The sequence below is a fragment of the Enterobacter cloacae complex sp. 382A5 genome, assembly GCF_050031095.1.
Classification (GTDB): Bacteria; Pseudomonadota; Gammaproteobacteria; order Enterobacterales; family Enterobacteriaceae; genus Enterobacter; species Enterobacter cloacae.
The window spans coordinates 3,042,771-3,504,143 of sequence record NZ_JBLGVK010000001.1; the positions used below are offsets into that span (position 1 = coordinate 3,042,771).

The 461,373-nt window shown below is 55.3% G+C and carries 408 protein-coding genes, 9 tRNA genes, 3 rRNA genes, 1 other RNA gene, 2 pseudogenes, 1 riboswitch and 1 other annotated feature (2 of these 425 running past the window's edge); of the genes and pseudogenes, 169 read left to right on the top strand and 254 right to left on the bottom strand.

The features are described from left to right. The 3 genes in view from ACQG2G_RS14365 to ACQG2G_RS14375 are tightly spaced (each overlapping or abutting the next) and all read left to right on the top strand, a layout consistent with a single transcriptional unit that may run on beyond the window. On the top strand, positions 1 to 1,233 hold the 3' portion of the coding sequence (locus ACQG2G_RS14365; RefSeq protein WP_248766575.1) for a nucleoside permease. Its footprint begins 45 nt before the window's first position; only the last 1,233 of its 1,278 coding nucleotides appear in the window; its start codon lies off the left edge, out of view; its stop codon occupies positions 1,231 to 1,233. Then, the gene (locus tag ACQG2G_RS14370; RefSeq protein ID WP_062728876.1) at positions 1,230 to 2,234 is read left to right on the top strand and encodes an ADP-ribosylglycohydrolase family protein; all 1,005 of its coding nucleotides are present in this window, start codon (positions 1,230 to 1,232) and stop codon (positions 2,232 to 2,234) included. The genes ACQG2G_RS14365 and ACQG2G_RS14370 overlap by 4 nt, the downstream gene beginning before the upstream one ends. Continuing rightward, positions 2,231 to 3,184 carry a PfkB family carbohydrate kinase gene (locus ACQG2G_RS14375; protein WP_038979523.1) on the top strand — a complete coding sequence of 318 codons (954 nt, stop codon included), beginning with the start codon at positions 2,231 to 2,233 and terminating at the stop codon, positions 3,182 to 3,184. Before ACQG2G_RS14370 ends, ACQG2G_RS14375 begins: the two co-directional genes overlap by 4 nt. On the opposite strand, the gene ACQG2G_RS14380 is transcribed toward ACQG2G_RS14375, so the two are convergent. The 3 genes from ACQG2G_RS14380 to thiM are packed head-to-tail and all read right to left on the bottom strand — an operon-like array spanning position 3,158 to position 5,514. Beyond that, positions 3,158 to 3,904, bottom strand: a complete 747-nt coding sequence (locus tag ACQG2G_RS14380; RefSeq protein ID WP_013097911.1) for a GntR family transcriptional regulator — start codon at positions 3,902 to 3,904, stop codon at positions 3,158 to 3,160. The genes ACQG2G_RS14375 and ACQG2G_RS14380 overlap by 27 nt on opposite strands. Before the next feature lie 42 nt (positions 3,905 to 3,946). Further along, a complete protein-coding gene (gene thiD, locus ACQG2G_RS14385) occupies positions 3,947 to 4,747 on the bottom strand; it encodes a bifunctional hydroxymethylpyrimidine kinase/phosphomethylpyrimidine kinase (RefSeq protein WP_094916071.1) in 801 nt (266 codons plus the stop codon). Further along, positions 4,744 to 5,514, bottom strand: coding sequence for a hydroxyethylthiazole kinase (gene thiM / locus ACQG2G_RS14390; protein ID WP_205918411.1), 771 nt, complete (start codon positions 5,512 to 5,514; stop codon positions 4,744 to 4,746). The genes thiD and thiM overlap by 4 nt, the downstream gene beginning before the upstream one ends. Before the next feature lie 36 nt (positions 5,515 to 5,550). After that, a riboswitch (TPP riboswitch) is annotated at positions 5,551 to 5,647 on the bottom strand. Positions 5,648 to 6,259: 612 nt separating this feature from the next. Between thiM and ACQG2G_RS14395 the strand changes: the two genes are divergently transcribed. Then, entirely contained in the window at positions 6,260 to 7,066 is an 807-nt protein-coding gene (locus ACQG2G_RS14395; RefSeq protein ID WP_061772972.1) for a DUF4225 domain-containing protein, read from the top strand. Here ACQG2G_RS14395 and ACQG2G_RS14400 read toward each other — a convergent pair. Further along, the gene (locus tag ACQG2G_RS14400; protein ID WP_023621964.1) at positions 7,063 to 7,377 is read right to left on the bottom strand and encodes a hypothetical protein; all 315 of its coding nucleotides are present in this window, start codon (positions 7,375 to 7,377) and stop codon (positions 7,063 to 7,065) included. The genes ACQG2G_RS14395 and ACQG2G_RS14400 overlap by 4 nt on opposite strands. 684 nt (positions 7,378 to 8,061) lie before the next feature. Between ACQG2G_RS14400 and ACQG2G_RS14405 the strand changes: the two genes are divergently transcribed. Next, positions 8,062 to 8,343 (top strand): hypothetical protein, encoded by a 282-nt coding sequence (locus ACQG2G_RS14405; protein WP_061772979.1) that lies wholly within the window; start codon positions 8,062 to 8,064, stop codon positions 8,341 to 8,343. A gap of 50 nt (positions 8,344 to 8,393) precedes the next feature. Here the strand turns inward: ACQG2G_RS14405 and ACQG2G_RS14410 are convergent, their stop codons facing one another. Both ACQG2G_RS14410 and ACQG2G_RS14415 read right to left on the bottom strand, forming a co-directional pair. Then, a complete protein-coding gene (locus ACQG2G_RS14410; RefSeq protein ID WP_061772980.1) occupies positions 8,394 to 9,269 on the bottom strand; it encodes a TFIIB-type zinc ribbon-containing protein in 876 nt (291 codons plus the stop codon). Between the two features lie 105 nt (positions 9,270 to 9,374). After that, positions 9,375 to 10,202 (bottom strand): RES family NAD+ phosphorylase, encoded by an 828-nt coding sequence (locus ACQG2G_RS14415; protein WP_071830129.1) that lies wholly within the window; start codon positions 10,200 to 10,202, stop codon positions 9,375 to 9,377. A 1,162-nt stretch (positions 10,203 to 11,364) separates the two neighbouring features. Here ACQG2G_RS14415 and ACQG2G_RS14420 point away from each other — a divergent pair. Continuing rightward, a complete protein-coding gene (locus ACQG2G_RS14420; protein ID WP_248105157.1) occupies positions 11,365 to 12,900 on the top strand; it encodes a YadA C-terminal domain-containing protein in 1,536 nt (511 codons plus the stop codon). Between the two features lie 354 nt (positions 12,901 to 13,254). Further along, complete coding sequence (locus ACQG2G_RS14425; RefSeq protein WP_248078968.1) at positions 13,255 to 13,797, top strand: YgdI/YgdR family lipoprotein; 543 nt, start codon at positions 13,255 to 13,257, stop codon at positions 13,795 to 13,797. Between the two features lie 75 nt (positions 13,798 to 13,872). Here ACQG2G_RS14425 and ACQG2G_RS14430 read toward each other — a convergent pair whose 3' ends face one another. Continuing rightward, entirely contained in the window at positions 13,873 to 15,306 is a 1,434-nt protein-coding gene (locus ACQG2G_RS14430; RefSeq protein ID WP_061772813.1) for a glycoside hydrolase family 32 protein, read from the bottom strand. A gap of 16 nt (positions 15,307 to 15,322) precedes the next feature. After that, positions 15,323 to 16,564 carry an MFS transporter gene (locus tag ACQG2G_RS14435; protein WP_020690161.1) on the bottom strand — a complete coding sequence of 414 codons (1,242 nt, stop codon included), beginning with the start codon at positions 16,562 to 16,564 and terminating at the stop codon, positions 15,323 to 15,325. Positions 16,565 to 16,802: 238 nt separating this feature from the next. Here ACQG2G_RS14435 and ACQG2G_RS14440 point away from each other — a divergent pair, with 238 nt between their 5' ends. From ACQG2G_RS14440 to ACQG2G_RS14450, 3 genes are all read left to right on the top strand, one after another. Further along, positions 16,803 to 17,807 (top strand): LacI family DNA-binding transcriptional regulator, encoded by a 1,005-nt coding sequence (locus tag ACQG2G_RS14440; RefSeq protein WP_040022477.1) that lies wholly within the window; start codon positions 16,803 to 16,805, stop codon positions 17,805 to 17,807. A gap of 346 nt (positions 17,808 to 18,153) precedes the next feature. Then, on the top strand, positions 18,154 to 19,530 hold the full coding sequence (locus ACQG2G_RS14445; protein ID WP_013097916.1) for a diaminobutyrate--2-oxoglutarate transaminase: 1,377 nt from the start codon (positions 18,154 to 18,156) through the stop codon (positions 19,528 to 19,530). 18 nt (positions 19,531 to 19,548) lie between these two features. Then, positions 19,549 to 21,015 carry a pyridoxal phosphate-dependent decarboxylase family protein gene (locus ACQG2G_RS14450; protein WP_013097917.1) on the top strand — a complete coding sequence of 489 codons (1,467 nt, stop codon included), beginning with the start codon at positions 19,549 to 19,551 and terminating at the stop codon, positions 21,013 to 21,015. Positions 21,016 to 21,051: 36 nt separating this feature from the next. Here the strand turns inward: ACQG2G_RS14450 and ACQG2G_RS14455 are convergent, their stop codons facing one another. Both ACQG2G_RS14455 and ACQG2G_RS14460 read right to left on the bottom strand, forming a co-directional pair. Further along, positions 21,052 to 21,567 (bottom strand): protein disulfide oxidoreductase, encoded by a 516-nt coding sequence (locus tag ACQG2G_RS14455; protein WP_020690158.1) that lies wholly within the window; start codon positions 21,565 to 21,567, stop codon positions 21,052 to 21,054. A gap of 70 nt (positions 21,568 to 21,637) precedes the next feature. Further along, positions 21,638 to 22,558 (bottom strand): LysR family transcriptional regulator, encoded by a 921-nt coding sequence (locus tag ACQG2G_RS14460; RefSeq protein ID WP_162780648.1) that lies wholly within the window; start codon positions 22,556 to 22,558, stop codon positions 21,638 to 21,640. Positions 22,559 to 22,680: 122 nt separating this feature from the next. Here ACQG2G_RS14460 and ACQG2G_RS14465 point away from each other — a divergent pair, with 122 nt between their 5' ends. Together ACQG2G_RS14465 and ACQG2G_RS14470 are read left to right on the top strand one after the other, a co-directional pair. Further along, positions 22,681 to 24,459, top strand: a complete 1,779-nt coding sequence (locus ACQG2G_RS14465) for an adenine deaminase (protein WP_248766576.1) — start codon at positions 22,681 to 22,683, stop codon at positions 24,457 to 24,459. 20 nt (positions 24,460 to 24,479) lie between these two features. Further along, positions 24,480 to 25,823, top strand: coding sequence for an NCS2 family permease (locus tag ACQG2G_RS14470; RefSeq protein WP_248766577.1), 1,344 nt, complete (start codon positions 24,480 to 24,482; stop codon positions 25,821 to 25,823). On the opposite strand, the gene etk is transcribed toward ACQG2G_RS14470, so the two are convergent. The 3 genes from etk to ACQG2G_RS14485 are packed head-to-tail and all read right to left on the bottom strand — an operon-like array spanning position 25,820 to position 29,606. Next, a complete protein-coding gene (gene etk / locus ACQG2G_RS14475; RefSeq protein WP_248766578.1) occupies positions 25,820 to 28,018 on the bottom strand; it encodes a tyrosine-protein kinase in 2,199 nt (732 codons plus the stop codon). The two genes, ACQG2G_RS14470 and etk, sit on opposite strands and share 4 nt — an antisense overlap. After that, the gene (locus ACQG2G_RS14480; protein WP_013097923.1) at positions 28,018 to 28,467 is read right to left on the bottom strand and encodes a protein-tyrosine-phosphatase; all 450 of its coding nucleotides are present in this window, start codon (positions 28,465 to 28,467) and stop codon (positions 28,018 to 28,020) included. The genes etk and ACQG2G_RS14480 overlap by 1 nt, the downstream gene beginning before the upstream one ends. After that, positions 28,467 to 29,606, bottom strand: a complete 1,140-nt coding sequence (locus ACQG2G_RS14485; protein WP_023622076.1) for a polysaccharide export protein — start codon at positions 29,604 to 29,606, stop codon at positions 28,467 to 28,469. Before ACQG2G_RS14485 ends, ACQG2G_RS14480 begins: the two co-directional genes overlap by 1 nt. 468 nt (positions 29,607 to 30,074) lie before the next feature. Between ACQG2G_RS14485 and ACQG2G_RS14490 the strand changes: the two genes are divergently transcribed. Both ACQG2G_RS14490 and ACQG2G_RS14495 read left to right on the top strand, forming a co-directional pair. Further along, positions 30,075 to 30,407, top strand: coding sequence for an RcnB family protein (locus ACQG2G_RS14490; protein WP_061771882.1), 333 nt, complete (start codon positions 30,075 to 30,077; stop codon positions 30,405 to 30,407). Continuing rightward, positions 30,352 to 30,837 carry a GNAT family N-acetyltransferase gene (locus tag ACQG2G_RS14495; protein ID WP_028028119.1) on the top strand — a complete coding sequence of 162 codons (486 nt, stop codon included), beginning with the start codon at positions 30,352 to 30,354 and terminating at the stop codon, positions 30,835 to 30,837. The genes ACQG2G_RS14490 and ACQG2G_RS14495 overlap by 56 nt, the downstream gene beginning before the upstream one ends. A 95-nt stretch (positions 30,838 to 30,932) precedes the next feature. Here ACQG2G_RS14495 and apbC read toward each other — a convergent pair whose 3' ends face one another. Beyond that, complete coding sequence (apbC, locus tag ACQG2G_RS14500) at positions 30,933 to 32,042, bottom strand: iron-sulfur cluster carrier protein ApbC (RefSeq protein WP_013097927.1); 1,110 nt, start codon at positions 32,040 to 32,042, stop codon at positions 30,933 to 30,935. A 137-nt stretch (positions 32,043 to 32,179) separates the two neighbouring features. Here apbC and metG point away from each other — a divergent pair, with 137 nt between their 5' ends. After that, entirely contained in the window at positions 32,180 to 34,213 is a 2,034-nt protein-coding gene (metG, locus tag ACQG2G_RS14505; protein ID WP_023619774.1) for a methionine--tRNA ligase, read from the top strand. A 96-nt stretch (positions 34,214 to 34,309) separates the two neighbouring features. On the opposite strand, the gene ACQG2G_RS14510 is transcribed toward metG, so the two are convergent. From ACQG2G_RS14510 to ACQG2G_RS14520, 3 genes are read right to left on the bottom strand one after another with little or no spacing between them, the layout of a single operon-like run. After that, positions 34,310 to 34,780 carry a DUF1456 family protein gene (locus ACQG2G_RS14510; protein WP_020690148.1) on the bottom strand — a complete coding sequence of 157 codons (471 nt, stop codon included), beginning with the start codon at positions 34,778 to 34,780 and terminating at the stop codon, positions 34,310 to 34,312. Positions 34,781 to 34,827: 47 nt separating this feature from the next. Continuing rightward, on the bottom strand, positions 34,828 to 35,547 hold the full coding sequence (gene btsR / locus ACQG2G_RS14515; RefSeq protein WP_014832665.1) for a two-component system response regulator BtsR: 720 nt from the start codon (positions 35,545 to 35,547) through the stop codon (positions 34,828 to 34,830). Continuing rightward, positions 35,541 to 37,226: a sensor histidine kinase gene (locus tag ACQG2G_RS14520; protein WP_045903350.1), complete on the bottom strand. Its 1,686-nt coding sequence runs from the start codon at positions 37,224 to 37,226 to the stop codon at positions 35,541 to 35,543. The genes btsR and ACQG2G_RS14520 overlap by 7 nt, the downstream gene beginning before the upstream one ends. A 218-nt stretch (positions 37,227 to 37,444) precedes the next feature. Here ACQG2G_RS14520 and mlrA point away from each other — a divergent pair, with 218 nt between their 5' ends. Next, positions 37,445 to 38,185: an HTH-type transcriptional regulator MlrA gene (gene mlrA, locus ACQG2G_RS14525; protein WP_029881769.1), complete on the top strand. Its 741-nt coding sequence runs from the start codon at positions 37,445 to 37,447 to the stop codon at positions 38,183 to 38,185. A 69-nt stretch (positions 38,186 to 38,254) separates the two neighbouring features. Then, the gene (locus ACQG2G_RS14530; RefSeq protein ID WP_010433613.1) at positions 38,255 to 38,368 is read left to right on the top strand and encodes a protein YohO; all 114 of its coding nucleotides are present in this window, start codon (positions 38,255 to 38,257) and stop codon (positions 38,366 to 38,368) included. Here ACQG2G_RS14530 and ACQG2G_RS14535 read toward each other — a convergent pair. The 5 genes from ACQG2G_RS14535 to bglX form a co-directional block, all read right to left on the bottom strand. Further along, on the bottom strand, positions 38,343 to 39,080 hold the full coding sequence (locus ACQG2G_RS14535; RefSeq protein ID WP_061772784.1) for an ABC transporter permease: 738 nt from the start codon (positions 39,078 to 39,080) through the stop codon (positions 38,343 to 38,345). The genes ACQG2G_RS14530 and ACQG2G_RS14535 overlap by 26 nt on opposite strands. After that, complete coding sequence (locus ACQG2G_RS14540) at positions 39,064 to 40,014, bottom strand: ABC transporter ATP-binding protein (RefSeq protein WP_061772783.1); 951 nt, start codon at positions 40,012 to 40,014, stop codon at positions 39,064 to 39,066. Before ACQG2G_RS14540 ends, ACQG2G_RS14535 begins: the two co-directional genes overlap by 17 nt. Next, the gene (locus ACQG2G_RS14545) at positions 40,007 to 41,164 is read right to left on the bottom strand and encodes an ABC transporter permease (protein ID WP_061772782.1); all 1,158 of its coding nucleotides are present in this window, start codon (positions 41,162 to 41,164) and stop codon (positions 40,007 to 40,009) included. The genes ACQG2G_RS14540 and ACQG2G_RS14545 overlap by 8 nt, the downstream gene beginning before the upstream one ends. A 12-nt stretch (positions 41,165 to 41,176) precedes the next feature. After that, the gene (gene osmF, locus ACQG2G_RS14550; RefSeq protein WP_061772781.1) at positions 41,177 to 42,094 is read right to left on the bottom strand and encodes a glycine betaine ABC transporter substrate-binding protein OsmF; all 918 of its coding nucleotides are present in this window, start codon (positions 42,092 to 42,094) and stop codon (positions 41,177 to 41,179) included. A 146-nt stretch (positions 42,095 to 42,240) separates the two neighbouring features. Beyond that, complete coding sequence (gene bglX / locus ACQG2G_RS14555; protein ID WP_061772780.1) at positions 42,241 to 44,538, bottom strand: beta-glucosidase BglX; 2,298 nt, start codon at positions 44,536 to 44,538, stop codon at positions 42,241 to 42,243. A gap of 189 nt (positions 44,539 to 44,727) precedes the next feature. Between bglX and dld the strand changes: the two genes are divergently transcribed. Beyond that, positions 44,728 to 46,476 carry a D-lactate dehydrogenase gene (gene dld, locus ACQG2G_RS14560; protein ID WP_013097938.1) on the top strand — a complete coding sequence of 583 codons (1,749 nt, stop codon included), beginning with the start codon at positions 44,728 to 44,730 and terminating at the stop codon, positions 46,474 to 46,476. A 111-nt stretch (positions 46,477 to 46,587) separates the two neighbouring features. Continuing rightward, positions 46,588 to 47,142 carry a GNAT family N-acetyltransferase gene (locus ACQG2G_RS14565; protein ID WP_020690140.1) on the top strand — a complete coding sequence of 185 codons (555 nt, stop codon included), beginning with the start codon at positions 46,588 to 46,590 and terminating at the stop codon, positions 47,140 to 47,142. Between the two features lie 95 nt (positions 47,143 to 47,237). Here ACQG2G_RS14565 and pbpG read toward each other — a convergent pair whose 3' ends face one another. Genes pbpG through ACQG2G_RS14580 form a run of 3 tightly spaced genes read right to left on the bottom strand, consistent with a single transcriptional unit; the run spans position 47,238 to position 48,916 of the window. Next, complete coding sequence (gene pbpG / locus ACQG2G_RS14570; RefSeq protein ID WP_061772779.1) at positions 47,238 to 48,161, bottom strand: D-alanyl-D-alanine endopeptidase; 924 nt, start codon at positions 48,159 to 48,161, stop codon at positions 47,238 to 47,240. A 17-nt stretch (positions 48,162 to 48,178) separates the two neighbouring features. Next, positions 48,179 to 48,328, bottom strand: coding sequence for a hypothetical protein (locus tag ACQG2G_RS14575; protein ID WP_248078950.1), 150 nt, complete (start codon positions 48,326 to 48,328; stop codon positions 48,179 to 48,181). Continuing rightward, positions 48,329 to 48,916: a Yip1 family protein gene (locus ACQG2G_RS14580; protein WP_013097942.1), complete on the bottom strand. Its 588-nt coding sequence runs from the start codon at positions 48,914 to 48,916 to the stop codon at positions 48,329 to 48,331. Positions 48,917 to 49,073: 157 nt separating this feature from the next. On the opposite strand from ACQG2G_RS14580, the gene ACQG2G_RS14585 reads away from it, so the two are divergent. Beyond that, positions 49,074 to 49,646: a DedA family protein gene (locus tag ACQG2G_RS14585; protein WP_013097943.1), complete on the top strand. Its 573-nt coding sequence runs from the start codon at positions 49,074 to 49,076 to the stop codon at positions 49,644 to 49,646. An 82-nt stretch (positions 49,647 to 49,728) separates the two neighbouring features. Here the strand turns inward: ACQG2G_RS14585 and ACQG2G_RS14590 are convergent, their stop codons facing one another. From ACQG2G_RS14590 to dusC, 3 genes are all read right to left on the bottom strand, one after another. Continuing rightward, a complete protein-coding gene (locus ACQG2G_RS14590; RefSeq protein ID WP_080453126.1) occupies positions 49,729 to 50,493 on the bottom strand; it encodes an SDR family oxidoreductase in 765 nt (254 codons plus the stop codon). 50 nt (positions 50,494 to 50,543) lie between these two features. Then, entirely contained in the window at positions 50,544 to 51,962 is a 1,419-nt protein-coding gene (gene mdtQ, locus ACQG2G_RS14595) for a multidrug resistance outer membrane protein MdtQ (protein WP_061772777.1), read from the bottom strand. 378 nt (positions 51,963 to 52,340) lie between these two features. Then, positions 52,341 to 53,273: a tRNA dihydrouridine(16) synthase DusC gene (dusC, locus tag ACQG2G_RS14600; RefSeq protein ID WP_013097946.1), complete on the bottom strand. Its 933-nt coding sequence runs from the start codon at positions 53,271 to 53,273 to the stop codon at positions 52,341 to 52,343. 167 nt (positions 53,274 to 53,440) lie between these two features. On the opposite strand from dusC, the gene ACQG2G_RS14605 reads away from it, so the two are divergent. From ACQG2G_RS14605 to ACQG2G_RS14630, 6 genes are all read left to right on the top strand, one after another. Further along, entirely contained in the window at positions 53,441 to 53,839 is a 399-nt protein-coding gene (locus tag ACQG2G_RS14605) for a CidA/LrgA family protein (RefSeq protein ID WP_023619766.1), read from the top strand. Continuing rightward, positions 53,836 to 54,531, top strand: a complete 696-nt coding sequence (locus tag ACQG2G_RS14610) for a CidB/LrgB family autolysis modulator (RefSeq protein ID WP_013097948.1) — start codon at positions 53,836 to 53,838, stop codon at positions 54,529 to 54,531. Before ACQG2G_RS14605 ends, ACQG2G_RS14610 begins: the two co-directional genes overlap by 4 nt. Positions 54,532 to 54,660: 129 nt before the next feature. Further along, complete coding sequence (cdd, locus tag ACQG2G_RS14615; RefSeq protein WP_061772776.1) at positions 54,661 to 55,545, top strand: cytidine deaminase; 885 nt, start codon at positions 54,661 to 54,663, stop codon at positions 55,543 to 55,545. A gap of 127 nt (positions 55,546 to 55,672) precedes the next feature. Beyond that, positions 55,673 to 56,386 (top strand): outer membrane permeability protein SanA, encoded by a 714-nt coding sequence (gene sanA / locus ACQG2G_RS14620; RefSeq protein WP_023619764.1) that lies wholly within the window; start codon positions 55,673 to 55,675, stop codon positions 56,384 to 56,386. Between the two features lie 134 nt (positions 56,387 to 56,520). Further along, a complete protein-coding gene (locus ACQG2G_RS14625) occupies positions 56,521 to 57,870 on the top strand; it encodes a type II toxin-antitoxin system HipA family toxin (RefSeq protein ID WP_061772775.1) in 1,350 nt (449 codons plus the stop codon). Beyond that, positions 57,867 to 58,304 carry a helix-turn-helix transcriptional regulator gene (locus ACQG2G_RS14630; RefSeq protein ID WP_029883072.1) on the top strand — a complete coding sequence of 146 codons (438 nt, stop codon included), beginning with the start codon at positions 57,867 to 57,869 and terminating at the stop codon, positions 58,302 to 58,304. Before ACQG2G_RS14625 ends, ACQG2G_RS14630 begins: the two co-directional genes overlap by 4 nt. A 51-nt stretch (positions 58,305 to 58,355) precedes the next feature. Here the strand turns inward: ACQG2G_RS14630 and mglC are convergent, their stop codons facing one another. The 7 genes from mglC to ACQG2G_RS14665 form a co-directional block, all read right to left on the bottom strand. Continuing rightward, positions 58,356 to 59,366: a galactose/methyl galactoside ABC transporter permease MglC gene (gene mglC / locus ACQG2G_RS14635; RefSeq protein ID WP_013097952.1), complete on the bottom strand. Its 1,011-nt coding sequence runs from the start codon at positions 59,364 to 59,366 to the stop codon at positions 58,356 to 58,358. Positions 59,367 to 59,381: 15 nt separating this feature from the next. Next, on the bottom strand, positions 59,382 to 60,902 hold the full coding sequence (gene mglA, locus ACQG2G_RS14640) for a galactose/methyl galactoside ABC transporter ATP-binding protein MglA (protein ID WP_029883073.1): 1,521 nt from the start codon (positions 60,900 to 60,902) through the stop codon (positions 59,382 to 59,384). Between the two features lie 80 nt (positions 60,903 to 60,982). Further along, positions 60,983 to 61,981 (bottom strand): galactose/glucose ABC transporter substrate-binding protein MglB, encoded by a 999-nt coding sequence (gene mglB, locus ACQG2G_RS14645; RefSeq protein ID WP_014832691.1) that lies wholly within the window; start codon positions 61,979 to 61,981, stop codon positions 60,983 to 60,985. A 295-nt stretch (positions 61,982 to 62,276) separates the two neighbouring features. Beyond that, positions 62,277 to 63,299 carry an HTH-type transcriptional regulator GalS gene (galS, locus tag ACQG2G_RS14650; RefSeq protein WP_020690130.1) on the bottom strand — a complete coding sequence of 341 codons (1,023 nt, stop codon included), beginning with the start codon at positions 63,297 to 63,299 and terminating at the stop codon, positions 62,277 to 62,279. Positions 63,300 to 63,454: 155 nt separating this feature from the next. Beyond that, positions 63,455 to 64,612 carry a DUF418 domain-containing protein YeiB gene (yeiB, locus tag ACQG2G_RS14655; RefSeq protein ID WP_248078953.1) on the bottom strand — a complete coding sequence of 386 codons (1,158 nt, stop codon included), beginning with the start codon at positions 64,610 to 64,612 and terminating at the stop codon, positions 63,455 to 63,457. Positions 64,613 to 64,630: 18 nt separating this feature from the next. After that, the gene (folE, locus tag ACQG2G_RS14660) at positions 64,631 to 65,299 is read right to left on the bottom strand and encodes a GTP cyclohydrolase I FolE (RefSeq protein WP_013097957.1); all 669 of its coding nucleotides are present in this window, start codon (positions 65,297 to 65,299) and stop codon (positions 64,631 to 64,633) included. Between the two features lie 102 nt (positions 65,300 to 65,401). After that, complete coding sequence (locus ACQG2G_RS14665; protein ID WP_061771761.1) at positions 65,402 to 66,550, bottom strand: YbfB/YjiJ family MFS transporter; 1,149 nt, start codon at positions 66,548 to 66,550, stop codon at positions 65,402 to 65,404. Positions 66,551 to 66,688: 138 nt separating this feature from the next. On the opposite strand from ACQG2G_RS14665, the gene fghA reads away from it, so the two are divergent. After that, positions 66,689 to 67,525 carry an S-formylglutathione hydrolase gene (gene fghA / locus ACQG2G_RS14670; protein WP_061771762.1) on the top strand — a complete coding sequence of 279 codons (837 nt, stop codon included), beginning with the start codon at positions 66,689 to 66,691 and terminating at the stop codon, positions 67,523 to 67,525. A 52-nt stretch (positions 67,526 to 67,577) separates the two neighbouring features. On the opposite strand, the gene cirA is transcribed toward fghA, so the two are convergent. The 3 genes from cirA to yieE form a co-directional block, all read right to left on the bottom strand. Further along, a complete protein-coding gene (gene cirA, locus ACQG2G_RS14675; protein ID WP_061771763.1) occupies positions 67,578 to 69,548 on the bottom strand; it encodes a catecholate siderophore receptor CirA in 1,971 nt (656 codons plus the stop codon). 226 nt (positions 69,549 to 69,774) lie between these two features. Further along, positions 69,775 to 71,244 carry an amino acid permease gene (locus ACQG2G_RS14680; RefSeq protein WP_013097961.1) on the bottom strand — a complete coding sequence of 490 codons (1,470 nt, stop codon included), beginning with the start codon at positions 71,242 to 71,244 and terminating at the stop codon, positions 69,775 to 69,777. 158 nt (positions 71,245 to 71,402) lie between these two features. Continuing rightward, positions 71,403 to 72,269, bottom strand: coding sequence for a DNA-binding transcriptional regulator YeiE (yieE, locus tag ACQG2G_RS14685; protein ID WP_348595964.1), 867 nt, complete (start codon positions 72,267 to 72,269; stop codon positions 71,403 to 71,405). Between the two features lie 97 nt (positions 72,270 to 72,366). Between yieE and ACQG2G_RS14690 the strand changes: the two genes are divergently transcribed. Both ACQG2G_RS14690 and nfo read left to right on the top strand, forming a co-directional pair. Then, complete coding sequence (locus ACQG2G_RS14690) at positions 72,367 to 73,413, top strand: YeiH family protein (protein ID WP_029883080.1); 1,047 nt, start codon at positions 72,367 to 72,369, stop codon at positions 73,411 to 73,413. Between the two features lie 64 nt (positions 73,414 to 73,477). After that, positions 73,478 to 74,335 carry a deoxyribonuclease IV gene (gene nfo / locus ACQG2G_RS14695; RefSeq protein ID WP_013097964.1) on the top strand — a complete coding sequence of 286 codons (858 nt, stop codon included), beginning with the start codon at positions 73,478 to 73,480 and terminating at the stop codon, positions 74,333 to 74,335. A 74-nt stretch (positions 74,336 to 74,409) separates the two neighbouring features. Here nfo and fruA read toward each other — a convergent pair whose 3' ends face one another. From fruA to fruB, 3 genes are read right to left on the bottom strand one after another with little or no spacing between them, the layout of a single operon-like run. Then, positions 74,410 to 76,095, bottom strand: a complete 1,686-nt coding sequence (fruA, locus tag ACQG2G_RS14700; protein ID WP_023619758.1) for a PTS fructose transporter subunit IIBC — start codon at positions 76,093 to 76,095, stop codon at positions 74,410 to 74,412. Positions 76,096 to 76,111: 16 nt separating this feature from the next. Continuing rightward, the gene (gene fruK, locus ACQG2G_RS14705; RefSeq protein ID WP_014170919.1) at positions 76,112 to 77,050 is read right to left on the bottom strand and encodes a 1-phosphofructokinase; all 939 of its coding nucleotides are present in this window, start codon (positions 77,048 to 77,050) and stop codon (positions 76,112 to 76,114) included. Continuing rightward, the gene (gene fruB / locus ACQG2G_RS14710) at positions 77,050 to 78,180 is read right to left on the bottom strand and encodes a fused PTS fructose transporter subunit IIA/HPr protein (protein ID WP_048972320.1); all 1,131 of its coding nucleotides are present in this window, start codon (positions 78,178 to 78,180) and stop codon (positions 77,050 to 77,052) included. Before fruB ends, fruK begins: the two co-directional genes overlap by 1 nt. Positions 78,181 to 78,537: 357 nt before the next feature. Here fruB and setB point away from each other — a divergent pair, with 357 nt between their 5' ends. Then, the gene (gene setB / locus ACQG2G_RS14715; protein ID WP_013097970.1) at positions 78,538 to 79,719 is read left to right on the top strand and encodes a sugar efflux transporter SetB; all 1,182 of its coding nucleotides are present in this window, start codon (positions 78,538 to 78,540) and stop codon (positions 79,717 to 79,719) included. Here the strand turns inward: setB and ACQG2G_RS14720 are convergent. Continuing rightward, the gene (locus ACQG2G_RS14720; RefSeq protein ID WP_038420213.1) at positions 79,716 to 79,970 is read right to left on the bottom strand and encodes a YkgJ family cysteine cluster protein; all 255 of its coding nucleotides are present in this window, start codon (positions 79,968 to 79,970) and stop codon (positions 79,716 to 79,718) included. The genes setB and ACQG2G_RS14720 overlap by 4 nt on opposite strands. Positions 79,971 to 80,132: 162 nt before the next feature. Here ACQG2G_RS14720 and yeiP point away from each other — a divergent pair, with 162 nt between their 5' ends. After that, positions 80,133 to 80,705: an elongation factor P-like protein YeiP gene (gene yeiP / locus ACQG2G_RS14725; protein WP_008500940.1), complete on the top strand. Its 573-nt coding sequence runs from the start codon at positions 80,133 to 80,135 to the stop codon at positions 80,703 to 80,705. Positions 80,706 to 80,821: 116 nt separating this feature from the next. Here the strand turns inward: yeiP and uxuA are convergent, their stop codons facing one another. After that, entirely contained in the window at positions 80,822 to 82,012 is a 1,191-nt protein-coding gene (gene uxuA, locus ACQG2G_RS14730; protein ID WP_029883084.1) for a mannonate dehydratase, read from the bottom strand. A 204-nt stretch (positions 82,013 to 82,216) separates the two neighbouring features. Here uxuA and ACQG2G_RS14735 point away from each other — a divergent pair, with 204 nt between their 5' ends. The 9 genes from ACQG2G_RS14735 to yejF all read left to right on the top strand — a co-directional run bounded on the left by ACQG2G_RS14735 (position 82,217) and on the right by yejF (position 93,809). Continuing rightward, positions 82,217 to 83,683, top strand: a complete 1,467-nt coding sequence (locus ACQG2G_RS14735; RefSeq protein ID WP_061771764.1) for a mannitol dehydrogenase family protein — start codon at positions 82,217 to 82,219, stop codon at positions 83,681 to 83,683. 123 nt (positions 83,684 to 83,806) lie between these two features. Further along, entirely contained in the window at positions 83,807 to 84,793 is a 987-nt protein-coding gene (locus tag ACQG2G_RS14740; RefSeq protein ID WP_023619754.1) for a CobW family GTP-binding protein, read from the top strand. Between the two features lie 33 nt (positions 84,794 to 84,826). Continuing rightward, a complete protein-coding gene (locus tag ACQG2G_RS14745) occupies positions 84,827 to 85,540 on the top strand; it encodes a phosphatase PAP2 family protein (protein ID WP_029883087.1) in 714 nt (237 codons plus the stop codon). 415 nt (positions 85,541 to 85,955) lie between these two features. Further along, a complete protein-coding gene (gene mepS, locus ACQG2G_RS14750) occupies positions 85,956 to 86,525 on the top strand; it encodes a bifunctional murein DD-endopeptidase/murein LD-carboxypeptidase (protein WP_023619753.1) in 570 nt (189 codons plus the stop codon). 127 nt (positions 86,526 to 86,652) lie between these two features. Then, positions 86,653 to 88,209 (top strand): cyclic di-GMP phosphodiesterase, encoded by a 1,557-nt coding sequence (locus ACQG2G_RS14755; protein ID WP_045292122.1) that lies wholly within the window; start codon positions 86,653 to 86,655, stop codon positions 88,207 to 88,209. Positions 88,210 to 88,283: 74 nt separating this feature from the next. Continuing rightward, positions 88,284 to 90,089, top strand: a complete 1,806-nt coding sequence (locus ACQG2G_RS14760; RefSeq protein WP_061772070.1) for an extracellular solute-binding protein — start codon at positions 88,284 to 88,286, stop codon at positions 90,087 to 90,089. A gap of 9 nt (positions 90,090 to 90,098) precedes the next feature. Beyond that, on the top strand, positions 90,099 to 91,193 hold the full coding sequence (locus tag ACQG2G_RS14765; protein ID WP_038420221.1) for a microcin C ABC transporter permease YejB: 1,095 nt from the start codon (positions 90,099 to 90,101) through the stop codon (positions 91,191 to 91,193). Next, positions 91,193 to 92,218: an ABC transporter permease gene (locus ACQG2G_RS14770; protein WP_029883091.1), complete on the top strand. Its 1,026-nt coding sequence runs from the start codon at positions 91,193 to 91,195 to the stop codon at positions 92,216 to 92,218. The genes ACQG2G_RS14765 and ACQG2G_RS14770 overlap by 1 nt, the downstream gene beginning before the upstream one ends. A 1-nt stretch (position 92,219) precedes the next feature. Then, positions 92,220 to 93,809 (top strand): microcin C ABC transporter ATP-binding protein YejF, encoded by a 1,590-nt coding sequence (yejF, locus tag ACQG2G_RS14775; RefSeq protein ID WP_061772071.1) that lies wholly within the window; start codon positions 92,220 to 92,222, stop codon positions 93,807 to 93,809. A gap of 3 nt (positions 93,810 to 93,812) precedes the next feature. Here the strand turns inward: yejF and ACQG2G_RS14780 are convergent, their stop codons facing one another. The 3 genes from ACQG2G_RS14780 to rsuA all read right to left on the bottom strand — a co-directional run bounded on the left by ACQG2G_RS14780 (position 93,813) and on the right by rsuA (position 96,355). Continuing rightward, on the bottom strand, positions 93,813 to 94,157 hold the full coding sequence (locus ACQG2G_RS14780) for a YejG family protein (RefSeq protein WP_013097988.1): 345 nt from the start codon (positions 94,155 to 94,157) through the stop codon (positions 93,813 to 93,815). A gap of 278 nt (positions 94,158 to 94,435) precedes the next feature. Continuing rightward, positions 94,436 to 95,632, bottom strand: a complete 1,197-nt coding sequence (locus tag ACQG2G_RS14785) for a Bcr/CflA family multidrug efflux MFS transporter (protein ID WP_013097989.1) — start codon at positions 95,630 to 95,632, stop codon at positions 94,436 to 94,438. A gap of 15 nt (positions 95,633 to 95,647) precedes the next feature. Next, positions 95,648 to 96,355, bottom strand: coding sequence for a 16S rRNA pseudouridine(516) synthase RsuA (gene rsuA / locus ACQG2G_RS14790; RefSeq protein WP_013097990.1), 708 nt, complete (start codon positions 96,353 to 96,355; stop codon positions 95,648 to 95,650). 151 nt (positions 96,356 to 96,506) lie between these two features. On the opposite strand from rsuA, the gene ACQG2G_RS14795 reads away from it, so the two are divergent. From ACQG2G_RS14795 to rplY, 4 genes are all read left to right on the top strand, one after another. After that, positions 96,507 to 98,264, top strand: coding sequence for a DEAD/DEAH box helicase (locus ACQG2G_RS14795; RefSeq protein WP_061772072.1), 1,758 nt, complete (start codon positions 96,507 to 96,509; stop codon positions 98,262 to 98,264). A 71-nt stretch (positions 98,265 to 98,335) separates the two neighbouring features. Beyond that, positions 98,336 to 98,929, top strand: a complete 594-nt coding sequence (locus ACQG2G_RS14800) for a TetR/AcrR family transcriptional regulator (protein WP_248078956.1) — start codon at positions 98,336 to 98,338, stop codon at positions 98,927 to 98,929. Between the two features lie 52 nt (positions 98,930 to 98,981). Next, positions 98,982 to 99,854, top strand: a complete 873-nt coding sequence (locus ACQG2G_RS14805; RefSeq protein ID WP_061772284.1) for an alpha/beta fold hydrolase — start codon at positions 98,982 to 98,984, stop codon at positions 99,852 to 99,854. A 118-nt stretch (positions 99,855 to 99,972) separates the two neighbouring features. Beyond that, entirely contained in the window at positions 99,973 to 100,257 is a 285-nt protein-coding gene (rplY, locus tag ACQG2G_RS14810) for a 50S ribosomal protein L25 (RefSeq protein WP_013097994.1), read from the top strand. Between the two features lie 52 nt (positions 100,258 to 100,309). Here the strand turns inward: rplY and yejK are convergent, their stop codons facing one another. After that, the gene (gene yejK, locus ACQG2G_RS14815) at positions 100,310 to 101,317 is read right to left on the bottom strand and encodes a nucleoid-associated protein YejK (protein WP_013097995.1); all 1,008 of its coding nucleotides are present in this window, start codon (positions 101,315 to 101,317) and stop codon (positions 100,310 to 100,312) included. A gap of 134 nt (positions 101,318 to 101,451) precedes the next feature. Between yejK and ACQG2G_RS14820 the strand changes: the two genes are divergently transcribed. The 3 genes from ACQG2G_RS14820 to ACQG2G_RS14830 all read left to right on the top strand — a co-directional run bounded on the left by ACQG2G_RS14820 (position 101,452) and on the right by ACQG2G_RS14830 (position 103,608). After that, entirely contained in the window at positions 101,452 to 101,679 is a 228-nt protein-coding gene (locus tag ACQG2G_RS14820; protein WP_061772358.1) for a YejL family protein, read from the top strand. A 19-nt stretch (positions 101,680 to 101,698) separates the two neighbouring features. Then, complete coding sequence (gene yejM / locus ACQG2G_RS14825) at positions 101,699 to 103,459, top strand: LPS biosynthesis-modulating metalloenzyme YejM (protein WP_029883096.1); 1,761 nt, start codon at positions 101,699 to 101,701, stop codon at positions 103,457 to 103,459. A gap of 72 nt (positions 103,460 to 103,531) precedes the next feature. Next, positions 103,532 to 103,608: transfer RNA gene (locus ACQG2G_RS14830), tRNA-Pro, on the top strand. Between the two features lie 90 nt (positions 103,609 to 103,698). Here ACQG2G_RS14830 and ACQG2G_RS14835 read toward each other — a convergent pair. Next, a complete protein-coding gene (locus tag ACQG2G_RS14835) occupies positions 103,699 to 103,959 on the bottom strand; it encodes a DUF2534 family protein (protein WP_013097997.1) in 261 nt (86 codons plus the stop codon). A gap of 202 nt (positions 103,960 to 104,161) precedes the next feature. On the opposite strand from ACQG2G_RS14835, the gene eco reads away from it, so the two are divergent. Then, positions 104,162 to 104,671 (top strand): serine protease inhibitor ecotin, encoded by a 510-nt coding sequence (eco, locus tag ACQG2G_RS14840; RefSeq protein ID WP_029883097.1) that lies wholly within the window; start codon positions 104,162 to 104,164, stop codon positions 104,669 to 104,671. Positions 104,672 to 104,806: 135 nt separating this feature from the next. On the opposite strand, the gene mqo is transcribed toward eco, so the two are convergent. Further along, positions 104,807 to 106,456 (bottom strand): malate dehydrogenase (quinone), encoded by a 1,650-nt coding sequence (gene mqo, locus ACQG2G_RS14845; protein ID WP_020690675.1) that lies wholly within the window; start codon positions 106,454 to 106,456, stop codon positions 104,807 to 104,809. 188 nt (positions 106,457 to 106,644) lie between these two features. Between mqo and ACQG2G_RS14850 the strand changes: the two genes are divergently transcribed. Continuing rightward, positions 106,645 to 107,934 carry a SulP family inorganic anion transporter gene (locus ACQG2G_RS14850; RefSeq protein WP_061772198.1) on the top strand — a complete coding sequence of 430 codons (1,290 nt, stop codon included), beginning with the start codon at positions 106,645 to 106,647 and terminating at the stop codon, positions 107,932 to 107,934. On the opposite strand, the gene mgtE is transcribed toward ACQG2G_RS14850, so the two are convergent. From mgtE to ACQG2G_RS14880, 6 genes are all read right to left on the bottom strand, one after another. After that, positions 107,897 to 109,333: a magnesium transporter gene (gene mgtE / locus ACQG2G_RS14855; RefSeq protein ID WP_013098001.1), complete on the bottom strand. Its 1,437-nt coding sequence runs from the start codon at positions 109,331 to 109,333 to the stop codon at positions 107,897 to 107,899. The two genes, ACQG2G_RS14850 and mgtE, sit on opposite strands and share 38 nt — an antisense overlap. A gap of 148 nt (positions 109,334 to 109,481) precedes the next feature. Then, a complete protein-coding gene (locus tag ACQG2G_RS14860) occupies positions 109,482 to 111,125 on the bottom strand; it encodes a multidrug ABC transporter permease/ATP-binding protein (protein WP_061772933.1) in 1,644 nt (547 codons plus the stop codon). A 69-nt stretch (positions 111,126 to 111,194) separates the two neighbouring features. Then, complete coding sequence (alkB, locus tag ACQG2G_RS14865; RefSeq protein WP_013098003.1) at positions 111,195 to 111,851, bottom strand: DNA oxidative demethylase AlkB; 657 nt, start codon at positions 111,849 to 111,851, stop codon at positions 111,195 to 111,197. Continuing rightward, entirely contained in the window at positions 111,851 to 112,909 is a 1,059-nt protein-coding gene (gene ada / locus ACQG2G_RS14870; protein ID WP_061772934.1) for a bifunctional DNA-binding transcriptional regulator/O6-methylguanine-DNA methyltransferase Ada, read from the bottom strand. The genes alkB and ada overlap by 1 nt, the downstream gene beginning before the upstream one ends. 72 nt (positions 112,910 to 112,981) lie before the next feature. Continuing rightward, positions 112,982 to 114,037: an FAD:protein FMN transferase ApbE gene (gene apbE / locus ACQG2G_RS14875; RefSeq protein WP_013098005.1), complete on the bottom strand. Its 1,056-nt coding sequence runs from the start codon at positions 114,035 to 114,037 to the stop codon at positions 112,982 to 112,984. 115 nt (positions 114,038 to 114,152) lie between these two features. Beyond that, complete coding sequence (locus ACQG2G_RS14880) at positions 114,153 to 115,241, bottom strand: porin OmpC (RefSeq protein ID WP_038420237.1); 1,089 nt, start codon at positions 115,239 to 115,241, stop codon at positions 114,153 to 114,155. A 741-nt stretch (positions 115,242 to 115,982) separates the two neighbouring features. On the opposite strand from ACQG2G_RS14880, the gene rcsD reads away from it, so the two are divergent. After that, a complete protein-coding gene (gene rcsD, locus ACQG2G_RS14885; RefSeq protein ID WP_023619743.1) occupies positions 115,983 to 118,655 on the top strand; it encodes a phosphotransferase RcsD in 2,673 nt (890 codons plus the stop codon). Between the two features lie 16 nt (positions 118,656 to 118,671). Further along, positions 118,672 to 119,322, top strand: a complete 651-nt coding sequence (gene rcsB / locus ACQG2G_RS14890; protein ID WP_003859405.1) for a response regulator transcription factor RcsB — start codon at positions 118,672 to 118,674, stop codon at positions 119,320 to 119,322. An 89-nt stretch (positions 119,323 to 119,411) separates the two neighbouring features. Here rcsB and rcsC read toward each other — a convergent pair whose 3' ends face one another. Together rcsC and gyrA are read right to left on the bottom strand one after the other, a co-directional pair. After that, positions 119,412 to 122,258 carry a two-component system sensor histidine kinase RcsC gene (gene rcsC, locus ACQG2G_RS14895; RefSeq protein ID WP_020690666.1) on the bottom strand — a complete coding sequence of 949 codons (2,847 nt, stop codon included), beginning with the start codon at positions 122,256 to 122,258 and terminating at the stop codon, positions 119,412 to 119,414. A gap of 135 nt (positions 122,259 to 122,393) precedes the next feature. Further along, positions 122,394 to 125,030, bottom strand: a complete 2,637-nt coding sequence (gyrA, locus tag ACQG2G_RS14900; RefSeq protein ID WP_061772909.1) for a DNA topoisomerase (ATP-hydrolyzing) subunit A — start codon at positions 125,028 to 125,030, stop codon at positions 122,394 to 122,396. A 146-nt stretch (positions 125,031 to 125,176) separates the two neighbouring features. On the opposite strand from gyrA, the gene ubiG reads away from it, so the two are divergent. The 5 genes from ubiG to ACQG2G_RS14925 all read left to right on the top strand — a co-directional run bounded on the left by ubiG (position 125,177) and on the right by ACQG2G_RS14925 (position 131,313). Further along, entirely contained in the window at positions 125,177 to 125,905 is a 729-nt protein-coding gene (gene ubiG / locus ACQG2G_RS14905) for a bifunctional 2-polyprenyl-6-hydroxyphenol methylase/3-demethylubiquinol 3-O-methyltransferase UbiG (protein ID WP_020690665.1), read from the top strand. A gap of 348 nt (positions 125,906 to 126,253) precedes the next feature. Then, a complete protein-coding gene (gene nrdA, locus ACQG2G_RS14910) occupies positions 126,254 to 128,539 on the top strand; it encodes a class 1a ribonucleoside-diphosphate reductase subunit alpha (protein ID WP_020690664.1) in 2,286 nt (761 codons plus the stop codon). Between the two features lie 107 nt (positions 128,540 to 128,646). Next, the gene (nrdB, locus tag ACQG2G_RS14915; RefSeq protein WP_013098012.1) at positions 128,647 to 129,777 is read left to right on the top strand and encodes a class Ia ribonucleoside-diphosphate reductase subunit beta; all 1,131 of its coding nucleotides are present in this window, start codon (positions 128,647 to 128,649) and stop codon (positions 129,775 to 129,777) included. Continuing rightward, the gene (yfaE, locus tag ACQG2G_RS14920; RefSeq protein WP_014832737.1) at positions 129,777 to 130,031 is read left to right on the top strand and encodes a class I ribonucleotide reductase maintenance protein YfaE; all 255 of its coding nucleotides are present in this window, start codon (positions 129,777 to 129,779) and stop codon (positions 130,029 to 130,031) included. Before nrdB ends, yfaE begins: the two co-directional genes overlap by 1 nt. Before the next feature lie 106 nt (positions 130,032 to 130,137). After that, the gene (locus tag ACQG2G_RS14925; protein WP_369118551.1) at positions 130,138 to 131,313 is read left to right on the top strand and encodes an IS4 family transposase; all 1,176 of its coding nucleotides are present in this window, start codon (positions 130,138 to 130,140) and stop codon (positions 131,311 to 131,313) included. Positions 131,314 to 131,421: 108 nt separating this feature from the next. On the opposite strand, the gene glpQ is transcribed toward ACQG2G_RS14925, so the two are convergent. Then, positions 131,422 to 132,474, bottom strand: coding sequence for a glycerophosphodiester phosphodiesterase (gene glpQ, locus ACQG2G_RS14930; RefSeq protein ID WP_058682440.1), 1,053 nt, complete (start codon positions 132,472 to 132,474; stop codon positions 131,422 to 131,424). 11 nt (positions 132,475 to 132,485) lie between these two features. Further along, positions 132,486 to 133,838 (bottom strand): glycerol-3-phosphate transporter, encoded by a 1,353-nt coding sequence (gene glpT, locus ACQG2G_RS14935; RefSeq protein WP_013098018.1) that lies wholly within the window; start codon positions 133,836 to 133,838, stop codon positions 132,486 to 132,488. Between the two features lie 255 nt (positions 133,839 to 134,093). Here glpT and glpA point away from each other — a divergent pair, with 255 nt between their 5' ends. From glpA to glpC, 3 genes are read left to right on the top strand one after another with little or no spacing between them, the layout of a single operon-like run. After that, a complete protein-coding gene (gene glpA / locus ACQG2G_RS14940; protein ID WP_058678189.1) occupies positions 134,094 to 135,722 on the top strand; it encodes an anaerobic glycerol-3-phosphate dehydrogenase subunit A in 1,629 nt (542 codons plus the stop codon). Next, the gene (gene glpB, locus ACQG2G_RS14945) at positions 135,712 to 136,929 is read left to right on the top strand and encodes a glycerol-3-phosphate dehydrogenase subunit GlpB (RefSeq protein ID WP_061772798.1); all 1,218 of its coding nucleotides are present in this window, start codon (positions 135,712 to 135,714) and stop codon (positions 136,927 to 136,929) included. The genes glpA and glpB overlap by 11 nt, the downstream gene beginning before the upstream one ends. Further along, complete coding sequence (gene glpC / locus ACQG2G_RS14950) at positions 136,926 to 138,116, top strand: anaerobic glycerol-3-phosphate dehydrogenase subunit GlpC (protein WP_040022393.1); 1,191 nt, start codon at positions 136,926 to 136,928, stop codon at positions 138,114 to 138,116. The genes glpB and glpC overlap by 4 nt, the downstream gene beginning before the upstream one ends. A gap of 32 nt (positions 138,117 to 138,148) precedes the next feature. On the opposite strand, the gene ACQG2G_RS14955 is transcribed toward glpC, so the two are convergent. The 4 genes from ACQG2G_RS14955 to tctD form a co-directional block, all read right to left on the bottom strand. Next, on the bottom strand, positions 138,149 to 139,348 hold the full coding sequence (locus tag ACQG2G_RS14955; protein ID WP_020690657.1) for a nicotinamide mononucleotide deamidase-related protein YfaY: 1,200 nt from the start codon (positions 139,346 to 139,348) through the stop codon (positions 138,149 to 138,151). A 93-nt stretch (positions 139,349 to 139,441) separates the two neighbouring features. Next, positions 139,442 to 139,981 (bottom strand): YfaZ family outer membrane protein, encoded by a 540-nt coding sequence (locus ACQG2G_RS14960; protein ID WP_013098023.1) that lies wholly within the window; start codon positions 139,979 to 139,981, stop codon positions 139,442 to 139,444. A 131-nt stretch (positions 139,982 to 140,112) separates the two neighbouring features. Next, the gene (locus ACQG2G_RS14965; protein WP_023621534.1) at positions 140,113 to 141,522 is read right to left on the bottom strand and encodes a sensor histidine kinase; all 1,410 of its coding nucleotides are present in this window, start codon (positions 141,520 to 141,522) and stop codon (positions 140,113 to 140,115) included. Further along, on the bottom strand, positions 141,509 to 142,183 hold the full coding sequence (tctD, locus tag ACQG2G_RS14970; RefSeq protein WP_013098025.1) for a transcriptional regulator TctD: 675 nt from the start codon (positions 142,181 to 142,183) through the stop codon (positions 141,509 to 141,511). Before tctD ends, ACQG2G_RS14965 begins: the two co-directional genes overlap by 14 nt. Positions 142,184 to 142,332: 149 nt before the next feature. Between tctD and ACQG2G_RS14975 the strand changes: the two genes are divergently transcribed. From ACQG2G_RS14975 to ACQG2G_RS14985, 3 genes are read left to right on the top strand one after another with little or no spacing between them, the layout of a single operon-like run. After that, complete coding sequence (locus ACQG2G_RS14975) at positions 142,333 to 143,313, top strand: Bug family tripartite tricarboxylate transporter substrate binding protein (protein WP_013098088.1); 981 nt, start codon at positions 142,333 to 142,335, stop codon at positions 143,311 to 143,313. Positions 143,314 to 143,324: 11 nt separating this feature from the next. Beyond that, complete coding sequence (locus tag ACQG2G_RS14980; RefSeq protein ID WP_013098089.1) at positions 143,325 to 143,756, top strand: tripartite tricarboxylate transporter TctB family protein; 432 nt, start codon at positions 143,325 to 143,327, stop codon at positions 143,754 to 143,756. Positions 143,757 to 143,767: 11 nt separating this feature from the next. Further along, complete coding sequence (locus ACQG2G_RS14985; protein ID WP_061771981.1) at positions 143,768 to 145,279, top strand: tripartite tricarboxylate transporter permease; 1,512 nt, start codon at positions 143,768 to 143,770, stop codon at positions 145,277 to 145,279. Here the strand turns inward: ACQG2G_RS14985 and menE are convergent, their stop codons facing one another. The 8 genes from menE to ACQG2G_RS15025 all read right to left on the bottom strand — a co-directional run bounded on the left by menE (position 145,280) and on the right by ACQG2G_RS15025 (position 153,200). Next, positions 145,280 to 146,641 carry an o-succinylbenzoate--CoA ligase gene (menE, locus tag ACQG2G_RS14990; RefSeq protein ID WP_061771982.1) on the bottom strand — a complete coding sequence of 454 codons (1,362 nt, stop codon included), beginning with the start codon at positions 146,639 to 146,641 and terminating at the stop codon, positions 145,280 to 145,282. It abuts the gene before it with no gap. After that, a complete protein-coding gene (gene menC, locus ACQG2G_RS14995) occupies positions 146,638 to 147,603 on the bottom strand; it encodes an o-succinylbenzoate synthase (RefSeq protein ID WP_038983967.1) in 966 nt (321 codons plus the stop codon). The genes menE and menC overlap by 4 nt, the downstream gene beginning before the upstream one ends. Next, positions 147,603 to 148,460 (bottom strand): 1,4-dihydroxy-2-naphthoyl-CoA synthase, encoded by an 858-nt coding sequence (gene menB, locus ACQG2G_RS15000; protein ID WP_013098093.1) that lies wholly within the window; start codon positions 148,458 to 148,460, stop codon positions 147,603 to 147,605. Before menB ends, menC begins: the two co-directional genes overlap by 1 nt. Next, on the bottom strand, positions 148,457 to 149,233 hold the full coding sequence (menH, locus tag ACQG2G_RS15005; protein ID WP_248766585.1) for a 2-succinyl-6-hydroxy-2,4-cyclohexadiene-1-carboxylate synthase: 777 nt from the start codon (positions 149,231 to 149,233) through the stop codon (positions 148,457 to 148,459). Before menH ends, menB begins: the two co-directional genes overlap by 4 nt. Continuing rightward, positions 149,230 to 150,900: a 2-succinyl-5-enolpyruvyl-6-hydroxy-3-cyclohexene-1-carboxylic-acid synthase gene (gene menD / locus ACQG2G_RS15010; protein WP_061771984.1), complete on the bottom strand. Its 1,671-nt coding sequence runs from the start codon at positions 150,898 to 150,900 to the stop codon at positions 149,230 to 149,232. The genes menH and menD overlap by 4 nt, the downstream gene beginning before the upstream one ends. 88 nt (positions 150,901 to 150,988) lie before the next feature. Then, on the bottom strand, positions 150,989 to 152,284 hold the full coding sequence (menF, locus tag ACQG2G_RS15015; RefSeq protein WP_061771985.1) for an isochorismate synthase MenF: 1,296 nt from the start codon (positions 152,282 to 152,284) through the stop codon (positions 150,989 to 150,991). A 95-nt stretch (positions 152,285 to 152,379) separates the two neighbouring features. Continuing rightward, positions 152,380 to 152,685, bottom strand: coding sequence for a stress response protein ElaB (elaB, locus tag ACQG2G_RS15020; RefSeq protein WP_061771986.1), 306 nt, complete (start codon positions 152,683 to 152,685; stop codon positions 152,380 to 152,382). Positions 152,686 to 152,738: 53 nt separating this feature from the next. Further along, on the bottom strand, positions 152,739 to 153,200 hold the full coding sequence (locus tag ACQG2G_RS15025) for a GNAT family N-acetyltransferase (protein ID WP_061771987.1): 462 nt from the start codon (positions 153,198 to 153,200) through the stop codon (positions 152,739 to 152,741). A gap of 70 nt (positions 153,201 to 153,270) precedes the next feature. On the opposite strand from ACQG2G_RS15025, the gene rbn reads away from it, so the two are divergent. Together rbn and ACQG2G_RS15035 are read left to right on the top strand one after the other, a co-directional pair. Then, a complete protein-coding gene (rbn, locus tag ACQG2G_RS15030; protein WP_062934649.1) occupies positions 153,271 to 154,188 on the top strand; it encodes a ribonuclease BN in 918 nt (305 codons plus the stop codon). A gap of 64 nt (positions 154,189 to 154,252) precedes the next feature. After that, the gene (locus tag ACQG2G_RS15035) at positions 154,253 to 155,257 is read left to right on the top strand and encodes a chemotaxis protein (RefSeq protein WP_013098100.1); all 1,005 of its coding nucleotides are present in this window, start codon (positions 154,253 to 154,255) and stop codon (positions 155,255 to 155,257) included. A 92-nt stretch (positions 155,258 to 155,349) separates the two neighbouring features. Here the strand turns inward: ACQG2G_RS15035 and nuoN are convergent, their stop codons facing one another. The 14 genes from nuoN to lrhA all read right to left on the bottom strand — a co-directional run bounded on the left by nuoN (position 155,350) and on the right by lrhA (position 171,858). Beyond that, positions 155,350 to 156,807, bottom strand: coding sequence for an NADH-quinone oxidoreductase subunit NuoN (gene nuoN, locus ACQG2G_RS15040; protein ID WP_014832756.1), 1,458 nt, complete (start codon positions 156,805 to 156,807; stop codon positions 155,350 to 155,352). Positions 156,808 to 156,813: 6 nt separating this feature from the next. Continuing rightward, positions 156,814 to 158,343: an NADH-quinone oxidoreductase subunit M gene (gene nuoM / locus ACQG2G_RS15045; RefSeq protein WP_061772078.1), complete on the bottom strand. Its 1,530-nt coding sequence runs from the start codon at positions 158,341 to 158,343 to the stop codon at positions 156,814 to 156,816. 76 nt (positions 158,344 to 158,419) lie between these two features. Next, positions 158,420 to 160,261, bottom strand: coding sequence for an NADH-quinone oxidoreductase subunit L (gene nuoL / locus ACQG2G_RS15050; RefSeq protein ID WP_014832758.1), 1,842 nt, complete (start codon positions 160,259 to 160,261; stop codon positions 158,420 to 158,422). Then, positions 160,258 to 160,560, bottom strand: coding sequence for an NADH-quinone oxidoreductase subunit NuoK (nuoK, locus tag ACQG2G_RS15055; RefSeq protein WP_003861496.1), 303 nt, complete (start codon positions 160,558 to 160,560; stop codon positions 160,258 to 160,260). Before nuoK ends, nuoL begins: the two co-directional genes overlap by 4 nt. Next, positions 160,557 to 161,111 carry an NADH-quinone oxidoreductase subunit J gene (gene nuoJ, locus ACQG2G_RS15060; protein ID WP_008500212.1) on the bottom strand — a complete coding sequence of 185 codons (555 nt, stop codon included), beginning with the start codon at positions 161,109 to 161,111 and terminating at the stop codon, positions 160,557 to 160,559. The genes nuoK and nuoJ overlap by 4 nt, the downstream gene beginning before the upstream one ends. A gap of 10 nt (positions 161,112 to 161,121) precedes the next feature. Further along, positions 161,122 to 161,664, bottom strand: a complete 543-nt coding sequence (gene nuoI / locus ACQG2G_RS15065) for an NADH-quinone oxidoreductase subunit NuoI (protein WP_003861491.1) — start codon at positions 161,662 to 161,664, stop codon at positions 161,122 to 161,124. A gap of 13 nt (positions 161,665 to 161,677) precedes the next feature. Next, entirely contained in the window at positions 161,678 to 162,655 is a 978-nt protein-coding gene (gene nuoH / locus ACQG2G_RS15070; protein WP_013098104.1) for an NADH-quinone oxidoreductase subunit NuoH, read from the bottom strand. Next, entirely contained in the window at positions 162,652 to 165,375 is a 2,724-nt protein-coding gene (nuoG, locus tag ACQG2G_RS15075) for an NADH-quinone oxidoreductase subunit NuoG (RefSeq protein WP_061772063.1), read from the bottom strand. The genes nuoH and nuoG overlap by 4 nt, the downstream gene beginning before the upstream one ends. Positions 165,376 to 165,429: 54 nt before the next feature. Beyond that, the gene (nuoF, locus tag ACQG2G_RS15080; RefSeq protein ID WP_003861487.1) at positions 165,430 to 166,767 is read right to left on the bottom strand and encodes an NADH-quinone oxidoreductase subunit NuoF; all 1,338 of its coding nucleotides are present in this window, start codon (positions 166,765 to 166,767) and stop codon (positions 165,430 to 165,432) included. Continuing rightward, the gene (nuoE, locus tag ACQG2G_RS15085) at positions 166,764 to 167,264 is read right to left on the bottom strand and encodes an NADH-quinone oxidoreductase subunit NuoE (RefSeq protein WP_003861486.1); all 501 of its coding nucleotides are present in this window, start codon (positions 167,262 to 167,264) and stop codon (positions 166,764 to 166,766) included. The genes nuoF and nuoE overlap by 4 nt, the downstream gene beginning before the upstream one ends. Before the next feature lie 2 nt (positions 167,265 to 167,266). Then, positions 167,267 to 169,069 carry an NADH-quinone oxidoreductase subunit C/D gene (gene nuoC / locus ACQG2G_RS15090; RefSeq protein ID WP_248766587.1) on the bottom strand — a complete coding sequence of 601 codons (1,803 nt, stop codon included), beginning with the start codon at positions 169,067 to 169,069 and terminating at the stop codon, positions 167,267 to 167,269. 89 nt (positions 169,070 to 169,158) lie between these two features. Further along, the gene (gene nuoB / locus ACQG2G_RS15095) at positions 169,159 to 169,833 is read right to left on the bottom strand and encodes an NADH-quinone oxidoreductase subunit NuoB (RefSeq protein ID WP_003861482.1); all 675 of its coding nucleotides are present in this window, start codon (positions 169,831 to 169,833) and stop codon (positions 169,159 to 169,161) included. Positions 169,834 to 169,848: 15 nt separating this feature from the next. After that, complete coding sequence (gene nuoA / locus ACQG2G_RS15100) at positions 169,849 to 170,289, bottom strand: NADH-quinone oxidoreductase subunit NuoA (RefSeq protein ID WP_014171000.1); 441 nt, start codon at positions 170,287 to 170,289, stop codon at positions 169,849 to 169,851. A gap of 630 nt (positions 170,290 to 170,919) precedes the next feature. Then, positions 170,920 to 171,858, bottom strand: a complete 939-nt coding sequence (gene lrhA / locus ACQG2G_RS15105; RefSeq protein ID WP_028028060.1) for a transcriptional regulator LrhA — start codon at positions 171,856 to 171,858, stop codon at positions 170,920 to 170,922. A 946-nt stretch (positions 171,859 to 172,804) separates the two neighbouring features. Here lrhA and alaA point away from each other — a divergent pair. Both alaA and yfbR read left to right on the top strand, forming a co-directional pair. After that, entirely contained in the window at positions 172,805 to 174,019 is a 1,215-nt protein-coding gene (alaA, locus tag ACQG2G_RS15110; protein ID WP_061772062.1) for an alanine transaminase AlaA, read from the top strand. A 117-nt stretch (positions 174,020 to 174,136) separates the two neighbouring features. Continuing rightward, positions 174,137 to 174,736 carry a 5'-deoxynucleotidase gene (gene yfbR / locus ACQG2G_RS15115; RefSeq protein ID WP_013098110.1) on the top strand — a complete coding sequence of 200 codons (600 nt, stop codon included), beginning with the start codon at positions 174,137 to 174,139 and terminating at the stop codon, positions 174,734 to 174,736. Positions 174,737 to 174,789: 53 nt separating this feature from the next. Here the strand turns inward: yfbR and ACQG2G_RS15120 are convergent, their stop codons facing one another. The 4 genes from ACQG2G_RS15120 to yfbV all read right to left on the bottom strand — a co-directional run bounded on the left by ACQG2G_RS15120 (position 174,790) and on the right by yfbV (position 178,411). Continuing rightward, the gene (locus ACQG2G_RS15120) at positions 174,790 to 176,622 is read right to left on the bottom strand and encodes an SLC13 family permease (protein WP_061772061.1); all 1,833 of its coding nucleotides are present in this window, start codon (positions 176,620 to 176,622) and stop codon (positions 174,790 to 174,792) included. Positions 176,623 to 176,697: 75 nt separating this feature from the next. After that, the gene (locus ACQG2G_RS15125) at positions 176,698 to 177,357 is read right to left on the bottom strand and encodes a sugar phosphatase (RefSeq protein ID WP_023621503.1); all 660 of its coding nucleotides are present in this window, start codon (positions 177,355 to 177,357) and stop codon (positions 176,698 to 176,700) included. Between the two features lie 11 nt (positions 177,358 to 177,368). After that, positions 177,369 to 177,863 carry a YfbU family protein gene (locus ACQG2G_RS15130; RefSeq protein ID WP_013098113.1) on the bottom strand — a complete coding sequence of 165 codons (495 nt, stop codon included), beginning with the start codon at positions 177,861 to 177,863 and terminating at the stop codon, positions 177,369 to 177,371. Positions 177,864 to 177,955: 92 nt separating this feature from the next. After that, the gene (gene yfbV / locus ACQG2G_RS15135; protein WP_020690637.1) at positions 177,956 to 178,411 is read right to left on the bottom strand and encodes a terminus macrodomain insulation protein YfbV; all 456 of its coding nucleotides are present in this window, start codon (positions 178,409 to 178,411) and stop codon (positions 177,956 to 177,958) included. Between the two features lie 336 nt (positions 178,412 to 178,747). Between yfbV and ackA the strand changes: the two genes are divergently transcribed. Both ackA and pta read left to right on the top strand, forming a co-directional pair. Beyond that, the gene (gene ackA / locus ACQG2G_RS15140) at positions 178,748 to 179,950 is read left to right on the top strand and encodes an acetate kinase (protein ID WP_013098115.1); all 1,203 of its coding nucleotides are present in this window, start codon (positions 178,748 to 178,750) and stop codon (positions 179,948 to 179,950) included. Between the two features lie 76 nt (positions 179,951 to 180,026). Further along, positions 180,027 to 182,168 carry a phosphate acetyltransferase gene (gene pta, locus ACQG2G_RS15145; RefSeq protein WP_013098116.1) on the top strand — a complete coding sequence of 714 codons (2,142 nt, stop codon included), beginning with the start codon at positions 180,027 to 180,029 and terminating at the stop codon, positions 182,166 to 182,168. A gap of 111 nt (positions 182,169 to 182,279) precedes the next feature. On the opposite strand, the gene ACQG2G_RS15150 is transcribed toward pta, so the two are convergent. From ACQG2G_RS15150 to ACQG2G_RS15170, 5 genes are all read right to left on the bottom strand, one after another. After that, on the bottom strand, positions 182,280 to 183,233 hold the full coding sequence (locus tag ACQG2G_RS15150; RefSeq protein WP_047023805.1) for a transketolase family protein: 954 nt from the start codon (positions 183,231 to 183,233) through the stop codon (positions 182,280 to 182,282). Continuing rightward, positions 183,226 to 184,056 carry a transketolase gene (locus tag ACQG2G_RS15155; RefSeq protein ID WP_029881737.1) on the bottom strand — a complete coding sequence of 277 codons (831 nt, stop codon included), beginning with the start codon at positions 184,054 to 184,056 and terminating at the stop codon, positions 183,226 to 183,228. The genes ACQG2G_RS15150 and ACQG2G_RS15155 overlap by 8 nt, the downstream gene beginning before the upstream one ends. Then, a complete protein-coding gene (locus ACQG2G_RS15160; RefSeq protein WP_047023804.1) occupies positions 184,053 to 185,444 on the bottom strand; it encodes a PTS ascorbate transporter subunit IIC in 1,392 nt (463 codons plus the stop codon). The genes ACQG2G_RS15155 and ACQG2G_RS15160 overlap by 4 nt, the downstream gene beginning before the upstream one ends. A gap of 21 nt (positions 185,445 to 185,465) precedes the next feature. After that, positions 185,466 to 185,738 carry a PTS sugar transporter subunit IIB gene (locus tag ACQG2G_RS15165; RefSeq protein ID WP_061771483.1) on the bottom strand — a complete coding sequence of 91 codons (273 nt, stop codon included), beginning with the start codon at positions 185,736 to 185,738 and terminating at the stop codon, positions 185,466 to 185,468. 80 nt (positions 185,739 to 185,818) lie between these two features. Beyond that, on the bottom strand, positions 185,819 to 186,262 hold the full coding sequence (locus ACQG2G_RS15170; RefSeq protein WP_058662055.1) for a PTS sugar transporter subunit IIA: 444 nt from the start codon (positions 186,260 to 186,262) through the stop codon (positions 185,819 to 185,821). A 235-nt stretch (positions 186,263 to 186,497) separates the two neighbouring features. Between ACQG2G_RS15170 and ACQG2G_RS15175 the strand changes: the two genes are divergently transcribed. Continuing rightward, the gene (locus ACQG2G_RS15175; RefSeq protein WP_013098122.1) at positions 186,498 to 187,517 is read left to right on the top strand and encodes a LacI family DNA-binding transcriptional regulator; all 1,020 of its coding nucleotides are present in this window, start codon (positions 186,498 to 186,500) and stop codon (positions 187,515 to 187,517) included. A 3-nt stretch (positions 187,518 to 187,520) separates the two neighbouring features. Here ACQG2G_RS15175 and yfcD read toward each other — a convergent pair whose 3' ends face one another. Genes yfcD through yfcF form a run of 3 tightly spaced genes read right to left on the bottom strand, consistent with a single transcriptional unit; the run spans position 187,521 to position 189,383 of the window. After that, complete coding sequence (yfcD, locus tag ACQG2G_RS15180; RefSeq protein ID WP_013098123.1) at positions 187,521 to 188,075, bottom strand: NUDIX hydrolase YfcD; 555 nt, start codon at positions 188,073 to 188,075, stop codon at positions 187,521 to 187,523. 55 nt (positions 188,076 to 188,130) lie between these two features. Beyond that, positions 188,131 to 188,682 (bottom strand): phosphodiesterase, encoded by a 552-nt coding sequence (gene yfcE, locus ACQG2G_RS15185; RefSeq protein ID WP_047023803.1) that lies wholly within the window; start codon positions 188,680 to 188,682, stop codon positions 188,131 to 188,133. Positions 188,683 to 188,738: 56 nt separating this feature from the next. Continuing rightward, entirely contained in the window at positions 188,739 to 189,383 is a 645-nt protein-coding gene (yfcF, locus tag ACQG2G_RS15190) for a glutathione transferase (RefSeq protein WP_013098125.1), read from the bottom strand. Positions 189,384 to 189,523: 140 nt separating this feature from the next. On the opposite strand from yfcF, the gene yfcG reads away from it, so the two are divergent. The 5 genes from yfcG (at position 189,524) to ACQG2G_RS15215 (ending at position 193,424) form a co-directional block, all read left to right on the top strand. Further along, positions 189,524 to 190,153 carry a GSH-dependent disulfide bond oxidoreductase gene (gene yfcG, locus ACQG2G_RS15195; RefSeq protein WP_023621684.1) on the top strand — a complete coding sequence of 210 codons (630 nt, stop codon included), beginning with the start codon at positions 189,524 to 189,526 and terminating at the stop codon, positions 190,151 to 190,153. 75 nt (positions 190,154 to 190,228) lie between these two features. Beyond that, the gene (folX, locus tag ACQG2G_RS15200) at positions 190,229 to 190,597 is read left to right on the top strand and encodes a dihydroneopterin triphosphate 2'-epimerase (protein WP_061771484.1); all 369 of its coding nucleotides are present in this window, start codon (positions 190,229 to 190,231) and stop codon (positions 190,595 to 190,597) included. A 12-nt stretch (positions 190,598 to 190,609) separates the two neighbouring features. Next, positions 190,610 to 191,503: a TIGR01777 family oxidoreductase gene (locus tag ACQG2G_RS15205; protein WP_013098128.1), complete on the top strand. Its 894-nt coding sequence runs from the start codon at positions 190,610 to 190,612 to the stop codon at positions 191,501 to 191,503. A gap of 44 nt (positions 191,504 to 191,547) precedes the next feature. Then, positions 191,548 to 192,057: a GNAT family N-acetyltransferase gene (locus tag ACQG2G_RS15210; RefSeq protein WP_013098129.1), complete on the top strand. Its 510-nt coding sequence runs from the start codon at positions 191,548 to 191,550 to the stop codon at positions 192,055 to 192,057. A 191-nt stretch (positions 192,058 to 192,248) separates the two neighbouring features. Further along, positions 192,249 to 193,424, top strand: coding sequence for an IS4 family transposase (locus ACQG2G_RS15215; protein WP_038418736.1), 1,176 nt, complete (start codon positions 192,249 to 192,251; stop codon positions 193,422 to 193,424). A gap of 51 nt (positions 193,425 to 193,475) precedes the next feature. Here ACQG2G_RS15215 and hisP read toward each other — a convergent pair whose 3' ends face one another. The 15 genes from hisP to pdxB all read right to left on the bottom strand — a co-directional run bounded on the left by hisP (position 193,476) and on the right by pdxB (position 207,544). After that, the gene (gene hisP, locus ACQG2G_RS15220) at positions 193,476 to 194,249 is read right to left on the bottom strand and encodes a histidine ABC transporter ATP-binding protein HisP (protein ID WP_020690627.1); all 774 of its coding nucleotides are present in this window, start codon (positions 194,247 to 194,249) and stop codon (positions 193,476 to 193,478) included. An 8-nt stretch (positions 194,250 to 194,257) separates the two neighbouring features. Further along, positions 194,258 to 194,974: an ABC transporter permease gene (locus tag ACQG2G_RS15225; protein ID WP_008502590.1), complete on the bottom strand. Its 717-nt coding sequence runs from the start codon at positions 194,972 to 194,974 to the stop codon at positions 194,258 to 194,260. Beyond that, entirely contained in the window at positions 194,971 to 195,657 is a 687-nt protein-coding gene (locus ACQG2G_RS15230; RefSeq protein WP_013098131.1) for a histidine ABC transporter permease HisQ, read from the bottom strand. Before ACQG2G_RS15230 ends, ACQG2G_RS15225 begins: the two co-directional genes overlap by 4 nt. 87 nt (positions 195,658 to 195,744) lie before the next feature. Beyond that, positions 195,745 to 196,527, bottom strand: coding sequence for a histidine ABC transporter substrate-binding protein HisJ (hisJ, locus tag ACQG2G_RS15235; RefSeq protein WP_008502592.1), 783 nt, complete (start codon positions 196,525 to 196,527; stop codon positions 195,745 to 195,747). Between the two features lie 226 nt (positions 196,528 to 196,753). Next, positions 196,754 to 197,536: a lysine/arginine/ornithine ABC transporter substrate-binding protein ArgT gene (gene argT / locus ACQG2G_RS15240; protein ID WP_013098132.1), complete on the bottom strand. Its 783-nt coding sequence runs from the start codon at positions 197,534 to 197,536 to the stop codon at positions 196,754 to 196,756. Positions 197,537 to 197,826: 290 nt separating this feature from the next. Then, positions 197,827 to 198,396, bottom strand: a complete 570-nt coding sequence (locus tag ACQG2G_RS15245) for a UbiX family flavin prenyltransferase (protein WP_020690624.1) — start codon at positions 198,394 to 198,396, stop codon at positions 197,827 to 197,829. Between the two features lie 90 nt (positions 198,397 to 198,486). Beyond that, complete coding sequence (gene purF / locus ACQG2G_RS15250) at positions 198,487 to 200,004, bottom strand: amidophosphoribosyltransferase (protein ID WP_061771792.1); 1,518 nt, start codon at positions 200,002 to 200,004, stop codon at positions 198,487 to 198,489. 36 nt (positions 200,005 to 200,040) lie between these two features. Further along, complete coding sequence (gene cvpA, locus ACQG2G_RS15255) at positions 200,041 to 200,529, bottom strand: colicin V production protein (RefSeq protein WP_000262116.1); 489 nt, start codon at positions 200,527 to 200,529, stop codon at positions 200,041 to 200,043. Positions 200,530 to 200,742: 213 nt separating this feature from the next. Continuing rightward, a complete protein-coding gene (gene dedD / locus ACQG2G_RS15260) occupies positions 200,743 to 201,438 on the bottom strand; it encodes a cell division protein DedD (RefSeq protein WP_248766590.1) in 696 nt (231 codons plus the stop codon). Next, positions 201,428 to 202,696: a bifunctional tetrahydrofolate synthase/dihydrofolate synthase gene (folC, locus tag ACQG2G_RS15265; protein ID WP_061771791.1), complete on the bottom strand. Its 1,269-nt coding sequence runs from the start codon at positions 202,694 to 202,696 to the stop codon at positions 201,428 to 201,430. Before folC ends, dedD begins: the two co-directional genes overlap by 11 nt. Before the next feature lie 70 nt (positions 202,697 to 202,766). Beyond that, a complete protein-coding gene (gene accD, locus ACQG2G_RS15270) occupies positions 202,767 to 203,672 on the bottom strand; it encodes an acetyl-CoA carboxylase, carboxyltransferase subunit beta (RefSeq protein WP_013098138.1) in 906 nt (301 codons plus the stop codon). Positions 203,673 to 203,826: 154 nt separating this feature from the next. Further along, positions 203,827 to 204,486, bottom strand: a complete 660-nt coding sequence (locus ACQG2G_RS15275) for a DedA family protein (protein WP_013098139.1) — start codon at positions 204,484 to 204,486, stop codon at positions 203,827 to 203,829. Positions 204,487 to 204,514: 28 nt separating this feature from the next. Then, positions 204,515 to 205,327, bottom strand: a complete 813-nt coding sequence (gene truA, locus ACQG2G_RS15280) for a tRNA pseudouridine(38-40) synthase TruA (protein WP_013098140.1) — start codon at positions 205,325 to 205,327, stop codon at positions 204,515 to 204,517. Further along, positions 205,327 to 206,340 (bottom strand): aspartate-semialdehyde dehydrogenase, encoded by a 1,014-nt coding sequence (locus ACQG2G_RS15285; RefSeq protein WP_013098141.1) that lies wholly within the window; start codon positions 206,338 to 206,340, stop codon positions 205,327 to 205,329. The genes truA and ACQG2G_RS15285 overlap by 1 nt, the downstream gene beginning before the upstream one ends. Positions 206,341 to 206,407: 67 nt before the next feature. Continuing rightward, positions 206,408 to 207,544 (bottom strand): 4-phosphoerythronate dehydrogenase PdxB, encoded by a 1,137-nt coding sequence (pdxB, locus tag ACQG2G_RS15290; protein WP_038984389.1) that lies wholly within the window; start codon positions 207,542 to 207,544, stop codon positions 206,408 to 206,410. A 113-nt stretch (positions 207,545 to 207,657) separates the two neighbouring features. Here pdxB and flk point away from each other — a divergent pair, with 113 nt between their 5' ends. Then, positions 207,658 to 208,662 carry a flagella biosynthesis regulator Flk gene (gene flk / locus ACQG2G_RS15295; protein ID WP_029881743.1) on the top strand — a complete coding sequence of 335 codons (1,005 nt, stop codon included), beginning with the start codon at positions 207,658 to 207,660 and terminating at the stop codon, positions 208,660 to 208,662. A 90-nt stretch (positions 208,663 to 208,752) separates the two neighbouring features. Here the strand turns inward: flk and ACQG2G_RS15300 are convergent, their stop codons facing one another. Both ACQG2G_RS15300 and fabB read right to left on the bottom strand, forming a co-directional pair. Beyond that, the gene (locus ACQG2G_RS15300) at positions 208,753 to 209,931 is read right to left on the bottom strand and encodes an MFS transporter (RefSeq protein WP_013098144.1); all 1,179 of its coding nucleotides are present in this window, start codon (positions 209,929 to 209,931) and stop codon (positions 208,753 to 208,755) included. A 68-nt stretch (positions 209,932 to 209,999) separates the two neighbouring features. Further along, positions 210,000 to 211,217: a beta-ketoacyl-ACP synthase I gene (gene fabB / locus ACQG2G_RS15305; RefSeq protein WP_013098145.1), complete on the bottom strand. Its 1,218-nt coding sequence runs from the start codon at positions 211,215 to 211,217 to the stop codon at positions 210,000 to 210,002. Between the two features lie 158 nt (positions 211,218 to 211,375). On the opposite strand from fabB, the gene mnmC reads away from it, so the two are divergent. Continuing rightward, positions 211,376 to 213,373, top strand: a complete 1,998-nt coding sequence (mnmC, locus tag ACQG2G_RS15310) for a bifunctional tRNA (5-methylaminomethyl-2-thiouridine)(34)-methyltransferase MnmD/FAD-dependent 5-carboxymethylaminomethyl-2-thiouridine(34) oxidoreductase MnmC (RefSeq protein WP_061772513.1) — start codon at positions 211,376 to 211,378, stop codon at positions 213,371 to 213,373. Positions 213,374 to 213,409: 36 nt separating this feature from the next. Here mnmC and ACQG2G_RS15315 read toward each other — a convergent pair whose 3' ends face one another. From ACQG2G_RS15315 to prmB, 6 genes are read right to left on the bottom strand one after another with little or no spacing between them, the layout of a single operon-like run. Further along, positions 213,410 to 213,688 carry a YfcL family protein gene (locus ACQG2G_RS15315; protein ID WP_013098147.1) on the bottom strand — a complete coding sequence of 93 codons (279 nt, stop codon included), beginning with the start codon at positions 213,686 to 213,688 and terminating at the stop codon, positions 213,410 to 213,412. A 13-nt stretch (positions 213,689 to 213,701) separates the two neighbouring features. Beyond that, on the bottom strand, positions 213,702 to 214,247 hold the full coding sequence (locus ACQG2G_RS15320) for an elongation factor P hydroxylase (protein WP_061772514.1): 546 nt from the start codon (positions 214,245 to 214,247) through the stop codon (positions 213,702 to 213,704). Beyond that, on the bottom strand, positions 214,244 to 215,056 hold the full coding sequence (locus ACQG2G_RS15325; RefSeq protein ID WP_057071653.1) for a sulfite exporter TauE/SafE family protein: 813 nt from the start codon (positions 215,054 to 215,056) through the stop codon (positions 214,244 to 214,246). Before ACQG2G_RS15325 ends, ACQG2G_RS15320 begins: the two co-directional genes overlap by 4 nt. Then, positions 215,056 to 215,880 carry a penicillin-insensitive murein endopeptidase gene (gene mepA, locus ACQG2G_RS15330; protein ID WP_020690615.1) on the bottom strand — a complete coding sequence of 275 codons (825 nt, stop codon included), beginning with the start codon at positions 215,878 to 215,880 and terminating at the stop codon, positions 215,056 to 215,058. The genes ACQG2G_RS15325 and mepA overlap by 1 nt, the downstream gene beginning before the upstream one ends. A 2-nt stretch (positions 215,881 to 215,882) precedes the next feature. Further along, entirely contained in the window at positions 215,883 to 216,968 is a 1,086-nt protein-coding gene (gene aroC / locus ACQG2G_RS15335; protein WP_061772515.1) for a chorismate synthase, read from the bottom strand. A 60-nt stretch (positions 216,969 to 217,028) separates the two neighbouring features. Next, positions 217,029 to 217,961 (bottom strand): 50S ribosomal protein L3 N(5)-glutamine methyltransferase, encoded by a 933-nt coding sequence (gene prmB / locus ACQG2G_RS15340; RefSeq protein ID WP_013098152.1) that lies wholly within the window; start codon positions 217,959 to 217,961, stop codon positions 217,029 to 217,031. Between the two features lie 145 nt (positions 217,962 to 218,106). Between prmB and smrB the strand changes: the two genes are divergently transcribed. Beyond that, positions 218,107 to 218,658, top strand: a complete 552-nt coding sequence (smrB, locus tag ACQG2G_RS15345) for an endonuclease SmrB (RefSeq protein ID WP_013098153.1) — start codon at positions 218,107 to 218,109, stop codon at positions 218,656 to 218,658. A 46-nt stretch (positions 218,659 to 218,704) separates the two neighbouring features. On the opposite strand, the gene sixA is transcribed toward smrB, so the two are convergent. The 4 genes from sixA to ACQG2G_RS15365 form a co-directional block, all read right to left on the bottom strand. Next, a complete protein-coding gene (gene sixA, locus ACQG2G_RS15350; RefSeq protein WP_014832802.1) occupies positions 218,705 to 219,190 on the bottom strand; it encodes a phosphohistidine phosphatase SixA in 486 nt (161 codons plus the stop codon). 208 nt (positions 219,191 to 219,398) lie between these two features. Next, the gene (gene fadJ / locus ACQG2G_RS15355) at positions 219,399 to 221,546 is read right to left on the bottom strand and encodes a fatty acid oxidation complex subunit alpha FadJ (protein ID WP_061772516.1); all 2,148 of its coding nucleotides are present in this window, start codon (positions 221,544 to 221,546) and stop codon (positions 219,399 to 219,401) included. Further along, entirely contained in the window at positions 221,546 to 222,856 is a 1,311-nt protein-coding gene (fadI, locus tag ACQG2G_RS15360) for an acetyl-CoA C-acyltransferase FadI (protein WP_061772517.1), read from the bottom strand. The genes fadJ and fadI overlap by 1 nt, the downstream gene beginning before the upstream one ends. A 225-nt stretch (positions 222,857 to 223,081) precedes the next feature. After that, positions 223,082 to 223,366 carry a YfcZ/YiiS family protein gene (locus ACQG2G_RS15365; RefSeq protein WP_023619789.1) on the bottom strand — a complete coding sequence of 95 codons (285 nt, stop codon included), beginning with the start codon at positions 223,364 to 223,366 and terminating at the stop codon, positions 223,082 to 223,084. A gap of 372 nt (positions 223,367 to 223,738) precedes the next feature. On the opposite strand from ACQG2G_RS15365, the gene fadL reads away from it, so the two are divergent. Continuing rightward, entirely contained in the window at positions 223,739 to 225,061 is a 1,323-nt protein-coding gene (gene fadL, locus ACQG2G_RS15370) for a long-chain fatty acid transporter FadL (RefSeq protein WP_014832806.1), read from the top strand. A gap of 45 nt (positions 225,062 to 225,106) precedes the next feature. On the opposite strand, the gene mlaA is transcribed toward fadL, so the two are convergent. Then, positions 225,107 to 225,859 (bottom strand): phospholipid-binding lipoprotein MlaA, encoded by a 753-nt coding sequence (gene mlaA, locus ACQG2G_RS15375; protein WP_013098159.1) that lies wholly within the window; start codon positions 225,857 to 225,859, stop codon positions 225,107 to 225,109. Between the two features lie 315 nt (positions 225,860 to 226,174). Here mlaA and ACQG2G_RS15380 point away from each other — a divergent pair, with 315 nt between their 5' ends. Next, a complete protein-coding gene (locus tag ACQG2G_RS15380; protein WP_061772518.1) occupies positions 226,175 to 227,104 on the top strand; it encodes a formate/nitrite transporter family protein in 930 nt (309 codons plus the stop codon). A 75-nt stretch (positions 227,105 to 227,179) separates the two neighbouring features. After that, a tRNA-Arg gene (locus ACQG2G_RS15385) sits at positions 227,180 to 227,251 on the top strand. Between the two features lie 15 nt (positions 227,252 to 227,266). On the opposite strand, the pseudogene ACQG2G_RS15390 reads toward ACQG2G_RS15385, so the two are convergent. Further along, positions 227,267 to 228,646: pseudogene (locus tag ACQG2G_RS15390) on the bottom strand (diguanylate cyclase). A 311-nt stretch (positions 228,647 to 228,957) separates the two neighbouring features. On the opposite strand from ACQG2G_RS15390, the gene lpxP reads away from it, so the two are divergent. Together lpxP and ypdK are read left to right on the top strand one after the other, a co-directional pair. After that, positions 228,958 to 229,878, top strand: coding sequence for a kdo(2)-lipid IV(A) palmitoleoyltransferase (lpxP, locus tag ACQG2G_RS15395; RefSeq protein WP_248079044.1), 921 nt, complete (start codon positions 228,958 to 228,960; stop codon positions 229,876 to 229,878). Positions 229,879 to 230,235: 357 nt separating this feature from the next. Next, a complete protein-coding gene (gene ypdK, locus ACQG2G_RS15400) occupies positions 230,236 to 230,307 on the top strand; it encodes a membrane protein YpdK (protein ID WP_099458937.1) in 72 nt (23 codons plus the stop codon). 55 nt (positions 230,308 to 230,362) lie between these two features. Here the strand turns inward: ypdK and alaC are convergent, their stop codons facing one another. Continuing rightward, on the bottom strand, positions 230,363 to 231,598 hold the full coding sequence (gene alaC, locus ACQG2G_RS15405; protein ID WP_236275673.1) for an alanine transaminase: 1,236 nt from the start codon (positions 231,596 to 231,598) through the stop codon (positions 230,363 to 230,365). A 387-nt stretch (positions 231,599 to 231,985) separates the two neighbouring features. On the opposite strand from alaC, the gene ACQG2G_RS15410 reads away from it, so the two are divergent. After that, complete coding sequence (locus ACQG2G_RS15410) at positions 231,986 to 233,683, top strand: LytS/YhcK type 5TM receptor domain-containing protein (protein ID WP_061772520.1); 1,698 nt, start codon at positions 231,986 to 231,988, stop codon at positions 233,681 to 233,683. Positions 233,684 to 233,696: 13 nt separating this feature from the next. Then, positions 233,697 to 234,428, top strand: coding sequence for a LytR/AlgR family response regulator transcription factor (locus tag ACQG2G_RS15415; RefSeq protein WP_013098180.1), 732 nt, complete (start codon positions 233,697 to 233,699; stop codon positions 234,426 to 234,428). A 31-nt stretch (positions 234,429 to 234,459) separates the two neighbouring features. Here the strand turns inward: ACQG2G_RS15415 and glk are convergent, their stop codons facing one another. Then, complete coding sequence (gene glk / locus ACQG2G_RS15420) at positions 234,460 to 235,425, bottom strand: glucokinase (RefSeq protein ID WP_038420298.1); 966 nt, start codon at positions 235,423 to 235,425, stop codon at positions 234,460 to 234,462. Between the two features lie 205 nt (positions 235,426 to 235,630). Here glk and ACQG2G_RS15425 point away from each other — a divergent pair, with 205 nt between their 5' ends. Further along, entirely contained in the window at positions 235,631 to 236,866 is a 1,236-nt protein-coding gene (locus ACQG2G_RS15425; RefSeq protein ID WP_029881751.1) for an ion channel protein, read from the top strand. Here ACQG2G_RS15425 and ipdC read toward each other — a convergent pair whose 3' ends face one another. Next, positions 236,867 to 238,525, bottom strand: a complete 1,659-nt coding sequence (gene ipdC / locus ACQG2G_RS15430; protein ID WP_248079037.1) for an indolepyruvate decarboxylase — start codon at positions 238,523 to 238,525, stop codon at positions 236,867 to 236,869. Between the two features lie 184 nt (positions 238,526 to 238,709). Between ipdC and mgrA the strand changes: the two genes are divergently transcribed. Together mgrA and ACQG2G_RS15440 are read left to right on the top strand one after the other, a co-directional pair. Then, entirely contained in the window at positions 238,710 to 239,708 is a 999-nt protein-coding gene (mgrA, locus tag ACQG2G_RS15435) for an L-glyceraldehyde 3-phosphate reductase (protein ID WP_023619795.1), read from the top strand. A gap of 125 nt (positions 239,709 to 239,833) precedes the next feature. Beyond that, positions 239,834 to 240,190, top strand: a complete 357-nt coding sequence (locus tag ACQG2G_RS15440; RefSeq protein WP_013098185.1) for a DUF2502 domain-containing protein — start codon at positions 239,834 to 239,836, stop codon at positions 240,188 to 240,190. A 33-nt stretch (positions 240,191 to 240,223) separates the two neighbouring features. On the opposite strand, the gene ACQG2G_RS15445 is transcribed toward ACQG2G_RS15440, so the two are convergent. After that, positions 240,224 to 241,462 carry an Nramp family divalent metal transporter gene (locus ACQG2G_RS15445; RefSeq protein ID WP_038984362.1) on the bottom strand — a complete coding sequence of 413 codons (1,239 nt, stop codon included), beginning with the start codon at positions 241,460 to 241,462 and terminating at the stop codon, positions 240,224 to 240,226. A 349-nt stretch (positions 241,463 to 241,811) separates the two neighbouring features. On the opposite strand from ACQG2G_RS15445, the gene ACQG2G_RS15450 reads away from it, so the two are divergent. Continuing rightward, a complete protein-coding gene (locus tag ACQG2G_RS15450) occupies positions 241,812 to 242,999 on the top strand; it encodes a NupC/NupG family nucleoside CNT transporter (RefSeq protein WP_013098187.1) in 1,188 nt (395 codons plus the stop codon). 44 nt (positions 243,000 to 243,043) lie between these two features. On the opposite strand, the gene ACQG2G_RS15455 is transcribed toward ACQG2G_RS15450, so the two are convergent. From ACQG2G_RS15455 to ACQG2G_RS15465, 3 genes are all read right to left on the bottom strand, one after another. Continuing rightward, positions 243,044 to 245,233: an EAL domain-containing protein gene (locus ACQG2G_RS15455; protein ID WP_094084933.1), complete on the bottom strand. Its 2,190-nt coding sequence runs from the start codon at positions 245,231 to 245,233 to the stop codon at positions 243,044 to 243,046. Positions 245,234 to 245,447: 214 nt separating this feature from the next. Then, positions 245,448 to 245,523: transfer RNA gene (locus ACQG2G_RS15460), tRNA-Ala, on the bottom strand. 41 nt (positions 245,524 to 245,564) lie between these two features. After that, a tRNA-Ala gene (locus ACQG2G_RS15465) sits at positions 245,565 to 245,640 on the bottom strand. Positions 245,641 to 245,857: 217 nt separating this feature from the next. Here ACQG2G_RS15465 and ACQG2G_RS15470 point away from each other — a divergent pair. Then, a complete protein-coding gene (locus ACQG2G_RS15470) occupies positions 245,858 to 246,220 on the top strand; it encodes a YfeC-like transcriptional regulator (RefSeq protein WP_020690601.1) in 363 nt (120 codons plus the stop codon). Position 246,221: 1 nt separating this feature from the next. Beyond that, positions 246,222 to 246,617, top strand: a complete 396-nt coding sequence (locus tag ACQG2G_RS15475; protein WP_094084934.1) for a YfeC-like transcriptional regulator — start codon at positions 246,222 to 246,224, stop codon at positions 246,615 to 246,617. Between the two features lie 43 nt (positions 246,618 to 246,660). Here the strand turns inward: ACQG2G_RS15475 and gltX are convergent, their stop codons facing one another. Then, complete coding sequence (gene gltX / locus ACQG2G_RS15480) at positions 246,661 to 248,076, bottom strand: glutamate--tRNA ligase (protein WP_061772724.1); 1,416 nt, start codon at positions 248,074 to 248,076, stop codon at positions 246,661 to 246,663. 258 nt (positions 248,077 to 248,334) lie between these two features. Here gltX and ACQG2G_RS15485 point away from each other — a divergent pair. The 5 genes from ACQG2G_RS15485 (at position 248,335) to ACQG2G_RS15505 (ending at position 249,235) form a co-directional block, all read left to right on the top strand. Then, positions 248,335 to 248,410: transfer RNA gene (locus ACQG2G_RS15485), tRNA-Val, on the top strand. A 42-nt stretch (positions 248,411 to 248,452) separates the two neighbouring features. After that, a tRNA-Val gene (locus ACQG2G_RS15490) sits at positions 248,453 to 248,528 on the top strand. 29 nt (positions 248,529 to 248,557) lie between these two features. Beyond that, positions 248,558 to 248,633, top strand: a tRNA-Val gene (locus tag ACQG2G_RS15495). A gap of 4 nt (positions 248,634 to 248,637) precedes the next feature. Continuing rightward, positions 248,638 to 248,713: transfer RNA gene (locus tag ACQG2G_RS15500), tRNA-Lys, on the top strand. A gap of 180 nt (positions 248,714 to 248,893) precedes the next feature. Beyond that, positions 248,894 to 249,235 carry a FlxA-like family protein gene (locus tag ACQG2G_RS15505; RefSeq protein ID WP_045293407.1) on the top strand — a complete coding sequence of 114 codons (342 nt, stop codon included), beginning with the start codon at positions 248,894 to 248,896 and terminating at the stop codon, positions 249,233 to 249,235. Here ACQG2G_RS15505 and ACQG2G_RS15510 read toward each other — a convergent pair. Next, entirely contained in the window at positions 249,232 to 250,167 is a 936-nt protein-coding gene (locus ACQG2G_RS15510; protein ID WP_013098193.1) for a LysR family transcriptional regulator, read from the bottom strand. The genes ACQG2G_RS15505 and ACQG2G_RS15510 overlap by 4 nt on opposite strands. An 89-nt stretch (positions 250,168 to 250,256) precedes the next feature. Between ACQG2G_RS15510 and ACQG2G_RS15515 the strand changes: the two genes are divergently transcribed. Next, entirely contained in the window at positions 250,257 to 251,252 is a 996-nt protein-coding gene (locus ACQG2G_RS15515) for a bile acid:sodium symporter family protein (RefSeq protein WP_029883927.1), read from the top strand. Here ACQG2G_RS15515 and ACQG2G_RS15520 read toward each other — a convergent pair. From ACQG2G_RS15520 to zipA, 3 genes are all read right to left on the bottom strand, one after another. Then, a complete protein-coding gene (locus tag ACQG2G_RS15520) occupies positions 251,249 to 251,464 on the bottom strand; it encodes a DUF3820 family protein (protein WP_003861328.1) in 216 nt (71 codons plus the stop codon). The genes ACQG2G_RS15515 and ACQG2G_RS15520 overlap by 4 nt on opposite strands. Position 251,465: 1 nt before the next feature. Continuing rightward, positions 251,466 to 253,481: an NAD-dependent DNA ligase LigA gene (gene ligA, locus ACQG2G_RS15525; RefSeq protein ID WP_013098195.1), complete on the bottom strand. Its 2,016-nt coding sequence runs from the start codon at positions 253,479 to 253,481 to the stop codon at positions 251,466 to 251,468. A gap of 69 nt (positions 253,482 to 253,550) precedes the next feature. Further along, positions 253,551 to 254,537: a cell division protein ZipA gene (gene zipA, locus ACQG2G_RS15530; RefSeq protein ID WP_248079040.1), complete on the bottom strand. Its 987-nt coding sequence runs from the start codon at positions 254,535 to 254,537 to the stop codon at positions 253,551 to 253,553. A 230-nt stretch (positions 254,538 to 254,767) separates the two neighbouring features. Here zipA and cysZ point away from each other — a divergent pair, with 230 nt between their 5' ends. The 5 genes from cysZ (at position 254,768) to crr (ending at position 259,561) form a co-directional block, all read left to right on the top strand. Further along, positions 254,768 to 255,529, top strand: a complete 762-nt coding sequence (gene cysZ / locus ACQG2G_RS15535; protein ID WP_013098197.1) for a sulfate transporter CysZ — start codon at positions 254,768 to 254,770, stop codon at positions 255,527 to 255,529. Between the two features lie 163 nt (positions 255,530 to 255,692). Beyond that, positions 255,693 to 256,664, top strand: coding sequence for a cysteine synthase A (gene cysK, locus ACQG2G_RS15540; protein WP_013098198.1), 972 nt, complete (start codon positions 255,693 to 255,695; stop codon positions 256,662 to 256,664). 317 nt (positions 256,665 to 256,981) lie between these two features. Beyond that, a complete protein-coding gene (ptsH, locus tag ACQG2G_RS15545; protein WP_000487600.1) occupies positions 256,982 to 257,239 on the top strand; it encodes a phosphocarrier protein Hpr in 258 nt (85 codons plus the stop codon). Positions 257,240 to 257,283: 44 nt separating this feature from the next. Next, complete coding sequence (ptsI, locus tag ACQG2G_RS15550) at positions 257,284 to 259,011, top strand: phosphoenolpyruvate-protein phosphotransferase PtsI (RefSeq protein ID WP_013098199.1); 1,728 nt, start codon at positions 257,284 to 257,286, stop codon at positions 259,009 to 259,011. A 40-nt stretch (positions 259,012 to 259,051) separates the two neighbouring features. Next, positions 259,052 to 259,561 (top strand): PTS glucose transporter subunit IIA, encoded by a 510-nt coding sequence (crr, locus tag ACQG2G_RS15555; protein ID WP_003861316.1) that lies wholly within the window; start codon positions 259,052 to 259,054, stop codon positions 259,559 to 259,561. 44 nt (positions 259,562 to 259,605) lie between these two features. On the opposite strand, the gene pdxK is transcribed toward crr, so the two are convergent. The 6 genes from pdxK to cysP form a co-directional block, all read right to left on the bottom strand. Beyond that, entirely contained in the window at positions 259,606 to 260,442 is an 837-nt protein-coding gene (pdxK, locus tag ACQG2G_RS15560; RefSeq protein WP_038420313.1) for a pyridoxine/pyridoxal/pyridoxamine kinase, read from the bottom strand. Between the two features lie 5 nt (positions 260,443 to 260,447). Beyond that, the gene (cysM, locus tag ACQG2G_RS15565; protein WP_013098201.1) at positions 260,448 to 261,359 is read right to left on the bottom strand and encodes a cysteine synthase CysM; all 912 of its coding nucleotides are present in this window, start codon (positions 261,357 to 261,359) and stop codon (positions 260,448 to 260,450) included. 118 nt (positions 261,360 to 261,477) lie between these two features. Beyond that, positions 261,478 to 262,572 carry a sulfate/thiosulfate ABC transporter ATP-binding protein CysA gene (cysA, locus tag ACQG2G_RS15570; RefSeq protein ID WP_013098202.1) on the bottom strand — a complete coding sequence of 365 codons (1,095 nt, stop codon included), beginning with the start codon at positions 262,570 to 262,572 and terminating at the stop codon, positions 261,478 to 261,480. Next, on the bottom strand, positions 262,562 to 263,437 hold the full coding sequence (gene cysW, locus ACQG2G_RS15575) for a sulfate/thiosulfate ABC transporter permease CysW (RefSeq protein WP_013098203.1): 876 nt from the start codon (positions 263,435 to 263,437) through the stop codon (positions 262,562 to 262,564). Before cysW ends, cysA begins: the two co-directional genes overlap by 11 nt. Further along, positions 263,437 to 264,270: a sulfate/thiosulfate ABC transporter permease CysT gene (cysT, locus tag ACQG2G_RS15580; protein WP_013098204.1), complete on the bottom strand. Its 834-nt coding sequence runs from the start codon at positions 264,268 to 264,270 to the stop codon at positions 263,437 to 263,439. Before cysT ends, cysW begins: the two co-directional genes overlap by 1 nt. After that, positions 264,270 to 265,283, bottom strand: coding sequence for a thiosulfate/sulfate ABC transporter substrate-binding protein CysP (cysP, locus tag ACQG2G_RS15585; protein WP_045293418.1), 1,014 nt, complete (start codon positions 265,281 to 265,283; stop codon positions 264,270 to 264,272). The genes cysT and cysP overlap by 1 nt, the downstream gene beginning before the upstream one ends. Before the next feature lie 240 nt (positions 265,284 to 265,523). Here cysP and ACQG2G_RS15590 point away from each other — a divergent pair, with 240 nt between their 5' ends. Beyond that, positions 265,524 to 266,666, top strand: coding sequence for an IS481 family transposase (locus ACQG2G_RS15590; RefSeq protein ID WP_426722958.1), 1,143 nt, complete (start codon positions 265,524 to 265,526; stop codon positions 266,664 to 266,666). Positions 266,667 to 266,744: 78 nt separating this feature from the next. On the opposite strand, the gene ACQG2G_RS15595 is transcribed toward ACQG2G_RS15590, so the two are convergent. The 4 genes from ACQG2G_RS15595 to ACQG2G_RS15610 all read right to left on the bottom strand — a co-directional run bounded on the left by ACQG2G_RS15595 (position 266,745) and on the right by ACQG2G_RS15610 (position 269,237). Then, a complete protein-coding gene (locus tag ACQG2G_RS15595) occupies positions 266,745 to 267,644 on the bottom strand; it encodes a Dyp-type peroxidase (protein WP_013098206.1) in 900 nt (299 codons plus the stop codon). A gap of 92 nt (positions 267,645 to 267,736) precedes the next feature. Continuing rightward, the gene (locus ACQG2G_RS15600; protein ID WP_061772181.1) at positions 267,737 to 268,312 is read right to left on the bottom strand and encodes an RpoE-regulated lipoprotein; all 576 of its coding nucleotides are present in this window, start codon (positions 268,310 to 268,312) and stop codon (positions 267,737 to 267,739) included. A 63-nt stretch (positions 268,313 to 268,375) separates the two neighbouring features. After that, complete coding sequence (locus tag ACQG2G_RS15605; RefSeq protein WP_061772180.1) at positions 268,376 to 268,825, bottom strand: DUF2919 domain-containing protein; 450 nt, start codon at positions 268,823 to 268,825, stop codon at positions 268,376 to 268,378. Continuing rightward, a complete protein-coding gene (locus ACQG2G_RS15610; RefSeq protein WP_014832842.1) occupies positions 268,812 to 269,237 on the bottom strand; it encodes a GNAT family acetyltransferase in 426 nt (141 codons plus the stop codon). Before ACQG2G_RS15610 ends, ACQG2G_RS15605 begins: the two co-directional genes overlap by 14 nt. Before the next feature lie 212 nt (positions 269,238 to 269,449). Between ACQG2G_RS15610 and amiA the strand changes: the two genes are divergently transcribed. Continuing rightward, on the top strand, positions 269,450 to 270,325 hold the full coding sequence (amiA, locus tag ACQG2G_RS15615) for an N-acetylmuramoyl-L-alanine amidase AmiA (protein WP_013098210.1): 876 nt from the start codon (positions 269,450 to 269,452) through the stop codon (positions 270,323 to 270,325). Next, positions 270,325 to 271,224, top strand: coding sequence for an oxygen-dependent coproporphyrinogen oxidase (hemF, locus tag ACQG2G_RS15620; RefSeq protein WP_061772179.1), 900 nt, complete (start codon positions 270,325 to 270,327; stop codon positions 271,222 to 271,224). Before amiA ends, hemF begins: the two co-directional genes overlap by 1 nt. A gap of 79 nt (positions 271,225 to 271,303) precedes the next feature. Here the strand turns inward: hemF and maeB are convergent, their stop codons facing one another. After that, on the bottom strand, positions 271,304 to 273,583 hold the full coding sequence (gene maeB, locus ACQG2G_RS15625) for an NADP-dependent oxaloacetate-decarboxylating malate dehydrogenase (RefSeq protein ID WP_061772178.1): 2,280 nt from the start codon (positions 273,581 to 273,583) through the stop codon (positions 271,304 to 271,306). A gap of 246 nt (positions 273,584 to 273,829) precedes the next feature. On the opposite strand from maeB, the gene tal reads away from it, so the two are divergent. Both tal and tkt read left to right on the top strand, forming a co-directional pair. Then, positions 273,830 to 274,780, top strand: coding sequence for a transaldolase (tal, locus tag ACQG2G_RS15630; protein WP_013098213.1), 951 nt, complete (start codon positions 273,830 to 273,832; stop codon positions 274,778 to 274,780). Positions 274,781 to 274,799: 19 nt separating this feature from the next. Next, complete coding sequence (gene tkt / locus ACQG2G_RS15635; RefSeq protein ID WP_061771876.1) at positions 274,800 to 276,788, top strand: transketolase; 1,989 nt, start codon at positions 274,800 to 274,802, stop codon at positions 276,786 to 276,788. A gap of 42 nt (positions 276,789 to 276,830) precedes the next feature. On the opposite strand, the gene ACQG2G_RS15640 is transcribed toward tkt, so the two are convergent. From ACQG2G_RS15640 to aegA, 3 genes are all read right to left on the bottom strand, one after another. Further along, a complete protein-coding gene (locus ACQG2G_RS15640) occupies positions 276,831 to 277,874 on the bottom strand; it encodes a DUF1176 domain-containing protein (protein ID WP_426769280.1) in 1,044 nt (347 codons plus the stop codon). Between the two features lie 105 nt (positions 277,875 to 277,979). After that, on the bottom strand, positions 277,980 to 278,573 hold the full coding sequence (gene nudK / locus ACQG2G_RS15645) for a GDP-mannose pyrophosphatase NudK (protein WP_013098216.1): 594 nt from the start codon (positions 278,571 to 278,573) through the stop codon (positions 277,980 to 277,982). Between the two features lie 67 nt (positions 278,574 to 278,640). Continuing rightward, positions 278,641 to 280,617 carry a formate-dependent uric acid utilization protein AegA gene (aegA, locus tag ACQG2G_RS15650; protein ID WP_061771877.1) on the bottom strand — a complete coding sequence of 659 codons (1,977 nt, stop codon included), beginning with the start codon at positions 280,615 to 280,617 and terminating at the stop codon, positions 278,641 to 278,643. 152 nt (positions 280,618 to 280,769) lie between these two features. Here aegA and narQ point away from each other — a divergent pair, with 152 nt between their 5' ends. Both narQ and acrD read left to right on the top strand, forming a co-directional pair. Then, positions 280,770 to 282,458, top strand: a complete 1,689-nt coding sequence (gene narQ, locus ACQG2G_RS15655) for a nitrate/nitrite two-component system sensor histidine kinase NarQ (RefSeq protein ID WP_058679511.1) — start codon at positions 280,770 to 280,772, stop codon at positions 282,456 to 282,458. A gap of 146 nt (positions 282,459 to 282,604) precedes the next feature. Continuing rightward, positions 282,605 to 285,718, top strand: coding sequence for a multidrug efflux RND transporter permease AcrD (gene acrD / locus ACQG2G_RS15660; protein ID WP_061771878.1), 3,114 nt, complete (start codon positions 282,605 to 282,607; stop codon positions 285,716 to 285,718). Between the two features lie 109 nt (positions 285,719 to 285,827). Here the strand turns inward: acrD and ypfM are convergent, their stop codons facing one another. Next, a complete protein-coding gene (gene ypfM, locus ACQG2G_RS15665) occupies positions 285,828 to 285,887 on the bottom strand; it encodes a protein YpfM (protein ID WP_015572204.1) in 60 nt (19 codons plus the stop codon). 387 nt (positions 285,888 to 286,274) lie between these two features. Between ypfM and ACQG2G_RS15670 the strand changes: the two genes are divergently transcribed. From ACQG2G_RS15670 to ACQG2G_RS15680, 3 genes are read left to right on the top strand one after another with little or no spacing between them, the layout of a single operon-like run. Continuing rightward, a complete protein-coding gene (locus tag ACQG2G_RS15670; RefSeq protein ID WP_061771879.1) occupies positions 286,275 to 286,625 on the top strand; it encodes an ArsC family reductase in 351 nt (116 codons plus the stop codon). A 10-nt stretch (positions 286,626 to 286,635) separates the two neighbouring features. Then, on the top strand, positions 286,636 to 287,763 hold the full coding sequence (gene dapE / locus ACQG2G_RS15675) for a succinyl-diaminopimelate desuccinylase (RefSeq protein ID WP_061771880.1): 1,128 nt from the start codon (positions 286,636 to 286,638) through the stop codon (positions 287,761 to 287,763). A gap of 24 nt (positions 287,764 to 287,787) precedes the next feature. After that, positions 287,788 to 287,985, top strand: coding sequence for a YpfN family protein (locus ACQG2G_RS15680; RefSeq protein WP_013098222.1), 198 nt, complete (start codon positions 287,788 to 287,790; stop codon positions 287,983 to 287,985). Positions 287,986 to 288,076: 91 nt separating this feature from the next. Here the strand turns inward: ACQG2G_RS15680 and ypfH are convergent, their stop codons facing one another. The 6 genes from ypfH to dapA all read right to left on the bottom strand — a co-directional run bounded on the left by ypfH (position 288,077) and on the right by dapA (position 294,560). After that, positions 288,077 to 288,772 carry an esterase gene (gene ypfH, locus ACQG2G_RS15685; RefSeq protein ID WP_013098223.1) on the bottom strand — a complete coding sequence of 232 codons (696 nt, stop codon included), beginning with the start codon at positions 288,770 to 288,772 and terminating at the stop codon, positions 288,077 to 288,079. Between the two features lie 73 nt (positions 288,773 to 288,845). Next, positions 288,846 to 290,819: a tRNA(Met) cytidine acetyltransferase TmcA gene (locus ACQG2G_RS15690; protein WP_061772736.1), complete on the bottom strand. Its 1,974-nt coding sequence runs from the start codon at positions 290,817 to 290,819 to the stop codon at positions 288,846 to 288,848. Further along, positions 290,819 to 291,688 (bottom strand): KPN_02809 family neutral zinc metallopeptidase, encoded by an 870-nt coding sequence (ypfJ, locus tag ACQG2G_RS15695; protein ID WP_061772735.1) that lies wholly within the window; start codon positions 291,686 to 291,688, stop codon positions 290,819 to 290,821. The genes ACQG2G_RS15690 and ypfJ overlap by 1 nt, the downstream gene beginning before the upstream one ends. 119 nt (positions 291,689 to 291,807) lie before the next feature. After that, a complete protein-coding gene (gene purC, locus ACQG2G_RS15700; protein WP_008501631.1) occupies positions 291,808 to 292,521 on the bottom strand; it encodes a phosphoribosylaminoimidazolesuccinocarboxamide synthase in 714 nt (237 codons plus the stop codon). 109 nt (positions 292,522 to 292,630) lie between these two features. Next, a complete protein-coding gene (gene bamC / locus ACQG2G_RS15705) occupies positions 292,631 to 293,665 on the bottom strand; it encodes an outer membrane protein assembly factor BamC (protein WP_013098226.1) in 1,035 nt (344 codons plus the stop codon). Positions 293,666 to 293,681: 16 nt separating this feature from the next. After that, on the bottom strand, positions 293,682 to 294,560 hold the full coding sequence (gene dapA, locus ACQG2G_RS15710; protein ID WP_013098227.1) for a 4-hydroxy-tetrahydrodipicolinate synthase: 879 nt from the start codon (positions 294,558 to 294,560) through the stop codon (positions 293,682 to 293,684). Between the two features lie 145 nt (positions 294,561 to 294,705). Between dapA and ACQG2G_RS15715 the strand changes: the two genes are divergently transcribed. Both ACQG2G_RS15715 and bcp read left to right on the top strand, forming a co-directional pair. Continuing rightward, entirely contained in the window at positions 294,706 to 295,275 is a 570-nt protein-coding gene (locus tag ACQG2G_RS15715) for a glycine cleavage system transcriptional repressor (protein WP_013098228.1), read from the top strand. After that, positions 295,275 to 295,745 (top strand): thioredoxin-dependent thiol peroxidase, encoded by a 471-nt coding sequence (bcp, locus tag ACQG2G_RS15720; RefSeq protein ID WP_013098229.1) that lies wholly within the window; start codon positions 295,275 to 295,277, stop codon positions 295,743 to 295,745. The genes ACQG2G_RS15715 and bcp overlap by 1 nt, the downstream gene beginning before the upstream one ends. A gap of 127 nt (positions 295,746 to 295,872) precedes the next feature. On the opposite strand, the gene ACQG2G_RS15725 is transcribed toward bcp, so the two are convergent. Next, positions 295,873 to 296,937 carry an AI-2E family transporter gene (locus ACQG2G_RS15725; RefSeq protein ID WP_013098230.1) on the bottom strand — a complete coding sequence of 355 codons (1,065 nt, stop codon included), beginning with the start codon at positions 296,935 to 296,937 and terminating at the stop codon, positions 295,873 to 295,875. A 221-nt stretch (positions 296,938 to 297,158) separates the two neighbouring features. Here ACQG2G_RS15725 and bepA point away from each other — a divergent pair, with 221 nt between their 5' ends. Both bepA and arsC read left to right on the top strand, forming a co-directional pair. Next, a complete protein-coding gene (gene bepA, locus ACQG2G_RS15730) occupies positions 297,159 to 298,622 on the top strand; it encodes a beta-barrel assembly-enhancing protease (RefSeq protein ID WP_061772734.1) in 1,464 nt (487 codons plus the stop codon). 13 nt (positions 298,623 to 298,635) lie between these two features. Beyond that, entirely contained in the window at positions 298,636 to 298,992 is a 357-nt protein-coding gene (gene arsC, locus ACQG2G_RS15735; protein ID WP_061772733.1) for an arsenate reductase (glutaredoxin), read from the top strand. On the opposite strand, the gene ACQG2G_RS15740 is transcribed toward arsC, so the two are convergent. Then, positions 298,989 to 299,813 carry a hypothetical protein gene (locus ACQG2G_RS15740; protein ID WP_061772732.1) on the bottom strand — a complete coding sequence of 275 codons (825 nt, stop codon included), beginning with the start codon at positions 299,811 to 299,813 and terminating at the stop codon, positions 298,989 to 298,991. The two genes, arsC and ACQG2G_RS15740, sit on opposite strands and share 4 nt — an antisense overlap. A gap of 147 nt (positions 299,814 to 299,960) precedes the next feature. Between ACQG2G_RS15740 and celB the strand changes: the two genes are divergently transcribed. The 3 genes from celB to ACQG2G_RS15755 are packed head-to-tail and all read left to right on the top strand — an operon-like array spanning position 299,961 to position 303,661. After that, positions 299,961 to 301,280, top strand: a complete 1,320-nt coding sequence (gene celB / locus ACQG2G_RS15745) for a PTS cellobiose transporter subunit IIC (RefSeq protein ID WP_023620393.1) — start codon at positions 299,961 to 299,963, stop codon at positions 301,278 to 301,280. A gap of 3 nt (positions 301,281 to 301,283) precedes the next feature. Next, positions 301,284 to 302,237 carry a N(4)-(beta-N-acetylglucosaminyl)-L-asparaginase gene (locus tag ACQG2G_RS15750; RefSeq protein ID WP_061772731.1) on the top strand — a complete coding sequence of 318 codons (954 nt, stop codon included), beginning with the start codon at positions 301,284 to 301,286 and terminating at the stop codon, positions 302,235 to 302,237. Positions 302,238 to 302,239: 2 nt separating this feature from the next. Beyond that, positions 302,240 to 303,661, top strand: a complete 1,422-nt coding sequence (locus ACQG2G_RS15755) for a leucyl aminopeptidase family protein (RefSeq protein WP_061772730.1) — start codon at positions 302,240 to 302,242, stop codon at positions 303,659 to 303,661. A 76-nt stretch (positions 303,662 to 303,737) separates the two neighbouring features. Here ACQG2G_RS15755 and ACQG2G_RS15760 read toward each other — a convergent pair whose 3' ends face one another. The 5 genes from ACQG2G_RS15760 to bglK form a co-directional block, all read right to left on the bottom strand. Next, positions 303,738 to 304,439 (bottom strand): DnaA inactivator Hda, encoded by a 702-nt coding sequence (locus ACQG2G_RS15760; RefSeq protein WP_211944493.1) that lies wholly within the window; start codon positions 304,437 to 304,439, stop codon positions 303,738 to 303,740. Between the two features lie 95 nt (positions 304,440 to 304,534). Beyond that, complete coding sequence (gene uraA / locus ACQG2G_RS15765; RefSeq protein WP_061772729.1) at positions 304,535 to 305,824, bottom strand: uracil permease; 1,290 nt, start codon at positions 305,822 to 305,824, stop codon at positions 304,535 to 304,537. Between the two features lie 86 nt (positions 305,825 to 305,910). Continuing rightward, positions 305,911 to 306,537: a uracil phosphoribosyltransferase gene (gene upp / locus ACQG2G_RS15770; RefSeq protein ID WP_003860560.1), complete on the bottom strand. Its 627-nt coding sequence runs from the start codon at positions 306,535 to 306,537 to the stop codon at positions 305,911 to 305,913. A 227-nt stretch (positions 306,538 to 306,764) separates the two neighbouring features. After that, positions 306,765 to 308,195: a 6-phospho-beta-glucosidase gene (locus ACQG2G_RS15775; RefSeq protein ID WP_013098239.1), complete on the bottom strand. Its 1,431-nt coding sequence runs from the start codon at positions 308,193 to 308,195 to the stop codon at positions 306,765 to 306,767. Between the two features lie 10 nt (positions 308,196 to 308,205). After that, positions 308,206 to 309,099: a beta-glucoside kinase BglK gene (gene bglK / locus ACQG2G_RS15780; RefSeq protein ID WP_013098240.1), complete on the bottom strand. Its 894-nt coding sequence runs from the start codon at positions 309,097 to 309,099 to the stop codon at positions 308,206 to 308,208. 247 nt (positions 309,100 to 309,346) lie between these two features. Between bglK and purM the strand changes: the two genes are divergently transcribed. The 4 genes from purM (at position 309,347) to ppx (ending at position 314,831) form a co-directional block, all read left to right on the top strand. After that, positions 309,347 to 310,384: a phosphoribosylformylglycinamidine cyclo-ligase gene (gene purM / locus ACQG2G_RS15785; protein ID WP_013098241.1), complete on the top strand. Its 1,038-nt coding sequence runs from the start codon at positions 309,347 to 309,349 to the stop codon at positions 310,382 to 310,384. Then, positions 310,381 to 311,022 (top strand): phosphoribosylglycinamide formyltransferase, encoded by a 642-nt coding sequence (purN, locus tag ACQG2G_RS15790; protein ID WP_020689985.1) that lies wholly within the window; start codon positions 310,381 to 310,383, stop codon positions 311,020 to 311,022. Before purM ends, purN begins: the two co-directional genes overlap by 4 nt. Before the next feature lie 206 nt (positions 311,023 to 311,228). Further along, on the top strand, positions 311,229 to 313,289 hold the full coding sequence (gene ppk1, locus ACQG2G_RS15795; protein ID WP_013098243.1) for a polyphosphate kinase 1: 2,061 nt from the start codon (positions 311,229 to 311,231) through the stop codon (positions 313,287 to 313,289). A 3-nt stretch (positions 313,290 to 313,292) separates the two neighbouring features. Continuing rightward, the gene (gene ppx / locus ACQG2G_RS15800) at positions 313,293 to 314,831 is read left to right on the top strand and encodes an exopolyphosphatase (RefSeq protein WP_020689986.1); all 1,539 of its coding nucleotides are present in this window, start codon (positions 313,293 to 313,295) and stop codon (positions 314,829 to 314,831) included. A gap of 4 nt (positions 314,832 to 314,835) precedes the next feature. Here the strand turns inward: ppx and ACQG2G_RS15805 are convergent, their stop codons facing one another. Continuing rightward, the gene (locus ACQG2G_RS15805) at positions 314,836 to 317,076 is read right to left on the bottom strand and encodes a bifunctional diguanylate cyclase/phosphodiesterase (RefSeq protein WP_061771573.1); all 2,241 of its coding nucleotides are present in this window, start codon (positions 317,074 to 317,076) and stop codon (positions 314,836 to 314,838) included. 369 nt (positions 317,077 to 317,445) lie between these two features. On the opposite strand from ACQG2G_RS15805, the gene ACQG2G_RS15810 reads away from it, so the two are divergent. Next, on the top strand, positions 317,446 to 317,616 hold the full coding sequence (locus ACQG2G_RS15810; protein WP_028027964.1) for a YfgG family protein: 171 nt from the start codon (positions 317,446 to 317,448) through the stop codon (positions 317,614 to 317,616). Here the strand turns inward: ACQG2G_RS15810 and ACQG2G_RS15815 are convergent. Further along, positions 317,613 to 318,503, bottom strand: coding sequence for a LysR family transcriptional regulator (locus ACQG2G_RS15815; RefSeq protein WP_047352201.1), 891 nt, complete (start codon positions 318,501 to 318,503; stop codon positions 317,613 to 317,615). The two genes, ACQG2G_RS15810 and ACQG2G_RS15815, sit on opposite strands and share 4 nt — an antisense overlap. A 97-nt stretch (positions 318,504 to 318,600) precedes the next feature. On the opposite strand from ACQG2G_RS15815, the gene ACQG2G_RS15820 reads away from it, so the two are divergent. From ACQG2G_RS15820 to ACQG2G_RS15830, 3 genes are read left to right on the top strand one after another with little or no spacing between them, the layout of a single operon-like run. Then, the gene (locus ACQG2G_RS15820; protein ID WP_248078906.1) at positions 318,601 to 319,830 is read left to right on the top strand and encodes an MFS transporter; all 1,230 of its coding nucleotides are present in this window, start codon (positions 318,601 to 318,603) and stop codon (positions 319,828 to 319,830) included. A 49-nt stretch (positions 319,831 to 319,879) separates the two neighbouring features. Further along, positions 319,880 to 320,344 (top strand): DUF6130 family protein, encoded by a 465-nt coding sequence (locus ACQG2G_RS15825; protein WP_014832874.1) that lies wholly within the window; start codon positions 319,880 to 319,882, stop codon positions 320,342 to 320,344. 11 nt (positions 320,345 to 320,355) lie between these two features. Further along, complete coding sequence (locus ACQG2G_RS15830; protein ID WP_061772786.1) at positions 320,356 to 321,099, top strand: alpha/beta fold hydrolase; 744 nt, start codon at positions 320,356 to 320,358, stop codon at positions 321,097 to 321,099. Between the two features lie 89 nt (positions 321,100 to 321,188). On the opposite strand, the gene iolB is transcribed toward ACQG2G_RS15830, so the two are convergent. From iolB to ACQG2G_RS15880, 10 genes are all read right to left on the bottom strand, one after another. Next, complete coding sequence (gene iolB / locus ACQG2G_RS15835; RefSeq protein WP_061772787.1) at positions 321,189 to 322,013, bottom strand: 5-deoxy-glucuronate isomerase; 825 nt, start codon at positions 322,011 to 322,013, stop codon at positions 321,189 to 321,191. A gap of 9 nt (positions 322,014 to 322,022) precedes the next feature. Then, entirely contained in the window at positions 322,023 to 322,913 is an 891-nt protein-coding gene (gene iolE / locus ACQG2G_RS15840) for a myo-inosose-2 dehydratase (protein WP_047360346.1), read from the bottom strand. An 11-nt stretch (positions 322,914 to 322,924) separates the two neighbouring features. After that, positions 322,925 to 324,829 (bottom strand): bifunctional 5-dehydro-2-deoxygluconokinase/5-dehydro-2-deoxyphosphogluconate aldolase, encoded by a 1,905-nt coding sequence (locus ACQG2G_RS15845; protein WP_038420357.1) that lies wholly within the window; start codon positions 324,827 to 324,829, stop codon positions 322,925 to 322,927. A 12-nt stretch (positions 324,830 to 324,841) separates the two neighbouring features. Further along, positions 324,842 to 325,975, bottom strand: a complete 1,134-nt coding sequence (locus ACQG2G_RS15850) for a Gfo/Idh/MocA family protein (protein ID WP_061772788.1) — start codon at positions 325,973 to 325,975, stop codon at positions 324,842 to 324,844. 8 nt (positions 325,976 to 325,983) lie between these two features. After that, positions 325,984 to 327,012 carry an ABC transporter permease gene (locus ACQG2G_RS15855; protein WP_013098254.1) on the bottom strand — a complete coding sequence of 343 codons (1,029 nt, stop codon included), beginning with the start codon at positions 327,010 to 327,012 and terminating at the stop codon, positions 325,984 to 325,986. 11 nt (positions 327,013 to 327,023) lie between these two features. Further along, positions 327,024 to 328,571, bottom strand: coding sequence for a sugar ABC transporter ATP-binding protein (locus ACQG2G_RS15860; protein ID WP_029882255.1), 1,548 nt, complete (start codon positions 328,569 to 328,571; stop codon positions 327,024 to 327,026). Between the two features lie 48 nt (positions 328,572 to 328,619). Next, positions 328,620 to 329,549, bottom strand: a complete 930-nt coding sequence (locus ACQG2G_RS15865; RefSeq protein WP_348595982.1) for a sugar ABC transporter substrate-binding protein — start codon at positions 329,547 to 329,549, stop codon at positions 328,620 to 328,622. A gap of 31 nt (positions 329,550 to 329,580) precedes the next feature. Further along, positions 329,581 to 330,567 (bottom strand): inositol 2-dehydrogenase, encoded by a 987-nt coding sequence (gene iolG / locus ACQG2G_RS15870; protein ID WP_013098257.1) that lies wholly within the window; start codon positions 330,565 to 330,567, stop codon positions 329,581 to 329,583. Positions 330,568 to 330,869: 302 nt separating this feature from the next. Beyond that, positions 330,870 to 332,795 (bottom strand): 3D-(3,5/4)-trihydroxycyclohexane-1,2-dione acylhydrolase (decyclizing), encoded by a 1,926-nt coding sequence (gene iolD, locus ACQG2G_RS15875; protein ID WP_248078903.1) that lies wholly within the window; start codon positions 332,793 to 332,795, stop codon positions 330,870 to 330,872. Positions 332,796 to 332,806: 11 nt separating this feature from the next. Further along, positions 332,807 to 334,312 carry a CoA-acylating methylmalonate-semialdehyde dehydrogenase gene (locus ACQG2G_RS15880; RefSeq protein ID WP_029882251.1) on the bottom strand — a complete coding sequence of 502 codons (1,506 nt, stop codon included), beginning with the start codon at positions 334,310 to 334,312 and terminating at the stop codon, positions 332,807 to 332,809. 292 nt (positions 334,313 to 334,604) lie between these two features. On the opposite strand from ACQG2G_RS15880, the gene ACQG2G_RS15885 reads away from it, so the two are divergent. The 3 genes from ACQG2G_RS15885 (at position 334,605) to ACQG2G_RS15895 (ending at position 337,093) form a co-directional block, all read left to right on the top strand. Beyond that, the gene (locus tag ACQG2G_RS15885; protein WP_013098260.1) at positions 334,605 to 335,438 is read left to right on the top strand and encodes a MurR/RpiR family transcriptional regulator; all 834 of its coding nucleotides are present in this window, start codon (positions 334,605 to 334,607) and stop codon (positions 335,436 to 335,438) included. 396 nt (positions 335,439 to 335,834) lie between these two features. Then, a complete protein-coding gene (locus tag ACQG2G_RS15890; RefSeq protein ID WP_071830125.1) occupies positions 335,835 to 336,350 on the top strand; it encodes a DUF2778 domain-containing protein in 516 nt (171 codons plus the stop codon). A gap of 251 nt (positions 336,351 to 336,601) precedes the next feature. Then, on the top strand, positions 336,602 to 337,093 hold the full coding sequence (locus ACQG2G_RS15895) for an Hcp family type VI secretion system effector (protein ID WP_061772917.1): 492 nt from the start codon (positions 336,602 to 336,604) through the stop codon (positions 337,091 to 337,093). A 158-nt stretch (positions 337,094 to 337,251) separates the two neighbouring features. Here ACQG2G_RS15895 and guaA read toward each other — a convergent pair whose 3' ends face one another. Together guaA and guaB are read right to left on the bottom strand one after the other, a co-directional pair. Then, entirely contained in the window at positions 337,252 to 338,829 is a 1,578-nt protein-coding gene (gene guaA, locus ACQG2G_RS15900; protein ID WP_061772916.1) for a glutamine-hydrolyzing GMP synthase, read from the bottom strand. Between the two features lie 67 nt (positions 338,830 to 338,896). Continuing rightward, on the bottom strand, positions 338,897 to 340,363 hold the full coding sequence (gene guaB, locus ACQG2G_RS15905; RefSeq protein ID WP_013098265.1) for an IMP dehydrogenase: 1,467 nt from the start codon (positions 340,361 to 340,363) through the stop codon (positions 338,897 to 338,899). Between the two features lie 159 nt (positions 340,364 to 340,522). Here guaB and xseA point away from each other — a divergent pair, with 159 nt between their 5' ends. Further along, positions 340,523 to 341,896 carry an exodeoxyribonuclease VII large subunit gene (gene xseA / locus ACQG2G_RS15910; protein ID WP_061772915.1) on the top strand — a complete coding sequence of 458 codons (1,374 nt, stop codon included), beginning with the start codon at positions 340,523 to 340,525 and terminating at the stop codon, positions 341,894 to 341,896. Here xseA and ACQG2G_RS15915 read toward each other — a convergent pair whose 3' ends face one another. Next, a complete protein-coding gene (locus tag ACQG2G_RS15915; protein WP_047352208.1) occupies positions 341,897 to 343,030 on the bottom strand; it encodes an MFS transporter in 1,134 nt (377 codons plus the stop codon). Positions 343,031 to 343,192: 162 nt separating this feature from the next. Between ACQG2G_RS15915 and ACQG2G_RS15920 the strand changes: the two genes are divergently transcribed. Together ACQG2G_RS15920 and ACQG2G_RS15925 are read left to right on the top strand one after the other, a co-directional pair. Beyond that, on the top strand, positions 343,193 to 344,212 hold the full coding sequence (locus ACQG2G_RS15920; protein ID WP_023620379.1) for a M4 family metallopeptidase: 1,020 nt from the start codon (positions 343,193 to 343,195) through the stop codon (positions 344,210 to 344,212). After that, positions 344,213 to 344,563, top strand: a complete 351-nt coding sequence (locus tag ACQG2G_RS15925; protein WP_020690016.1) for a protealysin inhibitor emfourin — start codon at positions 344,213 to 344,215, stop codon at positions 344,561 to 344,563. Here ACQG2G_RS15925 and ACQG2G_RS15930 read toward each other — a convergent pair. The 12 genes from ACQG2G_RS15930 to ACQG2G_RS15985 form a co-directional block, all read right to left on the bottom strand. Beyond that, entirely contained in the window at positions 344,560 to 344,781 is a 222-nt protein-coding gene (locus tag ACQG2G_RS15930; RefSeq protein WP_023620378.1) for a zinc ribbon domain-containing protein, read from the bottom strand. The genes ACQG2G_RS15925 and ACQG2G_RS15930 overlap by 4 nt on opposite strands. Before the next feature lie 52 nt (positions 344,782 to 344,833). After that, entirely contained in the window at positions 344,834 to 346,378 is a 1,545-nt protein-coding gene (locus ACQG2G_RS15935) for a peptide MFS transporter (RefSeq protein WP_029882246.1), read from the bottom strand. A 297-nt stretch (positions 346,379 to 346,675) separates the two neighbouring features. Beyond that, positions 346,676 to 348,151 (bottom strand): ribosome biogenesis GTPase Der, encoded by a 1,476-nt coding sequence (gene der / locus ACQG2G_RS15940; RefSeq protein ID WP_061773103.1) that lies wholly within the window; start codon positions 348,149 to 348,151, stop codon positions 346,676 to 346,678. 112 nt (positions 348,152 to 348,263) lie between these two features. Continuing rightward, complete coding sequence (bamB, locus tag ACQG2G_RS15945) at positions 348,264 to 349,442, bottom strand: outer membrane protein assembly factor BamB (protein WP_029882244.1); 1,179 nt, start codon at positions 349,440 to 349,442, stop codon at positions 348,264 to 348,266. 10 nt (positions 349,443 to 349,452) lie between these two features. After that, entirely contained in the window at positions 349,453 to 350,073 is a 621-nt protein-coding gene (locus ACQG2G_RS15950; RefSeq protein WP_013098275.1) for a YfgM family protein, read from the bottom strand. Between the two features lie 13 nt (positions 350,074 to 350,086). Beyond that, positions 350,087 to 351,361: a histidine--tRNA ligase gene (hisS, locus tag ACQG2G_RS15955; RefSeq protein ID WP_013098276.1), complete on the bottom strand. Its 1,275-nt coding sequence runs from the start codon at positions 351,359 to 351,361 to the stop codon at positions 350,087 to 350,089. Positions 351,362 to 351,442: 81 nt separating this feature from the next. Continuing rightward, positions 351,443 to 352,561: a flavodoxin-dependent (E)-4-hydroxy-3-methylbut-2-enyl-diphosphate synthase gene (gene ispG / locus ACQG2G_RS15960; protein ID WP_029882243.1), complete on the bottom strand. Its 1,119-nt coding sequence runs from the start codon at positions 352,559 to 352,561 to the stop codon at positions 351,443 to 351,445. A gap of 26 nt (positions 352,562 to 352,587) precedes the next feature. After that, a complete protein-coding gene (gene rodZ, locus ACQG2G_RS15965; RefSeq protein ID WP_061772914.1) occupies positions 352,588 to 353,601 on the bottom strand; it encodes a cytoskeleton protein RodZ in 1,014 nt (337 codons plus the stop codon). A 291-nt stretch (positions 353,602 to 353,892) separates the two neighbouring features. Continuing rightward, positions 353,893 to 355,059, bottom strand: a complete 1,167-nt coding sequence (locus ACQG2G_RS15970; protein ID WP_013098279.1) for a bifunctional tRNA (adenosine(37)-C2)-methyltransferase TrmG/ribosomal RNA large subunit methyltransferase RlmN — start codon at positions 355,057 to 355,059, stop codon at positions 353,893 to 353,895. 169 nt (positions 355,060 to 355,228) lie between these two features. After that, entirely contained in the window at positions 355,229 to 355,660 is a 432-nt protein-coding gene (ndk, locus tag ACQG2G_RS15975) for a nucleoside-diphosphate kinase (protein WP_003860625.1), read from the bottom strand. 157 nt (positions 355,661 to 355,817) lie between these two features. Continuing rightward, on the bottom strand, positions 355,818 to 358,142 hold the full coding sequence (pbpC, locus tag ACQG2G_RS15980; RefSeq protein ID WP_061772913.1) for a peptidoglycan glycosyltransferase PbpC: 2,325 nt from the start codon (positions 358,140 to 358,142) through the stop codon (positions 355,818 to 355,820). 1 nt (position 358,143) lies between these two features. Continuing rightward, the gene (locus ACQG2G_RS15985; RefSeq protein ID WP_061772912.1) at positions 358,144 to 363,096 is read right to left on the bottom strand and encodes an alpha-2-macroglobulin family protein; all 4,953 of its coding nucleotides are present in this window, start codon (positions 363,094 to 363,096) and stop codon (positions 358,144 to 358,146) included. A gap of 274 nt (positions 363,097 to 363,370) precedes the next feature. Between ACQG2G_RS15985 and ACQG2G_RS15990 the strand changes: the two genes are divergently transcribed. From ACQG2G_RS15990 to ACQG2G_RS16005, 4 genes are all read left to right on the top strand, one after another. Further along, positions 363,371 to 364,915, top strand: a complete 1,545-nt coding sequence (locus ACQG2G_RS15990) for a PTS transporter subunit EIIC (RefSeq protein WP_058684202.1) — start codon at positions 363,371 to 363,373, stop codon at positions 364,913 to 364,915. A gap of 12 nt (positions 364,916 to 364,927) precedes the next feature. After that, positions 364,928 to 366,295 (top strand): 6-phospho-alpha-glucosidase, encoded by a 1,368-nt coding sequence (locus ACQG2G_RS15995; protein ID WP_023620126.1) that lies wholly within the window; start codon positions 364,928 to 364,930, stop codon positions 366,293 to 366,295. Between the two features lie 90 nt (positions 366,296 to 366,385). Next, the gene (gene sseA / locus ACQG2G_RS16000) at positions 366,386 to 367,231 is read left to right on the top strand and encodes a 3-mercaptopyruvate sulfurtransferase (protein WP_061772911.1); all 846 of its coding nucleotides are present in this window, start codon (positions 366,386 to 366,388) and stop codon (positions 367,229 to 367,231) included. Then, on the top strand, positions 367,231 to 368,001 hold the full coding sequence (locus ACQG2G_RS16005; RefSeq protein WP_013098289.1) for a MurR/RpiR family transcriptional regulator: 771 nt from the start codon (positions 367,231 to 367,233) through the stop codon (positions 367,999 to 368,001). Before sseA ends, ACQG2G_RS16005 begins: the two co-directional genes overlap by 1 nt. A gap of 17 nt (positions 368,002 to 368,018) precedes the next feature. Here ACQG2G_RS16005 and sseB read toward each other — a convergent pair whose 3' ends face one another. The 11 genes from sseB to trmJ all read right to left on the bottom strand — a co-directional run bounded on the left by sseB (position 368,019) and on the right by trmJ (position 376,783). Further along, complete coding sequence (sseB, locus tag ACQG2G_RS16010) at positions 368,019 to 368,795, bottom strand: enhanced serine sensitivity protein SseB (RefSeq protein WP_048972593.1); 777 nt, start codon at positions 368,793 to 368,795, stop codon at positions 368,019 to 368,021. A gap of 111 nt (positions 368,796 to 368,906) precedes the next feature. Then, positions 368,907 to 370,193: an aminopeptidase PepB gene (pepB, locus tag ACQG2G_RS16015; protein ID WP_045901191.1), complete on the bottom strand. Its 1,287-nt coding sequence runs from the start codon at positions 370,191 to 370,193 to the stop codon at positions 368,907 to 368,909. 53 nt (positions 370,194 to 370,246) lie between these two features. Then, the gene (gene iscX, locus ACQG2G_RS16020) at positions 370,247 to 370,447 is read right to left on the bottom strand and encodes a Fe-S cluster assembly protein IscX (RefSeq protein WP_003860650.1); all 201 of its coding nucleotides are present in this window, start codon (positions 370,445 to 370,447) and stop codon (positions 370,247 to 370,249) included. A gap of 1 nt (position 370,448) precedes the next feature. Continuing rightward, complete coding sequence (fdx, locus tag ACQG2G_RS16025) at positions 370,449 to 370,784, bottom strand: ISC system 2Fe-2S type ferredoxin (protein ID WP_003860652.1); 336 nt, start codon at positions 370,782 to 370,784, stop codon at positions 370,449 to 370,451. Position 370,785: 1 nt separating this feature from the next. Beyond that, entirely contained in the window at positions 370,786 to 372,636 is a 1,851-nt protein-coding gene (gene hscA, locus ACQG2G_RS16030) for a Fe-S protein assembly chaperone HscA (RefSeq protein ID WP_038985688.1), read from the bottom strand. Between the two features lie 14 nt (positions 372,637 to 372,650). Continuing rightward, complete coding sequence (hscB, locus tag ACQG2G_RS16035; RefSeq protein ID WP_045293494.1) at positions 372,651 to 373,166, bottom strand: co-chaperone HscB; 516 nt, start codon at positions 373,164 to 373,166, stop codon at positions 372,651 to 372,653. 80 nt (positions 373,167 to 373,246) lie between these two features. Beyond that, positions 373,247 to 373,570 (bottom strand): iron-sulfur cluster assembly protein IscA, encoded by a 324-nt coding sequence (gene iscA / locus ACQG2G_RS16040; protein WP_003860659.1) that lies wholly within the window; start codon positions 373,568 to 373,570, stop codon positions 373,247 to 373,249. Positions 373,571 to 373,583: 13 nt separating this feature from the next. Next, positions 373,584 to 373,970, bottom strand: a complete 387-nt coding sequence (gene iscU / locus ACQG2G_RS16045; RefSeq protein ID WP_003860661.1) for a Fe-S cluster assembly scaffold IscU — start codon at positions 373,968 to 373,970, stop codon at positions 373,584 to 373,586. Positions 373,971 to 373,994: 24 nt separating this feature from the next. Beyond that, the gene (iscS, locus tag ACQG2G_RS16050; protein ID WP_003860663.1) at positions 373,995 to 375,209 is read right to left on the bottom strand and encodes a cysteine desulfurase; all 1,215 of its coding nucleotides are present in this window, start codon (positions 375,207 to 375,209) and stop codon (positions 373,995 to 373,997) included. 117 nt (positions 375,210 to 375,326) lie between these two features. After that, positions 375,327 to 375,818 (bottom strand): Fe-S cluster assembly transcriptional regulator IscR, encoded by a 492-nt coding sequence (gene iscR / locus ACQG2G_RS16055; protein WP_013098294.1) that lies wholly within the window; start codon positions 375,816 to 375,818, stop codon positions 375,327 to 375,329. 239 nt (positions 375,819 to 376,057) lie between these two features. Continuing rightward, positions 376,058 to 376,783, bottom strand: a complete 726-nt coding sequence (gene trmJ / locus ACQG2G_RS16060) for a tRNA (cytosine(32)/uridine(32)-2'-O)-methyltransferase TrmJ (protein ID WP_013098295.1) — start codon at positions 376,781 to 376,783, stop codon at positions 376,058 to 376,060. 131 nt (positions 376,784 to 376,914) lie between these two features. On the opposite strand from trmJ, the gene suhB reads away from it, so the two are divergent. Then, entirely contained in the window at positions 376,915 to 377,718 is an 804-nt protein-coding gene (gene suhB, locus ACQG2G_RS16065) for an inositol-1-monophosphatase (protein WP_013098296.1), read from the top strand. Positions 377,719 to 378,203: 485 nt separating this feature from the next. Then, positions 378,204 to 379,379 (top strand): IS4 family transposase, encoded by a 1,176-nt coding sequence (locus tag ACQG2G_RS16070; protein WP_317460939.1) that lies wholly within the window; start codon positions 378,204 to 378,206, stop codon positions 379,377 to 379,379. Between the two features lie 66 nt (positions 379,380 to 379,445). Here ACQG2G_RS16070 and ACQG2G_RS16075 read toward each other — a convergent pair whose 3' ends face one another. After that, the gene (locus tag ACQG2G_RS16075; protein ID WP_061772840.1) at positions 379,446 to 380,426 is read right to left on the bottom strand and encodes a nickel/cobalt transporter; all 981 of its coding nucleotides are present in this window, start codon (positions 380,424 to 380,426) and stop codon (positions 379,446 to 379,448) included. Then, the gene (locus ACQG2G_RS16080; protein ID WP_023620117.1) at positions 380,417 to 381,055 is read right to left on the bottom strand and encodes a DUF1007 family protein; all 639 of its coding nucleotides are present in this window, start codon (positions 381,053 to 381,055) and stop codon (positions 380,417 to 380,419) included. The genes ACQG2G_RS16075 and ACQG2G_RS16080 overlap by 10 nt, the downstream gene beginning before the upstream one ends. Before the next feature lie 125 nt (positions 381,056 to 381,180). On the opposite strand from ACQG2G_RS16080, the gene csiE reads away from it, so the two are divergent. Then, positions 381,181 to 382,458: a stationary phase inducible protein CsiE gene (csiE, locus tag ACQG2G_RS16085; protein WP_248079165.1), complete on the top strand. Its 1,278-nt coding sequence runs from the start codon at positions 381,181 to 381,183 to the stop codon at positions 382,456 to 382,458. On the opposite strand, the gene ACQG2G_RS16090 is transcribed toward csiE, so the two are convergent. Further along, positions 382,459 to 383,598 carry a 3-phenylpropionate MFS transporter gene (locus ACQG2G_RS16090; protein WP_013098300.1) on the bottom strand — a complete coding sequence of 380 codons (1,140 nt, stop codon included), beginning with the start codon at positions 383,596 to 383,598 and terminating at the stop codon, positions 382,459 to 382,461. A 172-nt stretch (positions 383,599 to 383,770) separates the two neighbouring features. Here ACQG2G_RS16090 and ACQG2G_RS16095 point away from each other — a divergent pair, with 172 nt between their 5' ends. Further along, a complete protein-coding gene (locus ACQG2G_RS16095) occupies positions 383,771 to 384,193 on the top strand; it encodes a DoxX family protein (protein ID WP_013098301.1) in 423 nt (140 codons plus the stop codon). A 53-nt stretch (positions 384,194 to 384,246) separates the two neighbouring features. On the opposite strand, the gene glyA is transcribed toward ACQG2G_RS16095, so the two are convergent. Further along, positions 384,247 to 385,500, bottom strand: coding sequence for a serine hydroxymethyltransferase (gene glyA, locus ACQG2G_RS16100; RefSeq protein ID WP_013098302.1), 1,254 nt, complete (start codon positions 385,498 to 385,500; stop codon positions 384,247 to 384,249). Positions 385,501 to 385,803: 303 nt separating this feature from the next. Here glyA and hmpA point away from each other — a divergent pair, with 303 nt between their 5' ends. After that, complete coding sequence (hmpA, locus tag ACQG2G_RS16105) at positions 385,804 to 386,994, top strand: NO-inducible flavohemoprotein (RefSeq protein WP_020690045.1); 1,191 nt, start codon at positions 385,804 to 385,806, stop codon at positions 386,992 to 386,994. An 80-nt stretch (positions 386,995 to 387,074) separates the two neighbouring features. On the opposite strand, the gene glnB is transcribed toward hmpA, so the two are convergent. The 5 genes from glnB to purL all read right to left on the bottom strand — a co-directional run bounded on the left by glnB (position 387,075) and on the right by purL (position 395,400). Beyond that, the gene (gene glnB, locus ACQG2G_RS16110) at positions 387,075 to 387,413 is read right to left on the bottom strand and encodes a nitrogen regulatory protein P-II (protein ID WP_003860685.1); all 339 of its coding nucleotides are present in this window, start codon (positions 387,411 to 387,413) and stop codon (positions 387,075 to 387,077) included. Positions 387,414 to 387,493: 80 nt separating this feature from the next. Next, a complete protein-coding gene (gene glrR, locus ACQG2G_RS16115) occupies positions 387,494 to 388,831 on the bottom strand; it encodes a two-component system response regulator GlrR (RefSeq protein ID WP_013098304.1) in 1,338 nt (445 codons plus the stop codon). Then, positions 388,818 to 389,555 (bottom strand): two-component system QseEF-associated lipoprotein QseG, encoded by a 738-nt coding sequence (gene qseG, locus ACQG2G_RS16120; protein WP_061771661.1) that lies wholly within the window; start codon positions 389,553 to 389,555, stop codon positions 388,818 to 388,820. The genes glrR and qseG overlap by 14 nt, the downstream gene beginning before the upstream one ends. Before the next feature lies 1 nt (position 389,556). Further along, on the bottom strand, positions 389,557 to 390,984 hold the full coding sequence (gene qseE / locus ACQG2G_RS16125) for a two component system sensor histidine kinase QseE/GlrK (protein ID WP_029882227.1): 1,428 nt from the start codon (positions 390,982 to 390,984) through the stop codon (positions 389,557 to 389,559). A 528-nt stretch (positions 390,985 to 391,512) separates the two neighbouring features. Continuing rightward, a complete protein-coding gene (gene purL / locus ACQG2G_RS16130; RefSeq protein WP_061771870.1) occupies positions 391,513 to 395,400 on the bottom strand; it encodes a phosphoribosylformylglycinamidine synthase in 3,888 nt (1,295 codons plus the stop codon). Positions 395,401 to 395,667: 267 nt separating this feature from the next. On the opposite strand from purL, the gene mltF reads away from it, so the two are divergent. Then, positions 395,668 to 397,218: a membrane-bound lytic murein transglycosylase MltF gene (gene mltF, locus ACQG2G_RS16135; RefSeq protein WP_013098308.1), complete on the top strand. Its 1,551-nt coding sequence runs from the start codon at positions 395,668 to 395,670 to the stop codon at positions 397,216 to 397,218. Here the strand turns inward: mltF and tadA are convergent. From tadA to murQ, 4 genes are read right to left on the bottom strand one after another with little or no spacing between them, the layout of a single operon-like run. Further along, positions 397,106 to 397,645, bottom strand: coding sequence for a tRNA adenosine(34) deaminase TadA (tadA, locus tag ACQG2G_RS16140; protein ID WP_038420406.1), 540 nt, complete (start codon positions 397,643 to 397,645; stop codon positions 397,106 to 397,108). The genes mltF and tadA overlap by 113 nt on opposite strands. A gap of 24 nt (positions 397,646 to 397,669) precedes the next feature. Next, positions 397,670 to 398,305: a phosphatidylglycerophosphatase C gene (gene yfhb, locus ACQG2G_RS16145; RefSeq protein WP_013098310.1), complete on the bottom strand. Its 636-nt coding sequence runs from the start codon at positions 398,303 to 398,305 to the stop codon at positions 397,670 to 397,672. Positions 398,306 to 398,308: 3 nt separating this feature from the next. Continuing rightward, positions 398,309 to 399,670: a PTS transporter subunit EIIC gene (locus ACQG2G_RS16150; RefSeq protein ID WP_369118620.1), complete on the bottom strand. Its 1,362-nt coding sequence runs from the start codon at positions 399,668 to 399,670 to the stop codon at positions 398,309 to 398,311. Between the two features lie 13 nt (positions 399,671 to 399,683). Then, the gene (murQ, locus tag ACQG2G_RS16155; RefSeq protein WP_013098312.1) at positions 399,684 to 400,577 is read right to left on the bottom strand and encodes an N-acetylmuramic acid 6-phosphate etherase; all 894 of its coding nucleotides are present in this window, start codon (positions 400,575 to 400,577) and stop codon (positions 399,684 to 399,686) included. Positions 400,578 to 400,695: 118 nt separating this feature from the next. Here murQ and ACQG2G_RS16160 point away from each other — a divergent pair, with 118 nt between their 5' ends. Together ACQG2G_RS16160 and ACQG2G_RS16165 are read left to right on the top strand one after the other, a co-directional pair. Then, positions 400,696 to 401,544 (top strand): MurR/RpiR family transcriptional regulator, encoded by an 849-nt coding sequence (locus ACQG2G_RS16160; RefSeq protein ID WP_013098313.1) that lies wholly within the window; start codon positions 400,696 to 400,698, stop codon positions 401,542 to 401,544. Positions 401,545 to 401,600: 56 nt separating this feature from the next. Next, positions 401,601 to 401,861, top strand: a complete 261-nt coding sequence (locus ACQG2G_RS16165) for a YfhL family 4Fe-4S dicluster ferredoxin (RefSeq protein WP_008502177.1) — start codon at positions 401,601 to 401,603, stop codon at positions 401,859 to 401,861. Here ACQG2G_RS16165 and acpS read toward each other — a convergent pair. The 12 genes from acpS to rseD all read right to left on the bottom strand — a co-directional run bounded on the left by acpS (position 401,858) and on the right by rseD (position 411,310). Then, positions 401,858 to 402,238, bottom strand: coding sequence for a holo-ACP synthase (acpS, locus tag ACQG2G_RS16170; RefSeq protein WP_013098314.1), 381 nt, complete (start codon positions 402,236 to 402,238; stop codon positions 401,858 to 401,860). The genes ACQG2G_RS16165 and acpS overlap by 4 nt on opposite strands. Continuing rightward, the gene (gene pdxJ, locus ACQG2G_RS16175; RefSeq protein WP_013098315.1) at positions 402,238 to 402,969 is read right to left on the bottom strand and encodes a pyridoxine 5'-phosphate synthase; all 732 of its coding nucleotides are present in this window, start codon (positions 402,967 to 402,969) and stop codon (positions 402,238 to 402,240) included. Before pdxJ ends, acpS begins: the two co-directional genes overlap by 1 nt. Before the next feature lie 75 nt (positions 402,970 to 403,044). After that, the gene (recO, locus tag ACQG2G_RS16180) at positions 403,045 to 403,752 is read right to left on the bottom strand and encodes a DNA repair protein RecO (RefSeq protein WP_369118621.1); all 708 of its coding nucleotides are present in this window, start codon (positions 403,750 to 403,752) and stop codon (positions 403,045 to 403,047) included. 17 nt (positions 403,753 to 403,769) lie between these two features. Further along, positions 403,770 to 404,675, bottom strand: coding sequence for a GTPase Era (era, locus tag ACQG2G_RS16185; RefSeq protein ID WP_013098317.1), 906 nt, complete (start codon positions 404,673 to 404,675; stop codon positions 403,770 to 403,772). Next, positions 404,672 to 405,352: a ribonuclease III gene (gene rnc / locus ACQG2G_RS16190; protein ID WP_003860711.1), complete on the bottom strand. Its 681-nt coding sequence runs from the start codon at positions 405,350 to 405,352 to the stop codon at positions 404,672 to 404,674. The genes era and rnc overlap by 4 nt, the downstream gene beginning before the upstream one ends. A gap of 222 nt (positions 405,353 to 405,574) precedes the next feature. Beyond that, entirely contained in the window at positions 405,575 to 406,549 is a 975-nt protein-coding gene (gene lepB / locus ACQG2G_RS16195) for a signal peptidase I (protein ID WP_013098319.1), read from the bottom strand. A gap of 15 nt (positions 406,550 to 406,564) precedes the next feature. Beyond that, complete coding sequence (gene lepA, locus ACQG2G_RS16200; RefSeq protein ID WP_013098320.1) at positions 406,565 to 408,364, bottom strand: translation elongation factor 4; 1,800 nt, start codon at positions 408,362 to 408,364, stop codon at positions 406,565 to 406,567. A gap of 185 nt (positions 408,365 to 408,549) precedes the next feature. Beyond that, complete coding sequence (gene rseC / locus ACQG2G_RS16205; RefSeq protein WP_038420411.1) at positions 408,550 to 409,026, bottom strand: SoxR-reducing system protein RseC; 477 nt, start codon at positions 409,024 to 409,026, stop codon at positions 408,550 to 408,552. Next, the gene (gene rseB / locus ACQG2G_RS16210) at positions 409,023 to 409,976 is read right to left on the bottom strand and encodes a sigma-E factor regulatory protein RseB (RefSeq protein WP_013098322.1); all 954 of its coding nucleotides are present in this window, start codon (positions 409,974 to 409,976) and stop codon (positions 409,023 to 409,025) included. The genes rseC and rseB overlap by 4 nt, the downstream gene beginning before the upstream one ends. Beyond that, the gene (rseA, locus tag ACQG2G_RS16215; RefSeq protein WP_023620106.1) at positions 409,976 to 410,626 is read right to left on the bottom strand and encodes an anti-sigma-E factor RseA; all 651 of its coding nucleotides are present in this window, start codon (positions 410,624 to 410,626) and stop codon (positions 409,976 to 409,978) included. The genes rseB and rseA overlap by 1 nt, the downstream gene beginning before the upstream one ends. Positions 410,627 to 410,657: 31 nt before the next feature. Next, positions 410,658 to 411,233: an RNA polymerase sigma factor RpoE gene (gene rpoE / locus ACQG2G_RS16220; protein WP_006176728.1), complete on the bottom strand. Its 576-nt coding sequence runs from the start codon at positions 411,231 to 411,233 to the stop codon at positions 410,658 to 410,660. Beyond that, on the bottom strand, positions 411,230 to 411,310 hold the full coding sequence (gene rseD / locus ACQG2G_RS16225) for a rpoE leader peptide RseD (RefSeq protein ID WP_225368419.1): 81 nt from the start codon (positions 411,308 to 411,310) through the stop codon (positions 411,230 to 411,232). Before rseD ends, rpoE begins: the two co-directional genes overlap by 4 nt. Positions 411,311 to 411,659: 349 nt before the next feature. Between rseD and nadB the strand changes: the two genes are divergently transcribed. Next, the gene (nadB, locus tag ACQG2G_RS16230) at positions 411,660 to 413,279 is read left to right on the top strand and encodes an L-aspartate oxidase (protein ID WP_013098324.1); all 1,620 of its coding nucleotides are present in this window, start codon (positions 411,660 to 411,662) and stop codon (positions 413,277 to 413,279) included. Here the strand turns inward: nadB and trmN are convergent. Next, positions 413,264 to 414,001 carry a tRNA(1)(Val) (adenine(37)-N(6))-methyltransferase TrmN gene (gene trmN / locus ACQG2G_RS16235; RefSeq protein WP_061771744.1) on the bottom strand — a complete coding sequence of 246 codons (738 nt, stop codon included), beginning with the start codon at positions 413,999 to 414,001 and terminating at the stop codon, positions 413,264 to 413,266. The genes nadB and trmN overlap by 16 nt on opposite strands. A 132-nt stretch (positions 414,002 to 414,133) precedes the next feature. On the opposite strand from trmN, the gene srmB reads away from it, so the two are divergent. Further along, positions 414,134 to 415,462 carry an ATP-dependent RNA helicase SrmB gene (srmB, locus tag ACQG2G_RS16240; RefSeq protein ID WP_061771745.1) on the top strand — a complete coding sequence of 443 codons (1,329 nt, stop codon included), beginning with the start codon at positions 414,134 to 414,136 and terminating at the stop codon, positions 415,460 to 415,462. A gap of 29 nt (positions 415,463 to 415,491) precedes the next feature. On the opposite strand, the gene ACQG2G_RS16245 is transcribed toward srmB, so the two are convergent. Both ACQG2G_RS16245 and grcA read right to left on the bottom strand, forming a co-directional pair. Next, positions 415,492 to 416,814, bottom strand: coding sequence for an IS4 family transposase (locus tag ACQG2G_RS16245; protein WP_020686790.1), 1,323 nt, complete (start codon positions 416,812 to 416,814; stop codon positions 415,492 to 415,494). A gap of 126 nt (positions 416,815 to 416,940) precedes the next feature. Next, positions 416,941 to 417,324, bottom strand: a complete 384-nt coding sequence (gene grcA / locus ACQG2G_RS16250; RefSeq protein WP_013098327.1) for an autonomous glycyl radical cofactor GrcA — start codon at positions 417,322 to 417,324, stop codon at positions 416,941 to 416,943. Positions 417,325 to 417,638: 314 nt separating this feature from the next. Here grcA and ung point away from each other — a divergent pair, with 314 nt between their 5' ends. Then, positions 417,639 to 418,328 carry a uracil-DNA glycosylase gene (gene ung, locus ACQG2G_RS16255; protein ID WP_061771848.1) on the top strand — a complete coding sequence of 230 codons (690 nt, stop codon included), beginning with the start codon at positions 417,639 to 417,641 and terminating at the stop codon, positions 418,326 to 418,328. A gap of 38 nt (positions 418,329 to 418,366) precedes the next feature. Here ung and ACQG2G_RS16260 read toward each other — a convergent pair whose 3' ends face one another. Next, complete coding sequence (locus ACQG2G_RS16260) at positions 418,367 to 419,452, bottom strand: tRNA/rRNA methyltransferase (protein WP_061771849.1); 1,086 nt, start codon at positions 419,450 to 419,452, stop codon at positions 418,367 to 418,369. A 204-nt stretch (positions 419,453 to 419,656) separates the two neighbouring features. On the opposite strand from ACQG2G_RS16260, the gene trxC reads away from it, so the two are divergent. The 5 genes from trxC (at position 419,657) to ACQG2G_RS16285 (ending at position 425,378) form a co-directional block, all read left to right on the top strand. Next, positions 419,657 to 420,076 (top strand): thioredoxin TrxC, encoded by a 420-nt coding sequence (gene trxC, locus ACQG2G_RS16265; protein WP_013098330.1) that lies wholly within the window; start codon positions 419,657 to 419,659, stop codon positions 420,074 to 420,076. Between the two features lie 70 nt (positions 420,077 to 420,146). Then, positions 420,147 to 420,845 (top strand): tRNA-uridine aminocarboxypropyltransferase, encoded by a 699-nt coding sequence (gene tapT, locus ACQG2G_RS16270; protein ID WP_013098331.1) that lies wholly within the window; start codon positions 420,147 to 420,149, stop codon positions 420,843 to 420,845. Positions 420,846 to 420,880: 35 nt separating this feature from the next. Beyond that, positions 420,881 to 423,544: a bifunctional acetate--CoA ligase family protein/GNAT family N-acetyltransferase gene (locus tag ACQG2G_RS16275; RefSeq protein WP_013098332.1), complete on the top strand. Its 2,664-nt coding sequence runs from the start codon at positions 420,881 to 420,883 to the stop codon at positions 423,542 to 423,544. A 110-nt stretch (positions 423,545 to 423,654) separates the two neighbouring features. Then, complete coding sequence (pssA, locus tag ACQG2G_RS16280; RefSeq protein WP_029882218.1) at positions 423,655 to 425,010, top strand: CDP-diacylglycerol--serine O-phosphatidyltransferase; 1,356 nt, start codon at positions 423,655 to 423,657, stop codon at positions 425,008 to 425,010. Positions 425,011 to 425,054: 44 nt separating this feature from the next. Then, positions 425,055 to 425,378: a YfiM family lipoprotein gene (locus ACQG2G_RS16285; protein ID WP_369118622.1), complete on the top strand. Its 324-nt coding sequence runs from the start codon at positions 425,055 to 425,057 to the stop codon at positions 425,376 to 425,378. Here the strand turns inward: ACQG2G_RS16285 and ACQG2G_RS16290 are convergent. From ACQG2G_RS16290 to rluD, 8 genes are all read right to left on the bottom strand, one after another. Beyond that, complete coding sequence (locus ACQG2G_RS16290; RefSeq protein WP_348596179.1) at positions 425,375 to 426,670, bottom strand: MFS transporter; 1,296 nt, start codon at positions 426,668 to 426,670, stop codon at positions 425,375 to 425,377. The genes ACQG2G_RS16285 and ACQG2G_RS16290 overlap by 4 nt on opposite strands. A 249-nt stretch (positions 426,671 to 426,919) precedes the next feature. Next, positions 426,920 to 427,035 (bottom strand): 5S ribosomal RNA (rrf, locus tag ACQG2G_RS16295). 66 nt (positions 427,036 to 427,101) lie between these two features. After that, positions 427,102 to 430,004, bottom strand: a 23S ribosomal RNA gene (locus ACQG2G_RS16300). A 182-nt stretch (positions 430,005 to 430,186) separates the two neighbouring features. Continuing rightward, positions 430,187 to 430,262: transfer RNA gene (locus ACQG2G_RS16305), tRNA-Glu, on the bottom strand. An 84-nt stretch (positions 430,263 to 430,346) separates the two neighbouring features. Continuing rightward, positions 430,347 to 431,886 (bottom strand): 16S ribosomal RNA (locus ACQG2G_RS16310). Together the 16S, 23S and 5S rRNA genes with 1 tRNA gene alongside form the textbook arrangement of a ribosomal RNA operon. Before the next feature lie 429 nt (positions 431,887 to 432,315). Further along, positions 432,316 to 434,889, bottom strand: a complete 2,574-nt coding sequence (gene clpB / locus ACQG2G_RS16315) for an ATP-dependent chaperone ClpB (protein ID WP_348595941.1) — start codon at positions 434,887 to 434,889, stop codon at positions 432,316 to 432,318. Positions 434,890 to 435,018: 129 nt separating this feature from the next. Next, positions 435,019 to 435,750 (bottom strand): purine nucleoside phosphorylase YfiH, encoded by a 732-nt coding sequence (gene yfiH, locus ACQG2G_RS16320; protein WP_013098337.1) that lies wholly within the window; start codon positions 435,748 to 435,750, stop codon positions 435,019 to 435,021. After that, positions 435,747 to 436,727: a 23S rRNA pseudouridine(1911/1915/1917) synthase RluD gene (gene rluD, locus ACQG2G_RS16325; RefSeq protein ID WP_029882082.1), complete on the bottom strand. Its 981-nt coding sequence runs from the start codon at positions 436,725 to 436,727 to the stop codon at positions 435,747 to 435,749. Before rluD ends, yfiH begins: the two co-directional genes overlap by 4 nt. A gap of 131 nt (positions 436,728 to 436,858) precedes the next feature. Here rluD and bamD point away from each other — a divergent pair, with 131 nt between their 5' ends. The 4 genes from bamD to pheA all read left to right on the top strand — a co-directional run bounded on the left by bamD (position 436,859) and on the right by pheA (position 439,626). Then, positions 436,859 to 437,596, top strand: a complete 738-nt coding sequence (bamD, locus tag ACQG2G_RS16330; protein ID WP_013098339.1) for an outer membrane protein assembly factor BamD — start codon at positions 436,859 to 436,861, stop codon at positions 437,594 to 437,596. 268 nt (positions 437,597 to 437,864) lie between these two features. Next, entirely contained in the window at positions 437,865 to 438,206 is a 342-nt protein-coding gene (gene raiA, locus ACQG2G_RS16335; protein WP_008502470.1) for a ribosome-associated translation inhibitor RaiA, read from the top strand. A gap of 103 nt (positions 438,207 to 438,309) precedes the next feature. After that, positions 438,310 to 438,435: a sequence feature (Phe leader region), on the top strand. Beyond that, on the top strand, positions 438,311 to 438,358 hold the full coding sequence (gene pheL / locus ACQG2G_RS16340) for a pheA operon leader peptide PheL (protein WP_100249759.1): 48 nt from the start codon (positions 438,311 to 438,313) through the stop codon (positions 438,356 to 438,358). (Overlaps the previous feature by 48 nt.) A 30-nt stretch (positions 438,436 to 438,465) precedes the next feature. Then, a complete protein-coding gene (gene pheA, locus ACQG2G_RS16345; RefSeq protein ID WP_013098340.1) occupies positions 438,466 to 439,626 on the top strand; it encodes a bifunctional chorismate mutase/prephenate dehydratase in 1,161 nt (386 codons plus the stop codon). Here pheA and ACQG2G_RS16350 read toward each other — a convergent pair. From ACQG2G_RS16350 to aroF, 3 genes are read right to left on the bottom strand one after another with little or no spacing between them, the layout of a single operon-like run. Then, positions 439,623 to 440,495 carry an SMP-30/gluconolactonase/LRE family protein gene (locus ACQG2G_RS16350; protein WP_045901427.1) on the bottom strand — a complete coding sequence of 291 codons (873 nt, stop codon included), beginning with the start codon at positions 440,493 to 440,495 and terminating at the stop codon, positions 439,623 to 439,625. The two genes, pheA and ACQG2G_RS16350, sit on opposite strands and share 4 nt — an antisense overlap. A 60-nt stretch (positions 440,496 to 440,555) precedes the next feature. Further along, positions 440,556 to 441,677 carry a bifunctional chorismate mutase/prephenate dehydrogenase gene (gene tyrA / locus ACQG2G_RS16355; RefSeq protein ID WP_013098342.1) on the bottom strand — a complete coding sequence of 374 codons (1,122 nt, stop codon included), beginning with the start codon at positions 441,675 to 441,677 and terminating at the stop codon, positions 440,556 to 440,558. A 10-nt stretch (positions 441,678 to 441,687) separates the two neighbouring features. Continuing rightward, positions 441,688 to 442,758: a 3-deoxy-7-phosphoheptulonate synthase AroF gene (gene aroF, locus ACQG2G_RS16360; protein ID WP_013098343.1), complete on the bottom strand. Its 1,071-nt coding sequence runs from the start codon at positions 442,756 to 442,758 to the stop codon at positions 441,688 to 441,690. A gap of 214 nt (positions 442,759 to 442,972) precedes the next feature. On the opposite strand from aroF, the gene ACQG2G_RS16365 reads away from it, so the two are divergent. The 4 genes from ACQG2G_RS16365 (at position 442,973) to ACQG2G_RS16380 (ending at position 445,749) form a co-directional block, all read left to right on the top strand. Then, positions 442,973 to 443,347 (top strand): DUF2799 domain-containing protein, encoded by a 375-nt coding sequence (locus tag ACQG2G_RS16365; protein WP_020690780.1) that lies wholly within the window; start codon positions 442,973 to 442,975, stop codon positions 443,345 to 443,347. Positions 443,348 to 443,501: 154 nt separating this feature from the next. Then, positions 443,502 to 444,038, top strand: a complete 537-nt coding sequence (locus ACQG2G_RS16370) for a YfiR family protein (protein ID WP_028028085.1) — start codon at positions 443,502 to 443,504, stop codon at positions 444,036 to 444,038. Next, the gene (gene dgcN, locus ACQG2G_RS16375; RefSeq protein ID WP_061772255.1) at positions 444,031 to 445,251 is read left to right on the top strand and encodes a diguanylate cyclase DgcN; all 1,221 of its coding nucleotides are present in this window, start codon (positions 444,031 to 444,033) and stop codon (positions 445,249 to 445,251) included. Before ACQG2G_RS16370 ends, dgcN begins: the two co-directional genes overlap by 8 nt. Before the next feature lie 12 nt (positions 445,252 to 445,263). After that, complete coding sequence (locus ACQG2G_RS16380; protein ID WP_038980886.1) at positions 445,264 to 445,749, top strand: OmpA family protein; 486 nt, start codon at positions 445,264 to 445,266, stop codon at positions 445,747 to 445,749. Between the two features lie 2 nt (positions 445,750 to 445,751). On the opposite strand, the gene ACQG2G_RS16385 is transcribed toward ACQG2G_RS16380, so the two are convergent. The 7 genes from ACQG2G_RS16385 to ffh form a co-directional block, all read right to left on the bottom strand. Then, on the bottom strand, positions 445,752 to 447,122 hold the full coding sequence (locus ACQG2G_RS16385) for a PepSY-associated TM helix domain-containing protein (protein WP_061772510.1): 1,371 nt from the start codon (positions 447,120 to 447,122) through the stop codon (positions 445,752 to 445,754). A gap of 37 nt (positions 447,123 to 447,159) precedes the next feature. After that, complete coding sequence (locus ACQG2G_RS16390; protein ID WP_040023452.1) at positions 447,160 to 447,564, bottom strand: DUF2946 domain-containing protein; 405 nt, start codon at positions 447,562 to 447,564, stop codon at positions 447,160 to 447,162. A 131-nt stretch (positions 447,565 to 447,695) separates the two neighbouring features. Continuing rightward, positions 447,696 to 448,043: a 50S ribosomal protein L19 gene (gene rplS / locus ACQG2G_RS16395; protein WP_002914145.1), complete on the bottom strand. Its 348-nt coding sequence runs from the start codon at positions 448,041 to 448,043 to the stop codon at positions 447,696 to 447,698. Between the two features lie 43 nt (positions 448,044 to 448,086). Further along, positions 448,087 to 448,854 carry a tRNA (guanosine(37)-N1)-methyltransferase TrmD gene (gene trmD, locus ACQG2G_RS16400; protein ID WP_008502493.1) on the bottom strand — a complete coding sequence of 256 codons (768 nt, stop codon included), beginning with the start codon at positions 448,852 to 448,854 and terminating at the stop codon, positions 448,087 to 448,089. 31 nt (positions 448,855 to 448,885) lie between these two features. Further along, a complete protein-coding gene (rimM, locus tag ACQG2G_RS16405; protein WP_013098350.1) occupies positions 448,886 to 449,425 on the bottom strand; it encodes a ribosome maturation factor RimM in 540 nt (179 codons plus the stop codon). Between the two features lie 15 nt (positions 449,426 to 449,440). Continuing rightward, positions 449,441 to 449,689 carry a 30S ribosomal protein S16 gene (gene rpsP, locus ACQG2G_RS16410; protein ID WP_003863133.1) on the bottom strand — a complete coding sequence of 83 codons (249 nt, stop codon included), beginning with the start codon at positions 449,687 to 449,689 and terminating at the stop codon, positions 449,441 to 449,443. A gap of 116 nt (positions 449,690 to 449,805) precedes the next feature. Further along, complete coding sequence (gene ffh / locus ACQG2G_RS16415) at positions 449,806 to 451,167, bottom strand: signal recognition particle protein (RefSeq protein ID WP_013098351.1); 1,362 nt, start codon at positions 451,165 to 451,167, stop codon at positions 449,806 to 449,808. A 166-nt stretch (positions 451,168 to 451,333) separates the two neighbouring features. Between ffh and ACQG2G_RS16420 the strand changes: the two genes are divergently transcribed. After that, positions 451,334 to 452,125, top strand: coding sequence for a cytochrome C assembly family protein (locus ACQG2G_RS16420; RefSeq protein ID WP_014832951.1), 792 nt, complete (start codon positions 451,334 to 451,336; stop codon positions 452,123 to 452,125). 18 nt (positions 452,126 to 452,143) lie between these two features. Beyond that, positions 452,144 to 453,430, top strand: coding sequence for an HlyC/CorC family transporter (locus ACQG2G_RS16425; protein ID WP_028028086.1), 1,287 nt, complete (start codon positions 452,144 to 452,146; stop codon positions 453,428 to 453,430). A gap of 52 nt (positions 453,431 to 453,482) precedes the next feature. Here ACQG2G_RS16425 and grpE read toward each other — a convergent pair whose 3' ends face one another. Beyond that, a complete protein-coding gene (gene grpE / locus ACQG2G_RS16430) occupies positions 453,483 to 454,076 on the bottom strand; it encodes a nucleotide exchange factor GrpE (RefSeq protein ID WP_013098354.1) in 594 nt (197 codons plus the stop codon). A 122-nt stretch (positions 454,077 to 454,198) separates the two neighbouring features. Here grpE and nadK point away from each other — a divergent pair, with 122 nt between their 5' ends. The 3 genes from nadK (at position 454,199) to bamE (ending at position 457,301) form a co-directional block, all read left to right on the top strand. Further along, complete coding sequence (gene nadK / locus ACQG2G_RS16435; protein WP_013098356.1) at positions 454,199 to 455,077, top strand: NAD(+) kinase; 879 nt, start codon at positions 454,199 to 454,201, stop codon at positions 455,075 to 455,077. 85 nt (positions 455,078 to 455,162) lie between these two features. Continuing rightward, complete coding sequence (gene recN / locus ACQG2G_RS16440; protein WP_061772509.1) at positions 455,163 to 456,824, top strand: DNA repair protein RecN; 1,662 nt, start codon at positions 455,163 to 455,165, stop codon at positions 456,822 to 456,824. A 138-nt stretch (positions 456,825 to 456,962) separates the two neighbouring features. Beyond that, positions 456,963 to 457,301, top strand: coding sequence for an outer membrane protein assembly factor BamE (gene bamE, locus ACQG2G_RS16445; protein ID WP_003863121.1), 339 nt, complete (start codon positions 456,963 to 456,965; stop codon positions 457,299 to 457,301). Positions 457,302 to 457,409: 108 nt separating this feature from the next. On the opposite strand, the gene ACQG2G_RS16450 is transcribed toward bamE, so the two are convergent. Together ACQG2G_RS16450 and ACQG2G_RS16455 are read right to left on the bottom strand one after the other, a co-directional pair. Continuing rightward, the gene (locus ACQG2G_RS16450) at positions 457,410 to 457,697 is read right to left on the bottom strand and encodes an RnfH family protein (RefSeq protein WP_028028154.1); all 288 of its coding nucleotides are present in this window, start codon (positions 457,695 to 457,697) and stop codon (positions 457,410 to 457,412) included. Beyond that, positions 457,687 to 458,124 carry a type II toxin-antitoxin system RatA family toxin gene (locus tag ACQG2G_RS16455; protein ID WP_008502504.1) on the bottom strand — a complete coding sequence of 146 codons (438 nt, stop codon included), beginning with the start codon at positions 458,122 to 458,124 and terminating at the stop codon, positions 457,687 to 457,689. The genes ACQG2G_RS16450 and ACQG2G_RS16455 overlap by 11 nt, the downstream gene beginning before the upstream one ends. Positions 458,125 to 458,280: 156 nt before the next feature. Between ACQG2G_RS16455 and smpB the strand changes: the two genes are divergently transcribed. The 4 genes and pseudogenes from smpB to ACQG2G_RS16475 all read left to right on the top strand — a co-directional run. Further along, the gene (gene smpB / locus ACQG2G_RS16460) at positions 458,281 to 458,763 is read left to right on the top strand and encodes an SsrA-binding protein SmpB (RefSeq protein WP_008502505.1); all 483 of its coding nucleotides are present in this window, start codon (positions 458,281 to 458,283) and stop codon (positions 458,761 to 458,763) included. 89 nt (positions 458,764 to 458,852) lie between these two features. Further along, positions 458,853 to 459,216: a transfer-messenger RNA gene (ssrA, locus tag ACQG2G_RS16465) on the top strand. 239 nt (positions 459,217 to 459,455) lie between these two features. Further along, positions 459,456 to 460,659, top strand: a pseudogene (locus ACQG2G_RS16470) (integrase domain-containing protein). A gap of 210 nt (positions 460,660 to 460,869) precedes the next feature. Beyond that, positions 460,870 to 461,373 carry the start of a hypothetical protein gene (locus ACQG2G_RS16475; RefSeq protein WP_061772508.1) on the top strand. 525 nt of this gene lie beyond the right edge of the window, so the window shows 504 of its 1,029 coding nt (coding positions 1-504); its start codon is at positions 460,870 to 460,872; the stop codon falls past the right edge of the window.

Genomic DNA, 461,373 nt, shown 5'->3' on the forward strand with positions numbered 1-461,373 from the left:
TTTATCTGGGGAGCGTGGTTTGTGCCGCTGTGGCTATGGCTGAGCAAAAGCGGCTTTACCGCCGGGGAGATTGGCTGGTCCTACGCCTGTACGGCCATTGCGGCGATCCTGTCGCCTATTCTCGTCGGCTCGCTGACCGACCGCTTCTTTGCCGCCCAGAAAGTGCTGGCGGTGCTGATGTTCGCCGGTGCCGTTCTGATGTACTTCGCCGCACAGCAAACCCAGTTCAGCACCTTCTTCCCGCTGCTGCTGGCCTACTCTCTTACCTATATGCCCACCATTGCGCTGACCAACAGTATTGCCTTCGCCAACGTCGATGACGTGGAAGCCGATTTCCCGCGTATTCGCGTGATGGGCACTATCGGCTGGATCGCCTCCGGTCTGGCATGCGGGTTCCTGCCGCAGATGCTGGGCTATAGCGATATCTCTGATACCAATATTCCGCTGCTGATGACCGCAGCCAGCTCTGCCCTGCTGGGTGTGTTTGCCTTTTTCCTGCCGAATACGCCGCCGAAAAGTACCGGCAAGCTGGATTTCAAAGTGATGCTCGGTCTGGACGCGCTGATCCTGCTGCGCGACAAAAACTTCCTGGTATTCTTCTTCTGCTCTTTCCTGTTCGCGATGCCGCTGGCCTTCTATTACATCTTCGCCAACGGCTATCTCACCGAAGTGGGGATGAAAAACGCCACCGGCTGGATGACGCTCGGCCAGTTCTCTGAAATCTTCTTTATGCTGGCGCTGCCGTTCTTCACTAAACGCTTTGGTATTAAGAAGGTCTTACTGCTGGGCCTGCTCACGGCCGCCATCCGCTACGGTTTCTTTGTTTACGGTGGCGCGGAACAATACTTCACCTATGCGTTGCTGTTCCTCGGCATTCTGCTGCACGGGGTGAGCTACGACTTCTACTATGTAACCGCGTATATCTACGTGGATAAAAAAGCGCCGGCGCATATGCGTACGGCTGCGCAAGGCCTGATTACGCTGTGCTGTCAGGGCTTTGGTAGCCTGCTGGGTTACCGCCTGGGCGGCGTGATGATGGAAAAAATGTTCGCTTACAAAGAGCCGGTGAATGGGCTGACCTTCAACTGGGCCGGAATGTGGACATTCGGTGCGATCATGATTGCCGTGATCGCCGTGCTGTTTATGCTGTTTTTCCGCGAATCGGACAAAGAGATCACCGCAATTGAGGTGGTTGATGGCGATGCTGCGCTGACACAAGGGGAAGTTAAATGAAACAAGAACGTATTCTCGGTGCTCTTTACGGGCAGGCGTTAGGGGATGCGATGGGTATGCCCTCCGAGCTGTGGCCAAGAAAGCGCGTAAAAGCGCACTTCGGCTGGATCGACCGCTTCTTACCCGGCCCGGCAGAGAATAACGCGGCCTGCTATTTTAAGCGCGCGGAGTTTACCGATGATACTTCGATGGCGCTGTGCCTGGCCGATGCGATTATCGAATGCGACGGGGAGATTGACGCGGATATCATCGGCAAACACATCCTGAACTGGGCGCTGGATTTCGATGCCTTTAATAAAAACGTGCTGGGTCCCACCTCAAAAATCGCGCTTAACGCCATCCGCGACGGCAAACCCGTCAGTGAACTGGACAACAACGGTGTGACCAACGGGGCGGCGATGCGGGCTTCCCCGCTGGGCTGCCTGCTACCGGCGACGCGGCTGGAACATTTTGTCGGGCAGGTCGCGCTGGCCTCCAGCCCGACGCATAAATCGGACCTCGCCATCGCCGGGGCCGTGGTGATTGCCTGGGCGGTTTCGCGCGCCATCGACGGCGAGCGCTGGCAGAACATCGTCGATGCCCTGCCCGGCATTGCCCGCTACGCACAGGAGGCGAATACCACCACCTTCAGCGCCTCGCTGGCGGCTCGTATTGAACTGGCGCTTAAGACCGTGCGGGAAGCCCACGGCATCGACTCCGCCAGCGAGCAGGTTTACCAGCTTATTGGTGCGGGCACCAGCACCATTGAGTCCGTTCCGGCGGCGATTGCGATGGTGGAGCTGGCTGGCACGGACCCAAACCGCTGCGCGATTTTGTGCGCCAACCTCGGTGGAGATACAGACACCATCGGGGCGATGGCAACGGCCATCTGCGGGGCACTGCACGGCGTGCAGGCGATTGACCCGGCGCTGAAGGATGAGCTCGACACCGTAAACCGGCTCAATTTTGACCACTACTGCGAAAAACTGCTGCACTACCGGGAGCAAAGGGAGGGCGTATGAGTACGTTAGCCCAACGTCTTGAAACATTACAGGCCACACGCCCGGTCACGGTGCTGGGCGCGGCGGTCATCGACGTGATCGCCGACGCGTACGCCCTGCCCTGGCGCGGATGCGATATCGAGCTGAAACAACAAGGGGTGAATATCGGCGGCTGTGCGCTGAATATTGCCATCGCCCTGAAGCGGCTCGGCATTGCGGCGCAAAACGCCCTGCCCGTCGGCCACGGCGTATGGGCGGAGATCATCCGTAACGCCATGGCAAGACAGGATCTGCACAGCGCCGTGGAGGCCGAAGCGGGCGATAACGGCTGGTGTCTGGCGCTGGTAGAGCCTGACGGCGAACGCACCTTTATGTCGTTTAGCGGCGTGGAGAACCAGTGGCAGCCGCACTGGCTGGATGGGCTGAACGTCCCGCCGGGTAGCCTGGTGTATCTGTCCGGTTATCAGTTGGCATCGCCATCGGGCGAACTGCTCACACGCTGGCTGGAGTCGCTGGAAAACGTCACCGCGTTTATCGATTTTGGCCCCCGCATTGCCGATATTCCCGACGCGCTGATGGCGCGGATCATGGCCCTGAAACCCATCGTGTCGCTCAATCGTCAGGAGGCGCAGATTGCCGCGGAGCGCGCTGGCATGGACGTTGATACTTTAGGCGTGCAGTGGCAGCACCGTTATGGCGCCGCGCTGATTATTCGTCACGACAAAGATGGCGCAGCCTGGTATGAAGGCGACGCATCGGGTTATGTTCCTGCGTTTCCCGCCACCGTCGTCGATACCATTGGCGCAGGCGACAGCCATGCGGGCGGTACGCTTGCCGGTCTGGCGGCAGGTTGGCGTCTGGCGGATGCCGTGACGCTGGGGAATGCCGTGGCGGCCTGGGTGGTCAGCCACCGCGGCGGGGATTGCGCACCGACGCGCGAGGCCTTACTCCTCGCACACAAAGACGTATAGGTCGCTGCGACAGTAGCTGATGCTGTACTCAATCGGCCGGTGCTGCTGGTCAAGCGCAACCTGCTTGATCACCAGTACCGGTATTTTGTCATCCATACTGATATGCGCCTGAAACTCGCTGTCCGGCATCCGGGCGCTGACCCGGGAGCGGGTGCGTTGCGGAAAGATATTCTGGCTACGGAAGTAGTCGTACAGCGAGATGCCAATTGCGTCCGGGTCATGAATTAACTCAACCGGAACCCAGGACTCCTCAATCGACACCGCGTCATCGTCAACATAACGAATGCGCTTAAGCAAGAATACCTCGCTGTCCGGGGGTACCGACAGCTGGCTGGCCACCTCTTCCGGACACTTCACCACCCGTTTATTCACCCACAGCGTGTTAGGTTTTTTACCACGCAGCACCACCTGCTGGGAAAACCCGCGCGCTTCCTTGAGCGAATATTCAAAAATGTTATTGATCTGTGTCCCGTACCCCCGGGCGCGCGTTACCACGCCCTCTTCTTCCAGCGCCTGCATCGCTTTGCGCACGGTAATGCGCGACACCCCGGTTAACTGGCTCAGATCGCGCTCGCCGGGCAGAATATTCCCGTGCTCCAGCACTCCGCTGCGTACCGCGTTTTTTACCGTTTCGGCAAATTTCAGATACAGCGGCATGTTGTCGGGCGCGGCGATCCGTTCATTCAGTTGAGCGATTAACCGGGTATGCGCTTGTTCCATCTCTGTTTTCTCAGGCGTGGTGTTTCCTGCCAGTATACTGGCTTACCACCATGCATGAAAATGATGAACCGGCCCAATACCGTGACCCACTTCCAGAGTATCGGCTTTTGCCAGCGCGGCCGAGAGCCATGTTTTGGCCTCGCGTACCGTATCGTCCCAGCTGTTGTGCCGTGGACGCAGCGCCGCCAGCGCGGCAGAGAGCGTGCACCCCGTACCGTGGGTATTTTTGGTATGCACGCGCGGGGCCGTGAAACGCAGTTCACCGTCGCGGGTAAAGAGCCAGTCCGGGCTTTCATCGTCATCGAGATGGCCGCCTTTCATTAGCACCGCGCCACACCCCATCGCCAGCAGGGCGTGCCCCTGCTCTTTCATCTCACGTTCGTTCTGCGCGTGTGGCGCGTCTAACAGTGCGGCCGCTTCCGGCAGATTTGGCGTAATCAGCGCCACCTGCGGCAGCAGTTTCTTGCGCAATGTCTCAACAGCAGAGGCAGAGAGCAGCGGGTCACCGCTTTTAGCCAGCATCACCGTATCCAGCACCACATTTTGCACCTGATAACGTTGCAGCCGCTCGGCCACCGCTTCGACGATATCCGTTTCTGCCAGCATCCCAATTTTGGTGGTGTCGATGCGCACATCGCTGAATACCGAGTCCAGCTGTGCACCGACAAAATCAGGCTCGATACGGTAGACCGACTGCACGCCACGGGTGTTTTGCGCCACAAGGGCGGTGATCACCGAGCAGCCGTACGCGCCAAGCGCCGAGAATGTTTTCAGGTCGGCCTGAATGCCCGCGCCGCCGCTTGGATCGGTACCGGCGATGGTCAGAGCGTTAATTCGCTTCATGCCTGCTCCTCCAGCGTGTAGAGCGCATCCAGGAACGCGCTGGCAAAACTGCCTGGCCCGTGAGACTGCGCAACGGCGAGCGTTCCGGCACGCTTCATCCATCCGCAGGCAGCGGCAACATTATCCAGCCGTTCCCCCGGCAGGGAACAACTCGCCGCCACCACCGCCGAGAGCGCACACCCGGTGCCCACCACGCGGGTCATTAACGGATCGCCGCCCGCAACCGTTCGGGTGCGCTGGCCGTCGGTGACGTAATCCACCTCCCCCGTCACTGCCACAATGGCATTGGTCTGGCGAGCCAGCGCCTGCGCGGCGGGCAGCGCGGCAGCGGCGGTGTCGGTGGTATCCACACCGCGTCCCCCTGCGCTCATCCCCGCAAGGGCGAGAATTTCCGACGCATTGCCGCGAATGGCTGCCGGCTTCAGGGCGAGAATTTGATGGCAAAAACGGGTGCGGAACGCCAGGGCGCCCACGGCAACCGGGTCCAGCGTCCAGGGTTTGCCTGCCGCCGCCGCGCTCTCGATGGCCCGACGCATCGACTGGGCGCGGGGGGTGGTGAGGGTACCGACGTTAATCAGCAGCGCATCGGCCATCCCGGCAAACTGCTCGGCCTCTTCGGCTTCAATCACCATTGCCGGAGAAGCGCCAAGCGCCAGCAGAACGTTGGCCGTAAAGGTTTGCACGACATCGTTGGTCATACAGTGCGTAAGCGGGGAACGGGTTCGGAAGTGATGTAAAACGTGTAAATCGAGCAGGTCAGGCTGCATAGGTTCGCTCCTGCCTTGCGTGAAGAAGCGATGACCAGGGGAGGCATCTGACTTCCCTACGCTGGCATTATCCAGATCAGGTAATACGGGTATTTCTCAGCCTTCACAAAGAAGGGCACCCCGAGTCAAATAAAAAAATCAAAAGATTGTGATTAACGTTCCGTTAATCCCTGTTCTGGATCATGCCAGTGGGAAGCCAAAGACTCAACCCTAAAAAATGCTCTGTGTCCCAGCTTGTATCACAAGCTGTATCCCACATCCAAACGACAAAAAGGCCGGATTGCTCGAGCCTCTTTTAGTTGTGATCTTTCGCTGTTTTCGAAACCGATCTGACGTGTGACGGTCTCAGCCAAATTTAAAGAGGCCAGGGATATGCTCGCTCTTCACATAGCAGCCCACAGCCCACGCAAGAACCTTCGCTATCACGTTCTGAAACGTGGGGGAAGCCTGCCAATACTCAAAAAAATATTAGAACCTTACCTGCCAGTAAGCTTGTTCTCTTCAATCCTTTCGACTTCAGTTTATAAGGTATAGAAAATGAAGAGTACGTTACTCGCTCGCAGTCCTGCCCGTACTCCAGGACGTTTGAAACCTCGGAGAATAAAAGTAGAGAATTGCGGCATGGAGTCTCAAAGTTTGATCATGTGTTCTTTCCGCTAAAATAAGACGTTGGGAATGTATTTCCTGTTGTCTTCGACCTTATTGCACGTAAAATGACCAGACACATTTTGGGAAGGAGTCTTTAATGGATATCGCGCTGCTCAACAGAGGCTGGAACAGAACATGGTCAGATACCATGGTGAATCTGGAAGCCCGGAAACTCGTCGAAACAGCAAACCGGTTGTCAGCATTCTATTTGCAAGATGGTCTAACACGTATCAAGTTTGTCGAAGAGATAAAACAGGTCGTAGAAAAGGAGTTCGAGGCAGCACGGCGAGCTAAAACAGACGAAGAATGCATTATATGCATCAAAAATCTGCGTGCCGAAACGGATAATCTGCACGAACAAGAACGCCTGTTAAAAACCAGAGCCGCACAACTTTATGCACAGGTCGAGTTTGTTCGGGAGAATAATAAAATCGTCGGATATATGATTTCGGCTGTGAATATCGTTATATCAGGGATGGTTTTCTATGGTGGGATGATCATGATCTCGACGATGAACCCTATTGGAGTCCTCGCTGGTGCAATCTTAGTTGCTGATGGCACTAACGGTATAACTAAAGAAGTGAATAAATTTTTATCGCAAGGGGAATCTAACTCTGAAGGTGTGGTCGCTGACAAAGTGATTAATATTGCTCAGTTTATGGGGTTTAAGGCTGAATCTGGTCTGGCTTTGTATAACACTCTGACATTAAGCGCAAACATCTACAGCATTTTTGGATTAGCGCGAAAAGCAGGTGCCTGGCGATTGTTCCGTTGGCTTCCCCACGATTACTATCGTAAAGTCAACATAATGAGTCGCCCCAAGTTAACTATGAAAATAGTAGGCTACGGTATCAAGGCTAAAGTTATTTTTGACCTGCTTTCCACCGAAGCACCGAATCATTAACCTCTGTATTTTCTCCAGAACCGCCAGGATTTGTAAGAAAGGACTGGCGGTTGAACAAAAACAGCAATCAACATTGCTATAGATAAACCGATCCCTGTGGATATGATGTATTGTATTTCATTTGAAATAATTACCCAGAGAAACATTGCCATGAAAGCGGAAAAGATCCAAATAACTATCCTGAATCGATTTGCCAGATCCTGAATCGCTTCTCCCAACGTACCACCATAGCTTTCAACATTGTTTTTTATCTTCTGCAAATCCGATGGTGTAAAACCAGAACGTAACAAAGCTTCATCAGTAACTTTCATATTGTATCGTCCTTTATCTTTCAAAGATGTTTCCCCAACCCCAATTGTACAACCAATCATACTGATGAACGTTATAGCAATCCAGCCGAAACTTTTCGCAGACTCTATCCCCTTTTCTTATCGTCTGGGTGGTACCAGGGCGTTTCAACCATTCAAGGTTAACGATCACATAATGTTTATACAATTTATCAGATTTTAGACAATACAAGCCTTAATGCCCGTTAGTGAACCACTCAGGACTCCCAATCAGCCCCCATCAATCACAGAAGAAACTGAGGATATCCACACCGGCGGGAACAATCCGCAGCCGATCCAAGTTCCGCAGACACTGAAGGACAGCATCGATAAGAACCAGATGCCCGCAAAAGCCAAACCGCGACAAGCCAGCATAACGGCGGACACTTACCGGCAGTTATTCGCCTAACTGCCGCACACCGTCGCAGGTAACGCGCTTCGGTTTATTATGGTAACGGGCCGTCGTAAAAACGAAGTTGTTGAAATGATGCGACAGGAGATACGGCGCGATGTATGGATCATTCCTTGAAACCGTTCAAAGAATGGCAAGCCGCAGGAAGTGCCGCTTATTGGTAGCGCTCGCGACGTGCTGGGGCTTTCGCCTACAGACGTAGCAAATGCTGGCCTGTCGGCGGAACAACTTTAAACGCCGTTTTAGCGCGGCTGGGCATGATGGCTAGTTACACCGACGAGCAGACCGGCGAACCTGTAGAAGTGACATGCGCCGTTCACAATTTGCGCCGTTCCTGGGCTAACATTCTGCGCATTGAGGTTAGACGCGATCAGGAAAAAACCGATCTAATGCTGGCGCACACGTCACAGAACTATGATCAGACGTCAAAGACCTACCAGAAAATTGCGGAAATCCACACCGCAAACGTTGCGGATGGGTGGCGGCGCTGGAATAGCTACTGGCGACAAGCTATTGAACAGTCAGCGGCGAACCATTAATGGATAAAGCCCGCTTCATGCGGGCGTAAATTTTATAACTTATTGGAGTATTATGGCTGTTCATCCGTTTCTTCGGATATGACTTCCACAACTTCCCCGCACTCCCCGCATACCACGTGAAGTTGGCTATCTTCTTCGGATTCGTATATTTCACTCTTTAAGCTGTGACAGTTAGGACATTTTATTTCATTATCAAATCCAATAAATTTAAGGAATAGGTTTTGAATTAATGAAACAGCAGTACAAGTAAGTAAAAGACAAATCTTTGCATCAGGTAAATTTTTATTTGAAGAATGCACTGTTTCTGCAGAGAGATCCCACGCAGATTCAACAGTTGTACGACAATATTTTCTTAAGCCAGAATTACGCTTTCCTGCCGCATATAACCCAATGATTATTTTGCAGATATTCTTAAAATCAGCAACCTTAATGTTATCTTTCTTTAAAATATCCTCATGAGTTTTATAAAGATGGGCAGCAAGTTCAACCATACTCTCTCTACATGTTAACCCAATACTTTGAATGTCTTCAGGGGCACTTATATCATTCAGAGCAACAGCAGAGGCATTAAGCCTACGACTAATTGAGCGTAGCATATTGATATCTAAGGGCAATTCATCAATAACATGTTTGAACTCACTATGATGTCTTGCCTGTAGTCTCTGCGTTATACCTAAATGAAAAGAGTATGCTTCGTCAGCAGAAAAGAAATATTCATCCTGAGTATAAAGATTTAAAGGGACGAGTTCTCCCTCAGCAACCCACCAGTTACCATCATTTTTTGTTCTAACATTCCAAATATTTACTTCGTGCCCTAAATCGTTAAACGTCTTTTCAACCTGCATATTTTTTATATTTACAAGATCCTGAGATTTTAAGTATTCAGTAATTTTTTTCTCGGCATCAATTCTGTATTCAGGTGTCATTTCTCGTCCCTTTTTACACGACGTCAATTGTGAAAATGCATGATAACACATAGCTAAAAAACATCATTATACATACAGTTACAAGACAAAACTCAATGGCACATATTACCATACTATACGCCCGTCAGCGGTATGCCCTTTTGCACTTTTCACCAAATCAAAATCTACTATTCCATATGGGAAAATCTTGTTTATTTTGAAAACATGATTAGCAACCAATTGTATTTTAGAATCGACACTTTCAGTACGTAATACTATGTTCGGTGCACCTTTAACTTTCGCACTTGGATAAATTAAACCATCTACATCCGGATGTTTACCAAGAAGAAGACGACTAAATACTCGCGAATATACATAGTTTACTTTATGTGCATTAGGATTATTAAGTATTTCAGCTGAAAATGCATCCATATACAAATATGACAATAGAGCGCGTATATCATCTTTCCCGATTCTAGCGATAAAATCACGGATCTCATTGTATACTCCAGGTGAAATAGTATTTACTCCATGATAATTATTATAAACTTCACCTATTGTAAAACAACGCATTCCATTTTCTGATTTCTCTGGTAACTGAAAATGCGTCACATGAACATAGTCACCTTCCTTTGCATTTACTTCTACTAGTGCTGTTCCTGGACTAAATGCACCGTAAAAAATTGATTGCCCTTCTTCATTCATTCGCCCTATCTTGCATTTATCCAAAGGTGGTGGGTATACATCACTAATATTAGTATATCCCTGTTCATTCGGGCATTTTCTCGCTCTGAAGATCGGTCTATCATAACCGAACTTAAAGTTAATCCCACCATAAGAATTAAGATACCACTTAAGTAATGCTTCTACTTTTTCTGGTTGTAATGTGTTTAGTAAATCATTACGAAACCGATCAAGGCTATTTAGCTCTATCACTTTTATTTTATTATCCATGTACACCTCTTTTCTTCGAGTTTTTCCGATACCTAAGCCCAACTATTACACATGAGATTTGTCATGATGTATAGACTAACGATCGTACTCTGTTTTACAACTAACGGCGGCGAGAAGTGTAAGTTAAGCGGTTGTCACTTAAAATGGGTGCTTTATTGAATACATAGTCGTTGCCAGATGCCGCTATTACTGGCTTGAGCATTATCCAGATCAGGTAATACGGGTATTTCTCAGCCTTCACAAGGAAAGGTGTCATGAGAAAAAGCTCAAAAAAAACAATCACTTATACGCAAATAAATTGTTAGCGATTAGTTTAACCGGGGCCATAGACTGGGTGCAAGATCTTTCGATTTATCACAGTATTTATCACACCGGAAATAACTTAATCCGTAATAATTCACCTGAAATCTGCTCACCCGCTTATATATTCATTTAGAAAGTGTTGAGCGTAGAAAGCTTTACCTTTCTCAATGCTTCTTCACGCCCAGCATGAGCAAACACAAAAGATTAGGAGTGCCGATAAAAGGTTAAAGAGTAGAAGCAACAAACCCCGCTATTGTGGCTTATGAAGACATTATTAACATCGATGTGTATTAATCAACGGGGAGCAGGTCAACCTAAATTCGTAACAATCTTTTTACTCCTCCATAGCAGTTATCAGCTAGATATATTTTTAACTAAAATTTCAACATAAATATTTTTAGCAAACAACTTTCTAAATGCTGTCATCTTCAAAACTGATTTCATTCAAAAGACAAGGAGGATTCGATAACAAAGAATGTAGAAGAATCTATAACTTTGCATTAACTATTTTATCCATTTCACATCATTTCCAGTCAAAACAGTTAAGCACACCTTATGAGTTGGTGTTTTATGCTTTTTTAAAATCAAAAACACAAAAAGTTCTATCTAACTGTATTTATTGAAGTAATCACATTTCTATCGCAGTGAACCAGATTAGCTAAAAATGCTCTTCATGATCTAGATCAATAATCAAAATTACATATTCACAGATAGTTACTGCACGTTACGAAATAAGTGACAAATCTTAAATTCCGCGAATAATCATTATTTAATCCAGATATAACAAGGAGTTATATCTTCACGACAGGATAGCACCCTTCGTTTAATTTTGACTTGCATTGATGATGAGAGTTTAGAAATGAAATATTTGAGTAAAACAGCTATCGCTGTATTGGTGTCTGCTGGTTCAATGAATGTCTCTAATGCCGCTTTAACCGGGGCAGATTTAGCTGCAGCTAATTCTTACTTTAACTCTCACCCTGATATTGTGAAATATGCTCCTTGGGTTCGTGACAATGTGTTACGCAGTAATACTCTTAAAGATGCTAATTACACTTTAGTTAGCAATAGCTATTATGACCCGGTACAAAACAAGTTAATCTATATCAATCAGATCGGCGGTATCACACCATCTGTACCAATGAGCACCTTAACACCTTCTAAACCTGCTGTAGTCGTAACACCACCTAAGCAAGGGAACACAACACCACCATTTGCGTATAATGTACCTCCTAAGCAGCAGACACCTGTTGCCCCAACTCCTAACGCAGTTCCGCCACATCAGCAGCTGACTCCTGTTCCGGTGATCCCTGCTGTTCAACAACTGACGCCACCGATGCCAACCCCTAACGCGGTTCCGCCACGTCAGCAGCTGACCCCTGTTCCGGTGATCCCAGCGGTTCAACAACGGACGCCGCCGATGCCAACCCCTAACGCGGTTCCGCCGCGCCAGCAGCTGACCCCTGTTCCGGTGATCCCTGCTGTTCAACAACTGACGCCACCGATGCCAACCCCTAACGCGGTTCCGCCGCGCCAGCAGCTGACTCCTGTTCCGGTGATCCCTGCTGTTCAACAACTGACGCCACCGATGCCAACCCCTAACGCGGTTCCGCCGCGCCAGCAGCTGACCCCTGTTCCGGTGATCCCAGCGGTTCAACAACTGACGCCGCCGATGCCAACCCCTAACGCGGTTCCGCCACGTCAGCAGCTGTCCCCTGTTCCGGTGATCCCAGCGGTTCAACAGCTGACGCCACCGATGCCGACCCCTAACACAGTTCCGCCGCGTCAGCAGCTGACCCCTGTTCCGGTGCTCCCTCATCAAGTTGGGATCACTGCTCCGATTAAACCTACTGTAACCATTACTGACGTTCAAAGCACAAAAGTAGATGCAAGCGCTTTCAAAGCAGATCAAGATCGACAAGATAAAGTACTTCAAACATTATCTGATAAAACTACCCAAGCGTATAACACGGGCATGTATGCTAAATCTTTAGCTGCTACTAACAAATCTGCTGTTGCTAACGTTCAAGTACGCCAACAAGCACAAGAAACCACTATTCAGAATCACAACAATCAATTAGCAAATCATGAGCAACGTATTACTGAGTTAGAGAATCAAAATAACAATTTTCAGAATCTTAAAGATGATGTAGATAACAACCGTAAACGCGCTGCTGTTGGTGTAGCTTCTGTAGCTGCAATGAGCAACATCCCCCAGGTTACCGATTCTCAGACATTCGCTGTAGGCGCTGGTGTTGGTGGGTATGACTCACAAGGTGCAGTAGCTGTCGGTGTTTCTGCACGTATCACTGATCACATCGTAACTAAAGCTTCTGTAGGTGCGGGTTCCTTTGGCGGGGCTACGTACGGGGCTGGTGTGTCGTTTGGTTGGTAAGTAAAGCATTTAATTCTGGCCCTTCTTTAGAAGGGCTTTGATTAAGAGCTTTGAAAATAAGCAGCCAGATAACCGTCGATAAAGTTACAAACGCACCCCATGAATTTTAGCTAACTAGCTTCACTCAATTATACTGGTGATAGTAATTATGACTAAATACATTTTTATTTCTGTTATTGTTTACCTTGTTCTTATAATTGTTGGCGCATGGATGGGGATCATGTATCAATCCTATTTCCATTGTGGTTTTTAAAAACATATGAAAAAGTTTATAGCTTACTTTATCTCTGTAGTTTTAGTAGTTGTAGCTGTAATAGCTATAGCAGGATTTATTAAATTTGAGGTGTTAGGTCAATGAAAAAATTAATGATGTTAGCTGTGGTAATAAGTGCCTCTTCTCTTCTTGCTGGATGTTCAACTCCTGCTCAAATGGCACAACAAAGAATGAATGAGTGTGAAAGCAAAGGTATTAGTAAAGATACATGCTACCTGGTAGAGCAAAACCGCCAACAATCCTATAATGAGGCGGCTCAAAATGCAGCCTGGGCTAATGCTCGTGATGCTGCTGCGGGTACTGGTATTTGGGCTAAGAAAGACGTTAAGCAACATGCACAAATGACACATAAGCACAGAAAAGAGCTTGCTCATTCAGGATGTACGCAGGTTGAGGAAGCTAACGGCGAATGCACTGCAAATTCAGATAACAGTCAATCGCGTGATTTAAAACAGATCTCCCGCGAGGCCGAAGCGGTAATGAACGGTACCATCGATGACGGTGCGGCGTTCCTGCTGGGGCAAGGATGGAAACCAAACAACGGTAAATGGCATAAACAGGGATATACCTTAACGCTGGTGGTTGAAAAGGGAATAGTTGTGAACAGCCAGCTGTCAAAATGATGATCTAAACCGGCAACAATAAAGGGGTGAATGCCCCTTTATTGCAAACTCACCATGCGAATGAACGGGAAGTCGTCACTCCAGCTGCCAGGCTCCGGCTTCGAATAATAACGCTGAGCCACCCCAGGCGAATACGCTTATTTCCCTTCGCCCTGCCTCAGGATAAATTCGGCTGCTTAAACACGCGTCGCCTTCATTGACAAAAACTTCCACGGATGAACTGTCGAAGAACAGACGCAGATTAAGCGTATTATCCAGGTTCAGCGCGACGCTTCGTGTCCCGCACAGGCCATACTGCGGATAGTTTCGCTCAAGAACCAGACGCTGCATTTGAGCATCCACGTAGACGCGCAGCCCCTCTCCCAGACTCATGCCGTACTGCTCGGCACTGCTATTGGCACAATCCCACTGCAGAATAACCTCCATCGCGTCGCAGCGTTCCAGCAGAGTCATCTGCTGATTGTTAAGCGTGCTAACCGGCCAGGGGAACCACGCGCCCCGAAGACCTTCGACCTCTCTGGCCGGCCGCATTTGCAGACGGTTATCCGCGCCAAGCGTCAGTTCGCGCGGTAAAGAGAGCATGCCTGCCCAGCCATCCTCCTGTTCCGGCTGGGAGGATTCCCACATGTCCAGCCAGCCGATAACGATGCGGCGACCATCAGGCGTGAGGAAACTTTGTGGCGCATAGAAATCATGCCCGCGATCCATCTCCACAAACTCACCTTCCCGCACAAAAGGCTGCCCGGGCTGCCATTCGCCCAACAGATAGCCGCTCTGGAAAAGATTACGGTTTTTGAATCCTTCAGCGGCCATCCCCTGAGGCGAAAACATCAGCACGCGTTTGCCATTGAGCATGAAAAAGTCCGGGCATTCCCACATGTAGCCCATCTCTTTTTCAGCCACCGCCAGCACGCCCATATCCTGCCACTCACGCAGATCGGCAGAACGATATACACGCACCTGGCCCGTCTCACCGTCCCGTGCACCGACAACCATGTACCAGCTCTCCCCTTCACGCCACACTTTCGGGTCGCGGAAGTGATGCAGACCTGGCGGGGTATCAACGATCATTCCCTGCCGGACAAAATGAATGCCGTCACGGCTGGTCGCCAGACATTGCACCTGGTAGAGATTCGCCTCGTCATCAGGATCGCCGTGGAATTTATGTCCGGTGTAAATCAGCGCCAGCGTATCGCCATCCACCACCGCCGATCCGGAAAAACAGCCATCCTTGTCTTCAGGCCCTTCCGGCGCCAGCGCAACGGGGAGATGCTCCCAGTGAACTAAATCCTTGCTACGCGCATGGCCCCAGTGCATAGGCCCCCACTGGGTGGAGTACGGATGATGCTGGTAAAAAGCGTGATACCAGCCGTCAAACCAGACCAGGCCATTTGGGTCGTTCATCCAGCCAGCGCGCGCAGCGAGGTGGTAACGCGGATACCAGCGCAGGTTGAGCCCTTCGCGTCTGGACTGAAGTTCCTGCTCTGCTTTAGTAATTGAATACGTCATTTCTCTACTCTTTCGATCAGATGGTGGAAGGTTGCGGCATGAGCGGGTCAGAAGAAGATTTACCCGAGCGCAACAGGAAGATGGAGATAAACGTGGTGCTGAAAACTAACAGCCCCATAATGAGATAGGACTGGGCGAAGCCGTATTTCTCATAGCTGTAACCCGCCAGCGGCGACAGGACCGAGGCGATCACCGAGCTGGTACAGGCAAAGCCCACCAGATAGAGGGTGGAAGAGAGCCGTTTATCGAAATGTAAGCTGTTGTATTTAAAAATTGAGACCAGCAAAACGGGCAGTTCGACCGCGTGCAATAGCTTGGTAATGGAGATCAGTACCGGCCCCTCAACCAGCCCCGAAGCCACCATACGCATCGCCATCACCATTCCCGCAAAAATCAGGCCATTCTTTGCGCCAAGGCGGTTCACCAGCCATGGGGCGCAGAACATGCCCGCCGCCTCAAGGAAAACCTGGAAGGAGTTGAGATAGCCATACATGGCGTTTCCTTCCTGTAACGTCGGGAACTGGGAGGAGAAATAGACCGGGAACTGCTGGTCGTAAACGCCATAAATACAGGTGCCGATAACAAAAAACACCAGCGCCCAGAACCGCGGCAGCGTCAGCAGACGCAATGCATCTTCCAGCGTGACTTTACCGCCTGACACCGCTTCCTGCATGGCGTGCGGGGCGGAAGAGACCCTGAGACGCGCCAGCAAAACAAAAAACAGCAGTCCTGCAGAGCTTGCGACAGCGAAGTTCAGCTTCGGATTAATGTTAAACAGAAGTCCCGCGAAAAAGGTTGCCACCGCCCAGCCAAGCGATCCCCACATCCTCGCCTTGCCGAACTCAAACTGGCTCTGGCGGGCGACACGCTCGGTATAGGACTCCAGTACCCCTATCCCACCGTTAAACGTCAGGCCGATATAAATCCCGCCGAAAATACTGCCGAGTAAGACATTAATCTGCAGCAGATAACCAAACAGCAAAAAGGCCGGACCAGAAAGAATGAGCAGGCTGGTCAGAAACCAAAGAAGGTTCTTGCGCAGACCAAGTTTGTCCTGAATGAATCCATAGCAGATTTGAGCGAAAAGCGCGGAGACAGAAAGCACGGCATAGATAATGCCGGTGTCGCCCGCTTTTAAGCCCACCTCCTGGTGGAGCCAGATGGAAAGCAAAGAGCCGGAAGAAGACCAGGTGACAAAAAAGAAAAACAGTAATGCGCTCAATAAGGGGTAGCTGTGAGAGTGATGCGTTTTCATCATGACATTCTCATGTTGGAGTAATGACAAAATGGTAACGTTAACATTGAGCGCGACTCATGCGGTTTGGATCAGATTCATGATGTTAATCACGAAAGTTAACGTTAACATCACAGAAGTGAGATCGCGATCAATTATTCATCAATGAAGCCTGTCTGGCTCCACTCACATATCCACTTTCCTTTTACATCAGTAACTTAGTTGTATACTCTTTAACACGTGACATTAACGGAGTAAGAAAATGGCTTCCCTGAAGGACGTCGCAAAGCTGGCTAACGTATCGCTGATGACCGTCTCACGCGCGCTTAACAACCCGGAGCGCCTTAAACCGGAAACGTTGGCACGCGTACAGCAGGCTATTGAGCAGACCAGCTACGTACCCGATCTTTCCGCCAAGAAAGTACGCGGCGCGCATGCCTCGCCAAAAACCATAGGCGTGCTGGCACTCGATACGGTGACGACACCTTTCTCGGTGGAGATTACGCTGTCCATTGAAGAGACGGCCCGGATGCACGGCTGGAACAGCTTCGTCATGAATATGTTTACCGATGACAACCCGGAGGCAATCGTCGATCTGCTGCTCTCTCACCGCCCGGACGGCATTATTTACACCACCATGGGATTACGTCAGGTTCCTCTCCCGGCCAAGCTCCTTACCCTCCCCTGCGTGCTGGCCAACTGCGAAAGTATCGATGAAAAGGTCGCCAGCTATATTCCTGATGATGAACAGGGGCAGTACGCCGCCGTACAGGCGTTACTCGCCGCAGGCTATCGACAGCCCCTGTGCCTGCATTTACCCGCCGATCATCTGGCCACAACCCGACGCCGTCACGGGCTGGAACGTGCATGCCGTGAAGCGGGGCTCGACCCGGACCGTCTGGATCATAGTTATATGGCGTTTGGGGACGAGCACTATCGCGACATTCCGTCAGTTCTGCAGGCGCACATTCAGAATGGTCTTCCCCAGTTCGACTCGGTTATCTGCGGCAACGATCGTATCGCATTGATGGTTTACCAGACCCTGCTGGCGCAAGGAATTCGCATCCCTGAAGATATTGCGGTTATCGGCTATGACAATATGGTGGGCATTGGAGAACTCTTTCTTCCGCCTCTTTCAACGGTTCAACTGCCGCATTATGAAATTGGTCGCCTCAGTGCTCTGCATATTATTAACGGTGAAACCCATCGGGAAACCACGCGCGTTGAAAGTCCATTTTTAATGCGGAATTCCATTACGCATCTATGATGACCACCGCTTTTTAGCCCTGTCGCAGTAATAAGCAGGCTAAGGAGGCGGTCAACCTCCCTTTCAGGGAAAAATGGCACGATTTGTCACACTCTTTTTTATGATTTTACCCTCCGGGCAGTTAGCACGTAACCGGCTGTTTTTATTTGCCATAACGCGTAATTTTCTTTCTCAAAACGGGGATATTCCGTCCCCTGTGCCCCATGTCACAAAACAGTAAACAAATTAACCATTGAGCCCCGTGGCAAAAGGCTCTATATTGGCGGCGTTTTTTTCAGGCCCCCATCTGTTTTTTAACTTTTTATTCAATCGTGGCTCATAACGAAGCGGCGGTTGTAGGAGTGATATGATGACGGATAAAGTCCGTATTGACACCGTAGATGCCCACAAAAGCAACGAAACCTATCTGGCCCGTCAGGCCGAGTTTGAATCTAACGTCAGGAGTTATCCGCGCAAACTGCCTTTAGCCATCACTAAAGCAGAAGGCGTGTGGATCACCGATGCAGATAATAAAGAATACCTTGACTGTTTAGCAGGCGCAGGCACCCTCGCGCTTGGCCATAACCACCCTGATGTGCTGAAAAGCATCCAAAATGTCATTACCAGCGGCTTGCCGTTACATACTCTGGATCTGACTACGCCTCTGAAAGACGCGTTTTCCGAATACCTGCTTTCTCTGCTGCCTGGTCAGGGCAAAGAGTACTGCCTGCAGTTCACCGGTCCATCCGGTGCTGACGCCGTGGAAGCGGCGCTGAAGCTGGCGAAAAAAGTCACCGGCCGTAGCGGTATCATCAGCTTCTCGGGTGGTTACCACGGTATGACTCACGGTGCACTGTCCGTGACCGGTAACCTGTCTCCGAAAGAAGCGGTAGACGGTATGATGCCAGAAGTGCAGTTCATGCCTTACCCACACCAGTACCGTTGCCCACTGGGTATCGGCGGTGAAGCGGGCGTGAAAGCGCTGACCTACTACTTCGAAAACCTGATCAACGACGTTGAAAGCGGCGTGCGTAAACCTGCTGCGGTAATCCTGGAAGCCGTTCAGGGTGAAGGCGGCGTGAACCCGGCTCCGGTTGAGTGGCTGCAGCGCATCCGTAAAGTGACTCAGGAACACGGCATTCTGCTGATCCTGGACGAAGTTCAGGCAGGCTTTGCCCGTACCGGTAAATTCTTCGCGTTCGAACACGCGGGCATTGAGCCAGACATCATCGTGATGTCTAAAGCCGTTGGTGGCGGTCTGCCACTGGCTGTGCTCGGTATCAAAAAGCAGTTCGATGCATGGGCACCAGGTCACCACACCGGCACCTTCCGCGGCAACCAGCTGGCGATGGCAACCGGTCTGACGACGCTGAAGATCCTGAAAGACCAGAACATCGCTGGCAAAGTGGCTGCACAGGGCGAATGGCTGAAAGGCCAGCTGAACGAGATGGCGAAACGCTATCCGGTTATCGGCCACGTTCGCGGTCTGGGCATGATGATCGGTATTGAGATCGTTAAGCCACACGAAGCCGCTGACCACATGGGTTGCTTCCCGGGTGATGGCGAGCTGTCTGCACTGATTCAGAAGAAGTGCTTCGAAGCCGGTCTGATTCTGGAGCGCGGTGGTCGTAACGGTATCGTTCTGCGTCTGCTGCCTTCTCTGCTGATCAGCGATGATGAGCTGAAAGTCTTCCTGGATAAATTCGAGCAGGCACTGCTTGCTGCGGGCGTTCGCCCGGCGTAACCGGAGTTGTTGATTACGATGTCTGATTCAAACCCAATTTTGTTCTCCTCTGCGCAGAGCATTGAAGCTTACCAGCAGGCGATTGAACAAAGCACTCAGGCTGTGATGCAGTGGCTGAAACAGCCTGAGATGTATCAGGGCAAAACGGTCGCGGAACTGCGCGACCGCATTAAGCTGGATTTCAACCCGAAAGGGCTGGGCAACGAAGCGGCGATTGAACGCGCCGTCGAGTTTTTCCTGAAAGACAGCTTGTCCGTTCATCACCCGCAGTGTGTGGCGCACCTGCACTGCCCAAGCCTGGTCGTTAGCCAGGCGGCGGAAGTGCTGATTAACGCCACTAACCAGAGCATGGACTCCTGGGATCAAAGCCCGTCCGCAACCATTATTGAGATCAAACTGATCGAATGGCTGCGTACCCGCGTGGGTTATCAGGCTGGCGACGCGGGTGTCTTCACCAGCGGCGGCACCCAGAGCAACCTGATGGGTCTGATGCTGGCACGTGATGCATTCTTCGCACGTCAGGGCCACTCTGTCCAGCAGGATGGTCTGACGGGCGATCTGCGTAAGATCCGCGTACTGTGCTCCGAAAACGCGCACTTCTCCGTGCAGAAAAACATGGCGCTGATGGGGCTGGGTTATCAGTCCGTCGTGCAGGTGAAAACTGACGAATTCTCTCGCATGGATCTGACCGATCTGGCGGCGAAAATCGAGCAGTGCAACGCCAACGGCGAACAGATTCTGGCGATTGTCGCGACAGCCGGGACCACCGATGCCGGTGCTATTGACCCGCTGCGTGCCATTGCTGAACTGGCGGCGAAACAGAACATCTGGGTACACGTTGATGCGGCCTGGGGCGGCGCACTGCTGATGTCTGAGCAGTATCGTCACTACCTGGACGGCATTGAACTGGTGGATTCCGTTACTCTGGACTTCCACAAACAGTTCTTCCAGACCATCAGCTGCGGCGCATTCCTGCTGAAGGAAGCGCGCCACTATGAGCTGATGCGCTATCAGGCGGCTTACCTGAACTCTGAGTTCGACGAAGAAGCCGGCGTGCCGAACCTGGTTTCCAAATCGCTGCAGACCACACGCCGTTTCGACGCGCTGAAGCTGTGGATGAGCCTGGAAGCGCTGGGTCAGGAGCAATACGCGGCGATTATCGATCACGGCGTGACGCTGGCGCAGCAGGTTGCAGCTTATGTGAAAGAGCAGCCCGCTCTGGAACTGGTTATGCAGCCACAGCTGGCAAGCGTGCTGTTCCGCTTCCGTGGCGAGGTGCAGGCAGATGATGCAGGTATCGCCCTGCTGAACCAGAAAATTGGTGATGCGCTGCTGGAGTCCGGCCGTGCAAACGTCGGCGTGACCGAGCATAACGGCGTGACCTGTCTGAAGCTGACGCTGCTGAACCCAACCGTGACGCTGGAGGATATCAAAACCCTGCTGTCTCTGGTTGAGCGTACTGCGCAGGAAGTTCTGGCGAAGTAATACACAGCCCCTCTTCCACCGGAAGAGGGGCTATTTTTATAACCCTGCCCACCACATCCTGACTTTTAATCCCCAGTAGCTTGTCCAGCCCGTTGTTGTACTGACGACATTGCCTTTAGAGACCAGCACCAGCGTCGGCGTTACGCTAACCTGCCATTGCTGTGACAGCGCACCGTTTTCGTCATTAATCACCGGCATTTTCAGCTGCTTCTTTTCGACCCAGCGCGCAAGCTTAGCGTCATCACCAGAGCGCATGGCAATACTCACCACGTTCCCGCCCTCTTCTGCCAGCCTATTGACCGCAGGCGTGGTATAACGACAGATGCTGCACCAGGTCGCCCAGACGTAAATCAGCAGCGGCCGATCCTGACTGAGTGCAGCAATGTCATGTACTGAGCCATCAATACCCTGCATTGGGGTAGCGCTAAACGTGGCGGGTAATGTCGGCTTGCGGTACTGATCCACACCCCACATCACGGCCAGCGCCAGCAGTACGAGTATGATCCCTTCCCGCGCCCAGCGGCGCAGTTGGCTGAATTTGCGGTTTTCCATTGTGACCTCGTGATTTAACGAAAGTCATCTTAGCGAGCTGCGCGCCGTTTCGCTGTAAAGAAGTGTCGCCCTACCTGGTGCGTAAGGTATCAACCATCAGGGTAAAGCAGGATTCAATGAGCGGCGGCAGCGCCTGCGGGGCACGCATCAGCGCCACCGTGCGCGCCAGGGCCGGTTGCTGAAGGTGAACCACCTTAAGCTGCGGGTCCTGCAGGTGGGTGGTGTAAAGCTGAGGCAATATCCCCACGGCAAGCTTCGAGCGCACCAGCCCGTATAATGTCTCGATATAGTCCACCTGATAACGGGTCTGCAGGGACAGACGGTGGCTTTCGGCAAGCGCATTGACCAGCCGCTGAATATTGCCTTTTGAGAAGACGGCAATATCCCGGCCCACCAGCTGTTTCCAGGGAACATGTGCCGACGCGGCGAGCGGATCGTCGCAGTGCAGCACGGCCACAAACGGATCCTCCTGCAACGGGAACACGTCCAGCTGTTCGGGTACCGAGTTGTCCAGCGCCCCGATGCCAAAATCAATCTGCCCTTTCAGCAGTTGCGCCACCAGCGCATCGTTGGTCTGGTCGTGAAACTCCACCCGCAGACGTGGAAAGGCCTGCGCCAGCGTCTGCGGCAGCAGCGGAAACAGTAGCGAACTGACTGAAGGCACCAGACCGATCCGCACCGTACCGTCGCCGCCGGCCTGCACAATCTGCTGCATATCATCAAACGCCAGCTGCGCCACGCTGAGCACCCGCTGGGCGTGTGGCAGAATGGCGTGCCCCAGCTCGGTCAGCGTGACCGCCGACGCGGTACGGTTGACCAGTTTACCGCCGAGCACGGTTTCGATTTGCCGCAGGGCGCTGCTGAGCGCCGGCTGGCTGATGGCCAGTTTACTGGCGGTATCCGTAAAATGACGCAGCTGCGCCAGAGTGACAAAATACTGTAGCTGCCGAAGGGAGAGCGCAGGCAAGCGCTGCCAGGGTTCCGTCATCATTATCCATTACACGCGTCACAGAATAACCCGGGGTTATCGGGCGATAAATTTTATCAGCTGGGCAAACGTTTGCCGGGTGCATAGAGTAACGTCAATATTTCAATGCTGGAACTGTTAATTGCATGACTGCCGAAACCCGACGCCGCGCCGTGAAGGCTGCACGAGGCGAAACGCCGTTTGACCTGTTGCTTACGCATACCCGAGTTGTTGATATGGCAACCGGTGAGATCCGCGACGCGGATGTGGGCATCGTCGGCTCGCTTATCGCCAGCGTCCATCCACGCGGCAGCCGCAACGATGCGCTTGAGACGCATGACCTGAACAACCAGTTTCTCTCTCCGGGGCTAATGGACACGCATGTTCACCTTGAAAGCTCGCACCTGCTGCCCGCCCGCTACGCAGAGATCGTACTGGCGCAGGGCACCACCGCGGTGTTCTGGGATCCGCACGAGCTGGCGAACGTGCTGGGCATTGAGGGCGTCCGCTTTGCCATTGAGGCGAGCCGCAACCTGCCACTGCATGTAATGGTCGCGGCGCCATCGAGCGTCCCTTCCACACCGGGGCTGGAGATGTCCGGCGCAGACTTTGCGGGCGAAGAGATGAATACCCTGCTTGGCTGGCCCGAAGTGCGCGGCGTGGCGGAAGTGATGGACATGCACGGGGTGCTGAATGGCAGTCAGCGTATGCTGGAGATCCTGCAGGCCGGGCTGGAAAGTGGGAAGCTGATTGAAGGTCACGCGCGTGGTCTGAGCGGCGCGGATTTACAGGCGTATCTGGCGGCGGGCGTCACCTCCGATCATGAACTCACCTCCGCCGACGATGCGCTGGAAAAATTACGCGCCGGGCTGACGCTGGAGATCCGCGGCTCGCATCCTTATCTGCTGCCTGATATCGTCAGCGCGCTGAAAACGCTGCCGCATCTGTCGTCACAAATCACGGTCTGCACTGACGATGTCCCACCGGACATCCTGATGGAAAAAGGCGGAATCATCGCCCTGCTCAACCTGCTGATTGAACATGGCCTTCCGGCGACGGACGCGCTGCGGTGTGCCACCCTGAATGCTTCCCTGCGCCTGCAGCGTAACGATCTCGGGCTGATTGCCGCGGGTCGTCGTGCGGATCTGGTGGTGTTCGATTCACTGGATAAACTGACGGCTCGCCGGGTGTACGTCGCCGGAAAATGCATTGCCCGTGACGGAGCGATGATCGAGCCGATTGTTGATACGCCCCTGACGCTGCCCCGGGATACCGTGCGACTGTCGTCGCTGACCGCCAGTGATTTTTACATGCGCATCGACAACGCAAACCACGGTGTGGCGCGCCTGCGTCATATCAGCGGTGCACGTTTTACCCGCTGGGGAGAAACCGACGCCCGGGTACGTGACGGACGCGTTGAGATACCGGCTGGTTTTAGCCTGATTTGGGTTCAGCACCGCCACGCGCGCCATGCGGCAAAACCGCAAATCGCCCTGCTGGAAGGCTGGGGAGAGCTGCGGGGGGCCATTGCCACCAGCTACTCCCACGATTCACACAACCTGGTGGTACTGGGACGCAATCCTGATGACATGGCACTGGCCGCCAACACGCTGATCCAAAGCGGTGGCGGGATGGCGCTGGTCCAGAACGGGGATGTGATCGCCCATGTGGCGATGCCCATTGCGGGGATGTTGTCAGAACTCGCCCCTGCGGAACTGGCGCGCCAGTTTCGTGAATTGCGTGAACGCAGCAGCCAGATTGCCGACTGGGAGCCGCCATACAGAGTATTTAAAGCCATTGAAGGGACGTGCCTTGCCTGCAACGCCGGGCCGCATTTAACCGATCTTGGACTGACCGATGGCAGCACGCGCCAGATTGTCGATCCGCTGATTTCTTACCGGGAAACCCCGGACATCACACAATAATACCGAAGGAGAGCCGGATAATGGCCGACAATACCGTTAATTCGCCAGCACCAGGGAACTGGCTTGAACGTCGTTTTGCACTGCATACGCGCGGCAGTACCGTGCGCACAGAGTGTCTGGCCGGTCTCACCGGTTTTCTCGCCGCCGCCTATTTGCTGGTGGTCATCCCGGGGCTTCTCGCCGTGGGCGGGATGGATAAAGGCGCGGCGACCACCGGTACCATTTTGGTGTTTGTGGCCGGTACGCTGCTGATGGCGTTTTACGCCAACCTGCCGTTTATTGTTGGGCCAGGCATTGGTGGCTCGGTGCTGGTTGGGGTAACGCTGGCGGGCAGTGAAGGCATCGGCTGGCAAATTGGTCTGGGCATTGCCTGCTGGTCGGGAATTTTGTTCTTCCTGCTCACCCGTTTTGGCCTGCGAGAGGTTGTGACCCGCTCCGTACCGCAGTCCATCAAACTGGGACTGACGGCCTCTATCGGTCTTTTTGTCGCCGTACTGGGCTTTCGCAATGCCGGGCTGGTGCTGGCTAACGCAAAAACGAACGCGCTGATGCTGGGTGATTTTCTCTCGCCAGGCGCGCTGGTGGCGCTCAGCGGCCTGTTCCTCGCCATTGCCCTGCAGGCGCGTCGCATTCCGGGCGCCATTTTGTGGGCCATTTTGTTTGCCACTCTCGTGGGCATTCCGATGGGGGTGACCCACCTTCCTGCCAGCTTTATTGATATGCCTCACTCACTGACGCCGGTGCTGGGTCATATCGACATGCTGGGCGCGCTGAATATTGCCTTCCTGCCGTTCCTGTTTGTCTTTTTCGCATCGGAGTTTTTCTCCATCATGGGCACCACGCTGGCGGTGGGAGGTGAAGCCGGGCTGCTGGATGAAGAGGGCAATATGGCAAACATCAATCGCCCGTTTATGGTGGACTCGATTGCCGCCGCGATTGGCCCGTGGGTGGGTATTCCTGCCGCCACGGCGCTGATTGAATCCTCCGCGGCCGCAGAAGCGGGGGGGAAAACCGGCATGACGGCGCTGGCCGCTGCGGTTATGTTCCTGCTGATGCTGCTGTTTACGCCCGTTGCGCTCATGATCCCAAAAGAAGCCACCGCCCCTGCCCTGATCCTGATCGGCCTGAATATGTTCAGCGGCCTGCGTAAGGTGGATCTGGCAAACTTCACCGACGGGCTGCCGGTGCTGATGATGGTAATGATTACTCTGATTGCCAACAGCTTCGGGACAGGGATTGCGGGAGGGCTGCTGTTTTACATCGTCATTAAAGCGATTGCAGGAAAATGGCGAGAAATCCCCGTTGGTCTTTGGATCCTCGCCATTCCGCTGGTGTATTACTTTGCCACGCTGGTGAAGCACTAATCCTTGCGCGGTTGCCGTGTCGGGCGTTGGCCATACTCGTAATGGCCATAGCCTGCACGGTAATACAGCGCTGCCGATTTCACTACATCGTTCAGCACGGTGCCGTTGATATGCGCCCCCGTTTGCTGCAAACGCTTAATGCTGTTCTCCATCTCTTTGAGGCTGGTTTTACCATAGCGGGCCACCAGCAGCGAGGTGGCGGCCACCGGGGCAGCCACTGAGGCGTCGGTTACGGCCAGCACCGGCGGGGTATCGAGGATCACAAGATCATAATGCTCGTCTGCCCAGGTCATTAACGCCCTGAAGCGTTCGCTCATCAGCAGTTCAGAGGGGCGTAACGGAACCGGCCCGCAGGTCAGTACATCAATGTTGCCTTTCTCATAGCGCTGAATCGCCGCCTGGAAATGACATTTTCCGTCAAGCACGTCGGAAAGCCCGGTATGGTTTTTCAGATCGAAGATGTTGTGTACATAGCCTTCGCGCATATCCGCATCAATGAATAACACCCTGAGCCCGGCCTGCGCCTCAATCGCGGCCAGCGAGGTGCTGACAAGGGTTTTACCGCAGTCCTGCGTTGGGCCTGAAATCATCACGATCCGGTTAGCGGCATCCTGCAAGGTGAAATGCAGGCTGGTGCGCAGCCCCCGTGCGGCCTCGACAAAAACATCCGCAGGCCGATCAACCGGCAGGAAAGGGACACCGACAATCTTGTGTCTCCAGCGTGAGCCAAAAACACGTTTTTTACGCAGATTGGTTTTTTTCCACAGCCACAGGGAACGGGGCAAGGTGGCCATCACCTGTACGCCAAGCCCTTCCAGTTGCTCGGAGGTGTTGATGCCGCGTCTGAGCGCCATGCGGACCAGGACCAGCCCCATTGAGCATATCAGCCCCAACAAGATGCCTAAGACGATGACCACCAGCTTTCGCGGTTTGATGGGATCGGGTTGCGTCACCGCACTGTCGATAATTCGCACGTTACCAATGGCGCTGGAGCGCGAAATGTTCAGCTCCTGCTGACGGGTGAGGAGCTGCAAATAGATGGTGCGGCCTGACTCCACATCCCGACTGAGGCGCAAAATGTCCTGCTGAGTCGATGGCATGGCGGCGACACGCTGATTAAGGCGAACCTTCTCCTGCTCAAGCGTCTGACGCTTTTCACGCAAGGCGCGGTAGTTCGGGTGCTCTTTCTTGAACAGCTGAGAAATCTCCGCCTCACGAAACGTCAGCTCGTTGAGCTGGTTTTCGATATTCACAATCTGCTCGAGAACCGATTTCGCTTCCAGGGAGAGATCCACCGAGTCACGCTGTTTGCGATACTGATTCAGCCGCTCTTCAGCCAGATCCAGTTCGCTTCTGATTTTAGGCAATTGCTTCTGCAAAAATGCAAGACTGCGGGCATCCTGTGCTTCCTGGCGCGCAATGTTTTGCTGCAGATAGTTGTTGGCAATCCGGTCAAGCACATGCGCAATGCGCTCAGGATCGTTTCCGGTCAGCGTGAGCGTCAGCACCCCACTCTGCTTTGCCGATTCAACGACGCTAAATTGGGTGCTGAGCGTATTGATAGCTTCCAGACGGGTGCTGTTTTGCACCGTGAATTGCGTGCCCGTTGGCGCATTCATTTTCACCACCAACAGTGAAACGCCGGCTTTTTCCAGCGGTTTCCCTTCCCTGCCCTCGGCATAAAAGTTATCCCCCTCCAGCCGGTATGCCCCTTTTTCCAGCACAGTGAGCACAAGGGTGCGAGGCTTTCCTTCAACAGGGGGAAGTTGCAGCCAGCCAAGGGCAACCGTCGCCGGTTTACGGCCCTGCAACCGTGCCCACAGACGTCCCACTACCGGGAACGTACGCTGCGTCACGTGCTGCGTTAGGCCTAATTCATCGACGGTTGCGCCCAGGATCATCCGCGATTTAAGCAGAAGAATTTCAGGTTCGACATCGGGAGACATCTCACTCCCAAACTGCCTTAAATTTTTGAGCAGGCTGTTATCCTGCTTTCCTTCTACCTGGATTAAGGCATCAGCGCGATAAACGGGCGTGGCCAGAAAGGCATACAGCCCCGCCAGCAGGGTGAACAGGAAAGTTATCGATAAAATGACTGCACGGTGATCGATCACCTCGCCGAGCAGGCTAATGAGATCGATTTCATGATTCTCCGGTGCTGCCGCACCGTAACTGTCTGTTGTGTAAGACGACATTAACGCTTCATTCCTTGTTGACTCAAACGATGAGCCCATTCCTGACTGGCTTTGCCCAGCAGACCGAAAACATAATCGAACGCTTCACGACTTTTACAATAGGGATCGGGGATGTCCTGCGGCCCCAGCCATTGCCCAAAAAGCAGCGATTTGCCGCGAATTTCCGGGGCCATGTCAGAGATAAAGCGAAGATGCGCAGGCTCCATCACCAGAATCAGATCCGATTCCCGCATGATCTGCGGGGTCAGTTTGCGGGCGCGATGTCCCTCAAGTGAGATCCCATGCCGCCTGGCCACGTCCTGAGCGCTGACATCCGCCGGGCTGCCCTCCAGCCCATAGATACCTGCCGAGGTTATCCGTTTTCCCGGTAGCAGCTGGCGCAACAGCCGCTCGCCAATCGGCGAGCGACAAATATTGCCGGTGCAGACCACTAAGATGGAATCAAACATTATTGCGGCCACGATCTGATGTAACGGACCGTTTCGGTCAAGTCATGAACGCCACTGATGGTCGGCACGAGCTGCGTAATGACGCGATTCCAGCGTGACAGCGGTGCCGTGGTAACGTAGACAATGTCGTACGGCTCAAGCTGGAATTCGGTGCCCAACACCATTGCGGAGGCATCCTGCGCGTTAAGCTGATAAATGTTGGCAATTTTTCCCGCGTCGTTGCCTTTGGCAATGGAGCGAATGACAAAAATGCCCGTCGCATCGGCCATATCCTGATTCAGGCCGCCCGCATTGCTCAGCGCTTCAGCAAGGGTCATTCCGCTCCTGTCCATCTTGAGCGTGCTCTGCTTAATCACCTCCCCCATCACGAAGACTTTCAGGGCGTCATTACGAGGCACAAAAAGGATATCGCCCGGATAGAGCAGCTTATTTTGCGTCAGGTCGCCGTGCTGCATCAGCGCATACAGAGAGAGGCGCGAATCTTTCCCCTCGTGAGTGAGAACCACATTGCGCCAGTCCGCATCGGCAGAAAGCCCGCCTGCCGCGTTGACGGCATCCATGACCGTTAGGGGAATATTGGTGATTGCCTGCTGACCAGATTTGACGACTTCGCCAGTGACATAGGCCTTTTGCGAGCGGAAGGCAGCCACGCTGACGTCAACCTGCGGGCTTTCGATCACGCTATCCAGCCGTTTGGCGATCTCTTCCCTGACTTCAGAGACCGTTTTTCCCGCCACCGGGAGTTTGCCGACATAGGGATAGAAGAGCGTACCGTCGGCGTTGACCCAGTTGCCGGTGTCACTGGCACTGCGATACTGTCCGGCCGGTGTTGTCAGTTCAGGGTGATCCCAGACGGTTACGGTCAAAATATCACCGGTTCCAATGCGGTACTCCCAGTTTCTGACCTGCTCATCGAGCTTAGGATTAGACTGAGATTTGGTGACGGCAGGGCGCAATTTCTCAATCAATGAAGGGGTAACAGGATAGAGATCCACGCGCTTATCTAAATTATTATTTTCATCACCCGACGTAATGACGTTTTTTCCCGCTGAGCTTAATGTTTGCCCGGGAGAAAATACGCAGCCCGTCAACTGACTTATCGCTAAGAATATTACAGATAATGTGGTTGTGTTTTTCATTAGAATTAATATTTCATTCATGAGCGCAAAAAACGCATAACAGGCCATTCCGGAAGAATCGCCTACTTTTTCAATATGCTGTTTTTCAAGCAATTACGTAAAATTACACATCACTGAATGATGTGTAGAATGAACTGAAGGACCGGAACCACGTAGAATTGAGAATTAAACCGCTCCGCTTTTAGAAGTTTAAATCGTCTTCAAATGAAATGCATGCATTTCAGGTCACAAATTTAGAGTAAACTTATATTTTCAGAATTAATTAAAAAAAATATTTCCGTTCTGAATAAGTCCTAGGAAATAATATTCATAAACAAAATAGTATTAACCGTTTGATCTACACAAAACCGTCCACTTTTGTTACATTTTTTTTCTAACAGGCTCTGCTGGGATACTTAAAATAGGCTGTCTGCCATATCGTCAACACAGCAGGCTGAGCGTATCAGTAACGGTATAACTGGAGAAAAAATGGCTAAGCGTACATGGCTGCTTCTGGGTGTAGTAATGTCTCTTGCGAGCGCGGCTTCGGCAGCCCCGCAAACGGCGTCAGCATCTGGCGGCATCAAAGCTTATGAAGAACGAGAGTTCATTGCTGATTTCACGAAGTTCAAAATTGGCGACACGGCTCCGGCGCTGTATCAAACCCCTGAATACACCATCAAACAGTATCAACTGCGTAACCTCCCGGCGCCGGATGCGGGTACGCACTGGACCTATATGGGCGAGAACTATGTCCTGATCGGCGATGCCGACGGTAAGATCTATAAAGCCTATAACGGAGATATCTTCTATCATCGCTGATACCGTCCATATTCGGCCGTGGCAGGAGAGCGATCGTCCTTTCCTGCGCACCCTTTACCTGCATGCCCGCCGCGAGGCGTGGCCGTGGCTGAACGGTGCAGAATGGCAACTCGAAGATTTTGACGAGGCAACCCGAGACGAAGTGATTTGGGTTGCTGTACAGAACGGCCATCGTGTGGGCTTTGCGTCAGTCTGGACGAATGATAACTTTCTGCACAATCTGTTCGTTGATCCGCAGTATCAGAGCCTGGGTGTTGGCCGTTTGCTGCTGGAACAGGTACAAAAAACGTTTACCAGTACGGGGGCGTTAAAGTGTCTGGTGAGAAACGAACGGGCTATCGCGTTTTATCAGCGTCATGGCTGGCACATCGAGGCAACGGGGGATTCTCCGGAGGGAGAGTATTATCTGATGCATTACCGATTGCGTTAATGTCGGGTGGCGGCTTCGCCTTACCCGACCTACATGATGGTGCCATTTGTAGGCCGGGTAAGCGAAGCGCCACCCGGCACTCAAGCGCAGAAGAATTACACCGCGCGGAAGGCGATTTCGCCAGGAATGACTTCACCCTGCCAGTAAAGCTGCGCCGCAACGCGCCCCGCCAGCTGACGGTACAACTCCGCAAACTCACTGTCCGGGCGGTTGATGACCGTCGGTTTCCCGCTATCCAGATCTTCACGCAGCGTGATGTGCAGCGGCATCTGTCCCAGCAGCTGGGTGTGGTACTGCGCCGCCAGTTTTTCTGCACCGCCGGTGCCGAAGATAGGCTCGTGATGACCACAGTTGCTGCAGATGTGCATGCTCATGTTCTCGACGATACCGAGCACAGGCACCTCGACTTTCTCAAACATCACGATGCCTTTTTTGGCGTCGATCAGCGCGATATCCTGCGGCGTGGTGACAACAACCGCCCCGGTGACGGGGATGTTCTGCGCCAGCGTCAGCTGGATATCACCAGTACCCGGCGGCATATCCAGCACCAGATAATCCAGATCCGGCCACAGTGTCTCCTGCAGCATCTGCATCAGCGCTTTGCTGGCCATTGGACCACGCCAGACCATCGCATTGTCATCAGTCACCAGATAACCGATGGAATTCGTTGCCAGACCGTGCGCCATGATTGGCGCCATGTGGGTTCCATCTGGCGAGGTTGGACGCTGGTTTTCTGCGCCCAGCATGTTGGGAATTGACGGCCCGTAGATATCCGCATCCAGAATACCAACCTTCGCCCCTTCGGCCGCCAGCGCGAGCGCCAGGTTGACGGCGGTAGACGATTTCCCCACCCCGCCCTTGCCGGAGCTGACGGCGATGATGTTTTTCACACCGTTAACGCCGGGCTGGTTTTTCACCCGCTTGAGGGTGGCGATACTGTGGCTCAGCTTCCAGTCAATCGCTTTTGCACCGGTAATGCGCAGCAGCTCCGAGCTGGTTTGCTCTTTCAGCGCGTCGAAGGCGCTGGTCCAGACGAACGGCATCTGCAGCTCGATGTGCAGCGTATCGTCCAGCCATGCGACATGGTGCAACGCTTTCAGCGTAGTGAGATTGTGCTTCAGGGTTGGATGCTGAAAGTTAGCCAGCGTCCCGGCGACCATTGCTCGTAAGGCTTCCGGTGATTTGGCCTGGGATTGCGAACTCATCCCGACTCCTTTGTTCTTGTGAATAAGACCTTAGATGAACAAGTTTACCTGAAAGGCCGTGGTTTGTGCTTACTTAATAATGCCCCTTTTGGTAATATCAAAAACCCTTTTCACAGTTAAAAGAAGTAATGCCTACTATGACTCAAGTCGCGAAAAAAATTCTGGTAACGTGCGCACTGCCGTACGCCAACGGCTCAATCCACCTCGGCCACATGCTGGAGCATATCCAGGCTGATGTCTGGGTCCGTTACCAGCGAATGCGCGGCCACGAGGTTAACTTCATCTGCGCGGACGATGCCCACGGCACGCCGATCATGCTGAAAGCCCAGCAGCTGGGTGTTTCCCCGGAGCAGATGATTGCCGAAATGAGTCAGGAGCATCAGACCGATTTTGCTGGCTTTGACATCAGCTATGACAACTACCACTCCACGCACAGCGAGGAGAACCGCGAGCTGTCAACGCTTATCTACACCCGTCTGAAAGAGAACGGTTTTATTAAAAACCGCACTATTTCTCAGCTGTACGATCCGGAAAAAGGCATGTTCCTGCCGGACCGTTTCGTCAAAGGCACCTGCCCGAAATGTAAATCACCGGATCAGTACGGCGATAACTGCGAAGTATGCGGCGCTACCTATAGCCCGACAGAGCTGATCGACCCGAAATCGGTGGTCTCCGGCGCCACGCCTGTGATGCGTGACTCCGAGCACTTCTTCTTCGACCTGCCATCCTTTAGCGAAATGCTGCAGGCGTGGACCCGCAGCGGCGCGCTGCAGGAGCAGGTAGCGAACAAAATGCAGGAGTGGTTCGAATCCGGCCTGCAGCAGTGGGATATCTCCCGCGATGCGCCCTACTTTGGTTTCGAAATTCCAAATGCACCGGGCAAATATTTCTACGTCTGGCTGGACGCGCCAATCGGCTACATGGGCTCCTTCAAGAACCTGTGCGACAAGCGTGGCGACACCGTCAGCTTCGACGAATACTGGAAGAAAGATTCCACCGCCGAGCTGTATCACTTCATCGGCAAAGACATCGTTTACTTCCACAGCCTGTTCTGGCCGGCAATGCTGGAAGGCAGCAACTTCCGCAAGCCAACCAACCTGTTTGTTCACGGCTACGTGACGGTGAACGGCGCGAAGATGTCCAAATCGCGTGGGACGTTTATCAAAGCCAGCACATGGCTGAACCACTTTGATGCGGACAGCCTGCGTTATTATTACGCGGCGAAGCTCTCTTCCCGCATCGACGATATCGACCTGAACCTGGAAGATTTCGTGCAGCGCGTGAACGCGGACATCGTGAACAAGGTGGTGAACCTGGCGTCCCGAAACGCGGGCTTTATCGCCAAGCGTTTTGACGGCGTGCTTTCTGCCGAGCTGGCCGATCCTGAGCTGTATAAAACCTTCACCGATGCCGCCGCTGCGGTTGGCGAAGCCTGGGAAAGCCGTGAATTCGGTAAAGCAATTCGTGAAATCATGGCGCTGGCCGATGTTGCCAACCGCTATGTGGACGAGCAGGCCCCGTGGGTTGTCGCGAAACAGGAAGGCCGCGACGCTGACCTGCAGGCGATCTGCACCATGGGTCTGAACATGTTCCGCGTGCTTATGACCTGGCTGAAGCCTGTACTGCCGCAGCTGGCAGCGCGTGCAGAAGCGTTCCTGAACACCGAACTGAGCTGGGATGCAATCCAGCAACCGCTGCTTGGCCACAAGGTGAATACCTTCAAGGCGCTCTACAATCGCATCGAAATGAAACAGGTTGAAGCCCTGGTGGAAGCCTCGAAAGAAGAGGTGAAAGCAGCTGCCGCACCGGTGACCGGCCCGCTGGCAGACGATCCGATTCAGGAGACCATCACCTTTGACGATTTCGCTAAAGTTGACCTGCGCGTGGCGCTGATTGAAAACGCGGAATTCGTGGAAGGCTCTGACAAGCTGCTGCGCCTGACGCTGGATCTGGGCGGTGAGAAGCGTAACGTCTTCTCCGGCATCCGTTCTGCCTATCCTGATCCGCAGGTACTGATTGGCCGTCAGACCGTCATGGTCGCGAACCTGGCACCGCGTAAAATGCGCTTCGGCATCTCTGAGGGGATGGTGATGGCCGCAGGTCCTGGCGGGAAAGATATCTTCCTGTTAAGCCCTGACGAAGGCGCGAAGCCGGGTCAGCAGGTGAAATAACAAAAAAAGCCGGAGATTATCTCCGGCTTTTTTTGTTCTCCCTCTCGCACAGAGAGAGGGCCGGGATGAGGGCATCAGGCCGCACCCATTCCGCAATCACGCCTTCGTATTATGCACCCGGTGGGTCAGCCCACGCAGGAAGTTACGCAGAAACTGGTCGCCGCACTCGCGGTAATTTTTGTGGCCCGGCGCACGCATCATGGCGGTCACTTCCGGCACGGATACACGGTATTTTTGCTCCGTCATGATCGCCACAATATCATCCGTTTTCAGCGAGAACGCGATACGCAGCTTTTTCAGCACCGTGTTGTTGTCCACCCGACGCTCCAGCGCCAGTTCAGGTGCAGAATCATCTTTGCCACGCTTATCGTAGATCAGGCCGTTCAGGAAGCCTGACAGGATAATGTCAGGGCAGCGAACAAACCCCTCTTCGTCCTCTTTGGTCATCCAGGTGTCAAAACCAGCAGAGGTGGATTCCATGGCAGACAGCGCAAGAATGCGCACCATGTCGTTGTTGTTTGCTTTCAGGGTGTAGCGCAGGCTACGAAGAATATCATTACTAAGCATGAGTGCCTTTAACTGTCGATGATGCAATGGCGCGCAGTGTACCAGTTTTACAGCCCAATCGCCTCTTTCAAACTTTTCAGGTAGCGACGACTGACGGGTACCGTTTGACCGGCCCGCAGTACCAGCTCTGCCTGACCGTTATCTTCCAGACGGATCTCTTTCAGGTGCGCCATGTTAACCAGATACTGCCGATGGCAGCGGACAAGCGGCGTGCGGCTCTCCAGCGTGCGCAGCGTCAGCTCGGTGAAGCCTTCATTGCCCTCGGCGCTGGTGACAAACACCCCGCTCAGGCGACTGCTGACAAATGCCACATCATCCATTTGCAGCAGGTAAATCCGGCTATGCCCGGTACACGGGATAAACTTCAGCGGCTGCTGGTTTTCCGGCAGCAGCGTGACGTCCTGTACCGTACGCTCCTGGCGTAAACGCGTCAGGGTCTTTTCGAGCCGCTTCTCTTCAATCGGCTTCAGCAGGTAATCGAACGCGTGTTCTTCAAAGGCCTTCACGGCATATTCGTCAAACGCCGTCAGAAACACGATATACGGGCGATGCTCCGGGTCAAGCATGCCGACCATCTCCAGCCCGCTGATACGGGGCATCTGGATGTCGAGGAACAGCACATCCGGACGCAGTTTATGTACAGCACCAATGGCTTCAATGGCATTGGCGCACTCTCCCACAATCTCAATGTCACTCTGCTCCTGCAACAGCACGCGCAGGTTTTCCCGTGCCAACGGTTCATCATCGACTATCAGCACTCTTAACATGCGGTCTCCTCCAGCGGCAATCGTAACGTAATACGGGTAAATCGGTCCGGCTCACAGGCCACGGTGATGCCACATCCATCCCCAAAGTGAGCGCGCAGGCGTTTATCCACCAGGCTCATCCCCAGCCCGCCGGAAGAGGACGGGACGTAAAGCCCGGCATTGTCTTCAATATTCAGCACCAGATGATGATTAAACCGGCTGGCAGAAATAGTGATCTCCCCGGTGCCCAGAAGCTGCGATGTCCCGTGTTTAATGGCATTTTCCACAATAGGCTGCAGCGTAAAGGCCGGGAGATGCTGATACGCCAGCTCATCCGGCACGGATAACGACACCTGCAGACGAGACTGGAAGCGCGCCTGCTCAATCTGCAGGTAGGCGTTAACATGTTCAATCTCATCGGCCAGGGTCACAATCTCAGACGGCCGTTTCAGGTTCTTGCGGAAAAACGTCGACAGAAACTGCACCAGCTGCGCGGCCTGATCGCTGTCGCGGCGGATCACCGCTTTCAGGGTGTTGAGGGCATTAAACAGGAAATGCGGGTTCACCTGAGCGTGCAGGAGCTTTATCTCCGACTGCGTTAACAGGGCTTTTTGCCGCTCATATTGCCCCGCCAGGATCTGCGCGGAAAGCAGCTGCGCAATCCCCTCCCCCAACGTCCGGTTGATCGAGCTGAACAAGCGGTTCTTCGCTTCGTAGAGCTTAATGGTTCCCATCACCCGCTGGTTTTCCCCCCGCAGCGGAATGACCAGCGTAGAGCCGAGCTTACACTGCGGATGCAGCGAACAGCGGTAAGGCACTTCGTTACCGTCGGCATAGACTACCTCACCGGTCTCTATCGCACGAAGCGTATACGCGGACGAAATCGGTCTGCCGGGAAGGTGGTGATCGTCGCCGGTACCGGTAAAGGCCAGCAGCTTTTCACGATCGGTAATCGCAACGGCACCAATATCCAGCTCCTGATAGAGCACCTGCGCCACCTTCATGCTGTTTTCTTCGTTAAAGCCCTGACGCAGGATCCCCTCGGTTGAAGCGGCGACTTTCAGTGCCGTGGCAGAGAACGCCGAGGTGTATTTCTCAAACATGGCGCGCTTGTCGAGCAGAATGCGCATAAACAGCGCCGCGCCCACGGTGTTGGTGACCATCATCGGGGCGGCAATACTGTTCACCAGATGCAGTGCGTCCTCAAAAGGTCGGGCGATAAGCAGAATGATCGCCATTTGCGCCATTTCGGCCACAAAGGTGATCGCGCCAGCGGTAAGCGGGCTGAAGACTTTATCCGGGCGGCCTCGTTTGATCATGTAGCTGTGCACCAGGCCACCAAGCAGCCCTTCCACGATGGTCGAGATCATGCAGCTCAGCGCCGTCATCCCGCCCATGGAATAGCGGTGCAGCCCACCGGTTAAACCGACAAGGCCACCCACAACCGGGCCGCCCAGCAGCCCGCCCATCACCGCGCCGATGGCGCGCGTATTGGCAATGGAGTCTTCGATATGGAGGCCAAAATAGGTCCCCATGATGCAGAAAATGGAGAAGGTCACATAACAGAGGAGCTTGTGCGGCAGGCGGACGGTGACTTGCATCAGCGGGATAAACAGACGCGTCTTACTCATCAACCAGGCGATGACAAGAAACACGCACATCTGCTGAAGCAACAGCAGCACCAGATTAAACTCGTACATACTCAGGAACCGCACCTTCTGAAAACGCGTAACATACACTGAAGGCGCCGAAGTTTCTTTGAAGCAGTCCAAAAAAGCGGTAAATCGTGTCCGTCATCACATCTTTTGCCGAACATAACGGCTGCTTCGCATTATTTGTACAAAAAAAAGGCAATTCTTCCTGGTTCGACAAACTGGGTCTACAGTTAAGCTGGGGACGCGTTAGCCAGGGGGCGAATATGGCGCTTTACACGATCGGTGAAGTGGCACTCCTTTGTGATATCAATCCCGTCACGCTACGGGCTTGGCAGCGACGGTATGGTTTACTCAAACCGCAGCGCACGGACGGCGGTCACCGCCTTTTCAATGATGCCGACATCGATCGGATCCGCGAGATCAAAAGCTGGATAGATAACGGTGTGCAGGTGAGCAAGGTAAAGTCGCTGCTCTGCCATGACGATCCCGATACCCAACACCGCTGGCGCGAACAGCAGGAAACCCTGCTCCGGCTTCTGCAGGCGGGCAACGTTCAACGTCTGCGCGCGTGGATCAAAGAGCAAGGCCGCGATTATCCAGCGCAAACCTTAATCAACCATCTTTTCATCCCGCTTCGTCGACGGCTGCAATGCCAGCACTCTACCCTGCAGGCGCTGCTGAGTATGCTCGACGGGGTGCTGATCAATTATATCGCCGTCTGTCTGGCCTCGGCGCGAAACAAGGGCGGAAAAGACGCGCTGGTTGTTGGCTGGAACGTGCACGATACCACGCGGCTGTGGCTCGAAGCCTGGATCGCCACCCAGCAGGGCTGGCGCGTGGAGGTGCTGGCGCATTCGCTGGCTCAGCTACGGCCCGAATTCTTCGACGGCCAGACTCTGCTGGTCTGGTGCGGGGAAGTGCCCACCGCCTCGCAGCAACAGCGGCTGACGGAATGGCGGGAGCACGGTTATCCGGTTTACGCCCTGGGCCCCGATGAAACGTAACGGCATTTAATGGTTCATTAACAGCTGCGCTTCACCGTATAATTGTTCCGTTAACAACAGGAGCAGATGATGAAGGCAACCAAACTGGCCGTAATTACCCTTTTTGTACTGATGGCCGTGAGCGGCATCGGCGGCGTGATGCTGGCCGGGTACTCATTTATTGTTCGTGGCGGTGTCGGCTGAGAAGCCGGGCCAGTCGTTCAAACATGCGATCGATAACGATGGCCGCCAGCGCGACCAGTACCGCACCCTGAACGATATAGGCCGTATTGAACCCGCTTAAGCCGATAATGATCGGCGTTCCCAGCGTATTGGCCCCCACCGTAGACGCGATGGTCGCCGTGCCGATGTTAATAATCACCGACGTACGGATCCCCGCGATAATCACCGGTGCCGCAAGCGGCAGCTCAACCTTGCACAGCCGCTGACCGCTGCTCATGCCCATCCCTTCGGCCACGCTCAGTACCGATGCCGGTACCGACGCAATGCCCGCCAGCGTCCCCTGAAGAACAGGCAACACGCCGTAAAGGATCAGCGCAATGATAGCCGGTTGCTGACCAAACCCGATCACCGGCACCGCAATCGCCAGTACCGCCACCGGCGGAAATGTCTGCCCGATAGCCGCAATCGTCTCTACCAGCGGGCGAAACTCTCTCCCCCAGGGCCGGGTGACCGCAATCCCCGCCCCCACGCCCAGCACCACGGCAATCGCGCTGGAGAGCGCCACCAGCCACAGGTGCGCCAGGGCAAGATTGATAAAACTCTCCTGCTGATAGACGGGGCGCGGCAGGCCGGGAAAAAGCGAGCTGAACAGCGCCCCACTGTGCGGCATCAGAAACAGCAGGGCAACAAAAAGCCCCGTCAGCCAGAGGAGCGGATCACGCATGACCTTCACGCGTCACCTCCCCGGCCAGCAGATCGCGAAAATGCAGGGTGCCACACGGTGCCCCAGCGGCATCCGTAACCGGCAGTACCTCGCACTGGCGCGCCACAAATGCAGAGAGCGCGTCCCGCAGGCTCATCTGTTCCTGTAACGGTTCACCGCCCATCGCCACATCCTGTCGACGCATATAATCGCTGACGGTTCGCAGGGAGAGCAGTCTGACGCCCAGTTCGCTGCGCCCAAAAAACTCGCGCACAAAATCGTTCTGCGGATGGGTCAGCAGTTCAAGCGGCGTACCCTGCTGGATCACTTCCCCGTGGTCCATCAACACCAGATGATCGGCAAGCCGCAGCGCCTCATCAATATCGTGGGTCACGAGGACGATCGTCCGGCCAAGGATGCGGTGAATGCGGGTCATCTCGGTCTGCAGTGCCCCGCGCGTAACCGGATCGAGCGCGCCAAAGGGCTCATCCATCAGCAATACCTGCGGGTTCGCCGCCAGCGAGCGCGCCACTCCCACACGCTGCTGTTGTCCACCTGAAAGCTGATGCGGATAGCGGCCACGCAGCCCAGGCTCTAACCCCAGCAGCGACATAAGCTCGTCCACCCTCTCGTCACTCTTTGCCCGCGACCATTTTTCCAGCTGCAGCACGGTGGCAATGTTCTGCGCGACCGTCCAGTGGGGAAACAGGCCGATGGACTGGATGGCGTAGCCCATGCGACGGCGCAGCTCCAGCACCGGCAGACTGCGGATCTCTTCCCCGGCAAAACGTATTACACCGCTGTCGTGCTCCACCAGGCGGTTGATCATCTTCAGCGTGGTGGATTTCCCCGACCCCGAGGTGCCAATCAGTACCGAAAACGCCCCCTCGGCAAAATTCAGGTTCAGGTGACTTGCTGCCGGACGACCGGCAAATGTTTTACTGACATCGTGAAATTCAATCATTGGCTCTTCTCCCGAGCAACGCGAGCCATAAGGCAAACAGCGCATCGATGACGACCGCCAGTGCAATCGTGGGCACCACGCCCAGTAACACCAGATCCAGCGCGCTGCTCAGCAGCCCCTGGAACACCAGCGCGCCAAAACCGCCTGCGCCAATCAGCGCGGCGATAACCGCCATCCCGACGGTCTGGACTGCCACTACCCGCAGGCTGCGCAGCAGCAGGGGCAAGGCGAGCGGCAGCTGGATCTGCCAGAAGCACTGTCTCCGGCTCATCCCCATCGCGTGGGCGCTCTCCAGTACATCCGGCGCGACCTGGCTTAAGCCCGCCACCACGCCGCGGACCAGCGGCAGCAGCGCGTACAGCACCAGGGCAATAAGCGCGGGGGTTAATCCGGTTCCGGCGATACCGACCGAGGCTAACGCCGGAAATGACTTCACCAGCCCCGCCAGCGGCGCAATCAGCAGGCCAAACAGGGCCACGGAAGGGATGGTCTGGATTACGTTGAGCACGGCAAAAACCCCGCCCTGGCGGGAGGGATGACGATAACACCACATGCCAAGCGGTACCCCCAGCAGTAACGCCGGGAACAGCGTGCCGAAGAGGATCGTCAGGTGTTGCGCCAGCGCATCATCAAACACCTCCTGACGGTTGGCGTACTCTTTTAACAGCGAGAGATTATTCAGCTCACCGCTGAACAGCAGCAGCAACGGAATACACCAGATCTGGGCATTGAACACCCAGCGCCAGGCAGACGACGGGATCAGGCGGCGGATCGCATCGCTGCAGGCCAGCAGACACAGCGCCAGCCACAGCCACAGGCCACTGCCCACGGTGGTTCGCGCCAGTGGACTTTCCGCCGAGGTCATGTGCGTGGCGGCAAGCCCGGCACTCCAGAACAAGGTGATGAAGAGGCCTTCACTGAGGAGTAGCGTCAGCCACTGTGCAACCCGCCCCCGGCTGAGCGAGAGCACAACCAGTGCACCCAGCGCCACAACCAGCAGCAGCGGCGTAAACGGCCAGACCTGCCAGAGCGCGCGCCCTTCCCCCGACATCAGGCGGTTTGGCGCCACATTGACAAACGGTAGCGCGACCGCCGCAATGGCCACACAGGCCAACAGCAGCAGTACGCGGTTATGACATTTTATTGGCACAGCCCTGTCCTGTTACTTCACAAGCCCTTGTTGTTTCAGGAAACCGGCGGCCACTTTTTTGGCATCCAGTCCCTCTACGGCAATGCTCGCATTGAGCTGTTGCAGCGTTTTTGCATCCAGTTTTTCAAAGACCGGTTTGAGCCAGTCGGCGATATCCGGGTAGGCTTTCAGCACCGCCTCACGCACCACCGGCGTGGGGGCATAAATAGGCTGAACGCCTTTTGGATCGGTTAAGGTCTGCAGACCAAGCGCCGCGACCGGGCCGTCCGTACCGTAGGCCATCGCCGCATTGACACCGGAGGTCTGCTGCGCCGCCGCCTTGATGGTCACCGCGGTGTCACCGCCCGCGAGCGAGAGCAGCTGTGCCTGGTCAAGCTTGAAGTCGTAGGCTTTTTCGAAAGCAGGCAGCGCGTCCGGACGCTCGATAAACTCCGCCGAGGCCGCAAGCTTGAAGTCGCCCTTCTCTTTCAGATAGCGGCTGAGATCCGCAAGTGACGTCAGTTTGCCTTTCTCCGCCACGTCTTTACGCACCGCGATGGTCCAGGTGTTGTTGGCCGGAGCCGGAGTCAGCCAGACCAGCTTGTTCTGTTCTGCATCGAGTTTTTTGACTTTTTCATACCCGGCTTTGGCGTTTTTCCATGCCGGATCGTTTTCATCTTTGAAGAAAAATGCCCCGTTGCCGGTGTATTCCGGATAAATATCCAGCTCGCCGGAGGTGATGGCCCCGCGTACCACGGGCGTGGTACCCAGCTGAACTTTATTCACGGTTTTCACGCCGTGGCTTTCCAGCACCTGCAAAATAATATTCCCGAGCAGCGCGCCTTCAGTGTCGATCTTTGAGCCCACTTTTACCGGTTCTGCCGCCTGTAACGGCAGGCTTAGCGCCGCGAATAACGCCGCAGAAACTACCATCCCCGTTTTAATTGTCATTCCACTATCCTCATTTTTTTGCTGCCTTTTTCAGAGGCTTGAGAGAAAAGCGTAGCTTAAAACGGCGGATTTACCCGGCAAAATGCCTTTTTAGCATAAGGTAAGACGCATCCCCCGGTGGACGGGGGATGCAAAGGAGGGAAAGGTTACAGCAGCTCGAACTCGCCTTTATTCACGCGGGCGGAATCCACACCAATGTAGACATTGAACTTGCCCGGTTCCGCATCGTATTTCATCTGCTGGTTCCAGAACTTCAGGGCATCCACGTCAATCGGGAAGCTGATGGTTTTGGTTTCACCAGGTTTCAGGTTGACCTTCTCAAAGCCGCGCAGCTGTTTCACCGGACGGCTCATGGAGGCGGTCACATCCTGAACATACATCTGGATCACCGTCGCACCTTCACGTTTACCGGTGTTCGTCACGTCAACGCTGGCAGTCACTTTACCGTCACGCTTCAGACTCGGGGCCGACATTTTTACGTCAGAGACCTTAAAGGTGGTGTAGCTCAAACCGTAACCAAACGGATACAGCGGACCGTTCGCTTCATCGAAGTAACGGGAGGTGTACTTGTTTGGCTTATCAGCGTTATACGGACGGCCGGTATTCAGGTGGCTGTAGTACACCGGGATCTGCCCGACAGAGCGCGGGAAGGACATCGGCAGTTTGCCCGACGGGTTGTAATCACCAAACAGCACGTCGGCGATGGCGTTGCCCCCTTCCGTACCGGCGAACCAGGTTTCCAGAATAGCATCAGCCTGCTGATCTTCTTTCACCAGCGCCAGTGGACGACCGTTCATCAGCACCAGCACCAGCGGCTTGCCGGTGGCTTTCAGGGCGGCGATCAGATCGCGCTGGCTTTGCGGGATCGTGATGTCCGTTCGGCTGGAGGCTTCGTGTGCCATCCCCTGTGCTTCACCCACCACGGCAACCACCACGTCAGACTGTTTCGCGGCGTTTACCGCTTCGTCAATCATCTCTTTCGACGAGCGCGGATCCACCTTCACCGCCTCTTCATACTGATTGAGGAAGGTCACGATATCTTTATCATCAGTGACGTTCGCCCCTTTGGCGTACACCACCTTAGCGTTTTCACCGACCGCATTTTTAATACCGGTGAGCACGGTCACGGACTGATCGGCCACGCCCGCAGCAGACCAGCTCCCCATCACGTCGCGCTTGCTGTCGGCCAGCGGGCCGACCACCGCAATGGTGCCGGATTTTTTCAGCGGCAGCGTGTCGAGGCGGTTTTTCAGCAGCACCAGGCTTTCACGGGCCACTTCTCGGGCCTCTTTACGGTGCAGACGGCTTTCGGCATTGGTGTCCGCCGGGTCTGACTCTTTCGGACCCAGGTGGCTGTACGGATCGTTAAACAGCCCCATGTCATATTTCACGTTCAGCACGTGACGCGTGGCATCGTCCAGCTCCGCCATCGTCACCTTGCCGCTCTTCACCAGCCCCGGCAGGTATTTGCTGTAATATTCGTCGCTCATGCTCATGTTGATGCCGGATTTGAGCGCCACGCGCACCGCATCTTCCGGGTCGGAGGCCGTACCGTGTTTGATGAGCTCTTTAATGGCGCCATGGTCAGAGACGGTGATGCCCTTGAAGCCCCACTGGTCGCGCAGCACGTCTTTCAGCAGCCAGGAGTCAGAGGTGGCAGGCGTGCCGTTGAGCGAGTTCAGGGCGACCATCACCGCGCCGCTACCGGCATCCAGGCCTGCTTTGTACGGCGGCATGTAATCGTTAAACAGGCGCTGCGGGCTCATGTCGACGGTGTTGTACTCTTTACCGCCTTCCACGGCACCATAGGCGGCGAAGTGCTTGACGCTGGTCATGACCGAATAACGATCCGCCGGGCTTTTACCCTGCATCGCTTCCACCATGGTTTTCCCCATCGTGGCGGTCAAATAAGTATCTTCACCAAAGCCCTCTGACGCGCGGCCCCAGCGCGGATCGCGGGAGACGTCAACCATCGGGGCCCAGGTCATGTTCAGGCCGTCGTCTGCGGCTTCATATGCCGAGACGCGCCCGACGGTTTTCACCGCGTCGAGGTTAAAGGAGGAGGCCAGACCGAGGCTGATAGGGAAAACGGTACGCTGTCCGTGTACTACGTCATAGGCGAAGAACAGCGGAATTTTCAGGCGGCTAAGTTCCATCACCTGATCCTGCATTTTGCGGATATCCTGACGGGTCACGGTGTTAAAAATCGCCCCTACCTGGCTCTCTTTAATCATTTCGCGGATCGCCTCTTTCGGGTTATCCGGGCCGACGCTGATAAGACGCAGCTGGCCGATCTTCTCATCGACCGTCATTTTCTTGAGCAATTCCGTGACAAACGCGTCCCGTGCTTCAGGCGTAAGCGGGTGATTGCCAAACAGTTCATCTGCCAGCGCAGGTTGCAGTGCCAGGCTGACGGCGACACCTACAGAACATAGCCATTTCATGTCGTTTTACTCTCTCATCAATTTCCGCCGGAAGATCTCGGCCAGGGCGTGCGAAAAGCGCAGTGTGCCACAAACCCTCAGAACGTTGCAGGGTTATTCTCTGATTTTTCTCGCAAATACGCGCCCTCTAAACAGCTAATCGCGCTATGCTTTACAGCGAGAAATTTGCCCCACCACAAGGAGTGGAAGATGTCTTCTGTTCGAACTGCCGATAACACGACTTTTATTAACGAACTGTCGCGCCTGGTTGGTCACTCTCACCTGCTTACCGACCCGGCCAAAACTGCCCGCTACCGTAAGGGCTTTCGTTCCGGACAGGGCGATGCGCTGGCGGTGGTTTTTCCCGGCACGCTGCTGGAGCTGTGGCGCGTCCTGAGCGCCTGCGTTGCCGCGGACAAGATTATTTTAATGCAGGCGGCTAACACCGGCCTGACCGAAGGCTCAACGCCGAACGGCAATGATTACGATCGCGACATCGTGATTATCAGCACCCTGCGCCTCGACAAACTTCACCTGCTCGATAAAGGCGAGCAGGTACTGGCTTTCCCCGGCACCACCCTCTACTCGCTGGAAAAAGCGCTTAAGCCGCTTGGGCGCGAACCGCATTCGGTGATTGGTTCATCCTGCATCGGCGCCTCCGTCATTGGTGGGATCTGTAATAATTCCGGCGGTTCGCTGGTGCAGCGCGGCCCGGCTTATACCGAAATGTCGCTCTATGCCCGTATTGATGAAAACGGCAAGCTGACGCTGGTGAACCATCTGGGAATCGATCTGGGCGTCACGCCGGAGCAGATCCTGAGTAAGCTCGACGACGATCGCGTGAAAGATGAAGATGTACAGCACGATGGCCGTCATGCCCACGATCACGATTACATCACCCGCGTACGTGATATCAACGCGGATACACCAGCGCGTTACAACGCCGACCCGGATCGCCTGTTCGAATCCTCCGGCTGCGCGGGCAAACTGGCCGTTTTCGCGGTCCGGCTCGACACCTTCCCGGCCGAGAAAAAACAGCAGGTGTTTTACATCGGCACCAATCAGCCTGACGTGCTGACCGAAATCCGTCGTCATATTCTGGGCGAATTCACGCATCTGCCGGTGGCGGGCGAGTATATGCATCGGGATATTTACGACATCGCCGAACGCTACGGCAAAGATACGTTCCTGATGATCGACAAGCTCGGCACCGACAAGATGCCGTTCTTCTTCACCATGAAGGGCCGCACCGATGCGATGCTGGAGAAAGTGCCGCTGTTTAAACCCCACTTCACCGACCGCTTTATGCAGAAGCTGGGTAACGTTTTCCCGGCCCACCTGCCGGAGCGAATGAAAACCTGGCGCGACAAGTATGAACATCACCTGCTGCTGAAAATGGCCGGGGACGGGATCGCCGAAGCACAAAACTGGCTGAGCGAATTCTTCAAAACCGCCGAGGGAGATTTCTTCGCCTGTACACCTGAGGAGGGGAGCAAAGCGTTCCTGCACCGTTTTGCCGCTGCGGGGGCCGCCATCCGTTATCAGGCCGTACACTCAGAAGAAGTAGAGGATATTCTGGCGCTGGATATTGCCCTGCGACGCAACGATACCGAGTGGTTTGAACACCTGCCGCCGGAAATCGACAGCAAGCTGGTGCATAAGCTCTACTACGGCCACTTTATGTGCTACGTCTTCCACCAGGATTACATCGTTAAAAAAGGGGTCGACGCGCACGCGTTGAAAGAGGAGATGCTCGCCCTTCTGCGCGAACGTGGCGCACAATATCCTGCGGAACACAACGTTGGGCATCTTTACAAAGCCCCTGAGACACTTAAGCAGTTTTATCGCGAGAATGACCCTACAAACAGTATGAATCCCGGCATTGGTAAAACAACGCGGAATAAATACTGGAAAGAGAGCGATAACGCAGAGCAGGCCATTACGCAAGCATCTGATTAATTCATACAGCCATATTTAAGAGATTGTTAAGCACAGCTCAATCGTACTAGAGTACCTGCACTCGCCGGAGAAACGTTTCTCCGGCATTCTTTGACGAGGAGCAGGCACATCATGTCGGCTGTTGATATTTTATCCGTAACCGAAGTGGAAGTGCGCGATGCCCTTCCCGACGATGTGCATGCCATTTCGGCTATTTATGCATGGCATGTACTTCACGGACGTGCGTCGTTTGAGGAAATCCCCCCCACCGTTGATGAAATGCGTAAGCGGTTGAAAAACGTGACCGATAACGGTTTGCCCTGGCTGGTGGCGCTGTATCGCGGCATTGTGGTGGGCTATTGCTATGCCACGCCATACCGTCCACGACACGCGTATCGCTTCACGCTGGAAGAGTCAATCTACGTGGATGCCAGCACCACCGGACGCGGTTTTGGCAGTGCACTAATGGACGCGCTGATTGAACGCTGCGAACAAGGTCCCTGGCGTCAGATGATTGCCGTTGTGGGGGATGGCCATAATAACGCCGGGTCATTGCGGCTGCATAAAAAGCACGGTTTTGAAGTGGTCGGTCAGCTGCGCAGCGTGGGCTACAAAAAAGGCGACTGGCGGGATACGGTGATTATGCAGCGCCCGCTTAACGACGGAGACTGGACCCTGCCGGAATAGGCCCAGTGCGGTCTGGTGACCTCACCCCCGCCCTCTTCCACCGGGAGAGGGAGAAAACATAAAAAACGGTAACACAGTTACCGTTTTGCTTTTACCTAATCGTTCTGCGCCGTCGCCATCTGCTCGGCTTTCTGCTTTTTATACGTCAATGCCGCAGCCGGAACAGGCTGCACTTTCCCGGTTTCAATCCAGGTGCGCAGTCGGCTGGCATCGGCGAAGTGAGTATATTTTCCGAAGGCATCCATCACCACCAGCGCCACCGGTTTACCGTTGAACACGGTACGCATCACCAGACAGTGCCCCGCCGCGTTAGTAAAGCCGGTTTTCGTTAACTGAATGTTCCAGTTCTCGCGATACACCAGGTGGTTCGTATTGCGAAACGGCAGCGTATAGGCCGGGTTCGCAAAGGTCGCCATCTCTTCACGGGTGGTACTGAGCTGCCCAATCAGCGGGTACTGTTTGCTGGCAATCAGCAGTTTGGTCAGATCGCGCGCCGTAGAGACGTTGTGAATCGACAGACCTGTCGGCTCAACAAAACGGGTGTTATTCATTCCCAGCGCTTTGGCTTTGGCATTCATCGCTCGAATGAAGGCGTCGTAGCCGCCCGGATAATGGTGGGCGAGGCTCGCCGCGGCGCGGTTTTCAGACGACATCAGCGCCAGCAAGAGCATATTTTTACGACTGATTTCACTGTTCAGGCGCACGCGGGAGTAAACCCCTTTCATCTCCGGCGTGTGGCTGATATCCACTTTCAGTTTTTCATCCAGCGGCAGATGTGCATCCAGCACTACCATCGCGGTCATTAATTTGGTTATCGAGGCGATCGGGCGCACCAGATCCGGATGGCTGGCGTAGATCACCTTATTGGTGTTGAGATCAACAATCATCGCGCTGCCGGAAGCGATTTGCGGTTGGGCAGCAGCGGTGGTCGCCGCGGGCGTTTTGGCGAGAGCTGGCACGCCAGCGGACGCCCCCAGCAACAGTGCCAGGCTAAGTAAAGAAACTCGGAATTTCAGCATGGTGAGACTTCTGATAATTATTCACGCACGTTATGACGTACACCGCCTGCGTCGACGGAGAAACACAGGCTGGCTTCGGCATCATAGCGGTCACCGTGCATTGTCGCCAGCGGATAATCGTGAACAGATGCTGCATTGCTGGCATTTACGCCAGCAATGCAATTCACTCAGAAGAGACGGTAACCATAACCCCAAAGAATCACCGTCAGCGCCAGTAACGCCTCCAGTACCAGCACGCCGATGGCGAGCGTAGAGCTGGAAAAGCTCAGGCCTTCTTCTTTATTGATATTCAGGAAGGTAGGTACGCCCAGATACAGCAGATAGCCGGTGTAAAAGAGCGCAATGGTCCCGATCAGCGCGCACAGCCAGACCAGGGGATAGAGCGCAACAATACCGCTTAAAAACAGCGGGGTCGCGACGTATCCGGCAAAGACCATACAGTGTGCCAGGGAAGGACGCTGCGGATAGTTACGTGCCATCCAGTGAATGACGCGTCCCATAACCGCCACCCCTGCCAGCATCAGGCCATAAAAGAGAATGGCAAGATAAAGCCCGGTAAACCAGGAAAGCTGTACTACGGTGCCATCACCAAAGTTCCAGCCGATTTGTGTTGTACCAATAAACGCGCATATCACCGGCACCGCCGCCATCAGCAGCACGTGGTGCGTGTAATGATGCGAGACCGTTTCGTTCTCACTTTTGATGACATGCATTTCACGATCGGGATGGGAAAAAAGTCCCCAGACATGGTTCATAGCGCCCCCTTGTTGTCGGCCCGTCATCGATACCTTAAGTATAATGCAGGGTTTAGATTATTTTATGTACAGTGGGAAATTTCCGTTGATTGCCCCGCGGTTGTCACAAGGGGTATATGATTAACCGAGGCACGCTGAGGGAGATGATATTTACGTAATGGATATAAACGGAGTTATTGAACAATACGGATACGCTGCGCTGGTTGTCGGAAGCGTGGCAGAAGGTGAAACCATCACCCTGTTAGGCGGCGTCGCCGCGCATCAGGGATTACTTAAATTCCCGCTGGTTGTCGCCGCGGTTGCGCTGGGCGGGATGATTGGCGATCAGCTGCTCTACTTTCTGGGGCTGCGTTTTGGGCCGACGCTGCTTAAGCGTTTCGCTAAGCACAAGAAGAAAATTAACCGCGCGCAGCGGCTGATCCAGCGCCACCCTTACCTGTTTGTGATTGGCACCCGCTTTATGTACGGCTTTCGGATTATCGGGCCGATATTGATTGGCGCCAGCCGCCTGCCGCCGAAAATTTTCCTGCCGCTGAACGTGATTGGCGCGTGCGCCTGGGCGCTGATCTTTACCACGCTCGGTTACGTGGGTGGAGAAGTGATTGGCCCGTGGCTGCATAACCTTGACCAGCATCTGAAGCACTGGGCGTGGCTGATTCTGGTGGTTGTAGCGGTGATTGGGGTCAGGCTGTGGATGCGGCACAGAGAGAAGAAGCAGGATGAGGAGTGAGTGCGGTCTGTTGCCCTCACCCTAACCCTCTCCCGGTGGGAGAGGGAACTTAACACACCCTCTCCCACGGGGTGAGGGGAAGCTAACCTTCCGGCTTAAACTGCGGATTCGCCAGCATAAACCCGCCGTCGACGATAAACGACTGCCCTGTGGTGTAGCTGGCGTCGCTGTCGCATAACCACGCCACCAGACTGGCGATCTCTTTGGTGTATCCCGGTCTTGCGAGCGGGATCGCTGGCATCGACCCTTCCTTCACTTCACTCTCGTCCATATCATTCATCGGTGTGGCAATCGCCCCCGGCGCAACGGCATTCACCAGAATGTTGTGCTGCACCAGTTCCAGCGCCATCGATTTGGTTAATCCTCCCAGCGCATGTTTTGCGGCGGTATAGGCGCTGGCTTCCGGCAGCGGCGTATGTTCATGCACCGAGGTGATATTGACGATTCGCCCTCCTTCCCCCTGCTCCACCATTTTACGTGCGGCAATCTGCGAACAGAGAAACGCACCGTCCACGTCGACGGTGAAAATGTTTCGCCACTCGTCAAACGGCATATCCAGGAAGGGCGCTTTGGTCATCGCACCCGCATTGTTAACCAGCACGTCCAGGCGACCAAAACGGGCAATTAACGTTTCTATCGCCTGCGCGCCCTGTGGAAGGGTGCTTAGATCAAGGTGGATAGCTTCAGCCCGCCGACCCTGCGCCTCCACTTCGCGGCAGGTATCCCGGGCCCCTTGTTCATCAGAGTGCCAGGTGACGCCAATATCAAACCCACGTTCAGCCAGCATCAGGGCCGTGGTTTTACCAATCCCCGAATCCGATGCGGTAACAATCGCTACTTTGGTCATACTCACCTCCTGAAGAACGGCAAAGAGGTAAGTATAGATAATGACCCTGATTAGCCATGATGATAACCACCACCCAGCGCAGAGGTGAGCTGTAGCGTGGCGTCGATATACTCGCCCTGCAGCATCAATCCGGCGAGATGTTCCTTCAGCGCTGGAATTCTGGCTTCACTAACGCGCGAACCGGCAATAATTCCGGCGCTAAAACGTGCCTGCGCCAGCGCCACCACGCGCGCCGCATCTTTTTCTACCTGCTGCTGATGCTGATTTTTCGCCGTCAGCATTTCTACTTCGCTGGCCGTGCGCGCCACCTGGTTCACGGCATTTACCACCGCCTTGTTGTAGTTCGCCACCGACAGATTGTTCTGCGCCTGGGCAATATCCAGCTGCGCGTTCAGCCTGCCGCTGTCAAAAATGGGCAGAGTCAGCCCGGCGGTCACACCCATTTGCTGAGCTGAAGAACGGAACAGATCGCTCAAGTGCAGGGCATCCTGTTGTAAAAACGCCATCAGATTCACATCAGGATAAAACGCCGCTCTGGCGGCATCGACCTCGCTCATTGACGCTTCGATATACCAGTGCGCCGCCTGCAGATCCGGTCGTCGGGCCAGCAGTTCATACCCCAGCGTCGACGGTAACGACGCTTCAACCGTCGGTAAGGCATGCCGTGTGAGCGCCAGCGCGGGGGTATTAATCAACGCGTTCAGACGCGCCTCGATGGCTTTCATTTTGCCGTGAACCTCTGCGATCTGCTCTTCGGTTTTGCTGGCACTGATGTCGGTTTCGACACCTTCCACAGAGGAGGTGATCCCGTGCTGATACAGCTCGCGATCGGCACCGATGATATTGTCCTGTTGGGATTTGATCTGCGTGAGGACCTCCTCCACGGCGGCCTGAGTTTGCCAGTCCCAGTAGAGCCGCGCCACGCTGCTGGCAAGCAGTTGACGGGTCTGCTCAAGCTCCGCTTTTTGCGCATTCACCTTGCCTATCCTGGCCTCCAACCGGGCGCGATTTTTGCCCCACAAATCCAGATCCCAGCCCGCAGTCAGACCAAAGGTACCGTTGGTATACCAGGGGCCGGTGGTGCCCGCAGCCGGGTCGGTTATGGCAAAGGGCCCCATCAGCCCTTCAGCGGACATTTTCTGACGTTCAGCATCGGCCGAAAAATCAATTTGCGGGCCGTCGGCCGCCAGGGCTGCTTTGGCCTGGGCTTCGGCAAGGGTAATACGCTGACGGGCAATCTGCATATCCGGCGCATCGCTTAATGCTTTGGCAATTAGCTTATCAAGCTGCGGATCGTTATACGCTTTCCACCATGCATTTTTCGGCCAGTCCTGATGAGGCAGCACCGTATTAACCGACGCCGTGAGTGACTGGGTATTAAGGGGAGTTACCGTGGCATGTTGCGGCGCACAGCCGGCCAGAATAACAGCAAAGGGAGCACTCAGAGATAAAATAAGAAAACGTTTCATTACGCCATTCACGCCAAAAAATAAAGGCGCAAAGTACGCCTGATGCCTCTCTTTTTTTTAGTAATGCGTGGCAATGCGCAAATTGTCATACATTTTTGTAATTAGAAAATTATACATGCCGAGAATAAGTCAAATTAACAAATTCATCTTAATTATAAATTGCCTGCTACACTTACTGTTGACATACATACGCAGGAGAAGGGAATGAAAATATTATTGTGGGTCATTTTAATTATATTTCTGATAGGGCTGCTGGTGGTAACGGGTGTGTTCAAGATGATTTTCTGATTCCTTTGCCCGGCACCGCGCCGGGCAAAGGTCAGCCAGCCCATGCGTCTGGTCCAGCGCTTCACAGCGATAATTGCGGTCACACGCTTATTATTTTGCCTGGATCACCCGCGCAATATCCGCAGAAGTCTGTAATGTCCGAATCTCCTGAAATAACCCCAGCGCTTCATCGTACTCTTTGCGTAAATAGCTGAGCCACTGTTTGATACGCGCCACGTGATATAGCCCGGTGTCGCCCTGCTTTTCCAGACGGCTATATTTTTGCAGCAGCGTAACAACATCAGCCCACGGCATACGCGGCTCGTTATATTTAATCACCCGGCTGAGGTTAGGCACATTCAATGCCCCGCGGCCGATCATCACCGCCTCGCAGCCGGTGGCCTTGAGACAGGCCTGCGCGCTCTGGTAATCCCAGATTTCACCGTTGGCGATCACCGGAATGCTGAGGCGTTTGCGGATCTCACCAATTGCCTGCCAGTTAATGCGCTCGGCTTTATAACCATCTTCTTTGGTGCGGCCATGCACCACCAGTTCAGTAGCCCCGGCCTGCTGCACCGCATCGGCAATTTCAAACTGCCGCGCGTCGCTGTCCCAGCCCAGGCGCACTTTCACCGTCACCGGCAAATGCGCAGGCACGGCTTCACGCATCGCTTTCGCGCCACGGTAAATCAGCTCAGGATCTTTCAGCAGCGTCGCCCCGCCGCCGCTGCCGTTTACCAGCTTCGACGGGCAGCCACAGTTGAGATCGACCCCGTAAGAGCCGAGCTCGACGGCACGGGCGGCGTTCTCCGCCAGCCATTCAGGATACTGGCCCAGCAGTTGAATACGCACCAGCGTGCCGGAGGTAGTCCGGCTCTGACGGTGCAGCTCCGGGCAGAGTCTGTAAAACGATTTTACCGGCAACAACATATCGACCACGCGCAAAAACTCCGTCACGCAGAGATCGTAATCGTTCACCTCGGTCAGAAGTTCGCGCACGAGGGAGTCGAGCACGCCTTCCATTGGGGCCAGTAAAACACGCATAGCAGTACCTGTGAAAAAAGACGCGCTATAGTAATCGCTCTGTATGTATGTTGAAAGCACGACGTTCTATTCTGGAATGACGGGTATGCTTAAAATTCATGATGTGATCCATGGCACACTTTCGGGTTTAATTGTATGATGAATGCGTTTCAGCAAGGATTTTAACCATGAGAAAATCATTGAACATTATCTGGCAATATCTGCGCGCATTCGTCCTGATTTACGCCTGCCTGTACGCCGGGATTTTCATCGCTTCCCTGCTTCCTATCACCATTCCCGGTAGCATTATCGGCATGCTGATCCTCTTTGTTCTGCTGGCGTTGCAAATTCTGCCCGCTAAGTGGGTCAACCCCGGCTGCTTCGTTCTTATTCGCTATATGGCGCTGCTGTTCGTGCCGATTGGCGTCGGGGTCATGCAGTACTTCGATCTGCTTAAAGCCCAGTTCGGCCCGATTGTCGTCTCCTGCGCAGTCAGTACGCTGGTGGTTTTCCTTGTGGTGAGCTGGAGTTCGCATCTGGTACATGGCGAACGTAAAGTGGTTGGACAGAAAGGAACAAAACAATGATGGCCAATATCTGGTGGTCGCTGCCATTAACCCTGGCGGTGTTCTTCGCGGCACGCAAACTTGCCGCCCGGTTCAAGATGCCGCTGCTTAACCCGTTGCTGGTGGCGATGGTGGTGATTATTCCGTTCCTGCTGCTTACCGGTATTCCTTACGAACGCTACTTTGCCGGCAGCAAAATTTTAAACGACCTGCTGCAACCCGCCGTGGTCGCACTCGCGTTTCCTTTATATGAACAGCTGCACCAGATCCGCGCCCGCTGGAAATCTATTATTACCATCTGTTTTGTGGGGAGCCTGGTGGCGATGATCACCGGTACTTCAGTCGCACTGCTGATGGGGGCCTCTGCGCAAATTGCCGCCTCTATTCTGCCGAAATCGGTGACCACGCCTATCGCCATGGCCGTGGGCGGCAGCCTCGGCGGCATTCCTGCCATCAGCGCCATGTGCGTGATCTTTGTTGGCATTCTGGGCGCCGTGTTTGGCCATACCCTGCTCAATGTCATGCGCATTCATACCAAAGCCGCACGCGGTCTGGCGATGGGCACCGCGTCGCACGCGCTGGGCACCGCCCGCTGTGCGGAGCTGGATTATCAGGAGGGGGCGTTCAGCTCGCTGGCACTGGTGATCTGCGGAATCATGACCTCGCTGATGGCGCCGTTCATTTTCCCCGTGATTCTGGCGGTGATGGGCTAAAATTTGCGATGCGTCGCGCAAATTTCATTTTGTTTTCATAAGTTGCATACATAATGAGATATGGATCACATATAAAGCCCCAGCGGCTCCGTACACTACCGATCCATTAACCTTTATGAGGCAAACGCCATGCATCCACGTTTTCAAGCGGCTTTCGCCCGGCTTGCAGAGAATTTGCAATCAGCTCTGGCCCCGATTCTGGCGGATGAGCATTTCCCCGCCCTGCTCACCGCTGAGCAGATCACCACGCTGAAACAGGCCACGGATCTTGACGAAGACGCGCTGGCTTTCGCATTGCTGCCGCTGGCTGCCGCCTGTGCACGTGCCGATCTTTCCCACTTTAACGTTGGCGCCATTGCGCGCGGCGTCAGCGGAACCTGGTACTTCGGCGGAAACATGGAGTTCCTGGGCGCAACCATGCAGCAGACTGTTCATGCGGAACAGAGCGCCATCAGCCACGCCTGGCTGCGCGGCGAAAAGGCCCTGAGCGCCATTACCGTAAACTACACCCCGTGCGGGCACTGCCGTCAGTTTATGAATGAACTGAACAGCGGGCTGCAGCTGCGCATCAATCTGCCGGGTCGCGCGCCGCATACGCTGGGCGACTACCTGCCTGACGCCTTTGGTCCGAAAGATCTTGAAATCAAAACCCTGCTGATGGACGAGCAGGATCACGGTTACACGCTGACCGGTGATGACCTGACCCAGGCGGCCATTCGCGCTGCCAACAAGAGCCATACGCCGTACAGCAAATCCCCGAGCGGCGTGGTACTGCAATGCCGCGATGGGCGTATTTTTAGCGGCAGCTATGCCGAAAACGCCGCGTTTAACCCAACGCTGCCACCGCTGCAGGGCGCACTGAACCTGCTGAGTCTGAACGGCTATGACTACCCGGATATTCAGCGCGCCATTCTGGCAGAAATTGCCGATGCACCGCTGATTCAATGGGATGCCACCGCCGCCACCCTGAAAGCGCTGGGCTGCACGTCAATCGAGCGTGTATTGCTGGCGTGATCCTTCTGGCGGGCAGACATGCCCGCCCGTTTTGCTGAAAAAGCCTTCAGTTGATGCGCTGTTTCTTGCGCTAACCAGGCGGGTACAGTAGCCTGAGTTAAATTCACCTTCGGTACGAGCCATCTGCATGTTAAAGCGCGTTTTTTACAGCCTGTCTGTCCTGGTCGGCATACTGCTGTTGATCGTGCTGGGTCTCGACCGGTGGATGAGCTGGAAAACGGCCCCCTACATTTTTGATGACCTGCAGGACCTGCCCTATCGCCAGGTGGGTGTGGTGCTCGGCACCGCAAAGTATTACCGCACCGGTGTCATCAATCAGTATTACCGCTACCGCATTCAGGGCGCGCTCAACGCCTACAACAGCGGCAAGGTCAATTACCTGCTGTTAAGCGGCGATAACGCGCTGCAAAGCTACAACGAACCGGTCACCATGCGCAAAGACCTGATTGCCGCAGGCGTTGATCCGGCAGATATCGTGCTCGACTACGCCGGGTTCCGCACGCTCGACTCCATCGTGCGCACGCGCAAAGTGTTCGACACCAACGACTTCATCATCATCACCCAGCGCTTCCACTGCGAACGTGCGCTGTTTATCGCGCTGCACATGGGCATTCAGGCGCAGTGTTATGCGGTGCCCTCGCCAAAAGATATGCTGAGCGTGCGCGTGCGTGAGTTTGGCGCTCGCTTTGGCGCGCTGGCCGATCTCTATATCTTCAAACGTGAACCGCGCTTTTTAGGCCCCCTGGTGCCAATTCCGGCCATGCATGAAGTGCCGGAAGATGCGCAGGGTTATCCGGCGGTGACGCCGGAGCAGTTGCTGGACATGCAGAAGAAAAAGTAATCAAATTCCATAATGCGTGATATAACACGCACTACTCTGTCATCAGATACCTAATGAGTGATATAAGTGGCGCTAGTTGCCATTTTCATTAACAATGAGTAATATTTTACTCATTGCCGTTTTATGGAGGTGAGATGGAGACGTTAACCGTACAAGCATATCTGAATGAAACATGGACGGATATCGCCCTCATCAAATATCCGGGAAGCGAAAACAATGACTGGAACACCACACAGTTAGACTATCTTACTGAGTATGCGATTAATTTTCTTGACTATGATGATTTTCACGCGGTCTCAGTCAACCACCCTGTATCACTCTTTTTTGATGACCAGGGTCAACCGGGCTGGCTGCGATTTATCGACGATATCATTCCTGCCGGAGCCAGTCGCCGTTATTGGATAAATGCACTCGATATCAGTGAGTTGCCTGTTGGTCAGCAGAATTTTTTATTGTTGAAATTTGGCACAATGTCCCCTGTCGGGAATTTGCGTATAAAAGAATCCGTTCCTGAATGGAATGAATTCGCACGCACTAAAACGTTTACGGTTTCGGACGTCATCGATCGTGCGGCAGATTTTCTGGATTATGCCCAGGAAAGAGGCGCGGCGGCGGGTGGTGCAACCGGCGCTGGGGGTGAAGCGCCGAAACTGTTGCTGCGCTGTAGTGAAACGGATGCCATATGGATCGATACCTGGCAAAACGAACCGGATAACCGGGACCGCTATTATTTGGTTAAATATCCACGCGGAAACAGAACAGAAGTTGATTGTAATATTCTCCGGGCTGAATTTCATTATTACCATGAGCTTAACGCGATGGGCTTTTCCACGATCCCAGTGGACACAATGCGCCTTGAAGAAGGTAGCCACTATCCTTCTCTGTGGTTGCCACGTTTCGACATAATGAGAAATGAGCAGGATCAACTGATCAGGCTGGGTATGGAATCGGTGTATTCACTATTACAAAAAGCACCCGGTACTCTCCTGGATCATGAAGCAACGCTGCGCGCGTTAATTAATAAAATTACCTCCAGCCATATGGTTCAGCAGCAGGGCTATCAATTTGATATTCCTGGTTTTGTAACAGAATGGGTACGTCGCGATCTGTTAAATATTATTTTTGGGAATAGTGACAACCATGGGCGAAATACCGCCTTTGTGAAAGCTGAAAATCACATTATGCTCTCCCCTGTTTATGACTTTGCTCCAATGAAAGCCGATCCAGAGGGGATACCGCGAACCCTAAAGTGGTCATTATCTTGTGAATCTGGGGGGGATTATAATTTCAACGCTATCGCGCAAGCAGTGGCGGAGTGGATCCCTCCCACAACTTTACTTGACGCTCTGCATGAGACAGCCGTCCAGCTCATCGATCTCCCGGAAAGGCTGGAGGCGCGAGGCGTTCCCGACCAGATAATGGAAATGCCCGCGATTGGTTTTCGCTATATTCCGAATAAACTTTCTCGTTGGGGTTTATTATGAAAATATCTAATAAATCTGAATCAGAGCTTCTACAAACATTAGCCCGGGTACGCAGCGTAAATGAAAAGCGACGTCATGATGAGGATGAAGATCCGGACAAGTCATCGGTAGTAAAGAGGCAACGCGTTTCATCAGGCTTAACACGGATTAGTACTCTTGATCGCCAGGCTGTATTGCATGCAGCCATACGGGACATTTTACTGGGTAAAATCACACAGGGTGAGGCGCTGAAAAGACTCAGGGTCGAAGTGTTGGGGATGAAGCAGGATGAGTATGCAAAGCTGGTCAGCGTATCCCGGAAAACATTGTCGGATGTAGAAAATGGCAGAGGTAATTATTCCGCTGACATTATAAATAAAATCTTTAAACCCTTTGGGCTTCAAACCGGACTGGTGCCCATTTCCAAATCGCTTATAGCTTCACTTTTCACGTAAAAAACCCGCATGCCGTTCACGGGCAGCGGGTTTTATTTATTCGCCTGATATTTATTTCTTACGCGCGTATTTCAGTGAATCCAGCGCAACCGCGAAGATGATAATGGCACCCTTGATGATGTACTGCCAGTACGGGTTCACGCCGATGTAGGTCAGACCATAGTTGATGACCGTAAAGATGATCACACCGGTGACCACGCCAAGCACGGTACCCACACCGCCGCTGAAGGAGACCCCGCCCACCACGCAGGCGGCAATCGCATCCAGTTCGTACATAAAGCCGAGGTTGTTGGTGGCAGAGCCGATACGGCCCGCTTCCAGCATCCCGCCGAAGGCATAGAACACACCGGACAGGGCATAAATCATCAGCAGGTTCAGGGCCACGTTAACGCCGGACACTTTCGCTGCTTCCGGGTTGCCCCCGATGGCGAAGATGTTCTTACCAAAGCGGGTTTTGTTCCACAGGATCCAGACGAACGCCACCGCAATCAACGCGTAGAAAGTGATGTACGACAGGCGGAAGCTGCCCAGCGCAATAAACCCTTGCGTGAAGGTCGAGAAACCGCTGTCGAAGCCCGAGATGGGGGACGCACCAACGAAGTCGTAGTACAGGGAGTTGATACCGTAAACGATGATCATCGTACCCAGGGTGGTGATAAATGGCGTCACGTTCAGGTAAGCGATGATGATACCGTTGATCAGACCAATCACCGCACCGATGGCGCAGACAATCAGGATCACCACGAAAATGGGCATGGTCGCCATTTCCGGGAACACCTTGTTGGCGTTTTCCATCGACTGCAACAGGGTTGCCGCGATCACCGCCGCCAGGCCGACCTGGCGCCCTGCGGAAAGGTCAGTCCCCTGGGTGACGATGAGCCCCGCCACGCCCAGCGCGATAATAATACGCACGGAAGACTGAGTCAGAATGTTACTCAGGTTCAGCAGACTTAAGAACGTAGGGTCCTGGAAAATGATAATGGCCAGCAATACTAAAAGAACAACGTAAATACCGCCTTCTTTCAGATAAGTGAGAAAACTTTTTTTATTTAACGCACTCATGAGGAGCCCCTGATCTTAAAGGTGCAAAGACGCTAAACGCAAAATTTCGTTTTGCGTTGTCGTTTTCGTGTCAACAATACCGGCAACGAGACCATTGCTCATAACCAGAATACGGTCTGTGATCCCTAACAATTCCGGCATTTCGGAAGAGATAATAATGATCCCTTTATCCTTTTTCGCCAGTTCAGCGATCAGCTGATAAATTTCAAACTTCGCGCCGACGTCAATACCGCGGGTTGGTTCATCCAGCATCAGAATTTCTGGCTGCGTTAATAACCAACGACCGATAATGACTTTTTGCTGGTTGCCGCCCGACAACGAACCAATTTGCGTACGATGCCCCGGCGTTTTTACGCGCATAGAGTCAATAACCCACTGGGTATCACTCTTCATGCGGGAGTTATCCAGCAGACCCACTTTGTTTTTATAGTTGCGGATATTAGAAATTAACGAGTTAAAGTTAATATCCAGATAGGCATAAATACCGGTCGAACGCCGCTCTTCCGTCACCAGTGCAAAACCATTATTAATGGCTTCGTTGGCGTTGTGGTTGTTAATTTTCTTACCGTGCAGCGTGATGGTGCCTTCGGCTTTCTCGCGAATACCAAACAGGGTTTCGACGATATCGGTACGTTTTGCCCCGACCAGGCCTGCAATACCCAGAATTTCGCCCTTGTGCAGGTCGAAGGAGACGTCGCGAATAGAGGGCTGACGCAGCGAGGTCAGATTACGCACCTCAAGGATCACCTCACCCGGCTTGTTCTCTTTGTCCGGGAAACGCTGGTTCAGGGAACGGCCCACCATCATGGCGATGATCTTGTCCATGTCCAGCCCTTCGAGAGGCTGAGTGGCAATCCACTGGCCGTCGCGCAGGATGGTTATCTCATCACACAGCTGGAAGATCTCTTCCATTTTATGGGAGATATAAACAATGCCGCAGCCGCGATCTTTTAGCTTACGAATAATGGTAAAAAGGTGGTTAACCTCTTTTTCCGTTAATGACGATGTCGGTTCATCCATGATGACAATTTTGGCATCATAGGAGAACGCTTTAGCAATTTCGATCATCTGCATTTGCGAGACGGATAATGTTCCCACGCGGGCGCGCGGATCGATATCAATATCCAGCTCATCGAAAATGGCTTTGGTGTCACGGTACATTTTGTCCTGATCGACAAAAACACCTTTGGTTGGATAACGTCCCAACCACATATTATCCATTACCGAGCGTTGCAGTACCAGGTTCAATTCCTGGTGAACCATAGAGATACCGTTTTCCAGTGCTTCTTTCGCTGAATGGAAATCGATCTCTTTCCCCTGAAAAAGAATGCTGCCAGAATCTTTTTGATAGATCCCAAAAAGACATTTTAATAATGTTGATTTACCGGCACCGTTTTCACCCATTAAGGCATGAATTGAATGAGGCCGAACTTTTAAATTAACATTATCGAGTGCCTTAACACCGGGAAACGACTTGTTGATGCCGTTCATTTCCAACAAGAATTCACCGGACGACGGAGTAGTTGTGCTGACCATAATTATACCTTGTTGGCCTCGCATATCGCGTTATAAAAGGGCGCAACATGTTGCGCCCTGTGGAGACATAACTAACTATCTTATTTACCGATAAACTCAGCCAGGTTGGACTGGTCTACGCCCACGTAAGGTACGCGAACGATTTTATTGTCGATTTTCCAGTTGGTGCCATCAGCCGCACCTTTACCGTCGGCCAGGTTTTTCGCCAGATCGAAGGTGGCTTTCGCCTGGTTGTTGGCATCGTTCAGCACGGTACCGGCCATCGCACCTGATTTCACCAGTGCCAGCGCTTCTGGCAGCGCATCCACGCCGAACACAGGGATAGAGGATTTGTTGTGTGCTTTCAGGGCTTCTACCGCACCCATTGCCATCGCGTCGTTGTTAGCGATAACCACTTCAATTTTGTTCGCGTTAGGACCAGACAGCCACGCGTCCATTTTATCTTTCGCCTGAGCGGTATCCCACATCGCGGTATCTAAAGCCAGCTGCTGGGTTTTCAGACCTTTGTCGTTCAGCTCTTTGACAACGTAAGTGGTACGCGCTTCAGCATCCGGGTGGCCTGGCTCGCCTTTCAGCAGCACAAACTGGATCTGGCCGTCTTTGTTCAGATCCCAGTTCGGGTTGGCCGCCCAGTGTTTCGCGATCAGATCGCCCTGGATAATACCGGACTCTTTGGAGTCAGTACCGACGTAATACGCTTTGTCATAGCTGTCCAGCGCTTTACGGGAAGGTTCTTTGTTGAAGAAGACGATTGGCACGTTCTGGCCGCGCGCTTTCTCGATAACTGTGCCTGCAGCAGCCGGGTCAACCAGGTTGATTGCCAGTGCCTTCACGCCTTTTGCCAGCAGGACGTCAATCTGATCGTTCTGTTTGGACTGGTCGTTCTGGGAGTCATTCATCAGCAGCTGAACATCTGGCGCTGCTTTAGCATCTTTCTCGATCGCTTTACGCACAACAGACATGAAGTTGTCGTCGTATTTATAGATAGTCACACCAATACGGGTATCCGCAGCGTGCGCTGCTGCACCAAAAAGCATGCTTGCCATTACAGCAGACAGAGTCAACACCTTCTTATTCATGGTATCTCCGGTTTTTTTTATGCAGGGTAGTTCTTGTGAATAACGATCGGCGGGCAGGTGTTAATAAAACGTTACTGACAGCCGAAGTTCACTTATAAAATTTCTATCTTCCGTGTTCGGTAACGCTCCAGAAATGCGTTTTATTCGTTGTTTGCGGCACGTTGGCTATAGTGAAAGTGAATAATCACTGTTACATAGCGTTTCAGCCCCTAAAACGCTGACATCATAGTCAGCGCCTTGTTAAGATACTGTGAATTTACTCACAGATTGAAAACGGTTACATCAGCTGGCTTTATCAGTTAGTGATCGGAACCACAATTTGCCGGGCAGAGACCGAATGGCGGCGCACTAATGTCGGCATGAAACAGTGTGTTGCTCCCGTATCAAGCAGCCCTGCCGCGCCCTGTAACGCCAGCTCAGTCGCCAGTTTGGCCATCGAGACAATGGGATAGCGTACCGTTGTCAGCTGCGGGTCGGTGTAACGGGCAATGGGAATATCGTCAAAACCGATCAACGACAAATGCTGTGGCACCGCAATGCCGTTATCTTTTAACGCCGTTAGTGCTCCGGCAGCCATGCTGTCGTTGTACGCAAACACCGCGGAGAGCTGCAGGTTACGGCCCAGCAGCTCGACCATCGCCGCCTCCCCTCCCTGCATGTCCGGGGTACCGGTGCCTACCCAGCTTTCAGCAGGCGCAATGCCATGCTCTTTCAGGGCGTTTTGCCAGCCTTCGCGACGCAGTTCGTCGTCCTCAATCGCGTGGCTGGAGGCCAGATAACCGATTCGCTGGTGCCCGTTATTAATCAGCATGCGCGTAGCCATCATGGCGCCACTCACGTTATCCAGCCCCACGCAACGGTGGGCATAGCCGGGCACAATCCGGTTGATGAGCACCATGCCGGGGATTTGCTCCATAAATCCGGCAAGTTCCTCATCACTCAGGGCTTTTGAATGCACAATCAGCGCGTTACAACGCTGGCGGATCAGCACTTCGATGGCATAGCGCTCTTTTTCTGCTTCATGATAGCTGTTGCCGATCAGCACATACTTTTGGTGCTGCTGGGCGACAACATCCACCGCTTTCACCAGCGCGCCAAAAAACGCATCCGACACGTCCATCACCACCACGCCAATGGTGTCACTGACCTGCGTAGCCAGCGCCTGCGCGTTAGCATTGGGGCGGTAACCCAGTTGGGTCACGGCTTTCATTACGGTTTCACGGGTTTCAGGGCTGACCAGCGCGCTGTTGTTCAGCACGCGAGAGACGGTGGCCACAGAAACGCCCGCCTGACGGGCGACGTCACGAATGGTGATCATATTCACCATCCTTAAAAGGATTGCAGCAACTCACAGACACCCCCTGTGTTTAGCAAGGTGGCTATTTTGGCAGCGAGAGAAAGGGGACTACGTGAAGAAGCTCACACAGATGAAAACGGTTACATCCATTTTGTTAATGATTGTGATCCAGATCGTTATCTGGATGTATTATTCAATGAAACACCTGACGCTTTTGCGGTTAACTGACGCCACGCCCACTCCAGGGGCCCCTGGCGGAAATACCGCAGCCAGATAACCGAAAACGCCAGGTTTATCGTCCAGACCGGAAGAACAAACGCCAGCAGCGTAAGACGGTCGAATTTCATAAACAGGCCGAATCGATAGAACAGCGTGGTGCAGATGAGGGTCTGCAGAATGTAATTGCTTAACGCCATGCGGCCAACGCAGGCCACGGCACTGACAATCCAGAGGCGGGAGAGCTGCGGCCAGAAGCCATAGATGAGCGCGGCGTAGCCGATGGTCTGGAACGGGGCACCGAGCTCGCGCGGAACCTGCTGCAGGAAAGCGCACCAGCGGTAATCCCAGTGAAGATGCCACTGCGCAATCACCGCCGGGAGATTGATCGCCACGCCCAGCAGCACCAGTAAGACTCCGGTGCGACGATAGTGGCGCAGGCTAAATTCCCCTTTCAGCCAGCCGGTGCGCATCAGGGATGCGCCCATCAGCATCATCCCCGCCAGCTGCCAGCCGTATTGCGCCCCCAGCGCCAGCAGGTTATCGCCCAGCATATCCGCGCGATTGCTTATCGCTTCCGCGCCGCCTTTTAGCTTCCAGAACTGCTCATACTGCAGGTTGGCGGCGTCCGGTATCCACGAGCGGCTTGTTGCGTCGCCGGCGATCATGCCCAGCAACAGCAGCACCCCAAGCCCCATGACATAGAGCATCACGCCGGTGTTAAACAGGCTTTTGACGCTATGCGCATCACGGATGAGCCGCCAGCAAATCAGCCCGACTAATCCATAGGCGAGAAGAATATCACCGTCCCAGAAGAACAGGCCGTGAATAAAGCCAAGGAGCACCAGCAGGGTCAGACGTGACTGGATCCAGCGGGTGCCGCGTTTGAGCAGCAGTTGCAGACCGGCGCCAAACAGCAGCGCAAAGAGGGTGAGGAATTTCACCTGAGCAAAGAGATCGAGGATTGCCCACGTCCAGGCATCGCGACGGGTGATCTCGCCATACCAGGCGGGGTTAAGATAAGCGGCCTTCGGCAGACCGAAGGCGCTGATATTAAGCAGCAGGATACCGAGAATGGCGACGCCGCGAACAAAATCGAGCGTGACGTTTCGCTCCATGGTCCCTGCCCTGTCAGATTAGTTGTGGTGACGCACGGCGCGCAGGAACTCCTGGCGGGTGTTCTGGCTGGATTTAAACAGACCGCCCAGCGACGTGGTGGTGGTCGCACTGGTGGCATCACGTACACCGCGCGCCTTCACGCAGTAGTGAACCGCGTCAATGGAGACCGCGACGTTATTGGTGCCCAGCAGCGTTTGCAGCGCAGTCAGGATCTGCTGCGTCAGACGCTCCTGCACCTGTGGGCGTTGGGCAAAGAACTGCACGATACGGTTGATTTTGGACAGACCAATCACCGTATCTTTTGGAATGTAAGCCACGGTCGCTTTACCGTCGATGGTCACGAAGTGGTGCTCGCAGGTGCTGGTCAGCGTGATATCGCGCACCGTCACCATCTCATCCACCTTCATTTTGTTTTCAATGACGGTGATTTTCGGGAAGTTGGCGTAGTCCAGGCCGGAGAAAATTTCGTCGACATACATTTTTGCGATGCGATGCGGCGTTTCCATCAGACTGTCGTCGCTCAGATCGAGATTCAGCAGTTGCATGATCTCGGTCATGTGCCCGGCAATCAGACGTTTACGGGTTTCATTATCCACTTCCTGAACGGGTGGACGCAGTGGCGTTTCAAGACCGCGCGCAACCAGGGCTTCGTGGACAAGGGCCGCTTCTTTACTGAGTGATGACATTCTTTTCTCCTGCAGGTGTGGCGTCTTTTGCCCTCGTTGTGGCAAAAGTGTGCGCTCATTGTGCGTGAGGCCGCGCACATAATCCAGTATTCACGACGATAATTATTGCAATTGCTGCTGCCTTTCGGCCTGACGGTTCCACACCAGCGCGCCCGCAATGAACAGCGCAATGCCCGCCAGCCCCAGCGCAGGCTCAAGCTTGTGGGTAAGCCAGGTGGATAACGCCGAGGTCATCGGCCCCACCAGCTGTCCAATGGCATAACCGGTAGTCAGCAGCCCCGCCATATAGCGGGTATGTTCGGGTGCCAGCTCGCGCCCGTAGAGTAAAGAGAGCTGAACGGCACACAGAAATCCGCCGCCGACCAGCAGGCCGCCCGTCAGCAAGCCGCCAATTCCCGGCAGTAGCCACGCCGCCAGCACACCCGCCCCCTGTAACCACAGCACGATAGCCAGCCTGCGGTTCGAGGTAGAGGTGTGGCGCAAAACGATACTGAGCACAATCCCCACAACAGCGGCAGCGCCAAATATCGGCCAGACAAACTGTGCAAACAGGCTGCCGGGAAAACGCACGGCCGCCATTTGCGATAAGAATGTTGCAGGCAGGATGTAGCCAAATCCGGCCAGGCTGTAGCTCCAGACCAGGCACTTCAGATCTTTCGTCAGAATAAGGGGTTCAGGCGCGCTGCCAGGCCGATGCAGTTGCCCGGCACGCGGTAAATAGCGGGCAACCAGTGCGATAAGCACCAGCGCCAGCACGCCGTAAATCTGCCATGCGGCCCCGGCCGACAACGCTTTTGCGTGAATATAGACCGCAAGCAGTCCGCTCAGGGCGATACCTGCGCCCGGCCCGGCAAACACGGCCGCGCTCATACCCGGTTTACCCAGTTGCCCCAGCCGCTCGTTGGTCCAGGCGGCAATGAGCACCATCGACCAGCCGCTCATGCAGCCAATCACAAAGCGCAGCAGACCATGTACCAGCGCGTTATCCGCTGCGGCGGAAAGCAGCGTCAGCGCCACAGCGCCAGTTATACCCAGCCAGAGGCGAGTTTCAACGAAGCGATGGGCGCGCATCGCATCCCATGCGCCCACCAGATAGCCCAGATAGTTCATCGCCGCCACCAGACCTGCGCTGGTGAGCGTGAGTTGCCCGGCGGCAATCATCAGCGGCACCTGAGGGGTAAACGCGAAGCGCCCAATTCCCATCGCTACCACCAGAACCACAAATCCACTGAGCGCAATTCGCAGCGCCATGACCGCTCCAGTTGTTAATAAAAAGTAAATTTATGATGCAGGATCTCGCTGTCTTGCGAAAGTGAAAGTTGCTCACAGGTAAATGAAAACTCTGTATTATGGGTTGAATGAATAGCAATTCGCATTAAGGAGCCCTGCATGGAACTGCTCGAAGAGCATCGTTGTTTTGAAGGTCGACAGCAGCGCTGGCGCCACGACTCCACTGTCCTGAACTGTGCCATGACGTTCAGCATTTTCCTGCCGCCCACTGAAGAGGGTGCTAAGCCCCCGGTTCTGTTCTGGCTCTCGGGATTAACCTGTAACGATGAGAATTTCACCACCAAAGCGGGCGCGCAGCGTGTGGCGGCCGAGCTGGGTATCGCCCTGGTGATGCCAGACACCAGCCCGCGTGGCGATGAGGTGGCGGACGATGCCGGATATGATCTGGGCAAAGGGGCCGGGTTCTATCTGAACGCCACAGAGCAGCCGTGGGCGAGCCATTACCGCATGTACGACTATATTGCCGACGAGCTGCCAGCCCTGATACAGCGTGAGTTTGCAGTAAGCAACCGGTGTGCCATCAGCGGGCATTCCATGGGTGGGCACGGCGCGTTGATCATGGCGCTAAAAAATCCTGGCAGATACACCAGCGTTTCCGCGTTTGCGCCAATTGTAAACCCCACCCAGGTACCGTGGGGGCAGAAAGCCTTCACGAACTATCTGGGCGATGACGCACAACGCTGGCAGGAATGGGACAGCTGTGCCCTGATGCTGGCGAGCCAGCCTGGAAATGCGATCCCGACGCTTGTCGATCAAGGTGATGCGGATCAGTTCCTGGCCGGGCAGCTGCAGCCCGCCGTGCTGGCTGAAGCCGCACGCCAGAAAGACTGGCCGCTGACGCTGCGTATTCAGCCCGGATATGACCACAGCTACTATTTCATTGCATCCTTTATTGAGGATCACCTCCGCTTCCATGCGGAGCATTTGTTCGAGTAAGTGCGGTCTTTTTTGCCCGGTAAGCGAAGCGCCACCGGGCATGAAAACCACATCAGAACTTATAATCCACACCCACAAAGTAGCGGCGGCCATCTTCCGTGTAGCTGTAATCGTCGCGGCTCAGATCTTTATCCAGCAGGTTCTGCACGCCCGCGCGCAGCTTCACGCTTTTCGTTGCCTGCCATGCCGCGCCGGTATTCCAGATGACATAGCCGCCCGGCGTTGCGTCTGCGCTGGTTAACGCACGTTTCTCGCCGGTGTAGTGGCCCTGGACGTAGAACGACCAGTCCTGCGTCGCCTTCCAGTCCACGGTACCGTTGGCGGTATGGAACGGCAGTTCGGACAGCGGTTTGTTGCCGCCGTTGCTGATATCACGCCCGTCGTTGTAGGTATAGTTCAGCGTCAGCTTCCAGTCTTCAGCCACCGGGATCTTCAGCTCGGTTTCCACGCCACGAATACGCGCCTTGTTGACGTTGTAATAGCGGAAGATCGGTTCACCGTCAGCATTCAGCCCCACGTAGTTCGGGTAGCTCTTAGCCTGGTCAACGTTCGCCGTACGGCTGATGCTGATACGGTCATCAACATTGTTCTGGAAGGTGGTAATGCTGGCCTGCACCCCCTCTAACCATCCCTCTTCCCCGCTGTAGTACAGTCCGAGTTCAAAGCTTTCGCTGGTTTCCGGTTTCAGGTTCGGGTTACCGACAATCTCGCAGGCACCGCGACACGATCCGGTGATCCAGTCCGGACTCAGTTGCAGCAGGGATGGCGCTTTAAACGCGGTTGCCCAGCCCCCTTTCACCGTGACGGTATCGGTCGCGTTATAGACCAGATACGCTCGCGGACTCCAGTGATCGCCGTAGGTGTCGTGGTCGTCCATACGGATGCCGGTAGTCAGCGCCAGCGGTTCAAATATCCGCCATTCATCTTCAAGGAAGAGAGCATACTGGCTGGTAGAGGTCGTGCTGCCGGAGCCCCCGGTCAGGTTTACCGGATCTTTCAGCTTGTCGTGACGCCATTCGCCGCCGAAGGTCAGCAGCTGATTGATTTCACCCAGCGGCAGCACGTATTTACCATCAACGGCGTTGCTCTCGGAAGTGATGGTATGGCTGTTACCCGGGTTTTTGTTGTCCACCTTCTCGCCGTAAACTTTCAGTTCGCTGTTGCCTGTCCCCCAGCGGCCGTTGTGGCTCACGGAGTAGTTCTGGCGCTCAAGGCGATTTTTATCGAGGGAATCGGAATCACGATCCTGGCGGTCGAAACCATAGCCTGCGGTAAAGTCATGATCTTCCGTCGGCGTCCAGGCGAATTCCACGTTGGCATCGCGGCGGGTGTTGCCCTCAATGCGCGGCGTTTCACCGCTCGTTGTGGTAGACGATTCTTGCTGTTTGTCTTTTTCACGCTTAGACACGCTGCCGTAGGCCTTCAGCCCCAGCACGCCGTCCACCAGCGGGCCGCTGGTGTAGAACTGGCCGTTGTTGGTGTCCCCGCGATCGCGGTGTTCCTGAATGGTGGAGTCGGCGCTCAGGGTGCCCGTCCACTTCTGACCGATTTTCTTGGTGATGATGTTCACCACGCCGCCCAGCGCATCTGAGCCGTAGAGCGAGGACATTGGCCCGCGCACCACTTCGATCCGCTCGATCGCATCGACCGGAACCCAGTTCAGATCGAAATCGTTATGGCGGAAGACGGCGTTGCGGGAGTTAACACGCTTACCGTCGATCAGGATCAGCGTATAGCTGCTGTCCAGACCGCGAATACTTACCCCTTTACGGTTGTCCCCTTCATTAGTGAGCTGCACGCCCGGTACGTCCTGCAACACATCTTTCAGGTTCTGAACGGGTTTACGCTGCAGGTCTTCCTGGGTGATGACGCTGATGCTAGCCGGTGCGTCCTTCAGGTTTTGCTCAGTCGCTGACGCCGTGACAACCAGTGTGTCGCTGGATTCCGCAGCGATGACAGGCAGTGCCAGGGACATTGCGGACGCACAAAGTCCTCCCCTGACGAAGGGATTCAACCTAAACATTCCATATCTCCATGAGGTAAATACAACTAAATCAAAAGATTATTGCCCACAATGCCTTTTGCTCCGCCCGCATCTCCGGCGGGTCGGTGGTCTGCTTATTTTGACGTAACGATAAAGCAAACGATTATTATTATCAATTAAATTGTTAAAAATTATATCCGTTCTGCATAATGTGGAGATAAAAAAGCCCGCTCAAATGAGCGGGCTAAAAGAGAGAAAGTGCGGTTTATTTGTTAAATCGTTCAGGGAATTCCATTTCACTGTAGCGAACGAAGTGCGTTCCTTTCATCAGCTTGTAACCAAACCAGATCACCAGGAACAGCGGAATACCAATGTAGGTGGCCGTTACGGCGCCCCAGTCAATGGTGTCCGCCAGGAACGCTTCATAGTTCTGGCCCAGGGTGATAATCAGACACAGAATGAAGGCGAAAATCGGCCCCAGCGGGAAGAACCCGGAACGGTACGGCAGGTTGTTCAGATCGTGTCCCTGCATCACATAGCCGCGACGGAAGCGGTAGTGACTGATGGCAATCCCCAGCCAGGCAATAAAGCCCGTCATACCAGAGGTGTTGAGCAGCCACAGGTAGACCGTCTGGTTACCGAACATGGAGGTCAGGAAGCACAGACCAGCAATGACCGTTGTGGCATACAGTGCGTTACGCGGCACACCACCACGAGACAGTTTTGCGAAAATACGCGGCGCTTTACCGTCACAGGCCAGGGTATAGAGCATACGGGTTGAGGCGTACATACCGGAGTTACCCGCAGACAGCACCGCTGTCAGGATAACGGCGTTCATCACCGCCGCCGCAGAGAGCAGACCGGCATGCTGGAAGACCAGCGTGAACGGGCTGACGCTGATGTCTTTGACATCGTTGCGCAGCAGGCTTGGGTCGGTGTACGGGATAATCAGGCTGATAATCAGGATCGCGAACACATAGAACAGCAGAATACGCCAGAATACCTGACGCACCGCGCGCGGAATGTTCTTCTCCGGGTTTTCAGACTCACCGGCGGCAATACCAATCAGCTCGGTGCCCTGGAAGGAGAAGCCAACAATCATCGCCACGCCAATCATCGCCGAGAAACCACCGGCAAACGGTGCATCGCCAATCGTCCAGTTGCTCCACCCGGCCGGTTCCGCCCCTTTGAAAATACCAACGATCATCGCCACACCGACGACGATAAAGATGATGACGGTTGCCACTTTGATCAAAGAGAACCAGTATTCCGCTTCGCCAAAGCCGCGAACGGAGATGTAGTTCAGCAGGAAGATGACCGCGAGGAACAGCGCACTCCAGATCCAGCCTGGCGTGTCCGGGAACCACCAGGTCATAACCAGCTGTGCGGCGACAAGGTCAACGGCGATGGTGACCGCCCAGTTGTACCAGTAGTTCCAGCCCAGCGCGAAGCCAAAGCCTTCTTCAACGTATTTCTGACCGTAGGTCGAAAACGAACCGGATACCGGCATGTACGCGGCCAGTTCGCCCAGGCTGGTCATCAGGAAGTAGACCATCAGGCCAATCAGGATATAAGAGAAAAGTGCCCCACCCGGGCCAGCTGCCGAAATGGTTGCCCCGGAGGCAACGAAAAGACCTGTACCGATTGAGCCGCCGATGGCGATCATCGTCAGGTGACGCGCCTTGAGTTCGCGGCGTAGCGCGGGCGCTTCTGTGGTTTTAGTTTCTGAAACCATGTGAAAATGCTGTCCATTCAATAAATGAGGCGCGATTGTAGCAGACGATCCGCGTTCCTTCCGGCAGAAATACTGAGTTATAAGAGAGCTTCATGACTCGGCCAAGATTATAAGTAAAGCATAATTTTTCCCTCTCCCCATTGGGGTGAGGGGCGCATTTACATGGCGCAATAGCGCAGAAAACGCTGCAGCGAGCTGGAAAGGTGTTTCTGACGATGGTGAATACACCACAACGTGCGCACCAGTTTGGGCAGCGGAAGCGGAACTTCAACCAGCGTTCCGGCCTCAAGCTGTTCAATAATGACCCGTCGTGAAAGGCAGCTGATCCCAAGGCCATGTCGCACCGCATGCTTGATCGCCTCTGAGTTGCCCAGCTCCATCCCCAGCTGGAAATGCGGCAAATGGGAGAGCAGCAGATAATCAACAATTTCCCGCGTGCCGGAGCCCTGCTCACGCAGGATCCACTGCGCCTGCGCCAGACGTTCCAGCGTCACCTCACCCAGCAATAACGACGAGGCGGGTGAAGCGAAGACCACCAGTTCATCTTCCAGCCAGGGTTCCGCAATGATATCGACGTTATGGCACGGCCCTTCGATAAGACCGATATCCACGCGAAAATCGATTACCGCGTTAATCACATCCTGACTGTTCCCCACGCTCATCTCCAGCGGCAGGGTCGGGAAATCCCGGCGATAGCGGGCAATCACTTCCGGCAAGATATAGTTCCCGATGGTGCTGCTGGCATACACGCGGATGGCACCGTTCTCTTCCCGGAAGAGTTGTTCAATTTCCGTTGCCTGTTCCAGCAGCGCCAGCGCGCGGGGATAAAGCAGGCGGCCATGTTCGTTAACCACCAGCCGCTTCCCTACCCTGTCGAAGAGCTGCACGCCCAACTGGCCCTCAAGATCGGTTAACGCGGCGCTGACCGCAGACTGGGAAAGCGAAAGCATCTGCGAGGCCTGGGTCGTCGACCCGCTTTTCAGCACTTCGGCAAAAACTTCCAGCTGACGCAAAGTAATGTGCATGGTTGCTTACCACTTATATAGATTGATTATAAGTATATAATCAATTTTATTTTTAAACCAGCGCGCCGTAACCTTTAGCCAGACAAAGGAGAAGGTTATGTCAGAAATCACCTTACAGCATCATCGTACATTGTGGCACTTCGTGCCGGGTCTTGCGCTCAGCGCGGTCGTCACCGGTGTGGCATTATGGGGCGGCAGCATTCCCGCCGTCGCCGGTGCCGGTTTTAGCGCCTTAACGCTGGCGATCCTGCTCGGCATGGTCGTGGGTAACACCGTTTACCCGCACATCTGGAAGTCCTGTGATGGCGGCGTTATTTTTGCCAAGCAGCATCTGCTGCGCCTCGGGATCATTCTTTACGGCTTTCGCCTCACCTTTTCACAGATTGCGGATGTCGGCATTAGCGGTATCGCCATTGACGTCCTGACCCTGACCAGCACCTTTTTACTGGCCTGCTTTATCGGGCAGAAAATCTTTGGCCTGGATAAACAGACCAGCTGGCTGATCGGTGCCGGGAGCAGTATTTGCGGTGCGGCGGCGGTACTGGCAACCGAACCTGTGGTCAAGGCGGAATCCAGCAAAGTTACGGTGGCGGTCGCGACCGTGGTGATCTTCGGTACGCTGGCTATTTTCCTCTACCCGGCCATGTATCCGCTGGTTGCCCACTGGTTTAGCCCGGAAACCTATGGCATCTACATTGGCTCAACCATGCATGAAGTGGCGCAGGTCGTGGCGGCGGGTCATGCCATTAACCCGGAAGCAGAAAACGCCGCAGTGATTGCTAAAATGCTGCGCGTCATGATGCTGGCACCCTTCCTGATTATCCTGGCCGCCCGCGTGAAACAGCTTGCGCCCGCGTGTGGTAATCAGAAGAGTAAAATCACCATACCGTGGTTTGCGATCCTGTTTATCGTGGTGGCGATTTTCAACTCCTTCCACCTGCTGCCAAAAGCGGTGGTCGATATGCTGGTGACGCTGGATACCGTGCTGCTGGCGATGGCGATGGCGGCGCTGGGGGTGACCACGCACGTCAGCGCGCTGAAAAAAGCCGGTGCGAAACCGCTGCTGATGGCGCTGGTGCTCTTCATCTGGCTGATTGTGGGTGGCGGTGCGATTAACCTCGTGGTTCACAGCCTGATGGCATAAACCACTACATCCTTCTCCTGTTAACCCGTTATGATACGCATTTCGGGTTAACAGGAGTCCCTTTATGAAATACGTTGGAGCGCACGTCAGCGCTGCCGGTGGCCTTGCGAATGCCGCCATTCGCGCCGCCGAAATTGAGGCGACCGCTTTCGCCCTGTTCACCAAAAACCAGCGCCAGTGGCGCGCCGCGCCGCTTACCGCTGATGTCATAGATGATTTCAAAGCCGCCTGTGAGAAGTACCATTACGGGCCGGGTCAAATCCTTCCCCACGACAGCTATCTGATCAACCTCGGTCATCCGGTTCAGGAAGCGCTGGAGAAGTCCCGCGAAGCGTTTCTGGATGAAGTCCAGCGCTGCGAGCAGCTTGGGCTGACGCTGCTGAATTTCCATCCGGGTAGCCATCTGATGCAGATAGACGAAGAGGCCTGCCTGGCACGCATTGCGGAGTCCATTAACATCACGCTGGATAAAACCCAGGGGGTTACCGCGGTGATCGAGAATACCGCCGGTCAGGGCAGCAACCTCGGCTTTAAGTTTGAACATCTGGCCGCCATCATCGACGGCGTGGAAGATAAATCCCGCGTGGGCGTATGTATCGATACCTGTCACGCGTTTGCAGCCGGTTACGACCTGCGCACAACCGAGGCCACGAAAAACACCTTCGATGAGTTCGAACGCGTGGTGGGCTTTAAGTATCTGCGCGGAATGCACTTAAACGATGCCAAAAGCGCCTTTGGCAGTCGCGTAGACCGTCACCACAGCCTGGGTGAAGGTAATATTGGCCATGATGCGTTCCGCTTTATCATGCAGGACGCCCGTTTCGATGGTATCCCCATGGTGCTGGAAACCATCAATCCGGATATCTGGGCGGAAGAGATCGCCTGGCTGAAGGCACAGCAGACTGCTGAACAGGCGGCATAAAAAAAGCCGGATCGCGTTAAGCGTCCGGCTTTTTTATAGGTCGGGTAAGGCGAAACCGCCACCCGACACCTCTTTTAGGCTGCTTTTGCCACCGCTTCCGCTTCAGGGCGTTTCAGCACCGCGTAAGAGAGCCCCGCCACCAGCGTACCGGCAACAATCGCCAGCAGGTAACCCAGTACCGGGGTGATAGCGCCTGGGATCAGCAGAACGAACAGACCACCGTGCGGTGCCATCAGCTTCGCGCCAATCGCCATTGAGATAGCCCCGGTCACCGCGCCGCCAACGATACAGCAAGGCAGAACACGCATTGGGTCACGGGCAGCGAACGGAATCGCCCCTTCGGTGATAAAGCACAGGCCCAGTACCAGCGCCGCTTTGCCGCCTTCCTGCTGCGCTTTGTCGAATTTACGACGCGCAATAATCGTTGCCAGGCCGAGCGCCAGCGGTGGCACCATACCGGCTGCCATAATGGCTGCCATTGGCGCGTAGGTCTGGGTACTCAGCAGGCCCACACCGAATGCATAGGCCGCTTTGTTTACCGGACCACCCATGTCGGTACACATCATGCCACCGAGGATAGCACCCAACAGCACCGCGTTTGCCGTGCCCATGGTTTGCAGCCAATGGGTCAGACCCGCCAGGATACCCGCCACCGGTTTACCAATCAGGTAAATCATCGCCAGACCGACCACCAGGCTGGAAATCAGCGGGATGATCAGAATCGGTTTCAGGGCTTCCATACTTTGCGGCAGCTTCAGCTTCGAGCTGATAAGCTTCGCGACGTAACCCGCCAGGAAACCGGCGATGATACCGCCAATAAAGCCGGAACCGGTGCTCACAGCCAGCATACCGCCGATAAGACCCGGCGTCAGACCCGGACGGTCAGCGATGGAGAAGGCGATAAAGCCTGCCAGCACCGGCACCATCAGCGCGAACGCGGAGCCGCCACCAATCTGCATTAACGCCGCAGCCAGCGTCCCTTCTTCTTTAAATGCGGTGATACCAAACGCGAATGACAGTGCGATACACAGACCGCCCGCCACCACCATCGGCAGCATATAAGACACACCGGTCAGCAGGTGACGATAGGCGCCCGCGGATTCTTTTTTCCCTTCGGTAGCCGGTTTAGCCGCACCGGTTGCCTGATAAGGCTGGGCTTCCACCAGCGCTTTATCAAACTCCTGCGCGGTCTTTTTCAGCGCCAGGCCGGTAGAGGTGCGGTACATCGGTTTACCCGCGAATTTCGCCAGATCCACTTCGATATCCGCCGCAACGATCACCAGATCGGCTTCCGCCACTTCTTCCGGGGTGATGGCATTGCCCGCACCCACCGAGCCACGGGTTTCAACTTTCACCCACCAGCCGCGTTTTTTCGCTTCAGTTTCAATCGCTTCAGCCGCCATAAAGGTATGCGCGACGCCCGTCGGACAAGCTGTCACCGCCACAATGCGTTTCGGGCCCGTGGCAGCAACCGGTGCTGCCGCAGCCGGTGCGCTGTAGACAGACGCGTGGCCTTTCGCTTCGCTCAGGAACAGTTCCGGATGTGCCACCGCGCGATTAATATCGCCCAGCCACACTTTTTTGCCGTTCAGCGCGCTGTCAGCCGGGACCTTATCACCCAGCACAATCGCCAGTTCAGCGTCGCCCGGGTTATCGGTCATTTCCAGATGTGCTTTGTTCGCCGCCGCTCCCAGCAGGGTCTTCGCCATATAGGCGCGAGCCTGTCCGAGACCGGAGTCAATAATCAGCAGCGTTTTCATTATTCCTCTCCTGCTGTTAGTTAAAAGGTTTTAAGTCAACGCGCGCCATCATCGCGGCTAACTGGGTACGATCGGTAATGCCGACATTGCTCTGACTCACGGCCAGGGCTGCAACGGCGGTGGCAAGACGTAAAGTATGTTCACTGGATTCGCGCATCAGCAGGCCATAGATCAGACCGCCAACCATCGAATCCCCGGCGCCAACGGTGCTGACAACGTCAACCGACGGCGGTTTGGCGATCCATTCGCCAGACGCGTTAACCCACAACGCCCCTTCTGCACCAAGCGAAATCACCACGTGAGCGATACCCTGCTCGCGCAGCGCATGGGCAGCGTCAATCACATCTTTTAATTCTGGCAGCTTCCGGCCAGCCCAGATCTCAAGTTCACGACGATTAGGCTTCACCAGCCACGGGGACGCTTTCAGGCCGGCGACCAGCGCATCACGGCTGCTGTCAAAGATGATGCACGGGCACTGGCTGCGCAGGCGCGTCATCCAGTCGGTGAAGGCTTCCGGGCTTACGCCAGATGGCAGACTGCCGCTGACGCACACCATGTCGAACTGGCCCAGCCAGGTCAGAGAATCGTTAACAAAACGCTCCCAGTCAGACGGCGTCACTTCAAAGCCAGAGAAGTTCAGATCGGTCACTTCCCCGTCTTTCTCCGTCAGTTTGACGTTGATACGGGTACGGCCCTGAACAACCTGGAAACGGTTAGCAATGCCCAGCTCACTGAACAGCTGCTGGAAACCATCCTGGTTATCTTTACCGAGGAATCCCCCCACGGTGACATCGATACCGAGATCCTTGAGCACTTTCGCGACGTTAATCCCTTTGCCCGCAGCATGCAGGCCAGTGGTACGCACGAGGTTTACTTCGCCGCGCTCAATCTCCGGGCAAAACCCCACCAGGTCATAAGCCGGGTTCAGCGTAATAGTCGCAACACGTCTGCTCATTATGCGCCCTCCCCCAGACCCGCCGCGATGGCATCGCCAATCGCTTTCAGCGCCTGTTCAGCATCCGCACCCTGCGCGGTGAAACGCAGACGGTGACCCTTCTTCACGCCCAGCGCGACAACTTTCATCAGACTACGACCATTGGCCGCTTTGCCCGTGCCATCCAGGTTAGCCACGGTGATCTCACTTTCAAATTGTTTAATGGTATTCACCAGCATGGTGCCCGGACGGGCATGCAGGCCGTGCTCGTTACGTACAACGAACTCTGCGCTCAGCACGTCATCCGTCAGCGCATCATCACTGGTCAGCAGAGCCAGCACGGTGGCGGCATCCGCGTTCAGCAGTTTTTCAGCTTTGTTGTTCAGCAGCAGATCGCCCAGACGCTTCAGCACGGCAACCGGCTGGTCATCGGTCATGGCGACGGTCACCAGCAGTGCAGCGCTTTCACCGTCTACGTCAAAGGCGCTTGCGGCACGGCTCACCGCGATAGCGCTCCGCAGGTTGCCTTCAGCACTGTCGTTCAGCCAGATACCCTGGCCCAGATTGAGAGGCTTATCGTTAATGACGCGGGTAACAAAGGTAGCGTCTGCTGCCCCGGCTTCTTTCAGGCGTCCGGCGTTCAGGGCCTGCAGCGTCACCAGATCGGTCGCGGCAACGTCCAGCGTCAGCGTATCGTTATCCAGTTTCAGCGCTTCGCTCTGTTTTTCGCCCATCAGCAGAGCGCGCAGCTCTTCAGCGGTGGTGGCAGATTTCAACTGCTCGGCCACGGCGTCATCGCTCAGCACATGCGTCAGCTGACGCAGCAAACCTAAGTGCTCGTCGCTGCTGGCCGCGATACCGATGGCCACGTAAGCCACCTGCCCCTCGCCCCACACAACGCCCTGCGGGAACTGATAAACCTTAACGCCGGTTTTCAGCACCTGATCGCGGGTGTCTGTGGTGCCGTGCGGAATGGCGATGCCATTGCCGAGGAAGGTCGAGGTCTGCTGCTCACGCGCCAGCATGCCGTTGACGTAGCCTTCAGCCACATTGCCGGCCTGCACAAGGGCAGCGGCAACCTGGCGAATGGCCTCTTCTTTGTTCCCGGCCTGAGCGCCCGGGTGGATATCCTGTACAGATAACTGGAACATGGTTCTCCTCTCCTGCTGAAAGTGAATCGTTTCAGCTTCACTGAGAAAAAATGCGCTAGCCTGCTCCGTTTGTTAAAACAAGATAGCGCTGAAACGTTTCAAAAAGTCTTGCGCTTTCTGCAAGACGTTGCAAGGAAAGTTACATTTCTGATTGCAGAATTTAGAGATGCAGCACATTTCTTCCTCGTTCAGCTGAATTTTGCTGACGGTCAGCAAATCAGTTTCAGCTAAGGTCAGCTGCACGCGAATATGAAATGCCATTTTGATTATTCGTGGCGAAATTGACCTCACCCTCTGTTTATTTTCTGACTCGCGACGTACACTCCGCGTCTCCTGGAAACTCACCGACTGTGAAACATGCATAACACGCCCGCCGCCGTCTCGCCGAAGCCCTTTGATTTCACCTCAACGGCATTTTTAATTGTTGCCTTCCTGACCGGCATCGCCGGTGCGCTGCAGACCCCTACGCTGAGCCTGTTCCTGACCAATGAAGTCCATGCGCGTCCGGCGATGGTGGGCTTCTTCTTTACCGGAAGCGCCATTATCGGCATCCTGGTGAGCCAGTTTCTGGCGGGGCGTTCAGATAAAAAAGGCGATCGTAAAAGCCTGATCGTCTTTTGCTGTCTGCTGGGGGTGTTCGCCTGCGTCCTGTTTGCCTGGAACCGCAACTATTTTGTTCTGCTGTTTATCGGGGTGTTTCTGAGCAGTTTCGGTTCAACGGCGAATCCGCAGATGTTCGCCCTTGCCCGTGAGCATGCCGACCATACCGGGCGAGAAGCGGTGATGTTCAGCTCTATTCTGCGTGCGCAAGTATCGCTGGCGTGGGTTATTGGCCCGCCGCTGGCTTACGCGCTGGCGATGGGGTTTGGCTTTACGGTGATGTACCTGAGTGCGGCAGTGGCCTTTGTGGTGTGTGGCGCCATGGTGTGGTTCTTTCTGCCGTCGATGCGTAAAGAGCCAAAAGTGGCAACAGGCGTGCTGGAGGCACCGCGTCGTAACCGTCGTGACGCCCTGCTCCTCTTTATTATCTGTACGCTGATGTGGGGCACAAACAGCCTGTATATCATTAATATGCCGCTGTTTATTATTGATGAGCTGCATCTGCCCGAGAAGCTTGCTGGCATCATGATGGGGACCGCGGCCGGGCTTGAAATCCCCACCATGCTGATTGCTGGCTATTACGCGAAGCGTTTCGGGAAACGTTTTCTGATGCGTATCGCCGCCGTCGCCGGGCTACTGTTCTATGTCGGAATGCTAACGGTTCATACGCCGGGGCTGCTGCTGGCTTTACAGCTGCTGAACGCCATCTATATCGGCATACTCGCCGGAATTGGCATGCTCTATTTCCAGGATCTGATGCCGGGCCAGGCAGGCTCCGCCACCACCCTTTATACTAATACCACCCGCGTGGGCTGGATTATCGCAGGCTCAATGGCCGGCGTGGTGGCAGAAATCTGGAACTATCACACGGTGTTCTGGATTGCGCTGGTGATGTGCACCCTGACGATAGCGTGCCTGACAAGAATTAAAGACGTTTAAGGTGCGGTGAGTGCTTCCAGATTAAGCAGGTACGTCATCGCCTGCGCGCGCGTGTTGCCGCACATCTCTGCGGAGGGCTGCAGCCCGGAGCAGACCTTCGGGCGCAGAGGCGAGCCAAAGATCATGCACAGGTTGGTTTCAGAGAGCTGAACGCAGCGGGTATTCGCAGGCTTGCCCTCCGGCATTCCTGGAATGGGGCTGGAAATGGACGGTGCGGTACAGCACGCGCCGCAATCGGGACGACAATCCATAAAGGCTCTCTATCGGTGAAAGACCCGCGCAGTCGGGTATCGGGCGCACAGTAACACCTTTTGTGTATTGATAGCAAAAGCCACGAATTCCGCTTGCCTGAAAGGCCGCGCACGAGTAATTTGGCGCGATATTTTTTACCTCCCGTAGACAGGATTACTGCAATGCCAAGAGCGAACGAAATTAAGAAAGGTATGGTACTGAATTACAACGGCAAACTGCTGATTGTGAAAGATATCGATATTCAGGCCCCGAGCGCCCGTGGTGCAGCAACGCTGTACAAAATGCGTTTCGCCGATGTACGTACCGGCCTTAAAGTGGAAGAACGTTTCAAAGGTGACGATATCGTTGATACTGTCACTCTGACCCGTCGCTATGTTGATTTCTCCTATATCGACGGCAACGAGTATGTATTCATGGATAAAGAAGATTACACCCCGTACATCTTCACCAAAGATCAGATTGAAGAAGAGCTGCTGTTCATTCCTGAAGGCGGTATGCCGGATATGCAGGTTCTGACCTGGGACGGCGTGCTGCTGGCGCTGGAACTGCCGCAGACGGTTGATCTGGAAATCGTTGAAACGGCACCGGGCATCAAAGGCGCGTCCGCCAGTGCGCGTAACAAACCCGCGACGCTGACCACCGGTCTGGTGGTGCAGGTGCCTGAATACCTGTCCGCGGGTGAGAAAATCCGCATCCATATCGAAGAAAAACGCTATATGGGTCGTGCTGACTGAGTGCGGCTTTTGTCGGGTGGCGGCTTCGCCTTACCCGATCTACAAAAACACAAAAACCGGCTCTCAGGCCGGTTTTTTGTAGGCCCGGTAAGCGTAGCGCCACCGGGCAACAGAACTTACAGAAGCTCAGGATACTTCGTCATCTTCAGCGCCAGCTCTACGCCGCGCACTTCTGCCATCCCTTTCAGGCGGCCAATCGCCGAATAGCCCGGGTTCGTTTTCTTACGCAGATCGTCCAGCATCTGGTGTCCGTGATCCGGGCGGAACGGAATAGGACGTAAATCGCCAGCCTGTTTACGACGTGCCTCTTCCGCCAGAATGGCATCCACCACCGCCACCATATTCACATCACCGCTCAGGTGCGCCGCTTCGTGGAAGGTTTTCGGGTTCTCTTCACGGCAGGTTGCACGCAGATGCGTGAAGTGAATACGATCGCCAAAGGTTTCAATCATCCGCACCAGGTCATTATCCGCACGCACGCCGTACGAGCCCGTGCACATGGTAAAGCCGTTATAGATGCTATCGACCGTCTCTTTCAGCCACTGCATATCTTCAATGGTTGAGACGATACGCGGCAGGCCGAGGATGGGACGCGGAGGATCGTCCGGGTGTACGGCCAGACGCACGCCCGCCTCTTCCGCGACCGGCACAATCGCGCGCAGGAAGTACGCCATGTTTTCGCGCAGCTGATTTTTATCAATGCCGCCGTACTCTGCCAGACGGGCGCGGAACTGATCCAGCGTGTAGCCCTCTTCTGCACCCGGCAGGCCCGCGATGATATTGCGGGTCAGCTTTTCAATGTCTGCTTCGCTTGCTGCGTTAAACCATTCGCGCGCCTGCTGCTGCTCGTCGGCCGTGTAATCGGCTTCCGCGCCAGGGCGTTTCAGAATGTGTAACTCAAAGGCCGCGAAGGCGATCTGATCAAAACGCAACGCTCGGGAACCGTCTGGCAGCTGATACTCAAGGTCAGTACGCGTCCAGTCAAGAACAGGCATGAAGTTATAGCAAACGGTATCGATGCCGCAGGCCGCCAGGTTGCGGATGCTCTGCTGATAGTTAGCAATCCAGGTCTGATACTCCCCAGAATGGGTTTTGATATCTTCGTGAACGGGAATACTTTCCACGACAGACCAGGTTAAGCCTTTTTCTGCCAGCAGCGCCTGACGCTGTTGAATCTCCTCTACCGGCCACACCTGGCCATTCGGAATATGATGCAGCGCCGTGACGACACCCGTTGCGCCAGCCTGACGCACATCATCTAGAGAAACTGGATCGTTCGGCCCGTACCAACGCCAGGTTTGTTCCATTGCCCATCCTCCAAAGTTGTTATACCAATATGTGTTACTGCGATGACGACTACCATACATGTTTAATGAAGAGGGTCAACACAGCGCCACAGATTGATTGATCGAACTCACAGAACAGCGATATTTACGGCTTACCAATTCTCTTTGTTGTCATATAACTTTACACTGGCATTGTTAATTAATGGTTAATCAGGTGTGTATTTCATGAAGACAATTGCCTCCACCTCGCTTCCTGCCCATGTTCAGCAGCCGCGCTACGATCGCTCGCTTCTGCGCTCGCGCATCGTTCACTTCGGCTTTGGTGCTTTTCACCGTGCGCATCAGGCGTTATTAACCCATCGGGTGCTGAATGCCAAAGGAGGCGACTGGGGCATTTGTGAGATTAGTCTGTTCAGCGGCGACGTGTTGATGAGCCAGCTGCGGGCGCAGGATCACCTCTTCACCGTGCTGGAGAAAGGCGCGGAGGGCAACCAGCCGATTATCACTGGAGCCGTGCATGCATGCCTGAACGCAAAACTGGACTCGCTGGCCGCCATCATTGAGAAATTTTGCGAGCCGCAGGTGGCAATTGTTTCCCTCACCATTACTGAGAAAGGCTATTGCATCGACCCCGCAACCGGGAAACTCGATTTGCAAAACACCCGGATCGTTCACGATCTGGAAAACCCTACGGAGCCCCATTCCGCCCCAGGGATCATAGTCGAAGCGCTCCACCGCCGCCGTGAACGCGGCTTACCCGCCTTTACGGTGCTTTCCTGCGATAACATCCCGGATAACGGCCACGTGGTGAAAAATGCCGTGCTCGGCATGGCGCAGAAACGCTCTGAAGACCTGGCCGGATGGATTGATACCCATGTGAGTTTCCCGGGCACAATGGTTGACAGGATTGTGCCCGCCGCCACCGATGCCTCGCTGGCGGAGGTCGCGCAGGAACTCGGTGTGGAAGATCCGTGCGCCATCAGCTGCGAGCCCTTTATACAGTGGGTCGTGGAAGATAACTTTGTCGCCGGACGCCCGGAGTGGGAAGTGGCAGGCGTGCAGATGGTGCAGGACGTTCTGCCGTGGGAACAGATGAAATTACGTATGCTGAACGGCAGCCACTCCTTCCTGGCGTATCTGGGCTATCTCGCCGGGTATGCGCATATTAATGAATGTATGGAGGATAAGGCGTTTCGTCAGGCCGCGCGGCGTTTAATGCTGGATGAACAGGCCCCTACGTTACGTATCACCGATGTTGATCTGACGGCTTACGCCGACAGCCTGCTCGACCGTTTTGCCAACCCGGCACTGCAGCACCGTACCTGGCAAATTGCGATGGACGGCAGTCAAAAGCTGCCCCAGCGCATGCTGGATGGGATCCGTATTCATCTGGAGCGTCAAAGCGCGTGGCCCCTGCTGGCGCTGGGTGTGGCGGGCTGGATCCGCTACGTCAGCGGTACAGATGAACAAGGCAATACGATTGATGTCCGCGATCCGCTCAGCGACAAAATCCGTGCGAAGGTTGAAGCCAGCAATGACGCAAACCGCGTTAACGCTCTGCTGACGCTGAGCGAAGTCTTTGGTCACGATCTCGCGCAAAACCACGTTTTTGTCGAGGCGGTGAATCAGGCATACCAACGTATAGCCCGCCTCGGGGCGCGCCAGGCTGTTATCGAAACGTTAAATCTTTAACGTTTATTGCGCTTAAGGCGAACGGACATGCGCTCCGTTTGCCCTTCCTCTTCTCATTGCGCCCTTTTTTCGTCAGGATGAGAGATAATTGTTACATCATCACAATTATCTACCGGAGCGCACGTGACCAGGACCAACCTTATTACCGGTTTTCTCGGTAGCGGGAAAACCACCTCAATTCTCCACCTGCTGGCCAATAAAGATCCGGCAGAAAAATGGGCCGTACTGGTCAATGAATTCGGTGAAGTCGGTATTGACGGCGCGTTACTTTCTGACAGCGGCGCCATGATCAAAGAGATCCCAGGCGGATGCATGTGCTGTGTGAATGGCCTGCCCATGCAGGTGGGGCTGAATACGCTGCTGCGTCAGGGTAAACCCGACCGCCTGCTGATTGAACCGACGGGGCTTGGCCACCCGAAGCAAATTCTTGATTTACTCACCGCGCCGGTTTACGAGCCGTGGATAGACTTACGCGCCACGCTTTGCCTGCTAGACCCGCGACAGCTGCTGGATGAAAAAGCGGTGGCCAACGACAACTTCCGCGATCAGCTCGCCTGCGCAGATATTATCGTCGCCAATAAAGAAGATCGGGCCACGGCTGAAAGCCAGGCGGCATTCGATGCCTGGTGGCAACATTTCGGGGGCAACCGTCAGCGGGTGCAAACCACTCAGGGGAAGATAGATGTCGCCCTGCTCGACCTGCCTCGCCTGAACCTCACCGAGCTGCCAGCCAGTGCGGAGCATGCGCATAGTCATCCCGCAAAGCAGGGTCTGGCGGCGTTGAGCCTGCCGGAACACCAGCGCTGGCGACGTAATCTCAACAGCGGTCAGGGTCATCAGGCCTGCGGGTGGATCTTTGATGCCGACACCGTTTTCGACACCATAGGCGTGCTTGAGTGGGCAAGACTGGCGCCGGTCGATCGCGTTAAGGGAATTATGCGCACCCCCGACGGCCTGGTGCGCATCAACCGTCAGGGTGAAGATTTCTTTATTGAAACGCAGAATGTTGCGCCCCCGGATAGCAGAATAGAGTTAATTAGTGCGGTTAACGCCGACTGGAATGCCCTGCAGTCCAGCCTGTTGAAGCTTCGTTTAAGTTCGGGCGGCTAACGTTGCCCCTGATTTCCCTGTATGCTGAATGTTATGACAACTCGAATTCCCCTGATTTTGCTGCTCAATGTCGCCGGACTGGCGCTCTTTTTCTCCTGGTATATCCCGGTGGATCACGGTTTCTGGTTTCCGCTGGATTCTGCCATCTTCCATTTCTTTAACCAGGCTCTGGTGAAGAGTGATGCCTTCCTGTGGCTGGTGGCGATTACCAACAACCGCGCGTTTGACGGCTGTTCGCTGGTGGCGATGGGCTGCCTGATGCTCTCTTTCTGGCTGAAAGAGGACAAAACCGGGCGTCGCCGCATTATGATTATTGGTCTGATGATGCTGCTGCTGGCTGTGGCCATTAACCAACTGGCTACGGCTATTATTCCGGTCAAGCGCTCAAGCCCAACGCTGTTCTTTACCGATATTTATCGCGTCAGCGAATTGCTGCATATTCCAACGAAAGATGCCTCGAAGGCCAGTTTCCCTGGCGATCACGGCATGATGCTGCTTATTTTTTGTGCAGTCATGCTGCGCTATTTCGGCAGGAAGGCGTTCGCCATAGCCCTGATTATTTTTGTGGTTTTCGCCTTCCCTCGCGTAATGATTGGCGCACACTGGTTCACCGATATTGCCGTGGGCTCGCTCTCTGTTGCGCTGGTCGCGTTACCGTGGTGCCTGATGACACCGCTGAGCGACCGGATAATAGCCCTGTTTGATCGCTATCTGCCGGGTAAAAAGCAACAAGCATTAAACAAATAATTAACCAAAATTAACGTCCGCTATCAGGGATCATTGCGATCCCTGATAGATCTCCCGCCGCGATCGTTTCGCACTGTCATCTTCCCGTCATCTCTTTCATGATAAAAATGAATCAATTGCGTGATTAAGCGCCGGATCTGACTGCATTTTAAGCAATGTCGGATTTTTACTTTCTGTATCACAATTTCTTATAAAAAAAAGGCTTTTTTTACTCGCAATAGCCCTGGCAATCGGTTAATCTCGAACTCGTTTTGCCCCATAGAGATAATTATTTCCTTGGTGAATAAATTTGTGCGCTGCGCCACAAATGTGACCAGAAAGAATTGTCTCATTGTGAACAGATAATTAGTCTCGTCACGTTTGGCATTTTTATAACGATATTTGTCGTTAAGGACTTCAAGGGAAAATAAACAAAATGGTCAAATCTCAACCGATTTTGAGATATATCTTGCGGGGGATCCCGGCGATAGCAGTTGCGGTACTGTTGTCTGCATGTAGTACATCGAACACCGCAAAGAATATGCATCCTGAGACGCGTGTTGTGGGAATGGAAGATTCCTCGTCACTGCAAGCCTCTCAGGATGAATTTGAAAATATGGTACGTAATCTGGACGTGAAGTCCCGTATTATGGACCAGTATGCTGACTGGAAAGGCGTGCGTTATCGTCTGGGCGGCAGCACCAAAAAAGGTATCGATTGTTCCAGCTTTGTACAGCGTACCTTCCGTGAGCAGTTTGGGTTAGACCTGCCGCGTTCAACTTACGAACAGCAGGAAGTGGGTAAGTCGATTTCACGTACAAAACTGCGCACCGGTGATTTAGTTCTGTTCCGTGCCGGTTCAACGGGTCGACATGTCGGCATCTATATTGGTAATGACCAGTTTGTGCATGCCTCCACCAGCAGCGGTGTGACCATTTCCAGCATGAACGAGCCATACTGGAAGAAGCGCTACAACGAAGCGCGTCGCGTACTGACCCGCAGTTAATATGATGATTGTATCGCGGGTTTCCCTTGGCTGGCGATATGATGAAAAAAAGACACTGCTTCGGCGGTGTTTTTTTTTGCCCGTTACACTGAATACATCCAGCGGCAATTCAGGAACCACGACGTCTATGTTCACCCGCTACTTTTCCAGTCATCGCAAGATACTGTTCCTCAGTATTATTACAGGTCTGGTCACTGCCCTGCTTTTGGGTTCATTGCAATTTTTCTGGAGTTACCACAAGCGGGAAGTCCGGTTCGACACCCTGATTACCGATGTGAGCCTCTACATGGAGAGCTATTTCGAAGAGTTGAAAACCTCTATCGATGTTCTTCAGCCCCTCACGCTGAACAGCTGCCATGACGTCAATGCCGAGCTGACGTCGCGCGCGGCCTTCAGCCTCAATGTGCGCGCGTTCTTGCTGGTCAGGGACAAAATCGCCTTCTGCTCGTCGGCCACCGGGCCGATGGATACGCCGATGGAAGCTCTTATACCTGAGCTGCACATCAACAAGAAGATTGATATGGCATTACTGCCGGGCACGCCTATGCTGCCGAATAAACCCGCCATTGCCATCTGGTACCGAAACCCTCTGGTTAAAGACGGCGGGGTGTTTACGTCAGTTAATCTCAATCTGACCCCCTACCTGCTTTATACCGCGCGCCAGGACGACTTCGCAGGGATTGCCATCATCATCGGTGATATGGCGCTGTCCACCATGTCCAGTACCCTGATCAGGGCGCAAGATTTACATGCCGTGCCCGAGCGTACCGCCACGCTTAAGGCCGTGCCGCTGACCATTAAGCTGTACGCTGAAAAGTGGACAAGCGACGAAATCCTCTACGCCCTCTTCTTTGGGCTGGTGTGCGGTATTGCGGCAGGTTCGCTGAATTTCTATATCCTCACCATCCGCGTAAATCCCGGCAAAGAGATCCTCAGCGCCATTAAGCGCGGCCAGTTTTATGTGGTCTATCAGCCCGTGGTGGATGCAAAAGATCTGAAAATGCGGGGGGTTGAGGTCCTGATGCGCTGGAAGCACCCCACCATGGGTGAGATCCCCCCTGATGCGTTTATCAATTTTGCTGAAGCGCAGCAGCTGATTGTTCCGCTCACGCTGCATCTGTTTGACCTTATCATTCACGATGCGCCGGTATTACAGACCCAACTGCCGCCGGGCGCAAAACTCGGTATCAACATTGCGCCGGGGCATCTACACGCCGACAGCTTTAAAGATGATATGCGCACCTTTAAAGAGTTACTGCCGCCGGATCACTTCCAGTTGGTGCTGGAAATTACCGAGCGCGACATGCTTAACCACCGTGAAGCAAACAACCTGTTCGAATGGCTGCACAACGAAGGGTTTGAGATAGCGATCGATGATTTTGGTACCGGCCACAGTGCGCTGATCTATCTTGAACATTTCACCATGGATTACATCAAAATCGACCGGGGTTTTGTTAACGCCATTGGGACAGAAACCGTCACCTCGCCGGTGCTTGATGCCGTACTGATGCTGGCAAGACGGCTGAACATGTCTACCGTCGCAGAGGGCGTGGAAACGCCGGAACAGGCGGCCTGGCTGCGCGAACATGGCGTTAACTTCCTGCAGGGATACTGGATTAGCCGTCCGATGCCGCTGGAGCAGTTCCGTGAGTGGCGGCCCGACCTGACGCACGCTGGCGAATAATTTCACATTGCCCGTGACGTCACTTATTATTCAGCTTAACTGAGCCGGTCTGTTAAAGAGGGAGCTGTCGCGAGATGTTTATGCGCTTCATACTGTTGCTGTTGGCACTGACGGCCCTGTCCAGCCAGGCGCAAACCATCAAAGAAGACGTTGCGTTTGCGGTGATTGGTGAACCGAAATACGCGGTGAATTTCACCCATTATGATTACGTCAACCCTGCCGCGCCGAAAGGCGGGAATGTCACGCTCTCCGCCACCGGCACGTTCGATAACTTCAACCGCTTTGCCCTGCGCGGTGTGGCCGCGGCGCGCACAGAATCTCTCTACGATACCCTGTTTGTCACCTCTGATGATGAGCCCGGAAGCTACTATCCGCTGATCGCCGAAAACGTGCGGTATGCGGATAATTTTGCCTGGGCGGAAATTTCGCTTAACCCGCGGGCGCGTTTTCATGACGGTTCGCCGGTCAGGGCAAGCGATGTCGCCTTTACGTTTCATAAATTTATGACTGAAGGCGTTCCCCAGTTCCGTATTGTCTACAAAGGCGCGTCGGTCAGGGCCATCGCACCGCTCACCGTGCGCATTGAGCTGAGCGAGCCGAATAAAGAGAATATGCTGAGCCTGTTCTCCCTGCCCGTAATGCCTGAATCGTTCTGGAAAGCCCATAAGCTGAGCGACCCGCTCTCCACACCGCCGCTGGCTGGAGGCCCGTACCGCATCACCGACTGGCGCATGGGGCAGTATGTGGTCTACTCCCGGGTAAAAGACTACTGGGCCGCCAACCTGCCGGTAAACCGGGGGCACTGGAATTTCGACACCCTTCGCTATGATTACTACCTGGACGATAACGTGGCTTTTGAGGCCTTTAAGGCCGGAGCCTTCGATTTACGCCTGGAGAACAGCGCTAAAAACTGGGCTACGCGCTATATCGGTAAAAACTTTGCCAAAGGCTACATCGTCAAGGACGAGCACAAAAATAGCTCTGCCCAGGACACGCGCTGGCTGGCGTTTAATATTCAGCGTCCGGTATTTAACGACCGCCGGGTACGTCAGGCCATTACCCTGGCCTTTGACTTTGAGTGGATGAACAAGGCGCTGTTTTATGGCGCCTACAGCCGCGCTAACAGCTATTTTCAGAATACCGAATACGCGGCGCGCGCTTACCCCAATGTGGACGAGTTGACGCTGCTGGCCCCCTTCAAAGCACAATTGCCGCCGGAAGTGTTTACCACCGTGTTTGATCCCCCCACCTCCGATGGCAACGGCTTTGATCGTGACAATTTGCTGAAAGCCAGCAAACTGCTGGATGAGGCCGGTTGGGTCCTGAAAAATCAAAAACGGGTCAATGCCCAAACGGGAAAACCGTTGAGCTTCGAGCTACTGATCGCGTCAGGGGCAAACGATCAGTGGGTTTTGCCGTTTAAGCACAACCTGGCCCGGCTGGGGATCACAATGAACATACGCCAGGTGGATATCGCCCAGCTGACCAACCGCAAGCGCAGCCGGGATTACGATATGATGCAGAGCCTGTGGCCCGCGCAGCCCTGGCCAAGCTCCGACCTGCAGATTTCCTGGGCGTCCAGTTACATCGACTCCTCGTACAATGCGCCGGGGGTAAAAAGCCCGGTCGTTGACGCGCTAATTGCAAAGATCGTGGCGGCACAGGGCGATAAACAGAAGCTCCTGCCATTAGGACGCGCCCTCGACAGAGTGTTAACCTGGAACGACTACATGCTGCCCATGTGGTATATGGGTGAAGATCGTCTTGCCCGCTGGGACAAATTTTCGCTGCCTGCCGTGCGCCCGATCTATTCGCTGGGCTTCGATACCTGGTGGTATGACGTTAACAAAGCCGCCAGACTCCCAGCTGAGCGGCGATAAGGAATCATCATGGGTGCGTATCTAATCCGCCGTCTCCTGCTGATCATCCCAACCCTGTGGGCCATCATCACTATTAACTTTTTTATTGTGCAAATCGCGCCCGGCGGGCCGGTCGATCAGGCGATTGCGGCGATTGAATTTGGCACCAGCGGCGGAATGCCCGGCGGTGGCGGAGAAGGAATGGGCGCAAGCCATGCCAAAACGGGCGTGGGGAATATCAGCGAAAGCCATTATCGCGGCGGCCGCGGGCTGGATCCGGAGGTGATTGCCGAGATCACCCATCGCTATGGTTTTGATAAACCGATTCACGAGCGCTATTTCAAAATGCTGTGGGATTATGTCCGGTTTGATTTTGGCGATAGCCTGTTCCGCAGTGCCTCGGTCTTAACCCTGATCAAACAAAGCCTGCCGGTGTCGATCACCCTGGGACTGTGGGGAACGCTGATTATCTACCTGGTTTCCATTCCGCTTGGGATCCGCAAAGCGGTCTACAACGGCAGCCGTTTTGATATCTGGAGCAGCACGTTCATTATCATCGGCTATGCCATTCCGGCATTTCTGTTCGCTGTGCTGCTGATTGTCTTTTTTGCCGGCGGCAGTTATTTCGATCTCTTCCCGCTGCGGGGGCTGGTATCCGCCGATTTCAGCACCCTGCCGTGGTATCAGAAAATCACCGACTATCTCTGGCACATCACGCTGCCGGTGCTGGCAACGGTGATTGGCGGATTTGCCGCCCTGACCATGCTGACCAAAAACGCCTTTCTTGATGAAATCCGCAAACAGTATGTCGTCACCGCCCGCGCGAAGGGCGTGGGTGAAAAACAGATCATGTGGAAGCACGTGTTCCGCAACGCCATGCTGCTGGTGATTGCCGGATTTCCTGCCACGTTCATCAGTATGTTTTTTACCGGCTCGCTGCTTATTGAGGTGATGTTCTCGCTTAACGGTCTGGGGCTGTTGGGCTATGAAGCCACCGTGTCGCGGGATTATCCGGTGATGTTTGGCACACTCTACATTTTTACCCTGATTGGCCTGCTGCTGAATATCGTCAGTGATATCAGCTATACGCTGGTCGATCCCCGAATCGATTTTGAGGGCCGATGATGCCGCGTTTAAGCCCCGTCAATCAGGCCCGCTGGGCCCGTTTTCGCCATAACCGTCGTGGCTACTGGTCGTTATGGATTTTTGCCGTCCTGTTTGTGTTAAGCCTGTGCTCAGAGCTGATTGCCAACGATAAACCCTTGCTGGTGCATTTCAACGACCGCTGGTATGTGCCCGTGCTTAATAACTACAGTGAAAGTGACTTTGGCGGCCCGTTTGCAACACCGGCGGAGTATCAGGATCCGTGGCTGCGCCAGCAGATTGATCAACACGGCTGGGCACTGTGGGCGCCGATTCGTTTTGGCGCCAACAGTATCAATTTCGCCACCACGACCCCCTTCCCTTCTCCCCCGTCCGCGCAAAACTGGCTGGGAACGGATGCCAACGGTGGCGACGTGCTGGCGCGCATCCTCTACGGTACCCGAATCTCGATCCTCTTTGGGCTGATGCTGACGCTCTTCTCCAGCGTGATGGGCGTGGTGGCAGGCGCCGTCCAGGGCTACTATGGCGGTAAAATTGACCTCTGGGGTCAGCGCGTGATAGAGGTGTGGTCAGGTATGCCAACGCTGTTTCTGATCATCCTGCTGTCGAGCGTGGTGCAGCCAAACTTCTGGTGGCTGCTGGGGATCACCGTATTGTTTGGCTGGATGGCGCTGGTGGGCGTCGTGCGCGCAGAATTTCTGCGCACCCGTAATTTTGACTATATTCGTGCCGCACAGGCACTGGGCGTGAGCGACCGTGGGATCATCTTCCGCCATATGCTGCCGAACGCCGTGGTGGCGACACTGACCTTTCTGCCGTTTATTTTGTGCAGCTCCATCACGACCCTCACCTCGCTCGATTTCCTGGGCTTCGGGCTACCGCTCGGTTCCCCCTCGCTCGGCGAGCTGTTGCTGCAGGGCAAAAACAATCTGCAGGCACCGTGGCTGGGCATTACAGCCTTTCTTTCTGTGGCGGTACTGCTTTCGCTGCTGATTTTTATTGGCGAAGCCGTGCGCGACGCCTTCGATCCCAACAAGGCGGTGTAACATGACGCAGCCCCTTCTCAGTATCGATAATCTGTCGATTGCCTTTTCGAAACAGGGTGAGACGCGCACCGTGGTCAGCGATCTGTCGCTGCAGATCCAGCGTGGCGAAACGCTGGCGCTGGTGGGGGAATCCGGCTCCGGCAAGAGCGTCTCGGCACTCTCCATTCTGCGCCTGCTCCCGTCTCCGCCAGTGAGCTACCCGCAAGGGGATATTTTGTTTCACGGCAGCTCGCTGCTGCACGCCGACGAACAGACCCTGCGGGGCGTCCGCGGCAATAAGATTGCGATGATTTTCCAGGAGCCGATGGTCTCACTCAACCCGCTGCATACCCTGGAAAAACAGCTTTACGAGGTGCTCTCCCTGCACCGGGGCATGCGCAAAGAGGCCGCGCGCGGGGAAATCCTCGACTGCCTCGACAGAACCGGCATCCGCAACGCGGCAAAACGGCTGAGCGATTTCCCGCATCAGCTTTCCGGCGGTGAACGTCAACGTGTGATGATTGCCATGGCGCTACTGACGCGCCCGGAACTGCTGATCGCTGATGAGCCCACCACCGCGCTGGACGTCACGGTGCAGGCGCAGATTTTGCAACTGCTGCGGGAGCTACGTAGCGAGCTGAACATGAGTCTGCTGTTTATCACCCATAACCTGAGCATAGTGAAAAAGCTGGCCGACAGCGTCGCTGTAATGCAAAACGGACGCTGTGTAGAGCAGAACACCGCCGCCGCACTGCTGAACGCGCCTCAGCACCCCTATACGCAGCGGCTGCTCGACAGTGAACCCTCAGGCGATCCTGTGCCTCTTCAGGGGGGCAGCGCGCCGTTGTTGAACGTCGAGGGGCTGTCTGTCTCCTTCCCCATCCGTAAAGGTATTCTGCGCCGCGTGGTCGACCAGAACGTCGTGCTGAAGAACATCCGTTTTTCACTGCGCCCGGGCGAGTCGCTGGGACTGGTGGGCGAGTCGGGTTCAGGCAAAAGCACCACCGGCCTGGCACTACTGCGTTTAATTGCCTCGCAGGGCGAGATCCTGTTTGACGGCATGCCGCTGCACCGCTGGAACCGTCGGCAGATGCTGCCGGTACGCCCCCGCATGCAGGTGGTGTTTCAGGATCCCAACTCCTCGCTCAATCCAAGGCTGAGTATTTTGCAGATCATCGAAGAAGGATTGCGCGTCCATCAGCCTACCCTGACGGCTCTGCAACGTGAAAATGAGGTCAGGCGTGTGATGGCAGAGGTAGGGTTAGATCCCGAGACGCGCCACCGCTACCCGGCTGAATTTTCTGGCGGACAGCGCCAGCGTATCGCCATTGCCCGCGCGCTGATCCTCAAACCTGAGCTGATCATCCTGGATGAACCGACCTCCTCGCTGGACAGAACCGTGCAGGCACAGATCCTGACCCTGTTGAAAGGGTTACAGGAAAAGCACCGGCTGGCCTATATTTTTATCAGCCACGATCTACAGGTAGTACGGGCGTTATGCCATCAGGTGATTGTGCTACGGCAGGGAGAAGTGGTCGAGCAAGGTGAGTGCCAGCGCGTATTTACTGCACCGACGCAGAGCTACACGCGCCAGCTGTTATCGGCAGACTAGCACTCAGAAGGGATACTGTCCCGAGAAAGGCTCAGCAATGGCCACGCCAAAGTTCTTCAGGCGGCAGGTTGCGGCAAATTCATCCTGACTTTTAACAAACAGGCACGGCTCGCCTTCACACTCCAGTACGGAACTGTCCACTTCGATATCCGACAGCGCCTGGCTTAAGCGTTCCATTACCGGCCATGCATCTTCGTCGCTCGGGCTAAGCAGTTTGAGCGCGACCAGACAATTCTCGCAACCTGCAACGTTTTGCGGAATCGGTTCAACTTTCGAACCTGCAAAACCCGCCGACCAGCGATAGCTCTGGGGCAAGCGATGGACTATGGAGAGTTGTAATGTATTCACGTTCGATCCCCGGAAGCAAATTTACTTCACAATTTATTTACATTTATAGTAACACATCATCGCCAACCTGCACTATTCAGCGCTTTTTTATAGGTATCCAGGCTCGCGTCGGCGCTATATGTACCCGTTTCTGCGATCTAACTCAACCTTTTTAAATACAATGATGTGACTTTTTACACAAATAGATTTTACATAAAAGAAACAAACACAGGGTAAACGAACGCAAGTTTGGTTGATATGGGTCAACAAAAAGGCCCGTATCGGGCCTGATGTGCAGATTAATGAGCGGCTTTTCGCGGTCGGCTGGCATAAAGACAGAAGAGAATGGAGCTGGTGGCACAGAACGCCATCGCCCACAACATTGGCCAGGCCGTGTTAAAGGTCGCCATTGAGAGTAACGCCCCCACCACGGCACCAATCCCGAAGCGGAACGTCCCCGCCAGCGATGAGGCGGTGCCAGCCATATGCGGGAACTCGTCGAGAATGACCGCCATCGCATTAGATGAGATCATCGAGACGCAGCCAACAAAAGCGGCAACCCCCACCACCAGCGCCCAGAAGCCCACGCCGAAAAACGCGCTGACCACCAGCCAGATAGCCATCACAAACTGGATCCACAGCCCGGCACGGAACATATTCAGTGCTCCAATCCGGCGAACAAAGCGGCTGTTGATGATGGTCATGATGAACAGGAACACAATGTTCAGCGCAAAGTAATACCCAAAGTGCTGAGGGGAAACGTGGTTCAGCTCAATATAGACAAACGGCCCGGCGCTCAGGAAGGAGAACATGCCGGCAAAGCTGAAGCCGCTTGCCAGCATGTAGCTCAGCACGCGCTTGTGGCGGAACAGCGAGGCAAAATTCCCCATTGTGGTACGGATGTGGAATTTCTGGCGGCGCTCGACGGCTAACGTTTCATCAATAAAGAAGAAAATCATCGCCGAGGCCAGCAGTGCGGCAAGCGCCAGGATCCAGAAAATGGCATGCCAGCTGAACCATACCAGCACCGCGCCACCGGCCATCGGCGCCACCAGCGGCGCAATGGTGGTCACCAGCATGACAAATGACATCATGCGGGAGAACTCTTCTTTCGGGTAGATATCACGCATCAGGGCGTTAATCACCACGCTTGCCGCCGCCGCCGCGAGACCGTGGAATAAACGCATCACGATCAGCTGATCGATACTCTGTGCCAGCGCACAGGCCACGGCTGCGGCTGCAAAGATCAGCGTTCCGCCCAGAATAACCGGCTTACGTCCGAGGCTGTCGGCCATCGGGCCATAAAACAGCTGGCCGAGGGCAAAACCGAGAATATAGGTACTGAGCGTCATCTGTGCGCTGCCTGCCGGTACGCCAAACTGCGCCGAAATCACCGGCAGCGCAGGCAGATACATATCAATCGACAGCGGCATTAACATGGCCAGCAGGCCAAGAATGAACACGATTTTGAAAGACGAGTGTGGCCTGGTGGTCACAGGGTTCTCCTGAAATTAATGCGAGGGCAGACCGACGCTGGCGATCTCTTCTTCTGTCAGCGGGCGATATTCGCCAGGCGCCAGATCGGGATCGAGTTCAATTGCCCCAATACGTTCACGATGCAGACCCACAACGTGGTTACCCACCGCGGCGAACATACGTTTCACCTGATGATAACGCCCTTCGCTGATGGTCAGACGGACTTCGGTCGGGGTAATGACTTCCAGCACCGCCGGTTTGGTGAGGTCTTTTTCATTATGCAGCTGAACGCCTTTGGCAAATTGTTCTGCCGTGTCATCTGCCACCGGCGATTCCAGCGTCACCAGATAGGTTTTTTCACAGTGATGACGCGGAGAGGTAATGCGGTGGGACCACTGACCGTCATCGGTCATCAGCACCAGCCCCGTGGTGTCGATATCGAGGCGGCCAGCCGCATGCAGCTTGTGCGCAACCGGTTCGTCGAGGAAATAGAGCACCGTCGGGTGATCCGGATCGTCCGTAGAACAGACGTAGCCTTCCGGCTTATTGAGCATGAAATAGCGCGGGCCGTGCTGCTGGGTGAGCGGGTTGCCGTCATACTCCACCTGATGGTCTGGTTGCAGTTTGAACGCGCTGTCTCTCACAATGTCGCCATCCACGGTAACGCGGCTGGCGCGGATCTCGCGCCCGGCAATAGCACGGCTTACGCCGAGTTGCTGAGCGATAAACTTATCAAGTCGCATGAAATCTTTTTAGCCTTAATGGTGCTGGAAGTCGGACAATGCGTCCGAAAAAGAAGCAGTCAGGAACGGTTCAGTATAATGGTCTGGTTGCGCCACTCAAGGGAAAAAGTTTCGTGGCATACTATATGCGGAATAACGATACAGAGACCCCATGACTTTTACACTTCGCCCCTATCAGCAGGAAGCCGTTGACGCCACCCTGGCCTGGTTTCGCAAACACCGTGAGCCCGCGGCCATTGTGCTCCCCACTGGCGCAGGCAAAAGCCTGGTGATCGCCGAACTTGCCCGCCTGGCGCGCGGCCGCGTGCTGGTGCTGGCGCACGTCAAAGAGCTGGTTGCGCAAAACCATGCCAAGTATTGTGCGCTTGGTCTGGAGGCCGATATCTTCGCCGCCGGGCTAAAGCGGAAAGAGAGCCACGGCAAAGTGGTGTTTGGCAGCGTGCAGTCTGTTGCCCGCAACCTTGAGCTGTTTCGCAGCGAATTTTCGCTGCTGATTGTCGACGAGTGCCATCGCATCAGTGATGACGACGATAGCCAGTATCAGCAAATCCTCACTCACCTGAAAGAGGTGAACCCTCACTTACGCCTGCTGGGCCTGACGGCAACCCCGTTTCGCCTGGGTAAAGGCTGGATTTACCGCTTTCATTATCACGGTATGGTGCGAGGGGATGAGAAGGCGCTGTTCAGCGACTGTATCTATGAACTTCCGCTGCGCTATATGATTAAACACGGCTACCTGACCCCGCCTGAACGGCTGGATATGCCGGTCGTCCAGTACGATTTCAGCCGCTTACAGGCGCAGAGCAACGGCTTATTTAGCGAAGCGGATTTGAACCAGGAGCTGAAAAAGCAAAAGCGCATCACTCCGCACATTATCAGCCAGATTGAAGAGTTCGCTGAAACGCGCAAAGGGGTAATGATTTTTGCCGCCACCGTTGAGCATGCGCGCGAAATCACCGGCTTACTGCCCTCTGGCGACGCGGCGCTGATCACCGGCGAGACGCCCGGCCCGGAGCGCGACAGCCTGATTGAGGCGTTTAAAGCGCAGCAGTTTCGCTATCTGGTAAACGTCTCGGTACTCACCACCGGGTTTGATGCCCCCCACGTCGACCTGATTGCTATTCTGCGTCCGACCGAATCGGTCAGCCTGTATCAGCAAATCGTTGGCCGCGGTCTGCGTCTGGCTCCCGGTAAAACCGACTGCCTGATCCTGGATTACGCCGGTAACCCGCACGATCTCTACTCGCCTGAAGTAGGTACGCCGAAAGGAAAAAGTGACAACGTGCCGGTACAGGTCTTCTGTCCTGCCTGTGGCTTTGCCAACACCTTTTGGGGCAAGACGACGGCTGACGGTACGCTGATCGAACATTTTGGCCGCCGCTGTCAGGGCTGGTTTGAAGATGATGAAGGGCATCGCGAGCAGTGCGATTTCCGTTTCCGCTTTAAAAACTGCCCCCAGTGCAACGCTGAAAATGATATTGCCGCCCGCCGCTGCCGCGAATGTGACACGGTTCTGGTCGACCCTGATGACATGCTGAAGGCCGCGCTGAAGTTAAAGGATGCCCTGGTGCTGCGCTGCTCTGGCATGGCGCTGCAACCGGGAGCGGATGAAAAAGGCGAATGGCTGAAAATCACCTATTACGATGAGGACGGTGCCGACGTCAGCGAGCGCTTCCGGGTGCACACTCCGGCTCAGCGCATGGCTTTCGAACAGCTCTTTATCCGCCCGCATACCCGCACACCGGGCGTACCGCTGCGCTGGATAACCGTAGCGGATATCGTGCATCAGCAGGTGCTGCTGCGCCATCCGGATTTTGTTGTCGCCCGCAAGAAAGGCCAGTACTGGCAAGTCCGTGAAAAGATTTTTGACTATGAAGGCCGTTTTCGTCGGGCCAACGAACTGCGTTAACGACAGGCAGGCCTTGAATAGGAAACGATTGTTTCCTATTATGCATTATCGTATTGCAACAGGACTCACTCATGTCACGTCTTCCCGGTCGCCCGCGTGAATTTGACACCGACGCTGCCATCGACAGCGCCCTGCTCGTTTTCCGCGAGCGCGGCTATCATGCTACCTCAATCAAAGAGCTGAGTGACGCGACGGGCCTTACGGCGGGAAGCCTGTATAAAGCCTTTGGCAGCAAGAATGGCCTGTTTCTCGCGGCGTTCGACCGTTACACCCGGACGCGCTGCGCCGCCCTGCGCCAGCGTACCGAGGCGGCACGCAGCGGGCGAGATAAAATCGCGGCGGTGTTACGTTTCTACGCCGAGAGCAGCCACGGTCCTGAGGGCATACGCGGCTGTCTGGTGGTCGCCAGCGCGACCGAGCTGGCGGTTTTTGATGAGGCAACCGCGCAGTACATCAAAGCCGCCATGCAGCGTACCGAGCAGTTGTTGCTCGAACTGGTTCAGGAGGGCCAGCGGGACGGTAGCCTTTCCCGCGCGCTGCCCACGGAGCAAACGGCACGTAATCTTTTCGCGCTGCTGCAGGGTTACCGCGTGATCGGCAAAAAAGGCCTGTCTGAGGACGAAATCAATAGCGCCGTTAACGCGGCACTCAGCCTGCTCGGCTGAGTTTTTTTAACCAATTAGGAAACGATTATTTCCTATTATTCTGGAGATCGTTATGACCATGCCCATCGCCCCGCAGCACCATTTCACGCTCATCAATGGCATCCGCACGCACTACGTCACCGCCGGAGAACAGCACGCGCAGACGGTTGTCCTGCTGGCAGGTTTCCCCGAAAGCTGGTACGCCTGGCGCCAGGTTATCCCTTTGCTGGCCGAGCGTTACCATGTGATCGCCCCGGACTTACCCGGACAGGGTGATACCGATTGTCCGTCAGAGGGGTATGACACCCACACCCTCGCCAGCCATGTTCATGAGCTGCTGACCCAGCTTGGCGTGCATCGCTACTATCTGGCCGGTCACGACGTGGGAGCCTGGGTTGCCTGGCCTTATGCGGCGATGTACAGCGATGAGGTGATAAAGCTGGCGCTGCTGGACGCCGGCATTCCGGGTATTACCTTACCCGATGCCCTCCCCGTCACCGCGGACCGCGCCTGGCGCACCTGGCATTTTGCCTTTCACGTAATTGCAGACCTGCCTGAATTCCTCATCAGGGGCAAAGAGCGTGGCTATCTGGAGTGGTTTCTGCGTCGCAAAGCGGCAAATCCCCTCACCTTCAGCGAGGCGGATCTTGACGAGTATCTGCGCATTTTTACGCGCGAAGGTGGCTTGCGCGCAGGGCTGGCTTACTATCGCGCTGCCGCCCTCTCCGCTGCGCAAAACCGGGCGCTTAGCGAACGGGGTAAACTCTCTGTTCCTGTTCTGGCACTCAGTGCCGATCAGGGTTCGATTCCTGATATGGCCTCGCCGCTGAGGGCGTTTGCAGAACGCGTTGACGGGCACGTGATCCCCCGTTGCGGCCATTTTCAGCCAGAAGAGCAGCCTCAGGCCGTCGCCGACGCCCTAAGCGGTTTCTTTAGTGGGGATTAATTCATTGCCCTGAGGTGGATTGGGGGCTATAATGCCGCCCGCTTTTGCATCCGCAAAGCAGAACACTCACCTGCTGCTGGGTCGCCTGTAGTAGGGTTTTAAATACAGAGAGAAATCAATGTTCACTATCGAAGCAGAAGTACGTAACGTGCAGGGTAAGGGTGCGAGCCGCCGCCTGCGTACCGCTAACAAGTTCCCGGCTATCGTTTACGGTGGCGAAGCTGCTCCAGTTTCTATCGAACTGGATCACGACAAAGTATGGAACATGCAGACCAAAGCTGAATTCTACAGCGAAGTTCTGACCATCGTTGTTGGCGGTAAAGAAGAAAAAGTGAAAGTTCAGGCTGTTCAGCGTCACGCGTTCAAGCCAAAACTGACTCACATCGACTTCGTTCGCGCGTAATCGCAAACATGTCGAAAAAAAGCCCCGCTTCGGCGGGGTTTTTTTATGGCGGTTATTTACCGCCAGCGGTGCGACGCTGCAGCTGATCGCGCAGGTTGGGTGGCGTACCTTTAATGGTCAGCGTGTCGGTAGCCGGATCCCAGAAGATACGTTCCCCCAGCAGCATGGCATCAAAGTTGATGGTTAACCCGCCGCCGCTTCCGGCAAATTTGGTTAACTGACGCAGCGTACTGCGATCCGCCGGGAAGCTCTCTTCCAGCTCATACCCTTTCTCAGCAGTAAATTCCTGGAAACTGACTTCACTGACGCCGGCCAGCTCTTTTGACAGCGACTCCAGCTCAATCTCTTCCCCCGCCTGCAGCTGTTCGTTGCAGTAGCTGTAAACCTGCTGACGCACGTTCTGGCGCTCAGATTTATCGAGCTGCGCTTCCGCCGTGAAGTCATCCACCGCCTGCAACAGCCCTTTGTTCTGCGCTTTGGCGTTGAGACCTTCGCTGGCACCGAGGAAGTCCATAAAGAAATCGGCCACTTTACGGCCAACACGCCCTTTGAGGAAGGTCAGGTAGCGCGTCGACTCCGGATTGGTTTCCCACTCGGTCAAATCAATACGCGCAACGATATCCGCATGGTTGATATCCAGATAATGGGTGGAGCTGATATCCAGTTGCTCATTCACGCGCATACTGCTTAAATTGTTCAGCACGGTGACCAGCAGATACTCGACCGCCAGGTAGCGATAGTGGCAGAACAGAACGATACCGCCGTCGGCAAACGGGTATTTTGCCAGTTCGTCGCGCAGACGTCCGGTTGCCGCGCGGCTAAACGCCAGGAAATCTTCTTCACCCTGACGTTGCAGGCGCAGGCTATCAGCCAGTTCACTCTCGTCGCTGAACAGACCATAGGCTTTATTTTTTGCACTGTAGACGCGGTGCAGTTCCGCCATCATTTCCACAACGGTTGCCGTGGGTTCCAGTAACGAATCGCGCAGCACCACTTCAAGGGTTTGCTCATCACGCTTGATAAGCTGGTGCAAGGCAATCTGGTTGATTTCCAGACTCATGATAAACTCTCCTTTTAGACCGGGCGGTATTCAACCACCACCAGGACATGTGTGCAACAACTGATAAAAAAGGGGAAAAAAAGCTGTTGCTACGGTAATATGTTGCCCTTTCATCAACAAACTGATTTTGATTTATGCCACAACATTCCCGATACAGTGATGAACACGTTGAACAATTGCTCAGTGAGCTGGTCAACGTACTGGAAAAACATAAAACACCGACCGATCTCTCCCTGATGGTTTTGGGAAATATGGTCACCAACCTTATCAATACCAGCGTTGCTCCGGCTCAGCGTCAGGCGATCGCCAAATCTTTCGCCCAGGCTTTACTGTCTTCCGTTAGCGACGACCAGGCCCATTAAGGGAAACGAACAACAGTTTATGGTGACGAATCGTCAGCGCTACCGTGAAAAAGTCTCCCAGATGGTCAGCTGGGGGCACTGGTTTGCCCTGTTCAACATTCTGCTGGCGACGCTTATCGGCTGTCGTTATCTGTTTGTCGCAGACTGGCCGACGACGCTAACCGGGCGTATTTACTCCTGGATAAGCGTTGTAGGGCACTTTAGCTTTTTGGTTTTCGCCACCTATCTGCTGATCCTCTTCCCGCTGACGTTTATCGTCATGTCGCAGCGTCTGATGCGATTTTTATCCGCCATCCTTGCAACGGCAGGGATGACGCTGCTGCTTATCGACAGTGAAGTGTTCACCCGCTTCCACCTGCATCTCAATCCCATCGTTTGGGAGCTGGTGATTAACCCCGATCAGAACGAAACGGCCCGTGACTGGCAGCTGATGTTTATCAGCGTCCCGGTGATCCTTCTGATAGAGATGCTGTTTGCCACCTGGAGCTGGCAAAAACTGCGCAGCCTGACCCGCCGACGCCATTACGCGAAACCGGTGGCCGCGATCTTTTTCATCTCCTTTATCAGTTCGCACATCATGTATATCTGGGCGGATGCGAACTTCTATCGTCCGATCACCATGCAGCGGGCGAACCTGCCGCTCTCTTATCCAATGACGGCGCGTCGTTTCCTTGAGAAGCACGGGCTGCTGGACGCGCAGGAGTACCAGCGTCGTCTGATTGAGCAAGGGAATCCGGAAGCGGTTAGTGTGCAGTATCCGCTGAGCGATCTGCGCTATCGCGATATGGGACGCGGACAGAACGTCCTGCTGATCACCGTCGATGGTCTGAACTACTCCCGTTACGAGAAGCAGATGCCCGCGCTGGCCGAGTTCGCCAGCAAGAACGTGACGTTCACCCAGCATATGAGCTCCGGCAACACCGCCGATGCGGGCATTTTTGGCCTGTTCTATGGCATTTCAGCCGCCTACATGGACGGCGTGCTTTCTGCGCGCATTCCTGCAGCGCTGATCACCGGGCTCAATCAGCAGGGATATCAGTTAGGGTTGTTCTCCTCAGACGGCTTTAACAGCGCGCTGTACCGCCAGGCGCTGCTGTCTGATTTCTCCCTGCCAGCCGCGGAAAGCCAGTCGGACGAGCAGACCGCCAGTCAGTGGATTAACTGGCTGCAGCGTTATGCGCAGGAAGATAACCGCTGGTTCTCCTGGGTTGCCTTTAATGGCACCACGCTCGATGACAGCAATCAGAAAGGCTTTGCGCGCCGCTACAGCCGTGCAGCAGGCAATGTTGATGACCAGATTAGCCGCGTGCTTGATGCCTTACGCGAATCCGGCAAGCTCGAAAACACCGTGGTGATCGTGACGGCAGCCCACGGCGTACCGCTGGGCGACGAAGCGAAGAGTATGAGCTGGTCGCGGCCGAATCTGCATGTTCCGCTGGTAATCCACTGGCCGGGCACCCCCGCTCAGCGCATTAACATGCTCACCGAACATAAAGATGTGATGACCACGCTGATGCAACGGCTGCTGCACGTCAGTACGCCGGCAAATGAGTATTCACAGGGGCAGGATCTCTTCAGCGCCACGCGTCGCCACAACTGGGTCACGGCAGCGGGCAATGATACGCTGGCGGTCACCACGCCAATGCTGACGCTGGTATTGAACAATAACGGAAACTATCAGACGTATAATCTGCAGGGTGAACGGCTGAAAGACCAGAAACCGCAGTTGAATCTGCTGCTACAGGTTCTGACGGATGAGAAACGGTTTATCGCTAACTGATTAATTATAAACCAGTTAGCCTCAGATTCCCTTGCATTCAAAACGGAATCGAGTAGTATTCATTTCATGCGTCGGCACGTAGCGCAGCCTGGTAGCGCACCGTCATGGGGTGTCGGGGGTCGGAGGTTCAAATCCTCTCGTGCCGACCAAAACTATTTAAAAACCAGCCATATGGCTGGTTTTTTTATGCACAAAAAAAGCCAACCCGCAGGCTGGCTTTTGAGATCGTAAGTGAACGCTTAGTGCTTGTCGCGCCCGCCAAGGAAGAAAATACCCAGCGGAATGGCAAGCAGGACGGTGAACACCAGGCTGTAAACGAAGATCATCGCCGACTGCAGGACATACATGCTGGTCGTCCACGCAGAGAGTGGAATGTTGTACTGTTCGATGACGCCGACAATGGTTGCCCGGCCCACGCACGCGGCCGCAATCATAAACACAACCAGCAGCGCCAGGAGGAACTTACGGCCTTCAGGTGTTTTCAGTTTTGCACGAATCATCTCTCTTCCCTTTACAGATGAATAACATTATGTATGCCTTAAAATAACACGATCTGCCGCCAGACTCCACAGAAGTACAAACCACCACAAAAATGGCACTGCATTAGCTCATTACACTGCTTTTATTGAAAATATAAGTAAATCACGCTAATCATTCATGGGCGTTATGCTAATCTCATCAGGATGGTTTTGACATAAAGGAATGACTGTGAAAAACGCACCTAAATTTGCCCTTGCCCTGATCGCCGCCGCGTGCGTCAGCACCAGCGCCTTCGCAACTGAAAGCCAGAAGGTACAACCTCTGGAAAAAATCGCGCCTTATCCGCAAGCGGAAAAAGGCATGAAGCGTCAGGTGATCCAGTTACCGGCTCAGCAAAATGAAGCGAATTTCAAAGTGGAACTGTTGATCGGCCAGACGCTGGAAGTGGATTGCAACCAGCATCGTCTCGGCGGACAGCTGGAAAGCAAAACGCTGGAAGGCTGGGGCTACGACTACTTTATCTTTGATAAAGTGACGTCACCGGTTTCCACCATGATGGCCTGCCCGGATGGCAAGAAAGAGAAGAAATTCGTGACCGCGTATCTGGGTGATAACAGCCTGTTACGCTACAACAGCAAGCTGCCAATCGTGGTGTATACGCCGGAAAACGTGGAAGTGAAATATCGCGTGTGGAAGGCGGATGAAAATATCGGACAAGCGGTAGTACGTTAAGAATAAGTCGGGTGGCGGCTTCGCCTTACCCGACCCGGAATGGGTGTGCTCTGGTGCCCTCACCCCAACCCTCTCCCACCGGGAGAGGGAGAAAACACTAAAAACGGTAACGGATGTTACCGTTTTGCTTTTACCTTACAGCGCGATATCCGCCACCGGTTTGTTTTCTGCCTGCGGCTTCAGCTCCGCTTTTGGTGCAGCATCAGCAGCCTGCGGCTTAACGTATTGCAGCTGCAGTACGCGGCTGGTGTATTCCAGCTCCTGCTCCGTCGCGTCCACGTTACCGTTCAGCTTCGTACCGTAGGATGGAATAATCGTTTTCAGCTTCGCCTGCCATTCCGGCGTGGCGACTTTATCTTTAAACACTTTTTCCATCAGGTGCAGCATGATAGGTGCAGCGGTAGAGGCGCCAGGGGAAGCCCCCAGCAGCGCGGCAATAGTGCCGTCTTTATCGCTTACCACTTCGGTACCCAGACGCAGCACACCGCCCTCTTTCGGATCGCGTTTGATGATCTGTACGCGCTGACCCGCCTGCCACAGACGCCAGTCTTCTTTCTTCGCCTGCGGATAGTACTCTTTCAGCGCCTCGAAGCGTTCTTCATCAGAAAGCATCACCTGGCTAATCAGGTATTTCACCAGATCGAAGTTATCCAGCCCGACATCCATCATTGGCTTCACGTTTGAGGTGGTGGTTGCGCTCAGCAGATCCCACAACGAGCCGTTTTTCAGGAATTTAGTGGAGAAGGTTGCAAACGGCCCGAACAGCACCACACGCTTACCGTCAAGCATACGGGTATCGATGTGTGGAACGGACATTGGCGGCGCCCCCACGGAGGCCTGACCATACACTTTTGCCAGATGACGGTTCACCACTTCCGGGTTTTCCGACACCAGGAACTGACCGCCCACCGGGAAGCCCGCGTAGTCGTCCGCTTCCGGAATACCGGACTCCTGCAGCAGTTTCAGCGCCGCACCGCCCGCACCAATAAAGACAAACTTTGCCTTGATAACGTGCTCGGCTTCGTTGTTTTTCAGATCGGCAACGGTCACGCTCCAGCTGTTGTCAGCGTTGCGCTTAAAGCCACGCACTTCGGTGCTGAGCTGCAGATTGAAGTTCTCTTTTTTCTTCAGAGAGGCCACCAGCTGACGGGTGATTTCGCCATAGTTGACGTCAGTACCAATCTCAGTACGGGTTGCCGCCACCTTCTGGTTCGGGTCACGACCTTCCATCACCAGCGGTGCCCACTCTTTGATCTGCGCGTGATCTTCAGAATATTTCATGCCGCGGAACAGCGTGCTCTGCTGCAGCGCCGCGTAGCGCGCGCGCAGGAAGTTCACATTCTGCTCGCCCCACACAAAGCTCATGTGCGGCACGGTGTTGATGAAGGAGTGCGGATCGTGCAACACGCCGCTGTTCACCTGGTGAGACCAGAACTGGCGAGAAATCTGGAATGCTTCGTTGATCTCTACCGCCTTCTCGATACTAATGGAACCGTCCTTTTTCTGCGGCGTATAGTTCAGTTCCATGAGTGCCGAATGTCCGGTACCGGCGTTATTCCAGCCGTTTGAGCTTTCCTGCGCCACGCCATCGAGGCGCTCGACCATGGTCATTGACCAGTCCGGCTGAAGCTCTTGCAGATAGGTTCCCAGCGTGGCGCTCATGATGCCGCCGCCAATTAAAAGGACGTCCGTTTCCTGCTCTTTTGGTGCGTCAGCTTTCGCCGCCATGGAGACGGTGTTCAGCCCCACGGCCAGAGAAAAGAGCATGGCAGTCATTTTTTTCATAATTTTGCCTTAGTTGAGTAGTGCTTTAAGCGTGGAAATTGCAGGTGAAAAAAGCTGCGGGGGGAACGGTAGCAACTTTTAAATATTGTTTAAAGGTTACGAAATTATTGTAATTGTGAAATTTAATGATGGATTGTTTGTGTGGGATTGCCGGATGAAACTGGCAAGGCGCGTTATTTCTGGTTACTATGCTGCACTTTGTGATCGCGCGCACGGAAGTCCGCCCTAATCTGCGAATTGTTATGTCATTACCCCATGCTTCTCTTTCCCGTGAAGACCAGGTCGCCACGGTGCTGCGTTCCCCTCAACTGCTGCTACGCGAAACGCTGGCAGGCGTAATTACCGCTCTGGCCCTCATTCCTGAGGTGATCTCCTTTTCCGTGGTCGCAGGCGTTGACCCAAAGGTCAGCCTGATTGCCTCTGTGGTGCTGTGTCTGACCCTTTCAGCGTTCGGCGGTCGTCGTGCGATGGTCACAGCAGCTGCGGGCTCCGTCGCGCTGGTGATTGGCCCGATGGTGCATCAGCACGGCGTGCAGTACATCCTGCCGGCGGTCCTGATGGCGGGGATAATCCAGATTCTGTTTGGCGTGTTCGGAATGGCGCGCCTGATGCGCTTTATTCCCCAGTCGGTGATGACCGGTTTCGTAAATGCGCTGGGATTGTTAATTTTCTTCGCGCAGGTTCCCCATTTCTGGAGCCGCAGCCCGCTGATTGTGGGCCTGTTCGTGCTGACGCTGCTGATTGTGCTGTGGGTGCCGCGCTTTGTTAAAAGCATCCCGTCACCGCTTATTGCGATTGTATTGCTCACCCTGTTCACCGTGACCAGCGGACAGGTTCTCCCGACGGTGGGGGATGAAGGTTCTATGAGCAGTGGTTTGCCAGGGCTGACACAGCTGCTCGTTCCGCTGAATATGGAAACGCTCAGCATCATCTGGCCATGCGCGCTGAGTATCGCTTTTGTCGGCCTGCTGGAATCACTGCTGACGGCAAAACTGGTGGATGAACTGACCGCGACGACGTCCAGCAAACGCCGTGAAAGTATCGGTCTGGGCGCAGGGAATATTCTTGCCGGGTTGTACGGCGGGATCGCGGGCTGTGCCATGATCGGACAAACCATCGTCAACGTGGAGATGGGCAAAGGTCGCAGTCGCGTCTCAACTTTTGCAGCGGGCATGGTGCTGCTGGTGCTGGTCACCGCCCTCAGTGAGGTGATGGCAAAAATCCCTATGGCCGTTCTGGCCGGGATCATGGCGATTGTTGCCATCAAAACGTTTAACTGGCACAGCCTTCAGCCTGCCACGTTAAAAAGTGCGCCGATTGCCGAAACGGTTGTGATGCTGATTACCGTTGCAGCAACGGTTTCAACCGGTAACCTGGCCATTGGCGTGCTGGGCGGGATTATTGTGATGGCATTGCTTCCCGCCCGGCTCAAGCGTCGGCTTAAAGAAGAAAAATCGTTGCAAGCCCAAGAAAAATAAAGAAACCGCCGGTATCGGTGATGGCGGTAATCATCACGCTCGACCCCACCGCGGGGTCGCGCCCCAGTTTGGTCATCGTCAGGGGGATAATGACCCCCATCATGGAGGCCACCAGCAGATTCAGCACCATCGCCAGCATCATCACCCCGCCTAACGCCATATCATCGTACAGCCACCAGGTAATGCCGCCCATAATGCCGCCCCACACCAGGCCGTTAATCAGCGCCACCCCCATCTCCCTGAAGATCAGGAAGGCGAAGTTACCCGGCTGAATGTTCTCCAGCGCCAGTGCACGGACGATCATGGTAATAGTCTGGTTGCCGGTGTTGCCGCCAATGCCGGCCACAATCGGCATCAGCGAGGCCAGCGCGACCAGTTGTGAAATGGTGTGTTCAAAGCCGTCGATCACCCGTGAGGCGATAAATGCCGTGCAGAGGTTAATGGCGAGCCATGCCCAGCGGGTTTTCACTGCCTTGCCGACGGAGGCGTGGACGTCATCTTCGGCGCTGATCCCGCCGAGCGCACGTAAATCGTTATCGGTCTCTTCGTAAACCACGTCAACGATCTCATCGATGGTCAGACGCCCCATCAGTTTACCCACAGAATCGACGACCGCCGCGCTCACAAGGTCGTCACGTTCGAAGGTACGGGCCGCTTTTTCCGCGTCGTCTTCCGGGGAGAAGACCATCGGCTCGGTTTCCATCACCTCACTCACCCGCCGCTGGGTGCTGTTGAGCAGGATCGTTTTAAGCTCCAGCTCGCCAAGCAGGGTTTTATCCCGGGAGGTGACGAACAGTTTATCGGTGTTATCCGGCATGCTGCCCAGGCGACGCAGATAGCGCTGCACCGTACCGAGAGTCACATCCGGGCGCACCATGATGACGCCAAACTCCATAATGGCGCCCACGCTGTGTTTGTCATAGTGCATCACCTGACGCACGCGTGCCCGCTCTTCCGCAGGCAGCGAAGCCAGCAGTCGCCCGGTCAGGTTTCGCGGCAGATGCTGAACGAGGTAAATCTGCTCGTCAATGTCCAGCGTCTGCAGGGCATCGAGGATATCCCGGTCGCTCATCTCATCAATGAGATCGTCCCAGACGTTTTCAGAGGCTTCCAGCAACACCTGCCCGCGCTCGTGATCCTGCACCAGACGCCACAGGGCGTGACGCTCTTCCGAGGGGAGGGCTTCCAGGGTATCCGCCAGATCCGGCGGAGGTAAATGAGCAACCAGCGCACCTACCTCAGCAATATCGTCGGCCAGCGTGCCGACATCATATTGCTCAGCCAGGGTCAGTTTGCCCAGTAACGCAGAGGTGACTGCTTTATCCGTCGTGAGGAGCCAGATGAGACGCGCACGTTCCTGGTCGCGCTGCCTGGCACTGTTTTTCTTTAAAACCGACATTAATCATAAATCCATGAAATAAGTTGGCTTTAAGCATAGCGCGGAGATATGTAAATAAGAATAAACAACGGGGCGGGATGGAGAAAAAATCGGCATAACATGCACGATTTATCCCCTCTCCCCGTGGGAGAGGGTTAGAGTGAAGGCTTCAGGCCGTGCGCGCCACCGCATCGCGAGACGCCGCATCGCGCTCTTCACCGGTCAGTTCGCTCAGCTTGCCGTCACGCATCTCCAGCAGCCGGTCGGCGTGAATGAAGTAGTGATCGTCATGGCTGATGGCAAAGATGGTTTTGCCCATCGCCTGCATCAGCGGCAGCAGCACCTGGTAGAACTCGCGGCGGAAATGCGGGTCCTGATCCGCTGCCCATTCGTCCAGCAGAATGATGTCGCGCTCTTCCGCCAGGGCCAGCAGAAGCGCCACGCGCTTTTTCTGGCCTTTCGAGAGCTTCAGGTTGAGGATCTTGCCGTCCTGCAGCTTAAGCTTGTGCGACATCTGCAGATGCGCCAGCCACTTCTCCACCAGCGCCGGGTTAGCCTGTTGCCCTTCCGGCCCCAGCAGCTGATCGAAGAGCCAGACATCGGTGAATACCGCCGAGAACAGCTTGCGATAATCCTCAGGCTTCTCTGCGCTGAGCGCGCGGCCATCCAGCAGAATGTCACCCGATTGCGGCTGATATAACCCCGTCAGCAACATTGCCAGCGTCGATTTCCCGCTGCCGTTACCGCCAATGAGAAACAGCAGTTCGCCGCGATGAATCGTCAGATTGACCGGCCCCACGGAAAAGGCGTTGTCCTGGTAGCGGAATGTGACGTTACGCAGTTCCAGCGTTTGCCAGTTCGGGAAGGCCTGAGGGCGCGGGAACTCGGCTTTGAACGGCGCAAGGTCGAACTTTTTGAGCTTATTGAACGCCACCTGCGCGCTCAGCAAGGTGGGCAATGCACCGACGGCAGAGAGCAGCGGTGTGCGCAAAAACAGCAGCGTCAGGGAGTAAGTTGCCGCTACATTGGTATCGGCCCAGCCCAGGCTGTTGGCCATCCAGAAGACCAGGCCAATCGCGCCCAGCATCATAATGTTCGACCAGTTAACCGCGCTCAGGTGGAAGGTATCGGCACGGATAATATGGTGCCGGTATTCACGCGCGTCCGGGATGTAGAGGTTGTTGAAGATATGCTCGGCACGCTCGCGGTTAAGGGTCAGCTCTTTACGCCCTTCCAATACCGTCTGGTAATCGTTATAGAGTTTGTCCTCGGTTTCACGCAGTACCGCCATGTGTTTGTAGACGCGGGAAACCAGCAGAAAACCACCCCAGATGGTGATAGTAATCCACAGTGCCGTAACGGCCAGCATCTTGCTGGAGAGCCAGGCGAGATAGGCCGCCGAGCCAACAGTCAGGATAATGCCCTGCACCAGCTCCGGCAGACGGACAAACGCAATGGTGATGGCGCGCACGTCGCTGGTCAGTCCCGCCAGCAAAGAGGCGCTGCCGAGCTGCTCGACGCGCTCCACCTGGGTATCCAGGATCCGCTTGATAAACTCGCTGCGCAGGCGGAAGACGAAATGATGCCCGAGGGCCGTCAGCGCCAGCTGGGAACCCAGCGTGACCGCCATCAGCAGCAATAACAACCCCAGAAATTCCGGCAGAACGGACAGCGAGGTGTCGACCATTTCGATCAAACGCACGTTGATGAAGGCGATAAGACCAATACCTAATGCGGCGCTGGCAAGGCTTAGCGCCATTACCGCAATAAAGGGCCAGCGATACTGACGCCAGACAAGAAGAAGTAGTTGCATGCAGGCAATCCGGACAATAAAAATCAGCCAGCAGTGTAAACTGCCCTGCGTTTACATCAAGAATAATTCTTATTTTTGTTTGCCTGGCGCGGTCTGGCGGAAAGTCAGGTTAAAGCGGAACTCGCCCGTCTGCGGATGGACGCCAGGCTTCAGTGGCTGAATGCCGTGGTAATAGAGCCGCGACTCCCTGCCCCACACCACCACATCCCCATGCTCCAGCATCAGACGCTGGAGAGGATCGTTGCGGCGTAATCCGCCGAACTGGAATATGGCGGGCAGCCCCAGGGATACCGAGACGATCGGCGCACGCAGATCGGGTTCATCTTTATCCTGATGCAGCGAGAGTTTCGCCCCAACGCCATAGCGGTTGATAAGACAGGCATCCGGTTGAAAATCGGGATAGGTGGCCTCAACGGCGGCATCATGGCAGAGCGCCTGAAAAACCGCAGGCATGGGCGGCCAGGGCTTGCCGGTGACGGGATCGTCCGGGGCATAGAGATAGCCCCGTTCGTTGGTTGCCCATCCTGCCGTACCGCAGTTGGTCATCGCCACCGACATGGTGTAGCCGCCAGGCGTCACCATATGTCGGAATGGCGAAACGGCCGCGACGTCCTGGATCCCGGCCAGCAGCGCCGAGGCCCGGGAGAGTGCAAACCGGCGCAGTATCACCGCGCCAGGCGCTAGCGGCTCCTGCCAGGGTTCTGCATCCGCAAAGAGATCGAGCATTATCCCTCCTGATTCCTGGACTCACGTTTCAATAATAGCGCCTTTCGTTCCGTCCCCCAGCGATAGCCCGAAAGCGCTCCGTCCTGGCGTACAACACGATGGCAAGGGATGACGATCGCCAGTTTATTTGCGGCACACGCTGCGGCCACCGCACGTACCGCGCCAGGTTTGCCAATCGCCTGCGCCACCTGCTGGTAGCTGGCTGTTTTACCGCAGGGAATATTGCGCAGGGCCTGCCAGACCTGCTGCTGGAAAGCGGTTCCGCGAATATCCAGCGGCAGAGCCAGCGGCACGCCACGGTTATCGATGGTATGGATTACCTGAGCAATACGTCGGGCAAATTCGCCTTCCAGCGGCGCGCGTTCAGCGTCCGGAAACAGCGACAAAATCTCCTGGGTGACTTTGGCATCATCATCGCCCAGCAATATTGCGCAGATCCCCCGCTCGCTTTCGCCCACCAGACAGCGGCCTAAGGCACACTCGCTGATGGCATAGCGCACTGCGACATCCCCTTTACGGTACTGCTTTGCCGTCATGCCCAGCGCGTCGTTGGCTTTACGATAGTAGCTGCTGCTGTCCGGGAACCCTGCCGCCAGCACGGCATCGGTTATTTTATCCCCGTGGGCGAGCGCATTGCGCAGGCGCTGCCCTCGCGCTGCCTGCTGCCAGGCTTTTGGCGTCATCCCGGTTACGGATTTAAACAGGCGGTGAAAATGGAAAGGACTCATGGCAACCTGCTGCGCCAGCATTTCCAGCGTTAACGCGGGATCCTGCTCCAGCAGGCGGCAGGCGCGCTCCACTTTTTCCAGCTTATCTTCCTGCGGGTCGCGTTTGTCCGGTCGGCAACGCTTGCACGGCCGAAACCCTGCCTGAACAGCATGGTGCACATCGGGGTAAAAGTGGACATTTTTACGCAGCGCGTGTCGGGCGCGGCAGGACGGACGACATACGATCCCTGTCGTCTGGACGGCAAAGACAAATTGTTCGTCAGCACGCGGATCGCGGGCCAGCACAGCCTGCCAGCGATCCTCATCGGTCATATAGGTCGGGTTTTTCATCATCGGCTCCTCTTACAAGCATACCTACAGCTTGCCTGAGCGCCAGCAATCAAAAACCCGCAACCTTGCTTTTTAATTCTTTTCGCTCACCAGGAAGCTGTCGAACTGCGGTGAACTCCAGGTCTTAAAGCCGTCGGCCTCTTTGGTGATCATATACACCGCCAGCCCTTGCTGGCGAACCACCTCTTTGGCTTTCTCTGTACCGAGCACCATTAACCCGGTATCCCAGGCATCGGCTTCCAGCGCCGTCGGGGCAATCACCGTAACCGAGACCAGATTATGCGTAATGGGTCGCCCGGTCTGGGGGTCAATGACATGCGAGATCCGCTTCCCGTCGAGCTCGTAATAGTTACGGTAGCTGCCGGAGGTGCTGATGCCATGGCCGTTAATATCGACAATCGCCTGCACCGCATTTTGCTGGTCGGTCGGTTTTTGAATCGCCACACGCCACGGTTTGCCGCTGGCGTTCATCCCCCGGCTGACCAATGCGCCACCCACGGAGACCAGATAACGCGGGATGCCTTCCTGAGCCATCAGTGCGGCCAGATGATCCGCCGCATAACCTTCCCCGACTGTCGACAGGTCAACAAACAGATCGGGGATGTCTTTTTGCAGATACTGCTGCCCGTACTGGTTGATCACCGTCAGGTGCTGAAGCCCTGTCCGGGCGCGGGCGTCGTCAATGGCTGCCTGATCGGGGGTGGTCACCGGTTGCTTATTTGGTCCGAATCCCCAGAGGTTAACTAACGGCCCCACGGTCACGTCCATCGCACCGTGGGTTTTATAGCCCACGCGCATCGATTCGGTCACGATATCGGCCATCTCCTCGCTCACCGGCCACAGGGACGTGCTGGTAGAGAGGTTAAAGCGCATCAGCGCCGAGTCGTTTTTGTAGGTGGATAGCAGCTGATCGTCGGCATCCAGCTGAGACTGAATTTTGCCGCGAAGTTCTTCTGCGCGTGCTTTATCAAGGTTCATTACGCTGACGCGCCAGAATGTCCCCATCGTTTTGCCTTCCAGCACCGTCGCCGCTGGCGCGTCGGTGTGTGCCACAGGCGTGGAAGAGTCACATGCGGTCAGGAAAAAAAAGGTTGCCAGGACGCTGGCGCGTAAAAAAGTCATGTCCATTCATTATTATCCTCATGCCAGGGCGGCAAGAGTACACCAAAACGCGGGAATTGAAAGGCCTTAAAAAAGGCAATAAAAAGGGGCCAGCCGGCCCCTTTGTTACACTGAAAAGCGATTAGAACTGGTAAACCAGACCCAGTGCTACGATATCGTCAGTGCTGATACCTGCATTACGGGTGAACTCTTTGTCATCCAGCAGGTTGATTTTGTAGTCCACGTAGGTAGACATGTTTTTGTTGAAGTAGTAAGTCGCACCCACATCAACATATTTCAGCAGATCCTGATCGCCGTAACCTTCAATGTCCTTACCTTTAGACTGCAGGTATGCCACGGATGGACGCAGGCCGAAGTCGAACTGGTACTGAGCAACCACTTCGAAGTTCTGTGCTTTGTTGGCCCAGCCTTGATCACCGATGCGAGTTGCGTTATAGGTCTGAGTATACTGAGCAGCCAGGTAGATGTTGTTAGCGTCGTATTTCAGACCGCCGGTGTAGGTTTCAGCGCGATCGCCGTTACCTAAGCCGTAGTCATTCTGAGAGTTGGTACGTTTAGAGCTGCTGATGGCAGTACCGATACCGAAGCCTTCGCCCAGGTTATAAGTGATAGAACCGCCAACGCCGTCACCGTTCTGACGCAGTTCATTACGACCGTTGTTAGTCTGGTCTTCACCACTCACGCTACCGTTTTTACCCTGATACTGAACGGCGAAGTTCAGGCCATCAACCAGGCCGAAGAAATCGCTGTTACGGTAGGTCGCGAAGCCGTTACCACGCTGCTGCATGAAGTTGTCAGAACCGTAGGTGTCGCCGCCGAATTCTGGCAGAACGTCGGTCCAGGAAGTCACATCGTAAACAACACCGTAGTTACGACCGTAGTCGAAAGAACCCGCGTCACCAAATTTCAGACCGGCGAACGCCACACGAGTCCAGGAGTTGTTTTCGTTCTCACCAGAGTTACCCTGAATCTGGTATTCCCACTGGCCGTAACCGGTCAGTTGATCATTAACCTGAGTTTCGCCTTTGAAGCCAAGACGCATGTAGGTCTGGTCGCCATCCTGACTGTCGTCATCAGAGAAATAGTGCAGACCATCGACTTTGCCGTACAGATCTAATTTGTTGCCGTCTTTGTTATAAATTTCAGCCGCATTTGCTGCGCCTGCTACCAGCAGTGCTGGTACCAGGAGGGACAGTACTTTAACTTTCATTTTATTAACCCTCTGTTATATGCCTTATTATTACCACTGCTTACCGGTTAACCCTCTTAACCAGTCGGCAATTTCATTCTCCTCAAAATTACAGAATAATCCAACAGGAATATGATACGAAAACTTTGAAAATGTTTCATTTCACTATCAAGATGTTTCAATTTGTAAACATCAAGGAACTTTTACAAAGCACAAAGCGCTTAAGAAATTAGCACTAATAATCAAACGAAAATATACACCCATAAAAATCATATAGTTACAATATAAAAATTTACAGCACTGAATGACAAAACAAGATCGTGCGTAATCACTAAAATAACTCTCGCTATCATCATTAACTTTATTTATTACCGTCATTCAGCTTTGAATGTCTGTTTATCCCTAATTCAACCGAATGCTTCGCATTCGGTTTTTTTTTACCTTTCTTTACGTAATTATTCTTTTTTTGTGCTACCGCACAGAAATCATAACGACTATTAACTAAATTCACCTGAAACCCCTCCCGCATAAAACGCAACGCAACAAATCATAATTTCTTGTTTATTCGTGCTATTCTCTGTCTGATATCGAGCGTAATCTGTACATTCACCTCGGGTATGTACACATTTAATACAGACCATTCAGTAGTACTCACAGAGGAAAAAGTCGCGTGTTCAAAGGCTATGAGGCTGGAAATTCAGTTATTACCCTTTATACTGCCCTATCGCCATAAAGCACGGCCATTACGGGTTAAACATATCAATGAGTCAGACTGAAACTACCGCCCCGAGCAAATTCTCCCTTCTCCCCGGGAGCATCACCCGTTTCTTTCTTCTTTTGATCGTTGTGCTGTTGGTCACGATGGGGGTTATGGTTCAGAGCGCGGTGAACGCCTGGCTGAAGGATAAGAGCTATCAGGTCGTTGATATCACGCATGCCGTGCACAAGCGCATTGACACCTGGCGCTACGCCACCTGGCAGATTTACGACAATATCGCGGCCGCCCCGGCGACATCGTCAGGTGAAGGGCTGCAGGAAACGCGCCTGAAGCAGGACGTTTACTACCTGGAAAAGCCGCAGCGCAAAACGGAAGCGCTTATTTTCGGCTCGCACGACAGCGCGACGCTTGAGATGACGCAGCGCATTTCGACCTATCTGGATACCCTCTGGGGTGCCGAGACGGTGCCATGGTCGATGTACTATCTGAACGGTCAGGATAACAGCATGATCCTGATCTCGACCCTGCCGCTTAAAGATCTCTCCTCGGGTTTTAAAGAGACGACCGTGGGCAGCATTGTCGATTCCCGCCGGGCAGAAATGCTGCAGCAGGCGAACGCCCTTGATGAACGCGAAAGTTTCTCTTCCCTGCGCCGTCTGGCCTGGCAAAATGGCCATTATTTTACCCTTCGCACCACCTTTAACCAGCCAGGACATCTGGCGACGGTTGTGGCGTTCGATCTGCCGATTAACGATCTGATCCCGCCGGATATGCCGCTCGACAGCTTCCGCCTGGAGCCGGACAGCAGTACCCAGAACATGCGTGCTGCCTCGGATAAAGAGGCCGCAGAAAGCGTTTCTATCTCCTTTAACGGCTCGAAGATTGAAATTGCCTCTTCGCTGAACTCAACCGGTATGCGCCTGGTGTGGCAGGTGCCGTTTGGCACGCTGCTGCTCGACACCCTGCAAAATATCCTGTTACCGCTGCTGCTGAATATTGGGCTACTGGCGCTGGCGCTGTTTGGCTACAGTACGTTCCGTTTCCAGCCCGGGCGTCAGAGCGATGCCTCAACGGTCCCGGCCGGAACCAGTAATGAATTGCGCGTATTACGTGCCCTGAATGAAGAAATCATCTCAGTACTGCCGCTGGGTGTGCTGGTTCACGACCAGGAAGCCAACCGCACGGTGATGAGCAATAAAATTGCCGACCATCTGCTGCCGCATCTTAACCTGCAGAACATCACCACCATGGCGGATCAGCATCAGGGGGTGATTCAGGCCACCATCAATAATGAACTGTACGAGATCCGTCAGTTCCGCAGCCAGGTCGCCTCCCGCACGCAGATCTTCATTATTCGCGATCAGGATCGCGAAGTACTGGTGAACAAAAAACTGAAGCAGGCGCAAAGACTGTATGAGAAAAATCAGCAGGGTCGCGCCGCGTTTATGCAAAATATTGGTGATGCCTTCAAACAGCCATTAAGAACGCTGGCGACGCAGGCGGCGGCGTTGAGCACGCCTGAAAGCCAACAGCTGGCAAGCCAGGCGGATTCGCTGGTGCGGATGGTGGATGAGATCCAGCTCGCGAACATGCTTGAGAACGACTTCTGGAAAGGCACGCCGACCCTCTTCTCGATTCAGGATCTGATTGACGAAGTAGTGCCGGAAGTTCTGCCGGTGATTAAGCGCAAAGGTCTGCAGCTGCTGATCAACAACCATCTGCCGGCCAACGACGAACGTCACGGCGATCGTGAGGCGCTGCGTCGTATTCTGCTGATGATTATTCAGTACGCCGTCACCACCACGCAAATTGGCAAAATCACGCTTGAGGTCAATACCGACGAGTCCGCGGAGGATCGTCTGACGTTCCGTATCCTCGATACCGGTGAAGGCGTTACAACCAGTGAGATTGATAATCTGCACTTCCCGTTCCTGAACGATACCCAAAGCGATCGCTACGGTAAGGCTAATGCTCTGACCTTCTGGCTGTGCGATCAGCTGGCGCGCAAGCTTGGCGGCCATCTGAACATTAAAGCCCGTGAATCGCTTGGCACCCGTTATTCGCTGCACGTAAAAATGGCCGCCAATCCTCAGGAAGAAGATGAAGAACGCCTGCTGGACGATGTGGTTGTGATGGTGGATGTGACTTCGAACGAGATCCGCAATATCGTGGTACGCCTGCTGGAAAACTGGGGTGCGGCCTGCATCACGCCGGATGAAAGACTCTCAAGTCAAGAATTTGATCTGTTTTTAACTGATAATCCGTCTAATCTTACTGCCTCCGGCTTGCTTTTAAGCGATGATGAGCCAGGCGTGCGAAAAATCGGCCCAGGCCAGCTGCGCGTCAACTTTAATATAAGCAATGCGATGCAGGAAGCTGTACTACAACTAATAGAAGAGCAACTGGCGCAGGAAGAGATAGCGGAATCCCCGTTAGGCGGCAATGAAAATGCCGAGCTTCACGCCAGCGGATATTATTCACTCTTTGTTGATACAGTACCAGATGATGTTAAGCGGTTGTATACTGAGTCCGCTGCGAATGATTTTGCAGCGCTGGCGCAGACAGCACACCGGCTTAAAGGGGTGTTTGCCATGCTTAATCTGGTTCCCGGCAAGCAGTTATGTGAAACGCTGGAACATCTAATTCGTGAGAAAGATGCCTCTGGCATTGAAAAATACATCAGCGACATTGACGCCTACGTCAAAAGCTTGCTGTAGCAAGGTAGCCTAATACATGAACAATATGAACGTAATTATTGCCGATGACCATCCGATTGTACTGTTCGGTATTCGCAAATCACTTGAACAGATCGAGTGGGTGAATGTAGTCGGTGAATTTGAAGACTCTACAGCACTGATCAATAACCTCCCAAAACTTGATGCACACGTGCTCATTACCGATCTCTCCATGCCTGGAGACAAATACGGTGATGGGATCACGCTCATCAAATATATTAAACGTCACTTCCCGGACATCTCGATCATTGTTCTGACCATGAATAACAACCCGGCGATTCTGAGCGCCGTGCTGGATCTGGATATCGAAGGGATTGTACTGAAACAGGGCGCACCAACTGACCTGCCTAAAGCGCTGGCTGCGCTGCAGAAAGGCAAAAAGTTCACCCCTGAGAGCGTCTCTCGTCTGCTGGAAAAAATCAGTGCAGGTGGCTACGGTGACAAACGTCTGTCGCCAAAAGAGAGCGAAGTTCTGCGTCTTTTCGCTGAAGGTTTCCTCGTGACCGAGATTGCCAAGAAGCTGAACCGCAGTATTAAAACCATCAGTAGCCAGAAGAAATCAGCCATGATGAAACTGGGCGTGGACAACGATATCGCGCTGCTGAACTATCTCTCCTCCGTGACGCTGAGCGCAACGGATAAGGATTGATCCAGAACGGGTGTGCGTCCTGATGCCCTCACCCCGTCCCTCTCCCACGGGGAGAGGGTGAAAAGTAAAAGGCCCTTACGGGCCTTTTTTTATGTCCGCGTTTTTCTCACGCGATCCGCGTAAATCGACAATGTCTGCTTCAGTACGTCCAGCGTAACCGGTTTCGACAGACAGCTGTCCATTCCTGACTCCAGGCAGCGCTGTTTCTCTTCCGCCAGCGCATTCGCCGTGACGCCAACCACCGGCAACGTCAGACCAAGCTGGCGGATACGCTGCGTCAGACGATAGCCGTCCATATTGGGCATATTCACGTCGCTGAGAACGATATCAATATGGTTTTTACTGAGCACATTCAGCGCATCCACACCGTCATTGGCGGTTTTGCATTGATAACCCAGCGAGCCCAACTGGTCAGCCAGCAGGCGACGGTTAATCGGATGATCGTCAACGACCAGAATCATCATATCGTCGTTCACCGACGCCAGCGATTCCGGTGACGGCAGGGTCGCCGCGCCATCGTTCTCTTCGAGCTGCACGCTGTAGATGCGCGCCAGCAGCCCCAACAGCTCATGTGGCGTCGCCACACTGTGAACCCATTCGCCCGGCGCACGCTCAACCGGAATACCGATGTGGCGACGACAGAACATCACCACGCCCCTTCCCTGCCACGGTTGCGCCAGTGTGTCATCGGTGATCAGCACATCGTCCACGTCCGGCGTCTGGCCTTCATAACGGGAAACCCGCACGCCGCTGTGGTTCAGCAGTGCCGTCAGATAATCATTCAGCGAGGCGTTGTGCACCGCCAGCCAGCAGCGCTTATCGCTCAGGCCGTCAACCGTCGTTTTCGCCGGATACTGCGCAGAATAGAGCGGAATACGAATGGTGAACTGGCTACCCATACCGGGTTCGGTATCCACCGAGATATCGCCGTCCATCATGCTGACGAGCTTCTCACAAATTGCCAGCCCCAGTCCGGTCCCCTGGAAGTTACGCTGCACGCCGGTACCAACCTGGAAGAACGGGTCAAACAGACGAACCACTTCCTTCGCCGGGATCCCAACGCCAGTATCACGCACACGAATGCTCAGGTAGTCCCCTGCCCGGCACACATGCAACACGATACAGCCGATGTCGGTGAACTTGATGGCGTTACTGAGCAGGTTCGAAATGACCTGCTGCAGACGCATAGGATCGCCATGCAGCGTCAGCGGTACGTCTGGCTCAATAAAGCAATAGAGACCCAGCTGTTTACGTACCACCAGCGGCAGATAGTTGGCGCTGATGTGGTTCATCACCTCGCGCGGAGAGAACTCGCGCGGTTCAATTTTCAACTGCTCGGACTCAATTTTCGAGAAGTCGAGAATGTCGCTGATGATTTTCAGCAGCAGGCTTGAGGAGTTGTTCATCGCCGTCACCAGGCGATCAACGCCTTTCGGCAGCTCTTTGGTTTGCAGCAGATCGAGGTTGCCGATAATCCCGTACAGCGGCGTACGCAGTTCGTGACTGACGGTGGCAAGGAACATGGATTTCGACTGGCTGGCCTGCTCTGCCGCCTGGGCCATCTCCTGCAAAGACTCTTCCATCTTCACACGTGCTGAGACATCCACCAGCACGCAAATCGCCACGTTTTCATTGCGATAGCGCGAATGCACGAAGCTAATTTGTAAGTTGGTGTGGGTGCTGGTCAGCACGTCGACAAAATTCACCTGCTGACCACAGATAATTTGCGTCAGCCTTTGCCGGTCCTCGTGCGTCAGCATGTTCAGGTAGTTATGCGCCAGTTCATTACTGAGGATATTGGTGCCGTCCTGGGTGCGCAGGATACAGATCCCCACCGGTGCGGAGGCAACAATCTTACGGTTAAACTGCTCGTGTTCCTCCAGACGCTGGGCATCACTTTCAGCGGGGATAAAAATCTTCCGCTCATACATCCGCGCCAGGGTAAACAGCGCGCCACCGGCCAGCACGTTCAGCAGGATGGCATTCATGATAAGAATACGGATCCGCTCAAGCACCATATCCACAGGCAGGGAATAGACGATACTCAGCGACGATGGCGGTAAGCTTTTCTTCAGCACCAGCTCACGGAATCCTGAGGTATAGCCAAACCACGAACGCTCCTGCATCCAGTGCGGATCGACGTTCAGGCGATTATCCGGCCCGGTGAGTGAAATCAGGGGATGGCCGTTCTCATCCAGAATGGTCACTCCCATCGGCAGACTGCCCGGCGTGAAGAAGTTTTCCATGCGGATGGTCTGTTCAATGCCCAGTAGCGCCTGCAGGCGATTGCCCAGATAAACCGGCGTCAGCGCATAGAAATAGCCCACACCCATGCGCGGCCCCTGGCTTATCCAGAAGATGTTATTCCCGCGCTCGTCCTGCGGCGCATTGCGGTATTTCAAAATGCGTTCATGCAGGCTTTTCAGCGCATCATCACGTTCAACGGGCACATCACGCAGGCCAAAGTCGGCCATGCAGAGGTTTTCGCTGCCAATCAGGAACACGCGGTTCAGGTCATAGGCGGCGGAGAAGTTGTCGCGCCAGTATCGCATAAACCAGGAGAGCGATTCCAGGGAACCGCGCCAGGTGTTGCTCATGGCGGAACAGTCGGAATCCGGGAACAGCGGCTCGAAATCCGGTACTTCGGTTTTGTCATTACGGCCGCGGATGGCAAGAATACCGTTTTCCGCCGTCAGGCGATTTTCGGCTATGTACTTCAGCTCCTTCATCACATCGGAGGTGCGCTGAATATAGCGCTGGGCCTGATCGGAACTTAGGTTAAATTCCTGGCGGATCTCCGCTTCTTTCTGGTGCAGCGCGTTGACGATGTAAAACACCGAGGACAAGGCCACCAGTAACCAAAGCAAGAGCGCCAGCGCCCGAAACAGATAGCGAGAGACTTTCAGCGTGGTTCGAAAGGAGACGAGGTATTTCAAAGGGGCGAGGCTCCGCCGTCGGGGTCAAAAAGAATGTGGTTAAGGTAGCGGTAAACGCGGCTTGTCGCAACGTTGACTTGTCTGCATCTGCAAAAGAAAAGGGCCGGAATCCGGCCCTTTATGCGTCAGGAGACATTACTCGTCAGCATCATCCGCTGCATCATCGTCGGTGTCCACTTCCGGTGCGATGTCATCATCACCTTCCGCGACGCTACCGTCGATGGAGTCGAGCTCTTCGTCGTCCACCGGCTCAGCAACACGTTGCAGACCCACCACGTTTTCATCTTCCGCCGTACGGATGAGGATAACGCCCTGGGTATTACGACCCACCACGCTAATCTCCGACACGCGGGTACGCACCAGCGTACCGGCATCGGTGATCATCATGATCTGGTCGGCATCGTCTACCTGCACCGCGCCCACAACGGAACCATTGCGCTCGGTCACCTTGATAGAGATAACGCCCTGCGTGCCACGCGACTTGGTTGGGTATTCCCCTTCCGCGGTACGTTTACCGTAACCATTCTGCGTCACGGTCAGGATAGCCCCTTCCCCGCGCGGAATAATCAGAGAAACGACGCTGTCTTCGCCCGCCAGTTTGATACCGCGAACGCCCGTTGCGGTACGACCCATTGCGCGGACGGCGTCTTCTTTGAAGCGCACCACTTTACCGGCTGCGGAGAAGAGCATGACTTCATCTTTGCCTGAAGTCAGATCGACGCCAATCAGCTCATCGCCTTCGTTCAGGTTCACCGCGATGATACCGGCAGAACGTGGACGGCTGAACTCGGTCAGCGCGGTTTTCTTCACGGTACCGCTGGCAGTCGCCATAAAGACGTTCACGCCCTCTTCGTACTCGCGTACCGGCAGAATGGCGGTGATACGTTCGTTCGCTTCCAGCGGCAGCAGGTTAACGATCGGACGACCACGTGCACCACGGCTCGCTTCCGGCAACTGGTAGACCTTCATCCAGTACAGACGACCCCGGCTGGAGAAGCAGAGGATGGTGTCATGGGTGTTCGCCACCAGCAGACGGTCGATAAAGTCTTCTTCTTTAATACGTGCCGCAGATTTGCCTTTACCACCACGACGCTGTGCTTCGTAGTCAGTTAACGGCTGATACTTCACGTAGCCCTGGTGAGACAGGGTCACAACAACGTCTTCCTGGTTGATCAGGTCTTCGATGTTGATATCTGCGGAGTTGGCGGTGATTTCGGTGCGACGCTCATCGCCGAACTGATCGCGGATCAGCTCCAGCTCTTCGCGGATCACTTCCATCAGGCGCTCTGCGCTGCCCAGGATGTGCAGCAGTTCAGCGATCTGCTCCAGCAGCTCTTTATATTCGTCGAGCAGTTTTTCATGCTCAAGGCCGGTCAGTTTCTGCAGACGCAGATCCAGAATCGCCTGGGCCTGCTGTTCAGTCAGGTAGTACTGACCATCACGCACGCCGAATTCAGGTTCCAGCCACTCAGGACGCGCGGCGTCATCACCGGCACGCTCCAGCATTGCCGCAACGTTGCCAAGATCCCACGGACGGGAAATCAGCGCGGTTTTCGCTTCCGCCGGGGTTGGCGCGCGACGGATCAGCTCGATGATCGGGTCGATGTTGGCCAGCGCCACAGCCAGTGCCTCAAGGATGTGGGCACGGTCACGCGCTTTACGCAGTTCGAAAATAGTACGACGGGTCACCACTTCGCGGCGGTGACGGACAAACGCGCTCAGGATCTCTTTCAGGTTCATGATCTTCGGCTGACCATGGTGCAGTGCAACCATGTTGATACCGAAGGAGACCTGCAGCTGGGTCTGAGAGTACAGGTTGTTCAGCACAACCTCGCCCACCGCGTCGCGTTTGATTTCAATCACGATGCGCATACCGTCTTTATCAGACTCGTCACGCAGCGCGCTGATGCCTTCAACACGTTTTTCTTTTACCAGCTCGGCGATTTTTTCAATCAGTCGCGCTTTGTTCACCTGATACGGGATCTCGTGAACAATGATGGTTTCACGGCCGGTTTTGGCATCTGCTTCCACTTCGGCGCGGGCACGGATGTAAATCTTGCCGCGACCGGTGCGGTACGCTTCTTCAATACCACGACGACCGTTGATGATGGCCGCCGTCGGGAAGTCCGGGCCCGGGATGTGTTCCATCAGCCCTTCAATGCTGATGTCTTCATCGTCGATATAGGCCAGGCAGCCGTTGATCACTTCGGTGATGTTGTGCGGCGGAATGTTGGTCGCCATCCCTACGGCGATACCGGACGAACCGTTCACCAGCAGGTTAGGGATCTTCGTTGGCATGACGTCAGGAATTTTTTCCGTGCCGTCGTAGTTATCAACGAAATCAACCGTCTCTTTTTCCAGGTCGGCCATCAGCTCATGGGCAATTTTCGCCAGACGGATTTCCGTATAACGCATTGCCGCGGCGGAGTCGCCGTCGATAGAACCAAAGTTACCCTGACCATCTACCAGCATGTAACGCAGCGAGAAAGGCTGCGCCATACGAACGATGGTGGCGTACACCGCGTAATCACCATGGGGATGGTATTTACCGATTACGTCACCAACGACACGGGCAGATTTTTTGTAGGCTTTATTCCAGTCATTGCCCAATACGTTCATGGCGTATAGTACGCGACGGTGTACCGGCTTCAGGCCATCGCGGACGTCCGGCAGCGCACGGCCAACAATGACCGACATCGCATAGTCCAGATAGGAGCTCTTCAGCTCTTCCTCGATGTTAACCGGTGTAATTTCTCTCGCAAGGTCGCTCATCTAACCGCTATCCCTCTACTGTATCCCGGATTCAAAGGTCGCAAATTATAACACAGCCGCGGTGATACAGGTAAACCTATACGCTTTATTCACAGGGATTGCCTGATATACTCATTCGTCTTGCTAAATAAGGAGTAAAAGCGCCCATGAATGCCGAAAAATCCCCGGTGGCTCACAACGTAGACCACGAAGAGATTGCCAAATTTGAAGCGGTGGCGTCCCGCTGGTGGGATCTCGAAGGTGAGTTCAAACCTCTGCATCGCATCAACCCGCTGCGTCTGGGCTATATCGCGGAGCGTTCCGGCGGTCTGTTCGGTAAAAAAGTGCTCGACGTCGGCTGCGGCGGCGGCATCCTGGCAGAGAGCATGGCGCGCGAAGGGGCCACCGTCACCGGCCTGGATATGGGTTTTGAACCGTTGCAGGTTGCCCGTCTGCATGCGCTGGAGTCCGGGATTCAGGTGGAGTACGTGCAGGAAACCGTTGAAGAACACGCGGCAAAACATGCGCACCAGTACGACGTGGTCACCTGCATGGAGATGCTGGAGCACGTTCCCGACCCGCAGTCCGTCGTCAACGCCTGCGCAAAACTGGTGAAACCGGGCGGCCAGGTCTTCTTCTCGACCATCAACCGTAACGGCAAAGCCTGGCTGATGGCCGTCGTCGGCGCAGAGTATGTACTGCGCATGGTGCCCAAAGGTACACACGACGTGAAGAAATTCATCAAGCCTGCCGAGTTACTGGGTTGGGTTGACCAGACGTGGCTCAAGGAGCAGCACATCACCGGTCTGCACTACAATCCGCTGACCGATAAATTCAAACTCGCCCCGGGCGTGGATGTTAACTATATGTTGCACACCACCGCCAAAAACGACTAACGTCATCCATTATTCTTATAAAGATTGCGCGACATCATGTTGCGCAATTCTGACCTCCCGTTGAAGAAATCAGCACTCGATCAAATTTTGAATTTTTTTTCTTAATTATTGACATCTCTTCCAGGCCTTACAGCATGAGGACTTAGCCTTTTTTACCCTTTCACAACCTCAATTTAACGTCAAAATCAACCCTTGTACTGAAAAGAATCCTTACTAGAATACTCACCATATAGCGTTTCTCTTATCGCAAAACCCCTATATGTAGTATTTATCCACAGAGTTAGTCACAAGGCGGATCTGTGGATAAACGGGGGATATTTTTTTATTTCACGGACAGGTAAAACCCACATGAATCAGAGTCTGCTGGTGACAAAGCGCGACGGTACTACCGAGCGTATCAATCTGGACAAAATCCATCGAGTTCTCGACTGGGCAGCAGAAGGCCTGAACAACGTATCTATCTCCCAGGTTGAACTGCGTTCCCATATTCAGTTCTACGACGGCATCAAAACGTCTGATATCCACGAAACCATCATCAAAGCGGCGGCGGATCTGATCTCCCGCGAAGCGCCGGATTATCAGTACCTCGCTGCACGTCTGGCGATTTTCCACCTGCGTAAAAAAGCCTACGGCCAGTTCGAGCCGCCTGCGCTTTACGACCACGTGGTGAAAATGGTTGAGCTGGGTAAATACGACACGCATCTGCTGGAAGACTATACGGAAGAAGAGTTCGAGCAGATGAACGGGTTTATCGATCACTGGCGTGATATGAACTTCTCCTACGCAGCGGTGAAACAGCTCGAAGGCAAATACCTGGTCCAGAACCGTGTCACGGGCGAAATCTACGAGAGCGCCCAGTTCCTCTATATTCTGGTGGCCGCCTGCCTGTTCTCTAACTACCCGCGTGACACCCGTCTGGAATACGTTAAGCGTTTCTATGATGCGGTCTCTACGTTCAAGATTTCTCTGCCGACGCCGATTATGTCTGGCGTGCGTACCCCAACCCGTCAGTTCAGCTCCTGCGTACTGATCGAGTGCGGCGACAGCCTGGATTCCATCAACGCGACCTCCAGCGCGATTGTCAAATACGTCTCCCAGCGTGCCGGTATCGGTATCAACGCCGGCCGCATTCGTGCCCTGGGCAGCCCAATTCGCGGCGGTGAAGCGTTCCATACCGGTTGTATCCCGTTCTACAAGCACTTCCAGACCGCAGTAAAATCCTGCTCTCAGGGCGGCGTGCGCGGTGGTGCGGCAACCCTGTTCTACCCAATGTGGCACCTGGAAGTCGAAAGCCTGCTGGTACTGAAAAACAACCGTGGTGTTGAAGGTAACCGCGTGCGTCACATGGACTACGGCGTGCAGATCAACAAACTGATGTACACCCGTCTGCTGAAAGGTGAAGACATTACCCTGTTCAGCCCGTCCGATGTCCCGGGTCTGTATGACGCGTTCTTCGCCGATCAGGACGAGTTTGAACGTCTGTACACCAAATACGAAAAAGACGACAGCATCCGTAAACAGCGCGTGAAGGCGGTCGATCTGTTCTCCCTGATGATGCAGGAACGTGCCTCTACCGGCCGTATCTACATCCAGAACGTTGACCACTGCAACACCCACAGCCCGTTTGATCCGGTTGTTGCGCCAGTGCGCCAGTCTAACCTGTGCCTGGAGATCGCCCTGCCGACCAAACCGCTGGAAGACGTGAACGACGAAAACGGCGAAATCGCGCTGTGTACGCTGTCTGCGTTCAACCTGGGCGCGATTAAGAGCCTGGATGAACTGGAAGAGCTGGCGGTACTGGCCGTACGTGCACTCGATGCCCTGCTGGACTACCAGGACTATCCAATCCCGGCGGCGAAACGCGGCGCAATGGGCCGTCGTACGCTGGGTATCGGCGTCATCAACTTCGCCTACTGGCTGGCGAAACACGGTAAGCGTTACTCCGACGGCAGCGCGAACAACCTGACCCACGAAACGTTCGAAGCGATCCAGTATTACCTGCTGAAAGCGTCTAACGAGCTGGCGAAAGAGCAAGGCGCATGCCCGTGGTTTAACGAAACCACCTATGCGAAAGGCATTCTGCCAATCGACACCTACAAGAAAGACCTGGATGCGATTGCAAACGCGCCGCTGCATCTGGACTGGGAAGCACTGCGCGAGTCCATTAAGACTCACGGCCTGCGCAACTCCACGCTCTCTGCCCTGATGCCGTCTGAGACCTCTTCGCAGATCTCTAACGCCACCAACGGTATCGAGCCGCCGCGCGGTCACGTCAGCATTAAAGCGTCGAAAGACGGCATCCTGCGCCAGGTGGTGCCGGATTACGAACTGCTGAAAGACAACTACGAGCTGCTGTGGGAAATGCCAAACAATGACGGCTATCTGCAGCTGGTGGGTATCATGCAGAAATTCATCGATCAGTCGATCTCTGCCAATACCAACTACGACCCGACGCGTTTCCCGTCTGGTAAAGTGCCCATGCAGCAACTGCTGAAAGACCTGCTCACCGCGTACAAATTTGGCGTGAAAACTCTGTATTATCACAACACCCGTGATGGTGCAGAAGACGCGCAGGACGATCTGGCACCGTCAATTCAGGATGATGGCTGCGAAAGCGGCGCATGTAAGATCTAATAAATCCCCTCACCCTAACCCTCTCCCACAGGAAGAGGGAACTCTTTCCCCCTCTCCCTGTGGGAGAGGGCCGGGATGAGGGGGAAATAACACCACAGGACACACTCATGGCATATACCACCTTTTCACAGACGAAAAACGACCAGCTCAAAGAGCCGATGTTCTTCGGCCAGCCGGTCAATGTGGCACGCTACGATCAGCAAAAATATGACATCTTCGAAAAGCTGATTGAAAAGCAACTCTCCTTCTTCTGGCGTCCGGAGGAAGTTGACGTTTCCCGCGATCGTATCGATTTCCAGGCGTTGCCGGAGCATGAAAAACACATTTTCATCAGCAACCTGAAGTACCAGACGCTGCTGGACTCCATTCAGGGCCGCAGCCCGAACGTTGCCCTGCTGCCGCTGATCTCCATTCCGGAACTGGAAACCTGGGTGGAAACCTGGGCGTTCTCGGAGACGATCCACTCCCGCTCTTACACCCACATTATCCGCAACATCGTTAACGATCCGGCGGTGGTGTTTGACGATATCGTCACCAACGAGCAGATTCAGAAACGCGCGGAAGGGATTGCCCACTACTACGACGAGCTGATCGAGATGACCAGCTACTGGCACCTGCTGGGCGAAGGGACCCACAACGTGAACGGCAAAACCGTCACCGTGAACCTGCGCGCGCTGAAAAAGCAGCTGTACCTGTGCCTGATGAGCGTTAACGCCCTGGAAGCCATCCGCTTCTACGTGAGCTTTGCCTGCTCATTTGCGTTTGCCGAGCGCAAGCTGATGGAAGGTAACGCCAAAATCATCCGTCTGATCGCCCGTGACGAAGCCCTGCACCTGACTGGTACCCAGCACATGCTGAACCTGTTGCGCAGCGGCGCAGACGACCCGGAGATGGCGGAAATCGCTGAAGAGTGCAAGCAGGAGTGCTACGACCTGTTCGTGCTGGCCGCACAGCAGGAGAAAGAGTGGGCAGACTACCTGTTCCGCGACGGCTCCATGATTGGCCTGAACAAAGACATTCTGTGCCAGTACGTTGAGTACATCACCAACATCCGTATGCAGGCGGTCGGTCTCGATCTGCCATTCCAGACGCGTTCCAACCCGATCCCGTGGATCAACACCTGGCTGGTGTCCGATAACGTGCAGGTGGCGCCACAAGAAGTGGAAGTCAGTTCTTACCTGGTCGGTCAGATTGATTCTGAAGTCAACACTGACGACCTGAGCAATTTCCAGCTCTGATGACGCGCGTAACGCTGAGTCTTTCGGGCACAGAAGTGCTGTGCCAGGAAGAGCACCCTTCCCTGCTGGCAGCCCTTGAGGCGAATCAGGTGACGGTAGAGTATCAGTGTCGTGAAGGCTATTGCGGCTCCTGCCGCTGCCGCCTGGTCACCGGCCAGGTGGACTGGCTGACCGAACCGCTGGCCTTTATCAATGAAGGGGAAATTTTGCCCTGCTGCTGCCGGGCAAAAGGTGATATTGAAATCGAGATGTGATTGCCCTGGTTCCCTCTCCCTGTGGGCTGAGGGTTCCCCAGAAAAATGAAAAGCACGATGAAGTGTGATCTACTGGTTGCGCTAACAAATCAGAAGAGACCTCATCGTGCCTTTACAGACAGTCTGCCAGAAATTTTTCTCCGCGTCTTTACCGGACGTTCACAGCTTCCGGATTAATGTCCTTGTTTCCATGGCCGTTGCCCTCACGCACGGTGCGGATCTGACCCTGACCAGCCTTGGTCGCACTCTTCCCGGCAGGGCGCACGTCAAAAATAAAATTAAACGTGTTGACCGTGCCCTGGGTAATACCGCCCTTCACCGGGATATTCCCCGTATTCAGCACCTGCTCACACATACCATCACCTCCCTGATGCCCTTCTGTGTGATTGCTGTCGACTGGACAGGCTGGCATGACAGGAACTGGTATCTTCTGCGGGCAAGCCTGGTCTGTAATGGTCGCTCACTGCCGCTTATGAGTGAGGTTGTCCCCGCAGAGCTGGCGCAGAACAGCGATGTACAGTGCCGCTTCCTTGACCGCCTGCATGATGCCATCCCGAAAGATAAAGCCGTCACCATCATTACGGATGCAGGCTTCCGGACAGACTGGTTCCGGCATGTCAGCCAGCTGGGCTGGAGCTTCACCGGCAGGGTCAGGGGCTGCATCAGCTTCCGGCTGGATGGAGATAAAAAGTGGATGAAAATCAGTGAGCTTGAGGCTACCGGACAACCGGTCTGCGTGGGTTACGGTGTCCTGTCCCGTAAACCACGAACGCCCTGTTACGGCCGGTTCTATCTGCATAAGCGCCCTGACGCAGGGCGTCAGGGAAAAGGGGGGATGCCGAAAACACAGCGGGAACACCGCAGTAGCGCGCGGGAGCCCTGGCTGCTGTTCAGTAATGCAGAGGGACTGGAGCCGCACCAGATAATGGCCCTGTACAGCCGCAGAATGCAGATAGAACAAAACTTCCGGGACGACAAAAGTCCACGCTTCGGGTTCGGTCTGAGGCTGAGCCGGAGTCAGGGAAAAGGGCGACTGGAAGTGCTGAATATGGTCGCGGCAATGGCAAGCCTGGTGATGTGGCTGGCAGGTTACAGGGCAGAAAGGCAGTGTTTACACTGGCACTATCAGGCAAGCAGCATCAGGCACAGACGGGTTCTGTCATACCTGAGTCTGGCAGAAGAAGTCATCCGGCATGAGCCCGGGAAAGTAAGTCGCCTGAATATAGTTAACGAGATGAAAAAGCTGGGAAAAGAGTACAGTAATATGGTCATGGTGGCATGACCATATTACTGGGGATCCCTCAGCCCTGTGGGAGAGGGTTAGGGTGAGGGCATCAGGCCGCAGAGCCTGATTGTCGGGTGGCGGCTTCGCCTTACCCGACCTACAAAACTATTTTAAGAACGTCACCGCTTTATCCGGGAAATCCGTAAACAACCCGTCTACGTCCGCCTGCTTATACAACACCTCGTAAAGCTGATTCACGTCCGTGGCGTACGGCGGTAACTGGTCTGCGCGCACCGTATACGGATGCACCTGCATCTTGCTGGCGTGTGCCTCTTTTACCATCGCCGTCAGCTTCACGTGGCCCGGGGTTGAACCTTCCGCCACCAGCATGTGGTAATCTGGCCCGATCCCGTCGGCGTACTGCGCGATCTGCTTCATGGCACCCGGTTTGAACATCCAGTCGTAGTTGTAGTTTACCCACTTGCCGTCTGCCTGCTTCTCCTGGGTTTCGTTCCAGTCGGTATAGGCAATCAGCTGGACCAGATTGAGATCCATCCCCATCTTAGGCTCCAGCTCGCTTTTGATGCGCTTCAGTTCTGCGGCGTCAAAACACTGGAGATAAACTTTGTCCTTCTTGCTGGTGTAGCCGTACTGCTTCAGCACCTCCAGCGTCTTCGCGGCAATATCCTTCCCTTCCTGGTGATGGAACCACGGGGCTTTAATTTCCGGATAGATACCGATATTTTTGCCCGTCGAGTGGTTCAGCCCCTGAACAAACTCAATCTCTTCCTGGAAGGTATGGATACGGAAGTCAGATTTACCCATCGGGAAACGTCCCGGATAAACCTGCACCTTCTTGCCGTTTTCAATCTCGAAGCCTTCGGTAAACTTCAGAGAACGGATTTCATCCAGAGTAAAATCGATGGCGTAAAAACGACCATCTTTACGGGCGCGGTCCGGGAAACGCTCCGCCACATCGGTCACGCGATCAAGATAGTGGTCATGCAGGACGACCAGCTGGTCGTCCTTTGTCATCACCAGATCCTGCTCAAGATAATCGGCCCCCTGCGCGTAGGCCATCGCTTTCGCCGGCAGCGTATGCTCCGGCAGATAGCCGCTTGCGCCGCGATGGGCAATAACGATTTTATCCGCCGCCAGTGCGGAGCCGGTCATCAGGCCCGCCAGCAGCAGACCGGTCGCTAATTGAGTTAATTTCATGGCAATGCTCCTTATTGACGACGCGCCAGCACGTCCGCGTGGTGACGTTTTTCACCGATCATCACAACAATCAGCAGCAGTACCGCCAGCACGCTGCCGCCGATCATCACCATAAAGCCGCCGTCCCAGCCGAAGAAGTCAACGGTATAGCCCACGATGGCGCTCGCCGCGACCGAACCGCCCAGGTAGCCAAACAGACCGGTAAAGCCTGCCGCCGTACCGGCTGCTTTTTTCGGTGCCAGTTCCAGCGCATGCAGACCGATCAACATAACAGGACCATAAATCAGGAAGCCGATGACGATCATACAGGTCATATCCACGCCCGGGTTGCCCGGCGGGTTGAGCCAGTAGACGACGGTGGCAATGGTCACGAGCGTCATAAAGAAGACGCCCGTTGCGCCACGGTTGCCCTTAAATACTTTGTCCGACATCCAGCCGCAAATCAGCGTCCCCGGGATCCCCGCGTATTCGTACAGGAAGTAGGCCCAGGAGGATTTATCCAGCGCGAAATGCTTCACCTCTTTCAGGTAGGTCGGTGACCAGTCGAGGATGCCGTAGCGCAGCAGGTAAACAAACACGTTCGCAACCGCGATGTACCACAGCAGTTTGTTTGGCAACACATACTTCATGAAGATCTGCTTTGCCGTCAGCTCTTCTTCGTGCTTCTCGCTGTAATCATCCGGATAGTCGTTTTTGTACTCCTCAATCGGCGGCAGGCCGCAGGACTGCGGTGTATCGCGCATCAGCGCAAAGGCGATAATCGCTACCAGAATGGCGCCAAAGGCAGGCATATAGAGCGCAGCGTGCCAGTCGTTAAACCAGGCCATCCCCAGCAGGAACAGCAGAGGCGGAATGCCGCCACCCACGTTATGCGCGCAGTTCCACACCGACACGATGCCGCCACGCTCCTTTTGCGACCACCAGTGCACCATGGTACGCCCGCATGGCGGCCATCCCATCCCCTGGAACCAGCCACACAGGAACAACAGCACAAACATAATGGCGATGCTGGACGTTGCCCATGGCACAAAGCCCATAAACAGCATCACCGCCGCCGCCAGGATCAGACCGGCTGGCAGGAACACGCGCGGATTCGAGCGATCCGACACCGATCCCATGATGAATTTCGAAAAGCCGTAGGCGATGGAGATCCCCGACAGCGCGAACCCGAGATCGCCACGTGAAAAGCCCTGCTCAACCAGATAAGGCATGGCGAGGGCAAAGTTTTTACGCACAAGGTAATACGCCGCATACCCGAAGAAGATCCCCAGGAAGATTTGCCAGCGCAGGCGGCGGTAAAGCGGATCTATTTCTGCCTCAGGCAGACGCGCCCGGTGCGGCGCAGGTTTAAAGATACTGAGCATGACAGCCTCCGTGGCCATGTATTGAATTTACAGGGGTTTAACTGCCCCAAACTCCAGCAAGGCGGGGATGTTAAGAAATCACGGTGATTGTTACTGTGAATCAACGCACAAATTGTTACAGAAATATGACAACATGCGCAAAAAAGCGCATGGAATCACGTTTCACTTTCGAATTTCGCTCGTTTGTGTTCGAAATCAAACAAACCACAGTTTTCATGTGGCTAAATGATAAAAAACGAACACAGAGGGATGACAATGACAATTCACGATCCACGCTACAGCGATGTGATCATCATTGGCGGGGGCGCGACCGGCGCTGGCATCGCACGCGACTGTGCGCTCAGAGGGCTGAGCGTCACGCTCCTGGAGCGCCATGATATTGCGACCGGCGCTACCGGACGCAATCATGGCCTGCTGCACAGCGGCGCCCGCTACGCCGTTACCGACGGCGAATCGGCACGCGAATGTATCGCCGAAAATCAGATCCTGCGACGTATCGCCCGCCACTGTATTGAACCGACCGACGGCCTGTTTATTACGCTTCCCGAAGACGATCTCGCCTTTCAGTCAACTTTCATTACCGCCTGCCAGGCCGCGGGAATTCAGGCACAAGCCATTGACCCGGCCCTTGCACGCCGCATCGAACCTTCGGTTAATCCGGCACTGACGGGTGCAGTAAAAGTCCCGGACGGCACCGTGGATCCGTTTCGTCTGACGGCGGCCAACATGCTGGACGCCCGCGAGCACAGCGCGCGGATCCTGACCGGCCATCAGGTCACCGGGCTTATCCGTGAGGGGCATCGCATCGTGGGCGTGCGGGTCCTGGATACGCAGTACAACGAACATAGCGAGCTGTATGCCGCCGTGGTGGTCAACGCGGCGGGGATCTGGGGGCAACACATCGCAGAATACGCCGATTTATCTGTGCGCATGTTCCCGGCCAAAGGCTCGCTGCTGATCCTCGACCACCGCATTAATAACCATGTCATCAACCGCTGCCGTAAACCGTCTGACGCAGACATCCTTGTCCCCGGCGATACCATTTCGTTAATCGGGACCACCTCCACCCACGTTGACTACAGCGAGATTGACTACAATCGGGTCACCGCAGAAGAGGTCGACATCCTGCTGCGCGAAGGAGAAAAACTGGCGCCGGTGATGGCCCAGACTCGCATCCTGCGCGCCTATGCGGGTGTGCGTCCGCTTGTCGCCAGCGATAACGACCCGAGCGGACGCAACGTCAGCCGCGGCATTGTGCTGCTTGACCATGCCGCGCGCGACGGGCTGGACGGCTTCATCACCATCACCGGCGGTAAATTGATGACCTACCGCCTGATGGCCGAATGGGCGACGGATGCTGTCTGCCGCAAACTGGGCAATAGCGAACCGTGCGTGACCGCAGAACAGCCCCTGCCCGGCTCGCGCCAGTCCACCGAGAAAACGCTGCAAAAAATTATCTCCCTGCCTGCTCCCCTGCGTGGTTCGGCTGTCTATCGCCATGGCGACAGAACACCGGTCTGGCTGGGTGAAGGACGGCTGAGCCGCAGTCTGGTATGCGAGTGCGAGGCCGTTACCGCCGGGGAAGTGCAATACGCGGTGGAGAATCTGACGGTGAATAGCCTGCTCGATCTCCGCCGCCGCACCCGCGTCGGGATGGGCACCTGTCAGGGGGAGCTGTGTGCCTGCCGTGCCGCCGGGCTGCTGCAGCGTTTTCATACCACCACCGCCACCCAGTCGCTCGATCAGCTCAGCGATTTTCTGAACGAGCGCTGGAAAGGCATTCAGCCTGTCGCCTGGGGCGATGCCCTGCGTGAAAGCGAATTTACCCGCTGGGTGTACCAGGGGCTTTGCGGTCTTGAGAAGGAGCAACGCGATGAAATTTGATACGGTGATCGTCGGCGGCGGGCTGGCGGGTCTGCTCTGTGGCATCAAACTCACGAAGCAGGGACTGCGCTGCGCCATTATCACCCGGGGCCAGAGCGCCCTGCACTTCTCGTCGGGCTCGCTGGATCTGGTGGACGAAACGTACCGCGAAAAACTGCCGGCAGAGCATCCTTATCACCTGACTGGCGCGCAGCACATTGACCGCTTTGCCCTGGAGACCGAAGCGCTGCTGGCTGATTGCGGCGCACGTATGCAGGGGAGCGCCAGGCAAAATCACGCGCGCGTCACGCCGCTTGGCACCCTGCGTTCCGCCTGGCTCAGCCCGGAGGAGGTGCCCGTTGCCCCGTTCAAGGCCACGCGCGTGCGGGTGGTGGGCATTAGCGGTTTTCTGGATTTTCAGCCCCATCTGGCAGCGGCCTCGCTCAGTCGCCAGGGGGTCAACGCTGAAACGGCAGAGATTGACCTTCCTGAGCTGGATGTCCTGCGCGACAACCCCAGCGAGTTCCGCGCGGTGAATATTGCCCGTTTGCTTGATAACGAAGAGAAATGGCCGCTGCTGTATGAGGCGCTCAAACCGCTTGCAGAGGGATGCGATGCGCTGTTTATGCCCGCCTGCTTTGGCTTGCAGGACAACCGGCTGTGGCGCTGGCTGTCCGACCGCCTGCCCTGCTCGCTCGGCCTGCTGCCAACGCTTCCTCCGTCGGTGCCCGGCATTCGCCTGCATACCCAGCTTCAGCGCCAGTTTGTGGCCCAGGGAGGCGTGTGGATGGGGGGTGATGAAGTGAAAAAAATCACCCTGACTGACGGCTCGGTGAGCGAAATCTGGACCCGCAACCACGACGATATTCCGCTTCGTACGCGTTACGCGGTGCTGGCAAGCGGCAGTTTCTTCAGCAACGGTCTGCTGAGCAGCCGGGACGGCATTCGCGAGGCGATTATGGGGCTGGACGTCCGCCAGAGCGCCTCTCGCGCGGACTGGTATCAGAGCGATTTCTTTGCCCCGCAGCCGTGGCAGCAGTTCGGCGTAATCGTGAATAACCAGCTGCATCCGCAACTTTCAGGAAAGTCAGTACCGAATCTCTACGCCATCGGCTCGCTTTTGGGCGGATACGATCCTATCGCCCAGGGCTGCGGCGGCGGCGTCTGCGCCATAACGGCGCTCTATGTGGCAGAGCAGATTTGCCAGCGCACGGAGGCTGAACAATGAACGATACCCGCTTTGAAAGCTGCATCAAATGCACGGTCTGCACCACCGTCTGCCCGGTCAGCGGCGTTAACCCGCGCTATCCCGGGCCGAAACAGGCCGGGCCGGACGGCGAGCGCCTTCGTCTGAAGGACGGCGCGCTGTACGATGACGCGCTGAAATACTGCATCAACTGCAAACGTTGTGAAGTCGCCTGCCCGTCGGATGTGAAAATCGGCGACATTATTCAGCGCGCCCGGGCACGCTATAGCACGCAAAAACCGTCGCTGCGCGATGCCATTCTTAGCCATACCGATCTGATGGGCAGCGTCTCTACGCCATTTGCCCCGCTGGTGAACGCCGCGACCTCGCTGAAACCGGTGCGCCAGCTGCTGGATGCCACGCTTAAGATCGACCATCACCGCAGTCTGCCCAAATATTCCCACGGCACTTTCCGCCGCTGGTACAAATCCGTAGCGGCAGACCAGGCGCGGTATGCCGACCAGGTCGCGTTCTTCCATGGCTGCTACGTGAACTACAACCATCCGCAACTGGGTAAAGATCTGCTGAAAGTGCTGAACGCCATGGGTACAGGCGTGCAGTTACTGAACAAGGAGAAATGCTGCGGCGTGCCGCTGATCGCCAACGGGTTTACCGATAAAGCGCGCAAACAGGCCAGAAGCAACGTCTCGTCGCTGCGCGAGGCCATCGTCGATAAAGGCATTCCGGTGCTGGCCACCTCCTCGACCTGCACCTTCACGCTGCGCGATGAGTATCCGCACCTGCTGGACGTGGACAATACCGGCCTGCGCGAACATATCGAGCTGGCAACCCGTTTCCTGTGGCGCAAGCTGGACAGCGGGCAGACGCTACCGCTGAAAAATTTACCCCTGAAAGTGGTCTACCACACGCCGTGCCATATGGAAAAAATGGGCTGGGCGCTTTACACGCTGGAACTGTTGCGGTTAATTCCGGGGCTGGAGCTGATGGTGCTGGATTCGCGCTGCTGCGGCATTGCGGGGACGTACGGCTTTAAGCGTGAAAATTACGAAACATCACAGGCAATTGGCGCGCCGCTGTTCTGCCAGATTGAGGAGAGCGGCGCGGATATCGTGGTGACCGACTGCGAAACCTGCAAGTGGCAGATAGAGATGTCCACCAGCAAGCGCTGCGAGCATCCGATCACGTTGCTGGCGAAGGCCCTGGGTTAGGTATCGCCGGGGCCGCCGCCCCGGCAAACCGGTCACTCAACGAACAGCGATTCCACCACGTTGATCCAGCCGTGCTCGCTGGCCACCTCTTTACCTGCCAGCCAGCGACGCAGCATGTTCAGCGCCATCATGGCGCAGACGTCCTGACGCACCGCCAGGCTGTGGCGGGTGATACTCATTTTGACTCTTAAGGCATGCGTCCCTTCCGGCGTAGCCAGCGCAAAGTTGAGATATTCCTCATCCATACCCCCGACAAACAGCGCCAGCCCGGCAAAATGGTTGACCCGGCGTTCTGACGCCCAGCGCGCCGTCTGCGCCAGCGTCTCCTGCTGGAACGGCACCACCTCGCTGGCCAGCAGCGGAGCATTAACGCGCGACAGTTGCAGCGCCAGCAGGCCGCCGGTGAACTGCTCGCTGAGGGTGACGCTCAGCTGGCGCGACTGAAGATGCTTCGCAATCTGCGCCGGTAGCCCTTCCGTGCCCTCGAAAATCAGACTTTCGCCCGCCACGCGCTGCACTTCCGGCCAGAGCGCCAGCATCGCCGCTTTCTGCGTGGCAGGCCCGGTGAGCTTGAGTTCAATGATCGGCATGGAAGAGCGATAGCCCATGGATACCCCCGGCGGCAGCGGCAGGTGATCGAGGCTCTGCGCCAGATCGCTTTCCGAACGGCCAAAGGTGGTCAGGCGCAGGCAGACTGGCGGTTCAGGCAGGGTAAAACGTTGACGAAGGCGCGGCAGGATCTGCTGTTCGACCATCACTTTAAATTCAGACGGGACACCCGGCGTGAAGAACATCAGGCAGCGGTTCAGTTGAACGGCGAAACCGCAGGCGGTACCCACCGGGTTATCGACCAGTTCGGCGCTGGCCGGGATTTCAGCCTGTTTGCGGTTGCTGGGTGCCATCACGCGGCCACGTTCGGAGAAGAAACGCTCCATGTGGGCCAGCCACTCCTCGTGCAATACCAGCCCTTCGCCTTTGGCGGTCGCGGCAGCCAGCGCGCTGAGATCGTCGCTGGTAGGGCCGAGCCCACCGTTCACAATCAGCACGTCGCAGTGTTCGCTACGCTCGCGCAGAACGGTCACCAGCGACTCAAGACTGTCGCCTACGGTATTGCGGCGCGTTAACGGTAATCCTTGCTCAAAGAAAAGATCGGCAAGCCAGGCAGCATTGGTATCAATAATCTGTCCATGCAGCACTTCGTCGCCGGTGGATAACATCTCCACATTAATCATTGTGTTCTCCCGCTTATATGGTGAAAACACTATAGCGCAATCACCAGCATGGAGAGGAGAGAAACTGGCGCGACGGACGCCGCGCCGGAGGGGTTAGAAGCCTGCGCTGACGCCCACGTACGGGCCGTCAGCCAGCGCGTTGTCGCGGTTGCCGTCTTTGCCCGCCAGGTTCAGATAACGATAACCCGCTTCAATGGTAATTGGGCGCATGATGGTCCAGCGCGCACCCGCGTTGGCTTCTTCATAGCTGTCGATACCGCTGGAGAGGGAGTCCGGCGAGTAGTAGTACTCACCAAACAGGCCGAAGCTGTCGCCAATTTTCCACTGCAGACCGCCGCCCACCGCTGCCGCATACCCTTCGTCGCCGTCGTTCGGGTTGGTGTAGATGCCTTTACCGCCGACGGTGGCCAGGAACGGGCCAAGAGGAATATTCAGACCCAGGCCGAGGCTTGCCGCATCGCCATCGTCGTCGTTATGCGTCCAGCCGCCGGTCATCGCCAGACCGGCGGTCTCAGTACCCAGGCCAAAGCCCAGGTGGGTGTAATCCTGACCCGCTGAGCCGTTAAAGCTGATGGCGTTAGCCGCCGCCGAAACGAATATCAGGCCTAAGCCCATCAATGCCACTTTTTTCATTATCGTGTTCCCGCGCAATTTATAGAAAAGTCCCAAAAAAACCGCGAGATTTTAACCTGAGACGCCTGGCGATCAAGCACTCTGCGTGCGGCGGGCAAGTAGATTGTAACGATTTGAAACGCGCGGTTTTTTTACGTCAGCAACAGAAAGCGCATTTTTACGCTCAGCCCTCCCAGTGCCTCACTGCGGGAAAGCTGCAGGTGGCTTCGGTGAAGCCGGGCGATATCGCTCGCCAGCGCCAGCCCGATACCCGATCCGCTGGCGTCCCCGACGTTGTCGAGCCGATGGAAAGGCAGTACTGCCTGATGAATCTGGCTGTCTTCGATGCCGGGCCCGCTATCCTCCACGCTGAGCTCAACGCCGCCCGCGTCGGTGTGCAGGAACACGGTGACGATGCCTCCTGCCGGGGTGTACTTGATCGCGTTCTCAAGCAGGTTGGCGCACAGCTCCCCCAGCAGCACCTCATCACCGTCTATCAAGACGGGTTGCTGAATGCCGTCATAACCCAAATCGATCGCCTTGCTGCGCGCCTGCGTCAGTCTGGAGAAACAGCAGTTCTGCACCACCTGAACCAGGTCCACCGGCGCAAACTGGCGATCCCCCTGCTCTTTGCGCCTCACCGTGGAGAGCTGCAGCAACCGTTCGGTGAGGACGATGGTGTTATCCAGCGTCACGTTCATGGCGCGTAAACTCTCCTGCCACAGGGCTGGATCGTTTCGCGTCAGGGCAACGGAAACCTGGGTTTTGAGCACCGCCAGCGGCGTTTTGAGCTGATGTGACGCATCGGCGTTGAAGCGCTCCTGGCGGGAAAGCACGCCGCGTAATCTGTCGATATAACGGTTAAAAGCCACGATCAGCAGCCGCGTTTCCGACCAGGGCAGCAGCTCCGGCAGTGGGGCCAGCAGCCCTGGCTCACGGCGCACCATCAGCGAGGAGAGCTGACGCATCGGGCGCAGCACGCGGCGCAGCAGCCAGGCGGTTAAGACCAGCGTCAGCAGTACCAGCAGTCCCTGCGAAACGAGCGAAGAAAACAGAAGCTGAGTGGCGAGATAGCGCCGCGACTGCAAGGTTTCGGCGACGTAGATCTCCGCCATACCGGAAACATTGTCTTCGTTAATCGGCTGGAGCAGCTTCGCCACGCGGATCGCCTGGCCGCGATACTCGGTATGATAAAACCAGGCCAGCGCGGGATAGTGCGTGGTGCGCGACGTGGAGGGGGGCATGTTCGGCAGATCGTCATAGCCGGAGATCACCCTCCCCTCCGGGTCAACCACCTTGTAATAGAGACGATCGTTCATGTTCAGCTCAAAGCTGTCGAGCACCACCCAGGGAACATCAACCAGCAGCTTGCCGTTGTGCACCTCCAGCCGCTCAGAGACGGTACGCGCCGAAGATAACAGCGTGCGGTCGTACGCCTGGGTCGCCGCCTGCAGGGCGCTGACGTAACTGTTAAAAGCCGATAATCCCCACAACAACAGCAGCGGCAGGCCGAGAAAAAGCAGCAGTTGCAGATAAAGCGACTGAGGCTTAACCCACTTCATCGCCGCACTCCAGCACATAGCCCAGTCCGCGCAGGGTGGTGATCCGCACGCCGCTGCCGCTCAGCTTTTTGCGCAGGCGATGAATGTAAAGATCGAGACTCTCCGGGCTGACGTCGTCGTTCAGGCTAAACACCTGATCGAACAACTGCTGCCGGGAAACGGGGCGGGTGCGACGATGCATCAGCACCTTCAGTAGCGACAGTTCGCGCGGGGTGAGCGAGAGCGGCTCGTCGCGCAGCAGGAAAAAACCGTCGTCGTCATACTCCAGCTCCCCAAGGCGCTGGCGTTCCTGGGTTCTCCCCTCGCTTCTGCGCAGCAGGGCGCGAAGCCTGGCGTCCAGCTCCTCCAGCTCAAACGGTTTTGGCAGATAATCATCTGCCCCGGCGTTCAGGCCTTTCACCCGATCCGCCACGTTGCTGCGTGCGGTGAGAAACAGCACCGGCAAGGTCTGGCCGCGTTTACGTAAACGGTGCACCACCTCCAGGCCGTCAAAACCGGGCATACCGATGTCCAGTATCGCTACCGCGTAGTTTTCCCCCTGCAGCAGATGATCGGCCGCGCGCCCGTCAGAAACGCAGTCTACGGCAAAGCCTTCCTGCACCAGCGCTTTCTCCAGCCAGTGAGCCAGCTCACGATTATCTTCCGCCAGTAAGAGACGCATATCACATCCTGTAAAGTTGGTGTCGCGTTGAAAGGGAAATGAAAGGTTATTGTTTTAACAATCACGCAACGGAACCGCTACAAGGTGGTTCACATAATCAGAAAAAAACCCGTACCCGTACCCCCGGATCGCCGGCGTGAGGATAAACGATGAAAAAACAATTACTTTCAACGATTGCTGCAAGCGTTTTAATGTTGAGTGCCTCTGTTGTCCAGGCGCAGGACGCCCCGTCCCGCACCGAATGTATCGCTCCGGCCAAACCGGGCGGCGGTTTCGATCTCACCTGCAAGCTGATTCAGGTCAGCCTGCTGGAGACGAAGGCCATTGAAAAACCGATGCGCGTGACCTACATGCCAGGCGGCGTGGGCGCGGTGGCCTATAACGCGATTGTCGCGCAACGTCCGGCGGAAGCCGGCACGGTGGTGGCCTTCTCCGGCGGCTCGCTGCTTAACCTCTCTCAGGGCAAGTTTGGCCGCTACGGCGTGGATGACGTGCGCTGGCTGGCCACCGTCGGTACCGACTACGGCATGATTGCCGTGCGAGCAGATTCCCCGTGGAAATCCCTGAAGGATTTGCTCACCGCCATGGAAAAAGACCCCAACAGCGTGGTGATTGGCGCAGGCGCCTCCATCGGCAGCCAGGACTGGATGAAAGCCGCCCTGCTGGCGCAGCAGGCGAAAGTGGATCCGCACAAAATGCGTTACGTGGCGTTTGAGGGCGGCGGTGAACCGGTGACGGCGCTGATGGGCAACCACGTGCAGGCAGTTTCGGGTGACCTCAGTGAAATGGTGCCTTACCTGAGCGGCGATAAAATCCGCGTGCTGGCGGTCTTCTCCGAAAACCGTCTGCCGGGACAGCTGGCAAATGTGCCGACTGCGAAAGAGCAGGGTTATGACCTCGTCTGGCCGATTATCCGCGGCTTCTTTGTCGGGCCAAAAGTGACCGATGCCGAATACCAGTGGTGGGTGGACACCTTTAACAAATTGCAGCAGACAGACGAATTTAAAAAGCAACGCGATCTGCGCGGGCTGTTTGAGTTCAACCTGAACGGTAAGCAGCTGGACGAGTATGTCAAAAAACAGGTGAATGACTACCGCGAGAAAGCAAAAGCGTTTGGCCTGGCCAAATAACCGGAGGCGCTATGAGCGATCGCATTTTTGCCGGGATCTGGTTGTTGCTCTGTATTGGCGGGATGTTCGTCGCCTGGCAGATCCACAGCGAATACAGCTATGAACCCGTGGGGCCCCGCCCCTTTCCAATGGGCATTGTCGGCCTGATGCTGCTTTGCTCGGTGGCCATGCTGTTACGCCACCCGGATACCGTAGAGTGGCCGCCTAAGCGCATTTTGCAGCGGCTGCTGGTGATGGTCATTGTGCTGCTGATGTATGCCTGGGGCTTTGAATGGCTCGGCTTCCCGGTGGCGACCGCCATCCTGACGATGGTGATCGGCACGCTGTTTAACGCCAGTCTGCCTGCGGCGGGGATCTCGGGCGTGGTGATGGGCATTTTCCTGTGGTACGCCTTTGACCGCCTGCTGGATGTGACGTTGCCGCTTGGCGCCTGGCTTAATTAACGGAGCACGCTATGGATACCTGGATTTACCTCTCACAGGGGTTCGCTGTGGCGATGACCCCGGAAAACCTGGTGATCGCCCTGATCGGCTGCTTCGTCGGGACGATCGTCGGTCTGTTGCCTGGGCTTGGGCCCATCAACGGGGTCGCTATTTTGCTCCCGCTGGCGTTTGCCCTGCATCTGCCTGCGGAATCAGCGCTGATCCTGCTGGCGACGGTCTACATCGGCTGTGAATATGGCGGCCGAATCTCGTCAATACTGCTCAACGTGCCCGGGGATGCGGCGGCCATTATGACCGCGCTGGATGGTTACCCGATGGCGCGGCAGGGGCGCGGCGGCGTGGCGCTATCTATTTCCGCCGTCAGTTCGTTCTTTGGCTCGCTGATTGCCATTGGCGGCATCATTCTGTTTGCGCCTGCGCTGGCCCAGTGGTCGCTGGCGTTTGGCCCGGCAGAATATTTTGCCCTGATGGTCTTCGCCATTGCCTGTCTCGGCAGCATGATGGCACAAAACCCACTGAAATCGTTTTTGTCTGCGCTGATTGGCTTAGGGTTAGCCACCGTCGGCGTGGATGCCAACACCGGGGTCTATCGCTTTACCTTCGACAGCGTTCACCTGTCCGACGGCGTGCAGTTTATCGTGGTCGTGATTGGTCTGTTCTCTGTCTCTGAGATCTTACTGATGCTGGAACATACCAGCAGCGGGCAGACGCTGGTGCGTAAAACCGGCCGGATGCTCTTTAACGCCAAAGAGGGCGCGCAGTGTATCGGTGCCACGCTGCGTTCGTCGGTGATCGGTTTCTTCGTCGGTATTCTGCCGGGCGCCGGGGCGACCATCGCCAGCGCCATCACCTACATGACGGAGAAAAAAATCAGCGGAAACAGCGACAGCTTTGGTAAAGGCGATATTCGCGGCGTCGCCGCACCCGAAGCGGCCAACAATGCCTCGGCCTGTGGCTCGTTTATTCCCATGCTGACGCTCGGCGTGCCCGGCTCCGGTACCACGGCGGTGATGATGGGGGCGCTGACGCTCTATAACATCACGCCAGGACCGGCGATGTTCACCGAACAGCCGGATATCGTCTGGGGGCTGATTGCGGCACTGCTGATTGCCAACGTGATGTTGCTGGTCATGAACATCCCGCTGATTGGCCTGTTCACCCGTATGCTGACCATTCCGCTGTGGTTCCTGGTACCCGCAATCGCGGCCGTCTCGGCGGTGGGGGTGTATGCGGTACACAGCACCACCTTCGACCTGATTCTGATGGTGGTGCTGGGGGTGTTCGGCTACATCTTGCGTAAAATGCACTTCCCGATGTCGCCGCTGATTCTGGGCTTTGTGCTGGGTGAGATGCTGGAACAGAACCTGCGCCGCGCCCTGTCCATCAGCAATGGCAATATCGCCATTCTGTGGGACAGCAATGTGGCGAAGATCCTGCTGGCGCTGGCTATTGTGGTGTTGGTCGTGCCACCGGTGCTGCGCCTGCTGCGTCGTCAGCGTAAGCCGCAGCCCGATATCGGCTAATTAACCAGACAGCTGGGCATTCACCCACTGTTTTAACGCCTGGCGGGAGATCTTAATCCCGCCATTTTTTAACTCCGCAGGCAGTACCAGCCAGTGCACGGGCTGCTCAAATCGCGCCAGTTTGCCCTGTACCCATTCCGGCAAGCGGGTGATATCCGTTCCCGGTTCACACTCCACCACCGCTACCGGACGCTGACCAAATTCGGCGTCATTCAACGGAACAATGAAAACCTGGCTGATGTGCGGATGGGTCGCGATTATCCGCTCAAGACTCTCCGGCTGAATGCCCTCGCCTCCGCTGAAAAAGAGGTTATCCATCCGACCGAGGATCGTCAGGCGACCGTCATGCAGTTCGCCGCGATCGCGGGTGGCAAACCAGCCCTCTGAATTCGTAAGCGGCAGCAACGCGCCGTCGCGCCAGTAGCCTGAGGCCATGCTTTGCGCCTTGATCCACACTTCACCGTTAACGACCTGCACCTCCCTGCCCGGCAATGCGCAGCCCACGTCCGGCTCACCGTCAGCCTCTTTCGCGCAGACGGTAGAGGCAAACTCCGTCAGGCCATAGCCACAAAACGTAGAAATACCCTGCGCGCGCGCCTGTTGCGTCAACTCAACGGGGATGGCGGCCCCGCCCAGCAGTACCGCTTTCAGCGCGATCCGCTGGTGGGTATTGAGCAGACGCCAGAGCTGGGTTGGCACCAGCGAGGCATGCGTACACCCCTGCAAGGCCTGCTCCAGCGGCTGCTTCTCGCGTACGGTTAAGCGCGCGCCAGCCTGCAGCCAGCGCCATAAGATCCCCTGCCCGGAGACATGAAACAGCGGCAGCGAAAGCAGCCAGTCGTCATCGTCGCCGTAGGGCATCAGCGCGAGGACGCCCTCAGCGCTGGCAAGATGCGCCCCGCAGGTATGAACAGCCGCTTTCGGCAGCCCGGTGGAGCCGGAGGTGAGCGTCATTGAGGCCAGCCGCTCAGGCTGCCATGCCACGCGGTATTCGCCGGACGGAGCATGCATGCTAAGCGCGGCGAGCCCGTCATAGTGACCGTCCAGCACCAGCGCAAAACGCAGCGTCATCTGCGGAAGCAACACCTCCAGCAGCGGATGCGGGAGCTGGGGATTAACGGGAAGAATTCGCGCGCCGCACTGGAGCAGCGCCAGCCATGCCAGCAGGGTCTGCGGGTGATTATGGGCGAGCAACAGCACGCCGTCACCCGCCTCCACGCCCTGCTGATGAAACCCTGCAGCCAGATTGTCGATGCGGGTGCAGAGCTGTTGCCAGCTCAGCACCTCGTCGTTGAGACGCAGAGCCGGTTTATCAGCACGCTGCTCGCGCCAGTGCCGCCACGGCCAGTCGCTAAAACTCATTGCAACGGCTCCAGCGCCTCAACGCCCGCGCACGGCAGCGCGCTCCCCGGCCACGGGCGAATGAGCTGGGTTTGCATCAGGTTTAACGTATCCAGCCCCGGGATGGTGTCGGGCGTTAACCAGGCGGCAATGCGCGCCAGCTGTGTCAGCCCAAGGCTGGATTCGATGGAGGAGCTGATCACCGCCGTCAGCCCTGCCTCATGCGCTGCCGCCACCTGTTCGCGCACCTTCGCCAGACTGCCCGTTAGCGTCGGTTTTATGACCACGGCGCTGACGCCAGGCTCGGCGCTAAAGGCAAAGTCCGCCTCGCGCAGGCTTTCATCCCAGGCGATGGCAATGCCGGTTTCTCGGGCAAAAGCGCGTGAATCCTCACGGGTTTTGCACGGCTCTTCCAGAAAAGCGATGCGGCTGCGGTACGCCGGGTTGACGTACTTCGCGAACTGCTGCGCCTTAAGCGGCGTCCAGGCGCGATTGGCATCCAGACGCAGGCGCAGATCGGGGATCGCCTCCAGCAAGAGGTTAGCGACCATGCCGTCGCGTACCGCTTCGTAAAGACCGACTTTGATTTTCGCCACTTTCTCGCCGGGCATTGCGCTGAGCAAGGCAAACAGCTCGTCCGGATCGCCCGTGCAGAGCGGCGCAGCACGGTAATCGGCCTCATCAGGGAGGCTGCCGTCGAGCTCCGCGAGCGCGCAGCTGATGCCAAACGCGGCGGAAGGGAGATCGGGCAGCGGCGGATTCAGGCCTGTGCGCCATTCCTCCACCCATGCCATCAGCGCAGCCTGCGCCTCCTCCAGCGACTCCAGGCTAAAGCCCGGCAGAGGCGAAATCTCGCCCCAGCCCTGCCCTTCACCCTGCTGCAGTTGCACGAAGAAGCCATCACGGGTTTTTAACCGCCGTTCACGCAGCACCACGCCCGCGTCCATCGGTATCTGCCAGCGGTAAACCTGCGCGCGACGCATTACGGGTTCCGTTTGTATTTACTGAAGTCCGGCTGGCGTTTTTCGTTAAACGCGTTGCGTCCTTCCTGACCCTCTTCGGTCATGTAGAACAGCATGGTGGCGTTACCCGCCAGCTCCTGCAGCCCCGCCTGGCCGTCACAGTCAGCGTTCAGGGCCGCTTTCAGGCAGCGCAGCGCCATTGGGCTGTTCTGCAGCATTTCGCGACACCAGCGAACGGTCTCTTTTTCGAGATCGGCAATCGGCACCACGGTGTTAACCAGGCCCATATCCAGCGCTTCCTGGGCGTTATACTGACGGCACAGGAACCAGATTTCGCGGGCTTTTTTCTGACCGACAATGCGCGCCATGTAAGAAGCTCCCCAGCCGCCGTCAAAGGAGCCGACTTTCGGGCCCGTCTGACCGAAGATGGCGTTCTCTGCGGCAATGGTCAGATCGCACATCATGTGCAGCACGTGGCCGCCGCCGATGGAGTAGCCTGCCACCATGGCCACCACGGGTTTTGGGCAGGTACGGATTTGACGCTGGAAATCAAGCACGTTCAGGTGATGGGTACCCGCATCGTCCTGGTATCCGCCGTAGTCACCGCGTACTTTCTGATCGCCACCGGAGCAGAACGCTTTTTCACCTTCCCCGGTCAGGACGATAACGCCGATGTTGTCGTCATAGCGCGCATCCGCCAGGGCCTGAATCATCTCTTTTACGGTCAGGGGACGAAAGGCGTTACGCACCTGCGGACGATTAATGGTGATTTTGGCGATACCGTCAGCCGATTTGTGGTAACGAATGTCGGTGTAACCTTCGGAGCAGTCTTGCCATTCAACCGGTGCATAGAGCATGTTTTCATCAGGATAGATCATAGAGTGTCCTTTATTCGACGACGCAGTATCTGAGCCAGACTCGCGCTAACCGCCCCGGGATTTTCCCGGTGGGCGTTGTGTCCGGCGTTTGGAATGACATGGCGAACAGCGTTCAGTTCAGCGGCCAGGGCCGCGAACTTCTCGTCACGTTCGCCATAGAGATAATTAAAAGGGAAATGTCGCGCGCTGAGGGCGGCACGCAGGTCTGGTTGCACGGCGAGCGAGGTTGCCTCAAGCATCATCGCCAGGTTTGTGCCCGCGTTGCGACAGCGCAGGGCGATGAGCGCCCTGCGCTGGCTGTCCGTCAGGGAGGCAAAGACAGGCTGTTGATACCAGTCGGCAAAGACGTTTGAGAGGGGCTGCGTGCGAAAACGCTGCGCCCACAGATGGTCGGATGCTGCTCTTGCCTCTCGTGCTGCGACCCCCTTCAGGCCCGGATGTCCGCCTTCCACGATGATGCCGCAAAGCCCCGCAGGATCCTGGCAGGCATGAAACATCGCAATGCGGCCGCCAAGGGAGTACCCCACCAGCCAGTAGTTAAGTATGTTGTAACTAACAAGGGTTCGGTTAAGCACGTAACTCATTTCTTTGAACCCCGTGACGGCCATACTGGCGGACCGGCCATGCCCCGGCAGGTCGAGATAAAGCCGGGGATAATCGCTGAGCGCCTCGCCGACCGTCTGCCACTCGCGGCAATCGCCAGAAAATCCATGCAAAAAGACCAGCCAGGGGTAACCTGGCTTACCGGCCTGTTGCGCGCCTGCGAGGATCACAGGTGGCTCACCTGCGCCAGCAGACTTTGCAGCTTCTGCGCACCGTCAGCCTCGTTGACGACCAGTTCAATCAGCGTTGCACCGGGCTGTCGCCAGGCGCTGCTCAGGGCTGCATCCAGCGCTTCCCAGTTTTCCGGGCGGTGGTATTTCAGATTAAACATCGCTGCGGCATGTTCAAACTGCACGTTCTGCGGCATCAGGTAGAAGCGCTCGCGTTCGCTCTGCGGTGTCGGCAACAGGGAGAAGATCTGCCCGCCGTTATTGTTGACCACAATCAGCACAAACGGCGCCGACACCTGCCGCAGCAGCGCCAGCGCATTGAGATCGTACAGTGCCGAAAGATCGCCCACGATCGCCAGCGTGGATTTCGCGCTGGCTCGCTGCACACCCGCCGCCGTGGAGATCAGCCCGTCAATGCCGCTGGCTCCCCGGTTACTGTAGACCGGATAGCCCGCAGGCAGTTTTGAGAACGCATCAATCAGACGCACCACCAGGCTGTTGCCGACAAACAGTTGCCCCTGCTCCGGCAGATACCGGCGAATACGGTGCGCCAGCTCCGCTTCACCAAACTCTTCGCATTGTGCGTCGGTCAACTCCCACGCCTGACGCGACAGCGCCGGGATCTCAACGGCCCACGGGGCGCGCTTTTCCGCCGGGTGGAGCGCCAGCCAGGCGTCAATGTCGCTCACCAGACGACGGCCGCGATGGTGCGCCGGATCGAGCCGCCCTTCCAGTGGATCCACCAGCCAGTACTCTTCCGGGCTACAGGTTGCCTGCCACTGCAGTAACCGTTTGCCGGTCAGGCTTGCGCCCAGCTGAACCACAATCTGCGCCTGCGCCAGCTCAGTCACCGCTTTCGCATTCCCGAGCCAGAGATCGGCACACGGCAGCGGCTGCCCGGTCTGGGACAGCACGTCGCCAATCAGCGGCCAGCCAAGGGTGTGTGCCCATTCGGCCACCTGCCTGCCTTCGGCGGCGCTCATGCGCCCGGCAATAACCACGCCGCGTTTTTGTCGCCAGAAAAACCAGTCACGTTGCTTTGCGCTCTCAAGGTGTGTCTGCTCGCGCAGCCACGGCTTTTCGCTCTCCCACCAGTCGCCAAGCTGCTGCTGCCAGGCAAGACCGGTGTCGTCCATTTCGCCGTACAACGGCTCGGCAAACGGACAGTTAATATGTAACGCCCCGCTGCGCAACGTCTCCATGGCATGATCGACGGTCGAGACCAGCCAGCTTGCGGGAATGTCCTGCGTGGGTCGGGGTAACGAAACCGTCTGCGAAGGATGCGAGGCAAAGAGGCCCGGCTGACGAATAGCCTGGTTCGCTCCGCAGTCAATAAGCTCGGGCGGGCGATCGGCCGTCAGCAGAACCAGTTTCTCACCGGTCAGCCCGGCTTCAATAAGGGCCGGATAGAGGTTTGCCACGGCAGTACCGGAGGTGACGATTACCGCCACCGGTTCCTTGCTGACCTTTGCCAGCCCCAGAGCCAGGTGGCCCAGGCCGCGCTCGTCAAAATGGGTGTGGTGAATAAATGCCCGGTTCTCTGCTGCCGCCAGCGTCAGCGGTGTGGAGCGTGAGCCCGGCGCAATACACACATGCCTGACGCCATGGCGAGTCAGAGCTTCAAGGATCACCGTCGCCCAGCGTCGGTTAAAAGAACTTACTGACATGAGATTGTCCGGTATCAAGAATGCGACACAGTATAAATAATAGAAAAAAATAGAATTTTGATATGAATCGGGATTGCGCGAATCAGTACTAATCCTTCAGGAGCAGAGAGCGCAAGCCTGCGGCTTTATTTTCGATCTCCTGCCACTCCTGTTCCGGATCGGAACCGCTGACGATCCCCGCCCCGGCGTAAAGACGGACGGTGGCGTCATGGACGCGCGCCGAGCGCAGGGCCACGCAGAACTCGCTTTGTTCTGGCGACAGATATCCGGCGGATCCGGCATACCATTCCCGGTCGAAAGGTTCAACGCGGTGTATAAATTCGCGTGCTGGCTGGCGCGGTAACCCGGCAACCGCAGCCGTCGGCTGCAACACATGCAGACATTGCTCATCATCCGCATGCTTGAGCTCGGTCCAGATGCAGCGGCGAAGATGCTGCACTTTGCGCAACCGCATAACCTGTGCTGGCAGGACCTCCAGCGTCCGGGTATGGTGCTGCAGCCGCTGGCAGATATCCTCTACCACCAGCATGTTTTCACGCTGGTTTTTATCATCGTTCATCAGCCAGTCGCCCAGAAGGCGGGCCTGCTTGTCGTCGGGATGGCTGGCGACGGTACCGGCCAGCGCTTCGGTACGTAGCAGGTTGCCGCGCCGCCGCCACAGCCGTTCAGGTGTGGAGCCAAGAAACGCGTTGCTGGCATCGAAAACCATGCAGAAATGATAGCAGTTCAGATTCAGGGCACGGCTGGCCGCCATCAGCGCCACGGCATTCACCGGCTGACTGAACTGCAGATCGGTTGCCCGGGCGAGCACCACCTTTTCAACATCACCGCGCGCAATGGTCTCTGTCGCCTGACGGATAAGGCGCAGCCATTCTGGTTTTTGCGGCTGATGGGTCTCCTGCACTACCTGGGCGGAGAGCGGGCGGATTGGGCGGGCATCGCGAAGCTGCTGTAAGAACGCCAGCGCCGCGTTGGCATCCTCCTGAAGGGAACGGTCACTCCACAGCTGCAGACGCAACGTTGCGGTCCCGGCAGAACGACGCCACAGCAGGCGGGGTAAAAAGAGACTGCCCTGCTCCGGGGTGAAGGCATTCAGGCCGCAGATCCGCGTGTCGTTCGCTACAGGCTGTTGCTGTAAAAACTGCGAAGCCTGAGCCAGAGAGGGAAAATGGATGACGGCGCCCAGCGCAGCCAGCTCTTCATCACCGTTACGCTGCTGCCAGTAAAACTGGGGAAACAGGCACTGAGCACCAAGCCAGGCGAGAGGGTCGAAAGCGTCGTTTAGCGGGAAAGAGACGTCGACGTGACGTAAGCCGGGTGTAGCGGGTAACGCTTGCGCAAGCTGAGTACGCAGACGTTCCAGCGCGTTGGAAATCGAATGCACGCGAACCTCTCCCTGTAAAAACGCTTAGTATACGGGGTACCATCAGAAATATCAGTACCCACGTATAGGGAGGGGTTAAGCGTCCGATTCAGGGGTTAACGACGGGCCAGAAGCAGCCCCAGCACCAGACCCACCGCCGCACCGACACCAATGCCTTGCCACGGTTTTTCATGGACGTAATCATCGGCGAGATACACCGCTTTTTTTGCGCGGTAGTAGTAATTGTCGGACGCATGGCTGACGCGGGTTTTGACGTCATGTAGCGCCTGTTCGGCACGTGCCTTGAGTTCGATATATTTCTGATCGGCAGGGTCGCCGGACGAACGTAACACCTCTTCCAGCGTTTCGCTCAGTAACGTCAGGTCGTCATCGACACGGGTATCCCAGGATTGAAATGACATATTTTTCTCCATGTTAGTACACCAGTCCGCTAACTATAGCCAACGACCTGCCATTACGCCTGTTTCACTTCCCGCGCCATACCGATATGAGGAATGCCGTCTTCGTCGTACACGTCCGTGACCGGCATAAAGCCAAAGTGGCCGTAGAAAGACTGAAGGTGCGCCTGTGCGCCAAGGTATAACGCCTTGTCTGGCCACTGTTTTTGGCATGCCTCCAGCGTTTTTTCCATCAGCTGATAGCCCAGTTTTTCACCGCGCACCTTGCCGCTAATAATGACGCGACCAATAACGACAGGCTCAAAATCGTCCCCGCTTTTCAGAATCCTCGCATACGCCACCAGCTCGTTATCCCTCCAGCCGAGAATATGACGGTTCTCGCCCACCAGATCATCGCCATCGATGTCCTGATACGGGCAGGTTTGTTCCACAACAAACACTTCGCAGCGCAGTTTGAGCAGGGCGTACAGTGTCTGAACGGTGAGTTCACTATGGTGTAAATCTTGCCACTGGATCATGTCGGTCTCCTTCCTGGGTTCATCACGTTATACTAAACCCTCCCCCATTCGGCAAAGGGCTGATTGCGTTATGGAACTGATTTTTCTGGGTACGTCCGCTGGCGTGCCAACACGCACACGAAACGTGACCGCGATCCTGCTGGATCTGCAGCACCCAACCCGTGGCGGACTGTGGCTGTTTGACTGTGGCGAAGGAACGCAGCATCAGCTGTTACACACCGCTTATCATCCCGGTAAGCTGGATAAGATCTTTATCACCCATCTGCATGGCGATCACCTGTTTGGCCTGCCGGGCCTGCTGTGTAGCCGTTCGATGGCGGGTAATGCCAACCCGCTGACGATTTACGGGCCGGCGGGTACTGGTGAGTTTGTTGAAACTACGCTGCGCCTGAGCGGGTCGTGGACAGATTATCCGCTGGAGGTGATTGAGATAACCGAGGGGCTGGTTTTGGATGACGGGGACTATACCGTCACCGCCCGGCCGCTCAACCATCCGGTTGAGTGCTATGGCTACCGCATCGAAGCGCATGATAAGCCCGGCGCGCTCGACGCCGCTGCGCTGGTTGCCGATGGTGTGAAGCCCGGACCGCTTTTCCAGCGACTGAAACAGGGCGAAACCGTCACGCTTGAGGACGGCCGCACGATTAATGGCCAGGACTATCTCGCCCCACCGCAGCCAGGGAAAAAACTGGCGATTTTTGGCGATACCGCGCCCTGCCCTGCGGCCCTGCAACTGGCGCGAGAGGTGGATGTGATGGTGCACGAAGCCACGCTTGAAACGGCGATGGAAGAGAAAGCCAACAGCCGGGGTCACAGCTCAACACGTCAGGCGGCGGCGCTTGCCCGTGAAGCGAACGTCGGAAGATTGATTGTCACCCATGTCAGCTCGCGCTATGACGCCCGCGGCTGTGAAAAACTGCTGGCAGAGTGCCGCGACGTATTCCCGGCATGTGAGCTGGCCAACGATTTCACTAAGGTCAGCGTTTAGTCCTTCATTTTTCTCTCAGGATGCCGATAACGATTAAAAGGGCAGCATTTCACTTGAGGGTAGAATGGATAATTTCCAGAAAGATATTGATGACAGGGCAAATCTCACCCTGTCGAATCGTTTTGAGCTGTTGCTGTTCCGTCTGGGCACGTCTCTGAATGAAAATAAATCCGAGCTGTTTGGCATTAACGTTTTTAAGCTGCGTGAAATTGTGCCGATGCCGGAGTTCACCAAACCCGCAGGGATGAAGTCCCCGCTGATGGGGATGGTGAATATCCGCGATCAGGTGATCCCGGTGATCGACCTGGCCGCGGTGGCGGGCTGTAAGCCGACGACGGGGCTCAACATCCTGCTGATCACCGAATATGCCCGCAGCGTGCAGGCGTTTGCGGTGGAATCGGTTGAGAACATCATGCGCCTTGACTGGAAGCAGGTTCACGCGGCGGAAACCGCCGTCAGCGGACGTTACATCACCAGTATCGCCTGTCTGGACGAAAAGACCGATACCAACGAGCTGGCGATGGTGCTGGACGTTGAGCAGATCCTGTATGACATCACGCCGGCCAACCACGATCTGCACGCCACGAATCTGCAGACCACTAAGTTCCACATCAAGCCTGGCGCTGTGGCGATTGTGGCGGAAGATTCCAAAGTCGCGCGCTCCATGCTGGAGAAGGGTCTGCAGGCTATGGAGATCCCGGCGCAGCTGCATATCACCGGTAAAGACGCATGGGAGAAAATTGGCGTGCTGGCCGCGCAGGCGCAGGCTGAAGGGGTGCCGATCACCGATAAAATTGCCCTGGTGCTGACCGACCTCGAAATGCCAGAGATGGACGGTTTCACGCTGACGCGCAAAATCAAAACAGACCCGCTGCTGAAAGATATTCCGGTGGTGATCCACTCTTCGCTTTCCGGCAACGCCAACGAAGATCATATTCGTAAAGTGAAGGCCGACGGCTACGTGGCGAAGTTTGAGCTGAACGAGCTGTCGTCGGTGATTGAAGAGGTGCTGGACCGTTCGATGAAGAAGATTGACGGACCGTTGATTAGCAGGAAACAGCTGGCTTAAGTCTGGTGCGGGCTGGTGCCCTCACCCCGCCCCTCTCCCACAGGGAGAGGGCGAAAACCATAAAAAAACCCGCCGAGGCGGGTTTTTTGCTTTTACATTAATGGCATTGCTCGCTGCACGATATCAATCAGCGGCTGCGGATAGATACCGAAGATCAGCACCAGCAGCGCGGAGATCAGCACCACAATACCACCTGCGCTGTACTGCCAGTTGCCTGGTGCGTCACGGTTGAGCTGCTGAGGCGCGCTCAGGTACAGGCTTACGGCCACACGCAGATAGTAGTACAGACCGATTGCCGAGCCGATAACCACGCCCGCAGTCAGCCACCACAGGTGCGCCTGCACACCGACAGCCAGCACGTAGAACTTACCGATGAAGCCCAGCGTCATTGGGATACCCGCCAGAGAGAGCATCATCACGGTCATCACCGCAGACAGGATCGGACGGTGCCAGAACAGGCCACGGTAGGAGAACAGTGAATCTGCATCCGGGCCACGGTACGGGCTGGACATCAGGCTAACCACGCCGAACGCGCCGAGGCTGCTGAACAGGTAACCGGCCAGGTAAACGCCTACGGTTTCCATCGACATCTCGCCGCTCTGCAGCGCAATCAGTGCCACCAGCAGGTAGCCCAGATGAGAGATGGAGGAGTAACCCAGCAGACGTTTAATGTTGGTCTGGCTCAGCGCCATCAGGTTACCGAAGATGATGGAGACGAACGCGATAATCCCCAGCACCGTGCGAACTGCTTCGCTGTCACCTACCGGTGCGTACAGGAACAGGCGCATGACCACACCGAAGATAGCGATTTTGCTCGCCGTCGCCAGGAAGGTAGAAACCGGCGCCGGTGCGCCCTGGTAAACGTCCGGGGTCCACAGGTGGAACGGAACCAGAGAGAGTTTAAAGCCGAGGCCAACAATCATCATGCCCAGACCCGCCAGCAGCAGCGGCTCGTGCAACATGCCGTCGCCGAGGCTCTTGCCAAGCGCCATGAACGAAAGGTTACCGGTCTGCGCGTACAGCAGCGCAATACCAAACAACAGGAAGGACGAGGCAGCAGCAGACAAGATGGTGTACTTGATGCTCGCTTCCAGAGAGCGCTTCTGACGGAAGGCGTAACCAATCAGGCCGAACAGCGGCAGAGAGATAAGCTCAATGCCGAGGAACAGCGCAGCCAGATGGTTCGCATTCGCCAGCAGAATGCCGCCCAGCGCGGCAATCAGAACCAGCAGGTAAAACTCTTCTTTGTTGTCGTTGTAGCCTTCGAGCCACGGATAGGCAAAGGTACAGGTCGCCAGGCTCGCCAGCAGAACCAGCCCTGTGTACAGCATGGCATAGCCGTCAACGCGCATCAGCGGGGTGACGTCCATCGCCCCGCCCTGGCCAACAAACCAGAGAGAGACTAACGCGGCGTTCAGTCCGATGACCGACAGCGTGGCATTCAGGAAGTGATTGCGTCGCCACGCAATGGAGAGCATCACAACCACCACCGTCAATCCGACGATCAGCAGCGGTAGCAGCGCGATCAGTTGTTGTGGAGTTATTGTCATGGCGAATTACGGCCTTGTAGTAGAAGCAGAATTAACAAACCACTGCTGGATATTACCCATCGCGGAGTGCGAGGTATCCAGAATCGGCTGCGGGAAGAAGCCCAGCAGCACCAGCAGTACGACCAGCAGCAGGATGATGAACAGCTCACGCAGCGACATCCCCGGCAGTTCTTGTGCAGCAATTACGCTCTTCGCTTTACCGAAGTAAGCACGGTGCAGCATCGCCAGCGAGTAGACGGACGCGAACACCAGACCAAAGGTGGAGATGACAGTAATCATCGGTACCACTTTGAAGCTGCCGAACAGAATCATAAATTCGCCGACGAAGTTACCGGTACCTGGCATACCCAGGGTCGCCACCGCGAAGAACATGGACAGCGCCGGCAGCCACTTAATTTTGCTCCACAGACCGCCCATCATACGCATGTCACGGGTGTGCAGACGTTCGTACAGCTGACCACAGAGGATGAAGAGACCGGCTGCGGACAGACCGTGCGCAATCATCTGGATCACCGCCCCCTGGTACGCCAGCTGGCTGCCGGTGTAGATAGCAATCAGCACGAAGCCCATGTGGGAGACGGAGGTGTACGCAATCAGACGTTTGATGTCGTACTGCGTGAACGCCATCCAGGCACCGTAGAAGATACCGATCACACCCAGCCACATGGCAATCGGTGCGAACTCAGCGGACGCGTTCGGGAACAGCGGCAGCGCGAAACGCAGCAGACCGTAGGCTGCCGTTTTCAGCAAGATGCCCGCCAGGTCAACAGAACCTGCGGTTGGCGCCTGAGAGTGCGCGTCTGGCAGCCAGCCGTGTAACGGTACTACCGGCATTTTCACCGCGAAGGCGATGAAGAAGCCGAGCATCAGCAGGTATTCCACACCGTGAGACATCGGGGTCTTCAGCAGGTCTTCGTAGTTGAAGGTCCAGACACCGGTCGCATTGTGGTGCACAAACACCAGCGCCAGAATGGCAATCAGCATCACCAGACCACTCGCCTGGGTATAGATGAAGAACTTGGTGGCCGCCGTGATACGCGTTTTACCGTCGGACGCCTTATGGCCCCACAGCGCGATCAGGAAGTACATCGGCACCAGCATCATCTCCCAGAAGAAGAAGAACAGGAACATGTCGATGGCAAGGAACACGCCGATTACGCCGCCCAGGATCCACATCAGGTTCAGGTGGAAGAAGCCCTGGTATTTTTCGATTTCTCGCCAGGAGCAAAGTACCGCCAGAACGCCGAGCAGACCGGTCAGCACTACCATCAGCAGCGACAGACCGTCAATCGCCAGGTGGATCGTAATGCCGAAACGCGGGATCCACGGCAGGATAAACTCAGACTGCCACTGCGGAATGCCCGCAGACTGGGTCAGGGAGTAGCCACCCTGCAACCAGAGTTGCAGACCAAGCGCGAGCGTCAATCCCATGGTGATCAGCGCGATCCAGCGCGGCATCTTCACGCCAAAGCGTTCAGTCTGCCAGCACAGGAAGCCGCCGATGAAGGGAATTAATATTAGCCAGGGTAGTAACATGGCGATTTACATTCCTTTTTAAGGCCCCCAGCAGGGGCCTGATTTTCAACGAATTCGAATAAAATTCACTTTACGATCAACGCAACACCATCAGCAGCGCCAGCACGACAACCGCACCGATGCTCATGGACGCCACATACCAGCGCAGGTAACCGTTCTCGCTGTACAGCAGGCCTTTGCCTGCAAAGCGGGAAAGGATCGCCGGGATATTCATCAGGCTGTTCAGTGGGTCGCGCTTCAGCAGCCACGCAATGCCCAGGAACGGCTTAACGAAGATCATGTCGTACAGCCAGTCGAAGCCCCACGCGTTGTACCACCAGGTGCCCAGCAGACGGCCTGGCGCACTGTTGGCAACGGCAGTCACCAGCGTGCGTTTGCCCAGCCACAGCCATGCAGCAATCAGGATACCCGCGATAGCGACCACACCAGAGGTGATTTCAAGCGTCAGAACGCGGCCGTGCTCAAGCTCGGTGGTGTCTGGCAGTACACCCTGCAGCGGCGGCACAATCATCGCGCCAACGAAGGTGGACAGGACCAGCAGCACAATCAGCGGCAGGTGGTGAGTAATCCCCTTCCCTGCATGAGCGTGAATTTGTTCTTTACCGTGGAATACGATGAAAATCATACGGAAGGTATACAGGGAGGTCATGAACGCACCGACCAGACCCGCAACCATCAGATTGATATGACCATTCGCCATGGCACCGGCAAGGATTTCGTCCTTACTGAAGAAGCCCGCGGTAATTAGCGGCAGTGCCGCCAGCGCCGCGCCGCCCACCAGGAAGCAGACATACACCAGCGGGATGGACTTACGCAGTCCGCCCATCTTGAAGATGTTCTGCTCGTGATGGCAGGCCAGGATCACGGAACCGGATGAGAGGAACAGCAGCGCTTTAAAGAACGCGTGCGTCATCAGGTGGAAAATCGCCGCGTCCCACGCCTGAACGCCCAGCGCCAGGAACATGTAGCCAATCTGGCTCATGGTGGAATAAGCAAGAACGCGTTTGATGTCAGTCTGCACCAGCGCGGCAAAGCCTGCCAGCACCAGCGTGACCGCACCGACGATACCCACCAGATGCAGAATTTCCGGGGTCATCAGGAACAGGCCATGGGTACGCGCAATCAGGTACACACCGGCGGTGACCATGGTCGCGGCGTGGATCAGCGCGGAGACAGGGGTTGGACCCGCCATCGCGTCGGCCAGCCATGTCTGCAACGGCAGCTGTGCAGATTTACCCACAGCACCACCCAGCAGCATCAGCGTTGCCCACCACAGCATGTTGTTGCCTGCGGCGAAGTGTGCCGGCGCCAGTTCCACCATTTCGCGGAAGTTCAGCGTGCCCAGTTCGTTATAGAGAATGAACAGCGCGAACGCGAGGAAGACGTCACCCACACGGGTCACGACGAACGCTTTCATGGCCGCTGCGCCATTCTTCGGATCGGTGTAGTAGAACCCGATCAGCAGGTACGAACAGAGACCCACGCCTTCCCAGCCCAGATACATCAGCAGCAGGTTATCGGCCAGCACCAGAACCACCATGCTGGCGATAAACAGGTTGGTGTAGGCGAAGAAGCGGGAGTAGCCCTCTTCACCGCGCATGTACCAGGAGGCGAACATATGGATCAGGAAGCCCACGCCGGTCACCACGGAGAGCATGGTCAGCGAGAGACCATCCAGCACCAGGTTAAAACCGATGTTGAAATCACCGACCGACATCCAGGTCCACAGCGGCACGCTGAAGGCCTGACGCCCGTTGTTGAAGAAATCGATACCCGCATACGCTGTTACCAGCGCAGCCAGACCGACAGATCCCATGCCGACGGTCGCAGACAGATTCTCAGACCAGCGGCCGCGAGAAAACGCCAGCAGCACGAAGCCAATCAGCGGAAAAATAATGGTTAAGGCAAGCATGTTCATCCACGCAACTCACTTACTGAATCGATGTTCAGGTTCTGGCGGCGACGATGGAGCTGCAGCAACAGCGCCAGGCCAATACTCGCTTCGGCAGCCGCGAGGCTGATGGCGAGAATGTACATCACCTGACCATCGGTCTGGCCCCAGTAGCTTCCGGCGACCACGAAGGCCAGCGCGGAGGCGTTAATCATGATTTCCAGACCGATCAGCATAAACAGCAGATTGCGGCGGATAACCAGACCGGTTAAGCCCAGAACGAATAAAATCGCAGCGAGGATCAGTCCATGTGTTAAGGGGATCATGCGCGTTCCTCCGTTTTTCTTTTCGCGCGGTCGTCAGTGCGGTTGCTCAGCACCTCACCAGCACGCTCTTCGCGGCCAACGTGGAAGGCAACAACCAGACCCGCCAGCAGCAGCATAGAGGCCAGTTCAACCGCCAGAACGTATGGGCCAAACAGCGTGATACCCACTTCTTTCGCGCCGATTGGCGTACCGTCGATGCCCTGGTCGTTCACGCCGAGAATGGCATAAACAATCACCACCAGCATGATGGCCGACAAAATTGCCGGGCCAATCCACACCTGCGGTTTTAACCACTGACGTTCCTGCTCAATTTCAGAGCCGCCCAGGTTCAGCATCATCACCACGAAGACGAACAGCACCATGATGGCACCGGCGTAAACGATGATTTCCAGCGCACCGGCAAAGTGCGCGCCGAGCGCAAAGAACACCCCGGAAATAGCCAGCAGCGAAATGATTAAGTACAGCAGCGCATGCACCGGATTGGTGTGCGTAATCACTCGTAGCGTAGCCAGGATGGCGATAAGGCCACAGATATAAAAAGCGAATTCCATTGCCCTCTCCTTACGGTAACAGGCTCTTGACGTCGATAGGCTTGGCTTCGTTCTCTGCTTCGCCCTTATCTTTGCCGTCGATTGCCATACCCGCCATCCGGTAGAAGTTATATTCCGGGTATTTGCCCGGACCGGAAATCAGCAGATCCTCTTTCTCGTACACCAGATCCTGACGCTTGTACTCACCCAGTTCGAAGTCCGGGGTGAGCTGAATCGCCGTGGTTGGGCACGCTTCTTCACACAGACCACAGAAGATGCAGCGTGAGAAGTTGATGCGGAAGAACTCAGGGTACCAGCGGCCGTCTACCGTCTCTGCTTTCTGCAGAGAGATACAGCCTACCGGACACGCTACCGCACACAGGTTACAGGCAACGCAGCGCTCGGAGCCGTCCGGGTCGCGCGTCAGCACGATACGGCCACGGTAGCGCGGCGGCAGATATACCGGCTCTTCCGGGTACATCCGGGTTTCGCGTTTGGCAAACGCGTGCAGGCCGATCATCCAGATACTGCGTACCTGGGTACCAAAGCCTACCAGTAATTCTTTTAAGGTCATGGTCTATAGCCCCTTATGGCTGCTGCCAGAGAATGACAGCCGCCGTTACCAACAAGTTGACGAGCGTCAGCGGCAGGCACACTTTCCAGCCGAAGGACATTACCTGGTCATAACGCGGACGCGGTAACGCTGCGCGAATCAAAATGAACATCATCATGAAGAACGCGGTTTTCAGCGCGAACCAGATGAACGGCGGTAAGAACGGGCCATGCCAGCCACCAAAGAACAGCGTTACCATCAACGCGGAAATGGTGACGATACCGATGTACTCGCCCACGAAGAACAGACCGAATTTCATACCGGAATATTCAATGTGGTAACCGTCGGCCAGTTCCTGTTCGGCTTCTGGCTGGTCAAACGGGTGACGGTGACACACCGCCACGCCCGCGATAGCAAAGGTAACAAAACCAAAGAACTGCGGGATAACGTTCCAGATGTCGGCCTGGTTGTTAACGATGTCGGTCATGTTGAATGAACCGGCCTGCGCCACCACGCCCATCAGGGAGAGCCCCAGGAACACTTCGTAGCTCAGCGTCTGCGCGGAAGCACGCATCGCACCCAGCAGCGAGTATTTGTTGTTACTGGACCAGCCTGCGAACAGTACCGCGTAAACCGCGAGCCCTGCCATCATCAGGAAGAACAGAATGCCGATGTTCAGGTCAGCCACCACCCAGGTCGGGCTGACAGGAACGATAGCAAACGCCAGCAGCAGCGAGGTGAAGGCGATCATCGGTGCCAGCGTAAAGATCACGCGATCCGAGAAGCGTGGGATCCAGTCCTCTTTGAAGAACATCTTGATCATGTCCGCAACCAGCTGGAGTGAACCACCCCAGCCAACGCGGTTTGGTCCATAACGGTTCTGGAACAGACCAAGCAGACGACGTTCACCAAAGCTCATGAACGCACCACAGGTGACCACCACCAGCAGAATGACAATCGCTTTCAGAATGCTCAGCAGGATGTCGATAAGATCCGGCGTTAACCAACTCATGCTTTTGCCTCCTGCAGGTTATCAAGACGCGCACCCGCCAGTACCGGCGCGATGCCAGGCATACCCATCGGCAGACCGACCTGCCCTGCTGTCAGGCTTTCAGAGATAACCAGCGGCAGGCTGATGGTCTGGCCCTCGTAGCTAAAGGCAATGTTCGCACCCGCGTTCACGCCAAGCTTCGCGGCGTCTGCCGGGTTGAGCTTGATGTACGGCTGCGGCATACGCTGCTGGAATACCGGTGAACGCTGGGACAGCTCGTCGCTACCAAACAGATGGTAGTACGGTGCAATACGCCAGCTACCGTCCTGCGCCTGGAAGCTCGCCGGAACGGTCGTGAAGAAGTCCAGACCGGTTTCGGAGGCTTCAATCAGACGCACGCCCGGATCGCCGTGACGCAGTGAACCGCCCACTTCCGCCTGGAACTTGTTCCACGCCTGCGGGGAGTTCCAGCCCGGTGCCCATGCGAATGGGATCTGTGAACGCGGCGCAGACGGCTGGTTGTTCCCTTCCATGGAGAAGGCGAACATGGTGTCTTTATCCTGCGGCTGACGCGGTTCGTGCACGCTGATATTGGCACGCATCGCGGTACGGCCACTGTAACGGTGCGGTTCACGCGCCAGTTTCTGGCCGCGAATACGGAAGCTCGCTTCAGGCGCGGCATCTTTAATGCCCGCCAGCTGAGGCAGTTTTTCGACTACCGCATCGATAACGTGGTCGAGCTGCGTCCAGTCCACTTCACGGCTCTGCACGGTGCTGTGCAGGGAGTGCAGCCAGCGCCAGCTTTCCAGCATCACGGTGTTGCTGTCGTAGTACGCCGGGTCATAAACCTGGAAGAAACGCTGTGCGCGGCCTTCGTTGTTGATAACCGTACCGTCGCTTTCTGCGAAGCTTGCCGCAGAGAGCACCAGGTGCGCTTTATCCATAATCGCGGTGCGCTGATGGTCGATTACCATCACCAGCGGTGCTTTAGAGAGCGCAGCGTCAACGCGCGCGGCAGAGGCATGGCGATGCAGGTCATTTTCCAGCACCACAACGGCGTCAGCAGCACCGGACTCCAGTTCGCTTAACGCTTCTTCCAGCGAGCCGCCGCCAATCATACCCAGACCGATGCTGTTCACCGCACGGGCAATCATGGTGACACCAACGTCCGCACCGCGGCCTTTCAGGGCTTTGGCGACGTTCGCTGCAGCCTGAATGATTTCGGCGCTACCGGCGTTAGTCCCGGAGATAATCAGTGGCTTCTTCGCCCCCGCCAGCGCCTGAACAATCACGTCGACTTTGCTTTGCAGGTCACGATCCAGTTCAACGGCCGGAGAATTGTTGTCCAGCGCATGAGCAATGGCAAAGCCAAGACGCGCCTGATCTTCAACCGGCGCGCAGTAGGTCCACGCGGCGATATCGTCCAGACGGGTGTTGTCGACGTTCGTCACAAACAGAGGATGCTTCGCGCGCTGGCCGATGTTAAGAATTGCCGCAATCTGCCAGTCAGCCACTTTCTGTGCCGCTGCCATTTCACGTGCTTTACCCTTCACCGCCTGGCGAACCGCCAGAGCCGCGCGAGCGCCGGTCTGCGTCAGATCTTCGCCCAGCACCAGAACCGCATCATACGATTCGATTTCGCGCAGCGCAGGGGTATGAATACCGCCTTCGCGCAGCACTTTCAGTACCAGCTGCAGACGTTCCTGCTCGCCCTGAGCGATACCGGTGTAGAAGTTTTCCGCCCCCACCAGCTCACGCAGCGCGAAGTTGCTTTCGATGCTGGCACGCGGGGAGCCGATACCGATCACTTTCTTCGACTGACGCAGAATATCTGCCGCACCCTGCATCGCCTGTTCAGCGTTCAGGGTGATGAAGTCGTCGCCACGGCGCTGAACCGGCTGACGCGGACGGTCTTTCAGGTTCACATAGCCATAGCCGAAACGACCGCGGTCGCACAGGAAGTAATGGTTTACGGTACCGTTGTAACGGTTTTCGATACGACGCAGTTCGCCGTAGCGCTCACCCGGGCTGGTGTTACAGCCCAGCGAACACTGCTGGCAGATGCTTGGTGCAAACTGCATGTCCCACTTACGGTTGTAACGCTCGGAGTGAGTTTTATCGGTGAATACGCCGGTCGGACAGATTTCTACCAGGTTACCGGAGAATTCGCTCTCAAGCGTACCGTCTTCCGGACGACCGAAGTAGACGTTGTCATGTGCGCCATACACGCCCAGATCCTGACCGTCTGCGTAATCTTTGTAGTAACGCACGCAGCGGTAGCAGGCGATGCAGCGGTTCATTTCGTGAGAGATGAACGGCCCCAGGTCCTGGTTACGGTGCGTACGTTTAGTAAAGCGATAGCGACGGAAGCTGTGACCGGTCATTACGGTCATATCCTGAAGGTGGCAGTTGCCGCCCTCTTCACAGACCGGGCAGTCGTGCGGGTGGTTGGTCATCAACCATTCCACAACGCTTTCACGGAACTGTTTGGCTTCTTCGTCATCAATCGAAATAAAGGTGCCTTCGGTGGCTGGCGTCATACAGGACATCACCAGGCGACCACGCGTGTCTTCCGCGTTTTGATATTGCTTCACCGCACACTGGCGGCAAGCACCGACGCTGCCCAGCGCCGGATGCCAGCAAAAGTACGGAATATCGAGGCCAAGAGACAGACAAGCTTCCAGCAGGTTGTCCGCCCCGTTGACTTCGTATTCTTTGCCGTCTACATGAATCGTAGCCATTAGCATGCTTCCAGTTGGCTCGGCCGAAACCGAGCGTTAATCAAAATTCTGTTTTTACCAGCGTGCTTTCAGCAGGTTCGGCTGAATACCATTGATGGAATGGGTATTGCTGAACGGCTGCTTGATGCCTGCTTCGAATTCGTCGCGGAAATATTTAATCGCGCTCTGCAGCGGCTCGACGGCACCCGGTGCGTGGGCACAGAAGGTTTTACCCGGCCCTAAGAATCGACACAGTTGCTCAAGTGTCTCGATATCACCAGGCTGGCCTTCGCCGCGTTCGATAGCACGCAGGATCTTCACGCTCCACGGCAGACCGTCACGGCACGGTGTACACCAGCCGCAGGACTCACGGGCGAAGAACTCTTCCAGGTTACGCACCAGCGATACCATGCCGATCTCATGGTCGACGGCCATCGCCAGCGCCGTACCCAGACGACTGCCTGCTTTACCAATGCTTTCGAACTCCATCGGCAGGTCAAGGTGCGCTTCGGTCAGGAAGTCTGTCCCTGCCCCACCCGGCTGCCAGGCTTTAAATTTCAGGCCATCGCGCATGCCACCGGCGTAGTCTTCAAGAATTTCGCGGGCGGTGGTACCGAACGGCAGTTCCCAGACGCCAGGGTTTTTCACGCGGCCGGAGAAGCCCATCAGCTTGGTACCGGCATCTTTGCTTGAGGAGATGCCCTGATACCACTCCACGCCGTTGGCGAGGATAGCCGGAACGTTACACAGGGTTTCGACGTTGTTCACACAGGTCGGTTTACCCCACACACCGGAGCTTGCCGGGAACGGCGGCTTGGAACGCGGGTTCGCACGGCGGCCTTCCAGGGAGTTAATCAGCGCGGTCTCTTCACCGCAGATATAACGCCCTGCACCGGTGTGCACGAACAGCTCGAAGTCAAACCCGGTGCCGAGAATGTTTTTGCCAAGCAGGCCCGCTTCGGTCGCTTCGGCAATCGCGCGACGCAGGTTTTCCGCCGCTTCGATGTACTCACCACGCAGGAAGATGTAACCACGGTACGCTTTCAGCGCGAACGCGGAGATCAACATGCCTTCCACCAGCAGGTGCGGCAGTTGCTCCATCAGCAGACGGTCTTTATAGGTACCCGGCTCCATTTCATCCGCATTACACAGCAGGTAACGGATGTTCATGGATTCATCTTTTGGCATCAGGCTCCACTTCAGACCGGTGGAGAAGCCCGCGCCGCCGCGGCCTTTCAGACCCGACTCTTTCACCGCGTTAACGATGTCGTCTGGCGCCATGCCGCCCAGGGCTTTACGCGCCCCGGCATAGCCGTTTTTGCTCTGGTATTCGTCGAGCCATACCGGCTGTTTGTCATCGCGCAGACGCCAGGTCAGCGGATGTGTCTCAGCAGTACGAATTACAGTTTTCATTTGTACTGCTCCAGCAGGTCAGGAATGGCTTCCGGCGTCAGATGGCTGTGAGTATCCTCATCAATCATCATGGTCGGCCCCTTGTCGCAGTTACCCAGGCAGCAGGTTGGCAGCAGAGTAAAGCGACCATCGAACGTGGTCTGGCCCGGCTTGATATTGAGTTTTTTCTCAATCGCAGCCTGAATGCCCTGATAACCGGTAATGTGGCAGACAACGCTGTCACAGTAGCGGATCACATGGCGGCCCACCGGCTGACGGAAGATCTGGCTGTAGAACGTGGCTACGCCTTCTACGTCACTGGCCGGGATACCCAGCACTTCTGCGATCGCATAGATCGCCCCATCCGGCACCCAACCACGCTGTTTCTGTACGATTTTCAGCGCTTCAATGGACGCCGCACGCGGGTCTTCGTAGTGGTGCATCTCGTGCTCAATGGCGGCACGCTCTGCTTCACTCAGCTCAAAAGCCTCGGTTTGTGGTTGTTGATTCTCGTGCATAATTAGCGGTCCACATCTGACATAACAAAATCGATACTACCCAGATACACAATCAGGTCGGAGACCAGACTGCCGCGGATGGCGGACGGGATCTGCTGCAGGTGCGCAAAGCTCGGCGTACGCACGCGGGTACGGTAGCTCATGGTGCTGCCGTCACTGGTCAGGTAGTAACTGTTAATACCCTTGGTCGCTTCGATCATCTGGAAGGATTCTTGTGCCGGCATGACCGGGCCCCAGGAAACCTGCAGGAAGTGTGTGATCAGGGTTTCGATATGTTGCAGCGTGCGCTCTTTCGGTGGCGGCGTCGTCAGCGGGTGATCCGCCTTGAACGGGCCTTCCGGCATGTTGTTGAGGCACTGCTCAAGGATGCGCAGACTCTGGCGCAGCTCTTCTACTTTCAGCATCACACGGGTATAGCAGTCGGAAACACCGCCGCCAACCGGGACTTCAAAGTCGAAGTTCTCATAGCCAGAGTAAGGACGCGCTTTACGCACGTCGAAATCAATACCGGTCGCACGCAGGCCAGCACCGGTGGTCCCCCACTCCAGCGCCTCTTTCGCGCCGTAGGCAGCAACGCCCTGGGAACGGCCTTTCAGGATGGAGTTACGCAGCGCGGCTTTCTCATACGAGGCCAGACGTTTCGGCATCCAGTCAAGGAATTCACGCAGCAGACGGTCCCAGCCGCGCGGCAGATCGTGTGCCACACCGCCGATACGGAACCAGGCCGGGTGCATACGGAAACCGGTAATCGCTTCCACCAGATCGTAAATTTTCTGACGGTCGGTAAAGGCGAAGAAGACCGGGGTCATCGCGCCAACGTCCTGAATGAACGTGGAGATGTACAGCAGATGGCTGTTAATACGGAACAGTTCTGACAGCATAACGCGAATCACGTTAACGCGATCCGGCACGGTGATGCCTGCCAGTTTCTCAACGGCCAGCACGTAAGGCATTTCGTTTACGCAGCCGCCGAGGTACTCGATACGGTCGGTATACGGAATGTAACTGTGCCAGGACTGACGCTCCCCCATTTTCTCAGCACCACGGTGGTGGTAACCGATATCCGGAACGCAGTCGACAATCTCTTCGCCATCAAGCTGAAGAATAATACGGAATGCACCGTGCGCAGACGGGTGGTTTGGACCGAGGTTGAGGAACATGAAGTCCTCGTTTTCGGTACCGCGCTTCATGCCCCAGTCTTCCGGCTTGAAGGTCAGCGCTTCCATCTCCAGATCCTGCTTGGCTTTGGTCAGCTCAAACGGATCGAATTCAGTCGCACGTGCCGGGTAGTCTTTACGCAGCGGGTGGCCGGTCCAGGTCTGCGGCATCATGATGCGCGTCAGATGCGGGTGGCCGTCGAAGGTCATACCGAACATTTCCCAGGTTTCACGCTCGTACCAGTTGGCGTTCGGGAAAAGTTTTGTGAGCGTCGGTAGATGCATGTCGTTTTCAGACAATGCCACCTTGAGCATGATATCCGTATTGCGGTCTATTGAGATCAGGTGGTAGAAAACGGAAAAATCCGCAGCAGGGAGACCCTGGCGGTGCGTGCGCAGACGTTCATCCATGCCGTGTAAGTCAAACAGCATGACGTAAGGTTTTGGCGATTTCTTGAGGAAATCGACAACTTCCAGCAATTGTTCACGCTTCACCCAAACAACGGGTACCCCGGTGCGGGTCGCCTGAACAGTAAAGGCATCCGGCCCAAAACGGTTGCGCAGTTCGCCAATGACGGGGTCATCCAGATGATCCCGGGTCTGCCAGGCGGCTTCTTGCGCGGTTAAGTCGGTCATATTGTTCACCATTGCAAATGGTCCGTGGTGACTGTTAAGCCTGGCTTCGCGCTATTTGAGTAGTGATATGCGAAGGTGTTCTCCAGGCCCACAGGCGCAAATTAAATTTCGTCAGGCGTACGCAGGTTGGTGACGGCAATACGTTCACCACGTTTACGCTCGCGCTCAGACTGCATGTTCGCGCGATAGACACCCTGATCGCCAACAACCCACGACAGCGGGCGGCGTTCTTTACCGATAGACTCCTGCAGCAGCATCAGCGCTTGCATGTAAGCTTCCGGACGTGGCGGGCAACCCGGGATGTATACATCCACTGGAATAAACTTATCTACGCCCTGCACAACGGAATAAATGTCGTACATACCGCCAGAGTTTGCACATGCGCCCATGGAGATAACCCATTTTGGCTCCAGCATCTGGTCATAAAGACGCTGAATAACCGGTGCCATCTTGGTAAAGCACGTACCGGCCACCACCATCAGGTCAGCCTGACGTGGGGATGCACGCAGTACCTCTGCCCCAAAACGCGCAACGTCATGCACCGCAGTGAATGACGTCACCATTTCAACGTAGCAGCAGGAAAGGCCAAAGTTGTATGGCCAGATGGAGTTCTTACGACCCCAGTTGACCATATCGTGCATGGCATGTTCGAGCTTGCCCATGTACACGCTTTTATTGACTTCTTGCTCCAGGGGGTCGGTTACGATCTCCTGTTTTTGCAGGGGGTAACGGTCATTCTCACCGTTAGGATCTATGCGGGTGAGCGTATAATCCATCTTATTGCCTCGCTGTTACTGCTGACGATTAGAGATACTGTTTTCCGGGTTGATGTGTTCACGACGTGAACGCGCAGGCGTCCAGTCAAGCGCGCCAATACGCACCAGATAAACCAGACCGGCCAGTAGCACTAAAATGAAAATTGCGGCCTCGACAAAGCCTACCCAACCACTTTCGCGGATGGAGGTCGACCATGCGAAAAGGTAAAGCGCTTCCACGTCAAAGATGACGAAGAACATGGCTACCAGATAGAACTTGGCAGACAGGCGTAAGCGAGCGGAACCTACTGAATCAATACCTGATTCGAAAGGGGTGTTTTTGTGCCTTGCGCGGGCGCGACCGCCCAGGAACCAGCCGCCGACTAACATCAGGCAGCACAGGCCAATGGCTACAATAAGAAAGATTGCGAATGCCCAGTGATGAGCGATGACTTCTGTGGATGTTGACATACTCATTGCTTACTCATCAAAAGTGATACCAACGACACTGCTCTTGCTGGCAGATGGGCATCACATCGATTCATGGGGAGGAACAAATAACCTTACACTAACTGTCAGAAATGAGACGTAGACAGCAAAATGATGGGGTTTTTTACTCCTTTCTATAACCTATTGTCAACTTTAACAAAGGTTTCTTCACATTAAATTACATCGAGCGATTCTCATTAACATTTGGTGCCCTTTAACCCTGGTGGTTACCTGACTTTTCGTCAAATGCATGTTGTTGAATCGTGTCCGTTTTGGAAGTAAAAAAAATAACCCTCCTATTTTGACAGGATTTGCCAACGATTCCTCCCCCTAAATGGGAGTATTTTCTTGATCTGAGACACGCTTTTGTTAATTCAACCAGTAAAACGGCAACATCTTTCCTGTTTTATTAACATGCCTGGCGCGGGAAGGAAGTGAGAAAAGAATTTGTTCAGACTTTAATCGACTGTATTTTACTCATTGATAATTAAGAACTCTTTTCATTTCACTCTCATTAGCGGAGAGAATTTGTGCAAAAAAAAAGCCACTCCATGCGAAAATCGCACGAGTGGCATTTTTTTACACTTACATTTTGTTACCAGAATTTTGAGCTCTCGATCACTCAAAGTCACCTTCAACGATCAGGGAGTCATCCCCCCCTTCGTGGGTAACATGCTCGAACTGCCACGGGTTATGGTAGTTCTCCATTGCTTCGAACACCACTTTCGCCAGCTCGTTGTTACTGGACGTGTTGTGGCACAGCAGATACTCCGTATCCGGCAGCGAAGGGAGTCCATCGGATTTTCCCAGCACCCGCAGATCCGGGCTCATCATCTCCACCGGACGCGCCGTTACGCCAAGGCCGGCTTTGACCGCTGCGCGAACGGCAGGCAATGTGGAGGCCACATATGCCAGCCGCCACGGAATGTTGGCCTCGTTGAGCGCTGCCAGCACCATATCGCGGAATGGGCTCGGATCGTCCAGCAAGACCAGAGGAACAGGCTCGCCTTGCTGAAGCACATATTCCGCCGCGCAATACCAGTGCGTAGGAGACGTTCGCAGCGTCAGGCAATTAAATTGGCCGGGACGATGCGTGGTGACCACGAGGTCAACCTCGTTCTCTTTTAACATCTCAATCATAAAAGCATTACGCTTCACGCTAACATCCAGCGCAAGCTTCGGATAAACCGAACTGATTCGATTAAGAAGGAACGGCAATATAGTATCCGCTGACTCATCAGATGCACCTAACGTTAGCACACCCTGAAGGTTGCTAAACATTAATGACATACATGCTTCGTCATTAAAGCGAAGTATTTTCCTGGCATAACCCAGTAGCTGAATACCGTGTTCCGTTAAGAGCTTATTACGACCATGACGGGCAAAAAGCTCTTTACCAACCAGTTGTTCCAGACGCTGCATTTGCTGACTGACGGCGGACTGGGTTCGGCAAACTGCGGCAGCAGCTGCTGCAAAAGTGTTGAGGTCTGCGACCGCAACAAACGTTCTCAGCAGATCGAGGTCGAGATTCATTATCGGACGATTTGCATTTATCATATCTATTCACTTTCAGGTTGCTCGTGCGGAGCTGCCCGGGTTGAAGCTGTGTGTAACAGTTAAGCAATTCCTTCTGAAGTTTTCCCTCGCATCCCGGCCCGGCAGACTGCCTGACAGATAGTTATTGTGCTGCTTTAGTGTATATATCAACAGTCAGAAAGCACGTTTCATGACGTTATTTTTATTCTCTTAAACGTTCAGGATATTTAGATGATCGCAGGTTAATGTAAATTACATTAAAGGTATGACACCTTTTCTGCCATCTTTATCGCAGCGCTGTCAACGTTGCAGGTTGTGCTTTGCACACGCCAGCCAGAGATAACTCCAACAATAACAATCAATTAATTCAGAAAATCAGGGCAAGATATACAAATCACATACGTCTTTCCTCTGCTTTCCTTAAAGACATCTTAACTCAAATCCACTTTATTTATAAGTCTTATCGCAATATTCAGGATTAAAGGTTGTTGTTAGGCTTCTAAACTAATTTTATTAAAATTAACTAAAGTTGCATTTTGTAGGTTAATAATAAATAAATTTTAATTTAGATTAAGCTCAATCATTAATAACACTTAACATTAATTTCACATGAGCAACTTTTAACCAAAGCCTGCTATTACAGCGTGATCTATTGAAGCACTCAGATTTTACGAAAAGTCACTCAGGTAAACTTCCGCCTTAACCCTGGCCGCTATTTTATTTTTAATAGCACAATATGCAACAAAGATTAAAATTAACAGCACAATTAACCTAATAAAACGCTTTCATGCATAACTTTAGACCAGAAAATTTCAACGCAGGCAGCGAAAGAGATTCAACAGAATTTTTTCTATTGCACAAAATCTTCTTCTGTTTACCCTTCAAAACGAAGCGAGGGGGGAGTACATTGTTCCGTGCTGACTTCCACGGCAGGGAGCGGCAATAATAGCGAAAAGGTTAAAGGTTCATGTCCCCTATCGAAAAATCCAGCAAGCTAGATAACGTCTGTTACGACATCCGTGGCCCGGTTCTCAAAGAGGCAAAACGCCTGGAAGAAGAAGGCAATAAGGTTCTGAAACTCAACATTGGTAACCCTGCGCCGTTTGGTTTTGAAGCGCCGGATGAAATCCTGGTTGATGTGATCCGCAACCTGCCTACTGCACAAGGCTATTGTGATTCAAAAGGACTCTACTCCGCACGCAAAGCCATTATGCAGCACTACCAGGCACGCGGTATGCGTGACGTTACCGTTGAGGATATTTATATCGGCAACGGCGTCTCTGAGCTGATCGTGCAGGCCATGCAGGCATTGCTGAACAGCGGCGACGAAATGCTGGTACCCGCCCCGGATTACCCGCTGTGGACGGCGGCCGTATCACTCTCCAGCGGTAAGGCGGTGCACTATCTCTGCGACGAATCCTCTGACTGGTTCCCGGACCTCGATGATATTCGCGCAAAAATCACCCCGCGTACGCGCGGCATCGTGATTATTAACCCGAACAACCCGACGGGTGCCGTCTACTCTAAAGCGCTGCTGATGGAGATCGTGGAGATCGCCCGTCAGCATAACCTGATCATCTTCGCTGATGAAATTTACGACAAGATCCTGTATGACGCCGCGCAGCACTACTCTATCGCCGCGCTGGCGCCAGACCTGCTGACCGTCACCTTTAACGGCCTGTCTAAAACTTACCGTGTGGCCGGTTTCCGCCAGGGCTGGATGGTCCTGAACGGTCCGAAAAAACATGCGAAAGGTTACATTGAAGGGCTGGAGATGCTGGCTTCCATGCGTTTGTGTGCCAACGTTCCGGCCCAGCACGCGATCCAGACGGCGCTGGGCGGCTATCAGAGCATCAGCGAGTTCATCGTGCCCGGCGGCCGCCTGTACGAACAGCGTAACCGCGCCTGGGAGCTGATCAACGACATCCCTGGCGTCTCATGCGTGAAGCCTAACGGTGCGCTTTACATGTTCCCGAAAATCGACGCGAAGCGCTTCAACATTCACGATGACCAAAAAATGGTGCTTGATTTCCTGCTGCAGGAAAAAGTGCTGCTGGTTCAGGGCACGGCCTTTAACTGGCCATGGCCGGATCACGTTCGTATCGTGACGTTGCCGCGCGAAGACGACCTCGAAATGGCCATCAGCCGCTTCGGGCGATTCCTCTCTGGCTACCACCAGTAACACAATCATTCTGCCGGGTGGCGCTGCGCTAACCCGGCCTTCAAAATCCGCAAATTTGCATCTTCCCTCCCCTCCCCGCACAATGAAGTCTGTCGCAGTGAAGACAAAAGGTAACCTATGAGTCAGAGTCATTTTTTTGCCCACCTCTCCCGCCTGAAACTCATCAACCGCTGGCCTTTGATGCGCAATGTGCGCACCGAAAATGTCTCAGAACATAGTCTGCAGGTTGCAATGGTCGCGCATGCCCTTGCGGCCATTAAAAACCGCAAATTCAACGGTCAGGTCAATGCGGAACGTATCGCGCTGCTGGCGATGTATCACGATGCGTCAGAAGTGCTGACCGGCGACCTGCCTACGCCGGTAAAATATTTCAATTCGCAGATTGCGCAGGAATATAAGGCCATTGAGAAGATTGCCCAGCAGAAGCTGATTGAGATGGTCCCGGAAGAGCTACGTGACGTCTTTGAGCCGCTGATTGACGAACATCAGTATACGGAAGAGGAAAAGTCACTGGTGAAGCAGGCGGACGCGCTGTGTGCCTATCTGAAATGTCTGGAAGAGTTGTCCGCGGGGAATAACGAATTTTTACTGGCCAAAACGCGTCTGGAGAAGACGCTGGAATCCCGCCGCAGCGAAGAGATGGATTATTTTATGCAGGTGTTTGTGCCGAGCTTCCATTTATCGCTGGATGAGATCAGCCAGGATTCTCCGTTGTAATTTTTCGCCGGGTGGCGGCTTCGCCTTACCCGGCCAACGTTTCTGCGCTCACGCTAAAACGGGAATAACACCGGAATCAGCACCACACATACCAGCATCACCAGTATGGTGAACGGTACGCCAATCTTCACGAAATCGCTAAAGCGGTAATTACCCGGCCCCAGTACCAGCGTGTTAACCGGCGAAGAGACCGGCGTCATAAACGCCGCAGAGGCCGCCATCGCCACCATCATCGCAAAGGGGTACGGCGACACGCCCATTGATTTCGCCATCGCCAGTGCAATAGGCGCCATCAGCACCGCCGTGGCGGTATTGGAAATGAACAGCCCTATCGCGGCGCACATCACGAACAGGCACACCATCATCATATACGGACCGTATCCCCCGCCGATGTCCATGAGCCCTTTAACCACTAAATCCACCCCACCGGTTTTTTGCAGGGCAAGGGCGAATGGCATCATCCCGACAATCAAAATGATGCTTGGCCAGTGAATTGCTTTATAGGCGCTCTCGGCATCAATACAGCGAAACTTGCCCATTAACAGGCAGGCAATAATCGCCGCCACCGGGTTCGGGATCTCGTCGGTGAGCATTAGTGCCACCATCAACACCAGACAAAAAATGGCGTGAGGCGCCTGGCTGTGGGCCGGAGAGGCATCGCTCTCCTCAACGGGCATGTTGAGTACCACAAAATCGCGGCCTTTTTGGCCGAGCTGGCTGATAAGCTTCCAGTTACCCACCACGAGAAAAATATCGCCCAGCAGGATGGGCTCATCCACCACGGCCCCTTCCATCGCCACACCATCACGCTTCAGGCCGACGACATTAAGACCGTAGCGGGTACGGAACCCCATTTCACGCACGGTTTTGCCCAACAATTCCGATTCCGGGATCAGCGACACTTCCGCCATACCCACATCCAGCGCCTGGTCGGAGAAATACTCTCCGCGTAGCACCATCGGCTCCAGCAGCTGCTCACTGCAAAACTCACGCAGATCGACCTCTGCGGTGGACATATCGATCAGCAGAACGTCACGCGCCCGGAATTCGGACACCCCGTTCACGTTGACGATGACCCGGCGAAAGCGACGCCAGCGCTCCACGCCGATCACGTTCGCGCCATACCGTTCGCGCAGCTTCAGGTCATCCAGGCGCTGGCCGACCATTGGCGAACCGGGACGAATGGCCAGACGGCGGGCGCGGCCGGCCAGACGGTACTCTTTGATCAGATCGCGGAAGGTGCGTCGTTTCCAGCCATCTTTAGTTTTATCCTGCTTCTCGCCTTTCAGGGCGAAGCGAGTCAGCAGCATATACACCACACCCATCAACAAAATGACCAGCCCAAGCGGGGTGACGCTGAAGAAGCTAAAGCCCTCCAGCCCTTCACGTATCAGCTCGCTGTTGACCACCAGGTTTGGCGGCGTGGCCACCAGGGTCATCATGCCGCTGATGAGCCCGGCAAAGCTCAGGGGCATCATCAGGCGCGACGGTGAGGTTTGCATGCGCATGGAGACGCTCAACACCACCGGGATAAAGATGGCAACGACGCCCGTCGAGCTCATAAAGGCTCCCAGCCCGGCGACCGTTAGCATGAGGTAGATCAGCATTTTGGTTTCGCTGTTGCCAGCCACCCTCACCAGCCATGCCCCCACGAGGGTCGCCACGCCGGTGCGCACCAGCCCGTCGCCAATAATAAACAGCGCGGCAATCAGAATGACGTTAGGATCGCTAAAGCCCGAGAAGGCTTCCGGCAGCGTGAGCGTACCGCTCAGCGCAAACGCAACGATAACAAACAAAGCGACGGCATCCATGCGCACTTTGCCTGTAGCAAACAGAATGATGGCGATTAAAAGCAGGCTGAGCACCCAAATCAGTTCACCGTTCACAACATGTCCTTGTCAGAGAGAGATGCGAAATTGTGCCATAAAAAAGCCCCACCAGCGTGGGGCTAAATCATGGGATTACACTTTTAGCGAGACGGTTACAATACCGTCTGGCGCCTTAGCGATATCAAGCGCGGTCAGCGTATTGAGCACAAAGTCCGCCTCGTCCAGACGGGGAGAATCGGCCGGAACGTTGACGGCAATAACGTGGCTGCCGGCGTTCAATCCGGCCAGCACGCCCGCTGCCGCATCTTCCACCACCACGCACTCCGCCGGGGGGATGCCCAGCAGTTCTGCACCCAGCAAAAAGGCATCAGGCTCCGGTTTGCCGCGTTTCACGCGCTCAGCGGTAATGAACACGTCCGGCGTGGGTAAACCCGCCGCCTTATGACGAGCGTGAGCCACGGGAACCGAGCCGGAGGTGACAATGGCCCACGGAATTTGCGCTTCATTCAAATGCTCAAGCAATTCACGAGCACCGGGTAACGCGGTAATGCCGTCCGTATCGGTGGCTTCAATGTGTTCCAGATATTTAAACTCTGCCTGAATTTCGTCCTCAGAGCGTCCCGCCAGAAAATGGCGGAGCGAGGTTATGGCCTGTTTGCCGTGGATAAAATTCAGCACGTCCTGATGGTCGATGCCATGTCTGTCCGCCCAATGGCACCATGAACGCTCTACAACCGGTAGCGAATCCACCAGCGTACCGTCCAGATCAAACAGAAAACCTCTACACTGCACACGCACCTCCGTCAGGCATTAATGATTTGTTGAATTTCGTTGCTGCTTAAGTGGTACTGGCGCGGGCAGGCGTGCCATGCGCTCAGCATGCGCTGGTATTTTTCCCACATAGGGGTCTGCGCGTTAAAGCCGTGGGTGCCCGCATCAAAGTGCGTATAACGCCCTTCTGTATTCACCATAAAGCGGACATAGCTCAGATAGCGCGCTTCCGTTGCGGCATCAAAGCCTAAGAAAGTGACGCGGCGCTCGTCAATGGACTGCTGATCTTTCAGGTTGGTCCAGGACACGTGAAGCGCGTGGTACATCTCCATAATGTCGATCACGATGCGGCAGGTTTCTTCTTTCAGCTCGCCAAACTCGCGGTCCAGTTCACGCATCTGCAAACCAAAGCCGCGTTCGACGATGGTCTGCAGGCGGCTGTAGCGCTCAGCGTTATCGGGATCAAGCATAGTCATCATTTTGTACTGGTTGGACAAAATCAGACGTTGAGCATGGGTCATTTCCATCTTTCGACTCCTGTAGCGCATGGCACTTGAAAAAAAAGACACGGTAACGGTGTGTTACTGTGCCTTCTTTTATTAGTCGTTTCGATGATCAATCACAAATCATCGAGGAATGTTTTATCAAGTTGCTTAAAAGCTCGCTTAAGCGTGTCAGCCAGCGCCTGATAATCGGGCTTGCCTTCAACCGGAGCGAGCGCCTGACCGGCTTCTTCCAGTTTCCCGCGAACGTCATAAAACCAGTGTAAAATAGAAGGCGGCAGAGGCGTGATTGAACGCTTACCTAACCACCACAGCCCTTGCATCGGCAGGCTCAACGCAAAAAGCGCCGTCGCCACGGCAGGGCCGAGCTGTCCGCCCAGCGCAATTTGCCAGCAGAGGGTAAAAATAGCGACAGGAGGCATGAAGCGAATCGCGTAGCGCGTGGCGCGGATTGTGCGATTCTCAATGAACATGGGCGCAAGGCGTTTTTCCATCGGCCACGTCTTCGCGTAATGCTGTCCCCGACGAAACAGACTAAAAAAATTCACGGACGGGATCTCAGGTGTCGACATGGCATACCTCAACTTCACATATAAAAATTAAAATTTTCGTGCAAAACCACAACAAGCTATGACAACGTTCAAAATATTTTGTCATCACTACCCCGTATCGGGTATCCTGTGCCAGCCTGATAGGGCCGTAGACGAGAATCGTTAACTCGTCAAATTATCGCATATTATGCCATTGTCTGAAAAATGTTCAAAATGGCTTAAAATCATAGGTATTTCTTCCATCCTGCCAGAATGTTCGTTTGGCATGATGTTAATCATAAATGTCTGGGTCAGCATGCGTTACGCTTTTAGACTCTTTGACGTTTTTTTAGCCACGTATCAATTATAGGTACTTCCATGTCGAGTAAGTTAGTACTGGTTCTGAACTGCGGTAGCTCCTCACTGAAATTCGCCATCATCGATGCGCTCAACGGTGACGAGTACCTCTCTGGTTTGGCCGAATGTTTCCATCTGCCTGAAGCACGTATCAAGTGGAAGATGGACGGCAGCAAACAAGAAGCGGCTTTAGGTGCAGGCGCCGCTCACAGTGAAGCGCTGAACTTTATCGTTAACACTATTCTGGCACAAAAACCAGAACTGTCTGCTCAGCTGACTGCGATTGGTCACCGTATCGTCCATGGTGGCGAGAAATACACCAGTTCCGTCGTGATTGACGACTCTGTTATCCAGGGCATCAAAGACTCTGCATCTTTTGCACCGCTGCACAACCCGGCGCACCTGATCGGTATCGCTGAAGCGCTGAAATCCTTCCCGAATCTGAAAGACAAAAACGTGGCCGTGTTTGACACCGCGTTCCATCAGACCATGCCGGAAGAGTCTTACCTCTATGCCCTGCCATACAGCCTCTACAAAGAGCACGGTGTTCGTCGCTATGGCGCGCACGGCACCAGCCACTTCTATGTGACTCAGGAAGCGGCAAAAGTGCTGAACAAACCGGTTGAAGAAGTGAACATCATCACCTGCCACCTGGGCAACGGTGGTTCCGTTTCTGCAATCCGCAACGGTAAATGTGTTGATACCTCCATGGGTCTGACCCCGCTGGAAGGTCTGGTGATGGGTACGCGTTCCGGTGACATCGACCCGGCGATTATCTTCCACCTGCACGACACCCTGGGCATGAGCGTTGACCAGATCAACAAAATGCTGACCAAAGAGTCTGGCCTGCTGGGTCTGACCGAAGTCACCAGCGACTGCCGTTACGTTGAAGACAACTACGCAGAGAAAGAAGACGCTAAACGTGCAATGGACGTTTACTGCCACCGTCTGGCGAAATACATCGGCTCTTACACTGCGCTGATGGATGGCCGTCTGGACGCTGTTGTCTTCACCGGTGGTATCGGTGAGAACGCGGCAATGGTTCGCGAACTGTCCTTGGGCAAACTGGGCGTTCTGGGCTTTGAGGTTGATCACGAGCGTAACCTGGCTGCCCGCTTCGGCAAGTCTGGCTTCATCAACAAAGAAGGCACCCGCCCTGCTCTCGTTATCCCAACAAACGAAGAGCTGGTCATCGCGCAAGACGCGCACCGTCTGACTGCTTGATTCCACACCGCCAGCTCTGCTGGCGGTGCTGTTTTGTCACCCGCCACAATCAGGCGGTAACGAAAGAGGATATACCGTGTCCCGTACTATTATGCTGATCCCTACCGGAACCAGCGTCGGCCTGACCAGCGTCAGCCTTGGCGTGATCCGTGCTATGGAACGCAAAGGCGTTCGTCTGAGCGTCTTTAAGCCAATCGCCCAGCCACGTGCCGGTGGCGATGCGCCAGACCAGACCACCACCATCGTTCGTAAGAACTCCAATCTGCCAGCGGCCGAACCGCTGAAGATGAACCACGTTGAATCTCTGCTCTCCAGCAACCAGAAAGACGTGCTGATGGAAGAGATCATCGCCAACTACCACGCCAATACAAAAGACGCGGAAGTGGTGCTGGTTGAAGGCCTGGTTCCGACCCGCAAACACCAGTTTGCCCAGTCGCTGAACTTCGAAATTGCGAAAACCCTGAACGCCGAGATCGTCTTTGTGATGTCTCAGGGCACAGATACCCCAGAGCAGCTGAAAGAGCGTATCGAACTGACCCGCAGCAGCTTCGGTGGTACTAAAAACACCAACATCACGGGCGTAATCGTCAACAAACTGAATGCGCCGGTGGATGAGCAGGGCCGTACGCGTCCTGACCTGTCCGAGATCTTCGACGACTCTTCCAAAGCGAAAGTCATTAAAGTTGACCCGGCTAAACTGCAGGAATCCAGCCCACTGCCGGTTCTGGGCGCGGTGCCGTGGAGCTTCGATCTGATTGCCACTCGTGCCATCGATATGGCGCGTCACCTGAACGCCACCGTGATCAACGAAGGCGACATCAATACCCGCCGCGTGAAATCCGTGACCTTCTGCGCCCGCAGCATTCCGCATATGCTGGAGCACTTCCGTGCTGGTTCCCTGCTGGTGACCTCCGCAGACCGTCCAGACGTGCTGGTTGCTGCCTGCCTGGCCGCGATGAATGGCGTAGAAATCGGTGCTATCCTGCTGACCGGTGCTTACGAGATGGATCCACGCGTCAGCAAGCTGTGCGAACGCGCGTTCGCGACTGGCCTGCCGGTATTCATGGTTAATACCAACACCTGGCAGACCTCCCTGAGCCTGCAGAGCTTCAACCTGGAAGTGCCGGTTGATGACCACGAGCGTATCGAGAAAGTTCAGGAATACGTTGCAAGCTACATCAACGCAGACTGGATCGAATCCCTGACCGCAACCTCCGAGCGCAGCCGTCGTCTGTCTCCTCCGGCCTTCCGTTACCAGCTGACCGAGCTGGCGCGTAAAGCGGGCAAACGTGTTGTTCTGCCAGAAGGCGACGAACCACGTACCGTGAAAGCGGCCGCAATCTGTGCAGAGCGCGGCATCGCGACCTGTGTGCTGCTGGGTAACCCGGATGAGATCAACCGCGTTGCGGCATCCCAGGGCGTTGAGCTGGGTGCTGGCATCGAAATCGTTGATCCAGAAGTGGTTCGCGAAAGCTACGTTGCCCGTCTGGTCGAACTGCGTAAGAACAAAGGCATGACCGAAGCCGTTGCGCGTGAGCAGCTGGAAGACAACGTGGTGCTGGGTACGCTGATGCTGGAGCAGGACGAAGTTGACGGCCTGGTGTCCGGTGCGGTTCATACTACCGCGAACACCATCCGTCCACCGCTGCAGCTGATCAAAACGGCTCCAGGCAGCTCTCTGGTTTCCTCCGTGTTCTTCATGCTGCTGCCTGAACAGGTTTACGTTTACGGCGACTGTGCGATCAACCCGGATCCAACTGCAGAGCAGCTGGCTGAAATCGCAATCCAGTCCGCGGACTCCGCGATTGCCTTCGGTATCGAACCACGCGTCGCGATGCTCTCCTACTCTACCGGCACTTCTGGTGCAGGTAGCGACGTAGAGAAAGTGCGTGAAGCGACCCGTATTGCACAGGAAAAACGCCCTGATCTGATGATCGACGGCCCGCTGCAGTACGATGCCGCAGTTATGGCTGACGTTGCGAAATCCAAAGCGCCAAACTCCCCGGTTGCAGGTCGCGCTACCGTGTTCATCTTCCCGGATCTGAACACCGGTAACACCACCTACAAAGCGGTACAGCGTTCAGCAGACCTGATCTCCATCGGGCCAATGCTGCAGGGTATGCGCAAACCTGTGAACGACCTGTCCCGTGGCGCGCTGGTAGACGATATCGTCTACACCATCGCGCTGACGGCGATCCAGTCTTCGCAGCAGCAGTAAATAAGGTCTTGCCGGATGGCGCTTCGCTTATCCGGCCTACAGGACCGTAGGCCCGGTAAGCGCTAGCGCCACCGGGCAACAAAAAGGCGACCCCACGGTCGCCTTTTTTATTTACAGCAGCTCTCGCGCCGCTGAAACAATGTCATGCGCCGTCAGGCCATACTCCTTCTGCAGGAAGTCCTGCGTCCCTACCTGGCCGTAACGCTCCTTCACCCCCACGCGACGCATCGGCACCGGGCAGGTCTCCACCAGCACTTCCGCCACCGCCGAGCCCAGCCCGTTGTGAATGCTATGGTTTTCGCAGGTCACGATCCGCCCGGTTTTCTCGGCGTAGTTTTTCACCAGCATCCGGTCGATGGGCTTCAGGGTAAACATGTCTATCACTGCCGCGCTAACGCCCTCCTGCTCAAGCTGACGGGCCGCTTCCAGCGCTTCGGCCACCATAATGCCGTTGGCAATCAGGGTAATGTCGCTTCCTTCGCGCAGCACATTGCCTTTGCCGATGGTAAACGTTGAACCCGGGGCATACACGCTTGGCGCCTGCTTACGGATAGTACGTACCCAGTAGAACCCGTCGAGGTCGATAAGCTGGCGCAGTATGTCTTCAAACATCACCGCGTCGGTCACCTCCAGCACTACCGAATGCGCCAGACCGCGCACAATGCCCATATCCTCGAACGACATATGTGTCCCGCCGTTGTGGCAGGCCGTCACGCCCGCATCCGAGGCAATGACCTTCACGTTATTACGCTGGTAGTCCAGGGACATAAACAGCTGGTCGAAGCAGCGACGACTGGCAAACGCGGTAAAGGTATGAACAAACGGCTTGCGGCCGGTGAGTGACAGCCCGGCCGCGGTACCGATCACGTTGGCCTCCATAATGCCGCAGTTGATCACATGTTGCGGATAATCGCGCGCCACGCCGTCCATCGCCATTGAGCTCATCAGATCCGCTTCCAGGGCGATGATCTCGCTCCCGGCTTCAATCTGTTTTGCCACAAAGCCCGCGTAGACCTTACGCATCTCTATGGCATCTTTCTGTCCTGCAGGTGCAACCTTAATCATGAGTTACCTCCAGCTGGCGGATCGCCTCGTCGAGGGCCGCTTTGCTCTCCGGGGTCAATCGCAGGTGGTGCGAGTTACCCAGCTGTTCCAGATACGCCACTCCCTGTCCTTTGATGCTGTCGAGGATCACCACCCGCGGACGCGCATCCGCTGGCGGAACCGGTGCGGTGACCTTCAGCAGTGCCGGGATGTCATCTCCTTTCACCGTCACCACGTCAAAACCAAAGGCGCGGAATTTCCCTTCCAGATCGAACGCGCAGATGATCTCATCCAGCTCGCCATCAAGCTGTTGTTTATTCCAGTCCACAAACACCGTCAGGTTGTTAAGACGATGGTGGGCAATAAACTGGAACGCTTCCCAGCACTGCCCTTCGTTCAGCTCGCCGTCACCGACGATGCAAAAGACCCGATTTGACCGCCCGGCCAGCTTGTGCGACAGCGCCATGCCGCCCGCGATGGAGATCCCCTGGCCAAGCGAACCGGTCGTGGCATCCACACCGCGTGTTTTTAGCCGGTCCGGATGGCTTGGCAGGCGTGTGCCGTTCTGGTTAAGCGTGCTCAGCTCTTCCATCGGGAAATAGCCCTTAATCGCCAGCGTACTGTACAGGGCCGGTCCCGCATGGCCCTTCGACAGGACAAAGTAGTCTCGTTCTGGCCAGTCCGGGTCTGCCGGGTCAATTTTCATTACCGCACCGTACAGTACGGCCAGGGTTTCGACGACCGACATACTGCCGCCGTAGTGACCAAATCCCAGCTGCGTCAGCGATTTCAGGGTCTCGAGTCGAATTTGACGCGCGAGTTCGGTTATCTCATTCTCGTTCATGATTTGGCTCCGGTGTTTTCCTGCGCATTACCACCCGCAGATTTGTTTTTCGCGAACACGTTGTACGCCACCAGCAGCGCGAACAACGCAACGACAAGCCCGGTGATGGCCAGCGGTGACAGGAAGCGCGCCAGGTTGCCAAGCACAATCCCGACGGCGCCGAAGTCAGCGTCCGAGAAAGTGGTATTGGCAAAGCCAATGGCTCCCAGTACAGGCAGCAGCAGCACCGGCAGGAAGGTGATTAAGAGCCCGTTGGCAAAGGCGCCAATCATTGCCCCGCGACGTCCACCGGTGGCGTTACCAAACACGCCCGCGGTTGCGCCGGTGAAGAAGTGCGGCACCACGCCCGGCAGGATCAGCACCCAGTTAAACTGGCCGCAGATAATTAACCCCACAATCCCCCCGAGGAAGCTGAACAGGAAGCCAATCAGCACCGCGTTGGGCGCATACGGATAGACCACCGGGCAGTCCAGGGCCGGACGCGCATTGGGCACCAGTTTTTCTGAGAAGCCGGTAAAGGCCGGGACGATTTCTGCCAGAATCAGGCGTACACCCTGCAGGATGATGAACACCCCTGCGGCGAAGGTGATTGCCATGATAATGGCGTAGACCAGGTAGTTCTGACCGCCGCTGAAGGTCGCCTCGACGTATTCACGCCCGGCGCTCACCGCCATGATCAGGTAGATAATCATCATGGTCAGAGAGATGGAGATCGAGCTGTCACGCAGGAAGCTCAGGTTCTTCGGCAGGTTCATCTCTTCGGTTGAACGTGAACCTTTGCCGACCCTGCTGCCAATCCAGCCGGACAGCACGTAGCCCAGAGTGCCGAAATGGCCGAAAGCAATATCATCGTTGCCGGTAATGCGCTTCATGTAACGCTGCGCAATCGCCGGGAAGAAGGCCATGACCAGCCCGAGGATCAGCGACCCCGTAAAGACCAGACCTACCCCTTCAAAGCCCGCAACCGTGAGGATCACCCCAATCATGCACGCCATGTAGAACGTGTGGTGTCCGGTCAGGAAGATATACTTCAGACGGGTAAAGCGGGCGACGAGAATATTGGCCACCATACCAAACGCCATAATCAGCGCGGTCGAGGCCCCATATTTTTCCAGCGCAATGGAAACAATCGCTTCATTATTGGGGATAATGCCCTGGATATTAAAGGCGTGTTCAAACATACCGCCTAATGGATTTAAAGACCCCACCAGCACGGTGGCGCCACCGCCCAGCACAATAAACCCGAGAATAGTTTTAATGGTCCCTTTTACAACGTCAGAAAAGGCTTTTTTCTGCGCAACGAGACCAATTAAGGCAATCAGGCCCACCAGCACTGAAGGGACTTTTAAAATATCGACAACGAAATTCAGCGTTTCAAGGATAAACATATCCACCTCGCCTTATCAGGGTTATTGTCTTTCGAACCAGGCACGCAGCTGCGCTTCAAGTTCGTTGATATCGATGATGTTATTGATCACCACCAGCTGGTTTTCCGGCACGCTGGCGCTGGAGGCAATATCTTTCGCCATCACGAAAAGATCGGCCGCACCGGGCGTGGCTGAAGAGAAATCGGAGTGCTCAACCTCGGCGTCAATGTCCAGCTTCTTAAGCACTTTTTTAATATTCATTTCGACCATAAAACTACTGCCCAGGCCAGAACCGCATATAGCCATGATTTTCATTGTTGTCCCCTTTTTTGCGTAGAGTATGTCCCATCACGCTTGCGCGTAATGTGTGTGACGAGTCGGATTAAATAATTAAATCAGAAGCGGTCGATTATCGTTTTTATTTCCTCCAGGGTATTCGCCTGATGTAATTCTGCCATATCCTCATCGCTTGAAAATAATTCAGCCAGCGCGGAGATCATTTCGATATGGCTGTGTTTATCCGGTGCTGCCAGCATAACGATCACATCGACGGGATCAAATTCGCCTGCACCGAATGAAACGCCCTTCCTGAGTTTTAATAATGAGAGGCCCAGTCCTTTTGCCCCCTCTTCCGGCCGCGCATGCGGCATGGCTAGCCCTGGTGCCAGCACATAATAGGGTCCTAAAGTGTGGTGCTGCTCAATAATGGCCGTCACGTATTCCGGCGCAATGACCTGCAGCTCCAGCAACGGTTTCGCGCATATCTCCAGCGCCTGCGGCCAACTCTCAACGCTTTCCTGCAGCGTGATGGTTGTATCATATATCCACTTTTTGAGCATTTCCCCTCCCGGCATCGCGCTAAAGATGAACAAACTTTATTCAACGCATAACGAATTGGCTGCGATCGGGATCACAAAGATAGCGCTACCAAGATCTAACATTCAGAAGTGTGATAGCGCTATCAAATTAACATCCTGGCGCGAAATCACAGCAAAAAAAGGGATTTAAGGCGTATACTGCCTGTCACGTGAAGCGAAGGATGAAATAAGTGGCGTCCTGTCAGCAGGAAGGTGTATGTCTCTAACCCGAAAACGGCGCAGTACCGGTAAAGTGACACTTGCCGATGTCGCACAGCTTGCCGGTGTGGGCACAATGACCGTGTCCCGTGCTCTCCGCACGCCTGAACAGGTTTCCGATAAACTGCGAGAAAAAATAGAAGCCGCGGTACAAGAGTTAGGCTATATGCCCAATCTTGCAGCCAGTGCGCTGGCTTCGGCCTCGTCATGGACGATTGCGATGGTCGTCCCCAATCTTTCCGAAGCCGGTTGTTCCGAAATGTTCGCCGGGCTCCAGCAGGTATTACAGCCCGCCGGCTATCAGATCATGCTGGCCGAATCCCAGCATCGTCTTGAACAGGAAGAGAAATTGCTGGAAACGCTGCTGGCGTCAAATATCGCCGCAGCGATTTTGCTCAGTGTTGAACATACTGACACCGTGCGTCACTGGCTGAAAAACGCCTCGATTCCGGTGATGGAGATGGGCGCCATGCGCGCCGATCCTATCGATATGAATATCGGGATTGATAACGTCGCGGCCATGTATGAACTTACGGAAATGGTCATCAAACGCGGCTACCAGAACATCGGCCTGCTGTGTGCCAACCAGGAGCAGTGGATTTTCCAGCAGCATTTGCAGGGCTGGTACAAAGCGATGCTGCGCCACCATATGTCGCCTAACCGGGTGATTAACGCCGCCATGCCGCCGAGCTTTTCAACGGGGGCAGCACAACTTCCTGAATTTCTGCTGGCGTGGCCGGAGCTGGATGCGCTGGTTTGCGTCTCAGATGAACTGGCCTGTGGCGCGCTGTACGAGTGCCAGCGCAGGCGGATCAAGGTGCCGGACGATTTGGCCGTGGTCGGGTTTGGCGACAGCGACGTCAGCCGTGTCTGTCAGCCGCCGCTGACGACGATGGCAGTACCCCATCGTAAGATTGGTATTGAAGCGGGACGTGCATTGCTGGAACGTCTGAATGACGGAGACTGGCGCGATCAGAAACCCATCGCATCCAGTCTGTGTCTGAGGGAGAGCTGCTAAAGCTTATTCGGCCTCTTCTTCTTTCTCAGATTTGGTCGATTCGTTTTTGGCGTTGCGGGTCATCCACAGCGCCAGTGCTTTTAACGAATCCGGCGTGAACTCGTCACAACGCGCGGTGATCTCTTCCGGCGTCATCCAGCTCACTTCGCTCACTTCTTCTTCCTGCAGGGCGAACGGCCCGTGGGAAACGCAGCTAAACAGCCCGCCCCAGACACGGCAATGTTCGTCTTCAAAATAGAACTGTCCATGCTCGGCAAACGGTACGCCCGCAATGCCTAGCTCTTCTTCCGCTTCACGGCGTGCGGAATCCAGCAGGACCTCATCCGCCTGAACGACACCGCCCGCAGTGGCATCCAGCATACCAGGGAGAAAATCTTTGGTGTCCGTGCGGCGTTGAACCAAAATTTTGCCCATGCCGTCATGAACAACAATATACGTCGCACGATGACGCAGGCGTTCAGCGCGCATTTGTTCGCGGCTGGCCTGCGCGATCACTTCATTCTCTTCGTTGACAATGTCAACCCACTCTGTACTTGCCAAATGACTCTGCTCCACCATCGGGAAACCTTCTCGTCTAAGCGCTCTTACGGCGCGTTTACAGTTGAGGTGTAACTTACGGATTAATCGCTACCTGTGCAATAACTTGCTGATCATTAAGTGCGATAACGCTTAACGTATGCTCATCAAGCATGCCATAGCTCGCCGGGTATCCGCCTTTCGGAATGCTGACCGAACCTGGGTTGAAGTGATAAATCTCCCCGCGTTTTTCTGCTACCGGAATATGAGTATGGCCGTAAACCAGGACATCGCCAGCGGTCAGCGCCGGGAGATTATCCGGGCTAAAAAGATGACCATGGGTGAGGAACAGACGGCATTTTTCCAGCAGCACCTGTTGCCACGGAGCGGTCATGGGGAAGTGCAGCAGCATCTGATCCACTTCGCTGTCGCAGTTACCGCGCACGGCGATAATGCGCGAGGCATACGGGTTGAGTTTTTCCGCCACCTGCGCAGGGGCATAGCCTTCCGGCAATGCGTTACGTGGGCCATGGTTCAACACGTCGCCCAAAATAACCAGCCACTGCGCCCCACTTTGTGCGAACAGGGAAAGAACGCGCTCGGTCGCGGGCAGCGATCCATGGATATCCGACGCAAACATCAGTTTCATCAGTCACTCCTCAGAAAAACAGACTGCCCTTATCATACCTTAAGCGCCAGGGCTTATCAGCCGACGCGCTTAGCGGAGAGTGCCACATAGCGCTGCACCGACGCACGTTGCCACTGGAAAGTGGCGTAATCCACCAGCAGCTGGGGAACGTCATCGCCGTTAAGGATCAAGCGGTTCAGCATCAGCGCCAGGTCGGTATCGGCAATACACCATTCGCCAAACAGGTTCGGGTTACCGTGGGCCAGCAGCGAGGTGGCGGTGTCAATCAGCTTTTGCGCGCTCTGCGCCCCCTCAGTACTCAGGGCGGGCTTTTTCACACCCGCAAATACCACATCCGTGGAGCGTTCAACGCGAATCGGCACCAAATCGCTGCGCAACCACGCCTGGATTTGTCGTGCCCGGGCCCGCTTTTGCAGATCGTGAGGATAAATACGCTCCCACTCTGGTGGCGCGAACCGATCTTCCAGGTATTCATCGATCGCCGATGATTCACTCAGCGCGAAGCCATCAATGTCCAGTACCGGCACGCGCCGGGTCAGATCGTAGCCCTGCCACTGCGGTTTCAGGTGTTCACCGCCGTCCAGATCAACGGTTTTCAGGCTAAATGACAGCCCTTTTTCCGCCAGCGCCACGTACACGCTCATGACATAGGGTGAAAAGAATTGGGCATCGGACCACAACGTGATTACAGGCTGGTTCATAACATCCTCATCGGCTGATCGGTATTCCCTCAACATATAGTCTCTTTACGCCGCTGTCACTTGATGAAAACTCACGATTTTGTACAACCACCTATACTGATTGGTCATGGCATTACACTTCACACTGACAGGAGTTGAGAATGATCGACCTTTATTACGCCCCTACTCCAAACGGCCATAAGATCACCCTCTTTCTTGAAGAAGCCGAGCTGGAATACAGGATCATCCGCGTGGATATCAGCAAAGGCGATCAGTTCAGGCCTCTCTTTCTGGCCATCTCACCGAACAACAAAATCCCGGCCATCATCGATAACCTGCCAGCAGATGGCGGCAAACCGTTGAGCCTGTTTGAATCCGGGGAGATTTTGCTCTATCTGGCGGAGAAAACCGGCAAACTGCTGAGCGGGGAACTGCGCGAGCGTCACCACACGCTACAGTGGCTGTTCTGGCAGACAAGCGGCCTGGGCCCGATGCTGGGGCAGAACCACCACTTTACCGCTTACGCGCCACAACCCATCCCGTATGCGATAGAGCGCTATCAGGTAGAAACGCAGCGGCTGTACGGCGTACTGAACCGTCGGCTGGAAAAATCACCGTGGCTCGGGGGCGATCATTACAGTATCGCCGATATCGCCTGCTGGCCGTGGGTGAATACCCATGAACGTCACCGTATTGATTTAGCCTCTTACCCGGCGGTTAACAACTGGTTTGAACGTATCCGCACCCGCCCGGCGACCGAGCGTGCGATGAAAAAAATCCAGGAGATTTAGGCCTGCGCCCGGTTGGGCGCGTGTCTGGCTCTCATGTATTATGGGGAGGAAATACTGACACGGAGAAGACCTGCAATGTCGCAGCATGACGCTATTATTCGTATAAAAAATTTACGCTTACGTACTTTTATCGGTATCAAAGACGAGGAGATCGCCAACCGTCAGGATATCGTGATTAATGTGGTTATCCACTATCCGGCAGACAAGGCGAGAGACAGTGAAGATATCAATGACGCGCTGAACTATCGCACGATTACGAAAAGCATCATTCAGTACGTGGAAAATAACCGTTTCTCTCTGCTGGAAAAATTAACTCAGGATGTGCTCGACATCGCACGCGAACATCACTGGGTCACTTATGCTGAAGTAGAGATCGATAAACTTCACGCCCTGCGTTATGCCGACTCCGTCTCCATGACGTTAAGCTGGCAGCGCCGGGCGTAACCTGGAGGATGTATGAAGATTCTGCTGACCGGCGGTACAGGCCTGATTGGCCGTCATCTCATTGCGCGCCTGCAGGCGTTACATCACGACATTACCGTGGTAACGCGCAGCCCTGAGAAAGCGCGCCAGGTGCTGGGTGCCGGTATCGACATCTGGAAAAATCTGGCTGACCGGCAGAATCTGGACGGTTTTGACGCCGTCATCAACCTGGCCGGTGAACCTATCGCCGACAAACGCTGGACGGAAGAGCAAAAACAGCTGTTATGCAGCAGCCGCTGGAACATCACCGAAAAGCTGGTCGAGCTGATCCGTAACAGCCATACCCCGCCATCGGTACTGATTTCCGGTTCTGCGGTAGGCTATTACGGCGATCTCGGTGAGGTGGTCGTGACCGAAGAAGAGCCGCCGCACAACGAGTTTACCCATAAGCTCTGCGCCCAGTGGGAACGTATAGCCTGTGCTGCCCAGAGCGATAATACCCGCGTGTGCCTGCTGCGTACCGGCGTCGTTCTCGCGCCGAAAGGCGGCATTCTGGCGAAAATGCTTCCTCCGTTCCGGCTCGGACTGGGCGGCCCCATCGGTAATGGTCGTCAGTATCTGCCGTGGATCCACATCGACGATATGGTCAACGGTATTCTCTGGCTGCTGGATAACGATCTGCGTGGGCCGTTCAATATGGTTGCGCCGTACCCGGTGCGTAACGAGCAGTTTGCCCACGCGCTGGGCCATGCTCTGCATCGCCCGGCGATTTTGCGCGTGCCCGCAACGGTGATTCGCCTGATGATGGGTGAAGCGTCCGTGCTGGTGCTGGGCGGGCAGCGCGCGCTGCCTAAACGGCTGGAAGCGGCCGGGTTTGCGTTTCGCTGGTATGACTTAGAAGAGGCGTTGAGGGATGTGGTGGGATGAATATGTTACATTTGTACGCCATGTCCCGATGAAATGGCGTAACAATGGCAACCATCACCACACCCCGGCTTCACCTCACCCCTTTCGAACCCACTGACTGGGCCTTCTTCCGCTCGTTGCGGGAAGATCGCAATATCATGCGTTACATGGCCGCCATCGCGCCGGAAAAAGAGACCCGGCGCGTATTTGCTGCGCGCTTAACGGCGGCGCACGTTTTTGTGATTCGTTTTCATGATGATGACACGCCACTGGGCGATATCGGCCTGCAGATCAGCCCAGAGAATCGTGAAGAGGCTGATATTGGCTATACGGTTGTGCCTGCTGCACAGGGGAAAGGTATCGCCAGTGAGGCGTTGCGCGCGGTATGTGAATATGCGTTTAACCAGACCGGCGTGAAAGCGATTAACGCCTACGTGCTGGCGGACAACGGCGGGTCGGTGCGGGTGCTGGAGAAAGCGGGGTTTGTGCGTACGCAGGTGCTGGAGAAGGCGTACGAGATTGACGGCGTACGGTATGACGACTGGGTGTATCGGCTGGAGTGCGGTGCGGTCTGATGCCCTCACCCCGGCCCTCTCCCACAGGAGAGGGAGAAAACCTAGCCTGTAGGCCCGGTAAGCGAAGCGCCACCGGGCGATTGGGCTGCACTGTGGCCCTCTCCCACGGGGCTGAGGGTTCCCCAGAAAAATGAAAAGCACGATGAAGTGTGATCTACTGGTTGCGCTAACAAATCAGAAGAGACCTCATCGTGCCTTTACAGACAGTCTGCCAGAAATTTTTCTCCGCGTCTTTACCGGACGTTCACAGCTTCCGGATTAATGTCCTTGTTTCCATGGCCGTTGCCCTCACGCACGGTGCGGATCTGACCCTGACCAGCCTTGGTCGCACTCTTCCCGGCAGAGCGCACGTCAAAAATAAAATTAAACGTGTTGACCGTGCCCTGGGTAATACCGCCCTTCACCGGGATATTCCCCGTATTCAGCACCTGCTCACACATACCATCACCTCCCTGATGCCCTTCTGTGTGATTGCTGTCGACTGGACAGGCTGGCATGACAGGAACTGGTATCTTCTGCGGGCAAGCCTGGTCTGTAATGGTCGCTCACTGCCGCTTATGAGTGAGGTTGTCCCCGCAGAGCTGGCGCAGAACAGCGATGTACAGTGCCGCTTCCTTGACCGCCTGCATGATGCCATCCCGAAAGATAAAGCCGTCACCATCATTACGGATGCAGGCTTCCGGACAGACTGGTTCCGGCATGTCAGCCAGCTGGGCTGGAGCTTCACCGGCAGGGTCAGGGGCTGCATCAGCTTCCGGCTGGATGGAGATAAAAAGTGGATGAAAATCAGTGAGCTTGAGGCTACCGGACAACCGGTCTGCGTGGGTTACGGTGTCCTGTCCCGTAAACCACGAACGCCCTGTTACGGCCGGTTCTATCTGCATAAGCGCCCTGACGCAGGGCGTCAGGGAAAAGGGGGGATGCCGAAAACACAGCGGGAACACCGCAGTAGCGCGCGGGAGCCCTGGCTGCTGTTCAGTAATGCAGAGGGACTGGAGCCGCACCAGATAATGGCCCTGTACAGCCGCAGAATGCAGATAGAACAAAACTTCCGGGACGACAAAAGTCCACGCTTCGGGTTCGGTCTGAGGCTGAGCCGGAGTCAGGGAAAAGGGCGACTGGAAGTGCTGAATATGGTCGCGGCAATGGCAAGCCTGGTGATGTGGCTGGCAGGTTACAGGGCAGAAAGGCAGTGTTTACACTGGCACTATCAGGCAAGCAGCATCAGGCACAGACGGGTTCTGTCATACCTGAGTCTGGCGGAAGAAGTCATCCGGCATGAGCCCGGGAAAGTAAGACGGCTGAATATAGTTAACGAGATGAAAAAGCTGGGAAAAGAGTACAGTAATATGGTCATGGTGGCATGACCATATTACTGGGGATCCCTCAGCCCACGGGGAGAGGGAGAAAGGCAAAACCTACTTCAAAGAGCCCTTCAGGAACTGCTGCAAACGCGGGCTTTGCGGATTCGCTAATACCTCATCCGGATGTCCCTGCTCTTCGATTTTCCCCTGATGCAGGAAGATCACGTGGTTCGAGACGTTACGGGCAAAGCCCATCTCGTGCGTCACCACCACCATCGTTTTGCCCTCTTCGGCCAGCTTTTGCATGATGCGCAGCACTTCGCCAACGAGTTCCGGGTCCAGCGCGGAGGTCGGTTCGTCGAACAGCAGCACCTCGGGCTCCATTGCCAGTGCACGGGCGATAGAGACACGTTGCTGCTGACCACCGGAGAGATGCACCGGGTACTTTATCTGCTGTCGCTCATCGATACCCACTTTCGCCAGGTATTTCACCGCGCGCTCACGGGCCTCCTGCTTGCTTAAACCCAGCACCTGAACCGGTGCTTCCATCACGTTCTCCAGCACCGTCATGTGGCTCCAGAGGTTGAAGTGCTGGAACACCATTGTCAGTCGCGTGCGCAGCAGGCGCAGCTGGTTCTTATCTGCCACCTTCAGTTGGCCGTCTTTATCCCGGGTCAGATTGATATTCTGCCCGCTCACCACAATTGAGCCTTCACTCGGCTTTTCGAGGAAGTTGATGCAGCGCAGGAAGGTACTTTTCCCCGAGCCAGATGATCCGATAATACTGATCACGTCGCCTGCATTTGCCTGCAGCGACACCCCTTTCAGCACTTCATGTTCGCCGTAGCGTTTGTGCAAATCAATTACGTTTAATTTGTTCTCAGCCATCATCATTCTCAGTGCGTCGAAGAGGGTTTTATATGCTGCAACCAGCGCTTTTCTGCCTTACGGAACAGGCTAATCAGGACGTATGAAATAATCAAATAGAGCACTGCCGCAATGCCAAACGCGGTAAACGGCTGATAGGTCGCAGAGTTAATATCGCGGGCGATTTTAAGCAGGTCGGGCACAGTGGCGGTAAAGGCCAGCGCGGTGGAGTGGAGCATTAAAATCACTTCGTTACTGTAGGCTGGCAATGCGATACGCAGCGCCGACGGCAGAATAATGCAGCGGTACAGTTTCACCGACGAGAAGCCGTACGCGCGCGCCGCTTCGATTTCTCCGTAAGGAACGGAGCGGATGGCCCCGGCGAAAATCTCGGTGGTGTAGGCGCAGGTGTTGAGCGTCAACGCCAACACCGTACAGTTCAGGCCGCTGCGGAAGAAGGCGTTCAGCATCTCGGTACCTTTCACAATCTCCAGCGTATACATGCCCGAATAGAACACCAGCAGCTGTACGTACAGCGGTGTACCGCGGAATACGTAGGTAAACAACCAGATCGGGAACTGAATAAATTTATTGTTCGACACGCGGCCAATGGCAAGAAACACCGCCAGAATGCCACCCATCACCACCGAAGAGATCAGCAGCCACAGCGTAATGGCCACGCCGGTAAAGCGATAGCCGTCCGTCCACAGCAGCGATTTCCAGTATTCCTGAATAATCTCAATCACAGGTCAGCCCTCTTCACACCCACGGAGTAGCGACGTTCGAGCAGAAGCAGCACACCATTGGAGACGGTCGTAAAGACCAGATAGATCACGCCACACACCACCGCAAAGTAGAACGGCTCCCAGGTACTTTTACCGGCAAGCTGCGTGGCCTTTACCACATCTTCCAGACCCAGCAGAGAGACCAGCGCCGTGGCCTTGAGGATAACCTGCCAGTTGTTGCCAATGCCCGGAAGCGCGTAGCGCATCATGGCCGGGAACATAATCCGGCGAAACGTCTGGGAGGAGGTAAAACCGTAGGCGGTCGCCGCTTCTATGTGTCCTTTCGGTACCGCCATATAAGCGCCGCGGAAAGTTTCGGTGAAGTACGCGCCGTAGATAAAACCGAGAGTGATAATACCGGCCACCATCGGGTCGATATCGATCTGCCCCATTCCCATGGCGTCCGTCACGCTGTTAAGCGCGATCTGCAGCCCGTAAAAGATAAGCAGCATCAGCACCAGATCGGGAACGCCGCGAATCAGCGTGGTATAACCTTCAAAAATCAGCGCCAGCGGTTTGTTAGCCGAAAGCTTCGCCCCTGCGCCTGCCAGACCTATCAGCACCGCCAGCACCACGGAGCTGATAGCCAGCTCAAGGGTGACAAGCGCGCCCTGTAAAATAACGCCAGAAAATCCGTACAGCATACCGCGAGCCCTGTCGTATCGTGAGTGATGGACCGTGTCTTATCCCCTCCCTGAGCGGGAGGGGCCGCACGTTATTTGACGGGGCGATTAGCCGCCGTAAACATTAAAATCGAAGTACTTTTTCGCCAGTTTGTCGTACGTGCCGTCAGCGCGCATTTCAGCAAACGCTTTGTTCAGCGCTTCGCGCAGCTCGTTGTCTTCTTTACGCAGACCCATACCGGTGCCGACACCAAACAACTTCACATCTTTAATGGATGGGCCGCCAAATTTGTAATCTTTACCTACCGGCGTCTTCAGGAAGCCTTCGCTCGCGGCGACTTCATCCTGGAAAGCGGCGTCGATACGGCCTGCCGTCAGATCAGCGTAGATATTTTCCTGGCCCTGATAAGAGACGATTTCAATCCCCTTCGGTGCCCAGTGTTCATTACCGTAGGTTTCCTGGGTAGTGCCCTGCAGCACGCCCACGCGTTTGCCTTTCAGTGATTCGAGGGTTGGCTGGATGTCAGACGATTTTGCCACCACCAGACGAGAATCTGCCGCATAGAGTTTGTCGGTGAAGGCAATCTCCTGCTGACGTTTTTCAGTGATGGAAAGCGAGGACATGATAACGTCGATTTTTTTGGCTTTCAGCGATGGGATCAGTGCATCCAGCGGGTTCTCAACGTAGGTACACTGCGCTTTGATGCGTTTGCACAGCTCATTGGCCAGATCAATGTCAAAACCGACCAGTTCACCCTTCGAATTCTTAGATTCGAACGGGGCATAGGTAGGGTCGGTACCAATACGAATTTTCTGCGGAATTGCTGCGAACGCCGCGGTAGCGCTGGAAAAGGCCAGCACCAGAGATAACGACAACACGAGTTTTTTCATATCTGTCCTCAACAAACTGTCTTCTTACGTGATTTTTACGACGACGGGGTGGTGCTAATGTGCCATCAATCCACGCCATCAGGCAAAGATTAATGCCTTTCAGGCGAGATTTTTTGCATGATAAATGCGTAAGTATGCACACAGCGATCCAATACGGTGCACGAAACGCACCATATTGGATCAATCACACCCGCAGTGCACCATAACGGCGCATCATCATCGAGTATCAATCACCGTAGACGTTGAAGTCGAAGTATTTCTTCGCCAGTTTGTCGTAGGTACCGTCTTTGCGCAGTTCTGCAAACGCTTTGTCGAAGGCGGCTTTCAGCTCGGTATCATCTTTACGCAGGCCAATACCGGTGCCGTCACCAAAGTATTTTTTGTCTTTCACGGACGGGCCAGCAAAGGCGTAGTCTTTACCTGCCGGCTGTTTCAGGAAGCCTTCACTTGCGGCAACCTCATCCTGGAATGCCGCATCCAGACGACCGGCCGCCAGGTCAGAATAAATCAGATCCTGGTTCTGGTAAGCCACCACGTCAACGCCCTTCTCACGCCAGTTTGCATTGGCATAACCTTCCTGAGTCGACCCCTGCAGCACGCCGACATGCTTGCCTTTCAGGGAGTCAATGGTTGGCTGAATGGGGGAGCCTTTTGCCGCAATCAGACGGGAATCCGCGGCGTAGAGCTTGTCAGAGAAGGCAATCTCCTGCTGACGTTTTTCGGTGATGGAAAGAGAAGAGATAATGGCGTCGATTTTCTTGGCTTTCAGCGACGGAATTAACGCGTCAAAGTCGCTGCCCACCCATGTGCATTTCACCGCAATGCGTTTGCACATCTCATTACCCAGATCGATATCAAACCCTACGAAATCGCCTTTCGCATCCTTGGAAGAGAATGGCGCGTAGGTTGCGTCTGTACCGATACGCACTGTCTGTGGAAGCGCTGCGTAGCTACCTGCTGCTGCACTTAACCCCACCAGCAAAGACAGAGCCAGAACCGTCTTCTTCATACATTTACCCTCAAGTACCGTGATTTTATTATGTATTGTGTTGTGTGTTGTGTTGCAGGCTTCTCTTGCAGGTCTTATGCCACATTGCCGTCGGGTCAAAACTTCGACGTTAAATATGTTAATAAAACGTTGCGATATTGCCTTAATGGTGAAAGATAGCAGGTCTGCCGAACGAACCGGAAAGAGAAAAAGGGAAAAAACGAATTAAATGTCGAGGATATGATCGCCGTTGCAATTTTGCCCTGAAACAGGGCATCGTCTCTGTTCATGCACGCTGTTTGTGCACAGAATCATGCGCCCTGCCAGCGGGTGAAGAGGTCTTCGGGCAGGTCGATATCAAACTGATCCAGCACGCGGTTCACTGTCTGATTAATCACGTCATCGAGCGAGGCCGGACGATGATAAAACGCCGGCACCGGCGGCATGATCACCGCGCCCAGTTCAGCGGCCTGGGTCATTAAACGCAGATGCCCCAGATGCAGCGGCGTTTCGCGCACGCAAAGCACCAGAGGACGACGCTCCTTCAGCACCACGTCCGCCGCACGCGTCACCAGCGTGTCGGTATAGCTGTTAACGATGCCGGAGAGGGTCTTAATTGAACAGGGCAATATCACCATGCCCGCGGTTTTAAACGAGCCGGAGGAGATGCTGGCAGCGATATCGCGGGCATCGTGTACGACATCCGCCAGCGCCTGGACATCGCGCAGGGAGAGATCGGTTTCGAGGGAGAGGGTCTGACGCGCCGCCTGGCTCATCACCAGATGGGTTTCGACTTCCGCCACGTCACGCAGCACCTGCAACAGACGCACGCCGTAGATCGCGCCACTGGCGCCGCTAAGCCCAACAATGAGTCGTTTCATGATTTTCGCCCTTACTGATTTCAGGGCAGACTGTGCAGGATTTTGCGGGGAGTTGCAAGTGAGGGCGAAGGCCCTCACTTGCCTGCACAATTAACCTTCGTTGTGCATCTCTAAGCTTTCGAGATCGTTTTGCAACTGGACGGCTTTCGCATCGTCGTTGCGCAGCGAATCGAGATAGTCCAGATACTGCTGATCAACATCTTTGGTGACGTAAACCCCGTTAAACACGGAACATTCAAACTGCTGAATATCCGGGTTCTCGGCGCGCACCGCGTCGATAAGATCGTTCAGATCCTGGAAAATCAGGCCATCGGCACCGATGATCTGGCGAATCTCGTCCACTTCACGGCCGTGGGCAATCAGCTCGTTCGCGGTAGGCATATCAATGCCATACACGTTCGGGAAGCGAATCTCTGGCGCCGCAGAGGCCAGATACACTTTCTTCGCACCGGCTTCACGCGCCATCTCGATAATCTGCTCTGAGGTGGTGCCACGTACAATGGAGTCATCCACCAGCAGCACGTTCTTGTCGCGGAACTCAGCACGGTTAGCGTTCAGTTTACGACGCACGGACTTACGGCGCAGCTGCTGACCCGGCATGATAAAGGTACGGCCAACGTAGCGGTTCTTCACGAAGCCCTGACGGTATGGCTTATCCAGAATGCGGGCGATTTCCAGCGCGATATCGCAGGACGTTTCCGGGATAGGAATGACCACGTCGATGTCCAGATCGTCCCACTCGCGGGCAATCTTCTCACCCAGCTTGGTTCCCATGTTCACGCGGGCGCTGTAGACGGAGATCTTATCGATAAACGAGTCCGGACGGGCGAAATACACGTATTCGAACAGGCACGGGTTGCTGACCGGGTTGTCTGCACACTGGCGGGTAAATAGCTGGCCCTTCTCAGTGATATAGACCGCTTCGCCAGGGGCTACATCACGCAGGAATTCGAAGCCCAGGGTGTCCAGCGCCACGCTTTCAGAGGCAACCATATATTCGGTACGGCCATCACCCAGGTCACGCTTACCAAGCACCAGCGGGCGGATACCGTTTGGATCGCGGAAGGCGACCATTCCGTGACCGATAATCATCGCCACGCAGGCATAGGCACCGCGGATCTGGCGGTTTGTCGAAGCAACGGCGGCAAAGATATTGTCTGCTTCCAGCGGATAGTGGCGGAAATTATCCAGCTCGCTCGCGAACACGTTGAGCAGGATTTCTGAATCAGAGGTGGTGTTAATGTGGCGACGTTTCTCTTCAAACAGCTTTTTACGCAGCTCATGCGCGTTGGTCAGGTTGCCGTTGTGAGCAAGCGTGATGCCATACGGTGAGTTGACGTAGAAAGGCTGTGCCTCAGAGGCGCTGGAACTGCCAGCAGTAGGATAACGAACGTGACCGATCCCCATATTACCTTGCAGACGCTGCATATGGCGGGCTTCAAACACATCGTTTACCAGGCCATTCGCCTTACGTAAACGGAAGCAGTTGTTTGCATCAATGGTGATGATACCCGCAGCATCCTGCCCACGGTGCTGAAGCACCGTTAACGCGTCATAAATCGACTGGTTTACCGGCATGAAACCGGCGATACCGACAATACCGCACATTCGTCTTTTCCTCGTTAAGCCACATCTCAGAGCGGGTTACGCTCTGGGCAAGAAACTCGACGAGCTTTGCAGATAGTCAAAGAACCACCTGATGATGAAGCTGAACTCTGGAATGAGCTGCGATTTCTGCCAGTCTTCGCTTTTGGAGAACCCGGTAAAGGTATCCAGGAAGAACAGTATCGCGGCCACAATCAGCACGCCTCGTAATGCCCCGAAACAGATCCCGAGCACCCTGTCCGTTCCTGACAGACCGGTTTTCTCGACCAGCTGACCTATCACGTAATTCACGATAGCGCCGACAATCAGCGTCGCGATAAACAGCACCGCGATGGCGATTCCATTTCGGACCAGTTCATCTTCAAAGCCCGTGAACCAGACAGACAGGTAAGTGTAGTAATGACTGGCAACAAAGAAAGCACAACCCCAAGTCACCAGCGATAACGCTTCACGAACAAAGCCACGGATCAGGCTAACCAGACAGGAAAAACCAATCACCGCAATGATGGCGTAATCAATCCAGACCATATGTGTCCCACGATTTAACGCCCTGTCATCCAGTTCGGGGCGAATTCTAACAGAAAAAGAAAACGTTTGCGTAGGGATTTCCTTCCCGCGCGTAAATAAAAAAGGCGCTGAAAAAATGTTCAACGCCGTTGGCTTATTACGTCTCTTTGGACGTCTGCCACTCCCCCTCACCCTCTCCCCTTTGAGAAGAGGGCCGGGGTGAGGGGAACCTTATCAATTGGCGCTGTAGTTCATCACCACACCGCTCAGGCCAGAGATCTGCTTCAGCTCACCGAGCGAGCCTTTGAGCTTATCCTTAGACGCTTCTGGCCCCACAAGGATACGGGTGATTTTACCCTGCACCGGCGTGGAAGGTGAAGTGTAAACGCGATAACCCGCACTGCGCAGCTTACCCACTACCTCATTGACCTTATCGGCATTTTTCAGCGCACCCAACTGCACAACGTAGGCTTTACCCGTCGGTGCAGCCTCTTGCTGGGCCGGTTTTGTCGCAGGCGGCGTCTCTGAAGCCGCGGCCAGCTGTTCTGCTGCTTTATCCCGCTGCGGTTTCGGCTGTGTTTTTTCCACCGGCTTCGGTTTTTCAACCGGTTTCGGCTGCTCTACCGGCACCGGATCGATTTCGATGTTGTTATTCGCCGCCAGACGAGACGGATCGAGGGACGGCGCGGCCGCATCCCCGGCACGCACTTCTTCAGCCGCCCCTTCCGGCGGCTGAGCAGGCAGCGCCTGGGTCGCCGCAGGCAGCATATCCGGTTCGTCGCGATCGCCCGGCTTCGGCACCAGCGGAATGGCTGCAAATTCATCCTGGTAATGCTTTTTCTGCCCGTCGAGCAGACCCGGGAGGATAATCACCCCGAGCGCGACCAACACAATGGTTCCTGTTAAACGGTTCTGAAACTTACTCGCCACCGGTTCTCCCCGCGTCCATCACTTCCATGACATGTGCCACCGTGTGGAACGAGCCACACACCAGCACGGTATCTTCTGGTTTAGCATCCGCCATCGCGGCTTGCCAGGCCTGAGCCACGCTATTGTAGATTACGCCTTTGCCGAGATGTTCCAGCAACTGCTCAGCCGTCGCACCGCGCGGCCCCTCCAGAGGAGCACAATACCAGCTATCGACCACACTCTCCATGCAGGCCAGCGTACCGCCGATATCTTTATCATGAAGCATACCGATAACCGCCAGCACGCGCCCGGTTTTTGGTAACGATTTGAGACGCGCGGCGAGATACGCTGCAGCATGAGGGTTATGCGCGACATCCAGTATCAGCCGCGGAGCGTCGCTGACAATCTGAAAACGCCCGGGCAGAATCGCATTCTGAATACCGTCGCGGATGGCCTGTTCGCTCACCGCCAGCCCGCTTGCGCGCAGTGCCGCCAGGGCGGTGGCGGCATTAGGTTGCGGTACCTGCGGCAGGGGCAGATTCTCCAGCGTTCCCTGCGCATCGCGATAGCGCCAGCCGTTGTTCTGAACCTCATACTGCCAGTCCACACCCCGGCGCAGCAGGTGAGCGCCCTTCTCTTTCGCCACGTCGGCAATGGTGTGCGGCATATCCGGCTCGCCAACCACCGCGGGCTTATTCGTGCGGAAAATACCGGCCTTCTCACGGCCAATACTTTCGCGATCGGGGCCCAGCCAGTCGGTATGATCCAGGGCAATGCTGGTGACCACCGCCACATCGGCATCCACCATATTGGTGGCATCCAGACGCCCGCCGAGGCCCACTTCCAGAATCACCACGTCCAGCTGCGCCTGTTTAAACAGCCACAGCGCCGACAGAGTGCCGTATTCGAAATAGGTTAATGAGATCTCACCGCGCGCCGCTTCAATTTCTGCGAACGACGCCGTATGCGCAGACTCTGGCAGTTCGCTGTTTTGTACGCGAACCCGCTCGGTATAACGTACCAGGTGCGGAGAGCTGTAGACACCAACCTTGTAACCGGCAGCCATCAGGACAGCTTCCAGCGTACGGCAGGTGGTGCCTTTACCGTTGGTTCCGGCGACGGTAAAAACAAACGGCGCAGGTTTCAGCACATCGAGACGCGCAGCAACCTGGCTTACGCGTTCAAGCCCCATATCGATGGTTTTACTGTGCAGGTTTTCCAGATAAGAAAGCCACGTGGCCAGGGGCGACGTGGCTTGGGGAATGCTTTTATTTTCCATGATGCCCGGTTGTCATTAACAGTTTATAAAGCAAAAGGGCAGCGCCAACCGGCCCTGCCCTTTTCAGTTATCAGGCCTCGGGTTCCTGATCCGGTACTACCACGCCTTCGCGCGGCTCATCCGGGTTCGGCGCCGGCAGATTCATCAGCTTCGCCAGGATGCTCGCCAGTTTCAGGCGCATTTCCGGGCGGCGGACGATCATGTCAATCGCGCCTTTCTCAATAAGGAACTCACTGCGCTGGAAGCCCGGCGGCAGTTTTTCACGTACGGTCTGCTCGATAACGCGAGGACCAGCAAAGCCGATCAGCGCTTTTGGCTCAGCGATGTTCAGATCGCCCAGCATCGCAAAGCTTGCAGAGACGCCCCCCATGGTTGGGTCGGTCAGTACAGAGATGTACGGCAGACCGCGCTCCTGCATTTTAGCCAGCGCAGCAGAGGTTTTCGCCATCTGCATCAGGGACATCAGCGCTTCCTGCATACGTGCACCGCCAGAGGCGGAGAAGCAGATCAGCGGGCAGTTGTCTTCCAGCGCCTGCTCAACAGCACGCACAAAGCGCGCACCGACCACGGAACCCATTGAGCCACCCATGAAGGAGAACTCAAACGCGGCGGCCACTACCGGCATCTCGTGCAGGGTGCCTTTCATCACGACCAGCGCGTCTTTCTCGCCGGTCTCTTTCTGTGCAGAGGCCAGACGATCTTTATATTTTTTGGAATCACGGAACTTGAGCACATCTTTTGGCTCAAGCTCGCTACCCAGTTCTACCAGAGAACCTTCGTCCAGCAGGCTGTGCAGGCGATTACGCGCCGTCATGCGCATGTGGTGGTCACACTTCGGACACACCTCAAGATTGCGTTCCAGTTCTGCGCGATACAGAACCTGACCACAGCTATCACACTTCGTCCATACCCCTTCAGGAATGCTCGCTTTACGCGTTGGGGTAATGTTGCTTTTAATTCGTTCAATCCAGCTCATTGATAACCTTTCTGCCTGAACCTGGTCGTATGCCAGTTTTGCTGTAAGAGGCGAATAATGCCATTTTTGCCTCCAACAGACCATGAATGTTGCACATTAAAACATAACAGCCCGAAACTTTGGATAAAAAAGTGGTCGAACCGCCTGCGTGCATTTACTTCGCTTGCTTTGCTGCCGCGCGCTTGTGACGAATAATTTCGATAACACCCGGTAAAACAGAAAGCACAATAATCGCTACAATCAGTAACTTAAGGTTTTCCTGAACCACAGGGAGATCGCCAAACAGGTAGCCTGCATAGGTAAAGAGCAGCACCCACAGCAGCGCGCCAATGACGTTGTATGCCGCAAAATGACGATAGGACATGTGCCCCATTCCCGCCACAAATGGCGCAAATGTACGCACAATAGGCACAAAACGCGCAAGGATAATAGTTTTTCCACCGTGGCGCTCATAAAACGCATGGGTTTTATCTAAATAGCTACGACGGAATATTTTTGAATCCGGATTGCTGAATAAGCGCTCACCGAAGACCCGTCCAATGGTGTAGTTGACCGCGTCACCGACAATTGCGGCGATCACCATCAGCACCACCATTATGTGCACATTCAAATCGTTGCCAGGCAGCGCAGATAACGCCCCCGCGACGAACAGCAGCGAATCCCCCGGTAGAAACGGCGTGACTACCAGACCGGTTTCACAGAACAGAATGAGGAACAGAATGGCATACACCCAGACGCCATACTGCGCGACCAGCTCCGCCAGGTGAACATCAATATGCAGAATGAAATCAATCAGAAAACGTATTACGTCCATATTGTCTAAGCCTTAATTGCACCTTTGTTTAGTCCGCCAGAAACAGCGGGCCCATTGGCGGTTTTGGCAGGTCAAACCGGTCCGGATAGTCCACCGAGACCAGATACAGCCCTTCCGCTTTCGCCGTTGCTGCCGCAAGCGTTCTGTCCTTCGCTGCCAGCAGTTCTGCAATCCAGCTCTCCGGCTGGTGTCCGGCACCCACTTCCATCAGGCTGCCCACAATATTCCGCACCATATGATGTACAAAGGCATTGGCTTTGATATCCACCACCACATACGCGCCAAAACGGCTGACGTTTATGTGCATGACGTTACGCCACGGCGTGCGGGACTGACACTGCACCGCACGGAACGAGGTAAAGTCATTTTCACCAATCAGACACTGCGCCGCACGATGCATACGTTCTGCATCCAGCGGTTCATAAAAATGCGTCACGCCCTGGCTTAACACCGCCGGACGAAGACGCTGATTGTAGATGACATAGCGATAACGGCGCGCAGTGGCGCTGAAACGCGCATGAAAATCATCCGGCACAGCTTTCACCCAGCGCACCGCAATGTCACCAGGTAAATTCGCATTTACACCCAACGTCCAGGCAGCGTCCTTGCGCACGGCGGTGGTTTCAAAGTGAACCACCTGCCCCGTTCCGTGGACACCGGCGTCAGTGCGTCCTGCACACAGGACGTTAATCGGTTCGTTCGCCACCTGAGAGAGCGCTTTCTCCAGTTTTTCCTGGACACTGCGCACCTCATTTTGACGCTGCCAGCCATAATATTTACTGCCGTCGTACTCGATACCGAGGGCGACTTTATGAACCGGCTTTTGTTCCACGTCTGACATCAGTACAGATACTCCTGCACCAGTTTTTCAGCGATTTTGACCGCCATCAGCGCGCCGCCGAAGCGCACGTTATCGGCTACGGACCAGAACTGAACCTGCTCCGGCATACCGTAATCATTCCGTACGCAGCCCACCGAGAGGTGTGCGCTGCCGGTGGCATCGCCAACCTGCGTCGGGAATTCACTCTCTTCGGAGAGCACAATGTCTTCACCGCGGCCGAACGCATCACGCGCTTCTTCTGCGGCCAGCGGACGCAGGGCTTCGAAACCTACCATCTGCGCATGACCGTAAAAGACCGGCGACTGCACGACATTTGCGGAGATCATCAGCCCCTCGTCCTGCAGAATTTTGCGCGCTTCGTCGACGATACGGCGCTCTTCGCGCACGGAGCCTTCACGATCCGGCAGCAGCGGCAGCATATTGAATGCCAGCTGACGGCCGAAGAAATCGTCTTCATCAATCGGGATGCCGTTCAGGAGCTTCGCACTCTGTCCGGCCAGCGCGTCGACGGCCTTTTTGCCTTGCGCAGAAGCGGAAAGCAGGCTGGTCACGGTGATACGCGACAGACCGCCATCGTCGATTAAAGGTTTAAGAGCGGTCAGCAGCTGGCTGGTCAGGCTATTGGGAACCGCAATGATATTGCGGTTACGGTAGTCGGCCAGGACAAACGGGTTCACGTCCGGCACCACCAGCGGGACATCCGGCTCCATCGAGAACAGGCCGCTCAGATCGATCACCAGACAGCCAGAATTCGTCGCGTCTTCAATGTACGACGCGGTGGCTTCAGCACCTGCCGCAAAAAAGGCCAGCTGCGCCTGCGTCCAGTCGAATTCGGCGGCATCCTGAACCATGACGGATTTGCCGCCAAAACGCAGATGCTCACCGGCGCTGTCAGTGCGCGCCAGTGCATAGATATCACCCACCGGGAACTGACGCTCAGCAAGGGTTTCGAGCAGGGCTTCACCCACGGCACCCGTGGCACCTAAAATGGCAATGTTCCAGCCTTCAGACATGGTGGTTTACTCCAGAAATAAAAAAGCGTCCCTGTCGGAGTATCCAACAGGGAGCGTTAAGAAGACATTAATGCGCCGGGTGATGAACGGCGTTAAAACCCAGTTTATGCAGCAGCGCTGCCGCCGACGCGTCATCGCACATGACATACAGAGAAGACCATTCACGGCGCTCAACGTAATTCTTGCGCAGCTTGTCAAACTCCCCCGGGATCCCCGCCACTTTACGCAGCAGCGCATCATCGCGGCGCACATCATACACCAAATGAACCAGCCTTTTCAGCGTTGCCTGATCGAGCGGGCCATGCAGGGTAATGCGGCCAAATTCAGGCGCGGGGAGTAAGGTGTCCAGCGCCACCTGCTGCGGACGGCCAATAAAGGCGCTATAGGCCTCAAAGACCTGGGTTGTACCACGGGCCTTTCCTTCGAGCGTGTAACCCGCTATATGCGCGGTTGCAACGTCGACCTTGTTCAGCAGCGCAACGTTGAGATCGGGCTCCGGCTCCCAGACGTCCAGCACCACGCTGAGATCCTGCCCCTCTTCCAGACATTTCAGCAGCGCGGCGTTATCGACGACCGGGCCACGACAGGCATTTATCAGAATAGTGCCAGCCTTCAGACGACGGATCAGCGCCTCGTCAGCAAGATGGAGCGTCTTATAGGCCCCCTCTTTGAAGAGGGGCGTATGGAAGGTGATGACGTCACATGCTTCAACCAGCTCATCCAGGGGGCGGAAGTCGCCTTCATCACCGTTGTCTTTACGCGGCGGATCACACAGCAGGGTGCGAATGCCTAACGCCTCAAGGCGTTTTTGCAGGCGTCCTCCCACGTTGCCCACCCCGACAATGCCTACGGTGCGGTCTTTCAGCGCAAAACCGTCGCGCTCTGCCAGCATCAGCAGAGAAGAGAAAACGTATTCCACTACCGCAATGGCGTTACAGCCAGGCGCGGCTGAAAACCCGATCCCCGCCTGCTTAAGCCACTTGTCATCCACATGATCCGTCCCGGCCGTTGCGGTTCCGACGAATTTAATCGCTTTGCCGGAGAGCAACGCCTCATTTACTTTGGTCACCGAGCGCACCATCAGGGCATCGGCATCATCCAGCTCGTTTACCGGAATGGGTCGACCAGGGACAGCCTTAACATTACCAAGGCGGCTAAACAGCTCGCGGGCGTAAGGCATATTTTCATCAACGAGGATTTTCACGTCTGAGTACCTGTTTGAGAGGAAGAAAACCTGCCAAGTGTGCCATAATCTGGCCGCCAGGCATATATGCATGCCGGGTTTACGCTGAGTTTTGACTTTAAGGATTTTTGACGATGCAGCCTATTTCAGGTACGCCACCACGCCCTCCGGGTGAAGGCCCTGTCACGCCAAACGTTGCAGGTGAACAACCGCTTTCCACGCAACAGCGCACCGTGCTGGAGCGCCTGATCACGCGCCTGATCGCGCTCACTTCACAGCAAAATGCGGAAGTCTGGGCCGGGGTAAAGCATGATTTAGGCGTCCGGAACGATGCACCGTTGCAGTCGCGCCACTTCCCTGCGGCCGAGCAAAATCTGAATCAGCGTATTACCACCGCACAGCAAAATCACACCACTCGCCAGATTGTCGCGCAACTGACCGAGCTGTTGGGCCAGGGCAACAACCGTCAGGCAGTCAGTGATTTCATTCGCCAGCAGTTTGGCCAGACCGCCCTGAGCCAGCTCACGCCAGACCAGTTGAAAACCGTGCTGACGCTGCTGCAAACCAATCAGCTGACCATCCCGCAACCGCAACAGCGTCCGTCAACCGAGCGTCCGCTGCTGCCTGCTGAACACAATACGTTGAATCAGATGGTGACCAGGCTGGCCGCCGCCACCGGCGAATCAACAAAGCTTATCTGGCAGTCGATGCTCGAGCTTTCCGGCGTGAAGGCGGGCGAGCTGATCCCGGCCAAACAGTTTACGCATCTGGTCACCTGGCTACAGGCTCGCCAGACGCTGAGCACCCAAAGTACCCCTACCCTGCATACGCTACAGGCGGCACTGAAGCAGCCGCTGGAGCCGCATGAATTTGAGGTGATTCGGGATTACGCCCAGCAGACCTGGCAGGCCACGCCGCAAACGGTACTGACCACCGCGCAGGTGCAAGATTTGCTGAATCAGATCTTTATTCGCCGCGCCGAGCGCGAAGGCGGCGTACCGGAAGTCAGGGATATTCAACCGATCTACAGCCCGCTGTTTGCGCCGGTGGTGGAGACCTTCAGAACCCTCTCTGCCCGTCCGGGATTACTGTTTATTGCGTTACTGATTGCACTCGCGATTTTCTGGCTCGTTGCCTGATGTTTTGCCCGGTGGCGCTGCGCTTACCGGGCCTACAACGACCCGAACCGTAGGCCGGGTAAGGCGAAGCCGCCACCCGGCAACAACGGCTCAAGACCTGCGAAACGCCACCAGCGTCACAACAATCCCCACCACCGCTGAAACGGCTCCCGCCAGGAAGACAGAGGGATAACCAAACGACGTGGCCAGGAGCCCCGCCAGCGGTCCGGTGACACCGTATGAGATGTCCTGAAACGCCGCATAACCGCCCAACGCCGTACCGCGCACCTGTGGCGCGACGCGTTTTACCACCTCAACCCCCAGCGCCGGGAAGATCAGGGAACAGCCGCAGCCGGTCAGTGCCGCTCCGAGAAGGGCAACGGAGGCCACAGGGGCATACCACAGCAGCAGCAAACCGAGGGTCTCAATCACCAGCGACGCCACGGCCACCTTCACGCCACCAAAGCGATCCGGCATCCAGCCGAACAGCACGCGCATCAGGACAAACGCCCCACCAAAGGCGGTTAGCGTAAAGCCCGCCATCGCCCAGCCGCGGCTCATAAAGTACAGCGAAACGAATGTCCCAATCACCGCGAAGCCCACGCCCTGTAGCGCCAGCCCCAGCCCCGGCTGCCAGATTTGACCTATTACGCTCCACAGGGAAGGACGCTCACCTTTATGGGCAGGTACTTTGCGCACCGAGCCATTAAACGCCCATGCCAGCAGCGGTAACAGCATGGTGGTGGCCGCCAGCGCGGCAAAACCGAACTGGCTGTGGATCAACAGCCCCAGCGGCGCACCTGCCGCGAGTGCGCCATAGATAGCCATACCGTTCCAGGACATCACTTTGCCCGAGCGCGCTGGGCCTACCAGCCCCATTCCCCAGGTCAGGGTGCCGGTCAGCAGCTGGCTTTCACCAAAGCCGAGAATCAAACGTCCCACCACCAGCAGGGCAAATTTATACGCCGCGTCGACCGGCAGAAGCGCGGCAAGCAGCCACGCTGCGCCCGCCAGCCCGCAGGCAAACATGCCCTGCAGCGCTGAGCGTTTGGCACCGTGCTGGTCCGCCAGACGCCCGGCGTAGCCGCGGGTTAATACGGTAGCTAAAAACTGAATACCCACGGCGATGCCAACCAGGGTATTGCCGTAGCCCAGCTCCTGGTGAACAAACAGCGGGATAACAGGCAGCGGCAGGCCAACGGTCATGTAGGTCAGAAATACCGCAAAGGCGATACGGAAAAGGGAAAGGTTCCCGGAAGGGGTACTCTTCTCAGGGATAACGGCCTTCATGCGTAACTCCGTGTTCAGGCATAAAAAAAGGGAGCCTCGCGGCTCCCTTCTACTATACCTTCAAACGCTTACGCTTTCAGCTTGCGCATGACCAGCGTGGCGTTGGTGCCGCCAAAACCAAAGCTGTTGGACATCACGGTCGTCAGCTCACGTTCGGTGGTTTCGGTCACGATGTTCAGGCCCGCTGCCTGCTCGTCCATCTCTTCGATGTTGATGCTTGGCGCGATAAAGCCATTTTCCAGCATCAGCAGAGAGTAGATTGCTTCCTGCACGCCAGCTGCACCCAGAGAGTGACCGGTCATGGCTTTGGTCGCGGAGATTGCCGGGCTGTTGTCGCCGAAGACTTCACGGATCGCACCCAGTTCTTTCACATCGCCTACCGGCGTAGAAGTCCCGTGGGAGTTCAGGTAGTCGATTGGAGTATCAACGCCGTGCATCGCCATCTTCATGCAGCGTACCGCGCCTTCGCCGGATGGAGCAACCATGTCAGCGCCGTCAGACGTTGCACCGTAGCCCACGATCTCAGCGTAGATGTGCGCGCCACGTGCCAGAGCGTGTTCCAGCTCTTCAACCACAACCATACCGCCGCCGCCTGCGATAACAAAACCGTCACGGTGCGCATCATAGGTACGGGATGCTTTAGCCGGAGTTTCATTGTATTTGGTAGACAGGGCACCCATCGCGTCGAATTCACAGGCCATTTCCCAGCCCAGCTCTTCGCCGCCGCCAGCAAATACGATGTCCTGTTTACCCAGTTGGATCTGCTCAACAGCATTACCGATGCAGTGTGCGGACGTCGCACATGCAGAGCTGATGGAGTAGTTCACACCGTGAATTTTGAATGGGGTTGCCAGGCACGCGGAGACCGCAGAACCCATGGCTTTGGTTACCACGTACGGACCTACTGCTTTCAGACCACGCGGGCTACGCATGGCGTCAGCACCGAATACCTGCGCTTTGGATGAACCACCGGAACCGGCAATCAGACCCACGCGCGGGTTGTTCTGGTAAACCTCTTCGCTCAGGCCAGAATCTTTGATCGCTTCCTGCATGGAGAGATAAGCATAAATAGAGGCATCGTTCATGAAACGAACCACTTTACGGTCAATCAAACCGGTGGTGTCCAGTTTGACGTTACCCCATACGTGGCTACGCATACCTGAATCTTTAAACTCTTCAGAGAAAGTGATCCCGGAGCGTCCTTCACGCAGAGATGCCAGGACTTCCTGCTGGTTATTACCGATGCTGGAAACAATGCCCAGGCCAGTAATCACTGCACGTTTCATTCAATACCTCTGTAAGTCGCACTATAGTAAGTTTCGAGTCGCACAATAGCGTACACTTGTACGCCGAACAAGTCCGATCAGACATTTTCTGCGGAAATTTGCACCGATGGACTCACATCGTTAAGATCGTGCCACTGCCTGTCAGACGAGTAACTTACGTGAAACAAAACGCTATACAACCCGCCAACCTCGAATTCAACGCTGAGGGTACACCTGTTTCCCGAGATTTTGATGACGTCTATTTTTCTAATGATAACGGACTGGAAGAAACCCGCTATGTTTTCCTCGACGGAAATCAGCTCAGCGCACGCTTTCCCGCCCATCCGCGCAGTCTGTTTGTCGTCGCAGAGAGCGGGTTCGGTACCGGCCTGAATTTTTTGACTCTCTGGCAGGCTTTCGACCAGTTTCACGCTGCCCATCCTGAGGCTACGCTACAAAGATTACATTTCATCAGTTTCGAAAAATTTCCGCTCACCGCGCACGACCTGCACCTGGCGCACCAGCGCTGGCCGGAGCTTGCCCCTTGGGCTGAACAGCTTCAGGCGCAGTGGCCGCCCGCCATCGGCGGTTGCCATCGTCTGCTGCTGGACGGTGGACGCGTCACGCTGGACTTATGGCTCGGCGATATCAACGAACTGACCGATAAGCTTGATGATTCGATGAACCAGAAGGTGGACGCGTGGTTCCTTGACGGGTTTGCGCCAGCCAAAAACCCGGAGATGTGGAGTCAGCATCTGTTTAGCGCCATGGCGCGTCTGGCGCGGCCTAGCGCAACGCTCGCGACCTTTACCTCGGCGGGGTTTGTCCGCCGCGGCTTACAGGAAGCAGGCTTTACGATGCGAAAAACAAAAGGGTTTGGCCGCAAGCGCGACATGCTGGTCGGGACGATGGTGCAGACGCTGGCGATCCCCGCCCGGGCGCCCTGGTTTGCACGCCGCGCCAGTGCCTCCCGTGAGGTGGCGATAATCGGCGGAGGGATTGCCAGCGCCCTGCTTTCGCTCGCGCTTTTACACCGCGGCTGGCAGGTGACGCTCTACTGTGCTGACCCGGCTCCGGCAAACGGCGCCTCCGGCAACCGTCAGGGAGCCCTTTATCCGCTTTTAAGCGCGCACGACCCGGCGCTGTTCCAGTTTTTCCCCGCGGCCTTTACCTTTGCCCGTCGCGTATACGACACCCTTCCGGTGGCGTTCGATCATGACTGGTGCGGCGTGACGCAGCTCGGCTGGGATGAAAAGAGCCAGCAAAAAATCGCGCAGATGCTGTCGCTGGGCCTGCCGGAAGAGATTGCCCGCGCGGTAAGTGCGCAAACGGTGACAGACACCACAGGCGTTGAGACGGGCTGTGGCGGTATTCAGTATCCGCTCGGCGGCTGGCTGTGCCCTGCCGAACTGACCACTGCGGCGATTACCCTGGCACAGTCACGCGGGCTGACGGTGCATTATGCTCATAAGGTTGCATCGCTTAGCCGGACAGCCCACTGGACCCTGCGCTTTGCCGATGGCAAAGAGGCCACGCATGCCAGCGTTGTGCTGGCAAACGGACATCACATCAATCAGTTTGTCCAGACAGAGACATTGCCCGTTTATCCGGTTGGCGGCCAGGTGAGCCATATTCCGACCGCGCCTGCACTGAGCCAACTGCGCCAGGTGCTGTGCTATGACGGCTACCTGACGCCGCAAAATCCGTCTAACGCTCATCACTGCATTGGTGCCAGTTACCATCGCGGTGAAACTGACACGCATTACCGCGAGGAGGATCAGCAGCAGAACCGCCAGCGCCTGATTGACTGCTTCCCGGACGCGGCGTGGGCGAGAGAGGTTGACGTCAGCGAGGGCGAAGCGCGCTGCGGCGTACGCTGCGCCACCCGCGATCATCTGCCCATGGCGGGAAATGTACCGGACTATGAGGCAACGCTTGAGGCGTATCAGGATCTGGCTGAACACAAGGAGACGGCTGTGGTCTCACCGGTCTATCCGGAGCTGTTTATGCTGGGCGGGCTGGGCTCGCGCGGGTTGTGTTCTGCACCGCTGCTGGCTGAAGCGTTAGCGGCGCAAATGAGCGATGAGCCCATTCCGCTGGACAGCACCACGCTCGCAGGGCTGAATCCGAATCGTTTGTGGGTGCGGAAATTGCTGAAGGGGAAGCAGGTTAAATAGGGTGCCCTCTCCCACCGGGAGAGGGAGGTGAAACGCTTACTTCGCTTTCGCCTGCTGGAACAGGTTGTCCCACATACCCAGCACCAGAGACTGGTCGCGGGGAGAAAGCTCGCCCGCCTGGATGGCTTTTTCCAGGCTGCGGCTCACTTCATCATGAATGGCCTCGGCAGAGTGATCGTCCCCGGCTTCCAGCTCGGCAACGGCCAGCGTCAGGTGACCACGCAGATAACCGCTGGCGAACAGCTCATCATCACTGGCGTGTTCCACCATGTCATCAATTAACGCCAGAATGCGTGATTCAAATTCTGCGATCATCTTCTTTCCTCTGTTAAAGATCTTCCGGCCACGGGAAGCATTCCGCCGTGATCTCCGGCGTATGGTAATAATTCTGTAAAGCCTTGATCAGACGTGCCGGGCGTTCCGGGATGCCTTTCTCAAGATACTCCATCACCTGCACATGCACGCGGCGCTGGAAGAGAATACGGTCTGGCTCGAAATCCCCTTCGAGATTGTCACAGCTGACGTTGAACGGGAAACCCGCCGCCACGCAGAACAGCCACTCCAGCGCCTGCGGTTTGACTTCCACATCTTCAAACTGACCCTGCGTGGCCGCGTCACGTCCGTCCGGACAGTACCAGTAACCAAAGTCCACCAGCTCGCGACGCGCTTTTCCCGCAATGCACCAGTGTGAAATCTCATGCAGGCCACTGGCGTAAAAACCATGCGCAAACACGATGCGGTTATAGGGCACCTCTGCATCAGCAGGAAAATAGATCGGTTCGTCGTCGCCTTTAATCAGACGGGTATTAAAATCATCAGCAAAACAGCCGTCAAAAATCTCAATCAGCTGTTCATAGTTATGCGTACTGTTCATGCATTCATCCCCAGCCAGGTGAGGATCTCCGGTCCATGGCTGTCATAAAGAAGCTTGGCGCTCATCACCGCCGAGACGATGACGATCATCGGGCGAATCAGCTTCTGTCCTTTGCTTAATACCAGACGCGAGCCCGCGCGCGCGCCTAAAAACTGCCCCGCCATCATCACAAACCCGGTTGCCCAGATAACCTTGCCGCCGATGATAAACAGCAGCAGGCCGCCGACGTTCGAGGTGGCATTCAGCACTTTAGCGTGGGCGGTAGATTTGGCGAGGTTAAATCCGGCCAGCGTGACAAACGCCAGGGCATAGAACGACCCGGCGCCTGGGCCAAAGAAGCCATCGTAAAACCCGACGCAGCCGCCTGCGATAAGCGCGAACGGCAGACCATGCAGCCGACGCTGCCTGTCCTCTTCACCAAGCTTTGGCATCAGCAGAAAGTAGAGGCCAATACAGATGACCAGCACCGGCAGGATCTGACGCAGAATGTCAGACTGTACGTGCTGAACCAACAGCGCACCGGAGGTTGAGCCGATGAAGGTCATCAGAATATTGAGCTTCTGGTCGGCAAGATTAACCACCTTACGGCGAATAAAATAGAGCGACGCGGAAAGGGACCCGCCGCAGGCCTGAAGCTTGTTGGTGGCAAGCGCCTGAGCCGGGCTCATGCCCGCCGCCAGCAGCGCCGGAACGGTAAGCAACCCGCCACCGCCCGCGAGGGCATCGATAAAACCGGCCAGCATTGCCACAAAGAACAGCACCACCAGCAGAAGCGGTGACACCATAAACAGGTCGACGAAATTATCCATTAAAGTACATGCTCATCCAGTAGCGCCTGGCAGGAAGGCGGCAACGGAGGCGGTGTCTTCTTCTCAGGCTTAGAGGTTCCAGGTTTTGCCGGTTCAAACCAGCTTTGCAGTTCCGCACCGCAGCCATCGCCTGGCGGTGGTAGCGGCTGATCTTCACATTCCAGACTGTTTGCCGGGCAGCGCAGACGTACGTGCATATGCGCACGATGCTGGAACCACGGACGCACTTTGCGCAGCCAGTCGCGATCGGTTCCCTCATCCAGGCAGAGCTGCTGCTTGATGGCCGGGTTAACGAAGATCCGCGTGACCTCGTTGTCCTTCGCTGCCAGCTTAATCAGGCTGAAAACATCCGGGGTCCACAGCGACGGCACAACGCTTTTGCCGTCGCGCGCCACCAGATCCAGCGCCTGCGGCTTCAGCAGTTGGGCCGAGGTCCAGCGCGTTTTAGGCAACTGCAGGAAAATATCCACATCCAGCCCGGTCTGGTGACTGGCGTGCCCACCGTTGAAACGGCCGCCAGCAGGCATACCCATATCGCCAATCAGCATCGTACCCAGCCCCAGGTTATGCACCTGGTTGCCCAGACGCTGGATAAACAGCACCAGATCCGGGTGGCCGAAGTAACGACGCTGGTCGGTACGCATCACCTGATAAGTATCCGACTGCAGAGGAAGTTCCTGCGCACCAACGATACAGCCATTGGAGAACGCACCAATCGACTGCGCGCTTCCCGCCACCGGGTGAGTGATTTTTTGCCATGGCGTGGCGGCCAGACTGGCCCCACTGGCGAGTAGCGCCAGCAGAGCAATTGCGGTTTTTTTCATAGTTACCAGCGTGGAATGGTGGTCGTCACATCCGCATTCTGCGCACGCTGGCGCAGGAAGTGATCCATCAACACGATTGCCAGCATGGCTTCTGCGATTGGCACCGCGCGGATCCCGACGCACGGATCGTGACGTCCTTTGGTGATCATCTCAACTTCTTCACCAGAGCGGTTAATCGTGTGGCCCGGCACGGTAATACTGGACGTTGGCTTCAGCGCGATATTGGCAATAATTTGCTGCCCGCTGCTGATGCCGCCGAGAATGCCACCCGAATGGTTGCTCTGGAAGCCCTCTTTTGTAATTTCGTCACGGTTCTGGCTGCCGCGAAGCTGAACCACGTCAAAACCGTCGCCAATTTCGACGCCCTTCACCGCATTGATGCTCATCAGCGCGTGGGCAATGTCCGCGTCCAGACGGTCAAATACAGGCTCACCCCAGCCTGGCGGTACGCCGTCAGCCACCACGGTCACTTTTGCACCGATAGAGTCGCCCTCTTTTTTCAGGCCACGCATCAGCTCGTCCAGCGCCTCCAGCTTCTCAACATCAGCACAGAAGAACGGGTTTTGTTCAACCTGCTCCCAGTCTTTAATGGCCAGCGGAATGTCACCCATCTGGGTCAGGCACCCGCGGATCACGATGCCAAATTTCTGCTGCAGGTATTTCTTGGCAATCGCCCCTGCGGCGACGCGCATCGCAGTTTCACGGGCGGAGGAGCGTCCACCGCCGCGATAGTCGCGAAAACCGTACTTTTGTTCGTAGGTGTAGTCAGCGTGGCCCGGACGGAACACATCTTTGATGGCACCGTAGTCCTGAGAACGTTGGTCGGTGTTTTCAATCAGCAGACCAATACTGGTCCCGGTGGTGCGGCCTTCAAAAACGCCTGAGAGAATTTTGACCTGGTCCGGCTCGCGACGCTGCGTGGTGTAGCGAGAGGTGCCCGGACGACGACGATCAAGGTCGTGCTGTAAATCGGCTTCGGTGAGTTCGATGCCTGGCGGTACGCCGTCAACGATACAGCCCAGTGCCAGCCCGTGCGACTCACCAAAGGTGGTCACGCGGAATATTTGTCCAATACTGTTTCCTGCCATCACGGCTCCGATGTCGTTATTTGTGTGTGAGCGTTGTGAAACGGGCCGAAGCCCGCTGGATTAATCTTTGTAGATGCTGAAATGTTCGCGCGCGTCGAGCAGCTGCGCTTTGGTCAGCATAAAGACGCCGTCACCGCCGTTGTCGAACTCAAGCCAGGTGAACGGCACATCCGGGTACTGCTCTATCAGATGTACCATGCTGTTGCCCACTTCACAAATCAGAACGCCGTCGTCGGTCAGATAATCCGGTGCGCAGGCCAGAATGCGACGGGTCAGCTTCAGGCCGTCAGAACCCGATGCCAGGCCCAATTCTGGCTCGTGACGGTATTCGTTTGGCAGATCGGACATATCTTCCGCATCCACGTACGGCGGGTTGGTTACGATAAGATCGTACTGCAGCGTCGGCAGGTCACGGAACAGATCGGAGCGGATAGGCGTAACATGGTGGATCAGCCCGTGTTCTTCAATGTTGTGCTCGGTTACCGCCAGCGCGTCGGTGGAGATGTCCACCGCGTCCACTTCCGCTTCCGGGAAGGCATAAGCGCAGGCAATGGCAATGCAGCCGCTGCCGGTACACATATCCAGAATGTGCTGCGGTTGACGGTTAATCAGCCCTTCGAAGTGGTTGTTGATCAGCTCACCAATTGGCGAGCGCGGCACCAGCACGCGTTCATCTACATAGAATTCGTGACCGCAGAACCAGGCTTTGTTGGTCAGATAGGCTACCGGAATACGCTCGTTCACGCGGCGGATCACACGCTCAACGATGCGGTGCTTTTCGCTGGAGGTCAGACGCGCGGTGCGCATGTCTTCCGGAATATCGAGCGGCAGGTAAAGAGAAGGCAGCACCAGTTGAACAGCTTCATCCCACGGGTTATCCGTACCGTGTCCGTACCAGATATTGGCGGCGCTGAAGCGGCTAACCGACCAGCGCAACATGTCCTGTATGGTATGCAGCTCGTTTACTGCTTCATCGACAAAAATTTTATCCACTCTTTCCTCCAGGGCATGCTCGCATAATTTTCGGCGGCTAGTTTGCCATGAAGACGGCGATAAATCAGCAATGACGCATACCGCTTGAGGTTAAAAAATGCGTTTAGTCGGGTACACTATCGGAAATACGAGATGAGAACGACGAATGAAAAAGAAAACATCGCTCAGCGAGGAGGATCAGGCGCTCTTCCGTCAGCTCATGACCGGGACGCGTCAAATCAAGCAGGACACCATTGTCCACCGGCCGATGCGCAAAAAAGTCAGCGAAGTGCCGGTCAAAAGGCTATTGCAGGAGCAGGCGGATAATAGCCACTATTTTTCCGATGAGTTTCAGCCGCTGCTTAACACGCAGGGTGCGGTCAAGTACGTTCGCGAAGATGTCAGCCACTTTGAGCTGAAAAAATTACGCCGGGGAGATTATTCACCCGAGCTGTTTCTCGATTTGCATGGTTTGACGCAGATGCAGGCGAAACAGGAGCTGGGGGCGTTGATTGCCGCCTGTCGCCGCGAACATGTGTTTTGTGCCTGCGTGATGCACGGCCACGGTAAACATGTTCTTAAGCAACAAACGCCGCTGTGGCTGGCTCAGCATCCACACGTGATGGCGTTTCATCAGGCGCCCAAAGAGTACGGCGGAGATGCCGCCTTGCTGGTGTTGATTGAAGTTGAAGAGTGGCAACCGCCAGAACTGCCCTGAGAACATGGCGGGAGGCATAGTGGCTCCCGCCTTATCGCACGTCACCTCAGATTGCTTTCGCCATCCGGAGATTGCATGGACTCATTTGCCAGTTGAAGACCCCTTTGCCGGTTTCGTCGAGGGTGACGTTGGCAATGGCGGAGGTTGTAAACATCGGTGGCGTCTCGCCCGGGCACAGTTCAGATACCAGATAGCCAACCAGTGGCAGGTGGGAAATGACCAGTGCAGAAGCGACACCTTCATTGCACAGCGCCTGCAGGTAGGCACTGACAAGGCCGACATCACCACACGGCGTGAGTTCAGGGAGAACATCCACGCTGGTCGGCAGGTTCATACACTCCCCTACCACATCCAGCGTCTGTTCAGCACGCAGGAACGGACTCACCAGAACGCGTTCAATGTCCACTTTTTGACCTTTAAGCCAGTTCGCCATCTGACGAGATTCGTCGCAGCCGCAGACGGTTAAAGGACGTACTGAGTCACTGGCGGCATCGAGTGCCGCGTCGCCGTGACGCATGATAAAAACTTGCATATTGCACCGCTTTTGTTAACCAGAATCACCGGCGTTAACTACCCGCGATTAATGCTTGAGGTAGAAAACCCGATGGCCGGGCATTGTGCCTGATCCATTCGGTGAATGAAACGCTGTTTTTTACCTCAATGGCGTAAGTATAGTCAATCTCTGTTTACAAAATCGCCAAATCAGATTCATTCACCGCCGGATTTACCCTTCTTTGACCTCAACTTACGAGGACAGTTTCCCTTGCTGGCCAAAATGTCTGGCCCCGTTCCGCCATCTGCAATAATTCGTCACAGGGTGTAAACCGGGGACCATACTGCGTGGCAAGACGTTGCAGAATCGCAACCACTTCACCCGCTCCGAGGGTGTCCATGTAACGGAACGGGCCGCCAAGGAACGGCGGGAAACCAATACCAAATACGGCGCCAATATCGCCATCGCGTGCGCTTTTAATCACCTGCTCGCCAAAACAGCGTGCGGCTTCGTTAAGCATCATCATCACACAACGTTCAGCACACTGAACGGCAGACAGTTTCGCCTGTCCGGTTGTTGGGATAAGCCCATAGACCGAAGGGTCGACCTGTTTCTTGCTTTTACGCCCTTTTGCACCGTAAAGATAGAAACCGCGTTCATTTTTTCTGCCTTTGCGATCGTCCTTCAAAATTGCAGAAACAATGTTTGCAGGTGGGCTAAAACGCTCGCCGTATGCGGCCTCCAGCACAGGTATAATTTTAGTGCCGGTGTCTATTCCTACCTCATCCAAAAGTTGGATTGGGCCAACGGGGAAACCAAACTTGACCAGCGCCTCGTCGACGTGTTCGATCTTCTCCCCTTCCACCAGCAGGCGCATCGCTTCGTTGATATACGGCGCCAGAATTCGGTTGACGTAGAAACCCGCTTTATCTGCCACGACGATCGGGGTTTTGCCCTGCTTTTTCGCCAGTTTCACTACCGTAGAGACAGTCTGCGGACTGGTTGACGCGTGTGGAATAACTTCAACCAACGGCATTTTTTCAACCGGACTAAAAAAGTGCAGGCCAATCACCTGCTCAGGACGCGCGGCTTTCGCTGCGATATCACCGATCGGTAATGAAGAGGTATTCGAGGCGAAAATCGTGTGCGGCGCACAATGTTGCTCAACGTCCGCAACCATCTGCTGCTTAAGCGCCAGATCTTCAAATACCGCTTCAATGACCAGATCGCGATGGGCAAAACCACGGTAGTCCGTAGTGCCGCTGATCATGGCCACGGTTTTATCCCGCTCGCTTGCCTTGATATGGCGGCGTTTAACCTTCCGATCAAGGTTCTGCCAGCTGTACTGCAGTGCGTGGTTGATCCCTTTCGGGTTGATGTCTTTGATACGTACGGGCAATTTGGCTTTGCTGGCTGTGACAAACGCAATGCCGCCGCCCATCAGTCCGCCCCCGAGGACGCCAACGGCGTTGAGCGGCGCAGGTTCAGCGTCACTACCCGGATCTTTTTTAACGTCAGTGCTGGCAAAGAAGATGCTGCGCAACGCCTGCGATTGCGGCGTCATCGCCAGTTCACCAAAGGCTTTTGCCTCCGCGGCATAACCGCTGCTGCTGCCCTGCGACAACCCGGTTTCAATCACCTCAAGAATGCGCTTCGCCGCCGGATAGTTGCCTTTGGTCTTTTGTTCGGTTTTCTTGCCCACCATGCTAAACAGCAGCGCCCGCCCCAGCGGCCCGGCCAGGACGCGCTCACGCACCGGCAGAGCACGTCTTGCCTGACGTCCCTTCAGCGCCAGCTCTACGGCGGCTTCCAGCAAAATAGAATGCGGAACGACGTCATCAACCAGCCCCGCTTTCAGCGCCTGACGGGCGCGCAGCTGTTTGCCGGTTAAGATCATCTCCAGCGCTGTACTAACGCCAACCAGCCGCGGCAGACGCTGCGTTCCACCGGAGCCGGGAAGCAGCCCTAGCTGTACTTCCGGCAACCCAAGAACGGTTTTCGCGTCGTCAGTACAAATACGACTGTGACAGGCCAGCGCCAGCTCCAGCCCACCGCCCAGGCATGCACCGTGGATCGCGGCGATCGCCGGGATCGGCAGCGAATGGATCTCCGCCATCACCTGCTGCCCCTGGCGCGCCAGCTCTTCCGCCTCCTGCGCGCTTTGCGCCCGGGCGATCATGTTGATATCGGCCCCGGCAATAAAGTTGTCTGGCTTTGCCGAGATAAACACCAGGCCGCGAATCGCTTTGTTCTCGCGGATCTGCTTTAACATCTCGCGCACCTGAACGCCAAATTCCGCCTTCAGGGTATTCATCTTTTCGTCGGGGACATCAATGGTAATCACAGCCACGTTATCGAGGCGAACCGTCAGATTAAATGCAGATGCCATTGCCATTATTCAGCCTCCAGAACCATTGCTGCCCCAAGACCGCCCGCCGCGCAGGCGGTGACGAGGCCAAAACCGCCGCCACGGCGACGTAACTCATGTAATGTTTGGGTGATCATCCTCGCCCCCGTCGCCGCAAACGGATGACCGTAGGCGATAGAGCCGCCCAGTACGTTAAATTTGCTTTGATCCACTTCTCCGGTGGCATGGGCGCGGCCAAGCACATCGCGAGCAAAACGTTCGCTGGCCAGTAGCTGGACGTTGGCCAGGGTTTGTGCGGCAAAGGCCTCATGCATATCAATCAGCGTTAAATCAGCGAGGGTCAACCCTGCGCGATCCAGTGCCAGCGGCGTGGACCAGGCCGGGCCTAACAGCATGTCCTGCCAGACGTCGATCGCCGTGAACGCGTAGCTGCGCAGATAACCGAGCGGGGTAAGACCCAGCTCTTTGGCTCGCGATTCGGTCATCAGGATCACCGCGGCAGCACCATCCGTCAGCGGAGTACTGTTGGCGGCCGTAACGGTGCCGTGTTTGCGGTCGAATGCCGGACGCAGTCTGGCGTAGTCCGCCAGCGTCGAGGTGCCACGAATGTTGTTATCTTCCACCAGCGGTTCGCGGTAAGGCGGGATATACGCGGTCATCACCTCGTCGTTCAGCTTGCCTTCCGACCAGGCTTTCGCCGCCAGCTGATGGGAACGGTGAGCCAGCGCATCCTGCTGCTCCCGGGTAATGCCGTAGGTTTTGGCCATCTGCTCGGCGGTGTCGCCCATGCGCAGGCCGGTGGAGTATTCAGCCACCGCAGGTGGAACCGGCATCAGGTCACGAAGGCGTAAACGCGAGAAGAGCTTGAGTTTTTGCCCGGTGGTGCGCGCTTTATTTGCATCCACCAGAAAGCGGGCCAGCTTTTTACTGACCCCTATCGGCAGCACGGAGGATGAGTCTGCCCCGCCGGCGATCCCGGCGCGGATGGTGCCCGCCATCAGGCTTTCGGCCACGTTTGCCACCGCCTGAAAGCTGGTTGCACACGCACGGCTGACGCTGTAAGCATCCGTATGCACGTTCATTCCGGTGCCGAGGACAATTTCTCGTGCAATGTTGGGAGCTTCTGGCATCTGAACAACCTGGCCAAAAACCAGCTGCTCAATGGCGTCAGGCGGTATTTCGCTGCGAGCCAGCATCTCCCCCACCACCATTTTCCCCAGATCGACGGCCGGTATGCCGTGAAACGCTGTCGCCTGACGCGCAAACGGCGTACGCAATCCACTGACAATGGCAATGCGGTCACCTTGTCGGGTGATAAGCGGTAATGCCTGACTCATAACATTCCCCTGTAAAAATTTTTGCAAACATAAAGTGGTCTGACCTGATAAATAGTCTTAACCATTTTTTTACATTCAGCCAATTGGGGAAACGAAAAAATGCGAACTAAAACACAGAGAAGAAAAAAGAAAATGCCCCGAGGTAAAAACAAAACGGTAACCCAGAGGTTACCGTTTTGAGTGTTTGCACCCTCACCCGTAGGAGAGGGCATCAGGCCGCGGAGATTAACGCAGACCGAGTTGGAAAATCAGCGTTTCAGCTTCGCAGGCGAAGATAAAGTCGATATCCAGCTTCACGCCGCCGTCCACTTCCGTGAAGGTGGACTTGATTTCACACGGATCGGATTCTACGTCGCGCGCGCGCTTGCTCAGCGCCGCCAGGGTTTCTTCCGCTTCGGCACGATTGGTGAACACGCGGCTGTAAGAGGCGGTGCAATCGGAGTTGTCCATGATGGTACCAACATCCATACAGCAGCAAACCGGGGTTTCATCAGCACTGCATTTACTCATATCTCAATTTCCTCTGTATTCGCGCAGGACGCGAGACAAACACGATGCTGATATTTTACGCCCCGATGCAGACGCTCTCCAGCCGTTAATGGCGCAAAACGGGATAAGTGACCAATATCACACTAAAAAATGATCTAAAACAAAATTCGCCCTTTTGGGTGAGTCGGGATGGTCACATTTTTGCCAACCAGATCTCGTTTCAAGAAACATGTTTGAAAATATTAATAAACAAACTTGCAACATTCTAGCTGGTCAGACCTATACTCTGGCCACTGGTCTGATTTGTATGTCATACCTCAGACCCTACACTTCGCGCTCCTGTTACGGTATGTAACAATTATTGAATAAAAATAACTCAATGAGGTTATGGTCATGAGCCAGAAAACCCTGTTCAACAAGACTGCGCTGGCAGTCGCAGTGGCAATCGTCTCTACGTCCGCCTGGTCAGCGGGCTTCCAGTTAAACGAATTTTCTTCCTCTGGCCTTGGCCGTGCGTATTCCGGGGAAGGTGCAATTGCTGATGATGCAGGTAACGCCAGTCGTAACCCTGCGCTGATCATGATGTTTGATCGCCCAACCTTCTCAGCGGGCGCCATCTTTGTTGATCCGGGTGTGGATATTACGGGCCGTTCCCCGAGCGGAGCCAGCCTGAATTCCGATAACATCGCGCCAACGGCATGGGTGCCAAACCTGCACTTCGTCGCGCCAATCAACGACCAGTTTGGCTGGGGTGCATCCGTAACCTCTAACTATGGTTTAGCGACCGAGTTTAATAACGACTACGCAGCAGGAGCCTATGGCGGTAAGACCGACCTTGAGACTCTGAACCTGAACCTGAGCGGTGCTTACCGTCTGAACAGTAACTGGAGCTTCGGCGTTGGCTTTGATGCCGTTTACGCTAAAGCGAAAATCGAACGTTACGCGGGCGATCTCGGCAAAATCGTTGCGGGCTCCGGCGCACTGCCGCCGCCTCTGGCACAACAGGTTGCAGGGATCCCGGCAGACACCCAGATCGCCTATCTGAAGGGTGACGAGTGGGGCTTTGGCTGGAACGCCGGTATCCTTTATGAACTCGATAAAAACAACCGTTACGGTTTCACCTACCGTTCCGAAGTGAAAATCGACTTTGACGGCGACTACAAGAGCAGCCTGCCTTCTGCTTATAACCAGATCCTCGGCACCTTCGGCCTGCCAATGGGCACCGATGGCCGTACCACTGGCGGTTCTCTGAGTCTGCACTTACCGGAAATGTGGGAATTGTCCGGTTATAACCGCGTGGCACCACAGTGGGCGATTCACTATAGCCTGACCTACACCAGCTGGAGCCAGTTCCAGGAGCTGAAAGCGACTAACAGCAAAGGCGACACGCTGTTCTATAAAGATGAAAGCTTCCGTGATGCCTACCGCATCGCACTGGGTACCACCTACTATATGGATGACAACTGGACGTTCCGTACCGGTATTGCCTTCGATGATAGCCCGGTTCCGGCTGACAAACGTTCTATCTCCATTCCGGATCAGGACCGCTTCTGGCTGAGCGCCGGTGCGACCTATGCATTCAACAAAGATGCCTCTGTCGATGCGGGTGTTTCGTATATGCACGGTCAAAAGGTCAGCTTCAAGGAAGGTCCGTATGAGTTCTCTTCCGAAGGTAAAGCCTGGCTGTATGGCCTGAACTTCAACTACGCGTTCTAATTCGCGCAGGGATCAAAAAAGGTGAGCATCGCTCACCTTTTTTATTTATTCCGAATCGATATCTTTTAATTCGTTCTCGATTGCCTTCGCGTTTGGATTCTCTTCCGGCTTCAGCTTGCCACCATTGGCAATAAAGTCATGATTCTGGAAGTAAGCTTCACGCACCATGATATATGGATCGGAAGACTGACGCAGCAGACCGTCGGAATCGAGCAGTTGCGCACGTGTTTCAATCCCTTCTACCGTCCATTTACCAATCGACAGCGGCCAGGTCAGCCACGAAAGAACCGGATACAGCGTATCCACCATATCACCGCCATCATCACGCACGGTGAAGCTGCCATAGAACGGCAGATGAACGTACGGGCCGTAACCGACGCCATAATGACCCAGCGTACTCCCGAAGCGGTGCGGCTGTTCACGCTGCAGTTTCGGGTTCGCCATGCCGGCGACATCGATAAAGCCCCCCATCCCCAGCAGGGAGTTCAGGAAGAAGCGAGTAAAGTGCACCATCCCCTGATACGGATCGCCTTGCAGGAAGTAGTTGACCATCACCGCTGGCTCTTCAAGGTTACTGGTGAAATTGCTCAACCCGTTACGCGCAGGCTGGGGAACATAATCACGCCATGCAACCGCCACCGGGCGAACCACATACGGATCCAGCACGTTATAGTTGAAGCTATACATTGAGCGGTTAAATCCTTCGAGAGGATCGGAGCGTCCCGTTTGCTCCCCGGAGCTGGCGCAGCCCACAAGCATCGTCGCGCCCAGCGCAAGCGCCGACAGCCGAAGTTTCATAAAATTCTCCCTGTTCAGTATGGCTATCGTTGATTGCCATCCGTAACGGAGCATTTGATGCTCCGTCTGTAAACGTGCAAGTGATTGTATCAGCACGTTTACCGATGTCTATGAGCACAATTACGGGTAGTAACCACCGTCACTCTGATCTCAGCATAGCCTGTCTTTTAGAATTCGTTTCGCTGGCAATTTTATAATGGCTTTGAATGAGATGTCTCACCTTTGTTGCCATTACCCTCACTTTAAGAGCATCCCCACGGGCATTTTGTTAAAAGCCGCTACGCTTAAAAGAAAGAACACCCAACTGGAGCGGTTATGAAAAACGTGGGCGAAGAGAAAATTGGCGAGAGCAATGAAGAACTTGAAATTGAGAGCGAGGAAAAAGAGCGCGGTGAAAAGATAGAGATTGATGAAGATCGCCTTCCCTCCCGTGCTATGGCGATCCATGAACATATCCGTCAGGATGGGGAAAAGGAGATGGAGCGCGATGCCATGGCCCTGCTGTGGTCCGCTATCGCGGCAGGCCTCTCGATGGGGGCATCGCTACTTGCGAAGGGCATTTTCCATGTGCAGCTTGAAGGTGTACCCGGTGGCTTTTTGCTGGAGAATCTGGGCTACACCTTCGGCTTTATCATCGTCATTATGGCCCGCCAGCAGCTTTTTACTGAAAACACCGTTACCGCCGTTCTGCCTGTCATGCAAAACCCGACTCTGGGTAACTTTGGCTTACTGATGCGTCTGTGGAGCGTGGTCCTGCTGGGCAACCTTATCGGCACGGGTATCGCCGCCTGGGCGTTTGAATATATGCCGATATTTGATGAACCCACCCGGGATGCGTTTGTGAAAATCGGTATGGATGTGATGAAAAACACGCCCGTGGAGATGTTCTCTAACGCCATTATCTCTGGCTGGATTATCGCGACAATGGTCTGGATGTTCCCTTCCGCAGGCAGCGCCAAAATTGTGGTAATCATATTAATGACGTGGCTGATTGCGCTGGCCGACACCACCCATATCGTGGTGGGTACTGTAGAAATCCTCTATCTGGTGTTTAACGGCACGCTTCACTGGACCGATTTCTTCTGGCCATTTGCACTGCCCACGCTTGCGGGCAACATCTGCGGCGGAACCTTTATTTTTGCGCTGTTGAGTCATGCCCAGATCCGTAACGACATGTCTAATAAGCGTAAAGCCGAGCTGAAAGCGCAGGAAAATGATGAAAAATCGGCAAATAAATCGGCCTGAATGGTGACTCTTTGAGCAGTCGGGCGGCAATGCGCTTAACGCAAAGTGTAAATAACGGTATACTCGTGCCGCCTCGTCCCCTTAGTTAAATGGATATAACGAGCCCCTCCTAAGGGCTAGTTGCAGGTTCGATTCCTGCAGGGGACACTTTGATAGTAAACATCACTGCGCTTTCCATAACTCCACGCAGTTTCGCCCCCGTCGTTTTGCCCCATACAACGCCTCATCCGCAGCCTGAATCAGACGTTCGTAGTCAGGATGACCATTAAACATGGCCGCCCCAATCGAAAGCGACAACGGTATCGGCTCGCCTGTCGGGGAATGAATCTTAATTTTTTCCACGCGTCGGCGGATCCGCTCGGCAATGCGCAGGGTATCGGCTTCGGTGATTTCCGTTAGCACAATCAAAAACTCATCTCCGCCGTAGCGGAAGACATAGTCACAGGTGCGAACGTTGTCATAAAACGCCCCGGCAACCTTTCTTAATATTTCATCTCCCGTGTTGTGCCCCCAGGTATCGTTGATTTGCTTGAACTTATCGACATCAATAAGCAACACCGACAGCGGCGTACCAGAACGACTTGCCTGGGTAATTTCACGTTTAAAAATGGTTGGCAGGAAGCGACGGTTGAGCAGACGCGTGAGCACATCCACGCCCACCTCGTGCCGGGCTACCTCATCAAACAGCTCATGCAGCAGGGTCACGATTTGCGAGAAGGTCGTTCGCGTCAGCCGCAAAAATTGCACCTGCCGCAGCCTGTCGTGAAGGGCATCGTCTGTCTGACGAACGTCATGAAAAGCCGCGTCGAACTCCTGGATAAGACGAGAGATATGCCCTGCTTCGGCAATACCACTGAAGTAGTGACGTCCCTTATGACTGAACCACAGCCCAAAGTCGGACTGCCCGAGCGGCCGGCTATTGTCGATGCTGGAGTCCAGCATCACTTTTTAGAGCAGCGACAGTTCCCACGTCAGCAATGCGGCGGTCTGCCGCTCCTTCTCAACTTCCGCATTTTCCATCAGCGAGAAGATTCGATAGTTCTCGTCCTCTTTTGCCGCATTGTTCTCGCTGAAGACATAGGCGCGCGACATCACCTCCATTGCCAGATCAATGCTGTTAATGGCGTAGTGATAGATGCTTAACTTGGTCTCAGAAGGGTGTGGTGTGGCATTAATAAGGGGTAACAACAGCTTTTTCAGGATCCGGAAACCCATCTCAACCAGGTCGACCGATATACCTATTCGGGCGTGAACATCGGCGGCGCGCTGCTGAGCCCGCATCTGTTCATCAACCTGTTCAACCCGGCAGGAGAGAACATCAACAAGCCAACGGCGCAGCGCTTCCTGCAGCTGCCTTTCAACCTGCTCAGTGGTCAGAAACTCCGCTGCATGAGGGTCGACCAGGACCACACGATAAAACTCCGTAATCAGACCAGAAGCATGATCGCTGGCCAGTTGCGCAGTAAGTTGATGAACGAGGGGATCCGTTTCATTGATTAACTGAATCCACTCATCCCTTACGGTTTGTAAATAGGTTTCCATTTACACCCTCCAGGGGAGATCGTTAGCTTGTCCGACGGGAATTGAGCGCACAGATTCACCGTCTGGCATGCGTGATAATCAACAACAGCAACAAAATCAACACCCTTTCCAGGTGCCGCTTTTTTAATCAAAAACGAGTAATAGCACATATCGTATAACGGTGCTACATTACGCCGCCCACCCAACGTCAGCAGTGGTCAGGCAACGCCGTAAAGATCGGTAAAGCCTGCAACCATGACCTTGTCCAACGGTCTAATTGGCACGTGGTATCGCTTTATGCGTTACTTTCAAAGGCTTTACATAGGTTCACTATTTTGTCTCAATCCCACTTCAAACGTGCGTTTTTACACCCGCGTTACTGGTTTACATGGTTTGGTCTTGGCATACTCTGGCTTCTGGTTCAACTTCCTTATCCTGTGATCCGCATACTGGGCTCCAGGCTCGGCAGCGCGTCCCGCCACTTCCTCAAACGTCGTGAATCTATTGCCCGTAAAAATCTCGAACTGTGCTTTCCCCAGTATAATGCGCAGCAGCGCGAAACACTGATTGCCGAGAACTTTAAATCTATCGGCATGGCGTTGCTTGAAACCGGCATGGCCTGGTTCTGGCCTGATGAGCGCGTCCGCAAATGGTTTGACGTGGAAGGTCTCGAAAACCTGAAACGCGCGCAAATGCAAAACCGTGGCGTGATGGTAGTTGGTGTCCACTTTATGTCGCTGGAGCTGGGCGGCCGAGTAATGGGGCTTTGTCAGCCGATGATGGCCACCTACCGCCCGCACAACAGTCCGCTGATGGAGTGGGTACAAACCCGTGGTCGCATGCGTTCCAATAAGGCGATGATCAGCCGTAACAATCTGCGCGGTATGGTCGGCGCCCTGAAGAAAGGCGAAGCCGTCTGGTTTGCACCCGATCAGGACTACGGACGTAAAGGCAGCAGTTTTGCGCCCTTCTTTGCGGTTAAAAATGTCGCCACCACCAACGGTACGTTCGTGATTTCGCGTCTGTCAGGCGCCGCAATGCTGACCGTAACAATGGTGAGAAAGGTTGATAAATCTGGCTATCGTCTGCACATCTCACCGGAGATGGCAAACTATCCGGAAAATGAATGCGAAGCTGCAGCGTTCATCAATAAAGTTATCGAGACCGAAATTATGCGCGCGCCGGAGCAGTATCTGTGGATGCATCGCCGTTTCAAAACGCGGCCGCATGGCGAAGCGTCTCTCTATATTTAATATGGAGAAAGGTTAGTTTCGCTAAGAAACTAACCTTTTCAATCACCTGTAATCACCCTGAGTAATTGTCTTTTCTTGCCGTCGCTCAACGTGGATTTATTGCGCTCTGAAATCAAACTGTCGCCGTTCCACGACACCCGTAAGTTACGGAAAGTATTTAAAAAAATGCCTCTTGTCACCCCTCATTTTTAGGCGTACATTAGCGCCGTCTGGCAACAGGAAAGCACAGAATTCTGAGCTGGAGTTTGCATCGTAACGGGATAATTCTCATTTCCGTCTCAGGCAAATGTCAGTTCTCTATAATCAGGTGGACTCTGTTTTTAAGTGCGTACCAGAAGATACGCGGAGCGATGAAACGTGAAATATTTCTTTATGGGCATTTCGGTGATTGTTTTAGTGTGGGCCGGAACCTTCGCCCTGATGATCTAGCGAAGAACATGCAGTCAAAAAAACAGGAGCCGTTGGCTCCTGTTTTTTTATGTCATTAAGATTCGTGCTGTTCAGCGGCACTCTTTGATGCGAGAAGCCCGTCTGCGCGGAACATACTCTTAATGCCCCTCACCGCCTGGCGAATACGGTCGCTGTTTTCAATCAGCGCGAACCGTACATGGGTATCGCCATACTCACCGAAGCCAATGCCCGGCGAGACGCAGACCTTCGCGTCCTGCAACAGCTTTTTGGCAAACTCCAGTGACCCCATCGCCGCGTAAGGCTCAGGGATTTTTGCCCAGACATACATTGACGCTTTCGGCATTTCCACCATCCAGCCAGCCTCATGCAGCCCTTTCACCAGCACATCGCGACGGCGTTTATACTGGGCGGCAATATCATGAACACACTGCTGATCGCCTTCCAGCGCGGCGATAGCGGCCACCTGCAGTGGGGTAAAAGTGCCGTAATCGTGGTAACTCTTAATACGCGCCAGTGCACTCACCAGCGTTTTGTTACCCACCATAAAGCCAATACGCCACCCCGCCATGTTGTAGCTTTTCGACAGGGTAAAGAACTCCACCGCCACATCACGTGCGCCCGGAACCTGCATAATGGAAGGCGCTTTCCAGCCGTCGTACACAATATCGGCGTAGGCTAAGTCGTGTACCACCAGCACATCGTAACGCTTCGCCAGTGCGACGACTTTCTCAAAGAAGTCGAGTTCTACGCACTGCGCCGTAGGGTTAGACGGGAAGCCGAGGATCATCATCTTCGGTTTCGGATAGCTTTCACGAATCGCACGTTCCAGCTCGTTAAAGAAATCGACCCCTTCCACCAGCGGCACAGAGCGAACCTGCGCGCCGGCAATCACCGCGCCGTAAATATGGATGGGGTAGCTTGGATTAGGCACCAGCACCGTATCACCATGATCCAGCGTAGCCAGCATCAGGTGCGCCAGCCCCTCTTTCGAGCCAATGGTGACAATGGCTTCACTTTCCGGATCGATATCAACCTGATAGCGATCCTGGTACCAGCGAGAGATCGCACGACGTAATCGAGGAATGCCGCGAGAAGTGGAGTAACCGTGCGTATCCGGGCGCTGGGCGACCGTGCAGAGCTTCTCAACAATATGCGCAGGCGTTGGGCCGTCAGGGTTACCCATGCTGAAATCGATAATATCTTCGCCGCGACGACGCGCAGCCATCTTCAGTTCAGCAGTGATATTGAAAACATAAGGGGGGAGACGATCGATACGCGTAAAACGGCGTTCAGGACTGAATTCAGCCATAGATTCCTCAGATTAACGTTAGCGCCCGGACCGTCCGAGCGACGCTGCCACCGATGTGGCGTGTTTAGAAAATAACCTGAAAAAAAACATGCTGTCGAGGGGTTAAGCAAAAAAAAGATGTCGCGTTAAAAACGGGAACCTTCAGATACCGAAAGCGGAAGCGTTCCTGCTTATTGTGCAATTTTAATACCCAGTCTTTAACATGATGATATCAAAACTGTTACCTTGTCGTTCTCCAGGAGTAAAAAAAACTGGCATCTTCAGGAAGCCACCCTCAATCCCCTTTGAAGATTATGGTTTTTCCTCATTTGATAAACACGACGGATAGCTGGTCAACAGGCGTCAGGTTTTTTATCATTGGGCTTTCCTCTTTTCGCTGGTCGACTCGTGCACGAAATATTCGATATGCTGCTGGCGGTTTTTGACCGTGCGGCATTAATGCTGATTTGCCTGTTTTTCCTCATTCGTATTCGCCTGTTCCGCGAGCTTTTGCACAAGTCCGCCCACTCGGCAAAAGAGCTGCTGGCCGTTACCGCCATCTTTTCACTGTTCGCCCTGTTCAGCACCTGGTCCGGGGTGCCGGTAGAAGGGTCGCTGGTCAACGTGCGTGTTATCGCCGTGATGTCCGGTGGGATCTTGTTTGGCCCCTGGGTGGGCATTATTACGGGTCTCATTGCCGGGACACATCGTTACCTGATAGATATCGGCGGCGTGACGGCGGTGCCGTGTTTTATCACCAGCATCATCGCCGGCGTCCTTTCCGGCTGGATTAACCGCAAAATACCGAAAAAGCAGCACTGGCGCGCCGGGATCATCGCGGGCATGCTGTGCGAAACGCTGACCATGGTTCTGGTGGTCGTCTGGGCTCCCACTATTGCGCTGGGGCTGGATATTGTCTCTAAAATCGGTATTCCGATGATCCTCGGCAGCGTCTGTATCGGTTTTATCGTGCTGCTGGTGCAAAGCGTTGAAGGGGAAAAAGAGGCCAGCGCCGCACGTCAGGCCAAGCTGGCGCTGGATATCGCCAACAAAACGCTGCCGCTCTTCCGCCATGTTAACGCCGAATCCTTACGTCAGGTCTGCGATATCATCCGTCGCGATATTCATGCCGATGCCGTGGCCATTACCAATATCGACCACGTCCTGGCCTATGTTGGCGTGGGTGAGCATAACTATCAGGACAGCGATGACACCATCAGCCCCACCACCAGGCAGGCGATCAATTACGGTAAAATCATCATTAAAAACAATGATGAAGCCCACAGAACCCCAGAAATTCACTCCATGCTGGTGATCCCGCTGTGGGAGAAAGGCGTGGTGACGGGAACCCTGAAAATTTACTACTGCCACGCGCACCAGATCACCTCCTCCCTGCAGGAGATGGCCATCGGGCTGTCGCAGATTATCTCTACCCAGCTGGAGGTCTCCCGCGCGGAACAGCTGCGCGAGATGGCAAATAAGGCAGAGCTGCGCGCGCTGCAGAGTAAAATTAATCCTCATTTTCTGTTTAACGCGCTGAATGCGATCTCCTCGTCCATTCGACTTAATCCGGATACCGCACGTCAGCTGATTTTCAATCTGTCACGCTATCTGCGCTACAACATTGAGCTAAAAGATGACGAGCAGATCGACATTAAAAAAGAGCTTTATCAGATCAAGGATTACATTGCGATTGAGCAGGCGCGCTTTGGTGACAAACTCACGGTCATTTACGATATTGATGAAGAGGTCAATTGTGTGATCCCAAGCCTGCTGATCCAGCCACTGGTTGAGAACGCTATCGTCCATGGGATTCAGCCGTGTAAAGGGAAAGGGGTGGTGACCATCAGCGTGACCGAAAGCGGCAACCGCGTGCGGATTGCCGTGCGTGATACCGGCCACGGAATTGATCCTAAAGTCATTGAGCGCGTTGAGGCCAACGAGATACCGGGGAATAAGATTGGGCTGCTGAATGTCCACCACCGGGTCAAACTGCTGTACGGCGACGGGCTGCATATTCAGCGCCTTGAACCGGGCACCGAGATCGCCTTTTATATTCCGAATGAACGCTCTCCCGTTCATGCGTCTACATCCCTGTTGCCTTAGGCCGGAGTAACCCGTGAAAGTGATCATTGTAGAAGATGAGTTTCTGGCTCAACAGGAGCTGAGCTGGCTCATCAAAACGCACAGTCAGATGGAGATCGTGGGCACGTTTGACGATGGTCTGGACGTGCTGAAGTTTTTGCAGCATAACCGCGTTGATGCCATTTTTCTTGATATCAACATTCCGTCGCTGGATGGCGTATTACTGGCGCAAAACATCAATCAGTTTGCCCATAAGCCGTTTATTGTCTTCGTCACCGCCTGGAAGGAGCACGCGGTTGAAGCCTTCGAGCTGGAGGCGTTTGACTATATCCTTAAGCCTTACCAGGAGTCGCGCATCGTCACTATGCTGCAAAAGCTGGAGGCCGCGTGGCAACAGCAGAACGCCCCTGTCACCGCAAGCCCCGCAGTACGTGAGAATGACACGATTAACCTGGTGAAGGATGAACGTATCATCGTGACGCCGGTTAACGATATCTACTATGCCGAAGCCCATGAAAAGATGACGTTTGTCTATACGCGGCGGGAATCGTACGTGATGGCGATGAACATTACCGAGTTTTGCAGCAAGCTGCCGACAGCGCATTTCTTCCGCTGTCACCGCTCGTTTTGTGTGAATTTAAACAAGATCCGCGAGATCGAGCCGTGGTTTAACAATACCTACATTTTGCGCCTGAAGGATCTTGATTTTCAGGTGCCAGTGAGCCGCAGCAAGGTCAAAGAGTTCCGCCAGTTAATGCACCTGTAAATCCCCTCTCCCGCAAGAGAGGGGCTGGGTTTTAGAGGATCTGGCCGAGCACCTGACGCAGGTGGGCGCCCGAGCCAAGTAAACCCGGGTTGTCGTGCACAATCAGGTAAACAGGAATGTCCTGCACGTAGCTTTTAAAACGTCCTTTGTCTTCGAACCCGCCGCGGAAGCCTGACGCTTTGAAGAACTCCAGGAAGCGCGGCACAATGCCACCGGCAATGTAAACGCCACCGAAGGTGCCGAGCGTAAGCGCCAGGTTGCCACCAAAACGCCCCATGATCACGCAGAACAGCGACAGTGCGCGACGGCAGTCGATGCAGCTGTCTGCCAGTGCGCGCTCGGTCACGTCTTTCGGCTGCAGATTTTCCGGCAGACGGCCGTCAGACTTCACAATGGCACGATACAGGTTTACCAGCCCCGGGCCGGAAAGCACGCGCTCAGCCGACACGTGGCCGATCTCAGCGCGTAGCTCTTCCAGAATAATGCCCTCTTCTTCGCTGTTCGGTGCAAAGTCCACGTGGCCACCTTCACCCGGCAGACTCACCCAGCGCTTATCAACATGAACCAGATGCGAAACGCCCAGCCCTGTACCGGCACCGTATACGGCAATCGGCTTGCCTTCTACCGGGGCAGTACCGCCAAACTGAGTCAGGTGCTCTGGCTTCAGCATCGGGATGGCCATCGACACCGCAGTAAAGTCGTTGATGATTTCCAGATGTGCAAAGCCGAGGTTCTTTTTCATCTCGGCGATGGAAAATGCCCAGGTATGGTTGGTCATCGCGACCCAGTCGCCGGTAATCGGGCAGGCAATCGCGATACAGCCATCTTCAACGCTGACCTTGTGCTCTTCCAGATAGACGCGTACAACGGCCTCAAGGCTGGGGTAATCCAGCCCTGAATAGGTTTTCGCCTGGGAAATTTCACCGCTACTTACATCGCATAATGCCAGGCGCGCGTTAGTGCCGCCCACATCTCCTACCAAAGCATACTTTGTCATTCTTCTACTGCTCCGCTAAAGTCAGAATAAATCTTTGGAACACTGTAAATTCAAGGCGTGATAACAACAACGACCGGAAGGTGAATGCCCCGGGATTATCGATCTTCGTCACAGAATAACTTTACCGTTTCAGCACCTTTTGCACTATTGCCACAATGCTGATTGTGCAAAGTAACGTAATACCTTTTTGTACAAGGAAATTATCATGCTCCACCCGCGAGCCAGAACCATGCTGTTGCTGGCAATCCCGGCCTTAATTATTGGTATTGTCTCAAGCCTGGTGCTTATCGTCGTGATGAAAGTCGCCTCGGTGCTACAAACGATGTTATGGACGGCGCTTCCGGCTCAGGTGGGTATCAGCGTTGATTCGCCGGCATGGATCATAATGATGCTGACCCTGACGGGGGTTGCGGTGGGTCTGGTGATCCGCTTTAGCCCTGGGCACGCCGGGCCTGATCCGGCGCTGGAACCGCTGATTGGTGCCCCGGTCGCACCTGCAGCGCTGCCAGGGCTCATTATCGCGTTGATTATCGGTCTGGCGGGCGGCGTTAGCCTGGGGCCGGAACACCCGATCATGGCGGTCAACATCGGTCTGGCGGTGTATCTCGGTTCACGCATTTTGCCCCGCGTCGGGGCCCTGGACTGGACGATTCTGGCATCGGCTGGCACCATTGGCGCGCTCTTCGGCACGCCGGTCGCGGCCGCGCTGATTTTCTCGCAGACGCTCTCCAGCAATAACGACGTGCCGCTCTGGGATAAACTCTTTGCGCCACTGATGGCTGCTGCGGCCGGTGCGCTCACCACCAGTCTTTTTTTCAATCCACACTTCTCGCTCTCCCTTCCCCACTATGGCCAGATGCAGATAGCCGATATCTTCAGCGGTGCGGTTGTGGTCGCGATTGCCATTGCGCTGGGGATGATCGCCGTATGGTGTCTGCCGCGTCTGCACCGGCTGGTGCATAAGCTCAAACATCCGGTGCTTATCCTCGGGGTCGGCGGATTGATCCTCGGCATTTTAGGGGCCATCGGCGGTAAGGTAACGCTGTTTAAAGGTCTGGATGAGATGCAACAGCTGGCCTTCAGTCAGGTGTTTAGCGTGTCCGATTATCTGCTGTTTGCGCTCATAAAGCTGGCTGCGCTGGTGGTGGCGGCAGCGTGCGGTTTCCGTGGCGGACGGATCTTCCCGGCGGTCTTTGTTGGCGTCGCGTTGGGGCTGATGCTGCATGAACATGTGGATGCGGTTCCGGCGGCGATTACCGTCTCTTGCTCTATTCTGGGGCTGGTATTGGTGGTGACACGTGATGCCTGGCTGAGCCTGTTTATGGCCGCGGTGGTGGTTCCGGATACTACTCTCATCCCGTTACTTTGCATTGTGATGTTGCCCGCCTGGCTCCTGCTGGCGGGCAAACCGATGATGATGGCCTGGCGTAACGACAAGTGATCAGGCGTTGTTACGCGCTTCCAGCGCTTTGGTAATCGCCCCTAACAGCGGCGGGATATCCGCTTTGGGTAGCATCACTTCAATCAGTGACAGTCGCTCGTGGTGTGCCACTTTTTCGAGCACCTCCGCCAGCTGTTCCGCTTCATCGACCCGCCAGCACTGTGCCTGAGGATCCAGGCTCAGTGCCTGCGGAATTTGCGTCCAGTTCCATAAGGCAATGTCGTTATAGCGCTGTTCCGGTCCGTGAATGGCCCTTTCTACGGTGTACCCTTCATTGTTGAGCACCAGGATAATGGGGTGCTGTTTATCACGCAGCATCGAGCCCAGTTCCTGAATGGTCAACTGCGCGGCGCCATCCCCCGTGAGCACAATGACGCGCCGGTCTGGACAGGCGGTTTGGGCACCATACGCCGCGGCCAGGGTGTAGCCAATGGAGCCCCACAGCGGCTGGACGATAAAATTCACGTCTGCAGGCAGACGCAGATCGATCGCACCAAAGGCTGACGTCCCCTGGTCGGCAAGAATAATGTCACCCGGGCGAATAAAGGTTTGCAGGGTGCTCCAGAAATTCTCCTGAGTGAGCGAGCCCTCGGATTGCGGGAAGGCGATACCGCTGTGAGAGACTGGCGCCAGGGTATCGTGGACATACTGTTTGCAGAGAGCCACCAGCGTCTCGATCGCGTCAGACATAGGGATACCGGTAAACCAGACATCCCCCACCCGTGCGGCATGGGGCTGCACTTCTATCGTTTGCGCCTGCGTCAGCTGATGGGTAAACCCCGCCGTCAGGGTATCGGTAAAACGCGTGCCAATGCACAGTACCGTATCCGCCCCTTCGATGGCCTCTTTTACCGCCCCGACGCTTGCCGAACCACTGTACGTGCCATAAAAACCGGGCTGGCGTTCGTCAAAAATGCCCTTGCCCATCAGCATGGTGGCGTGGGCAATGGGCACCTCTTTCACCCACTTCTGCAGGGCATGTTTCATGCCGTGGCGCATGACCAGGAAATCGGCCAACAGCGCGGTACGCTTGCTTGTTTTCAGTCTGCTCTCGGCGGCATCTCGGAACGCTTTCAGGCAGGCGTTATCGGCATGCACTGTCTTAAACGTGAGAGCGTTTACAGGCGGCGTGGCTGATTTTTTAGCCACATCAGCAGGCAGCATCAGGTAGCCTGGACGTCGCTCCCGCAGCATGGTTGTTAATACTCTGTCGATTTCATAGCAGGCATTTTGTTCGGTCAGGATCGCCTGCGCGACCGTGATCGGTTCACTCATATGGTAGAAGTGGCGGAACTCTCCATCACCCAGCGTGTGGTGCAGCAGCTCCCCTTTTTGCTGTGAGGCCGTGCCCGGTGCCCCCACAATGTGTAACACCGGAACATGCTCAGCAAAGCTGCCGGCCATGCCGTTCATGGCACTTAATTCCCCTACGCCAAATGTTGTCAGCAGCGCGGCAAAGCCCTTACATCGGGCATATCCGTCAGCGGCATAAGATGCGTTTAGCTCATTGGCACAGCCCACCCAACAGATATCCGGGCTGTCGATGACATGATCGAGAAACTGCAGGTTATAGTCGCCCGGCACGCCAAACAGATGATCGGCACCACAATCTGTAAGACGGTCCAGCAGGTAATCGGCGACGCAGTACGGGGTTCGCATAACAGGTGTCCTTCTGACGTTGACCTCACTTTGAGTATTAAATAAGCGTGATGGCTGTCCAGAAATGGCAGAAAGAAGAGTATGGAAAGAATGCTTTACAAAAAAGGCTGCGCTATGCTCTGTTTTTTCGCATCAGTGTAAACGCATACACTGTTCTTACTTTTTAGCGCCAGAGGTCATGGGAATGCACTATCAGCCAGATAAAAACCGTTATCAGACAATGCTGTATCGTCGCTGTGGGCAAAGTGGCGTTAAATTACCCGCCGTCTCTCTTGGGCTCTGGCACAACTTCGGTGACGCCACGCTTATCGAAAACAGCCGTCAACTTTTACAGCGCGCGTTTGATCTTGGTATTACACACTTCGACCTTGCCAATAACTATGGTCCGCCTCCCGGTTCTGCCGAACGCAATTTCGGCCGCATTTTGCAGGAAGATTTTCTGCCGTGGCGCGATGAGCTGATCATCTCGACGAAAGCGGGCTATACCATGTGGGACGGCCCTTACGGTGACTGGGGATCGCGCAAATATCTCATCGCAAGCCTGAATCAAAGTCTGAAACGTATGGGGCTGGAGTATGTCGATATCTTCTACCACCACCGTCCAGACCCGGAAACGCCGCTGCAGGAGACAATGAAAGCGCTTGACCATCTGGTGCGTCAGGGGAAAGCCCTGTATGTCGGTTTGTCCAATTACCCGGCCGAGCTTGCACGGCAGGCTATCGACATACTCCATGACCTTGGCACGCCGTGTCTGATCCATCAGCCGAAATATTCAATGTTTGAACGTGCTCCGGAAGCGGGCTTGCTGGACGTTTTGCAGGAAAAAGGTGTCGGCTGCATTCCGTTTTCGCCGCTGGCGGGTGGTCAACTGACCGATCGTTATCTGAACGGCATTCCGGCGGACTCCCGTGCCGCGAGCGGGAGTAAGTTCCTGAACCCGGATCAGATAACCCAGGAGAAACTGGAAAAAGTCAAAAAGTTGAACGCGCTGGCAGAAAGCCGGGGACAGAAGCTGTCTCAGATGGCGCTGGCCTGGATTTTGCGCCACGAGGCGGTAACTTCCGTACTGATTGGCGCCAGTAAAACCGGGCAAATAGACGATGCAGTGGGCATGCTGGAGAACCGCCATTTCACGGCGGAAGAGCTTGCCACCATAGACGGGATCCTGAATAGCTCAAAATAAATCCTGTTTTAGCAAAAAGTGCTATCACGTCTGAATTCGGAGTTGAGGCGATGAAACGAGGCTTTCCCAACTCGTAAAATTGCGTTAACAGGCCCCCTAAGGCCCCGATCGTGAAGGAGAAGAGTATGTTCAGGTCACTGATTCTTGCAGCGGTATTACTGGCTTCGGCCCCGCTGGTCGCCACTGCTGGCGAAATCACCCTGTTGCCATCAGTAAAATTACAAATTGGCGATCGTGACGACTACGGCAGATACTGGGACGGTGGCTACTGGCGCGACCGTGACTACTGGCACCGTCACTATGAGTGGCGCGGCGACCGCTGGTGGAAACATGATAATGGTTTGCACCGCGGCTGGTACAAAAACAACGCCTACGAGCGTGGTTATCGCGAAGGCTGGAACGACCGTGATGACCGCCGTGGCGGTTGGGATCGCGGCGGTAAAGGTCGCGGTGGACATGGTCACGGCCACGGTCGTCACTAATCTAAAAAAGGAGCCTCCCGGCTCCTTTTTCTTTTATAACCCCAATGCCGTGCCTATCAGTAACCACAGGTTCAGCGCCACTACCACAACCACGATGACCCATCCGGTCCGTTTCACCAGCGTGGTGTTAACCAGTTCACCCATCAGATGTTTGTTGCTGGTAAAGATCAGCAGCGGCACCAGCGCAAGTGCGATCCCGAAGCTCAGCAGCACCTGGCTCATGACCAGAATGCGTGTTGGGTCCAGCCCCATGAGGATCACCACAAATGACGGCAACATTGTGACGGTGCGACGTACCCACAGCGGTATATGGAAGCGGACGAACCCCTGCATGACCACCTGCCCGGCCAGTGTTCCTACCACCGTAGAGGAGAGACCTGCCGCCACCAGGCTTAAGCCAAATATGGTCGCAGCCGCATGGCTCAGTAACGGCTCCAGCGTCAGATAGGCCTGGTCGAGATCGGCAATGCCGGTGTGACCGTTAAAGTGGAACGCTGCGGCAGCGGTAGCCATCATCGCCAGATTCACAAAACCGGCAATCGTCATGGCGATAGCCACATCCCATTTGGTTGCCGAGTAGCGTTCTTTGCGCGTCCCCCCGTGCAGGTGCTGGGTTAACGAGGAGTGAAGGTAAATCACATGTGGCATGATGGTCGCCCCCAGCACCCCGGCAGCGAGGAACACCGCTTCAGAGGTTGGCAGGCTTGGGATCACCATCCCTTTACCGAGCTGCGCCAGGTTAGGCTGCGAGAAAATCAGTTCGACAATATAGGCCGCAGCGACAAACAGCAGCAGGCCGCCGATGACTTTTTCCAGCGGTTTTTGCCCCCGACGCTGCAGCATCAGAATAAGGAAGGTGGCAATGCCGGTAAGCACCGCCCCCTGCAGCAGCGATACGCCAAGGATCAGCTTGAAACCAATTGCCGCACCAATGAATTCGGCAAGATCGGTTGCCATCGCAATGATTTCCGCCTGGATCCAGTACAACCATACCGCCGGGCGCGGGTAATGATCGCGGATCTGTTCCGCCAGGTTTTTACCGGTGGCAATACCCAGTTTTGCGGAGAGCATCTGAATCAGCATAGCCATCAGGTTAGCCCAGACAACCACCCACAGAAGCTTATAGCCAAAGCTGGCCCCGGCCTGAATATTGGTCGCAAAATTGCCTGGATCGATATAGCCAATGGCAGCGATGAACGCAGGTCCCATTAATGCGAACCGCAACTTGCGCGCTGCTCTGCCACTGCTACCCTCTACGCGACTGTTTGTCATTTCTGCCTCTGAAATATAGCCTTTGCTATGTTTAATGCTATCAAAATGAGAATGATTATCAAGATCATTTGTAACGATTGCAGTGATTTCTCTGATAGCTTTGAACGATAGACAGGCGGGTAAGCGGGGGCGCTCTAACAGAAACCGAAATCGCGCGCTCTTTTGTGAAGACTAGCACACAAACTTAACTTTTCACTCATTTACCTAACATAACAAAAATGTATTGTGGATCACTATTTTTGAGACTCGTCACAAGATGTAACTATAGTGTGTCCTTGATCTCGTTTTCTTTTCGGTTGTTACATAGAATGTGCACGAAAATTAAACCTGCCTCATATTTGGAGCAAATATGGACCGCGTCCTTCACTTTGTCCTGGCACTCGTTGTCGTTACTGCGCTTGCGTTGCTGGTCAGCCATGACCGTAAAAAAATCCGCATTCGCTTTGTTGTTCAGCTTCTCGTTATTGAAGTTTTGCTCGCGTGGTTCTTCCTGAACTCCAACGTGGGGCTTGGCTTCGTAAAAGGCTTCTCCGAAATGTTCGAAAAACTGCTCGGATTCGCCAACGAAGGGACGAACTTTGTCTTCGGTAAAATGAACGACGAAGGGCTGGCGTTCTTCTTCCTGAAAGTACTTTGCCCAATCGTCTTCATCTCTGCGCTGATTGGTATTCTGCAACACATCCGTGTTCTGCCGATTGTGATCCGCGCCATTGGTACCGTACTGTCCAAAGTTAACGGTATGGGTAAGCTGGAATCATTCAACGCCGTCAGCTCCCTGATTCTGGGCCAGTCAGAGAACTTTATCGCGTATAAAGATATTCTCGGCAAGATGTCCCGTAACCGTATGTACACCATGGCCGCAACAGCAATGTCCACCGTTTCCATGTCTATCGTGGGCGCGTATATGACCATGCTGGAACCAAAATATGTGGTTGCTGCTCTGGTGCTGAATATGTTCAGTACCTTTATCGTGCTGTCACTGATCAACCCATACCGTGTTGAGGAAGGCGAAGAGAACCTGCAGATGGCAAATCTGCACGAAGGTCAGAGCTTCTTTGAAATGCTGGGTGAATATATTCTGGCGGGCTTTAAAGTGGCGATTATCGTTGCCGCGATGCTGATCGGCTTCATCGCCCTGATCTCTGCCCTGAACGCCCTGTTCGCCGCGGTTCTGGGCATCTCCTTCCAGGGCATCCTGGGCTACATCTTCTACCCTGTTGCCTGGGTGATGGGTGTCCCTGCTCACGAAGCGCTGCAGGTTGGCAGTATCATGGCGACCAAACTGGTTTCTAACGAGTTCGTTGCAATGATGGATCTGCAGAAAATCGCCAGCACGCTTTCTCCACGTGCGGAAGGCATCCTGTCCGTGTTCCTGGTTTCCTTCGCGAACTTCTCGTCCATCGGTATCATCGCCGGTGCGATTAAAGGTCTGAACGAAGAACAGGGTAACGTTGTTTCTCGCTTCGGTCTGAAACTGGTTTACGGCTCAACGCTGGTGAGCGTACTGTCAGCGTCTATCGCAGCACTGGTACTGTAACCCGTCACGTTATATGAGAACCGGGAGCCTGGCTCCCGGTTTTTTTATGCCTGCAGTGCGTCAAGCGGCGTCGGCTTGCCTATCAGGTATCCCTGCAGGTAATCCACACCAAAACGCAGCAGCATGTCGCGTTGCGCCGGCGTCTCCACATATTCTGCCACCACACTCAGTGATTTGGTTTTTGCCAGATTACAAATCGACTGCACAATCATCGCGTCCATGTCGTCGGTACAGATATCTTTAACAAAGCAGCCATCTATTTTAATGATATCCGCCTGAAGGCGTCTGAGTCGTTCGTAGTTGGCATAGCCGGTACCAAAATCATCAATCGCGATACGGAACCCACGATCCCGCAGCTGCTGAAGATTTTTGATACTGCTGCCAGAGTTCGAGAAGGCCTGCTCTTCCGTGATCTCAAGGACAACCTCCTGCGGTGCGATACCATAGTGTTCGAACAACGCGCTAATCTCGGTAGCCACCTCTTTTTGCATCAACGTCAGGGGCATCAGGTTGACAGAAAAGCGAGTGCCACCCTGCGACGCAGGATGATCGCGCAACCACAACAACAGTTTTTCCAGCACGCACATATCAAACCGGTGGCTCAGGTTAAACTGGGCAATCAGCGGGATGAAGCGGTCAGGCGTGATAATCTCTCCCTCGCTTTCCATGCGCGCCAGTATTTCGTAATAACCGCTGCCGTCCGCTTTTTGGATTGGCTGGGCATATAAATGAAACTGACCGGCATCCAGGGCATGTTTGATACGCGCTAACATCAGCACCCGTTCTGTGGTTTGCCCCGACGCGGCCTCCAGGCTATTGGTGAGCGCGAGTACGTTATGCGCTCCGCATGACTGCTCGGCAAGCCAGCTCAGTTGGCCCAGCGTATGGTGCAAGTTCTCGCCGTTTTCGACCATTCCCCAGGATGCGCCAAACTCGATATCCAGCCCCGTGTTGTTCCAGTAAATTTTTCGGCTGTTTAATTGATCGACCATATGCTGCAGCCGTTCAGCGGTTTCAGGCCCCAGCAATACAATGACCAGCTCGCTGCCTGGCAACTGGAAGAGCTTCTCATCTTTCTGCAACAGCGGCTGCAGGGAGGTGGTTACCCTACGTTTGCAATGCACCCGCATGAGAATGCCGTAGTGGCGGCTTAAAAATTCCAGGTTGTCCATCCGCAGGCAGCAGATTTTTGCATCCGGCTGAGCCTGAAGAAACTCTTCCAGCGCCCGAATATTCGGTAAACCAGTCAGCGGGTCGGTCAGCGCCCTGTCCTGCCAGTCCTGCTTCAACCAGTTGCTTCGCTGGTAGAGCCGCGACATATAAAGCAGACAGATAGCGAAAGAGATCAGCACAGACAGGATAAAGGAGAGTGAATGCCCAGATTCGACGCCATTAAGGAAGTTGTAGTTATAGGTCAACAGCAGCAGAGCGGATGCAGCCCACAGTAAAGAGATGAGCGCATAGCTGAGGCGACTGATACCTAGCGTAAAGAGAATAAAAATGACTGGCATTAAATAGCCAGCAATAACCGGTGACTCAAATGGCGCACATAACACGGCAAGGGTGAAAATTAAAAAAGCCAGCCAGATGAATACATACAAAGATTTTTTGTGAAAAAACACTGGCTTCACGCTCCGCAGCCAAAAGGTTCTGACATAGCGGGGATTAATTATCATTCTTAATGGATAATAGAACATCATGGTGAAAATCAACGCTGCGCATATCAAGCTTTGAATATCAACGATGTTATAAATTACGGTGCCTTCGCCAAAGAATGTTGAGATAGTCACGGGAAAATCAAATAAAAAGCCAGCCAGATACATCAACCCTTTAATGCCTATCGGCACCATAAAGCCCAGCCAGAATATACGTTGCCCAATGTGTTTGTTCGGCACGCAGTGACGCCAGCGTTTGCCCAGCACAAGGCGCAGGACACCGCAGGCAGCAAAGACAGAAAACGTCTGACAGATCAATAATACTAAATATTGTAGTGGTGCTAAATTAATATTATAGATGTTAGCAATAGTGAAACTTAAAAGAATGGGAATGATTGCCCGACGCCCAAATAACAAAATGACAGCCAGCATAACGCTTAACGGCAGCCATGCCAGATAAACATCATGACCATTTACTATAGCGCGTGGAGAGATATAACGGGAAAAGGGCACCGTAATCAAACACAGCGCCAGAGCAATCATAAATATCTTTACATTATTGTAAGTTTTTCTATTCATTAAGTTGGATAATCTGTTTTACCATGCAAATTATTGGCCGGACGGATAATAGGTTTATTAATTGCTCGAATCAAGTTGAAGTCCATTTATAGACTCGTTTATTGATTTGGATTGAGGCGAGGTATAGGAACGCTGCTAATTTGGCAACAAAAGAGGGTGAAGGTCGTTACAAAGACATAAAAAAACCCCCGTCTTTCGACGAGGGTTCAAATTTTGGTGGAGCTAAGCGGGATCGAACCGCTGACCTCTTGCATGCCATGCAAGCGCTCTCCCAGCTGAGCTATAGCCCCACATGTTACTTTACTTACCCTACTCTGTTGGGTTCAGAGTTTGGTGGAGCTAAGCGGGATCGAACCGCTGACCTCTTGCATGCCATGCAAGCGCTCTCCCAGCTGAGCTATAGCCCCATCGTAAAGCTGTCATGTTGACGGGCGGCATAATATGAATTCCGCTGCGGAGTGTCAACGGCAAAATCAATCACTGCCGTTCAATCGCCGAAAAATCATGCAAATGAACCACTTTGCGAGCCGCCTCGCAGTCAGGAGTTAAGCCTGTCACGTTTTCACCTAAAACGGTGCTATAAAATGAACCGTTAATTGACCCCACAAATATTCAGGAAATTGTATGATCAAGGAACGAATGACGCCAGAAGAGTTAGCCCTCCTCACTGGCTATAGCCGCCAGACCATCAATAAATGGGTACGCAAAGAGGGTTGGATTACATCGCCAAAACCGGGAGTTCAGGGCGGGAAAGCGCGCCTGGTACATGTGAACGAGAAAGTGCGTGACTTTATCCGCAGCGCGCGCCGGGCAACGGAAACCGCAGATATGCCGGAAAATGCGTTGCAAAACGGTTCTCTGCACACATTACTTCTGACGCTGGCGAATGAAATGACGCCGGAAGAGCAAAAGCAGATGACATCGCTGTTACTGCGGGAAGGGATTACCGGATTGTTGCAACGTTTAGGGATTCGCGACCATAACTGATATGAAAAGATTACGCAGCAAAATGACCACGGAAGAGCTGGCGAACAGCCTGGGTGTTGCCCGACAAACCGTTAACCGCTGGATTCGTCAGCAGGGCTGGAAAACCGAAGGGATCAATGGCGTGAAAGGGGGACGGGCGCGGCTGATCCATATTGATGCTCGGGTGAAGGAGCATATCATGAACCTCCCGGCCATTCGCAACCGTCAGGCGGTTTACCGCCTGGCAGAAGCAACGATGCCCTATGGCGATCCTGCGTCGTCGAATCTGCTTGTGCAGATTATCGACACGCTGGAAAACATGACGCAGCTGGAACAGGAGCGACTGCACGTGTTGCTAAAACGCGAAGGCATCAGCGGTTTTCTTACGCGCCTGGGTATTGCTGAATTACACGCATAAAAAAACGGCAGGTTACCCTGCCGTTTTTGCATCTCAGGCTGTTTTACTGCTGGTTTTCGCGTTCAGCAATAAATCCCAGAGCCTTGTTAATACGCGCCACGCTGCGAGACTTACCGATCGCGTGAACGGTAACATCCAGCGCCGGAGACTGACCCGCACCGGTCACCGCTACGCGCAGTGGCATACCTACTTTACCCATACCGACTTCCAGTTCGTCAGCGGTAGCCTGAATCGCATGATGCACATTCTCGGCGGTCCACTCAGTGAGGGCAGCCAGTTTGTCACGTACCACTTCCAGCGGCTGACGCGCAACAGGACGCAGATGTTTCTTCGCGGCATCCGCATCGAACTCATCAAACTCTTCATAGAAGTAGCGGCAGCTTTCGGCGATCTCTTTCAGCGTCTTGCAACGCTCGCCGAGCAGTTTCACCAGCTCCGCCAGCTCAGGGCCAGTACGGGTATCAATATTGGCCTGCTCAATGTGCCACTGCAGGTAAGTCGCCACATATTCCGGCGGCATGGTATTGATGTAGTGGTGGTTCAGCCACAGCAGCTTGTCAGTGTTGAACGCACTGGCGGATTTGCTCACAGAGTTCAGAGAGAACAGATCGATCATCTCTTCGCGGCTGAAAATTTCCTGATCGCCATGAGCCCAGCCCAGACGCACCAGGTAGTTCAGCAGCGCTTCCGGCAGATAGCCGTCGTCGCGATACTGCATAACGCTGACCGCACCGTGACGTTTAGACAGCTTTTTACCGTCGTCACCGTTGATCATTGAAACGTGCGCATAGACCGGAACAGGGGCATTTAACGCTTTCAGGATGTTGATCTGGCGCGGGGTGTTATTGATATGGTCTTCGCCACGGATAACGTGGGTGATTTCCATGTCCCAGTCGTCAACCACCACGCAGAAGTTATAAGTTGGAGAACCGTCGGTACGGCGGATGATCAGATCGTCCAGCTCCTGGTTGCTGAATTCGATTGGGCCACGGATCTGGTCGTCAAAAATAACAGAGCCGTCCTGTGGGTTAGCAAAACGCACCACGCAAGGTTCATCAGCGGCATGCTCGCTGTGGTCATGGCGGCAGCGGCCGTCGTAACGCGGCTTTTCGCCTTTCGCCATCTGCTCTTCACGTAGCGCATCCAGGCGCTCTTTAGAGCAATAGCATTTGTATGCCGTACCCGCGACCAGCATCTCGTCAATTACCGCGTTATAACGGTCAAAACGTTTGGTCTGGAAGTAAGGACCTTCATCCCACTGCAGATTCAGCCAGTTCATCCCATCCATAATGGCTTCAATTGCTTCCGGCGTGGAGCGCTCGAGATCGGTGTCTTCAATACGCAGCACGAACTCACCTTTGTTGTGGCGTGCAAAAAGCCAGGAATAGAGAGCAGTACGTGCACCACCGACGTGCAGGTAGCCTGTCGGGCTGGGCGCGAAGCGAGTTTTGATTTTCATGAAATGGCCTTACGTTATAAAGATGCCGGCAATCGGCAAATCCTGGGGAAAAAACGATGGGCAATATTCTATCACTGTGCGGCGATTCCTCAATGTCGATCCCTTTATCGTGACCGAGTTTGCTGTTTTTGTTTAGAAATCATGCGCCACAGCCCATTTCACGATCGTTTTGTTTAATTTTACGACGAACGAATAAAAACTTTAGAAAATGCGTTGACTCATTTTCAACTCTCCCTATAATGCGACTCCACACAGCGGGGGTGATTAGCTCAGTTGGTAGAGCATCTCCTTTACACGGAGGGGGTCGGCGGTTCGAGCCCGTCATCACCCACCATCTACTTCACGTAGACTCGCAGTGTAGATAAGAATTGAGATTGGGCGATTAGCTCAGTTGGTAGAGCATCTCCTTTACACGGAGGGGGTCGGCGGTTCGAGCCCGTCATCGCCCACCATTCTCACCTTATCGCAGCAGTTCCGAAATGGGCGATTAGCTCAGTTGGTAGAGCATCTCCTTTACACGGAGGGGGTCGGCGGTTCGAGCCCGTCATCGCCCACCATTTCGGGTCGTTAGCTCAGTTGGTAGAGCAGTTGACTTTTAATCAATTGGTCGCAGGTTCGAATCCTGCACGACCCACCAATGTTAAAAAGCGCCCTAAAGGCGCTTTTTTGCTATCTGCGATATGGACGGTTCGAATCTTTTGCACAGAAACTTCCTGTAGCCGCTCCAGCCAGCCTAACGCCCTGCCAGATATAGCAGTTTTCCTCAAGCTCCCACCATCGGTGCCGATATCTCTGTTTTATGGTAAGAGGAAAGACTATGACGACCATTCAGACATCAACCCACCCTATTCAAACCAGTAACAGTGGTGGGAGTGCTTCCAGTGGCAACGATATTGCTGCCCAAATCAGCCGCATTACGGAGCAAATCACCAAACTGACTCAACAGCTAAAAGAGCTGCCAGAGAGAGCTGGCAGCCCGGAAGAGAAGAAAAAACAGCAGGAGCTCATTCAGGCACAGCTTAAAGTGCTGCAGACACAGCTTGCACAACTATTGCGCCAGCAGGCGGAAGAGGCCCAGAAGAAACAAGATCAGAAGCAGGGCAAAGTGGAAGGGGTAAACAACCCATCAGATGTCAATCAGATCGATATTTACATCTAATCATCTGCAGCATTAAACAGTGGGTCGCGTATGCGGGCTTCGGTTAACCGTTGCGCCTGGATACGCACCACTTCCCAGATAGCCTGTGCCGCCCCCGAAAGAGAACGATTTTTTCGTCGAACCAGCATCAGCTTTCTGTCAACCACCGGGGTCAACCGTCTTACAGCCAGCCGGCTCCCCTGTGGCAACGGCAGCGCCAGGGCAGGCAATACGCTGATCCCAATGCCTGCCTCAACCATAGGAAACAGCGTAGCCGGGTGACCAATCTCCTGCACGATGGTTGCTTTTACCCCCTGAGCATTCAGCGCGGAGTCAATCAACGGACGGCTGCCCGATGCATAATCCTGTAAAACCAGTTTCGCGCCCTGCAGCGTCTGCCAGCTGACATGAGGCAGCATTGCCAGCGGATCGTCGTCCCGACAGAGCAGCAAAAAAGGCTCAGAAAGCACAATCTCACACTCCAGGTCACTCACCTGGCCGGGATCGATGACGATGCCAAAATCCACATCGCCCTGGCGGATGCTCTCCAGCACCCACTGTTGCGGCCTGTCGTGCAGCACAAAATCGATATCCGGATAGCGCTGGTTACCCTCAGCAATACACTGCGGAATAAGATGCGCCGAAATCGTCTGGCTTGCTGCCACCCGTACGGTGCCAGAAAGCTGCTGCCCCAGTCTCCCGACATCCCTGAGCGTGCTGTTCAGTTCATCCAGTAACCGCTCCAGTCGCAGTGCCAGCTGCTGTCCGGCTTCGGTTAATACCACTTCACGCGTGGTGCGGTCGAGTAGACGCACACCTGTCTGGAGTTCCAGTTCTTTCACACTGTGGCTGACGGCCGACTGGCTCAGGCCAATGATCTCCCCTGCCCGGCTGAAGCTGCGGGCATGGGCCACGGTGACAAAAACGCGAAGCTGACGTAAGGAATAATTCATCTGTTTAATTCATGAATAGATGCAATAAATCAATTTTATTTCTCAAAGGGAACAAAGCACAATAGCGACATCTGTTTTCAGGAGTCATTATGAAACTATTTCGTATTCTTGATCCGTTTACACTTACCCTGGTCGTCACCGTTTTACTGGCCTCCTTCTTCCCCGCGCGCGGCGGTTTTGTACCATTCTTTGAAGGACTCACCACCGCGGCCATCGCGCTGCTGTTCTTTATGCACGGCGCCAAACTCTCTCGCGAAGCCATTATCGCAGGGGGGAGCCACTGGCGACTCCACCTGTGGGTCATGTGCAGCACCTTTATTCTGTTCCCAATACTCGGCGTGCTGTTTGCGTGGTGGGCTCCGGTCAATGTTGACCCGGCGCTCTATACCGGTTTCCTCTACCTCTGTATTTTGCCAGCCACCGTCCAGTCCGCGATTGCCTTTACTTCGCTGGCAGGCGGCAACGTCGCGGCCGCTGTCTGCTCGGCATCGGCATCAAGCCTGTTAGGGATTTTCGTCTCGCCGCTGCTGGTTGGCCTGCTGATGAATATGCACGGTGCAGGCGGTAATCTGGAGCAGGTCGGGAAAATCTGTCTGCAGCTGCTTCTTCCATTTGTCCTTGGTCATCTTTCTCGTCCGTGGACGGGGGCGTTTGTGGCGAAGCACAAGAAATGGATCTCAAAAACCGATCAGACGTCGATCCTGCTGGTGGTTTACTCCGCCTTCAGCGAAGCCGTGGTGAATGGTATCTGGCATAAGGTGGGCGCAGGTTCGCTGCTGTTTATCGTGGTGGTCAGTATCGTCCTGCTGGCGATTGTCATTGCGGTAAACGTCTTTGTGGCACGCAAGTGCGGCTTCAACAAAGCAGACGAAATCACCATTGTGTTCTGCGGCTCGAAGAAGAGCCTGGCAAACGGCATCCCGATGGCCAACATTCTGTTCCCGACCTCAGTGATTGGGATGATGGTACTGCCGCTGATGATTTTCCATCAGATCCAGCTGATGGTCTGTGCGGTACTGGCGCGTCGTTATAAACGTCAGACGGAAAAACTGGCGCAGGAAGAGACCCGCGCCGCGAAGGCTTAAGGACGTTTCAGGGGCTGAACCAGCTGTGTCAGCCCCTCGGTTTTAATCAGTAGCGTGATGGCCATTAGCTCGCCCAGTCGTCCCGCCGGGAATTCATCCTTTCGGGCAAACCACAGCAGATACTCTTCCGGCAAATCAATCAGCCTGCGGCCCTTATATTTACCGAACGGCATCTCTGTATTGGCGATCTCGACGAGCTGCTCTTTTTCCACGTTACTCTCCCAACAGACGCATCATTTCTGCTTCATCGATTACCTCAATCCCGAGCTCCTGCGCTTTTGCAAGCTTGGAACCGGCGGCTTCCCCGGCGATCACCAGATCCGTTTTCTTCGACACGCTGCCCGCCACTTTTGCCCCCAGCGCCACCAGACGCGCCTTCGCATCATCCCGTGAAAGCTGGCTGAGACTGCCGGTCAGTACTACCGTTTTACCGGCAAACGGGCTGTCGATCTCTTCGGCATTGACGACGACTGGCGCAGGCCATTTAATGCCCTGCTCCAGCAGTTTTCCGATGACGTCGCGGTTGCTCTCTTCGGCAAAGAAGTTAAAGACGTGCGTGGCTACCACAATGCCGACATCAGGCACTTTTTGCAGCTCCTCAATGCTCGCTTTCTCCAGCGCGTCCAGCGTGCCAAAGTACGCCGCCAGACCTGCTGCGGTGGCTTCCCCAACCTCACGAATACCAAGCGCATAGAGGAAACGGGCAAACGTGGTCTCTTTGGCGGCTTCCAGCGCATTCACCACATTCTGAGCCGACTTCGGCCCCATGCGGTCAAGCCCGGTCAGCTTACCCGCCGTCAGTTTGAAAAGATCCGCAGGCGTGTGGACATACTCTTTCTCAACCAGCTGGTCGATAATTTTGTCGCCCATGCCGTCAACGTCCATTGCCCGTCGGGAAACGAAGTGCTTGAGTGACTCTTTACGCTGCGCGCCACAGATTAATCCCCCGGTACAGCGAGCCACCGCTTCGCCTTCCACACGCTCTACGTCTGAGCCACATACCGGGCAATGCGTCGGAAACACGATGGCGCGCGTATCATCAGGGCGCTCTGACTGAACCACGTTGACGACCTGCGGGATCACATCTCCCGCCCGGCGAATCACCACTTTGTCACCAATACGCAGGCCAAGACGATCGATTTCATCCGCGTTATGCAGCGTGGCGTTGCTCACCAGCACACCGGCCACGTGCACCGGCTCCAGACGCGCAACCGGCGTGATGGCTCCGGTACGGCCCACCTGGAACTCCACATCGCGGACAAAGGTCATCTGCTCCTGGGCCGGGAATTTAAACGCCACAGCCCAGCGCGGTGCTCGCGCCACAAAGCCTAGCTGCTCCTGAAGCGCAAGCGAGTTAACCTTGATCACCACACCATCGATATCAAAACCGAGCGTCGGGCGGTCTTCTTCAACTTTGCGATAAAACGCAAGAACCGCCTCCGGTGAGTCGCAAAGCTGCACGCGGTTGCTGACCGGCAAGCCCCACGCTTTAAACTGCAGCAAACGCCCGAGGTGGGTGTCCGGCAGCTCCCCTCCTTCCAGAATACCGACGCCATAGCAGAAGAAAGTAAGCGGTCGCTTCGCGGTAATACGCGGGTCCAGCTGGCGTAAAGAGCCTGCCGCCGCGTTGCGCGGGTTCGCAAACACCTTCCCACCGGTGCGACGCGCCTCTTCGTTGATTTTCTCGAAGCCCGCCTGCGGCAGGAAAACTTCACCGCGCACTTCCAGACGAGCAGGAATATTGTCGCCGTGCAACTTCAGCGGGATCGCGCGGATGGTACGCACGTTGGTGGTGATGTCTTCCCCGGTGGTGCCATCACCGCGCGTTGCGGCACGGACCAGCACGCCGTTTTCATACAGGATACTGACGGCCAGGCCATCCAGCTTCAGCTCACAGCACCAGGTCAGGGCGTCGCTGCTTTTGAGTCGATCCTGCACACGCTTATTAAAGGCGAGGAAGCTCTCTTCATCGAAGACGTTATCCAGAGAGAGCATCGGCACTTCATGACGTACCTGGCTGAACGCACCTAGCGGTTCAGCGCCGACACGTTGGGTTGGCGAGTCCGGGGTGATCAACTCCGGGTGCTGCGCCTCTAAATCGCGCAGTTCACGCATCAGGCGATCGTACTCCGCATCCGGCACTTCCGGTGCGTCCATCACATGATAAAGGTATTCATGATGGCGAAGCGTGGTTCGCAGTTCAGTGATTTGTTGTTCGATTGAGTCCATATCGCACCATCAATGAGAAAAAACCCCCGACAGGCGGGGGTTGAGGAGGAGTTGAAGAAAACGCGTCGATTACGCGTTGGCTTCCTTAACTTCGCGGATGCGGTCCTGATACTCGCGCAGTTTCTGCGGCGTCATCATGCGACGCTGGTCGTCGAGTACCACACCACCCACTTCGTCAGCGATGTGCTGAGCGGACTGCAGCATCAGCTTAAAGTTTTGCAGTTCGTCACCGTAAGACGGAACCTGCATAAAGATCGTCACACCCGGCGTCACGAAATCGCCCGTCATTTCAGGGTCGAAGGTGCCAGGGTTGACCATATTCGCCAGGCTAAACAGCGCCGGGCCGCTACCGTCCGGGCTCAGGTGGCGATGGAAAATATTCATGTCGCCAAACTTGAAGCCAGCCTGTTGAATACTGTTAAGCAGCACGTCACCGTTCAGATGGCTGCCGTGATGGGCGGCCACGTTCATGATGATCACCGCTTCTTTACGCTGCGGTTTTTCAACAACCGGTTCTGGCTCTACAACGGGCTCTGGCTCAACCTGCGGTGCCAGGGCTGGCTGTGGTGCAGGCTGCACCTGAACAGGCTGTTGCGGCGGTTGCTGTACCGGCGGAGCAGGCTGCGGTTGTACAGGCTGCTGCACGGGTTGCTGTGGAACCGGCTGCGGCGCAGCTGGCTGCTGTTGAACAGGCTGCTGCGGCGGCTGACGCACCGGCTCTTCCACAGGCTGCGGCGCAGGCTGGCGCGGCTGTGCAGAAGCATACGGCGGTTGATACTGGTGCTGTGCAGTACGGGGGGCTTCATGCTCCCCATGAGCCGCGCCGGGCGCAGTATTGACCCGATGAACACGAACTTCACCCACGCCGTCGTCATCGCGCTCGTCGATGTCATATTCACTGTCATCGTCGTCACGACTGGACTTCATGCGCTTCAGTGGGCGATCGCGAAACATAGAAGAACGCTCTTTACGGCTGGTCCAGAAACCATGTACCAGTAAAGCGATTATGGCGATCGCGCCAACAATGATTAATATCAGACGCAAATCCTGCATCATTATATTCTCTGTTGTTCTAACACCTTGCCACCACGGCAAACATTTACTCACTAAGAGTATTTGCCGTTTACGTCAAGTGCAAGTGTGTGCAGAGCATTCACAGCATAAAGATGAACTAAATCGTGCTTTTTGCTGTTTTTTCGAACATTTCCGAACTGGTCATTGGTCCCTAACTGGATAATATAGGCGGGCAATTCCACTGGTTGTGAAAAAAGGAGTACAGCCTGGTTATGGTTTCAACATCTTCTTCTCCCCCACGCAGCGGCGTCTGGTATTTTTCTCAGGGCTGGAAACTGGTCTCCCTGCCGGGTATTCGACGTTTCGTCATTCTGCCCTTGCTGATCAACATTATTCTTATGGGCGGCGCCTTCTGGTGGCTTTTCACGAAGCTTGAAAGCTGGGTCCCGGCCATGATGAGTTATGTACCTGACTGGCTGCAGTGGCTAAGCTATCTGTTGTGGCCACTCGCGGTGATTTCTGTGCTGTTGGTGTTCGGCTATTTCTTCTCAACGATTGCCAACTGGATTGCAGCGCCGTTTAACGGACTGCTGGCGGAACAGCTCGAAGCGCGTCTGACAGGTGCCACACCACCAGACACGGGCGTACTGGGGATCATGAAAGATATTCCGCGCATCATGAAGCGCGAATGGCAAAAATTCGCCTGGTATCTCCCCCGTGCAATTGTACTGCTTCTCCTTTATCTGGTGCCCGGTATCGGCCAGACGGTTGCGCCCGTGCTGTGGTTCCTGTTCAGCGCCTGGATGCTGGCTATTCAGTACTGCGACTACCCGTTTGATAACCACAAGGTGCCCTTTAAAGAGATGCGCACCGCGCTGCGCACGCAGAAAGTGGCCAATATGCAGTTTGGCGCGCTTACCAGCCTGTTCACCTTGATCCCCTTCCTTAATCTTTTCATCATGCCCGTTGCGGTGTGCGGCGCAACGGCAATGTGGGTCGACTGCTACCGTGCTAAGCACGCGTTATGGAAGTAATGCAAAAATGTGTAAACAAGGGATGGCTTATGCTATCCCTTATTCCATACTGATCCCCATTATTTCCTTGCAGTATATAGATATGCGAATTCCTTACTTCCCCCTACCTGCTTAGCAGGTATGCTGGGTCGGTATCCCAATTTCATACAGTTAAGGACAGGCCATGAGTAAGATTTATGAAGACAACTCGCTGACTATCGGTCATACGCCCCTGGTTCGACTGAACCGTATCGGTAATGGACGCATTCTGGCGAAGGTCGAATCCCGCAACCCGAGCTTCAGCGTAAAATGCCGTATCGGTGCAAATATGATTTGGGATGCCGAAAAACGTGGCGTGCTCAAGCCAGGCGTTGAGCTGGTGGAGCCTACCAGCGGCAACACCGGTATTGCGCTGGCCTATGTGGCTGCGGCGCGTGGCTATAAGCTGACGCTGACCATGCCTGAAACCATGAGCATCGAACGCCGCAAGCTGCTAAAAGCGCTGGGTGCAAATCTGGTGTTGACCGAAGGCGCGAAGGGCATGAAAGGTGCCATTCAGAAAGCCGAAGAGATTGTTGCCAGCGATCCGGCGAAATATCTGCTGCTTCAGCAGTTCAGCAACCCGGCAAACCCGGAAATCCACGAGAAAACCACCGGCCCGGAAATCTGGGAAGATACCGATGGCCAGGTTGATGTGTTTATCTCCGGCGTGGGTACCGGCGGTACGCTGACCGGTGTGTCACGCTATATTAAAGGCACGAAAGGTAAAAAAGACCTGATCACCGTGGCCGTTGAGCCGACCGACTCGCCGGTTATCACCCAGGCGCTGGCGGGTGAAGAGCTCAAGCCGGGCCCGCACAAGATTCAGGGTATCGGCGCAGGCTTTATTCCGGGTAACCTGGATCTGAAGCTTATCGATAAAGTCGTCACGATCACGAACGAAGAAGCCATCTCGACGGCACGCCGCCTGATGGATGAAGAAGGTATTCTGGCCGGTATCTCTTCCGGTGCTGCCGTTGCGGCGGCGCTCAAACTTCAGGAAGATGAGTCCTTTACCAACAAGAATATTGTGGTTATCCTACCTTCGTCAGGTGAGCGTTACTTAAGCACTGCACTGTTTGCCGATCTGTTTACCGAGAAAGAACTGCAACAGTAATGCCAGCATGTTAATAACGCGTAAAAAAGCACCTTTTTAGGTGCTTTTTTGTGGCCTGCTTCAAAGTTTTACCCCTCCTGGCATTGATTCACCCCGTTGGGTCTGGTATTTAAACCAGCAATTATTTTGATGCGTGAAATTAATCAGCGAACGAAATACCCTTGCTGAATCGATTTTATGATTTGGTTCAAGTCTTGCTTTCGCTGCATAATGTTTAATGACGATCGAAACGTCAGCGCTAACAATACAGGCTAAAGTTCAGTCGCCAGGCTAGACTTTAGTTCCACAACACTAAACCTATAAGTTGGGGAAATACAATGTTCCAGCAAGAAGTTACCATTACCGCTCCGAACGGTCTGCACACCCGCCCTGCTGCTCAGTTTGTTAAAGAAGCGAAAGGCTTCACTTCTGAAATCACTGTGACTTCCAACGGCAAAAGCGCTAGCGCAAAAAGCCTGTTCAAACTGCAGACTCTGGGCCTGACTCAGGGCACCGTTGTCACTATCTCTGCTGAAGGTGAAGACGAGCAGAAAGCAGTTGAGCATCTGGTAAAACTGATGGCTGAGCTCGAGTAAATTTCCGGGTTCTTTTAAATATCAGTCACAAGTAAGGTAGGGTTATGATTTCAGGCATTTTAGCATCCCCGGGTATCGCTTTCGGCAAAGCATTGCTGCTGAAAGAAGACGAGATCGTCATCGACCGGAAAAAAATTTCTGCCGACAAGGTTGATCAGGAAGTTGAACGTTTTCTGAGCGGTCGTGCCAAGGCATCTGCGCAACTGGAAGCAATCAAAACTAAAGCTGGCGAAACTTTCGGTGAAGAAAAAGAAGCTATCTTCGAAGGGCACATCATGCTGCTCGAAGATGAGGAGCTGGAGCAGGAAATCATAGCCCTGATTAAAGATAAAGGCATGACGGCCGACGCGGCTGCGCATGAAGTTATCGAAGGTCAGGCATCTGCCCTGGAAGAGCTGGACGATGAATACCTGAAAGAGCGTGCGGCTGACGTACGTGACATCGGTAAGCGCCTGCTGCGCAACATCCTGGGTCTGGCCATCATCGATCTGAGCGCGATTCAGGACGAAGTGATCCTGGTTGCCGCTGACCTGACCCCGTCTGAAACCGCACAGCTGAACCTGAACAAGGTGCTGGGTTTCATCACCGACGCCGGTGGCCGTACCTCCCACACCTCAATCATGGCGCGTTCTCTGGAACTGCCTGCCATCGTGGGTACCGGTAACGTCACCACTCAGGTGAAAAACGACGACTATCTGATTCTGGATGCCGTAAACAACGTGGTTTACGTCAACCCAACTAACGATGTGATCGAGCAACTGCGTACCGTTCAGGAGCAGGTTGCCACCGAGAAAGCGGAACTCGCTAAACTGAAAGACCTGCCAGCCATCACGCTGGACGGCCATCAGGTAGAAGTGTGCGCTAACATCGGTACCGTACGCGACGTCGATGGCGCTGAGCGCAACGGCGCGGAAGGTGTGGGTCTGTATCGAACTGAATTCCTGTTCATGGACCGTGACGCCCTGCCAACTGAAGAAGAGCAGTTTGCGGCGTACAAAGCGGTGGCTGAAGCCTGTGGCTCTCAGGCCGTTATCGTCCGTACCATGGACATCGGTGGCGACAAAGAGCTGCCGTATATGAACTTCCCGAAAGAAGAGAACCCATTCCTGGGCTGGCGTGCAGTGCGTATCGCCATGGATCGTAAAGAGATCCTGCGTGACCAGGTGCGTGCGATTCTGCGTGCCTCTGCTTTCGGTAAGCTGCGCATTATGTTCCCGATGATCATCTCTGTTGAAGAAGTGCGTGCACTGAAGAAAGAGATCGAGATTTACAAACAGGAACTGCGTGACGAAGGTAAAGCATTTGACGAGTCAATTGAGATCGGCGTAATGGTGGAAACACCAGCAGCCGCGACCATTGCGCGTCATTTAGCCAAAGAAGTTGATTTCTTTAGTATCGGCACCAATGATTTAACGCAGTACACCCTGGCAGTTGACCGTGGTAATGATATGATTTCACATCTCTACCAGCCAATGTCACCGTCCGTACTGAACTTGATCAAGCAAGTTATTGATGCTTCTCATGCAGAAGGTAAATGGACTGGCATGTGTGGTGAGCTTGCAGGCGACGAACGTGCTACACTTCTGTTGCTGGGTATGGGTCTGGACGAATTCTCTATGAGCGCCATTTCCATCCCGCGCATTAAGAAGATTATCCGTAACACGAACTTCGAAGATGCGAAGGTGTTAGCAGAGCAGGCTCTTGCTCAACCGACAACGGACGAGTTAATGACGCTGGTTAACAAGTTCATTGAAGAAAAAACAATCTGCTAATCCACGAGATGCGGCCCAAATTACTGCTTAGGAGAAGATCATGGGTTTGTTCGATAAACTGAAATCTCTGGTTTCTGATGATAAGAAAGACTCCGGAACTATTGAGATTGTTGCTCCGCTCTCCGGCGAGATCGTCAACATCGAAGACGTGCCGGATGTAGTGTTTGCTGAGAAAATCGTTGGTGATGGCATTGCTATCAAACCAACTGGCAACAAAATGGTTGCTCCAGTTGACGGCACCATCGGTAAAATTTTTGAAACCAACCATGCGTTCTCTATCGAATCTGATAGCGGTATCGAACTGTTCGTTCACTTCGGTATCGACACCGTTGAACTGAAAGGCGAAGGCTTCAAACGTATCGCAGAAGAAGGCCAGCGTGTTAAAGTTGGCGACCCGGTGATTGAATTCGATCTGCCACTGCTGGAAGAAAAAGCCAAGTCTACCCTGACGCCGGTTGTTATCTCCAACATGGACGAAATCAAAGAGCTGATCAAACTGTCTGGCAGCGTCACCGTGGGTGAAACCCCGGTTATCCGCATCAAGAAGTAATTCTTGCCGCACAGAAAAATGGCGCCTTCGGGCGCCATTTTTGTTTATGCGGGGAGGATAAGCTCGTCGTAACCTTTCGACTGCGTATAGATCATGACGTCAGTCACCCGATCGCCTGCCATGCGTATGGCGTCAGCAACGGTTTTTCCCCCCACGATACCGCTGACCAGTTCTGAACAGAACAGATCGCCCGTTCCTTTCAGATCGGTCTCGACGCGCGGGTGCGCGCTTACGGTAACGCCCTCTTTACTCACCAGCACGACGTGAATATTCTGCGGGTCGTCGGCCACTGGCGCACTGGTTATCGCCACCCATTTCAGCGTATCGGAAAGCAGCCCCTGCGCGGCGGCGATGGCGCTCTCTGGCGTGCGGCACGGTTTACCGCTTAACACTTCCAGTTCGAATACGTTGGGCGTAATGCCCTGCGCCAGCGGCAGCAGATGCTCACGATACGCCTCAGGAATATCAGGTTTAACGTACATACCGCTGTCGATATCCCCGATCACCGGGTCAACCAGCACCAGCAGCTCCGGGTGCTGCACTTTGATCGCCTTCAGCCACTGCGCCAGCAGAACGATCTGGCTGGCGCTGCCCATGTAGCCAGTGGTGACCGCCTTAAGCTCGCGCAGGATCTCGCGCTCTTCCAGCGCCTTCAGGTAGCCGCTGAACCACTCATCGGGGATCACCCCGCCGTAAAAGGTGTCATAGTGCGGCGTGTTGCTGAACAGCACCGTCGGCACGGCGGTCACGTTAAGCCGGTGGGTACGAATATTGGGTACCGCAATGCTGTTCCCCACGCTGCCGTACACCACCTGCGACTGCACCGCGACAATATCGGTTTGCTGCGCCCGGGTCTTATCCCGGAATAAAATCATCTCCATGACGCTTAAATCCCCGCCCCCTGCGAATAACTCTCTTCGCCAAAGACGCCGGTAGACAGATAACGATCGCCGCGGTCGCAGATAATCGCCACCACCACTGCACCAGGGTTTTCCTGCGCCACACGCATCGCACCTGCTACCGCGCCACCCGAGCTAACCCCGCAGAAGATGCCTTCGCGTACCGCCAGCTCGCGCATGGTATTTTCCGCCTCGCGCTGATGAATATCCAGCACCTGATCCACCAGCTGAGCATTAAAAATGCCCGGCATGTATTCCGCAGGCCAGCGACGAATACCCGGAATGCTGCTCCCCTCTTCCGGCTGCAGGCCGACAATGGCGACCGGTTTTTCCTGCTCGCGCAGAAAACGCGACACGCCGGTGATGGTGCCGGTGGTGCCCATGCTGGAGACAAAATGGGTGATACGCCCGTCGGTTTGTTGCCAGATTTCCGGGCCAGTGGTCGTGTAGTGGGCGTAGGGATTATCCGGATTATTGAACTGATCCAGCAGTTTGCCTTCACCGCGCTCAGCCATCGCCAGCGCCAGGTCGCGCGCCCCTTCCATTCCCTGCTCTTTGGTCACCAGTATCAGTTCAGCACCGTAAGCCCGCATCGCGGCGCGGCGCTCCTGACTCATGTTGTCCGGCATCAGCAGCTTCATGCGGTAGCCTTTCAGCGCGGCAATCATCGCCAGCGCAATGCCGGTATTCCCGCTTGTGGCCTCAATGAGCACGTCGCCTGGCTTAATTTCACCGCGCTTCTCAGCCTGGACAATCATCGACAGCGCCGCGCGGTCTTTGACTGACCCCGCCGGGTTATTGCCTTCGAGTTTGACCCAGATTTCGCTGCCGTTGTCAGGCCCCATGCGCTGAAGCTTGACCAGTGGAGTGTTGCCAATGGTGTGTTCGAGTGTATTCACGATTTTTACTCAATAAAAAAGCCGGGTGGCGCTTCGCTTACCCGGCCTACAAGACGCAGTTTTAGCTGTAGGCCCGGTCAGCGCAGCGCCACCGGGCGATAAACATCCTAATAACCTATCAGGCTGACTCCGCCAGAGCAATATCCTCGCGCGTCTCGATGCGCTGGTTACCGTGATAAATACGGGCATGCTGCAGCCCCACAAACAGGCGTTCTCCCCGGTGTGGCGCCTCTTCATCGCGCATCACCACCGTCAGCGGCTCGGTATACCAGCCCAGCGGTTGTACCACCATTTGTGTGTAGTGACCTTTAGGGCTAGCTTCCAGTACCTGCACCGGCAGCGGTGAATCCAGGCTGGTACGACGGCTGACATCCACTTCCCACGGGCGCAAAAACAGATCCACCGGCCCCTGATGGGCAGGCGTGTATCCCAGCGGCCAGCGGTGTGCCCCGACGTGGAATTGTCCGCCGCGTACGGTGCCCTGCAGACGGTTAACTTCGCCCATAAACTCCAGGACAAAACGGGTGGCAGGTTCACGCCAGAGCTGCTCTGGCTCGTCCACCTGCTCGATGTTCCCCTGGCTCATGACCACCACGCGGTCCGCGACTTCCATCGCCTCTTCCTGGTCGTGGGTGACGAAGACGCTGGTGAATTTCAGCTCTTCATGCAGCTGACGCAGCCAGCGGCGCAGCTCTTTACGCACCTGCGCATCCAGCGCGCCAAACGGCTCATCAAGCAGCAGTATTTGTGGCTCCACGGCCAGCGCGCGCGCCAGTGCGACACGCTGTTTCTGGCCGCCCGAAAGCTGCGCCGGGAAACGGTCAGCCAGGTGGGCCAGCTGCACCATTTCCAGCAGTTTGGTCACCTTCGCTTTGATGGTTGCCGCATCCGGGCGTTCGCGACGCGGCAGCACGGTCAGGCCAAACGCAATGTTGTCGAACACCGTCATGTGGCGAAACAGCGCGTAATGCTGGAACACGAAGCCGACTTTACGATCGCGGGCATGCAGGCGGCTCACGTCGGTCCCGTGAAAACGGATATGTCCGCTGGTCTGATGTTCAAGACCGGCGATGATACGCAGCAGCGTGGTTTTACCCGAGCCAGACGGCCCCAGCAGCGCCACCATTTGCCCGGAAGGGATATCCAGCGAGATATCATTCAGCACCTGGGTGCGACCAAAAGACTTCTTAATATTGGCAATCTCAATGCTCATGATTTCCCTCCTGATGCTGACGTTTTTCCTGATTTTCTAAACGCCACTGCACCACACTCTTCAAAAACAGGGTCAAAATAGCCATCAGCGTCAGCAACGCTGCGGCGGTAAAGGAGCCGATGGTGTTATAGTCCTGCTGTAGCAGTTCAATCTGTAACGGCAGCGACAGGGTTTCACCTCGAATGGAACCGGATACAACCGACACCGCCCCAAACTCGCCGATTGCGCGGGCGTTGGTCAGCACCACCCCATAGAGCAGTGCCCAGCGAATATTCGGCAGCGTGACGCGGCGGAACATCTGCCAGCCTGACGCGCCCAGCAGCACAGCCGCTTCGTCTTCGTTGCTCCCCTGGCTTAACATCACCGGTACCAGTTCGCGTACCACAAACGGACAGGTTACAAAGATAGTCACCAGCACCATACCCGGCCAGGCAAACATCACCTGCAGGTTGTGCTCATCCAGCCAGCCACCCAGCGGGCCGTTAGAGCCGTAAAAGAGCAGGTAAACCAGACCCGCCACCACCGGTGAGACGGCGAACGGGATATCCAGCAGCGTCAGCAGCATCTGACGCCCCGGGAAGGTAAAGCGCGTCACCAGCCAGGCCAGCAGCGTACCGAATACCAGGTTGACCGGCACGGTGATCAGCGCAATCAGCACCGTCAGCCAGATGGCGTGCAGCATATCCGGGTCCGCCAGGTTTTCCAGCGCGGGCATAATCCCTTTGCTGAACGCCTGCACGAAAATATAGATTGTCGGTACCACAAGGATGAGAGCAGAAACCAGCACGCCCGTACCAATCAAAAACCATTTACCCCAGTTGATGCGGGGCGCATCGTATCGCTTCAATTGAGTAACTTCCGCCATCAGTGACCTACCACACGTCGACCAAAGCGACTTTGCAGAGTGTTGATTGTGTAGAGCAGCAGCAACGATGCGGCAAGAATGACCGAGGCAATGGCGCTCGCTGCCGGGTAATCAAACTCCTGCAAACGGATAAAAATCATCAGCGACGTCACTTCCGTTTTCCACGCAATATTACCGGCGATAAAAATGACCGCACCGAACTCGCCGAGGCTACGGGTAAACGACAGCGCCACTCCCGCCATCAGCGCCGGAGAAAGCTCAGGCAGGACAACTTTACGGAAGCTCTGCCAGCGCGTAGCCCCCAGCGTTTCTGCCGCTTCTTCATATTCCGGGCCTAACTCTTCCAGCACCGGCTGTACGGTACGCACCACGAACGGAATACTGGTAAAGGCCATCGCCACCGCGATACCGAGCCAGGTATAGGTCACTTTGATGTCAAACTTCGCGAGCCACTCGCCGTACAGACCGTTTACAGAGAAAAGTGACGCCAGCGTTAAACCGGCAACGGCCGTCGGCAGTGCGAATGGTAAATCCATTAACGCGTCGAGCAGCGTGCGGCCCGGAAAACGATAGCGGGTTAAAATCCACGCCATCAGCAGGCCAAACACGCCGTTAAAAAGCGAGGCCACAAACGCCGACAGCAGCGTCACTTTATAGGCCGCAACGACCTGTGGGTTGGTGACCACTTCCCAGTACTGGGACCAGCTCATCTGCGCAAGCTGCATCACCAGCGCGCTGAGCGGCAACAACAAAATCAGGCAGACGAACAGCAGGCTGGTTCCGAGGCTTAAGGTAAACCCCGGCAGCACGCGTTTAGTCGAGAGGGCAAACATTACTTACGCCCCGCCGCCAGCAATTTGTCTAATTCACCGCCGCTGGCAAAATGCGTTTTCATCACCTCAGGCCAGGAGCCGAAATGATCCTCCACGCGGAACAGCGCGGTCTGGGGGAATTTATCTTTCAGTTTGTTCATCACGTCAGGGTTGTTCACGCGATAGTAGTAATCGGTAATGATGGTCTGCGCCTGTGGGCTGTACAGGTAGTTGAGATAGGCTTTTGCCGCTTTCTCAGTGCCGTTTGCCTGCACGTTTTTATCCACCCACGCCACCGGGAACTCGGCCAGGATGTTGGTTTTCGGGATAACGACTTCAAAGCCCTGCGCTTCATACTGTTTGCGGATGTTGTTCACTTCCGATTCAAAGCTAATCAGCACATCGCCCAGACCGCGTTCTGCGAAAGTCGTGGTTGCTCCGCGACCGCCGGTATCAAACACTTCGACGTTTTTCAGGAACTGGGTCATGAACTGCTCGGTTTTGGCTTTATCGTTACCGTCTGCTTTGTCCGCTGCACCCCACGCCGCCAGCCAGGTATAACGCGCATTACCGGAAGTTTTAGGGTTCGGGAAAATCAGCTTTACGTCAGAACGAACCAGATCGCTCCAGTCGTGGATATTCTTCGGATTGCCTTTACGCACCAGGAAGCCCATGGTGGAGTAGAACGGCGAGCTGTTGTTTGGTAAACGGCTCTGCCAGTCGGCCGGGATGAGCTTGCCTTTGTCATGCAGGATCTGCACATCGGTCACCTGGTTATAGGTCACCACGTCCGCTTTCAACCCCTGGAGGATCGCCAGCGCCTGTTTGGACGAACCGGCGTGAGACTGTTTAATGGTCAGCTTGTCACCGTTATTGTCTTTCGCCCACTGCTGCTCAAACGGCGGGTTAAGGGCGGCAAACAGCTCGCGGGAGACGTCATATGAACTGTTCAGCAGCTCAGTCGCCTGCGCCTGTGCCACCAGCAGTAAACCTGCCAGTGCCAGGGATCCTTTTTTCAGTACAGTAACGGCCATTGCGCACCCTTATAAATGTGATGACTATCTTATTGTCATAATATTTATAACGAGGTCGAAAGGAGTAACGGTTTTATATACCGTTTGGTGATTTACAAGCAGAAAAGGGAATAAGGGTGCGGCCTGTTGCCCTCACCCCAACCCTCTCCCATGTACGGTCCGGGGACATAGTGAACACTTGTTCGGGGACATGGTAGACACTTACAACTAAGGCATAAGAACCCGTTTATGGAGTCGCTTATGCCCTGGGATGCGAGAGATACCATGTCATTACGTACTGAGTTTGTTTTGTTCGCCTCGCAGGACGGGGCGAACATCCGTTCCCTCTGCCGTCGCTTCGGCATTTCACCTGCCACCGGCTACAAGTGGCTTCGCCGCTGGAGGGAGGAAGGGGCCGCCGGCCTTCAGGACCACCCGCGCATACCGCACCATTCCCCGAACCGCTCGTCTGACGACATCACTGCCCTGCTGCGTATGGCCCATGACCGCCATGAACGCTGGGGCGCACGCAAGATAAAGCGCTGGCTCGAAGACCAGGGGCACCGTATGCCCGCCTTCAGCACCGTTCATAACCTGATGGCCCGTCACGGCCTGCTGCCGGGCACTTCTCCGGGCATTCCCGCCACGGGGCGGTTCGAACATGACGCGCCGAACCAGCTCTGGCAGATGGATTTTAAGGGCCACTTTCCCTTTGGCGGTGGCCGCTGCCATCCGCTCACCCTGCTGGATGACCACTCCCGTTTTTCCCTGTGCCTGGCGCACTGTACCGATGAACGGCGTGAGACCGTGCAGCAGCGGCTGGTCAGCGTGTTTGAACGCTACGGCCTGCCGGACCGGATGACAATGGACAACGGCGCCCCGTGGGGAGACACCACCGGCACCTGGACGGCACTGGAGCTGTGGCTGATGCGCCATGGTATCCGGGTGGGGCACTCCCGGCCGTATCATCCGCAGACGCAGGGCAAGCTGGAGCGTTTTCATCGCAGCCTGAAGGCAGAGGTGCTGCAGGGTAAGTGGTTCGCGAACGAGGGCGAACTGCAGCGCGCCTTCGACCACTGGAGGACGGTCTATAACCTTGAACGCCCGCATGAGGCGCTGGACATGGCGGTACCGGGCTCGCGGTATCAGCCGTCTGCACGGCAGTACAGCGGCAACACAACGCCCCCGGAGTATGACGAGGGCGTGATGGTCAGGAAAGTGGATATCAGCGGAAAGCTGAGCGTGAAAGGGGTAAGTCTGAGCGCAGGCAAGGCATTCAGGGAAGAACGGGTCGGGCTGAAGGAGATGCAGGAAGACGGCCGCTACGAGGTGTGGTGGTACAGCACAAAAGTGGGGGTGATCGACCTGAAGAAAAAGTCGATCACCATGGGTAAAGGATGTTAAAAAGTGTTCACCATGTCCCCGAACACCTGTCTACCATGTCCCCGGACTGTACACCCAAAGGGAGAGGGAGAAAGGGAATTACAGCGCCAGCAGGCGCTCAATGGAGGGTGCGAAGTAGTAGCCGCCGGTGACCGGTTTGGTGAAGCGCAGCATGGCGTCACGCTTGCCGTCGGTATCGCCGAACATGCTCAGCAGCTGTTGCTCAATATTGTACAGCCGCGCGCAGTAGGCGCAGAAATAAAGGCCATGGGTTCCGCTTGCGGTGCCATACGGCAGGCTCTGGCGAACAATCTTCAGCCCTTTACCGTCTTCCTTGAGGTCAACGCGGCTCAGGTGAGAGGTCACCGGGCGTACATCGCCGTCGATCTCTTCGTTGGCCTCTTTGGTACGGCCAATCATCATCTCCTGGTCCTGCACACTCATGCGGTTAAGTTGCTTAAGGTTATGCTCCCAGCGCTGAACAAATACGTAGCTGCCGCCGGCGTCCACGCCATCCTTGATGACCGCCACTTCACGGCGCGTCTCTTCACCTGCCGGGTTTTCCGTCCCGTCGACAAAGCCGCTCAGATCACGCTCTTCCACCCAGCGGAAACCGTGGACTTCTTCCTGAACGTCAATGCTGTCACCAAACGCCGCTACCGCCGCCTGAGCAACGGAGAAGTTCACGTCGTGGCGCAGAGAGAGAATATGGATCAACACGTCGTACTGGGTTGCCGGTGCCAGACCTTTGCCGTAAGGGATAAAGTCTTTGAGCTCTTCCGCCCCTTCACCGCCGCTCAGCTGACGCCAGACGTTATTGCCAAAGGCCACCACAGCGCCCAGATGGGCATCCGGGAATTTGGCCTGGAAGGTGGCCAGTTTATCCACAAAGACTTTGCTGGCCGCACGCAGGGCATCCACATCCCCTTTCACATTGGCTTCAATCCAAATCGCCGCGCGGCAATGTTCTGGCAAAATGCCACTCTGAACCTGAGACATCGCTCCTCCTGAAATAAAGATGCCACGACAACGTGGCATTGATGGCGGGTATTATACCCGGATTTCAGCGAGACGGATTGTTCAGGCGCAAATTACTGCTGCCAGATAATTTTGCTCACTTTCCAGTTTTTCAGCGTGTCGTCAGACGGCATTAAGCCTTCAGGGCCGCTCCAGGTTCCGGTAAAGAGGTAGCTGATGTGCTGGCTGTCCGGCGCTTTACATTGCACCGCCACGCCATCGTCTGAAGGCGCGCTGGCGCAATTGCCGAAAGCCTGTTTATAAAGATCGCTAAACGGCGTACCAACCTTCACGCCGCTCGCCGTCGGGATGGCATCGTCCAGCACGGCAATACGGTTTACCGTGCCTTTATCGCCGTTAATCACCAGCGCCAGTTTGTCTCCTTTCAGCGCTTCGAAGTAACGCACGATAGTGCCGTTTTCAGTTTTCATGCCGCTGCGCAGACGGTAGTCGCTGCTCAGGGCCGCCTGAAGCGCGTCCTGATCCAGCGCCGTCACGTCGGTAATGTTGCCCACGCCCTGCTCGGTCACTTCCAGCGAAGAGCCAAACCAGTTCCACGGATAAGCGGCCGACCAGTTAATGGAGGAGAGCGTTGAACAGCCGGTTAACGCCAGCGGGAGAGCGCATAAAAGTAAACGCAGCGATTTCATTGAAACGTCCTTACGTGTTAAATCAACGCTTGTTGGAGTGCAGCATCGGCAAAAAGTGCCGCGTTAATCTGACTCATGCGTAAAACAGGCGCGTAAGCGGGGGTTAGTCAGCAGCCACAGCAGCGCCACGATATCGGCAACCACCAGCGCAATGCCGATGCCCGTAAGCGGTTCACCGTACCACCAGAGCACAGGCTGCCAGCAGAGCAGCGCAATCTGGGCCAGGATCAGCAGCCAGCGAAGCGCACGCCAAAGCCGTGGGATCGCCTGTCGTCGGCCGCTGCACAAAAACGTCACCACCGCCGGTACGCCCGGTAACAGGCCGAGCCAAAAGGCGTCGTGATCGGGATAAAAGAGCGTCAGTAATGTATCGCCCTGCCCGCGGGACGCGGCGGCCATGACAAACAGCACCCAGGTGCGGGCCTGCAGCAGCAGTACGCACCAGAATAAGAAAGGCAGCCTGACACGCCCCTGCGCGTCGTAATCTGCCGGGCGGATCTCAATACTCTTCATCTTCGATCAGACGTTTACCTAAGCTCAGCACGTCAGCGTGTTCATAGCCCAGACGTTCATACATGCCCAGCACCACGTCGTTATCTTCGCGCACCATGATCTGAATTTTTGGACAACCGCGAGCGATCAGTTTTTTCTCAAGACGATTGAGCAGTGCATTGGCAATGCCGCGCCCCCGGTATTCCGGGTGAACGCCCAGATAATAAGCAGAGCCGCGATGGCCGTCGTAACCGCCCATCACCGTGCCCACCACTTCGCCGTTCACTTCCGCCACCAGAAACAGACTGACGTCGTGATTCAGCTTACGCTCAATGTCCATTTCTGGATCGTTCCACGGACGCAGCAAATCGCAGCGCTCCCAAAGGGTGATCACCTCTTCGAAATCTTCCTGGCGAAAAACGCGTATCTCCATGGTATTAACCGCCTTTTCGGGTTTAAAAACAGTGATTATGGCGCGAACAGGGCATTTAGCCAATAACCGGGGAAAATCTCGCCAAAATTTGGCATAATGTCACTTTGTCACGTATTGAAATGAAAAGTAAAACAATTCTCAATAAGGACTGTCGTAACGCTAAACGCGATACGATATAACACCAGGACCGCAATTTTTACTATTCAGGCCGCATGAGCACATTCAAACCATTAAAAGCACTCACATCGCGTCGTCAGGTTCTCAAAGCGGGGCTGGCGGCCTTAACGTTAACGGGCATCGCACAGCAGGCTCAGGCAAAAGAAGAGAGCACGCTTAAAACCAGTAACGGACACAGCAAACCCAAAGCCAAAAAACCAGGCGCGAAGCGTCTGGTCATGCTCGACCCGGGTCACGGCGGCATTGATACCGGCGCCATTGGCAAAAACGGGTCAAAAGAAAAACACGTCGTGCTGGCAATTGCAAAAAATGTGCGATCGATTTTACGCAGCAACGGCATTGACGCCCGCCTGACGCGCACGGGCGACACCTTTATTCCGCTGTATGACCGCGTGGAAATTGCCCATAAGCATGGTGCCGATCTCTTTATGTCCATTCACGCGGATGGCTTTACAAACCCTTCCGCCGCGGGCGCGTCGGTGTTTGCCCTCTCCAATCGCGGCGCCAGTAGTGCCATGGCGAAATATCTCTCCGACCGTGAAAACCGTGCGGATGAAGTCGCCGGGAAGAAGGCCACCGATAAAGATCACCTGTTACAGCAGGTGCTGTTCGACCTCGTGCAGACCGATACCATCAAAAACAGTCTGACGCTGGGCTCGCATATCCTCAAACGGATTAAGCCGGTGCACCGTCTGCACAGCAAGAGCACGGAGCAGGCCGCGTTTGTGGTGCTGAAATCACCGTCGATTCCGTCCGTGCTGGTGGAGACCTCTTTCATCACTAACCCGGAAGAAGAGCGTCTGCTTGGTACCGCGGCGTTTCGTCAGAAAATCGCCAATGCCATCGCCTCCGGCATCATCAGTTACTTTAACTGGTTCGATAATCAAAAAGCGCACTCCAGGAAACGTTAATGAAACCGAATGCAAAGCGGGTAAAAACCTTCCTGCTGCAGTTGCAGGATGAGATTTGCCAGAAACTGGCCGCTGCAGACGGCGGTAATTTTCAGGAAGATAACTGGCAGCGCGAGGCCGGCGGCGGCGGGCGTAGCCGTGTGTTGCGAAACGGCGGGATCTTTGAACAGGCAGGCGTCAATTTTTCCCACGTTTACGGGGAAGCCATGCCCGCTTCTGCAACGGCGCATCGTCCTGAACTGGCGGGCCGCAGCTTCCAGGCGATGGGCGTTTCGCTGGTGGTACACCCGCACAACCCGTTTGTGCCAACCAGCCACGCCAACGTGCGTTTTTTCATTGCGGAAAAACCGGGGGCCGATCCGGTCTGGTGGTTTGGGGGCGGTTTCGACATGACCCCCTACTACGGCTTTGAAGAGGATGCCGTGCACTGGCATACGACCGCACGCGATCTCTGCCTGCCGTTTGGCGAAGACGTTTACCCGAAATACAAAAAGTGGTGCGACGACTACTTTTACCTCAAACACCGCGACGAACAGCGCGGCATTGGCGGGCTGTTCTTTGACGATCTGAACACGCCTGATTTTGATACCGCGTTCAGCTTTATGCGTACGGTGGGCGAAGGCTATACCGACGCTTATCTGCCCATTGTTGAACGGCGTAAAAACACCGACTACGGCGTGCGCGAACGCGAGTTCCAGCTTTACCGTCGCGGGCGCTACGTGGAGTTTAACCTGGTATGGGATCGCGGGACGCTGTTTGGCCTGCAAACCGGCGGGCGCACGGAGTCGATTCTGATGTCAATGCCGCCGCTGGTGCGCTGGGAGTACTGCTACGCGCCAAAAGAAGGCAGCCCGGAGGCTGCCCTGAGTGAGTTTATTAAGGTTCGGGACTGGGTTTAACTGCCGGATGGCGCTGCGCTTATCCGTCCTGGTCAACCCGTAGGTCGGGTAAGCGAACGCGCCACCCGACACCACGCGCTTACAGCGGCTGCGTCTGCGCCTCAACCACCGCCAGCGCCACCATATTCACGATACGGCGTACAGACGCAATTGGCGTTAACACATGCACCGGTTTTGCCACACCCATCAGCACCGGCCCCACGGTCACCCCTTCAGAGCTCGAGACGCGCAGCAGGTTGTAGCTGATACGCGCCGCTTCCACGTTTGGCATAATCAGGATATTCGCTGAGCCTTTCAGCGGGCTGTCTGGCATACGTTCATTGCGGATGCTCTCCACCAGCGCGGCGTCGCCGTGCATCTCACCGTCAATCATCAGCTCCGGTGCGCGCTCGCGAACCAGCTCCAGCGTCTGTCGCATTTTGCAGGCCGCCGCAGATTTAGAGGAGCCGAAGTTAGAGTGCGACAGCAGCGCCACCTTCGGTTCGATACCAAAGCGACGCACGGTTTCAGCCGCCATCACGGTGATCTCCGCCAGCTCGTCCGGAGTTGGATCGTCGTTGACGTAGGTATCGGCGATAAAGGTGTTACCGCTTGGCAGCAGCAGCGCGTTCATCGCACCGGCCGTGTGCACCCCGTCGCGATAGCCGAAGATCTCCTGCACCACGCTGAAATGCTCGTGGTAATCACCGATGGTGCCGCAGATTAGCGCATCCGCCTCGCCGCGATGAACCATGATTGCGCCAATCACCGTGGTGTTGCTGATCACCGCCCGCTGCGCCTGCTCCTGAGTGATCCCGCGACGTTTCATGATCGCATAGTATTCGCTCCAGTACTCTTTAAAGCGCGGGTCGGATTCGTTGTTAACTATCTCAAAATCAACGCCCGGTTTGATCTGCAGGCCCAGCTTCTGGATACGCATCTCGATAACGCTCGGGCGGCCAATCAGGATCGGCTTCGCCAGCCCTAAGGTGATCAGCTCCTGCGTGGCATGGAGCACGCGCGCCTCTTCCCCTTCCGCCAGCACCACCCGCTTCGCGTCGGCACGAGCCTGAGAGAAAATCGGCTTCATAAACAGGTTAGTTTTGTAGACAAACTCGGTGAGCTTATCCACGTAAGCATCGAAATCGGTTATCGGGCGCGTCGCCACGCCAGAGTCCATCGCCGCTTTCGCAACCGCTGGCGCGATTTTGACAATCAGACGCGGGTCGAACGGTTTTGGAATGATGTAGTCCGGGCCAAAGCTCAGATCCTGATCGCCATAGGCTGAAGCGACCACTTCGCTCTGCTCGGCGTGTGCCAGTTCCGCAATGGCGTGCACCGCCGCGAGCTTCATCTCTTCGTTAATGGCCGTCGCGCCTACGTCCAGCGCCCCACGGAAGATGAACGGGAAGCAGAGCACGTTGTTCACCTGGTTCGGGTAGTCGGAGCGACCGGTACAGATGATGGCATCTTCACGCACCGCTTTCGCCAGCGGCGGCAGGATTTCCGGCTCGGGGTTCGCCAGCGCCAGAATCATTGGCGCACGCGCCATCTTCTTCACCATCTCCTGGGTCAGCACTTTCGGGCCTGAACAGCCCAGGAAGATATCCGCGCCTTCAATGACATCCTCAAGCGTACGCTTGCCGTCGTCGTCCACCGCGTAGGCCGCTTTGGTTTCCGCCATGTTAGGCTCGCGGTCTTTATAGATCACGCCTTTGGAGTCGCAGACCACAATGTTGTGTTTCTGCATCCCGAGCGCCACCAGCAGGTTCATACAGGCAATGGCCGCCGCACCCGCGCCGGAGACTACCATGCGCACGTCAGAGAGATTTTTCTCCACCACGCGCAGGCCGTTAAGAATGGCGGCGGTGCTGATAATTGCCGTCCCGTGCTGGTCATCATGGAACACGGGAATGTTCATACGTTCACGCAGTTTCTGCTCAATGTAGAAACATTCCGGCGCTTTGATGTCTTCGAGGTTAATACCGCCAAAGGTCGGCTCCAGCGCCGCCACGACGTTGATGAATTTATCGGGATCATGTTCGTCCACTTCGATATCAAACACGTCGATACCGGCGAATTTCTTGAACAGAACGCCCTTCCCTTCCATCACAGGCTTACCGGCCAGCGCACCAATGTTGCCCAGGCCCAGCACCGCCGTACCGTTAGAGATCACGGCGACCAGGTTGCCGCGCGCGGTATATTTGTAAGCGGCCAGCGGATCTTTTTCAATTTCGAGACACGGTGCCGCCACGCCCGGCGAGTAGGCCAGCGCCAGGTCGCGCTGGGTTGCCAGCGGTTTTGTCGGGGAGACCTGAATTTTACCCGGGACAGGAAACTCGTGAAAATCGAGGGCACTCTGTTTTAACTGATCGTCCATCTTGTTATTCCTTTTACGTATCGGTCAGATAGTATCGCCGCAGGCTGCGGCATAAACTTTGAAGGCTGCCAAACTCTCACCATCACACATTAAAAATTGTTATCAATTTATAACAGCCATGTTACCCGTCTCAAAAGCAATGCCTCCCCCGTCTGCTATGCTTTTTTGTTAAGTCCATCATGATTTTTCCAGAAGTGTGAACTAACGCACTCGTCTAACGCTTTTATTTTCAAGGAGTCATGACTTATGAACCAACTTGACGGCATCAAACAATTCACGACCGTGGTTGCAGACAGCGGCGATATCGAGTCGATTCGGCACTACCAGCCTGAAGACGCAACCACCAACCCGTCGCTGCTGCTCAAAGCGGCAGGGCTTTCCCATTTTAGTCATCTGATTGATGACGCCATTGCCTATGGCAAACAGCGCGGCAAAACCCAGGAACAACAGGTTGCCGAAGCCAGTGACAAGCTGGCGGTTAATTTCGGTGCGGAAATTCTGAAAAGCATCCCGGGGCGCGTCTCCACCGAAGTCGACGCCCGCCTCTCTTTCGATAAAGAGAAGAGCATCAATAAAGCCCGCCGCCTCGTCGAACTCTACCAGGAGCAGGGGATCGACAAATCACGCATTCTGATTAAGCTCGCCTCCACCTGGGAAGGCATCCGCGCGGCGGAAGTGCTGGAAAAAGAGGGGATCCACTGCAACCTGACGCTGCTGTTCTCGTTTGCACAGGCGCGCGCCTGTGCCGAAGCGGGCGTATTCCTGATCTCACCATTCGTCGGGCGCATCTACGACTGGTATCAGGCAAAACAGCCGATGGATCCGTACGTGGTGGAGGAAGACCCGGGCGTGAAGTCGGTACGTAATATCTACGACTATTACAAGCAGCACCGCTACGAGACCATCGTAATGGGGGCCAGCTTCCGCCGCACCGAGCAGATCCTGGCGCTGGCAGGGTGTGACCGCCTGACCATCTCCCCTGACCTGCTGAAAAAGCTGCAGGACAAAGAAGAGACGGTAATCCGTAAACTGGTGCCGACCTCCACCGTACTGCCCAAACCGAAAGCCATGACCGAAGCGGAATTCCGCTGGGAGCACAATCAGGACCCAATGGCCGTGGAAAAACTGGCGGACGGCATCCGCCAGTTCGCCGTCGACCAGCGCAAACTTGAAGATCTTCTCGCCGCCAAACTTTAACCTTGCCACGGAGTGAACTATGTCCCGTAAAGAGTTAGCCAATGCCATTCGCGCCCTTAGCATGGATGCCGTGCAAAAAGCCAATTCCGGCCACCCTGGCGCACCAATGGGCATGGCAGATATTGCCGAAGTGTTGTGGAATGACTTCCTGAAGCACAACCCTAACGACCCCACCTGGTACGATCGCGACCGTTTTATTCTCTCTAACGGCCACGCGTCGATGCTGCTCTACAGCCTGCTGCATTTGTCCGGCTACGATCTGCCGCTCGAAGAGCTGAAAAACTTCCGCCAGCTGCATTCGAAAACCCCCGGCCACCCGGAGATTGGCTATACGCCAGGGGTGGAAACCACCACCGGGCCGCTGGGACAGGGTTTAGCCAACGCCGTTGGGCTGGCCATCGCGGAACGCACGCTGGGTGCGCAGTTTAACCAGCCGGGGCATGACATCGTCGATCACTACACTTACGTCTTTATGGGTGACGGCTGTCTGATGGAGGGGATCTCCCATGAGGTCTGTTCGCTCGCGGGCACGCTGGGGCTGGGCAAGCTGATTGGCTTCTATGACCACAACGGCATCTCCATAGACGGGGAAACCGAGGGCTGGTTTACCGACGACACGGCAAAACGGTTTGAAGCCTACCACTGGCATGTGGTGCATGAAATTGACGGCCACGATCCCGAGGCGGTGAAAAAAGCAATTCAGGAAGCGCAAAGCGTGAAGGACAAACCGTCGCTGATTATCTGCCGCACGGTTATCGGCTTTGGTTCGCCGAATAAAGCAGGTAAAGAAGAGGCGCACGGTGCGGCGCTGGGTGATGAGGAAGTGGCGCTGACCCGGCAGAAACTGGGATGGAAATATCCGCCGTTCGAAATTCCGAAAGAGATTTACCGCGCATGGGATGCCCGTGAAGAGGGTGAAAAGGCCCAGCACGCCTGGAACGAGAAATTTGCCGCCTACAAAAAGGCCTACCCGGAGCTGGCGGCCGAATTCACCCGCCGCATGAGCGGAGGGCTACCGGAGGACTGGGAAGAGAAAACGCAGGCGCTGATTGAAAACCTGCAATCTAACCCGGCCAAAATCGCCACCCGTAAGGCATCGCAAAACACCCTGAATGCGATTGGCCCAATCCTGCCTGAACTGCTGGGCGGCTCGGCGGATCTGGCCCCCAGCAACCTGACCATCTGGTCTGGCTCGACATCGCTGAAAGAGGATATCGGCGGAAACTATATTCACTATGGCGTACGCGAGTTCGGCATGACCGCCATTGCCAACGGTATCGCTCATCACGGGGGATTTGTCCCCTACACCGCCACCTTCCTGATGTTTGTGGAATACGCCCGTAACGCCGCACGCATGGCGGCTCTGATGAAAGCGCGGCAGATTATGGTTTACACCCATGACTCCATCGGGCTTGGGGAAGACGGGCCAACCCACCAGGCCGTTGAACAGCTGGCGAGCCTGCGCCTGACGCCAAACTTCAGCACCTGGCGTCCGTGCGATCAGGTCGAGGCCGCGGTGGGCTGGAAGCTGGCAGTAGAGCGCCATAACGGACCGACGGCGCTGATCCTGTCACGTCAGAACCTGGCGCAGATTGAGCGCACGCCGGAGCAGGTGAAAGACATTGCCCGCGGCGGTTACATTCTGAAGGACAGCGGCGGCAAGCCGGATGTGATCCTGATTGCCACCGGTTCCGAGGTGGAGATTACCGTCAAAGCGGCGGAGAAGCTGACTGCCGAAGGTCACGCGGTGCGCGTGGTTTCCCTGCCTTCAACCGACATCTTTGACGCGCAGGATGAGGCATATCGTGAATCGGTCCTGCCATCCAGCGTGACGGCCCGCGTGGCGGTTGAGGCGGGCATTGCCGACTACTGGTACAAATATGTCGGGCTGAAAGGGGCCATTGTCGGCATGCGGGGATACGGTGAATCGGCGCCGGCCGACAAGCTGTTCCCGTATTTCGGTTTTACCGTTGAGAACGTCGTTGAGAAGGCGTTAAGCGTGCTTTAGTGGGGCCTGCGTGCCCGGTGACGCTACGCTTACCCGGCAAAACTAGCGTGTGATCCACAACGTGGGCCAGGCATCTGGCCCATTCCAGTTATCGCAGCTGGGCTCCTCGGCATAACGCACCAGACGGAAGCGCTGGCCGTCAAAGCGCCAGCGCGTCTGGATACCGCAGTCGGCAATCCCCCGCCCTAACGCCAGGGTGGTCAACTCACGCGTTTTCTCATCAAAGCGAGCGTTCATTAACTCCATTTCACTGCTGCCGCTGGACGGCGTAAACGGCAGACGCAGCCTGACGCTACGGGAAGAAAACGGTTTTTTACGTGATACCAGCCAGGCCAGATCGACGGTGTTATACGCCCCCGCTTCGCAACTGACGATCAGCAGCGCTTTGTCATCGGTAAGCGCAGTGACGCGCACTTCCCGACGGTTGGGGTCGAGCGAGCACTGGCTGTTATTCATCCGCCAGGTACCATAATCCAGCAGATCGTTCAGTTCGCTGTGGGAGAGCGGTGTCGGGGTGGGATTCACAACCGTCACCTTTTTCAGGGCCGGTGCGGGCGGCACGCTTAACGGCGGATCGTCACCTTTTTTAATCCAGGCGGTTTCACTGCCGACGCGCTTTTGCTGCGCATCGATAAACAACAGCGCCGCTTTCAGGCCACTGAGGGAGATCGCCTGCTTGCCATCACGCAGGGTTAGCGCTTTCCCTTCCTGGATATGCTTAAGAAATGCAGTGATGGTCGCAGCATCGTCCGTTTTCAGATGCCATGGCGTTAACTGCCAGTGCTGACGCTCCAGCGTCACGGGCACCCCATCAAGCAGCAGGCGCGGCGCAATTGCAGGCTCTTTGACAGACGGGTCTGAAAGACCGCCGAGATCGATACGTAACGAGGCATCGGTTTTCGCGCCAGCGCTGCGGCTAAGCGTCATCACCAGACCACGGTGTTCACCGGTGTTGCGTGCCAGGCAAAAATTCTGGTTATTGCAGGTCACCTGCCAGTCTGAGAATGATTGCTGTGCAGGCGCAGCCCACACCCGCGGTGCGGGGAGCACACAAATCAGGAAAAAAATAAAAACGCAGTAGCGCATGAATGGCACAATCCCGGAACGAAAACGCTTAACTGGGCAGTATCTTCGTGTTCCCGCCGGGGTTGCTCAATCGGATTTATCGGATAGATTTATCCGAAAAACAAACTACATCCGTTCGAAAGAGGGATCCATCAGCCCGGTTGTTTGTAAATACTGCAGTAATATTACAGCCTTACCATCTTTAATTTCCCCGGTACGGATCATCTCCAGCGCCTGGACAAACGGTATCTCCAGCACCTCGATATCTTCATCTTCCACCCCACCGCCCTGATGGATACGATGCGCATCGCTGTATTCGGCAATAAAGAAATGGACGATTTCCGTCACGCCGCCGGGTGACATAAACAGTTCGAAAACTTTTTTCACCTCACCCACTTCAAAGCCTGTCTCCTCGATGGCTTCTTTGCGGATACACACTTCCGGCTCATCGTCATCCAGTAGACCTGCGCAGGTTTCAATCAGCCGTCCGTCCGGATTGCCATTGACCCACGTCGCCACCCTGAACTGGCGGATCAGCACCACGCTCTGCTTTTCACGGTTATAAAGCAGAATGGTTGCCCCATTGCCGCGGTCGTAAACCTCACGTTTGTGGCGGATCACGTCCCCGTTATTACGCGTTAAATCATAGGTGATGTTACGCAGGACAAAGTAATTATCAGAAAGGATTTTGTCTTTGATAACGTCAATTTTCAGGGTCATACGGGCTCCACGACACAATGAGTCTGCCTATATTACGCCGTGAACCCCGCTTTGTCGCCCACCCGATTTAATGCGTTTTTAACGCGCTGACGCCCAGCCAGTCGAGGATACCCTGCGCAGCATGTCGCCCTTCCGCCATGGCGGTGACCACTAAATCTGCGCCGCGTACGGCGTCACCGCCTGCGAAAATTTGCGGGTTAGAGGTCTGATAGCGATAGCGGCTCTCCACCGAGGCGATAATTCGTCCCCAGCTATCCGTCTCCACGCCCTGCGCCTGCAGCCACGGCATCTCGTGTGGATTGAAACCAAATGCCATGATCACCGCATCCGCAGGCATCACAAATTCGCTCCCCGCTATCGGTACCGGCCGTCGACGGCCCTGAGCATCCGGTTCGCCGAGTTCGGTACGCAGCATGCGAATGCCGTTGACCTGTCCGTCAGGTGCCAGAGTTAACTCCACGGGCTGAACGTTAAACTCAAACGCGGCGCCCTCTTCCTTCGCATTCTTCACCTCTTTTTTCGAGCCCGGCATATTGGCTTCATCCCGGCGGTAGGCACAGGTTACCTTCGCCGCACCGTGACGTAACGCGGTGCGGACACAGTCCATGGCGGTATCGCCCCCGCCGAGCACCACCACGTTCAGCCCCCGGGTATCGATAAATGGCTCTTTGGTTGTTGCCTCAAGCCCCATCACGTGGCGGGTGTTTGCCACCAGGAAAGGTAACGCGTCATAGACGCCGGGCGCATCTTCATGCGCGATACCCGCTTTCATGGAACGATAGGTTCCCACGCCAATAAACAGGGCGTCGTATTCGCGTTGCAGCTGTGACATCAGCACATCCTGTCCGACGTCGCAGTTCAGAACGAACTGGATCCCCATGGCCGTGAATATCTCCCTGCGCCGTGCGAGCAGCGATTTATCGAGCTTAAAGGCCGGGATACCAAACGTCAGCAAGCCGCCAATCTCCGGGTGCCGGTCATAGACCGTGACGCTGACACCGCTGCGCGCCAGCACGTCGGCACAGGCAAGCCCCGCAGGCCCCGCGCCGATCACCGCCACACGTTTATCAACCGGCGTCACGCCGCTCAGATCCGGCTTCCAGCCCATCGCCAGCGCCTGGTCAGAGATATAGCGCTCGATGTTGCCAATGGTCACCGCGCCTGAGATATCACGCACGGTGCAAGCGCCTTCACATAATCGGTCCTGCGGACAGACGCGGCCGGTAATTTCAGGTAAACAGTTGGTCTGGTGTGAAAGCTCAACCGCCCCGGCGATATCCCCCGCTTTAACGCGTTCAATCCACTGGGGGATATGGTTGTGCAGCGGACAGGTCCATTCACAAATGCTGTGTTCGCCGCACTTCAGGCAGCGCGATGCCTCACGCGCGGCCTGCTCTGCCCGAAACGGCAGGTAGATCTCCTGAAAATGGCTGACGCGTGCTCTCGCGGCGAGTTTATCCGGCTCCCCGCGTCGCGGTGTGTTTCTCATCTGCTCAAGGCGGGTGTGCGGCAGGTCTGGCCTTACCGCCTCGCCGTGCCAGGGCTGCGCCTCCTGACGGGCGGTGCGCTGGCGGCGGGTTTTCGCCAGGTGATTCAGCACGGCGGGCGTCGCCAGGGTAAGCACCTGTGCCGGACAATTTTCGATGCAGGCCGGGCCCTGTGGGCGCGTGTGGCAAAGATCGCATTTATGCGCCGAGGCTTTTACGTTGCCCTTGTCGAGAGGCGTAACAACGATCTCCATCGTGCCGAACGGACAGGCAACCACGCAGGCTTTACAGCCAATGCATTTTTGTTGATTCACCTGTACGCTGTCATCGCATTTGCTGATGGCCCCGTTAGGGCAGCTCTGTGCGCAGGGCGCATTTTCGCAATGGTGGCAGGTTACAGGCGTGCTCTTCGCGCCAGATTTCAGGACAGTGATGCGGGGATGAAAATGGCGTTCGCTCAGCACGTGTTGTTCATCGTTGTGCGCCATCACGCAGGCCACTTCGCACGCACGGCACCCTATACACTGCTGGCTGTTGGCCATAATAAAACGATTCATAACGACACCTGTTTTTGGTTCAATAACCTTATTCTTTATAGGAATATTGTATTTACCCACGGCGGCGCTATCAGGCAATGTACAAATGCCCAGGAAGCCGAACTATCTCCAGTGAACCTGTGGCAGATCAATTTTTTTCAGGAAGCTGTTCTGTGACCGTTAAACGACCCGTTTCCGGAAGCCTGGCCCGGGCTTTCATTTCCATTATCGTGCTGTCCGTTCTGACCAGCACCGTCGCACTGTTCACGCTTGCCAGCAGCCAGCGGGATGCAGAAGCCATCAATATTGCCGGTTCCCTGCGAATGCAGAGCTACCGTCTGGGCTATGAGATGCAACGCAACAGCGACGCCCTGGCGGCGCATCGCGAGAGCTGGCAGCAGACGCTGAGCGCCCCTGCGCTACAGAAGCTGAGCCGCTGGTACGTGCCGGACGATGTTAAGGCGCGCTATCAGCAACTGCATCTGGCATGGCAGGAGATGGACAACCACATCGCTCGCGGCGATATCGGGTGGTATCAGGCCCACATTGAAGACTTTGTCGGCCGGATTGACGCCTTTGTGCTCGCCCTTCAGCACTACACCGAACATAAAATCCGGGCGGTGATTCTGATCTCCCTGGCGGGCGGGATGGGCATCCTGATCCTGACGATCTTTACCCTGCGACGCATCCGCCGCCAGGTGGTGTTACCGCTGAATAATCTGGTGGCGGCCAGCGAGCGCATTGAGCGGGGGCAATTCGATACGCCTGCACCGGATACCGCGCTGCCAAACGAGCTGGGCCAACTTTCCCGGGCGTTCAACCACATGTCTGCCGAGCTGCATACGCTGTATCGCTCGCTTGAACACTCCGTAGCGGAAAAGACGCAGCATCTGAATGAGGCGCATCAGCAACTCGAGATGCTGTTTAAATGCTCTCAGGCACTGAATACCGGCCAGATAGACAGCCACTGTTTCCGGCATATTTTGCAGATAGTGCATGAGTACACGCAGATGAACTACCTGGAGTTGCGCACCAGCGACGACTGGCGGCTCAGTGAGGGTATCGAATCAAACGGGAGCCCTGTCCAAACGCTGCCCGTGCTGATGCAGGATACCCTGTACGGGGAATTACGCTGGCAAAGCGAGACGGGCCACGTTCCTCTGCCGCTGATGGAAAGCGTGGCGACAATGCTCGGACGCGGACTGTATTTCAACCAGGCGCAAAAGCACTACCAGCAGTTGCTGCTGATGGAAGAACGCGCGACGATCGCCCGCGAGCTGCACGATTCCCTGGCGCAGGTACTGTCGTATTTACGTATTCAGCTGGCACTGCTGAAACGCGCTATCCCGCAGGAAAATGCCCCGGCGCAGACCATTATCACCGACTTTTCCCGCGAGCTTAACAACGCCTGGCATCAATTGCGCGAGCTGCTTACCACCTTCCGCCTGACGCTTAACCATGCCAATCTGCCCGCGGCCCTACAGGAGTCACTGGACGGGTTACAGAGCCAGACGCAGGCAAAGCTGCACCTCGACTGCCGCCTCTCCTCGCTGGCGCTGGATGCCCAGAAACAGGTGCATTTGCTGCAGATCGTGCGTGAAGCGGTGTTGAATGCGATGAAGCACGCCCAGGCCAGCGAGATAACCGTCAGCTGCGTGACGTCTGCTGACGGCACCCACAGCGTCAGCATTCGCGATAACGGTATCGGGATTGGCGAAGCCAGCGAGCCGCCGGGGCATTACGGGCTGAATATTATGCGCGAACGCGCGGCGCGACTCGGCGGAACGCTGCACTTTTCCCAGCCGCAAAACGGGGGGACGCTGGTGAGCGTGATCTTCCCAACAAACGGGGCCGGGAGGTAAATAACGGTAAAAGGTGAAGCGCAGAGAAAAGCGCATGATAATTTACACTATCTCCTTTATTTCTCCACGTTTGGTCTTCGTCTTGCCGCTAAAGTGATGCGGGCAATAAACAATAATGACGTGCAGCAAAACGAGGTCTCATTTTCATGGCGAATTTTTTTATCGATCGCCCCATTTTTGCCTGGGTACTTGCCATACTGTTGTGTCTGACAGGTGTCCTGGCCATTACTTCACTTCCTGTTGAGCAATATCCCGACCTGGCACCACCAAACGTGCGCGTCACGGCAAATTACCCCGGAGCTTCAGCACAAACGCTGGAAAATACCGTCACGCAGGTTATCGAGCAGAACATGACGGGTCTGGATAACCTGATGTACATGTCCTCGCAGAGTAGCGCCACGGGCCAGGCGACCGTCACCCTGAGCTTTACCGCCGGTACGGATCCGGACGAAGCCGTACAGCAGGTGCAAAACCAGCTGCAGTCGGCGATGCGTAAACTGCCTCAGGCGGTGCAGAATCAGGGGGTTACCGTACGTAAAACCGGTGACACCAACATCCTGACTATTGCGTTTGTCTCTACCGACGGCTCCATGGATAAGCAGGACATTGCGGACTACGTCGCCAGTAATATTCAGGATCCCCTCAGCCGTATTAACGGCGTCGGTGATATCGATGCTTACGGCTCTCAGTATTCAATGCGTATCTGGCTTGATCCGAATAAGCTGAACAGCTTCCAGATGACGGCAACCGACGTGACGGATGCCATTAAATCCCAGAACGCCCAGATTGCTGTGGGACAACTGGGGGGAACGCCCTCTGTCGATAAACAAGCGTTGAATGCCACCATTAACTCACAGTCGCTGCTTCAGACCCCGGAGCAGTTTCGCAACATTACCCTGCGCGTAAATCAGGATGGTTCAGAGGTCCGCCTGGGCGATGTCGCCACGGTAGAAATGGGGGCAGAGAAATATGATTATCTCAGCCGCTTTAACGGTAACCCGGCCTCCGGTCTGGGGGTAAAACTGGCCTCCGGGGCCAATGAAATGGCCACCGCGCAGCTGGTGCTGGATCGTCTGGATGAGCTGTCGCACTATTTTCCCCACGGGCTGGAATACAAAGTCGCCTACGAAACCACCTCCTTCGTTAAAGCCTCTATTGAAGATGTGGTGAAAACGCTGCTGGAAGCGATCGCGCTGGTCTTCCTGGTCATGTACCTGTTCCTGCAAAACTTCCGCGCAACGCTGATCCCGACCATTGCCGTTCCGGTGGTGCTGCTGGGTACCTTCGCGGTGCTTTACGCGTTTGGTTACAGCATTAACACCCTGACGATGTTTGCAATGGTGCTGGCGATTGGCCTGCTGGTGGACGATGCCATCGTGGTGGTCGAAAACGTCGAGCGCATCATGAGCGAGGAAGGGCTTTCCCCGCGTCAGGCCACGCGTAAATCGATGGGACAAATTCAGGGGGCGTTAGTTGGCATCGCGATGGTGCTCTCGGCGGTCTTTATCCCGATGGCGTTTTTCGGCGGCACAACCGGCGCCATTTATCGTCAGTTTTCAATCACCATCGTCTCCGCAATGGTGCTCTCGGTGCTGGTGGCGCTGATCCTCACGCCTGCCCTCTGCGCCACCCTCCTCAAACCGCTACATAAAGGGGAGCAGCACGGTCAGAAGGGCTTCTTTGGCTGGTTTAACCGCATGTTCAACCGCAGTGCTGCGCGTTATGAAACCGCCGTCGGCAAGGTGCTGCACCGCAGCCTGCGCTGGATGATGATTTACGTTGTGCTGTTGGGCGGTATGGTGTGGCTGTTCCTGCATCTGCCGACTTCGTTCCTGCCGCAGGAAGACCGGGGGATGTTCATCACTTCGGTGCAGCTCCCGAGCGGGTCAACGCAGCAGCAAACGCTGAAGGTAGTTCAGAAGGTGGAGCAGTACTTCTTTACCAAAGAAAAAGATAACGTGGTGTCGGTCTTCTCCACCGTCGGCTCCGGCCCGGGCGGGAACGGGCAGAACGTTGCGCGTATGTTTGTGCGCCTGAAAGACTGGGACGCACGCGATACGAAAACGGGCACCTCGTTTGCCATTATCGAACGCGCGACCAAGGCCTTCTCCCGTATCAAAGAGGCTCGCGTTTTTGCCAGCAGCCCACCGGCTATCAGCGGTCTCGGCAGTTCTGCCGGGTTTGACATGGAGTTGCAGGACCATGCCGGTGCGGGCCACACGGCGCTGATGGCGGCACGCGACAAGCTGTTAGAGCTGGCCGGTAAAGATCCGGGTCTGACCCGCGTCCGTCACAACGGTCTGGATGACAGCCCGCAGCTGCAGGTGGATATTGATCAGCGTAAGGCGCAGGCGCTGGGCGTTTCCATCGACGACATCAACGACACCCTGCAAACGGCGTGGGGTTCAAGCTATGTGAATGACTTTATGGATCGCGGTCGCGTTAAAAAAGTGTATGTGCAATCCGCCGCGCCATACCGCATGCTGCCGGACGATATTAACCTCTGGTATGTCCGCAACAATGCGGGCGGCATGGTGCCGTTCTCCGCCTTCGCTTCCTCGCACTGGGAGAGCGGTTCTCCGCGTCTGGAGCGCTATAACGGCTATTCCGCCGTTGAGATCGTCGGTGAAGCCGCGCCGGGCGTCAGCACCGGTACGGCGATGGACACCATGGAAAAGCTGGTGCAACAGCTGCCCGCTGGCTTTGGTCTGCAGTGGACGGCCATGTCTTATCAGGAGCGGCTCTCTGGGGCGCAGGCTCCCGCGCTTTACGCGCTTTCGCTGCTGGTGGTCTTCCTCTGTCTTGCGGCGCTGTATGAAAGCTGGTCAGTCCCGTTCTCGGTCATGCTGGTGGTGCCGCTTGGCGTGATCGGCGCGCTGCTCGCCACCTGGATGCGCGGTCTGGAGAACGACGTTTACTTCCAGGTGGGGCTGCTCACCGTGATTGGGTTGTCGGCAAAAAACGCCATTCTGATTGTTGAGTTTGCCAATGAGATGAATGCGAAAGGCCATGAGCTGATGGCTTCCACGCTGCATGCCTGCCGTCAGCGCTTACGTCCAATCCTGATGACCTCGCTGGCGTTTGTCTTCGGGGTGTTACCAATGGCAACCAGCTCAGGCGCAGGCTCCAGCAGCCAGCATGCGGTAGGTACAGGCGTCATGGGAGGAATGATTTCAGCCACAATCCTGGCCATTTATTTTGTGCCGCTGTTCTTCGTGCTGGTGCGCCGCCGCTTCCCGCTCAAGGAACGGCCTGAATAAGATAGTGAAAATAAAAAAGGCGGCTCAGTAGGCCGCCTTTTTACTGTGCGATTAATTCACACTATGGTTATTTTACTTATTTAAGTGCTCTTGCAATTCTTACTGAATGTCATTTACGAAGCATGCCTTCGATAAAATCTTTCCAGTTCCCCAGTTCACGTTCAATCATAACAACCTCTCTTATTATTATGCGCATTCTACGAAAACGTATCATCATTGTGAAGACAATTTAACCGATTGCTGTGATTGTACCCCGTCTGCGCGCTGGATTTATGATAAATATGAACGGAGAACCTTAAATTTTGTGTGACGGCCAGCAATATTTTGAAATAACCCTACGCACGGGTGAGTTTTATTTTACCCGCTGAGTTTACAGGCAATTTATACCTGATGGACATCTATGCTTAAATGATGAAAGAATATTCAGCGTACAGGTGTGAGTTGAATTAAAAAGAGGTGTTAATCCGGAGCGTTTCTGAATGTGTTATATTCCGTTTAAGGATATATCTTCGAATTTACTGAACATTTAATGGTCATAAGAACAAAAGGATTCAACATGATTATCATGTATGGCATTAAAAATTGTGACACGATCAAAAAAGCCCGTCGCTGGCTCGAAGCTAACAACGTCGAGTACCGCTTCCACGATTACCGTGCCGATGGGCTTGATGCAGAATTTCTGCATACCGCCATTAACGAACTGGGGTGGGACGCGCTGCTGAACACCCGCGGCACGACCTGGCGCAAGCTGGACGAATCACTGCGTGCCAGCATCAAGGATGCCAACAGCGCAGCAAATCTGATGCTTGAAATGCCAGCAATCATCAAACGCCCATTGCTCTGCGCGCCCGGGCAGCCTATGCTGCTGGGTTTCAGTGAAACCCTTTATTCCGACTTTTTTCGTTGAGGTGTAGTTTATGTCATGCCCGGTCATTGAGCTGACTCAGCAGCTTATTCGCCGTCCTTCCCTTAGCCCGGACGACGCAGGTTGTCAGGCATTAATGATTGAGCGCCTGCGTGCCATCGGTTTTACCGTGGAGCGTATGGATTTTGGCGACACCCAGAATTTCTGGGCGTGGCGTGGCCAGGGCGAAACGCTGGCCTTTGCCGGGCATACCGACGTGGTTCCCGCAGGTGATGCGGACCGCTGGATCAACCCTCCGTTTGAACCAACCATCCGCGATGGCATGCTCTTTGGCCGCGGCGCCGCAGACATGAAAGGCTCCCTGGCGGCAATGGTTGTGGCGGCTGAGCGCTTTGTCGCCCAGCACCCGAACCATAAAAACCGTCTCGCGTTTCTCATTACCTCTGATGAAGAAGCCAGCGCCCATAACGGCACCGTCAAGGTAGTTGAGGCCCTGATGGCCCGCAACGAGCGTCTGGACTACTGTCTGGTCGGCGAGCCGTCCAGCACCGAGGTGGTGGGCGATGTGGTGAAAAATGGCCGCCGCGGTTCGTTAACCTGTAACCTGACCCTTCACGGCGTACAGGGACACGTGGCGTACCCGCATCTGGCCGATAACCCAGTTCACCGCGCAGCGCCGATGCTGAGTGAACTGGTGAGCATTGAGTGGGACAAAGGCAATGAGTTCTTCCCGCCAACCAGCATGCAGATTGCGAACGTGAAGGCCGGAACCGGCAGCAACAACGTGATCCCGGGCGATTGTTTCGTTCAGTTTAACTTCCGTTTCAGTACCGAGCTGACCGATGAGATGATCAAAGCGCGCGTTATCGCCCTGCTGGAAAAATATCAGCTGCGTTACACTGTGGACTGGTGGCTTTCCGGCCAGCCGTTCCTGACACAGCGTGGCAAACTGGTGGATGCGGTGGTGAACGCCATCGAGCACTATAATGAAATTAAGCCACAACTGCTGACGACGGGTGGCACCTCAGACGGACGCTTTATCGCCCGCATGGGAGCTCAGGTTGTCGAACTGGGGCCAGTGAACGCGACCATTCATAAAATCAATGAGTGTGTAAATGCCGCGGATTTACAACTGCTGGCCCGTATGTATCAACGTATTATGGAGCAAATCGTCGCCTGACGAGCGCTCTGAGAGGAATAGCGAATGGATTGGCTTGCAAAGTACTGGTGGATTCTGGTGTTAGTGTTTCTGGTAGGCGTATTGCTTAACGTGATTAAAGATCTTAAGCGCGTTGACCATAAAAAATTCCTCGCCAACAAGCCGGATCTTCCGCCTCATCGTGATTTTAACGACAAGTGGGATGACGACGACGACTGGCCGAAGAAAGACCAGAAGAAGTAATCCCCTCCCCCCCAGCCCCTCTCCCCAGAGGGGCGAGGGGTGCCATGTTCCCTCTCCCCTTAGGGGAGAGGGTTAGGGTGAGGGGAAATAATCACATAAATTCAACAATATCATCATCGTCCGGCTTACCGCCGCTGAGCGCTTCATCAAAGTAGTGCTTCGGTACGGTATAGCGCAGATGGTCGAGCGCAAACTGCATGCTGCGATCGTCAATCGCATGACCCAGATCGTCAACGATATCCAGCGTCACATCCCCGCCTTCCCGGATCAGGGCTTCCTGGGCAGCTACGGCATGCGAAAGCTCAATCACCCGGTCTTCGCCACCGTGGATCAAGTGGATCGTTGTCTGCGTGGTCGCGCTCGTCGGTAGCGTCGCGAAACGGCCGTTAAAGGCAATCACGCGCGAAGCCAGACCCGGCTCTGCTTTCACGCTCTCCAGCGACATAATTGACCCCTGTGAAAAGCCAATCAGCGCGGTCGCGTCGGCACCGACGCCGCTCTGCTGCTGCCAGTAACGCACGGTTTCGATAAAGACCGGCATAATGGCATCAATGCGCGCCTGACGGTTCTCTTCCGTCACGCCCTGAACGGAGAACCACTGCCGTCCGTCTGGGCCACACGGCTCCACGCCGCCGATGCTGACAATCAGCGCCTCAGGAAAAACAGGTGCAAACCAGCGACCAATCTCTCCCATATTGACGGCGTTATCGCCAACGCCATGAAACAGCAGCAGTAACTGTTTAGCCGGTTTGTCGGGGCTTTGAACAACAAAATGATCGTGTTTCATGGCGGTCTCCTTAATTGATGACCTGGATTCTACGCCTTGCGGGGGGAATGACCATGCCACTTTACTGAAGAAGTCATTGAAAAAATTGCCATTGCAATATGTCGCTTTTGAGCTGCTGACTGCGTGCTTTATCAAGACATTCAAGGGTCTGCGCCGTTTCAGCGCGTAATCTTGCCAGCACCGCTTTTCGCCCGGTGAGCGACAGTTCATCACTGAGCGCAGCGTCCTCTCTTCGTGCCTCAATTTTACCGCGCAGGGCCGGAAGCGGCAGATCGACGGCGAGCAGCAAACGCGTCAATGCGGCAACGGACGTAGCAAAGGGCCGGTGTGCAAAGGCAAAGCCTGCCAGCTCCAGCCAGTCGTCACTATTAAGGGTAGCTTCCCACTCATCTGCCACCGGGATCTTTTCGCCATTCCACAATGATAAGACGCGCGCATCGCGATGCAGGCGCAGCCGGGCCTGTTCACACAGACGATGCCCCGCCTCACTTTGCGGCAATAATGCCATTGCGGTATAGCAGCCGCTGCTGGCTTCGCGGTGGCTGCCTATCCGTACCAGCTCAAAGCCGCACTGCTGCCAGAAATGCCACAGCGCGTCGGTAAAGCCAAAGCTCACCGAGAGATAATCCTCCCCGCAGGCCTCGCGGATGAGCGCCCGGCCGATCCCTTCCCGTTGCCGGTGAGGGTGAACAGCGATGCGCGTGATCCGTCGACCTTTCAGCGTTGCTGCCAGAGGCGTGCCACCATGCGCGGCCAGAGACTGCGCGACAAGATTGCCGCGCGGTCGACGAAAACCCGCCCATACTGCGCGACTTAGCGCCGGGCTTAACCCGCCTTCGTCTACCAGCCACAGCGCGCCCGCAATGACCGGGTCCGTTTGCGCGACGGCAACGTGCTGACCGGGGGCGTCCATCATACGACGCAGATCCAACGGCGAGGTACGGTAATGGGCCGCACAAAGCAGCTCGTAGACACTCGCGGCGAATGCAGGCGTGTGCTCCCATGCGTCGGGGGCCAGAGAGGTCAGTTGCACCTCTCCTTTCGGCTGCTGGTCGATGAGCGTGTCGTCAAACAGCAGTGCGCTGGCGACCACCCGCTCAAGCGGACATCCCGCAGCCCAGCGAACGGGGGTGGATAAGGTATAACGCTGCAGGGCGCTGAACTGCGCGCAGAATTTAAGCAAAAACCCTCTTCCGGTTCCTTCATACCCTTGTACCGTCGTGGTTAACAGTACCCGTGGAAAGCGCGCAACCAGCTTCTCCAGCACAGGGCCGGGTATGGCCGCCGCCTCATCGACAATCAGCCAGTCGGCATGGTGTGAGGAGGCCAGCAGCGCATCCGGTGCCATAAAGTGAAAATGTTCACCCGCAAACCGTGCGATGACCTCCGTTGCTCCCTTTGCCGGTGCGGTGACAACTGCTCTGCCCTCAATGCTGTTCAGCAGCATGCCGGCAAGCGCCGATTTTCCCCGCCCGCGCGGGGCGGTAACGGCCGCAACGCCTTTCGGCATTGCACGAAGTGCCTGCAGGATCTCCGCCTGCTCGCGCTGGGGTGCACCGTTAGCGGGTTGCCAGTCAGGGGTATCAGGAAATGGAGGAAGGGTTAACGGCTGGTTTTGCTGCCAGACGATTGCATCGGGATCGCGGGTAATCGTCTGACAAAAGTGGCGAATGAAATTCGGCGTGGGAATGGGTTCCGCGCTGTCGCTCCAGCGCAGGGAATCACTGTCGGGCGTGTCTGCCCACACCGCAAGCGGGGGAGCCAACAGCACCAGCAGGCTCCCGGCACGCAGCGTTCCGCTCAGGGCGGCAAAGGCTGAGACATCAAACCCGACGCGGGCATCAAAAACAGCATGCCGGAACTCGCGCCCCAGCAGCCCGCTTATCTCCCGGGAAGGGTTTTCATCCAGCCACACCCAATCCCCGGAAAGCGTATCACGCAGCGCCCCGGCCTGCGCCAGGGACCACTGCGCATCACCGCTGAGCACCACCAGCCGACGCTGGCCGGTGCGCTCAAGCTGGCTAATCAGTTGGTCAAACGCCACCATTACATGGCTTTACCGAAGGTATTGCACTGCGCCGGGTCACCGCTGTCAAAACCGCGTTTAAACCAGGTGTAACGTTGTTCTGACGTCCCGTGAGTGAAGCTGTCCGGCACAACCCGGCCCTGGCTCTGCTGCTGGAGACGGTCGTCACCAATGGCCTCTGCGGCATTTAACGCCTCTTCCAGGTCGCCAGATTCCAGCACGCCCTGCTTCTGCATGCTGTTACCCCAGACGCCCGCGAAGCAGTCCGCCTGCAGCTCCATACGCACGGAAAGGCGATTGACCTCCGCCTGCGAGGCGTTTTGCTGAAGCTGGCGAACCTTAGGCTCAATGCCCAGCAATTTTTGCACGTGATGCCCCACTTCATGCGCAATCACGTAGCCCTGAGCAAAATCACCGTCGGCACCGAGTTTGCGTTTCATGTCATCATAAAAAGAGAGATCGATATAGACGGTGCTGTCTGCCGGACAGTAGAACGGCCCCATCACCGACTGTCCGGTGCCGCAGCCAGTGCGGGTCGCACCACGGTACATCACCAGCTTCGGCTGTTGGTAGCTGCGCCCCATTTTCTCAAACTGCTGGCTCCACGAGTCTTCAGTGGTCGCGAGAATAACGGAGGTAAATTTGGCCGCTTCATCTTCATTTGGGTTGATGGAGCGCTGAGATTGCTGCTGTTGCTGCAGCGGCTGACCGGTCATTAACCCGGTGAGATCGACCCCGTAGTAACCCGCAACCAGCACCACAATCAGCAGAATGATTCCGCCTTTTCCGCTGGGTAAACGGAAACCGGGGCCACCCATGGAAGGGCCGCCACCGCTATCACCACGTCTGTCTTCTACATTGTCACTTTCACGACGCCCTTGCCAGCGCATAACTACCTCGAACTATTCCATTAATAATAGCTATGATCGTAGGCGGTTAACGGCAAGATTACCATAGGAAACAAAGGTAAGACGCCAAAGGATATGAACATCCTTTGGCGATGAGGGAGTTAGTCGAGCTTAACGCCTAAACGGTGAGCCACTGCTTCGTACGCTTCAATCAGGCCACCCAGGCTCTGACGGAAACGGTCTTTATCCATTTTATCCAGCGTTTCTTTGTCCCACAGACGGCTGCCGTCCGGTGAGAACTCGTCGCCGAGTACCACTTCGCCTTTGAACAGACCGAACTCCAGCTTGAAGTCGACGAGGATCAGGCCAGCATCATCAAACAGTTTTTTCAGCACGTCGTTGGCTTTGTAGGTCAGCTCTTTCATGCGCGCCAGGTTCTCTTTGTTCACCCAGCCGAAGGTTTCACAGTAGGAGTCATTGACCATCGGATCGTGCATGGCGTCGTTTTTCAGGAACAGATCGAACAGCGGTGGATTCAGCTCGATGCCTTCCTCAATGCCCAGACGCTTCACCAGGGAGCCCGCGGCACGGTTACGAATGACGCACTCAACCGGAACCATATCCAGTTTTTTCACCAGACATTCCGTATCGGACAGCAACGCTTCCATCTGAGTCGGGATACCCGCTTCGGCCAGTTTGGTCATAATGAAGTGGTTGAACTTGTTGTTCACCATGCCTTTACGATCGAACTGCTCAATGCGTGCGCCATCCCCTGCTGACGTATCATTGCGGAACTCGAGCACCAACAGATCCGGGTTTTCCGTGCTGTATACGGTCTTCGCTTTGCCACGATACAACTCAGCTTGCTTCTGCATCTTGATTACTCCTGGTGTGATGATTTGTGTTCAAAACTGGGCATATTATGCCACGCACACGTTTGCGTAGCACGAAAATAAAAAGGGCTGGATTCACCAGCCCTCGTATTTATTTGCTGAATGCAGCCTGGAAGACCGCGACCAGCGCATCGTTCTGCGACTGGGTCAGCGTGTGACCTTTCGGATCGATAAACTGCAGGCTACTGCGGTTATCAAGGTCGCCTACCTGAATCTTGTAGTCGCCGGAAGCGAGTTGTGGATCGCGTGCGCCCAGCTCCTGCCATGCGCTGTCGGACAGCGGCTTATACGTTGCGGTTATGCTACCGGTTGAACGCGTGCTGTCGGTCACTTTCATGCCCACTTTCTCCAGCGTCGCTGGCAGGCGCTGCCAGGTCTGGTTGAATGGCGCACGAACAACCAGCATTGGCAGGCCGGTATCATCCGCGCCGCTCTGGACATCAAACGTCATGCCGTTGCGGTTCTGTGAGGCGTTAGCCGCGTCTGTGGCGTTCTTATCCAGACCCGCCGCAATCACGTTCAGCATTTCAGTGCTGTAACGCTGCATAGAGGCAGCATCCGCCACCGGTTTACCCGCCTGCTCCAGGTTCAACAGCTTAACGGTAACCGCCTGCTGATAGCCCTGCGGTTTAACGGAGACTTGATAACGACCACGGTACTGCTGGTCTTCATCCAGACGGTTCCACTCGATCCAGTCGGTGGTTAACGTCTGGCTGGCGTCATCACGCTTGTCAATCGTGTAGTTCTTCGACTGAATGACGCTCACCACCTGTGGCCACAGCGTGCTGCCACGTGCGCTTTCCACCATCAGAGACGCGGTATCACCGGTAAACTGGGTGCGCGCCCCGCTCACCAGCGCCAGTGGCTGTGCTGGCGGACGAATATCAAGCGCTTTGCCCACCGGGCCGCTGCCGTTGGTCACGGGGATATTATAATCGCCGTTCTGAATCGGCAGGATCATGCCAGCCGGTGCATGAAGTTCAGCAAGCGGGGTCGCATCCAGATAGGATTCATCACCGCTCACCTGGCGCTTGTAGCGCGAGTCTGAACTACAGGCAGCGAGCAGCATAACAAGCGAAACACTCGCAACCTTCGCCAGGCGCGACTTCTGTACTGAATAAGCCATCAAATCTCCCTAAACTTTACAGCAAACCGGCATGCTTCAGCGCTGCAGTGACGATTTCACGACCGTGGTCGGTAATCGGTGTCATTGGCAGACGCAGCGTATCGGTTGCTACAAGTCCCAACTCCTTACATGCCCATTTCACCGGGATCGGATTGGGTTCGACAAATAATTTATTGTGCAACGGCATCAGACGTTTATTAATGAGACGGGCTTCATCAAAGTGACCTGCCGCCGCCAGCTTGCACATTTCCGCCATATCGCGGGCCGCAACGTTCGACGTTACGGAGATCACGCCATGACCACCGAGCTGCATGAAGTCCAGCGCGGTCGCATCGTCACCGCTCAACAGGATAAAGTCGTCTGAAACCAGCTCTTTGATCTGATGAACGCGGCTTAAGTTCCCTGTCGCCTCTTTAATCCCGATAATATTTTTTACTTTCGAGAGACGACCAACGGTTTCCGGCAGCATATCGCAGCCAGTACGGGACGGCACATTATACAGAATTTGTGGCAAGTCAGTATGTTCAGCGATGGCTTTGAAATGCTGGAACAAACCTTCCTGAGTAGGACGGTTGTAGTAAGGGGTGACCGTCAGACAGCCAACAACGCCGCTGTCGTTAAAACGTTGGGTCAGGCTGATCGCTTCTGCGGTTGCATTCGCGCCCGTTCCCGCGATGACCGGAATACGTCCGTCAGCCAGTTCGAGGGTCAACATCACCACATCGCCGTGCTCTTCGTGGCTCAGCGTTGCAGATTCACCGGTAGTCCCTACCGAAACGATCGCCGAGGTTCCATTGGCGACATGGTAATCAATCAGCTTCTTCATGCTTGACCGGCAGACATTACCTTTTTCATCCATCGGTGTTACAAGCGCGACAATACTTCCCGTGAACATGAGCCATCCTCTGTGCGAACAAGAGCCTCAATGGTACGTTTGGAACTGTAATAAAAGCAAGCGACCTGAGGCCCTCAGGCGGTTGTATGCATGTTTTTTTTATGCTTTCCTTAGGAAGACTTAACCACGCAAAGGAAGAACAGGTTTGACAACCTCATCACAACATTACCTGGTTATCACTGCGCTGGGTGCTGACAGGCCGGGTATCGTGAACACCATTACCCGCCACGTGAGCAGCTGCGGCTGTAATATCGAGGACAGCCGTCTGGCGATGCTGGGCGAAGAGTTCACGTTTATTATGCTGCTGTCCGGGACATGGAACGCCATCACGCTTATCGAATCTACCCTGCCGCTGAAAGGCGCGGAGCTGGATTTGCTGATCGTGATGAAACGCACCAATGCGCGTCCGCGTCCGGCCATGCCTGCCACCGTCTGGGTACAGGTTGAAGTTCCTGATTCCCCTCATCTGATCGAGCGTTTTACCGCGCTGTTTGACAGCCATCAGATGAACATTGCCGAGCTGGTTTCCCGCACACAACCGGCTGATGAGAGTGCCGTTCCTACCCTCTTTATTCAAATCACCGCCCACAGTCCTGCATCACAGGATGCGTCAAATATCGAGCAAGCGTTCAAAGCCCTCTGTACAGAATTACACGCGCAAGGCAGTATAAGCGTCGTAAATTATTCGCAGCATGAACAGGATGGAGTTGAGTAATGAACCCACTGAAAGCCGGTGACATCGCACCGAAATTTAGCTTACCGGATCAGGATGGTGAGCAAGTAAATTTGACCGACTTCCAGGGACAGCGTGTTCTGGTCTATTTCTACCCGAAAGCCATGACCCCGGGCTGCACCGTGCAGGCCTGCGGCTTACGCGACAACATGGACGAGTTGAAAAAAGCCGGCGTGGAAGTGCTGGGCATCAGCACCGATAAGCCAGAAAAGCTGTCACGATTTGCTGAAAAAGAGCTGCTGAACTTCACGCTGCTTTCCGACGAAGATCATCAGGTCTGTGAGCAGTTCGGCGTCTGGGGCGAGAAGACGTTTATGGGCAAAACCTATGACGGCATTCACCGCATCAGCTTCCTGATTGACGCTGACGGTAAAGTGGAACATGTCTTTGACGACTTCAAAACCAGCAACCACCACGACGTGGTGCTGAACTGGCTGAAACAAAGTGCCTGAAAGTGAGTGTCGGTTGGCGGCTTCGCCTTACCCGACCTACAAGATAAATGCAAAACGGCAACCTGGTTGCCGTTTTTAGTGTTTTCCCCCTCTCCCCGTGGGAGAAGGGCATCAGGCCGCACAAAAACTACTTCTCCTCCACCGCTGGCACATCCGGCCATGCATGGACGACGGCTTTAATCAGCGTCGCCAGCGGAATGGCAAAGAACACGCCCCAGAATCCCCACAGCCCGCCGAAAATCACCACCGATAAGATAATCACCAGCGGATGGAGATTCACTGCTTCTGAGAACAGCACCGGCACCAGCAGGTTGCCATCCAGGGCCTGAATAATCAGGTACACCGCGAAGCAACTCCAGAACTCGGTGCCCAGGCCAAACTGGAACAGCGCGACCCCAACAACCGGAATGGTGACCACAAAAGCGCCAATATACGGAATAAGGACCGACAGCCCCACCAGCACCGCCAGCAGCAGCGAGTAGTTAAGCCCGAAGATCAGGAAGCCAATCCAGGTCGCGACCCCAACCACAATCATCTCCAGCACTTTGCCGCGAATGTAGTTGGTGATCTGCTGGTTCATCTCTTCCCACACCTGCCCGGCCAGCCCGCGATTACGCGGCAGAATACGCCGCACGGCGTTGAGCATCTGGTCTTTGTCCTTCACCAGGAAGAACACCATCAACGGTACCAGCACCAGGTAGACGGCGAGCGTAAGGAGCCCAACCAGCGACGCCAGGGAGTATTTCACCACCGAATCGCCCATGGTCATGATGCGGGCGCGCATGTTTTCGGCCATCGCATCGATGATCCCCGCGTCCATCAGCGCCGGATAACGACGCGGCAGCGTGGCGGCAAAATCAGAAAGCTTATTTAACATGCCGGGCATATCGCGGATCAGGTTGATCCCCTGCTGCCAGGCGACGGGCATGACCACAAACGCCATCAACAGCAGAATGCCAACAAACAGCACCAGCACGATGCTGGTCGCCCAGCGTCGGGAGCAGCCGATATTCTCCAGCCGCGCGGTTGGCCACTCCAGCAGATAGGCCAGCACAATCGCCACCAGCAGTGGCGCCAGAAGGCCGCTGAAGAAGAACAGAATACCGAACCCGGCAACCAGAATAACCAGCAAAGCAATGGCTTCCGGGTCGCTAAACCGGCGCCGGTACCACTGCATTAACATTTCGAGCATACAACCCTTCCCTGAATCGAATGACGGGAGTCAGAAAGTGAATTGTATCTAACTGTCACAAAAAAGACTTTCGCTTTTTGTATCGCTGTCACAATCCGCAAAAGCCTGATGAATGGGATTTTCTTCATGCCACAACACGGCTACACTCGCAGGGCAGTGGAGATGAACGATATGCGGGTTCATCGGTCAAATTAGCACATCCAAAATACAGGACAGTGGTTATGTTCAGGCAGTTGAAAAAAACAGTGGTTGCGACACTGATTGCCGCCGTAACGGTCGGTCAGGTGTTGCCAGCTTTTGCTGATTCGTCCGATTCATTGCCGGACATGGGCACCACAGCAGGAAGCACGCTCTCCATTGGTCAGGAGATGCAGATGGGTGATTACTATGTTCGCCAGCTGCGCGGCAGTGCTCCGCTGATCAATGACCCATTGCTGGTGCAGTACATTAATGGTCTGGGGATGCGCCTGGTCGCGCACGCCAACTCGGTAAAAACCCCCTTCCACTTCTATTTAATCAATAACGACGAAATCAACGCCTTCGCCTTCTTTGGCGGTAACGTGGTGCTGCATTCGGCGTTATTCCGTTATTCCGATAACGAAAGCCAGCTGGCGTCGGTCATGGCGCACGAAATTTCCCACGTGACCCAGCGCCATCTGGCCCGTGCGATGGAAGACCAGAAACGCAACGCGCCCCTGACCTGGGTGGGTGCGCTGGGCTCTATTTTGCTGGCGATGGCCAGCCCGCAGGCCGGGATGGCCGCATTAACCGGCACGCTGGCAGGCACGCGCCAGGGGATGATCAGTTTCACCCAGCAAAACGAACAGGAAGCGGACCGCATTGGCATCCAGGTGTTGCAGCGCTCGGGCTTTGACCCACAGGCCATGCCCAGCTTCCTGGAAAAACTGCTCGATCAGGCACGCTACTCGTCACGTCCACCCGAAATTCTGCTCACCCACCCATTACCGGAAAGCCGTCTGTCCGATGCGCGTAACCGTGCCAATCAGATGCGTCCGGTGGTGGTGCAATCCTCACAGGATTTCTACATGGCGAAAGTGAGAACGCTGGGCATGTACAATTCCGGGCGTAACCAGCTCACCAGCGACCTGCTGGATGCCCTGGCAAAAGGCAACGTGCGCGAGAAGAACGCGGCGCAATACGGCCGTGCCCTGCAGGCGATGGAAGCCAGTAAATACGACGAGGCGCGCAAAGCCCTGCAACCGCTGCTGGCCGCCGACCCGAATAACCCGTGGTATCTCGATCTGTCGACCGATATCGATCTGGGGCAGAAGAGACCTGCCGATGCGATTAACCGCCTGAAAGGCGCCAAAGAGGTGCGGACCAACCCGGTGCTGCAGCTTAACCTGGCAAACGCTTATCTGCAGGGCGGCCAGCCGGGTGAAGCGGCCACCATTCTGAACCGCTACACCTTCGACAATAAAGACGATCAAAACGGCTGGGATCTGCTCGCTCAGGCAGAAGCCCAGCTGGGCAACCGCGATCAGGAGCTGGCGGCTCGCGCCGAAGGGTTTGCCCTGGTAGGGCGTCTGGATCAGGCCATTTCGATGCTCAGCAGCGCCAGTTCGCAGGTCAAACTTGGCAGCCTGCAACAGGCCCGTTACGATGCGCGTATCGATCAGCTACGTGCGCTACAGCAGCGCTTCAAGCCGTACGAAAAGATGTAAAAAGGAAGGAAAGATGACAGACGCGGTAAAAATCTACCATAACCCTCGCTGCTCCAAGAGCCGCGACACCCTCAGCCTGCTGAAATCCAACGGCGTAGAGCCTGAGGTGGTGCTGTATCTGGAGACACCGCCTGACGCGCAGACGATCCGCCAGCTCCTGCATATGCTGGGCATGGGCAGTGCACGGGAGTTGATGCGCCAGAAAGAGGATCTGTATAAGTCACTTAACCTGGACGACACGCGTCTCACTGAAGCTGAGCTCGTGCAGGCGATGGTTGATAATCCGAAGCTGATTGAACGCCCGATTGTGGTGGCAAAAGGCAAGGCGCGCATTGGACGCCCACCGGAAGAGGTGCTCGACATTCTTTAAACCTCGCGCCGCAGCCCTTCCAGAAAGGCCTGCGGCGTACTTTCCCCCAGCTTTTTCTGCGCCTTACCCCGGTTGTAAAACTCGCACAAGGTCATCAATAACACACCCGGCGGTTCAACATTCACTCGCGGAATAATATCGCGTAAGGGCACCATCACCTGAAGTGCACTGCAGGTACGTTGATGTGCCTTCACCGTAATGTCGTTAACAGCCAGCGTCGCCTCAAAACCAAAAGTCTCAATAGATTGTATAGCAGCCGGACATGCCGCCAGCACCTCCTGCGTCCAGGTATTCAGTCGTTGAGTCGACAGCCCGGCGTAAAGCCGGGCATAGCACCAGCCGCTCACCGGCTCTCGCGCCCACAGCAGATGCTGCTCCCCGCCGTCGTCCATATGCAGCGACAACGGCACATGGTGCAGTTCCAGCGTATGGGGCGTAATACCCGCTTTAAGCGCCTTTTTCCCCTGCAAGGGTGCCCCTTTTTGCTTAGCTGCGGCCGGTTTGAGATAGCGGTTCAGGGTAGCGCGGGATACGGCGATTCCGAGTACGTCGTTGACCATCAACAGCAGTTCATCCAGCGGTGCCCTCAGGATGTCACGCAGGGCATTCACCAGCGCAATCTGCTCTTGTCTCATCGCTTTGTGTATCACTTTAGGCGCTGTATGGTTATCCGACACCTGGTCGCGATTGCGCCAGCGTCTGACGGTGGTGACCGAAATGCCCAGCTCGACGGCCAGCTCTCTGTCGCTCTTATCCGACTGTTGAAGATAACGACGGATGCGCGGCGTCGTGGTCGCATTGGCGTGCAGTTTGATTTCCATCGCAACAAACTCCAGAACTAATCTTATGAGATTTATAATACACCAGCGATTGCTTTGTGACCGATTTCACCTTTCGCTCGCCGCGCTTCACTGATAATCCCCAGAGATAACATAAACAACACCTCTCAATCTTGTACGGAGTTCACAATGAACAATGTTCTGGGATTTCTTGAAGCAAAACTGATGCCGCTGGCGGCCAAAACGGCCCAGCAGCGTCATCTTGGTGCCATTCGCGGTGCCTACGTTTCATTCATGCCGTTTATCATCGTCGGCTCTATCCTGCTGGTGATCTCCTCCTTCCCCAACCAAACCTATCAGCAGTTTATGTCTCAGGCGTTTGGGGAAAGCTGGAGCGCGATTATCGAAATCCCGTTCAACGCGGTGTTCTCGACCATGTCGCTGTTTATCAGCTTCCTGGTCGCCTATCGCCTGGCTGAACACTATGGCGAAGACCGTATCTCCTGCGGCATTCTGGCGCTGGTCGCCTTTCTGATCCTGACCCCTTTTATCAAAGTGGCGGAACAGGGTGGCATTACCGTCATGCCGGTAGAGTGGATTGGCAGTAAAGGGTTATTCGTGGCGATGATTGGCTCTCTGCTTTGGACGGAGCTGTTCTGCTGGCTGAAGCGCAAAAAACTGGTTATCAGAATGCCGGATGGCGTGCCGCCTGCGGTGCAGGAGTCGTTCGCGGCGCTGATCCCTGCCCTCTTGGTGATGATCCTGGTGCTGATGATCCGCATCGGCTTTGAAAACACCCATTACAACACCATCCACCAGTTTATTTACGAGGTGGTGGCAACCCCGGTTCGCCACTACGGTACTTCCTATTTTGGCGCGCTGATGACCGTATTCAGCATCACCATTCTGTGGTCAGTGGGCATTAACTCCGGTTCGATGATCAACGGCATTATTCGCCCGCTGTGGATGGAGAACCAGACCGATAACATCGCCGCCATTCAGGCCGGCGCCACCCCACCGCACATTATCACCGAACAGTTTTTTGACATGATCTGGATGGGCGGCGCAGGGGCCACGCTGTCGCTGGTGATTGCGATGCTGATTTTCGCCCGCAGTAAAAACATGCGCGAAGTGGCCCGCCTGGGCGCGGGGGCCTCGGTGTTTAACATCAACGAACCGATTCTGTTCGGCCTGCCGGTGATCATGAACCCGATCATGCTCATTCCGTTCAATCTGGTGCCGCTGGTGCTGGTCACCGTGCAGTACGTGGCAATGAAAATTGGTGCGGTCGCCGTCACCACCGGGGTGTTTATCCCCTGGACGCTGCCGCCTGTTATCAGCGGTTTTATCGTCACCGGGCATCTCAGCGGCAGCATCATGCAGCTTATCAACCTGCTGATTGGCGCCATGCTGTATCTGCCATTCATGCGTATCGTGGATAAACAGTACCGCGCCGCGGAGATTGCCACCGTGACGCAAACCGACACCACCCTTGCAAAACAGGAGTAAAGCATGTGGGGAATTATCGCCACCTGGCGAATGGCGCTTGAAGGCGTCACCGAGTCGGCCTCTGCGCTGGCAGCAGGAAAACCGGTGGCTGCCGCGGTCGTGGATGCCGTTGCCGCCGTCGAGGACTTCCCGTTCTATAAATCGGTCGGCTACGGCGGGCTACCAACCGAAAATGGCGAGGTGGAACTGGACGCCGCCTACATGGACGGCGACACGCTGGCGTTTGGCGCTGTGGGAAATCTGGTGGATATCGCCAACCCGGTACGCGTGGCGCAGGCGTTAAGCCGCCAGCGCTATAACAGCCTGCTGGTCGGCCAGGGCGCACGCGAGTGGGCATTGAGCCAGGGTTTTGCCGACAAAACGATGCTCACCGACCGGGCCATGCAGCACTACCGCAAGCGCTGCCGGGAGACGCTGGATAAAGGCTTAAGCCCCTACGATGGCCATGACACGGTCGGGATTATCGGTCTCGACAAACAGGGATCCATGAGCGTGGCGACCTCCACCAGCGGCCTGTTTATGAAAAAGCGCGGCCGACTTGGCGATTCGCCGATCATCGGCTCCGGCTTCTACTGCGACAGTGAAACCGGTGCCGCCACCGCCACGGGCGTGGGCGAAGATCTGATGAAAGGCTGCACCAGCTACGAAATTGTTCGCCGCATGGCGCAGGGGATGTCTCCGCAGCAGGCGGCAGATTCCGTGGTGTTCGAGCTGGAAGACAAGCTGATGTCGCGCTTTGGCCGCGCGGGGGATCTCTCCGTAGTATGCATGAATAACAAAGGTGAATTTGGCGCCGCCACCAACATTAAAACGTTCTCCTTTGTGGTGGCGACGGCACGCCAGCCGCTGACCGTGTTTCGCGCCGAACGCCTGCGGGAAAAAACGCACTATCAGGCGGTGGATGATGAATGGATGCAGGCCTATGCCGCACGGATCCGCGCACCGATTGAGGACTAATGATGATGACGTATCAGCTGATAACCGCCCTTTCTGACGTAAAACCACACGGCCACCTCATCGCCCGCAGCTCGTCTACGCTGTTGCCGGACACGCCACTGATTGCGGAAATGCGCGGGCAAGATGCCGTTGCCGACACCCGTTTTGGCTGTGCGCCTTTTGCGCGCATCACGCTGGTGCCGGATGCTCTCTGGCAGGATAGCCTTACCGAAGGATTGCTTACGGCACTCCGTCCGCTGCTGGCCACGCCCGTCAGCACCGACGTGGTCCTGGATGTCACCCACATTGACGACGTTGTGCTGCAACAGGTCCTGCGCTTTCTTTTTAATCAGTCGCACAGGCTTAGCGATCTGCAGTTGAAGAAAGCGGACGATGTCACTTTGCGCGTTGAGCACGTTACCGCCCTCTGCCTGCCAGAACAGCAGGCGCGGCTGGACGTTATCTTCCGCCAGCAGCTCGCCATTGGCCGTGGAATGGTCGCCGCACGCCGTCTGGCCGATATCCCCTCCGACCGCTGCACGCCGCAGTTTATGGTGCAGGAGGCGCAGACGCTGTGCGCGGCCTTCCCTGCCCTGCGCTGTGACGTGCTGGATGAAAAGCAGATCGTTGAGCAGGGTCTGGGGCTGCTTCACGCCGTTGGCAAAGGCGCCTCCTGCCCGCCACGACTGCTGGCTATTCACTATGACGGTATTTCTGACGGCCCGGTGCGCTGCTATGTAGGTAAAGGCATTACCTTCGATACCGGCGGCCTGTGGCTCAAGGACGGCGCGGGCATGTACACCATGAAATATGACATGTGCGGGGCAGCGAACGTGCTGGGGCTGATGCTGACCGTTGCAGAGCTGGCGCTCCCCGTGCGCCTCATGGGCGTGCTGGCGCTGGCAGAAAACGCCATCGGCCCGGACGCCATGCAGCCTGGCACGGTAGCCAGAGCCTGCAACGGCACCACGGTTGAAATCAACAATACCGATGCCGAAGGCCGACTGGTGCTGGCAGACGCTATCGCCTGGGCCAGCCAGCGCCATCCGCAGGCGCGCTACATTATCGATATGGCAACGCTGACAGGTGCGGTGGTCAAAGCGCTGGGATATGAGCTGAGCGGGTTGATGACCCAGGACGAGCCGCTGCGCCAGGCGCTGACGCAGGCAGGAAAACATAGCGGAGATGAAGTGTGGTCCTTGCCGCTGGATACGCGGCTGAAAAAGCAGACCGACAGCGCCATCGCCGATCTATGCAATACGCCGCCCAACAATGCGGCGATCAGTGCCTCGGCAGCGTGGCTGCTGCATCACTTCTGCCCGCCGACAATCCCGTGGGCGCATCTGGATATTAGCGGTACGGCGCTGTGGCGTGAGGGTGGCAGAAGCGTGGCCTCAGGGAGGCCGATTCCGCTGCTGGTGGAGCACCTGATGGGGGATCTCTAGCCGGGTGGCGGCTGCGCCTTACCCGGCCTATTCGATCCCGTAGGCCCGGTAAGCGCAGCGCCACCGGGCAAAAAACTCAAAGCTTCAGAATATCTTTCACAAACGGAATGGTGAGCTTGCGCTGGGCGGTAATGGAGGCGCGATCGAGCTGATCGAGCGTATCAAACAGCGTGCGCATCTCGCGATCCAGACGCTTGAGCAGGAAGCGCCCTACGTCTTCCGGCAGTTCAAATCCGCGCAGTCTGGCGCGCAGCTGAAGCGCCTGGAGTTTGTCTTCATCTGACAGCGGTTGCAGTTTGTAGATTTGCCCCCAGTCGAGTCGGGAGGCCAGATCCGGCAGCCCCAGATTCAGCTGGCGCGGCGGACGATCGCCGGTGATCAGCAGCCGGGTTTTGCCCGACTCCAGGATACGGTTATAGAGGTTAAAGATCGCCATTTCCCACGGCTCATCCCCTGCCACGCATTCGATATTATCGATGCAGACCAGGGAGAGATGTTCCATTCCCTCCAGCACGTCAGGCACAAACCAGGTACGTTTATCCAGCGGTACATAGCCTACCGCATCCCCCCGCGCTGAAAGCTCAGCACAGGCGGCATGCAACAGGTGACTGCGTCCCGCGCCTTCGCGTGACCAGATATAGATGTATCCGCTGTGATCCTGGCGCAGCACATTCTGCAGTGCAGCCAGTAAAGAGGGGTTATCACCCGGCCAGAAACTCGCGAAAGTTTCGTCGTCAGGGAGATAGAGTGGCAGAGAGAGCTGTGCCGGTCCGTTCAGAAGTACCTCAACCAGATCTTACATAAAATCGGAACGGAGTTTAGCACGGAACCTGCCAGGAGAGAACCGGGCGGATCGTCCACCCGGTTTTACGATCAGTGTGACGCTTTTTCGCTTTCGTCAGCGTCCAGCACCACCTCTTCAGGGCGGATCACGGAAATCAGCTTGAAAATCAGGCTCAGGCCCACACCAACGATGGTCGCCAGCGCCATGCCTTTCAGCTCGGCCGCGCCGATGTGTACCTTCGCGCCGCTCACGCCGATGATCAGGATAACGGAAGTCAGGATCAGGTTCTGCGCTTTGCTGTAGTCCACTTTGGACTCAATCAGCACGCGAATACCGGATGCGCCAATTACGCCGTACAGCAGCAAAGACACGCCGCCCATCACCGGAACCGGGATGATCTGGATCGCTGCCGCCAGTTTACCCACGCAGGAGAGCAGGATTGCGATGATTGCCGCGCCGCCGATAACCCAGGTACTGTAAACGCGGGTGATCGCCATGACGCCGATGTTCTCACCGTAGGTGGTGTTTGGCGTGGAGCCAAAGAAACCGGAGATGATCGTCGAGAAGCCGTTTGCAAACATCGAACGGTGCAGACCCGGGTCGCGGATCAGGTCACGTTTAACGATGTTCGCCGTCACCACAAGGTGGCCAACGTGTTCAGCAATAACCACCAGCGCGGCAGGCAGAATAGTGAAGATAGCAAACCATTCAAAGCGTGGCGTATAGAAGGTTGGCAGGGCAAACCAGTGCGCCTGAGCGATTGGCGTGGTATCGACAACGCCCATCACGAAGGAGAGTGCATAACCCGCCAGCACGCCGATCAGGATCGGGATAATCGCCATAAAACCGCGGAACAGCACGGAGCCAAATACCGTCACGCCCAGCGTCACCAGTGAGATGATGATGGTTTTAGAGTCCGGCGACTGCCCATCAGCAGGCAGCAGACCAGCCATATTCGCCGCCACGCCTGCCAGCTCCAGACCGATGACGGCAACGATGGCCCCCATCGCCGCCGGTGGGAACATCACATCCAGCCAGCCGGTACCGGCCTTCTTCACAATGAATGAGACCATGCAGAACAGCACGCCGCACATGATAAAGCCGCCCAGCGCCACTTCATACCCCAGGGGCAACAGCAGCAACACCGGCGAGATAAAAGCAAAGCTCGACCCCAGATACGCCGGGATTTTACCTTTACAGATAAAGAGGTACAGCAGCGTCCCGATACCATTGAACAACAGCACGGTAGCCGGGTTAATGTGAAACAGGATTGGCACCAGCACGGTTGCGCCAAACATAGCGAACAGGTGCTGCAAACTAAGCGGGATAGTCTGTAAAAGCGGCGGTCTTTCACTCACCCCGATAGCACGGCGCGTCATAGTGTTTTCCTCTGAGATGGTTAGTTATGTGTGTTTTATTCAAAAAAAAGCCGACTTTCAAAGTCGGCTTATTTATCGTTATTCGATTATTTCGTACCAAAGATCTTATCGCCGGCATCGCCCAGCCCCGGGATGATGTACCCGTGCTCGTTGAGCCCCTGGTCGACAGACGCGGTGTACAGCTCCACATCCGGGTGTGCTTTTTCCAGCGCCGCGATCCCTTCCGGTGCCGCAACCAGCACCAGCACTTTGATGCTGCTGCAGCCTGCTTTTTTCAGCAGGTCGATGGTGGCAATCATTGAGCCGCCGGTCGCCAGCATCGGGTCAACCACCAGCGCCATACGCTCGTCGATGTTAGACACCAGCTTCTGGAAGTACGGAACCGGCTCCAGGGTTTCTTCATTACGGTAGATCCCCACCACGCTGATACGCGCGCTCGGTACGTGCTCCAGCACGCCTTCCATCATGCCAAGACCAGCACGCAGGATTGGCACCACGGTAATTTTCTTACCTTTGATCTGCTCAACCTGCACCGGGCCGTTCCAGCCTTCGATGGTCACTTTTTCCGTTTCGAGGTCAGAGGTCGCTTCGTAGGTCAGCAGGCTGCCGACTTCAGATGCCAGTTCGCGAAAACGCTTCGTGCTGATGTCATGCTCACGCATCAGGCCCAACTTGTGTTTAACGAGTGGGTGTTTCACTTCCACAATCTTCATTCTCTTTCTCCTCTGAGGTGGCGTCCGCAAAAAAATCGCGGGATTATACCGCTTTTTTCGGATTAGGCCATACCCATCTTGCTTGACGTATATCAAGCAAAGTGATTTAGAGACAAAAAAACCGGAGGCGAGACTCCGGCTTGGGTACGGGGTTCTGCCCGGTGGCGCTGCGCTTACGCGGGCCTACGTGTAGTGTAGGTCGGGTAAGCGTAAGCGCCACCCGACAATTACAGGTTGTCGCCGTTGCTCGCAATCACCTGCTTATACCAGTCAAACGACTTTTTCTTGCTGCGGTTCAGCGTGCCGTTCCCTTCGTTGTCTTTATCAACAAAGATAAACCCGTAGCGTTTCTTCATCTCACCGGTGCCGGCAGAAACGAGATCGATACAGCCCCACGGGGTGTAGCCCATCAGATCCACGCCATCTTCCACTACCGCTTTTTTCATCTCGCGGATGTGCGCCGAGAGATAATCAATGCGGTACTGGTCGTTCACCGTGCCGTCGCTCTCCTGCACGTCAATCGCGCCGAAGCCGTTCTCAACGATGAACAGCGGCAGCTGGTAGTGATCCCAGAACCAGTTCAGGGAGTAGCGCAGGCCAACCGGGTCAATCTGCCAACCCCAGTCAGATTTCTGCACGTACGGGTTGGAGACCAGGCTCTTGCTTTCATCGTAATCCAGTTCCGGGTTATCCGCCGTCGCTTTGGTGGCGAAGGACATGTAATAGCTAAAGCCGATGTAATCCACGCAGCCCTGCGTCAGCGCCGCTTTGTCTTCTTCGGTAATGTCCAGCGTGAAACCACGACGCGCAAAGTAGTTAAGCAAATGCTGCGGATACTTGCCGCGCACGTGAACGTCGGTGAACCAGTAGCGACGATGCATCGCGTTCATCGCCATCATGATGTCGTCAGGCGCACAGGTCAGCGGATAAATGGGGCACATGGCAATCATGCAGCCGATCTGCAGGGAAGGATTAATCTCGCGCCCGGCTTTTACCGCCAGCGCGCTGGCCACCAGCTCATAGTGCGCGGCCTGGAACATCACCGGCTCACGGTCTTCACCCGGCGCATACTTCAGCCCGGAGTTGGTAAACGGCGCAAAATCTTCGTGGAAGTTAGCCTGGTTGTTGATCTCGTTAAAGGTCATCCAGTACTTCACCTTATGCTGATAGCGCTGGAAAACCGCTTTTGCGAAGCGGACAAAGAAGTCGATCAGCTTACGGTTGCGCCAGCCGCCGTACTCGGTGACCAGATGATACGGCATCTCAAAATGCGACAGGGTGATAACCGGTTCGATGCCGTATTTGAGGCATTCATCGAAAAGGTCATCGTAGAATTGAAGGCCCGCTTCGTTCGGCTCCAGCTCATCCCCTTTCGGGAAAATACGCGTCCAGGCAATGGAGGTACGGAAGCATTTGAACCCCATCTCCGCAAAGAGTTTGATGTCTTCTTTATAGCGATGGTAAAAATCGATGGCTTCGTGGTTCGGGTAGTTTTTTCCTGGCAGCACGCCGTCGGTGATTTCACGCGGCACGCCGTGGGCGCCAGCGGTCATAACATCGGCGACGCTTACGCCTTTACCGCCCTCTTTCCAGCCACCTTCCAGCTGGTGCGCGGCCACCGCGCCGCCCCACAGAAAACCTTCTTTAAATCCTGACATACTCTTTCCCTCATTCGATGTTGCTGATTGCTGACGGATACTGCTGTCTGAAGTGGTAAACCGCGCCGACAAGACCGGCCCGGTTGCCGTGGCTGACGACATCGGCGATATCCGCGATGCCAAACCACGCAAGATGGGTGCGAAGCAGATCCATAAACCCGGGCCGCTCCGCGATACCGCCGCCAATGAAGATGGTCTGCGGGTCGAACACATTCGCCAGGTTGTAGAGCCCTGTCGCAATGCCGTTAAGAAAATCATCCACCAGGCGGCGGCATACGGTGTCGCCTGCGTCATAGCCATCAAAAATGGCCTCGCCGGTGACGCTCTCAAGCGTCAGACCGTGAAAGTCGGCATAGCGCTTGCGAAGCGTGCGTAACGTACAGTTTTCATTCATGGAGTGGCGGGCAACGCGTCTTGAGTCTGCCCTTTCCGTGAGCATGTAGCCGAACTCTCCGGCGCGAAAACGCGCCCCGTGAACCAGCCTGCCGTTGCAGAAAATCGCCCCGCCGATCCCGGTGCCGATGGTCAGTACCAGAAAGTTATCGATATCCTTCGCCTTGCCCTGCCAGCGCTCCGCCAGCAGCACGCAGTTAGCGTCATTCTCGACGGTAACCGGTAAACCCGTTTTCGCCTCAAGCCAGCCTTTCATTGCGAACTGGTCGAAGCGGCGAATGGCCCCGCCCATCTCAATAAAGCCGGTATGCGGATTAACATACCCCGGCGCGCTGATGGCGATCCCCTTAAGCCCGGGATGGGCCGTTACCCAGTTCAGCATCTGCGCAAGAATGGCGTCACCGTCGCTGTTCCTGATGGCGGCCTTATCCGTTTGCAGTAGCTCTCCCTGCGCTGTCGCGATGCCCATTTTTAACGCGGTGCCACCGATATCAAATGCGGCGATGTTCATGGCCTTCATTCCTCCTAAATGAAACTGAAACCGGTTTCATTTCATGATGTTCATTCCCTAAACCGCATGCAAGCAGATCGCCGAAACCGGTTTCATTTTCGTGAACGGAGTCAAGTTTGCGCGCCGCCGGGGGCGGAGCAGAAAAAAAGATCCTCGCGCCGAGAATAGGCTCGCAAACGTTTGCCTGGACTGTTAGAATTGCGCCGATTTTTCTTACTAGCTATGCAATCGCGTGGGGACTTGAGCCGTGACCAACAAAACTTCTCTCAGCTACAAAGATGCCGGTGTTGATATTGACGCAGGTAATGCGCTGGTTGACCGAATCAAAGGTGTGGTGAAAAAAACCCGCCGCCCGGAAGTGATGGGTGGTCTGGGTGGCTTCGGCGCACTGTGCGCGCTGCCGCAAAAATATCGTGAACCTGTTCTGGTCTCGGGTACTGACGGTGTAGGCACAAAACTGCGCCTGGCGATGGATTTAAAACGTCACGACACGATCGGTATCGATCTGGTCGCGATGTGTGTAAACGACCTGGTGGTACAAGGCGCTGAGCCGCTGTTCTTCCTCGACTACTACGCGACAGGCAAACTGGATGTGGATACCGCAGCCAGCGTGATCAACGGTATTGCCGAAGGCTGTCTGCAGTCTGGCTGCGCGCTGGTTGGCGGTGAAACCGCAGAAATGCCTGGCATGTATCACGGCGAAGATTATGACGTCGCAGGCTTCTGCGTGGGTGTGGTAGAAAAATCAGAAATTATCGACGGCAGTAAAGTGGCTGATGGTGATGTGCTGATTGCGCTGGCCTCCAGCGGCCCGCACTCTAACGGCTACTCGCTGGTGCGTAAAATCCTCGAAGTAAGCGGTTGCGACCCACAAACCACCGAACTTGAAGGTAAACCTCTGGCTGACCATCTGCTGGCACCGACCCGCATCTACGTGAAAAACGTGCTGGAGCTGATTGAGAACGTGGACGTTCACGCCATTGCCCACCTGACCGGTGGCGGCTTCTGGGAAAACATTCCGCGCGTACTGCCGGACAACACCCAGGCGGTAATCGACGAATCGTCCTGGCAGTGGCCAGCGGTCTTTAACTGGCTGCAAACCGCGGGCAACGTGAGTTCTCACGAAATGTACCGCACCTTTAACTGTGGCGTAGGTATGGTGATCGCCCTGCCAGCGAGCGAAGCGGATAAAGCCGTTAAGCTGCTGACGGACAAAGGTGAAAACGCGTGGAAAATCGGTATTATCAAAGCTTCCGATTCCGAACAGCGTGTGGTCATTGAATGAAAAACATCGTGGTGCTCATTTCCGGCAACGGAAGCAATTTGCAGGCCATCATTGACGCCTGCAAACAGAAGAAAATCAATGGCACCATTCGGGCAGTATTCAGCAACAAGGCCGACGCGTTCGGCCTTGAGCGCGCCCGGGAAGCAAACATTCCCGCGCACGCGCTGGAGGCCAGTCAGTTCGCCGGCCGTGAAGCGTTTGACCGCGAACTGGTTCAGGAGATTGATGCCTACGCGCCGGACGTTGTGGTGCTGGCGGGGTATATGCGTATCCTGAGCCCGGCATTTGTCGGGCACTACGCCGGGCGTCTGCTGAATATCCACCCTTCGCTTCTGCCGAAATATCCCGGCCTGCACACCCATCGTCAGGTGCTGGAAAACGGCGATGAAGAGCACGGGACCTCGGTGCATTTCGTGACCGATGAGCTGGACGGCGGACCGGTGATCCTGCAGGCGAAAGTCCCGGTCTTTGACGGCGACACCGAAGACGACATCACCGAACGGGTGCAGAGCCAGGAACATGCCATTTATCCACTGGTGGTCAGCTGGTTTGTCGACGGGCGTCTGGCGATGCGCGACGGTGCTGCCTGGCTGGATGGCGTGAAACTGCCCCCGCAGGGTTACGCGGCCGAAGAGTAGTCTGTTCTGTCGGGTGGCGCAGCAGCGCGTACCCGACCAACAAAGCGCATTACCCGATATTCCCTTCTCCAACCTTCTAAAATCTCCAACAAAAAAATAACTGTCATACTTTTCTGGCACTGTTGGACATATCGTGGAAATGCTCGCCATAATAAGGACGAGACGGATTTACCACGTCCTGTGATTGAACTGGAGTGTGAGCTGTAATGGGTCAGGAAAAGTTATATATCGAGAAAGAGCTAAGCTGGTTAGCATTCAACGAACGCGTACTCCAGGAAGCGGCGGACAAAAGCAACCCGCTTATTGAGCGCATGCGTTTTTTGGGCATTTATTCCAACAACCTTGATGAGTTCTACAAGGTTCGCTTTGCCGAGCTGAAACGGCGGATCATCATCAGCGAAGAGCAGGGTTTAAACTCTCACTCTCGCCATCTGTTAGGCAAAATTCAGTCCCGCGTGTTGAAAGCCGATCAGGAATTTGACGGCCTCTATAACGAGTTGCTGCTGGAGATGGCACGCAATCAAATCTTCCTGATTAACGAACGTCAGCTCTCCGTTAACCAACAAAACTGGCTGCGCCACTACTTTAAACAGTATCTGCGCCAGCACATCACCCCTATTCTGATCAACCGCGAAACCGATCTGGTGCAGTTCCTGAAAGATGACTACACCTACCTGGCGGTGGAAATTATTCGCGGTGAATCCATCCGTTACGCGCTGCTGGAGATCCCGTCCGACAAGGTGCCACGTTTTGTGAACCTGCCGCCGGAAACCCCGCGCAGACGCAAACCGATGATCCTGCTGGATAACATCCTGCGCTACTGTCTGGACGATATCTTCAAAGGCTTCTTCGATTACGACGCGTTAAACGCCTACTCGATGAAGATGACCCGTGACGCCGAATATGACCTGGTGCACGAGATGGAAGCCAGCCTGATGGAACTGATGTCCTCCAGCCTCAAGCAGCGTCTGACGGCCGAACCGGTGCGCTTTGTCTATCAGCGTGATATGCCAGACGCGATGGTGGAAATGCTGCGCGACAAGCTGACTATCTCGCGCTATGACTCCATTGTGCCGGGCGGTCGTTACCATAACTTTAAAGACTTTATTGGCTTCCCGAACGTCGGCAAAGCCAATCTGGTGAATAAACCACTGCCGCGTCTGCGTCATCTTTGGTTCGATAAGTTCCGTAACGGTTTCGACGCCATCCGCGAACGCGACGTCCTGCTCTACTATCCGTATCACACGTTTGAACACGTGCTGGAGCTGCTGCGTCAGGCCTCCTTTGACCCGAGCGTGCTGGCAATCAAAATCAATATTTACCGCGTGGCGAAAGACTCCCGCATCATCGACGCGATGATCCACGCCGCGCACAACGGCAAAAAAGTAACCGTGGTGGTTGAGCTGCAGGCACGTTTCGACGAAGAGGCCAATATCCACTGGGCGCGCCGTCTGACGGAAGCGGGTGTCCACGTTATCTTCTCCGCCCCGGGGCTGAAAATTCACGCCAAGCTGTTCCTTATTTCCCGTAAAGAGGGTGACGACGTGGTGCGCTATGCCCACATCGGTACCGGGAACTTTAACGAGAAAACCGCACGAATTTATACCGACTACTCGCTGCTGACCGCCGACGCGCGCATCACCAACGAGGTGCGCCGGGTGTTCAACTTTATTGAGAACCCGTACCGCCCGGTGAGCTTCGATTATCTGCTGGTGTCACCGCAGAACTCGCGCCGCCTGCTGTACGATATGATCGACAAAGAAATTGCCAACGCCCAGAAAGGCTTGTCGTCCGGCATCACGCTGAAGCTCAACAATCTGGTCGACAAAGGTCTCGTGGACAGACTCTATGCGGCGTCCAGCTCCGGCGTTCCGGTTAACCTGCTGATCCGCGGCATGTGCTCCCTCATCCCGGAACTGGAAGGCATCAGCGATAATATTCGCGTCATCAGCATTGTCGACCGCTACCTGGAGCACGATCGGGTCTATATTTTCGATAATGCGGGAGATAAACAGGTCTATCTCTCTTCGGCAGACTGGATGACGCGCAATATTGATTATCGAATTGAAGTCGCAGCGCCGCTGCTGGATCCGCGCCTGAAACAGCGTATTCTCGACATTATCGAGATTCTGTTTAGCGACACGGTGAAAGCGCGCTATATCGACAAAGAACTCAGTAACCGCTATGTACCGCGCGGCAACCGCCGCAAAGTGCGGTCGCAACTGGCGATTTATGACTATATCAAATCACTCGAGCAACCCGATTAACCTATGCCGATAAATGATAAGACCCCACGACCACAGGAATTCGCCGCGGTCGACCTTGGTTCTAACAGTTTCCACATGGTCATCGCCCGTGAGGTGGATGGCGCGCTGCAGATCATCGGTCGTCTGAAGCAGCGCGTACACCTGGCAGATGGTCTTGATGAACGCAGCATGCTCAGCGAAGAGGCGATGGAGCGCGGCCTGAACTGCCTGTCGCTGTTTGCCGAACGCCTGCAGGGCTTCTCACCCTCCAGTGTCTGCATTGTGGGAACGCATACCCTGCGCCAGGCGCTGAATGCCCCTGAATTCCTCAAGCGTGCGGAAAAAGTGATCCCCTACCCCATTGAGATCATCTCCGGTAACGAAGAGGCGCGTCTGATTTTTATGGGCGTTGAGCACACGCAGCCGGAAAAAGGCCGCAAGCTGGTGATTGATATCGGCGGCGGCTCCACAGAGCTGGTCATTGGCGAAGACTTTGAACCGCGTCTGGTGGAAAGCCGCCGTATGGGCTGCGTCAGCTTTGCGCAGATGTATTTCCCGGGCGGTGCGATCTCGCGGGAAAACTTCCAGCGGGCGCGCATGGCCGCCGTTCAGAAGCTGGAAAATCTGGCCTGGCAGTACCGTATCCAGGGCTGGAACGTCGCGCTGGGGGCCTCGGGCACCATCAAAGCGGCCCATGAAGTGCTGCTGGCGATGGGTGAAAAAGACGGTTTTATCACCCCCGAACGCCTGACGTTGCTGACCGAAGAGGTGCTGAAACATAAAAGTTTCGACGCGTTAAGCCTGCCGGGTCTTTCCGACGAGCGTAAAGCGGTGTTTGTACCGGGGCTGGCTATCCTGTGCGGCGTATTCGATGCGCTGGCAATTAAAGAGCTGCGTCTCTCTGACGGCGCGCTGCGTGAAGGCGTGCTGTATGAGATGGAAGGCCGCTTCCGCCATCAGGATATTCGCAGCCGTACCGCGCAAAGCCTGGCAAACCAGTACAACATCGACCGCGAACAGGCGAAGCGGGTGCTGGAAACGACCGTACAGATGTACGATCAGTGGCAGGAGCAGAATCCGAAGCTTGCTCATCCGCAGCTTGCCGCCCTGCTGAAATGGGCCGCGATGCTGCACGAAGTGGGGCTGAACATTAACCACAGCGGCATGCACCGTCATTCCGCCTACATTCTGCAAAACAGCGATTTGCCGGGCTTCAACCAGGAGCAGCAAACCATGATGGCGACGCTGGTGCGCTATCATCGCAAAGCCATTAAGCTCGACGATCTGCCGCGCTTCACGCTGTTCAAGAAAAAGCAGTTCCTGCCGATGATTCAGTTGCTGCGTCTGGGCGTGCTGCTGAATAACCAGCGTCAGGCCACTACCACGCCGCCCACGCTGAAACTCAAAACGGATGACCATCACTGGACGCTGAGCTTCCCGCACGACTGGTTTAGCCAGAATGCGCTGGTTCTGCTGGATCTGGAAAAAGAGCAGCAGTACTGGGAAGCGGTCACCGGCTGGATGCTCAAAATCGAAGAAGAGAGCGCCGACGTCGCGGCGTAACGGCTCAGGCGTCCGCTACGGACGCCTCTGCCTCCAGCAGTGAATCAAGTGCCACCGGCCGACCTATCAGATAGCCCTGCACATAATCGATACCGAGCGCGTGAACCGCGCTACGTATCTCTTCGGTCTCCACATATTCCGCAACCACCAGCATCTTTTTCATTCGCGCTAAATGGCAAATAGAGGCCACAATCTGGTAATCCAGGCTGTTGCTGACGATATTGCGAATAAAGCTGCCGTCAATCTTGAGGATGTCTGCGTCCACGCTTTTCAGCCGCGCATAGCTTGCATAGCCGGTACCAAAATCATCTATCGCAATGCGTACGCCCATTTTTTGTAGCTGCCGGAGGGTATGCATCGCCTGCTCCGCGCTGCCGAAGGTACTGCACTCGGTCACCTCGAAGATCAACTGCCACGCCTCCACGGCGTATTTATTCAGCAGACGGCTCACCTCCAGCGGGAACTGCACCCGACAAACGGTTGAGGGCGCAAGATTAATGGCAAAGCGCTGGCCGGGCAGCCTGTCACGGTGTTCGGCCAGGAAACGCAGCGTGCGCTCCAGCACCCACAAATCGACCCGCGACGACAGGCCAAACTCCTGAGCGATGGGCAGGAACCGATCGGGAGTAAGTAACGCGCCGTCCGCATCCGGCATCCGCAGCAGCACTTCATGATAGCGATCGCCACGCAGGCCGCGAACGGGCTGCGCCAGCAGGGTGAATTCGTTGTTGTCGAGTGCCTTTTGCAGGCGGCTCATCATCGCGATTTTATCCTTCAGGCTGCGCTGCAGATGGACAGCACCACGCTGCTGAAGGTTTTCCGGGTGGTTGGTTGAGAGCGACAGATCGGCAATAACCCCTAACTCCCCCAGCACCAGATAGAGATGGTTGACGGGTGAGCGCACATAGCAGTAGCTCATGCCCACCTGCGGCTGTAGCGGCATGCCATCCCAGATAAAACGGAACTGTTTGATATGCTCATCCAGCGTCTCGATTCGCTGCTGGTGCGATTCCGCGTTGAGTCGCACCGCCAGATCATACCCGGTAAGGTGATACACCCGCTCATTGGGCTGGAGTGTGCCATTAACCCACTGTGCCAGCTGCTGTTTGTACAAAATTCGCAGCAGCACGCCATAATTTCGGCCCAGCACTTCCAGTTCAGGAATACGCAGTAAACAGAGCGCCGACCACGGGTTCCGGGCCAGATCGCGTAACAACGCCCGCAGGTTAGGCATATGGACAACCGGGTCGAGGAGCGCCAGCCTGCGGGAGCGCTTATTCACGGCACGCTGGCGGGTCGACAGCATCGACATATAGACCACCACAAACGAGAAGACCAGGTAGCTGGAAGAGGTGATCGCCAGTTGAATGTCGTAGCCCTGATTCACAGGGATATAACGGTAAAAATAGTGAATTGAGACCAGCAGGACCGGCGTCCAGATGAGGGATGTCAGCCTGTAACCAAAGCGCATCGCGCCCCAGAGCATCACCGGCATCAGGAGCGACAGCGTGTAGTTAGTGGTGAAGATAGAGCTGTTCTCATTCATTGGTATCAGCAGCAACAGCAGCAGCCCGCCCAGTATGATCAACCAGACCAGAAACTCGATGAGCGTCACCTTTTTATCTATCTGCGCGCGGCTCTGTGAAATCAATGCCCTGAAGTAACGCGGATGGCGAATCAGCCGGATTATCAGGTAACTCAGCGGTACGCCCGTTAAGCCGCTGACCAGCAGCGCCTGATAGTTGATCAGCGTGTGAATATTAAGCGGGTTCAGCCCCGCCAGGCTCTGGCGACTCTCATACACGCCCAGATAAACCGCAAACTGAAACAGCACCAGAAACAGCGTTGCCGGACATAACACCTGCCAGAAAATGCGCTGCGCCATCAGCCGTATATCGCCGTAAGCCGTCATATTGCGTCTGGGGGCAAAGACGCGATAACCGCCCCAACTCAGCACTAAGGGAATAATAAAATGGAAGATCCCGGCAACGGTTTCAAACAGCCCAACTTGCGGGTAATAGCGAATAAACAGCGACAGCACTATTCCGGGAATCGCCCCAACGCCGAAAAACAGCATTAAGGTGAGCAGGAAAAAGAGCGGCAGATAATAGAGTGCCACTATGCCGTCGCCCAGTTGCGTCAGGGTATTGGCCGCGCTCAGCACAGGCAGCAACACCACCGGTAAAATAAGCGGCAGCGCCCACCAGCGGTCTTTATTCTGTTTCAGGAAAGCAATAGTGTTCATAGATGCCCGGTTAAACCCCTTTCTCCTGAGGGAAAATGAAGACAGGCATCCGACCTGACGTACGTGCTGCCCGCTAACACCCGGGGCAAACAGTATGGAGGAGGGATTTTAAATACCACTGCGGGGAATCCGTTGACTTAAATCAAACTATTTAATTCAAAATTTCCTTTCTTCTGTTTTTTTCCGGTTAATTTTCTTCGTGTTATCAATATCGTAAATGCAATTATTATTTTTAATAACATCGGTTAATGTATATGTTGACGGTTATTTACACATCGCAGAATTGACCCACTCTTCCCGCTGTGCCTTAATATCCGCGTCGCCCAAAAGGGTATGTCCAGGAAAAACACAGTGAGTCAGGCCACTCGTATGCGAAAACGACATCGATTTAACACTCGAATGACCCGCATCATATTGCTAATCAGCTTCCTGTTTTTCTTTGGCCGCTTCGTTTATTCCTCCATTGGTGCCTGGTATCACCATCAGGACAAACTCCAGTCGCAGCAAACCAGCCTGAACGTCGATACTGCCGATCGCTAATCCGCCGGTGGGTTTTGTATTATCCGAATAATGGCCGCGATCCCTTTGCTGAGGATCTTATCCTGACGCATCACAACAGCCAGTTGCCGCCGCAATACGGGTTCAAGCGACATGATTCTTAGCCCTTCGCGGTCAGCGGCATGTTCAACCGCCATTCGCGGTACAATGCTATAACCCAACCCCGCGCGAACCATCCGTTTGATGGCCTCAATGCTGCCAAGCTGCATCACCGGCGCAATCGCTAACCCACATGCAGCAAACCAGCCATCTATCAGCGCGCGGGTGCCACTGCCGGATTCAAAGGCAATCAGCGGCTGAAGGTGCAACGCCTCAGGGGTTAAACGCGAAAATCGCTCCTGCTGCATAAGCGAGGCAATAAAAACAAACTCTTCGTCCATCACCGTCATGACGTCCAGACTTTTACCACTGACCGGCAGGGTCACCAGCCCCAGATCGAGACGGTTTTCTTCTATCGCCCTGACAATGTCGAGGGTGTTGCCCGTGGTTACCCCCACTTTCAGGAGCGGGTAGTCGCTGCGTAGCTGCTGCAACAACGTCGGTAAAAGATGGATACAGGCCGTTGCGCCAGTGCCAAGCGTCACGGTGCCGCTCACGTCGTGGCTGAATTCACTCACGGAACGAACCGCTTCATCTACCGCCTGCTGAATACGCTCTTCGTGGAGCAGCAGAGCCTGTCCGGCAGGTGTAGCCTTGATGCCACGCCCGGTTCGTTCTACCAGCCGCGTTTGCAGAAACTGTTCCAGCTGACGTATTTGCAGACTAACGGCGGGCTGGGAAATACCGAGCAGATCCGCTGCAGCCGAAAAGCTGCCGCGCTGGATCACCAGACGGAAGGTCGCAAGATATCCCAGATTGAGCGTCGTCATGCAAAGTTTCTCTTATACGGGTCATAAAGATACGGCACTGCCAGCACAATACCGCGCCCGTTATGCTCAGGACAACTGAATAACGGAATGAAAACTCATGGAAACACCTGCACTTTCCCGCCGCCTCGCTCTCACCGCCGGATGTAATCAACTTATCAACTGGGGGATCTCTTTTTATATGCCCGGCACTTTTGCCCTCGCCATTATCGCCGACAGGGGATGGACATCGCCCCAGCTCTATCTCGGCCTGACGCTGGCGATGCTGGTGATGGCCGCCGTCTCCCCTTTTGTCGCCCGTCTGCTGGCACGCTTTGGCGGGCAAAACGTGGTGATGAGTGGAACGCTGCTGATCGCCGTAAGCTGCGCGGGGATGGCATACACCCAGACCCTTCTCGGCTGGTACAGCGCCTGGCTGGTGACCGGTATCGGGATGCGCCTGTCGCTCTACGATGCGCTATTCGCCGCGCTGGTAAACCTGTATGGACAGCAGGCGCGAAATACGATCTCACGCATTACGCTGACTGGTGGGCTGGCGTCTGCTGTTTTTTGGCCGCTGGGAGACACGCTGCTGAAGGTGATGAGCTGGCAGCATGCGCTGCAAATTTACGCTCTTTTTGGACTGCTGAGCGCGGTATGTATTCGAACCCTCCCCCACCAGCGTCTGGCGATTACCCGCAGCGTAAGTGCCCCCATCCCGGCCGGTGAACGGCGTAACGGCTGGCTTTACGCAACGTTTATCGCCCTCATTACGTTCGTCTCTAACGGCACATCCACGCACCTGCCGGAGTTTATCGCCAGCGTCGGCCTGCCGATCGCCCTCGGCATGCTGTGGGGACTCGGCCAGACGGGGGCGCGCGCAATCGAGGTCATGGCGGGAGCCCGCTCAACCCCACTCTCCCTTACACGCTTTACCGCCCTCGCGATGCCGCTCTGCTTTCTTCTTGGGTTAAGCAGTACCCTGTATGCCTGGTGTGCTGCCGGATTTGTGCTGGGCTATGGCGCCATCAACGGGCTGGTGACAATCGTCAAAGCCACGCTACCGCTGGCGCTGTTCAGCACTGAAAGCTATGCCCGGCGCACTGGTTTGCTTCTGATCCCCGCACAACTGATGGCAGCAGCGTCGCCGTTTGCATACGCATGGCTTAACAAAACGCTGGGGATCGCGGGCGCTATGTGGGTGTCTACCGGGTTAACGCTGGTGATTGCCGGGCTGGCAATCGCCATTTTACGCCGTTCGGGCACGCAGAATGTATCACACTGTATCGAGAACGCCCCGCAGACAAGCCGGTACAAAAAGCCGCCCGCAGCAAACATCTCTGATACATAAAAATGGTCTTCTGTGTTCGTTATCACTATGAACCGATAAGGAGACACAGATGATTCGCCGATATTTATTGCTCCCGGCCCTGGCCGTGGCATCGGTCAGCTCCTGGGGGGCACCACTGGATAATCTCAGCGCCGCCGACGTCAACGGTCCGGCTGCCGTTGCCCCGCTTGAGCAGCCCCAGCCACCCGCCAGGCTGATTGTCGATCCGCCGCTGGCAGGCCCGCTGAGTAAGGGTGCTGTCTTTATTCAGTACCGTGTTGAAAACCTGCGGATTGAACCTGTCTTTGGACCCGACGCACTGAAAGTCACTCCGCGCATCGGCCATATTCACGTTGTGGTGGATGACGCGCCCTGGCACTGGGCGGACACCAGCGGTGAGCCGGTGATTCTGGTGGGACTGCCCGCAGGAAAACACAAGGTGACCATTATTCTGGCCGACCCGACGCATAAGCCTCTCGACCATAAAACCCTTGAATTCACCGTGCCGCCGCATGCGCCGGTCCACCATTTCTGAGGAGCCTGAAGATGAAAACATTATCGATACTGTCGGCGGGTCTGCTGGCGATGTCGGCCAGCGCCTTTGCGCAGAGTGAAACCAGCGTGGTGCTGGTGCATGGCGCCTTTGCCGACGGCAGCAGCTGGAACAAGGTGATTTCCCTTTTGCAGAAACGCCACACCGAGGTTATAGCCGTCCAGCTGCCGCTGACCTCACTAAAAGATGATGTAGCAGCCACCCGGCGCGCCATCGCTCGCGCACACGGGGACGTGGTACTGGTAGGTCACTCCTGGGGCGGCACCGTGATTAGCGAGGCCGGCAACGATGCGCGGGTGAAATCACTGGTGTATGTGGCGGCGTTCGCGCCGGACGCCGGTCAGTCAACGGCAGAACTGGCGAATAGCTACCCGGCGCCACCGGGGAGCGCCGGTATCGCAAAAACCGCGGACGGCTTTTTATACCTGCCGCCTGCGTCGGTCAGTAAGGACTTCGCACCGGATGTGAAACCGGGTGAACAACAGATCATCGCCGCCACACAGGGGCCAATAAAGGGCGATGCGTTTGGCGAAAAAGTCACTCGCGCGGCGTGGCACGCGAAGCCGAGCTGGTATGTGGTAAGCAAGAACGACCGGATGATCAATCCTGAGCTTGAACGCGCGATGGCGAAGGCCATCCACGCGAACACCACCGAGGTCGCGGCGAGCCACGTATCGATGGTGAGCCAGCCGGAAGCCATTGCCCGCACGATTGAGCAAGCGAGGCAGATGCGCTGAAGACAATTCGACCAGCGGCGCTGTACTTGCGCGAGCCTACGGTTTCGTAGGTCGGGTCAGCGCAGCGCCACCCGACAAGAAAGGCCGCTTCAGCCCCCATTCTCTGCGGGATAATCCCGGTTAATCCACGCGTGGTCCTCTTCCCACGTGAACATCCATTTGCGCACCGGCCCGGCCATCACGTTGAGATAGTAGCTGTCATACCCCGCCAGGGTTGCCACCGGGTGGTAGCCCTTCGGCACCATCACCACGTCACGGTTGTAGACCGCCATGCATTCATCCAGCGTTCTGTCGTCAGTGTAGACCCGCTGCATGCAGAACCCCTGCTCCGGGTTGATGCGATGGTAATAGGTCTCCTCCAGATACGTCTCCTGGGGCGGATTATCCGTGTCGTGCTTATGGCTCGGGTACGAGCTGGTGCAGCCTTCGTTGGTCCAGACCTCCACCACCAGCAGGCTGTCAGCCGGTTTGTCTTCCGGCAGAATGTTGTGCACATAGCGCTGGTTATGGCCTTTGCCGCGCGCTTCAGCGTCGATATCCTGCGGTGCAATCAGCCGCGTCGGCCAGCTACCTTTACCCGGAGCGGCACAAACCGCCAGTTCCAGCTTCGTGAGCGCCTTCACCTGCACCGTCTCCTGCGGGGTAACGTACACCGCCCACGGCTTGATGCGCTCGAACGGGCTCATCCGCTCGCCAATATCGTTAAACTGCGCGGAAGGCGTGCTGATGGAGGCGCGCCCGGCCACCAGCACCAGACAGCGCTCTTCGCTGACGGCGGGTAGCGTCAACTGCTGCCCCTCCTGCAGCTCATAGGCCTCAAAGCCAACATATCCCCACCCGGCGCGTTCCGGCGTGACGGACTGGGTCCGCCCTTCATCGTTCGGCTGTTGACAGCGTGATAGCAGACGTGACATGTCACCTCCTCAGATAAGCCCGGCGTCGCGCGCCAGACGGCTCAGGTTGTTATACCCCAGACGGGCATAGGTCAGCGGATGGGCAATCGCCGGATCCTGCTCCGCCTCCACCACCAGCCAGCCGTGATAATCCTGCGCTTTCAGCAGTTGCATGATCGGCGGATAATCCACGCAGCCGTCGCCCGGCACGGTAAACACACCGCTCAGCACCGCATCGAGGAAGCTGGTTTTGCGGTTTTTAACATCTGCCAGCACGTCGGCACGCACGTCTTTGCAGTGAACGTGGTTGATGCGCGACGCCCAGCGCTGCGCCACCGCCAGCGGGTCGGCCCCGGCAAAGGTCAGGTGACCGGTGTCCAGCAGCAACCCGACCTCTTCGCCGGTATGAGTCATCAGGTTGTCCACGTCGTCAGCAGACTCAATCACCGTCCCCATATGGTGGTGATAGGCAATCTGCACCCCCTGCTGCTGAGTGTAGCGGGCAAATTCCGTGAGCTTCTCGCCATACTCCTTCCAGCGTGCCTGCGGGAAGCGCGGGCGCAGATGCACCGGCGTCTGCTGCTCGCCGTGAATGCAGCCGCTCACCTCCGCAAATACCAGCACCTTTGCCCCCAGCTCGCGCAACAGCGTCAGGTGGGACTGCACGGCGGCAATCTCCTCTTCCACGCTGCGCTCCAGCAGGCGGCCGGAGTACCAGCCAGAGACCAGTTGCAGATCGTGGCGCTGCAAAATGGGGCCAAGCAGGCGCGCTTCACGCGGGAATTTGTTGCCCAGTTCGAAACCGGCAAAACCGGCCTCTTTCCCCTCACTCAGACAGGTCTCCAGCGGCGTTTCGGCACCAAGGGAAGGCAGATCGTCGTTAGTCCACGTCAGGGGGTTAATGCCTAATTGCACACTCATTGTCGTCTCCATTATGCGTGTCCGCGCTCGCGCCACCAGGCGATAAGCTGCAGGTAATTGTCCCGGATGCGCGCCACCAGTTGCGCATCGTCGATATCGTGTTTCAGCCATGCGCGGGAAGCTTCGCCAAACAGCGTGCGCCCCACGGCAAATCCTTTCACCAGTTCGTGCCCTGCCGCGGCGTTAAACCCGGCACGCAGCTGCTCGGCAGGCGCATCCAGCCCGAGGATCACCACCCCACGGCAGTGCGGATCCCGGCGCTGGATAATCTCGCTCAGTGCCGTCCAGCCATCGGACGTCAGCGGCGGCAATTTCCACCAGTCCGGGTAAATACCCAGGTTGTAGAAGCGGGAGATGGCACGCAGATAAAGTTCATCGCTGCGCGGCATGCTGGCGGGCAATATCACCTCCAGCAGCAGCTCATGCCCCGACTGGCAGCAGGCGTGGTAGACCTCGGCAATTTTCTGCTCCTGCTCCAGGCGCAGGCCGTGAGCATCTTCCGGGTGGAAAAAGACCAGGCACTTCACCACATGCTCCTGCGGCCAGCTGATAAGCTGGGTGCCGATGTTACCGTGCTCCATCTCCAGCGGACGGGAGCCCGGCAGCTCAATGGGCCGCCCGATCCACCACCCTTCACCGGTAATGGCGTTGAGCGCGTCCTGACCAAACGTACCGTCACACAGGAGGCCCGCTTTGCCTGCCAGCCCGGCACGGCTCGCCGCCTCGCGGCTGGCCTGCAGGATCAGCTGCTTGAGCGCCGGAATACGTTTGAGCGACGCCCCGCACTGCAGTGCCATATCTTCAAGCTGACTGCGGTGATCGAACGCCATTACGCACAATTCCGGCCATTCGCGGCGACGGGTGGTGACCCGGTGCAGATGGTTCAGACGCGGGTCGAGATCCGGGCGTGGAACGAGCGCGGCGCGCGAGAGATAATCATCCAGCTCAATTTTGCTCGGCATCGCCGGGGCGCAGCCGTGGCGCGAGACCACCAGCGCGCCGCAGGCGTTGGCATAGCGGCACGCCTGCTCCCAGCCCTCGTCGTTCAGGTAGCCGCGCAGCAGGCCAGACATAAAGGCATCGCCCGCGCCGAGGACGTTCAGCACCTCCACGCGCACGCCGGTCACCGTCAGGCCGTCATCCAGACGGGCCGGAATGGCACCGGTATAGACTGAACAGCCAAGCGCGCCGCGTTTGCAGACCAGTGTGGCCTGACTCACGGCACGCACCTGCGCCAGCGCCTGCAGGGTGTCCGTGCTGCCGCCCGCAATGTGGAACTCTTCCTCGGTGCCGACAATAACGTCGAAGAGGTGCAGCACCTCCTGAAGTTCACGGGTGACCTGATCGGCCGCGATAAAGCGCGTTTCGCCGTCGCCTAAGGAGGTCAGCCCCCACAGCACCGGGCGGTAATCAATGTCCAGCACCGTGCGCACGCCGTGACGACGGGCGTAGCCCAGCGCCGTCAGCACCGCCTCGCGGGTCTGCGGATGAGAAAGGTGAGTCCCGGTGATGGCAAGACACCGTGCGGAAGCGATGTAGTTTTCGTCCACATCGCTGGCCGTAATGGCCATATCCGCGCAGTTATCGCGATAAAAAATCAGAGGAAAGGTGTCCCGGTCTTTAATGCCGAGTAGCACCAGCGCCGTGAGGCGTGTTTTATCGGTGATCAGATGGCTGGTATCACAGCCCACCTGATTTAGCTCTTCGCGCAGGAACCGGCCCATATGCTCGTCGCCCACGCGGGCCAGCATCGACGAACGCAACCCCTGCCGCGCCGTGCCGTACGCCACGTTGCCGGACGAGCCACCGAGATATTTGGCAAAGCTCGACACATCCTCCAGCCGCGCACCAATCTGCTGACTGTAGAGGTCTACCGCCACGCGGCCCATGCATATCACATCAAACTGCTTTTCCACGTTGATACCTCTTCAGACAATGTCATTCACGTTCAGCCAGCGGCCTTGCTGGTGTGAGAGTGCGATGGCGTCCAGCACGCGCGAGACCTTCCAGCCCTCTTCAAAGTCCGGCCACATCGGTGCGTCGGCGGCAATGCCATCCACCAGGTCACGTACTTCCACCGTTTTTTGATCGTTAAAGCCAATACCGTGGCCTGCACCCATACAGAACGCGCCGTAGTCCGGGTGTGCCGGGCCAACCAGCAGCGTGCGGAATCCCTGACGGTTGACCGGATCGTCATGCAGATAGAGCTTCAGCTCGGCCATGCGCTCCTGAGTGAAGCTGATAGCGCCTTTCGTTCCGGTGATCACATATGACAACCCCATCTTGCGGCCGCAGGCGACGCGGGAGGTTTCAATCACACCCTGCGCCCCGCCCGAGAAACGTACCATCGCGTGGGCCTGATCTTCGTTTTCGACGGCAATCATCTCCGACGACCCGGCCTTCGCCGGACGTTCCGGGACCACAATCTTCAGGTCGCCGCAAACCTGCTCAATCTCCCCCACCAGGTACTGCGCCATATTGACGATATGCGCCGCCAGATCGCCCAGCGCCCCCAGCCCGGCAGTCTCTTTGAAACAGTGCCAGTGAATGGGCGAAAGCGGGTCGGCCATATAGTCTTCGTTGTGGGTGCCGTAGAAGTGGATCACCTCGCCTATTTCGCCGCGGGCGATAATCTCTTTCGCCAGCTGCGCCGTCGGGTTTTTCATGTAGTTGAACCCCACCAGGGTTTTCACCCCAGCCCGCTTAGCGGCCTCGACCATCTCACGCGCGTCGTGGGCGTTCAGCGCCAGCGGTTTTTCCGAGTAAACGTGCTTGCCGTGGCGGATCGCCTCCAGCGCCATCTCTTTATGCAGATGGTTGGGCGAGCAAATATCCACTACATCAATGGCCGGGTCGGCCACCAGCGCCCGCCAGTCTCCCGTTGAACGGTTAAAGCCAAACGCCTGCGCGCGCTCTGCCGCCAGCGTCGGGTTTACCTCGGCCACCATCTCACGCACCAGCTTGCCGCGCAGGTTGAATACCGTAGGGGCCTGGGCATAAGCGATGGCATGCGCCTTGCCGATATACCCGGTGCCAATTAATCCAATACGAACCTCTTTCATCGTGATCCTCACAGTGCGCCGCGACGGCTCTTGGCGTAGGTGTCGAACGCCACCGCCAGAACGATAATTAACCCGGTGATAATCTGCTGGTAGTAAGCCGAGACGTTCATCAGCACCAGGCCGTTAATCAGAATGCCCATAATGATGGAGCCGATAATGGTGCCGCCGATGCGTCCGTAGCCGCCCATCAGCGAGGTGCCGCCAATCACCACCGAGGCAATGACGCGCAATTCAAAGGAGATCCCGGCTACCGCCTCGGCGCTCCCCAGACGCGCGCTGAGAATAAAGCCCGCCAGCCCCGCCAGACAGCCAATCAGCACATAGACGCTGACCAGTACGCGCTTCACGTTCACACCCGCCAGACGCGCCGCCTCCGGGTTGCCACCGATGGCGTAAACGAAGCGCCCCCAGCGGGTTTTGTGCAGCGCCAGATAACCGCCAACGGCGACGATGGCGAAGATCCAGATCGGAATGGAGATACCGAGCAGCTCGCCCCGTCCCCACCAGCGGTAGCCCTGATCGAAACCGGCGATTGGCGCGCCGTCGTTAATCACCAGGGTCAGGCCGCGCCAGATGGTCATCCCCCCGAGGGTGACGATGAACGGCGGCAGGCGCAGGCGGGTGACGCCCAGGCCATGCAGAAAACCAATGGCCGTGCCCATCGCCAGACAAATCCCCAGCCCTATCAGCCAGCTCATGCCGCCCCAGGCGTTCGGGTCGACGGTGGTAAAGTTGTCGCCTTTAATCACGTACGCCGCGGTCATGGCGCACACCGCCAGAATGGATCCGACGGAGAGATCAATCCCGGCGGTCAGGATGACGAAGGTCATCCCAACGGCCATGATCCCGTAGATGGAGACTTCGGTCAGAATGTTGAAAATGTTGCGTTCAGAGAAAAAATTGCTGTTCTGCGACTGGAAGAAGATCAGCAGCAGGATCATGAAAATCAGCACCCCAAAGCGCTCGAAGAAGGCGATGGGATCGATGCGTCCGGCGCGTTTGACCGGGGCCTGCGTTTTAGAAATCATCTGCGTCATGAGAAACTCCGTTATGCCGCGTTCAGGGCGTTGTGGTTGATGGCCATCATCGTCATCAGCCGCTCTTCGTTGGCATCATCGCCGTGGATCTCGCCGGTGACCCGGCCTTCGCTCAGGGTGATGATCCGGTCGGACACCGCCATCACTTCAGGCAGATCGGAGGAGATCACAATCACCGCCACGCCCTTTTTCGCCATGTCAAACAGCACCTGGTGCACTTCTGATTTGGTCCCCACGTCGATGCCACGCGTTGGCTCATCGACGATCAGCACCCGCGGGTTGAGCGCCATGCAGCGTGCGAGGATCACTTTTTGCTGGTTACCGCCGGAGAGCTTGCGCACCTCCTGCGCACTGTTGACCATTTTGATCTGCAGCGCCTGGCGGTAGGACTCAATCAGATCATCCTCTTTGCGGGTATTGACGAACCAGCGCCAGTGCAGCAGTGACGAAAGGCAGGAGAGCGACAGGTTGTCGCGAATCGACAGCCCCAGCACCGCCCCCTCTTTTTTGCGATCTTCCGGCACCAGCGCCACGCCCTGATCGAGGGCATACAGCGGGTCGCGCGGCTGGTACGGCACGCCGTCAAGCTCAAAGCTGCCAGAGGTAAACGCGTCTGCGCCAAACAGGCAGCGGGCCACTTCGGTGCGTCCTGCACCCACCAGTCCGGCGATGCCCAGCACCTCACCCGCGTGGACATGGAAGCTGATGTCATGCAGGGCAATACCGTGCGGATCCAGCGGCGGCTTTTCGCGGCTCAGCCCCTTCACGGCCAGACGGATGGGTTTATCCTCATGGTGGGTTTCGCTGGCGGGACGGCGGTTAAACGCCACGTCGCGCCCGACCATCAAGCGGATCAGCTGCTCTACGTTCGTTTCTGCCACCGCGCCGGTGCCGGTGAAACGGCCATCCTGGAAAACGGTGAAACGGTCGCAAAGCTGAAAAACTTCATGCAGGCGGTGCGTCACATAGATAATGCTCACCCCGCGGTTTTTAAGCTCCCGCACCACACGGTGCAGGCTTTCTACTTCGCTGTCGCTCAGCGCGGCGGAAGGTTCATCCATGATGATCAGCCTGGCGTTGAGGGTCAGCGCTCTCGCGATCTCGACCATCTGCTGCTGGGCCACGCTCAGGCGGGCAACGGGTGTGGTCGGCGCGACGTTCAGTTGCAGGTAATCGAGAATGACCTGCGCCTCCTGGTTTACCGCTTTTTCATCGACGATCAGGTTCCGCTTGCGTGGCTCGCGCCCAAGGAACATGTTTTCCGCGACGGTCATGTTGGGCAGCAGGTTAAATTCCTGATAGATGGTGATAATGCCCTTGTTCTGTCGTTCCACCGGGGAGTCATCTACCGGCAGCGTTTCGCCGTTAAACCAGATCTCCCCGCGCGTTTGCGGCTGCGCGCCCGCAAGCGCCTTCAGCAGCGTGGATTTTCCCGCCCCGTTTTCCCCCAGCAGGGCGTGGATTTCTCCTGGCCCGACAGTCAACTGGGCATTGCTCAGCGCCCAGACGCCGGAAAAGCTTTTCGCCAGCTCGGTCACTTTCAGTAAGGGTTGCGACATCAGTCTGCTCCTCCTCATGATGAGCCGCCAAAGGCGGCTCGGGACATATTAGTTACCGGCCTCACCGATACGCTCAGCCTGCTGCAGGTTCTCTTTGGTGATAAGTGTTGGCGGGTAGTCCGCGCCGGTGATGGCTTTCTTCTCACGCACGTTGGCCACCAGTTGGCTCATTGCCGTTTGCACCGCAAAGCCCGGGCGCTGATCCGCCGTCACCGCCAGCCAGCCGTCACGCACGCGAGCCAGCGCTTCAGGAACCGCATCAAAGCCGGTTACCAGGATTTCACCGGGCTTCACGCCCTGGCTCTGCAGGGCTTCAATCGCCCCCAGCGCCATATCATCGTTGGCGGAGAGGATCACCTGCGGGCGTTTCGGTAGTGACGGCAGAACGCTTTCTACAATGCGCATCCCTTCAGAACGCATCCAGTTGCCGGTCTGATCGGCGACGATCTTGTATTTATCGCCACCCGCTTTCAGGCTGTCGCGGATCCCTTTGGTGCGTTCGATGTTGGAAGAGGAACCCGGCTGACCGGTGAGCAGAATGATCTGTGCCCCGTCGGGGAATTTGCTTTTCACGAAGTCGCCAATCGCCTGGCCGCCTTTGTAGTTATTGGCACCAAAGTGCGGCACTTTCTTCTGACTGTCGACGGAGCGGTCAAGGGTGACCACCGGCAGCTTCGCATCCTGAATTTCATCCACCGCGCTGGAGACCGCGTTCACGTCGTTCGGGGAGACGATGAACCCCTGCGCTCCGCGGGTGATGGCGTTTTCCAGGTCAGCCACCTGTTTTGGTGAACTGCCCTGCCCGTCCAGCACCTGCAACTTGACGCCCATCTCTTTTGCGGCTTTCACCGCCGTGCGCTGCATGTGAACTTCAAACGGCATCGCCAGGTTTGGCGTACTGAAAACAATTTGCTCGTTTTCGGCGAGGGCGGCCCCGGACGTCATGGCGATGAGGGCGGCTAAGATCAGCTTTTTCATTATTATGTCTCTCTGTGTAGGGTGGTTGTGTTTAGAGGACGATCTCGCGCTGGCTACGCAGCGACTCCAGCGCTTTATCCGCGAGGTACAGCGCACGTTCACCATCATCGCCGCTGCAGTCAGGCACCGCTTCGCCGCGCAATACCGCAACAAAGTGTTCCCATTCCGCGGCGTAAGCGGATTTGTAGCGCTGCAGGAAGAAGTGTTCCGGCAGCGCGCTGGTGCAGCCCTGTTTGCCGTAGTGCTGCACCTGATTTTCAAGAATATTGCCCGCGCAGAGCAGCCCTTCAGAACCGTGTAGCTCCAGGCGCTGGTCGTAGCCGTAAGAGGAGCGGCGGCTGTTGACGATGGTCGCCATTGCGCCGGAGGCATATTTCAGAACGATAAATGCGGTGTCGATGTCCCCCGCCTCGCCAATCGCCGGATCCACCAGGTTACTGCCCTGGGCATACACTGACACCGGCTCTTCACCCATGATGAAGCGCGCCATATCAAAGTCGTGAATGGTCATATCGCGGAACATGCCGCCAGAGACGCGGACATACTCCGCCGGTGGTGGAGACGGATCGCGGGAGATGATCAGCAGCGATTCCGGTTTGCCGATACGCCCGGCCTGGGCGTCGGTTTTCACGCGGCGGAACTGTGGGTCAAAGCGGCGGTTAAAGCCGATGAACAGCGGCACGTCGTACTCTTTGACTACTTTCAGGCAGTCGCGCACGCGGGCGAGGTCGAGGTGTACCGGTTTTTCACAGAAGATGGCTTTGCCATGACGGGCGGCCATTTCAATCAGGTCCGCATGGGTATCGGTCGCCGAGGCGATCAGCACGGCATGAACGTCAGGGTCGGTCATCGCCTCAATCAGGCTCTGCTGGCGGGCCTGGTACTGCGTGGCGAGACGGGTGGCAAATTCCTGATTCGGGTCAACCACGGACCAGAGCGTGGTCGCGCTGTGGCTGGCGATGTTAGCTGCATGTACCTGGCCAATTCGGCCAGCGCCCAGTAAAGCAATGTTAAACATAACGGCTCCCGGTGTTGGTGAATGCTGTGAACTAACGACCCTTTAAATAAAACATTTATTTCATTTTTATAAATAGTGAAAATTATGTTTTTGAGTGTGGGTTAACACTTTTGAGATGAATGAGATAAATTTTGTTATCAATCTCACAACATGGGAGGGAGGACATCTTCCCCTCACCCCGGCCCTCTCTCTCAGGGAGAGGGAGGGAAAACCGCACCGAACTATCCCCTCTCCCAGTGGGAGAGGGTTAGGGTGAGGGGAAAAAGAAAAATGAAATGAAAATTTCGTTACGGCGGGAAATCTTAATACTGACGTGCTTTTTTCACCTGCGCCTGCGTCTGCGCCGCGGCTTCGCGCACGGCAGGAGACGCTGCTACCTGCGCATCGCCGGTTCGCCACCAGGAGGCGTAATCGTGGGTCATGGTCTTCGGCAGCACTTTGATGTCCAGCAGCGTCGGGCCTGGATGGGCGCGGGACGCCTCCAGCGCCGCCAGCAGGCTTTGCTCATCATGTACCCGCCACGCGCGACAGCCGTAGCTTTCCGCGTTTTGCGCGAAATCGACCTTCACCAGCGCCCCGTCAAGCTGCCCGGTCTGCGGGTTACGGTAGCGGTTTTCCGTGCCGAAGCTTCCCATTCCATGCCCCATCTGCAGGTTATTAATGCAGCCAAAGCTGGCGTTATCAAACAGCAGAACGGTGATCTTAATGCCCTCCTGCACCGCGGTTTGCAGCTCGGAGTGCAGCATCATGTAAGAACCATCCCCCACCATGGCGTAAACCGGTTGCCCGGGTCGGGCAAGCTTTGCGCCAAGCGCCGCCGCAATCTCGTAACCCATGCAGGAGTAACCGTACTCCAGATGATAGGTATCAGGCGTTTTGACCTGCCAGAGGCGCTGTAAATCTCCCGGCAGCGAACCGGCTGCGCCCACCACGATGGCGTTATCTTCAACATGCTGATTAATCAGCCCCAGCACCCGCGTCTGGGTCAGGCGGGTGTTGAGCGTCTCGCCATATTCCGTCAGTTGGGCATCAAGATGGCCCGCCACTTCTGGTGCCTCGTCCGGGCGCCAGTGGCGATCCCAGAGACGGCGGCACTCGTCGTGCCAGGCGGCTTTTGCCTGCGCAATCTCCTCTCCCCAGCCGCTGCGATACTCCCTGAGCGAGTGGGTTAAGGCCTGCAGCCCGGTCCGGGCATCGGCAATCAGCGCGGTGGCGTCGAGCTTCAGGGCGTCAAACTCGGCCACGTTCAGCAGCAAAAATTCGACGTCCGGGTGGGAGAAGAGCGCCTTGGAGCCGGTAGTAAAATCGGTAAGACGTGTCCCCACGCCAATCACTAAGTCGGCCTGCGGCGCAAGCTGGTTGGCGGCCATTCCGCCCGTCACGCCCACCCCGCCCATATTAAGTGGGTGGTCACTTACCAGCGCCCCTTTTCCGGCCTGGGTTTCGGCAAACGGCAGATGCAGCGTTTCGACAAATTCGCGCAACGCCTCATGCGCGCCGGAGTAGCGTACACCGCCGCCGCACACCACCAGCGGACGGCGTTTACGCGCAATCAACGCCTGCGCCTGCGCCAGACGCTGCGGATCTGGCGGTCGACGCTCGATGTGATGCACGCGACGCGCGAAGAAGCTCAGCGGGTAATCCCAGGCTTCGCCCTGCACGTCCTGCGGCAGGCAAAGGGTTACCGCACCGGTATCTGCGGGGTCAGTGAGCGTTCGCATCGCGTTTAACATGGCGCTCATTAACTGCTCCGGGCGATTGATGCGGTCCCAGTAGCGGGAGACCGGGCGGAAGCAGTCGTTGGTGCTGATGCTGAGATCGTGATACTGCTCGATCTGCTGCAACACCGGGTCCGGCTGGCGGCTGGCGTAGATATCCCCCGGCAGCAGCAGCAGCGGAATACGGTTCGCCGTGGCGGTTGCCGCCGCGGTGATCATATTGGCGGCTCCCGGCCCGACGGAAGAAGTCACGGCGAAAATGCGCTGACGGCGATGCTGTTTGGTGAATCCCGTCGCCATGTGGGCGATGCCCTGCTCATTACAGCCCTGCATTACCTGCAGATGGCCCGGATCCTGTTCCAGCGCCTGGCCGATGCCCAGCACGTTGCCATGACCAAAAATGGTCGCCACGCCCTCCACGAAGGGCGTTTCAATGCCATCAATGCTGACGTACTGTTGATTAAGGAACCGGACCAGCGCCTGGGCCATGGTCATACGTTCGGTTTGCATAAAACCTCCTGTCAGCCCAGCGTCGGCATGGAGAACGCTGCGCCTGTCTCCTGCTGCATTTCCGGCCAGCGTGCGGTGACAGTTTTCATTCGGGTGTAGAAACGCACGCCGTCGTTACCGTGCACGTTGAGTGCGCCAAAAATCGAGCGCTTCCAGCCGCCGAAACTGTGGAACGCCATCGGCACCGGGATCGGCACGTTTACCCCTACCATGCCCGCCTGCACCTCTTCGCAGAAGCGGCGCGCGCAGCCGCCGTCGCGGGTGAAAATGGCTGAACCATTACCATATTCATGGCGGTTAATCAGATCCACCGCGCTGGCGTAATCTGCTACGCGCACCACAGAAAGCACCGGGCCGAAAATTTCTTCCTTATAGATCGTCATCTCCGGGGTGACGTTATCGAACAGCGTCGGCCCGACAAAATAGCCCTTCTCGTGACCCTGCACGCTAAAGCCGCGACCGTCCACGCGCAGATTCGCCCCCTGCGCTTCCCCGCTGTCGATGTAGCCCAGCACCTTGCTGCGGTGCGCGGAGGAGATAAGCGGCCCCATTTCGTTTTCTGGCGTCTGGTCCAGCCCTGGCCCAACGCGCAGCGCGGCAATCTGTTTTTCCAGACGGGCGCAGAGGTCATCGGCGGTTTTATCGCCCACCGCCAGTACCACTGAAAGCGCCATACAGCGTTCCCCCGCCGCGCCGTAGGCCGCGCCCATAATGGCGTTGGTTGCCATCTCCATGTCGGCATCCGGCATTAAAATGCAGTGGTTTTTCGCCCCACCCAGCGCCTGACAGCGTTTGCCGTGGGCGGATGCGGTCTGGTAGATATATTCCGCAATCGGCGTAGAGCCAACAAAGCTCACGGCCTGCACGCGCGGGTCGGTCAATAGCACATCAACGGATTCTTTATCCCCCTGCACCACGTTAAACACGCCGTCCGGCAGGCCGGCCTCTTTCAGCAGTTTTGCCAGCGCGAGCGCCAGAGAGGGATCTTTTTCTGATGGTTTCAGCACGAAGGTATTGCCGGTCGCCAGCGCAATCGGGAACATCCACATCGGCACCATCGCCGGGAAGTTAAACGGCGTGATCCCGGCGCAGACGCCGAGCGGCTGCATCAGCGAGTGGCTGTCCACACCGGTGCCCACGTTGGCAGAGTGTTCACCCTTTTGCAGATGCGGAATGCCACAGGCGAACTCCACCACTTCCAGGCCACGGGTCAGCTCGCCTACCGCGTCGGAGAAGACCTTGCCGTGCTCTTCGCTGATAAGACGGGCCAGACGTTCCATATTCTCTTCCAGCAGCGCTTTGAAGCGGAACATCACACGCGCGCGCTTAAGCGGTGAATGACGCGCCCACGCCGGAAACGCCTGCTGCGCGGCGGCAATCGCCTGCTCCGTTTCCTGTGCCGTACTCATCACCACCTGACGGATCTGCTCGCCGGTGGCCGGGTTGAAGATCGCCTGAACGCGCTGGCCTGAACCGGTGACACATTCGCCGTGAATAAAATTCGCTACCGTCTCCATCCTTAACCTCTCGCTGTTGATACGTGACTGTTACCTGAACACTGTGTACTGAACACTATATATGAAACAAATATTCCATTTTAAGTTGAAATAAAATAAATGATGATTATTGTGATCAAGGATGGATTTTTATGTTAACAGCCAACAACACTGACGCAGCGTGCGCTATTAAGGATTTTCAGGCGATGAAATGAGTGAAGTTTCTGTTTCATTTTTGCTGCCAGATGGATGGCCAACATTTAAAAGACGCGGTTTTGCGTTTAGAATCATAAGACTGTATTTGGGGGATAACATGACGACAGCAACCAGCCTGAACGAACTGCAGCAGCAAATCCGCGATCGCTACGATAGCCTGAGCAAGAGGCTGCAGCAGGTCTCCCGCTATGTACTGGATAATACGAACAGTGTGGCGTTTGATACGGTTGCGGTCATTGCCGAGCGTGCCGATGTGCCGCCCTCGACGCTGATCCGTTTTGCCAATGCCTTTGACTTTACCGGCTTCAACGAGATGAAACAGCTGTTTCGTATGAACCTGGTGGAGGAGACCGCCAGCTACAGCGATCGCGCGCGGCTGTTCCGCGAAATGGAGAGCGAAGCCGTGCCGGAAACGCCGCTCGATATCCTGCAGGAGTTTGCCCGCTCGAACGCGCAGGCGCTGCAGCAGTTGGCCGCCCGCGCCGAACCGGAGATGCTGGAGCGCGCCGTACAGCTTCTGGCCGACGCGGACACCATCTACATCGCCGGACTGCGCCGCTCCTTTAGCGTCGCTGCTTATCTCACCTATGCTTTAAGCCACCTGGAGTGCCGCCCGATTCTGCTCGACGGCATGGGCGGCATGCTGCGTGAGCAGATCAGCCGCATTAAGGCGCGCGACATTGTGGTGTCGATCAGCTTCTCGCCGTACGCGGAAGAGACGGTGATGGTCAGCGAAACCGCCGCCAGCGTCGGCGCGCGGCAGATTGTGATTACGGACAGCCAGATTAGCCCGCTGGCGACATTTAGCGATCTCTGCTTTGTGGTGAAAGAGGCGCAGGTGGATGCGTTTCGATCTCAATCGGCAACGCTGTGCCTGGTGCAGTCGCTGGTGGTGGCGCTGGCGTATAGGTTGGGTGAAGGAGAAAAATAAGAATTCAGTCGCCATAAAGTCTGCACCGATACTTACACGTGAAGGTTTAATGCCATATTAGCGACACTCGTTCAATATGGCTTACCCATGGCATATCGACATTTGATTATTCCCCGTTTTGTTAACGAGCGCTTCATTTTTCCACGACTGTGTTTTTCTCAAGGTATAGGGCTTTCACATTTTAATTCGCGCTGCTCGCACATTCCGTACAGGATATCTTAAAAGGTTCAACTATTAGGTATACCTAATTATTTGATGTAGATCTACTTTCTAAAACATCACAATCATTTTCTGAGCTAAAATCTTTAAATGCGCATTTTTTGTATGGCTTAATTTTTGATACATGTCCTGTTTGCAGATAAGATTAATAAATATCTATACAAGAAAGGATGACACATGACTTTACATGGAAAGTTTACAATAAATGATGCTGATTACTCGCCACTTGCATTTGATGGTATTGGTGTCTTTATGGCATTTTCTGGTAACGGTGCATACAGGAACAAAGGTGCATGTGGAATTATTCCAAACGTTGGGCCACTACCAAAAGGTAAATATTATATCGTAGATAGGCCTAAAGGAAGTATGGCTAACAGATTTAGAGCCTGGGGTGTCGATACATATAAAAGCATTTTTAGTTATCATGTTGATCATTCAGAATGGTTTGCTTTGTTTCGCGATGATGGAAATGTAGATGATTCTACATTTTACGAAAGCGTAGCCAGAGGTGGGTTTAGATTACATCCGGGTCAGATATCAGAGGGGTGTATAACACTACCTGGCCAATCAGATTACAGCAGGCTAAGAGATGCCCTGTTAAGAACAAAGAAAGAAAAGATTAAAGGCATCGATTTAGAGTCATATGGAACAATTGAGGTAATTATTGGTGGTTATCAGAAAACTTGCCCTTAGTTCCCTTAGAATGATTATATTCATCGGGATATTCGCTATTGTGTCATGGTTAGATGTTGGCTACTTAACTGAACATCCATTAATAAGTAACGAAACAGCTATTAGAATTTCCTATTTGTTTAGCAACAACCCAGCGCCCGAAGATATTTACTACAGTTATGATTATGCATTAATTGTATTTAACGTTCTTATCTCTCTCTTCTTATACATTGTAACAATGAAGTTAGTTAAATTAACAAGGAGTAAATAAAATGTCTATCCCTCCCTATCTGTGGCTAAAAGATGATGGCGGCGCAGATATCAAAGGTTCTGTAGATGTTCAAGATCGTGAAGGCTCTATAGAAGTAATCAGTATGGGTCATGGTGTTAATCTTCCCGTCGATGCAGCCAATGGAAAAATCACCGGAACACGTCAACATTCATCATTTAATTTTGAAAAAGAAATTGATAGTTCTAGTCCCTACCTCTACAAAGCAGCGGCGACAGGACAAACACTAAAAAGCGCAGAAGTCAGGTTTTATCATATCAATGATGCTGGCCAGGAGATGTGTTATTACACCGTCTTAATGGAAAATGTAAAAATTACGGGTGTTAATTGTGGTGTGCCCAATGTTAAATTATCCGGTAATGATAAGTTAAATCATATGGAATCCGTCTCTATGCAATATGAAAAGATCACATGGCGTATTGTAGATGGAAATATCCAATTCTCTGATTCGTGGTACGAGAGGCCAACTGCCTAAATTTCAGTCACGTCCTGTCCACTCTGCCTTGTAGAAACTATGCATTTCGTTGCTAACAGCAGCCAGAAAGTGCCAGACACAGAAACAAATAAGCCCGCTGTAACGCGGGCTTAGAAGTGTTTTACTGTTTCACGCACAGGCTGTTGCCAGCCGTAAAATCATTCCCACTCAATCGTAGCCGGTGGCTTACCGCTGATGTCATACACCACGCGGGAAATACCGTTCACTTCGTTGATGATGCGGTTAGACACACGGCCTAAGAAGTCATACGGCAGGTGCGCCCAGTGCGCGGTCATGAAGTCGATGGTTTCCACCGCACGCAGGGAAACAACCCAGTCGTACTTACGGCCATCGCCCATAACGCCGACGGAGCGAACTGGCAGGAACACGGTGAACGCCTGGCTCACTTTGTTATACAGGTCAGCTTTGTGCAGCTCTTCGATGAAGATCGCGTCCGCGCGACGCAGCAGGTCGCAGTACTCTTTCTTCACTTCGCCCAGCACACGCACGCCCAGACCCGGACCCGGGAACGGGTGACGGTAGAGCATGTCGTACGGCAGACCCAGTTCCAGACCGATCTTACGCACTTCGTCTTTGAACAGCTCACGCAGCGGTTCAACCAGACCCATCTTCATCTCTTTCGGCAGGCCGCCCACGTTGTGGTGAGATTTGATGACGTGTGCTTTACCGGTTGCGGATGCCGCAGACTCGATCACGTCAGGGTAGATTGTGCCCTGTGCCAGCCACTTCACGTCTTCCAGCTTCAGCGCTTCTTCGTCGAACACTTCCACGAAGACGCGGCCAATGATCTTACGTTTGGCTTCCGGATCGTTGACACCGGCCAGCGCGTCCAGGAAGCGCTGTTCGCCTTCCACGTGAACAATGTTCAGACCGAAGTGGTCACCAAACATGTCCATGACCTGCTGGGCTTCATTCAGACGCAGCAGACCGTTGTCCACGAATACGCAGGTCAGGTTTTTACCGATAGCGCGGTGCAGAAGCATCGCGGTGACGGAGGAGTCTACGCCACCGGACAGGCCGAGAATGACTTTGTCATCGCCAACCTGCTGACGGATACGCTCAACGGCATCGTCGATGATTTTAGCCGGGGTCCACAGCGCTTCACACTGGCAGATATCGCGCACGAAGCGCTCCAGCATGCGCATACCCTGACGGGTGTGAGTCACTTCCGGGTGGAACTGCACGCCGTAGAAGCGTTTCTCTTCGTTCGCCATAATCGCGAACGGGCAGCTTTCGGTGCTGGCAACGGTCACGAAGTCGGACGGGATAGCGGTCACTTTATCGCCGTGGCTCATCCACACGTCCAGCAGCGGTTTGCCGTCTGCGGTCAGGGAGTCTTCGATACCGCGCACCAGCGCGCTGTCGTTCACCACTTCAACCTGTGCGTAGCCAAACTCACGCTCGTTAGAGCCTTCTACGTGGCCGCCCAGCTGCATTGCCATGGTCTGCATACCGTAGCAGACGCCGAATACCGGCACGCCCGCTTCGAACACGTACTGCGGCGCGCGCGGGCTGTTCGCTTCGGTAGTGCTTTCCGGGCCACCGGACAGGATGATGCCGCTAGGATTGAATTCGCGAATCTGTGCTTCCGTGACATCCCACGCCCACAGTTCACAGTAAACGCCCAGTTCACGCACGCGACGCGCCACCAGCTGAGTGTACTGAGAACCAAAGTCCAGGATGAGAATGCGATGTTTATGAATGTTTTCCGTCATTGACGCTAATTCCGAGGCAAGTGAAACAAAAACAGAGCGCCCGGCATGAGCCGGGCGCGGAAACTTATCAGGAGCCCAGACGGTAGTTCGGGGACTCTTTGGTGATCGTCACGTCGTGAACGTGGCTCTCCTGGATACCCGCACCGCTGATGCGTACGAATTCCGCTTTAGTACGCAGCAGGTCAATGGTACCACAGCCGGTCAGACCCATACAGGAGCGCAGGCCGCCCATCTGCTGGTGAATGATCTCTTTCAGACGGCCTTTGTAGGCAACGCGCCCTTCGATACCTTCCGGCACCAGTTTGTCAGCAGCGTTATCGGTCTGGAAGTAACGGTCAGAAGAACCTTTGGACATCGCGCCCAGAGAGCCCATACCGCGGTAAGATTTGTAAGAACGACCCTGGTAGAGTTCGATTTCACCCGGGGATTCTTCAGTCCCTGCCAGCATGGAGCCAACCATCACCGCGGAAGCACCTGCGGCGATCGCTTTAGCGATGTCGCCAGAGAAGCGGATACCGCCGTCTGCGATGACCGGAATACCGGTGCCTTCCAGCGCTTCCACCGCGTCAGAAACCGCAGTGATCTGTGGAACACCTACACCGGTCACGATACGGGTTGTACAGATGGAGCCTGGGCCGATACCCACTTTCACCGCGCTGCAACCTGCGTCAGCCAGCGCGCGAGCACCTGCGCCCGTCGCCACGTTACCGCCGATGATCTGCAGATCAGGATATTTCGCACGGGTGTCGCGAATACGTTGCAGAACGCCTTCGGAGTGGCCGTGGGAGGAGTCAATCAGCAGCACGTCAACGCCTGCGGCAACCAGCGCATCAACACGCTCTTCGTTACCGGCACCTGCGCCAACCGCAGCGCCTACGCGCAGACGGCCATGCTCGTCTTTACAGGCGTTAGGTTTACGTTCTGCTTTCTGGAAGTCTTTAACGGTGATCATACCGCGCAGGTGGAAGTTCGCATCCACAACCAGCGCTTTCTCAACGCGTTTTTCGTGCATTTTTGCGAAGACGACATCACGCGCTTCACCTTCACGCACGGTCACCAGACGCTCTTTTGGCGTCATATATACGCTAACCGGCTGGTTCAGGTCGGTCACGAAACGCACGTCACGGCCGGTGATGATACCCACCAGCTCGTTCTCTTCGGTCACCACCGGGTAACCGGCAAAGCCGTTACGTTCGGTCAGGGCTTTCACTTCGTGCAGGGTGGTGGTTGGCAGAACGGTCTGTGGATCGGATACGATGCCGGATTCATGCTTCTTCACGCGGCGAACTTCTTCCGCCTGACGCTCGATAGACATGTTTTTGTGAATAAAGCCAATGCCACCTTCCTGTGCCAGGGCAATAGCCAGGCGCGCTTCAGTCACGGTGTCCATTGCCGCAGAGAGCATAGGAATGTTCAGGCGAATGGTTTTCGTCAACTGCGTGCTGAGATCGGCAGTATTCGGCAGAACGGTGGAGTGAGCGGGAACGAGGAGGACGTCGTCAAACGTCAGTGCTTCTTTAGCGATACGTAGCATGGGCAATATCTCTGACCTGGGTGGTTAAATATTGCCGTGGCATTATACAGAGCGTAACCGATTGCATCCACACTTTTTTATAAAAAAACCTTGCACTCCCCTCTCAGCAGGTTACTATCGACTGAATAACTTGCTGATTTAGAATTTGATCCCGCTCACATGTTATCCTCTCAATCCCCCTCAATTTATACTGTCAGCCGCCTGAATCAGACGGTGCGTTTGCTGCTTGAGCAGGAAATGGGGCAGGTCTGGATCAGCGGCGAGATCTCTAACTTCACGCAGCCCGCTTCCGGCCACTGGTACTTTACGTTAAAAGACGACACCGCCCAGGTGCGCTGCGCCATGTTCCGCAACAGCAACCGCCGCGTGACGTTTCGTCCTCAGCATGGCCAGCAGGTGCTGGTGCGCGCCAATATTACGCTGTATGAACCGCGCGGCGACTACCAGATCATCGTCGAGAGCATGCAACCTGCGGGCGAAGGCTTACTCCAGCAGAAGTATGAACAGCTTAAGGCTGCGCTTTCGCAAGAGGGGTTGTTCGACCAGCAGTATAAAAAGCCCCTGCCCTCACCAGCCCACTGCGTTGGGGTAATCACTTCGAAAACCGGTGCCGCGCTGCACGATATTTTGCACGTCCTCAAGCGTCGCGATCCTTCCCTGCCCGTTATCATCTACCCGACCGCTGTTCAGGGTGACGATGCACCAAGCCAGATTGTGCGTGCCATTGAGCTGGCGAACGCGCGTCAGGAGTGCGACGTATTAATCGTTGGACGTGGCGGCGGCTCGCTGGAAGATTTGTGGAGCTTCAACGACGAGCGCGTGGCACGGGCGATTTTTGCGAGTGCTATTCCCATCGTGAGCGCGGTCGGGCATGAAACGGATGTGACGATAGCCGATTTCGTTGCGGATTTACGCGCGCCTACGCCGTCTGCTGCGGCGGAGGTGGTGAGCCGCAATCAGCTGGAGCTGCTGCGTCAGATCCAGAACGGCCAGCAGCGCCTGGAGATGGCGATGGACTACTTCCTCGCTAACCGTACCCGCCGCTTTACCCAGCTTCATCACCGCCTGCAGCAGCAGCATCCACAGCTTCGCCTTGCGCGTCAGCAGACCGTGCTGGAGCGTCTGCGCCAGCGGATGAACTTCGCGCTGGATAATCAGCTCAAGCGCGCGATGTCGCGTCAGCAGCGCGTGACGCAGCGCCTGAATCAGCAAAACCCGCAGCCGAAAATTTACCGCGCACAAACGCGCATTCAGCAGCTGGAGTATCGTCTGGCAGAAACTGTCCGGGCACGACTTAGCACCACCCGCGAACGCTTTGGCAATGCGGTGACCCATCTTGAAGCGGTTAGCCCACTTTCTACCCTGGCACGCGGCTATAGCGTTACCACCGCCACTGACGGCAAAGTGCTGAAGCAAACCAAACAGGTGAAAGCCGGAGACGTGCTGACCACCCGTCTGTCGGACGGCTGGGTGGAAAGCGAAGTGAAAGGCGTGATGCCGGTAAAAAAACCTCGCGCCCGTAAAAAGGCGTAATCAGCGATGGCTCTCTGGCGTGACGGCTAGCATCAGCCAGGACATGCCTGAAAAAATCGCCAGCGCAGCCACTGCGCTCGTTAACCCCAGAAGCAGGCCAAAAAGGATAGCCCCCACAACCTGCCCACCTGCCAGCATAAGAAAGGCCAGGCTGACTCCAGCCGCAGGTGAAGGATGTGCGATCTCTGCCCCCTTCACCAACAATACCCCGGACAAAATCACATACCCCGCGCCGCTCATGGCCACTGCCGGAATAAGCCACCAGGAGAAACCGTGGCTTATTGTCAGAACCGCCAGAGAAATGGCCATGAAGATCTGGGATAAACGATAGACCCCCCGCATGCCGATACGCCTTGCCATACTTCCGGTAAATATGGCAACAATCCCCGCCCCGCCGCTTATCAGCCAGAGAACATTGGTCGCTGCGCTATCCAGCTCCGTGTGACGCATAAGTATTTCCGGGCCAAAGCTCCACCATGCGGCGCTGGCCATACCGCTGATAAAGGCAATCCCCAGCAGCCGAAACATGCCGGGTTTGCGTACGATAGATAGCACCTTTGGCGTTGACTCACGGGATTTCGCCGCAGATGACGGCAGATACCGCCACAAAGCCGGCAGGCACAGCAGCGCCATAATGGCGAACACAACACAGGCTGCCCGCCAGCCCCCGGGCATGAAAAACAGAACGGGCACCGAGAGAATGATCCCACCGCTCGTTCCGGCATTGATGGTGGTATTCACATGGAGCTGACGGTCAGGGGCGATCCTGTCATTAACCGCCCCGGCAAGGGCCGGTGAGGCCAGGCCCGAGCTCAGCCCGGCAATAAATAAACCTATCGCCAGCATCGTTGAATGTGCCGAAGTCGCGAGAATAAACAACCCCGCGGCGGCGGCGATGGCCGCCAGCAAGGCGGGCAAACGAGGCCCTACGCGCGCAATAAGGTAAGAGGCCATAAATATCGACATGCAATACGCCGCATAACTACAGGAGGCTATAAACCCCGCCACCTGCGGGGTGAAAGGGATAGCCTGGCGGATATCAGGCAGCATCAGGCCCCACGAAAACCTTGCCATACCATAGGTCACCGCGATGATTGAAAACCCGGTTATGCTCAGCGAAGTCTGCCTGTTCATTACGCTCCTCTTAGTTAATGCCGTTTAAAAAACCTAAACGGTGGTGAAGCGTTGCGCCAGTTTTTAAGGAGACGAATTGTCCGACTTACAACCAGCACCGGTTTAATGTTTTACACTTAAGAAGATTCTTTTTTCGGCATTGCCAGAAAACAGGAGAGTTGCATGACCCGAATTCACAGCGTGATCCCCCCCTATATTCTTCGTCGTATTATCGAAAGCGGTTCAGAGCCGCAGCAGCGCTGCGCCCGCCAGACTTTAACCCATGTTCAGACGCTGATGGCCCACATGCCTGGCAAACCTGCCGCGCCGCACGTAAGCAAAGCCGGACAGCTGGAGCGTGATATCTACGATGCGAAACAGACCCAGGAGCTGCCGGGCACGCAGGTGCGCTATGAAGGCCAGCCGTCCAATGGGGATGTGGCCGTCGATGAAGCCTATGACTATTTAGGCATCACCCACGATTTCTTCTGGAAAGAATACCAGCGTGACTCGCTCGATAATAAAGGCCTGATCCTCACCGGCACCGTGCATTATGGTCGGGAATACCAGAACGCCTTCTGGAACGGTCAGCAGATGGTCTTTGGCGATGGCGACGGGGAAATATTTAACCGTTTTACCATTGCCATCGACGTTGTGGCGCACGAACTCAGCCATGGCGTTACCGAGACCGAAGCCGGGCTGATCTATTTTGAACAATCGGGTGCGCTGAATGAGTCCCTGTCGGACGTGTTTGGCTCGCTGGTTAAACAGTATCACCTGAAGCAAACCGCCGACCAGGCCGACTGGCTGATTGGCGAAGGTCTGCTGGCGAAAGGGATTAACGGCAAAGGGCTGCGCTCCATGTCGGAGCCGGGCACCGCCTATGACGATCCTCTGCTCGGTAAAGATCCGCAACCGGCGCACATGAAGGATTTCATCAAAACGCGTGAAGATAACGGCGGCGTCCACCTGAACTCCGGCATTCCCAACCGGGCGTTTTATCTGGCCGCAACGGCAATCGGCGGCTATGCCTGGGAAAAAGCGGGTTATGCCTGGTACGACACAGTTTGCGATCGCAATCTGCCACAAGATGCGGATTTTGATGCCTTCGCAAAACTGACGATAGCCCACGGCGAAAAGCGCTCGGGCAGCGACGTTGGGGCGGCGATAAGACAAGCCTGGGAACAGGTGGGAGTGCTGTAAATGCAGGTTCCGGAACTGACGGATGACGCCGTGGTTGAGCTGGCCCGGGAAGGCGGCGTCGCTTTTATTCCCAAGCTGAGCGGCCAGCGCACCATCACGCTCTCATCTCTCAATGAGGCGCAGCGTCAGCGCGTGGTGAGTATTCTGGAGCAAGCCATTCCGCGTGGGCAACCGCCTGGTCAGACGTCGTCACCAGGCAGCGGTGACCAGCGTTATTTTCGTATCCAGATCTTCTGGACCCGGCACAACGAAGCGCAGTATACCGATATTATTGTGCTGGTACCGGAGCAGGAAGCGCCCGAATCGCTGGTTGAACTCTGGCAGAAAGGCGAAGGCTGCGTGTGTGATTAAGCCCCGACAGGGACGAACTCCACGCGTTTTTTAGAGATCAGGCCGTGGCCGTTCTGGCAGAAATAGTCCACCGCACCGCAGGCCTTTAATACCTGGAGTGGCTGATGGCACTCCGGGCAGCGAGCTTCGAGCGCAATATCTTTGTGACAGTGTTCGCAGTAAGCCACGCCGTTTTGCGGCTCCAGCTCGGTATGGCAGGTTGGACAGGCGATCGACATAGTAACTCCTTAAGCAGGTTGCCGGGGCGAAGCGGTCGCCCCGGCGGATCGATTATACCGCCTCAGTGGCAGGTTTCGTCCGGGCATTTTCCAGCATGCGACGAACCGGCACAATAAGAACGATCAGTACCGCAGCACAAATCAGCAGCGCGATGGAGCAACGCGCGAAGAGATCCGGCAACATATCCAGCTGGTCGGCCTTCACGTGGCCGCCAATCAGACCGGCAGCCAGGTTACCCAACGCACTTGCGCAGAACCACAGCCCCATCATCTGACCGCGCATTCTTTCTGGCGCCAGCAGGGTCATGGTGGCCAGACCAATCGGGCTCAGACACAGCTCACCCAGCGTCAGCATCAAAATACTGCCTACCAGCCAGAACGGCGAAACGCCTGCCCCACCGTTGCTCAGCACATTCTGCGCCGCCAGCATCATCAGGCCAAAGCCCGCCGCCGCACAGAGAATACCGATCACAAACTTGGTGATACTGCTCGGGCGAATGTTCATGGTGGCAAGCTTCGGCCACGCCCAGCTGAATACCGGTGCCAGCAGAATGATGAACAGGGCGTTGATCGACTGGAACCATACGGCCGGAATTTCGAAATCACCGATCATGCGATTGGTGTAGTCGTTGGCAAACAGGTTAAAGGAAGTCGGTTTCTGTTCAAACGCGGACCAGAAGAACGCAGCGGAAACCAGCAGGATAAAGCAGACCAGCAGTCTGGCGCGCTCTTTACGGGTCAGGCCGGCGAAGATGAACAGATAAATAAAGTAGAGCGCAACGGATGCCGCAATCACATAGACCAGCATACTGGCCACCGCGACCGGGTTAATGACAATGACCCCCTGGGCGATCAGCGTGACGAGAACCGCCACCCCAACCGCCAGCGCCATCAGCCACGCGCCCACGCCGTTGCGTTTGACCACCGGGCTGTTCCAGGTGGAATCGAGGCCCACTTCGCTGTCGTAGCGCTTCATGGACGGGACAGCAAACACGCGGAAGATAATCAGCGCCACCAGCATCCCTATGCCGCCAATACCAAAGCCCCAGTGCCAGCCGTGGGTTTTAATCAACCAGCCGGAAATCAGCGGCGCAATGAACGAGCCCATGTTGATGCCCATATAGAACAACGAGAATCCGCCGTCACGACGCGCATCGCCTTTTTTATACAGGGTGCCGACCATCACGGAGATACAGGTCTTGAACAGGCCCGATCCCAGCACAATAAACATCAGGCCGATAAAGAACAGGTTGTTCCCCATCACCGCCGAGAGCGCAATCGACAGGTGGCCGAGCGCAATCAGAATCGAACCGTACCACACGGCTCGCTGCTGGCCGAGCCAGTTATCGGCAAGCCAGCCACCCGGCAGCGCGGCCAGGTACATGGTACCGGCGAAGATACCGACAATCGCCGAGGCGTTTTCACGCGCCAGCCCCATGCCGCCGTCATAGACAGTGGCGGCCATAAAGAGGATCAGTAACGGACGAATGCCGTAAAACGAGAAACGCTCCCACATCTCGGTAAAGAACAGCGAACCGAGCGGATAAGGATGGCCGAAGAACGTTCGGCTTTCTTTTTGATTAACAGAGGATTGCATAATTCTCCCGAAAGGTATGTCGTTGTGCTGAAAGCACCGCGCGTACGCCGGCCAGTTACGTATCTGACCGATTTTTTACATGCGGCGAAAAATGAGTTAACCATTTGATAACCAGGCGCTAGTTTTGTCTAGTACCAGACCCTGGACTTTAAGATGAAAATTCGACGATTGTCTACTTTCTTAGATTTAAACATGGTTAAAAGCGAATAGTGATTGACTTCACACAAGGAAGGCAGGCGTTTTGTATGGGCGAAAAAAACCCGCGACAGGCGCGGGTTTTCATGAGATCGGCAAAGCTTATTTGCTTTTCTTAATGTGCTTAATCAAACGCTTACGCTTACGCATCTGGTTTGGCGTCAGGGTGTTACGCTTGTTGGCAAACGGGTTATCCCCTTCCTTGAACTGGATACGGATAGGGGTGCCCATCACGTCCAGCGATTTACGGAAGTAGTTCATCAGATAACGCTTGTAAGAATCCGGCAGGTCTTTCACCTGGTTGCCGTGAATCACCACGATTGGCGGGTTATAACCACCGGCGTGGGCGTATTTCAGCTTCACGCGACGGCCACGTACCAGCGGCGGCTGATGGTCTTCTACTGCCATGTTCATGATGCGGGTCAGCATAGCGGTGCTCTGACGACGGGTGGAGCTGTCATACGCTTCACGCACGGAGTCGAACAGGTTACCCACACCGCTGCCGTGCAGCGCAGAGATAAAGTGCACGCGAGCAAAATCGATGAAGCCCAGACGGAAGTCCAGCGTCTCTTTCACCTGCTCACGAACTTCATTGCTCAGGCCATCCCATTTGTTCACCACGATAACCAGTGAGCGCCCACTATTGAGGATAAAGCCGAGCAGCGACAAGTCCTGATCGGAGATACCTTCACGCGCGTCGATAACCAGCAGCACAACGTTGGCATCTTCAATCGCCTGCAGGGTTTTGATGACGGAGAATTTCTCCACCACATCGGTGATTTTTCCGCGCTTACGCACGCCCGCGGTGTCGATGAGCACATACTCACGCTCATCACGCTCCATCGGAATGTAGATGCTGTCGCGGGTGGTGCCCGGCATGTCGTATACCACCACACGCTCTTCGCCCAGAATACGGTTAGTGAGCGTAGACTTACCTACGTTTGGACGCCCCACAATGGCCAGTTTAATCGGCAGATCCTGCGGGTTGAATGTCTCTTCAGGCTCTTCTTCTTCGCCTTCTTCACCGTCTTCGAACTGCGCCCAGTATGCCGCGTCTTCGTCCACCTCTTCCGGCGGGTTCACTTCGTCAACCCACGGCAGCAGAACGGTTTCCAGCAGGCTGGTCACGCCGCGGCCATGCGATGCGGCGATCGGGTAGATATCACCCAGACCTAAAGACCAGAAATCGGCGATCGCCTGATCGGCATCGATACCGTCAGTTTTGTTCGCTACCAGGAAGGTCGGTTTTTCACGCGAGCGCAGATGTTTAGCAATGGCGGAATCCGCAGGCATCAGGCCAGCACGGGCATCCACCATAAACAGCACCACGTCTGCCTCTTCGATGGCCAGCAGAGACTGCTCCGCCATGCGGGTTTCAACGCCGTCTTCTGTCCCGTCGATACCACCGGTATCGATACAGATGAACTCGCGTCCTTCCACCTCTGCACGACCGTACTTACGGTCACGCGTCAGCCCCGGGAAATCCGCAACCAGCGCATCACGGGTGCGTGTTAAACGGTTAAAAAGAGTGGATTTTCCAACGTTAGGGCGCCCGACAAGCGCGACCACAGGTACCATGTTTGAAGCCTCATAAAATTCAAAATAACGTCGCTTTCGCAGCGTTTTTAAAAATGTCAAAACGGCTCCTGAGTGAACAGGAGCCGTTTAGTATACTACAACCGCCGGGTAATTAACGCGTGATCGCGTACAGCGTGCCGTCTTTTGCCTGAATCAGCAGTTTGCCGTCAGCCACAACCGGGTCGGTGAGGAAGCCAGAGCTGTCGACTTTTTGCTGCGCAGTAAAGCGGCCCGTCTCCGGATCGATCCAGTGCATGTAGCCTTCGCTATCACCCACCACCAGGCTACCGTTGTACAGCGCCGGTGCGGTCAGCAGACGGTGCAGCAGATCGCTTTGCGTCCACAGCGTCACGCCGCCATCGGTGCTCAGCGCCAGCAGACGGTCGTTCTGGTCAACCATATAGATACGGTTACCATCAACAATGAAATCATTCACTGAGCCCAGTTCACGTTTCCACATGATCTGGCCACTGCGCAGATCGAGCGCGGTCAGGTTTCCGTTGTACGCCAGCGCATAAACCACACCGTTGACGATAACAGGCGTCGTGTCGACGTCGTTCAGACGGTCGATTTCAGTTGACCCCGTCGCCTGAGAGATACGCTGCTGCCAGATCATCTGACCTTGCTGCATCAGCACCGCGCTCACGCGACCGTTATCACCACCCACAATGGCAGCACCAAAGGCTGTCGCCGGGGCAGATTCGCCGCGCAGGGAGAGTGATGGCATATCCAGGTTGACGGTCCACTTCACCAGACCATCGGCTTCGTTCAGCGCCTGCAGCTGGCCGTTGCTGGTGTGGATCAGCACCAGGCCGTCGCTCACCACCGGACGAGACAGAGACTCACCGGCAACCGTGGTTTGCCAGGCAACAGAACCGTCGCTGGTGTTCAGGGCATAGACCTGTGCTTTTTCGCTTCCCACGTATACGTGACCGCCGGCAACGGTCAGGCCGCCAGAAAGCAGTGCAGGTTTACGGGAGAACCAGCCGTCTTTTTCCGCCAGGTTAACGGACCACACTTCTTTTCCGTCATCGGCGTTAAGCGCTTTTACGGTACCTTTACGGTCAGCCGCATAGATAACGCTGTCAGCAAAAGCCGGGTGCAGGTTGGAATAGAAATCACCAATTCCATCCCCCACGGAAGTACTCCACGCGGTTGACGGGGTAAACTGGTTTTCAACCGTCGGCAGCGGGGACATTTTCACAACGTCTTCTTCGCCACTGAACAGTGAACAGCCACTCAATAACGTAACGGAAAGCAGTCCTGGCAGAAGTAATTTACGCAATTGCATCGGGTCCCTCTCAGACGGACAAATTATTTATTTTCATCTGCATCATTTCGCTCAGCGCAGGGGATGCATTGCTATCTACACCGGCTTGCCACGCTTTACGCGCGCCCGCTTTATCACCTTTGCTCAGCAGTGCTTCACCGCGCAGATCGGCAACGATGGCAGCAAAACCTTCGCCTTTGATGGTATCGAGCGTTTTCAGCGCTTCATCAGCTTTTTTCTGCTGAACCTGGATACGGGCCAGGCGCAGATTGATAACCGCTTTCAGGTTGTCATCGCTGGCGGCCGCAAGCCCCTGCGACAGCTGGGCAGCCGCTTTATCCAGTTCGTTCTTGTCGATGTACTGCTGAGCCACTTCCAGCGCGGCCAGCGCACCGTAGGTGTTTTTGTTGTCAGCGGCAAATTTCTCTGCTGCCGTCAGCGTTTGCGGCTGATCGGCACGAATGGCGCTCACGGTATTTTCATAGGACAGAGACGCGCCGCGCGCGGAATCCGCCTGATGATTGTTCCAGTAGCGCCAGCCAATCAATGCACCTACACCTAAAATAACCCCAACAACCAGCGCTTTGCCGTTTTCAGCAAAGAAGCGTTTGATCGCGTCGACCTGGTCGTGTTCGTTCTCGTAAATTTCCACGCAGTCCTTCTCCTTAGCCCAATAGAGTGCGCAAGTGCGCCGCAACGCCGTCCTGCGTTACCGTTGTCTGCTCACCAGAGCGCAGGTCTTTCACTACCACTTCGCCGTTGGCCACTTCGGACTCACCCAGCACCAGTGCAATACTTGCGCCCCACTTATCGGCACGAGCAAACTGTTTTTTGAAGTTGCCGCCGCCATGGTTGGTCATCAGCTTAACCTCCGGCAGTGCATCGCGCACGCGTTCAGCAAGCTGCATCGCCGCAGACTGCGTTTCCGCGCCTGAGGCCACCAGGTATATATCGACAACGGAATCTGCTTTAAATTCCGGATTAACTGCCTGAACCAGCAAAACAAGTCGCTCAAGGCCCATTGCGAAGCCAACCGCAGGCGCGGCGCGGCCGCCAAGCTGCTCAACCAGACCGTCATAACGGCCGCCAGCACACACGGTGCCCTGCGAACCGAGGCTGGTGGTAACCCACTCAAACACGGTACGGTTATAGTAGTCCAGACCGCGCACCAGGCGCTGATTAACGGTATAGGCAATGCCTGCTGCTTCGAGCAGTTTGCAAAGACCAGCAAAGTGTTCGCGAGACTCGTCGTCCAGGTAATCGCCTAATGCAGGCGCATCGTTCAGCAGCGCCTGCACGTCCGGATTTTTGGAATCAAGCACGCGCAGCGGGTTGCTGTACATGCGACGTTTGCAGTCTTCGTCCAGCTTCTCTTTGTGCTCTTCAAGGAACGCCACCAGCGCATCGCGGTAGTTGGCACGCGCTTCCAGAGAGCCGATAGAGTTCAGCTCCAGAGAGACATGCTCAGAGATGCCCAGCGCACGCCACCAGCGGGCGGTCAGCATGATCAGCTCAGCGTCAATGTCGGGGCCTTGCAGGCCAAACACTTCCACACCCAGCTGATTGAACTGGCGATAACGACCTTTCTGCGGACGTTCGTGGCGGAACATCGGGCCGATATACCACAGGCGCTGCTCCTGATTGTACAGGAGACCATGTTCGATGCCGGCGCGTACGCAGCCCGCCGTACCTTCAGGACGCAGCGTCAGGCTGTCGCCGTTGCGGTCCTCAAAGGTGTACATCTCTTTTTCAACCACGTCGGTCACTTCGCCGATCGCGCGTTTGAATAACGGGGTCTGCTCTACAATCGGCAAACGGATTTCGCTGTAACCGTAGCTGCCGAGCACCTGTTTCAGTGTGCCTTCAATGCGCTGCCAGATGGCGGTTTCGCCAGGCAGATAATCGTTCATGCCGCGGATGGCTTGAATGTTTTTTGCCACGTTTATTCTCTTTCTATATACAAAAAAGAACCCAAAGAATGGGTTCAATCATACATGGGAAGCACTTCGCTTCCCATCACGTTATTTTTCAACCTGCTGAACGCTGATGCGCTGCGCTTCGTCCATCATCGACGCTTTGGCACGAATGCGCGCTTCAAGCTGATCGATCATATCACTATTATCCAGACGATCTTTACGAACGCCATCTTCATAGAGACCACTTTTCTTGTTACCGCCGGTGACGCCCAGCGTTGACACCAGCGCTTCACCCGGGCCATTCACCACACAACCGATGATGGAGACGTCCATTGGGGTGATGATGTCTTCAAGACGCTGCTCCAGGGCATTCACGGTTCCGATGACGTCAAACTCCTGACGTGAACAGGTTGGACAGGCAATGAAGTTGATCCCACGTGCGCGGATACGCAGTGATTTCAGAATGTCGAAGCCAACTTTGATCTCTTCGACCGGATCGGCCGCCAGCGAAACGCGCAGGGTGTCGCCGATCCCTTCCGAGAGCAGCAGACCCAGGCCAATGGCTGATTTGACAGAGCCACTGCGCAGGCCACCCGCTTCGGTGATCCCAAGGTGCAGGGGCTGATCGATCTCCTTCGCCAGCAGACGATAGGACTCTACCGCCAGGAAGACATCGGAGGCTTTTACGCTGACCTTGAACTGATCGAAGTTAAGACGATCCAGATGATCAACGTGGCGCATCGCGGATTCAAGCAGCGCCTGCGGCGTGGGTTCGCCGTACTTTTCCTGCAGATCTTTTTCCAGAGAACCGGCGTTCACGCCGATACGGATGGGGATGTTCTTATCGCGTGCGCAGTCCACCACCATGCGGATACGCTCTTCGTTACCGATGTTGCCTGGGTTGATACGCAGGCAGTCGACGCCGTATTCGGCAACTTTAAGCGCAATGCGGTAGTCGAAGTGGATGTCTGCAACCAGCGGCACACTGACCTGCTGTTTGATCAGTTTGAACGCCTCTGCGGCGTCCATGGTCGGCACGGAGACGCGAACAATGTCCGCGCCTACGCGTTCTAAGGCTTTGATTTGGTTGACCGTCGCTTCCACATCCGTGGTGCGCGTATTGGTCATCGACTGGACGGCGATAGGCGCCCCATCGCCGATTGGCACATTCCCAACGTAAATCCGTTTTGATTTTCTACGTTGAATCGGAGCCTGGTTATGCATGAAAAATCTCCCGCGTAGCCCGTCTGTTACTGTGCTGCTGATTGTTCGGCATTAACGGTAAGACGTGCGACCTGGTTAGTTCTGATAAAGCGGCTCAGATCGACAGGTTTTCCTTGATACTGGATCTGTACCGCTGCCGGAGCGCCGATTTTAAGTTTATACGGTGCCTGACCGGTTAGGTTTAACGTGCCATCTTTACGCTGCAGGCCGCTGAACAGTTTTTTACCTGTCGCGTCAGTGACTTCTAACCAGCAGTCTGCAGTGAAATTCATCACCAGCGCGTTAGGGTCAACCGCTGGCGTTGCGACACCGGCCTGATCGGTCGGCAGGGGGGCAGCGGTGTTCGCCGCCGGTGCGTTCGTTGCGGTATCCACAGGAGCCTGAGAAGGTGCAACCACGGCGTTTTGATCCTGCGCTGGAGACTGTGTCTGAGGCGCTGGCGTGTTAGCCGTTGCCGCTGGGGTCTGCGCAGCGTCGGTAGCTGGCGTATCGGTCGTCGCGGTTTGTGGCTCGCTGGACGTTGCCGCGCTTTCAGTGCTCAGTGGAACGCTCTGCGCGTTACCGTTTCCGGCCTGGTTAAGTTCGGCAGAGGATTGATCGGCCATCGTGGTGATCTCTTCCTGCTGCGCCTTGTGGTTTTGCCACCACCATGCGCCGGTCAGACCGACCACCACAAACAGCACCAGCCAGGTGAAGCTCATCAGCCAGCCATCACGTTTTTTACGACGTTTGCCCAAAGAGAAGCTCTGCATCGGTGCAACTTTGGCTGCACGAACCGGTGCCTGCTTCTCCATCATTGGCAGTAATTCGTCTTCGGGGATGTGCACCAGTTTTGCGTAAGAGCGGATATACCCGCGCAAGAATGTTGAAGCCAGATCGGCAGGTGCCTTATCTTCTTCAATATCGCGAACCGTGGAAACCTTCAGGCATAAGCGTTCTGCAACGGCTTGCTGGCTGAGTCCGAGTTGTTCACGGGCGTTGCGAAGACGAACGCCAGTGGAGAGTGCTTCATGTTGGTCGTGAGTGGCTTCAGTATTCATTCGCTACAACTACTGGTACGTGAAAAATAAGGGTTCAGGTGCCGGTGAGTCACAATGCCACCCGCACCGCGAAACTTCTGGTCAGTTAACCTTGAACAGTCAGTATAAGACTGTCAGCCCGGAGATGACAGTGCGCCCTGCCCGTGAAGCTAAACTGTTGTTACGTCGTTACATACTGCCCGAAAGTCGTATGAAACGCACCGTAATTATTACTCAGTCATCACGAATCTGACTGATTATTCAGTAAGATTATGCTTCACGGCGCAATAATGCGCCGTGATTGCATAATAATCAAACAGCTTTGACCGCAATCGTCTCGCCCTGCATGCGTTTACGCAGGGTACGTTTGGTTCGGTCAATCACATCACCCGCCAGCTGACCGCATGCGGCATCGATATCATCACCACGGGTTTTACGCACGATGGTGGTGAAACCGTACTCCATCAACACCTTCGAGAAACGGTCGATACGGCTGTTCGAGCTGCGGCCATACGGCGCTCCCGGGAACGGGTTCCATGGGATCAGGTTAATTTTGCACGGCGTATCTTTCAGCAGTGCAGCCAGTTCATGCGCATGCTCGGTACCGTCGTTCACGTGGTCGAGCATCACGTACTCGATGGTTACGCGGCCCTGGTTGGCGTTGGATTTTTCCAGGTAGCGACGCACCGCCGCAAGGAAGGTTTCGATATTGTACTTTTTGTTGATCGGCACAATTTCGTCGCGGATTTCATCGTTTGGCGCATGCAGAGAGATGGCCAGCGCCACATCAATCATGTCGCCCAGCTTATCCAGAGCCGGAACCACGCCTGACGTAGAGAGCGTCACGCGACGTTTGGAGAGGCCAAAACCGAAATCGTCCAGCATGATTTCCATTGCCGGAACCACGTTAGTCAGGTTCAGCAGCGGTTCACCCATCCCCATCATCACCACGTTGGTAATTGGGCGGGTTCCGGTCACTTTCGCCGCGCCAACGATTTTCGCGGCACGCCAGACCTGGCCAATGATTTCCGATACACGCAGGTTACGGTTAAAACCTTGCTGCGCGGTTGAGCAGAATTTGCACTCCAGCGCACAGCCAACCTGAGAAGAGACGCACAGCGTGGCGCGATCGTCTTCCGGGATATACACGGTTTCAACACGCTGATCGCCAACGGCAATCGCCCATTTGATGGTGCCATCTGAAGAGCGTTGTTCTTCCACCACTTCCGGTGCGCGGATTTCAGCCACTTCTTTGAGCTTGTTGCGCAGCACTTTGTTGATGTCAGTCATGTCATCAAAGTTGTCGCTGCAATAGTGGTACATCCATTTCATGACCTGATCGGCACGAAACGGCTTCTCGCCCAACTCTTTAAAGAACTCGCGCATCTGCTGACGGTTCAGATCCAGCAGGTTAATTTTTCCATTTTTATTTGGAACCGCAGGCGTGGCGACTTCGGAGGTATTCACTAATTCAGACATAATATTTTCCGGCCTCGTTGTTACACGTTATGGCCCATGGAGGGTTGAAAAGAAACGCCCCGGAAAGCGTTCTGCTCGTCCGGGGCGTTGCATTGTACAAAGTCTGGCGCAGGGATGCCACGTTTGCACGTGGCATTTACGAAAATAATGTGTAAACGAAACCGTTAAATTAACGGGTACGTGGACACACTTCGCCTTCTGCGAAGAAGAACGCGATTTCGCGCGCAGCAGATTCAACAGAGTCAGAACCGTGGGTGCCGTTCTCAGTGAAGCTGTCAGCGTAATCAGCGCGCAGCGTACCAGCCAGCGCGTTATCCGGGTTGGTTGCACCCAGCAGGTCACGGTGACGCTGTACCGCATTTTCGCCTTCCAGTACGGATACGACGATCGGACCGGAAGTCATGAATTCAACCAGACCGTCAAAGAATGGGCGACCTTCGTGCTCAGCGTAGAAACCACGCGCCTGCTCAACAGTCAGGTGCAGCATTTTGGTGCCAACAATTTTGAACCCTGCAGATTCGAAACGCGCGAAGATGCTGCCAATAACGTTTTTTGCCACCGCGTTTGGTTTGATGATGGAAAAAGTACGTTCAATAGCCATGATAACCTCTGTAAAATGTTCTGTTGTTTTGCATACCTGAGTATGGTGTGGCGCGGATTATAATGAGCAATGGGGCCATTGCCTATGGATTCGGGTAACATTTTTTTAAAATAAGACGAGTTTTAGCAACAGCTCACTTCTGAGGCCGCTTTTACCGTTACTGCAGCGTAAAATTCACCGTCGCCACCTGACCCGTTTCATCCATGACCAGCAACTGATAATCGCCCGCTTTATCAAGCTGTAATGTATAGATTCTTCCTTTCACACTCAGCGGCTCTCCGTTTAAAAACCACCAGCGCTCACCGCTGTTACCGGTCGCCTGAAGCGGCAACGAAACGCGAGACTCACCGGGCAGCCGTTTGATAACAGCTCCCTCACGCACGCCAGTCAACATGAGCGGTGCAGGTGCATCCTGCGACAACGGCGGACACGTTGCTGAAGAGGGAGGCACCCTGACCGCACGACGCTCCGGGACAGGCAGCCATGGCTCAAGCGGTAACGGCCAGACATCCAGCACCTTCTCTGTGGCATCCGGGCAATCTGCCGCAACGCGTTTGCCGGTTTTATCCAGCCAGACCGGGAAACGGATCCCGCGGATCCCCTCCTGCTCGGGCAGCAACAGCGTCGGCGGCTCACTTCCTTCCAGCAGCCAGGTCGACAGGCGTCGACGGCAGTTTTCACTGCCCTCCGGCAACGATTGCCCACCAGGCCAGCAGATCACGCCTCGCCCGACGCTTTCCGGGCGCGGATCGCGTGGCAGGCGCGCTTCGTCTATCGTTGAGCGCGACTGAAGCAGGTTATTCACCTGATTTAACAGCGGTACGGCACTGGCAAAACCAAACTGTCCCGCCACGGGCGTGCCATCCGGCCTTCCGGTCCAGATGCCAATCACGTAACGCGCATTCAGGCCAATGGCCCAGGCATCGCGATAGCCGTAGCTGGTGCCCGTTTTCCATGCCAGCGGCGCAACCTGCGGCAGTGCGTTATCCGGTAACGGTTGGGCTTCATTCGCCAGAATACGGCGAATAATCCAGGCCGAGCCTGGTGACAACAGCGGACGTTCAACCAGCGCATCACCTGGCTGTAAGCGCAGCCTTCCCGCTTTACCGTGGCGGGCAAAAGCGCTGTAGGCAGCAGTAATATCTGCCAGCCGCGCTCCCGCCCCGCCCAGGATCAACGACAGATTTGGCTGCGCCCCCGCAGGCAAAATAAGCGGCAACCCTGCGTTGCTGAGCATGCCGGCAAAACGCTTAGGCCCGTACGCCTCCAGCACCTGCACGGCAGGCAGATTAAGGGAGCGCACCAGCGCTTCGCTCATGCTCACCGGCCCATGGAATCCGCTGTCAAAGTTACCGGGACGATAATCACCGGTTTTCCTGGGGACATCCTGAAGCAGCGAAGCGGGATGGATCAATCCATCGTCGAGCGCCATACCGTAGATAAAAGGTTTCAGTACCGATCCCGGGGATCGGATCGCATTCACCATATCCACATGGCTGAAGCGGGTGTCATCGTTAATATCCACCGAACCGACCCAGCCGCGCACTTTCATATTGGTATGATCCACGACGATCATCGCCAGCGAACTGCGCGCCGGCAGGCGGGATTTCCAGTTCATTGCCAGCTCTTCCAGCTGCCGTTGTAAGGCGGCATCCAGAGTGGTGACAATTTTGGTATCACGGCTTTTTCCCAGCATCATGCGTGCGAAGAGCGGCGCCAGCTGGGGCATCTGCCGGGGAGCCAGCCATACCGGCTCTTCACGGGATTCGTTAACCTGTCGGGCTGACCAGACGCCCTGCGTTACCATCCGGTCGAGCACTTTGTTGCGCGCCGCTTCCGCCCGCGCCGGCCAGCGGTCCGGGCGTAAACGGCTGGGGGCCTGAGGTAGCACCGCCAGCAGGGCCGCTTCGGAATAGCTGAGCTGTGATGGCGGTTTACCCAGATAGGTCCAGCTTGCAGCACCTATTCCCTGGAGCGTCCCGCCAAACGGGGCGCGGTTAAGGTAGAGGGTGAGGATCTCGCGCTTGGAGAGGTGCCATTCAAGCTGCATCGCCCGCCAGAGTTGACGAATTTTACCGCCAAAGGTGCGCGGATGCGGATCCAGCAGACGCGCAACCTGCATGGTCAGCGTGCTGCCGCCGGAGACAACCTTACCGGACGTCAGATCCTGCCAGGCGGCGCGCAGCACAGAGAAAGGATTCACGCCTGGATGCTCCCAGAACCAGCGATCTTCATACTGGATCAGGGCCTCAAGATAGCGAGGAGAGACCTCTTCAATCGTGACCGGATAACGCCAGATCCCTTCGCTGTCGGCAAAACGCCAGAGCGGCGTGCCCTTCTCATCCACCACCACCCGGGCGGGGTTAACCTCTTTCAGCGGCAACGGCCAGAGGCGGTCGGCGGCGACAATCAGCCCCCATAAAATGAGAAGCGCCCCCGCCAGCCACAGCCAGCGGGAGCGTATCAGACGTGCAACTGACATATTACGGTACAACAATCAGCGGGCCACTGGCCGCACCCGTTGCCCGCCACTGCGGAACATACATGGACTCCACCAGCGGCACCGGTACCTGGTACGTTCCCGGCGTCACGGCGCGCGCCAGATAAACCAGCGTAACCGGCTGCCCTTCGTTCACCGGCACTGCGGCCACAAAGCGGTCGTCGCGGAACTCCATATGCTGAATATCCGCCTGCTGCATCTGGCTAAGCAGGTTCTGCACTTCGCTGCCGCTGTCCTGCAGGCTGGCGCTGCTGCTTGCCAGGTTCTGGTTCTCCAGCTCCAGACCCGCCGGGAGGAGATCCACCACCAGCGCATCCGGCACGTTCTGGCTGGCCTTCACTTCCAGCCATACCAGCACCAGCTCACCGCTCTTCAGCGAAGAGAGCGATTTCGAACTGCCGTCGGTTGCCAGAATATGGCGTTCAATCTGCAGAACATTCGAGGATGGCTGAGGGGCTGAGTCCGGGTAACCGGTGCTATCCAGACGCACCCACAGCGGTGTCGTGCCGGTGTTGGTCACCTGCAGCGCACCAAGCTGATCGCCATTCATATTCTGCACCAGCGCCTTGTCACCGCTCAATGCGCTACCCGAGAGTGAGGTTTCCACCTGCCATGCTCCGGACAGAGTTTGTAGCGAACGTCCGGCCAGGAACAGCGCGTTACTCTCCTGCGTAGACAGCCAGCGCTGGCTGAAGGCCTGTTCAGACAGGGCATTCAGCAGCGTATTTTGCGCATCCGGCAGCAGCTTGTACTCCTCCAGAAGGGAGAGCATCAGCGCGTTATCACGAAGCGCGCTACCGTAATCCGCCATCCAGTTTCTGCTGTCGTTGCGCGGCGTTTTGAGGGCCAGATCCAGCGCCTGCTGGCTGCGCGGGGCATCCCCCATCAGTTTGAGTGCCATACCGAGCTGCATCAGCGGCAGACCGGAAGCCGCCTGCCCGTGACGATCCCAGATTTCACGCAACGCACCCAGCGGGGCTTTTTGCTGGCGCGCCAGTACCAGTGCGGCATAGGCCTGCACGGCAAATTTGCTGGCCTGGGTATCGTCGCTGTAGCGGATGGACATCATGCCCGGATCCTGCAGGTAGCGGAGCAGTCGGCTATTGGCATTATTGACCGCATCCGTCGGCACGCTGTAGCCCTGCTCACCGGCACGCACCAGGAAGTCCGTGACATAGGCAGTCAGCCAGTACTCTTCCGGACCGTTTTTATCCCAGAGCGCAAAACCACCGTCATCACGCTGCATCTGCAGCAGGCGGGAGATGCCAATATCAATGGCAGCACGACGTTTGTCGTCCGTGTCGCCTTTAATGCCAAGCGCCTTCAGCTGTGACGCGTTGGTATAGAGCGACGGGAACAGGCCACTGGTGGTTTGTTCAAGACAGCCATAAGGATATGCCTGCAGCTCACGGATATAGCGCGCCAGATTAAGCGGCGGTTTGCCGCTAAGCAGCAGTTGTCCCTGCAATGTAGCGGGAGAGAAGCCGTTGATATGCTGCCCTGGCGCAGTCCAGGACTCACCCGGGTTCAGCATGGCCCCGGTATTCACCGTCTGCGCCGGGAACGCAGGACGGACGCCGATTTTCCAGCTCTTCTGCTGCGGAGCGAAGGTCTCGTCAGGCAGCTGAAGTCCTGTTACCTGCGCCGTCACTTCGCCGTCACCGTAACCTTCCAGTGCACGCACAGGAATAAACAGCGTGCTGCGCGCACCCGGTGGCAGTTTGACAGGCTGCGGCTGTGCCCCTTCCAGCGACAGCTTGCCGGTCGTGGTTAAGGCCACATTTAGCGTTTGCGGCTGATCGGTCAGGTTAGTGAGATCCAGTGTCAACCGTGAGGTATCGCCGCTTGCCAGGAAGCGCGGCGTATTAAGCTCGGTAATGACCGGCGCGGCCACAATCACTTTGCTTTCGCTGCTGCCGAAATCCTCTTCCGTCCAGGCCTGCGCCATCAGACGCAGCTCACCGTTGAAGTCTCCAATTGGCAGGGTGATGGACCCTTCACCATTCGCATCAAGCGTCACAGGCTGTGCCTGCTGGGCGATAATGGTGACATGGTTCACCGGCGGCTTACCGCCGCGTTTAAGCTCATCGCCGTCACCACCAAAACGCAGCGCGGCCATACGTCCCTGGCCTTCAATCACCTGGCCGTAGATATCGTAGATATCCGCGCCATAGCGCTTCTGACCAAAGAAGGCCTGCCACGGATCCGGCGTGACGTAATCGGTAATGTTCAGCACGCCGCTGTCCACCGCGGAGACCAGCACGTTCACTTTCTGTGGTACCGGGCCCTCTTTAACGCTGGCTTTTACTTTCACGGAAAGCGTCTGGTTAGGGCGCATTTTCTGCGGGTTATCCAGCGCGATATTCAGACGGCGATTTTCATCCCCCATCGGCAGATGCAGCAGGCCAACCGCCCGCTTCGGCGTGGCGGATTTGGATTTATCGCCAGGGCGAACCACCAGCGTGCTGAGATAGAGGTCGTGGCGTTTCCAGGCTTTGTCTACCGGAATAGAGAGATCCAGTCCGTTGGCCGGAACGTCGATCTCTTTCCACCACAGTGGCCCTTCGCTGGATTCGATCATCGCATAGCCTTTACCTGCGGCAGGTGCGGCGATATGCAACTGGATGGTGTCACCCGGCTGGTAAGAAGGCTTATCCAGTTTCAGGGTCACGCGGTCGGGGCGCGCGGCTCCCGTGCCGTCACTGTTATCCTGCCAGCTGTACCCGGCCCAGAAACGTACGCTGCTGACCATGTCATCAGGCGCTTTCACTTCCAGACGATAGGAGCCCCACTCTACCGGGAACGTCACTTTGCCCGTTTCATCGGCCTTGAGGGTCAGCTCCTGCTCGCCTTCAATGAGATCTTTTTGATCAAACTGGGACTGCCAGCCATCGCTTTCTGACCAGTTCCAGTAGTAGTCGCGGCGTTCGCGGATCAGGCGCACCTGTAACCCGGAAACAGCCTTTTTCGCCCCACTGGCATCGGCATAGACAATGTCGAAACTGGCGTTGCCGTTTTCATCGACGATAGGCTGGTTAACGGTGGTATCGGTGCGGTAATCATACACCGCCTTGCTGGCGAACTGAGGACGAATACCCGGTAATTCGGCTGCTGGCCAGATAGCCTGTTCAGCACGACGCGTCACCGGACGACCGCCTGATTCCAGCAGGCTGGCCTGCAGGATCAGCTGAAGCGGAGAGTGCACCTCTTTCCACTGGCTTTCTGTAGAGACCTGCCCACGCCCCTGTTCATCAAGCGTAAGCTGCACTTCATCCAGGCTGCGACTCAGGTTGTCTTCGGCGATATCGCCAAACTGGAAGCCAGGCAGCGCCGGAACCGCTTCACGCAGTGGACGCAAAAAGAGCTGCCCCTGCAGGGCATTACCGTTGGCCGGTGCGCCGTAGAGGTAATATCCCACCACGTTAAAGTCGACGTTATCCTGCGGTGAAACCGGCGTTTTTTGTCCGCTCAGATTCAGCGCCATACGCTCTGGCATAAAATCTTCGACATGGAAGTCCCACAGACGCTGCTGGTTATCGCCCGTATTGGCGCGGATATGCCACATGCCGGTTTGCGCCCCGCTGTCCAGCGGATAGTTAAAGCGATAGAGACCATTCTCCGGCTGGACGACGACGGTACGCGCTACCTGCCCGTCCGGGCGAAGCACATCCAGCTTCACCGGCTGCGCGGGTAGCGGTTTACCGTCGCTGTCGCGCAGTAAGCCGTTCAGGATCACCGTTTCGCCTGGGCGATAGAGGTCACGCGGGCCAAACATAAAGAATTGCTTGCTGTAACCCGGGCTACCGGCAATGTCGAACTCCGCCAGATCGAGTGCCGGCAGCTTGAGGTCAAGCAGCGTAGTCTGGCCATCTTTACTGGCAAGGATCAGCGCGGCTTCTTTGTCCGTTTCGAGCTTTGCATGGCCGTCGGCATCGCTGTTCGCCTCAGCCAGGGTCTGCCCTTTATCGTTTAACAGCGTGACGGTTACACCGGATTGCGCCGCACCGTTTTCCAGGCTCTGGGTGAAGATATCGAGACGGTTATGATAACGGTGAGCGGACAGCCCAATATCGCTTAAGGTGAAGAGCGTGGCGGCATTGCTGTAGTTGTAATGCCCTGCCTGATTCATCACCGCGATATAGACGCCCGACTGCTGGAGCGGCTTGATATCTTTCAGCGGCAGCAGCAGTTTTTCACGCGTGTTGCGTGCCGGGTTAAGATCGAAACGACCGGTATAAACCAACTCGGCCATCTTCAGCAGATTGTCAGATTCCCAGTTGGTCAGCGAGTTACGGTATTCCCACTGGCTGACGAATGAAGCCAGCGACTCCGGTTTCACGCGATAGAAGTTCACGTCCACGTTATTGACGTTGAGCGCCATGACAGGCAAGCCTTCCACGACTTTCCCCGGCAGCAGTGACCCGCGGCTGGCGAAGCCGACCGTCGGCTCGACATCCCGGGTGGTCAGGGCTTTTTCGTAGTCGATGCCAAAAGTCGCTTTGTTTAACGCCTGCAGATCGCGTTCCACGGTGACGACCAGATTGCGGTTAGGCTCCAGATGGCGCAGACGAAGCTCTTTCAGGTTCGGCGCCAGTTCCCACGCCCCGTCAACCTTGCCGCTTTTCTTATCCACGACATGCACGGTTTTCGAGAAATCCTGATCCGGATTCAGTGGAACAGAAAATGTCAGCACCAGCGTGGCGGCGCCGTCCAACTGCACTTCAGAGGCATCAAGCAGAGTGAGCGCTTTGCCCTGACTTTGTGCCGCCAGTTTTGCCAGCTTGTCAGCGTCTGGCTTTTCCGCCGCTTTTGGTGTGGTTGCTGTAGATGCCGCGGGAGCCGCAGCCTGAGGTTTATCGTCGCTGTTATCACAGCCGACAAGCGTAAACGTGGTGAGCAGCGCAAGAGAAAGCGCGGCTAAGCGAAACGGTTTCATCCTTTGTCCCTGGCCCATGGAGCCTGTTGGTCGTCTTCCGGATAAGTATTATCCGCAAGTTTCGTTAATACAAAAAGTCCATTTTTAGGATCTGGAAGGCGGCTCGCATCGTCAACGTGGTGATGTTACGCCGATCACAACGTCAAACGTCACATGTTACCTTTCACGTCATTTGTTTTTAAAACAAGAAGATAGCTGGATAAGCTCGCCGGGAGCCTGCTAGTTTTAAGCTCAAGACGCACCCCGAGTGCGCGGTTCAATAAGAGAGAAAGCCATGAAACGAGCCGTGAACGCCCTACAAAATTTCGGAAAATCATTGTACGGACCGGTACTTATTTTACCGATCGTCGGTCTGTTTATCGCCTTTGGCAATGTGCTGGGCAATGGCAACCTGGCCGAGTATCTGCCGTTTCTCGGCCATCCGCTGATCCAGAATATCGGCCAGCTGATCGCCAAATCTGCCGTGTCGGTGCTGGTTAACCTGGCCCTGGTGTTTGCCGTCGGCATCCCGATTGGTCTGGCAACACGGGACAAAGGCTACGCGGCGCTGATTGGGCTGGTGACGTTTGTGGTGTTTATCAACGCCATGAACGTCACGCTACAGCTTCAGGGCGAACTGGCAAACGCAGCACAGATGAAAGCCGCCGGGCAGACCATGGTGCTGGGCGTTCAGGTGCTGGAGATGGGCGTGTTCGCCGGGATCCTGACCGGCGCGCTTTCTGGATACCTGTACAACAAATACTCCGGCGTACAGTTTAACGGCGCGATGGCGATTTACTCTGGTCACTGTTTTGTCGCCATTGTGATGCTACCCGTTTCCATGCTGCTCGGCGTAGTGATGAGCGAGCTGTGGCCGTTTGCCCAGCACGGCATTAGCGCAATGGCGCTTGCCATCAAAGGTTCTGGTCCGTTCGGCGTGGCGATCTACGGCTTCCTTGAGCGCATTCTGGTGCCCACCGGTCTGCATCATCTGGTCTATACCCCGTTCCTGTATACCGAACTGGGCGGCACGCAAGAGGTGTGCGGTACGGTTTATCAGGGCGCGCGCAACATTTACTTCGCGGAGATGGCCTGCCCGGAGGTGAAACAGCTCAGCAGCACGGTGGTATGGGATGCGCGCGGCATCAGTAAGATGTTTGGCCTGCCGGCGGCGGCGCTGGCGATGTACATGACCGCAAAGCCGGAGCGTAAAGCGGCAGCAAAAGCGATTCTGATCCCGGCGGCGCTCACTTCGCTGCTGGTCGGCGTCACCGAGCCCATTGAGTTCTCCTTCCTGTTTGTCGCCCCGCTGCTGTTCGTGGTGCACGCGGTGCTGACGGGTATCGGGATGATGCTGTTCTCCCTGCTGGGTGTTCACGCCATCGGCGCTAACGGGATTATCGATTTTATTCTCTACAACCTGCCGCTCGGTACGGAAAAGTCCAACTGGCCGATGTACATCGTGGTCGGGCTGATCATATTTGCCCTCTACTTCGTGGTGTTCCGCTTCCTGATCCTGCGTTTCAACATGAAAACGCCAGGCCGTGAAGATGAGGACCAGGAGACGCGCCTTTACAGCAAACAGGAGTACCAGGCGAAGGGCAATAACGACGGGCTGGGTGAATCCATCGTCGTCGGTCTGGGCGGCCGGGAAAATATTGAAGTGGTGGATAACTGCTACACCCGCTTACGTGTGACGGTGAAGGATGTCGCCATCATTGATGAGCCGCGCCTGAAAGCGACCGGCGCAAAAGGGATTATCAAACAAGGTAACAACGTTCAGGTGGTCTACGGGCTGCATGTCAAAAAAATGCGAGAAGCCGTTGAGACGTTTCTCTGAAAGGAGCTAAAGATGTTTACACCCCCATTCATTCTGTCGATTGCTGGCGGCGGTAGCACCTACACGCCAGGTATTGTGAAAAGCCTGATGGTGCGTCTGCAGGACTTCCCACTGGCCGAAATCCGCCTCTACGACATCGACGAGGCGCGTCAGAACACGATTGCCCCGGTGGTGGAAAAAGTGATCCGCGACCACAGCCAGAGCATCAAATTTACCGTCACCAATGACCCGGAAGTGGCCTTCAGCGGCGCACACTTCGTCTTCGCCCAGATGCGCGTTGGCCAGTATAAAATGCGCGAGCAGGATGAGAAGATCCCGCTGCGCCACGGCGTGGTTGGTCAGGAGACCTGCGGCCCCGGCGGGCTGGCTTATGGGCTGCGTACGATCCTGCCAATGGTCGAGCTTATCGATCTGGTGGATCGCTACGCGCATGAAAAAGCATGGATCGTAAACTACTCCAACCCGGCGGCAATCGTCGCAGAGGGGGTGCGTCGCCTGCGGCCAAATGCCCGCGTACTGAATATTTGCGATATGCCGGTTGCCGCAATGCGTAACATGGGAGCCATTCTGGGGGTCGATCGCCGCAAGCTGGAGGTGGACTACTTTGGGCTGAATCACTTCGGCTGGTTTACCCGTGTGTTGGTGGACGGCGAGGACAAGCTGCCGGAGCTGCGTAAACATATCGCGAAGTTTGGTCTGCTGACGGAAGATGCCGCCAAAACCGACCCGCAGCACTCCGATCCGTCGTGGGTGAAAACCTGGCGCAACATCAAGCCGATCATGGATAACTTCCCGGAGTATCTGCCGAACCCGTATCTGCAGTACTACCTGATGCCGAACCAGATTGTCGAGCATCAGAACCCCGACTACACCCGCGCTAACGAAGTGATGAACGGGCGCGAGAAAAAGCTGTTTGCCGCAGCCGAAGAATATAAGCGTACCGGGATCCTGCCGGACGCCTTCCACGTTGGCGTTCACGGCGAGTTTATCGTCGATGTCGCCTGCTCGCTGGCCTTCAACCTGCGGAGCCGTCATCTGGTGATGGTGGAAAACCGCGGGGCAATTACCAATCTGCCGTACGATGCGGTCGTCGAGGTTCCCGCTTATATCACCTCTGAGGGGCCAGAGCCTGTCCGCGTGGGCCAGGTGCCGCTGTTCCATCAGACGCTGCTACAACAGCAGCTCGCCTCTGAACAGTTGCTGGTGGAAGCAACCATTGAAGGGAGCTATGAGAAAGCGCTGCAGGCATTTACCCTGAATCGCACCGTGCCGACCATGGAGCACGCGAAAGCGATTCTGGATGAGATGATCGAGGCAAACCGCGAGTACTGGCCTGCGCTGCAAAAAGCCTGGCAGAACGGCGAAGCGGTGAAAAAATAGGGGCTTGCTCGCGAGTTGAACGTGGTTTGCTTGTCGGTGTCAGAAAAAACATCGACAATCCTTTTTTACGGAAAAGAATGGAGGCAACCCATGTCCACCTCATATTTTGTCGCCGCCGACTGGCTGATTGAGCACGGCGACGATCCTGAAGTGCAGATTATTGACGCGCGTATGGCTCCTCCGGGCCAGGAGCATCGTGACGTTCCCGGTGAATACCGCGCAGGGCACCTGCCGGGCGCGGTATTTTTTGATATCGAAACCCTCTCCGATCACACCTCCTCTCTGCCGCACATGCTGCCACGCCCGGAAGCCTTCTCCGTAGCGATGCGCGAGCTGGGCATCAGCAAAGACAAACACCTCGTTGTTTATGATGAAGGTAACCTCTTCTCTGCCCCGCGCGCGTGGTGGATGCTGAAAAACTTCGGCGTCGAGAAAGTCTCGATTCTGGCGGGGGGGCTGGCTGGCTGGAAGCGCGACGAACTGCCGCTGCAGCAGGGGGACGTGACGCTGCCGGAGGGGGATTTTGACGCGACGTTTGACGCAAATGTGGTGAAACGCCTGACCGACGTGCTGGTCGTCAGCCATGAAAACACTGCTCAAATCGTCGATGCGCGTCCTGCCGCACGTTTTAACGCTGAAGCGGACGAACCTCGCCCTGGCCTGAAACGCGGACACATTCCGGGAGCATTGAACGTGCCGTGGGGCGATCTGGTGTTTGAGGGCGAGCTGAAAACCACCGATGAGCTACGCGCGATTTTTGATCGTCATGGCGTGGATTTACACCGTCCGATTATTGCCAGCTGCGGTTCCGGCGTAACGGCCTGCGTGGTGATCCTGGCGCTCGCCACGCTCGGCGTAAACGACGTCACGCTGTACGACGGCGCCTGGAGTGAGTGGGGTGCGCGGGACGATCTGCCGGTTGAACCCGCGAAATAATGGATAACCGCCTGGCCACGCTGTTAACGCGCGGGGAATCGCTGACCCGCGCGGAGTATCGCGTACTCGCCCACCTCACGGAGCATCCGCTGCTGGTGGGCAACATCACGGTGCGGGAACTGGCGCAGGCGACATTTGTCTCTACCGCGACGATTATGCGGCTGTGTCAGAAGCTGGGGTTCAGCGGGTTTAGCGAGTTTATCTGGCACTGCAAACAGCTACTCACCGACACGCCGCATATTACGACGCAAGGAAACGCCCTTCCGCAGTTGCCTGCGCTGTTCAGCCAGTTTATTGCCAACTATCAGCAGACATTCCAGTGGGTGACCGATGAGAAGCGCCTGCAGTTTGCCGACCTGCTGCGTCACAAAGAGAGCTTCTTTCTCTACGGTGCCGGGTTTTCCTATCTGTTTGCCGAATACCTAACCAAAAAACTTCAGGTGCTGGGGAAAACGGCGTTTATCTCCGGGCCGGGTGACAGCCGGAACATTTTCCTCAGCAACGCCGCCCGTTATCAGGTATTTATTGCCGTCTCGCGCAGCGGCGAAACAGAGCAGGTGCTGGATAAAGCGCGGATCGCCAAAAACGTCGGGATGACGATTGTCGCGTTTACCCGCGCCTCGGCCAATACGCTGGCGGGCATGGCGGACGTGCACTTCGCTCTCTATGACGAGGCGGTGCATTACGCCGCGGAAGCCGCAGGGGTGACGTCGTTTGAGTCGAATCTGGTACTGCTGATGGATTTACTGCTGCTGGAAGCAACGGGGTGACAGTCACCCCGCTGTAATCAGATGATGCGGTTGGTTTTGAGATCGCGCAGGAAACCGCCCCAGCGACGCTCATAAAACGGTGTGATGTGCTCGGTAATAAAGTGGCTGATGCCCTTCTCACCGTTCTTCACCTGGCAGATATCAATTGGCTCATCGCCCGGCAACGTATCGGTGGCCACGCTGCCCGCCGCCTGGATAATCTCGTCTATATCGCCGTCAGCTTCAATACCAATCAACAGTACCGGCTGTTCATCCGCTTGCTCTTTAATCGAACAGAGGAACGCGCGTCTTACCGGCTTCAGGGTTTTGAACAACGTGGTCAGGGAATCGATCATCTGCGCTGGCGGTTCGGCCACTTCAGAGAGCAGCAGCGTTTCGCCCCCTTCCAGCACTTCCTGGGTACTGAGCGGGTTACCCTCTTCACCAATCAGATGGCTGATTTCACGCGGCGTGAACTCTTTCCCGGACGGCAGTTTCGCATTAAGGAACAGCGTCTGGCCCAGCGTCATTTCGAACAGCGTGCGTACCGGCATCACCACGAACGCCTGTTCGTCTTCAACGGCGGTCTGCAGCGCTTCAAGCGAGGTAAAGAACGGGATCACCGAGGTGCCGTCGTCTTTCTCCCAGTGCAGCAGATCCAGCGCGCTGTCTTCAACAACCTGCTCACCTTCCGCCGCGGTTCCTGGCACCCAGACGGTGGATTCCAGCAGCGTGCGGAAAAATGCCGGACGGTGGGCGGGCTCGGTCGCCGCCTGTTCCAGCAGGGTTTCTAATTCGTTTTTGGTTTCGGACATAACAATTCCAGATGTCGAATTTTCCCCTCACCCCGGCCCTCTCCCTCAAGGGAGAGGGAGCAAGCCATCCCCTCTCCCCGTGGGAGAGGGTTAGGGTGAGGGCAAAAAGCATTACTCAGCCGTCAGCAGGTTTGCCACGGTACGCACGCCCAGGCCGGTCGCGCCCGCAGACCACTGCTCAACTGCCGCTTTACGGTAGGTTGCGGAGCAGTCGATATGCAGCCAACCTTCGTGATAGTTCTCAACGAAGTGGGACAGGAAGCCTGCTGCGGTGCTTGCACCCGCCGGGTATGCCGCGCTCGCGGTGTTGTTCAGTTCGGCAAAATTAGACGGCAGCTGGCTGCGGTGGAATTCCGCCAGCGGCAGACGCCAGAACGGTTCGTTTTCTGCCGCGGCGCTTGCCAGCAGGCGGGCCGCCAGCTTGTCGTCAAAGCTGAACAGCGCATGGTAGTCGTTACCCAGCGCCGTTTTTGCCGCGCCGGTCAGGGTGGCCATATCGATAATCAACTCTGGCTTCTGGGCAGAAGCGTCGATCAGGCCATCGGCCAGCACCAGACGGCCTTCTGCATCGGTGTTCATCACTTCAACATTTTTGCCGTTGCGGTAGCGAATGATGTCGCCCAGCTTGAAGGCGTTACCGCTTACCATGTTGTCCGCGCAGCACAGGTACAGCTTCACGCGTTTTTTCAGGCCACGGGTAATCGCAAACGCCAGCGCACCAGTGATGGTTGCCGCCCCGCCCATGTCGGATTTCATGGAGTCCATGAACGCGCTCTGCTTCAGGCTGTAGCCACCGGTGTCGAAGGTGATACCTTTCCCGACCAGGCAGGCAAACACTGGCGCGTCTTTATCGCCGGTTGGGTTGTAGTCCAGCGCCAGCAGCACCGGTGGACGCTCAGAGCCACGACCCACGGTGTGAATGCCCATGTAGTTCTGCTCGCGCAGGTCTTCACCTTTGGTGATGCGATAAGACATGTTGTCGCCGGCCACGCCGCACAGCAGGTCAACGGCGCGCTGTGCCAGCTGTTCCGGCCCCAGCTCTTCTGCCGGTGCGTTAATGGTGTCACGTACCCAGTCGATAATGGTCAGGCGGCTTTCCAGCTCTTTTTGACCGGCTTCGTCAAGGTTGGCCCACTCAATTTTGCGGGTGCCTTTTGGCCCTTTATAACCGGCCCAGAACGCCCAGCTGCGGTCGGTGTCCCAGCCCTCGCCTGCCAGAGAGACATGCTTAATGCCGAGCCCATCAATTTTACGCGCGGCGCGCTGGATCAGGCCCAGATCGTCGTTGCCCGTCAGGTGCAGGGTGATACCGTCGTTGTTGATACTGTAAGTGGCTTTTTCGCCCCAACGCGCATCGGCGGGTTGCGTAGAGAGCGTAATCTTCATCACTTCGGTCATTTTATTTATCCTTATTAGCAAACGGGCCGCCTGAAGGCAGCCCGTTACGTGATTTACTCTGCTTCATCTAACCAGACTAACAGAATCGCCTCCAGAATTTTTTCATTGGATGCGTTGGGATCGTCGTCAAAATCCTCTAAATCGCAGATCCACTGATGCATATCGGTGAAACGTACGGTTTTTGGATCGAGATCCGGGTTAGCGTCGTAGAGCGCTTCGCCGATTTCACGGCTGTCTGTCCACTTCAGTCCCATATTAATGCTCGCGTGCGTGGTTGATGGTGTAGCGTGGGAACTCCACGACCAGATCCTCGTCGGTCACCGCTGCCTGGCAGCTTAAGCGGCTGTCGGGCTCCAGACCCCATGCTTTATCCAGCATGTCATCTTCGTCTTCGGTGCTCTCGGCGAGCGAGTCGAAACCTTCACGCACGATGCAGTGGCACGTCGTGCAGGCACAGGATTTTTCACAGGCGTGTTCCACTTCGATACCTGCACGCAGGGCAACATCGAGAATGGTTTCACCGGTCTTCGCTTCCAGAACAGCGCCATCCGGACAGAGGTCCGCATGAGGCAAAATAACAATCTTTGGCATATTAAACCTCGTCCACGGACTGGCCTTTCAGCGCGACGCGGACAGATTTGTCCATGCGGCGAGCAGCAAAGTCCTGGGTTTGTTTATCAACGTTTTTAATGGCTTCTTCTATTGCATCAGCGTCATTGCCCTGGGCGACCACGCTTAAGTGCGCAGCAGCCTCGTCAATCACCTGACGCTCAGCGGCGCTTAACAGCGCGGCATCGGCAGCGAGCGCGCCGTTCAGGCTTTCCAGCACGCGTGCGGCTTCCACTTTTTGTTCGGCCAGCATACGCGCCTTCACATCCTGCTCGGCGTAGCTCATTGAGTCCTGAATCATGGAGGCGATTTCGCCATCGGTCAGGCCGTAGGACGGCTTCACCTGAATGGACGATTCGACACCAGTCGATTTTTCCATCGCCGTGACGCTCAGCAGGCCGTCCGCATCCACCTGGAAGGTGACGCGAATATGCGCCCCGCCCGCAGGCAGCGCCGGAATGCCCCGCAGCGCAAAGCGCGCCAGAGAACGGCAGTCCTGCACCAGTTCGCGTTCGCCCTGCATCACGTGAATGGACATGGCCGTCTGACCGTCTTTAAAGGTAGTGAACTCCTGTGCACGTGCCACCGGAATGGTGGTATTGCGCGGAATGACTTTCTCCACCAGTCCGCCCATGGTCTCTAAACCCAGCGACAGCGGGATAACGTCCAGTAGCAGCATTTCACTGTCCGGCTTGTTGCCGACCAGAATATCCGCCTGAATCGCCGCGCCCACGGCAACCACTTTGTCCGGGTCAATGGAGGTCAGCGGCGTGCGGCCAAAGAATTCGCCTACACGCTCACGCACCAGCGGTACGCGGGTGGAGCCACCCACCATGACCACTTCCAGCACCTCATCCGCCTCAACGCCGGCATCTTTCAGCGCACGACGGCAGGCTAACAACGTGCGTTTCACCAGAGGGGCGATGAGATCGTTAAACTGTTCACGGGCGATCTCACCCTGCCAGCCCGCCACGTTCACACTGACTGACTCAGCATCGCTTAGCGCAATTTTGGCCTCGATGGCCGCATCCAGCAGTTCACGCTGTACGCGCGCATCGCTGCGATCGCTGATGCCCGCCTGCTCGCGAATGTAATCCGCCAGCAGATGGTCAAAGTCATCGCCGCCCAGCGCGGAGTCCCCGCCGGTCGCCAGCACTTCAAACACCCCACGGCTTAAGCGCAGGATCGAGATATCAAAGGTGCCGCCGCCGAGATCGTAAACCGCAATCACCCCTTCCTGACCGGAGTCGAGGCCGTAGGCAATCGCTGCCGCCGTCGGTTCGTTCAGCAGGCGCAGCACGTGCAGGCCCGCCAGACGCGCGGCGTCTTTGGTGCCCTGACGCTGTGCGTCATCAAAGTAGGCCGGAACAGTAATCACCACACCGTCTAAATCGCCGCCGAGCGTTGCCGTGGCACGCTCCGCCAGCGCTTTAAGGATGTCAGCGGATACGCGAATCGGGTTCAGCAGCCCGGCCGCAGTCGCAATCATCGGCAGGCCGTTTTCACTGGCCTGCAGCTGATACGGCAGATGCGGGTAACGGGTCTGAATATCGGCCAGCGAGCGGCCCATCATCCGCTTAACGGAGCTGATGGTATTCGCCGGATCGCGCGCGGCGTTAGTGCGGGCATCAAAGCCCACCGCGTGGCCCTGCTGCTGGTAGTGGACCACGGAAGGCAGCAGATGGCGGCCCTGCTCGTCAGCCAGCGTCTCCGCCTGGCCGCTACGCACGGTTGCCACGAGGGAATTGGTGGTGCCGAGATCAATACCCACCGCCAGACGACGCTGGTGCGGTGCGGCACTTAAGCCAGGCTCACTAATTTGTAATAAGGCCATAATTGCTTCCGAAATTAAAAATCGAGCAGCTTTTCTTCGAGTTGTTCAGCACTGCTTCGCAGTTTATCGAGAAAACGGAGTTTGCGCACAGTGTCTGCCGCCACGTCCCAGGTCTCATTGTTCAGTTGCGCCACCATCTGCTGATGGCGGGTATCAAACATGCCCTTCACGCGCGTGATGAACCTTTCCAGACGCGCTTCGTCTTTGGCCTGTTCAATCTCATCCAGCTCTTCGCGAAGCGTAAGCTGTTCCATCAGAAACGCCGTGTCGCGTACGGTGTGTTGTTCGCTCGCCAGATCAAAGCCGTGGAGCGAAAGCAGATATTCTGCACGCGCCAGCGGATGGCGCAGCGTCTGCCAGGCCTGGTTGATGGTCGCGGATTGCGACACCGCAGCCAGTTGTTCAGCCTGAGTACCGCTGGCGAATTTGTCCGGATGATACTGACGCTGCAGGTCCTGAAAACGGATCGTCAGCGCCTGGAGATCAATCGGGTATTGAGCGGGTAAACCGAAGAGAGTGAAGTAATCCATAACAATCTCAGGGGTAGCCTGTTAGAACAAACCCCACGCGTAGCAAATAAAGCCACGGTGGGGTTTCGGATGACGCGCGATTAAACGTGGAAGCTTTCGCCGCAACCACACTCGTCTTTGACGTTCGGGTTCGTGAATTTGAACCCTTCGTTCAGGCCTTCTTTTACAAAGTCCAACTGAGTGCCGTTGAGGAATTGCAGGCTTTTGCCATCGACCACCACCTTCACGCCCTTGTCTTCAAACACAGTGTCATCGGACGCTGGTTCGTCAACAAACTCCAGTACGTAAGCCATACCAGAACAGCCGGAGGTACGTACGCCCAGTCGCAGGCCAAAGCCTTTACCACGGTTCGCCAGAAAAGAGCTTACTCGCGCGGCAGCGCTGTCGCTAAGGGTAATCGACATACTCAAACCTCAATTATTTTGCTTCACGTTTGCTTTTGTAATCCGCAATGGCGGCTTTGATCGCGTCTTCTGCCAGGATAGAACAGTGAATTTTCACCGGTGGCAGTTCGAGTTCTTCAGCAATATCCGTGTTCTTGATTGCCTGTGCCTCGTCCAGAGACTTGCCCTTCACCCACTCGGTGACCAGGGAGCTGGACGCGATAGCAGAACCGCAGCCGTAGGTCTTGAAGCGCGCGTCTTCAATGATACCTTCATTGTTGACTTTAATCTGCAACTTCATCACGTCGCCACAAGCTGGCGCGCCAACCATACCGCTTCCTACGCTCTCGTCGCTGTTGTCAAAAGAGCCAACGTTGCGCGGGTTCTCGTAATGATCGATAACTTTTTCGCTGTATGCCATGATTGAATTCTCCTTATGTACCGATTAGTGATGTGACCATTCAATGCTGTTCAGATCCACGCCCTGCTTGAACATTTCCCACAGTGGAGAAAGGTCACGCAGACGGCCGATGGAGTTGCGAACCAGCTTGATGGTGTAGTCAATCTCTTCTTCGGTAGTGAAACGACCTAAAGAGAAACGGATAGAGCTGTGTGCCAGCTCGTCAGTCATACCCAATGCGCGCAGCACGTAGGATGGCTCCAGGCTTGCAGACGTACAGGCAGAACCGGAAGAGACCGCCAGGTCTTTCAGCGCCATGATCAGCGATTCGCCTTCAACATAGTTGAAGCTCACGTTGAGGATGTTGGGTGCGCCCTGCTCGAGATCGCCGTTCAGATACACTTCTTCCATATCTTTCACGCCGTCCCACAAACGGTTACGGAGCGTGCGCAGGCGCGCCATCTCGGTTTCCATCTCTTCTTTCGCAATGCGGTAAGCTTCGCCCATGCCCACGATCTGGTGAACAGGCAGCGTACCGGAACGCATGCCGCGCTCATGACCGCCACCGTGCATCTGCGCTTCAATGCGGATACGTGGCTTACGACGAACGTACAGCGCGCCAATGCCTTTCGGGCCATAGATTTTGTGGCCGGAGAAGGACATCAGATCGACTTTCAGCTGGCTCAGGTCGATAGGCAGTTTGCCCACGCTCTGAGTCGCATCAACGTGATAGATGATGCCGCGCGCACGGCACATTTCGCCGATGGTCGCGATATCCTGCACCACGCCGATTTCGTTGTTTACATGCATGATGGAAACCAGGATGGTGTCATCACGCATCGCCGCTTCGAGCTCTTTCAGGTCAATAATACCGTTGCTCTGTGGCGCCAGGTAAGTGACTTCAAAGCCTTCACGCTCGAGCTGACGGCAGGTGTCCAGCACAGCTTTATGTTCGGTTTTGCTGGTGATGATGTGCTTGCCTTTTTTCTGATAAAAGTTGGCTGCACCTTTGATCGCCAGGTTGTCGGATTCGGTCGCACCGGAGGTGAACACAATCTCACGCGGGTCGGCACCCACCAGGTCAGCAATCTGATTACGGGCGATATCCACCGCCTCTTCAGCATGCCAGCCAAAACGGTGTGAACGGGAAGCTGGGTTACCAAAGTTTCCGTCCAGGGTCAGACACTGCATCATTTTCTCGGCAACACGCGGGTCCACCGGCGTGGTTGCGGAGTAGTCGAGATAAATCGGTAATTTCATTGCTCTATAAACTCCGTACATCGCTTCAATGCAAGGAATCAGGCAACCGGCTGGATGTACGACCGAGTACACGGGGCAACTTCGCCCCGGCCTGATTCTGAAATACTTATCTTTTTATTACGCGCGTAATTTAACGTCGATAGCGTCCTGCGCGCGGGTGCTGCGTTGAGATTCCTGGCTGTGCTGACGGCCCGATACATCCAGAACTTCCTGGTTATTCACCAGTTCACCAAGGGTGATGTTGTTCAGGAAGCCGGTCAGGCGGTCGCTCAGATCGCGCCACAGCGCGTGGGTCAGGCACTTATCGCCGCCCTGGCAGCCACCTTTACCCTGGCAACGGGTCGCGTCAACGGATTCGTCAACCGCACTAATGACTTCGCCAACCGCAATACTGCCCGCGTCTTTACCCAGCAGATAACCGCCGCCTGGGCCACGAACGCTGGAAACCAGTCCATTTTTACGCAGTCTGGAGAACAGCTGTTCCAGATAAGAGAGGGAGATCCCTTGTCGTTCAGAAATATCAGCCAACGGAACCGGGCCCGCTTCGGAGTTGAGCGCAACGTCCAGCATCGCGGTTACGGCATAACGCCCTTTAGATGTCAGTCTCATGTCTTACTTAACCTCAAACTCGCCCCTGCCCGGGGTTTTTTATAGTAAAATGGGGTATTGCATAGCAGGGCCAAGTCTGACATTCCTGACTAAATTGGTCAACTATTTACTTGACTGTTTTAGTCAGGTATTTAACCTTCCGTGCTCTCATTGTTTTTGTCGGGTGGCGCTACGCTTACCCGACCTACAAAACCGTAGGCCCGTGCAAGCGCAGCGTCGCCGGGCAACAACGCGCACCGTTATTCTTTATTCTTCTGCTCAATCGACGCCAGAATCCCACGCAGGATGTTCAGCTCCTGGCTTTCCGGACGCGCACGGGTGAACAGACGACGCAGCTTATTCATCACCTGCCCCGGATGGCCTTCGCGGATAAAACCGGTAGAGAGCAGCGTCTGCTCCAGGTGACCATAGAAGCGCTCCAGATCGTCCACCAGCGGATAGGCGGTCTCTTCTTTCGGTTCTGCCACTTTCTCCTGGGTCGCCAGCCAGGCCATCCGCACTTCGTAGGCAATGACCTGTACCGCCATCGCCAGGTTCAGCGAGCTGTATTCCGGGTTCGCCGCAATCGCGACGTGGTAATGGCACTTTTGCAGTTCGTCATTGGTCAGGCCGACGCGCTCACGCCCAAACACCAGCGCCACAGGCGCCTGTTCCGCTTCTGAGACACTTTTCAGGCCGCATTCGCGCGGGTCGAGCATTGGCCACGGCAGCGTACGGGAACGCGCGCTGGTACCGACGACCAGACTGCAACCCGCCAGCGCTTCGTCCAGGGTATCAACAATTTGCGCGTTGCCAATCACGTCGCTGGCACCGGCGGCCAGTGCGATGGCCTGAGAGTCCGGTTTCACCAGCGGATTAACCAGCCACAGATTCGTTAAGCCCATGGTTTTCATAGCGCGGGCAACGGAGCCCATATTGCCGGTATGCGATGTTTCGACCAGCACGATTCGAATGTTTTGCAGCATAGTTTTGGATGTCTGAATTCAGTGTCTAAAGAATATTCGGGCATATTATCATAAACGAGAGACATATTCCGATCCCGCTGCTATACTCTGCGCCGATTTTCCTGTTCTTTAACATCCAGTGAGAGAGACCGATGCATCCGATGCTGACCATCGCCGTGCGCGCAGCGCGCAAGGCGGGTAATGTAATTGCCAAACACTACGAAACGCCAGACTCCGTAGAAACCAGCCAGAAAGGCAGCAATGATTTCGTGACTAACGTCGATAAAGCCGCAGAAGCGATTATTATCGAAACGATCCGCAAATCTTACCCACAGCACACCATCATCACCGAAGAAAGCGGTGAACATGAAGGTACCGATCAGGATGTTCAATGGGTTATCGATCCACTGGATGGCACCACCAACTTCGTTAAACGCCTGCCACACTTCTCTGTGTCTATCGCAGTACGCATTAAAGGCCGTACTGAAGTCGCCGTTGTTTATGATCCAATGCGTAACGAACTGTTCACCGCTACCCGCGGTCAGGGCGCGCAGCTGAACGGTTACCGTCTGCGCTGCAGCAATGCACGCGATCTGGACGGCACCATTCTGGCGACCGGTTTCCCGTTCAAGGCGAAACAGCACGCAACCACCTACATGAATATCCTCGGCAAACTGTTCACCGAATGCGCGGACTTCCGTCGCACCGGCTCTGCCGCGTTGGATCTGGCCTACGTGGCGACCGGCCGCGTTGACGGTTACTTCGAACTGGCGCTTAAGCCGTGGGACTTTGCTGCGGGCGAGCTGATCGCGCGTGAAGCAGGCGCACTGGTATGCGATTTCACCGGCGGCCATAACTATATGTCTACCGGCAACATCGTTGCAGGTAACCCACGCGTTGTTAAAGCCATGCTGGCAAACATGCGTGATGAACTGAGCGATGCACTGAAGCGTTAATCCCGGTAATTCCCTCTCCCTGTGGGCTGAGGGTTCCCCAGTAATTTTTTAACCATAAGCGATAACGCTGCTCTCAGAATGACTGAGAACATTCAGCGATGCCCTGGTCCGGCTGTAAATCGCTGAGGCGTTTCCTGCAGGCCGGGGCGAGGCGCAGGGATGCGCCGAGAGGGCGGCTTTACAGGGACGTTACATCCGCCCGTCCCCGATAAGCCGGAAGGAATAAGCCGAAGGCACCGCGAAGCGGCGATTTACCGCCGGGAGCCCGGGTCGCCAGGGTGGTGGCGACTGAGCCACCCTGGCACGTTCACAAGTCATGCCGTTACAGAGTAGCAAGGAACATAAAGTGAACGAATGACCTCCACAGCCGTATGTTCCCCCTCACCCCCGCCCTCTCCCAAAGGGCTGAGGGTTCCCCAGAAAAATGAAAAGCACGATGAAGTGTGATCTACTGGTTGCGCTAACAAATCAGAAGAGACCTCATCGTGCCTTTACAGACAGTCTGCCAGAAATTTTTCTCCGCGTCTTTACCGGACGTTCACAGCTTCCGGATTAATGTCCTTGTTTCCATGGCCGTTGCCCTCACGCACGGTGCGGATCTGACCCTGACCAGCCTTGGTCGCACTCTTCCCGGCAGGGCGCACGTCAAAAATAAAATTAAACGTGTTGACCGTGCCCTGGGTAATACCGCCCTTCACCGGGATATTCCCCGTATTCAGCACCTGCTCACACATACCATCACCTCCCTGATGCCCTTCTGTGTGATTGCTGTCGACTGGACAGGCTGGCATGACAGGAACTGGTATCTTCTGCGGGCAAGCCTGGTCTGTAATGGTCGCTCACTGCCGCTTATGAGTGAGGTTGTCCCCGCAGAGCTGGCGCAGAACAGCGATGTACAGTGCCGCTTCCTTGACCGCCTGCATGATGCCATCCCGAAAGATAAAGCCGTCACCATCATTACGGATGCAGGCTTCCGGACAGACTGGTTCCGGCATGTCAGCCAGCTGGGCTGGAGCTTCACCGGCAGGGTCAGGGGCTGCATCAGCTTCCGGCTGGATGGAGATAAAAAGTGGATGAAAATCAGTGAGCTTGAGGCTACCGGACAACCGGTCTGCGTGGGTTACGGTGTCCTGTCCCGTAAACCACGAACGCCCTGTTACGGCCGGTTCTATCTGCATAAGCGCCCTGACGCAGGGCGTCAGGGAAAAGGGGGGATGCCGAAAACACAGCGGGAACACCGCAGTAGCGCGCGGGAGCCCTGGCTGCTGTTCAGTAATGCAGAGGGACTGGAGCCGCACCAGATAATGGCCCTGTACAGCCGCAGAATGCAGATAGAACAAAACTTCCGGGACGACAAAAGTCCACGCTTCGGGTTCGGTCTGAGGCTGAGCCGGAGTCAGGGAAAAGGGCGACTGGAAGTGCTGAATATGGTCGCGGCAATGGCAAGCCTGGTGATGTGGCTGGCAGGTTACAGGGCAGAAAGGCAGTGTTTACACTGGCACTATCAGGCAAGCAGCATCAGGCACAGACGGGTTCTGTCATACCTGAGTCTGGCAGAAGAAGTCATCCGGCATGAGCCCGGGAAAGTGAGACGGCTGAATATAGTTAACGAGATGAAAAAGCTGGGAAAAGAGTACAGTAATATGGTCATGGCGGCATGACCATATTACTGGGGATCCCTCTCCCTGTGGGAGAGGGTCAGGGTGAGCGCATCAGACCGCACCCTACTAAAACGGCCGTAATCCCCTTCCCACCGGCACCGCACTCATCCACATCGTCACCGCCGCTACCAGCAGGATCACCCCGCCCGCCAGCGCGAGCGTCGTCCAGCCAACCTGTCGCCACAGCACCGGCGTTTTATTGCCGCTGAGTTTTACCGCCAGTTGACGGAAGCTGTGAACCAGTAATGCCAGTGACGAAATGGTCAGGGACGTTCCTGCCGCCATAGCCAGCGCAGAGAGCATGCCCCAGCCGAATACGCCAATCACTTTGCTGAACAGCAGTACCATGATCGCACCTGAACATGGTCGCATCCCCATTGAAAGGACAATCATCACCCGGGCACGCCAGTCGTCGCCGCTCTGCAACTGCGCCTGCGTAGGCAGATGCTGATGTCCGCAGCCGCAGTGGGCATCATGGACATGATGTGGCGTAAAGGATTTGAAGGTTGGCTTTTTCAGCAGGACGCGCAGTTTTTTCAGCGCCCGCCAGCAGAGGATCCCCCCCAGCACGCCCACCAGCGCATAACTTCCCTTCTCCAGCCAGAAACTGCTCAGGTGCAGCTGACGAGCGGGAAGCTGTAACAGCGAGAGGACGACCACTACCAGCCCGATAGCGACGCCGCCCTGCAGCAGCGAAGAGGCCAGCGTCAGACCGATGCTCGATTTCAGCTTCGAGGGATGCGTGGCAAGCCAGGTAGTGATCACAATCTTGCCGTGCCCCGGCCCCAGCGCATGCAGCACCCCGTAGACAAAACTGAATGCCAGCAGGGAACCACCTGCTTTTGTTGGGTTATCCGCCACCGCCTTGAGTAGCCCGCTCATCTGCTGGTTAACGTCACGCTGCCAGAGAATGCTTTTCATCATAACCTGCGGCCAGGCCTGCCATAACCACAGCGCGCCGCACACGGCCAGCAATAAAAAGAGCGCCAGCGGCCAGAGATGGAGCCAGCGACGTGGTTTGCGGGCGGAAGAGGCGATCACTGACATTGTAACGTCACCTGCTGTGCAAACTGTTTACCCAGTTCCATATCTTCAGGAGGGGCATCCTCTTTATCCAGAGAGACGGCGAAGTTGAGCGTCTCTTCGCTGGGTTTTGGCGTATGAACAGCGAGTTTGCAGGATTTTTGCAGGGTAGTCGGTAGCGTCACGTCACTCTCCTTCGCATAGCTCATATCGACGTAATAGGTGGGGTCGAAGGTGGAAAAGGTATACGTCTGTCCTGCCAGCGGCTGAGGATGCGCCAGCGGGAGAACAAACGTCAGCACCGCCTGATGACCGTCGCGCGACATGCCGTACTCCGTAGGGCGATTCATAAACTTCACCTTTTGTCCGTTATGCCAGAACTCGGTGAAGTAGTGCTGTCCCAGAACGTTGGCCATGACCTCCGCCGCCAGCTTTTTCCAGATCTCATCGCCTGGCTTTGCATTTCCCGCGTCATACAGGAGATCGGCCGAGGTGATTTCATCCATCGTCCAGCGCATTTTCAGGCCGCTCAACTGGGTTCCGTCAGTCACCAGCTCGGTTTTGAGACTGATAAAACTGTGAGGATGCGCGCCGGCGGTGAAAGTGATAACCGCCAAAAATAACGCCATCGCGCTGTGTTTAACTGTTTGCATCAATTCCTCACGTCAAAAATTCTGTGATGTTCGCCAGCAATCCTGAGTGAAAGGGCTGCCGGTACGCTTTTCAGCGTCGATCCTTTAGCTATTCTTACCAGACATTCACACTGGATACCCAACAGATGATGACAACGCTTGAAATTCCATCTGTGCTTTCCAGTTCGCAGCGCCGCTGCCAGGTGCTTTTGATGCTTTACCTGCCCGATGCTGCCGTCACCGCACAGAGCATAATCGCAACCAACGGCGTGGACGACGCCATGGCACGGCAAGATATAGCCGAGACGCGCGATGAAATCCAGCGCTATCACCGGCTGGACATTGTCACGCACCATGACGGCAGCTACCGGATTGAAGGCTCGGTCCTGAATCAGCGTTTATGTCTGCTGCACTGGCTGCGCAGGGCGCTCCGCCTGTGCCCACATTTTGTTTCGCAACAGTTTACCCCGGCGCTTAAAACCGCGCTTAAACAGCAGGGCATCGCGCGTCAGCTTTATGACGATACGAATCTGCGGGCGTTGATCAGCTTCTGTTCGCGAAAGCTACAGCGCCCCTTTGACTGCCGTGACGTGCAATTTTTACAGCTCTTCTTGCAGTATTGTCTGATCCAGCATCACCTGGGCAATACGCCGCAGTTTTCCCCCGTTCAGCGCAACTGGACACAGTCGCGAGGGGAATACTTTACGGCGCAGGAAATTGTGCGTCACTGGAAACGCCGCGTGCCGCAGGGCACCCACAGCGACGAACAACTGTTCCTCGCGCTGCTGTTTATGATGCTGCGCACGCCCGATCCGGTGCTCGATAAACATCAGCAGGATCAGCGTCTGCGCCGGGCCATCGTGCGGATGATTGCCCGTTTTCGCGCCCAGACAGGAATGAACTTCAGCGATGAACAAGGGCTGACCGATCAGCTCTACGTTCATCTGGCACAGGCGCTGGACCGGTCGCTGTTTGAGATCGGCATCGACAACAGCCTGCCAGAAGAGATCCATCGCCTTTACCCCCGTCTGTTACGCACCACCAAGGAGGCGTTGTTTGAGCTGGAAGCGGAGTTTGGCCTGCGTTTTTCTGATGAAGAGATGAGTCTGGTGGCGGTGATTTTTGGCGCCTGGCTGATGCAGGAGACCGATCTTCACGAAAAACAGGTGGTGTTATTAACCGGAGAGGATAAATCCTGTGAAGAGGTGATTGAACAGCAGCTACGCGAACTAACGCTGCTGCCGCTCAATATTCGTTATCTGACGCTGCAGGCTTTTCAGAAAGAGGGAGCTCCGCGCGAAGCGGCGCTGGTCATTACCCCTTACCCCACCGCCCTGCCCCTGTTCTCACCGCCGCTGATCCACGCCGTGGAATCGCTGAACGCACAGCAGCAAGAACATATTCGCGCCATGCTGGAATCGTAGTCAGGCGCGCGCGGCCACTTTCGGGCGAATAAACATCGCCGGTAGCGCGACCAGTGCCATTACCCAGAACACGCCGTGTCCCAGATGTTGATACAGGAAGCCCGCAAAGACCGTCATCACGGCAATGCTGCCGCCCATCGCCACCGCAGAATAGACCGCCTGCAAGCGAATCACATCCCCGCCTTCACGCGCGGCGATATAGCGCATGGCCGCCAGATGGCAGACGGTAAAGGTGCCGCAGTGCAGAATTTGCGCCACGATCAGCCAGGGCAGTTCGGTCGTCCAGCCCATAATGCCCCACCGCGCCACGCCACACACGGCGGAGAGCAGCAGCAGGTCGCGCGCGCCGAAGCGGCGGAACAGTTTCTTGCTGAGCGCAAAGATAATCACTTCGGCCACCACGCCAAGCGACCACAGGTAGCCCACGGCAGAGGCAGAGTAACCGGCACCCTGCCAGTAAATGGCGCTGAAGCCGTAATACGCCGCGTGCGCCCCCTGAAGCAGGCAGACGCAGGCCAGAAAACGCCAGCTTTGCGCCACCAGGCTTCGCCAGGCGGGCCAGCCTGCGCTTTCCTGATGGCGGCTTTCGCCTTGCGGCATGACTGACGGTCGCAGCAGCATGCCCAGCAACATCGAGGCGATACCGATGCTTAACAGGGCAAGAATGGCGCGGTAATCGTAAAGACTGACCAGTTTCCCCACCAGCGCAGAGCCAATCACAAACGCAATGGAGCCCCACAGGCGCACGCGACCGTAGTCCATGGTGATCTGCTTTTGCCAGGTGTTTGCCAGGGCGTCCGTCAGGGGAACCAGCGGGGAGAAGAACAGGTTAAAGCCGACCATCACCACCATCAGCCAGGCAAACTGATGGCTGACCCAGAAGCAGGCCACAAAGACCAACGTTAGCAGGGCAAGAATACGCACAGCTTTGATGAGTAAGGAGGGATCGCTGACGCGCGGTGCAATCAGCAGGCTGCCAAGGAAACGCGCCACCAGCCCCGCCCCCAGCAGGACACCGATGGTTTCCGGAGTAAGGCCAATTCCCTTGAGCCAGACGCTCCAGAAAGGCAGAAAAATACCGTAACTAAAGAAATAGGTGAAATAGCTGAGCGCCAGCCAGCGCGTGGAATGCAAGACCATGAATCCCTCCCGAAATGGACGCCATAGTCTGGCGAGAATATAAAAATTAAGCAAGTAGATAGCCTGCTATAAATTAACGAAAAATTAACATTCAGTGCAATCGTCTGGCTTATGGCAGGGAACGAAAATGTGTATTACGTTTAAATTACTCCACTTGCAGAGGTTTTCTGCCATGAACTCACTTCGCTATTTCGATTTCGGTCAGTCACGCCACCTGTTGTTGTTGATTGCCCGTATCGCCCTTGTCGTACTCTTTATTATCTTCGGCTATCCAAAACTGACGGGGTTTAACGGCACCGTACAATATATGACGTCGCTTGGCGCGCCAATGCCCATGCTGGCGGCCATTATCGCCGTGGTGATGGAAGTCCCTGCCGCCATCCTGATCGTGCTGGGCTTTTTCACCCGCCCTCTCGCCGTACTGTTTGTGTTCTACACGCTGGGCACGGCAGTTATTGGTCACCATTACTGGGACATGACCGGGGATGCGGTTGTGCCGAATATGATTAATTTCTATAAGAACGTCAGTATTGCTGGCGCATTTATCCTGCTGGCGATTGTGGGACCGGGAGCAATATCCCTCGACCGACGTTAAGACATAAAAAAAGGCCGCAAACGCGGCCTTTTTATTTCTGCTAAGCAGAAGAATTATGCGTATACCGGGAAGCGTGCGCAGATATCCAGAACTTTCGCTTTTACGCGCTCAATAACCGCTTCGTCATTGATGTTATCCAGAACGTCACACATCCAGCCAGCCAGCTCTTTCACTTCCGCTTCTTTGAAACCGCGGCGAGTAACAGCCGGAGAACCGATACGGATACCGGAGGTCACGAACGGACTCTTCGGATCGTTTGGTACGCTGTTTTTGTTCACGGTGATGTTGGCGCGGCCCAGGGCGGCGTCAGCTTCTTTACCGGTCAGGTTCTTATCAACCAGATCCAGCAGGAACAGGTGGTTTTCAGTACCGCCGGACACCACTTTGTAACCACGGTTCAGGAACACTTCCACCATCGCTTTGGCGTTTTTGGCAACCTGCTGCTGGTAGACTTTGAACTCTGGCTCCATCGCTTCTTTCAGCGCGACAGCTTTTGCCGCGATCACGTGCATCAGCGGGCCGCCCTGTGCGCTTGGGAACACAGCGGAGTTCAGTTTTTTGTACAGCTCTTCATCGCCGCCTTTCGCCAGGATCAGGCCACCGCGTGGACCCGCCAGGGTTTTGTGCGTGGTGGTGGTCACAACGTGAGCATGAGGAACCGGGTTCGGGTAAACGCCTGCGGCGATAAGACCGGCAACGTGCGCCATATCCACGAACAGGTAAGCACCGATGCTGTCTGCGATTTCACGCATTTTTGCCCAGTCAACGATACCGGAGTAAGCAGAGAAACCACCGATGATCATCTTCGGCTTGTGCTCTTTAGCCTGCTTCGCCATGTCTTCGTAGTCAATTTTGCCTGACTCATCAATACCGTAAGGGATGATGTTGTACAGTTTGCCAGAGAAGTTTACCGGGGAGCCGTGAGTCAGGTGACCGCCCTGCGCCAGGTTCATACCCAGAACGGTATCGCCCGGCTGCAGCAGCGCGGTGTAGACCGCGAAGTTTGCCTGAGAGCCGGAGTGCGGCTGGACGTTAGCGTAGTCAGCGCCAAAGAGTTCTTTCGCACGGTCAATCGCCAGTTGCTCAACGATATCAACGTACTCGCAACCGCCGTAGTAGCGCTTGCCCGGATAACCTTCAGCATATTTGTTGGTCAGCTGAGAACCCTGCGCCTGCATGACGCGCGGGCTGGTGTAGTTCTCGGAGGCGATCAGTTCGATGTGCTCTTCCTGACGTACTTTTTCCTGCTCCATAGCCTGCCACAGTTCGGCATCATAATCGGCAATGTTCATTTCACGCTTTAACATCCGCATCTCCTGACTCAGCTAACAAGTAAAATTTGGCCTGAAAAGGCAGTCCTGTTGGACGACGGGCAACAGTATAACTGAATAGTTCTGTGATAACAGGTCTTGACAAACGATTTTACGCAAACGTTTTCCTTCACGCCACGCAAGGGTTTGAGGAATAAAGCCCTCGTCATTTTCAACGGATTTCTTTTCAGGTTTGTGATGCATATATTTCATCTTGCAAAGAACCATTTACATCGCAGGGTTATTTTTATAAGATGCATTTAAAATACATCATTAAGTTCACATCAGAAGGACGCGCTCATGCTCGACGCTCAAACCATCGCTACCGTTAAAGCCACCATTCCCCTGCTGGTGGAGACAGGCCCTAAGCTCACCGCTCATTTCTACGACCGCATGTTCGCGCACAACCCGGAGTTGAAAGAGATTTTCAACATGAGTAACCAGCGTAACGGCGATCAGCGGGAAGCGCTTTTCAATGCCATCGCGGCCTACGCCAGCAACATTGAAAATCTGCCAGCCCTGCTGCCTGCGGTGGAGAAAATCGCGCAGAAGCATACCAGTTTCCAGATCAAACCCGAGCAGTACAACATTGTGGGCGGTCACCTGCTGGCGACGCTGGACGAGATGTTCAGCCCGGGCCAGGAGGTACTGGACGCCTGGGGCAAAGCTTACGGCGTGCTGGCAAACGTCTTTATCAACCGAGAAGCGCAGATCTACAGCGAAAACGCCAGCAAGAACGGTGGCTGGGAAGGGACCCGTGCCTTCCGCATTGTTGAGAAAACGCCGCGTAGCGCGCTGATTACCAGTTTTGAGTTCGAGCCGGTGGATGGTCAACCCGTTGCCGATTATCAGCCGGGGCAGTATCTCGGCGTCTGGCTGAAGCCTGAAGGTTTCCCGCATCAGGAGATCCGCCAGTACTCCCTCACCCGTAAGCCAAACGGCAAAGGCTACCGTATTGCGGTGAAACGCGAGGACGGCGGTCAGGTTTCCAGCTGGCTGCATAACGAAGCCAGCGTGGGCGACGTGGTTCATCTGGCTGCGCCGGCGGGCGATTTCTTTATGGCCGTTGAGGCAAATACCCCGGTGACGCTGATCTCTGCGGGTGTGGGTCAAACGCCAATGCTGGCGATGCTGGACACCCTGGCGAAATCCAGCCACAGCGCGCAGGTTAACTGGTTCCACGCCGCTGAAAACGGGGATGTGCACGCCTTTGCTGATGAGGTGAAAACGCTGGGTGCTACCCTGCCGCGTTTCACCGCGCACACCTGGTATCGTCTGCCAACGGATGCCGATCGTACAGCGGCCCGCTTTGACAGCGAAGGGTTGATGGATTTACGCCAGCATGAAGGTGCGTTCAGCGCGCCGGAGATGCAGTTCTACGTCTGCGGTCCGGTGGCGTTTATGCAGTATGCCGCGAAACAACTGGTTGAACTGGGCGTCAATAAAGACAACATCCATTACGAATGTTTTGGACCGCATAAAGTGCTGTAATACAAAAAGCCCCTCGAACGAGGGGCTTTTTTTGCCGGATGGCGGCTGCGCCTGACCCGGTCTGCAAATCGCTGACAATGTTAAATCGCAGCGTCGTCTTCTTCGCCGGTACGGATACGGATGACACGCGCCACGTCAAAGACGAAAATTTTACCGTCGCCAATTTTACCCGTTTGCGCCGTACGGATAATGGTATCCACACAGGTATCGACAATATCGTCGCTTACCACGATTTCAATTTTCACTTTCGGCAGAAAGTCCACCATGTACTCTGCACCACGGTAAAGCTCGGTGTGGCCCTTCTGACGACCAAAACCTTTCACTTCGGTCACGGTCATACCGGTGATGCCCACTTCCGCCAGCGCTTCACGTACATCATCCAGTTTGAAAGGTTTAATAATCGCATCAATCTTTTTCATGGTGGGTCCTTAAACTCTTGCCTGTAAGCCGCGTCGTAATCGATTGCTCACAGTATCATATTCATTCGAAGTTTGCGGTACTACTCTTTAAAATCGTTGGCTTCCAGCTCATGGCGTGACAGCAGCTTATAGAACTCGGTGCGGTTGCGTCCGGCCATGCGTGCCGCGTGGGTCACGTTACCTTTGGTGATCTGCAACAGCTTACGCAGATAGTTTAGCTCGAACTGGTTACGCGCTTCGGCAAACGTCGGCAGTGCCGTGTTCTCGCCTTCCAGCGCCTGCTCCACCAGCGCGTCACTGATGACAGGTGACGACGTCAGCGCCACGCACTGCTCTATCACGTTGACCAGCTGACGCACGTTTCCCGGCCAGCTTGCGGCCATCAGCCGCTTCATCGCATCGGTGGAAAACGCCCGCACAAACGGTTTGTGGCGATCCGCAGACTGGCGCAGCAGGTGATTCGCCAGCAAAGGGATATCTTCCGCACGTTCGGCCAGCGCCGGAATTTTCAGGTTCACGACGTTCAGGCGGTAGTAAAGATCTTCACGAAACTCATTGCGCGCCATTACCTTTGGTAAATCACGGTGCGTGGCGGAGATGATGCGCACGTTAATGTCGATATCACGGTTGCTGCCCAACGGGCGCACTTTTCGCTCCTGCAGCACGCGCAGTAATTTGACCTGCAGCGGTGCAGGCATGTCGCCAATCTCGTCCAGGAAAAGCGTGCCGCCTTCCGCCGCCTGGAATAGGCCTTCTCGGCTGCTGACTGCACCGGTGAACGCACCGCGGGCGTGGCCGAACAATTCAGATTCGAGCAGTTGTTCAGGCAGTGCGCCGCAGTTAATGGCAATAAAGGCGTTTTTGCTGCGCGGGCTGGCATTATGGATGGCCTGCGCCAGGATCTCTTTCCCGGTGCCGCTCTGCCCGTTAATCAGGACGCTGACGTCAGACTGCGCCACCATCCGGGCCTGTTCCAGCAGACGCAGCATGATGGGGCTACGCGTGACAATAGGCTCCCGCCACGCCTCATCGCTCGACGGGGCAGCATGTTCCAGCGCACTGTCGATGGCCTTATACAGCGCGTCTTTATCCACCGGCTTGGTCAGGAAGCTGAAAACCCCCTGCTGTGTCGCCGCGACAGCATCCGGGATCGAGCCGTGCGCCGTCAGGATAATCACCGGCATGCCCGGCTGCTGCTTCTGGATCTCTGCGAACAACTGCAGGCCATCCATTTCATCCATCCGCAGGTCGCTTATCACCAGGTCAATTTTCTCCCGGGCGAGAATTTTGAGCCCCTCCAGCCCGCTTTCAGCCGTCACGACGCTGTAGCCTTCACTGACCAGACGCATTCCCAACAGCTTGAGTAAACCGGGATCGTCATCCACCAGCAGGAGATGGGCAGGTTTACGGCTCGTCATGCTTCACATCCTCTTGTTTCGGTGTATCGCTGTCCGGTGCAGCAGATGAACTCCCAGGCTGATATTTACGCGACGAGAGCTGTCTTTCGATATCGGTCAGGTTCTCCAGCTTACGCGTCGTGGTATCCAGTTGCGTACGCAAATGTTGTTGCTGCTGACGCAGGGTATCCAGCTCGCTGTCGGTTGACTGTTGCAGCTTGCTGTAACGGGATCGCTCTTCAGACAACTGAAGTTGTAATGTCTGCCCATCGCGCCAGAGCTGATAAACAGGGCGTACCTGAGCGGGAAGATATGCCACAAAGGTGTCGAGCCGCGTGACGTTCGTGCGTCGTTCGACAGGGGTAATTTTGGCATCCCCAAGCAATATTCCGCGCTTGAAGGCGTCCTGCCAGGTATCGTCGTCCAGCATCGCCGCTTTTGAGCGGGCTTCAACCGGAGCCAGACGCTGCGCGCAGTCTATTCCGCGTAGCCAGAACAGAGGATTGGTTTCGACGTCATGCCCCGACAGGTTCCAGATGTCGTCGCAGCGGGTTGAGAGAAAATCTGCCAGCTGATTCTCTGGCCATTTATCTTCCTGTTTATCGCTAATGGCACTTTTTGGCACATGGGAAACACACCCCGCCAGCAATAAACAAGGCAGACTCAGGCGCAACGTTTTACGGGAAAACACCGCGCGTATGGCGCGGAAAAAGACGTGTGACATACTCACCAGACATAGCTTCATTTTATTGGTTTTTCCGGCTCAGGGGCAGTTCGATACGGAAGCAAACATCGGAACGTTCATCCGTGACAATGTTTAGCTCCCCCTGCATGCGTCGTATACAGTCCCGGGCGATACTTAACCCCAGACCGCTTCCTTTAACCGCACCTTTTCGCTGATGACTTCCCTGGAAGAAGGGTTCAAATATCATCTCTCTTTCGTCATCGGGGATCGGGGTGCCGGTGTTGGCGACATCAATAAAGACCCGTGAACCATTCGTATAGCTTCGGATATAAATGTTACCGGATTCAGTACCATAGTGCACCGCATTGGAATAAAGATTATCCAGAACGCTCATCAATAACATCGGTTCAGCCAGGCAGGTTGGCTCATTCAGCGTCACCCCGGTATGCATCATTTTAGCTCTTGCAGGCAAGCTGTGGGCAGAGATCACCATATCCACCAGCGGCTCAATCTCGACATTTTCGAGGACGACCGCCCCATCCGCCAGCTTGCGGTTGTAATCGAGCAGTTGCTCAATTAATTTCTGCAGATTGCGGCTACTGGCGTCGAGGATCTCAACAATCTCTTTCTGCTCCACCGTCAGCGGCCCCGCCACTTCGTCTGCCAGCAATTCCGTGCCTTCGCGCATGCTGGCCAGCGGCGTTTTAAGCTCGTGGGAAATATGACGTAAAAACTGGTGACGCTGGGATTCCAGCCACGACAGGCGCTCCGAAAGCCAGATAATCCGCTGCCCCACGGAACGCAACTCGCGCGGGCCTTTAAAGGCCACCGTATCGCCCAGTGATTTCCCCTCCCCCAGACGATTGATCATCCGCTGGATGCCCTTCACCGGGCCGATGATCATTCGGGTAAAAAGTAACACCAGCGCGAGGCTGACCAGGAACAGCACCAGCGCCTGCCAGCCAAAGAACTGACCGCGTTCGGCAATCTCCTGCTGCAGTTGCTGACCGCGAGAGAAAATCACCGCACGGGTAGACTGCACCATCTCAGCATTGGCATTGGCAAAGGCTTCAAGGCGCGCGGCTGCGGCGGCATCAGGGCCACTGTTCTTACACTGCAGCTGGGCCAGGTCGTTCAAATCCTGACGTAATGCCTGGTAGAGCTTATCGTCCGGCAACACGCCGGCATGCGCATCCAGCATCTCGCTATAGCGTTTACGCTGATTCTGGTAGACCTTTTCCAGCGTGCGATCGTCAAGCACGCAATACTGACGATAGCTACGCTCCATCTCCAGCGCGGCGTTGGTCATCGCTTCACTGCGTCTGGCGTCAATGAGCGTCGTGCGGTTAGTCAGTGCCGCCTGAGCACTGAGCGCGTTCAGGCTTTGCCACGCCTGCCAGGCCAGAATCAGTAAAGGCAGCAGGATCAGCAAAAAGGCCATCATTACGAGTTGACGCAGGGAACGGGGGAAAACGGGCCAGCGTTTCAACGCATTACTCTCTTTGAATGGGTTTGAGGAGAGCGTAACTGAGTCTGCCCTTCAGATACAACAAAGCCGGGTAAAAACCCGGCTTTGTCATGGAATGAGGCGGTGCCTAACTCGACGTTTCGCCCTGTCCTGATAAAGCAACGCTATGATCAGTAGTTGGACGGCAGGCACCTTTTTGTGCGTCATTCGAAGTTTATGTAGCACGTCCCGAAGGGGCTGACATAAGAAGGTGAATGAGCCACTGGTTAATATTATGCAATAGATGTGCCAAAATGCAAATAAATATATTATCGCATTGATATTTATATAATTTATGGGTTTCCACCGTTAATTGCTCGCTGAATGATTTCCAGGCTAAGTGTCGCTAATCAGCAACACCTTAACGGGAACCGCCCCTGCTATATATAAATCAAGGAGTTAAATGTCTCCTTTTGGAGACAGTGGCATTACGGGTTGTCGCGAAATTGCGACACACATAAAAAAGCCCGGTAGCGCTTTCGCGTACCGGGCTTTAAAGAGCAATACCGATTAACCCAACTGTTTACGTGCGTTGCGGAAGATACGCATCCACGGGCTGTCCTCGCCCCAGTTTTCCGGGTGCCAGGAGTTGCTCACGGTGCGGAACACACGCTCAGGGTGTGGCATCATGATGGTCGCACGGCCGCTTTCGCTGGTGACCGCCGTGATCCCGTTCACCGAGCCGTTCGGGTTAGCCGGATAGGTTTCCGTCACCTTGCCGAAGTTATCGACAAAGCGCAGCGCCACCAGTCCTTTGCTCTCAAGCTGAGCCAGATGGGCAGCATCACGCACTTCTACCTGACCTTCACCGTGAGAAACGGCGATTGGCATCTGCGACCCTACCATTCCCTGCAGCAGCAGAGACGGACTCTGAGTCACTTCGACCAGGCTGAAACGTGCTTCAAAGCGGTCGGACTGGTTACGCACAAAGCGTGGCCACGCTTCACTGCCCGGGATCAGCTCGCGCAGGTTAGACATCATCTGGCAGCCGTTACATACGCCAAGCGCCAGGGTTTGCGGACGATGGAAGAAGCGTTCGAACTCATCGCGCACGCGGTTGTTGAAGAGAATGGACTTCGCCCAGCCTTCACCGGCACCCAGCACGTCACCGTAGGAGAAACCGCCGCACGCCACCAGCGCATGGAAATCTTCCAGACCGGTGCGACCTGCCAGCAGGTCACTCATATGAACGTCGATGGCATCAAAGCCCGCACGGTGGAAGGCCGCAGCCATCTCAACGTGGGAGTTGACACCCTGCTCACGCAGCACGGCGACTTTCGGACGCGCGCCGGTCGCAATGTACGGTGCAGCGATGTCTTCGTTGATGTCGAAGGAGAGCTTCACGTTCAGGCCAGGATCGTTGTCGTTGGCCTTGGCGTTGTGTTCCTGATCGGCACAGTCCGGGTTATCACGCAGGCGCTGCATCTGCCAGGTGGTTTCGGCCCACCACATACGCAGCGTGGTGCGGCTTTCGCTGAACACCGCATGGCCATCCGCTTCAATGACGAAACGGTCACCCTGAACGGCTTTACCCAGGTAGTGTACGCAGTCTGCCAGGCCGTGCTGAGCCAGCAGGGCTTCAACCGCGTCACGATCGGCCGCGCGCACCTGAATCACCGCGCCGAGTTCTTCGTTAAACAGTACCGCCAGACGATCTTCGCCAAGCGTCGCGATGTTCGCTTCAACACCGCAATGTCCGGTGAAGGCCATCTCCGCCAGGGTCACCAGCAGGCCGCCGTCGGAACGGTCGTGGTAGGCCAGCAGTTTACGCTGCGCCACCAGCGCCTGAATGGCGTCGTAGAAGCCTTTTAACTGGGCCACATCACGCACGTCCGCCGGTTTATCACCCAGCTGACGGTAAACCTGTGCCAGCGCGGTGGCACCCAGCGCGTTGTGACCTTTACCCAGGTCAATCAGCAGCAGGGCGTTGTCTTCGGTCGAGAGCTGTGGAGTCACGGTATGGCGCACGTCTTCCACACGGGCAAACGCGGAGATGATCAGCGACAGCGGCGAAGTCATTTCGCGCTGCTCGTTGCCTTCCTGCCAGCGGGTTTTCATCGACATGGAGTCTTTACCCACTGGAATGGTCAGGCCGAGCGCAGGACAGAGCTCTTCACCCACCGCTTTCACAGCTTCGTACAGGCCCGCGTCTTCGCCCGGGTGACCGGCAGCGGCCATCCAGTTCGCGGACAATTTGATACGTTTGATATCGCCAATCTGGGTCGCGGCGATGTTGGTCAGTGCTTCACCGACGGCCAGACGAGCAGAGGCCGCGAAGTCCAGCAGCGCTACCGGGGTACGTTCGCCCAGCGCCATCGCTTCACCGTAGTAGCTGTCGAGGCTCGCGGTGGTCACGGCGCAGTTCGCCACCGGGATCTGCCATGGCCCCACCATCTGATCGCGCGAGACCATACCGGTCACGGTACGGTCGCCGATGGTGACCAGGAAGGTTTTCTCCGCCACCGCAGGCAGGTGCAACACGCGATTCACCGCGTCTGCTACGGTAATACCCTGACGATCCAGCGCGTTGCCCGCCGCTTTGCGGGTCTGCACGTCGCGGGTCATCTTCGGCGTTTTGCCGAGCAGCACGTCCAGCGGCAGATCGATTGGCTGGTTGTCGAAATGGGTATCGCTCAGGGTCAGGTGTTTCTCTTCGGTCGCTTCACCGATTACCGCGTACGGCGCGCGCTCGCGGCGGCACAGCTCGTCAAACAGCGGCAGCTGATCGGCTGCGACGGCCAGCACATAACGCTCCTGAGATTCGTTACACCAGATCTCCAGCGGGCTCATGCCCGGCTCATCGCTCAGAATGTCGCGCAGGTTGAAACGACCACCGCGACCACCGTCACTCACCAGCTCCGGCATAGCGTTGGACAGGCCGCCCGCGCCAACGTCGTGAATAAAGAGGATTGGGTTTGCATCACCCAGCTGCCAGCAGCGGTCGATCACTTCCTGGCAACGACGCTCCATTTCCGGGTTGTCACGCTGAACGGAGGCAAAGTCGAGATCGGCGTCAGACTGACCGGATGTCATTGAAGAGGCCGCACCACCGCCCAGACCGATGTTCATCGCCGGTCCACCGAGGACGATCAGCTTCGCACCGACGACGATCTCCCCTTTCTGCACGTGATCGGCGCGAATGTTACCGATCCCGCCCGCCAGCATGATCGGTTTGTGGTAGCCGCGCAGCTCTTCGCCGTTGTGGCTGTCCACTTTCTCTTCATAGGTACGGAAGTAACCGTTCAGTGCCGGACGACCAAATTCGTTGTTGAATGCCGCGCCGCCCAGTGGACCTTCGGTCATGATGTCCAGCGCGGTCACGATGCGCTCTGGCTTGCCGAAATCTTCTTCCCACGGCTGTTCAAAGCCCGGGATGCGCAGGTTGGAAACAGAGAAACCGACCAGGCCCGCTTTTGGTTTCGCACCACGGCCCGTCGCCCCTTCGTCACGGATTTCACCGCCGGAACCGGTTGCCGCACCCGGCCACGGAGAGATCGCCGTCGGGTGGTTGTGAGTTTCCACCTTCATCAGGATATGCGCCGGCTCCTGATGGAAGTCATAGCGCCCCGCTTCGCGATCGGCGAAGAAGCGGCCCACCTCGGAACCTTCCATCACCGCGGCGTTGTCTTTATAGGCAGACAGCACGTGGTCAGGGGTTTTCTCCATGGTGTTTTTGATCATTTTGAACAGCGACTTCGGCTGCTGTTCACCGTCAATAATCCAGTCGGCGTTGAAAATCTTGTGGCGGCAGTGCTCAGAGTTAGCCTGCGCGAACATATAGAGTTCGATGTCGTTCGGGTTGCGGTTCAGCTTAACGAACGCATCCTGCAGGTAGTCAATCTCATCTTCTGCCAGTGCCAGGCCGAGACGCAGGTTAGCGTCAATCAGCGCCTGACGACCCTGCCCCAGCAAATCCACGCTCTGTACTGGCGCAGGCTGATGGTGGGAGAAAAGTTTCTGCGCATCATCCAGAGAAGCAAATACGCTCTCCATCATGCGGTCATGCAGCTCTGCGGCCACCGCCTGCCACTGGGCGTCGCTCAGGGTGGAGGCTTCAACGTAATACGCCACGCCGCGTTCCAGACGGTTAATCTGGTTCAGACCACAGTTGTGAGCGATGTCGGTCGCTTTGGAAGACCAGGGGGAGATGGTGCCTGGACGAGGCGTCGCAAGGATCAGTTTACCGGTTGGGGTATGGCTGCTCAGACTTGGGCCATACTTGAGCAGGCGTTCCAGCTGTACGCGCTCCTCTGTATTCAGGGGGGCATTCAGGTCAGCAAAATGGACATACTCAGCGTAAATATTGCTTACCGGAAGGTCGGCTGCCTGAAAACGTGCCAGCAGTTTGTTAATACGGAAGGCAGACAGTGCAGGCGAACCACGCAGAATTTCCATCATAAGTCTCTCGTCTTCGAAGCGCCGGGGCGCTTACAGTGTGCGCAAGGGGGGAAAACGGGCGTCATTATAGAGAATCCTGAGCGTCGACGAAACCGTTTGCGTCGAAATAAAATCGACGGCGTCGTTTAACAATAGATGTGACCTCTCTCTCTAATTTGTTGCCAAGTGGCGTAACTTTACGCAAAATGCCGCTCAATCAATGGCAAACCTTATTTTTAACATGGCTACAGCATACTAAGGCAACCGGCGTCGCAGAGAATTAACTAATTGAAAAAATTAAAGATTAATTATCTGCTCATCGGCATTGTAACGTTGCTGTTGGCAGTGGCCCTCTGGCCTTCCATCCCCTGGTTCGGCAAAGCCGAAAACCGTATCGCCGCCATTCAGGAGCGGGGGGAGCTGCGTGTCAGCACGCTTAACTCTCCTCTGATTTACAGCGACATCAACGGCAAAACCATCGGTCTGGACTATGAGCTGGCTCAGCAGTTTGCCGATTACCTCGGCGTGAAGCTCAAAATCACCGTGCGCCAGAACATCAGCCAGCTGTTTGATGACCTGGATAACAACGATGCCGATATCCTCGCCGCCGGGCTGGTGTACAACAGCGAGCGCAGCAAGAATTACCAGCCGGGCCCGACCTATTACTCCGTTTCACAGCAGTTGGTCTATCGCGTCGGTAGCCTGCGCCCGCGTACGCTGGCCTCGATCAACGCTCAACAGCTGACGATTGCCCCTGGCCATGTGGTGATTGACGATCTGCGTGAGCTGAAGGAGAAGAAATACCCTGACCTGAGCTGGACCGTTGACCCTAAACTCGGCACGACGGAGCTGCTGGACCAGGTCAAAGATCAGAAACTGCCTTACACCATCGCCGACTCCGTGGCGATCAGCCTGTTCCAGCGCGTGCATCCTGAAATCGCCGTGGCGCTGGACGTGACGGACGAACAGCCCGTGACCTGGTTTACTCATCTTGATGACGATCAGACCCTCTCTGCGGCCATGCTCGATTTTTATAACACCATTAATGAAGACGGCACCCTGGCACGCCTGGAAGAGAAGTACCTCGGCCATGGTGATGACTTTGACTACGTTGACACCCGCAGCTTCCTGCGCGCGGTAGACAGCGTCCTGCCTGACCTGCAGCCTCTGTTCGAAAAATATGCGCAGGAGATTGACTGGAAACTGCTGGCGGCTATCTCGTATCAGGAGTCCCACTGGGACACCCAGGCCACCTCCCCCACCGGCGTACGCGGCCTGATGATGCTGACTAAAAATACCGCGCAGAGCCTCGGGCTGACCGACCGTACCGATGCGGAACAGAGCATCAGCGGCGGCGCGCGCTACCTGCAGGATATGATGGCCAAAGTGCCCGAGACGGTGCCGGAAGAGGAGCGTATCTGGTTCGCGCTGGCCGCCTACAACATGGGCTATGCCCACATGCTCGACGCCCGGGCCCTGACGGCAAAAACTAAAGGCAACCCCGACAGCTGGTCTGACGTAAAACAGCGTCTGCCGCTCCTGAGCCAGAAGCCGTGGTACAACAAGCTCACCTACGGCTATGCGCGCGGGCATGAGGCTTATGCCTACGTGGAAAATATTCGTAAATATCAGATTAGCCTGGTGGGGTATCTGCTGGAGAAGGAAAAAGAGGCGACAGAGGCGAAACAGCTGGCGCAAAGCTATCCGGTTGTGGCACCGGACGAAATTAATCGCCCGACGACTTCAATTCTGCCTTTTGTTGCTTTTTCTGCTGACGGCGCATTCGAAAGAAATCACTTAATAGCCCCGAACACTCTGGTGCAAGCACCCCACCGATAGTCTTCACCTGATGGTTCATTCCCGGGTGTCCAAGCACGTCCATCAGCGAGCCCGCAGCACCGGTTTTTTCATCCCGCGCGCCAAAGACCAGCGTACCGATACGGCTGTGCACCATCGCGCCGGAACACATGACGCATGGCTCAAGCGTGACGTACAACGTGGTGTCGAGCAGACGGTAGTTTTGCAGTACCAGCCCACCCTGACGAAGCGCCATGATTTCTGCGTGAGCGGTAGGATCGTGGCGACCAATCGGGCGGTTCCACCCTTCTCCAATCACCTGGTTGTTATGGACAAGCACCGCACCCACGGGCACTTCTCCCTCGTCCCAGGCGCGCCGGGCAAGGGTGAGCGCATGGCGCATCCAGTATTCGTGTGAGAATTCAGGGTTGGACAACGGTTGATACTCCAGTCGAAAAGCGGGCGGCATTATACACACCCGCTATGGATAAAACTATTCGAGTTGCTGAAGTTCACCCGCAGGCGTGACGCGCCAGCGGTGCTGGCAAAAATAGAGCAGCGGGTTGTCCTGCTTACTGTCACTGTAACCGCTGTACAGGCGCAGCGGCGTGCCAATGCGCATCTCCAGCTGGGCCACCTTTTCATGCCCCAGACAGCGCATGCTCAATACCCACCCGCCGTAACCACGAGAGATCTGCGTGGCGATCAGGTTCACTCTCGGCAACCACGGCGTATCAAAATAGACCTGCTCTACCAGCGACTGCGGCGAGCCGGTAATCAACCAGATATCGGCGTCGTTCGCATCGAGGTAGCTGGTCAGCCGTGCCTGCACAACCGGAAACGCCGTCACATGATCGCGAAACCAGTGCGCAAAGTCTTGCTCAAGCTGTTTGAGCCGGGCTTCACTGTGGCCAAAGGTACAGCCCCAGAGCAACAGGCTCATTGGCCAGCGCGCTGCCCGGCCTTTCACCAGCAGCGCAAGGCCAATCACGGGTAACAAAGGTAAGACGAGCAGTGCGTTCAGGGGCTGACGCCGCAGCAGGTAGCGCATAAACGTACCGAACATATCCTGCTGATGCAGCGTTCCATCCAGGTCGAAAAAGACAACACGACGCTCGTGATTAGCCAAACCTTACTCCTCTGGGTCGTTGAATCCTGCCAGCCAGGTAAACAGGAACCCGGCGATCACCGCTACCAGATAGCCTAACAGATAGAGCATGACTTTTCCGGTCACGATGGTGAGCGCCAGCGGTAAACCGGAGAGACCAAAGGTGATAACGGTGGCAACTTTCCAGTAGCTGATAAGCGCCCCGCCCACCGCCCCGCCCAGACAGGCCGCGAGGAAAGGCTTACCGAGCGGCAGCGTGACACCGAAAATCAGCGGCTCGCCAATGCCCAGCAATCCGACTGGTAGCGCCCCTTTAATCACTTTTTTCAGGCGCGCGTTACGGGTTTTCATCAGCACGGCAATCGCCGCACCAACCTGACCTACCCCCGCCATCGACAGAATGGGCAGCAGCGCGTTATAACCATGAGCCTGCACCAGCTCCACGTGGATCGGCACCAGCCCCTGATGCAGCCCGGTCAGCACCAGCGGCAGGAAGGTCCCTGACAGCACAGCGCCCACTAATAACCCGCCGCGATCGATAGCCAGAGAAGCGCCGTGGGCAATCACCTCAGAGATCCAGCCGCCCAGCGGCTGCAGGGCCACAATCGCCACACAGCCGGTGATAAGCGTGGTCAGCAGCGGATTGAGGATCAGCTCAATAGAACCGGGCAGAACGGCGCGCAGCTTTTTCTCAATCCAGCACATCAGGATGACCACCAGCAGCACCGCAATCACCCCGCCGCGCCCGGGCTGGAGAGCTTCGCCAAACAGGGTTATCTGCGCAAGCTGCGGGCTGGAGAGAATACCGGCCATCACCCCGCCCATCGCCATTGAGCCGCCAAACACTTTGGCGGTGTTAACCCCAACCAGAATGTTCATGATGGCGAAGACAGCGCTACCAAAGATCCCCAGAATACCGAGCAGGTTCGGATAGTGCGTGGCAAAATCGCCGACAATATCCGGACGCTTGAGGATATTGATGATCCCGGTGATCAATCCGGAGGCAATAAACGCCGGAATAAGTGGAATAAAGACGTTTGCCAGCTGTCGCAGCGCATCGCTCATGGGGGCTTTGTATTTGGCCTTCGCCTGCGCTTTGGTGCGCTCGGCATCGTCAACCGGCGCTGCCGCCCCTCCGCCCATCAATGCGCGCATGGCATCAATGACCTGCGCCGCTTTTCCCGGCCCGACGATCAGTTGATGCTGCTGCCCCTGCTTTACGTACCCGCTGACGCCAGGAAGCTGCTTAAGGTGCGCGATATCAAGCTGGTCGTCGTCATGCACCTCGACGCGCACACGCGTCATGCAGTTTTCCAGACGCTGAATGTTCTTCTCTCCGCCGATCCCCTGCAAAATATGGCTGGCGAGCGCTGCTGTTTTTTCCATACACGCCTCTGTGTTAGTTTTCTAATGCCGCCCGTAAGAATCCATTATGCTCGGCAAGCCTGGCTCGCGCGGCGGCGGCATCCAGCCCGCTCAGGATCATCAGAATGGCCGGTTTCACATCGTGATCGGTTTGTTTGAGTACGGCTTCCGCCTCTTCGCGGCTCGCACCGGTCGCTTCCATCACCATGCGACAGGCCCGATCCACCAGCTTGACGTTGGTGGCCTGCATATCCACCATCAGGTTCTGATACACCTTGCCGAACTTCACCATCGCGCCGGTGGAGATCATATTGAGCACCAGTTTTTGCGCGGTCCCGGATTTAAGGCGCGTGGAGCCGGTGAGCGCTTCGGGCCCGACGACCGGCGAAATAGCGATGTGGGCCACCTGCGCAATGGGCGAGCCTGGATTACAGGAGATAGCCACGGTAGTGCAGCCCGTCTGATTGGCATATTCCAGGCCACCAATGACGTAAGGTGTGCGCCCGGAAGCGGCCAGTCCGACCACCAGGTCGTTTGCGTTGAGGTTAAGCCCTTTCAGGTCATCTTCACCGAGCTGTTTGTTGTCTTCCGCCCCTTCTACCGCCTTCAGCAGCGCGCCAGGCCCACCGGCAATGAGACCGACCACCAGCCCGTGCGGAACGCCGAACGTAGGCGGACATTCAGAGGCATCCAGCACGCCGAGTCGTCCGCTGGTTCCGGCGCCCATATAAATAATGCGGCCCCCCGCCTTGAGCGCCTGTGCCGCAGCATCGACGGCCTTCGCCACCTCTGGTAATGTCTCTTTCACTGCCAGTGCGACCAGCGTATCCTGTTGATTAAAACGGTTAACCAGCTCCAGGGTGGAGAGAGCATCCAGATCCATGGTTTGCGGGTTACGCGTTTCTGATACAAGTGAGCCAAGATTCATCTTTTTTACCTCTGGAATTTTTAATTCATAATAATCGCACTATAATGGAATATAAAATTCATTCAGGCGAGCAAAATTCGTATTTGCGCAGACAATCACATTTTCGCCAGGAGAACGTATGAACTGTTTAATTCGCATTCGCCAGCGTTATGCAGGCTTTGCTCAAAGCGACAAAAAGCTGGCGGATTTTTTGCTTTCTCAGCCCGACCATGCCCGCCATCTCAGCTCTCAGCAGCTGGCAAGCGAAGCGGGTGTGAGCCAGTCCAGCGTGGTGAAGTTTGCCCAGAAGATTGGCTTTAAGGGCTTCCCGGCACTGAAACTGGCAATCAGCGAAGCCCTGGTGAGTAACCCCAATCCGCAATCCATGCCGGTGCATAATCAGATCCGTGGCGATGATCCCATGCGTCTGGTGGGCGAGAAGTTGATCAAAGAGAACGTCGCGGCCATGCACGCCACTCTTGATGTCAACACTGAAGAAAAATTACTGGAAAGCGTGGCAATGCTGCGTGCGGCACGACGGATCATTTTGACCGGCATCGGCGCGTCCGGGCTGGTGGCGCGTAATTTTGGCTGGAAGCTGACGAAAATCGGGTATAACGCCATCGTCGAACAGGATATGCATGCCCTGCTGGCGACAGTGCAGGCCATGGATCCTGACGATCTGCTGCTGGCGATCTCCTATACCGGGGAACGCCGTGAAATCAACATGGCCACCGACGAGGCCCTGCGTGTGGGTGGTAAAATTCTGGCTATTACCGGTTTTACGCCCAATGCACTGCAGCAGCGGGCAACGCGCTGCTTGTATACCATTGCCGAGGAGCAGGCCACGCGCAGCGCGGCTATCTCGTCCACCAGCGCACAAATGATGCTGACGGATCTGCTGTTTATGGCGCTGGTGCAGCAGGATCTGGAGCATGCGCCTGAGCGAATTCGTCACAGCGAAGAGCTGGTAAAAAAACTGGTTTGAACAACGAATGAGCGTATAATGCCCGCCCTGTTTGTGTTGTTTCTGAGAATTTCCTGATGGCGCTGTTAATCACCAAAAAATGCATCAACTGCGATATGTGCGAACCGGAATGCCCTAACCAGGCCATTTCGATGGGCGACAGCATTTATGAGATTAACAGCGACCGTTGCACCGAGTGCATTGGCCACTATGAAACGCCGACCTGCCAGAAGGTGTGCCCGATCCCCAATACCATCCTGAAGGATCCGGCACACGTCGAAAGCGAAGAGCAGCTGTGGGATAAGTTTGTCCTGATGCATCACGCGGACAAACTTTAACTCTCGATAATCACCGTTGCGCTGGCATAGTGCCGTTCATCCGCGATTGTCACGTGCATGTGCGCCACGCCGAGTTTCTCTGCCAGCTTCAACGCCTCGCCCCATAAACGCAGGCGCGGCTTACCCAGCTCATCGTTAAACACTTCAAACTGGTTAAACGCCAGACCGTTACGAATACCGGTGCCAAAGGCTTTGGCCGCTGCCTCTTTAACGGCAAAGCGCTTGGCCAGGAAACGTACCGGCTGCTGATGCGCTTCCCAGATGGCCCATTCGTTATCGCTCAGCACGCGCCTTGCCAGGCGATCGCCACTACGGGCGATCACCGCTTCAATGCGGGCTATCTCGACGATGTCGGTACCTAAGCCCAGAATAGCCATTACTGACGCGCTTCCAGCATCAGGCGTTTCATTTCTGAAACCGCCTCTTTCAGGCCACTCATCACCGCACGGCCAATAATGGCGTGGCCGATGTTCAGCTCATGCATTTCCGGCAGGGCGGCGATGGCTTTAACGTTGTGGTAGGTCAGCCCATGCCCTGCGTTAACCTTCAGACCCAGGCTCGCGGCGTAAGTAGCCGCTTTCGCGATACGCTCCAGCTCTTTAGCCTGCTCGGCATCGTTTTTGGCATCGGCGTAGCAGCCGGTGTGAATTTCAATATACGGTGCGCCCACGTCAGCCGCCGCTTTGATCTGCTCCGCATCAGCGTCAATGAACAGAGAAACCAGGATACCCGCGTCCGCCAGGCGTTTGCAGGCATCGCGCATTTTGTCACGCTGCCCCGCCACGTCCAGACCGCCTTCGGTGGTCACTTCCTGACGCTTTTCCGGTACCAGGCAGCAGAAATGCGGTTTGGTGTCACAGGCAATCGTCAGCATCTCTTCCGTGACCGCCATCTCCAGGTTCATCCGGGTATCCAGCGTCTGTCGCAGAATACGCACGTCACGGTCAGTGATGTGGCGGCGGTCTTCGCGCAGATGAACGGTAATGCCATCGGCGCCAGCCTGCTCAGCGATAAACGCCGCCTGAACCGGATCGGGATAAGCCGTGCCGCGAGCATTACGCAGCGTGGCGATGTGATCGATGTTGACGCCTAACAGTAATTCAGCCATGACAATCCTCGGTATTTTGATTCATTTTCCTTCCCTCTCTCCCTCCGTAAGAGGGCTGGGGTGAGGGATAAAACGTTAACGTTTCGGCATAAACTGCCTGAACAATTCGCGGCTCTTCAGGGGTTTGCCCCCAAGATACGGCTTGAGCGCAATCCGGGTAAAGCGTTTTGCAGCACGAAGGGTATCCTGGTCCGGAAATTCGCGCTCATACAGCGCCCGGAGCTGGCGTCCGGTAAAGGTGTTGTTATCAATCACGACGCTGGCGATAAACCCTTTTTCTTCCCGATACCGGTAGGTCATCCCGTCTTCGACCTCGTCTCCACTCCCCGCACAATGCAGAAAATCGACGCCATATCCCAGGTGACCCAGCAGCGCCAGCTCGAAACGGCGCAGGGCGGGTTCAGGCGAACCGGTTGCGCCAGCAAGGGCCTGGATACAGTGCAGATAATCGAAGAAAAGTTCAGAGAAGCGAGTCTCATGTTCAAGAACGCGTGAAATGAGTTCATTGACGTACAGACCGCTGTAAAGCGTGATGCCAGAAAGGGGAAGCGCCAGAGAGACGGCTTCAGCGCTGCGCAGGGTTTTGACTTCCCCTCGCCCGCCAAAGCGGACCAGCAGCGGCGTAAAGGGCTGTAAGGCGCCTTTGAGGTTGGAACGTTTGGAACGTGCGCCTTTTGCAGCAAGGCGCACGCGACCCGACTCTTCCGTGAAGACGTCCAGCATCAGGCTGGTTTCGCTCCAGGGACGACTATGCAGAACAAAAGCGCGCTGCCAGCCTTCCATTTGCGCGTCGTCTTGGTTTACTGATCTTCGCCGTAACCGAGGCTGCGCAGAGCACGCTCATCATCGGCCCAGCCAGATTTCACTTTCACCCACAGCTCCAGGTGAACCGGTGCTTCAAACATCTCCTGCATGTCTTTACGGGCTTCGATACCGATGGTTTTGATCTTGGCGCCTTTGTTGCCAATGACCATCTTCTTCTGCCCTTCACGCTCAACGAGGATCAGGCCATTGATGTCGTAACCGCCACGCTCGTTACTCTGGAAACGCTCGATCTCGACCGTCACGGAGTACGGCAATTCTGCGCCAAGGAAACGCATCAGCTTTTCGCGGATGATTTCAGAAGCCATAAAGCGCTGAGAACGATCGGTGATGTAATCTTCCGGGAAGTGGTGAGTCGCTTCCGGCAGATGCTTACGCACGATACCGGCGATGGTATCCACGTTCAGACCGGTCTCTGCAGACAGCGGAACGATGTCGAGGAAGTTCATCTGGCTACCCAGCCACTGCAGGTGCGGCAGCAGATCGGCTTTTTCCTGTACGTTATCCACTTTGTTGACCGCGAGGATCACCGGCGTTTTACCGTCACGCAGCTTGTTCAGGACCATTTCGTCGTCCGGCGTCCAGCGGGTGCCTTCCACAACGAAAATAACCAGCTCCACGTCACCAATCGAGCTGCTCGCCGCTTTGTTCATCAGGCGGTTAATGGCACGCTTCTCTTCCATGTGCAGGCCAGGGGTATCGACGTAGATCGCCTGATACGCGCCTTCAGTATGGATACCGACAATGCGGTGACGCGTGGTCTGTGCCTTACGCGAGGTGATCGAAATCTTCTGCCCAAGCAGATTATTCAGCAGGGTGGATTTACCCACGTTCGGACGTCCGACGATGGCAATAAATCCGCAATAGGTTTTTTCTTCGCTCATTCCAGCTCCAGCATTTTTAACGCCTGTTCGGCGGCAGCCTGTTCAGCCTTACGACGGCTTGAACCTGTGCCCACCACCGGTTCACTCAGGCCACTGACCTGGCAATGGATGGTAAATTCCTGATCGTGCGCTTCACCACGCACCTGCACCACCAGATAAGATGGCAGCGGGAGGTGACGACCCTGCAAATATTCCTGCAAACGCGTTTTCGGATCTTTTTGTTTATCGCCCGGACTGATTTCATCCAGACGGGTCTGATACCAGTTCAGGATCAGTTTTTCTACGGTCTGGATATCGCTGTCCAGGAACACGCCACCGATTAATGCTTCAACCGTATCGGCAAGAATAGATTCACGACGGAAGCCGCCGCTTTTCAGTTCACCCGGTCCAAGACGCAGACATTCGCCCAGTTCAAATTCGCGTGCGATTTCCGCAAGGGTGTTACCCCGTACCAGCGTGGCGCGCATGCGGCTCATATCACCTTCATCCACACGCGGGAAACGATGATAAAGCGCATTAGCAATCACGAAACTCAAAATAGAGTCACCTAAAAATTCGAGGCGCTCATTGTGTTTGCTGCTGGCACTGCGATGGGTTAATGCCTGTTGCAACAGCTCCTGATGATGAAAAGTGTAGCCCAGCTTCCGTTGAAGCCGATTAATTACGATGGGGTTCATGCGATACCAATAAATGAATGCGTCAAAAATGCAGCACACGAAACCGACCTGAGAAAACCAACGCGGTTTCGTGTGCCGTGGCACCCTTGCAGGGCCAACCTTAAACTTCGGGGGAATATTCTATACACAACGACAGGGGATGTCGTTAGTTCGAAGAGATTTATCGCTGAAATAATTCACGTAGCCGCTAATTAAAGCGACTACGTGTTCAATTATTGAGAATTAATGGATCCCGCCAATACGATTCAGGCGTACCCCGGTCGGCCATTCGCCTTCCTGTTTCTCGAAACTCATCCAGATTGCGGTTGCTTTACCCACCAGATTCGCTTCCGGCACAAAGCCCCAGTAACGGCTGTCCGCAGAGTTATCGCGGTTATCGCCCATCATGAAGTACTGTCCCGGCGGTACGATCCAGGTGGCCAGTTGCTGACCAGGCTGTTTGTAATACATCCCGACCTGATCCTGCGCAATTGGCACGGTCAGGATCCGGTGCGTCACATCACCCAGCGTCTCTTTACGTTCGACCAGACGAATACCGTTCTCTTTGGTTTCATCTTTCGGCACCTGGAAGAAACCGTTGGTCGCTTCGCCGCCGTTACGACGGGCAAAGGTCTGCACAAAATCACTTGGCTCAACGTTTGAGTAGGTGATTGGCAGCGCGTTTTCACACGCGGTACCGGAGCTGCAGCCAGGCTGAACGGTCACTTCTTTGGCAACCGGATCGTAGGTGACTTTATCACCCGGCAGACCCACCGCGCGCTTGATGTAGTCAAGGCGTGGATCGTCCGGGTATTTAAACACCACAATGTCGCCACGTTTCGGATGGCCCGTTTCGATCAGCGTTTTCTGGTAGATCGGATCTTTAATGCCATAGGCAAACTTCTCGACCAGAATAAAATCACCAATCAGCAGCGTTGGCATCATGGAGCCTGACGGGATCTGGAACGGCTCGTAAATAAACGAACGCACCACCAGCACAATCGCCAGCACCGGGAATACCGATGCCCCGGTCTCCAGCCAGCCCGGTTTCGGGCCAACTTTCTTCAGGGTTTTCGCATCAAGCCCATCACCTGTGGCTGCCTGCGCGGCAGCCTGACGTTCACGGCGTTTTGGGGCGAAAATAAACTTATCCAGACACCACAACAGACCTGTCACCAGGGTAGCGATGACCAGAATCAGGGCAAACATGTTCGCCATGCCAACTCCTTAGGGTTATTTGCCGTCTTTACCAACATGCAGAATGGCAAGGAATGCTTCCTGCGGCAGTTCGACGTTACCGACCTGCTTCATACGCTTCTTACCTTCTTTCTGCTTCTGGAGCAGTTTTTTCTTACGGCTGACGTCACCGCCATAGCATTTCGCCAGAACGTTTTTACGCAGTTGTTTCACGGTAGAGCGGGCAATAATGTGGTTGCCGATGGCCGCCTGAATCGCGATATCAAACTGCTGACGCGGGATCAGATCTTTCATCTTCTCAACCAGCTCACGGCCACGGTACGGCGCATTGTCGTTGTGGGTGATCAGGGCCAGCGCATCAACACGTTCGCCGTTGATCAGCACGTCCACACGTACCATGTTCGAAGCCTGGAAGCGTTTGAAGTTGTAATCCAGTGACGCATAGCCACGAGACGTAGACTTCAGACGGTCGAAGAAGTCGAGAACCACTTCCGCCATTGGGATTTCGTAGGTCAGCGCGACCTGGTTACCGTGGTAAACCATGTTGGTCTGAACGCCACGTTTCTCCACGCACAGCGTGATAACGTTACCCAGATATTCCTGCGGCAGCAGCATATGACACTCTGCGATAGGCTCACGCAACTCATCAATGTTGTTCAGCGGCGGCAGCTTGGACGGGCTGTCGACGTAGACGATCTCTTTGTTGGTGGTCTGCACTTCGTACACTACGGTCGGCGCGGTGGTGATAAGATCCAGATCGTATTCACGCTCCAGACGTTCCTGAATGATCTCCATGTGCAGCAGACCAAGGAAGCCGCAGCGGAAGCCGAAGCCGAGCGCCGTGGAGCTTTCTGGCTCGTAGAACAGCGAGGCATCGTTCAGGCTCAGCTTGCCGAGCGCATCACGGAAGTTCTCGTAGTCGTCAGAGCTGACCGGGAACAGGCCGGCATAAACCTGTGGTTTCACCTTTTTAAAGCCTGGCAGCGCTTTTTCTGCCGGGTTACGCGCGCCGGTCAGGGTATCGCCCACTGGCGCACCGAGAATGTCTTTAATGGCACAGACCAGCCAACCCACCTCGCCGCATTTCAGCTCGGTACGGTCAACCTGTTTTGGTGTGAAGATCCCGAGACGGTCTGCGTTATAGACCTGGCCGGTACTCATCACCTTAATTTTGTCGCCTTTACGCATGGTGCCGTTTTTAATACGCACCAGCGAGACAACGCCCAGATAGTTATCGAACCATGAGTCGATAATCAGCGCCTGCAGTGGGGCATCCGGGTCACCTTCTGGTGGCGGAATATCACGCACCAGGCGTTCCAGCACATCGGTAACGCCCACGCCGGTTTTGGCCGAGCAACGCACGGCATCGGTCGCGTCAATTCCGACGATATCTTCAATCTCTTCCGCCACGCGCTCAGGGTCAGCGGCTGGCAGGTCGATCTTGTTCAGAACCGGCACCACCTCGAGATCCATTTCCATCGCCGTGTAGCAGTTTGCCAGGGTCTGGGCTTCTACGCCCTGCCCCGCATCCACCACCAGCAGCGCGCCTTCACAGGCTGCCAGCGAGCGAGAAACTTCATAGGAGAAGTCAACGTGGCCTGGGGTGTCGATAAAGTTCAGTTGGTAGGTTTCACCATCAGCCGCCTTGTAATCGAGCGTGACGCTCTGTGCTTTAATGGTGATACCACGTTCGCGTTCCAGGTCCATGGAGTCCAGAACCTGGGCTTCCATTTCACGATCAGACAGGCCACCGCAAATCTGGATAATACGGTCAGACAGCGTCGACTTACCGTGGTCAATGTGAGCAATGATCGAAAAGTTACGTATGTTCTTCATATAGTTAAATAATTATGCCTTACGAATTCCTGGAGGCCGCTGTTCTTAGCCTGACGTTTTTCAGTGCGAAAACGCAGCATTCTACACTACATCTCCGTTACCTGGAAATGCACTTAGCGCCAGGTATAGCGTGAAGAAATGGCGTTTTCTTTTTTAAGATGTAAATGATGATAAAGCCCGATGGATCACCGGGCCTCAGAGGAGAGCGTCTCAACACGAAGTTGGTCTGGTGCCAGCCCTACGCTGAGAATAACAGGCTGCCACGCTTCGCGGGCTGCGAGCCTTGGGGAGAAACCTTTGGCAAGCCAGAAACCACCCACACCTCCCAATGCAGCGCCGCACATAGCCGCCGCATCGGTACCAAACAGCATCTGAAACACGCCGCCCATCACAAAGAGCCCCACCAGCGGGGAGAGATAAACCAGCATTGCGGAACCCAACAGGCTGCCTTCGGCAATACCCAGTTCCACCTTCTGTCCTGCCACCAGCGGTTGCTCACTTGGCACGGAAAGCGTGTGCGAGGTTTGCGGCCCGAGCTTATTTAGCACGCGGCTGCCGCAACCCGCCCGGGATGCACAACTGTTACAGGAGGCCTTTACATCACAGCTTACCAGCGCAACACCGTCCTGCCATGATACAACCGTAGCCCACTCTTTAATCATTGTGCAGCCCTGAATTTGATGCTGTCAGAAATACGCTTCGCCGTTTGCGGGGGTAATTCGCCGACGATGGTGATCTCCGCGTTGTCGCGTACCGTGGTACTGACTGTTCGACGTCCGGTACGCAGCATTTGTTCGGCACTGTTTGCCGTCGCGCGATTGATGTTCACCGAGAAGCTGAACAAGCCATCGGAGTAAAGGCGCGATTCAACCGGCGTTTCAATGGTAGGCAGTTGTCGGCGGCTGCTTGATACTTCCGTAAAGCCTTGCGGGATCCAGGAAGGAACCCAGTTGAAATTCACGGAATCTCCCGCCGGAACGGAGAGCAGCGGCGGCAAGCTGGCTTTCGCCAGATTCTGCATGCTATTACCCACCTGATTATTAACGCTAAAGGAGATAACGCGGAACTGTTCCAGCGTTTCGCCATCGCGATCAAGCAGGTCTACACGCATTGGAAGCTTGGTTTCGGCATCAATCCAGACAATGTAGCTGTAACGCGTCCCGTCGCGGGCGACAACGCGGATCACTTCACACAATCTGTCAGCGATGCGCGTACGCCCTACCGAAATAAAATCGTAGTAAGGGGCAAGGCGCTTGAAGTCGGTGTAGATGAGCGATGGCAGAGAATCAACGATATAGTCGCCATTGAGGGTAAAAGGCTCCAGGCCTGGCTCGAAATAGCTGATTTCGTTACCACGCTGAACCACTTCCCGACGCGGGCCATCCATCTGTAAAAGTTGCGCGAGCGGCTGATTATCAAGACGGGCGTGGCGATAGCGTAACGACTCGACGCCCTGCTTATTGATGCTGATAAATGCCAACTCGTAATTGAGTGACTGGCTGGCCAGATTCATTTGCTGCAACAACGCCCCGGATGAAACATCAGCCGAGGCGTTGGCAGAGAAGAACAGGCTACCCGCCATCAGAGACATGGCGAACCAAAGTTGCTTCATTACTGCGATTGCGTTCCTAAAGTTTGGTTTCCTGGCACCTGCACAGCAGCCTGCTGGGTTTGTGCCTGCTCAAACTGAAGCTGTTCTGAGTGCAGACGACGCTGCAACTCATAATCCTGCAACATCGCATTAATGCGACGGCGCTGCTCCTGAACCTGCTGTTGCTGACCGCCACTGGCGGAGGCATCAGCCGGTACACCCAAACTTACCGGGCTGGCTTTGCCCATCATCGGCAGTGTATTGAACACTGGCGCTTCTGGCTGCTGATTAGTTTCAGACTGAGTATTATAGTGCTGGACGCCAACGATAACTGCAAGCGATACGCATGCCGCCACACCCATTTGGGTAAGTTGACTGGCCCACGGACGCACCTTCTGCCAGAACGGCATTTTCTGCCACTGGTGTGGTGCAGGTTGAGCTTCAGGAATCAGCGGAGTGGTCTGATGAACAGGCTCATTCTCAATAGCCGCCATCACGCGGGCTGAGATATCGAAATGGATAACCTCGCTGGTGTCACCACGAAGGGTGTCACGGATGAGATGGTAACTCTCCCAGGTCTCTTGCATTTCGGGAGAATGAGACAACTCGTTGAGCAGCTCACTATCCAGCGTTTCACCATCCATTAAAGCGGAAAGTTTTTCTTTCTGCATGCCTAATACCTTTTCCAGTATCCCGCTATCGTCAACGCCTGATAAGCGGTTGAACTTTATTATCAATAGCTTCTCGCGCACGGAAAATTCGTGAACGTACCGTGCCGACCGGACAATCCATGATAGCGGCTATCTCTTCATAGCTCAGACCATCAAGCTCCCGTAACGTAATTGCCATGCGTAAATCTTCCGGGAGCGACTCGATCGTGCGAAAAACAATTTGTCTCAGTTCTTCTGACAACATTAAGTTCTCAGGGTTCGAAATTTCTTTCAGCGCACCGCCACTTTCGAAGTTTTCAGCGTCGATTGCGTCCACATCACTTGAAGGCGGACGACGGCCCTGAGCGACCAGATAATTCTTTGCCGTATTGACCGCAATACGGTACAGCCAGGTATAAAAAGCACTATCTCCCCGGAACGAGTCCAGCGCGCGATAGGCCTTAATAAAAGACTCTTGTACAACATCAGGCACATCACCTGACGGTACATAGCGGGAAACCAGACTCGCCACCTTATGCTGGTAGCGCACCACCAGTAGGTTAAAGGCTTTCTGATCTCCCTTCTGGACCCGTTCAACCAGGACCTGGTCCGTTAACTGCTCGCTCATCCGAGGTAATGTCTCCCCAAACCAAAATTCCACGCGTTATCGAAACGCCACTCTACAAATCCCGCACTTTTGAGCAAGCACCGAGTTGGAGTGTCTGTTCTTCAATAAGTTCCGCAACGCCTTTGTTTTTGTTCATCGCGTCACAGACTGTTTATTTTCTCTCATTATAAGTCTGTTCACGATACATACCCACTTTCTGACTTCAAACATCTCTTATCCGGTCAGAAGAGTAACGCAACCCAGGCTTTATTTCACCACAAAATCTGACGCTAACGACCTGCTTCGCAAAATATTTTCCTTCTTTTACATGCCGGAAATCCGCGCATGCGCGTTTAGTCACTGCAACTGAGAATAAAAAAAACGTGCGATATCTCGCACTGAGGTGCTATTCTGCCCAAACACTGTTTAGTAAATTAAACAAAAATCATGAACACAACACCTGAACTACATTGTGATGTACTGATCATCGGTAGCGGTGCGGCAGGACTCTCGCTGGCGCTGCGTCTGGCTGAGCATCAGAGCGTAATTGTTCTGAGTAAAGGACCGATGAGCGAAGGCTCCACATTTTATGCCCAGGGCGGAATTGCCGCCGTGTTTGATGAAACAGACAGCATTGCGTCACACGTCGAAGATACGTTGATTGCCGGAGCCGGGATCGTCGATGAACATGCTGCGGAATTTGTCGCCAGCAATGCGCGTCACTGCGTCCAGTGGCTTATTGACCAGGGTGTACTGTTTGATACTCAGGTTCAGCCAAACGGCGAAGAGAGTTACCACCTTACCCGCGAAGGCGGACACAGCCACCGCCGGATCCTGCACGCTGCAGATGCCACCGGTAAAGCGGTGGAAACCACCCTGGTCAGCAAGGCGCTCAGCCATCCTAACATTCGGGTGCTTGAGCGCAGTAATGCCGTTGACCTGATTATTTCTGACAAAATCGGCCTGCCAGGCACGCGCCGGGTGGTGGGAGCCTGGGTCTGGAATCGTAACAAAGAAAAGGTCGAAACCTGTCAGGCGAAAGCCGTGGTGCTGGCAACAGGTGGCGCCTCCAAAGTATATCAATACACCACCAACCCGGACATTGCCTCTGGTGATGGTATCGCCATGGCCTGGCGCGCCGGGTGTCGTGTTGCCAATCTTGAGTTCAACCAGTTTCATCCAACCGCACTGTTCCATCCGCAGGCGCGCAATTTCCTGCTGACGGAAGCCCTGCGTGGTGAAGGCGCGTATCTGAAACGACCGGACGGCTCACGTTTTATGCCGGACTTTGACCCGCGAGGCGAGCTCGCGCCGCGTGATATCGTCGCCCGCGCTATCGATCACGAGATGAAACGTCTTGGCGTGGATTGCATGTATCTGGATATCAGCCACAAACCGGCAGAGTTTGTCCGTCAGCATTTCCCGATGATTTATGAAAAGCTGCTCAGCCTTGGGATTGATCTGACGCGTGACCCGGTACCGATTGTGCCAGCCGCTCACTATACCTGTGGTGGCGTCATGGTTGACGATCATGGCCGTACGGACGTGGATGGTCTGTATGCCATCGGCGAGGTGAGCTATACCGGGCTGCATGGCGCGAACCGCATGGCATCCAACTCGTTGCTGGAGTGTCTGGTTTACGGCTGGTCCGCAGCGGTGGATATAACCAAACGCATGCCGTATGCCCGTCACGCAGAGCACTTACCGGCCTGGGATGAGAGCCGCGTGGAAAACCCGGATGAGCTGGTTGTGATCCAGCATAACTGGCATGAGCTTCGGCTATTTATGTGGGACTACGTTGGCATTGTACGCACGACGAAGCGTCTTGAGCGAGCCTTACGCCGTATCACCATGCTGCAGCAGGAAATTGATGAGTATTATGCCAATTTCCGCGTTTCCAACAATCTGCTGGAGCTGCGTAACCTGGTGCAGGTTGCCGAGTTGATTGTTCGCTGCGCGATGATGCGTAAAGAGAGTCGGGGTTTACATTACACCCTGGACTATCCCGACACGCTGCCTGAATCTGGCCCGTCGGTTCTCTCCCCGCAGCGTCACATAAACAGATAAAATGCCTGGGTCAGCGCAGTGTAATCTTCGGAGTAACGCTGGTCTGGCCCACGGATAACCATCCTGTCGTTAAAACATTCACCCTCTTTTGGCGAAAGCGCCAGCAAGACCCGGTGTGGTAAACGCCCTTCCGTATCCGAGATATCGGTACGCAGCCGTAAGTTCCAGCCCATCTCCCGTGCGATCTCAATAAAGGTATTGCCGGTGCTTTCGGGAAGAACCACGCAGAAGAACCCTTCTTCGGAAATTAAATTCACCGCGCTGGTTAACAGGGCTTTATGATCGAGCGAACCGGTATAGCGAGCCTGTTCGCGCTCAGGCGTACCGCACTCCACGCCGGGCGCGTAGTAGGGAGGGTTACTGACGATCAAATCGTAACGCGCCGTTTGCTCTGGTGCCCAGGCCAGTACGTCCGCGCATTCAACTTTTATTCGGGTTGCCCAGGGGGATTCGAGCGCATTTTCACTCGCCTGCCCTGCTGCCTGTGCATCCAGTTCAACCGCATCAATGGTGACATGTTCATCCGTGCGCTGAGCCAGCATTAATGCCAGCAGACCACTGCCGGTGCCAATATCCAGAATGCGCTTAACCCCTGCGACAGGCGCCCACGCTCCCAGTAGAATACCGTCTGTACCGACTTTCATGGCACAGCGATCGTGAGCAACAAAAAATTGTTTAAACGTAAAACCATCGCGGCGCAATTGCGCTTTGAGTTGAGACATGTCAGAGCAACCTTCTAAGTGAAACTGGAGTAGCATAGGGGAAAGCGAAGTGGCCGAAAAGCGATATCCATACAAACAGATGAAGATTACAGCCGTAACGTCTATAATCAGCGCCCCACACAGAGGTAGAACATGACTGTAACGACTTTTTCCGAACTTGAACTCGATGAAAGCCTGCTCAATGCACTTGAGAGCAAAGGCTTTACACGCCCGACCGCCATTCAGGCAGCGGCCATTCCGCCTGCGCTTGAGGGCCGCGATGTGCTCGGTTCTGCGCCAACCGGCACGGGGAAAACAGCAGCCTACTTGCTGCCTGTGTTGCAGCACCTGCTCGATTTTCCTCGTAAAAAATCAGGCCCGCCGCGTATTCTGATCCTGACGCCTACCCGTGAACTGGCTATGCAGGTTGCCGATCACGCACGCGAGCTGGCAGCGAATACCCATCTGGATATCGCCACAATCACCGGCGGCGTTGCGTATATGAACCACGCCGAAGTGTTCAGCGAAAACCAGGATATCGTCGTTGCGACGACAGGCCGTCTGCTGCAATACATTAAAGAAGAGAACTTTGACTGCCGCGCGGTAGAAACCCTGATTCTGGACGAAGCCGACCGTATGCTGGACATGGGCTTCGCGCAGGATATCGAACACATCGCCGGCGAGACGCGCTGGCGCAATCAGACACTGCTCTTCTCTGCCACCCTCGAAGGGGACGCGATCAAAGACTTCGCAGAGCGCCTGCTGGAAGATCCGGTGGAAGTGTCGGCAACGCCTTCTACCCGTGAACGCAAGAAGATCCATCAGTGGTACTATCGCGCGGACAACCTTGAGCACAAGGTTGAATTGCTCAAGCACCTGCTGAAGCAGGAAGAGGCCACCCGCACTATCGTCTTTGTGCGTAAGCGCGAGCGTGTGCACGAGCTGGCTGAAATGCTGCGTAATGCCGGGATTAACAACTGTTACCTCGAAGGCGAGATGGCACAGATCAAACGTACCGAAGGCATTAAGCGTCTGACCGATGGCCGCGTTAACGTGCTGGTGGCAACAGATGTTGCTGCTCGCGGGATTGACATTCCGGACGTCAGCCACGTGATCAACTTCGATATGCCGCGCAGCGGTGATACCTATCTGCACCGCATCGGCCGTACCGGCCGCGCCGGGCGTAAAGGTACAGCGATCTCCCTGGTTGAAGCGCACGACCATCTGCTGCTGCAGAAAATTGGTCGCTATATCGACGAGCCGCTGAAATCCCGCGTTGTCGATGGCCTGCGCCCAACCACGCGTGCACCGAGTGAAAAAATGACGGGCAAACCGTCTAAAAAAGCACTGGCGAAACGTGCGGAGAGAAAAGAGAAAGAAAAAGAGAAGCCGCGCGTGAAGCAGCGTCATCGCGATACCAAGAATATTGGTAAACGCCGTAAGCCAAGCGGTACTGCGTCAGAAGCGAAAACTGAAGAGTAAAAAAAAGCCGGGAAATATCCTAATGCTGGTCACTTAAGGTGATCAGCATTTTTTCTTGCCGGATATTTCTGGGCTTTTATTCTCACTTCCCGGGGGTAACTTCGCTCTCTTCTTCCCGGTAATACTAGCCACTTTGCTTTCTCATACAGCGTTCTTAACTCACCCGGCATCTTACCCGGTGAGGCCCATGGCAGCGTTATCAGAAGCCTGGTTATTTCACTTATTGTGCCGCTAAAGCTCAACTGGTAAGGCAGATAATCGCCCTTCAGTTCAAACGCCATCCTTACCATCTGGTATCTCACCAGGTTGTAAGTCAGCAGTACCCCCCATAACTCCTGTCGCACCAGTTCTGGCAACTTACTGCGTAACGTCCAGCGGCTGTCCATCATTCCCTGCTTCGCTTCCCGGTAACCCAGTTCAATTTCCCACCTGTGACGATATAACTCGCTGATATCATTGCCAGGGTAGCGATTCTGGTCTGTCAGGGATGTCAGAACCTGTTTTTCTTTTCCGTCAACCGTTCGGGTCAGCAGTCTTGCGGTGAACCGCCCCGGGAGTGCTGGCCACTGTTTCCGGGCCTGTGGGCTGGTTTTCAGTTCAACAAGCTCGTCGCCACGTCCCAGCTTACGCACAACTTCATATTGTGTGTTTTTTTTCAGTGGCAGCAGCCAGTGCCGGTTTTCTCCGGACATCTGCCAGTGATGAAGCAGTCCCGGAGAGTAAAATCCTTTATCGAATAAAGTGATACTCTCATCCGGCGTTCTTTCTGCCAGCTGCGCTGCCAGTCGCATTTCGCTGACGTTCTCGCTGTCAAAGGCGCTGGCGTTGATCAGATGGCTGCTCAGCTCCATCAGACAAACCATCCTGACCTGCGGATAGCCACCGGTACCATTTCGCCCTGCGGGTCTGCTGAAGGCCGCGCTGTTTTCCGGCGTGTCTGCCGTACGCCAGACAACACCGTCCACAGCAAACAGATTCAGTCCGTGCCATTTCGGATGGGCCGCCTGCTGGTTCCAGTACCGCTGTGTAATGTCGAACAGTTCCCGCACAGCATCTTCCCCGAGCGTTTTTCGGCGCTGAATAACTGAGCTGCGGGCGGTGAAAGGCTCACCGGTCCTGTCAGTGATATCCATCAGATTCACGATCTCGGTCATAGGGCGATTGCAGAAAATGGACATGCCAACGACCAGCCAAATCATGGATTCAAGAGGAAGTTTGCGTTTGCGGAGTGTGACAGTATCAGTCAACGTTAACGCTTTCTGAATGAATTCAGTGGGAATGAGGTCCGAGAGGCTACGGGCGTGCTCAGGGGAGGTAACGTTGATAATGCCGAGGGCTTGTGAAAGTTCCATTTAAAAAAGGGTCCATGATGAACATGAACCCTTTTTACACCAGCCACCGGATCGGTCAACCGATCCTTAAACGATCGGCATTAGGAAATATCCCGGCTTTTTGTTCCACCCCCGTGGCTAAAAACCTTACAGGCTTTCAGTAAAGGTACGCGCGATAACGTCGCGCTGCTGTTCCGGGGTCAAGGAGTTGAAACGCACCGCGTAGCCAGACACACGAATAGTCAGCTGTGGGTATTTTTCAGGATGCTTAACCGCATCTTCCAGCGTTTCGCGACGCAGTACGTTCACGTTCAGATGCTGACCACCTTCAACACGCACTTCTGGTTTCACTTCCATTGGGATTTCGCGGTATTCAATTTCGCCCAGCTTATTAACTGGAACAATTTCATCTTCCGCAAAACCCGCTTTTGCTACCACACAGCGTGCTTCGTTTTTCTCGCTGTCCAGCAGCCAGAAAGAGTTGAGCAGATCGTCGTTTGCAGCTTTAGTAATCTGGATACCTGTAATCATGTGTTGCCTCCCTTAGGCTACATTAACTGGTGTCGGCCTTTCGCGGCCAATTGGTAAAACCATTGTTTCTTGTGTGTATATATATCATTCACACCACGGCGATTTATTGATTTAAATCAACTAAATCACCAACCATACAAAGAGTGTGGTCTGATTTTATTGTTTCAGATCAATTTTCCAGCCTTACCAATTCAAATCAATTTGTAATTTTTCAACCATAATTTAAGGAGTTAGGGCTAATTTCCGCATGGAATTTTGCACCGCAGGATTTAGCGGTTAAGCTAGGCGCAGAATGAGATTCGCAGGAGAGCGAGATGACGACACCGCTGACATGGCACGATGTGCTGGCAGAAGAGAAACAGCAGCCCTATTTTATCAACACTCTCAGTACCGTTACGGCAGAGCGGCAGTCTGGCCAGACGATTTATCCGCCCCAGAAAGACGTATTTAACGCGTTTCGCTATACCGAACTGAGCGATGTCAAAGTCGTAATCTTGGGTCAGGATCCTTACCACGGCCCTGGTCAGGCTCATGGGCTGGCCTTCTCCGTGCGCCCGGGCGTGGCTATCCCCCCTTCTCTGCTGAACATGTATAAAGAGCTTGAAGGAACGATCCCCGGTTTTACCCGGCCCAATCATGGTTATCTGGAAAGCTGGGCGCGCCAGGGCGTGCTGTTACTGAATACTGTCTTAACCGTACGAGCAGGTCAGGCGCACTCTCACGCCAGCCTTGGGTGGGAAACCTTTACGGATAAAGTCATCAGCCTTATCAATGAACATCGTGAGGGGGTAGTGTTTTTACTCTGGGGATCGCATGCGCAGAAGAAAGGGGCGATTATTGACCGTCAGCGTCATCACGTATTGAAAGCGCCACACCCGTCTCCGCTGTCAGCCCATCGTGGTTTCTTTGGCTGTAATCATTTTGTTCTGGCGAATGAGTGGCTGGAAAAACGTGGCGAAACGCCGATTGACTGGATGCCCGTGTTACCGGCAGAAAGCGAGTAGGAAATGAATGTGCCGGGCTGGCCCGGCACATAAAAAGCTTATGCTTTGTTCTGACGCCACCACTCCGCCAGCAGTACGCCGGTCGCGACGGAAACGTTCAGACTTTCCACATTGCCCGTCCCGTCAATAGAGACGCTCAGATCCGCACTCGAGAGTGCCGCGTCTGACAGACCATCACGTTCCTGACCTAACACCAGCACCATCTTGCGCGGCAGCGTCGCTTTAAACAGCGGCGTACCGGCATGGCTGGAGGTCGTCACAATGGAATAGCCCGCTTTACGGAACTGCTCAATGGCATCCAGAACGCTGTCGCCGGTGATCGGCTGAACGTGCTCGGCACCGCCTTCCGCAGTACGGATCGCAGCACCGGATTCCAGCAGCGCAGCATCCTGCAGCAGTACTCCTTTAACGCCGAAGTGCGCGCAGCTGCGCATCATCGCACCCAGGTTATGCGGGTTACCCACATCTTCCAGCGCCAGCACGCAGTCATCGGCACCGGCCTGGCTGACCCACTGTTGCACCGTTGTGCCGTTGCGTTTTTTGATCAGGAAGCAGACACCACCGTGGTGTTCGGTGCCTGACGCTTTCGTCAACTCGGCATCATCAACCACATGGTAGGCTTTACGGTTTGCCGCCATCCAGCGCAGGGCTTCTTTGAAGCGAGGGGTGACGCTCTGGATAAACCATGCACGAACGATACATTCAGGACGGCTCTGGAACAGAGCCTGACAGGCGTTTTCGCCATACACGCGTGTCTCTTCCGCACGCTGACGGCGCAGCACTTCCGGATCGATAAAGCTTTTACCGCTGATGCCGCCGTGATCGGCTTTTTCAGGCGTCTCATCGCCAGGCGCGCGGGACACGGTACGCCATGGTGACGAACCCTCACGTGCAAAATCATCGCGTTTGCGATCGTCACGCTTGCGGTCATCACGTTTGCGGTCATCGCCGCGGTTGTTTCTGTCATCGCGGGCGGGGCGACGGCCACCGTCTGCACGAGAGGACGCCGGACGCCCGCCACCTTTTCCGGTACGCGGATTTTGGGTGCGTTTATCAGAGTCATCATCACTGCGGACATACATCACTTTGACCTTGCCGCTTTTATTTTTCATTTTGTCGTTCATGCTTTTCTCCACCAGCGCTGCGCGAAGCGCGCAGATTACCCGATGTGCAAGCGCATAGCCATAATTTCGTACAAAAGCCTGTGACTATTGTTCTCATTGAATAAAACGCATTGTCGTTTCAAACAGGCTCATTGATAATATGTAACATATTAGAAACATTATCGGCATACTGCCGCTGTCCCATGGTTCTATCAGAGGTTAGTTATGAATACCGTATGTGCCAACTGTCAGGCTCTTAACCGCATTCCGGACGATCGGATCGAGGATGGTGCGAAATGCGGGCGTTGTGGCCATGAGTTGTTTGATGGCGATGTGATTAACGCTACAGGTGCTACGCTGGACAAACTCCTCAAGGACGATCTCCCGGTGGTTGTCGATTTCTGGGCACCATGGTGTGGCCCGTGCCGTAACTTCGCGCCAATCTTTGAAGATGTCGCCGAAGAGCGCAGCGGGAAGATGCGTTTTGTGAAGGTGAATACGGAGGCAGAACGCGAGCTCAGCGCCCGTTTTCGTATTCGTAGCATTCCGACCATCATGATTTTCAAAAATGGTGAAGTCATCGACATGCTCAACGGCGCGGTACCCAAAGCGCCTTTCGAGAGCTGGTTGAACGAGTCGCTGTAACATTCACGGGGCACATCTTGTGCCCCGTTCCCGCCTCTGCGAAAATGGGGTTTTTCCTGCCCTTTCGCCCATGACTGATAACGCTGTACTTCAATTACGCGCCGAACGCCTTGCCCGCGCGACTCGCCCTTTTCTCGCTCGTGGCAACCGCATCCGTCGCTGCCAGCGCTGCCTGTTGCCGTTAAAAGTGTGCCTGTGCGACACGCTGGTACCGGCCACGGCGGAAAGCCGTTTTTGCCTGGTCATGTTTGATACCGAACCGATGAAACCCAGCAATACGGGCCGTCTGATCGCCGATATTCTGCCTGATACGGCCGCGTTTCAGTGGTCGCGAACGGAGCCTCCTCAGGCCCTGCTCGACTTAGTGGCAAGCCCGGACTATCAGCCGATGGTCGTTTTCCCCGCCTCCTATGCAGGCGCCGACCGTCAGGTATTGTCAGCCCCGCCATCCGGAAAACCACCGCTGTTTATTATGCTGGATGGCACCTGGACGGAAGCGCGGAAAATGTTCCGTAAAAGCCCTTACCTTGACGCGCTGCCGATCATTTCTGTCGACCTCTCTCGCGTATCGGCCTACCGCTTACGTGAAGCCCATGCTGACGGACAATACTGCACCGCCGAAGTGGCGATCGCACTGCTGGATTTAGCGGGTGATACCGAGGCGGCTGCCGCGCTGGGCAGCCATTTCTCCCGTTTTCGCGAACGCTATCTGGCGGGAAAAACCGTTCATAAGGGCAGTGTCACAGCAACCGGGACAGAAAACGTTTAAAATCATCAGGTCGCTTGCATTCACAGGAGGCCTGCATGAGCCAGCGAGGGTTAGAAGCGCTACTACGTCCTAAATCCATAGCCGTCATCGGCGCATCAATGAAACCGGATCGCGCTGGCTATCTGATGATGCGCAATCTGCTGGCCGGCGGATTTAATGGCCCCGTTATGCCCGTTACACCGGCCTATAAGGCCGTTCAGGGGGTACTTGCATGGCCTGATGTGCAGAGCCTGCCTTTCGTACCCGATTTGGCCGTACTCTGTACAAATGCGAAACGTAACCCGGAATTACTGGAATCGCTCGGCAAGAAAGGGTGTAAGACCTGCATTATCCTCTCATCTCCTCCTGAACAGCAGCCCGAGCTTCTGGCGTGCGCCAGCCGCTATCAAATGCGTATTCTTGGGCCGAACAGTCTGGGATTACTCGCCCCCTGGCAAGGACTGAATGCCAGCTTTTCTCCAGTGCCGATCCGTAAAGGCAAACTTGCTTTTATTTCGCAGTCGGCTGCGGTATCCAACACGATCCTTGACTGGGCGCAGCAGCGTGAGATGGGGTTCTCCTACTTCATCGCCCTGGGTGACAGCCTGGATATCGACGTGGATGAACTGCTGGATTTTCTGGCGCGTGACAGCAAAACCAGTGCGATCCTGCTTTATCTTGAACACCTCAGCGACGCCCGTCGTTTTGTGTCGGCATCGCGCAGCGCGTCACGTAATAAACCCATCCTGGTCATCAAAAGCGGACGCAGCCCTGCAGCACAAAGCCTGCTGCATTCCCATTCCGGGATGGATCCCGCCTGGGATGCGGCTATCCAGCGCGCGGGTTTACTGCGGGTACAGGACACGCACGAACTTTTTTCAGCCGTCGAGACGTTGAGTCATATGCGTCCGTTGCGTGGAGAGAAATTAATGATCGTCAGTAACGGCGCAGCTCCGGCGGCGCTGGCGCTGGACGAACTGTGGTTACGTAATGGCAAGCTGGCCACGCTCGGTGAAGAGACGCTTCAGCGCCTGAGAGAGGCTTTACCCATCAGCGTTGCCCCCGGGAATCCCCTTGATCTACGCGATGATGCCAGTAGCGATCGCTATATCAAAGCCATTTCTATTTTGCTGGATAGTCAGGATTTCGATGCGCTGATGATTATCCACTCCCCCAGCGCGGTCGCTCCTGGCAGTGAGAGCGCGCGAGCCCTCATTGAAGCAGTGCGTAACCATCCGCGTGGTAAATACGTCACTCTGCTCACCAACTGGTGCGGTGAGTTCTCCTCTCAGGAGGCACGGCGACTATTCAGCGAAGCGGGGTTGCCAACGTACCGTACCCCGGAAGGGACTATTACCGCCTTTATGCATATGGTGGAGTACCGTCGTAACCAGAAACAGTTGCGTGAAACCCCAGCATTGCCGGGCAATCTGACGGCAAATTCCGTCGACGTTCACCGGCTGTTGCAACAGGCTATCGATGAAGGTGCGACATCGCTGGACACTCACGAAGTGCAACCCATTCTTGGTAGCTATGGGATGCAGACGCTGCCAACCTGGATCGCCAGCGACAGCGCGGAAGCAGTACATATTGCCGAACAGATAGGCTATCCAGTCGCCCTTAAGCTTCGCTCACCGGATATTCCCCACAAGTCCGATGTGCAGGGGGTAATGCTGTATCTTCGAACCGCGGCTGAAGTTCAGCAAGCGGCAGATGCTATTTTCGACCGCGTAAAAATGGCCTGGCCCCAGGCCAGAATCCACGGACTGCTGGTGCAAAGCATGGCGAACCGCGCGGGCGCACAGGAACTGCGGGTGGTTGTTGAGCACGATCCGGTTTTTGGCCCGCTCATCATGCTGGGAGAAGGTGGCGTGGAATGGCGCCCTGAAGAACAAGCCGTGGTGGCCTTACCGCCGTTGAACATGAACCTTGCTCGCTATCTGATTATTCAGGCCATCAAAAGCAAAAAAATCCGTGGCCGGAGCGCCCTGCGTCCGCTCGACATTGCGGGGTTAAGCCAGTTCCTGGTGCAGGTCTCAAACCTGATAGTCGATTGCGCGGAGATACAGCGGCTGGACATTCATCCTCTGCTCGCCTCCGGCAATGAGTTCACGGCGCTGGACGTCACGCTGGATATCGCACCATTCGAAGGCGACAGAGAGAGCCGTCTGGCAATCCGTCCTTATCCTCTGCAACTGGAAGAGTGGGTGGAGATGAAGAACGGTGAGCGTTCGCTGTTTCGCCCCATTTTGCCGGAAGACGAACCGCAACTGCGGACGTTTATCTCTCAGGTCACGAAAGAGGATCTTTACTATCGCTACTTCAGCGAAATCAACGAATTTACCCACGATGATTTAGCCAATATGACCCAGATCGACTACGATCGAGAAATGGCCTTTGTCGCCGTTCGTCGTTCCGAAAACGGTGATGAGATCCTTGGCGTGACACGTGCTATTTCAGATCCGGATAACGTCGATGCGGAGTTTGCCGTACTGGTGCGCTCCGATCTTAAAGGCCTGGGCCTTGGGCGGCGGCTACTGGAAAAACTCATCAGTTATACGCGCGATCACGGATTGTTACGCCTGAATGGCATTACTATGCCAAACAATCGCGGTATGGTGACCCTGGCGCGAAAACTCGGTTTTGACGTTGATATTCAGCTGGACGAGGGGATTGTTGCCCTCTCCCTCACTCTGAAATCGCCGGATAAACCCGAGTAAGCTACTGGAAATGTTACCCACTTTGGACGGGACTGGTGGTATCATTGTCCGCTTATGTTGTTTGCATGGTACAGACAACCCTTCAATGAACAGAGAAGAAACGCACTGTGATGTTGTCAAAATTTAAGCGTAATAAACATCAACAACACCTTGCTCAACTACCGAAGATTTCTCAGTCAGTTGATGATGTAGAGTTCTTTTACGCTCCCGCTCATTTTCGGGAGACGCTTCTGGAAAAGATTGCCAGCGCCACGCGACGCATTTGCATTGTGGCACTCTATCTTGAACAAGATGAAGGTGGCCGCGCGATCCTGAATGCGCTCTACGAAGCCAAGCGTCAGCGTCCTGAACTGGATGTTCGCGTGCTGGTTGACTGGCACCGCGCTCAGCGTGGCCGTATTGGCGCTGCTGCTTCAAATACAAACGCAGACTGGTATTGCCGCACGGCGCAGGAAAATCCTGGCGTTGATGTCCCTGTTTACGGGGTGCCGGTGAATACCCGTGAAGCGCTTGGCGTACTCCATTTCAAAGGGTTCATCATCGATGACAGCGTGCTTTATAGTGGCGCGAGTCTGAATGATGTTTACCTTCATCAGCTCGATAAGTATCGCTACGACCGCTACCATCTGATCCGTAATTCGCAGATGGCCGACATCATGTTTAACTGGGTGGATAAGCATCTGGTACATGGCCGTGGTGTGAATCGCCTTGACGATCCTCATCGCCCGAAAAGCCCGGAAATCAAAAACGACGTTCGCGCGTTCCGCCAGGAGCTGCGCGATGCGGTTTATCATTTCCAGGGCGATGCAAACAACGAAGAGTTGTCCGTTACACCTCTGGTGGGCTTAGGAAAATCCAGCCTGCTGAACAAAACGATTTTCCATCTGATGCCGTGCGCAGAGCAGAAGCTCACTATCTGTACGCCGTACTTTAACCTTCCCGCCGTGCTGGTGCGCAATATCATTCAGCTGCTGCGCGACGGTAAAAAAGTGGAAATTATTGTCGGTGATAAAACGGCTAATGACTTTTTCATTCCTGAAGATCAACCCTTCAAAATCATCGGCGCCCTGCCCTACCTTTATGAGATTAACCTGCGTCGTTTCCTCAGTCGCTTACAGTATTACGTAAACACCGACCAGCTGGTGGTGCGTCTCTGGAAAGATGAAGATAACAGCTATCATCTCAAAGGAATGTGGGTTGATGATGAATGGATGCTGCTGACCGGCAACAACCTGAACCCTCGTGCCTGGCGTCTGGATCTGGAAAACGCAATTCTGATCCACGATCCACAACATGAACTGGCCGCGCAGCGTGAACGTGAGCTGGAACTTATTCGTACACATACGACGGTTGTTCGTCATTATCGCGAGCTACAGAGCATTGCCGATTATCCGGTGAAGGTTCGTAAGCTTATTCGCCGTTTGCGTCGCATCCGTATCGATCGTCTTATCAGCCGTATTCTGTAATATCCAGGCCCTGCCACCCGCAGGGCTTTTTTATGGAGCTGTTGATGCGTCTTCCTCTGTTAGTCATGACCCTCTGTTTAACCGGCTGTAGCCATATGGCGAACGATAGTTGGTCCGGCCAGGATAAAGCGCAACACTTCCTCGCATCCGCGATGTTGTCCGCTGCCGGTAATGAGTACGCCCAGCACCAGGGGTATAGCCGGGATCGTAGTGCGGCAATCGGCCTGATGTTCTCAGTCAGTCTTGGGGCATCTAAAGAATTATGGGATAGCCGCCCCTCAGGGAGCGGCTGGAGCTGGAAAGATTTTGCCTGGGATGTTGCCGGTGCCACGACCGGCTATGACGTGTGGCAGATGGCGCATTATTAAAGACGAATACCTTTCCCTTTGTGATGCAGCATCAGGGATACGATAAAGGCCAGCGCCCCCATGATCGTCACATACCAGAAGAATGTCGTTTCGCTTCCCCATGATTTCAGGGACAGCGCAACGTACTCCGCCGAACCACCAAACAGGGCATTGGCGACCGCATAAGAAAGCCCTACTCCCAAAGCACGCACCTGTGCCGGAAACATCTCGGCCTTGAGTATTCCGCTGATCGAGGTGTAGAAACTCACAATCACCATCGCCAGCATCACCAAAGCAAATGCGGCATAAGGTGATGAGACGTGCTGAAGCGCGGTTAAAATGGGGACGGTACATAAGGCGGACATGCCACCAAAAATCAACATTGATGTGCGACGGCCGATCTTATCTGAGAGCGCACCAATTAGCGGCTGTATCAGCATAAAGACGAACAGCGCGGCGGTCATGATGACGCTGGCGACGTTGGCGTGCATTCCCGTAGTATTCACCAGATACTTTTGCATGTAGGTGGTAAAAGTATAAAAACTGAGTGAACCACCGGCGGTGAAACCGAGAACCATCAGGAAAGCTTTGCGGTTTCGCCACAGTCCTTTAAACGATCCCGCTTCCTTCAGCGCCCTGACCTCTTTTTGCGAGGTTTCGTCTAACTGACGGCGCAGCCAAAGCGCCACGATCGCCAGTGCAGCTCCCATCGCGAAAGGAATTCGCCATCCCCATTCATGAAGCTGGCTGTCTGTGAGGATCTGCTGCAGGATCACGACAACCAGAATGGCCAGCAGTTGACCACCGATGAGCGTGACATACTGGAAAGAGGCGTAAAAACCCTTCCGACCTTCAAGTGCAATTTCACTCATGTACGTGGCGCTGGTGCCGTACTCTCCCCCAACGGAGAGTCCCTGGAATAAACGAGCCAGCAATAAAAGGGCGGGCGCCCAGGTTCCGATAGCGTCATACCCCGGCAGACAGGCGATGATAAGGGAACCAAAACACATCATGCAGACCGAGATCAGCATGGAGGTTTTACGCCCGCGACGGTCTGCGATACGGCCAAATAACCAGCCACCAATCGGCCGCATTAAGAATCCTGCGGCAAATACACCTGCCGTTTGCAGTAGCTGCGTTGTGGTGTTTCCTGACGGGAAGAAAATATGTGCGAAGTAAAGTGAACAGAATGAGTAGACGTAAAAGTCGAACCATTCAACCAGGTTACCGGATGAGGCACTAACAATTGCCCATACCCTTCTTCGGGTATCACTGGCAACCAGCGTCCCGTTCGATGTAATGCTTTCGGTCATTATGATTATACTCCTGCCATAAACAACGGCATGTTGAGCTCTGAAGGAACTCAATACCTTGTAAATTAAATGTTATTATTTTGTTATAAATAACATTGCGAGGGAGATCACAAATTTCGTTAGCAAGGTAAGTTCCGGAGAAAGCCCAGGAGGGGAATGGTGCGGTCTGGTGCCCTCTCCCGCAGGGTGAGGGAGAAAACAAAAGCAAAAAACCCCGCACCTTACGGTACGGGGTTTTTCTTATTTGATGCCTGGCAGTTCCCTACTCTCACATGGGGAGACCCCACACTACCATCGGCGCTACGGCGTTTCACTTCTGAGTTCGGCATGGGGTCAGGTGGGACCACCGCGCTAAAGCCGCCAGGCAAATTCTGTTAATCTGTATCAAGGCTGAAAATCGTCTCTCTTCGCCAAAACATCTTCGGCGTTGTAAGGTTAAGCCTCACGGTTCATTAGTATCGGTTAGCTCAACGCATCGCTGCGCTTACACACCCGACCTATCAACGTCGTCGTCTTCAACGTTCCTTCAGGAGACTTTAAGTCTCAGGGAGAACTCATCTCGGGGCAAGTTTCGTGCTTAGATGCTTTCAGCACTTATCTCTTCCGCATTTAGCTACCGGGCAGTGCCATTGGCATGACAACCCGAACACCAGTGATGCGTCCACTCCGGTCCTCTCGTACTAGGAGCAGCCCCCCTCAATTCTCCAGCGCCCACGGCAGATAGGGACCGAACTGTCTCACGACGTTCTAAACCCAGCTCGCGTACCACTTTAAATGGCGAACAGCCATACCCTTGGGACCTACTTCAGCCCCAGGATGTGATGAGCCGACATCGAGGTGCCAAACACCGCCGTCGATATGAACTCTTGGGCGGTATCAGCCTGTTATCCCCGGAGTACCTTTTATCCGTTGAGCGATGGCCCTTCCATTCAGAACCACCGGATCACTATGACCTGCTTTCGCACCTGCTCGAGCCGTCACTCTCGCAGTCAAGCTAGCTTATGCCATTGCACTAACCTCCTGATGTCCGACCAGGATTAGCTAACCTTCGTGCTCCTCCGTTACTCTTTGGGAGGAGACCGCCCCAGTCAAACTACCCACCAGACACTGTCCGCAACCCGGGTAACGGGTCTACGTTAGAACACCAGCCATTAAAGGGTGGTATTTCAAGGACGGCTCCACGCAGACTGGCGTCCACGCTTCAAAGCCTCCCACCTATCCTACACATCAAGGACCAGTGTTCAGTGTCAAGCTATAGTAAAGGTTCACGGGGTCTTTCCGTCTTGCCGCGGGTACACTGCATCTTCACAGCGAGTTCAATTTCACTGAGTCTCGGGTGGAGACAGCCTGGCCATCATTACGCCATTCGTGCAGGTCGGAACTTACCCGACAAGGAATTTCGCTACCTTAGGACCGTTATAGTTACGGCCGCCGTTTACCGGGGCTTCGATCAAGAGCTTCGCGTTGCCGCTAACCCCATCAATTAACCTTCCGGCACCGGGCAGGCGTCACACCGTATACGTCCACTTTCGTGTTTGCACAGTGCTGTGTTTTTAATAAACAGTTGCAGCCAGCTGGTATCTTCGACTGATTTCAGCTCCACCCGCAGGGGCTTCACCTACATATCAGCGTGCCTTCTCCCGAAGTTACGGCACCATTTTGCCTAGTTCCTTCACCCGAGTTCTCTCAAGCGCCTTGGTATTCTCTACCTGACCACCTGTGTCGGTTTGGGGTACGATTTCGTGTTACCTGATGCTTAGAGGCTTTTCCTGGAAGCAGGGCATTTGTTACTTCAGCACCGTAGTGCCTCGTCATCACACCTCAGCGTTAAAAGGTACCGGATTTACCTGGAACCTCCGCCTACATGCTTAAACCGGGACAACCGTCGCCCGGCTAACATAGCCTTCTCCGTCCCCCCTTCGCAGTAACACCAAGTACAGGAATATTAACCTGTTTCCCATCGACTACGCCTTTCGGCCTCGCCTTAGGGGTCGACTCACCCTGCCCCGATTAACGTTGGACAGGAACCCTTGGTCTTCCGGCGAGCGGGCTTTTCACCCGCTTTATCGTTACTTATGTCAGCATTCGCACTTCTGATACCTCCAGCAACCCTCACAGGCCACCTTCAACGGCTTACAGAACGCTCCCCTACCCAACAACACAGAGTGTCGCTGCCGCAGCTTCGGTGCATGGTTTAGCCCCGTTACATCTTCCGCGCAGGCCGACTCGACCAGTGAGCTATTACGCTTTCTTTAAATGATGGCTGCTTCTAAGCCAACATCCTGGCTGTCTGGGCCTTCCCACATCGTTTCCCACTTAACCATGACTTTGGGACCTTAGCTGGCGGTCTGGGTTGTTTCCCTCTTCACGACGGACGTTAGCACCCGCCGTGTGTCTCCCGTGATAACATTCTTCGGTATTCGTAGTTTGCATCGGGTTGGTAAGCCGGGATGGCCCCCTAGCCGAAACAGTGCTCTACCCCCGAAGATGAGTTCACGAGGCGCTACCTAAATAGCTTTCGGGGAGAACCAGCTATCTCCCGGTTTGATTGGCCTTTCACCCCCAGCCACAGGTCATCCGCTAATTTTTCAACATTAGTCGGTTCGGTCCTCCAGTTAGTGTTACCCAACCTTCAACCTGCCCATGGCTAGATCACCGGGTTTCGGGTCTATACCCTGCAACTTAACGCCCAGTTAAGACTCGGTTTCCCTTCGGCTCCCCTATACGGTTAACCTTGCTACAGAATATAAGTCGCTGACCCATTATACAAAAGGTACGCAGTCACACCCGAAGGTGCTCCCACTGCTTGTACGTACACGGTTTCAGGTTCTTTTTCACTCCCCTCGCCGGGGTTCTTTTCGCCTTTCCCTCACGGTACTGGTTCACTATCGGTCAGTCAGGAGTATTTAGCCTTGGAGGATGGTCCCCCCATATTCAGACAGGATACCACGTGTCCCGCCCTACTCTTCGAGTTCACAGCCTGTGCATTTTCGTGTACGGGACTATCACCCTGTACCGTGCGACTTTCCAGACGCTTCCACTAACACACAAGCTGATTCAGACTCTGGGCTGCTCCCCGTTCGCTCGCCGCTACTGGGGGAATCTCGGTTGATTTCTTTTCCTCGGGGTACTTAGATGTTTCAGTTCCCCCGGTTCGCCTCGTTAACCTATGTATTCAGTTAACGATAGTGCAACGGATTGCACTGGGTTTCCCCATTCGGACATCGCCGGGTCAAGGGTTCATATCACCTCGCCGGCGCTTTTCGCAGATTAGCACGTCCTTCATCGCCTCTGACTGCCAGGGCATCCACCGTGTACGCTTAGTCGCTTAACCTCACAACCCGAAGATGTTTCACTTCTGATTGCGAAAATTTGAGAGACTCGAACACACATAACATGTGTGTCGTTTCAATTTTCAGCTTGATCCAGATTTTTAAAGAGCAAATATCTCAAACATGACTCGCAAGTCAGTTTTGAGATATGACGGCAGGTGACTTTCACTCACGAACCAGCAAGTGGCGTCCCCTAGGGGATTCGAACCCCTGTTACCGCCGTGAAAGGGCGGTGTCCTGGGCCTCTAGACGAAGGGGACGTACAGTCTCAATCGCAAGACGCCTTGCTATTTACTTTTCATCAGACAATCTGTGTGAGCACTGCAAAGGCAGGTTCTTTAAGGTAAGGAGGTGATCCAACCGCAGGTTCCCCTACGGTTACCTTGTTACGACTTCACCCCAGTCATGAATCACAAAGTGGTAAGCGCCCTCCCGAAGGTTAAGCTACCTACTTCTTTTGCAACCCACTCCCATGGTGTGACGGGCGGTGTGTACAAGGCCCGGGAACGTATTCACCGTAGCATTCTGATCTACGATTACTAGCGATTCCGACTTCATGGAGTCGAGTTGCAGACTCCAATCCGGACTACGACGCACTTTATGAGGTCCGCTTGCTCTCGCGAGGTCGCTTCTCTTTGTATGCGCCATTGTAGCACGTGTGTAGCCCTGGTCGTAAGGGCCATGATGACTTGACGTCATCCCCACCTTCCTCCAGTTTATCACTGGCAGTCTCCTTTGAGTTCCCGGCCTAACCGCTGGCAACAAAGGATAAGGGTTGCGCTCGTTGCGGGACTTAACCCAACATTTCACAACACGAGCTGACGACAGCCATGCAGCACCTGTCTCACAGTTCCCGAAGGCACCAATCCATCTCTGGAAAGTTCTGTGGATGTCAAGACCAGGTAAGGTTCTTCGCGTTGCATCGAATTAAACCACATGCTCCACCGCTTGTGCGGGCCCCCGTCAATTCATTTGAGTTTTAACCTTGCGGCCGTACTCCCCAGGCGGTCGATTTAACGCGTTAGCTCCGGAAGCCACGCCTCAAGGGCACAACCTCCAAATCGACATCGTTTACGGCGTGGACTACCAGGGTATCTAATCCTGTTTGCTCCCCACGCTTTCGCACCTGAGCGTCAGTCTTTGTCCAGGGGGCCGCCTTCGCCACCGGTATTCCTCCAGATCTCTACGCATTTCACCGCTACACCTGGAATTCTACCCCCCTCTACAAGACTCCAGCCTGCCAGTTTCGAATGCAGTTCCCAGGTTGAGCCCGGGGATTTCACATCCGACTTGACAGACCGCCTGCGTGCGCTTTACGCCCAGTAATTCCGATTAACGCTTGCACCCTCCGTATTACCGCGGCTGCTGGCACGGAGTTAGCCGGTGCTTCTTCTGCGGGTAACGTCAATTGCTGTGGTTATTAACCACAACACCTTCCTCCCCGCTGAAAGTACTTTACAACCCGAAGGCCTTCTTCATACACGCGGCATGGCTGCATCAGGCTTGCGCCCATTGTGCAATATTCCCCACTGCTGCCTCCCGTAGGAGTCTGGACCGTGTCTCAGTTCCAGTGTGGCTGGTCATCCTCTCAGACCAGCTAGGGATCGTCGCCTAGGTGAGCCGTTACCCCACCTACTAGCTAATCCCATCTGGGCACATCTGATGGCAAGAGGCCCGAAGGTCCCCCTCTTTGGTCTTGCGACATTATGCGGTATTAGCTACCGTTTCCAGTAGTTATCCCCCTCCATCAGGCAGTTTCCCAGACATTACTCACCCGTCCGCCACTCGTCACCCGAGAGCAAGCTCTCTGTGCTACCGTTCGACTTGCATGTGTTAGGCCTGCCGCCAGCGTTCAATCTGAGCCATGATCAAACTCTTCAATTTAAAAGTTTGATGCTCAATGAATTAAACTTCGTAATGAATTACGTGTTCACTCGTTGAGACTTGGTGTTCATTTATTGTCCGAAGACATTAAGAATCCATGTCACTTTGAGTGCCCACACAGATTGTCTGATAAATTGTTAAAGAGCAGTGCCGCTTCGTTTTCGCTGCGGCGCGGGGTGTGCATATTACGCTTTCCCGCTTCAGAGTCAAGCGTTTAATTTGCTTTTCTCTGCTGACCCGGCGGCGTGTGTGCCGTTGTTCCGTGTCAGTGGAGGCGCATTATAGGGAGTAATTCTGAAGCTGCAAGGATAAAGTGAAAATTATTTACTGACTGCTCACTTTCCAGGCAAATTACATCCCAGACCTCAATTCTGGCCTGGTTTTTAAACAAAAACGAGCCGCAAGCGGCTCGTTTTTGTGTTTTGTGACTTACTGCACTGCCACAATTCGGTCGTCGTTGGCTTCCAGACGGATAACTTTGCCCGGAACCAGTTCGCCTGACAGTATCTGCTGCGCCAGCGGGTTTTCGATCTGCTGCTGGATAGCACGTTTCAACGGACGCGCCCCGTAAACCGGATCGTAACCATTTTCGCTCAGCAGTTTCAGCGCATCGTCAGAGATGTGAATTTCATATCCACGCTCTTCCAGACGTTTGTACAGACGCTGCAGCTGGATCTGTGCAATCGACGCAATGTGTTTCTCACCCAGAGGATGGAATACCACCACTTCATCGATACGGTTGATGAACTCCGGACGGAAGTTATGGCTAACCACACCCAGAACCAGATCCTTCATATGGCTGTAATCCAGTTCACCGAAACGTTCCTGAATCAAATCGGAACCCAGGTTCGATGTCATGATCACGACCGTATTACGGAAATCCACCGTTCTCCCCTGCCCGTCGGTCAGACGACCATCATCCAGGACCTGCAGCAGAATATTGAACACATCCGGGTGCGCTTTTTCCACTTCGTCCAGCAGGATGACGGAATAAGGGCGACGGCGTACCGCTTCTGTCAGGTAACCGCCCTCTTCATAACCGACATATCCCGGAGGTGCCCCCACCAGACGTGAAACGGAGTGTTTCTCCATAAACTCGGACATGTCGATACGCACCATCGCATCGTCGCTGTCGAACATAAAGTTAGCCAGCGCCTTACATAGCTCGGTTTTACCCACCCCGGTAGGGCCCAGGAACAGGAACGAACCAATCGGACGATTAGGATCAGACAATCCGGCGCGGCTACGACGGATGGCGTTGGAAACCGCTTCAACCGCCTCGTCCTGGCCAATCACGCGCTGATGCAGATCCTGCTCCATGCGCAGCAGTTTATCGCGTTCGCTTTCCATCATGCGTGCTACCGGAATACCGGTCCAGCGCGCCAGCACCTCTGCAATTTCCGCATCCGTTACTTTGTTACGTAACAGACGCATTGTTTTGCCTTCAGACTGCGTCGCAATCTCAAGCTGTTTCTCCAGCTCAGGGATTTTGCCGTACTGCAACTCTGACATTCGCGCCAGGTCACCCACACGACGCGCCTGCTCAATGGCAATTTTTGCCTGTTCGAGTTCAGCCTTAATGGTCTGAGTGCCAGAGAGTGACGCTTTCTCTGCCTTCCACTCTTCTTCTAACTCAGAATACTGGCGCTCTTTATCGTCCAGTTCCTCATTGAGCATATCGAGGCGTTTTTTACTGGCTTCATCAGACTCTTTCTTGAGTGCCTGCTGTTCCAGTTTGAGCTGAATGATACGACGGTCGAGTCTGTCCAACTCTTCCGGCTTCGAGTCTATCTGAATACGAATGCTGGATGCGGCCTCATCGATAAGGTCGATCGCTTTATCCGGTAACTGACGGTCGGCGATATAACGATGCGAAAGCGTCGCTGCCGCAACAATCGCCGGGTCAGTGATCTGCACATGGTGGTGCAGCTCATAACGTTCTTTCAGACCACGCAGGATCGCGATGGTATCTTCCACGCTTGGTTCCGCGACAAACACCTTCTGGAAACGACGTTCAAGCGCAGCATCTTTTTCAATGTACTGACGGTACTCGTCCAGCGTCGTGGCACCCACACAGTGAAGTTCACCGCGTGCCAGTGCAGGTTTCAGCATGTTCCCGGCATCCATCGCGCCGTCTGCTTTACCGGCACCGACCATGGTGTGCAACTCATCGATAAACAGAATGACATTGCCTTCCTGTTTTGCCAGATCGTTAAGCACGCCTTTCAGACGCTCTTCGAATTCACCGCGATACTTCGCCCCGGCCACCAGCGCCCCCATATCCAGTGCCAGTACACGGCGGCCTTTCAGCCCTTCCGGTACTTCACCGTTTACAATACGCTGCGCCAGCCCTTCAACGATGGCGGTTTTACCAACACCCGGTTCACCAATCAGCACCGGGTTGTTTTTGGTACGGCGCTGCAGAACCTGAATAGTACGGCGAATTTCTTCATCACGGCCGATCACCGGGTCAAGTTTACCCTGCTCAGCACGCTCGGTCAGATCGACCGTAAATTTTTTCAAAGCCTGACGTTGGTCTTCGGCTCCCTGATCGTTCACGCTTTCACCCCCACGCATTTTCTCAATCGCCTGAGTCACATTGGCCGTGGTTGCGCCGGCAGTTTTCAGCAGGTCGGTCAGGGTACCGCGTGATTCAAGCGCCGCCAGAACAAACAGTTCCGACGAAATAAAGTTGTCCCCACATTTTTGCGCCAGCTTGTCGCAAAGGTTCAGCACCCGCACCAGATCCTGGGACGGCTGAACGTCGCCGCCGGTACCTTCTACCTGCGGTAAACGGCTCAGTGCCTGATCGATGGCAGTGCGTAACTGGCCAGCATTAATGCCAGCAGACGTTAATAATGGACGTACCGATCCCCCTTCCTGATTCAGCAAGGCGCTCATTAAATGAAGAGGTTCGATGAATTGGTTGTCGTGCCCCAGTGCAAGGGACTGGGCATCGGCGAGAGCAAGCTGGAATTTATTAGTAAGACGATCCAGACGCATAACTCCTCCCATAACAGGTCAAATTTGCTACTGGAGATTAAATGAGGTCATCCCTCAATTATTCAAGGTTAATGACCTGAATTATGTGAAAAGAAAACGGCACGTGCCGGATCGTCTTGATTCTTTAGGTTATATCAGCCAAATAAAACTTGCCATACGCCCCGTCGTCTTGTCGCGGCGATAAGAGAAGAAATCACCCTTTTCGGTGAACGTACAGCGGTCACCGCCGAAGATCTGCGTCACCTTGACATTATTCAGACGCTGACGTGCAAGCTGATAAATATCGGCCAGATATTTTTCCCCCACGGGTTCGAAAGCGTTAACGGCTTGCGGATCTTTTGCCATAAACGCTTCACGAACCTCTGGGCCCACCTCGAATGCCTGAGGACCAATTGCCGGGCCAAGCCAGGCAATGATATTTGCAGGATCGTCTTTGAAGCAGGCGACGGTTTCTTCCAGCACGCCTTCACACAGACCACGCCAGCCCGCATGAGCAGCCGCAACCTCGGTACCCGCACGGTTACAAAACAGCACCGGCAGGCAATCGGCTGTCATCACCGCGCATACTGTTCCCTGCGTATCGCTGTAGGAGGCATCGGCACGTTTAGACGCGTAGGGTTCTCCCGTCAACTTCAGCACGGCTTTACCGTGAACCTGCTCAAGCCACACCGGTTTAGACGGTAAGTTGCCCGCAGCAAACAGCCGCGAGCGGTTTTCTTCAACGTGTTCCAGGTTGTCGCCGCAGTGTGCGCCAAGGTTCAAAGACGCCCACGCCCCCTGACTTACCCCGCCAACGCGGGTTGAACTGCAGGCAGCCACACCTTCAGGCAGTGGCCACTCCGGAACAATCAGTTTGGTCATAACCAGTCCACTTGATCTTTGTGTTCTTCAAAATCCGCGCGCATGGCGTCAATAAGCTCCACCATATCCTGCGGGATCGGCGCATGCCATTCCATTTGAATCCCTGAAATAGGGTGATAAAGGCGCAGCATGGTGGCGTGCAGCGCCTGACGATCAAACTTGCGCAGTACGCTGATGAACTCGTCCGATGCCCCTTTTGGTGGACGCGGACGACCACCGTAAACCTGATCCCCCACCAGCGGATGGGTGATGTGCGCCATATGCACGCGGATCTGGTGGGTACGACCGGTCTCCAGACGCAGACGCAGACGCGTATGAATGCGGAAATGTTCCATAATGCGATAGTGCGTCACCGCCGGTTTACCCATCGGATGCACCGACATATGAGTACGTTTGGTAGGGTGACGGCTGATCGGCTCATCAACCGTACCGCCAGCAGTCATATGGCCAATAGCCACGGCTTCATATTCGCGGGTGATCTCACGCAGCTGCAGTGATTCCACCAGGCGAGTCTGGGCAGGTACGGTCTTTGCCACCACCATCAGACCGGTGGTGTCTTTATCCAGACGATGCACGATACCGGCACGCGGCACATCAGCAATCGGCGGATAATAATGGAGAAGTGCGTTAAGTACCGTACCGTCAGGATTCCCCGCTCCTGGATGAACAACCAGGTCGCGCGGCTTGTTAATCACCAGAATGTCATCATCTTCATAGACGATGTCCAGTGGGATATCCTGTGGCTCGAAGCGGATTTCCTCTTCGATTTCAGCATTGATGGCGACAGCTTCCCCACCTAACACTTTCTCTTTCGGTTTGTCCCAGACTTTACCGTTTACCAGCACGCGCTGGTCAAGAATCCATTCTTTTATGCGTGAACGCGAATAATCAGGGAACAATTCGGCCAAAGCTTGATCTAAGCGTTGACCGAGCTGATTTTCGGAGACTGTTGCGGTGAGTTCTACTCGTTGTGCCATAAACTGCTTCTTCGTTTAACGTTGGGTTTTACGGCTTTGCCGTTTAATATAGTGTGCTATTGTAGCTGGTCTTAATCGGGAGCAGGAACAGAGTTTCTCCCGGACAAACATTTGAGGAAAGTCAAAACGTCATGACGCGCATGAAATATCTGGTGGCAGCGGCCACGTTGAGCCTGGCTTTGGTGGGCTGCTCCGGTTCAAATGAACAGGTCCCTGACAATCCGCCGAATGAAATCTATGCGACTGCACAACAAAAGTTGCAGGACGGTAACTGGAAACAGGCGATAACGCAACTGGAAGCGTTGGATAATCGCTATCCATTTGGTCCGTATTCGCAGCAGGTACAGTTAGATCTCATCTACGCATACTATAAAAATGCCGATCTGCCGCTGGCTCAGGCAACCATCGATCGTTTCATGCGTCTGAACCCGACTCATCCTAACATCGACTATGTAATGTACATGCGCGGTCTGACCAACATGGCGCTGGATGACAGTGCCCTGCAGGGCTTCTTCGGTGTGGATCGCTCCGACCGTGACCCGCAGCATGCGCGTGATGCGTTCAACGACTTTTCCAAACTGGTGCGCGGCTATCCGAACAGCCAGTACGTAACCGACGCCACCAAACGTCTGGTGTTCCTGAAAGACCGTCTGGCGAAATACGAATACTCGGTTGCTGAATACTACACCCGTCGTGGCGCATGGGTTGCCGTGGTTAACCGTGTAGAGGGAATGCTGCGTGATTATCCGGATACGCAGGCGACCCGCGACGGCCTGAAGCTGATGGAAAATGCTTACCGCCAGATGCAGATGACCGCACAGGCAGACAAGGTAGCAAAAATCATCGCCGCGAACAGCAGCAACACCTGATAGCGACGTCAAAGCAAAACGGCAGCCCGCGGGCTGCCGTTTTTTTATTCATTTCAGACAAAGCTGAAGCGGTTTAGCTTCAACACATCCTATCAACTATGACCGCAATTTTTGCCTTCGACAAGGTAAATCTCACCTCTTCCTGCCCTGCCTCACAAAAAAGATTCCCTGACAAAAACCGACAAAATAACGTGATCTAAATCACACATTTTGACATTAGGACAGGTATGCTGGAATCACCAAGACGGAAAGACAAGAGGTAAAATTTATGACAATGAACATTACCAGCAAACAAATGGAAATTACCCCGGCAATTCGCCAGCACGTCGCAGACCGTCTCGCCAAACTGGATAAATGGCAAACACACTTAATTAATCCACATATCATCCTGTCTAAGGAGCCGCAGGGTTTCATCGCTGACGCAACTATCAATACTCCAAACGGCCATCTGGTCGCCAGCGCAAAACACGAGGATATGTACACCGCTATTAACGATTTGATCAACAAGCTGGAACGGCAGCTCAATAAAGTGCAGCACAAAGGTGAAGCCCGTCGCGCCACGACCTCGGTGAAAGACGCCAGCTTCGCGGAAGAAGTTGAAGAAGAGTAATCCTTTAAATTGAGTTTACCGCCAACGCGCCTTCGGGCGCGTTTTTTATTGACAGGGTGAAAACAGTACGGGTACTTTAACGTTATCAACCACAGGATGATTTCATGAAACTGACGCCGTTTTTCTTCGCATTCTTTTTTACCTTCCCCTGAACGGGAGGCGTTTCGTCGTGTGATAAAGAATGCGAAGACGAACAACAAGGCCTCCCACACCGGGGGGCCTTTTTTATTGATAACGATAAAACGAGACAGACAACACTATGACACCGGAAAACCCGTTACTGGATCTGCGAGTAAAAATCAGCGCGCTGGATGAAAAATTACTGGCACTTCTGGCTGAACGCCGCGCGCTCGCCATCGAAGTGGGTAAAGCCAAACTGGACTCCCACCGTCCGGTACGTGATATCGACCGCGAACGCGACCTGCTGGAACGTCTGATTCAACTCGGCAAAGCCCATCACCTTGACGCACATTACATCACCCGTTTGTTCCAGCTCATCATCGAAGACTCTGTTCTGACCCAGCAAGCGCTGTTGCAGCAGCATCTGAATAAAACCAACCCGCACTCTGCCCGCATCGCGTTTCTTGGCCCTAAGGGCTCCTACTCCCATCTGGCTGCCCGCCAGTACGCTGCACGTCATTTTGAAGAGTTCATTGAGAGCGGCTGCGCAAAGTTCGCCGATATTTTCAATCAGGTGGAAACCGGCCAGGCGGATTACGCCGTCGTGCCGATTGAGAACACCAGTTCCGGTGCCATCAACGACGTGTACGATTTGCTGCAACACACCAGCCTGTCGCTGGTTGGGGAGCTGACAATCCCTATCGATCACTGCGTGCTGGTCTCTGGCTCAACCGATTTGAGCACCATCGAGACGGTCTACAGCCATCCGCAGCCGTTCCAGCAGTGCAGTCAGTTCCTCAACCGTTATCCGAACTGGAAAATTGAGTACACCGAAAGCACCTCCGCAGCAATGGAAAAAGTCGCCCAGGCAAACTCCCCTACCGTCGCGGCGCTGGGCAGCGAGGCGGGCGGTGCGCTGTATGGTCTCCAGGTTCTGGAACGTAACCTGGCAAACCAGACGCAAAACATTACCCGCTTCATCGTGCTGGCACGCAAAGCCATTAATGTCTCTGATCAGGTGCCCGCCAAAACCACCCTGTTGATGGCAACCGGGCAGCAGGCAGGCGCACTGGTTGAAGCGCTGCTGGTACTGCGTAACCACAATCTGATCATGACCAGACTCGAATCGCGCCCGATTCACGGCAATCCGTGGGAAGAGATGTTCTATCTCGACATTCAGGCCAACCTGGAATCACCGTCCATGCAGAAAGCCCTGCGTGAACTGAGCGAAATCACCCGTTCAATGAAGGTGCTGGGCTGTTATCCGAGCGAAAACGTGGTACCGGTTGACCCAAGCTAACGTTCGATAAACCGGCTTTTCTTCATCCCTGCCACACTGACCGGCAGGGTGAAGATAGCGCCGGAGAGGGGATATTGCGCCACCTCCTGCGCATCCATATTTTCCCGGGTGGTCGTGATAAACAGCGTTTTCATATCGTCACCGCCAAAGCAGACCATCGTAGGGCAACGGACCGGCATTCGGTACTCTTCCAGTTGCTCTCCCTGAGGTGAAAAGCGCGCGATGCGCCAGCCATCAAACAGCGCACTCCAGTAACAGCCTTCCACGTCCATCGCGGCACCGTCAGGTATCCCTTCGCCGTCGTTGAACCGGCGGAATACCTCCCTTTTACCGGGTTCCCCCTGCTCATCCAGTGGGGTACGGTAGATAACGCCGTTTGGCGTATCAGAAGTAAACATCCACCGCTGGTCGGGGCTGAATGCCAGACCATTGTGGCCATGAATGTCGCACTGGATAACTTTTGGCGTCAGATCGTTATCAATGCGCATCAGCAGCGCCCCGTTGTAATCACCCGGTGCCCAGAAGGTCCCGGCGTAGAACTGGCCCCGGTGATCGGTTCCCCCATCATTGAAACGCGCAAGCTGCGGATTCGACGGGTTATCACAGACTTTGCGCTGCAGCAGGCCGTGTTTATCGGAAAGCCAGATGCCGCTTCGCATCGCGACGATAAAGCCGCCGCGTTCGCGCAGGGCGAAACACCCCACCTCTTCGTGGAAAGAGAGCACGGTGTGTTCCGCCGTGGGTAAATGATAACGGTGGATCTCACCTTCAAGAATATCCGCCCAGTAAAGCGCATTTTCCTCTGCACTCCACGTCGGGCATTCGGGCAGATGCCCGGTGTAGTTCAACAGCAGCTGCGGTTCGGCCATGACAGTTCCCCAAAATGAAAAAAGCCAGCAATGCTGGCTTTCAGTATATACATCATCGCATTACTGGCGACTGTCATTTGCCTGACGCAACAGCGTGCGGCTCTCGCTCTGGAAACGTTGCGCGTAATCGCCAAACCAGTGTTCAACCTTACGGAAGCTGTCGATAAACGCCTGCTTGTCGCCGTGCTCCAGCAGCGTAATGGCTTCGCCAAAACGCTGGTAGTAACGCTTAATCAGTGCCAGGTTGTTCTCAGACGACATAATAATGTCGGCGTAAAGCTGGGGATCCTGAGCAAACAGACGCCCTACCATCGCCAGCTCCAGACGATAGATAGGCGAAGAGAGTGCCAATAACTGCTCAAGCTGCACATTCTCTTCCGCCAGATGCAGCCCATAGGCAAAGGTCGCAAAGTGACGCAGCGCCTGGATGAACGCCATGTTCTGATCGTGTTCAACCGCGCTAATGCGGTGCAGCCGCGCGCCCCAAACCTGAATCTGTTCCAGGAACCACTGGTAGGCTTCCGGCTGACGACCATCGCAGTAGACCACCACCTGTTTCGCCAGGCTGCCGCTGTCCGGGCCAAACATAGGATGTAGCCCCAGGACCGGCCCCGTGTGCGCGGCCAGCATTGCCTGCAGCGGACCATTTTTCACGGACGCTAAATCCACCAGGATGCAATCTGCAGGTAGCGGAGGAAGCTTCGCAATGATCTGCTCCGTCACGTGAATCGGCACGCTGACAATGACCATTCCGGCATCTTTCATCAGCTCCGGTGCTTTTGCCCAGTCCTCTTTTTCCAGGATACGCACCTGATAGCCAGACAGGGTCAGCATTTTTTCAAACAGCCGCCCCATCTGACCCGCCCCGCCCACAATAACGACCGGGCGCAGGGACGGGCAAAGGGTTTTGAAGCCTTTATCGTTTTCGCTGGAGTAGGACTCCCGCATCACACGACGCAAGACATCTTCAATCAAATCCGGCGAGACGCCCAGCGCCTGGGCCTCTTTACGACGGGAAGCCAGCATGGAGGCCTCGCGCTCCGGAACGTAAATCGGCAGGCCATATTTGCTTTTGACCTCACCCACCTCGGCAACCAGCGCCATACGGCGCGCTAACAGATCCAGCAGCGCCTTATCCACTTCATCAATTTGATCGCGTAATGCGGTCAATTCAGCAACCATACCTAACCTCTTAAGCCAGACGCGTCGCCAGCTGGCCGTTTATATCTTTGTGGATCTCACGCAGCAGCGCATCGGTGGTTTCCCAGCTGATGCAGGCATCCGTCACGGACACACCGTACTTCATTGCGCTGCGCGGTTGTTCAGATGATTGATTGCCTTCATGAATATTGCTCTCAATCATCAGACCGATAATAGAACGGTTGCCGTCTTTGATTTGTGCGACCACCGATTCCGCCACCGCAGGCTGACGACGGTAATCTTTGTTCGAATTACCATGACTGCAATCTACCATCAGTGCCGGGCGCAGTCCCGCCTGCTCCATCTCTTTTTCACACTGTGCCACATCTGCCGGGCTGTAGTTTGGCGCTTTACCGCCGCGAAGGATCACATGACCGTCCGGATTACCCTGCGTCTGCAGGAGACAAACCTGGCCCGCCTGGTTAATACCTACAAAGCGATGCGGCATGGCCGCGGCGCGCATGGCGTTGATCGCCGTGGCAAGGCTACCGTCGGTCCCGTTTTTAAAACCAACCGGCATCGACAGACCAGACGCCATTTCACGGTGGGTTTGTGATTCCGTGGTACGCGCACCAATCGCAGACCAGCTAAACAGATCGCCCAGGTACTGCGGGCTGTTCGGATCCAGCGCTTCGGTTGCCAGTGGCAGCCCCATGCTGACCAGCTCAACCAGCAGGCGACGCGCAATCTTCAGACCGGCTTCCACATCAAACGAGCCATCCATGTGCGGATCGTTAATCAACCCTTTCCAGCCAACGGTGGTACGTGGCTTCTCAAAATAGACGCGCATCACCAGGTAGAGGCTATCGCTGACCTCCTCCGCTAATGCTTTAAATCGACGAGCGTACTCAATGGCGGTTTCAGGATCGTGAATGGAGCAAGGACCACATACCACCAGCAGACGCGGATCGCGGCCAGCGATAATGTCAGAAATGGTCTGGCGCGAGTGCTCAATTTGAGCCTCCTGCGCGGCGCTCAGCGGGAACTCCGCTTTCAGTTGATCCGGTGTAATCAAAACCTGTTCGTCAGTGATATGTACGTTGTTCAGCGCGTCTTTTTGCATGATGGCGATCCTGTAAAGCTCGTTTGCGATAGGTGTTTTCCTCGAAGAGGTGAAACAACGATACCACAACAAGTAAAGATTTCAATCCAAAATACGTACACTTTACTTTACAAAAGCCATTTTACTGCAAAAATCAGCCGACAAAATCGTAAACATAAAATTACACCCCCACTTTCTTTTGCCAGGCTATGCTGAAGAAAAAAGGAGAATGGCTATGCGTTCAATCGCTCTGATGCTGTTGTCGCTGTTTTTATCGGGCTGTGAGATCAACCCTTATACCTTCCAGCCCGACTGGACTAGTCCCAGCTGGTTTGATGCGGGTAAAGAAGACGCCATGAATGGTCTGCCGGTTAAAGATAATCAGACGCTGGCCGATAGTTTTAACGACCCGCAGGTTGATCGTAGTGAATATCTTCGTGGCTACGCCGACGGACAGAAAAAAGTGTGTGAGGAAGGTTTTATTCACGCCTGGGGAGTAGCAGGCAAATCTTTCCCGGCCAGTTGTGATACTGTTGAAAACGCAGCAAAACTGCATGAATCATGGCAACAAGGAATGGATGAAAGTATGCGTTCCAGCAGACTTAATTAAGCCGTTTTTTATACGCCGGAATATATACAACTGTAGGATTTAGCTTAGGTCGTACTCAGTACATTTCTGACATAATGACGGCTTTGATAAACAATGGTATTCTGCCGACAACTCGTAAGGACATCTATTTTCCAGAGCGGTATGGCGGATTCTGGTGAGAAATTCATTCTTGATCTCTTTGTTCCGACTCACTCTGGTGCTAATGCTGTTCTTTATGGTAGGCCCAGCACCGGCAGCCACGTTCACAGAAACCGATAAATCGGTACGTTCGATTGTATCGGGTATCGTGAGCTATACCCGATGGCCGTCACTTTCCGGGCAACCTAAACTCTGCGTTTATGCCTCGTCTCACTACACGCAAGCACTGAGCAGCGAAGAGGGGCAAAGCGAGTTACCTTATACTCCCGTCATTGTACGTAACGATCAGGAAGCCCTGTCCGCGACGTGTGATGCTATTTATTTCGGGGCTGAATCGCCTGCAAAACAACTTGAATTAATAAGTCAATATCAGGGCAGAGCATTGCTATTAATCTCAGAGCAGAATCCGGAATGTGTTATTGGCAGTGCATTCTGCCTGATAATCGATCATAACCAGGTCAGATTTTCCGTTAATCTGGATGCATTGACGCGCAGTGGCGTACGCGTCAATCCGGATGTATTAATGCTGGCACGGAATAAGCAGCATGGATAAAGAAATCACTTCAACGCCACGTCCAACGTTTAAAAGCACGTTGAGACGAATCAGCATGATAAGCGTCATCATCACCATGACGTTAATTTGGCTCCTGCTCTGTTTTGCTTCTGTGGTGACATTAAAGCAATACGCCCAAAAAAATCTCGAATTAACCGGCGCAACAATGAGCCACAGCCTTGAAGCCTCACTGGTCTTTAATGATGCGCTGGCGGCTAACGAAACGCTCGCCACCCTGGGTAAACAGGGCCAGTTTGCCGTGGCTGAGGTTATTAACGCGCATAAAAAGCGGTTTGCTTACTGGTCCTGGAACCCGGAAGAGAATAATGACACGCTGGGTGCATTGGTTAGCCGCTGGCTGTTCCCCGACCCGGTCGCACAGCCCATCATGCATAACGGTAATGCGATCGGCGAAATTCGCCTGACCGCACGCGATAATCTCATCAGCCATTTCATCTGGTTGTCGTTTGCCGTTCTTACCGGCTGTATTGTTTTTGCCACCGCCGTCGCGCTTACGATTACACAATCTCTGCATCATGGCATGGTCACAGCGCTGCAAAACATCACCGACGTCGTGCATGACGTACGCACCAACCGCAACTTTTCCCGGCGGGTGAAGGATGGCCGCATCGAAGAATTCCACCAGTTTGGCGAAGATTTCAACAGTCTGCTGGATGAAATGGAAGAGTGGCAGCTTAAGCTGCAGGCGAAAAACGCTCAGCTACTGCGTACCGCCATGCACGATCCTCTCACCGGCCTCGCCAATCGGGCGGCGTTTCGTAGCAGCATCGCGGCATTAATGCACGACGCCTCCGCAAAAACCAACACTGCCCTGCTCTTCCTCGACGGTGATAATTTCAAGTTTATTAACGATACCTGGGGACATGCTGCGGGCGATTGCGTCCTGATTGAAGTCGCGCGCCGGATGGTTGAGTTTGGCGATAAACGTCATCAGTCATACCGCCTTGGCGGTGACGAGTTTGCGATGGTGCTTTATGGCGTGCAGTCTGCCGCGGAGGTTCAACAGATTTGTGCTGCGCTGTCGCAGCAGTTTATGCGCCCGTTCGATCTGCATAACGGGCAGACAGCAACGATGTCACTTAGCATTGGCTTTGCTCTGGCGTGGGAAAGTGCCTCTGTGGAAGCATTACTGGAGCAAGCCGACCGCAACATGTACCAGGATAAAAACCAGCGTACAAAAGCAATAACTTAGAAAGGATACGATATGTTAAAGCGATACTTCGCGCCGTTATTTCTCGCTTCAATGGTACTGGCGGGTTGTCAGTCACCGCCTGAAGGTAAATTCTCCCCTGAGCAAATTGCGGCGATGAAGTCATACGGTTTTAACGAACTGAATGGCGACTGGTCTTTGGGCCTGTCAGATACGATCCTGTTTGATAAAAATGACGCCAGACTGCGCCCGGAAAGTGAAGCGCAGATCCGCTCCATGGCCTCTCGCCTGGCGGCTACCGGCCTGAAACACGCGCGTATGGATGGCCACACCGATAATTACGGTGAAGAGAGCTACAATGAAGCGCTGTCGTTAAAACGTGCCAATGCAGTGGCTGACGTCTGGGCCAAAGGCGCCAATATCCCGCGCAGCAACCTCACCACGCAGGGATTAGGTAAAAAATATCCGGTTTCCAGCAACAGTACGGCGCAAGGGCGTGCTGAAAACCGTCGGGTCGCGGTGGTCATCAGCACGCCATAGCCTTATTTAACGGATGATTGTGCGAGCGACACGCCAGTTGCCGCTCGCCAGCGTAGCCAGTCAATCAGCATAAACAGCGCCAGGCTCACGCCCATCACCGGCAATGCCAGCCCCAGCAATACGCTGACCACCACCGTGACGGCTTTTCCCCATCCCGGGAGCGCCAGCCAGCACTGACAAAGCGTCTGAAGCGGATCGGCCGTCGATTGCGCCGGACGACGCATCCACCACATCCGGTATCCCCAGACAATCAGCACACACAGCGCCAGGCCAAATGCGACGAGCAGTAACTGGTTAACCAGCCCGAATAAGATCCCCATATGGAAATCCACACCCCAGCGGGTCAGCTTTGCCATTAACGGGAAATCCTCAAAGCGGGTTCTGTCCAGAATTTGCATGGAATTTGGATCCACCGCAACGGCATCCACCTGGGTCGGCCAGCGGCGGTCAATTTCCGTCACGGTCCACGCCTGGTCAGCGCTTTTCGCCGGGCGGATTTCGAGTTTATTCGCATCAATCCCGGCCTGGCGGGCAGCGAGCAATACGCCATCGAACTGGGTCAGCTCCATCGTCATGTCGGGCATCATCATGCCGGCATGATGCCCATGGTGTTCAGCGTGCTCATCCAACGTGACGGGCGCACCCGAAAGCGTGGTGTTCACCTGCGGCGTGAGCCAGTTCATCTGCGCGCGCAGTTTATCCACATTGCCGCCCGCCCACTGGGACCACGTCAGGCCGGTCGCAGAAAACAGCAACATTCCCCCCAGCAGCACCCAGCCCAGCGTGACATGCAGGCGACGCCGGTTCTGAAAACGATTGTTGAGCCGACGTTTTGGCCGGGTATAAAACCACAGCGCAATCCCGCCCAGCGCGGCGACCCACATCCACGAGGCGGCCAGCTCGCTGTAGAGCCGACCAACGTTACCCAGCATCAGGGACGTATGCAGATAATCAATGGTCTGGCGTAGCGGTAAAATCCCGCTGGTGCCATACACGGTCATATCGCCACGCACCGCAAGAGTGACGGGATCGATAAAAATAGCGCGGGTCTCCGATGGGCCAAGCGACGGGTCGGCAAACATCACCCGGGTGGTTTCACCCGCAGCCAGGCCAGGACGAACGGCGTATAAACGCAGCTCGGTGCCGATGGTTTTTTCCGCCACGGCGATCTGTTCCGCCAGCGGTTGGAGTTCCCCCACGGAATCCGTATGGAGCGCGTGCCGGTACAGAATATTTTCCAGCTGCGGTGTCGCCACGTACAGCGTACCGGTCAGCGCGGCGAAGAAGATAAACGGGCCGACAAACAGCCCGACATAGAAATGGAGTCGACGCAGCAGGTTTCCCCATGCCGCGCGCGGAGTGCAGGTAGTCATACTTTTCCTTTTTAAGGCAAAAAGTTATCGATATTTTTTAAAGGGAAAAAGCAGACTGCCGCGGCGGCGCGCGGGTATCAGGATAAAGCCAGGGGAAAAAGTGCCAGTGGCTGACCGCCTGACGCGGCGTCCTGACACGCAGCCTTTGCAGCACGATACTGAGCAGCACAATCAGCGCGAGTATCATGCCCGGCACGTGGGCTAATAGCACGCAGTAGCCACAGGCTTCCGCATGGTCAACCGGCATGCTGTGCTGCATATCGCCGTGGTGCTCATCCATCGACATCATGCTCATGTCATGATGCATCCCCGGCATGGCACTCATGGGATCTTTTTGCAGCGAGACGGAGATCAGCGGTGCGATCACGATCAGCAGGATCGCAAACAGCGCGGTCAATGCCGCTGCGCGTTTCCAGTTATGCTGATGCAGTACGTTAATCACTTACCCTCCACGGAAGAGGCCAGCATTGTAAATGATTTATGACGAAAGGGTTAACACGAGAGATGCGATGGGATAAAAAAAGGGCAGCCTTTCGGCCAGCCCTTTCTAACAGGATGTCGCTTAAGCGAATCTTAGTTCAGACGCTCTTTAATACGAGCAGACTTACCAGTACGCTCACGCAGGTAGTACAGTTTAGCTTTACGTACAGCACCACGACGTTTAACAGCAATGCTGTCAACTACCGGAGAGTGAGTCTGGAAGACACGCTCAACGCCTTCGCCGTTGGAAATTTTACGAACAGTGAATGCAGAGTGCAGACCGCGGTTACGAATAGCGATAACCACGCCCTCGAATGCCTGCAGACGTTTTTTGGAACCTTCAACAACCCATACTTTCACTTCCACGGTGTCACCTGGACGGAAGGAAGGTACGTCCTGCTTCATCTGCTCTTGTTCAAGTTGCTTAATAATGTTGCTCATAATTTAATCTCTTATCCTGGGTAAACTGATATTCGGGAGCGTATTACGCATTCCCATCATGTTCATGCTGCTGTTGCGCGTGTTCAGTTTTGAACTCGGCCAGCAACTTTGCTTGCTCTTCAGTCAGAGCCAGGTTTTCCAGAAGTTCAGGTCTTCTAAGCCAGGTTCGGCCCAGCGACTGCTTCAAACGCCAGCGACGTATCTCAGCATGGTTTCCTGACAGTAACACTGCCGGGACTTCCATCCCTTCTAACACTTCAGGACGGGTATAGTGTGGACAGTCCAGCAACCCATCGGCAAAGGAATCTTCCGTTGCCGAAGCTTCATGGCCCAGTACTCCCGGAATGAACCGGGCGACGGAGTCAATCAGCGTCATTGCGGGTAACTCACCACCGCTGAGAACGTAATCGCCGATAGACCATTCTTCGTCAATCTCGGTTTGAATTACGCGCTCATCTATCCCTTCGTAGCGACCACAGACCAGAATCAGTTTTTGATTCGTCGCCAGTTCGCTGACGCCCGCTTGATCAAGCTTGCGTCCCTGAGGTGACAGATAAATCACCTTTGCGCCTTCACCTGCCGCGGCTTTTGCTGTGTGAATGGCGTCCCGTAAGGGTTGCACCATCATTAACATCCCCGGTCCGCCGCCGTAAGGACGATCGTCCACGGTACGGTGCCGGTCATGCGTGAAGTCACGAGGACTCCAGCTCTGGATGCTCAGCAGGCCATTCTTTACTGCCCGGCCAGTTACCCCGTAATCGGTAATCGCGCGGAACATTTCAGGAAACAGGCTAATTATGCCAATCCACATAGCGCCGTCTTTTACCGTTTATCCGGAGAATTTAAAAACCAGGATCCCAATCTACTTCAATCGTTTGAGTAGCGAGATCGACTTTCTTGATAACCTGTCCATCGAGGAACGGAACCAACCGCTCCTTGATGCCAAATGCATCTTTCAGGTTTGCCTTAATGACGAGAACGTCATTGGACCCGGTTTCCATCATGTCGATGACTTTCCCCAGGCTGTAGCCTTCAGTAGTGACTACCTGGCAACCCATAAGGTCTTTCCAGTAATAGTCGCCTTCTTCGAGCTCCGGCAACTGCGACGAATCCACGACAATTTCACAATTAGTCAATGCATTCGCGGCATCACGATCGTCAACGCCTTTCAGCTTGATGATGATGTCCTGATTGTGGTGACGCCAGCTTTCCAGCTCGACCTCTTCCCACTTACCGCCTTTCTGAATAAACCAGGGCTGGTAATTAAAAATGCTATCAGCGTCTTCAGTGGAGGAAAACACTCTGAGCCAACCACGGATACCGTAGCAAGAACCCATTTTGCCCAATACAATCGGTTCAACAGGTGCTTTATTGCTCATCATGACCACCGTGACAGATTAAGCTGCTTTGTTTGCTGCTTTGATCAGCGTAGCAACGCGATCGGAAACAGTCGCGCCCTGGCCAACCCAGTGAGCGATACGATCCAGATCCAGACGAGTTTCTTCTTCTGCGCCAGCGGCCAGTGGGTTGAAGAAACCAACGCGCTCGATGAAGCGACCGTTGCGTGCATTACGGCTGTCAGTCACAACAACCTGGTAGAACGGACGCTTTTTAGCGCCGTGACGTGCTAAACGAATAGTTACCATAACATCCTCTTGTGTGAATAAAACAACCGGGCCCCATCGAGGAACGGAGCCCGGGTGTCATATTAAAAGCCCGAAAATTTTACTCATTTTCGGGCAAAAAGCAATCTCAAAAGCGATTATCGCCCAGGAAAACCGGGTGGCATCATGCCTTTCATGCCACGCATCATTTTCGCCATGCCGCCTTTCTTCATTTTCTTCATCATGCGCTGCATGTCGTCGAACTGTTTCAGAAGGCGGTTAACGTCCTGCACCTGCATGCCGCAACCGGCTGCGATACGACGCTTACGGGAACCTTTGATGATATCCGGGTTAGCACGCTCTTTGAGGGTCATTGAGTTGATGATCGCCTCCATACGCACCAGCACTTTGTCATCCATCTGCGCTTTTACGTTGTCTGGGATCTGGCCCATGCCCGGCAGTTTGCCCATCAGGCTTGCCATGCCGCCCATGTTTTTCATCTGACGCAGCTGCTCAAGGAAGTCGGTCAGATCGAAACCGTCGCCTTTTTTCAGCTTGCTGGCCAGCTTCTCGGCCTGCGCACGGTCAACTTTGCTCTCGATATCTTCAATCAGCGACAGCACGTCGCCCATGCCGAGGATACGGGAGGCAATACGGTCCGGGTGGAACGGCTCCAGCGCTTCGGTTTTTTCGCCCACACCGAGGAATTTGATCGGCTTACCGGTGATATGACGAATAGAAAGCGCCGCACCGCCGCGGGCGTCACCGTCCACTTTGGTCAGCACCACGCCGGTTAACGGCAGCGCTTCGTTGAACGCTTTCGCGGTGTTCGCCGCATCCTGACCGGTCATGGCGTCAACCACAAACAGGGTCTCTACCGGGTTGATAGAAGCATGCACCTGTTTGATTTCGTCCATCATCGCTTCGTCGACGTGCAGACGACCGGCGGTATCCACCAGCAGCACGTCGTAGAACTTCAGCTTCGCCTCTTTCAGCGCCGCGTTCACGATGTCGACTGGCTTCTGGGCCACGTCAGACGGGAAGAAATCGACCCCAACCTGCTGCGCCAGGGTCTCCAGCTGTTTGATCGCCGCCGGGCGATAAACGTCCGCAGAAACCACCAGCACCTTTTTCTTGTGCTTCTCGCGCAGGAATTTACCCAGCTTACCGACGCTGGTGGTTTTACCCGCACCCTGCAGACCCGCCATCAACACGACGGCCGGAGGCTGAGCCGCCAGGTTCAGAACCTGGTTCTCTTCGCCCATCGCCGAAACCAGTTCGTTACGAACGATTTTGACGAACTCCTGACCCGGGGTCAGGCTCTTGTTAACTTCATGACCAACCGCCTTCTCTTTAACGCGGTTTATAAAATCACGAACAACCGGCAACGCGACGTCTGCTTCCAGCAGCGCCATGCGCACTTCGCGCAGCGTTTCCTTGATGTTGTCTTCGGTAAGGCGTCCGCGGCCGCTGATGTTGCGCAGCGTGCGCGACAAACGATCGGTTAAATTATCAAACATTGTCTCTCGCCTGAGTAGAAACGTTGGGCCGCCATGAGCGACACATACACAGAATTTTGCCGGAGTATAACATGAAGGCGCCTTTGTTGTTATGCAACGGTTGGAGCAGGCGTCACGTAACGTTATACTGCTTTTCTTTCTTATTAAGACAACTGTCGATGCCTATATGCCTGTTTTCGCACTGATCGCCCTTGTTGCCTACTCTGTCAGCCTTGCGCTGATCATTCCCGGACTGCTGCAAAAAAACAGCGGCTGGCGGCGCATGGCTATTCTGTCGGCGGTGATCGCACTGATTAGTCACGCTTTTGCGCTGGAATCGCGCATCATTCCCGGTGACGGCAGCGTGCAAAACCTGAGCGTGCTGAACGTCGGTTCGCTGGTCAGCCTGATGATCTGTACGGTGATGACCATTGTCGCCTCTAAGAATCGTGGCTGGCTGTTGCTGCCCATTGTTTATGCCTTCGCGCTGATCAATCTGGCCTTAGCCACCTTTATGCCCAATGAGTTCATTACGCATCTGGAAGCCACGCCGGGCATGCTGGTGCACATCGGCCTGTCGCTGTTCTCTTACGCAACGCTGATCATTGCCGCGCTCTATGCCATGCAGCTCGCCTGGATTGACTACCAGTTGAAAAACAAAAAGCTGGCGTTTAACCATGAGATGCCGCCGCTGATGGTCATTGAGCGTAAGATGTTCCACATCACCCAGGTCGGCGTAGTATTATTGACCTTAACGCTCTGCACTGGCCTGTTTTATATGAAAAACCTGTTCAGCGTGGAGAATATCGACAAAGCGGTGCTCTCCATCATCGCGTGGTTTGTCTATATTGTGCTGTTATGGGGCCATTATCATGAGGGCTGGCGCGGTCGTCGCGTGGTCTGGTTCAATGTCGCGGGTGCGGGCATACTCACCCTTGCCTATTTCGGAAGTCGCTTCATACAGCAATTTGCTGGCTAAGTAACAAAGGAGTTCCCCCTGGAACACATCTCTACCACCACGCTGATCGTTACGCTGATCGTCATGGTGGTCATCTCCGCCTATTTCTCTGGTTCGGAAACCGGCATGATGACCTTAAACCGCTACCGGTTACGTCATCGTGCTAAACAGGGTAACCGTGCCGCACGTCGCGTTGAAAAGCTGCTCCGTAAACCGGATCGCCTGATAAGCCTGGTGCTTATCGGTAACAACCTCGTCAATATCCTCGCCTCTGCGCTGGGCACCATTGTCGGGATGCGCCTGTACGGCAACGCCGGGGTCGCGATTGCTACCGGCGTACTGACGTTTGTGGTGCTGGTGTTTGCGGAAGTGCTGCCCAAAACCATCGCTGCGCTTTACCCGGAAAAAGTGGCTTACCCGAGCAGCTTCCTGCTGGCACCGCTGCTGATCCTGATGATGCCGCTGGTCTGGCTGTTGAATATGGTCACCCGTATCCTGATGCGCATGGTCGGCATCAAAGCCGACGTCGCCATCAGCAGCGCACTCAGCAAAGACGAGCTGCGCACCATCGTGAACGAATCCCGCTCGCAGATTTCACGCCGCAATCAGGACATGCTCCTGTCGGTGCTGGATCTGGAAAAGGTCAGCGTTAACGACATTATGGTGCCGCGTAACGAAATCGTCGGGATTGATATTAACGACGACTGGAAGGCCATCGTCCGCCAGCTGACCCACTCCCCGCACGGACGCATTGTGCTGTATCGCGATTCCCTGGACGACGCCATCAGTATGCTGCGCGTACGGGAAGCCTATCGCCTGATGACCGAGAAAAAAGAGTTCACTAAAGAGGTGATGCTGCGCGCCGCCGACGAGATTTACTACGTGCCGGAAGGAACGCCGCTCAGCACGCAGCTGGTGAAATTCCAGCGTAACAAGAAGAAAGTCGGCCTGGTGGTCGATGAGTATGGCGATATTCAGGGGCTGGTGACGGTCGAAGATATTCTGGAAGAGATTGTCGGAGATTTTACCACCTCCATGTCCCCTTCTCTTGCGGAAGAGGTCACGCCGCAAAACGACGGTTCGGTTCTGATTGACGGCAGCGCGAACATCCGCGAACTCAATAAAGCCTTTAACTGGCATCTGCCGGAAGATGAGGCTCGCACCATGAATGGGATGATTCTGGAAGCACTGGAAGAGATCCCGGCGGCGGGCACGCGGGTGCGCATTGAACAGTATGATATTGATATCCTGGACGTGCAGGACAATATGATTAAGCAGGTGAAGGTCCTGCCTGTTAAACCACTGCGCGAAAGTATCGCGGAATAAAGTTGTAGGCCGGGCAAGGCGAAGCCGCCGCCCGGCACTACGGGGCGGCAAATTACGCTTTCGCTTTCGCCACGGTTACCATCGCAGCACGGATGGTACGGCCGTTTAGGGTATACCCCTTCTGCATCACGCCCAGCACTTTACCGGCTTCAACGTCTTCTGATTCCACCATCGCAATCGCCTGGTGCACGTTAGGATCCAGCGGGACGTCGGTATCGGCAATCACTTCCACGCCAAACTTACGCACCACGTCCAGCATGGATTTTAGCGTCAGTTCGATACCTTCGATCATCGCCGCGTTGTCCGGATTCGCTTTATCAGCCACTTCCAGCGCGCGATCGAGGCTGTCGATTACCGGCAGCAGTTCGTTGACGAATTTCTCCAGCGCAAACTTATGCGCCTTCTCAACGTCCTGTTCGGTACGACGACGCAGGTTTTCCATTTCCGCCTTGATGCGCAGAACACTGTCGCGTTCGCGATTCTGTGCTTCTACCAGTTGGGCTTCCAGATTCGCAATTTTTTCATCGCGCGGGTCCACCTGCTCAGCTGATGCGTCTGGCTCTACAGCCTCAACTTCATCGTGCTGTTCCGTGATAATTTCTTCAGGGGCTTGCCCCTCAGGCGTTTTCTGTTCTTTACTACTCATGAATTTCTCCGCGTTTTTCTGCATTCATCTCGCTAACTTCGCTTATTATGGGGATCAGTTTCCTGGATTCAAGGGAACAAGAGAGATTGTCATCATTCATCAGGCACAAGGACCTCCAGAAAATGAATAATCATTTCAGGTGTATTGGGATCGTCGGGCACCCGCGTCACCCTACGGCATTGACGACACATGAAATGTTGTATCGCTGGCTGTGTAGCAAAGGCTATGAAGTGATGGTTGAGCAGCAGATCGCTCAGGAGCTGCAGCTTAAGAGCGTTAAAACCGGCACGCTGGCAGAGATTGGACAGCAGGCGGATCTCGCAGTGGTGGTCGGCGGCGACGGCAACATGCTCGGCGCGGCTCGCACGCTGGCCCGCTACGACATAAAAGTCATCGGCATCAACCGTGGCAATCTCGGTTTTCTGACTGACCTCGACCCGGACAACGCGCAGCAGCAGCTGGCCGATGTGCTGGAAGGACATTACATCAGCGAAAAACGTTTTTTACTGGAAGCGCAGGTGTGTCAGCAGGACTGCCAGAAACGCATCAGTACCGCCATTAACGAGGTGGTACTTCACCCCGGCAAAGTGGCGCATATGATTGAGTTCGAAGTGTATATCGATGAAATCTTCGCGTTCTCCCAGCGCTCTGACGGGCTGATTATCTCCACGCCGACGGGCTCGACCGCCTATTCGCTTTCCGCGGGAGGACCAATCCTGACGCCTTCGCTGGATGCCATTACGCTGGTGCCGATGTTCCCGCACACCCTTTCTGCCCGCCCGCTGGTGATTAACGGCAGCAGCACCATTCGCCTGCGTTTCTCGCACCGCCGTAATGACCTGGAGATTAGCTGCGACAGCCAGATCGCACTGCCTATTCAGGAAGGTGAAGATGTACTGATTCGTCGGTGTGATTATCACCTGAACCTTATTCATCCGAAAGATTACAGCTATTTCAACACATTAAGCTCGAAGCTTGGCTGGTCAAAAAAATTGTTCTGATTTTGCATCCAGTACTTTACTGTATAAAAAACCAGTTTATACTGTATGAAAACACAGTTATGGTTTTTCATACAGGAAAACAATTATGCTGGCACAACTGACCATCAGCAACTTTGCCATTGTTCGTGAGCTTGAGATCGATTTCCACAGCGGCATGACGGCGATCACCGGGGAAACCGGTGCGGGTAAATCCATTGCCATTGATGCCCTCGGCTTGTGCCTTGGCGGGCGTGCTGAGGGTGACATGGTGCGCATGGGCGCCAACCGTGCTGACCTCTGCGCTCGCTTCTCCCTGAAAGACACCCCTGCAGCCCTGCGCTGGCTCGAAGAAAACCAGCTTGAAGATGGACGTGAGTGTTTACTTCGTCGCGTTATCAGCAGCGACGGTCGTTCACGCGGTTTTATCAACGGCACGGCGGTACCGCTTTCTCAGCTTCGCGAGCTGGGCCAGTTGCTTATTCAAATCCATGGTCAGCACGCGCATCAGCAACTGGTTAAGCCGGAGCAGCAAAAATCGCTGCTCGATGGCTATGCAGGTGAGTATGCACTTACTCAGTTGATGGCAGAACACTATCGCCAGTGGCACCAGAGCTGCCGCGAGCTGGCTCAGCATCAGCAGCAAAGCCAGGAGCGTGCCGCACGCGCCGAGCTGCTGGAGTATCAGCTCAAAGAACTGAACGAGTTTAACCCGCAGGCGGGTGAGTTCGAACTTATTGACGAAGAGTACAAGCGTCTGGCCAACAGTGGCCATCTGCTCTCTACCAGCCAGAATGCCCTCACCTTACTGGCAGATGGCGAAGACGTTAATCTGCAAAGCCAGCTGTATAACGTGCGTCAGCTTGTTACCGAGCTGGCGGGCATGGACAGCAAACTGTCCGGCGTGCTGGATATGCTGGAAGAGGCGGCGATTCAAATCTCTGAAGCCGGTGATGAACTGCGCCACTACTGTGAACGCCTGGATCTCGACCCCAATCGCCTGTTTGAACTGGAACAGCGCATTTCCCGTCAGATTTCTCTGGCGCGCAAACACCACGTCACGCCGGAAGAGTTGCCTGCGTTCTATCAGTCTCTCCTTGATGAACAGCAGCAACTTGACGATCAGGCTGATTCACTGGAAACGCTGACTCTGGCGGTAAAACAGCACCATCAGCAGGCGCTGACCACGGCGAAAAAGCTGCATGAAGTTCGTCAGCATTATGCTCAGGAACTCAGCCAGCACATCACCGACAGCATGCATACGCTGGCGATGCCACACGGCATATTCACGATTGATGTCCGCTTCGAAGAGAACTCCCTGACGGCGGAAGGCGCGGATCGCATCGAATTCCGTGTCACCACCAACCCAGGCCAGCCGTTACAGCCTATTTCCAAAGTGGCATCCGGCGGTGAGCTCTCCCGTATTGCTCTGGCGATCCAGGTTATCACCGCCCGTAAAATGGAAACCCCGGCCCTGATTTTCGATGAAGTGGATGTGGGGATCAGCGGCCCGACGGCGGCGGTAGTGGGTAAACTGCTGCGCCAGCTCGGTGAATCGACGCAGGTGATGTGCGTCACCCACCTGCCGCAGGTGGCGGGCTGTGGTCATCATCACTTTATCGTCAGCAAAGAAACGGACGGTGAAATGACTGAAACGCACATGAAACCGCTGGATAAACGCTCGCGCCTGCAGGAGCTGGCTCGTCTGCTGGGAGGCAGCGAAGTCACCCGCAATACGCTCGCGAATGCGAAAGAACTGCTGGCGGCATAAACTTTTTCGGGATCTCAGGGTCATACAGAACAACAAAAACGCCGCCAGACCGGTTTCAAAGTGGGGCAAGGTCTATTATCATCGGCATATTACATATGAGCCGCGTACTGCTCGGGCCCGAAAAGGAATCAAATCACTATGCGCTGTAAAACGCTGACCGCTGCCGCTGCGGTTCTTCTGATGTTGACCGCAGGCTGTTCCACTCTGGAGAAAGTGGTTTACCGTCCTGACATCAACCAGGGGAACTACCTTACCCCTAACGATGTGTCTAAAATCCGTGTAGGGATGACACAACAGCAGGTCGCTTATGCACTGGGAACCCCGATGATGTCCGATCCGTTCGGCACCAACACCTGGTTCTATGTATTCCGTCAGCAGCCAGGCCACGAAGATGTGACCCAGCAGACCCTGACGCTGACCTTCAGCAGCGCCGGTGTGTTGACCAACATCGACAACAAACCTGCCCTGACCAAATAATCCGGCGTCAGAAATGCAAAAAGGTGCTCAATGAGCACCTTTTTTGTATCGACATTTCGCACTGGATCGTAGCCCCGGTAAGCGCAGCGCCACCGGGAGAAGAAAGCACTACTTAGCTGATTTCTCCGCACGCTGGCGACGCAGCTCTTTCGGGTCGGCAATCAACGGGCGATAAATCTCCACCCGGTCGCCCTCTTTCAGCACATCGCCCAGCTTCACCGGACGGCTGTAAATGCCGACTTTATTTTTTGCCAGATCGATATCGCGACGAAGCTCCAGAATGCCAGAAGCTCGGATAGCCGCCTCAACGGTTGCGCCCTCTTCCAGCGTCACGCGCTGCAGATACTGCTTCTCAGGCAACGCGTAGACCACTTCCACAGCTATCTTATGCGACACTGTAGACCTCTTTGGCGCGGGTCGTGAACGCCTGAACCATATTGGACGCCAGCTCTTTGAAGATGCGGCCAAACGCCAGCTCAATCAGCTTATTGGTAAACTCAAAGTCCAGATGGAACTCGATGCGGCAGGCATCAGCGCTCAGCGGCGTAAACTTCCAGCCTCCCATCAGGGTCTTGAATGGACCATCCACCAGATGCATCAAAATACTCTGATTGTTCGTCAGCGTATTGCGGGTGGTGAACGTCTTGCTGATCCCCGCTTTGGAGACATCCACCGCCGCCGTCATCTGCGTCGGGCCAGACTCCAGAACGCGGCTCCCGGTACACCCAGGGATAAATTCTGGATAAGACTGAACATCGTTCACTAACTGATACATTTGTTCCGCGCTGTAAGGTACAAGCGCAGTACGGCTAATCTGAGGCATAGCATTTCCCATGGTCACACAACGGACAAATAATAACATTTATCACCTGTTAAAAAAACGCTAAGCCTCATCTCGTGCTAAGATAGCGCGTTAGACCTCACAGGACGCAATGAGGTGACTTTTTGAAATCAGATTACCGACGGCTTTACGACACTTATGACGAAGAAAAAAGCACATAAACCAGGCTCGGCGACCATTGCGCTCAACAAGCGTGCTCGCCATGAGTATTTCATTGAAGAAGAATTTGAAGCTGGCCTTGCACTGCAGGGCTGGGAAGTAAAATCGCTGCGCGCCGGGAAAGCCAACATCGGCGATAGCTATGTGATCCTGAAAGATGGCGAAGCCTTCCTGTTCGGTGCCAACTTTACGCCGCTGACCGTCGCCTCTTCGCACTACGTGTGTGACCCAACGCGTACCCGTAAGCTGTTGCTGAACAAGCGGGAACTGGAATCCCTCTACGGGCGCATTAATCGTGAAGGCTTTACCGTGGTCGCGCTGTCGCTGTACTGGAAAAACGCTTGGTGCAAAGTAAAAGTTGGCGTTGCCAAAGGTAAAAAACAGCACGACAAACGTACTGACCTGAAAGAGCGCGAATGGCAACTCGACAAAGCGCGCATTATGAAAAACGCAGGACGTTGATTCTGCACACTTATTGTACTATTCAATAAGTTAGCGTTCCGGGCTGGTATCCAGGAAGTGAAATCTGGTATACTGAGTTCAACACTATTGGGGCTGATTCTGGATTCGACGGGATTTGCGAAACCCAAGGTGCATGCCGAGGGGCGGTTTGCCTCGTTAAAAGCCGCAAAAAAATAGTCGCAAACGACGAAAACTACGCTTTAGCAGCTTAATAACCTGCTCTGAGCCCTCTCTCCCTAGCTTCCGCTCTTAAGACGGGGATCAAAGAGAGGTCAAACCCAAAAGAGATCGCGTGGAAGCCCTGCCTGGGGTTGAAGCGTTAAAACTAATCAGGCTAGTTCGTTAGTGGCGTGTCTGTCCGCAGCTGGCGTGCGAATGTAAAGACAAACTAAGCATGTAGTACCGAGGATGTAGAAATTTCGGACGCGGGTTCAACTCCCGCCAGCTCCACCAAAATTCTCCATCGGTGATTACCAGAGTCATCCGATGAAGTCCTGAAAGCCCGCACGGCGCAAGCCCTGCGGGCTTTTTTGTGCCCTCAATATGTCCCGCGAAGTCTGAAGAGAACTAATTAAATCCGAACCTTTTAGGCCCATTGATAGGCCCAACGAAAAGCTCTATCGTTTTCGTTGGGCCTAAACGCATGGAGACTACCCATGGCAAGAAAAACCAAGCCGTAAACCGATACGGAAATCAAAGCCGCCAAACCTAAAGATGCCGATTACCAGCTGTATGATGGTGACGGGCTTACTCTGTTAATCAAGTCCAGTGGTAGTAAGCTCTGGCAGTTCTGTTACTATCGACTTCTGACCAAGCAGCGAACCAAGCAGAGCTTCGGTGCCTACCCTGCCGTCTCACTTTCTGATGCGCGTAAACTCAGAGCTGAATCTCAAGTTTTATTGGCGAAAGACATTGATCCTCAGGAACATCAGAAAGAACAGGTGAGAAATTCTCAAGAGGCCAAAACCAACACTTTCCGGTTAGTTGCCGAGCGTTGGTGGAATGTGAAGAAAGCCAGCGTAACAGAGGACTATGCCGACGATATCTGGCGCTCGCCTGAGAGAGATGTTTTCCCGGCAATCAGTGATATCAATGTCACTGAGATTAAGGCTCATATTTTGGTTAAAGCAGTTCATCCGGTTCAGGCCAGAGGTGCATTAGAGACAGTCCGCCGCCTTTGTCAGCGTATTAACGAAGTCATGATTTATGCGCAGAACACAGGCCTGATTGATGCGGTTCCCAGCGTAAATATCGGGAAAGCATTCGAGAAACCGCAAAAGAAAAACATGCCAAGCATCCACCCGGATCAGCTACCACAGTTAATGCAAACGATGCGTACAGCAAGTATAAGTTTGCCCATGCGATGCCTGTTTATGTGGCAGCTTCTCACCATCACTCGACCTGCCGAAGCAGTTGACGCTCGATGGGATGAGATCGATTTTGATGCCAATGAATGGAGAATTCCTGCGGCTCGAATGAAGATGAACCGGGACCATACGGTTCCACTATCGGATGAGGCAATCTCAATTCTGGAAATGATGAAGTCCCTCAGTGGTGGCCGGGAGTTTATCTTTCCCAGTCGCATCAAACATGAACAGCCAAACAGTTAATGCCGCACTGAAGCGTGCTGGCTTAGGAGGAGTACTCGTTTCACACGGCTTACGTTCTATCGCCAGTACAGCTCTCAATGAGGAAGGATTTCCCCCTGATGTCATTGAAGCAGCTCTTGCTCATGTAGACAAAAATGAGGTACGTCGCACTTATAACCGCAGTGATTATATTGAGCAACGTCGTCCAATGATGCAATGGTGGGCAAATTTCATTACAGCGGCACACCGAGGAAGTCTAATTGAAGATGTATATAAAGGTATTCGATTATTAGCTTCTGGGCTTTGAGTTGGCTGTAAAACCCATGGTGATTTATACAGATGAACGTACAGCTGCGTTCACTGCTCAGAGCTGCTGCTGCCGCAGTCTGAATCCGGGTTTTACGCTAACCATGCTAACACCCCTGCTCTCACACAGTTGATGCGATGATAAATAATCCGCGTATACTCATACCAATTCAATCAGATAATACTCTGCTGACACTGTAACGCATCCAATATGACAAAATTTAGCGAGACCCTTATTCATCAGGACGTGCGTTTCCTGAACGTCCGCACCCTGCTTGACAGGGTAGATTCAGGACGCCTTGATGCCAACCCACCTTATGGCTCAATGCCTGCTTTATCCATCGCCAGTCGTTCCCAGATGATTGAGTCATTGATTCTGGGGCTGTCGACTGAAACGTTCTGGGCGGAACAGGATGGTTTAGGCAGGACAATGCTACTGTCCGGATTTGAGATGGTTTCAGCGATAGCCGCCTTTGCCTGGGGCCGGTTTGCCCTGAAAGACCTTCGTGTGTTAAAACATCTTGAAGGTCTTTCTTTTGACAATATTGATTACGCTGACAGACGACAATTTGAACAGATGGAACTGATTTTCATAACCATTTCCTACGATTCAAATCCTTTACTGAAGTGCATGCTGGTCGAGAAAATCAACAGACCAAGGCATGGTTCAAACGCAGCTCAGTTTGCCCGAAATATTATTTTCCCTGCGAGCGCG

Excerpts from the sequence above, each read along its gene's own strand:
- ACQG2G_RS14370 (WP_062728876.1), top strand. The coding sequence starts at position 1,230 with ATGAAACAAGAACGTATTCTCGGTGCTCTTTACGGGCAGGCGTTAGGG.
- ACQG2G_RS14375 (WP_038979523.1), top strand. The coding sequence starts at position 2,231 with ATGAGTACGTTAGCCCAACGTCTTGAAACATTACAGGCCACACGCCCG.
- ACQG2G_RS14380 (WP_013097911.1), bottom strand. The coding sequence starts at position 3,904 with ATGGAACAAGCGCATACCCGGTTAATCGCTCAACTGAATGAACGGATC.
- thiD (WP_094916071.1), bottom strand. The coding sequence starts at position 4,747 with ATGAAGCGAATTAACGCTCTGACCATCGCCGGTACCGATCCAAGCGGC.
- thiM (WP_205918411.1), bottom strand. The coding sequence starts at position 5,514 with ATGCAGCCTGACCTGCTCGATTTACACGTTTTACATCACTTCCGAACC.
- ACQG2G_RS14395 (WP_061772972.1), top strand. The coding sequence starts at position 6,260 with ATGGATATCGCGCTGCTCAACAGAGGCTGGAACAGAACATGGTCAGAT.
- ACQG2G_RS14400 (WP_023621964.1), bottom strand. The coding sequence starts at position 7,377 with ATGAAAGTTACTGATGAAGCTTTGTTACGTTCTGGTTTTACACCATCG.
- ACQG2G_RS14405 (WP_061772979.1), top strand. The coding sequence starts at position 8,062 with ATGATGGCTAGTTACACCGACGAGCAGACCGGCGAACCTGTAGAAGTG.
- ACQG2G_RS14410 (WP_061772980.1), bottom strand. The coding sequence starts at position 9,269 with ATGACACCTGAATACAGAATTGATGCCGAGAAAAAAATTACTGAATAC.
- ACQG2G_RS14415 (WP_071830129.1), bottom strand. The coding sequence starts at position 10,202 with ATGGATAATAAAATAAAAGTGATAGAGCTAAATAGCCTTGATCGGTTT.
- ACQG2G_RS14420 (WP_248105157.1), top strand. The coding sequence starts at position 11,365 with ATGAAATATTTGAGTAAAACAGCTATCGCTGTATTGGTGTCTGCTGGT.
- ACQG2G_RS14425 (WP_248078968.1), top strand. The coding sequence starts at position 13,255 with ATGAAAAAATTAATGATGTTAGCTGTGGTAATAAGTGCCTCTTCTCTT.
- ACQG2G_RS14430 (WP_061772813.1), bottom strand. The coding sequence starts at position 15,306 with ATGACGTATTCAATTACTAAAGCAGAGCAGGAACTTCAGTCCAGACGC.
- ACQG2G_RS14435 (WP_020690161.1), bottom strand. The coding sequence starts at position 16,564 with ATGATGAAAACGCATCACTCTCACAGCTACCCCTTATTGAGCGCATTA.
- ACQG2G_RS14440 (WP_040022477.1), top strand. The coding sequence starts at position 16,803 with ATGGCTTCCCTGAAGGACGTCGCAAAGCTGGCTAACGTATCGCTGATG.
- ACQG2G_RS14445 (WP_013097916.1), top strand. The coding sequence starts at position 18,154 with ATGATGACGGATAAAGTCCGTATTGACACCGTAGATGCCCACAAAAGC.
- ACQG2G_RS14450 (WP_013097917.1), top strand. The coding sequence starts at position 19,549 with ATGTCTGATTCAAACCCAATTTTGTTCTCCTCTGCGCAGAGCATTGAA.
- ACQG2G_RS14455 (WP_020690158.1), bottom strand. The coding sequence starts at position 21,567 with ATGGAAAACCGCAAATTCAGCCAACTGCGCCGCTGGGCGCGGGAAGGG.
- ACQG2G_RS14460 (WP_162780648.1), bottom strand. The coding sequence starts at position 22,558 with ATGATGACGGAACCCTGGCAGCGCTTGCCTGCGCTCTCCCTTCGGCAG.
- ACQG2G_RS14465 (WP_248766576.1), top strand. The coding sequence starts at position 22,681 with ATGACTGCCGAAACCCGACGCCGCGCCGTGAAGGCTGCACGAGGCGAA.
- ACQG2G_RS14470 (WP_248766577.1), top strand. The coding sequence starts at position 24,480 with ATGGCCGACAATACCGTTAATTCGCCAGCACCAGGGAACTGGCTTGAA.
- etk (WP_248766578.1), bottom strand. The coding sequence starts at position 28,018 with ATGTCGTCTTACACAACAGACAGTTACGGTGCGGCAGCACCGGAGAAT.
- ACQG2G_RS14480 (WP_013097923.1), bottom strand. The coding sequence starts at position 28,467 with ATGTTTGATTCCATCTTAGTGGTCTGCACCGGCAATATTTGTCGCTCG.
- ACQG2G_RS14485 (WP_023622076.1), bottom strand. The coding sequence starts at position 29,606 with ATGAAAAACACAACCACATTATCTGTAATATTCTTAGCGATAAGTCAG.
- ACQG2G_RS14490 (WP_061771882.1), top strand. The coding sequence starts at position 30,075 with ATGGCTAAGCGTACATGGCTGCTTCTGGGTGTAGTAATGTCTCTTGCG.
- ACQG2G_RS14495 (WP_028028119.1), top strand. The coding sequence starts at position 30,352 with ATGCCGACGGTAAGATCTATAAAGCCTATAACGGAGATATCTTCTATC.
- apbC (WP_013097927.1), bottom strand. The coding sequence starts at position 32,042 with ATGAGTTCGCAATCCCAGGCCAAATCACCGGAAGCCTTACGAGCAATG.
- metG (WP_023619774.1), top strand. The coding sequence starts at position 32,180 with ATGACTCAAGTCGCGAAAAAAATTCTGGTAACGTGCGCACTGCCGTAC.
- ACQG2G_RS14510 (WP_020690148.1), bottom strand. The coding sequence starts at position 34,780 with ATGCTTAGTAATGATATTCTTCGTAGCCTGCGCTACACCCTGAAAGCA.
- btsR (WP_014832665.1), bottom strand. The coding sequence starts at position 35,547 with ATGTTAAGAGTGCTGATAGTCGATGATGAACCGTTGGCACGGGAAAAC.
- ACQG2G_RS14520 (WP_045903350.1), bottom strand. The coding sequence starts at position 37,226 with ATGTACGAGTTTAATCTGGTGCTGCTGTTGCTTCAGCAGATGTGCGTG.
- mlrA (WP_029881769.1), top strand. The coding sequence starts at position 37,445 with ATGGCGCTTTACACGATCGGTGAAGTGGCACTCCTTTGTGATATCAAT.
- ACQG2G_RS14530 (WP_010433613.1), top strand. The coding sequence starts at position 38,255 with ATGAAGGCAACCAAACTGGCCGTAATTACCCTTTTTGTACTGATGGCC.
- ACQG2G_RS14540 (WP_061772783.1), bottom strand. The coding sequence starts at position 40,014 with ATGATTGAATTTCACGATGTCAGTAAAACATTTGCCGGTCGTCCGGCA.
- osmF (WP_061772781.1), bottom strand. The coding sequence starts at position 42,094 with ATGACAATTAAAACGGGGATGGTAGTTTCTGCGGCGTTATTCGCGGCG.
- bglX (WP_061772780.1), bottom strand. The coding sequence starts at position 44,538 with ATGAAATGGCTATGTTCTGTAGGTGTCGCCGTCAGCCTGGCACTGCAA.
- dld (WP_013097938.1), top strand. The coding sequence starts at position 44,728 with ATGTCTTCTGTTCGAACTGCCGATAACACGACTTTTATTAACGAACTG.
- ACQG2G_RS14565 (WP_020690140.1), top strand. The coding sequence starts at position 46,588 with ATGTCGGCTGTTGATATTTTATCCGTAACCGAAGTGGAAGTGCGCGAT.
- pbpG (WP_061772779.1), bottom strand. The coding sequence starts at position 48,161 with ATGCTGAAATTCCGAGTTTCTTTACTTAGCCTGGCACTGTTGCTGGGG.
- ACQG2G_RS14580 (WP_013097942.1), bottom strand. The coding sequence starts at position 48,916 with ATGAACCATGTCTGGGGACTTTTTTCCCATCCCGATCGTGAAATGCAT.
- ACQG2G_RS14585 (WP_013097943.1), top strand. The coding sequence starts at position 49,074 with ATGGATATAAACGGAGTTATTGAACAATACGGATACGCTGCGCTGGTT.
- ACQG2G_RS14590 (WP_080453126.1), bottom strand. The coding sequence starts at position 50,493 with ATGACCAAAGTAGCGATTGTTACCGCATCGGATTCGGGGATTGGTAAA.
- mdtQ (WP_061772777.1), bottom strand. The coding sequence starts at position 51,962 with ATGAAACGTTTTCTTATTTTATCTCTGAGTGCTCCCTTTGCTGTTATT.
- dusC (WP_013097946.1), bottom strand. The coding sequence starts at position 53,273 with ATGCGTGTTTTACTGGCCCCAATGGAAGGCGTGCTCGACTCCCTCGTG.
- ACQG2G_RS14605 (WP_023619766.1), top strand. The coding sequence starts at position 53,441 with ATGAGAAAATCATTGAACATTATCTGGCAATATCTGCGCGCATTCGTC.
- ACQG2G_RS14610 (WP_013097948.1), top strand. The coding sequence starts at position 53,836 with ATGATGGCCAATATCTGGTGGTCGCTGCCATTAACCCTGGCGGTGTTC.
- cdd (WP_061772776.1), top strand. The coding sequence starts at position 54,661 with ATGCATCCACGTTTTCAAGCGGCTTTCGCCCGGCTTGCAGAGAATTTG.
- sanA (WP_023619764.1), top strand. The coding sequence starts at position 55,673 with ATGTTAAAGCGCGTTTTTTACAGCCTGTCTGTCCTGGTCGGCATACTG.
- ACQG2G_RS14625 (WP_061772775.1), top strand. The coding sequence starts at position 56,521 with ATGGAGACGTTAACCGTACAAGCATATCTGAATGAAACATGGACGGAT.
- ACQG2G_RS14630 (WP_029883072.1), top strand. The coding sequence starts at position 57,867 with ATGAAAATATCTAATAAATCTGAATCAGAGCTTCTACAAACATTAGCC.
- mglC (WP_013097952.1), bottom strand. The coding sequence starts at position 59,366 with ATGAGTGCGTTAAATAAAAAAAGTTTTCTCACTTATCTGAAAGAAGGC.
- mglA (WP_029883073.1), bottom strand. The coding sequence starts at position 60,902 with ATGGTCAGCACAACTACTCCGTCGTCCGGTGAATTCTTGTTGGAAATG.
- mglB (WP_014832691.1), bottom strand. The coding sequence starts at position 61,981 with ATGAATAAGAAGGTGTTGACTCTGTCTGCTGTAATGGCAAGCATGCTT.
- galS (WP_020690130.1), bottom strand. The coding sequence starts at position 63,299 with ATGATCACCATTCGTGACGTCGCCCGTCAGGCGGGCGTTTCTGTGGCC.
- yeiB (WP_248078953.1), bottom strand. The coding sequence starts at position 64,612 with ATGGAGCGAAACGTCACGCTCGATTTTGTTCGCGGCGTCGCCATTCTC.
- folE (WP_013097957.1), bottom strand. The coding sequence starts at position 65,299 with ATGTCATCACTCAGTAAAGAAGCGGCCCTTGTCCACGAAGCCCTGGTT.
- ACQG2G_RS14665 (WP_061771761.1), bottom strand. The coding sequence starts at position 66,550 with ATGGCGCTGCGAATTGCGCTCAGTGGATTTGTGGTTCTGGTGGTAGCG.
- fghA (WP_061771762.1), top strand. The coding sequence starts at position 66,689 with ATGGAACTGCTCGAAGAGCATCGTTGTTTTGAAGGTCGACAGCAGCGC.
- cirA (WP_061771763.1), bottom strand. The coding sequence starts at position 69,548 with ATGTTTAGGTTGAATCCCTTCGTCAGGGGAGGACTTTGTGCGTCCGCA.
- ACQG2G_RS14680 (WP_013097961.1), bottom strand. The coding sequence starts at position 71,244 with ATGGTTTCAGAAACTAAAACCACAGAAGCGCCCGCGCTACGCCGCGAA.
- yieE (WP_348595964.1), bottom strand. The coding sequence starts at position 72,269 with ATGCACATTACTTTGCGTCAGCTGGAAGTTTTTGCCGAAGTGCTGAAA.
- ACQG2G_RS14690 (WP_029883080.1), top strand. The coding sequence starts at position 72,367 with ATGTCAGAAATCACCTTACAGCATCATCGTACATTGTGGCACTTCGTG.
- nfo (WP_013097964.1), top strand. The coding sequence starts at position 73,478 with ATGAAATACGTTGGAGCGCACGTCAGCGCTGCCGGTGGCCTTGCGAAT.
- fruA (WP_023619758.1), bottom strand. The coding sequence starts at position 76,095 with ATGAAAACGCTGCTGATTATTGACTCCGGTCTCGGACAGGCTCGCGCC.
- fruK (WP_014170919.1), bottom strand. The coding sequence starts at position 77,050 with ATGAGCAGACGTGTTGCGACTATTACGCTGAACCCGGCTTATGACCTG.
- fruB (WP_048972320.1), bottom strand. The coding sequence starts at position 78,180 with ATGTTCCAGTTATCTGTACAGGATATCCACCCGGGCGCTCAGGCCGGG.
- setB (WP_013097970.1), top strand. The coding sequence starts at position 78,538 with ATGCATAACACGCCCGCCGCCGTCTCGCCGAAGCCCTTTGATTTCACC.
- ACQG2G_RS14720 (WP_038420213.1), bottom strand. The coding sequence starts at position 79,970 with ATGGATTGTCGTCCCGATTGCGGCGCGTGCTGTACCGCACCGTCCATT.
- yeiP (WP_008500940.1), top strand. The coding sequence starts at position 80,133 with ATGCCAAGAGCGAACGAAATTAAGAAAGGTATGGTACTGAATTACAAC.
- uxuA (WP_029883084.1), bottom strand. The coding sequence starts at position 82,012 with ATGGAACAAACCTGGCGTTGGTACGGGCCGAACGATCCAGTTTCTCTA.
- ACQG2G_RS14735 (WP_061771764.1), top strand. The coding sequence starts at position 82,217 with ATGAAGACAATTGCCTCCACCTCGCTTCCTGCCCATGTTCAGCAGCCG.
- ACQG2G_RS14745 (WP_029883087.1), top strand. The coding sequence starts at position 84,827 with ATGACAACTCGAATTCCCCTGATTTTGCTGCTCAATGTCGCCGGACTG.
- mepS (WP_023619753.1), top strand. The coding sequence starts at position 85,956 with ATGGTCAAATCTCAACCGATTTTGAGATATATCTTGCGGGGGATCCCG.
- ACQG2G_RS14755 (WP_045292122.1), top strand. The coding sequence starts at position 86,653 with ATGTTCACCCGCTACTTTTCCAGTCATCGCAAGATACTGTTCCTCAGT.
- ACQG2G_RS14760 (WP_061772070.1), top strand. The coding sequence starts at position 88,284 with ATGTTTATGCGCTTCATACTGTTGCTGTTGGCACTGACGGCCCTGTCC.
- ACQG2G_RS14765 (WP_038420221.1), top strand. The coding sequence starts at position 90,099 with ATGGGTGCGTATCTAATCCGCCGTCTCCTGCTGATCATCCCAACCCTG.
- ACQG2G_RS14770 (WP_029883091.1), top strand. The coding sequence starts at position 91,193 with ATGCCGCGTTTAAGCCCCGTCAATCAGGCCCGCTGGGCCCGTTTTCGC.
- yejF (WP_061772071.1), top strand. The coding sequence starts at position 92,220 with ATGACGCAGCCCCTTCTCAGTATCGATAATCTGTCGATTGCCTTTTCG.
- rsuA (WP_013097990.1), bottom strand. The coding sequence starts at position 96,355 with ATGCGACTTGATAAGTTTATCGCTCAGCAACTCGGCGTAAGCCGTGCT.
- ACQG2G_RS14795 (WP_061772072.1), top strand. The coding sequence starts at position 96,507 with ATGACTTTTACACTTCGCCCCTATCAGCAGGAAGCCGTTGACGCCACC.
- ACQG2G_RS14800 (WP_248078956.1), top strand. The coding sequence starts at position 98,336 with ATGTCACGTCTTCCCGGTCGCCCGCGTGAATTTGACACCGACGCTGCC.
- ACQG2G_RS14805 (WP_061772284.1), top strand. The coding sequence starts at position 98,982 with ATGACCATGCCCATCGCCCCGCAGCACCATTTCACGCTCATCAATGGC.
- rplY (WP_013097994.1), top strand. The coding sequence starts at position 99,973 with ATGTTCACTATCGAAGCAGAAGTACGTAACGTGCAGGGTAAGGGTGCG.
- yejK (WP_013097995.1), bottom strand. The coding sequence starts at position 101,317 with ATGAGTCTGGAAATCAACCAGATTGCCTTGCACCAGCTTATCAAGCGT.
- ACQG2G_RS14820 (WP_061772358.1), top strand. The coding sequence starts at position 101,452 with ATGCCACAACATTCCCGATACAGTGATGAACACGTTGAACAATTGCTC.
- yejM (WP_029883096.1), top strand. The coding sequence starts at position 101,699 with ATGGTGACGAATCGTCAGCGCTACCGTGAAAAAGTCTCCCAGATGGTC.
- ACQG2G_RS14835 (WP_013097997.1), bottom strand. The coding sequence starts at position 103,959 with ATGATTCGTGCAAAACTGAAAACACCTGAAGGCCGTAAGTTCCTCCTG.
- eco (WP_029883097.1), top strand. The coding sequence starts at position 104,162 with ATGACTGTGAAAAACGCACCTAAATTTGCCCTTGCCCTGATCGCCGCC.
- mqo (WP_020690675.1), bottom strand. The coding sequence starts at position 106,456 with ATGAAAAAAATGACTGCCATGCTCTTTTCTCTGGCCGTGGGGCTGAAC.
- ACQG2G_RS14850 (WP_061772198.1), top strand. The coding sequence starts at position 106,645 with ATGCTGCACTTTGTGATCGCGCGCACGGAAGTCCGCCCTAATCTGCGA.
- mgtE (WP_013098001.1), bottom strand. The coding sequence starts at position 109,333 with ATGTCGGTTTTAAAGAAAAACAGTGCCAGGCAGCGCGACCAGGAACGT.
- ACQG2G_RS14860 (WP_061772933.1), bottom strand. The coding sequence starts at position 111,125 with ATGCAACTACTTCTTCTTGTCTGGCGTCAGTATCGCTGGCCCTTTATT.
- alkB (WP_013098003.1), bottom strand. The coding sequence starts at position 111,851 with ATGCTCGATCTCTTTGCGGATGCAGAACCCTGGCAGGAGCCGCTAGCG.
- ada (WP_061772934.1), bottom strand. The coding sequence starts at position 112,909 with ATGAAAAACCCGACCTATATGACCGATGAGGATCGCTGGCAGGCTGTG.
- apbE (WP_013098005.1), bottom strand. The coding sequence starts at position 114,037 with ATGGACATGACTTTTTTACGCGCCAGCGTCCTGGCAACCTTTTTTTTC.
- ACQG2G_RS14880 (WP_038420237.1), bottom strand. The coding sequence starts at position 115,241 with ATGAAAGTTAAAGTACTGTCCCTCCTGGTACCAGCACTGCTGGTAGCA.
- rcsD (WP_023619743.1), top strand. The coding sequence starts at position 115,983 with ATGAGTCAGACTGAAACTACCGCCCCGAGCAAATTCTCCCTTCTCCCC.
- rcsB (WP_003859405.1), top strand. The coding sequence starts at position 118,672 with ATGAACAATATGAACGTAATTATTGCCGATGACCATCCGATTGTACTG.
- gyrA (WP_061772909.1), bottom strand. The coding sequence starts at position 125,030 with ATGAGCGACCTTGCGAGAGAAATTACACCGGTTAACATCGAGGAAGAG.
- ubiG (WP_020690665.1), top strand. The coding sequence starts at position 125,177 with ATGAATGCCGAAAAATCCCCGGTGGCTCACAACGTAGACCACGAAGAG.
- nrdA (WP_020690664.1), top strand. The coding sequence starts at position 126,254 with ATGAATCAGAGTCTGCTGGTGACAAAGCGCGACGGTACTACCGAGCGT.
- nrdB (WP_013098012.1), top strand. The coding sequence starts at position 128,647 with ATGGCATATACCACCTTTTCACAGACGAAAAACGACCAGCTCAAAGAG.
- yfaE (WP_014832737.1), top strand. The coding sequence starts at position 129,777 with ATGACGCGCGTAACGCTGAGTCTTTCGGGCACAGAAGTGCTGTGCCAG.
- glpQ (WP_058682440.1), bottom strand. The coding sequence starts at position 132,474 with ATGAAATTAACTCAATTAGCGACCGGTCTGCTGCTGGCGGGCCTGATG.
- glpT (WP_013098018.1), bottom strand. The coding sequence starts at position 133,838 with ATGCTCAGTATCTTTAAACCTGCGCCGCACCGGGCGCGTCTGCCTGAG.
- glpA (WP_058678189.1), top strand. The coding sequence starts at position 134,094 with ATGACAATTCACGATCCACGCTACAGCGATGTGATCATCATTGGCGGG.
- glpB (WP_061772798.1), top strand. The coding sequence starts at position 135,712 with ATGAAATTTGATACGGTGATCGTCGGCGGCGGGCTGGCGGGTCTGCTC.
- glpC (WP_040022393.1), top strand. The coding sequence starts at position 136,926 with ATGAACGATACCCGCTTTGAAAGCTGCATCAAATGCACGGTCTGCACC.
- ACQG2G_RS14955 (WP_020690657.1), bottom strand. The coding sequence starts at position 139,348 with ATGATTAATGTGGAGATGTTATCCACCGGCGACGAAGTGCTGCATGGA.
- ACQG2G_RS14960 (WP_013098023.1), bottom strand. The coding sequence starts at position 139,981 with ATGAAAAAAGTGGCATTGATGGGCTTAGGCCTGATATTCGTTTCGGCG.
- ACQG2G_RS14965 (WP_023621534.1), bottom strand. The coding sequence starts at position 141,522 with ATGAAGTGGGTTAAGCCTCAGTCGCTTTATCTGCAACTGCTGCTTTTT.
- tctD (WP_013098025.1), bottom strand. The coding sequence starts at position 142,183 with ATGCGTCTCTTACTGGCGGAAGATAATCGTGAGCTGGCTCACTGGCTG.
- ACQG2G_RS14975 (WP_013098088.1), top strand. The coding sequence starts at position 142,333 with ATGAAAAAACAATTACTTTCAACGATTGCTGCAAGCGTTTTAATGTTG.
- ACQG2G_RS14980 (WP_013098089.1), top strand. The coding sequence starts at position 143,325 with ATGAGCGATCGCATTTTTGCCGGGATCTGGTTGTTGCTCTGTATTGGC.
- ACQG2G_RS14985 (WP_061771981.1), top strand. The coding sequence starts at position 143,768 with ATGGATACCTGGATTTACCTCTCACAGGGGTTCGCTGTGGCGATGACC.
- menE (WP_061771982.1), bottom strand. The coding sequence starts at position 146,641 with ATGAGTTTTAGCGACTGGCCGTGGCGGCACTGGCGCGAGCAGCGTGCT.
- menC (WP_038983967.1), bottom strand. The coding sequence starts at position 147,603 with ATGCGTCGCGCGCAGGTTTACCGCTGGCAGATACCGATGGACGCGGGC.
- menB (WP_013098093.1), bottom strand. The coding sequence starts at position 148,460 with ATGATCTATCCTGATGAAAACATGCTCTATGCACCGGTTGAATGGCAA.
- menD (WP_061771984.1), bottom strand. The coding sequence starts at position 150,900 with ATGTCAGTAAGTTCTTTTAACCGACGCTGGGCGACGGTGATCCTTGAA.
- elaB (WP_061771986.1), bottom strand. The coding sequence starts at position 152,685 with ATGTCATTTCAATCCTGGGATACCCGTGTCGATGACGACCTGACGTTA.
- ACQG2G_RS15025 (WP_061771987.1), bottom strand. The coding sequence starts at position 153,200 with ATGATCCAGTGGCAAGATTTACACCATAGTGAACTCACCGTTCAGACA.
- rbn (WP_062934649.1), top strand. The coding sequence starts at position 153,271 with ATGGAACTGATTTTTCTGGGTACGTCCGCTGGCGTGCCAACACGCACA.
- ACQG2G_RS15035 (WP_013098100.1), top strand. The coding sequence starts at position 154,253 with ATGGATAATTTCCAGAAAGATATTGATGACAGGGCAAATCTCACCCTG.
- nuoN (WP_014832756.1), bottom strand. The coding sequence starts at position 156,807 with ATGACAATAACTCCACAACAACTGATCGCGCTGCTACCGCTGCTGATC.
- nuoM (WP_061772078.1), bottom strand. The coding sequence starts at position 158,343 with ATGTTACTACCCTGGCTAATATTAATTCCCTTCATCGGCGGCTTCCTG.
- nuoL (WP_014832758.1), bottom strand. The coding sequence starts at position 160,261 with ATGAACATGCTTGCCTTAACCATTATTTTTCCGCTGATTGGCTTCGTG.
- nuoK (WP_003861496.1), bottom strand. The coding sequence starts at position 160,560 with ATGATCCCCTTAACACATGGACTGATCCTCGCTGCGATTTTATTCGTT.
- nuoJ (WP_008500212.1), bottom strand. The coding sequence starts at position 161,111 with ATGGAATTCGCTTTTTATATCTGTGGCCTTATCGCCATCCTGGCTACG.
- nuoI (WP_003861491.1), bottom strand. The coding sequence starts at position 161,664 with ATGACCTTAAAAGAATTACTGGTAGGCTTTGGTACCCAGGTACGCAGT.
- nuoH (WP_013098104.1), bottom strand. The coding sequence starts at position 162,655 with ATGAGTTGGTTAACGCCGGATCTTATCGACATCCTGCTGAGCATTCTG.
- nuoG (WP_061772063.1), bottom strand. The coding sequence starts at position 165,375 with ATGGCTACGATTCATGTAGACGGCAAAGAATACGAAGTCAACGGGGCG.
- nuoF (WP_003861487.1), bottom strand. The coding sequence starts at position 166,767 with ATGAAAACTGTAATTCGTACTGCTGAGACACATCCGCTGACCTGGCGT.
- nuoE (WP_003861486.1), bottom strand. The coding sequence starts at position 167,264 with ATGCACGAGAATCAACAACCACAAACCGAGGCTTTTGAGCTGAGTGAA.
- nuoC (WP_248766587.1), bottom strand. The coding sequence starts at position 169,069 with ATGGTGAACAATATGACCGACTTAACCGCGCAAGAAGCCGCCTGGCAG.
- nuoB (WP_003861482.1), bottom strand. The coding sequence starts at position 169,833 with ATGGATTATACGCTCACCCGCATAGATCCTAACGGTGAGAATGACCGT.
- nuoA (WP_014171000.1), bottom strand. The coding sequence starts at position 170,289 with ATGAGTATGTCAACATCCACAGAAGTCATCGCTCATCACTGGGCATTC.
- lrhA (WP_028028060.1), bottom strand. The coding sequence starts at position 171,858 with ATGATAAATGCAAATCGTCCGATAATGAATCTCGACCTCGATCTGCTG.
- alaA (WP_061772062.1), top strand. The coding sequence starts at position 172,805 with ATGTCCCCTATCGAAAAATCCAGCAAGCTAGATAACGTCTGTTACGAC.
- yfbR (WP_013098110.1), top strand. The coding sequence starts at position 174,137 with ATGAGTCAGAGTCATTTTTTTGCCCACCTCTCCCGCCTGAAACTCATC.
- ACQG2G_RS15130 (WP_013098113.1), bottom strand. The coding sequence starts at position 177,863 with ATGGAAATGACCCATGCTCAACGTCTGATTTTGTCCAACCAGTACAAA.
- yfbV (WP_020690637.1), bottom strand. The coding sequence starts at position 178,411 with ATGTCGACACCTGAGATCCCGTCCGTGAATTTTTTTAGTCTGTTTCGT.
- ackA (WP_013098115.1), top strand. The coding sequence starts at position 178,748 with ATGTCGAGTAAGTTAGTACTGGTTCTGAACTGCGGTAGCTCCTCACTG.
- ACQG2G_RS15150 (WP_047023805.1), bottom strand. The coding sequence starts at position 183,233 with ATGATTAAGGTTGCACCTGCAGGACAGAAAGATGCCATAGAGATGCGT.
- ACQG2G_RS15155 (WP_029881737.1), bottom strand. The coding sequence starts at position 184,056 with ATGAACGAGAATGAGATAACCGAACTCGCGCGTCAAATTCGACTCGAG.
- ACQG2G_RS15160 (WP_047023804.1), bottom strand. The coding sequence starts at position 185,444 with ATGTTTATCCTTGAAACGCTGAATTTCGTTGTCGATATTTTAAAAGTC.
- ACQG2G_RS15165 (WP_061771483.1), bottom strand. The coding sequence starts at position 185,738 with ATGAAAATCATGGCTATATGCGGTTCTGGCCTGGGCAGTAGTTTTATG.
- ACQG2G_RS15170 (WP_058662055.1), bottom strand. The coding sequence starts at position 186,262 with ATGCTCAAAAAGTGGATATATGATACAACCATCACGCTGCAGGAAAGC.
- ACQG2G_RS15175 (WP_013098122.1), top strand. The coding sequence starts at position 186,498 with ATGTCTCTAACCCGAAAACGGCGCAGTACCGGTAAAGTGACACTTGCC.
- yfcD (WP_013098123.1), bottom strand. The coding sequence starts at position 188,075 with ATGGTGGAGCAGAGTCATTTGGCAAGTACAGAGTGGGTTGACATTGTC.
- yfcE (WP_047023803.1), bottom strand. The coding sequence starts at position 188,682 with ATGAAACTGATGTTTGCGTCGGATATCCATGGATCGCTGCCCGCGACC.
- yfcF (WP_013098125.1), bottom strand. The coding sequence starts at position 189,383 with ATGAACCAGCCTGTAATCACGTTGTGGTCCGATGCCCAATTCTTTTCA.
- yfcG (WP_023621684.1), top strand. The coding sequence starts at position 189,524 with ATGATCGACCTTTATTACGCCCCTACTCCAAACGGCCATAAGATCACC.
- folX (WP_061771484.1), top strand. The coding sequence starts at position 190,229 with ATGTCGCAGCATGACGCTATTATTCGTATAAAAAATTTACGCTTACGT.
- ACQG2G_RS15205 (WP_013098128.1), top strand. The coding sequence starts at position 190,610 with ATGAAGATTCTGCTGACCGGCGGTACAGGCCTGATTGGCCGTCATCTC.
- ACQG2G_RS15210 (WP_013098129.1), top strand. The coding sequence starts at position 191,548 with ATGGCAACCATCACCACACCCCGGCTTCACCTCACCCCTTTCGAACCC.
- hisP (WP_020690627.1), bottom strand. The coding sequence starts at position 194,249 with ATGGCTGAGAACAAATTAAACGTAATTGATTTGCACAAACGCTACGGC.
- ACQG2G_RS15230 (WP_013098131.1), bottom strand. The coding sequence starts at position 195,657 with ATGCTGTACGGATTTTCTGGCGTTATTTTACAGGGCGCGCTTGTCACC.
- hisJ (WP_008502592.1), bottom strand. The coding sequence starts at position 196,527 with ATGAAAAAACTCGTGTTGTCGTTATCTCTGGTGCTGGCCTTTTCCAGC.
- argT (WP_013098132.1), bottom strand. The coding sequence starts at position 197,536 with ATGAAGAAGACGGTTCTGGCTCTGTCTTTGCTGGTGGGGTTAAGTGCA.
- ACQG2G_RS15245 (WP_020690624.1), bottom strand. The coding sequence starts at position 198,396 with ATGAAACGACTCATTGTTGGGCTTAGCGGCGCCAGTGGCGCGATCTAC.
- purF (WP_061771792.1), bottom strand. The coding sequence starts at position 200,004 with ATGTGCGGTATTGTCGGTATCGCCGGTTTCATGCCGGTAAACCAGTCG.
- cvpA (WP_000262116.1), bottom strand. The coding sequence starts at position 200,529 with ATGGTCTGGATTGATTACGCCATCATTGCGGTGATTGGTTTTTCCTGT.
- folC (WP_061771791.1), bottom strand. The coding sequence starts at position 202,696 with ATGGAAAATAAAAGCATTCCCCAAGCCACGTCGCCCCTGGCCACGTGG.
- accD (WP_013098138.1), bottom strand. The coding sequence starts at position 203,672 with ATGAGCTGGATTGAACGAATTAAAAGCAACATTACCCCAACGCGTAAA.
- ACQG2G_RS15275 (WP_013098139.1), bottom strand. The coding sequence starts at position 204,486 with ATGGACGTAATACGTTTTCTGATTGATTTCATTCTGCATATTGATGTT.
- truA (WP_013098140.1), bottom strand. The coding sequence starts at position 205,327 with ATGTCAGACGTGGAACAAAAGCCGGTTCATAAAGTCGCCCTCGGTATC.
- ACQG2G_RS15285 (WP_013098141.1), bottom strand. The coding sequence starts at position 206,340 with ATGTCTGAAGGCTGGAACATTGCCATTTTAGGTGCCACGGGTGCCGTG.
- flk (WP_029881743.1), top strand. The coding sequence starts at position 207,658 with ATGCAGCCTATTTCAGGTACGCCACCACGCCCTCCGGGTGAAGGCCCT.
- ACQG2G_RS15300 (WP_013098144.1), bottom strand. The coding sequence starts at position 209,931 with ATGAAGGCCGTTATCCCTGAGAAGAGTACCCCTTCCGGGAACCTTTCC.
- fabB (WP_013098145.1), bottom strand. The coding sequence starts at position 211,217 with ATGAAACGTGCAGTGATTACTGGCCTGGGCATTGTTTCCAGCATCGGT.
- ACQG2G_RS15315 (WP_013098147.1), bottom strand. The coding sequence starts at position 213,688 with ATGATCGCAGAATTTGAATCACGCATTCTGGCGTTAATTGATGACATG.
- ACQG2G_RS15320 (WP_061772514.1), bottom strand. The coding sequence starts at position 214,247 with ATGAACAGTACGCATAACTATGAACAGCTGATTGAGATTTTTGACGGC.
- ACQG2G_RS15325 (WP_057071653.1), bottom strand. The coding sequence starts at position 215,056 with ATGGATAATTTCGTCGACCTGTTTATGGTGTCACCGCTTCTGCTGGTG.
- mepA (WP_020690615.1), bottom strand. The coding sequence starts at position 215,880 with ATGAAAAAAACCGCAATTGCTCTGCTGGCGCTACTCGCCAGTGGGGCC.
- aroC (WP_061772515.1), bottom strand. The coding sequence starts at position 216,968 with ATGGCAGGAAACAGTATTGGACAAATATTCCGCGTGACCACCTTTGGT.
- smrB (WP_013098153.1), top strand. The coding sequence starts at position 218,107 with ATGAAAAAGAAAACATCGCTCAGCGAGGAGGATCAGGCGCTCTTCCGT.
- sixA (WP_014832802.1), bottom strand. The coding sequence starts at position 219,190 with ATGCAAGTTTTTATCATGCGTCACGGCGACGCGGCACTCGATGCCGCC.
- fadJ (WP_061772516.1), bottom strand. The coding sequence starts at position 221,546 with ATGGCAATGGCATCTGCATTTAATCTGACGGTTCGCCTCGATAACGTG.
- fadI (WP_061772517.1), bottom strand. The coding sequence starts at position 222,856 with ATGAGTCAGGCATTACCGCTTATCACCCGACAAGGTGACCGCATTGCC.
- ACQG2G_RS15365 (WP_023619789.1), bottom strand. The coding sequence starts at position 223,366 with ATGAGTAAATGCAGTGCTGATGAAACCCCGGTTTGCTGCTGTATGGAT.
- fadL (WP_014832806.1), top strand. The coding sequence starts at position 223,739 with ATGAGCCAGAAAACCCTGTTCAACAAGACTGCGCTGGCAGTCGCAGTG.
- mlaA (WP_013098159.1), bottom strand. The coding sequence starts at position 225,859 with ATGAAACTTCGGCTGTCGGCGCTTGCGCTGGGCGCGACGATGCTTGTG.
- ACQG2G_RS15380 (WP_061772518.1), top strand. The coding sequence starts at position 226,175 with ATGAAAAACGTGGGCGAAGAGAAAATTGGCGAGAGCAATGAAGAACTT.
- alaC (WP_236275673.1), bottom strand. The coding sequence starts at position 231,598 with ATGGCTGAATTCAGTCCTGAACGCCGTTTTACGCGTATCGATCGTCTC.
- glk (WP_038420298.1), bottom strand. The coding sequence starts at position 235,425 with ATGACAAAGTATGCTTTGGTAGGAGATGTGGGCGGCACTAACGCGCGC.
- ACQG2G_RS15425 (WP_029881751.1), top strand. The coding sequence starts at position 235,631 with ATGCTCCACCCGCGAGCCAGAACCATGCTGTTGCTGGCAATCCCGGCC.
- ipdC (WP_248079037.1), bottom strand. The coding sequence starts at position 238,525 with ATGCGAACCCCGTACTGCGTCGCCGATTACCTGCTGGACCGTCTTACA.
- mgrA (WP_023619795.1), top strand. The coding sequence starts at position 238,710 with ATGCACTATCAGCCAGATAAAAACCGTTATCAGACAATGCTGTATCGT.
- ACQG2G_RS15440 (WP_013098185.1), top strand. The coding sequence starts at position 239,834 with ATGTTCAGGTCACTGATTCTTGCAGCGGTATTACTGGCTTCGGCCCCG.
- ACQG2G_RS15445 (WP_038984362.1), bottom strand. The coding sequence starts at position 241,462 with ATGACAAACAGTCGCGTAGAGGGTAGCAGTGGCAGAGCAGCGCGCAAG.
- ACQG2G_RS15450 (WP_013098187.1), top strand. The coding sequence starts at position 241,812 with ATGGACCGCGTCCTTCACTTTGTCCTGGCACTCGTTGTCGTTACTGCG.
- ACQG2G_RS15455 (WP_094084933.1), bottom strand. The coding sequence starts at position 245,233 with ATGAATAGAAAAACTTACAATAATGTAAAGATATTTATGATTGCTCTG.
- ACQG2G_RS15470 (WP_020690601.1), top strand. The coding sequence starts at position 245,858 with ATGATCAAGGAACGAATGACGCCAGAAGAGTTAGCCCTCCTCACTGGC.
- ACQG2G_RS15475 (WP_094084934.1), top strand. The coding sequence starts at position 246,222 with ATGAAAAGATTACGCAGCAAAATGACCACGGAAGAGCTGGCGAACAGC.
- gltX (WP_061772724.1), bottom strand. The coding sequence starts at position 248,076 with ATGAAAATCAAAACTCGCTTCGCGCCCAGCCCGACAGGCTACCTGCAC.
- ACQG2G_RS15505 (WP_045293407.1), top strand. The coding sequence starts at position 248,894 with ATGACGACCATTCAGACATCAACCCACCCTATTCAAACCAGTAACAGT.
- ACQG2G_RS15510 (WP_013098193.1), bottom strand. The coding sequence starts at position 250,167 with ATGAATTATTCCTTACGTCAGCTTCGCGTTTTTGTCACCGTGGCCCAT.
- ACQG2G_RS15515 (WP_029883927.1), top strand. The coding sequence starts at position 250,257 with ATGAAACTATTTCGTATTCTTGATCCGTTTACACTTACCCTGGTCGTC.
- ligA (WP_013098195.1), bottom strand. The coding sequence starts at position 253,481 with ATGGACTCAATCGAACAACAAATCACTGAACTGCGAACCACGCTTCGC.
- zipA (WP_248079040.1), bottom strand. The coding sequence starts at position 254,537 with ATGATGCAGGATTTGCGTCTGATATTAATCATTGTTGGCGCGATCGCC.
- cysZ (WP_013098197.1), top strand. The coding sequence starts at position 254,768 with ATGGTTTCAACATCTTCTTCTCCCCCACGCAGCGGCGTCTGGTATTTT.
- cysK (WP_013098198.1), top strand. The coding sequence starts at position 255,693 with ATGAGTAAGATTTATGAAGACAACTCGCTGACTATCGGTCATACGCCC.
- ptsH (WP_000487600.1), top strand. The coding sequence starts at position 256,982 with ATGTTCCAGCAAGAAGTTACCATTACCGCTCCGAACGGTCTGCACACC.
- ptsI (WP_013098199.1), top strand. The coding sequence starts at position 257,284 with ATGATTTCAGGCATTTTAGCATCCCCGGGTATCGCTTTCGGCAAAGCA.
- crr (WP_003861316.1), top strand. The coding sequence starts at position 259,052 with ATGGGTTTGTTCGATAAACTGAAATCTCTGGTTTCTGATGATAAGAAA.
- pdxK (WP_038420313.1), bottom strand. The coding sequence starts at position 260,442 with ATGGAGATGATTTTATTCCGGGATAAGACCCGGGCGCAGCAAACCGAT.
- cysA (WP_013098202.1), bottom strand. The coding sequence starts at position 262,572 with ATGAGCATTGAGATTGCCAATATTAAGAAGTCTTTTGGTCGCACCCAG.
- cysW (WP_013098203.1), bottom strand. The coding sequence starts at position 263,437 with ATGGCGGAAGTTACTCAATTGAAGCGATACGATGCGCCCCGCATCAAC.
- cysT (WP_013098204.1), bottom strand. The coding sequence starts at position 264,270 with ATGTTTGCCCTCTCGACTAAACGCGTGCTGCCGGGGTTTACCTTAAGC.
- cysP (WP_045293418.1), bottom strand. The coding sequence starts at position 265,283 with ATGGCCGTTACTGTACTGAAAAAAGGATCCCTGGCACTGGCAGGTTTA.
- ACQG2G_RS15590 (WP_426722958.1), top strand. The coding sequence starts at position 265,524 with ATGCCCTGGGATGCGAGAGATACCATGTCATTACGTACTGAGTTTGTT.
- ACQG2G_RS15595 (WP_013098206.1), bottom strand. The coding sequence starts at position 267,644 with ATGTCTCAGGTTCAGAGTGGCATTTTGCCAGAACATTGCCGCGCGGCG.
- ACQG2G_RS15600 (WP_061772181.1), bottom strand. The coding sequence starts at position 268,312 with ATGAAATCGCTGCGTTTACTTTTATGCGCTCTCCCGCTGGCGTTAACC.
- ACQG2G_RS15605 (WP_061772180.1), bottom strand. The coding sequence starts at position 268,825 with ATGAAGAGTATTGAGATCCGCCCGGCAGATTACGACGCGCAGGGGCGT.
- ACQG2G_RS15610 (WP_014832842.1), bottom strand. The coding sequence starts at position 269,237 with ATGGAGATACGCGTTTTTCGCCAGGAAGATTTCGAAGAGGTGATCACC.
- amiA (WP_013098210.1), top strand. The coding sequence starts at position 269,450 with ATGAGCACATTCAAACCATTAAAAGCACTCACATCGCGTCGTCAGGTT.
- hemF (WP_061772179.1), top strand. The coding sequence starts at position 270,325 with ATGAAACCGAATGCAAAGCGGGTAAAAACCTTCCTGCTGCAGTTGCAG.
- maeB (WP_061772178.1), bottom strand. The coding sequence starts at position 273,583 with ATGGACGATCAGTTAAAACAGAGTGCCCTCGATTTTCACGAGTTTCCT.
- tal (WP_013098213.1), top strand. The coding sequence starts at position 273,830 with ATGAACCAACTTGACGGCATCAAACAATTCACGACCGTGGTTGCAGAC.
- tkt (WP_061771876.1), top strand. The coding sequence starts at position 274,800 with ATGTCCCGTAAAGAGTTAGCCAATGCCATTCGCGCCCTTAGCATGGAT.
- ACQG2G_RS15640 (WP_426769280.1), bottom strand. The coding sequence starts at position 277,874 with ATGCGCTACTGCGTTTTTATTTTTTTCCTGATTTGTGTGCTCCCCGCA.
- nudK (WP_013098216.1), bottom strand. The coding sequence starts at position 278,573 with ATGACCCTGAAAATTGACGTTATCAAAGACAAAATCCTTTCTGATAAT.
- aegA (WP_061771877.1), bottom strand. The coding sequence starts at position 280,617 with ATGAATCGTTTTATTATGGCCAACAGCCAGCAGTGTATAGGGTGCCGT.
- acrD (WP_061771878.1), top strand. The coding sequence starts at position 282,605 with ATGGCGAATTTTTTTATCGATCGCCCCATTTTTGCCTGGGTACTTGCC.
- ACQG2G_RS15670 (WP_061771879.1), top strand. The coding sequence starts at position 286,275 with ATGATTATCATGTATGGCATTAAAAATTGTGACACGATCAAAAAAGCC.
- dapE (WP_061771880.1), top strand. The coding sequence starts at position 286,636 with ATGTCATGCCCGGTCATTGAGCTGACTCAGCAGCTTATTCGCCGTCCT.
- ACQG2G_RS15680 (WP_013098222.1), top strand. The coding sequence starts at position 287,788 with ATGGATTGGCTTGCAAAGTACTGGTGGATTCTGGTGTTAGTGTTTCTG.
- ypfH (WP_013098223.1), bottom strand. The coding sequence starts at position 288,772 with ATGAAACACGATCATTTTGTTGTTCAAAGCCCCGACAAACCGGCTAAA.
- ACQG2G_RS15690 (WP_061772736.1), bottom strand. The coding sequence starts at position 290,819 with ATGGTGGCGTTTGACCAACTGATTAGCCAGCTTGAGCGCACCGGCCAG.
- ypfJ (WP_061772735.1), bottom strand. The coding sequence starts at position 291,688 with ATGCGCTGGCAAGGGCGTCGTGAAAGTGACAATGTAGAAGACAGACGT.
- purC (WP_008501631.1), bottom strand. The coding sequence starts at position 292,521 with ATGCAGAAGCAAGCTGAGTTGTATCGTGGCAAAGCGAAGACCGTATAC.
- bamC (WP_013098226.1), bottom strand. The coding sequence starts at position 293,665 with ATGGCTTATTCAGTACAGAAGTCGCGCCTGGCGAAGGTTGCGAGTGTT.
- dapA (WP_013098227.1), bottom strand. The coding sequence starts at position 294,560 with ATGTTCACGGGAAGTATTGTCGCGCTTGTAACACCGATGGATGAAAAA.
- bcp (WP_013098229.1), top strand. The coding sequence starts at position 295,275 with ATGAACCCACTGAAAGCCGGTGACATCGCACCGAAATTTAGCTTACCG.
- ACQG2G_RS15725 (WP_013098230.1), bottom strand. The coding sequence starts at position 296,937 with ATGCTCGAAATGTTAATGCAGTGGTACCGGCGCCGGTTTAGCGACCCG.
- bepA (WP_061772734.1), top strand. The coding sequence starts at position 297,159 with ATGTTCAGGCAGTTGAAAAAAACAGTGGTTGCGACACTGATTGCCGCC.
- arsC (WP_061772733.1), top strand. The coding sequence starts at position 298,636 with ATGACAGACGCGGTAAAAATCTACCATAACCCTCGCTGCTCCAAGAGC.
- ACQG2G_RS15740 (WP_061772732.1), bottom strand. The coding sequence starts at position 299,813 with ATGGAAATCAAACTGCACGCCAATGCGACCACGACGCCGCGCATCCGT.
- celB (WP_023620393.1), top strand. The coding sequence starts at position 299,961 with ATGAACAATGTTCTGGGATTTCTTGAAGCAAAACTGATGCCGCTGGCG.
- ACQG2G_RS15750 (WP_061772731.1), top strand. The coding sequence starts at position 301,284 with ATGTGGGGAATTATCGCCACCTGGCGAATGGCGCTTGAAGGCGTCACC.
- ACQG2G_RS15755 (WP_061772730.1), top strand. The coding sequence starts at position 302,240 with ATGATGACGTATCAGCTGATAACCGCCCTTTCTGACGTAAAACCACAC.
- uraA (WP_061772729.1), bottom strand. The coding sequence starts at position 305,824 with ATGACGCGCCGTGCTATCGGGGTGAGTGAAAGACCGCCGCTTTTACAG.
- upp (WP_003860560.1), bottom strand. The coding sequence starts at position 306,537 with ATGAAGATTGTGGAAGTGAAACACCCACTCGTTAAACACAAGTTGGGC.
- ACQG2G_RS15775 (WP_013098239.1), bottom strand. The coding sequence starts at position 308,195 with ATGTCAGGATTTAAAGAAGGTTTTCTGTGGGGCGGCGCGGTGGCCGCG.
- bglK (WP_013098240.1), bottom strand. The coding sequence starts at position 309,099 with ATGAACATCGCCGCATTTGATATCGGTGGCACCGCGTTAAAAATGGGC.
- purN (WP_020689985.1), top strand. The coding sequence starts at position 310,381 with ATGAAAAACATCGTGGTGCTCATTTCCGGCAACGGAAGCAATTTGCAG.
- ppk1 (WP_013098243.1), top strand. The coding sequence starts at position 311,229 with ATGGGTCAGGAAAAGTTATATATCGAGAAAGAGCTAAGCTGGTTAGCA.
- ppx (WP_020689986.1), top strand. The coding sequence starts at position 313,293 with ATGCCGATAAATGATAAGACCCCACGACCACAGGAATTCGCCGCGGTC.
- ACQG2G_RS15805 (WP_061771573.1), bottom strand. The coding sequence starts at position 317,076 with ATGAACACTATTGCTTTCCTGAAACAGAATAAAGACCGCTGGTGGGCG.
- ACQG2G_RS15810 (WP_028027964.1), top strand. The coding sequence starts at position 317,446 with ATGCGAAAACGACATCGATTTAACACTCGAATGACCCGCATCATATTG.
- ACQG2G_RS15815 (WP_047352201.1), bottom strand. The coding sequence starts at position 318,503 with ATGACGACGCTCAATCTGGGATATCTTGCGACCTTCCGTCTGGTGATC.
- ACQG2G_RS15820 (WP_248078906.1), top strand. The coding sequence starts at position 318,601 with ATGGAAACACCTGCACTTTCCCGCCGCCTCGCTCTCACCGCCGGATGT.
- ACQG2G_RS15825 (WP_014832874.1), top strand. The coding sequence starts at position 319,880 with ATGATTCGCCGATATTTATTGCTCCCGGCCCTGGCCGTGGCATCGGTC.
- ACQG2G_RS15830 (WP_061772786.1), top strand. The coding sequence starts at position 320,356 with ATGAAAACATTATCGATACTGTCGGCGGGTCTGCTGGCGATGTCGGCC.
- iolB (WP_061772787.1), bottom strand. The coding sequence starts at position 322,013 with ATGTCACGTCTGCTATCACGCTGTCAACAGCCGAACGATGAAGGGCGG.
- iolE (WP_047360346.1), bottom strand. The coding sequence starts at position 322,913 with ATGAGTGTGCAATTAGGCATTAACCCCCTGACGTGGACTAACGACGAT.
- ACQG2G_RS15850 (WP_061772788.1), bottom strand. The coding sequence starts at position 325,975 with ATGAAAGAGGTTCGTATTGGATTAATTGGCACCGGGTATATCGGCAAG.
- ACQG2G_RS15855 (WP_013098254.1), bottom strand. The coding sequence starts at position 327,012 with ATGACGCAGATGATTTCTAAAACGCAGGCCCCGGTCAAACGCGCCGGA.
- ACQG2G_RS15860 (WP_029882255.1), bottom strand. The coding sequence starts at position 328,571 with ATGTCGCAACCCTTACTGAAAGTGACCGAGCTGGCGAAAAGCTTTTCC.
- ACQG2G_RS15865 (WP_348595982.1), bottom strand. The coding sequence starts at position 329,549 with ATGAAAAAGCTGATCTTAGCCGCCCTCATCGCCATGACGTCCGGGGCC.
- iolG (WP_013098257.1), bottom strand. The coding sequence starts at position 330,567 with ATGTTTAACATTGCTTTACTGGGCGCTGGCCGAATTGGCCAGGTACAT.
- iolD (WP_248078903.1), bottom strand. The coding sequence starts at position 332,795 with ATGCAAACCGAACGTATGACCATGGCCCAGGCGCTGGTCCGGTTCCTT.
- ACQG2G_RS15880 (WP_029882251.1), bottom strand. The coding sequence starts at position 334,312 with ATGGAGACGGTAGCGAATTTTATTCACGGCGAATGTGTCACCGGTTCA.
- ACQG2G_RS15885 (WP_013098260.1), top strand. The coding sequence starts at position 334,605 with ATGACGACAGCAACCAGCCTGAACGAACTGCAGCAGCAAATCCGCGAT.
- ACQG2G_RS15890 (WP_071830125.1), top strand. The coding sequence starts at position 335,835 with ATGACTTTACATGGAAAGTTTACAATAAATGATGCTGATTACTCGCCA.
- ACQG2G_RS15895 (WP_061772917.1), top strand. The coding sequence starts at position 336,602 with ATGTCTATCCCTCCCTATCTGTGGCTAAAAGATGATGGCGGCGCAGAT.
- guaA (WP_061772916.1), bottom strand. The coding sequence starts at position 338,829 with ATGACGGAAAACATTCATAAACATCGCATTCTCATCCTGGACTTTGGT.
- guaB (WP_013098265.1), bottom strand. The coding sequence starts at position 340,363 with ATGCTACGTATCGCTAAAGAAGCACTGACGTTTGACGACGTCCTCCTC.
- xseA (WP_061772915.1), top strand. The coding sequence starts at position 340,523 with ATGTTATCCTCTCAATCCCCCTCAATTTATACTGTCAGCCGCCTGAAT.
- ACQG2G_RS15915 (WP_047352208.1), bottom strand. The coding sequence starts at position 343,030 with ATGAACAGGCAGACTTCGCTGAGCATAACCGGGTTTTCAATCATCGCG.
- ACQG2G_RS15920 (WP_023620379.1), top strand. The coding sequence starts at position 343,193 with ATGACCCGAATTCACAGCGTGATCCCCCCCTATATTCTTCGTCGTATT.
- ACQG2G_RS15925 (WP_020690016.1), top strand. The coding sequence starts at position 344,213 with ATGCAGGTTCCGGAACTGACGGATGACGCCGTGGTTGAGCTGGCCCGG.
- ACQG2G_RS15930 (WP_023620378.1), bottom strand. The coding sequence starts at position 344,781 with ATGTCGATCGCCTGTCCAACCTGCCATACCGAGCTGGAGCCGCAAAAC.
- ACQG2G_RS15935 (WP_029882246.1), bottom strand. The coding sequence starts at position 346,378 with ATGCAATCCTCTGTTAATCAAAAAGAAAGCCGAACGTTCTTCGGCCAT.
- der (WP_061773103.1), bottom strand. The coding sequence starts at position 348,151 with ATGGTACCTGTGGTCGCGCTTGTCGGGCGCCCTAACGTTGGAAAATCC.
- bamB (WP_029882244.1), bottom strand. The coding sequence starts at position 349,442 with ATGCAATTGCGTAAATTACTTCTGCCAGGACTGCTTTCCGTTACGTTA.
- ispG (WP_029882243.1), bottom strand. The coding sequence starts at position 352,561 with ATGCATAACCAGGCTCCGATTCAACGTAGAAAATCAAAACGGATTTAC.
- rodZ (WP_061772914.1), bottom strand. The coding sequence starts at position 353,601 with ATGAATACTGAAGCCACTCACGACCAACATGAAGCACTCTCCACTGGC.
- ACQG2G_RS15970 (WP_013098279.1), bottom strand. The coding sequence starts at position 355,059 with ATGTCTGAATTAGTGAATACCTCCGAAGTCGCCACGCCTGCGGTTCCA.
- ndk (WP_003860625.1), bottom strand. The coding sequence starts at position 355,660 with ATGGCTATTGAACGTACTTTTTCCATCATCAAACCAAACGCGGTGGCA.
- pbpC (WP_061772913.1), bottom strand. The coding sequence starts at position 358,142 with ATGTCAGTTGCACGTCTGATACGCTCCCGCTGGCTGTGGCTGGCGGGG.
- ACQG2G_RS15985 (WP_061772912.1), bottom strand. The coding sequence starts at position 363,096 with ATGAAACCGTTTCGCTTAGCCGCGCTTTCTCTTGCGCTGCTCACCACG.
- ACQG2G_RS15990 (WP_058684202.1), top strand. The coding sequence starts at position 363,371 with ATGAAACGAGCCGTGAACGCCCTACAAAATTTCGGAAAATCATTGTAC.
- ACQG2G_RS15995 (WP_023620126.1), top strand. The coding sequence starts at position 364,928 with ATGTTTACACCCCCATTCATTCTGTCGATTGCTGGCGGCGGTAGCACC.
- sseA (WP_061772911.1), top strand. The coding sequence starts at position 366,386 with ATGTCCACCTCATATTTTGTCGCCGCCGACTGGCTGATTGAGCACGGC.
- ACQG2G_RS16005 (WP_013098289.1), top strand. The coding sequence starts at position 367,231 with ATGGATAACCGCCTGGCCACGCTGTTAACGCGCGGGGAATCGCTGACC.
- sseB (WP_048972593.1), bottom strand. The coding sequence starts at position 368,795 with ATGTCCGAAACCAAAAACGAATTAGAAACCCTGCTGGAACAGGCGGCG.
- pepB (WP_045901191.1), bottom strand. The coding sequence starts at position 370,193 with ATGACCGAAGTGATGAAGATTACGCTCTCTACGCAACCCGCCGATGCG.
- iscX (WP_003860650.1), bottom strand. The coding sequence starts at position 370,447 with ATGGGACTGAAGTGGACAGACAGCCGTGAAATCGGCGAAGCGCTCTAC.
- fdx (WP_003860652.1), bottom strand. The coding sequence starts at position 370,784 with ATGCCAAAGATTGTTATTTTGCCTCATGCGGACCTCTGTCCGGATGGC.
- hscA (WP_038985688.1), bottom strand. The coding sequence starts at position 372,636 with ATGGCCTTATTACAAATTAGTGAGCCTGGCTTAAGTGCCGCACCGCAC.
- hscB (WP_045293494.1), bottom strand. The coding sequence starts at position 373,166 with ATGGATTACTTCACTCTCTTCGGTTTACCCGCTCAATACCCGATTGAT.
- iscA (WP_003860659.1), bottom strand. The coding sequence starts at position 373,570 with ATGTCGATTACCCTTAGCGACAGCGCTGCCGCGCGAGTAAGCTCTTTT.
- iscU (WP_003860661.1), bottom strand. The coding sequence starts at position 373,970 with ATGGCATACAGCGAAAAAGTTATCGATCATTACGAGAACCCGCGCAAC.
- iscS (WP_003860663.1), bottom strand. The coding sequence starts at position 375,209 with ATGAAATTACCGATTTATCTCGACTACTCCGCAACCACGCCGGTGGAC.
- iscR (WP_013098294.1), bottom strand. The coding sequence starts at position 375,818 with ATGAGACTGACATCTAAAGGGCGTTATGCCGTAACCGCGATGCTGGAC.
- trmJ (WP_013098295.1), bottom strand. The coding sequence starts at position 376,783 with ATGCTGCAAAACATTCGAATCGTGCTGGTCGAAACATCGCATACCGGC.
- suhB (WP_013098296.1), top strand. The coding sequence starts at position 376,915 with ATGCATCCGATGCTGACCATCGCCGTGCGCGCAGCGCGCAAGGCGGGT.
- ACQG2G_RS16075 (WP_061772840.1), bottom strand. The coding sequence starts at position 380,426 with ATGTCAGTGATCGCCTCTTCCGCCCGCAAACCACGTCGCTGGCTCCAT.
- ACQG2G_RS16080 (WP_023620117.1), bottom strand. The coding sequence starts at position 381,055 with ATGCAAACAGTTAAACACAGCGCGATGGCGTTATTTTTGGCGGTTATC.
- csiE (WP_248079165.1), top strand. The coding sequence starts at position 381,181 with ATGATGACAACGCTTGAAATTCCATCTGTGCTTTCCAGTTCGCAGCGC.
- ACQG2G_RS16090 (WP_013098300.1), bottom strand. The coding sequence starts at position 383,598 with ATGGTCTTGCATTCCACGCGCTGGCTGGCGCTCAGCTATTTCACCTAT.
- ACQG2G_RS16095 (WP_013098301.1), top strand. The coding sequence starts at position 383,771 with ATGAACTCACTTCGCTATTTCGATTTCGGTCAGTCACGCCACCTGTTG.
- glyA (WP_013098302.1), bottom strand. The coding sequence starts at position 385,500 with ATGTTAAAGCGTGAAATGAACATTGCCGATTATGATGCCGAACTGTGG.
- hmpA (WP_020690045.1), top strand. The coding sequence starts at position 385,804 with ATGCTCGACGCTCAAACCATCGCTACCGTTAAAGCCACCATTCCCCTG.
- glnB (WP_003860685.1), bottom strand. The coding sequence starts at position 387,413 with ATGAAAAAGATTGATGCGATTATTAAACCTTTCAAACTGGATGATGTA.
- glrR (WP_013098304.1), bottom strand. The coding sequence starts at position 388,831 with ATGACGAGCCGTAAACCTGCCCATCTCCTGCTGGTGGATGACGATCCC.
- qseG (WP_061771661.1), bottom strand. The coding sequence starts at position 389,555 with ATGAAGCTATGTCTGGTGAGTATGTCACACGTCTTTTTCCGCGCCATA.
- purL (WP_061771870.1), bottom strand. The coding sequence starts at position 395,400 with ATGATGGAAATTCTGCGTGGTTCGCCTGCACTGTCTGCCTTCCGTATT.
- tadA (WP_038420406.1), bottom strand. The coding sequence starts at position 397,645 with ATGCCGCCCGCTTTTCGACTGGAGTATCAACCGTTGTCCAACCCTGAA.
- ACQG2G_RS16150 (WP_369118620.1), bottom strand. The coding sequence starts at position 399,670 with ATGGAAAAAACAGCAGCGCTCGCCAGCCATATTTTGCAGGGGATCGGC.
- murQ (WP_013098312.1), bottom strand. The coding sequence starts at position 400,577 with ATGAATCTTGGCTCACTTGTATCAGAAACGCGTAACCCGCAAACCATG.
- ACQG2G_RS16160 (WP_013098313.1), top strand. The coding sequence starts at position 400,696 with ATGAACTGTTTAATTCGCATTCGCCAGCGTTATGCAGGCTTTGCTCAA.
- ACQG2G_RS16165 (WP_008502177.1), top strand. The coding sequence starts at position 401,601 with ATGGCGCTGTTAATCACCAAAAAATGCATCAACTGCGATATGTGCGAA.
- acpS (WP_013098314.1), bottom strand. The coding sequence starts at position 402,238 with ATGGCTATTCTGGGCTTAGGTACCGACATCGTCGAGATAGCCCGCATT.
- pdxJ (WP_013098315.1), bottom strand. The coding sequence starts at position 402,969 with ATGGCTGAATTACTGTTAGGCGTCAACATCGATCACATCGCCACGCTG.
- recO (WP_369118621.1), bottom strand. The coding sequence starts at position 403,752 with ATGGAAGGCTGGCAGCGCGCTTTTGTTCTGCATAGTCGTCCCTGGAGC.
- era (WP_013098317.1), bottom strand. The coding sequence starts at position 404,675 with ATGAGCGAAGAAAAAACCTATTGCGGATTTATTGCCATCGTCGGACGT.
- rnc (WP_003860711.1), bottom strand. The coding sequence starts at position 405,352 with ATGAACCCCATCGTAATTAATCGGCTTCAACGGAAGCTGGGCTACACT.
- lepB (WP_013098319.1), bottom strand. The coding sequence starts at position 406,549 with ATGGCGAACATGTTTGCCCTGATTCTGGTCATCGCTACCCTGGTGACA.
- lepA (WP_013098320.1), bottom strand. The coding sequence starts at position 408,364 with ATGAAGAACATACGTAACTTTTCGATCATTGCTCACATTGACCACGGT.
- rseC (WP_038420411.1), bottom strand. The coding sequence starts at position 409,026 with ATGATTAAAGAGTGGGCTACGGTTGTATCATGGCAGGACGGTGTTGCG.
- rseB (WP_013098322.1), bottom strand. The coding sequence starts at position 409,976 with ATGAAGCAACTTTGGTTCGCCATGTCTCTGATGGCGGGTAGCCTGTTC.
- rseA (WP_023620106.1), bottom strand. The coding sequence starts at position 410,626 with ATGCAGAAAGAAAAACTTTCCGCTTTAATGGATGGTGAAACGCTGGAT.
- rpoE (WP_006176728.1), bottom strand. The coding sequence starts at position 411,233 with ATGAGCGAGCAGTTAACGGACCAGGTCCTGGTTGAACGGGTCCAGAAG.
- nadB (WP_013098324.1), top strand. The coding sequence starts at position 411,660 with ATGAACACAACACCTGAACTACATTGTGATGTACTGATCATCGGTAGC.
- trmN (WP_061771744.1), bottom strand. The coding sequence starts at position 414,001 with ATGTCTCAACTCAAAGCGCAATTGCGCCGCGATGGTTTTACGTTTAAA.
- srmB (WP_061771745.1), top strand. The coding sequence starts at position 414,134 with ATGACTGTAACGACTTTTTCCGAACTTGAACTCGATGAAAGCCTGCTC.
- ACQG2G_RS16245 (WP_020686790.1), bottom strand. The coding sequence starts at position 416,814 with ATGGAACTTTCACAAGCCCTCGGCATTATCAACGTTACCTCCCCTGAG.
- grcA (WP_013098327.1), bottom strand. The coding sequence starts at position 417,324 with ATGATTACAGGTATCCAGATTACTAAAGCTGCAAACGACGATCTGCTC.
- ung (WP_061771848.1), top strand. The coding sequence starts at position 417,639 with ATGACGACACCGCTGACATGGCACGATGTGCTGGCAGAAGAGAAACAG.
- ACQG2G_RS16260 (WP_061771849.1), bottom strand. The coding sequence starts at position 419,452 with ATGAACGACAAAATGAAAAATAAAAGCGGCAAGGTCAAAGTGATGTAT.
- trxC (WP_013098330.1), top strand. The coding sequence starts at position 419,657 with ATGAATACCGTATGTGCCAACTGTCAGGCTCTTAACCGCATTCCGGAC.
- tapT (WP_013098331.1), top strand. The coding sequence starts at position 420,147 with ATGACTGATAACGCTGTACTTCAATTACGCGCCGAACGCCTTGCCCGC.
- ACQG2G_RS16275 (WP_013098332.1), top strand. The coding sequence starts at position 420,881 with ATGAGCCAGCGAGGGTTAGAAGCGCTACTACGTCCTAAATCCATAGCC.
- pssA (WP_029882218.1), top strand. The coding sequence starts at position 423,655 with ATGTTGTCAAAATTTAAGCGTAATAAACATCAACAACACCTTGCTCAA.
- ACQG2G_RS16285 (WP_369118622.1), top strand. The coding sequence starts at position 425,055 with ATGCGTCTTCCTCTGTTAGTCATGACCCTCTGTTTAACCGGCTGTAGC.
- ACQG2G_RS16290 (WP_348596179.1), bottom strand. The coding sequence starts at position 426,670 with ATGACCGAAAGCATTACATCGAACGGGACGCTGGTTGCCAGTGATACC.
- clpB (WP_348595941.1), bottom strand. The coding sequence starts at position 434,889 with ATGCGTCTGGATCGTCTTACTAATAAATTCCAGCTTGCTCTCGCCGAT.
- yfiH (WP_013098337.1), bottom strand. The coding sequence starts at position 435,750 with ATGACCAAACTGATTGTTCCGGAGTGGCCACTGCCTGAAGGTGTGGCT.
- rluD (WP_029882082.1), bottom strand. The coding sequence starts at position 436,727 with ATGGCACAACGAGTAGAACTCACCGCAACAGTCTCCGAAAATCAGCTC.
- bamD (WP_013098339.1), top strand. The coding sequence starts at position 436,859 with ATGACGCGCATGAAATATCTGGTGGCAGCGGCCACGTTGAGCCTGGCT.
- raiA (WP_008502470.1), top strand. The coding sequence starts at position 437,865 with ATGACAATGAACATTACCAGCAAACAAATGGAAATTACCCCGGCAATT.
- pheA (WP_013098340.1), top strand. The coding sequence starts at position 438,466 with ATGACACCGGAAAACCCGTTACTGGATCTGCGAGTAAAAATCAGCGCG.
- ACQG2G_RS16350 (WP_045901427.1), bottom strand. The coding sequence starts at position 440,495 with ATGGCCGAACCGCAGCTGCTGTTGAACTACACCGGGCATCTGCCCGAA.
- tyrA (WP_013098342.1), bottom strand. The coding sequence starts at position 441,677 with ATGGTTGCTGAATTGACCGCATTACGCGATCAAATTGATGAAGTGGAT.
- aroF (WP_013098343.1), bottom strand. The coding sequence starts at position 442,758 with ATGCAAAAAGACGCGCTGAACAACGTACATATCACTGACGAACAGGTT.
- ACQG2G_RS16365 (WP_020690780.1), top strand. The coding sequence starts at position 442,973 with ATGCGTTCAATCGCTCTGATGCTGTTGTCGCTGTTTTTATCGGGCTGT.
- dgcN (WP_061772255.1), top strand. The coding sequence starts at position 444,031 with ATGGATAAAGAAATCACTTCAACGCCACGTCCAACGTTTAAAAGCACG.
- ACQG2G_RS16380 (WP_038980886.1), top strand. The coding sequence starts at position 445,264 with ATGTTAAAGCGATACTTCGCGCCGTTATTTCTCGCTTCAATGGTACTG.
- ACQG2G_RS16385 (WP_061772510.1), bottom strand. The coding sequence starts at position 447,122 with ATGACTACCTGCACTCCGCGCGCGGCATGGGGAAACCTGCTGCGTCGA.
- rplS (WP_002914145.1), bottom strand. The coding sequence starts at position 448,043 with ATGAGCAACATTATTAAGCAACTTGAACAAGAGCAGATGAAGCAGGAC.
- trmD (WP_008502493.1), bottom strand. The coding sequence starts at position 448,854 with ATGTGGATTGGCATAATTAGCCTGTTTCCTGAAATGTTCCGCGCGATT.
- rimM (WP_013098350.1), bottom strand. The coding sequence starts at position 449,425 with ATGATGAGCAATAAAGCACCTGTTGAACCGATTGTATTGGGCAAAATG.
- rpsP (WP_003863133.1), bottom strand. The coding sequence starts at position 449,689 with ATGGTAACTATTCGTTTAGCACGTCACGGCGCTAAAAAGCGTCCGTTC.
- ffh (WP_013098351.1), bottom strand. The coding sequence starts at position 451,167 with ATGTTTGATAATTTAACCGATCGTTTGTCGCGCACGCTGCGCAACATC.
- ACQG2G_RS16420 (WP_014832951.1), top strand. The coding sequence starts at position 451,334 with ATGCCTGTTTTCGCACTGATCGCCCTTGTTGCCTACTCTGTCAGCCTT.
- grpE (WP_013098354.1), bottom strand. The coding sequence starts at position 454,076 with ATGAGTAGTAAAGAACAGAAAACGCCTGAGGGGCAAGCCCCTGAAGAA.
- nadK (WP_013098356.1), top strand. The coding sequence starts at position 454,199 with ATGAATAATCATTTCAGGTGTATTGGGATCGTCGGGCACCCGCGTCAC.
- recN (WP_061772509.1), top strand. The coding sequence starts at position 455,163 with ATGCTGGCACAACTGACCATCAGCAACTTTGCCATTGTTCGTGAGCTT.
- bamE (WP_003863121.1), top strand. The coding sequence starts at position 456,963 with ATGCGCTGTAAAACGCTGACCGCTGCCGCTGCGGTTCTTCTGATGTTG.
- ACQG2G_RS16455 (WP_008502504.1), bottom strand. The coding sequence starts at position 458,124 with ATGCCTCAGATTAGCCGTACTGCGCTTGTACCTTACAGCGCGGAACAA.
- smpB (WP_008502505.1), top strand. The coding sequence starts at position 458,281 with ATGACGAAGAAAAAAGCACATAAACCAGGCTCGGCGACCATTGCGCTC.